The sequence below is a fragment of the Paucibacter sp. DJ2R-2 genome (assembly GCF_025717675.1).
GTDB lineage: Bacteria > Pseudomonadota > Gammaproteobacteria > Burkholderiales > Burkholderiaceae_C > Paucibacter_A.
The window spans coordinates 229,017-683,123 of record NZ_JAJIRT010000001.1; the positions used below are offsets into that span (position 1 = coordinate 229,017).

At 65.1% G+C, this 454,107-nt stretch carries 406 protein-coding genes, 2 tRNA genes, 5 pseudogenes, 2 riboswitches and 1 other annotated feature (2 of these 416 running past the window's edge); of the genes and pseudogenes, 202 read left to right on the forward strand and 211 right to left on the reverse strand.

The features are described from left to right. Positions 1-1,212, reverse strand: the 5' end (the start) of a protein-coding gene (locus tag LNV28_RS00970) for an adenosylcobalamin-dependent ribonucleoside-diphosphate reductase (RefSeq protein WP_263516915.1). Its footprint begins 1,773 nt before the window's first position; the window shows 1,212 of its 2,985 coding nt (coding positions 1-1,212); it begins with the start codon at positions 1,210-1,212; its stop codon lies off the left edge, out of view. Between the two features lie 443 nt (positions 1,213-1,655). On the opposite strand from LNV28_RS00970, the gene alkB reads away from it, so the two are divergent. Together alkB and LNV28_RS00980 are read left to right on the forward strand one after the other, a co-directional pair. Then, positions 1,656-2,309 (forward strand): DNA oxidative demethylase AlkB, encoded by a 654-nt coding sequence (gene alkB, locus LNV28_RS00975; protein ID WP_263516914.1) that lies wholly within the window; start codon positions 1,656-1,658, stop codon positions 2,307-2,309. A 37-nt stretch (positions 2,310-2,346) separates the two neighbouring features. Further along, positions 2,347-2,829 (forward strand): OsmC family protein, encoded by a 483-nt coding sequence (locus LNV28_RS00980; RefSeq protein ID WP_263516913.1) that lies wholly within the window; start codon positions 2,347-2,349, stop codon positions 2,827-2,829. Here LNV28_RS00980 and LNV28_RS00985 read toward each other — a convergent pair. The 3 genes from LNV28_RS00985 to LNV28_RS00995 are packed head-to-tail and all read right to left on the reverse strand — an operon-like array spanning position 2,814 to position 4,898. Further along, positions 2,814-3,362: a GNAT family N-acetyltransferase gene (locus LNV28_RS00985; RefSeq protein WP_263516912.1), complete on the reverse strand. Its 549-nt coding sequence runs from the start codon at positions 3,360-3,362 to the stop codon at positions 2,814-2,816. The genes LNV28_RS00980 and LNV28_RS00985 overlap by 16 nt on opposite strands. 25 nt (positions 3,363-3,387) lie before the next feature. Continuing rightward, positions 3,388-4,362 carry a S66 family peptidase gene (locus LNV28_RS00990; RefSeq protein ID WP_263516911.1) on the reverse strand — a complete coding sequence of 325 codons (975 nt, stop codon included), beginning with the start codon at positions 4,360-4,362 and terminating at the stop codon, positions 3,388-3,390. A gap of 14 nt (positions 4,363-4,376) precedes the next feature. Next, positions 4,377-4,898, reverse strand: coding sequence for a hypothetical protein (locus tag LNV28_RS00995; protein ID WP_263516910.1), 522 nt, complete (start codon positions 4,896-4,898; stop codon positions 4,377-4,379). A gap of 88 nt (positions 4,899-4,986) precedes the next feature. Between LNV28_RS00995 and LNV28_RS01000 the strand changes: the two genes are divergently transcribed. Further along, on the forward strand, positions 4,987-5,232 hold the full coding sequence (locus LNV28_RS01000; RefSeq protein ID WP_263516909.1) for a hypothetical protein: 246 nt from the start codon (positions 4,987-4,989) through the stop codon (positions 5,230-5,232). A 194-nt stretch (positions 5,233-5,426) separates the two neighbouring features. Here LNV28_RS01000 and LNV28_RS01005 read toward each other — a convergent pair whose 3' ends face one another. After that, positions 5,427-7,892, reverse strand: a complete 2,466-nt coding sequence (locus tag LNV28_RS01005; RefSeq protein WP_263516908.1) for an FtsX-like permease family protein — start codon at positions 7,890-7,892, stop codon at positions 5,427-5,429. After that, positions 7,889-8,575: an ABC transporter ATP-binding protein gene (locus LNV28_RS01010; protein WP_171829116.1), complete on the reverse strand. Its 687-nt coding sequence runs from the start codon at positions 8,573-8,575 to the stop codon at positions 7,889-7,891. Before LNV28_RS01010 ends, LNV28_RS01005 begins: the two co-directional genes overlap by 4 nt. Positions 8,576-8,746: 171 nt before the next feature. On the opposite strand from LNV28_RS01010, the gene LNV28_RS25045 reads away from it, so the two are divergent. Both LNV28_RS25045 and LNV28_RS01025 read left to right on the forward strand, forming a co-directional pair. Continuing rightward, on the forward strand, positions 8,747-9,370 hold the full coding sequence (locus tag LNV28_RS25045) for a response regulator (RefSeq protein ID WP_318013815.1): 624 nt from the start codon (positions 8,747-8,749) through the stop codon (positions 9,368-9,370). Continuing rightward, positions 9,360-10,574: a sensor histidine kinase gene (locus tag LNV28_RS01025; RefSeq protein WP_263516907.1), complete on the forward strand. Its 1,215-nt coding sequence runs from the start codon at positions 9,360-9,362 to the stop codon at positions 10,572-10,574. Before LNV28_RS25045 ends, LNV28_RS01025 begins: the two co-directional genes overlap by 11 nt. Before the next feature lie 33 nt (positions 10,575-10,607). Here LNV28_RS01025 and LNV28_RS01030 read toward each other — a convergent pair whose 3' ends face one another. Beyond that, the gene (locus tag LNV28_RS01030; RefSeq protein WP_263516906.1) at positions 10,608-11,237 is read right to left on the reverse strand and encodes an ABC transporter ATP-binding protein; all 630 of its coding nucleotides are present in this window, start codon (positions 11,235-11,237) and stop codon (positions 10,608-10,610) included. A gap of 124 nt (positions 11,238-11,361) precedes the next feature. Between LNV28_RS01030 and LNV28_RS01035 the strand changes: the two genes are divergently transcribed. Next, positions 11,362-11,682: a DUF6968 family protein gene (locus LNV28_RS01035; RefSeq protein WP_263516905.1), complete on the forward strand. Its 321-nt coding sequence runs from the start codon at positions 11,362-11,364 to the stop codon at positions 11,680-11,682. Positions 11,683-11,719: 37 nt separating this feature from the next. Then, positions 11,720-12,154, forward strand: coding sequence for a DUF1801 domain-containing protein (locus tag LNV28_RS01040; protein WP_263516904.1), 435 nt, complete (start codon positions 11,720-11,722; stop codon positions 12,152-12,154). Positions 12,155-12,233: 79 nt separating this feature from the next. Here the strand turns inward: LNV28_RS01040 and LNV28_RS01045 are convergent, their stop codons facing one another. After that, the gene (locus tag LNV28_RS01045; RefSeq protein WP_263516903.1) at positions 12,234-15,014 is read right to left on the reverse strand and encodes a zinc-dependent metalloprotease; all 2,781 of its coding nucleotides are present in this window, start codon (positions 15,012-15,014) and stop codon (positions 12,234-12,236) included. A 195-nt stretch (positions 15,015-15,209) separates the two neighbouring features. Between LNV28_RS01045 and LNV28_RS01050 the strand changes: the two genes are divergently transcribed. Both LNV28_RS01050 and LNV28_RS01055 read left to right on the forward strand, forming a co-directional pair. Then, positions 15,210-15,818, forward strand: coding sequence for a YqiA/YcfP family alpha/beta fold hydrolase (locus LNV28_RS01050; protein WP_263516902.1), 609 nt, complete (start codon positions 15,210-15,212; stop codon positions 15,816-15,818). Between the two features lie 184 nt (positions 15,819-16,002). Continuing rightward, positions 16,003-16,836 (forward strand): N-acyl amino acid synthase FeeM domain-containing protein, encoded by an 834-nt coding sequence (locus tag LNV28_RS01055; protein WP_263516901.1) that lies wholly within the window; start codon positions 16,003-16,005, stop codon positions 16,834-16,836. 458 nt (positions 16,837-17,294) lie between these two features. On the opposite strand, the gene LNV28_RS01060 is transcribed toward LNV28_RS01055, so the two are convergent. The 5 genes from LNV28_RS01060 to LNV28_RS01080 form a co-directional block, all read right to left on the reverse strand. Beyond that, the gene (locus LNV28_RS01060) at positions 17,295-17,498 is read right to left on the reverse strand and encodes a YbdD/YjiX family protein (RefSeq protein WP_102769604.1); all 204 of its coding nucleotides are present in this window, start codon (positions 17,496-17,498) and stop codon (positions 17,295-17,297) included. Between the two features lie 42 nt (positions 17,499-17,540). Beyond that, on the reverse strand, positions 17,541-19,604 hold the full coding sequence (locus LNV28_RS01065) for a carbon starvation CstA family protein (RefSeq protein ID WP_263516900.1): 2,064 nt from the start codon (positions 19,602-19,604) through the stop codon (positions 17,541-17,543). A 398-nt stretch (positions 19,605-20,002) separates the two neighbouring features. Beyond that, positions 20,003-20,641 carry a response regulator gene (locus LNV28_RS01070; RefSeq protein WP_263516899.1) on the reverse strand — a complete coding sequence of 213 codons (639 nt, stop codon included), beginning with the start codon at positions 20,639-20,641 and terminating at the stop codon, positions 20,003-20,005. Continuing rightward, positions 20,638-22,020 carry a cache domain-containing protein gene (locus LNV28_RS01075; RefSeq protein WP_263516898.1) on the reverse strand — a complete coding sequence of 461 codons (1,383 nt, stop codon included), beginning with the start codon at positions 22,018-22,020 and terminating at the stop codon, positions 20,638-20,640. Before LNV28_RS01075 ends, LNV28_RS01070 begins: the two co-directional genes overlap by 4 nt. Positions 22,021-22,035: 15 nt before the next feature. Further along, positions 22,036-22,833: a tRNA-uridine aminocarboxypropyltransferase gene (locus LNV28_RS01080; RefSeq protein ID WP_263516897.1), complete on the reverse strand. Its 798-nt coding sequence runs from the start codon at positions 22,831-22,833 to the stop codon at positions 22,036-22,038. 186 nt (positions 22,834-23,019) lie between these two features. On the opposite strand from LNV28_RS01080, the gene LNV28_RS01085 reads away from it, so the two are divergent. From LNV28_RS01085 to LNV28_RS01100, 4 genes are all read left to right on the forward strand, one after another. Beyond that, on the forward strand, positions 23,020-23,304 hold the full coding sequence (locus LNV28_RS01085) for a type II toxin-antitoxin system CcdA family antitoxin (protein WP_263516896.1): 285 nt from the start codon (positions 23,020-23,022) through the stop codon (positions 23,302-23,304). Between the two features lie 2 nt (positions 23,305-23,306). Further along, positions 23,307-23,603: a CcdB family protein gene (locus LNV28_RS01090; RefSeq protein WP_263516895.1), complete on the forward strand. Its 297-nt coding sequence runs from the start codon at positions 23,307-23,309 to the stop codon at positions 23,601-23,603. Between the two features lie 173 nt (positions 23,604-23,776). Then, the gene (locus LNV28_RS01095) at positions 23,777-24,847 is read left to right on the forward strand and encodes a helix-turn-helix transcriptional regulator (protein WP_263516894.1); all 1,071 of its coding nucleotides are present in this window, start codon (positions 23,777-23,779) and stop codon (positions 24,845-24,847) included. 239 nt (positions 24,848-25,086) lie between these two features. After that, on the forward strand, positions 25,087-26,286 hold the full coding sequence (locus LNV28_RS01100; RefSeq protein ID WP_263516893.1) for a DUF3466 family protein: 1,200 nt from the start codon (positions 25,087-25,089) through the stop codon (positions 26,284-26,286). A 46-nt stretch (positions 26,287-26,332) separates the two neighbouring features. Here the strand turns inward: LNV28_RS01100 and LNV28_RS01105 are convergent, their stop codons facing one another. Beyond that, positions 26,333-26,668: a type II toxin-antitoxin system RelE/ParE family toxin gene (locus tag LNV28_RS01105; RefSeq protein WP_263516892.1), complete on the reverse strand. Its 336-nt coding sequence runs from the start codon at positions 26,666-26,668 to the stop codon at positions 26,333-26,335. Beyond that, positions 26,665-26,931: a ribbon-helix-helix domain-containing protein gene (locus LNV28_RS01110; RefSeq protein ID WP_263516891.1), complete on the reverse strand. Its 267-nt coding sequence runs from the start codon at positions 26,929-26,931 to the stop codon at positions 26,665-26,667. Before LNV28_RS01110 ends, LNV28_RS01105 begins: the two co-directional genes overlap by 4 nt. 93 nt (positions 26,932-27,024) lie before the next feature. Between LNV28_RS01110 and LNV28_RS01115 the strand changes: the two genes are divergently transcribed. The 5 genes from LNV28_RS01115 (at position 27,025) to LNV28_RS01135 (ending at position 32,806) form a co-directional block, all read left to right on the forward strand. Further along, entirely contained in the window at positions 27,025-28,002 is a 978-nt protein-coding gene (locus LNV28_RS01115) for a replication endonuclease (RefSeq protein ID WP_263516890.1), read from the forward strand. A gap of 12 nt (positions 28,003-28,014) precedes the next feature. Further along, on the forward strand, positions 28,015-28,293 hold the full coding sequence (locus LNV28_RS01120) for a hypothetical protein (RefSeq protein ID WP_263516889.1): 279 nt from the start codon (positions 28,015-28,017) through the stop codon (positions 28,291-28,293). Between the two features lie 376 nt (positions 28,294-28,669). Further along, positions 28,670-30,034 (forward strand): tyrosine-type recombinase/integrase, encoded by a 1,365-nt coding sequence (locus LNV28_RS01125; RefSeq protein WP_263568690.1) that lies wholly within the window; start codon positions 28,670-28,672, stop codon positions 30,032-30,034. A 311-nt stretch (positions 30,035-30,345) separates the two neighbouring features. Continuing rightward, positions 30,346-31,755, forward strand: coding sequence for a cyclic GMP-AMP synthase DncV-like nucleotidyltransferase (locus tag LNV28_RS01130; protein ID WP_263568691.1), 1,410 nt, complete (start codon positions 30,346-30,348; stop codon positions 31,753-31,755). A gap of 61 nt (positions 31,756-31,816) precedes the next feature. Further along, a complete protein-coding gene (locus tag LNV28_RS01135) occupies positions 31,817-32,806 on the forward strand; it encodes a CBASS cGAMP-activated phospholipase (RefSeq protein WP_263568692.1) in 990 nt (329 codons plus the stop codon). Positions 32,807-32,846: 40 nt separating this feature from the next. On the opposite strand, the gene LNV28_RS01140 is transcribed toward LNV28_RS01135, so the two are convergent. The 8 genes and pseudogenes from LNV28_RS01140 to LNV28_RS01175 form a co-directional block, all read right to left on the reverse strand. After that, a complete protein-coding gene (locus LNV28_RS01140) occupies positions 32,847-33,320 on the reverse strand; it encodes a Mov34/MPN/PAD-1 family protein (protein WP_263568693.1) in 474 nt (157 codons plus the stop codon). Beyond that, the gene (locus LNV28_RS01145; RefSeq protein WP_263568694.1) at positions 33,308-34,936 is read right to left on the reverse strand and encodes a ThiF family adenylyltransferase; all 1,629 of its coding nucleotides are present in this window, start codon (positions 34,934-34,936) and stop codon (positions 33,308-33,310) included. The genes LNV28_RS01140 and LNV28_RS01145 overlap by 13 nt, the downstream gene beginning before the upstream one ends. Continuing rightward, a complete protein-coding gene (locus LNV28_RS01150) occupies positions 34,933-36,141 on the reverse strand; it encodes a CBASS cGAMP synthase (RefSeq protein WP_263568695.1) in 1,209 nt (402 codons plus the stop codon). Before LNV28_RS01150 ends, LNV28_RS01145 begins: the two co-directional genes overlap by 4 nt. A 238-nt stretch (positions 36,142-36,379) precedes the next feature. Next, entirely contained in the window at positions 36,380-37,087 is a 708-nt protein-coding gene (locus tag LNV28_RS01155; RefSeq protein WP_263568696.1) for a Cap15 family cyclic dinucleotide receptor domain-containing protein, read from the reverse strand. A gap of 4 nt (positions 37,088-37,091) precedes the next feature. Continuing rightward, positions 37,092-37,406, reverse strand: a complete 315-nt coding sequence (locus tag LNV28_RS01160; RefSeq protein ID WP_263568697.1) for a hypothetical protein — start codon at positions 37,404-37,406, stop codon at positions 37,092-37,094. A gap of 1,788 nt (positions 37,407-39,194) precedes the next feature. Then, complete coding sequence (locus LNV28_RS01165) at positions 39,195-39,965, reverse strand: FecR family protein (RefSeq protein ID WP_263568760.1); 771 nt, start codon at positions 39,963-39,965, stop codon at positions 39,195-39,197. 117 nt (positions 39,966-40,082) lie between these two features. Continuing rightward, positions 40,083-40,307, reverse strand: a pseudogene (locus LNV28_RS25050) (FecR/PupR family sigma factor regulator); the annotation flags it as partial. Next, positions 40,307-40,786: an RNA polymerase sigma factor gene (locus tag LNV28_RS01175; protein ID WP_263568698.1), complete on the reverse strand. Its 480-nt coding sequence runs from the start codon at positions 40,784-40,786 to the stop codon at positions 40,307-40,309. The pseudogene LNV28_RS25050 and the gene LNV28_RS01175, both read right to left, overlap by 1 nt. A 310-nt stretch (positions 40,787-41,096) precedes the next feature. On the opposite strand from LNV28_RS01175, the gene LNV28_RS01180 reads away from it, so the two are divergent. Continuing rightward, a complete protein-coding gene (locus LNV28_RS01180; protein WP_263568699.1) occupies positions 41,097-41,357 on the forward strand; it encodes a helix-turn-helix domain-containing protein in 261 nt (86 codons plus the stop codon). A gap of 635 nt (positions 41,358-41,992) precedes the next feature. Continuing rightward, positions 41,993-43,212, forward strand: a protein-coding gene (locus LNV28_RS01185) for an IS3 family transposase (protein ID WP_102766725.1) whose coding sequence is annotated in 2 segments (ribosomal slippage) — positions 41,993-42,281 and positions 42,281-43,212 — 1,221 coding nt in all. Because the reading frame shifts where the segments join, the coding sequence is not laid out codon by codon here. Further along, positions 42,271-42,387: a sequence feature (AL1L pseudoknot), on the forward strand. Its footprint overlaps the gene before it by 117 nt. 171 nt (positions 43,213-43,383) lie before the next feature. Here the strand turns inward: LNV28_RS01185 and LNV28_RS01190 are convergent. From LNV28_RS01190 to LNV28_RS01205, 4 genes are all read right to left on the reverse strand, one after another. Continuing rightward, positions 43,384-45,504 (reverse strand): peptidase domain-containing ABC transporter, encoded by a 2,121-nt coding sequence (locus tag LNV28_RS01190; RefSeq protein ID WP_263568700.1) that lies wholly within the window; start codon positions 45,502-45,504, stop codon positions 43,384-43,386. 738 nt (positions 45,505-46,242) lie between these two features. After that, positions 46,243-47,043, reverse strand: coding sequence for a hypothetical protein (locus tag LNV28_RS01195; RefSeq protein ID WP_263568701.1), 801 nt, complete (start codon positions 47,041-47,043; stop codon positions 46,243-46,245). A 137-nt stretch (positions 47,044-47,180) separates the two neighbouring features. Continuing rightward, on the reverse strand, positions 47,181-47,507 hold the full coding sequence (locus LNV28_RS01200; RefSeq protein WP_263568702.1) for a hypothetical protein: 327 nt from the start codon (positions 47,505-47,507) through the stop codon (positions 47,181-47,183). A 62-nt stretch (positions 47,508-47,569) separates the two neighbouring features. Continuing rightward, the gene (locus LNV28_RS01205) at positions 47,570-48,925 is read right to left on the reverse strand and encodes an HlyD family secretion protein (protein ID WP_263568703.1); all 1,356 of its coding nucleotides are present in this window, start codon (positions 48,923-48,925) and stop codon (positions 47,570-47,572) included. Between the two features lie 573 nt (positions 48,926-49,498). On the opposite strand from LNV28_RS01205, the gene LNV28_RS01210 reads away from it, so the two are divergent. From LNV28_RS01210 to tnpC, 5 genes and pseudogenes are all read left to right on the forward strand, one after another. Further along, positions 49,499-49,708 (forward strand): hypothetical protein, encoded by a 210-nt coding sequence (locus LNV28_RS01210; RefSeq protein ID WP_263568704.1) that lies wholly within the window; start codon positions 49,499-49,501, stop codon positions 49,706-49,708. 115 nt (positions 49,709-49,823) lie between these two features. Continuing rightward, positions 49,824-50,000, forward strand: a complete 177-nt coding sequence (locus LNV28_RS01215) for a hypothetical protein (protein ID WP_263568705.1) — start codon at positions 49,824-49,826, stop codon at positions 49,998-50,000. After that, the gene (tnpB, locus tag LNV28_RS01220; protein WP_263568706.1) at positions 49,997-50,230 is read left to right on the forward strand and encodes an IS66 family insertion sequence element accessory protein TnpB; all 234 of its coding nucleotides are present in this window, start codon (positions 49,997-49,999) and stop codon (positions 50,228-50,230) included. Before LNV28_RS01215 ends, tnpB begins: the two co-directional genes overlap by 4 nt. Further along, on the forward strand, positions 50,199-50,333 hold the full coding sequence (locus LNV28_RS25135; protein WP_411969915.1) for a hypothetical protein: 135 nt from the start codon (positions 50,199-50,201) through the stop codon (positions 50,331-50,333). The genes tnpB and LNV28_RS25135 overlap by 32 nt, the downstream gene beginning before the upstream one ends. 56 nt (positions 50,334-50,389) lie before the next feature. Then, a pseudogene (tnpC, locus tag LNV28_RS01225) lies at positions 50,390-51,774 on the forward strand (IS66 family transposase). 733 nt (positions 51,775-52,507) lie between these two features. On the opposite strand, the gene LNV28_RS01230 reads toward tnpC, so the two are convergent. Together LNV28_RS01230 and hrcA are read right to left on the reverse strand one after the other, a co-directional pair. Then, positions 52,508-52,584 (reverse strand) — tRNA-Ile (locus LNV28_RS01230). A 191-nt stretch (positions 52,585-52,775) separates the two neighbouring features. Then, the gene (gene hrcA, locus LNV28_RS01235) at positions 52,776-53,795 is read right to left on the reverse strand and encodes a heat-inducible transcriptional repressor HrcA (RefSeq protein WP_263516888.1); all 1,020 of its coding nucleotides are present in this window, start codon (positions 53,793-53,795) and stop codon (positions 52,776-52,778) included. A 68-nt stretch (positions 53,796-53,863) separates the two neighbouring features. Here hrcA and LNV28_RS01240 point away from each other — a divergent pair, with 68 nt between their 5' ends. From LNV28_RS01240 to rapZ, 3 genes are read left to right on the forward strand one after another with little or no spacing between them, the layout of a single operon-like run. Then, the gene (locus tag LNV28_RS01240; RefSeq protein WP_263516887.1) at positions 53,864-54,739 is read left to right on the forward strand and encodes an NAD kinase; all 876 of its coding nucleotides are present in this window, start codon (positions 53,864-53,866) and stop codon (positions 54,737-54,739) included. Positions 54,740-54,742: 3 nt separating this feature from the next. Further along, positions 54,743-56,497, forward strand: coding sequence for a DNA repair protein RecN (gene recN, locus LNV28_RS01245; protein ID WP_263516886.1), 1,755 nt, complete (start codon positions 54,743-54,745; stop codon positions 56,495-56,497). Further along, the gene (rapZ, locus tag LNV28_RS01250) at positions 56,494-57,456 is read left to right on the forward strand and encodes an RNase adapter RapZ (protein ID WP_263516885.1); all 963 of its coding nucleotides are present in this window, start codon (positions 56,494-56,496) and stop codon (positions 57,454-57,456) included. The genes recN and rapZ overlap by 4 nt, the downstream gene beginning before the upstream one ends. Before the next feature lie 3 nt (positions 57,457-57,459). On the opposite strand, the gene mutY is transcribed toward rapZ, so the two are convergent. Then, positions 57,460-58,518, reverse strand: coding sequence for an A/G-specific adenine glycosylase (mutY, locus tag LNV28_RS01255; protein WP_411969883.1), 1,059 nt, complete (start codon positions 58,516-58,518; stop codon positions 57,460-57,462). Continuing rightward, positions 58,503-59,333: a bifunctional DNA-formamidopyrimidine glycosylase/DNA-(apurinic or apyrimidinic site) lyase gene (gene mutM / locus LNV28_RS01260; RefSeq protein ID WP_263516884.1), complete on the reverse strand. Its 831-nt coding sequence runs from the start codon at positions 59,331-59,333 to the stop codon at positions 58,503-58,505. Before mutM ends, mutY begins: the two co-directional genes overlap by 16 nt. Positions 59,334-59,507: 174 nt before the next feature. Here mutM and LNV28_RS01265 point away from each other — a divergent pair, with 174 nt between their 5' ends. The 24 genes from LNV28_RS01265 to LNV28_RS01380 all read left to right on the forward strand — a co-directional run bounded on the left by LNV28_RS01265 (position 59,508) and on the right by LNV28_RS01380 (position 83,051). Continuing rightward, positions 59,508-61,220 carry a tetratricopeptide repeat protein gene (locus LNV28_RS01265; protein ID WP_263516883.1) on the forward strand — a complete coding sequence of 571 codons (1,713 nt, stop codon included), beginning with the start codon at positions 59,508-59,510 and terminating at the stop codon, positions 61,218-61,220. After that, complete coding sequence (locus tag LNV28_RS01270) at positions 61,217-61,777, forward strand: lipoprotein insertase outer membrane protein LolB (RefSeq protein WP_263516882.1); 561 nt, start codon at positions 61,217-61,219, stop codon at positions 61,775-61,777. Before LNV28_RS01265 ends, LNV28_RS01270 begins: the two co-directional genes overlap by 4 nt. Before the next feature lie 42 nt (positions 61,778-61,819). Continuing rightward, complete coding sequence (ispE, locus tag LNV28_RS01275) at positions 61,820-62,824, forward strand: 4-(cytidine 5'-diphospho)-2-C-methyl-D-erythritol kinase (RefSeq protein ID WP_263516881.1); 1,005 nt, start codon at positions 61,820-61,822, stop codon at positions 62,822-62,824. 40 nt (positions 62,825-62,864) lie between these two features. After that, a tRNA-Gln gene (locus LNV28_RS01280) sits at positions 62,865-62,941 on the forward strand. 70 nt (positions 62,942-63,011) lie between these two features. Further along, positions 63,012-63,974, forward strand: coding sequence for a ribose-phosphate pyrophosphokinase (locus tag LNV28_RS01285; protein ID WP_124448124.1), 963 nt, complete (start codon positions 63,012-63,014; stop codon positions 63,972-63,974). 145 nt (positions 63,975-64,119) lie between these two features. Then, entirely contained in the window at positions 64,120-64,740 is a 621-nt protein-coding gene (locus LNV28_RS01290) for a 50S ribosomal protein L25/general stress protein Ctc (protein WP_263516880.1), read from the forward strand. 167 nt (positions 64,741-64,907) lie between these two features. Further along, positions 64,908-65,582, forward strand: a complete 675-nt coding sequence (pth, locus tag LNV28_RS01295; protein ID WP_263516879.1) for an aminoacyl-tRNA hydrolase — start codon at positions 64,908-64,910, stop codon at positions 65,580-65,582. Positions 65,583-65,584: 2 nt separating this feature from the next. Continuing rightward, complete coding sequence (locus LNV28_RS01300; RefSeq protein WP_263516878.1) at positions 65,585-66,094, forward strand: hypothetical protein; 510 nt, start codon at positions 65,585-65,587, stop codon at positions 66,092-66,094. After that, positions 66,089-66,349, forward strand: a riboswitch (cobalamin riboswitch). It overlaps the preceding gene by 6 nt. A 99-nt stretch (positions 66,350-66,448) precedes the next feature. After that, positions 66,449-68,401, forward strand: coding sequence for a TonB-dependent receptor plug domain-containing protein (locus tag LNV28_RS01305; protein WP_263516877.1), 1,953 nt, complete (start codon positions 66,449-66,451; stop codon positions 68,399-68,401). Positions 68,402-68,426: 25 nt separating this feature from the next. After that, positions 68,427-69,005, forward strand: coding sequence for a bifunctional adenosylcobinamide kinase/adenosylcobinamide-phosphate guanylyltransferase (cobU, locus tag LNV28_RS01310; RefSeq protein WP_263516876.1), 579 nt, complete (start codon positions 68,427-68,429; stop codon positions 69,003-69,005). Further along, positions 69,002-69,898 (forward strand): ABC transporter substrate-binding protein, encoded by an 897-nt coding sequence (locus LNV28_RS01315; RefSeq protein WP_263516875.1) that lies wholly within the window; start codon positions 69,002-69,004, stop codon positions 69,896-69,898. The genes cobU and LNV28_RS01315 overlap by 4 nt, the downstream gene beginning before the upstream one ends. Continuing rightward, on the forward strand, positions 69,895-70,908 hold the full coding sequence (locus tag LNV28_RS01320; protein ID WP_263516874.1) for a FecCD family ABC transporter permease: 1,014 nt from the start codon (positions 69,895-69,897) through the stop codon (positions 70,906-70,908). The genes LNV28_RS01315 and LNV28_RS01320 overlap by 4 nt, the downstream gene beginning before the upstream one ends. Next, complete coding sequence (locus LNV28_RS01325) at positions 70,905-71,765, forward strand: ABC transporter ATP-binding protein (protein WP_263516873.1); 861 nt, start codon at positions 70,905-70,907, stop codon at positions 71,763-71,765. The genes LNV28_RS01320 and LNV28_RS01325 overlap by 4 nt, the downstream gene beginning before the upstream one ends. Before the next feature lie 20 nt (positions 71,766-71,785). Next, positions 71,786-73,126, forward strand: coding sequence for a cobyrinic acid a,c-diamide synthase CobB (locus LNV28_RS01330; RefSeq protein WP_263517162.1), 1,341 nt, complete (start codon positions 71,786-71,788; stop codon positions 73,124-73,126). A gap of 2 nt (positions 73,127-73,128) precedes the next feature. Then, positions 73,129-73,698, forward strand: a complete 570-nt coding sequence (gene cobO / locus LNV28_RS01335; protein WP_263516872.1) for a cob(I)yrinic acid a,c-diamide adenosyltransferase — start codon at positions 73,129-73,131, stop codon at positions 73,696-73,698. Between the two features lie 89 nt (positions 73,699-73,787). Beyond that, positions 73,788-74,738, forward strand: coding sequence for an adenosylcobinamide-phosphate synthase CbiB (gene cbiB / locus LNV28_RS01340; protein ID WP_263516871.1), 951 nt, complete (start codon positions 73,788-73,790; stop codon positions 74,736-74,738). Further along, complete coding sequence (locus LNV28_RS01345) at positions 74,735-75,805, forward strand: pyridoxal phosphate-dependent aminotransferase (RefSeq protein ID WP_263516870.1); 1,071 nt, start codon at positions 74,735-74,737, stop codon at positions 75,803-75,805. The genes cbiB and LNV28_RS01345 overlap by 4 nt, the downstream gene beginning before the upstream one ends. After that, entirely contained in the window at positions 75,802-77,301 is a 1,500-nt protein-coding gene (locus LNV28_RS01350; protein ID WP_263516869.1) for a cobyric acid synthase, read from the forward strand. Before LNV28_RS01345 ends, LNV28_RS01350 begins: the two co-directional genes overlap by 4 nt. Beyond that, complete coding sequence (locus tag LNV28_RS01355) at positions 77,298-78,089, forward strand: ABC transporter substrate-binding protein (protein ID WP_263516868.1); 792 nt, start codon at positions 77,298-77,300, stop codon at positions 78,087-78,089. Before LNV28_RS01350 ends, LNV28_RS01355 begins: the two co-directional genes overlap by 4 nt. Further along, positions 78,086-79,132 (forward strand): nicotinate-nucleotide--dimethylbenzimidazole phosphoribosyltransferase, encoded by a 1,047-nt coding sequence (gene cobT / locus LNV28_RS01360; RefSeq protein WP_263516867.1) that lies wholly within the window; start codon positions 78,086-78,088, stop codon positions 79,130-79,132. Before LNV28_RS01355 ends, cobT begins: the two co-directional genes overlap by 4 nt. A gap of 80 nt (positions 79,133-79,212) precedes the next feature. Beyond that, positions 79,213-80,763, forward strand: a complete 1,551-nt coding sequence (locus LNV28_RS01365; protein WP_263516866.1) for a DUF3369 domain-containing protein — start codon at positions 79,213-79,215, stop codon at positions 80,761-80,763. Positions 80,764-80,770: 7 nt separating this feature from the next. Continuing rightward, positions 80,771-81,634, forward strand: coding sequence for a sensor histidine kinase (locus LNV28_RS01370; protein ID WP_263516865.1), 864 nt, complete (start codon positions 80,771-80,773; stop codon positions 81,632-81,634). 60 nt (positions 81,635-81,694) lie between these two features. Further along, complete coding sequence (locus LNV28_RS01375; RefSeq protein ID WP_263516864.1) at positions 81,695-82,492, forward strand: adenosylcobinamide-GDP ribazoletransferase; 798 nt, start codon at positions 81,695-81,697, stop codon at positions 82,490-82,492. Beyond that, on the forward strand, positions 82,482-83,051 hold the full coding sequence (locus LNV28_RS01380) for a histidine phosphatase family protein (RefSeq protein ID WP_263516863.1): 570 nt from the start codon (positions 82,482-82,484) through the stop codon (positions 83,049-83,051). The genes LNV28_RS01375 and LNV28_RS01380 overlap by 11 nt, the downstream gene beginning before the upstream one ends. Position 83,052: 1 nt before the next feature. Here the strand turns inward: LNV28_RS01380 and LNV28_RS01385 are convergent, their stop codons facing one another. From LNV28_RS01385 to LNV28_RS01460, 16 genes are all read right to left on the reverse strand, one after another. Next, positions 83,053-83,319 carry a YfhL family 4Fe-4S dicluster ferredoxin gene (locus LNV28_RS01385; RefSeq protein ID WP_263516862.1) on the reverse strand — a complete coding sequence of 89 codons (267 nt, stop codon included), beginning with the start codon at positions 83,317-83,319 and terminating at the stop codon, positions 83,053-83,055. Between the two features lie 4 nt (positions 83,320-83,323). Beyond that, positions 83,324-83,824 (reverse strand): pantetheine-phosphate adenylyltransferase, encoded by a 501-nt coding sequence (gene coaD / locus LNV28_RS01390; RefSeq protein WP_263516861.1) that lies wholly within the window; start codon positions 83,822-83,824, stop codon positions 83,324-83,326. A gap of 53 nt (positions 83,825-83,877) precedes the next feature. Then, positions 83,878-84,507, reverse strand: a complete 630-nt coding sequence (gene rsmD, locus LNV28_RS01395; protein WP_411969884.1) for a 16S rRNA (guanine(966)-N(2))-methyltransferase RsmD — start codon at positions 84,505-84,507, stop codon at positions 83,878-83,880. Next, entirely contained in the window at positions 84,504-85,277 is a 774-nt protein-coding gene (hisF, locus tag LNV28_RS01400; RefSeq protein ID WP_263516860.1) for an imidazole glycerol phosphate synthase subunit HisF, read from the reverse strand. Before hisF ends, rsmD begins: the two co-directional genes overlap by 4 nt. Positions 85,278-85,691: 414 nt before the next feature. Then, positions 85,692-86,435: a 1-(5-phosphoribosyl)-5-[(5-phosphoribosylamino)methylideneamino]imidazole-4-carboxamide isomerase gene (gene hisA, locus LNV28_RS01405; protein ID WP_263516859.1), complete on the reverse strand. Its 744-nt coding sequence runs from the start codon at positions 86,433-86,435 to the stop codon at positions 85,692-85,694. A gap of 143 nt (positions 86,436-86,578) precedes the next feature. Continuing rightward, positions 86,579-87,226 carry an imidazole glycerol phosphate synthase subunit HisH gene (gene hisH / locus LNV28_RS01410; RefSeq protein WP_263516858.1) on the reverse strand — a complete coding sequence of 216 codons (648 nt, stop codon included), beginning with the start codon at positions 87,224-87,226 and terminating at the stop codon, positions 86,579-86,581. A 1-nt stretch (position 87,227) separates the two neighbouring features. Then, entirely contained in the window at positions 87,228-87,851 is a 624-nt protein-coding gene (gene hisB, locus LNV28_RS01415; RefSeq protein ID WP_263516857.1) for an imidazoleglycerol-phosphate dehydratase HisB, read from the reverse strand. Between the two features lie 5 nt (positions 87,852-87,856). Then, a complete protein-coding gene (gene hisC / locus LNV28_RS01420; protein WP_263516856.1) occupies positions 87,857-88,957 on the reverse strand; it encodes a histidinol-phosphate transaminase in 1,101 nt (366 codons plus the stop codon). An 8-nt stretch (positions 88,958-88,965) separates the two neighbouring features. Then, complete coding sequence (locus LNV28_RS01425) at positions 88,966-89,424, reverse strand: PIN domain-containing protein (RefSeq protein WP_263516855.1); 459 nt, start codon at positions 89,422-89,424, stop codon at positions 88,966-88,968. Beyond that, positions 89,421-89,642: a CopG family transcriptional regulator gene (locus LNV28_RS01430; protein ID WP_171827544.1), complete on the reverse strand. Its 222-nt coding sequence runs from the start codon at positions 89,640-89,642 to the stop codon at positions 89,421-89,423. Before LNV28_RS01430 ends, LNV28_RS01425 begins: the two co-directional genes overlap by 4 nt. A gap of 114 nt (positions 89,643-89,756) precedes the next feature. Beyond that, positions 89,757-90,632 (reverse strand): substrate-binding periplasmic protein, encoded by an 876-nt coding sequence (locus LNV28_RS01435; RefSeq protein ID WP_263516854.1) that lies wholly within the window; start codon positions 90,630-90,632, stop codon positions 89,757-89,759. Between the two features lie 106 nt (positions 90,633-90,738). Further along, a complete protein-coding gene (gene hisD, locus LNV28_RS01440; protein WP_263516853.1) occupies positions 90,739-92,052 on the reverse strand; it encodes a histidinol dehydrogenase in 1,314 nt (437 codons plus the stop codon). Positions 92,053-92,059: 7 nt separating this feature from the next. Continuing rightward, the gene (gene hisG, locus LNV28_RS01445; protein ID WP_263517160.1) at positions 92,060-92,716 is read right to left on the reverse strand and encodes an ATP phosphoribosyltransferase; all 657 of its coding nucleotides are present in this window, start codon (positions 92,714-92,716) and stop codon (positions 92,060-92,062) included. Positions 92,717-92,840: 124 nt separating this feature from the next. Continuing rightward, positions 92,841-93,110, reverse strand: coding sequence for a BolA family protein (locus LNV28_RS01450; protein WP_263516852.1), 270 nt, complete (start codon positions 93,108-93,110; stop codon positions 92,841-92,843). Between the two features lie 50 nt (positions 93,111-93,160). Then, entirely contained in the window at positions 93,161-93,940 is a 780-nt protein-coding gene (locus tag LNV28_RS01455; protein WP_263516851.1) for an ABC transporter permease, read from the reverse strand. Next, positions 93,937-94,845 carry an ABC transporter ATP-binding protein gene (locus LNV28_RS01460; RefSeq protein ID WP_263516850.1) on the reverse strand — a complete coding sequence of 303 codons (909 nt, stop codon included), beginning with the start codon at positions 94,843-94,845 and terminating at the stop codon, positions 93,937-93,939. Before LNV28_RS01460 ends, LNV28_RS01455 begins: the two co-directional genes overlap by 4 nt. A gap of 192 nt (positions 94,846-95,037) precedes the next feature. Between LNV28_RS01460 and LNV28_RS01465 the strand changes: the two genes are divergently transcribed. From LNV28_RS01465 to LNV28_RS01475, 3 genes are all read left to right on the forward strand, one after another. After that, positions 95,038-95,694: a TetR/AcrR family transcriptional regulator gene (locus tag LNV28_RS01465; RefSeq protein WP_263516849.1), complete on the forward strand. Its 657-nt coding sequence runs from the start codon at positions 95,038-95,040 to the stop codon at positions 95,692-95,694. A gap of 13 nt (positions 95,695-95,707) precedes the next feature. After that, positions 95,708-96,481, forward strand: a complete 774-nt coding sequence (locus LNV28_RS01470; protein WP_263516848.1) for a tetratricopeptide repeat protein — start codon at positions 95,708-95,710, stop codon at positions 96,479-96,481. Positions 96,482-96,694: 213 nt separating this feature from the next. Continuing rightward, positions 96,695-97,042 carry a hypothetical protein gene (locus LNV28_RS01475; RefSeq protein WP_263516847.1) on the forward strand — a complete coding sequence of 116 codons (348 nt, stop codon included), beginning with the start codon at positions 96,695-96,697 and terminating at the stop codon, positions 97,040-97,042. A 304-nt stretch (positions 97,043-97,346) separates the two neighbouring features. Here the strand turns inward: LNV28_RS01475 and LNV28_RS01480 are convergent, their stop codons facing one another. Then, positions 97,347-98,759: a wax ester/triacylglycerol synthase family O-acyltransferase gene (locus tag LNV28_RS01480; protein ID WP_263517159.1), complete on the reverse strand. Its 1,413-nt coding sequence runs from the start codon at positions 98,757-98,759 to the stop codon at positions 97,347-97,349. A 136-nt stretch (positions 98,760-98,895) separates the two neighbouring features. On the opposite strand from LNV28_RS01480, the gene LNV28_RS01485 reads away from it, so the two are divergent. Beyond that, a complete protein-coding gene (locus LNV28_RS01485) occupies positions 98,896-99,147 on the forward strand; it encodes an acyl-CoA-binding protein (protein ID WP_263516846.1) in 252 nt (83 codons plus the stop codon). A gap of 45 nt (positions 99,148-99,192) precedes the next feature. On the opposite strand, the gene LNV28_RS01490 is transcribed toward LNV28_RS01485, so the two are convergent. The 4 genes from LNV28_RS01490 to LNV28_RS01505 form a co-directional block, all read right to left on the reverse strand. Then, positions 99,193-99,525 carry a polyhydroxyalkanoic acid system family protein gene (locus LNV28_RS01490; RefSeq protein ID WP_263516845.1) on the reverse strand — a complete coding sequence of 111 codons (333 nt, stop codon included), beginning with the start codon at positions 99,523-99,525 and terminating at the stop codon, positions 99,193-99,195. A gap of 15 nt (positions 99,526-99,540) precedes the next feature. Next, positions 99,541-100,641, reverse strand: coding sequence for an aminopeptidase (locus LNV28_RS01495; protein WP_263516844.1), 1,101 nt, complete (start codon positions 100,639-100,641; stop codon positions 99,541-99,543). Next, positions 100,625-102,679 carry a molybdopterin-containing oxidoreductase family protein gene (locus LNV28_RS01500; RefSeq protein ID WP_263516843.1) on the reverse strand — a complete coding sequence of 685 codons (2,055 nt, stop codon included), beginning with the start codon at positions 102,677-102,679 and terminating at the stop codon, positions 100,625-100,627. Before LNV28_RS01500 ends, LNV28_RS01495 begins: the two co-directional genes overlap by 17 nt. A gap of 87 nt (positions 102,680-102,766) precedes the next feature. Further along, positions 102,767-103,690 (reverse strand): DUF2846 domain-containing protein, encoded by a 924-nt coding sequence (locus LNV28_RS01505; protein WP_263516842.1) that lies wholly within the window; start codon positions 103,688-103,690, stop codon positions 102,767-102,769. Between the two features lie 222 nt (positions 103,691-103,912). On the opposite strand from LNV28_RS01505, the gene LNV28_RS01510 reads away from it, so the two are divergent. Genes LNV28_RS01510 through LNV28_RS01520 form a run of 3 tightly spaced genes read left to right on the forward strand, consistent with a single transcriptional unit; the run spans position 103,913 to position 106,881 of the window. Then, a complete protein-coding gene (locus LNV28_RS01510; protein WP_263516841.1) occupies positions 103,913-105,109 on the forward strand; it encodes a M20 aminoacylase family protein in 1,197 nt (398 codons plus the stop codon). 23 nt (positions 105,110-105,132) lie between these two features. Beyond that, entirely contained in the window at positions 105,133-106,269 is a 1,137-nt protein-coding gene (locus LNV28_RS01515) for a M14 family metallopeptidase (protein ID WP_263516840.1), read from the forward strand. A gap of 12 nt (positions 106,270-106,281) precedes the next feature. Continuing rightward, positions 106,282-106,881: a DUF1415 domain-containing protein gene (locus LNV28_RS01520; RefSeq protein WP_263516839.1), complete on the forward strand. Its 600-nt coding sequence runs from the start codon at positions 106,282-106,284 to the stop codon at positions 106,879-106,881. Positions 106,882-106,952: 71 nt separating this feature from the next. Here the strand turns inward: LNV28_RS01520 and LNV28_RS01525 are convergent, their stop codons facing one another. After that, positions 106,953-107,912 carry a collagenase gene (locus tag LNV28_RS01525; RefSeq protein ID WP_263516838.1) on the reverse strand — a complete coding sequence of 320 codons (960 nt, stop codon included), beginning with the start codon at positions 107,910-107,912 and terminating at the stop codon, positions 106,953-106,955. Between the two features lie 375 nt (positions 107,913-108,287). On the opposite strand from LNV28_RS01525, the gene LNV28_RS01530 reads away from it, so the two are divergent. Continuing rightward, positions 108,288-108,863, forward strand: a complete 576-nt coding sequence (locus LNV28_RS01530; RefSeq protein WP_263516837.1) for a cysteine hydrolase family protein — start codon at positions 108,288-108,290, stop codon at positions 108,861-108,863. Between the two features lie 29 nt (positions 108,864-108,892). Then, positions 108,893-109,897, forward strand: coding sequence for a GlxA family transcriptional regulator (locus tag LNV28_RS01535; RefSeq protein WP_263516836.1), 1,005 nt, complete (start codon positions 108,893-108,895; stop codon positions 109,895-109,897). 16 nt (positions 109,898-109,913) lie between these two features. Here the strand turns inward: LNV28_RS01535 and LNV28_RS01540 are convergent, their stop codons facing one another. The 4 genes from LNV28_RS01540 to LNV28_RS01555 all read right to left on the reverse strand — a co-directional run bounded on the left by LNV28_RS01540 (position 109,914) and on the right by LNV28_RS01555 (position 113,266). Then, positions 109,914-110,693, reverse strand: coding sequence for a LytR/AlgR family response regulator transcription factor (locus LNV28_RS01540; RefSeq protein ID WP_318013816.1), 780 nt, complete (start codon positions 110,691-110,693; stop codon positions 109,914-109,916). Further along, positions 110,690-111,784: a sensor histidine kinase gene (locus LNV28_RS01545; RefSeq protein WP_263516835.1), complete on the reverse strand. Its 1,095-nt coding sequence runs from the start codon at positions 111,782-111,784 to the stop codon at positions 110,690-110,692. Before LNV28_RS01545 ends, LNV28_RS01540 begins: the two co-directional genes overlap by 4 nt. Positions 111,785-111,854: 70 nt before the next feature. Further along, positions 111,855-112,265, reverse strand: a complete 411-nt coding sequence (locus tag LNV28_RS01550; RefSeq protein WP_263516834.1) for a hypothetical protein — start codon at positions 112,263-112,265, stop codon at positions 111,855-111,857. A gap of 17 nt (positions 112,266-112,282) precedes the next feature. After that, positions 112,283-113,266: a tetratricopeptide repeat protein gene (locus tag LNV28_RS01555; RefSeq protein WP_263516833.1), complete on the reverse strand. Its 984-nt coding sequence runs from the start codon at positions 113,264-113,266 to the stop codon at positions 112,283-112,285. Between the two features lie 379 nt (positions 113,267-113,645). Here LNV28_RS01555 and LNV28_RS01560 point away from each other — a divergent pair, with 379 nt between their 5' ends. Together LNV28_RS01560 and LNV28_RS01565 are read left to right on the forward strand one after the other, a co-directional pair. Then, positions 113,646-114,629, forward strand: coding sequence for an extracellular catalytic domain type 1 short-chain-length polyhydroxyalkanoate depolymerase (locus LNV28_RS01560; protein ID WP_263516832.1), 984 nt, complete (start codon positions 113,646-113,648; stop codon positions 114,627-114,629). A gap of 50 nt (positions 114,630-114,679) precedes the next feature. After that, positions 114,680-115,420 carry a DUF2306 domain-containing protein gene (locus LNV28_RS01565; RefSeq protein WP_263516831.1) on the forward strand — a complete coding sequence of 247 codons (741 nt, stop codon included), beginning with the start codon at positions 114,680-114,682 and terminating at the stop codon, positions 115,418-115,420. Between the two features lie 59 nt (positions 115,421-115,479). On the opposite strand, the gene LNV28_RS01570 is transcribed toward LNV28_RS01565, so the two are convergent. Beyond that, positions 115,480-118,602 carry a bifunctional diguanylate cyclase/phosphodiesterase gene (locus LNV28_RS01570; protein ID WP_263516830.1) on the reverse strand — a complete coding sequence of 1,041 codons (3,123 nt, stop codon included), beginning with the start codon at positions 118,600-118,602 and terminating at the stop codon, positions 115,480-115,482. Between the two features lie 246 nt (positions 118,603-118,848). On the opposite strand from LNV28_RS01570, the gene LNV28_RS01575 reads away from it, so the two are divergent. Further along, on the forward strand, positions 118,849-119,829 hold the full coding sequence (locus tag LNV28_RS01575) for a DUF3667 domain-containing protein (protein ID WP_263516829.1): 981 nt from the start codon (positions 118,849-118,851) through the stop codon (positions 119,827-119,829). A gap of 1 nt (position 119,830) precedes the next feature. On the opposite strand, the gene LNV28_RS01580 is transcribed toward LNV28_RS01575, so the two are convergent. Then, the gene (locus tag LNV28_RS01580) at positions 119,831-120,526 is read right to left on the reverse strand and encodes a DUF4386 domain-containing protein (protein ID WP_263516828.1); all 696 of its coding nucleotides are present in this window, start codon (positions 120,524-120,526) and stop codon (positions 119,831-119,833) included. A 359-nt stretch (positions 120,527-120,885) separates the two neighbouring features. Between LNV28_RS01580 and lplT the strand changes: the two genes are divergently transcribed. Continuing rightward, positions 120,886-122,175, forward strand: coding sequence for a lysophospholipid transporter LplT (gene lplT, locus LNV28_RS01585; RefSeq protein WP_263516827.1), 1,290 nt, complete (start codon positions 120,886-120,888; stop codon positions 122,173-122,175). A gap of 25 nt (positions 122,176-122,200) precedes the next feature. Here lplT and LNV28_RS01590 read toward each other — a convergent pair whose 3' ends face one another. Continuing rightward, positions 122,201-123,454: a glycosyltransferase family 4 protein gene (locus tag LNV28_RS01590; RefSeq protein ID WP_263516826.1), complete on the reverse strand. Its 1,254-nt coding sequence runs from the start codon at positions 123,452-123,454 to the stop codon at positions 122,201-122,203. Positions 123,455-123,679: 225 nt separating this feature from the next. Here LNV28_RS01590 and LNV28_RS01595 point away from each other — a divergent pair, with 225 nt between their 5' ends. After that, on the forward strand, positions 123,680-124,306 hold the full coding sequence (locus LNV28_RS01595; protein WP_263516825.1) for a hypothetical protein: 627 nt from the start codon (positions 123,680-123,682) through the stop codon (positions 124,304-124,306). 62 nt (positions 124,307-124,368) lie between these two features. Here the strand turns inward: LNV28_RS01595 and LNV28_RS01600 are convergent, their stop codons facing one another. Continuing rightward, positions 124,369-126,018: an aminotransferase class III-fold pyridoxal phosphate-dependent enzyme gene (locus LNV28_RS01600; protein WP_263516824.1), complete on the reverse strand. Its 1,650-nt coding sequence runs from the start codon at positions 126,016-126,018 to the stop codon at positions 124,369-124,371. A gap of 88 nt (positions 126,019-126,106) precedes the next feature. Between LNV28_RS01600 and asd the strand changes: the two genes are divergently transcribed. Next, complete coding sequence (gene asd / locus LNV28_RS01605; RefSeq protein ID WP_263516823.1) at positions 126,107-126,988, forward strand: archaetidylserine decarboxylase; 882 nt, start codon at positions 126,107-126,109, stop codon at positions 126,986-126,988. Positions 126,989-127,429: 441 nt separating this feature from the next. Continuing rightward, complete coding sequence (locus LNV28_RS01610; protein ID WP_263516822.1) at positions 127,430-130,333, forward strand: TonB-dependent receptor domain-containing protein; 2,904 nt, start codon at positions 127,430-127,432, stop codon at positions 130,331-130,333. Between the two features lie 112 nt (positions 130,334-130,445). Here LNV28_RS01610 and LNV28_RS01615 read toward each other — a convergent pair whose 3' ends face one another. Next, entirely contained in the window at positions 130,446-130,967 is a 522-nt protein-coding gene (locus LNV28_RS01615; RefSeq protein ID WP_263516821.1) for an energy transducer TonB, read from the reverse strand. Between the two features lie 81 nt (positions 130,968-131,048). Next, entirely contained in the window at positions 131,049-131,819 is a 771-nt protein-coding gene (locus tag LNV28_RS01620; RefSeq protein WP_263516820.1) for a hypothetical protein, read from the reverse strand. A 284-nt stretch (positions 131,820-132,103) separates the two neighbouring features. Between LNV28_RS01620 and groES the strand changes: the two genes are divergently transcribed. From groES to LNV28_RS01640, 4 genes are all read left to right on the forward strand, one after another. Then, positions 132,104-132,394: a co-chaperone GroES gene (gene groES / locus LNV28_RS01625; protein ID WP_133700865.1), complete on the forward strand. Its 291-nt coding sequence runs from the start codon at positions 132,104-132,106 to the stop codon at positions 132,392-132,394. A 61-nt stretch (positions 132,395-132,455) separates the two neighbouring features. Beyond that, positions 132,456-134,105, forward strand: coding sequence for a chaperonin GroEL (gene groL / locus LNV28_RS01630; RefSeq protein WP_263516819.1), 1,650 nt, complete (start codon positions 132,456-132,458; stop codon positions 134,103-134,105). Positions 134,106-134,319: 214 nt separating this feature from the next. Beyond that, positions 134,320-136,332: a DUF1631 family protein gene (locus LNV28_RS01635; protein WP_263516818.1), complete on the forward strand. Its 2,013-nt coding sequence runs from the start codon at positions 134,320-134,322 to the stop codon at positions 136,330-136,332. Further along, the gene (locus tag LNV28_RS01640; protein ID WP_263516817.1) at positions 136,322-138,646 is read left to right on the forward strand and encodes a patatin-like phospholipase family protein; all 2,325 of its coding nucleotides are present in this window, start codon (positions 136,322-136,324) and stop codon (positions 138,644-138,646) included. Before LNV28_RS01635 ends, LNV28_RS01640 begins: the two co-directional genes overlap by 11 nt. Positions 138,647-138,652: 6 nt before the next feature. Here LNV28_RS01640 and yihA read toward each other — a convergent pair whose 3' ends face one another. After that, complete coding sequence (gene yihA / locus LNV28_RS01645; protein ID WP_263516816.1) at positions 138,653-139,441, reverse strand: ribosome biogenesis GTP-binding protein YihA/YsxC; 789 nt, start codon at positions 139,439-139,441, stop codon at positions 138,653-138,655. A 71-nt stretch (positions 139,442-139,512) separates the two neighbouring features. Between yihA and LNV28_RS01650 the strand changes: the two genes are divergently transcribed. The 6 genes from LNV28_RS01650 to msrQ all read left to right on the forward strand — a co-directional run bounded on the left by LNV28_RS01650 (position 139,513) and on the right by msrQ (position 146,472). Beyond that, entirely contained in the window at positions 139,513-140,142 is a 630-nt protein-coding gene (locus tag LNV28_RS01650; RefSeq protein ID WP_263517157.1) for a c-type cytochrome, read from the forward strand. 295 nt (positions 140,143-140,437) lie between these two features. Further along, complete coding sequence (locus tag LNV28_RS01655) at positions 140,438-142,513, forward strand: cytochrome c biogenesis protein ResB (RefSeq protein WP_263517156.1); 2,076 nt, start codon at positions 140,438-140,440, stop codon at positions 142,511-142,513. Then, complete coding sequence (gene ccsB, locus LNV28_RS01660; protein WP_263516815.1) at positions 142,510-143,889, forward strand: c-type cytochrome biogenesis protein CcsB; 1,380 nt, start codon at positions 142,510-142,512, stop codon at positions 143,887-143,889. Before LNV28_RS01655 ends, ccsB begins: the two co-directional genes overlap by 4 nt. A 14-nt stretch (positions 143,890-143,903) precedes the next feature. Next, on the forward strand, positions 143,904-144,725 hold the full coding sequence (locus LNV28_RS01665) for a substrate-binding periplasmic protein (RefSeq protein WP_263516814.1): 822 nt from the start codon (positions 143,904-143,906) through the stop codon (positions 144,723-144,725). A 116-nt stretch (positions 144,726-144,841) separates the two neighbouring features. After that, a complete protein-coding gene (gene msrP, locus LNV28_RS01670; RefSeq protein WP_263516813.1) occupies positions 144,842-145,840 on the forward strand; it encodes a protein-methionine-sulfoxide reductase catalytic subunit MsrP in 999 nt (332 codons plus the stop codon). An 11-nt stretch (positions 145,841-145,851) separates the two neighbouring features. Further along, the gene (gene msrQ, locus LNV28_RS01675; RefSeq protein WP_263516812.1) at positions 145,852-146,472 is read left to right on the forward strand and encodes a protein-methionine-sulfoxide reductase heme-binding subunit MsrQ; all 621 of its coding nucleotides are present in this window, start codon (positions 145,852-145,854) and stop codon (positions 146,470-146,472) included. Here the strand turns inward: msrQ and LNV28_RS01680 are convergent. Further along, a complete protein-coding gene (locus LNV28_RS01680; protein WP_263516811.1) occupies positions 146,458-148,536 on the reverse strand; it encodes a S9 family peptidase in 2,079 nt (692 codons plus the stop codon). The two genes, msrQ and LNV28_RS01680, sit on opposite strands and share 15 nt — an antisense overlap. 309 nt (positions 148,537-148,845) lie before the next feature. Here LNV28_RS01680 and LNV28_RS01685 point away from each other — a divergent pair. The 7 genes and pseudogenes from LNV28_RS01685 to LNV28_RS01715 form a co-directional block, all read left to right on the forward strand. Further along, positions 148,846-149,640 (forward strand): annotated as a pseudogene (locus tag LNV28_RS01685) (NAD(P)/FAD-dependent oxidoreductase); the annotation flags it as partial. A gap of 201 nt (positions 149,641-149,841) precedes the next feature. Next, the gene (locus LNV28_RS01690; protein ID WP_263517155.1) at positions 149,842-150,210 is read left to right on the forward strand and encodes a dihydroneopterin aldolase; all 369 of its coding nucleotides are present in this window, start codon (positions 149,842-149,844) and stop codon (positions 150,208-150,210) included. Between the two features lie 160 nt (positions 150,211-150,370). Continuing rightward, positions 150,371-151,354, forward strand: a complete 984-nt coding sequence (ttcA, locus tag LNV28_RS01695; RefSeq protein ID WP_411969916.1) for a tRNA 2-thiocytidine(32) synthetase TtcA — start codon at positions 150,371-150,373, stop codon at positions 151,352-151,354. A gap of 84 nt (positions 151,355-151,438) precedes the next feature. After that, complete coding sequence (locus tag LNV28_RS01700) at positions 151,439-152,062, forward strand: DUF4136 domain-containing protein (RefSeq protein ID WP_263516809.1); 624 nt, start codon at positions 151,439-151,441, stop codon at positions 152,060-152,062. Between the two features lie 119 nt (positions 152,063-152,181). After that, on the forward strand, positions 152,182-153,573 hold the full coding sequence (gene glmU / locus LNV28_RS01705) for a bifunctional UDP-N-acetylglucosamine diphosphorylase/glucosamine-1-phosphate N-acetyltransferase GlmU (RefSeq protein WP_263516808.1): 1,392 nt from the start codon (positions 152,182-152,184) through the stop codon (positions 153,571-153,573). Between the two features lie 226 nt (positions 153,574-153,799). Continuing rightward, positions 153,800-154,186 (forward strand): hypothetical protein, encoded by a 387-nt coding sequence (locus LNV28_RS01710; RefSeq protein WP_263516807.1) that lies wholly within the window; start codon positions 153,800-153,802, stop codon positions 154,184-154,186. Between the two features lie 90 nt (positions 154,187-154,276). After that, positions 154,277-154,813, forward strand: a complete 537-nt coding sequence (locus tag LNV28_RS01715) for an SRPBCC family protein (RefSeq protein ID WP_263516806.1) — start codon at positions 154,277-154,279, stop codon at positions 154,811-154,813. Between the two features lie 147 nt (positions 154,814-154,960). Here the strand turns inward: LNV28_RS01715 and LNV28_RS01720 are convergent, their stop codons facing one another. Together LNV28_RS01720 and LNV28_RS01725 are read right to left on the reverse strand one after the other, a co-directional pair. Further along, positions 154,961-155,890 (reverse strand): transposase, encoded by a 930-nt coding sequence (locus LNV28_RS01720; protein WP_263516805.1) that lies wholly within the window; start codon positions 155,888-155,890, stop codon positions 154,961-154,963. Between the two features lie 86 nt (positions 155,891-155,976). Beyond that, positions 155,977-156,480 carry a thioredoxin family protein gene (locus LNV28_RS01725; RefSeq protein WP_263516804.1) on the reverse strand — a complete coding sequence of 168 codons (504 nt, stop codon included), beginning with the start codon at positions 156,478-156,480 and terminating at the stop codon, positions 155,977-155,979. 93 nt (positions 156,481-156,573) lie between these two features. Here LNV28_RS01725 and LNV28_RS01730 point away from each other — a divergent pair, with 93 nt between their 5' ends. The 4 genes from LNV28_RS01730 to LNV28_RS01745 all read left to right on the forward strand — a co-directional run bounded on the left by LNV28_RS01730 (position 156,574) and on the right by LNV28_RS01745 (position 159,537). Then, a complete protein-coding gene (locus LNV28_RS01730) occupies positions 156,574-157,500 on the forward strand; it encodes a DUF808 domain-containing protein (protein WP_263516803.1) in 927 nt (308 codons plus the stop codon). Between the two features lie 86 nt (positions 157,501-157,586). Further along, complete coding sequence (locus LNV28_RS01735; RefSeq protein ID WP_263516802.1) at positions 157,587-157,814, forward strand: hypothetical protein; 228 nt, start codon at positions 157,587-157,589, stop codon at positions 157,812-157,814. Positions 157,815-157,874: 60 nt separating this feature from the next. Continuing rightward, positions 157,875-158,522, forward strand: coding sequence for a UPF0149 family protein (locus tag LNV28_RS01740; RefSeq protein WP_263516801.1), 648 nt, complete (start codon positions 157,875-157,877; stop codon positions 158,520-158,522). Between the two features lie 19 nt (positions 158,523-158,541). Then, on the forward strand, positions 158,542-159,537 hold the full coding sequence (locus LNV28_RS01745) for an AraC family transcriptional regulator (protein ID WP_263516800.1): 996 nt from the start codon (positions 158,542-158,544) through the stop codon (positions 159,535-159,537). A 314-nt stretch (positions 159,538-159,851) separates the two neighbouring features. Here LNV28_RS01745 and LNV28_RS01750 read toward each other — a convergent pair whose 3' ends face one another. Next, a complete protein-coding gene (locus tag LNV28_RS01750; RefSeq protein WP_263516799.1) occupies positions 159,852-162,584 on the reverse strand; it encodes a S9 family peptidase in 2,733 nt (910 codons plus the stop codon). A 101-nt stretch (positions 162,585-162,685) separates the two neighbouring features. On the opposite strand from LNV28_RS01750, the gene LNV28_RS01755 reads away from it, so the two are divergent. Both LNV28_RS01755 and LNV28_RS01760 read left to right on the forward strand, forming a co-directional pair. After that, positions 162,686-162,988, forward strand: coding sequence for a hypothetical protein (locus tag LNV28_RS01755; protein ID WP_263516798.1), 303 nt, complete (start codon positions 162,686-162,688; stop codon positions 162,986-162,988). A gap of 225 nt (positions 162,989-163,213) precedes the next feature. Beyond that, positions 163,214-165,007, forward strand: a complete 1,794-nt coding sequence (locus tag LNV28_RS01760) for a serine hydrolase (RefSeq protein WP_263516797.1) — start codon at positions 163,214-163,216, stop codon at positions 165,005-165,007. 119 nt (positions 165,008-165,126) lie between these two features. On the opposite strand, the gene LNV28_RS01765 is transcribed toward LNV28_RS01760, so the two are convergent. The 5 genes from LNV28_RS01765 to uvrA form a co-directional block, all read right to left on the reverse strand. Next, complete coding sequence (locus LNV28_RS01765) at positions 165,127-166,542, reverse strand: esterase-like activity of phytase family protein (RefSeq protein WP_263516796.1); 1,416 nt, start codon at positions 166,540-166,542, stop codon at positions 165,127-165,129. A 376-nt stretch (positions 166,543-166,918) separates the two neighbouring features. Next, positions 166,919-167,833 (reverse strand): hypothetical protein, encoded by a 915-nt coding sequence (locus LNV28_RS01770; protein WP_263516795.1) that lies wholly within the window; start codon positions 167,831-167,833, stop codon positions 166,919-166,921. After that, the gene (locus LNV28_RS01775; RefSeq protein ID WP_263516794.1) at positions 167,824-168,579 is read right to left on the reverse strand and encodes a hypothetical protein; all 756 of its coding nucleotides are present in this window, start codon (positions 168,577-168,579) and stop codon (positions 167,824-167,826) included. Before LNV28_RS01775 ends, LNV28_RS01770 begins: the two co-directional genes overlap by 10 nt. 252 nt (positions 168,580-168,831) lie before the next feature. Further along, the gene (locus tag LNV28_RS01780; protein ID WP_263516793.1) at positions 168,832-169,359 is read right to left on the reverse strand and encodes a hypothetical protein; all 528 of its coding nucleotides are present in this window, start codon (positions 169,357-169,359) and stop codon (positions 168,832-168,834) included. Positions 169,360-169,427: 68 nt separating this feature from the next. Beyond that, complete coding sequence (gene uvrA / locus LNV28_RS01785; protein WP_263516792.1) at positions 169,428-175,166, reverse strand: excinuclease ABC subunit UvrA; 5,739 nt, start codon at positions 175,164-175,166, stop codon at positions 169,428-169,430. A gap of 356 nt (positions 175,167-175,522) precedes the next feature. Here uvrA and LNV28_RS01790 point away from each other — a divergent pair, with 356 nt between their 5' ends. The 3 genes from LNV28_RS01790 to LNV28_RS01800 all read left to right on the forward strand — a co-directional run bounded on the left by LNV28_RS01790 (position 175,523) and on the right by LNV28_RS01800 (position 177,904). Then, positions 175,523-176,044, forward strand: coding sequence for a response regulator (locus LNV28_RS01790; protein WP_263516791.1), 522 nt, complete (start codon positions 175,523-175,525; stop codon positions 176,042-176,044). A gap of 103 nt (positions 176,045-176,147) precedes the next feature. Continuing rightward, complete coding sequence (locus LNV28_RS01795) at positions 176,148-177,683, forward strand: malonate--CoA ligase (RefSeq protein ID WP_263516790.1); 1,536 nt, start codon at positions 176,148-176,150, stop codon at positions 177,681-177,683. Then, positions 177,680-177,904 carry a cysteine-rich CWC family protein gene (locus LNV28_RS01800; RefSeq protein ID WP_263516789.1) on the forward strand — a complete coding sequence of 75 codons (225 nt, stop codon included), beginning with the start codon at positions 177,680-177,682 and terminating at the stop codon, positions 177,902-177,904. Before LNV28_RS01795 ends, LNV28_RS01800 begins: the two co-directional genes overlap by 4 nt. Before the next feature lie 24 nt (positions 177,905-177,928). Here LNV28_RS01800 and LNV28_RS01805 read toward each other — a convergent pair whose 3' ends face one another. After that, on the reverse strand, positions 177,929-178,117 hold the full coding sequence (locus LNV28_RS01805; RefSeq protein ID WP_263516788.1) for a hypothetical protein: 189 nt from the start codon (positions 178,115-178,117) through the stop codon (positions 177,929-177,931). Between the two features lie 203 nt (positions 178,118-178,320). On the opposite strand from LNV28_RS01805, the gene ylqF reads away from it, so the two are divergent. Beyond that, a complete protein-coding gene (gene ylqF, locus LNV28_RS01810) occupies positions 178,321-179,400 on the forward strand; it encodes a ribosome biogenesis GTPase YlqF (protein ID WP_263516787.1) in 1,080 nt (359 codons plus the stop codon). Positions 179,401-179,424: 24 nt separating this feature from the next. Here the strand turns inward: ylqF and LNV28_RS01815 are convergent, their stop codons facing one another. From LNV28_RS01815 to LNV28_RS01830, 4 genes are all read right to left on the reverse strand, one after another. Beyond that, positions 179,425-179,868 (reverse strand): type 2 periplasmic-binding domain-containing protein, encoded by a 444-nt coding sequence (locus LNV28_RS01815; protein WP_263516786.1) that lies wholly within the window; start codon positions 179,866-179,868, stop codon positions 179,425-179,427. A 33-nt stretch (positions 179,869-179,901) separates the two neighbouring features. Further along, complete coding sequence (locus LNV28_RS01820; protein WP_263516785.1) at positions 179,902-181,101, reverse strand: porin; 1,200 nt, start codon at positions 181,099-181,101, stop codon at positions 179,902-179,904. Between the two features lie 253 nt (positions 181,102-181,354). Beyond that, entirely contained in the window at positions 181,355-181,729 is a 375-nt protein-coding gene (locus LNV28_RS01825) for a nuclear transport factor 2 family protein (RefSeq protein WP_263516784.1), read from the reverse strand. A 48-nt stretch (positions 181,730-181,777) separates the two neighbouring features. Continuing rightward, entirely contained in the window at positions 181,778-182,965 is a 1,188-nt protein-coding gene (locus LNV28_RS01830) for a YbfB/YjiJ family MFS transporter (RefSeq protein WP_263516783.1), read from the reverse strand. 97 nt (positions 182,966-183,062) lie between these two features. Here LNV28_RS01830 and LNV28_RS01835 point away from each other — a divergent pair, with 97 nt between their 5' ends. Next, the gene (locus tag LNV28_RS01835; RefSeq protein WP_263516782.1) at positions 183,063-183,914 is read left to right on the forward strand and encodes a M90 family metallopeptidase; all 852 of its coding nucleotides are present in this window, start codon (positions 183,063-183,065) and stop codon (positions 183,912-183,914) included. A 15-nt stretch (positions 183,915-183,929) separates the two neighbouring features. Here the strand turns inward: LNV28_RS01835 and LNV28_RS01840 are convergent, their stop codons facing one another. From LNV28_RS01840 to LNV28_RS01860, 5 genes are all read right to left on the reverse strand, one after another. Next, positions 183,930-184,523 carry a protein phosphatase CheZ gene (locus LNV28_RS01840; protein ID WP_263516781.1) on the reverse strand — a complete coding sequence of 198 codons (594 nt, stop codon included), beginning with the start codon at positions 184,521-184,523 and terminating at the stop codon, positions 183,930-183,932. Between the two features lie 180 nt (positions 184,524-184,703). Next, on the reverse strand, positions 184,704-185,402 hold the full coding sequence (locus tag LNV28_RS01845) for a CBS domain-containing protein (RefSeq protein ID WP_263516780.1): 699 nt from the start codon (positions 185,400-185,402) through the stop codon (positions 184,704-184,706). A 13-nt stretch (positions 185,403-185,415) separates the two neighbouring features. Next, complete coding sequence (locus tag LNV28_RS01850) at positions 185,416-186,606, reverse strand: GGDEF domain-containing protein (RefSeq protein WP_263516779.1); 1,191 nt, start codon at positions 186,604-186,606, stop codon at positions 185,416-185,418. 69 nt (positions 186,607-186,675) lie between these two features. Beyond that, positions 186,676-187,560 carry a Rossmann-like and DUF2520 domain-containing protein gene (locus LNV28_RS01855; protein ID WP_263516778.1) on the reverse strand — a complete coding sequence of 295 codons (885 nt, stop codon included), beginning with the start codon at positions 187,558-187,560 and terminating at the stop codon, positions 186,676-186,678. Between the two features lie 11 nt (positions 187,561-187,571). Continuing rightward, positions 187,572-188,387 (reverse strand): class I SAM-dependent methyltransferase, encoded by an 816-nt coding sequence (locus LNV28_RS01860; RefSeq protein ID WP_263517154.1) that lies wholly within the window; start codon positions 188,385-188,387, stop codon positions 187,572-187,574. A gap of 183 nt (positions 188,388-188,570) precedes the next feature. On the opposite strand from LNV28_RS01860, the gene LNV28_RS01865 reads away from it, so the two are divergent. Together LNV28_RS01865 and LNV28_RS01870 are read left to right on the forward strand one after the other, a co-directional pair. Further along, positions 188,571-188,915 (forward strand): zinc ribbon domain-containing protein YjdM, encoded by a 345-nt coding sequence (locus LNV28_RS01865; protein ID WP_263516777.1) that lies wholly within the window; start codon positions 188,571-188,573, stop codon positions 188,913-188,915. 161 nt (positions 188,916-189,076) lie between these two features. Next, positions 189,077-189,934, forward strand: coding sequence for a DUF4399 domain-containing protein (locus LNV28_RS01870; RefSeq protein WP_263568707.1), 858 nt, complete (start codon positions 189,077-189,079; stop codon positions 189,932-189,934). 780 nt (positions 189,935-190,714) lie between these two features. On the opposite strand, the gene LNV28_RS01875 is transcribed toward LNV28_RS01870, so the two are convergent. The 4 genes from LNV28_RS01875 to LNV28_RS01890 all read right to left on the reverse strand — a co-directional run bounded on the left by LNV28_RS01875 (position 190,715) and on the right by LNV28_RS01890 (position 193,110). Then, on the reverse strand, positions 190,715-191,158 hold the full coding sequence (locus LNV28_RS01875) for a hypothetical protein (protein WP_263516775.1): 444 nt from the start codon (positions 191,156-191,158) through the stop codon (positions 190,715-190,717). A gap of 234 nt (positions 191,159-191,392) precedes the next feature. After that, on the reverse strand, positions 191,393-191,620 hold the full coding sequence (locus LNV28_RS01880; protein ID WP_263516774.1) for a hypothetical protein: 228 nt from the start codon (positions 191,618-191,620) through the stop codon (positions 191,393-191,395). A gap of 28 nt (positions 191,621-191,648) precedes the next feature. Continuing rightward, entirely contained in the window at positions 191,649-192,092 is a 444-nt protein-coding gene (locus LNV28_RS01885; protein WP_263516773.1) for a VOC family protein, read from the reverse strand. A 112-nt stretch (positions 192,093-192,204) separates the two neighbouring features. Further along, positions 192,205-193,110, reverse strand: a complete 906-nt coding sequence (locus LNV28_RS01890) for a hypothetical protein (RefSeq protein ID WP_263516772.1) — start codon at positions 193,108-193,110, stop codon at positions 192,205-192,207. Between the two features lie 398 nt (positions 193,111-193,508). On the opposite strand from LNV28_RS01890, the gene LNV28_RS01895 reads away from it, so the two are divergent. Further along, positions 193,509-193,946, forward strand: a complete 438-nt coding sequence (locus tag LNV28_RS01895) for a DoxX family protein (RefSeq protein ID WP_263516771.1) — start codon at positions 193,509-193,511, stop codon at positions 193,944-193,946. Between the two features lie 150 nt (positions 193,947-194,096). Continuing rightward, positions 194,097-195,077: a winged helix-turn-helix domain-containing protein gene (locus LNV28_RS01900; RefSeq protein ID WP_263516770.1), complete on the forward strand. Its 981-nt coding sequence runs from the start codon at positions 194,097-194,099 to the stop codon at positions 195,075-195,077. Positions 195,078-195,084: 7 nt separating this feature from the next. Here LNV28_RS01900 and LNV28_RS01905 read toward each other — a convergent pair whose 3' ends face one another. Continuing rightward, the gene (locus LNV28_RS01905) at positions 195,085-195,555 is read right to left on the reverse strand and encodes an Lrp/AsnC family transcriptional regulator (protein WP_102768093.1); all 471 of its coding nucleotides are present in this window, start codon (positions 195,553-195,555) and stop codon (positions 195,085-195,087) included. Between the two features lie 123 nt (positions 195,556-195,678). On the opposite strand from LNV28_RS01905, the gene LNV28_RS01910 reads away from it, so the two are divergent. Further along, the gene (locus tag LNV28_RS01910) at positions 195,679-199,269 is read left to right on the forward strand and encodes an indolepyruvate ferredoxin oxidoreductase family protein (protein WP_263516769.1); all 3,591 of its coding nucleotides are present in this window, start codon (positions 195,679-195,681) and stop codon (positions 199,267-199,269) included. Positions 199,270-199,339: 70 nt separating this feature from the next. Further along, a complete protein-coding gene (locus LNV28_RS01915) occupies positions 199,340-200,170 on the forward strand; it encodes a substrate-binding periplasmic protein (RefSeq protein ID WP_263516768.1) in 831 nt (276 codons plus the stop codon). A gap of 6 nt (positions 200,171-200,176) precedes the next feature. On the opposite strand, the gene LNV28_RS01920 is transcribed toward LNV28_RS01915, so the two are convergent. The 4 genes from LNV28_RS01920 to LNV28_RS01935 form a co-directional block, all read right to left on the reverse strand. Beyond that, positions 200,177-200,836 (reverse strand): 2-hydroxychromene-2-carboxylate isomerase, encoded by a 660-nt coding sequence (locus LNV28_RS01920; protein ID WP_263516767.1) that lies wholly within the window; start codon positions 200,834-200,836, stop codon positions 200,177-200,179. 87 nt (positions 200,837-200,923) lie between these two features. Continuing rightward, the gene (locus tag LNV28_RS01925) at positions 200,924-204,217 is read right to left on the reverse strand and encodes a CHAT domain-containing protein (protein ID WP_263516766.1); all 3,294 of its coding nucleotides are present in this window, start codon (positions 204,215-204,217) and stop codon (positions 200,924-200,926) included. Next, entirely contained in the window at positions 204,214-204,921 is a 708-nt protein-coding gene (locus LNV28_RS01930) for a hypothetical protein (protein WP_263516765.1), read from the reverse strand. Before LNV28_RS01930 ends, LNV28_RS01925 begins: the two co-directional genes overlap by 4 nt. Continuing rightward, positions 204,921-205,472 (reverse strand): RNA polymerase sigma factor, encoded by a 552-nt coding sequence (locus tag LNV28_RS01935; RefSeq protein ID WP_263516764.1) that lies wholly within the window; start codon positions 205,470-205,472, stop codon positions 204,921-204,923. The genes LNV28_RS01930 and LNV28_RS01935 overlap by 1 nt, the downstream gene beginning before the upstream one ends. A 351-nt stretch (positions 205,473-205,823) precedes the next feature. Here LNV28_RS01935 and LNV28_RS01940 point away from each other — a divergent pair, with 351 nt between their 5' ends. From LNV28_RS01940 to LNV28_RS01955, 4 genes are read left to right on the forward strand one after another with little or no spacing between them, the layout of a single operon-like run. After that, positions 205,824-207,740: a hypothetical protein gene (locus LNV28_RS01940; RefSeq protein ID WP_263516763.1), complete on the forward strand. Its 1,917-nt coding sequence runs from the start codon at positions 205,824-205,826 to the stop codon at positions 207,738-207,740. 49 nt (positions 207,741-207,789) lie between these two features. Next, positions 207,790-208,779: a hypothetical protein gene (locus tag LNV28_RS01945; protein WP_263516762.1), complete on the forward strand. Its 990-nt coding sequence runs from the start codon at positions 207,790-207,792 to the stop codon at positions 208,777-208,779. Beyond that, positions 208,776-210,452, forward strand: a complete 1,677-nt coding sequence (locus tag LNV28_RS01950) for a caspase family protein (RefSeq protein WP_263516761.1) — start codon at positions 208,776-208,778, stop codon at positions 210,450-210,452. Before LNV28_RS01945 ends, LNV28_RS01950 begins: the two co-directional genes overlap by 4 nt. A gap of 33 nt (positions 210,453-210,485) precedes the next feature. Further along, positions 210,486-210,989, forward strand: coding sequence for a hypothetical protein (locus tag LNV28_RS01955; RefSeq protein WP_263516760.1), 504 nt, complete (start codon positions 210,486-210,488; stop codon positions 210,987-210,989). A gap of 49 nt (positions 210,990-211,038) precedes the next feature. Here LNV28_RS01955 and LNV28_RS01960 read toward each other — a convergent pair whose 3' ends face one another. From LNV28_RS01960 to LNV28_RS01985, 6 genes are all read right to left on the reverse strand, one after another. Continuing rightward, a complete protein-coding gene (locus tag LNV28_RS01960; RefSeq protein ID WP_263516759.1) occupies positions 211,039-211,959 on the reverse strand; it encodes a COG1361 family protein in 921 nt (306 codons plus the stop codon). A gap of 151 nt (positions 211,960-212,110) precedes the next feature. Then, the gene (locus tag LNV28_RS01965) at positions 212,111-213,790 is read right to left on the reverse strand and encodes a GNAT family N-acetyltransferase (protein ID WP_263516758.1); all 1,680 of its coding nucleotides are present in this window, start codon (positions 213,788-213,790) and stop codon (positions 212,111-212,113) included. Between the two features lie 193 nt (positions 213,791-213,983). Continuing rightward, positions 213,984-215,114, reverse strand: coding sequence for an acyl-CoA dehydrogenase family protein (locus tag LNV28_RS01970; protein ID WP_263516757.1), 1,131 nt, complete (start codon positions 215,112-215,114; stop codon positions 213,984-213,986). Positions 215,115-215,227: 113 nt separating this feature from the next. Beyond that, a complete protein-coding gene (locus tag LNV28_RS01975) occupies positions 215,228-216,640 on the reverse strand; it encodes a hypothetical protein (protein ID WP_263516756.1) in 1,413 nt (470 codons plus the stop codon). 11 nt (positions 216,641-216,651) lie between these two features. Continuing rightward, entirely contained in the window at positions 216,652-217,320 is a 669-nt protein-coding gene (locus LNV28_RS01980) for an SDR family oxidoreductase (RefSeq protein ID WP_263516755.1), read from the reverse strand. Between the two features lie 64 nt (positions 217,321-217,384). Continuing rightward, positions 217,385-218,314, reverse strand: a complete 930-nt coding sequence (locus tag LNV28_RS01985) for a LysR family transcriptional regulator (RefSeq protein WP_263516754.1) — start codon at positions 218,312-218,314, stop codon at positions 217,385-217,387. A 148-nt stretch (positions 218,315-218,462) separates the two neighbouring features. Here LNV28_RS01985 and LNV28_RS01990 point away from each other — a divergent pair, with 148 nt between their 5' ends. From LNV28_RS01990 to LNV28_RS02010, 5 genes are all read left to right on the forward strand, one after another. Beyond that, a complete protein-coding gene (locus tag LNV28_RS01990) occupies positions 218,463-219,293 on the forward strand; it encodes a CPBP family intramembrane glutamic endopeptidase (RefSeq protein ID WP_263516753.1) in 831 nt (276 codons plus the stop codon). A gap of 184 nt (positions 219,294-219,477) precedes the next feature. Continuing rightward, the gene (locus LNV28_RS01995) at positions 219,478-219,747 is read left to right on the forward strand and encodes a hypothetical protein (RefSeq protein ID WP_263516752.1); all 270 of its coding nucleotides are present in this window, start codon (positions 219,478-219,480) and stop codon (positions 219,745-219,747) included. After that, positions 219,747-219,893, forward strand: coding sequence for a hypothetical protein (locus tag LNV28_RS02000; protein WP_263516751.1), 147 nt, complete (start codon positions 219,747-219,749; stop codon positions 219,891-219,893). The genes LNV28_RS01995 and LNV28_RS02000 overlap by 1 nt, the downstream gene beginning before the upstream one ends. 339 nt (positions 219,894-220,232) lie before the next feature. Beyond that, a complete protein-coding gene (locus LNV28_RS02005) occupies positions 220,233-220,982 on the forward strand; it encodes a hypothetical protein (RefSeq protein WP_263516750.1) in 750 nt (249 codons plus the stop codon). A gap of 372 nt (positions 220,983-221,354) precedes the next feature. Further along, entirely contained in the window at positions 221,355-221,951 is a 597-nt protein-coding gene (locus LNV28_RS02010) for a PIN domain-containing protein (RefSeq protein ID WP_263516749.1), read from the forward strand. Between the two features lie 215 nt (positions 221,952-222,166). Here the strand turns inward: LNV28_RS02010 and LNV28_RS02015 are convergent, their stop codons facing one another. Beyond that, positions 222,167-222,967 (reverse strand): helix-turn-helix domain-containing protein, encoded by an 801-nt coding sequence (locus LNV28_RS02015; protein ID WP_263516748.1) that lies wholly within the window; start codon positions 222,965-222,967, stop codon positions 222,167-222,169. 321 nt (positions 222,968-223,288) lie between these two features. Here LNV28_RS02015 and LNV28_RS02020 point away from each other — a divergent pair, with 321 nt between their 5' ends. After that, positions 223,289-223,588, forward strand: a complete 300-nt coding sequence (locus LNV28_RS02020) for a DUF2834 domain-containing protein (RefSeq protein WP_263516747.1) — start codon at positions 223,289-223,291, stop codon at positions 223,586-223,588. A 49-nt stretch (positions 223,589-223,637) separates the two neighbouring features. Here the strand turns inward: LNV28_RS02020 and LNV28_RS02025 are convergent, their stop codons facing one another. Together LNV28_RS02025 and LNV28_RS02030 are read right to left on the reverse strand one after the other, a co-directional pair. Continuing rightward, entirely contained in the window at positions 223,638-224,336 is a 699-nt protein-coding gene (locus tag LNV28_RS02025; RefSeq protein ID WP_263516746.1) for a hypothetical protein, read from the reverse strand. A 126-nt stretch (positions 224,337-224,462) separates the two neighbouring features. Continuing rightward, entirely contained in the window at positions 224,463-224,744 is a 282-nt protein-coding gene (locus tag LNV28_RS02030; protein WP_263517153.1) for a nucleoside/nucleotide kinase family protein, read from the reverse strand. A 166-nt stretch (positions 224,745-224,910) separates the two neighbouring features. Between LNV28_RS02030 and LNV28_RS02035 the strand changes: the two genes are divergently transcribed. Next, a complete protein-coding gene (locus tag LNV28_RS02035; RefSeq protein WP_263516745.1) occupies positions 224,911-225,681 on the forward strand; it encodes a substrate-binding periplasmic protein in 771 nt (256 codons plus the stop codon). 159 nt (positions 225,682-225,840) lie between these two features. On the opposite strand, the gene LNV28_RS02040 is transcribed toward LNV28_RS02035, so the two are convergent. The 3 genes from LNV28_RS02040 to udk all read right to left on the reverse strand — a co-directional run bounded on the left by LNV28_RS02040 (position 225,841) and on the right by udk (position 227,558). Next, positions 225,841-226,251: a response regulator gene (locus LNV28_RS02040; RefSeq protein WP_263516744.1), complete on the reverse strand. Its 411-nt coding sequence runs from the start codon at positions 226,249-226,251 to the stop codon at positions 225,841-225,843. After that, positions 226,248-226,745 carry a GAF domain-containing protein gene (locus LNV28_RS02045; protein WP_263516743.1) on the reverse strand — a complete coding sequence of 166 codons (498 nt, stop codon included), beginning with the start codon at positions 226,743-226,745 and terminating at the stop codon, positions 226,248-226,250. Before LNV28_RS02045 ends, LNV28_RS02040 begins: the two co-directional genes overlap by 4 nt. Positions 226,746-226,916: 171 nt before the next feature. Further along, positions 226,917-227,558 (reverse strand): uridine kinase, encoded by a 642-nt coding sequence (gene udk, locus LNV28_RS02050; RefSeq protein WP_263516742.1) that lies wholly within the window; start codon positions 227,556-227,558, stop codon positions 226,917-226,919. Positions 227,559-227,857: 299 nt separating this feature from the next. Between udk and LNV28_RS02055 the strand changes: the two genes are divergently transcribed. Next, positions 227,858-228,991, forward strand: a complete 1,134-nt coding sequence (locus LNV28_RS02055) for a serine hydrolase domain-containing protein (RefSeq protein ID WP_263516741.1) — start codon at positions 227,858-227,860, stop codon at positions 228,989-228,991. Between the two features lie 172 nt (positions 228,992-229,163). On the opposite strand, the gene LNV28_RS02060 is transcribed toward LNV28_RS02055, so the two are convergent. The 10 genes from LNV28_RS02060 to LNV28_RS02105 all read right to left on the reverse strand — a co-directional run bounded on the left by LNV28_RS02060 (position 229,164) and on the right by LNV28_RS02105 (position 243,861). Next, on the reverse strand, positions 229,164-229,535 hold the full coding sequence (locus tag LNV28_RS02060; RefSeq protein WP_263516740.1) for a hypothetical protein: 372 nt from the start codon (positions 229,533-229,535) through the stop codon (positions 229,164-229,166). Positions 229,536-229,764: 229 nt separating this feature from the next. Then, positions 229,765-232,827, reverse strand: a complete 3,063-nt coding sequence (locus LNV28_RS02065) for an aminotransferase class III-fold pyridoxal phosphate-dependent enzyme (RefSeq protein ID WP_263516739.1) — start codon at positions 232,825-232,827, stop codon at positions 229,765-229,767. Positions 232,828-233,119: 292 nt separating this feature from the next. Further along, positions 233,120-235,882 (reverse strand): collagenase, encoded by a 2,763-nt coding sequence (locus LNV28_RS02070; RefSeq protein ID WP_263516738.1) that lies wholly within the window; start codon positions 235,880-235,882, stop codon positions 233,120-233,122. A 444-nt stretch (positions 235,883-236,326) separates the two neighbouring features. Then, a complete protein-coding gene (locus LNV28_RS02075; RefSeq protein ID WP_263516737.1) occupies positions 236,327-237,508 on the reverse strand; it encodes an acetyl-CoA C-acyltransferase in 1,182 nt (393 codons plus the stop codon). Beyond that, positions 237,498-239,330 (reverse strand): bifunctional isocitrate dehydrogenase kinase/phosphatase, encoded by a 1,833-nt coding sequence (gene aceK, locus LNV28_RS02080; RefSeq protein WP_263516736.1) that lies wholly within the window; start codon positions 239,328-239,330, stop codon positions 237,498-237,500. Before aceK ends, LNV28_RS02075 begins: the two co-directional genes overlap by 11 nt. A 72-nt stretch (positions 239,331-239,402) precedes the next feature. Beyond that, complete coding sequence (gene can, locus LNV28_RS02085; RefSeq protein WP_263516735.1) at positions 239,403-240,083, reverse strand: carbonate dehydratase; 681 nt, start codon at positions 240,081-240,083, stop codon at positions 239,403-239,405. Further along, positions 240,080-240,670, reverse strand: a complete 591-nt coding sequence (locus LNV28_RS02090) for a GNAT family N-acetyltransferase (protein WP_263516734.1) — start codon at positions 240,668-240,670, stop codon at positions 240,080-240,082. The genes can and LNV28_RS02090 overlap by 4 nt, the downstream gene beginning before the upstream one ends. Positions 240,671-240,672: 2 nt before the next feature. Continuing rightward, a complete protein-coding gene (locus LNV28_RS02095) occupies positions 240,673-241,599 on the reverse strand; it encodes a pyridoxal-phosphate dependent enzyme (RefSeq protein WP_263516733.1) in 927 nt (308 codons plus the stop codon). Beyond that, positions 241,599-242,777, reverse strand: a complete 1,179-nt coding sequence (locus tag LNV28_RS02100) for an isovaleryl-CoA dehydrogenase (RefSeq protein ID WP_263516732.1) — start codon at positions 242,775-242,777, stop codon at positions 241,599-241,601. The genes LNV28_RS02095 and LNV28_RS02100 overlap by 1 nt, the downstream gene beginning before the upstream one ends. Before the next feature lie 178 nt (positions 242,778-242,955). After that, entirely contained in the window at positions 242,956-243,861 is a 906-nt protein-coding gene (locus tag LNV28_RS02105; protein WP_263516731.1) for a LysR family transcriptional regulator, read from the reverse strand. A gap of 127 nt (positions 243,862-243,988) precedes the next feature. Between LNV28_RS02105 and LNV28_RS02110 the strand changes: the two genes are divergently transcribed. The 5 genes from LNV28_RS02110 (at position 243,989) to LNV28_RS02130 (ending at position 246,790) form a co-directional block, all read left to right on the forward strand. Beyond that, complete coding sequence (locus LNV28_RS02110) at positions 243,989-244,339, forward strand: HPF/RaiA family ribosome-associated protein (RefSeq protein WP_263516730.1); 351 nt, start codon at positions 243,989-243,991, stop codon at positions 244,337-244,339. Between the two features lie 121 nt (positions 244,340-244,460). After that, a complete protein-coding gene (locus LNV28_RS02115; protein ID WP_263516729.1) occupies positions 244,461-244,616 on the forward strand; it encodes a hypothetical protein in 156 nt (51 codons plus the stop codon). A gap of 56 nt (positions 244,617-244,672) precedes the next feature. Next, positions 244,673-245,095, forward strand: coding sequence for a TerB family tellurite resistance protein (locus tag LNV28_RS02120; protein WP_263516728.1), 423 nt, complete (start codon positions 244,673-244,675; stop codon positions 245,093-245,095). Between the two features lie 10 nt (positions 245,096-245,105). Continuing rightward, positions 245,106-245,744 carry an exopolysaccharide biosynthesis protein gene (locus LNV28_RS02125; RefSeq protein ID WP_263516727.1) on the forward strand — a complete coding sequence of 213 codons (639 nt, stop codon included), beginning with the start codon at positions 245,106-245,108 and terminating at the stop codon, positions 245,742-245,744. A 74-nt stretch (positions 245,745-245,818) separates the two neighbouring features. Continuing rightward, entirely contained in the window at positions 245,819-246,790 is a 972-nt protein-coding gene (locus LNV28_RS02130) for a sodium-dependent bicarbonate transport family permease (RefSeq protein WP_263516726.1), read from the forward strand. A 6-nt stretch (positions 246,791-246,796) separates the two neighbouring features. Here LNV28_RS02130 and LNV28_RS02135 read toward each other — a convergent pair whose 3' ends face one another. After that, positions 246,797-247,273 (reverse strand): cyanophycin metabolism-associated DUF1854 family protein, encoded by a 477-nt coding sequence (locus LNV28_RS02135; protein WP_263516725.1) that lies wholly within the window; start codon positions 247,271-247,273, stop codon positions 246,797-246,799. A gap of 3 nt (positions 247,274-247,276) precedes the next feature. Then, positions 247,277-249,565 (reverse strand): cyanophycin metabolism-associated ABC transporter, encoded by a 2,289-nt coding sequence (locus LNV28_RS02140; protein WP_505190961.1) that lies wholly within the window; start codon positions 249,563-249,565, stop codon positions 247,277-247,279. A 238-nt stretch (positions 249,566-249,803) separates the two neighbouring features. Here LNV28_RS02140 and LNV28_RS02145 point away from each other — a divergent pair, with 238 nt between their 5' ends. The 4 genes from LNV28_RS02145 (at position 249,804) to LNV28_RS02160 (ending at position 256,841) form a co-directional block, all read left to right on the forward strand. Further along, positions 249,804-251,999 (forward strand): cyanophycin synthetase, encoded by a 2,196-nt coding sequence (locus LNV28_RS02145; RefSeq protein ID WP_263516723.1) that lies wholly within the window; start codon positions 249,804-249,806, stop codon positions 251,997-251,999. 61 nt (positions 252,000-252,060) lie between these two features. Further along, on the forward strand, positions 252,061-254,640 hold the full coding sequence (cphA, locus tag LNV28_RS02150; RefSeq protein ID WP_263516722.1) for a cyanophycin synthetase: 2,580 nt from the start codon (positions 252,061-252,063) through the stop codon (positions 254,638-254,640). Between the two features lie 137 nt (positions 254,641-254,777). Then, positions 254,778-256,340 (forward strand): cryptochrome/photolyase family protein, encoded by a 1,563-nt coding sequence (locus LNV28_RS02155; protein WP_318013818.1) that lies wholly within the window; start codon positions 254,778-254,780, stop codon positions 256,338-256,340. Positions 256,341-256,457: 117 nt separating this feature from the next. Next, the gene (locus tag LNV28_RS02160; RefSeq protein WP_263516721.1) at positions 256,458-256,841 is read left to right on the forward strand and encodes a response regulator transcription factor; all 384 of its coding nucleotides are present in this window, start codon (positions 256,458-256,460) and stop codon (positions 256,839-256,841) included. Positions 256,842-256,860: 19 nt separating this feature from the next. Here the strand turns inward: LNV28_RS02160 and LNV28_RS02165 are convergent, their stop codons facing one another. Then, positions 256,861-258,393, reverse strand: a complete 1,533-nt coding sequence (locus tag LNV28_RS02165) for a hypothetical protein (protein WP_263516720.1) — start codon at positions 258,391-258,393, stop codon at positions 256,861-256,863. Positions 258,394-258,675: 282 nt separating this feature from the next. Here LNV28_RS02165 and LNV28_RS02170 point away from each other — a divergent pair, with 282 nt between their 5' ends. Next, a complete protein-coding gene (locus tag LNV28_RS02170; protein ID WP_263516719.1) occupies positions 258,676-259,047 on the forward strand; it encodes a hypothetical protein in 372 nt (123 codons plus the stop codon). Between the two features lie 18 nt (positions 259,048-259,065). Here the strand turns inward: LNV28_RS02170 and LNV28_RS02175 are convergent, their stop codons facing one another. The 4 genes from LNV28_RS02175 to sorT form a co-directional block, all read right to left on the reverse strand. Continuing rightward, the gene (locus tag LNV28_RS02175) at positions 259,066-259,617 is read right to left on the reverse strand and encodes a histidine phosphatase family protein (RefSeq protein WP_263516718.1); all 552 of its coding nucleotides are present in this window, start codon (positions 259,615-259,617) and stop codon (positions 259,066-259,068) included. Between the two features lie 45 nt (positions 259,618-259,662). After that, on the reverse strand, positions 259,663-260,433 hold the full coding sequence (locus LNV28_RS02180; protein WP_263516717.1) for a PRC-barrel domain-containing protein: 771 nt from the start codon (positions 260,431-260,433) through the stop codon (positions 259,663-259,665). Between the two features lie 139 nt (positions 260,434-260,572). Beyond that, positions 260,573-260,893 (reverse strand): SorU family sulfite dehydrogenase c-type cytochrome subunit, encoded by a 321-nt coding sequence (gene sorU / locus LNV28_RS02185; protein ID WP_263517151.1) that lies wholly within the window; start codon positions 260,891-260,893, stop codon positions 260,573-260,575. 19 nt (positions 260,894-260,912) lie between these two features. Continuing rightward, positions 260,913-262,166: a SorT family sulfite dehydrogenase catalytic subunit gene (sorT, locus tag LNV28_RS02190; RefSeq protein ID WP_263516716.1), complete on the reverse strand. Its 1,254-nt coding sequence runs from the start codon at positions 262,164-262,166 to the stop codon at positions 260,913-260,915. Positions 262,167-262,444: 278 nt separating this feature from the next. Between sorT and LNV28_RS02195 the strand changes: the two genes are divergently transcribed. Further along, positions 262,445-263,623: a rhodanese-like domain-containing protein gene (locus LNV28_RS02195; RefSeq protein WP_263516715.1), complete on the forward strand. Its 1,179-nt coding sequence runs from the start codon at positions 262,445-262,447 to the stop codon at positions 263,621-263,623. Positions 263,624-263,643: 20 nt separating this feature from the next. Here LNV28_RS02195 and LNV28_RS02200 read toward each other — a convergent pair whose 3' ends face one another. The 3 genes from LNV28_RS02200 to LNV28_RS02210 all read right to left on the reverse strand — a co-directional run bounded on the left by LNV28_RS02200 (position 263,644) and on the right by LNV28_RS02210 (position 266,402). After that, positions 263,644-264,285 carry a substrate-binding periplasmic protein gene (locus LNV28_RS02200; RefSeq protein ID WP_411969888.1) on the reverse strand — a complete coding sequence of 214 codons (642 nt, stop codon included), beginning with the start codon at positions 264,283-264,285 and terminating at the stop codon, positions 263,644-263,646. A 268-nt stretch (positions 264,286-264,553) separates the two neighbouring features. Then, positions 264,554-265,195 carry a substrate-binding periplasmic protein gene (locus LNV28_RS02205; protein WP_263517150.1) on the reverse strand — a complete coding sequence of 214 codons (642 nt, stop codon included), beginning with the start codon at positions 265,193-265,195 and terminating at the stop codon, positions 264,554-264,556. Between the two features lie 289 nt (positions 265,196-265,484). Beyond that, complete coding sequence (locus LNV28_RS02210; protein WP_263516713.1) at positions 265,485-266,402, reverse strand: EamA family transporter; 918 nt, start codon at positions 266,400-266,402, stop codon at positions 265,485-265,487. A gap of 165 nt (positions 266,403-266,567) precedes the next feature. Here LNV28_RS02210 and LNV28_RS02215 point away from each other — a divergent pair, with 165 nt between their 5' ends. Then, the gene (locus tag LNV28_RS02215; RefSeq protein ID WP_263516712.1) at positions 266,568-267,155 is read left to right on the forward strand and encodes a lipid-binding SYLF domain-containing protein; all 588 of its coding nucleotides are present in this window, start codon (positions 266,568-266,570) and stop codon (positions 267,153-267,155) included. Positions 267,156-267,518: 363 nt separating this feature from the next. Here LNV28_RS02215 and LNV28_RS02220 read toward each other — a convergent pair whose 3' ends face one another. Continuing rightward, positions 267,519-267,791, reverse strand: a complete 273-nt coding sequence (locus tag LNV28_RS02220) for a VF530 family protein (RefSeq protein WP_263516711.1) — start codon at positions 267,789-267,791, stop codon at positions 267,519-267,521. Beyond that, positions 267,788-268,378 (reverse strand): 1-acyl-sn-glycerol-3-phosphate acyltransferase, encoded by a 591-nt coding sequence (locus LNV28_RS02225; protein ID WP_263516710.1) that lies wholly within the window; start codon positions 268,376-268,378, stop codon positions 267,788-267,790. Before LNV28_RS02225 ends, LNV28_RS02220 begins: the two co-directional genes overlap by 4 nt. Before the next feature lie 405 nt (positions 268,379-268,783). Between LNV28_RS02225 and LNV28_RS02230 the strand changes: the two genes are divergently transcribed. Genes LNV28_RS02230 through LNV28_RS02240 form a run of 3 tightly spaced genes read left to right on the forward strand, consistent with a single transcriptional unit; the run spans position 268,784 to position 271,291 of the window. After that, positions 268,784-269,158, forward strand: coding sequence for a hypothetical protein (locus LNV28_RS02230; RefSeq protein ID WP_263516709.1), 375 nt, complete (start codon positions 268,784-268,786; stop codon positions 269,156-269,158). 7 nt (positions 269,159-269,165) lie between these two features. Then, on the forward strand, positions 269,166-270,065 hold the full coding sequence (locus LNV28_RS02235) for a response regulator (protein WP_263516708.1): 900 nt from the start codon (positions 269,166-269,168) through the stop codon (positions 270,063-270,065). A gap of 50 nt (positions 270,066-270,115) precedes the next feature. Then, positions 270,116-271,291, forward strand: coding sequence for a hypothetical protein (locus LNV28_RS02240; protein ID WP_263516707.1), 1,176 nt, complete (start codon positions 270,116-270,118; stop codon positions 271,289-271,291). A 23-nt stretch (positions 271,292-271,314) separates the two neighbouring features. Here LNV28_RS02240 and LNV28_RS02245 read toward each other — a convergent pair whose 3' ends face one another. Further along, positions 271,315-271,611, reverse strand: a complete 297-nt coding sequence (locus LNV28_RS02245; protein ID WP_263516706.1) for a 2Fe-2S iron-sulfur cluster-binding protein — start codon at positions 271,609-271,611, stop codon at positions 271,315-271,317. 71 nt (positions 271,612-271,682) lie between these two features. Between LNV28_RS02245 and LNV28_RS02250 the strand changes: the two genes are divergently transcribed. The 10 genes from LNV28_RS02250 to LNV28_RS02295 all read left to right on the forward strand — a co-directional run bounded on the left by LNV28_RS02250 (position 271,683) and on the right by LNV28_RS02295 (position 282,626). Beyond that, positions 271,683-273,566 carry a M3 family metallopeptidase gene (locus LNV28_RS02250; protein WP_263516705.1) on the forward strand — a complete coding sequence of 628 codons (1,884 nt, stop codon included), beginning with the start codon at positions 271,683-271,685 and terminating at the stop codon, positions 273,564-273,566. Positions 273,567-273,574: 8 nt separating this feature from the next. Further along, complete coding sequence (locus tag LNV28_RS02255) at positions 273,575-274,087, forward strand: YgjP-like metallopeptidase domain-containing protein (RefSeq protein WP_263516704.1); 513 nt, start codon at positions 273,575-273,577, stop codon at positions 274,085-274,087. A gap of 123 nt (positions 274,088-274,210) precedes the next feature. After that, the gene (locus LNV28_RS02260; RefSeq protein WP_263516703.1) at positions 274,211-275,206 is read left to right on the forward strand and encodes a tRNA dihydrouridine synthase; all 996 of its coding nucleotides are present in this window, start codon (positions 274,211-274,213) and stop codon (positions 275,204-275,206) included. Continuing rightward, positions 275,203-275,583 carry a translation initiation factor Sui1 gene (locus LNV28_RS02265; RefSeq protein ID WP_263516702.1) on the forward strand — a complete coding sequence of 127 codons (381 nt, stop codon included), beginning with the start codon at positions 275,203-275,205 and terminating at the stop codon, positions 275,581-275,583. The genes LNV28_RS02260 and LNV28_RS02265 overlap by 4 nt, the downstream gene beginning before the upstream one ends. 78 nt (positions 275,584-275,661) lie before the next feature. Continuing rightward, positions 275,662-277,092: an ATP-dependent RNA helicase DbpA gene (gene dbpA, locus LNV28_RS02270; RefSeq protein WP_263516701.1), complete on the forward strand. Its 1,431-nt coding sequence runs from the start codon at positions 275,662-275,664 to the stop codon at positions 277,090-277,092. A 142-nt stretch (positions 277,093-277,234) separates the two neighbouring features. Further along, complete coding sequence (locus LNV28_RS02275; RefSeq protein ID WP_263516700.1) at positions 277,235-277,978, forward strand: hypothetical protein; 744 nt, start codon at positions 277,235-277,237, stop codon at positions 277,976-277,978. Continuing rightward, positions 277,975-279,117, forward strand: coding sequence for a M48 family metallopeptidase (locus LNV28_RS02280; protein ID WP_263516699.1), 1,143 nt, complete (start codon positions 277,975-277,977; stop codon positions 279,115-279,117). Before LNV28_RS02275 ends, LNV28_RS02280 begins: the two co-directional genes overlap by 4 nt. Then, positions 279,114-279,767 carry a hypothetical protein gene (locus LNV28_RS02285; protein WP_263516698.1) on the forward strand — a complete coding sequence of 218 codons (654 nt, stop codon included), beginning with the start codon at positions 279,114-279,116 and terminating at the stop codon, positions 279,765-279,767. The genes LNV28_RS02280 and LNV28_RS02285 overlap by 4 nt, the downstream gene beginning before the upstream one ends. Before the next feature lie 132 nt (positions 279,768-279,899). Further along, positions 279,900-282,155 (forward strand): S9 family peptidase, encoded by a 2,256-nt coding sequence (locus tag LNV28_RS02290; RefSeq protein WP_263516697.1) that lies wholly within the window; start codon positions 279,900-279,902, stop codon positions 282,153-282,155. Between the two features lie 198 nt (positions 282,156-282,353). Further along, entirely contained in the window at positions 282,354-282,626 is a 273-nt protein-coding gene (locus LNV28_RS02295; protein WP_318013820.1) for a hypothetical protein, read from the forward strand. A gap of 431 nt (positions 282,627-283,057) precedes the next feature. Here LNV28_RS02295 and LNV28_RS02300 read toward each other — a convergent pair whose 3' ends face one another. Continuing rightward, entirely contained in the window at positions 283,058-283,492 is a 435-nt protein-coding gene (locus LNV28_RS02300; RefSeq protein ID WP_318013830.1) for a DUF3224 domain-containing protein, read from the reverse strand. A 181-nt stretch (positions 283,493-283,673) separates the two neighbouring features. On the opposite strand from LNV28_RS02300, the gene LNV28_RS02305 reads away from it, so the two are divergent. After that, positions 283,674-284,507, forward strand: a complete 834-nt coding sequence (locus LNV28_RS02305; protein ID WP_263516694.1) for a helix-turn-helix domain-containing protein — start codon at positions 283,674-283,676, stop codon at positions 284,505-284,507. Positions 284,508-284,582: 75 nt separating this feature from the next. Here the strand turns inward: LNV28_RS02305 and LNV28_RS02310 are convergent, their stop codons facing one another. From LNV28_RS02310 to LNV28_RS02325, 4 genes are all read right to left on the reverse strand, one after another. Beyond that, entirely contained in the window at positions 284,583-285,149 is a 567-nt protein-coding gene (locus LNV28_RS02310) for a DsbA family protein (RefSeq protein ID WP_263516693.1), read from the reverse strand. Further along, positions 285,146-285,415 (reverse strand): hypothetical protein, encoded by a 270-nt coding sequence (locus tag LNV28_RS02315; RefSeq protein WP_263516692.1) that lies wholly within the window; start codon positions 285,413-285,415, stop codon positions 285,146-285,148. Before LNV28_RS02315 ends, LNV28_RS02310 begins: the two co-directional genes overlap by 4 nt. A 19-nt stretch (positions 285,416-285,434) precedes the next feature. Beyond that, a complete protein-coding gene (locus tag LNV28_RS02320) occupies positions 285,435-285,911 on the reverse strand; it encodes a hypothetical protein (RefSeq protein WP_263516691.1) in 477 nt (158 codons plus the stop codon). 105 nt (positions 285,912-286,016) lie between these two features. Beyond that, a complete protein-coding gene (locus LNV28_RS02325; protein ID WP_263516690.1) occupies positions 286,017-286,517 on the reverse strand; it encodes a hypothetical protein in 501 nt (166 codons plus the stop codon). Positions 286,518-286,794: 277 nt separating this feature from the next. Between LNV28_RS02325 and LNV28_RS02330 the strand changes: the two genes are divergently transcribed. Both LNV28_RS02330 and LNV28_RS02335 read left to right on the forward strand, forming a co-directional pair. After that, on the forward strand, positions 286,795-289,383 hold the full coding sequence (locus LNV28_RS02330; RefSeq protein WP_263516689.1) for a chemotaxis protein CheB: 2,589 nt from the start codon (positions 286,795-286,797) through the stop codon (positions 289,381-289,383). Between the two features lie 67 nt (positions 289,384-289,450). After that, positions 289,451-290,074, forward strand: coding sequence for a PAS domain-containing protein (locus LNV28_RS02335; protein ID WP_263516688.1), 624 nt, complete (start codon positions 289,451-289,453; stop codon positions 290,072-290,074). Here the strand turns inward: LNV28_RS02335 and LNV28_RS02340 are convergent. From LNV28_RS02340 to LNV28_RS02350, 3 genes are read right to left on the reverse strand one after another with little or no spacing between them, the layout of a single operon-like run. Continuing rightward, positions 290,056-290,988 (reverse strand): class I SAM-dependent methyltransferase, encoded by a 933-nt coding sequence (locus LNV28_RS02340; RefSeq protein ID WP_263516686.1) that lies wholly within the window; start codon positions 290,986-290,988, stop codon positions 290,056-290,058. The two genes, LNV28_RS02335 and LNV28_RS02340, sit on opposite strands and share 19 nt — an antisense overlap. A 36-nt stretch (positions 290,989-291,024) precedes the next feature. Further along, entirely contained in the window at positions 291,025-291,363 is a 339-nt protein-coding gene (locus LNV28_RS02345; protein WP_263516685.1) for a hypothetical protein, read from the reverse strand. Between the two features lie 31 nt (positions 291,364-291,394). Continuing rightward, on the reverse strand, positions 291,395-291,562 hold the full coding sequence (locus LNV28_RS02350) for a DUF2256 domain-containing protein (RefSeq protein WP_263516684.1): 168 nt from the start codon (positions 291,560-291,562) through the stop codon (positions 291,395-291,397). A gap of 250 nt (positions 291,563-291,812) precedes the next feature. Here LNV28_RS02350 and LNV28_RS02355 point away from each other — a divergent pair, with 250 nt between their 5' ends. Both LNV28_RS02355 and LNV28_RS02360 read left to right on the forward strand, forming a co-directional pair. Then, positions 291,813-292,091: a hypothetical protein gene (locus LNV28_RS02355; protein ID WP_263516683.1), complete on the forward strand. Its 279-nt coding sequence runs from the start codon at positions 291,813-291,815 to the stop codon at positions 292,089-292,091. 258 nt (positions 292,092-292,349) lie between these two features. Continuing rightward, a complete protein-coding gene (locus LNV28_RS02360) occupies positions 292,350-294,020 on the forward strand; it encodes a serine hydrolase domain-containing protein (protein ID WP_263516681.1) in 1,671 nt (556 codons plus the stop codon). Here LNV28_RS02360 and LNV28_RS02365 read toward each other — a convergent pair. Further along, positions 294,001-295,041 (reverse strand): AraC family transcriptional regulator, encoded by a 1,041-nt coding sequence (locus LNV28_RS02365; RefSeq protein WP_263516680.1) that lies wholly within the window; start codon positions 295,039-295,041, stop codon positions 294,001-294,003. The two genes, LNV28_RS02360 and LNV28_RS02365, sit on opposite strands and share 20 nt — an antisense overlap. A 135-nt stretch (positions 295,042-295,176) precedes the next feature. On the opposite strand from LNV28_RS02365, the gene LNV28_RS02370 reads away from it, so the two are divergent. Continuing rightward, positions 295,177-297,399, forward strand: coding sequence for a fatty acid desaturase (locus LNV28_RS02370; RefSeq protein WP_263516679.1), 2,223 nt, complete (start codon positions 295,177-295,179; stop codon positions 297,397-297,399). Here the strand turns inward: LNV28_RS02370 and gloA2 are convergent. The 7 genes from gloA2 to LNV28_RS02405 all read right to left on the reverse strand — a co-directional run bounded on the left by gloA2 (position 297,391) and on the right by LNV28_RS02405 (position 306,762). Further along, positions 297,391-297,798 (reverse strand): SMU1112c/YaeR family gloxylase I-like metalloprotein, encoded by a 408-nt coding sequence (gloA2, locus tag LNV28_RS02375; protein WP_263516678.1) that lies wholly within the window; start codon positions 297,796-297,798, stop codon positions 297,391-297,393. The two genes, LNV28_RS02370 and gloA2, sit on opposite strands and share 9 nt — an antisense overlap. Positions 297,799-297,870: 72 nt before the next feature. Continuing rightward, complete coding sequence (locus LNV28_RS02380) at positions 297,871-299,133, reverse strand: sugar MFS transporter (protein WP_263516676.1); 1,263 nt, start codon at positions 299,131-299,133, stop codon at positions 297,871-297,873. Between the two features lie 91 nt (positions 299,134-299,224). After that, a complete protein-coding gene (locus LNV28_RS02385) occupies positions 299,225-301,723 on the reverse strand; it encodes a GH92 family glycosyl hydrolase (protein ID WP_263516675.1) in 2,499 nt (832 codons plus the stop codon). Between the two features lie 347 nt (positions 301,724-302,070). Beyond that, positions 302,071-303,498 carry a glycoside hydrolase family 47 protein gene (locus LNV28_RS02390; RefSeq protein WP_263516674.1) on the reverse strand — a complete coding sequence of 476 codons (1,428 nt, stop codon included), beginning with the start codon at positions 303,496-303,498 and terminating at the stop codon, positions 302,071-302,073. Next, a complete protein-coding gene (locus tag LNV28_RS02395) occupies positions 303,495-304,433 on the reverse strand; it encodes a carbohydrate kinase family protein (protein ID WP_263516672.1) in 939 nt (312 codons plus the stop codon). Before LNV28_RS02395 ends, LNV28_RS02390 begins: the two co-directional genes overlap by 4 nt. Then, positions 304,426-305,667 carry an AGE family epimerase/isomerase gene (locus LNV28_RS02400; RefSeq protein ID WP_263516671.1) on the reverse strand — a complete coding sequence of 414 codons (1,242 nt, stop codon included), beginning with the start codon at positions 305,665-305,667 and terminating at the stop codon, positions 304,426-304,428. The genes LNV28_RS02395 and LNV28_RS02400 overlap by 8 nt, the downstream gene beginning before the upstream one ends. Before the next feature lie 75 nt (positions 305,668-305,742). After that, on the reverse strand, positions 305,743-306,762 hold the full coding sequence (locus LNV28_RS02405) for a LacI family DNA-binding transcriptional regulator (RefSeq protein WP_263516670.1): 1,020 nt from the start codon (positions 306,760-306,762) through the stop codon (positions 305,743-305,745). A gap of 389 nt (positions 306,763-307,151) precedes the next feature. Between LNV28_RS02405 and LNV28_RS02410 the strand changes: the two genes are divergently transcribed. From LNV28_RS02410 to LNV28_RS02440, 7 genes are all read left to right on the forward strand, one after another. Beyond that, positions 307,152-307,967 carry a substrate-binding periplasmic protein gene (locus tag LNV28_RS02410; protein WP_263516669.1) on the forward strand — a complete coding sequence of 272 codons (816 nt, stop codon included), beginning with the start codon at positions 307,152-307,154 and terminating at the stop codon, positions 307,965-307,967. Between the two features lie 164 nt (positions 307,968-308,131). After that, the gene (locus LNV28_RS02415) at positions 308,132-308,575 is read left to right on the forward strand and encodes a hypothetical protein (protein WP_263516668.1); all 444 of its coding nucleotides are present in this window, start codon (positions 308,132-308,134) and stop codon (positions 308,573-308,575) included. A gap of 167 nt (positions 308,576-308,742) precedes the next feature. Further along, entirely contained in the window at positions 308,743-309,039 is a 297-nt protein-coding gene (locus tag LNV28_RS02420) for a helix-turn-helix transcriptional regulator (RefSeq protein WP_263516667.1), read from the forward strand. 211 nt (positions 309,040-309,250) lie between these two features. Further along, on the forward strand, positions 309,251-309,859 hold the full coding sequence (locus LNV28_RS02425) for a hypothetical protein (RefSeq protein WP_263516666.1): 609 nt from the start codon (positions 309,251-309,253) through the stop codon (positions 309,857-309,859). Between the two features lie 265 nt (positions 309,860-310,124). Then, on the forward strand, positions 310,125-312,734 hold the full coding sequence (locus tag LNV28_RS02430) for a hypothetical protein (protein WP_263516665.1): 2,610 nt from the start codon (positions 310,125-310,127) through the stop codon (positions 312,732-312,734). Between the two features lie 10 nt (positions 312,735-312,744). Continuing rightward, positions 312,745-313,173, forward strand: a complete 429-nt coding sequence (locus tag LNV28_RS02435) for a hypothetical protein (protein WP_263516664.1) — start codon at positions 312,745-312,747, stop codon at positions 313,171-313,173. Between the two features lie 130 nt (positions 313,174-313,303). After that, positions 313,304-314,035 carry a hypothetical protein gene (locus LNV28_RS02440; RefSeq protein ID WP_263516663.1) on the forward strand — a complete coding sequence of 244 codons (732 nt, stop codon included), beginning with the start codon at positions 313,304-313,306 and terminating at the stop codon, positions 314,033-314,035. Between the two features lie 333 nt (positions 314,036-314,368). Here the strand turns inward: LNV28_RS02440 and LNV28_RS02445 are convergent, their stop codons facing one another. The 6 genes from LNV28_RS02445 to LNV28_RS02470 all read right to left on the reverse strand — a co-directional run bounded on the left by LNV28_RS02445 (position 314,369) and on the right by LNV28_RS02470 (position 328,066). After that, positions 314,369-316,027: an AIPR family protein gene (locus LNV28_RS02445; protein WP_263516661.1), complete on the reverse strand. Its 1,659-nt coding sequence runs from the start codon at positions 316,025-316,027 to the stop codon at positions 314,369-314,371. Positions 316,028-316,214: 187 nt separating this feature from the next. Next, a complete protein-coding gene (locus tag LNV28_RS02450; RefSeq protein WP_263516660.1) occupies positions 316,215-318,023 on the reverse strand; it encodes a PNGase F N-terminal domain-containing protein in 1,809 nt (602 codons plus the stop codon). A gap of 52 nt (positions 318,024-318,075) precedes the next feature. Beyond that, positions 318,076-320,562, reverse strand: coding sequence for a glycoside hydrolase family 31 protein (locus tag LNV28_RS02455; RefSeq protein ID WP_263516659.1), 2,487 nt, complete (start codon positions 320,560-320,562; stop codon positions 318,076-318,078). Continuing rightward, positions 320,562-323,219 (reverse strand): beta-mannosidase, encoded by a 2,658-nt coding sequence (locus LNV28_RS02460; protein ID WP_263516658.1) that lies wholly within the window; start codon positions 323,217-323,219, stop codon positions 320,562-320,564. Before LNV28_RS02460 ends, LNV28_RS02455 begins: the two co-directional genes overlap by 1 nt. Then, positions 323,216-324,775 (reverse strand): tryptophan halogenase family protein, encoded by a 1,560-nt coding sequence (locus LNV28_RS02465; RefSeq protein ID WP_263516657.1) that lies wholly within the window; start codon positions 324,773-324,775, stop codon positions 323,216-323,218. The genes LNV28_RS02460 and LNV28_RS02465 overlap by 4 nt, the downstream gene beginning before the upstream one ends. A 156-nt stretch (positions 324,776-324,931) precedes the next feature. Next, complete coding sequence (locus LNV28_RS02470; protein ID WP_263516656.1) at positions 324,932-328,066, reverse strand: TonB-dependent receptor; 3,135 nt, start codon at positions 328,064-328,066, stop codon at positions 324,932-324,934. 514 nt (positions 328,067-328,580) lie between these two features. Between LNV28_RS02470 and LNV28_RS02475 the strand changes: the two genes are divergently transcribed. Then, positions 328,581-329,597, forward strand: coding sequence for an ROK family protein (locus tag LNV28_RS02475; RefSeq protein WP_263516655.1), 1,017 nt, complete (start codon positions 328,581-328,583; stop codon positions 329,595-329,597). Beyond that, positions 329,594-330,334, forward strand: a complete 741-nt coding sequence (locus LNV28_RS02480; protein ID WP_263516654.1) for a copper homeostasis protein CutC — start codon at positions 329,594-329,596, stop codon at positions 330,332-330,334. The genes LNV28_RS02475 and LNV28_RS02480 overlap by 4 nt, the downstream gene beginning before the upstream one ends. Before the next feature lie 53 nt (positions 330,335-330,387). On the opposite strand, the gene LNV28_RS02485 is transcribed toward LNV28_RS02480, so the two are convergent. Both LNV28_RS02485 and LNV28_RS02490 read right to left on the reverse strand, forming a co-directional pair. Then, the gene (locus LNV28_RS02485) at positions 330,388-331,605 is read right to left on the reverse strand and encodes a pyridoxal phosphate-dependent decarboxylase family protein (protein ID WP_263516652.1); all 1,218 of its coding nucleotides are present in this window, start codon (positions 331,603-331,605) and stop codon (positions 330,388-330,390) included. A gap of 285 nt (positions 331,606-331,890) precedes the next feature. Continuing rightward, positions 331,891-332,415, reverse strand: a complete 525-nt coding sequence (locus LNV28_RS02490; protein WP_263516651.1) for a cysteine hydrolase family protein — start codon at positions 332,413-332,415, stop codon at positions 331,891-331,893. Positions 332,416-332,543: 128 nt separating this feature from the next. Here LNV28_RS02490 and LNV28_RS02495 point away from each other — a divergent pair, with 128 nt between their 5' ends. Further along, on the forward strand, positions 332,544-333,518 hold the full coding sequence (locus tag LNV28_RS02495) for a helix-turn-helix domain-containing protein (protein WP_263516650.1): 975 nt from the start codon (positions 332,544-332,546) through the stop codon (positions 333,516-333,518). A 166-nt stretch (positions 333,519-333,684) separates the two neighbouring features. Here LNV28_RS02495 and LNV28_RS02500 read toward each other — a convergent pair whose 3' ends face one another. From LNV28_RS02500 to LNV28_RS02510, 3 genes are all read right to left on the reverse strand, one after another. After that, on the reverse strand, positions 333,685-334,035 hold the full coding sequence (locus tag LNV28_RS02500; RefSeq protein WP_263516649.1) for a DUF1428 domain-containing protein: 351 nt from the start codon (positions 334,033-334,035) through the stop codon (positions 333,685-333,687). 138 nt (positions 334,036-334,173) lie between these two features. Beyond that, on the reverse strand, positions 334,174-335,199 hold the full coding sequence (truD, locus tag LNV28_RS02505) for a tRNA pseudouridine(13) synthase TruD (RefSeq protein ID WP_263516648.1): 1,026 nt from the start codon (positions 335,197-335,199) through the stop codon (positions 334,174-334,176). 202 nt (positions 335,200-335,401) lie between these two features. Next, positions 335,402-335,884, reverse strand: a complete 483-nt coding sequence (locus LNV28_RS02510; RefSeq protein WP_263516647.1) for a GreA/GreB family elongation factor — start codon at positions 335,882-335,884, stop codon at positions 335,402-335,404. 356 nt (positions 335,885-336,240) lie between these two features. Between LNV28_RS02510 and LNV28_RS02515 the strand changes: the two genes are divergently transcribed. Then, a complete protein-coding gene (locus LNV28_RS02515; RefSeq protein ID WP_263516646.1) occupies positions 336,241-337,140 on the forward strand; it encodes a LysR family transcriptional regulator in 900 nt (299 codons plus the stop codon). A gap of 40 nt (positions 337,141-337,180) precedes the next feature. Here the strand turns inward: LNV28_RS02515 and LNV28_RS02520 are convergent, their stop codons facing one another. After that, on the reverse strand, positions 337,181-337,840 hold the full coding sequence (locus LNV28_RS02520) for a pyridoxamine 5'-phosphate oxidase family protein (protein WP_263516645.1): 660 nt from the start codon (positions 337,838-337,840) through the stop codon (positions 337,181-337,183). A gap of 185 nt (positions 337,841-338,025) precedes the next feature. Beyond that, complete coding sequence (locus LNV28_RS02525) at positions 338,026-338,358, reverse strand: thioredoxin family protein (RefSeq protein ID WP_263516644.1); 333 nt, start codon at positions 338,356-338,358, stop codon at positions 338,026-338,028. Positions 338,359-338,618: 260 nt separating this feature from the next. On the opposite strand from LNV28_RS02525, the gene LNV28_RS02530 reads away from it, so the two are divergent. The 4 genes from LNV28_RS02530 (at position 338,619) to LNV28_RS02545 (ending at position 341,926) form a co-directional block, all read left to right on the forward strand. Then, positions 338,619-340,061: a dihydrolipoyl dehydrogenase gene (locus LNV28_RS02530; protein WP_263516643.1), complete on the forward strand. Its 1,443-nt coding sequence runs from the start codon at positions 338,619-338,621 to the stop codon at positions 340,059-340,061. A gap of 37 nt (positions 340,062-340,098) precedes the next feature. After that, positions 340,099-340,722: a glutathione S-transferase family protein gene (locus LNV28_RS02535; RefSeq protein WP_263516642.1), complete on the forward strand. Its 624-nt coding sequence runs from the start codon at positions 340,099-340,101 to the stop codon at positions 340,720-340,722. 8 nt (positions 340,723-340,730) lie between these two features. Next, a complete protein-coding gene (locus LNV28_RS02540) occupies positions 340,731-341,342 on the forward strand; it encodes a glutathione S-transferase family protein (protein WP_263516641.1) in 612 nt (203 codons plus the stop codon). A gap of 98 nt (positions 341,343-341,440) precedes the next feature. Beyond that, on the forward strand, positions 341,441-341,926 hold the full coding sequence (locus tag LNV28_RS02545) for a nuclear transport factor 2 family protein (RefSeq protein WP_263516640.1): 486 nt from the start codon (positions 341,441-341,443) through the stop codon (positions 341,924-341,926). 111 nt (positions 341,927-342,037) lie between these two features. Here the strand turns inward: LNV28_RS02545 and LNV28_RS02550 are convergent, their stop codons facing one another. Further along, positions 342,038-342,706 carry a TetR/AcrR family transcriptional regulator gene (locus LNV28_RS02550; RefSeq protein WP_263516639.1) on the reverse strand — a complete coding sequence of 223 codons (669 nt, stop codon included), beginning with the start codon at positions 342,704-342,706 and terminating at the stop codon, positions 342,038-342,040. Positions 342,707-342,847: 141 nt separating this feature from the next. On the opposite strand from LNV28_RS02550, the gene LNV28_RS02555 reads away from it, so the two are divergent. Then, positions 342,848-343,867, forward strand: a complete 1,020-nt coding sequence (locus LNV28_RS02555; RefSeq protein ID WP_263516638.1) for a zinc-dependent alcohol dehydrogenase family protein — start codon at positions 342,848-342,850, stop codon at positions 343,865-343,867. Between the two features lie 25 nt (positions 343,868-343,892). Here LNV28_RS02555 and LNV28_RS02560 read toward each other — a convergent pair whose 3' ends face one another. From LNV28_RS02560 to LNV28_RS02570, 3 genes are read right to left on the reverse strand one after another with little or no spacing between them, the layout of a single operon-like run. Then, positions 343,893-344,828 (reverse strand): PDR/VanB family oxidoreductase, encoded by a 936-nt coding sequence (locus LNV28_RS02560; RefSeq protein ID WP_263516637.1) that lies wholly within the window; start codon positions 344,826-344,828, stop codon positions 343,893-343,895. After that, positions 344,825-345,757 carry a pyridoxamine 5'-phosphate oxidase family protein gene (locus LNV28_RS02565; protein ID WP_263516636.1) on the reverse strand — a complete coding sequence of 311 codons (933 nt, stop codon included), beginning with the start codon at positions 345,755-345,757 and terminating at the stop codon, positions 344,825-344,827. The genes LNV28_RS02560 and LNV28_RS02565 overlap by 4 nt, the downstream gene beginning before the upstream one ends. A 21-nt stretch (positions 345,758-345,778) precedes the next feature. Then, positions 345,779-346,153, reverse strand: coding sequence for a DsrE family protein (locus LNV28_RS02570; protein WP_171827337.1), 375 nt, complete (start codon positions 346,151-346,153; stop codon positions 345,779-345,781). A gap of 551 nt (positions 346,154-346,704) precedes the next feature. Between LNV28_RS02570 and LNV28_RS02575 the strand changes: the two genes are divergently transcribed. The 6 genes from LNV28_RS02575 (at position 346,705) to LNV28_RS02600 (ending at position 350,698) form a co-directional block, all read left to right on the forward strand. Further along, the gene (locus LNV28_RS02575; protein WP_263516635.1) at positions 346,705-347,208 is read left to right on the forward strand and encodes a YHS domain-containing (seleno)protein; all 504 of its coding nucleotides are present in this window, start codon (positions 346,705-346,707) and stop codon (positions 347,206-347,208) included. Between the two features lie 75 nt (positions 347,209-347,283). Beyond that, complete coding sequence (locus LNV28_RS02580) at positions 347,284-347,580, forward strand: BufA1 family periplasmic bufferin-type metallophore (protein ID WP_263516634.1); 297 nt, start codon at positions 347,284-347,286, stop codon at positions 347,578-347,580. A 49-nt stretch (positions 347,581-347,629) separates the two neighbouring features. After that, complete coding sequence (gene bufB, locus LNV28_RS02585) at positions 347,630-348,463, forward strand: MNIO family bufferin maturase (RefSeq protein ID WP_263516633.1); 834 nt, start codon at positions 347,630-347,632, stop codon at positions 348,461-348,463. Further along, on the forward strand, positions 348,456-349,229 hold the full coding sequence (locus LNV28_RS02590; RefSeq protein ID WP_263516632.1) for an HvfC/BufC family peptide modification chaperone: 774 nt from the start codon (positions 348,456-348,458) through the stop codon (positions 349,227-349,229). The genes bufB and LNV28_RS02590 overlap by 8 nt, the downstream gene beginning before the upstream one ends. Positions 349,230-349,293: 64 nt before the next feature. Continuing rightward, entirely contained in the window at positions 349,294-349,764 is a 471-nt protein-coding gene (locus LNV28_RS02595; RefSeq protein WP_263516631.1) for a DoxX family protein, read from the forward strand. An 82-nt stretch (positions 349,765-349,846) separates the two neighbouring features. After that, positions 349,847-350,698, forward strand: a complete 852-nt coding sequence (locus tag LNV28_RS02600) for an AraC family transcriptional regulator (RefSeq protein ID WP_263516630.1) — start codon at positions 349,847-349,849, stop codon at positions 350,696-350,698. Between the two features lie 525 nt (positions 350,699-351,223). On the opposite strand, the gene LNV28_RS02605 is transcribed toward LNV28_RS02600, so the two are convergent. From LNV28_RS02605 to LNV28_RS02645, 9 genes and pseudogenes are all read right to left on the reverse strand, one after another. Beyond that, positions 351,224-351,742, reverse strand: coding sequence for a hypothetical protein (locus LNV28_RS02605; RefSeq protein WP_263568708.1), 519 nt, complete (start codon positions 351,740-351,742; stop codon positions 351,224-351,226). 157 nt (positions 351,743-351,899) lie between these two features. Further along, on the reverse strand, positions 351,900-352,742 hold the full coding sequence (locus LNV28_RS02610) for a hypothetical protein (protein ID WP_263568709.1): 843 nt from the start codon (positions 352,740-352,742) through the stop codon (positions 351,900-351,902). A gap of 519 nt (positions 352,743-353,261) precedes the next feature. Beyond that, the gene (locus tag LNV28_RS02615; protein WP_263568710.1) at positions 353,262-353,435 is read right to left on the reverse strand and encodes a hypothetical protein; all 174 of its coding nucleotides are present in this window, start codon (positions 353,433-353,435) and stop codon (positions 353,262-353,264) included. Between the two features lie 299 nt (positions 353,436-353,734). Continuing rightward, positions 353,735-353,809 (reverse strand): annotated as a pseudogene (locus LNV28_RS25140) (hypothetical protein); the annotation flags it as partial. 507 nt (positions 353,810-354,316) lie between these two features. Then, on the reverse strand, positions 354,317-354,934 hold the full coding sequence (locus tag LNV28_RS02625; protein WP_263568711.1) for a hypothetical protein: 618 nt from the start codon (positions 354,932-354,934) through the stop codon (positions 354,317-354,319). A gap of 924 nt (positions 354,935-355,858) precedes the next feature. Beyond that, a complete protein-coding gene (locus LNV28_RS02630) occupies positions 355,859-363,676 on the reverse strand; it encodes a CHC2 zinc finger domain-containing protein (protein WP_263568712.1) in 7,818 nt (2,605 codons plus the stop codon). 282 nt (positions 363,677-363,958) lie between these two features. Then, positions 363,959-364,111, reverse strand: a complete 153-nt coding sequence (locus LNV28_RS02635) for a hypothetical protein (protein WP_263568713.1) — start codon at positions 364,109-364,111, stop codon at positions 363,959-363,961. 109 nt (positions 364,112-364,220) lie between these two features. After that, positions 364,221-364,775, reverse strand: a complete 555-nt coding sequence (locus LNV28_RS02640) for a hypothetical protein (protein WP_263568714.1) — start codon at positions 364,773-364,775, stop codon at positions 364,221-364,223. Positions 364,776-364,850: 75 nt separating this feature from the next. Next, the gene (locus LNV28_RS02645) at positions 364,851-365,780 is read right to left on the reverse strand and encodes a restriction endonuclease (RefSeq protein ID WP_263568715.1); all 930 of its coding nucleotides are present in this window, start codon (positions 365,778-365,780) and stop codon (positions 364,851-364,853) included. A 200-nt stretch (positions 365,781-365,980) separates the two neighbouring features. On the opposite strand from LNV28_RS02645, the gene LNV28_RS02650 reads away from it, so the two are divergent. Both LNV28_RS02650 and LNV28_RS25145 read left to right on the forward strand, forming a co-directional pair. After that, positions 365,981-366,310 carry a helix-turn-helix domain-containing protein gene (locus tag LNV28_RS02650; RefSeq protein ID WP_263568716.1) on the forward strand — a complete coding sequence of 110 codons (330 nt, stop codon included), beginning with the start codon at positions 365,981-365,983 and terminating at the stop codon, positions 366,308-366,310. Further along, positions 366,307-367,491, forward strand: coding sequence for a TniQ family protein (locus tag LNV28_RS25145; RefSeq protein WP_411969890.1), 1,185 nt, complete (start codon positions 366,307-366,309; stop codon positions 367,489-367,491). Before LNV28_RS02650 ends, LNV28_RS25145 begins: the two co-directional genes overlap by 4 nt. A gap of 16 nt (positions 367,492-367,507) precedes the next feature. On the opposite strand, the pseudogene LNV28_RS02655 reads toward LNV28_RS25145, so the two are convergent. From LNV28_RS02655 to LNV28_RS02675, 5 genes and pseudogenes are all read right to left on the reverse strand, one after another. Then, a pseudogene (locus tag LNV28_RS02655) lies at positions 367,508-369,115 on the reverse strand (TnsD family Tn7-like transposition protein); the annotation flags it as partial. Beyond that, positions 369,112-370,560, reverse strand: a complete 1,449-nt coding sequence (locus LNV28_RS02660; protein WP_263568718.1) for a P-loop NTPase family protein — start codon at positions 370,558-370,560, stop codon at positions 369,112-369,114. The gene LNV28_RS02660 and the pseudogene LNV28_RS02655, both read right to left, overlap by 4 nt. Beyond that, complete coding sequence (locus LNV28_RS02665) at positions 370,557-372,608, reverse strand: TnsB C-terminal domain-containing protein (RefSeq protein WP_263568719.1); 2,052 nt, start codon at positions 372,606-372,608, stop codon at positions 370,557-370,559. Before LNV28_RS02665 ends, LNV28_RS02660 begins: the two co-directional genes overlap by 4 nt. A 2-nt stretch (positions 372,609-372,610) precedes the next feature. Next, positions 372,611-373,450, reverse strand: a complete 840-nt coding sequence (locus LNV28_RS02670) for a PDDEXK family nuclease (protein ID WP_263568720.1) — start codon at positions 373,448-373,450, stop codon at positions 372,611-372,613. Between the two features lie 314 nt (positions 373,451-373,764). Further along, on the reverse strand, positions 373,765-374,070 hold the full coding sequence (locus tag LNV28_RS02675) for a BcepMu_gp16 family phage-derived protein (RefSeq protein ID WP_263568721.1): 306 nt from the start codon (positions 374,068-374,070) through the stop codon (positions 373,765-373,767). Positions 374,071-374,186: 116 nt separating this feature from the next. Here LNV28_RS02675 and LNV28_RS02680 point away from each other — a divergent pair, with 116 nt between their 5' ends. From LNV28_RS02680 to LNV28_RS02720, 9 genes are all read left to right on the forward strand, one after another. Beyond that, positions 374,187-375,095, forward strand: coding sequence for a hypothetical protein (locus tag LNV28_RS02680; RefSeq protein ID WP_263568722.1), 909 nt, complete (start codon positions 374,187-374,189; stop codon positions 375,093-375,095). Between the two features lie 209 nt (positions 375,096-375,304). Then, positions 375,305-376,378: a hypothetical protein gene (locus tag LNV28_RS02685; RefSeq protein ID WP_263568723.1), complete on the forward strand. Its 1,074-nt coding sequence runs from the start codon at positions 375,305-375,307 to the stop codon at positions 376,376-376,378. Between the two features lie 397 nt (positions 376,379-376,775). Next, entirely contained in the window at positions 376,776-379,163 is a 2,388-nt protein-coding gene (hsdR, locus tag LNV28_RS02690) for an EcoAI/FtnUII family type I restriction enzme subunit R (RefSeq protein ID WP_263568724.1), read from the forward strand. After that, positions 379,160-380,005, forward strand: coding sequence for an HNH endonuclease (locus LNV28_RS02695; RefSeq protein ID WP_263568725.1), 846 nt, complete (start codon positions 379,160-379,162; stop codon positions 380,003-380,005). The genes hsdR and LNV28_RS02695 overlap by 4 nt, the downstream gene beginning before the upstream one ends. Before the next feature lie 51 nt (positions 380,006-380,056). Beyond that, positions 380,057-381,526, forward strand: a complete 1,470-nt coding sequence (locus LNV28_RS02700) for a type I restriction-modification system subunit M (protein ID WP_263568726.1) — start codon at positions 380,057-380,059, stop codon at positions 381,524-381,526. Further along, complete coding sequence (locus LNV28_RS02705; RefSeq protein ID WP_263568727.1) at positions 381,523-383,079, forward strand: restriction endonuclease subunit S; 1,557 nt, start codon at positions 381,523-381,525, stop codon at positions 383,077-383,079. The genes LNV28_RS02700 and LNV28_RS02705 overlap by 4 nt, the downstream gene beginning before the upstream one ends. A 13-nt stretch (positions 383,080-383,092) precedes the next feature. Then, positions 383,093-383,821 carry an NYN domain-containing protein gene (locus tag LNV28_RS02710; RefSeq protein ID WP_263568728.1) on the forward strand — a complete coding sequence of 243 codons (729 nt, stop codon included), beginning with the start codon at positions 383,093-383,095 and terminating at the stop codon, positions 383,819-383,821. A 3-nt stretch (positions 383,822-383,824) separates the two neighbouring features. Beyond that, complete coding sequence (locus LNV28_RS02715) at positions 383,825-384,937, forward strand: DUF8606 domain-containing protein (protein ID WP_263568729.1); 1,113 nt, start codon at positions 383,825-383,827, stop codon at positions 384,935-384,937. Positions 384,938-385,053: 116 nt separating this feature from the next. Continuing rightward, positions 385,054-385,254 (forward strand): hypothetical protein, encoded by a 201-nt coding sequence (locus LNV28_RS02720; protein ID WP_263568730.1) that lies wholly within the window; start codon positions 385,054-385,056, stop codon positions 385,252-385,254. 201 nt (positions 385,255-385,455) lie between these two features. Here the strand turns inward: LNV28_RS02720 and glmS are convergent, their stop codons facing one another. After that, positions 385,456-387,327, reverse strand: a complete 1,872-nt coding sequence (gene glmS, locus LNV28_RS02725) for a glutamine--fructose-6-phosphate transaminase (isomerizing) (RefSeq protein WP_263516629.1) — start codon at positions 387,325-387,327, stop codon at positions 385,456-385,458. Positions 387,328-387,488: 161 nt separating this feature from the next. Between glmS and LNV28_RS02730 the strand changes: the two genes are divergently transcribed. Then, positions 387,489-387,977 carry an Lrp/AsnC family transcriptional regulator gene (locus tag LNV28_RS02730; RefSeq protein ID WP_263516628.1) on the forward strand — a complete coding sequence of 163 codons (489 nt, stop codon included), beginning with the start codon at positions 387,489-387,491 and terminating at the stop codon, positions 387,975-387,977. An 83-nt stretch (positions 387,978-388,060) separates the two neighbouring features. On the opposite strand, the gene LNV28_RS02735 is transcribed toward LNV28_RS02730, so the two are convergent. The 7 genes from LNV28_RS02735 to dapF all read right to left on the reverse strand — a co-directional run bounded on the left by LNV28_RS02735 (position 388,061) and on the right by dapF (position 396,133). Then, positions 388,061-389,098 (reverse strand): trypsin-like serine protease, encoded by a 1,038-nt coding sequence (locus LNV28_RS02735; RefSeq protein WP_263516627.1) that lies wholly within the window; start codon positions 389,096-389,098, stop codon positions 388,061-388,063. Positions 389,099-389,373: 275 nt separating this feature from the next. Then, on the reverse strand, positions 389,374-390,537 hold the full coding sequence (locus tag LNV28_RS02740) for a trypsin-like serine protease (RefSeq protein ID WP_263516626.1): 1,164 nt from the start codon (positions 390,535-390,537) through the stop codon (positions 389,374-389,376). Between the two features lie 238 nt (positions 390,538-390,775). Continuing rightward, positions 390,776-391,957 (reverse strand): class I SAM-dependent rRNA methyltransferase, encoded by a 1,182-nt coding sequence (locus tag LNV28_RS02745; RefSeq protein WP_263516625.1) that lies wholly within the window; start codon positions 391,955-391,957, stop codon positions 390,776-390,778. A gap of 31 nt (positions 391,958-391,988) precedes the next feature. Continuing rightward, the gene (locus LNV28_RS02750) at positions 391,989-393,539 is read right to left on the reverse strand and encodes a hypothetical protein (protein ID WP_263516624.1); all 1,551 of its coding nucleotides are present in this window, start codon (positions 393,537-393,539) and stop codon (positions 391,989-391,991) included. An 11-nt stretch (positions 393,540-393,550) separates the two neighbouring features. Further along, positions 393,551-394,561 (reverse strand): tyrosine recombinase XerC, encoded by a 1,011-nt coding sequence (locus tag LNV28_RS02755; protein WP_263516622.1) that lies wholly within the window; start codon positions 394,559-394,561, stop codon positions 393,551-393,553. Next, positions 394,533-395,261, reverse strand: coding sequence for a DUF484 family protein (locus LNV28_RS02760; RefSeq protein ID WP_263516621.1), 729 nt, complete (start codon positions 395,259-395,261; stop codon positions 394,533-394,535). The genes LNV28_RS02755 and LNV28_RS02760 overlap by 29 nt, the downstream gene beginning before the upstream one ends. Further along, the gene (dapF, locus tag LNV28_RS02765; RefSeq protein WP_263516620.1) at positions 395,258-396,133 is read right to left on the reverse strand and encodes a diaminopimelate epimerase; all 876 of its coding nucleotides are present in this window, start codon (positions 396,131-396,133) and stop codon (positions 395,258-395,260) included. Before dapF ends, LNV28_RS02760 begins: the two co-directional genes overlap by 4 nt. Before the next feature lie 82 nt (positions 396,134-396,215). Between dapF and LNV28_RS02770 the strand changes: the two genes are divergently transcribed. From LNV28_RS02770 to LNV28_RS02780, 3 genes are all read left to right on the forward strand, one after another. After that, a complete protein-coding gene (locus LNV28_RS02770; protein WP_263516619.1) occupies positions 396,216-397,943 on the forward strand; it encodes a hypothetical protein in 1,728 nt (575 codons plus the stop codon). A 69-nt stretch (positions 397,944-398,012) separates the two neighbouring features. Further along, positions 398,013-399,176, forward strand: a complete 1,164-nt coding sequence (locus LNV28_RS02775; RefSeq protein ID WP_263516618.1) for a phosphatase PAP2 family protein — start codon at positions 398,013-398,015, stop codon at positions 399,174-399,176. 4 nt (positions 399,177-399,180) lie between these two features. Beyond that, positions 399,181-401,253, forward strand: coding sequence for a S8/S53 family peptidase (locus LNV28_RS02780; RefSeq protein WP_263516617.1), 2,073 nt, complete (start codon positions 399,181-399,183; stop codon positions 401,251-401,253). On the opposite strand, the gene LNV28_RS02785 is transcribed toward LNV28_RS02780, so the two are convergent. Together LNV28_RS02785 and LNV28_RS02790 are read right to left on the reverse strand one after the other, a co-directional pair. Beyond that, a complete protein-coding gene (locus tag LNV28_RS02785; protein WP_263516616.1) occupies positions 401,216-402,103 on the reverse strand; it encodes an LpxL/LpxP family acyltransferase in 888 nt (295 codons plus the stop codon). The genes LNV28_RS02780 and LNV28_RS02785 overlap by 38 nt on opposite strands. After that, positions 402,104-403,006: a lysophospholipid acyltransferase family protein gene (locus LNV28_RS02790; protein WP_263516615.1), complete on the reverse strand. Its 903-nt coding sequence runs from the start codon at positions 403,004-403,006 to the stop codon at positions 402,104-402,106. A gap of 179 nt (positions 403,007-403,185) precedes the next feature. On the opposite strand from LNV28_RS02790, the gene metK reads away from it, so the two are divergent. Then, complete coding sequence (gene metK / locus LNV28_RS02795) at positions 403,186-404,364, forward strand: methionine adenosyltransferase (RefSeq protein ID WP_263516614.1); 1,179 nt, start codon at positions 403,186-403,188, stop codon at positions 404,362-404,364. Positions 404,365-404,548: 184 nt separating this feature from the next. Here the strand turns inward: metK and LNV28_RS02800 are convergent, their stop codons facing one another. Next, the gene (locus tag LNV28_RS02800) at positions 404,549-404,920 is read right to left on the reverse strand and encodes a response regulator (RefSeq protein ID WP_263516613.1); all 372 of its coding nucleotides are present in this window, start codon (positions 404,918-404,920) and stop codon (positions 404,549-404,551) included. Positions 404,921-404,974: 54 nt separating this feature from the next. Then, positions 404,975-405,940 (reverse strand): chemotaxis protein CheX, encoded by a 966-nt coding sequence (locus LNV28_RS02805; protein ID WP_263516612.1) that lies wholly within the window; start codon positions 405,938-405,940, stop codon positions 404,975-404,977. Positions 405,941-406,273: 333 nt separating this feature from the next. On the opposite strand from LNV28_RS02805, the gene LNV28_RS02810 reads away from it, so the two are divergent. The 6 genes from LNV28_RS02810 to LNV28_RS02835 all read left to right on the forward strand — a co-directional run bounded on the left by LNV28_RS02810 (position 406,274) and on the right by LNV28_RS02835 (position 412,752). After that, positions 406,274-407,287, forward strand: a complete 1,014-nt coding sequence (locus tag LNV28_RS02810; RefSeq protein ID WP_263516611.1) for a GGDEF domain-containing response regulator — start codon at positions 406,274-406,276, stop codon at positions 407,285-407,287. A gap of 57 nt (positions 407,288-407,344) precedes the next feature. Beyond that, positions 407,345-408,451 carry a DNA glycosylase AlkZ-like family protein gene (locus LNV28_RS02815; RefSeq protein ID WP_263516610.1) on the forward strand — a complete coding sequence of 369 codons (1,107 nt, stop codon included), beginning with the start codon at positions 407,345-407,347 and terminating at the stop codon, positions 408,449-408,451. A gap of 80 nt (positions 408,452-408,531) precedes the next feature. After that, a riboswitch (S-adenosyl-L-homocysteine riboswitch) is annotated at positions 408,532-408,652 on the forward strand. Positions 408,653-408,772: 120 nt separating this feature from the next. Then, positions 408,773-410,212 (forward strand): adenosylhomocysteinase, encoded by a 1,440-nt coding sequence (gene ahcY, locus LNV28_RS02820; protein WP_263516609.1) that lies wholly within the window; start codon positions 408,773-408,775, stop codon positions 410,210-410,212. Positions 410,213-410,358: 146 nt separating this feature from the next. Continuing rightward, positions 410,359-411,135, forward strand: a complete 777-nt coding sequence (locus LNV28_RS02825; protein WP_263516608.1) for a TlyA family RNA methyltransferase — start codon at positions 410,359-410,361, stop codon at positions 411,133-411,135. Continuing rightward, complete coding sequence (metF, locus tag LNV28_RS02830) at positions 411,132-411,977, forward strand: methylenetetrahydrofolate reductase [NAD(P)H] (RefSeq protein WP_263516607.1); 846 nt, start codon at positions 411,132-411,134, stop codon at positions 411,975-411,977. Before LNV28_RS02825 ends, metF begins: the two co-directional genes overlap by 4 nt. A gap of 148 nt (positions 411,978-412,125) precedes the next feature. Beyond that, positions 412,126-412,752, forward strand: coding sequence for an OmpW/AlkL family protein (locus LNV28_RS02835; protein ID WP_263516606.1), 627 nt, complete (start codon positions 412,126-412,128; stop codon positions 412,750-412,752). Positions 412,753-413,071: 319 nt separating this feature from the next. On the opposite strand, the gene pepQ is transcribed toward LNV28_RS02835, so the two are convergent. Both pepQ and gcvA read right to left on the reverse strand, forming a co-directional pair. Next, positions 413,072-414,418 (reverse strand): Xaa-Pro dipeptidase, encoded by a 1,347-nt coding sequence (pepQ, locus tag LNV28_RS02840; protein ID WP_263516605.1) that lies wholly within the window; start codon positions 414,416-414,418, stop codon positions 413,072-413,074. Between the two features lie 12 nt (positions 414,419-414,430). Continuing rightward, positions 414,431-415,303 (reverse strand): transcriptional regulator GcvA, encoded by an 873-nt coding sequence (gene gcvA / locus LNV28_RS02845; RefSeq protein WP_263516604.1) that lies wholly within the window; start codon positions 415,301-415,303, stop codon positions 414,431-414,433. A gap of 107 nt (positions 415,304-415,410) precedes the next feature. Between gcvA and bla the strand changes: the two genes are divergently transcribed. After that, positions 415,411-416,379: a class A beta-lactamase gene (gene bla, locus LNV28_RS02850; protein ID WP_263516603.1), complete on the forward strand. Its 969-nt coding sequence runs from the start codon at positions 415,411-415,413 to the stop codon at positions 416,377-416,379. A 3-nt stretch (positions 416,380-416,382) separates the two neighbouring features. Here the strand turns inward: bla and LNV28_RS02855 are convergent, their stop codons facing one another. Further along, positions 416,383-416,946, reverse strand: a complete 564-nt coding sequence (locus LNV28_RS02855; RefSeq protein ID WP_263516602.1) for a 5-formyltetrahydrofolate cyclo-ligase — start codon at positions 416,944-416,946, stop codon at positions 416,383-416,385. A 109-nt stretch (positions 416,947-417,055) separates the two neighbouring features. Here LNV28_RS02855 and LNV28_RS02860 point away from each other — a divergent pair, with 109 nt between their 5' ends. After that, positions 417,056-417,454, forward strand: a complete 399-nt coding sequence (locus LNV28_RS02860) for a TfoX/Sxy family protein (RefSeq protein WP_263516601.1) — start codon at positions 417,056-417,058, stop codon at positions 417,452-417,454. A 16-nt stretch (positions 417,455-417,470) separates the two neighbouring features. On the opposite strand, the gene LNV28_RS02865 is transcribed toward LNV28_RS02860, so the two are convergent. Beyond that, positions 417,471-417,800 (reverse strand): DUF2917 domain-containing protein, encoded by a 330-nt coding sequence (locus LNV28_RS02865; protein ID WP_263516600.1) that lies wholly within the window; start codon positions 417,798-417,800, stop codon positions 417,471-417,473. 135 nt (positions 417,801-417,935) lie between these two features. Between LNV28_RS02865 and LNV28_RS02870 the strand changes: the two genes are divergently transcribed. After that, positions 417,936-418,952 (forward strand): LysR substrate-binding domain-containing protein, encoded by a 1,017-nt coding sequence (locus tag LNV28_RS02870; protein WP_263516599.1) that lies wholly within the window; start codon positions 417,936-417,938, stop codon positions 418,950-418,952. Between the two features lie 6 nt (positions 418,953-418,958). Here the strand turns inward: LNV28_RS02870 and LNV28_RS02875 are convergent, their stop codons facing one another. Both LNV28_RS02875 and LNV28_RS02880 read right to left on the reverse strand, forming a co-directional pair. Further along, on the reverse strand, positions 418,959-419,846 hold the full coding sequence (locus LNV28_RS02875; RefSeq protein ID WP_263516597.1) for a transporter substrate-binding domain-containing protein: 888 nt from the start codon (positions 419,844-419,846) through the stop codon (positions 418,959-418,961). Positions 419,847-419,880: 34 nt separating this feature from the next. Further along, complete coding sequence (locus LNV28_RS02880; protein ID WP_263516596.1) at positions 419,881-420,552, reverse strand: 5-formyltetrahydrofolate cyclo-ligase; 672 nt, start codon at positions 420,550-420,552, stop codon at positions 419,881-419,883. A gap of 84 nt (positions 420,553-420,636) precedes the next feature. On the opposite strand from LNV28_RS02880, the gene LNV28_RS02885 reads away from it, so the two are divergent. From LNV28_RS02885 to LNV28_RS02920, 8 genes are all read left to right on the forward strand, one after another. Continuing rightward, positions 420,637-422,811, forward strand: a complete 2,175-nt coding sequence (locus LNV28_RS02885; protein WP_263516595.1) for a lytic transglycosylase domain-containing protein — start codon at positions 420,637-420,639, stop codon at positions 422,809-422,811. Next, entirely contained in the window at positions 422,808-423,824 is a 1,017-nt protein-coding gene (locus tag LNV28_RS02890; RefSeq protein ID WP_263516594.1) for a complex I NDUFA9 subunit family protein, read from the forward strand. Before LNV28_RS02885 ends, LNV28_RS02890 begins: the two co-directional genes overlap by 4 nt. Before the next feature lie 141 nt (positions 423,825-423,965). After that, positions 423,966-424,646, forward strand: a complete 681-nt coding sequence (locus LNV28_RS02895; RefSeq protein WP_263516593.1) for a glutathione S-transferase family protein — start codon at positions 423,966-423,968, stop codon at positions 424,644-424,646. 8 nt (positions 424,647-424,654) lie between these two features. Continuing rightward, positions 424,655-425,878, forward strand: a complete 1,224-nt coding sequence (locus tag LNV28_RS02900; RefSeq protein WP_318013821.1) for a multifunctional CCA addition/repair protein — start codon at positions 424,655-424,657, stop codon at positions 425,876-425,878. A gap of 258 nt (positions 425,879-426,136) precedes the next feature. Beyond that, on the forward strand, positions 426,137-426,868 hold the full coding sequence (locus LNV28_RS02905) for an ABC transporter ATP-binding protein (RefSeq protein ID WP_263517147.1): 732 nt from the start codon (positions 426,137-426,139) through the stop codon (positions 426,866-426,868). Between the two features lie 8 nt (positions 426,869-426,876). After that, positions 426,877-427,914 (forward strand): ABC transporter permease, encoded by a 1,038-nt coding sequence (locus tag LNV28_RS02910; RefSeq protein WP_263516592.1) that lies wholly within the window; start codon positions 426,877-426,879, stop codon positions 427,912-427,914. A 33-nt stretch (positions 427,915-427,947) separates the two neighbouring features. Beyond that, a complete protein-coding gene (locus LNV28_RS02915; RefSeq protein WP_263568731.1) occupies positions 427,948-429,243 on the forward strand; it encodes an ABC transporter permease in 1,296 nt (431 codons plus the stop codon). A gap of 6 nt (positions 429,244-429,249) precedes the next feature. Then, positions 429,250-430,455 carry an efflux RND transporter periplasmic adaptor subunit gene (locus tag LNV28_RS02920; protein ID WP_263516589.1) on the forward strand — a complete coding sequence of 402 codons (1,206 nt, stop codon included), beginning with the start codon at positions 429,250-429,252 and terminating at the stop codon, positions 430,453-430,455. Positions 430,456-430,493: 38 nt separating this feature from the next. Here LNV28_RS02920 and LNV28_RS02925 read toward each other — a convergent pair whose 3' ends face one another. The 10 genes from LNV28_RS02925 to purE form a co-directional block, all read right to left on the reverse strand. Further along, entirely contained in the window at positions 430,494-431,174 is a 681-nt protein-coding gene (locus LNV28_RS02925; protein WP_263516588.1) for a DUF502 domain-containing protein, read from the reverse strand. 104 nt (positions 431,175-431,278) lie between these two features. Further along, complete coding sequence (locus LNV28_RS02930; protein ID WP_263516587.1) at positions 431,279-432,391, reverse strand: class I SAM-dependent methyltransferase; 1,113 nt, start codon at positions 432,389-432,391, stop codon at positions 431,279-431,281. Further along, positions 432,388-434,823: a putative bifunctional diguanylate cyclase/phosphodiesterase gene (locus tag LNV28_RS02935; protein ID WP_263516586.1), complete on the reverse strand. Its 2,436-nt coding sequence runs from the start codon at positions 434,821-434,823 to the stop codon at positions 432,388-432,390. Before LNV28_RS02935 ends, LNV28_RS02930 begins: the two co-directional genes overlap by 4 nt. Further along, on the reverse strand, positions 434,820-435,698 hold the full coding sequence (locus tag LNV28_RS02940; RefSeq protein ID WP_263516585.1) for a uracil-DNA glycosylase: 879 nt from the start codon (positions 435,696-435,698) through the stop codon (positions 434,820-434,822). The genes LNV28_RS02935 and LNV28_RS02940 overlap by 4 nt, the downstream gene beginning before the upstream one ends. Beyond that, positions 435,695-436,198, reverse strand: coding sequence for a ribosomal protein S18-alanine N-acetyltransferase (rimI, locus tag LNV28_RS02945; protein ID WP_263516584.1), 504 nt, complete (start codon positions 436,196-436,198; stop codon positions 435,695-435,697). Before rimI ends, LNV28_RS02940 begins: the two co-directional genes overlap by 4 nt. Further along, positions 436,195-436,926, reverse strand: coding sequence for a tRNA (adenosine(37)-N6)-threonylcarbamoyltransferase complex dimerization subunit type 1 TsaB (gene tsaB, locus LNV28_RS02950; RefSeq protein WP_263516583.1), 732 nt, complete (start codon positions 436,924-436,926; stop codon positions 436,195-436,197). Before tsaB ends, rimI begins: the two co-directional genes overlap by 4 nt. Positions 436,927-437,041: 115 nt before the next feature. Then, positions 437,042-438,031, reverse strand: a complete 990-nt coding sequence (locus tag LNV28_RS02955; protein WP_263516582.1) for an SGNH/GDSL hydrolase family protein — start codon at positions 438,029-438,031, stop codon at positions 437,042-437,044. A gap of 66 nt (positions 438,032-438,097) precedes the next feature. Beyond that, positions 438,098-439,093, reverse strand: coding sequence for an L-threonylcarbamoyladenylate synthase (locus LNV28_RS02960; protein ID WP_263516581.1), 996 nt, complete (start codon positions 439,091-439,093; stop codon positions 438,098-438,100). Between the two features lie 11 nt (positions 439,094-439,104). Then, positions 439,105-440,283, reverse strand: coding sequence for a 5-(carboxyamino)imidazole ribonucleotide synthase (locus LNV28_RS02965; RefSeq protein WP_263516580.1), 1,179 nt, complete (start codon positions 440,281-440,283; stop codon positions 439,105-439,107). After that, positions 440,283-440,810, reverse strand: a complete 528-nt coding sequence (gene purE / locus LNV28_RS02970) for a 5-(carboxyamino)imidazole ribonucleotide mutase (RefSeq protein ID WP_411969891.1) — start codon at positions 440,808-440,810, stop codon at positions 440,283-440,285. The genes LNV28_RS02965 and purE overlap by 1 nt, the downstream gene beginning before the upstream one ends. 116 nt (positions 440,811-440,926) lie before the next feature. On the opposite strand from purE, the gene LNV28_RS02975 reads away from it, so the two are divergent. Beyond that, positions 440,927-441,880, forward strand: a complete 954-nt coding sequence (locus LNV28_RS02975) for a tetratricopeptide repeat protein (protein ID WP_263516579.1) — start codon at positions 440,927-440,929, stop codon at positions 441,878-441,880. 33 nt (positions 441,881-441,913) lie between these two features. On the opposite strand, the gene LNV28_RS02980 is transcribed toward LNV28_RS02975, so the two are convergent. The 3 genes from LNV28_RS02980 to fba form a co-directional block, all read right to left on the reverse strand. Then, positions 441,914-443,083 carry a hypothetical protein gene (locus tag LNV28_RS02980; RefSeq protein WP_263516578.1) on the reverse strand — a complete coding sequence of 390 codons (1,170 nt, stop codon included), beginning with the start codon at positions 443,081-443,083 and terminating at the stop codon, positions 441,914-441,916. Next, positions 443,080-443,979, reverse strand: a complete 900-nt coding sequence (locus LNV28_RS02985) for a phosphoribosylaminoimidazolesuccinocarboxamide synthase (protein WP_263516577.1) — start codon at positions 443,977-443,979, stop codon at positions 443,080-443,082. Before LNV28_RS02985 ends, LNV28_RS02980 begins: the two co-directional genes overlap by 4 nt. A gap of 112 nt (positions 443,980-444,091) precedes the next feature. After that, a complete protein-coding gene (gene fba, locus LNV28_RS02990; protein WP_263516576.1) occupies positions 444,092-445,156 on the reverse strand; it encodes a class II fructose-bisphosphate aldolase in 1,065 nt (354 codons plus the stop codon). Between the two features lie 247 nt (positions 445,157-445,403). Here fba and LNV28_RS02995 point away from each other — a divergent pair, with 247 nt between their 5' ends. Continuing rightward, complete coding sequence (locus LNV28_RS02995) at positions 445,404-446,423, forward strand: ATP-binding protein (RefSeq protein WP_263516575.1); 1,020 nt, start codon at positions 445,404-445,406, stop codon at positions 446,421-446,423. On the opposite strand, the gene LNV28_RS03000 is transcribed toward LNV28_RS02995, so the two are convergent. The 6 genes from LNV28_RS03000 to LNV28_RS03025 all read right to left on the reverse strand — a co-directional run. Next, positions 446,420-447,298, reverse strand: coding sequence for a TIGR02285 family protein (locus tag LNV28_RS03000; RefSeq protein WP_263516574.1), 879 nt, complete (start codon positions 447,296-447,298; stop codon positions 446,420-446,422). The genes LNV28_RS02995 and LNV28_RS03000 overlap by 4 nt on opposite strands. 278 nt (positions 447,299-447,576) lie before the next feature. Further along, complete coding sequence (locus LNV28_RS03005; RefSeq protein ID WP_263568732.1) at positions 447,577-448,362, reverse strand: substrate-binding periplasmic protein; 786 nt, start codon at positions 448,360-448,362, stop codon at positions 447,577-447,579. A 93-nt stretch (positions 448,363-448,455) separates the two neighbouring features. Then, positions 448,456-449,889, reverse strand: coding sequence for a pyruvate kinase (gene pyk / locus LNV28_RS03010; RefSeq protein WP_263516573.1), 1,434 nt, complete (start codon positions 449,887-449,889; stop codon positions 448,456-448,458). Positions 449,890-450,031: 142 nt separating this feature from the next. After that, complete coding sequence (locus LNV28_RS03015) at positions 450,032-452,350, reverse strand: NADP-dependent malic enzyme (RefSeq protein WP_263516572.1); 2,319 nt, start codon at positions 452,348-452,350, stop codon at positions 450,032-450,034. Between the two features lie 138 nt (positions 452,351-452,488). Further along, on the reverse strand, positions 452,489-453,814 hold the full coding sequence (locus LNV28_RS03020) for a GGDEF domain-containing protein (protein WP_263516571.1): 1,326 nt from the start codon (positions 453,812-453,814) through the stop codon (positions 452,489-452,491). A 77-nt stretch (positions 453,815-453,891) separates the two neighbouring features. Then, positions 453,892-454,107, reverse strand: partial view of a phosphoglycerate kinase gene (locus tag LNV28_RS03025; RefSeq protein ID WP_263516570.1) — the 3' end only. The gene runs 990 nt beyond the window's last position; 216 of the gene's 1,206 nt are visible here — the last part of the coding sequence; its start codon lies off the right edge, out of view; it ends in the stop codon at positions 453,892-453,894.

The window sequence follows — 454,107 nt, forward strand, 5'->3', positions numbered from 1 at the left end:
GTAGCGCAGATTCAGCATCACCAAGGTGTCACCGAGGCCGGTGAAACCCAGGCCGACGCGGCGCTTGTTGCGCGCTTCTTGCTGCTGCGCGGGCAGCGGCCAGGGCGTCACGTCCAGCACGTTGTCCAGCATGCGGGTGGCCGTGCGGCAGACCTCGGCAAAGGCCTCGCCGTCGAAGCGGGCGTCCAGGCCGAAAGGCTGGTGCACGAAATGGGTCAGGTTGACCGAACCGAGGCAGCAGCAGCCGTAAGGCGGCAACGGCTGCTCGGCACAAGGGTTGGTGGCCGAAATCGACTCGCAGTAGTACAGATTGTTGTCGGCGTTGATGCGGTCCAGGAAGAGCACGCCGGGCTCGGCATGGTCATACGTGGAGCGCATCACCATGTCCCAGAGCTCGCGCGCCTGCAGCTTGCGGTAGACCCAGAGGCCGTCGCCGCGCTGGTAGGCGCCGGCCGCGCGCTGCTTAGCGCCAGGCTCGGCCTTGTGCACGAGCTCGATCTCGGCGTTCGCCTCCACGGCCTGCATGAACACATCGGTCACGCCAACCGAGATGTTGAAGTTCTTCAGATCGCCCTTGTCCTTGGCGCGGATGAATTCCTCGACATCGGGGTGGTCGCAGCGCAGCACGCCCATCTGCGCGCCGCGGCGCGCGCCGGCCGATTCCACCGTCTCGCAGCTGCGGTCGAACACCCGCATATAGCTGACCGGACCGGAGGCACTGCTCTGGGTCGAGCCGACCCAGGCGCCGCGCGGGCGGATGCGAGAAAAGTCGTAGCCGACACCGCCGCCGCGCCGCATGGTTTCGGCCGCCTCGGTCAGCGCGGTGTAGATGCCCGGGTGGCCGTCGTCGATCGAGGCGATGGAGTCGCCGACCGGCTGCACAAAGCAGTTGATCAAGGTGGCGCTGAGCTCCGTGCCGGCGGCGGAATTGATGCGACCGGCCGGCACGAAGCCGCGGCGCTGGGCATCGAGGAATTTGGCTTCCCACTCGGCCCGGGCCTCGGGCGCCTCGGCTTGCGCCAGGGCGCGCGCCACGCGCAGGCGCAGCTCGTCCAGGGTCTGCTCCTCGCCTTTCGCGTATTTCTCCAGCAGCACCTCGGCGCTGATCTCCTGGGCCGGCAGAGCGGCCGGCGCCGCCAGGGGCTGGCGCTGCGGGGCCAGGCTGTCTTCGAAATCGAACTGGGTGGCTTGGGGGGTGCTGGGCGAGCTCATACGGGGTACTCCGGGGGCGAGGCGCAAAATCAAAAATGAGCGTTTGAGAATTTTTTACTGCGCGACTGCCATGCGTCGTTGGACCGGTGCTCGGAATCCTTACGTACAGGAAGTACGTTCCGGTTCCTGCGCTCCGTCCGCCTCGCCTGACAGCCGCTCGCTACAAAAATCCTCAAACTCTGAACTGGGTATCGTGGCGGCTGGCCGGGCCATGAAAGCCCGGCTGCGCATGCTGCATTCATCTTAGCGAGCCCGTTTTGACCCGGATCAGCGGATCGGCCCGCCGCGAGCCGGTGCTGGTGATGGGAAAATAAATATGTCAGCGACCACTCGCTTTTGAGGCCCGAGAAAGCCGGGTTTGCAAGCTTTTGCAAGCCAGCAGTCCTGCTGAATTTGACCCAAAAAAGTTTTCACCAATTGACAAGAACCCAGGCTCGCGCCACATGAATCTCGACCTGTTTGATGACGCTCTGGAGCCGCCACCGGCCCGGCAAGACCTGGCCCCCGGCGCCGTGCTGCTGCGCGGCCGGGCCTTGGCTCAAGCGCCGCAGCTCTTGGCCGCGGCCGAAGCCGTGATGGCCGCCGCCGCTCTGCGCCACTGGCTCACCCCCGGCGGCCGGCGCATGGCGGTGGCGATGACGAATTGCGGCCCCCTGGGCTGGGTCTCGGACGCGCGCGGCTACCGCTACCAATCAAGGGACCCGCTGAGCTGCCTGCCCTGGCCGGCCCTGCCGCCGGTGATCGCCGAGCTGGCCGTGGCGGTGGCCAAGGAGGCCGGCTACCCCGGTTTTCGGCCCGACGCCTGCCTGGTCAACCGCTACCTGCCCGGCACGCCGCTGAGCCTGCACCAGGATCGCGACGAGCAGGACCTGCGCCAGCCCATCGTCTCCATCTCCCTGGGCCTGCCCGCCATGTTTCTGTTCGGCGGCCTGAGCCGCAGCGAGCGGCCGGCGCGCTGGCCGCTGCAGCATGGCGATGTGCTGGTCTGGGGCGGGCCCTCGCGCCTGGCCTTCCACGGCGTGCAGGCGCTGGCGCCGGGCCGCCACCCGCTGCTGGGCGAGCAGCGCATCAACCTGACCTTGCGCTGCGCGGGATGACGGAAGATGCAGGCCACCGCTGCAAAGGATCGCTCCCATGTCCACGCACCACGCCACCATCCGCTGGGCCCTGGGCCCCGATGAAGACTTCACGGGCCGGCGCTACAGCCGCGCTCACCGCTGGCAGTTCGACGGCGGCGCCGATGTGGCGGCCTCCAGCTCGCCCACCGTCGTGCGCCTGCCCTTCTCGGACCCCAGCGCAGTGGATCCCGAGGAGGCCTTCGTCGCCGCCCTGTCCAGCTGCCACATGCTCTGGTTCCTGGACCTGGCAGCCCGCGCAGGCTATGTGGTGAGTGGCTATGTCGACCCGGCCGAAGGCCTGATGGCCCCCAACGAAGCCGGGCAGGACGCCATCACCGAGGTGGCGCTGCGGCCCGAGGTGCAGTTTGGCGGCGCCAAGGCGCCCGACGAGGCGGCCGTGCAAGCCCTGCACCATGCCGCACACGAGCACTGCTTCATCGCCAACTCGGTGCGCAGCACCGTGCGCTGCGAAGGAAGCTGGAGCTACCTCGCAAGCTGAGCGGGTTTGGCCACACGGTAATGATGCTCGACACAGGCCTCGCCTCGAAAGACGGCGGCCTGGCTGTCAACTTGCGCAAAGCCCAGACGCTCCAGCAAGCGGATGGAGCCGAGGTTGCGCGCATCGGTGATGGCACGGACCTCGGCCGCTGGCGTGTGGGCCCAGAGCAGCGCGATCAAGGCGCCCACGCCCTCAGCCGCCAGACCCTGGCCCTGTCGGGCCAGTCGCAGACTGAAGCCGATTTCGGCCGATGCGGCGTCCTCGGCCAAGCAGATGCCGATGTCTCCGATCAGCTGATCGCTGACCGCATCGGCCATGCCCAGCTGGCACCAAACCCCGGGCTGCAAGAGCGGCGCCTCGGCCATCTGCTGCAAAAAAGCCAGGGCCTCGGTATCGCTCTGCGCCCGCCAGCCTTGATACAGACCGACCTGGGGATCCTGGCGGTAAGCCTGGAAATCGGCCAGATCATGGCTGCCCAGACGGCGCAGCCGGACGCAACCACCCGGCGCAGGCAAGACCCATGCTTCAGTCATCGAAGTCTCCCAACGGCGAGCGAGCTCAGGCCAGCCATTGGTCCATCTGGCAAGCGGCCGGGCTCCAGCTCAGCTTCGCACTCGCCCCCTGCACCAGGGACCATTGCGGGCCGACATGGCCGATGTCCAGATCCAGCAAGACGGGGCACTTCAAACCCGACAGCGCCGCCTGCAAGGCATGCTCGGAACTGAAGTCAGCCTCCAGATCGGCAGCGGCATTGCGCCCCAGCAGCAAGCCCGAGGCCTGCTCAAACCAGCCGGCCAGGCGCAGGCCCTGCAGGGCGCGAGCCAGCTCGAAAGGCTTCAGCTCCGCATTCTCGAAAAACAGCAGGCTGCCCGCTGCGTCTCCGGCTGCGCCGAAATCCGGCACGGCCCCGAAACTGGAGCCACTCAGACGTGAAACAGAATCAAGACAGCCGCCCAGCAAGCGCCCCTCCAGTTGCAGCGCCTGCACGCCGCCGTCCAAGCGCCGCAGCGCACTGACACCCGAACTGCACTGACTGAAATGGGCCCCAGGCCCGCAGCGCCAGGCCTCGAACACGCGTGCGCTGAAGGCGTCCAGCGCGGGATCACCGAGCTGCATCAGATTGGGGCCATGGATGGACGCCCAGCCGGAGCGCAGCAAGAGCGGCAGCTGCAGCGTCGACAGATCCGAGAAACCGCTGAGCCATTTGGGTTCGGCCTGCGCCAGGCGCTCGAAATCCAGCAGCGGCAAGAGCTCGATGGCGCGCTCGCCACCCCAGGGCGGCAGCACGGCGGCCACCTCGGGGTCAAGCAAAACCTCCATCAACTCCTGCGCCCGCTCGGCCGCGCCGGCGCTGGCGCCCCGTACCTGGCAGCGCAGACTGCGGCCCTCGCGCACACGCAGGCCCAGGCCACGCAAACGGTCCAGGGCCAGATCGAGGCGCGGGTGCATGGCCTCGCGCACACCCGATGAAGGCGCGACAACGGCCACCAGATCACCGGCCACCAAGGGGCGAGGAAATCGGACGGGCTTCATGGTCTAGGCATGGGTCAAGCCTGCACCGAACGCGCTGCCACCTTGGCCTTGACATCATCAGGCGACCAGAACAGCCAACTGTGCTCCTGCATATGGGCACGCAGCGCCTCGCTCTGGCCCTGGTTGACCTTGCCGGCAATCAGGCCCAGGCGCACCTGGGTCTGGGCATCGGCCATGCCTGCTGCGCTCAGGTCCTGCAGCAGGCGGGCCAGCACCACGCGGCGGTAGACCTCGCTGGTGAAAAGCTTGAAGCGGCCGGTCGGCACTTCGTGGACTTCCTGCATCTGCGCCAGCTTGACGCCGGGCGTGTCCTGGTAGGCCTTGACCTCCAGCGCCAGCAGCTCATTGCGGCCATGGTGGTAGGCCAGCATGTCGATCTCGGGCTTGGGCGCCGAGGTCTTGCCGATCTGGCGTTTTTCATCCTGGGTCAAGCTGACCTTGAAGCCGCGTCGCACCCAAAAACCTTCTTCTTCCAGCAGCAGGGCGACGATGTTCTCAAACTTGTCCACCCCGACCATCAGGCGCTGCTCACTCATAGTCTCTTCACTTCCTTGTGGGTTCTCGCCGGCCTGCCCATTCGCAGGCCGGGGGGAGGAAGTCTACGCTGAGGCCCACAATGCGGCGATGAACGACACCCTGCTTGAGCTGCAAGCCCTGGGCCTGGAGCTGCCCAGCCCCGCCTACATATTCGGCGCCATCGTCTTCGGCCTGATCGGTCTGGTGGCCTGGCGCCTGGGTCGCAAGCGCGGCAACCGGCGCCAGCTCTGGCTGGGCGTGGCGCTGATGCTCTACCCCTATCTGGTGCCGGGCACAGCTTGGCTTTACGCCATCGGCCTGGCGCTGTGCGCCGGGCTTTGGGTCCAGCGCTGATCAGCCCCTCGCCAGAAACAAAACCCCGAGATGTGAAAACACGAACGCAGAGCGAACAGCCGAGACACGCAGAGCTCGCAGAGAACAGCGCACAAGCCTTGCGCCACTCTGCGGGCTCCGCGGCTCTCAGCGAGCTCTGCGTCCTGCGTTTCTTCGCGAACGCCGGATGCCGCCTGAGGGGCCTGGGATGCTGATCAACGCAGGGCCTCTATCGGCTGCAAACCCAGGGCCAGGCGGATGTGGCGCGCCGCAGCCAAGACGGTGATGCCCAAGGTCAGCAAGGCCGCCACCAGCAAGGGCAAGGCCAGGCCCGGCAGCGGCGCCAGGCGGTCGACAAAGCCGTCGAGGTAGGCCATGCCCGCCAAGCCGGCCAGGGGCAAGCCCAAGATGCCCGCCAGCAGCAGCGGGCCACGGAACTCGCGCGCCACTTCGGCGGCAATGTCCGCGTGGCTGGCGCCATGCAGGCGGCGCAGGACCAGCTCGGTGCGGCGGCGGCGCAAGGTGTCGGCCACCAAGGCGTAGGCGCCCAGCATGGCCACGCCGACCGCCAGCAGCGCCACCACGCTGAGCACCTGGCGCATTTGCTCTTCCTGGCGGTAGACCAGGGCGGTCTGCTCCTCGGCGCTCCAGATCAGATGCCCCAGCGGCGGGCCATGCGTGCGCCAGACCTCCTCCAGGCCGGCGCGCAAGGCGCGGGCATCGGGACCAAACACGGTCAGGTCCCATTGCGGCGCATCGCTGAGCACAAAGCCCTGCGGCTGGGCCGCATCGCGCGCCGACTCCTGCTTGATGTCATTGACCACCGCCACCACCCGGCGCTGCTCCTGGCCCTCCTTGACTTGATCACCACCGCCGCGCAGCACGGCACCCACAGCCGCCTGCGGCGTGGCAAAGCCCAGCAGGCGCGCCGCCTTGGCATCAATCACCAGGCGGCCCTCGCCGCTGCCCTGCTCGGGCGCGCCGGCCAGCACCTTCATGCCGTAGGTGACGAAGTAGCTCGGCGAGACCGTGGTCATGCGTAGCATCTGCTTCGCGCCGCTGGGGCTGACGTGCAATTCACTCGGGCCCCAATGGTCCATGGCAGGGCGGGCCGTGCTGAAGGCGAAGTGCTGGATGGCGGGATGCTGGCGCAGACCATCGACAAAGGCATCGAGCTTGGGCACGAAATCGCGCTCGACCATGGCGCTGAGCACCAGGCGGTTGCGGGTCTCGAAGCCGCGGTCCAGCTGCAGCAGATGGCGGTGCTGCAAAGCCATCACCCCGCTCAAGGCCAGCAGCAGCAAAGCGCCGCCCAGCTGCAAGCTCAACAAACCCTGGCGCAGGCGCCGGCCCCAAGGTCCTTCACTGACCGTGCGGCCCTGCAAGGCCGGCGCCGGCACCTGGCGCAGGGCCAGGGTGGCCGGCAAGGCCAGGCTCAGCGGCAGCAGCACCAGCTGCAGCAGCAAGAGCCCCTGCCAGACCGGCGCGGGCAGCGCGTCCACCACCGGGCGCTGGGCGCTCAGGCCCAGCCAGTCGGCGGCGGCCGGGCCCAGCCACCAGGCCAGCAAGGCCGCGCCGGCTGCGGCCAAACCCAGGGTGATCAAGAGCTCGGTGCACCAGAGCTGCAGCAGCTGGCCACCGCTGGCGCCCAGGCTGCGGCGCAGCGCCGTCTCGCGCTGGCGCTGCAGCAGCTGGGCCGCTTGCAGATTCATGGTGTTGATGGCGGCCAGCAGCAGGAGCAGGCCGCTGGCGGCGCCCAGGGCGGTCAGCACGGTCCAGAGCAAGTTCTGACCCTCGAGCGGCAGCTGGGGCAGGGGCAGCGCGCGGAAGTCGGCCGCGGCCTGGTCCGCCCCGGCGGTTTTCCATTCGGCCGGCAGCTTGTCGTGCAGCGGATGGGCGCGGTAGGCGGCGGCCAGCAGGGGCGCGAGCTGCTCAGCATCCACACCGGGGCGCAGGCGCGCATAGATCCAGGCATTGGCCTTGTGGATGCCCTCCAGCGCCTCGGGGCTGTCGAGAAAGCCGCCGCGGAAATCCAAGCCCGCCAGCTCAAAGCTGGCCATGGCCTCATGCCCGGCGTCCAAGGTGCTGCGGCTGTCGAGCGCCGGGATCACCGCCGTCACCGTGTAGCTCTTGCCCCGGCATTCGACGATGCGACCCAGGGCCTGGGCCAGGGGCAGATCGCCCCAGAGCTTGCGCACCAGCTTGGGCGTGAGCGCGATGGCGTCCTTGCGGGCCAGGGTGGCGGCCAGGTCGCCATGCAGGGTCTTCAAGCCCATCAGCGGCACCAGATCGGGGTCGGCGACCAACACCCGCACCACCTCGACACGGCTCTGGCCATCGCCGCTCATCTGCAAGGTGAAGCCCTCGCTGCTGCTGCGGCTGATCTGCTCCAGCGGCAGGCCGCGGGTCTTGAGCCAGGGCACCAGGCCGACCGGCGCGGCCAGCTGCCAGTCGCTCTCCGCGCCGCCTTCGCCCTTGGCATGAGGGCGGAAGTCCAGCATCACCACCCGCTCGGGCGCCGGCACGCCGGGGTCGATGGCGCTGCGCGACAGGGCCAGCACGGCCACCAGCAAGCAGGCCGCCTGCGCCAGCATCAGCCCCCCGGCGGAAACCAGGGTGGCGGCGCGGCGCTGGCGCAGGCCTGCCCAGGCCTCGCGCCACAAAGTTAGCGGGCCGCTCATGCGCAGGCCTCCGCATGGGCGTCCACCAGCACGCGGCCATCGAGCAGGCGCACGGTGCGCGAGGCCAGGGCCGCATGCTCGGGGCTGTGGGTCACCATCACCAGGGTCGTGCCCTCTTCGTTCAGCTGACGCAGCAGGTGCATGACCTCCTGGCCATGGGCGCTGTCGAGGTTGCCGGTGGGCTCGTCGGCCAGCAGCAGGGCCGGCCGCGCGGCGATGGCGCGGGCAATCGCAACACGCTGCTGCTGGCCACCGCTGAGCTGGCTGGGCCGGTGGCCGGCGCGGTGGCTCAGGCCCAGACGCTCCAGCACCTCGGCCACGCGCTGGCGCTGCGCACGCTCGGGCTGCTCGCCATAGCGCAGGGCCAGCTGCACGTTGTCCTGCACGCTGAGCTCCTCCACCAGATTGAAGCTCTGGAAGACAAAGCCGATGCGGCCGCGGCGCAGGGCCGCCAGCTCGCGCGGGCTCTTGCGGGCCAGGTCTTCACCCTCCAGCAGGTAGCGGCCGCTGCTGGGCCGGTCCAAGAGGCCCAGCAGGCCCAGCAAGGTGGACTTGCCGCAGCCCGAGGGCCCCGTGATGGCCACGTACTCGCCGGCCTCGATGCGCAGGTCGATGGCATTGAGGGCGAGGGTTTCGACATCACCGGCGCGGTGACGTTTGCTCAGTTGGCTCAGTTCGATCATGAGGTGATGGCAGCGCCCGCGGCGGGCGGCGGCAAAAGAGTTGGGGCCTGCGGAAGACTTCAGCCCCGGCCCTGCCAGCATCGCCGCCCCACATACCGGCCGCCAAGCCCCCTGTCCGCTTCCGGACACCGGGCTGGCGCGCGCGTGCGAGCTGCTGCGAAGATGCAGGCTGTGAACGACATCGACATCGTGGCCGCACCGCCCGCCCACCAGATCCTGCTGCTCGACGACGACCCCGGCGTCGGCCTGGCCGCCCAGCTGCTGCTGCAGCGCCGTGTGGCGCCCATCCATTGCCTGCGCCGGCCGGCCGAGCTGATGGCCGCCCTGGACCGGCTGCGCCCCAGCCTGCTTCTGCTGGACCTGAACTTCGGCCCCGGCCGCAGCGACGGCGCGCAAGGCCTGCAGCTGCTGGCCGAGGTGCAGGCCCGGCCGCAGGCGCCCCTGGTGGTGGTGATGACGGCCTATGCCGACATCGATCTGGCCGTGCAGGCGCTCAAGCGCGGCGCCTTCGACTTTCTGACCAAGCCTTGGGACAACGTGCGCCTGATCGCCACCTGCCGCGAGGCCTTGCAGCGGGTGGATCAGCAAAGTGCAGCGAGCCGGCAAGACCTGACACCACCGGTCGAATCCAAACCCGAACTCACACCCGACAGCGACCGCTCCCTCGCCGCCCAGGAGCGCGCCGCCGTGCTGGCCGCCATGGCCGAGGCCGAGGGCAATCTCAGCGCCGCCGCCCGCATCCTGGGCCTGTCGCGTGCGGCCCTCTACCGGCGCCTGGACAAACATGGTCTTTGAGTCCTTGCGCCTGCTGGTGGCCGCCCTGCTCTGGGCTGCGGCCGGTGCCCTGGGCCAGGCCCTGCTGGCACGCGGGCCGCTGAGCGCGCGCGGCGCCCTGGGCCTGCTGCTGCTGGCCCTGGCGGGCGCGGCCTGCGCCTGGCCCTTGCTGCGCGCCGCGGTGCAGCTGCGCCGCCGCCCGCCCCTGCCCTTGCCGCCGGAGCCGCCCTTGGCTGTTGAGCAGCGCCAGCTGATCCTGCTGCAGACGCAGTTGGAGCACCTGCCGGTGGCCGCCTGGGTGCTGCGCGAAAGCGACTCGCGGCCCACGCTGCAGGCCCTGAGCAGCCGGGCGCGCCGCCTGGCCGCACCGGGCGGCGTGCGTGAGCCTGCGGCTTTGCATGCCCTGCTGCGCCATCCCAGCACGCGCAGCGGCCCGGTGCTGCTGGACACCGAGCGCGGCAGCGAGCGCTGGCAGCTGCAGCGCCAGCCGCTCTCGCTGGACGGCGAACAGCAGACCCTGCTGGCCCTGGTGCCGCTGGAGAACGAGCTGGAGGGTGAATCGCTGCAGGCCTGGCAGCAGCTGGTGCAGGTGCTGACGCACGAGATCATGAATTCGCTGACGCCCATCCAGAGCCTGAGCCAGACCGCCCAGCTGCTGCTGGACGAGCCGCCCCTGGTGGAAGCCGATCTGCGCAGCGCCCTGGCCGGCATCGAGCTGCGCGCGGCCGAGCTGGCCCGTTTTGTGCGCACCTACCGGCGCGTCAGCCAATGGCCGACGCCGGTGCTGGCTCCCGTGGCGCTCGATGCCCTGCTGCAGCGCTTGCAGCAGGCGGTGGCCCCGGCCTGGCGCCAGCGTGGCGGGGAGGCCAGCTTTGAGCCGGCCAGCGCGGGCCTGTATTTGCAAGCCGACGAAGGCCAGCTGGAGCAGGCCCTGCTGGCCCTGCTGCGCAATGCCGAGCAGGCCACCGAGGGCCTGAGCCAGCCGCGCCTCTGGGTGCAGGCGCGCCAGGGCCGCGGCGGCCGGCTGCAGCTCAGCGTGCGCGACAACGGCCCCGGCGTGCCGCCGGGCCTGGAGCACAAGATCTTCATGCCCTTCTTCAGCGCCCGCGAAGGCGGCCAGGGCATCGGCCTGACCGTGGTGCGCCAACTGGTGCACGGCATGGGCGGCCGCGTGCGCCATGTGCGGCCGCTGGAGGGCGGCGCGGCCTTTGTATTGAGCTTTTGAATGGCCGAGAATCCCAGCAGAGCGCCTGCGCGCTCAGTCGCCCAGATCGATCTCGGCCATCAAGTCCACGTCCTGCAGGCAAGCCGGCCGTTCGTAGTCGGCCAGCAGCCAGGCGCGCTCGCGTTGCAGCGCGGCTTCTTGCAAGAGCTCGCCCAGGACGCGTATGGAGCGCCCGTCCAGCGCAGCGAAGGGCGTGTCCAGGAGAGTCAGCCGGGCGCCACTGACGGCCGCAGCCAAGAGGCCCAGTTTGCGTCGGCTGCCGGCCGAGAGCATGTAAAGCGGCTTGTCCAAATGCGGCGCCAGCGCAAAGGCGTCAACCAGCGCGGGCTCCAGATCGGCGCGCCAGGTGGCATAGCGCTGACGCAAGCCAGTTAGCCAAGCCGAGGCCAGCTGTGCATCCAGAGCTGGGTCGGTCGGGTCCTCGAAAAAGACGTCAGCAAGAGCCAGGCTGCATTCGATCTGGCCCGAAGCCGGCGCCCCCAGCTGCCCCGCAATCAGCCGCAAGCAGCACGTCTTGCCCCGGCCATCACTCCCGCGCAACAGGCTCAGGCCAGTGCGCAGTTCGAAGCTCAGGCCATCGATCAGTGGCGGCTGCTTGGGGTCGGGATGGGAGAGGCGGAGGGCCTGGGCGCGAAAGACAAAGGTGGGGGCAGTGGCGGACATGACAGGGCGGATGAGCGGGCTCGGCAGCGAGGCATGAATTCTCAGAGATGAACAGAGGTATCGGGTGAGCCTCACATCAGCCGGCCCGACAATCTTTGCGGCCACCACTTCAAACCACAGTCCCATGGACCCCTTCATTGAACGCCAGCTGGACGCCAAAGAAGCTGACGGCAAGCGCTTCGAAATACGCATCCGCATCGATGCGCCCCGGCTTCAGCCCGATGGCGACTGGACCTGCCAGCTCAGCATCACGCACTTGTTCGAGCCTCCGCGCGGCCTGTTCGGCGTCGATTCTTGGCAAGCCATGCAGCACAGCCTGCAAATAGCCTTCAGCACGCTGGAGGACTTCGTCAGGCATGGGGGCCAGCTGTTCCACAAGGGCAGCCAGACTCTGGTGTCGCCCGCGGATTTGTTCGTGCCCATGGCACTGCGGGCGAGAATCTAGCGCGAAGGGAACGCGCGATCTTCAACACAAAGTGCCCATGACCGAGAACAAAACCCAAGCCACGGCCGCCGATGCCGCCGCCTACCTGAACTCGATTGCCGACGCCGCCCGCCGGACAGACTGCCTGGCGCTGGCCGACTTGATGCATCACGCGACCGGCCAGCCCGCTGTGATGTGGGGCAGCGCCATCGTCGGCTTCGGCCTGCACCGCTACCCGCTGGCAGGCGGCAAGACCGGAGAGATCTGCGCCGTGGGCTTTGCCTCCCGGGCGGCCGACATCGTGCTCTACGGCTTGAGCGCTAGCGACAAGACCGAGTCCCTCATGGCGTCCCTGGGCAAGCACAAGCTCGGCAAAGGCTGCATCTACCTGAAGCGACTGACTGATGTGGACTTGAGCGTGCTGGAACAATTGGTGGTGCAAGCGTTCACAAGCAAAAGCATCAAAGGCCAATGGCCGCAAGCGACGGATTGAAGCTGAGGAGCAGGTCGCAAAAAAGGCCGGCACCTTTCGGCGCCGGCCTGCTTCTTTCTAGGCAACAGAACGCCTCAGATCAGGAGCGCGACATCGAAGCCTTGAGGGCGCTGTTCAGCGTGTCCAGGCTTTCGGCCAGATGGGCGCGGGTCTCGACGGTCTGGCCGCCCTTGGCCACGGCGTTGCGCAAATCGGCTGCCAGGCTGTTGGCCTGCAAGCGGGCCAGGGCATAGGCATCGGCCATCTGGCCCGAGGCGCCGCCGCCCTTGGTCAGGATGGTCTGCAAGCGCTTGAGATGCTCGCGCTGCAGATTGCGGCGCATGCGGTCGATCTCACTGCCGCTCTTGAGCTCGCTCCAGATTGCGCCTTGCAGGGTGGCGTAGACCTCGTTGAGTGAGATCAGGCCCTTGCGCTGGGCTTCCGGCACATAGGCCGGCATGTCCATCAGGCGCAGTGCCGTGTTCTGGCTCAGCAGGCGGTCCAAAGCCACCAGTTGCACGCGCGCCACCGAGGCCGGCACATTCAACGGGCCGCCACGTTCCCACTCGTTGTAGTCGATGGTCAAGGTGGACAGGAACTCGGGCTTGAACTTGAAGCTGTCCACGCTGAACAAGCCACTGGCCAGGAACTGCAAGGCCTCGCGCTGCTTGGCGGGCTCGACCGGCTTGAAGCTGGCGCGGCCGGTGCTGCCGGGCAGGTCACGCAGGGCGTGCATGCCGCCGACATACTTGCCGACCAGCTCGGCCGAGCGGAACAGCTGGTTGAAGCCGCTCATCAGGGCGCGGCGCTGACGCAGCGGGTCGTCACCGACCTCGGGTTTGCGGTCCTGCACGCGGGTCCAGAGTTCCTTGGACAGCTTCAGGCGCTTCTTGTAATAGGCCAGCGGGTCATCACCGAGGTCGAAGCGGTTGGCCAGCGGATCCATGCCGTCGTAAGGGCCGAAGCCGCCGGCATCGGCGTCATCGGCATAAGCCAATGCAGGCTCGGTGCTGCGGCTGGCGATCTTGGCCAGCTCGGCCGCTTCGTTCTCCACGCTGATGGGCTTGTAGGCGTACTCGATGGCCCAGTAGTCGTAAGCACCGAGGGTGGTGTTGTTGAAGGTGGTCGCCGCCTCGCCCTTGAGCGCCAGGTTGTAGGCGTTGTAGTCCATCACCGAGCCGGAGATGCCGTTGGCATCGGTGTAGGCCTTGTCCTGCAGCTGCTTCTGGGTGATCGTGGTGGAGGCCTTGAAGTTGTGCTTCAGGCCCAGGGTGTGGCCCACCTCATGCATGATGGTGTCCTTGATGACCGCGGCCACAAAGGCTTCGGCCTCCGGGCTGTCGGGCGCCACATCGCCGCGCGCTTCCAGCACATCGAGCGCGAAATTCATCTCGGATGCCGCGTCGTGCGCATAGGTGCACAGGGCCTCGGCGGCGCCGTGGCGGTGCGCGCCCAGCGCCTGGGTCGCCTGCTGTGCCTGCTGCGCGCTGAAACCCACGTCTTCCACAATCATGCGGCGCGAACCACGTGAGAACACATCGCTCATGCCGATGTCAGCGTCGAGGATCTCACCGCTGCGCGGGTCGGCATGGCTGGGGCCGATGGCAAAGCCGACATCGGCGCCCACGAACCAGCGGATCGAGGCATGGCCGGCGTCCATATTGTCCCAATCGGCATCGTCAGGCTGCTGCTTGGCCAGCACGGCGTTTTTGAAACCGATCTTCTCGAAGGCCTTGTTCCACTCGACGATGCCGGCCTCCACGGCCGGGCGGTACTTGGCCGGGATGTTCTTGTCCATCCAGTAGACGATGGGCTTGACCGGCTCGCTCAAGGCCGCGTTCGGGTCCTGCTTTTCCAGGCGCCAGCGCTTGATGTAGTGCACGCGCGCATTGGCCTTCATGTCATTGCCGAGGTCGGTGAAGGACTCCATGAAATGACCGAGGCGCGGGTCGCTCAGACGCGGGCGCAGCGGCGCCTCGGGCAAGGCCGCGAAGCTATAGACAAAGCTGACGAACATGCTGCGCGCATCAGGCGTGGCCTGCGGCGGCGTCGGCATGGGCACCGGGCTCGGGGTCAGCGGCGGCGCCGGGATGCGCGGCGTGGCGAAGTGCATGCGCGCGGTCAGCGTGCTCAGTGTGGCGTCAGCGCGGCTGGCTTCGATATGCGAGTTGGCTCGGTCGGCCGCGAAAGGAAGGCGGTAGGCCGCCTCCAGGCGGGTCGACAGACCCGGGATGTCACTCAGGAACATGGCCGCATCGACCAGCACCGACTTGCGCTCCGGGTGCTCGGCGCTGGCCACCGGGCCAGAGGCCAGCAAACTGGGCGAGAAGGCCTGAGCCACGGCGGCCTTGCCACCGCCCTCGCCGCGGAAGGCGGTGTTCAGGGCGATCAGCTGGATCTGGTTGCCGATGCGGCGCCATTCGACCATCTGGTCCATGCCCATCTGGCTCGCGTAGAGACCACGCTCACCAACGGCATTGGCCACATTGGCGGTGAAGAGGAAGGGCTTGCCGATTATGTCCTTGGACAATTCCAGCCAAACCTTCTCGTCCTTGCGCCAAATCGGGAACAGACCGTCCTGCACCTTGGCGTCCTTGCTGACCTCGGCAAAAGGCTTGGGCGCCGTGGGATCGGCGGGCGGGCGAGCGGCACCGGGCACAGTCGCGGAAGCACCCGGTGCTGCAGCGGGCGCCGCGGCCGGGGCCGCAGGAGCGGCGGAAGGCGCAGGAGCGGGAGCGAGGGTTTGGCCTGTCGGCGCAGTGGTGCTGGCGCAAGCGCTCAAGAGGGCGACCGCCGCGGCAAGGCTGGACAGCTTCAGAGCGCCCAACGGTGAGGCCGGAATCATGGGCGAAAACGGGGGTGTGGAGCGGCTCGTGAACATTCAGACTTCCTTGGCACATTGCAGGTTCGAGATGGGGCCGCTGGCTCCGGGCACAGCTCGCGAAACAGGCGCGAAAACCGACCACGGCGGCACAAAGGCGGCAACTGTGTATTGTCATCTGCGGGCCGTCAATGGCCGCAGGCCCTCGGCAGCCCAGGGTAAGTACCAGGTTCGAGGCGACCTACACTCTTCGGCATGACCCTGAATGCACGCCAAGTTCAGCGCCGCAGCCACTTGCTCTATCTGCATGGCTTCCGCTCCTCGCCGCGCTCGGCCAAGGCCTTGCGCATGCAGGCCTGGGTGGCGGAGCATCGCCCCGATCTTCATTTCGCTTGCCCGCAGCTGCCACCCTCGCCACGTGCGGCTTTCGCACTGCTGCAAAGCCTGACGGAGGGTTGGCCGGCGGGCGAATCGGCGGTCATGGGCAGCTCGCTGGGCGGCTTCTACACGACGGCGCTGATTCAGAACCGGCCGCTTTGGCGAGCCGTCGTCATCAACCCCGCCGTGGACCCGGCCCGCGACCTGGCCGCTTACATCGGCGAGCAAAGCTGCTGGCAGGAACCGGCCGAACGATTCTTCTTTCAGGCCGAATTCGTCGACGAACTGCGCGCCCTGAGACCGGAACAGCTTTTGAAGCCGGAACGCTGCCTGGCCGTGGTGGCCAAAGGTGACGAACTGTTGGACTGGCGGGAGATGCAGGCTCGCTATGCCGACGGCCCGATCCGATTGCTGGAGGGCAGCGACCATGGCCTCAGCGATTTTGACGAGCACCTCGAGGACTTGGCGACATTTCTGCAGCTCTGACGCCACACTTACACTGACCAACGAGATCAAGCCCTTGATGGATACACGAAAATGTTGCGGCGAGTTTGCACACGGTTCGCCGTATTTGGAGACAATGCGGCGGCGCCTGATGCGGACACCCTCTGCCCAGGCGGCAGCAAGCTCAGCCCCCGAGCCGGACGAGAGAGTGTGAGGAAGTAGTACTTTGCAAGGCGACACCATCATCGGCGTGACGTTCGAGTCACCGCACAAGCTGCAATCGCTGCTGCCCGAATTGCTGCAGAGCGAAGCCGTGGGCAAAGGCCTGGAGATCAACCAACGCCTGTTCAAGATCCGCAATGCCGATTCCACCGGTCGTCGCAGCTCGGCCAGCGTGCTGATCCAGCGCCGCTATGCCTCTCGGGGGTACATCGCCAGCGACCTGCCTGAAGAAGCGGAGCCGCAACGAATCACCCTGATGGCCAGCGATGCCGAAGTCATCATCGGCACCATCACCATCGGCTTCGATTCCCCGGCCGGCCTCAATGTCGATGAAACCTTCGGACCTGAGACTGATGCCCTGCGTGCCGAGCGCCGCAATATCTGCGAATTCACCAAGCTGGCGGTGGACAACGTCTCCAAGTCCAAGCGCGTGCTGGCTTCGCTGTTTCACGTGGCCTACATCTACGCCCACAGGCTGATGGGCTTCGACAGCCTGCTGATCGAGGTCAACCCCCGCCATGTGCGCTTCTACGAAGCCATGCTGGGTTTCAAGGTCCTGACCGGCCAGCGGCAGAACCCGCGCGTCAATGCACCGGCTGTGCTGATGTGCCTGGACTTCAGCTATGTGCAGGAGCAGATCGCCAACCTCGGCGGGCAACCCGAAAAGTCGCTGGAAGTGCGCTCGCTTTACCCCTACTTCCTGTCAATTGCCGAAGAAGCCAATATCGTCGGCCGCCTCAGCCGCGCTCACCAGGACATCGAAAGCCTGCGCGCCGCCACCAGCAAAGACGACTATCCCGACCTTGAAGGCGACACGGTCACCGGCGAGTTCCTCTGATCTAAAGACGCCAAGCCACCGATACTGCACACGCCGCTGCAGACTGGCAGGTCACGGCACAAAGCAGCCTCCTTGTTCTCCCTCGTGAGGCCCTGCAGTCCGGGCCGCCGCCGGGCTCATGGTTCCGGGGTCGATGTGCCCCTCGACGGTGGAACACGCCACACTCGGAGGTGGCTCGGCTCGACAACGGGCAATTTGTGCGCGGCCGTGAGCGCAGCGAAGCGGCTCAGGCGTGCGCTTCGGCGCACGCTTCAAGCTCTGATTCGGCGCCACTGTTTGACCACAGTGAGCGCAGCGAACGGAGGGAGTTTGGTGCCGCTGAGCCGCGCAGTGAGCAGCGAGGGCAGTCGGCTCGCAGAGCCGACCCGGGCACCATGAGCACGGCGGCGGGCCGAGCCACCGCAGCGCGCAAGCCCGACCATCGAAGTTCGGCTTCGCACATGCAGCCGCCCGCCAGGTCAGCAGCAGCGGCTCATCCGCCCATCCGCCCCGCCGTAGCGTGCGGCCTGGCGTTCGCGGAAGAATTGCTCATAGGTCATGGCCGGCTGGTCCGGATGGGTGCGGGCCATGTGTTCGCGGTAGGTGTCGAAGTCGGGGAAGCCGACCATCAGGCGCAGGCCCTGGGCCAGGTAACGGCCGGCTTGGCCGACACGCTGGCGCAGTTCGCGCGCCTGTTCGATCACGTCTTCAGCGGCGGCCATGGATCAAGACGCCGCAGCCAGCGCCACGAAGGGCGTTTCCTGTGCCGTGGGCTTGGCCGAATTGCGAGCGGCCAGGATGGCACGCACGCTGTAGATCAGCACGCTGATCACGACGAACATGAAGAGCACGCACAGGGCGGCGTCCAGGCGGTCGTTGAAGACCACGCGGCTCATGGCTTCGGGCGTCTTGGCCGGGGCCAGCAGCTGGCCCTCAGCCAGGGCCTTGCTGTACTTGCTGGCGTGCGCCAGGAAGCCCACCTTGGCGTCGGACGAGAAGATCTTCAGCCAGCCGGCGGTCATGGTGCAGATCAGCAGCCAGAGGGCCGGCAGGGCCGTCACCCAGGCATAGCGCTGCTTCTTCATCTTGAACAGCACCACGGTGCCCAGCATCAGGGCCACGGCGGCCAGCATCTGGTTGGCGATGCCGAAGAGCGGCCACAAGGTGTTGATGCCGCCCAGCGGATCGACCACGCCCTGGTAGAGGAAGTAACCCCAAGCCGAGACGCACAGCGCGGTGGCGATCAGGTTGGCGGGCAGCGAATCGGTGCGCTTGAGCGCAGGCACAAAGCTGCCCAGCAGGTCTTGCAGCATGAAGCGGCCGGCGCGGGTTCCGGCGTCCACGGCGGTCAGGATGAAGAGCGCTTCAAACAGAATCGCAAAGTGGTACCAGAAGGCCATCATGGCCTTGCCGCCGATGGCTTGATGCAGGATCTGCGCCATGCCCACGGCCAGGGTCGGTGCACCGCCGGCGCGCGCCAGGATGGTGTTCTCGCCCACGTCCTTGGCGGTCTGGATCAGCATCTCGGGCGTGACGACAAAGCCCCAGGTCGAGAGCGTCGCGGCCACGGCCTCGGGCGTCTTGCCCACCAGGGCGGCCGGGCTGTTCATCGCGAAGTACACGCCCGGCTCGATGCAGGAGGCGGCCACCAGCGCCATCACCGCCACAAAGCTCTCGGCCAGCATGCCGCCGTAGCCGATGAAGCGCGCGTGGGTTTCGTTCTCCAGCATCTTGGGCGTGGTGCCCGAGGAGATCAGCGCATGGAAGCCTGAGACGGCACCGCAGGCGATGGTGATGAACAGGAAGGGGAAGAGATCACCCGACCAGACCGGGCCATTGCCGGCGGCGAACTGGGTGATGGCCGGCATCTGCAGCGTCGGTGCGACGAAGACGATGCCGATGGCCAGGGCCACGATGGTGCCGATCTTCAGGAAGGTGGACAGGTAGTCACGCGGGGCCAGCAGCAGCCACACGGGGATGGAGGCGGCGACGAAACCGTAGCCGATCAGCATCCAGGTCAGCGTCGTGCCCTCGAAGGTGAACATCGGGCCCCAGACCGGGCTCTCATGCACCCACTGGCCGCCGACGATGGACAGCATCAGCAGCACAAAGCCGATGATGGAAATCTCGCCGATGCGGCCCGGGCGCAGGTAGCGCAAGTACACGCCCATGAACAACGCCACCGGGATGGTGGCCGCCACGGTGAAGGTGCCCCAGGGCGAATGCGCCAGGGCCTTGACCACGATCAGTGCCAGCACGGCCAGGATGATGATCATGATCATGAAGGCGCCGAACAGCGCGATCAGACCGGGCACCAGGCCCATCTCCTGCTTGACCAGATCGCCCAGCGAGCGGCCGTCGCGGCGGGTGCTGATGAAGAGGACGATGAAGTCTTGCACCGCGCCCGCAAACACCACGCCGGCCAGCAACCACAGCAAGCCGGGCAGATAGCCCATCTGCGCGGCCAGCACCGGGCCGACCAGGGGGCCGGCGCCTGCAATGGCGGCGAAGTGGTGGCCGTAGAGCACGTACTTGTTGGTCGGCACATAGTCCAGACCATCGTTGTGCCGCCAGGCCGGCGTTTGGCGCCGCGGGTCCAGCTGCAGCACGCGGCTGGCGATGAAGAGGCTGTAGTAGCGGTAGGCGATCAGGTAGACGCAGATTGCGGCCACCACCACCCACAAAGCACTGACCGCTTCGCCGCGGCCCAGGGCCACGGTCGCCAGCGCAAAAGCGCCCAGCACCGCGACCAGAAGCCACCCAAGGTGGCGCCTGATGTTCGAGGACATGAGTTTTGTCTCCTGATCCGCGCGGTCTTGGTTGTGGGAACGAGAGAAGCAGGAAAGAAAAACGAGGGGGACCGCTGCGTGGCCGCAGTCTCGGCCAGCGGCCGGCCGCGCGCATCCGTCAGACCACGCGCGGCGGCGCGTGGGATCACCTAAGGGTCAACCCTGAATTGAAAGCCAAAGCAATCACCGGCCCCCAAAGCCCCTGTCGGCGCATGGCGCCAGCGAAAAAACACATACGCAGAGGCCGCAAAGTGACGCGGAGGACGCGGAGGACCCGGAGAAAGCCAGCAAGACTACGGCAATGCCCTCTGCGAGCTCTGCGTCCCTCGGCTGCTTGCTCCGCGTCCGTATTCCGGGTTTTGTTTCTCAGGAGACCCAGAGGAACACAGCTCAAGCCATCACAGCTGACCCGCATGTTCGACGGCGTATTTGATCAACTCCGCTTGGCCGTCGAGATTGAGCTTGCGCTTGATGTTCTGCCGGTGCGCCTCCACCGTGCGCACGCTCAGGTCCATGGCGGCGGCGATCTGCTTGCTCGACTCGCCGCGGCCCAGCGCGGCCAGCACCTCGCTTTCGCGCGGCGAGAGCAAGGGCCGCGGCGTCTGCGCGCGGAACAGGCGGCGCGAGACGGCCGGGCTCAAGAACGTGCCCCCGCCCGCCACGGCCTGAATGGCGGCCACGATCTCGCTGGCCGGCGCATCCTTGAGCACATAGCCCTGGGCACCGGCCTGCAGGGCGCGCTGCACATACTCGGGGTTGTCGTACATGCTGAGCATCAGCACGCTCAGGCCCGGCTGGCGCTGCAGCAAGTCGGCGGCCAGATCGATGCCGCTGACCTCCTTCATGCCCACATCCATCAGCACGATGTCCACCGCCGTGTGCGCCAGCAGGGCAAGGGCCTCGCGCGCGTCACCGGCTTCGCCCACCACCGCGAACTCCGGCACCGCGCCCAGGCGCAGGCGCAGGCCGTCGCGCACCAGCGGGTGGTCGTCCACCAAGGCCAGGCGGATTGGTGCGGATGCGAGAACTGAATTCATGCAGAGGCGGTGGAAGTGGAGTTCGAAGGCAGCGGCACCTCGGCCCGGACTTCAGTGCCCGCGCCAGGCTGCGAGCGGATCTGCAAGCGCCCGCCGATGGAGGCCAGGCGCTCGCGCATATTGCGCAGGCCGATGCCCTGGCGTGGATGTTCTTGCACGGCGGCCTCGTCAAAGCCGGCGCCATCATCGCTGATCTGCAGCCGCACCCGGCCGGGCTCGAAGCTCAAGCCCAGCTGCAAATGCGCAGCGGCCGCATGCTTGGCCGCATTGGTCAGCGCCTCTTGCGCCACGCGGAACAGCACGGTCTTGACCAGCTCGGGCAGCTCCACCGGCTCGCCCTGCAAGCTCACCTCCACCAGACCCGCGCCACCATCGTCCTCGAACTCGCGCCCCAGGGCTTGCAGCGCGGCCGGCAGGCCCAGGCTGTCGTCCAGCATGGCCGGGCGCAGGCGGTGCGAGATGCGCCGCACCTCATCCAGGCAGGTCTTGAGCCGCTCCAAGGCCGTGGCCAGCACGCGCGCCGGCAACGGCCGCCCGGCCTCCAGCGCATCGACGGCCGATTCCACCAGCAGCTTGGTCGCCACCAAGGTCTGGCTGGTGCCGTCGTGCAGCTCGCGCGCCAGGTGGGCGCGCTCGTCCTCTTGCGACTGCACGACCTGGTGGGCCAGCAGGCGCAATTTCGCATCGGCGATGCGGTGCTCGCTGACATTGAGCAAGAGCCCCGTGCTGCTGATCAAGGCCACGCCGAAGACGGCGATGCCGGCGATCCAGAGCAAGGTGGTAGCGATATTGCTGCTGGCCTGGGCGTCCAGCTGTTCCATGGTGGCATGCAGGTCGCCGAGGTAGAGGCCCGTGCCAATCATCCAGCCCCAACGATCGAGCGGCACCACATAGCCGAGCTTGGCCTCGACCTGGCCCTTGGACGGCCGGCGCCAGAGGTAATCGACAAAGCCACCGCCCTGGCGCGCCTGCGCGATCAGCTCCTGGATGGTCGGCCGGCCTTGCGGATCGCGCATGTCCCACAAATTGCGACCCACCAGCTCGGGCTGGCGCGAATGCATCAGCGAATTGCCGTCCAGGTCGTAGACGAAGAAGTAGCCGTCCGGCCCATAGTCCAGCGAGGCCAGCAGCTTCAGTGCCTGCGCCCGCTGGGCCAGCGGGTCCCCCGGCGCCTCGTACAAGGGCTTCACCGTGCTGACCGCCAGCGCCACATAAGACTTCAGCTCCGCCCGCCGCGCCTCCATATAGGCCCGCTCCACCAGCGCATGCTCACGCTGCACCAGCTCGCGCTCCTGATGCCGCACCGCCAGCGCGATCAGCAAAAGGCTGGCCACCAGAGGCAGGACGGCGAGAAGGATGAATTTGGTGCGGAGCTGCATGGCCATCCGGCATTGTCAGGCGCGAGACCTATGCACCGCCGCCAGCGCCCGCAAGCGCTGATGCCCCTCGTCCCGCTCGTCCGCTGGCACACTTTGCTTGGCGCTGAGGTAGCGGTTGCTGAACACCTCCAGATAAGCCTCCAGCGTCTGCGCCGCCTGCTCATCACCGGCCAGGGCCAGGCACAGTGCCGCCACCTCCGAGGTGCAGAAATGGTGGTCGTGGGAAGAGCGACGCAGGCGGTAACGCGACAACTGCTCAGGCTGCAGGCTCAGCACCGGCAGTTTCGCCAGATACGGGCTTTTGCGGAACATCTTGCGTGCCTCGGACCAGGTGCCGTCGAGCAGGATGAATAGCGGACGCTTGAGAACCAAGTCTGAAGCATCCTTGGGCAAGAAGACCGCCAACTCCGTCACCACCTCCCGACCCTCGGCGAATTCGCCCGGGAACACCACAAAGGGCTGCCATTGCGGATCAGCCAGTAGGGCGAGCAGACCGGGCTCCACCCACACCCGCGACCATGAAAAGGCCTGCGTACCGGGCAGCACATCGGCAATCAGCCAGCCCGTATTGCTGGGCTTGAGCGCCTCGAACTCCGCCATGATCAGGCACACGCCGGCTCGCCCCGGCAACGGAGCCAGCACGGGGCGCAAATGGCACATGCAATGGCTGGGAATCAGGCGGCAGCGCCCGCAGCGCTCGATGCGGGGCTCGCCCCGGTCCAGGCGCGGCCGGGTGTTGGCGGTATCGGCCAGCAGGCAGGCAGTGCGCAGGCGAGAGACAGCATGGTCGGCGTGATCGAAGGCGAAGGGCATGGTCGGGGAGTCTAGGGGCCAGCGCCGCTCGGCCGGCTGGGCCAGCCAGATTTCCTCCAGGAAGAAAAGAACGATGAGAAAAACACAGAGGCCCACGCAATCCATGCGCATCTGAAACACGCATATTTCACAAGCATCCGGGAGGCTCAATGCTAGACTCCCAGCGGACTTTCCAATGGAGCCGTCATGACCCGCTCTCTCGTTCGCCCCCCTGAGGCCAAGTCAAGTCGCCAACACGGACGAAGCCCATCTCCGCGCCGGTCCACCAACTTGACCTTGAGCGCAGATCTGGTCGCCGATGCGCAGAAGCTGGCGGTCAATCTGTCTCAGGCTGCCGAACTCGGCATTGCCGCGGCGGTAAAGCAGCGTCAACAAGAGCTTTGGCTCGCCGAGAACCGCGATGCGATGGAGAGTTCCAACGCTTACGTCGAAGCCCAAGGCCTGCCTCTGGCCAAGTACCGGAACTTCTGAGCATGGCCCGGTTTCAGGCCTATCAAAACCAGGACAGCCCAGGCTACTTGCTCGATGTGCAAGCGGACCTTCTCGATCACCTGAACACCCGCGTCGTGGTCCCGCTCCTGCCCTTGGAGACCCTGAGGGCTGCCCGGCAGCTCAACCCCATCTTCGAGATCGAAGGCGCGAACTACACCATGGCCACTCAGTTCATGGCGGCCGTCCCCTTGACGGCTTTGGGCCCAGCACGCGCCGACTTGAGTGCCGGCCAGGCCACCATCATCAGCGCCCTGGACTTTCTTTTCAGCGGCGTTTGACTGGCTTACACGCAAACCACACGCAACAAGCTAAACGCGGGCGCACATCGCGCATCTGCGGGTAATGCCGGGCGAGCGTGCCCCGGGGGCTGTTTCATACTGGCCCGAAAGACACATCGATCTGCGGCCGGCGCACACGGATCCATCCAGCTTGAGGGCAAGGCAAGACGGGTATGAACGCATCGCAAGCAGCGGCCACCCAAGGCACGGCGTCTCGCAAGACTCCACCCCCGCGCAGCTCAGCAGCGCGTTCCCTCGAACTGGCCTCACGCGAAGGCATCGAGCACTACATCGCCGACCTGAACGCCCGAGCGCCCATGGCGCATCGCGAGATCGCGTCCTGGGGTCGGGACCGAGCACCGCGTCTGCAGCTGGAGCTGGTGCAAGCAGCTCGAGCCAAGGCCGAGAGCGCGGCGCCGCAGCTGTTCCTGACCGAATCACGCAACAGCTTTGTGCTCAATGTGCGCTCGCAGACCCGCCAGACGGCCGACAGCGACCATCTGCTGGTCGGCCTGGTGCTGTCCGGCTCCGTGCGCATGCAAATGATGGCCGAGGGCGAATGCCTGGCGCGCGCGGGCGAAGGCCTGGTCTTCAACCCTGCCGAGGTGGCGCAGGCCCAGTTCGCCGCAGACTCGCATTTCGTGGAAATCGCCCTGCCGCGCGAACCGCTGCTGCGTCTGAGCTCGACGCTGTGGACCGCAGCGGGCTCTGAGACGCCTCCCTCGCTGCTGCGCCCCAAGCTCGCACCGGCACTGGCGCAAAAGCTGCACTTCATGGCCCAGCAAGCCAGCGGCCTGCTGCAGCATGGCGATGAAGCCACGCCGCCGTTCCTGATCGAGCGCTGGGTGGAAATGATGGGCCTGAGCTTGCTGCACGAACAAGCGGTGGCCGCCCCGGGGCTCAAGGCCTGCCAGGGCCGGCCCGCGCCCATAATGCCGCGCAACCTGCGCCGTGCGCTGGACTACCTCGATGCCCATGCTCAGAGCGAGATCCTGTTGACGGACATTGCCGCAGCCGCTTGCGTCAGCGTCAGCAGCCTGCTGCGCCATTTCAACGAACACCTGGGCCTCACGCCCATGGCCTATTTGCGCCAGCTGCGCCTGGACCGCGCCCGCGCCGAGCTGCGCCAAGGCAAGGCCGGCCGCATCGGCGAGCTGGCGCAGCGCTGGGGTTTTCAGAGCGCCGGCAAGTTCAGCCAAGCCTATCTGCGCCGCTTTGGCGAGCGGCCGAGCGACAGCCGCTGACGCTGCGAAGTTCAGGCCCCTCACGGCGCTCCGAAGGGCCAATCCCTGGCCCGAAATCTCCAGGCTTGGCCCGCCATCGTCAATCTGCACCGCCCTGCGTCCAAACCCGCTGTCGCCGTCGAGGCGGCGCTGCTAAGGTGAAAACCGTTCGCAGCCCATAACGCCGCACGATGGCGGCATTGGGCGCTCTTTCTTTTCATTCACCTTCCACGAGCACGCAGCAGAAAGCACCCCGCCGCATGAAGCCCCAACACAGCCGCAACTTCACCCGCACTCTCCTGATCCAGGCCCTGGCCTTGGGCGCCGCAGCCACCTTCGCCACCGGCGCGCAGGCCGACGCGCCCAGCTACACCATCGTCGACCTCGGCGTCATCGGCAATGGCGAGTTCTCACAAGCCTTTGGCAACTCGCGCAACGGCAACTTTGTCGTCGGCCGTTCCTCCGACAGCCACGACCAGGCCTACCGCTGGAGCGCCCAGGGCGGCATGCAGGCGCTGGGCAATATCGACGGGCGCCAGTTCGCCACCGCCCACGGCGTCAACAACGCCGGCCTCACGGTCGGCGTGTCGGCCGCGACCTGGTTCGGCACCGCCCCCCTGCCCGTGATGTGGAACGCCAACGGCAGTGTCACTGCCCTGGCCCTGCCTGAGGGCTATGGCTCGGGCGCCGCCTTTGCCGTCAATGCCTCGGGCCTGATCGCTGGCACTGCCACGTCCGCTGAGGGTGACCGCGCCGTGCTCTTCAACGCCGCCACGGGCAGCGGCAGCGTGATCAGCGCCACCACGGCCAACGGCAGCTTCATGACCAATGCCTTTGGCGTCAACGACGCCGGCCTGGTGGTGGGCATCGGCACCGACCCCAGCGATCTCGCGCTCATCGTCGGCATGGTCTACAACAGCAACACCGGCGAGATGAGCAGCCTCGGCGCCCTGCCCGGCCACAATTCGGCCATCAACTTCGGCGTCAGCAACAACGGCTATGTGGTGGGCTCCAGCAGCATCTACAGCGGTGATGGCAGCCCCTTCATCTGGTCGGCCAGCCAGGGGATGAAAGCCATCCAACTGCCCCCCAACACCTCCAACGGCTCGGGCAGCGGCGTCAATGACAAAGGCTGGGTGGTCGGCAATGCCGGCGGCGAGTTCTCCATCCCGTTCCTCTACGCCGACGGCGCCACCTACACCATCCAAAGCCTGCTGCCCGCCGGCAGCGACTGGGACTTCAGCACCAACACCAGCGCCTCCGCCATGTCCATCGCCGACAACGGCAGCATCGTCGGTACGGCCGTTCATAACGGCCAGGTCCATGCCTACCAAATGACCCTGGTGTCCAGCGTGCCGGAGCCGGAGAGCTGGGTGCTGACCTTGGCGGGGCTGATGGTGGTGGGTGGGGTGGCGGCGAAGGGAAGGAAGGAGAAGGCGAAGAGCCTGGCGGCGGTTTGATCGCAGCCACTGAGCCTGGCAAGTTGTGGTCTTGAGCTTGCCAGGCTCAAATGCCCTCTTCTGGCACCTCTTGCATCCAGGCCGGTATGTCTCGGTGACCGTGAAGCACGCGCCAGACATCAATGTGGTCGGAACGCTCCACGTAAAACACGAGGTAGGGGTACTTGCTCAGCGGCCAGCTACGCAGCCCCGGCACATTGAGTTCATGGGCATATCGAGGTGAGCCTGTCGCCGGATGGCGGCCGATGTGGTCAAAGGCCTTTTGCAGCGCGTCGATGAAGCCTGAGGCCGCCGCCTGGGCTTGCTCACCCAGGTAATACGCCAGTGCATCGTCGATATCTTGAAGGGCCAGCTCGCGGGGCGAGACCGGCTTGAGCTTCACGATTTGCCACGCCGTGGTTTGTTGGAACCCTGGGTCCCCGCTTGAACCCGCTCACGCAGCGCGTCGAAAAAAGCCTCATCCACCGGCGCCGCAGGCTCCGACGCAGCACCCGCCAACAACAAGCCCCGCAGCATCAGGCGATCCTGATCCTTGCGGATCAGCTCGCGCACGTACTCACTGCTGGTGCCGTAGCCACGCTGGCCGACCTGCTCGTCCACAAAAGCCTTGAGCTGGTCGGGCAAAGAAATGTTCATGGTGCTCATGGGCGGAGCTTAGTGAATTCGGCTGAGTTTGGCAAATTTTGGCAAGAACTCACATTCAAACCGGCACACTCGATTCAACACCGTACCTGAATTTTGCTGCAAGACCTTCTGCAAGAGTCGCCAGGCAAAGGAAACAAGTCCGTACGAAAAATCAGTCAGTCCAGCGCGACCTATGGCGGCGCATCGCTTATGGAAACCCTAAAGCGATATGCATTTCAAGAATCCGGCGACGAGAAGGGCGCGAAGGAGCATCGCTGCGATTTCAAGCTAATTGATAAAACGCGCGGCACGGCGGCCGGCTACATCGCAAAGTACGTTGCGAAAAACATCGACTGCGAGCACGTCGGCGACGACCTCGAAGGCCGCCCAGCGACCGAAAGTGCCAAGCGTGTCGAAGCCTGGAGCAGTACATGGCGCATTCGGCAATTTCAACAGGTCGGAGGTCCGCCCGTGAGCGTATGGCGGGAGCTGCGACGCATCAAGCATCTTCCGGCCGACGCACCGTCACACCTTCAGCGCGCCCACCGCGCGGCCAACAAGCAGATTCAGAACGACGGCGACGAAACGGCAACCGTCGCATGGGATGCCTACTGCCGCGCCCAAGGCGGCGTCGACTGCGGTCGCAGCCCTGCCATCAAGCTCACGACGCGCGAGACTGAGACGCTAGGTCGCTACGGCGATGCGACACAGCCACGCGCCGCCGGAGTTGAAACCTGGGGGCACCATGACTTCGATGCAGACGGACTCGCGCAGCAACCAAGGCACTGGCAAATCGAGTCAGAGCGCCGCGTCTGGACGATTGAGCGCGCGGCCGTGCGCCGCCTGGACTGGAGGAGTTTTGATGCGGAGTCGGCGAAGCCGGCGCTGCCTCGGACTAGTGTCAATAACTGTACGAATCCTGCGTGTGAGGCCGCCCAGGCATGTGGTGCAGCCACATCATCTATACCGTGTGCGACACACGAGGGTGCCCAAAAGATCTTCACGGCGCTGGACGCCGAAATGAAACTGTTGAAAGCCAAGTTCCAGACCGCCCTGAGCAAGCGGCCGAAGGACGAATTCAAGCTCGGTTAAGGGAGAGAAAAGATGGCATGGTTGTTTCACGCCAGCGACCCCATGGGTGGCGCCGCAGGCGAAGCGTTCGCGAACACGCTGAAATCCCCGGGCATGCTGCCCGAACACGTTTTGGCGCGCGAAGCGATCCAGAACTCCGTCGACGCCGGCAGCGGCGCGAAGGTCGAAGTGCGCTTCCGCTCGAGCGTTGTGAAGGGGGTCAAGAAGGCAACCGCGCACGTGACGCGCGCAAAGCTCAAGCGTTGCGCGACCTGGGGTGGCGAGTCTTCACCGTTTGGGAATGCGAGCTGAAGGCGAAATCACTGACAGCATCGGTCACCAACCTGTCTGCCGCATTGGCCAGGGCGCTCCTCAAGCTCGCGAACTAACTCCGCCAGAGCGCCACCGAACCTACACGGGGTCCGATTCGGGGTCCGATCAGAACCGATTCCGCGCATCAATACGCACGTAAGCCATTGTCTTGAATGAAGAATTTTTGGTAGGCCGTGCAGGACTTGAACCTGCGACCAAAGGATTATGAGAACTTCAAATCTGGATTTCGCGAGATTTTCCGGGACGGATATATCCTTATTCATCAATAGGTTACGGCTAACAGCGTTCCAAGCTATCCCGTAGCATCCCCTCTAAAACTGGCACCAGACTGGCACCAGAAATTTGGGGGACAAAAATGAGCGGACTGGCACCAGCGCCTTTGGCGTTGACAAAACAGCTTCTGGCGCTGCCCGTCGGAGCCTTCATCACGATCGAGAAGCTGGAGCAAGGCGGCTCGTTGCAGGTGCGTAGATTGAGCACGGGCGCAGTCCAGTTTTACTGGCGCTACGCGAACGAAGGGCGCACGCACCGAGAACCGCTCGGGCCCTACGACCCCGTGTCGCCACCCAAGAAGCTGGAGCCGACTTCGCGTGGCTTGAGCATCGCTGCCGCCCGCGAACGGTGCCGGCAGCTATCGCTAAAGCACACGAGACTCCAAGGAGTCGGTGGCCTCAGGGAGGCCAAGGCCATTGAGCGCCGGCAGTATGTGGCCGACAAGGCGGCTGAAGCAACCCGGGCCACGCATTCGCTGGGCAAGCTGCTGGATGATTACGTTAGGCACCAGGCCACCCAGGGGCGAGTCAGCGCCCGCGAGGCCAAAAACCTCTTTGATCTGCATGTCGTGAAGGCATGGCCGACGTTGGCCCAGACGCCGGCAAGCGAAATCACTCAGGACCAGGTGATCGACATGCTGCGACGGCTGACTGAGCAGGGCAAGGGTCGCACTTCGAACAAGCTCCGAGCCTACCTACGGGCAGCCTTTCAGTGCGCTGTTGATGTACGCGTGACAGCGACGATTCCGGTCGCATTCAAGGCATATGCATTACAGGCCAACCCGGCAGCTCAGACGCGCCGCGATGGACGCTTCGACGGGGCGGACAAACGACCGCTGAGCGCAGAGGAGCTTCGTACTTATTGGAAGTTGATCGAAAAGCTGCCGGGGTTGCGCGGTCGCTGCCTGCGCATGCACTTGCTTACCGGCGGCCAACGTATCGAGCAGCTCGTGCGCCTGCGCTGGGCGGACGTACGCGCCGACTCGATCACCATCCATGACACCAAGGGCCGCCCTGGGCGAGGCCCGCGAGCACACACAGTGCCCATCATCAAGCCTGCCGTGCGCGACCTGCAGGGGTTCGAGCGCGTCGGCGACCATGTCTTCTCCACGACGAAGGGCGCCAAGCCAATCTCAGGCACGACCTTGTCGGGCTGGGCAGCACAGGCTGTCGGTGATGCAATTAAAGGTTTTCAGCTTAAGCGCGTTCGATCAGGCGTAGAGACGCTGTTGGCTGCGAACCGCATCAGCCGCGAAATTCGCGGGCACGTTCAATCGCATGGGCTTACCGGCATCCAAGCGCGGCACTACGATGGGCACGACTACATGCAGGAGAAACGTGAGGCGCTCGAGCTGCTGGCGGGTGAACTCACCGGCGGCGCAACGCGGTCCAAGGCCGCCAAGCCTCGTCGCGAAGCGGCTTCAGCGAGCCTGTGTACGACGCGCTAACCAGACACGCACCAATCGACAGTCTTACATTGCCATCGATGCCACCCAATAGCACCCTCGCCTTCAACTACGGCGCTTTTGTCGCCATCAGTTGCAGCCGTCGCCGCCACCGTAGTTGCCCAGACAGGTAGACGCACTGAGGGCGCTCCTCGCACGAGCAGCCAGCGTGGGGCGGCTGTGCTCGCCGAGGTACGGAGCGGCGGGTGCTACCGCAGTTCTTCGGGGGGAGCCGGGTCAGATTTCGGTGGAGGCGTTGCCCTGTGGCACAGTCGCAGAACCGTGTCACAGAGAGCACGAGGCTGGGAGGCCAAATGGGGAAAGCAGCTCGACTATTCAATGGCTCCGCTGAGCAGACGCTCTACGGACGAGTAACACCAACGCCGGAGCAGCGGCAGTTTCTGCAGGATCATTGGAATGCGTTGGCGGACCACCTAAAGACACGTTTGCCGGGCTGGGGCTATCCCATCACCACCTGGATTCAAGGTTCCTACAAGTACGGCACGCTTATCAAGCCCGTACACAAAGGCGAGGAGTACGACGTTGATGTCGGGGTCTACTTTTCGTGGGACCCAACGAAGGTCGATGTCAGCCCGACTGCGCAGCAATTGCGCGCTTGGGTACAGCACGAACTCGTTGAGTACAAGAAAGGTGTCGACGCGCTTGTGGAGGTGGCAAATCCACCGAAGGAGCGCTGTTCTCGCGCAATCTACAAACAGCAGTTCCACATAGACACGCCAACCTACCATCTCAATCCAGCAACTGATGCGAGGCGCCTGGCATGCCTATCAGGTGCATGGGAGCCCAGTGACCCCAAGCTTCTTTATAAGTGGTTCAGAGATGTAGTTGGGCCTGACAACCACGAACTGCTGCGACGGCTGATCCGATACCTCAAGGGCTGGGCAGCGGTTGCATTCGACGACGCCCCCAAAGCGCGTCCGAGTTCGATCTTGCTCACTGTGACTGTCGCTGAAGCGTTCAGCCAGATGTGGGGAGCCCGTTTCTTGGGTATTGCTGACGACGATGCCCTGATTGCGGTCGTGGCCATCATCTACGAGCGCTTGGCCAACGACAGCCGGGTCTTCAATCCCGTTGACAAGAAGGAGGACCTGAATCGAATTCCCGATGACTCACGAGAGGCCTTCCTGACGCGCCTGGCAGTCTTGAATGACGCGGCTCAAGCGGCAGACGCTGCCGAGGATGAGGCATCAGCAGCATTCGCCTGGGAAGGCGCATTCCTGTTCCTGATGCCGCTACCAGAGGCGGATGAGGTCGAAATCGTCGAACCGGCAACGAACCGAGCGCTCATGCAAGTGCCCGACATTGAGGTGCGGGTCTACGACCGTGAGGACGGCAACCTGCTGGCGACCTATCTGAACGAAGTGCCTAGCGTCGAGAGGGGGCGGTGGCTAGTATTTGAGCTCGCCAACAAGCATGTGCTGCCGGACTTCGCAGACATCTCCTGGACTGTTCGAAACGATGGCGAAGAGGCAGTCCACATTGGTGACCTCGGGCATTCTCGACGTGGAATCAACATGCATACCGCGAGCGAGTCCACGGCCTACCTTGGCAAACACCACATGGACTGCGTCATCAGGCTCAACGGGACCATCTTTGCAGTGCGCCGCCTGCCTGTTCACATCAAGCCAAATCAGCAAAAGCTCCTGGCCCAGGCGCAGCGTTCCTGGACCAAGCTTCGCACCCGAAAGAGCCGCCGCAGGTAGCAGAGTGCAACACAAAATTGAGAAGGCATCTTCTCCGAAAAGAACAGAGGGAGGTCGAATCGTGTGGAATGTTGAGCAGCCGTTTCAGGCATTGGCTTTGACCGGCGGTGGATACCGCGGCTTGTTCACTGCCCGGGCACTCCAGGAGATGGAGGATCACATTGGCGAGCCCATTGGCCGGCATTTCGACCTGACATACGGCACGAGCATCGGCGGCATCATCGCGCTCGCCGTTGCGTTTGAGGTGCCGATGAGCAAAGTGGTTCAGACCTTTGTGGATCATGGCGAGACGATCTTTCCGCCCAAGCCAACAGGCAAAATTGCTGCGTTAGCCAGCCTGGCGAAGCGGTACAAAGCCCCGCAGTACCGCGCCGATGCGCTTCGCGAAGTCATCACGAAGCTCATCGACAAGGACGCGACACTGAACGACGTGAAGCATGCTGTGGGCATACCGGCGGTCAATGTGACCGAGGGGCACCCCCAGGTGTTCAAGAGCAGGCACAAGAAGGAATGGACCCGCGATTGGAAGTTCAAAGCCGTTGATGTCGCCCTAGCTACTTCGGCCGCCCCGACCTTCTTCGAACTCGCCGAAGTCGGCGGTTGCCTGTATGCAGATGGAGGTCTTTTCGCCAATGCCCCGGACCTGCTCGCTCTTCATGAAGCAGAGCACTACTTCGGCGTGCCCTGCGAAGCAGTGCGTATGTTGAGTGTCGGCACAACCACCAAGAGCTACTCGGTCGCGTTCAGTGCTGGGCGCCAGTTCGGCATCAGTGAGTGGATGAGCGATGTGCGCCTTTTCAACGTCACTATCTCGTCGCAACAGCAGTTCGTTGAGCAGCTCATGATGCACAAGCTCGGCGCCCGCTACTTGCGGCTGGACCACCCACCCTCAAACGAACAGACGGCAGACCTCGGTTTGGACGTTGCAACCGAAGCCGCCCGCAAGACCCTGTTGGCCTTAGCGGCCAAAGCCACCTCGGACATCCTGGGTGAAAAGCTTGGCCCATACCTCAGCCACGTTCCGCAGATGCAGCTCGTTCGCGAGGGCTGACGCAGCACAGGTTCACGCTCCGCCGCCGTTCGCAGCATCGTCAAGCCACCGGCGCTAGCTGGTCGCGACCGCCGGTGGAGTGCATCAGCTCAACGTGCAGTGCGCGCCGCCCAACGATGACAGACAGCGCGGGCCGCTCATCGTTTCGCGCCAACGCGAGCTTGCGCCACTCGCGCAAGTCGATACCCGAAGGCGACGGAACATCTTCTGGATGCGTATGCCAGTCTCCGAGGTAGCGCGTAGTCCCCCCACTAGCTCTCCAAAGCCGATGAGCCACGGCACGGTGGCCGCGCGCCTCGCGTGAGAAAAACATGGGCCGCCGTTTGTCAAATCGGGAAGGCACTGTTGCATGGGTGATGAGCATGCCGTGGTCATGGACCGTGCCAAGCAGGATGCCGCCACTCTCTGGCCGGCGGCCAGTCTGCACATTCGCCTGAAACATCGCCATCACGGCGTCGGAAAAGTGCAGCAGCACTTCGCCGTTCTCGGAAGACCAGTCTGTCATGAATGGCATGCGAGACACCCTTCCTGACGAAGAGGCGTGCAGTCGGTAGTCTTCAGGGTTCGACTGCGATCAAGGACACGAGTCTGCAGCGTGTGTTCAAGTCGCCCTTCCAGCCATTCCTGCAGCATTTCCATCGTCAAACTTGCCGCTTGAATGGAGGCCGTAGCTGGGAATGGGACGAACAGGCCCTCGCAGCCGTGACCCTTAAGAACCGTCGGGGTCGGTTCGTCGAATACCTGGTACACAGCCTGCTGGGGCGGTTGCGAGATGCAGCGAGAGCATCCGTGCGCCGATGAGTGCTTCATCAGCGCACGAACGGCCAAACCTGGACCCTCAACCCACGTTGCCAGAACCGGGACCGCCTTGGCGTATTTCCACGTCAGCCAGTCTGTCAACGACTGGGAGCCGGTTGCGTCGATAAGCAGGTCAACCTGTCCAAGGTCCAGCCTCTTCACATCGGAAGGCATGAACTCGATGCTGGAGCCAGGCGACAGCCGCTCCAGTTCGCTGGCGAGCTGCACAGCCTTGTTCTTGAACAGATGCGGCATGCCAAGGCGATGGCGGCCAAGATTCTGAGGGCCAAGCCAGTCGCTATCGACCAATGCCAACCGCCCCCCAGATGTTCCGGCTCCCGCTTTGACAAGCAACTCTGCAAGGAAGCCGCCAATGGTGCCGCAGCCAACCAGCACCACTTTGAGCGCAGCAAGCGTCTTTGCCGCCCCAGGTAAGCTGCGTTCTGCCATGTGTCGGTCATCAATGCGAACGCAGCTCAGCTGCGTGAAAGCATGCCCATAGACCTCCTGCCGGAAGTTGCGAGGGTGACTTTTCCGTCGCACTGGGCGTTTGAATATGACACCAAATCCGTACATCAGAGCGGGCGAGTCAATGACGACCACCGCGTACTCGGCCCCAGTTCGATACTGGTGAATTAGTTTTTCCTCAAGTCGGCGGCGGCACGGAGGATCAAGCATTGCTTGCCACCGCAGCAAGGCGCCCACATCATTTGGTGGCCAAGCTTTCTGAAGCGGAAACGGCCGAGCCGTCGTTCTTACTCGAATGGTCGGGATTGCTTCCGGCTCGAGCGTGCCGCCCAGAGATTGAAGCTTCTTCTCCGTTCTCGCCTTGTTGTCCGTCACCACGAAATCAAGCACGGCGCCCTTTTTAACGACGTATGCGGGGTGAGCTCCCGGGGCATTACCCTGGATGTCAAGTAGGCAGGACACGGTGCCCCAGTAAGCAAAGAACTCGTCGACCAGGTCTCCAAGCAGTTCGCCAGCAAGCACCTGAGCAAGCACTTCACCAGCTCGCTGCAAACAAGCGAGCGTCTGGCCAATCGGGTCAAAAAGGTCCAGCGCGATGGACCCAGACGCGAGATAGCAGAGATAGCCACTTGCGGTCAGATGGGGGAGCAGCTTTGGCAGGTCCTTCGGCAACGAAGTGACCGTGACCAGAGGGATTTCGTCCAAGGCGCGTGGCACGAGAAACTCACATGCGTACCCAGCTCCACGCGCGTCGAGCTGGCCGGTGAACTTCAGCCACCCTTGGCCATGCCGTCCGACGTAAGTGAAGCCATTTCGCTTGAGCTGCTCGACATACGAGCTCAGCTCAACGCCGGTGATACTCATCCAGCGTGCGTGGAACCAACCAGCGGGGAAGGCCCCGCCTGGGCGGGCGTGGAAGCGATGACACCCGCTACTCCAGCCGCTGCACCGGTGGCCGTCGTCGTTGAAGCCGGTGCGGGGCTGACCTTAACTCGGTCAGGCCTGTTGGGGAAACGGTGCCCGAACTGCTGGCGCATCCAGATGACCCCCTGCTCGGCGTTGCCGGCGGCCAGCGTAGCCTCGAGGATTCCCGCCAACCCCTCATAGCTCTGAGCAGCCTCTTCGACACAGTCGCGGCCCTCTGCAGCGCCTGCCTTTCGCAAACGGTCAGTCAGCGATTCTGATTGATCCGTCGGGTGCTTGACACCTTTGCGCAGCGCGGCAGGAATTCCCTTGACGACGTTCAATAGAGCGGCGTCATCACGGCCTAGCTCCTGCTGGAATAGCGGTACGGCAACCGCCATCAAAAGCACCGAGGCGGGGCCGCCGGAAGCCCATTTGTTGTCGCGATACGCCTTCAGGTAGCGGACCACACGCCGCAGTTGAGGACCTTGCACTGTGACCTGGTCAACGAACCAATCATTCAGCGGACGCGGATCGGAGGGTTTCCAGTTCTCATCGCGGTGGGCCAAAAGAACTTGATCAAGCGGCAGCGCATCCCAGCGGTCGATGCGTTCGTTCTTCGTCACTGAATCCAATGTCATGGACTCCATCGCCATCGCCATCGACTTCTTCAGCTTCTCGAACTCATCGTCCGGAATCGCATAAAGCGGGACGTCTATATGGGCGAGAGTGCTGATGTGAATGCGAATGCAGGTGGGCTTCTCGCCTCCAAACTTCCAGCCCATCGCCTTGACGAGCGGCGCCAGCGCAGCCTCCGCAATCCTGAAGAACACTTCGGCTGCCACGCTCGGGCGCTTGGTCTGCTGGGTGACGAACGTCATCGGCAGATAGCAGCCGTCGTCGATGTCTGCCTCCTGCGGTGGCTGGCAGGGAGCATTGAGGGTCTTGTAGGCCCACGAGCCTTGGGTAAAAAACCGCGGCTGGGGTGCCTTGCCGAGCAGACCGAGCTCGGCGTACTTCAGCGGGATACCTTCACGAAGTGCGGCACGCACAAGGCCTTTGGCATTCTGGATTTCCGTCTTCTGCTTGGCGTCCAAGTCAAGATGGTCGAGCAGAGCAGTTTCGTTCGCGTCCGAGGTAAAGAAGAGCTGGCTCAGATTCAACATGGGGGATCACTCGTTTGTTTGGCCGATGGATAGCCGGCTCCGCGGTGTTCCTTTCACCTCGGTGATGGCTGACTTCAGACCCGCGAAGCGCCTCGAGCAACCCTTTGGTCATACTGCGCTGACCCCTCCCTGCCGTTCGCCCGCTCTGGCCTGATCGTGCGTTACATATGGGCGGGCGAACATGTCGCAACATAGAGTAAACCCGCACCCCAAAACTGTAAGCAAACCGAGGGCGTGGTCATGCCTTCTGTTTCGGGTACGCCGGTGCCCGTGCTGCAGCTGGGGTAGAGAACCTAGCGTCGTACAGACTCCGCACAGCTTTGAACGTGTCGATGCCATCGACATCGCGTTGAACAAAGACCAGTTCAATGGAACCGTGAGTGGGGGAGTCGGTCAGGTAGTGGCCCTTCAGCTTCGTGCCGCTTTCGATCAGCTTTAGCTCACCAGCGCCGGTTGTTTGCTTCCGCTCGGTACTCCGCATGATCTGAAAGCGGTACATGTATCGCAGGTGGACGGTGCTGTGCTTATCGTCAACATCCAGCGTCTCTGCCAAGGTGACGCTGTCCTGCCGCTCGGTATACGAAAGAAGCGAGTAGGTCAGGAAGGTTTGCTTGATGACGAATGCGATGGGGATGCGTTTTCCGACGCTCTCGTCATTTGACTCGTAGCTCGTGTCGAGATAACCGAACCAAACGCCATGGATGATTGGGCGGCCGGTCATCCAGGCCAGCCAGCCCCACGTCCAAGGGCGGCCGAACGCCCATAACGAAATCAAGCTGGTCCAGCTCATCCCGCTAACCAACCCAACTAGAAGTGCCGCGGTAGCGTCCGCTTTGAACACATAGTGGCGAATGAGACCGACCACGACCCCAATGACGATTGTGTTGGCGGATACGAACCAGAAGGCCTTCTTCACCTCCCCAGTGGACAAAGAGACGTTCGCCATCTTTCTAGTCTTTCTTGGCGGCATCAATGCCGCGGCTAAACAGGTGAATTTCGCCACTGTGCGACACGAGCCCGACGCACTCAATGCCGGGTAGCAGAGAGGCCAGCAGTGCAGCCATCAGTCGGGCCCCGGTGCCCTGGAAGCGCTGCGTTGCATCGTCTGGAATGGGGGGGGAGATGAACTGAGCCAGGTGGGTAAGCCGCCAGCTGTGGGCCTCCACGAAGTGGAATCCGTCGTGCAGTGGGCTGCTCATCACGGAGATGCGCGATAGTGCTTCTGCCAAGTCGACTTCGGCGAACTGGCCCGGGTCCGTCTTCATTGAGTTATCAGAGAGCTGTAAGTGCGGGAGTTGCGCCAAGCGCTCGTAGAAGACGACGCCGACGCCAGAAAAGTCTTCGCCTCGGAGATGTGCGATGGCTCGAAGAACTTGTTCTGCTCTACTTACCGAGCTGGCGTTGATTGCGGAGTCAGGGTTGCTTGCCATCGAAGGGGTTGGCGAAATGAGGGCGGCGCCCTCGCACACCATGATTGTCCAACGTCTGGTTGGCTGTCACGAGTTGGAACGCAGCACGACCGACTGTAGATGTCAGCCGTCAGCTGCAGCCCGGTTGATGCCGGGCGATGTGTCAGCCTTGGCGGCTCGTACGCCAAAGTGCAATGGTGCGCAGGGCCGTTGAAGACAAAAACAGCCTTGTCCAGGATGTCACTGCCAATCAGTCCCAAGTAAGGTGCGCCCGAAAACGGTGCTTGCCGGGCTGACACCACCAGCGACGGAATGTTCCATGCTGGCTGGCCGGCTTGGCCCATGATCGAAAGGGCAACTTCATACCTTTGACCAGGCTTGCGCCCGGTGATAGACGCAGCCCAGGCCGTACTGACGTACGGGTGTTCCACGGACGGATCAGTGACTCGTCAAGAACACGACAAAACGTAATGCTGGCCAAGCCTGCCGCCGCGTTCAACCACAGCGCAGAGGCGACACCCCACCCCGCCGAATAAAGCAAAATCCATACCCAAAATGTTAGTTTTCGCCAACTCGGGACGTCATATTCAATCTCGCACGCACCATTTGCGGGGATACGCATGCATGTGAAAAATTACAGGCAGCCGCAATATCTGCCATCCGCGCAACCTATCGCCGGCAACATCATCGTCCGACGAGGGCTTACTATCAGTTGTGCTCCCGGTGTGGGTCGTGAGTTCCGCCTCCAGGCCTGAGCGGCGGTAGCCCTGATCTAGGAGTACGTGGAGGGCTGTGTCTGCACTTCGGTGGCGGGAAGTCACCAGCGAGCGGGTCCGGATGCTGCACAGAACGGTGCTGCGGCAGCGCGGTATATCGTGGAACGCGCGAAATTTGAACCGATTGGTTCGCCCGGACTGCTAAGGCAGCTGACGCCTTGGTGTCGCGAGTTCAGAGTTGAGTGGCGGGAGTTCAGACTTAAACGGCGTTCAACAACAGTTTTCGACACCTTCGAAGGGGCTGTGGTCACGACGATGGCCGAGTTCGCTGCATGACGTCATTCCTAAACCGCATGCATGGCGGAGTCGCGTCACTTCTAACGGCATCCAAATGCTGGCGCTCCGCCTATCCTGCACTCAGCTGTTCGACTCTACATGGTCTTCAAATCTGCAGCCAGTCGCTGAAATTCGAGTCCAAGTCGTTGCATACGCCGAACTTTCAGGGCACGCGGAGAGTCAAATCGCTGGTCAACAGGCAGCCAGGTGACGCATGTGGACCAAAACCGGCCTGTAAGCGAACCGTATCCGGACCATATCCGACCCAAAAGCGATCCAAAACCGGCACGTATCCGACCCATATCCGGCGCCTATCCGGTACAGGTCCAGACCAGGGTGGAGCTTCGAACCGAACCCATTCGTGCCCAGTGCACGTTTGGTAGCCCAAGCGCGACATCAAGTCGGCCTGAACGGGCTCCGGCGGCCCGGCATCGGGCGTGGCGGGTGTCAGCGGTGCCGGTCTGGCCGAAGGCCTGTCCGGCACGGGGGCGCGTTCATGCATCGCATGAAGGCATTGAAGCCCCCATCCGCTGGCACGGGAGCGGGCCGCCTCTCCCCCTCTCTGCCCTGCTGCTGCACCAGCAGCATCCTTTCAGCGGGAGGCCAACTCCAAACGATCAGAGTGCTCTCTGACGTCCAAGCCATGCAGAGCCGCCACAGCTCGCGCAAAGCTCGTACTGTCGCCCGTCCTGAACAGGCCACTGACTCGCAGCGCCTTGAGCCTGTCGGCATCGACGATCACGATGGGCTTCGAGCTATAGCGGTTCATCTCGGCCACGGCCTCATTGAGGGTGACATCGTCAAACGAGGCCTCACCACGTGTCCAGGCCACAGCTCGGTCCAGACTTGACCGATCAACTCGCACCTTAGATATCCGTGAAGCAGCCATCGCGCCATCAACGCGCACACGCTCCCCAGCAGTCATCACGACCGGACCCGCACCAGCACCCGCCGCTTCGGCTACCAGACCTGCCGGAGGACGCAAGACAACCTGCCCCTCGATCAAGGTCACTTCGAGCGACGTGCTGATCCTGTGAGTGCTCGGCCGCAAGCGCACGAGAAACGCAGTTCCCGTCGCTTTGACCTCAGCTCCATTGGCAGTCACCAGAAAGGGGCGGCTCGCGTCCTTGGCCACTTCGAACAGCGCCTCCCCGGCCTCGACGAAAACGAGCCGCTGAGACGAACTCAGACTTGCCCGGACTTTCGTGGCGCTATTCAAAGACAGGCGACTGCCGTCCTGCAGCATCACCACCCGGTGCTCCCCCACTCCCGTGGCGTACACCTCTCCAGTTCGCCATGGCTGCAGCGCCAAGACCAGTACGGAGGCCAGCACCAGGAAAACCGCAGCCAAGGCCCATTGCATCGGCCTGGGGACTCTCAAGCGATGCCCTGAAACCCTTTTGGCGCTGCTCCAGCTGTTGGCGTAGGCACTGAGACTGAGATTCGCAACCTCCTGCCATGTCTCCGTACACCGTTCAAAAGCAAGCCGATGCGCGGGTGACTGGGCCTGCCAGGCCAAGCACTCGCGCGGCATAGCCTGCGTGCGGCTGGGTCCATGCAGACGTGCGATCCACACGGCAGCTTCGGCAGCGATGTCTGGCGACACCAATGGCGGAGGCCGATCCCCGGCCTCTGCAGCCAACTCATCTCGTCCACTATCCACGTGCCCGGCCCTGCCCGGCTCCGCCTCAAACTCAGCCACCACTACCAACCTTCCATCCAGCTTGTCAGCTGCAGGGTGGCCTTGGCGACATGCTTCTCCACCGTGCTGATGCTCAAGCCATGATTCTGGGCAATCTCATGGTAAGTCAAACCATCGACCCGATGGGACAGAAAAATATCCCGCGTCTTCTCTGTCAGGCGCCCTAACCCAAGGCTTAAGCGTGCCATGCGTTCACGCGCCAATACGATCGCCTCGGTGCCCGGAGCGGTGTCGAGCAGGACCACCTCATCCACCATCAGCTGCTCACCATGACTGACGCTACTACGATGGGCGTCAATAGACAGGTTCAGCGCGGTGCGCATCAAGAAGGCCTCGGGTGCGTCCACCACTTGCCCTTGCTCATAGCAGGCCAGACGGATCCAGGCCTCCTGCACGAGGTCATCGGCGTCGTCGCCTGTTCGGCCGCGGCGAATAAGTGCCGCGCGGACTCGCCTAAAGACAGTATGCAAGTTTGAAATCACAAGGGTTTGCCCCGTCTCTGCTGTACTGCCTTGGCGTCAGTACAGCTGAACCTGAAACCTACTGGGCGAATAGGGCAATTGAAAACTACGTGCCCGTCACGCCAATGCGTTTGGGTGACACAGCCTCGCCGCATGCGTCCACTCGAGACTTACCAGTGCAGTACGTCCAGTTTGGACATCACAAGTCACTTTCGGCTCCGATGAAAACGACTCCAGCAAGCCGAATGACTCACCCAATATTCCAACCATAGTTGGAGGACAAAATAATAGCAAATCAGCCCAATCGCTCCAACAATAGTTGGAGACCTAATTGGACTTGGCGATCACTTTCGGGAGGGTATTGCGCGATCTCCGCAAGCAGGCCGGACTGACCCAAGAGCAGCTTGGGTTCGAAGCGGAACTAGAGCGGAATTACATCAGCATGCTTGAGAGGGGCGAGCGACAACCAACCTTGACGACTTTGATGAAGCTATCCAAGCCCTTGCGGCGCCGGGCCTCTCAAATCGTGGCATTGGTTGAGTCTGCAGCGGCTAAATCGAACGGCGAATCGCCCAGCAAGCAGAAGGCCTGAGAGGTGGCACCTCATGTACTGTGTAGCGATCAGCTACGGCAATCCCAGAACTAGCGAGCTGAGCTGCATCAACTGAGTACATCCTCAATCAGAAACGCCTAGGTGAAGTAACGCTCAGTTGATAGTCGCCAGGGTTGGAGATCTCTTCCAAGCAGCCCCATCTTTCATGTTTCGCGCGGATTTTGATCCAGTCCTCGTCGATGCTGCTGCTCGTCTCAAGCCTAGCAGCAAAGCGTTGTTTTACAGCTTGACTTCGTCGCGGAGCTGGACAGCTGAAAAGTTCTAGCCGTGGAGTACGTGGGCAAGCACTTGCTGGGTACTGAAAACACGCGCGAGACGGCCCAGGTCGGAAAGCAGTGGCAGTCGAGCACCGCCGGCCGATGCCTCTTTCTTGGCGGTTTGGCTCGATGCCGACAACGTTGGGCGCAAGCTTGAGCAGCAGGTTGAAGACAAGATTCTGAGCCGCAAGGGCACGGAGTCGGAATGCCATCTTGGGACCGCGCGCAGACGCGACCTAGGAGAGCACAATCAAGAAGAAACAAGGAAACGTTTAGATGTTGACTCGCATTCACAGGCTGCGGAACTACTGAATCGCCCCGGGTTTCGAGGAGGCTCCAACTCTGGAGAATGGAGCCATGAAGAAGTCCCCGAAGTTTTCGCCCGAGGTGCGTGAGCGTGCCGTGCGCATGGTGCTGGAGCACCGAGCAGAACACCCGTCGCAGTGGGCGGCCATCGAATCCATCGCCGACAAGATCGGCTGCGTGCCGCAGACCTTGCACACTTGGGTGAAACAGCACGAGGTCGATGCCGGCCAGCGAGACGGTGTCTCGACTGCGGAGGCTCAGCGCATCAAGGAACTGGAACGAGAGGTGCGCGAGCTGCGCAAGGCCAACGAGATTCTGAAGCTGGCCAGCGCGTTTTTCGCCCAGGCGGAGCTCGACCGCCGCATCAAGTCTTGAAGGCGTTCATCGACCAGCACCGCCAGCAGCTTGGGGTCGAGCCGATCTGCCGCGTCCTGCAGATTGCCCCATCGGCGTACTGGCGCCACGTCGCGTGCCAGCGCAGCCCGGCCTTGCGCTCTTTGCGAGCTCAGCGCGATGTGCAACTGCTACCGCAGGTACAGCGCGTCTGGCAGGCCAACCATCAGGTCTATGGCGCCGAGAAGGTCTGGCGCCAGCTCAACCGCGAAGGCGTTGCGGTGGCGCGCTGCACCGTCGAGCGGCTGATGCGCCAACTCGGGCTGCAGGGTGTGCGCCGAGGCAAGGCCGTGCGCACCACCATTCCCGATCCCAAGGCGCCATGCCCGTTGGACCGCGTCAATCGGCAGTTCCGGGCCGAGCGGCCGAACCAGCTGTGGGTCTCGGACTTCACCTATGTCTCAACCTGGCAGGGCTGGGTGTATGTGGCGTTCGTCATCGACGTGTTCAGCCGGCGCATCGTGGGTTGGCGTCAGAGCAGTTCGATGCACACCGAGTTCGTACTCGACGCATTGGAGCAGGCGCTGTACGACCGCAAGCCGTCCGATGGCCTGGTGCATCACTCCGACCGCGGCTCGCAATACCTGTCGATCCGCTACAGCGAGCGGCTGGCCGAGGCCGGAATCGAGCCCTCAGTGGGCTCCAAGGGCGACAGCTACGACAACGCACTGGCCGAGACCATCAACGGGCTGTACAAGGCCGAGGTCATTCACCGGCGCGGGCCTTGGAAGACCAAGCAGGCGGTGGAACTGGCAACACTGGAATGGGTCGCTTGGTTCAACCATCACCGGCTGATGGGCCCACTGGGCCATGTGCCGCCTGCTGAGTTCGAAGCCAATTACCATCGTCACCGCGCTGGTCAGGCCGCGACCGCCTGACTTAAACCAACAGGCCTCCTCGGAACCCGGGGCGATTCAGCGTCCCAAGCAGCTCCTGCCCATGCCAATCACTGCCGCAGATTCTAGTAATCGGCTGTCTACTTGGCCACGGAGGTTACATCATCAAGCGCTGGAAACTGGTCATTTGGCTGCTATTCATTTGGTGAGCGACTATCCATGCTCAGCCTCCTCAAATGGGGGAACAGCTCTAGCGACCTCCTTCACGTGTCCCTCATGCACGATCACCACCCGCTGCGCGCCGGCAATCGTCTCTGGTCGGTGGGCGATGATCAATCGAGTAAGTGGCATGCGGCTCAAGGCAGCTGTCACTGCGCGTTCATTCTGCAAATCCAAATGACCAGTGGCTTCGTCCAGCGCCAGGACGCGCGGCATTTTGTACAAGGCTCGCGCTAGTAAAAGTCGTTGTTTCTGCCCACCCGATAGGCCTGAGCCCAAATCACCGACCAATGTCATGTAGCCCATCGGCATCCGGCAAATATCTCCATGCAGTTGCGCCAATTCGGCGCAAGCCTGGATGCGCGCTTGGTCCGGCTGCACATCAAAGAACGAGATGTTATCGCTGAGTGAACCTGTCAACAAAGCATCCTCTTGCATCACTGTACCGACCTGACGTCGAAAGTTCTGCAGGCCCAGATGGCGTACCGGAATGCCACCGAACAAAACCTCGCCTTCGCTAGGTTTAAGGAGACCCAGCGCAATCTTTAGTAACGTGGTTTTGCCAGCCCCCGAAGGCCCGGTGACGGCGACGCTTTCACCGGCTTCAATACGGAAGTTGGCATTTCGCAAAATCCAAGGCTCCCCCTCGCCGTAGCGAAAGCTGATCCCTCTGAGCTCGATACTTGGGGCCAAATGTTGCAAATCGTTGGTTGACACTTCGTCTTTCTCGGGCGTCTCCAAGACAATATCCGCCAAACGCTCCGCATGCAGGCCAAGCATCTTAAGTTCGACGGCATAGTTGATCAGGGCCGATACCCGGCCAGTGAACTGTGCCTTGTAACTTAGATAGGCGAACAGCATGCCCACCGTCATTGTCACCGCACCATTTTGCTGTCCAGTCATGATGAGTTTGGCACCTAGCCAAAGCACCAACAAATTCTCAAGCCCAAAGATGAAGGCATTCGCTGTCGAAAACCAAATGCTCATCTTGGCCGTGCGCACATCACGGTTTTGCACATCCACGATCAAGTTTTGCCAGCGGGCACGGCGCTCTTCCTCCCTGCCAAACAGCTTGAGCGGCGCGATGGCGCGCAGGGTTTCCAAGAAATGGGTGCTTTCTTTGGCAGCCACCACCAAGCGTTCTGCGGCGGCATCGCGGAAAGGCCGGTAGGCGGCCCAGCGCAAAAATCCATATGCCGCGACGGCCGCCACCGTAACTCCACAAAGCGTTGGCGCGTAGACAAGCATCATCACTAAAGCTGCGATAGCCATAAGACCATCAAGAACCGCTTCAATGGCTGCCGTAGTCAACGTGGCTTGAATGGCACCGACTGCTCCGAAGCGCGAAGTAATGTCCCCCAAGTGACGCTTCTCGAAAAAACCTACCGGCAAGCGGACTAAATGAGCAAACACATTGCCCATCCATTGCAGGGACAACGTTTGACCCAAGACCATCACCATCCAAGACCGGGCTAGGCCAATAGCAGTCTGAACCATCAGCAGCAAGCCGAAGCCAATCACCAGCACCGCCAGCAGGTCTCGGTCCCCAGAGGTCAGCACGTCGTCTACAACTAGTTGATTGAACAACGGCGCCACGATGGCAAACATTTCCAGCACCACGGCCACCGCAAAAATCTGCAAGAGTGAGCGCTTGAGCCCCGTCACCTTGCCAGTTAGAGCACGCAAAGACACTCGCGCTGCCGGAGCTTGGGACTTGAATTCTGCATTGGGGCTCAACTCCAAAGCCACGCCAGTAAAGTGGAGGGAAACCTCATTCATTGGCAGGCGACGTTCGCCTACAGCTGGATCCAGGATCACTGCGGCCCTGCCGCCTCTCACGACTTTCTTAAGGACGACGAAGTGGTTCAAGTTCCAGTGGAGGATGCACGGAGTTTGTAACTCACCAAGTTCATCTAGCTCCAGGCGTAAAGGGCGAGAAGAAAAGCCCAGGGCTGAAGCGTGTGAAATCAGTTGCTGCAGGGTCGCGCCCTTCAGGCTGACCGGAAACTTGCGGCGGAGGTCAGCCAGATCTTGGTGAAGGCCATGAGCACTACAAATCATGGCAAGGCTGGCAAGAGCGCATTCACTGGCTTCCGATTGGAATTGAGTTTTCATGAATTGAAGGCAATCAAACTTTGCAAGGATGGCCAGCACAAATCAACATGATGGCGAGGCAAATCTTGTTAATTAACAATTCCAAATTCATAATATTAGCCAAAACAAATACATGCCGATGAATCCCAATGAAGAACGCCATTGAAAGGACACCATTCACACGCTTTATTTGTATACTTCAGTCTTTGTATACCTCAAAACTCACACCAAAACTACCAGAAAAAGAAAACTCAATGATGAGCACCAACATGAAGGCAATCAAACTCACAATCCTTACGAGACAGAATTACGCCCCCAGCACTCATCGATATTGCGAAAAACAATCAAAAATCAATTATCTATTGAGGAAAATACTTTTTCAAATAATTTAGTCCGACAACGAAAATCTTCGGCAATCAGAATCAAAGCGCCTATTTTCTAGCACTCAGGCAAAAAGCAAACACCAATTTCACTCAGCGCCTACTCACAACAACTCCAGAGAGTTGCAATTCGCCAACAAAATCCGGTGCCTATTAGAGTTCCTACTGCCTTTGTTGCAAAAAAATAAGCGCACCCCCAAAAGAAAAATAAATCAGCAGTCGAAGTGAATGCTTTTATCAGAGAATCACCTTCCTTGCCGACTCAGATTATTTTCCCGGCCAAGATATTCGATCAAAGTTGTATTCTTGGACTGAAAACCGATGACAAGGCACCAGGGTGCAATGCTTGCAATTTTATTTAGCCTCACACGAGACCTCATTAATGAAGCATACCGGCGCTGCCACTAGTTCTCAATCGCGGCCAAGGCTCGCAATTAGGAGCACCAATAATTCCTCCCTCATACGTGTGAGGCGGCACACTCTCCACAAGTGCCGAATAATGCGCCTCGACGGGTGAAATTTCAAAAACAACGCCTAGATCTTTCAATACCTTCAGCGATGGGGCCCATGCCATTTTCTCCATTCCGGAGCAGCGATAAATTAAACCATCCTCACCCATAATATCGCGGGAGTAACTTTTAGGAGAAACCACTACAGCACCAAAGGCCAGCACATTACTTTCAAAGAATCTTTTTTTAAATCGTTCCTCTTCTGTTTTTGCTGTCATTGAAATAAACCTAATCGCCATAGGATCGATAAACTTCTCACCTTCCTCGAACGCGGATCTCAGAATGCTTCTTACATCACCATGGAAAATAAATCGAGTAGATGGGTCAACAAACGCCGGTCGACGGGGCAGCAAGAAGAGGTAATTTGCACAGGCCGACCCACACCATCCAGTTATGTGTACATTAATTCCTCTTGAGTCAAAAATGTCGACCAATTTTAGTGCCGCGACGGCATCTCCGCCTGGGCTACTAACGATCACACCCTTCACTCCGTCCCAACCAAGTTTCTCAGCCCCCCGAATCCAAGTTTCTGAAACAGTTCCTGATAATTCCAACAACTCAGCTTTCGTGTATTTTGAAACTTTCGCCTCATAGATCGTGCCGGCTCTCAGATTGCCAGTGGACGCTACCAGGACAATGAAAACCACAACCATGAGTTTAAACATTTCCATTGGGCCATTACCTGAAATTTATGCTCGCGCTGAGCGGATGGAATCCGCGGGAAAAATAGTCAAAATCATCAAGGCACCCCTCAATTACTTTCAGAGTGAATTCATTGAAAGGGGTGCAGATTTCTATTAGCCTTGAATCATGGCTGCATGCCGCTAGTCGTTTTTTCTGTCCTAATGGTGGTTACTTTTCCTCCTGTGCTAATAGTGACTGAAAGATTCCCCCACTTTCCTGCCGGCAACGTAAAACTTGCCGAGCCACTTGGTGCGGTTTCCACAGTCTCCCTGACAGTTTTTTCTTCGTATTTCTCCAGCCGCATCAATCGGTCCATCATCGCAGTTACAGTTCTGTAGAACTCATATCCGCCAGGAGTCCACTCTCCCCAGGAATTTTGCCCTGGCAATCTTGTGGCCGCTGCATCGCCGCCACTCACGACCATAGTTTCGTTGATCGATAGAATTTTCATTTAAACTTAAATCATTCGAGTACACCGAAAAGCGTCCGGCTCGCATCCACCACACCGGCTTTTCATCCCCCCGGACGGGACGAATGATTCGGCGATGTGATCTGATTCTTTGTTAGAGCAGAGACTGCCATTACAGGCTCCAGCACCCACTCCCAAATCGCTCGACGGTCTTGAATCACATCCGCATCCAAACTCATACCCGCTTTGAGTACATGCCTGCGTTCAAATGTGTTCATGTGCTGCTGCGCCAAGTTCACCGTGATGCGATACAGCGGCTCATTGCTCTGCGCCGCAGCCAACAAGGCCTGGGCTTGGCCAGCTGGTAAATCTTGAGGCGCGATAGGGGATTCACTGATCGCCACCACCTTGCCCTGAGCCATGCCGAATTTTTGAAACGGGTAGGCGGCATAGCGCAACCAGACGGTTTGGCCTTTTTGAACAAAACCGGTGGTGCGACTAGGGGCGTACAACTGCGCCTCCAATACAGCAGTTTCCTTTTCCAGTCCAACGCCAGCTGCAGCCGGTACCAAAGTGATCAAGGTTTGGCCCGCTTGAACGGTTTGGCCCAAATGAAGATTCAAGGCGCTCACTCGGCCCGCCTGTGCAGCCGTGAGGGTCAACCCGCCACGGGCCTCGTTTTCGGTGGCTTCCTGGCTGAGACTCGCAAGCCCACGGTCCACTTGTGCCAGCGTGGTGCGACCGCCGGTTTCGTTAATAAGCAGTTCTGCTTTGGTGGCTTGGATGTCACGCTGCAATGCAGCCAAGCTGCGCTCGGCATTGCGTTCGCGCAATTGCACGTCCATCAATTCTTCTTGCTTTTGCTGCAATTGCACTGTCGAGACAAAGCTGTCTTTTGCCAGTTCCACATACCGAGCCAAACTCTTGGAGGCCAAACCCGCCCGCAAGCGATTGGTTTCCAGTTCAGCCTGCGCTTGGCGCTCTTCGGCGCTCAAGCTACGCAGGCGATCTTGAAGAGCTTCTTTCCGCTGTCTCTGCTGTTGCTGGGCCAACAAACGCTCGGTTTCCAGACTTTGGCGGCGCTGCACCAGGGCTTGAGCATTAAGCAGCGCGGCATCACCCAAGCCCGTTGTTCGCTCACTCCTTAAACGCATCACTGGCTGGCCAGCAGCTACCCAATCACCTTCTTTCACCAGCAACTCTGTCAACACACCAGCTTGAGGTGCGTTTACGCTGAGCATCCCTGCCGTCGGCATCAACAAGCCGGGCAACTTCGCCTTACGGGTGATCTCGCCGTATTTAGCGAAAGCAACCAAGCTCAACGCCATTGCTAGTGAGACGCCGGTTACCCAAGCAAAGCTGAGCGGGCGCCCGATGCGTATGCTGCCCAGCCATTGCACTTGAGCGGCTTGCATTGCTTCGGCTCTGAACAGTGGTGTGTTATTGCTGTCGTTACTCACAAAAGACCCTCAAATTGCAGGTCTCTTTGGACTGCTGCCGCGGACTGTGCCATTTCGGCCCGATGCCCAATACATCCCTCGTTTGGGGGTGGCGGCACAGCGCTCAGAGCGCTCGTTATCAGTTGCGCGCGCGTAACAACTTCAAAATGCATCGTCAACTGGTAGAACTAGCAGGGCTAACTGTTCGGTCAAAATGATCAAGTGTCTTGCCTACGCGACACTTGATGTTTCCGTGCCAGCAATACGTTGGTTCAGCAAGGGACTGTCTTGTACCGGCGCAGCAAGGATCGCAAGTCGTAGTCGCTGCCATTGAGCCGGTTTATGGGCAGCAGACTTAGTTCCTGACAGTCTTGTGGGAAGTAAGGCGTGCAGCCCTAGAAGGCATGGCCCAAGGCTTACATCTGCAACGGCGCAATGCTGCCCTGGGCGGCCTGCCTCCCGAGCAGTTGCTGCTCAGGCAAACCACTGCCGCAGGTTCTGGCAATCGGCTGTCTACTTGACAAGAAAGCGTACGCCCCCGCGGCTCCATTCCAGCCTGACGATGTCCGTTTCGAACTGCGCCACGGCTACACGATGAACTGGCGCGACAAGCGCGGCTGTCGAGTGCGCGGCCTGGATTCACGAGCTGCTTCGATGATCCGCATCGAAGCCTTGTGGCCGGGCATGATTTCCCAGGCTATGCTGCTCCAGGCGAGCATCGACGTCAGAGCCATGGATCCGGCGCATATGGTGGGCTTGGCAGATGCGATCTTCGCTCGTATGCATCCGGGCATCCCGTCTTGAATTGACTCATCGAGGCTGCAAGGATCGTGTCCACCTAAAGCATGAACTGACCCACGGCATCAGTGCCAATGTAGTGCACCGATGGCGGCAACTGGTTCGCGAAGGCAAGGCGTCAGTGCCCGCGATCCCAAGTGGCTTCGTCCCGGTGTCGCTTGCGGCGCCCGCAGCGCGACCGCCTTCCATCGCTGACATCCAGGTTGAACTGCACCGCGGCGCCATCGCCATGACGATCAACTGGCCGACATCGGCGGCGGCCGAATTCGCAGCCTGGACCCGCGAGTTGCCGCGTTGATCCGCATCGACTCTATGTGGACGGCGGTCGAACCGCTGGACATGTACGCCGGCGCCCAGTATGCACTGGCCCGCGTGGTCAAGGTCTTCGGCGCTGCGCTTCCCCACACCGCCTATTTCTTCGCCAATCGTCGAGCCAAACACATGGAGGTCTTGGTGCACGGCGGCGTCGGCGTTTGGCTGGCTGGCTGCCCGACGGCTGCATCGCGGCAAGTTCACCTGGCCGCATAGCGTAGAAGGCACACTGAGCCTGAGTCGCGTGCAGCTCGATGCGCTCGTGCTGGGCCTGCCCTGGCAGATGATGGGCGAGGCTGGAGTCACCCGCGTGCTGTAGTGCAATTGCCGGAAGTGCCGATGCCTGCGGGCATCGAAACGGCAATATTCATTCTCGTGATCCACGAAACCAAACTCTACAACCCGACACCCGCGCAGTTGCGCGAGTTGACCGAGCGACTGCTCACCGAGGTGCGCCACAAGCAGGCCACCATCGACAAGCTCACGCACGAGAACGCGGTGCTCAAGCGGATGAAGTTCGCCGCCACCAGCGAAGTCTTCCAAGGCGATCAGCGCAGCCTGCTCGAAGACTCGGTCGATGAAGACCTGGAGGCGGTGCAAAGCGAGTTGCAGCAACTCGCCACCAAGCCCGCTGCTCCTGAGCGCCAGATACCCAAGCGCCAGGCCATGCCGGCCGAGCTGCCGCGCCGCGAGTTCCGCCACGAGCCCGACAACACCCAGTGCGCCTGCGGCTGCCAGATGAAGCGCATCGGCGAGGACGTGGCCGAGAAGCTGGACTACGAGCCCGGCGTGTTCACGGTCGAGCGCCACATCAGAGGCAAGTGGGCCTGTGCCAAGTGCGAACGCCTCGTGCAAGCGCCGGTCGAGGCTCACGTCATCGACAAGGGCATCCCGACCGCCAGCCTGCTCTCCCAGGTGCTGGTGGGCAAGTACGCCGATCACCAGCCGCTGCATCGCCAGGAAGGCATCTACGCCCGCTCCGGCGTCCAACTGCCACGTTCGACCCCGGTGCCGGCAAGACGCATCGCGCTTATCTATGGAGCTACTGCACCGGCCAGTTCAAGGACAGTCGCATCGTCGTCTACGACTTCGCCGAGAGCCGTGCCGGCAAGCACGCGATGGAGTTCCTGGGCGACTGGCGCGGTGCGCTGGTCTGCGATGACTACTCGGGCTACAAGGCGCTGCTGGCAAAAGGCTTGCTGGAAGTCGGCTGCATGGCGCATGCGAAGCGCAAGTTCTACGAACTCTGGGCCAACCATCGCAGCCAGATCACCGAGCAGGCGCTGAGCCACTTCGGCAAGCTGTACGAGGTCGAGCGCGAGGTGCAGGCATCTGCACCAGAGCAGCGACTGCAGGCCTGGCAGAGCCAGGTCAAGCCTGTCGCCGTTGCCTTGCACTTGTGGCTCAAGCTGCATCGGCAGAAGGTGCCCGATGGCTCCGCCACAGCCAAGGCCATCGACTACAGCCTCAAACGTTGGGTGGCGCTCACGCGCTACCTCGATGACGCCGTGCTGCCCATCGACAACAACTGGGCCGAGAACCGCATCCGGCCGGTCGCGCTGGGGCGCTCGAACTAGCTCTTCGCCGGGAGCCTGCGGGCGGGCAAGCGGGCGGCAGCCGTGATGAGCTTGATCTAGTCAGCCAAGCTCAACAGGCTGGAGCCGTGGGCTTACCTCAAGGACGTGCTGACCAGGCTGCCGACGCAGCCGGACAGCCGAATCGCGGAACTGCTGCCGCATCACTGGGCACAGCCTGCATAGCTTGAGGCCAGATTAGCCCGTCAAGATGACTTGGCTGGACGCATGCTGCTCAACAGCGCGCTCATGCGCATGCGCATGGGCCGGCGCCTCATGCTCCCGTTTGCGGCCATGCTACCTCGCGAAGGCCGAGCCCCGAATGAAGCTGGTGATGCGCTCCGCCAACTCGCGGTGGCCGGGCTAATCTGAGGCCGTGAACGCGGCCGCGATGTGGACCCATGCCAGCGGCGCGCTCGTGCGGCTGCGCTGGTAGGCGTCGCCTGATTTCATCGGTTCGGGGGAACTGCGCAGCCGTCCGTCCTCCCGTGCCTTACGCCACCATAGGTGCTAATAGCGGCGCCCCTCCCCTCTCGCGGCCTGGCGCGTAGCTTCCGCCTCGATCCCATAGCCACGCAGTCGATCCGCGAAGGTCTCGCGCAAGCGCTGCAGATTGGCCTTGGGCGGGTTCAGCCGCCTGCCACTCATGGACTCGGCACACACGCTCACATGCACGTGCGGGTTCTCCTGGTGCTCGGTCGGCGCCAACACCAACATTTACGCGCCATCTCAGCGTGGGCAAACGAGGAGCTCTCGCTCAAATTCATCGACTCCGGGCGCAGCCACAGAAAAAAATCTAGACCGGAAAAACCGTCGCTTCCTACGCAGTGCAATCGGTCCAAAACTGGCACCAGACTGGCACCAGCAAAAGCCACCCATAAAATGTTAGCGATCACTATCGCTAAAATCCCTGTAAAACTGGTAGGCCGTGCAGGACTTGAACCTGCGACCAAAGGATTATGAGTCCTCTGCTCTAACCAACTGAGCTAACGGCCCCCGGGGACTTGCGACCCTTGGAGAGGAAAAATCGCCGGCATTGCACCGGCGAAGCCCGCGATTGTATAGGTGGCGATGTAGGTGAAGACTGGGCGCCGTGAATCGTGAGTCGTGAATCAGCCGGGCTTGCTCTTGTTCACCCGTTCACCTGTTCACCCGTTCACCACGCCCTCAACACCGCCCTCGCCCACTCACTTCTGCGACAGCGCCTGACTCACCATCCTCGATGTGATGTCCACGATCTGGATCATGCGGTCGTAGGCCATGCGGGTGGGGCCGATGACGCCCAGGGTGCCGACGACCTGGCCGTTGACCTCGTAGGGCGAGGAGACGATGGACAGCTCTTCGAAGGGCACGACCTGGCTTTCGCCGCCGATGTAGATGCGCACGCCCTCGGCGCGGCTGGAGACATCGAGCAAGCGCATCAGTTGCGTCTTCTGCTCGAACATATCGAACAAGCGGCGCAGGCTGCCCATATCGTTGGAGAAGTCTTGCACGGTGAGCAGATTGCGCTCGCCGGAGATGATGACGCGCTCTTGCTCGTCGGCCATGGCCTCGGTGCCGGCCTGCACGGCGGCGCTCATCAAGCCGGAGATCTCGCCGCGCAGCTGGTCCACTTCGTTCTTGAGCCGCTCGCGCACGGCCTCCAGGCTCAGGCCGGCATAGCTGGCGTTGAGGCGGTTGCTGGCCTCGGCCAGCTCGGACTGACTGTGGTCTTGTGCGGTGAAGATGACGCGGTTCTGCACATCGCCATCGGGCGAGACCATGATGACGAGCACCCGGCGTTCGCCCAGGCGCAGGAATTCGATGTGGTGGAAAACGCTGGGCTTGCGCGGCGCGGTGATCACGCCGACGAAATTGGACAGGCTGGACAGCAGGTGCGCAGCGCTGGCGATCACGCGCTGCGGCTGGTCGGGCTGGATCTGGGTCTCGATCGGCCGGTCGTCGGGCACCACCAGGCCGGGCTGGGCGGTCAGCATGGTGTCAACGAAGAGGCGGTAGCCACGGGCCGTCGGGATGCGGCCGGCGCTGGTGTGGGGGCTGGCGATCAGGCCCAGCTCTTCCAGGTCGGCCATCACATTGCGTATGGTCGCCGGGCTCAGCTCCAGACCGGAGGCTTTGGACAGCGTGCGGGAACCGACAGGTTGGCCGTCCGCGATATAGCGTTCAACCAGGGTTTTCAGAAGGGATTTGGATCGCTCGTCGAGCATGGCGCCATTGTAGGGACTGGCGCCGGCCTTCAGCGGACTGACATAGTGCTGTGGTGTAATTCTTCGCTATGGCCAAACGTTTCCAACATGTGGCAATCGTCGGCAAACACCAGGCCCGCGGCATTCGCCCGATTCTGGAGGAGATTGCCGATTTTCTGATGCGGCAAGGCCTCGATGTTTCCCTCGAAAGCGAGACCGCACTCAACACCGGCATGACGGCGTTTGAGTCCCTGACAACCGAGGAGCTGGGCACGCGCTGCGACCTGGCCATCGTCGTCGGCGGCGACGGCACCATGCTGGGCTTCGCCCGCGAGATGGCCCGCCACGGCACGCCCCTGGTCGGCATCAACCAGGGCCGCCTGGGCTTCATCACCGACATCTCGCTGGAAAAATTCCAGGAAGCGCTGGCGCCGATTCTGGACGGCGACTTCGAAACCGAGAAGCGCTCCATGCTGGAAGGCGCCGTCTGGCGCGACGGCGAAAGCATCTTTGAAGGCTTGGCCCTGAACGATGTGGTGGTCAGCCGCGGCGCCACCGCCAGCATGGTGGAGCTGCGCGTGGATGTGGGCGACGAGTTCGTGGCCAATATGCGGGCCGACGGCATCATCGTTGCCTCGCCCACCGGCTCCACCGCCTATGCGCTTTCGGCCGGCGGGCCCATCATGCACCCCAGCATCGGCGGCTGGCTGCTGGTGCCGATTGCTTCGCACACCTTGTCCAACCGACCCATCGTGCTGCCGGACACCGGCGAGGTGCGCATGGAGATCGTGGCCGGGCGCGACGCCAGCGTCAATTTCGATATGCAAAGCCTGGCCAGCCTGCTGCACGGCGACCGCATCACCGTGCGCCGCTCGGCCCACCAGGTTTGCTTCCTGCACCCCAAGGGCTGGAGCTATTACGCCACCCTGCGCCGCAAGCTGCGTTGGTACGAAGGGGTGAGCTGAACCATGTTGCGACGCCTGAGTCTGCGTGACTTCGTCATCGTGCCTGAGCTGGAGCTCGATTTCGGCGCCGGCTTCTCGGTGCTGACCGGCGAGACCGGTGCCGGCAAATCCATCTTGATCGACGCGCTGCAGCTGGCCTTGGGCCAGCGCGGTGACGCCGGTGTGGTGCGCGAAGGCGCGGCGCGCGCCGAGATCTCGGCCGAGTTCGACTGCCCCGACCATTTGACCGGCTGGCTGGACGAGGCCGGCTTTGAATCCGAAAGCGCCAGCCTGCTGCTGCGCCGTGTGATCGACAGCCAGGGCAAGAGCCGGGCCTGGATCAACGGCAGCGCCGCCACCATCAGCCAGCTGCGTGAGCTGGCCGACAGCCTGCTGGACATCCACGGCCAGCATGCCTGGCAAGGTCTGACCCGCCCGGCCTCGGTGCGCGCCCTGCTGGACAGTTATGCCGACCTGGACACCCGCCCTCTGGCCGCGGCCTTCGCCGACTGGAAGCACGCCAGCGAGGCGCTGGACGCCGCGCAGACGCGCCAGAGCGAGCTGCTCAGCGAGCGCGAGCGCCTGGCCTGGCAGATCGGCGAAATCGCCCGACTGGCGCCCGGCGCCGACGAGTGGGAGGAGCTCAATGCCGAGCACCAGCGGCTTTCGCATGCGCAGTCCCTGCTTGATGCCGTGCGCGCCGCGCTGGAGCTGCTCAGCGAGGCCGAGGGCAGCACGGCCGAGTCGCTGACCGGCGAGGCGCTGGACCGGCTCGAGAACGTGCTCGATTACGACGCCCGTCTGGGCTCGGCCGTGGAAGCCCTGCGCGGCGCGCAGGCGCAGATCCAGGACGCCGGCCACAGCTTGAGCACCTATCTGCACGGCGCCGACAGCGAACCGGGCCGCATGGACGAGCTGGACGAGCGCGTCTCCGCCTGGCTGAACCTGGCCCGCCGCTACCGCCGCCCGCCGCAGGAGCTTCCGGCCCTGCATGCGCAGTGGCGCCAGGAGCTGGCCGCGCTGGACGCCGCCACCGATCTGGCCGCCCTGCAAACCAGCCTGGCCACGGCCCGCAAGGCGTTTGATGCCGAGGCGCGCCGGGTCAGTGCCGCGCGCGCGCAGGCCGCCCCGGCCCTGGCCGGCGCCGTCACCGCCGCCATGCAGCTGCTGGGCATGAACGGCGGCCAGTTCGACATCGCCCTGCTGCCGCAAGAGCAGCCGCAGAGCTATGGCCTGGAGTCGGCCGAATTCCTGGTCGCCGGCCACGCCGGCAGCGCGCCGCGGCCGCTGGCCAAGGTGGCCTCGGGCGGCGAACTCTCGCGCATCGCCCTGGCGATTGCCGTCACCACCTGCCAGAAGACCGGCACGGGCGTGAACGCGGGCGTGGGCACCTTGATCTTTGACGAAATCGACGCCGGCGTCGGCGGCGCCGTGGCCGAAACCGTGGGCCGGCTGATGAAGCAGCTGGGCCGCAGCAGCCAGGTGCTGGCCGTCACCCACCTGCCCCAGGTGGCCGCCTGTGCGGACCACCATCTGCTGGTGGCCAAGGCCTTGCGCGGCGGCCAGACCTGCAGCGATGTGCAGCCGGTGCTGGGCGAAGCGCGCGTGGCCGAGATTGCCCGCATGCTGGGTGGCGAGCGCTTGTCATCCACCGCCCAGGCCCATGCCCAGGAAATGCTGGATCTGTCGGCCCTGGACGCTTCTGCATCCACCCCTCCTTCCCCTCCATCTTCTTCACTCACCTCCCCCGGCGGCAAGGCCAAGAAAGCACGATCATGACGACGACGACATCCCCTTACGATGCCGCCCAAGCCGAAGCCAGCACCGTGATCCTGGTGACCGGCATGTCCGGCGGCGGCAAGTCGCTGGCCATGCATGCGCTGGAGGATGCCGAGTTTTTCTGCGTGGACAACCTGCCGGCCGAGCTGCTGCTGGACTTCCTCAAGCTGGAAGCGCAGCGCGGCGAACGCCGCGTGGCGATTGCGGTCGATGTGCGCAGCGCCGGCTCCCTGCCCTTGCTGTTGCCGCTGTTCAAGCAGCTGCGCGCCTCGGGCGTGGCCATCCGTTCGATCTTCCTGGACGCCAACACCGAAACCCTGATGCGGCGCTTCTCCGAGACGCGCCGACCGCACCCGCTGCGCATCGACGAGACCAGCCAGTTCGGTGAACTGGACGGCGGCGAAGCGCACTCGCGCAGCGGCCACGGCAGCTCGGACAGCGGCCACCGCGCCCTGCTGGAAGCCATCGAGCTGGAACGCGAGATGCTCGCCGCCCTGCGCGTGGAATCCACCGTGCTGGACACCAGCCAGTTGCGCCCGGCCCAGCTGCGCGCCTGGGTGCGCGATCTGGTGCTGGCGCCCAGCAACAAACTGACCCTGGTGTTCGAATCCTTTGCGTTCAAGCATGGCGTGCCCAGCGATGCCGACTTTGTGTTCGACGTGCGCGTGCTGCCCAACCCCTATTACGACCGCGAGCTGCGGCCGCTGACGGGGCGTGACAAGCCGGTGGCCGATTTCCTCCAGGCCCAGCCCGAGGTGCAAGTGATGTTCAAACAGATCGGCGAGTTCCTGAACCGCTGGCTGCCCAACTTTGCCGCCGACCAACGCAGTTATCTGACCGTGGCCATCGGCTGCACCGGCGGCCAGCACCGCTCGGTCTATCTGGTTGAAACCTTGGCCCGCTTGTTCGGCAAGCATGGGCCGGTTCTCAAGCGCCACCGCGAGCTGGACGCGCGCTGAAGCCTAGCCCAGCAGCTTCTTCAGCGGCGCCGGCAGGCCGTAGCTGGCCAGCGCCTCACGCGCCACCCACTGCCCCTGCTGGCCGGCACGCTGCGCCGCCTCGGGGCTGAGAACGGCACGACGCGGGTGCAGCACCCAGTCCAGATGGGTCAGCGCATGTTCGATGCGAGGTAGCACATCGGGCGTGGCGCCCAGGGTTTGCGCATGGGACTGCAGCTGCGCCTCGTCTTCGAACAAGGGCAGGCTCCAGAGCCCTGCCCAGACGCCGGTGTCCGGCCGCTGCTGCAGCAAGACCTGACCCTCATGCTCCAGCCACAGCCACCAGTTCTCGCGCCGGCTGCGCTTGAGCTTGCGGGTTTTGATCGGGAACTGGGTCGGCTCGCCCGTCTTGCGCCCGGCACACAAGCTCTCGGCCGGGCAGATCAGGCATTGCGGCGAGCGCGGCGTGCAGACCGTGGCACCCAGGTCCATCAGCCCCTGCGTGTAGGACTCGATGTCCCGGGCCGGCAGCAGGGCCTGGGCATGCTGCCAGAGCAGTTTTTCCTGCGCGCTGCTGGCCAGGTCGCCGGGGAAGGCGAGCAGGCGGCCGAGCACGCGTTTGACATTGCCGTCGAGGATGGCGATGCGCTCACCGAAGCAGAAGGCCGCCACCGCCGCGGCAGTGGAACGGCCGATGCCGGGCAACTCCTGCAACTCGGCCGCCGTGGGCGGGAAACGCCCGTCGGGCCGCGCCGCCACGGCACGCGCGCAGGCATGCAGATTTCGCGCGCGGCTGTAGTAGCCGAGGCCGGCCCAAAGCGCAAGCACCTCGTCCAACGAAGCAGCGCCCAGATCAGCCACGGTCGGGAAGCGCTCAAGAAAGCGCTGGTAATAGCCCAGCACCGTCGTCACCTGCGTCTGCTGCAACATGATCTCGGACAGCCAGACGCGGTAGGGGTCGCGGGTCTTCTGCCAGGGCAGCTCATGCCGGCCATGACGCTTTTGCCAGGCCACCAGGCGCTCGCCAAACTCCAGCGGCAGCGCGGCGCTGCCGCTGTCCTTGACCATCATCGCTTTTGACATTGGGGGCAGAAAAATGTGGAACGGGCGCCCTGGACGATGCGGCGAATCGGCGTGCCGCAGACGAGGCAGGGCTGGCCTTCACGGCCATAGACCTGGGCCTGCATCTGGAAGCTGCCGGCCACACCGTGCGCGTCCTTGAAATCGCGCAAGGTCGTGCCACCGGCCTCCAGCGCCTGCGCCAGCACACCGCGCACGGCGGCGGCCAGGCGGGCGGCACGCGGGCGGCTGAGCTTGTGCGCGGGCAGGCGCGGGTCGATGCCAGCCAGAAACAGGGCCTCGCAAGCGTAGATATTGCCGGCGCCGACAACGATGTCGCCGGCCAGCAAGGCCTGCTTGACCGCCACACGCCGGCCGCTCAGGCCGGCATGCAGATGCGGGCCATCAAAACGGGCGTCGAAAGGTTCCAGGCCCAGGCCGGCCAGCAGCTTGGCGGCGGGGTCGGCCGTCAAGCCCGGTGACCAGACCACGGCGCCAAAGCGGCGCGGGTCGTTCAGGCGCAAAAGGCCGCGGTCGGTTTGCAAATCAAAGTGGTCGTGCGTGCCGGCCGGCGCCGACGCATCGGCGGTGAAGCCCAGGCTGCCTGACATGCCCAGATGCAGCAGCAAACCTCCCGGGGCGAGCTGCGAACTCAGCGGCAACCACAAATATTTACCTCGCCGCGTGGTCGCGCCGACACGGGCACCGACCAGGCGCTGCGGCTCCTGGCCCAGAGGCCAGCGCAGCGGCTTGCCCAGGCGCACCGACTGCACCGTGGCTCCCTCAATGGCATCGGCAAAGCTGCGGCGGGTGACTTCGACTTCGGGGAGCTCGGGCATGGCGGCGATCATATCGGTGCAGAATGCCCTCAGCCCGAGCAAGCCAAGCCCGGGTCTTGTGATCACGCAGGAGCTTGTTGCATGCCCGATTCCTTACGCCGCCACCGCCCGAGCTCCAAGCTCAGGGCCCCAGTCCTTGCCCTCCTGGCGGCCGGCCTTTTCGGTGCGGGGGCCATGACGGCCAGCGCCGCCACCTCGCCCGAAGCATCCAATAGCGCAAGCGAGGCCAAGCCCAGCAACTCCGAACTCGACGCGCCTTTGTTCTACCAACTCCTGGTCGGTGAACTGGAGCTGAGCACCGGTCAGGCCGGCGTTGCTTACCAGGTGCTGCTCGACGCAGCACGCCGCACCAAGGACGAGGAGCTGTTCAAGCGCGTCGTCAACATTGCCCTGCAAGCGCGAGCGGGCGACCAGGCCCTGTCGGCCGCACGCGCCTGGCGCGAAAGCCTGCCGGCCTCGCTGCCGGCTCAGCAGATGACCATCCAACTGCTGGCCTTGCTGAACCGCCCGGCCGAAGCCGTGGAGCCGCTGCGTGCCCTGCTGGTCTTGAACCCACCCGACCAGCGCGGCGCCGTGCTGGCCGGCCTGCCTCGTCTGTTCCAGCGTGCCGCCGAACCTCAGCGGGTGCTGGCCAGCTTCGAGCCTCTGCTGCAAAGCGCCAGCCAGCAGCCAGAAACCCGGCTGGCGGCCCAGGTCGTGCTGGCCAGGCTGGCCATGGCGGCCGGCGACAAGGCGCGCGCGCTGAGCATCAGCCAAAACCTGGCGCGGCAATTCCCTGAGGGCGACGACAGCCTGCAACTGGCCCTGGAGCTCATGCCCGACCAGCCGGAAGCGGAGCGATTGATCGAAGCCCGCCTGAAAATCACCCCGGATGACCACAAGCTGCGCCTGGCCTATGGCCGCGCGCTGGCACGGGCCCAGCGGCCCTCGGACGCTGCCCGCGAGTTCCGGGCCGTGACCCTGAAGAGCCCCGATCAGCTGACGGCCTGGTTCGCTCTGGGCACCTTGGAGCTGGAATTGCGCCAGCCCGAGGCGGCCGAATCGGCCCTGCTCGAATACCTGCGCCGCCTCGAGGCCAGCAGCGCCGAGGCCCAGGAAGAGCAGGCCGAGACCCACATGGAAGCGCGCCAGCAATCCTGGCTGATGCTGGCCCAGGCAGCCGAACAGCGCGGTGATCTGAAGGCGGCCGAGGCCTGGTTGATCAAGGTGGACAGTCCGCAGCGGCGCTTCGAAGCCCAGTACCGCCGCGCTTCGCTGATGGCTCGCCAGGGCCGCCTGCCGGAAGCTCGAAGACTCCTGCAGGACTTGCCCGAGGACAGCCCCGAGGCCACCCGCGCCAAGCTGATGGCCGAGTCGCAGCTGCTGCGCGACCGCCGCGAATGGCAGCTGGCCTACGAGGTGCTGGCCCGCGCCACGGCCCGCCTGCCCAATGAAACGGACCTGATCTACGAGCAATCGATGATGGCCGAGAAGCTGGGTCGCCTGGACGAGATGGAGACCCTGCTCAAGCGCGTGATCGCGCTCAAGGCCGACCACCACCATGCCTACAACGCGCTCGGCTATTCGCTGGCCGATCGCAATATCCGCCTGGAAGAAGCGCGCGGCCTGATCGCCAAGGCCCTGAGCCTGGTGCCCTCCGAGCCCTTCATCATGGACAGCATGGGCTGGGTCGAGTTCCGCCTGGGCAATAAGGAAGAGGCCCAGCGCCTGCTGCGCCTGGCCTTCGAGGCCCGCCCCGACGCCGAGATTGCCGCCCACCTGGGCGAGGTGCTCTGGGCCAGCGACAAGCAGGACGAAGCCCGCCGCGTCTGGGCCGAGGGCATGCGTCGTGACCCCAAGAACGAAGCATTGCTGGACACGCTCAAACGCCTGAAGGTCAAGCTGTGAGCCTGCGCCGCCTGGCGCCGGCATTGGCCGTCGCCGCATTGTTCCTGGGCGGCTGCGCCAGCTTGGCGCCGCAACAGGCGCCCGCCAGCTCCGTGTCGAGCGCAGCCAATGCAGCGCGCATAACTGGACGACTCAGCGTACAGACGACCGGCATCAACGGCCGGCCGAGCGGCGGCAATGTCAGCTTCGATCTCAGTGGCGGCCCCGCCGCCGGCCTGCTGGAGCTGAGCACGCCCCTTGGCAGCCTGGTGGCCCGCGCTCGCTGGGACAGCAAGGAGGTGAGCCTGCAGACGCCCGAAGGCGAGCGCCGCTTCGACAACCTCGACGCCCTGACCCGCGAGATGCTGGGCGAGACCGTGCCGCTGGCTGCCCTGTTCGACTGGCTGCGCGGCCAGCCCTGGCCGCAGGCCGCCCACGAAGCCCTGCCGGCCCCGCAGAGCGGCTTCGAGCAACTGGGCTGGCGTCTCGACTTGGCGCGCCGCGCCGAAGGTTTGATCGTCGCCAGCCGCAATGCCAGCCCGACCGTGATCCTGCGCGCGCGCCTGGACGCCAACTGAGGCGCCCAGCCATTTCTCGCCCCTTTCTGACCTTTGCCCGCCATGCAAGCGCTCTACGACGTTCCCGCTCCCGCCAAGCTCAATCTGTTCCTGCATGTGGTGGGCAAGCGGCCGGACGGCTATCACCTGCTGCAGTCCATCTTTGCCTTGATCGATTGGGCCGACACCCTGCACTTCGAACGGCGCGGAGATGGCCTCTTGCAGCGCCATGACCAGGGCGACGCCCTGCCCGCCGACGACCTGTGCCTGCGCGCCGCCCGCGCGCTGCAACAGCAAAGCGGCTGCACGCTGGGCGCAGACATCCATATCGAAAAGCGCTTGCCGGCCGGCGCGGGCATGGGCGGCGGATCGTCTGACGCCGCCTCGACCCTGCTTGCTCTGAACCGGCTCTGGGGCCTGAATTGGCCGCTGTCGCGCCTGCTGCCCCTGGGCCTGAGCCTGGGCGCCGATGTGCCGTTTTTCCTCGGCGGCAGCCATGCTTTTGTCGAAGGCATCGGTGAAATCCTGCATCCGATCGAGCTGCCGGAGATGAGCTTTGCCGTGGTGAAACCGGCCGCAAGCATCCCCACGCAGAAAATATTTTCGAGCCCCCTCTTGGCAAGATCAAATTCCGTGGCTATAGTAGCGGGCTTTCCTGCACACAACAGCAGCGACGACAAAACCAAAAAATTGGCGCTGTCTGAAGATGCTGGCGCCCTGACAAGCGCAGTGAGCTTGGACTCCGAGGGAGTTAAGAAACTCTTGAATGGCTTTGGTCGCAATGACCTGCAAAAGCCGGCCGAGGACTTCTGCCCCGAGGTGGTACAGGCACTCGAACTGCTGGAATCGCGATTCGGCAACAGCCGGATGACGGGTTCAGGCAGTGCGGTATTTGCAAGAGTCGACGCTTCAGAGCGCACTCCAGAAAATACCCATGAGTACGGGAAAGACGGGATTGACTACCGTAAAAAAAATCAGCTGATTTCGGGTTTGCCCACTCACTGGTCTGGTAGAATTTGCCGCAGTCTGAATCGCCACCCTTTGCAGGGTTGGGCTGAAAAAGACTGACACAAGTTATGGGGTGCTGCAGCTCTGCAGTGTCCTGTGTAGGGGAGTCGCCAAGTTGGTTAAGGCATCGGATTTTGATTCCGACATGCGAAGGTTCGAATCCTTCTTCCCCTGCCAAATTTCTTTCTCGTAGATACCCACCCGGACACGCTGGCTGGCCACGGGTCCTTGACCCAAAGGATGGCCCGTGCTGCTCAATACCGTCCTCTTCACCGGTAACGCCAATCCGGTGCTCTCCCAAGAAATCGCCACGCATCTGGGCCTCGAGCTCGGCAAGGCTGTGGTCGGTCGCTTCTCCGATGGTGAAGTCACGGTCGAGATCCAGCAAAACGTTCGCGCTCGCGACGTCTTCGTCATCCAGCCCACTTGCGCGCCGACGAACGAGAACCTGATGGAACTGCTGATCATGGTCGATGCCCTGAAGCGCGCCAGCGCTCGCCGCATCACCGCCGTGATCCCGTACTACGGTTACGCCCGCCAAGACCGCCGCCCCCGTTCGACCCGCGTGCCGATCTCGGCCAAGGTCGTGGCCAATCTGCTGGAAACCGTCGGTGTCGAACGCGTCCTGACCATGGACTTGCACGCCGACCAGATCCAAGGCTTCTTCGACATCCCGGTCGACAACATCTACGCCTCGCCCGTGCTGCTGTCGGACCTGAAGGCCCGCAACTACAGCAATCTGGTCGTGGTCAGCCCCGACGTCGGCGGCGTGGTGCGCGCACGCGCCCTGGCCAAGCAGCTGGGTTGCGATCTGGCCATCATCGACAAGCGCCGTCCGGCCGCCAATGTCTCGGAAGTGATGCACGTCATCGGTGAGATCGACGGCCGCAACTGCGTGATCATGGATGACATGATCGACACGGCAGGCACCCTGGTGAAGGCCGCTGAAGTGCTGAAGGACCGTGGCGCCAAGAGCGTGTTCGCCTACTGCACCCACCCCATTCTGTCGGGCCCCGCCATCGAGCGCATCTCCAAGTCGCACCTGGACGAAGTCGTCATCAGCAACACCATTCCGCTGAACGACGCCGCCAAGGCCTGCGGCAAGATTCGCCAGCTGTCGGTTGCCTTCCTGTTCGCCGAAACCATCCGCCGCATTTCGGACGGTGAGTCGGTCACCTCGCTGTTTAGCGAGCAGAACAACAATTTCTAAGCAGATTTTCGGGCGACGCAGCTCTTAGCTGCGGCGCCCGAATCACATGCAGTCGCAGTACGGACTGCATTTCACTGAGCAGCCTGGTCGCGGGCGCTCAACACCATGAACACCGCTTGCGGTGTTCAGCCCTTTTGGAGTCACTATGAAATTCACCGCTTTTGAGCGCAATCTGCAGGGGACCGGAGCGAGCCGCCGCCTGCGCATTGCCGGCCGCGTTCCTGGTATCGTTTTCGGCGCTGGCGCTCCTGCCAACATCGAACTGGACCACAACGCCCTGTTCCACGCCCTGAAGAAGGAAGCCTTCCACAGCACCATCCTCGAGATGGAACTGAACGGCGCCGTCACGCAAGTTCTGCTGCGCGACTTCCAACTGCACCCCTACAAGCCGCAAGTCCTGCACTGCGACTTCCAGCGCGTGGACAGCAGCACCAAGATCACCAAGAAGATCCCGCTGCACTTCATCGGTGAAGACACTTCGCCTGCTGTGAAGACCGACCACTGCACGGTCAACCACATCATCACCGAGCTGCAGATCACCTGCCTGGCTCAGCAACTGCCCGCTTTCATTGAAGTGGACCTGAGCGGCCTGACCAAGGGTCACTCGGTGCACGTCAATGACCTGAAGATCCCCGCAGGTATCAAGGTCGTGACGCACGGCAAGCCGAACCCCGTGGTCGCCACGCCGGTGGAGCCCGTGGTTGAAGTCGTGGTGGCCGCAGCTGCCGCTCCGGCCGACGACGGCAAGAAGAAGAAGAAGAAGTAATTCTTCTTTTCTTCCCGCACTGCCCTGCCGATTTACCCTGCTCACGCGAGGCATCGGCATCAAGAAGAAGGCCCTGCTCTGCGGGGCCTTTTTTGTTTCATCTCAAGGCTTGAGGCCGGAGCCGCCACAGCTCCAAGACCGACAGCCACAAGGCCATAATCTTCCGCATGAGCATCCGACTCTTTGTTGGCCTGGGCAACCCGGGCGCCGAGTACGAAGACACGCGCCATAACGCCGGTTTCTGGTGGACCGATGCGCTGGCGCGCAAGCTGGGCACCACCCTGCAGCCCGAACGCAATTACTACGGCCTGTGCGCACGCGTGAACAACGCGCCCGGCAGCGACGGCCCGGTCTGGCTGCTGCAGCCCATGACCTATATGAACCTCTCGGGCAAGTCGGTGGCGGCGCTGGCCCGCTTCTTCAAGATCGAGCCCGAGCAGATCCTGGCGATTCACGACGAGCTCGATCTGCTGCCCGGCGAGATGAAGTTCAAGCAAGGCGGTGGCAACGGCGGCCACAACGGCTTGAAGGACATGCAGGCCCAGCTGGGCTCGGCCAACTTCTGGCGCCTGCGCCTGGGCATCGGTCACCCGGGCCACAAGGGCGAGGTGGCCGGCTATGTGCTGCGCAAGCCTCCGCTGTCGGAGCGCGAACTGCTGCAGGACTGCATTGCCAAATCCATGGACGCCGTCGAGCTGATGCTGAGCGGGCAGATGGACAAGGCACTGGCCAAGATCCACGCCAAGCCGCCACGGCCCAAGCCACCCAAGCCGGTCAACAAGCCAGATGCTGATGCCGCGCCCAGCATCGCTCCCGCTCCAACGGATCTGAAAGTGAGCTGATCATGCACAGCACCCCGCAGCCCCGCCCCTTCGGTCACCTCACCGCAGCGGCCCTGGCTGCGGTCCTGGCGCTGCCGCTCAGCAGCGCAGTCATGGCGCAGAGCCAGACACGCAGCACAACGATCTACCGCTGCGGCCCGGATGGGCGAGACCTGCGCGATGCCCCTTGCCCCGAGGCGGGCGACAAGGCGCCTCAATCCCTCAGCTTCGACCAGCCCAGTGCAGCCGACCGCCGCGCTGCCCAAGAACTCGCACAGCAGGACGCAAGGCGGGCCCGCGAGCTCGAAGTGCAGCGCCAGCAGCAAGAGGCCGAAGCCCGGCGCCGCGCGGCTCCTGCCATCGCCATCCATGGCCGAGGCCAGCCTCCCGCAGCAGCCGCCGCCCCCAGCAAGCAGGCGCAGGTCCCGACGCCGCCCAAAACACCCAAAGACCCCAAGCCGCCGAAGACACCCAAGGCGCCGAAGGTGAGCCAGCCAGGCAAAGCCGCCAAGCCCGCCTCTGCAGCAAGCTAGAATCCCGCCGTTGGTGCTCGTGCAGGCATTCATGTCTGTGCAGTTAAACGGGAATCAGAAAGGCCGCGCTCCCACGGAGCCATGCCCAACCTGAGCTGTCCCCGCAACGGTAAGTGAACGAAGTTCGGTCGCGCCTTCCGGCGTGCGCTTGAACCTCAGCCTCTGTCAACAATCCACTGATGCCTGCCGGCATTGGGAAGGACACAGCAGGCCATGTTCACCAGCCCGGATACCGGCCAACAACGTGGTGCGCCGCGTGCCCTTGCCCGAACCGGGCTGGCGCCGCAGCACATCGTTCAACAGGCGCTCAGCGGGTGAGCTGGTGCCTGGCAGTCTTGCTTGTTTCTCGTTCACATGACCTCTTCTGTCCGGCCCCAGGCCCGCACTCAGGCGCGCGCGTCCCTGCCCGCTTCCATCCCCTCCTCCACGGTCCGCGCGCGTACGCTGCCCTTTGCCCTAGCCCTGATCGCAGTGGCCGTCCAGGGCGATGCCCTAGCGCAGGGCCCTGGCCCGAACAAACTCGATTCGGTGGTGGTCACGGCCACCCGTTCACCGATTCGCCTGAGCGAAGTCCTGGCCGACCTGACCGTGCTGAACCGCGCCGACATCGAACGCCAGGCCTTCGGCGGCCTGGCCGATCTGCTGCGCAACAGCGGCTGCGTGGAGATGGTACGCAATGGCGGCCCCGGCACCAGCACCTCGCTCTATCTGCGCGGCGCTGAAACCCGCCACACCGTGGTGCTGGTGGACGGCGTGCGCGTCGATTCCCAGGCCAGCGGCGGCACGGCCTGGCAAGGCATCCCGCTGTCCCAGATTGAACGCGTGGAAGTGCTGAAAGGCCCGGCCAGCGCCATCTACGGCTCGGACGCCGTCGGCGGCGTGGTGCAGATCTTCACCCGCAAGGGCGGCCCGCGCCTGCAGGCCGAGCTGGGCGTCGGTCTGGGCAATCTCGGCACCCGCAAGCTCGACGCCGGCCTCACCGGAAGCTCGGGTCTGCTGGACTTCGCCCTAAGCGCAGCGACCGAGCGTAGCGACGGCTTCAACAGCACCATCGACTCACCCAGCAGCTTCAGCTATATCGCCGACCGCGACGGCTGGAAGAACCACAACCTCAAGGCCCGAGTCGGCCTGCAGCTGAATCCGGCGCACCGTCTGGAAGCGCTGGCGCTCAGCAGTCACGCTGATGCTCAGTACGATGGTTCCAAGAACACGCCCAACAACGACGACCACAGCATCCAGGACACCCGCGTTGCCCAACTGAGCTGGAGCGCACAGTGGGTGCCGGCCCTGCAAACCCAGCTGAGCCTGGGCCAGTCGAACGAGCAGTACGAGACCAAACCCTCGATCTACCAGACCGAGACTCGGCTGCGCAATATCAGCCTCAACGGCAGCTACGAGATCAGCAAGGGTCAGCAGCTCAACTTCATCGTCGAGCGCCGCGAAGACCGTCTGGAGAATCCGAACCTGCTGACCGCAGACAAGGTCGACAAGCGCCACCAGAATGCTTTGGCCCTGGGCTGGCTGTGGAGCCAGGACGCGCTGAGCCTGCAGCTGCATGGCCGCCATGACGACGACAGCCAGTTCGGTGGCGTCAACACCGGCACGGTCGCGGCCGGCTATGTGATCGCCCCGGGCCTGCGTCTGGTCAGCTCCATCGGCACCGCGTTCCGCGCGCCGACCTTGTTCCAGCGCGGCAGCATCTACGGCCCCGATCTGAGCAAGCCCGGCGTCAAGCCGCTCGATGCCGAACATGGTCGTAACTTCGAATTCGGACTGAAGTACGGCAATGAGCGCAGCGAGTTTTCGGTCACCGCCTACCGCAACCGCATCCGCGACCTGATCATCTACGGCGCGGCCGGCAGCTGCATCAACAAGGGCGGCTGCTACCAGAACGTGGCCTCGGCCCGTTTGCAAGGCCTGAGCCTGCAGGGCAGCACCGAGATCGCCGGCATTCGCCTCTCCAGCACCATGGACCTGCAAGCCCCCAAGGACATGAGCACCAGCAAGCTGCTGGCCCGCCGTGCGCGCATGTATGGCACATTGCGTGCCGACACCACGGTGGCGAACTGGAAGTTGGGCGCGGCCGTGCAGAGCTCGGGTCAGCGCTATGACAACGCCGCCAACACCAAGCCGCTGGCGGGCTATGCCTTGCTCAACCTCGACGCCCAGTACAGCCTGACGCGCGAACTGCGCCTGCAGCTGAATCTGGACAATGCCTTCAACCGCAGCTACCACACAGCAGGCGGCTACGCCCAGGCACCGCGCACGGTCTTCGTCGGCCTGCGCTACAGCCCGGCTGCGCTGTAAGGTCCACTCCGCCGGACGCAGGCCCATGACAGCGCAGCACCAGCTCATCGTCGGTGGCCAACGCAGCGGCAAGAGCCGCCACGCTGAAGAGCTGGCCCTGCGCTGGCAGGCGGCCTCGCCCGCCCATGAGGTCTGCGTGCTGGCCACGGCCTTGGCCTGGGACGAGGAGATGCGCCAGCGCATCGCCCGCCACCAGGCGGATCGCCCGACCGGCTTTACCACGGTCGAGGTGCCAATGTCGCTGAGCCGGGCCCTGCGCGCCCAGAGCGCGCCGGGCCGGCTGCTGCTGGTGGACTGCCTGACCCTGTGGCTGACCAACTGGCTGATGCCCATGGACGGCCGGCCCGACCGCGCCGGCTGGGCCGCAGAACAGGCCGCGCTGCTCGACTGCCTGCCCGGTCTGGCTTCGCCGGTGATCTTCGTCTCCAACGAGGTCGGCTGGGGCATCTCGCCCTTGGGGCCCGAGGTGCGCGACTTCGTCGACGAACTGGGCCGACTCAACCAGGCCGTGGCACGCCGCTGTCAAGACCTGACCCTGATGGTCGCCGGCCAGGCCTGGACGCGGCCGATCGAACAAGGAAGAAGTGGAGGAGAACCCGCATGAAGATCACGCACCCGCGCCTGCTGCCCGCTTTGCTAATGCTGCTTCTGCTATCGCTGATATCAGCCAGTGCCCAAGCCGCGCCGATCAAGCTCAGCGACGACGCCGGCAACACCATGCAGCTCAGCGAACCGCCGCGCCGCATCATCAGCCTGCTGCCCTCCTTGACCGAGACCGTCTGCGCTCTGGGTGCCTGCGATCGCCTGGTCGGCGTGGACCGCTATTCCAACCACCCGGCCTCGGTGAACGCCCTTCCCAAGCTGGGCGGCCTCGATGACACACAGATCGAGACCATCGTCGCACTCAAACCCGATGTGGTCATCCTGTCCGCATCCTCCCGGGTGCAGGACCGTCTGGCCAGCCTGGGCATCAAGCTGTTGGTGCTGGAGACACGCAGCCACGAGGATGTGCGCCGCGTGCTGGGCAAGATCGGCGAGCTGCTGGGCGTGGCGGAGCCGCAGAAGGTCTGGCAGCAGATCGACGCGGCCGTCCATCAGGCGGCGGCCAGCGTGCCGGCCTCGGTCAAAGGCCAGACCATTTATTACGAAATCGACAGTGCGCCCTACGCCGCCGGCGAGTCGTCCTTCATCGGCGAAACGCTGACGCGCTTGGGCGTGAAGAACATCGTCGGTAAGGAACTGGGGCCCTTCCCCAAGCTCAACCCCGAATTCATTGTGCGGGCCGATCCGCAGATCATCATGGTGTCGCAGCGCAGCGGCGCCAGCCTGCCAGGCCGTCCGGGCTGGGCCGGTATCCGGGCCCTGCGCAACAAGCAGCTCTGCATCTTCCCCAAGGAGGAGGCCGAGGTGATCAGCCGCCCCGGCCCGCGCATGGGCGAGGCCGCCGGATGGATGGCACGCTGCCTGCGCAGCCTGGCGCCCGCAGCGAAGCCATGATGCTGATCCCAAGCCACCACAAGCCGCTGGTCCTGCTCTTGGCCCTGGCCCTGCTCAGCAGCCTGCTGGTGATGCTGGGTGTGGCGGTGGGCAGCACCGGTTTCAGCTGGAGTTGGCTGGACAGCAGCGAACCGGTGCAAGAGCAGATCCTCTGGCAGATCCGCCTGCCGCGCTCGGTCGGTGCCTGGGTGGCCGGCGGCCTGCTGGGCTTGGCCGGCGCGGTGGCACAAGGCCTGTTCCGCAATGCCTTGGCCGACCCCTATTTGCTCGGCGCCTCCTCCGGCGCCGGCCTCGGTGTGGCCTTGCTGCTGGTGTTGGCCGGCACCTCGCCTGCGGCCGCCTCGCTGTGGCTGCGCATGGGCCTGACCGGCGCGGCTTTTCTGGGCGCGGTGGGCGCCGTGCTGCTGACTTTGATCCTGGCCCGTGGCGTCGAACAGACCATGCGCTTGCTGCTGGCCGGCGTAATCGTCGGCGTGGTCCTGGGCTCGGCGACCACGCTGATGATTCTGATGGCGCCCGACATCATGCGACCCATGCAGGCCTTCGTCATGGGCTCGACTGGCTTTCTGGGCTGGAACAGCGTGCTCATCATGGCGCCGCTGCTGGCCGTCTGCCTGCTGACGGCCTTGGGTAGCAGCCGTGCGCTCGATGCCATGACGCTCGGTGAATCGACCGCCGCATCGCTGGGCGTGCGCTTGCCCACCATCCGCCTGATCCTGATTGCCGTGCTGGCCCTGGCCACCGGCGCGGCCGTGGCGCAAGCCGGGCTGATCGCCTTTGTCGGTCTGGTCGCGCCCCACCTGGTGCGCAGCCGCCTGCACTGCACCCACAGCTGGCTGCTCCTGCTCTCGGCCCTGACCGGCGGCGCCCTGCTGCTGGCGGCCGACATCCTGGCGCGCTGGCTGGTGGCGCCGCAAGAGCTTCCGGTCGGCGTGGTCACCACCGTACTGGGCGGCGCCTACCTGCTCTGGCTGATGCATCGCAAACCCCTGCTGGAGAACCGGGCATGAAGTCAATAACGCCACATTCACCGGCACTCCAGACGCAAGTCCAAAGCCTGCAGCTGCAAGGGCAGACGATTCTTCATGAACTGGGTCTGGCGCTGCAGCCGGGCCAATGGACCGCCATCGTCGGGCCCAACGGCGCCGGCAAATCGACCTTGCTGCGCGCCATCGCCGGCCTGCTGCCGATGCAGGGCCAGTTGCAGCTGCTGGGCCGCGACTGGGCGGACTGGCCGGCCCGCGACCGCGCCCGCGCCCTGGCCTGGCTGGGTCAGAACGAGAGCAGCTCGGATGTGCTGACGGCCTACGAGGTGGTGATGCTGGGCCGCCTGCCGCACCAGGCCTGGCTGGCGCCGCCCAGCAGTGCCGACCATGCGGCCGTGCTGCAAGCCATGCAGCAGACCCAGAGCTGGGACTGGCGCGAACGCCCGCTGGGTCGCCTCTCGGGCGGCGAGCGCCAGCGCGTGTTGCTGGCTCGCGCGCTGGCGGTTCAGGCTCAGGTGTTGCTGATGGACGAACCGCTGGCCCATCTCGACCCGCCGCACCAGGCCGACTGGCTGGAGCTGGTGCGCGGCCTGGCTGCCTCGGGCGTGGCCGTGGTCAGCGTCCTGCACGAGCTGAACATGGCCTTGCAAGCAGACAGCCTGGTCGTCATGCAGGCCGGCCGCATCCGCTGCCAGGGCTCGCCCGAGCGGGCCGACACCCGTGCGGCTCTGCAACAAGTCTTCGATGAACGACTGCATCTGGTCGAAGTGCAAGGCCAGTGGCTGGCCTTGCCGGCCGCGCCCTCGGCACGCCGGGCCACGACTGCCGCATCGGTCTCACCCGCCAGCAATGTGCTGCCGCTGAAACGCAGCGCGGAATGAGCACAAGAAACCGTTCGCCCATGCCAGCACAAGAACGCCTCTGCCCCGCCGTGCTGATCAGCGCGCCCTCCTCGGGCTCGGGCAAGACCAGCGTCACCGCGGCCATCGCCCGCTGGCACCGCAGCCAGGGTCAGCGCGTGCGCGTGTTCAAGACCGGGCCGGACTACCTTGACCCCATGGTGCTGGAGCGCGCGAGCGGCCATCCGGTCTACCAGCTGGACCTGTTCATGGGCGGCCTGGCCCATTGCCGCGCCTTGCTGGCCCAGGCGGCGGCTGAGGCCGACCTGATCCTGGTCGAGGGTGTGATGGGCTTGTTCGACGGCGACCCGAGCAGCGCCGATCTGGCCGCCGCCTTCGGCCTGCCGGTGCTGGCCGTGATCGATGCCTCGGCCATGGCCCAGACCTTTGCCGCCCTGGCCACCGGCTTGCAGCGCTACCGCAGCGACATCAAGCTTTGCGGCGTGGTGGCCAACCGCGTGGGCAGCCCCGGCCATGGCCAGATGGTGGCGCAAGGCCTGCCGGACGATCTGCCCCTGGCCGCCGCCCTGTTGCGCAAGCCAGAGCTGAGTCTGCCCGAGCGCCACCTGGGCCTGGTCCAGGCCATGGAGCTGCCCGAGCTGGACAGCCAACTGGACGCTTGGGGCCAGGCCTGGGGCGATGCCCTGCGCCACGAGTTCGAATGGCCGCGGGTGCGCTTCGATCTGCAAGAACCCCTCTGGCCCGCGAGCGAGGTGTCGCCGCAAGCCCTGGCTGGCCGGCGCATCGCTGTCGCGCAAGACGCCTGCTTCTCCTTCATCTACCCGGCCAATCTGGACTGTCTGCGTGCACTTGGCGCCGACGTGATCACCTTCTCGCCGCTACAGGGTCAGGTCTTGCCCGACTGCGATGCACTCTGGCTGCCCGGTGGCTACCCCGAGCTGCACGCGCCCGCCCTGGCCGCCCACCCGAGCTTCTTCGCCTCGCTGCGCCAGCACTTGGCGAAGGCCAAGCCCCTGCTGGCCGAATGTGGCGGCATGCTCTGTCTGCTCGACAGCCTGGCCGATGCCGAGGGCCAGGTGCATCCCATGGCCGGCCTGATGCCCGGGCAGGCGCGCATGCAAAAGCGACTGGCCGCGCTCGGCCTGCAAGCCCTGGATTGGCCCGAGGGCCCGCTGCGCGGCCACAGTTTTCATCACTCGACGATGGACACCGCGCTGGCTCCAACAGCCATGGCCAGCAACCCCAATGCCAAGACCGGCAGCCGCACGGCCGAAGCCCTGTACGCACAAGGTTCGCTGCGCGCCAGCTATGTGCACCATTACTTCCCCTCCAATCCGGCGGCCGTGGCTGCCTTCTTCTCATCGGCCACCGGCCCACGCTGAGCATGGACATCATTGCGCCCCCTGTTGACCGCGAACGCGTCATCCCCACGGCCGAGCGCCGCGGCCTGATCCTCGTCCACACCGGCGACGGCAAGGGCAAGAGCACGGCCGCCTTCGGCCTGGCCCTGCGCGCCCACGGCCGCGGCAAGGCGGTCAAGATCTACCAGTTCATGAAAGTGCCCAGCGCCCGCTTTGGCGAGCACCGCCTGTTCGAGCAGCTCGGTGTGCCCATCGAAGGCCTGGGCGATGGCTTCAGCTGGAAGAGCCGCGACCTGGAGCACAGCGCCCAGCTGGCCCGCGATGGCTGGGCGCGCGCCGCCGCAGCAATAGCCGCGGGCGAGCATTTCCTGGTCGTGCTGGACGAGATCATGTACCCGCTGCGCTACGGCTGGCTGCCGCTGGAGCCGGTGCTGCAAGCCCTGCGCGAACGGCCGGCCCATGTCCATGTGGTGCTGACCGGACGTAACGCGCCGGACGAGCTGATCGAGCTGGCCGACACCGTGACCGAGATGACGCTGGTCAAGCACCACTTCAAGGCGGGAGTGCCGGCGCAAAGAGGCATCGAGGACTGAGGCAGGACCGAGGGCCAGCCCTGCGGCTGGACCGACGCCTGCCGAAGAGCGCCCCGCTTGCAAGCGGAGCGTCCAACAAGAAGGACAAAATGACCACCAACATGGCCTGGCTGCTGCCGCTGGCGTTTGCCTTCGCCCTGGCGATCGATCGCCTCTGCGGCGAACCGCCGCTGTGGGCGCATCCGGTGGTGGCCATGGGCAAGTACCTGGGCCTGTTCACGGAAGTGCTGGCACGGCAGCCGGCGGGCCTGGCTTTTGTCGGCGGCGCCTTGGCCTGGTGCTTGGGCGGGGCGGCCTGCATCGCCCTCGCTGCCGGGCTGGAGACGCTGCTGATCACGCAGCTGCAAGCCTGGCAGAGCGGCACGCGCCTGCTGCTGGCCGCCGCCCTGCTGGGCCTCTTGCTCAAGCCCTTGCTGGCCTGGCGCATGCTGCGCGAAGAGGTGGCGGCCGTCGAGGCGGCCCTGGCCGAGTCGCTGCCGGCCGGGCGGGCGCGGCTGGCGCGATTGGTCAGCCGCGACACCACCCAGCTGAGCGAGGCCGAGGTGCGCGAGGCCGCGCTGGAAACCCTGGCCGAGAACCTCAATGACTCGGTGGTGGCGCCCCTGTTCTGGGCCATGATCGCCGGCCTGCCCGGCGCGGCGCTCTACCGCTTTGCCAACACGGCCGATGCCATGTGGGGCTACCGCGACCGGCGCGAATGGTCGGGCAAATGGGCGGCACGCGCCGACGATGCCCTGTCCTGGATTCCCGCACGCCTGACGGCCCTCGGTATGCTGCTCGGCCGGCCCAAGCTGTGGCTGGCACTCCTCAGTCAGGCACGCCGCACGCCCTCGCCCAACAGCGGTTGGCCCATGGCGGCCCTGGCCCTGCGCCTGGGCCTGAGCCTGGGCAAGCCCGGGGTCTACCGCCTCAACCCTGCAGGGCGCGCGCCGCAGCGTGGCGATCTGGCGCCGGCCCTGGGCCTGGCGCGCTGGAGCCTCCTGCTCAACGCAGGCCTGCTGGCACTTGGCGCGGCCTGGCTGCGTGGCGGCTTGTCATGAGCGCCGCGCTCCCTTTCATCCCCGAGCATGGCGGCGCCGACAGCGGCCCGACGCCGCGCCATGATTTCTCCAGCAATGCCAGCCCCCTGGGCCCGCCGCCGACGCTCTGGCAGGCGGTGCTGGATGCCGACCGCAGCCGCTACCCCGATCCGCAGTACTGCGCCCTGCGCCAGCGCCTGGCTGCGGCGCACGGCCTGGAAGACGGCGAACGCGTGCTGCCGGCCTCGGGCGGGGCCGAGGCGATCCGGCGCCTGAGCCTGGCGGCCCTGCGCGCCGGCCTGCGCCATGTCTGGCTGCCCAGCCCCGGCTTTGCCGACTACGAGGCCGCAGCCCTGGCCCTGGGTCTGCAGGTGCACCGTTATGCAGCGAGCCAGGATTTGGTCCAGGGCCTGGGCCGGCAAGAAGACGGCTTGCCCTGCGCTGCGCCGGCCCTGGTCTGGGTCTGCGACCCCTGCAACCCGACGGGCGCAAGCTTCAGCCTCGACGAGTGGATGGTGCTGGACCTGGCCTTGCAAGACAGCGCCTCCATCCTGGCCGTGGACCAGGCTTACGAGCCCTTGCGCCTGGACGGCGCCTGCGCCCTGCCCGCCGACCTGGCCGAGCGAGCCTGGCGCCTGGTCTGCCCCAACAAGGCCCTGGGCCTGACCGGCGTGCGCGCCGCCTACCTGATCGCTCCGGCGGCCTGCCCGCTTCATGAGCTCGCCCTGCAGCTGGCGCCCAGCTGGGTGCTGGCCAGCGAGGGCTGCGCCCTGCTGCAGGCTTGGTGCAAGCCGGAAACTGAGCGCTATCTGAGCCAGGTCAGAGCCCAGCTGCGCGAATGGCGGCAGGATCAGCGCGCGCTGCTGGCCGAGCTGGGCTGGCAACAGGATGAGACCAACAGCTGCAGCAATTTCTGGCTGACCCGGCCCACGCAGGACAGCGACAGCCTGCTGCGCGCGCTGCGCCAGCGCGGCATCAAGCTGCGCGATGCCCGCAGCTTCGGCCTGCCGGGCTGGCTGCGCGTCTCGACCCAGCCGCCCAGCGCTCAGGCCGCCCTGCACCAAGCGATCAAGGACCTCCCGCAATGACGCCCCAAAAAGAACAACAACAAAAAGCCGCCAAGGCGGTGATGGTGCTGGGCACCACCAGCGGCGCAGGCAAGAGCTGGCTGGCCACGGCCCTATGCCGCTACTACGCCCGCCAGGGGCTGAAGGTCGCACCCTACAAAGCCCAGAACATGAGCAACAACGCCCGGGTGGTACCCGGCCTGAACGGCCGCCTGGGCGAGATCGGCAGCGCCCAGTACTTCCAGGCCCTGGCCGCGCGGCGCACGCCCGAGGTGCGCATGAACCCGGTGCTGCTCAAGCCCGAGGCGGACACGAAATCCCAGGTCATCGTGCTCGGCGAGGTGGACCCGGTGCTGACCGAATGGCCCTGGCGCGAACGCAGCGAGCAGCTCTGGCTGCGCGCCCGGCCGCCCCTGCACGAGCTGATGGCCGAGAACGATGTGGTGGTGATCGAGGGCGCGGGCTCGCCGGCCGAGATCAATCTGCACAGCAGCGACTACGTGAACATGCGCACCGCACTGGAGGTGAACGCCGCCTGCCTGCTGGTGACCGACATCGACCGCGGCGGCGCCTTTGCCCACCTCTACGGCACCCACCAACTGCTGCCCGCGCATGAAAGCGCGCTGATCCGAGGCTTTGTGCTGAACCGTTTCCGTGGCGATGCCCGCCTGCTGGCCCCGGGGCCGGAGCAGTTGCAGGCGCTGACCGGCGTGCCCACGATGGCCGTGCTGCCCATGTGGCGCGGCCACGGCCTGCCGGAAGAGGATGGAATCTATGACGACCGCCCCACCGGCAGCGGCCAGGCACGCCTTCGCATCGCCGTCATCGCCTACCCGCGCCTGTCCAATCTCGACGAATTCCAGCCCCTGCGCAGCCTGCCCGGCGTGGGCCTGAACTGGGCGCGCAGCCCGGCCGAGCTGGAGGGCGCCGACTGGATCATCCTGCCCGGCTCCAAGGCGGTGGCGGCCGATCTGGCCTGGTTGCGCGCCCAGGGCCTGGACCTGCCCATCGCCCAGCATGCCGCCGCCAGCAAGCCGGTGCTGGGCATCTGCGGCGGCCTGCAGATGCTGGGCGAAAGCCTGCTCGACCCGCATGGCCTGGACGGCAATGCGCCGGGCCTGGGCCTGCTGCCCTTGGTCACGCAGTTCGAACGCGACAAGCTCTTGCGGCCCTGCGATCTGCGCTTTGCCGAGCTCGAAGGGCCATGGGCCCCACTGAGCGGCGTGGCCGCCGGCGGCTACGAGATCCACCACGGCCGCACCGTCCAGCACCCCAGCCTAGCGCCGGCCCAGGTGGCCTTGCGCAACGAGGCGGGCGAGGCCATTGGCTGGCGCGAAGGTTCGGTGCTGGGCCTCTACGCCCACGGTCTGTTCGAGCAGGACACGGTCTTGCGCGCCCTCTTCGGCCAGAGCCTGCCCGGACTGGATGCAGTCTTCGACGGCCTGGCCGACTACATCGAACAGCATTTCGAGCCCGGCGCCTTGATGGGCCTGCTCCAAGACAGGTCTGCGCCATGAGCCACCCCGAACGCATCGCCTGTCTGTCCACCGAGGCCGTGGACACGCTCTACCGCCTCGGTGCGCAAGCGCGCATCGCCGGCATTTCCGGCTACACCGTCTACCCGCCCGAGGCGCGCCAAGAGAAGCCCAAGATCAGCGGCTTCACCACCATGAAGCTGGAGAAGATCCAGGCCGTTCAGCCGGATCTGGTGATCGGCTTTTCGGATCTGCAAAAACCGCTGCTGGCGGAATGCGAGGCCGCCGGCCTGACCACGCTCAGTTTCGACCACCGCGATCTGGCCGGCATCCACGCCATGGTGCGCGCCCTCGGCGCCCTGGTCGGCCACGAGCCCCAAGCCGAGCAGCTCTGCGCCAGTCTGGAAGCCACGCAGGATGAGATTGCTGCCATTGGCCGCCAGCTGCCGCGCCGGCCGCGCGTCTGCTCCGAGGAATGGGACGAGCCGCTGATCATGGGCATAGGCTGGGTCAGCGAGATCATCGAACTGGCCGGCGGCGAGGATGTGTTCGCCGACCGCGCCCGCGCCAGCCTGGCGCGCGACCGCATCGTCAGCCCCGAGGAGGTGCTGGCCCGTCGGCCCGAGCTGATTCTGGGCAGCTGGTGCGGCAAGCGCTTCGTGCCCGACAAGGTGCTGGCCCGGCCTGGCTTCGCCGCCCTGGGCGCACGCCTGATCGAAATCAAATCGGCCGACATCCTGGCCCCCGGCCCCACGGCCATTGAACGCGGCGCCCGCCAGGTGCAAGCCGCCCTGCAATCCCTGTTTCAAGACCCCACAGAAAATCCATGACCATGGCCGAGCACCTGATCCCCGACATCGCCTCCCTGCAAGACCTGACCCTCGCCACCGCTCTGCAGGCCCGCATCGACGGCAAGACCAAGCCCTTGGGTGCCCTGGGCCAGTTGGAAACCCTGATGCTGCGCCTGGGCCTGATCCTGGGCAGCGAGACGCCGCAGCTCAAAAGCCCGCAGATGATGGTGTTCGCCGGCGACCACGGCCTGGCGCGACGCGGCGTGTCGGCCTACCCCAGCGATGTGACCTGGCAGATGGTCGAGAACTTCCTGGCTGGTGGTGCCGCCATCAGCGTGCTGGCGCGCCAGCACGGCCTGGCCCTGAGCGTGGTCGACGCCGGCGTGGCCCACGACTTTGCGCCGCGCGAAGGCCTGATCATCGCCAAGATCGCCCACGGCACACGGGACGCCTCGGCCGAAGCGGCCATGAGCATCGACCAATGCGCCACCGCCATCGCCGCCGGCAAGAACCTCTTGCGCAGCAAGCCGGGCAATGCCCTGCTGCTGGGCGAGATGGGCATTGGCAACACTTCGAGTGCCGCCCTGCTGCTGGCCCGGCTGCAAGGCCTGCCGGTGGCCGACTGCACCGGCCGGGGGACAGGTCTTGACGACGCCGCCCTGGCGCGCAAGGTGGCGGTGCTGCAAGAGGTGCTGGACCTGCATGCCGAGGCCCAAGCGCCACTCCAGGCCCTGGCGGCCTTCGGGGGCTTCGAGATCGCCATGATGGTGGGTGCGGTGCTGCAGGCGGCGCTGGAGCGCCGGGTCATCGTCGTCGACGGCTTTATCGCCAGCAGCGCGGTGCTGGTGGCCGCACGCCTGCAGCCGGCCGTGCTGGAGCGTTGCATTTTTGCCCACCGCTCCAATGAAAACGGCCATCGCCTGATGCTGGAAGCTCTGCAGGCCGAACCCCTGCTCGACCTGGGCCTGCGCCTGGGCGAGGGCTCGGGCGCGGCCCTGGCCTGGCCGCTGCTGGAGTCCGCCTGCAAGATTCTGGCGGACATGGCAAGCTTTGCCTCGGCCGGAGTCAGCGAACAGCGCTGATATCCCTAGCCAAAGTCCTGTTTACTTGAGGGCCGCAGTGGCCATAATCAGGCCAGCCACGCTGCACCAGGACACGCGCCATGACGGATTTGGTTTTTGCTGACGAGAGCCCCGAGCTGGATACCGACGGCAACGCCCCCAAGCCGCTGGAGCCCTGGGTGGTGATGATCGTCGACGACGATGTGGCGGTGCACCAAGTCACCCAGCTGGTCATGGCCGATTTCGAGTTCAGCGGCCGCCGCCTGCAATTCCTGGATGCCTACAGCGGCGCCGAGGCGCGCGAACTGCTGCAGACGCGGCGCGACATCGCTCTGATCCTGCTCGATGTGGTGATGGAGTCCGAACACGCCGGCCTGGACCTGGCCCGCTACATCCGCGAAGAGTTGGACAACCACCATGTGCGCATCGTGCTGCGCACCGGCCAGCCCGGCCAGGCGCCCGAAGAGCATGTCATCAAGAGCTATGACATCAACGACTACAAGGAAAAGACCGAGCTAACCAAGCGCAAGCTGATCACGGTCTTCTACGCGGCGCTGCGCAGCTACCGCGACATCATGATCATCGAGCAATCGCGCCTGGCCCTGCGCCGCTCGATCGACGCCATCACTCGCATCTACGACTCACACAATCTGCGACGCTTTGCCTCGGCCGTGCTGGAGCAAGCCGCCCATTTGCTCGGTTATGAAGCACAGGGTTTGTGCGCCAGCCGGGTGGCGGCCTACGCGGCCTCGCACATCGAAGGCCGGCTCAAGGTCCTGGCCGCCACCACCGAATACTCGCGCCTGCTGGTGGACGAGGAAATCGGCAATCTGCCGGCCGAGGTGAAGTTGGCCCTGGACCGGGCGCTGGACGACCAGATCAGCTCCTTTGACGCCCACCATTTTGTCGGTTACTACCGCAGCAGCAGTGGCAACGAGACCCTGCTCTACATGACCTTCTCCGAGCCGGTGGATGCGCAGTCGCGCGAGCTGCTGGAGATCTTCTGCGCCAATGTCGCCATCACCTACGAAGCCTTGTTGCTGCGCGAGGAGATCCAGGACACCCAGCGCTCCACCGTCTACATCATCGGCGAGGCGGTCGAACGCCGCAGCAAGGAAACCGGCGCCCATGTGCGCCGCGTCGGCGAGCTGGCCGCCTTGCTGGCCGATCTCTCGGGCATGCGCAGCAGCGAAATCGAGTTCATGCGCCAGGCCGCGCCCTTGCACGATGTGGGCAAGATCGGCATCCCCGACCGCGTGCTCAACAAGCCCGGCAAGCTGGACGCCGAAGAGTGGGAGGTCATGAAGACCCACTCCCGCATCGGCTTCGAGCTGCTGAGCAAATCGGACAAGCGCATCCTGCAGCTGGGCGCCATCATTGCCCACGAGCACCATGAGCGCTGGGACGGCCAGGGTTACCCGCGCGGCCTGCTTGGCGAGCAGATCCACATCGCCGGCCGCATCGTCGCCCTGGCCGATGTGCTGGACGCCCTGGTCAGCCGCCGCTGCTACAAGGAAAGCTGGAACTTCGAGGAGGCGCTGGCCTATGTACAGGAGCAGGCCGGCCAGCAGTTCGACCCCGATCTGGTGGCCAAGCTGATGGCCAACCTTCCGGCCGTCAAGGACATCTACGTCCGCTATCCGGATTCCTGAGGCCGCCATGAGCAGCCTGACTCCCTCCGACGTGAATGCCTCGGTTCCCACCGGCCCGGGCGAAACTCAGCAGCAAGAGCTGCTACGCCTGCAGCAAGAGCTGAAACTGGCCACTGAGCGCCTGCTGGAGCAGGAGCAGCTGGCTGCACTCGGCAACCTCGTCGCCGGCGTAGCGCATGAGATCAACACGCCGATCGGCATCGCCGTCACCGCCGCTTCGGGCATGGAAGAGTTCGCCCGCAGCCTGACGCGCAAACTCAGCGGTGACAAGGTCAGCCGCAGCGAGCTGCAGGCCCTGGCCAGCCAGCTTGAAGACGGTGCGCGCCTGGTCAACAACAACTTGGCCCGCGCGGCCGACCTGATCAGCAATTTCAAGACCCTGGCGGTGGACCAGGCCAGTGCCGCTGAAATGCATGTGGACTTGAGCCCCTATCTGAGCGGCATCGTCAAGGCGCACAACCCAGTGCTGCGCGCTGCCCAGACCCGCGCCGAGCTGGACACACCCGAGCATCTGCACGCCACCCTCGTGCCGGGCCAGTTCTCGCAAATCGTCTCCAACCTGATCACCAATGCGCTGACCCATGCGTTTCAGGATCAGCCCGAGGACCGGCCGCGCCTGATCCGCGTCCGCCTGCACGGTCAAGGCGAGCGCCTGCATCTGCACTTCAGCGACAACGGACGCGGCGTGCCGCCCGAGGTGCGGGCGCGCATGTTCGAGCCCTACTTCACCACCCGCCGCGGCAGCGGTGGATCGGGCCTGGGCCTCTACATCGTGCACAAGCTGTGCGAGCAGATGGGCGGCCAGATCGTGGTGGACGAGGCGCACTCACCTGGCCTGGGCTTCCGCGTGGACCTGCCCTTGCGCGATTGAATTGCGCCTTTCAGCCGCCCCTGTTTTCTCGCTCTCCTTCTCCTGTCTCCGCCTTCTCGCATGCCTGTTCTGCTCCACGAGCTTCGCCTGTTCTTCATCGCCCTGCAGTTTTTCACCCGCTGTCCTGTACCCGCCTGGGTCGGTTTTGAGCCGGCCTGGCTGCAGGCCTGCGGACGCTACTTTCCGGCGGTGGGCCTGCTGGTCGGCGCTTGGTCGGCGACGGTACTGGGTGCGGCCCTGTGGCTGTGGCCGCCCATGGTGGCGGTGGGCTTGAGCATGGCGGCCAGCATCTGGCTGACCGGCGGCTTCCACGAGGACGGCTGGGCCGACAGCTGCGACGGCCTGGGCGGCGCGGTCAGCCGCGAGAAGGCCCTCACCATCATGAAGGACTCGCGCATCGGCAGCTATGGCGCCCTGGGCCTGATCCTGATGCTGGGGCTCAAGGCCGCCAGCTTGCTGGCCCTGGTCGAGCACAGCCCCTTGCTGGGCCTGCTCGCCCTGATCTGGGCCCACAGCGCTTCCCGCCTGGCGCCGGTCTGGCTGATGCATGCCCTGCCCTATGCCGGCGATGCCGAACACGCGAAGGCCAAGCCTCTGGCCACCGAGGCGAGCCTCGGCACGGTGTTCGCGGGACTGCTCTGGCCGCTGGCCATGGCCGGCGGCATGCTGGCCCTGATGCCCGGCCTGCTGCCGGCGCTCGGCGCCGCCAGCCTGGCCGGCCTGGGCCTGACCTGGTGGATGCGGTCCATGCTGAAACGCCGCCTCGGCGGCTACACCGGGGACAACCTCGGCGCCACGCAGCAGCTGGTGGAGCTGGGTCTGCTGCTGTGTCTGCTGGCCGTGGTCCATGCCGGCTGAAGCCCAAGTCGCAGCCCATGCCTGGGTCTGGCGCCACCCCAAACCCGAGGGCGCGGCCGGCCGCTGCATCGGCGCGGGCACGGATCTGCCGGTGCACCGGCGCCGCGCCAAGCGCCTGGCCCGGCGCATCCAGCGCTTCGCGCGCCGCCACCGCCTGCCCCATGTGGCGCACAGCTCAGGCCTGCGGCGCTGCGCCGATGTCGGCCGCTGGCTGCGTCGCTGGGGTTGGCGGCATCGCATCGATCCGGCCCTGGCCGAGATGGATTTCGGCCGCTGGGATGGCCGGCCCTGGAGCGAGTTGAGCGCCGCCGATTTCGAACCCTGGATGCAGGACTTTGCCGGCCATGCGCCGGGCGGCGGCGAAACCCTGATGCAGTTGATGGCGCGCGCTGCTGCCTGGCCGGTGCCGGCGGGCGGGCTGCTGATCAGCCATGGCGGCTGGATCTTGGCGCGCCGGTGGGTGGAGCGAGAAGGGCCGCTCAGCACCCCAAACGCCGCCGCGTGGCCGGCGCCCCCGCGCTATGGCGAATGCTGGGCGCTGCGGGGCGGCCCGGTCTGAATCAAGCCGCCGGCGTGGTCGAAACCGCGGTCAAGCGCAGGTACTTGGCCATCAAGGTTTCCTTGTCCTCGACATGGGCCGGATTGACCGGGATGCATGCGACCGGGCAGAGCTGCACGCACTGCGGCTCGTCGAAATGGCCCACGCACTCGGTGCACTTGTCGTGCGCGATCTGGTAGTACTCCTCGCCCATGGAGATGGCGTTGTTGGGGCACTCGGGCTCGCAGACATCGCAGTTGATGCATTCGTCGGTGATCATCAGCGCCATGGAATCAGCCCTCCTTCCGCGCCAAGCGCTCTTGCAAACGCGCCAGCACCAGCGGCGACACAAACTTGCTGACGTCGCCGCCCAGCTGCGCAATCTCGCGCACAAAGGTGCCGGTGACGAATTGGTAGGCGTCCGAGGTGGACAGGAACACCGTCTCGACGCCGGGCATCAGGTGGCGGTTCATGCCGGCCATCTGGAACTCGTATTCAAAATCACTGTTGGAGCGCACACCGCGCACCACCGCCTGGCCGCCCTGAGCCAGCACAAACTCGCTGAGCAGGCCGCTGAAGGCGATCACCTCGACTTGCGGCAGCGGCCCAGCCAGCTCACGCGCCATGGCCAGGCGTTCGTCCAGGCTGAACAGGGTGCGCTTGTGGTGAGCGGCCGCCACAGCCAGCACGACCCGGTCGAACATGCGGCAGGCGCGCTGCAGCAGATCCTCATGGCCGAGGGTCAGGGGGTCGAAAGTGCCGGGATAAACGGCGGTCAGCGAAGGTCGGCTCATGGAATCGGTCCGGCGGAGGGGCTGGACCATGGCGTTGGCGGGTAAGGCCGGAATTATCCCTTGCGCCGAAAGACCTGGAAATGCACGGCCCCGGCCTTGCCCGAGCGCCAGACCTCCAGGCCCAGCTCTTCCGGCGCCACGATGGGTTCACCGGACTCCAGATAGACCAGGCCGTCGGGCACCAACAGCGGCAGGGCCGCGCGCAGGGCCGGCAGGAACAAGTCCTGTTGAAACGGCGGGTCCAAGAGCACCAGCTCGAAGTGAGCCGGCGCGCAACGCGCCATCCAGGCCAGGGCGTCGGTGCTCTCCACTCGCAGCGTGTCGGCCTTGAGGCGAACTTTGCTGGCATTCAGGCTGCGTGCAAGTTCGGCGTCACGCTCCAGAAGCAGCACCTCGGTCGCACCGCGCGAGGCTGCCTCGAAACCCAGGGCGCCGCTGCCGGCAAAGGCGTCGAGCACACGCCAGCCGTCGAGGTCCTGGCCCAGCCAGTTGAACAGGGTTTCACGCACCCGGTCGGGCGTTGGCCGCAGACCCGGCCGGTCGGCCACTGGCAGCTTGGAGCGTTTCCACTGGCCGCCGATGATGCGCACCTCGCGGGCCGCCATGCGCGGCGCGCCCTGCTTCTCAGGCGCGGCACCGGCAGCCTTGGCCGCGACGCTGGAACGAGGACGGCCGCCGCTCATTGCCGCACCGCAATGCCGCGCGCAGCCAGCATGGCCTTGGCCTCGCCGACCGTGTGCTGGCCGTAGTGAAAGATGCTGGCGGCCAGCACCGCATCGGCACCGCCGATCGTGATGCCATCGGCCAGGTCCTCCAGCGAACCGACGCCGCCCGAGGCGATCACCGGCACCGAGACCGCGTCGCTGACCGCGCGTGTCAGCGCCAGGTCGAAGCCGCTCTTGGTGCCGTCGCGGTCCATGCTGGTCAGCAGGATCTCGCCGGCACCGAGCTCGGCCATCTGCTTGGCCCACTGCACCGCGTCGAGGCCCACGTTCTTGCGCCCGCCATGGGTGTAAACATCCCAGCCTGGGCCGCGCACGTCGCCATCAGCCCGGCGTTTGGCATCGATGGCCACGACGATGCACTGCGCACCATATTTGTCAGACGCTTCGCGAATCAGCTCGGGCCGCGCCACGGCGGCGGAATTGAAGCTGACCTTGTCGGCGCCGGCATTGAGCAGGCGCCGCACATCGGCCACCTCGCGCACGCCACCGCCCACCGTCAGCGGAATGAAGACCTGCGAGGCCACGGCCTCGATGATGTGCAGGATCAGGTCGCGACCATCGCTGGTCGCGGTGATGTCGAGAAAGGTCAGCTCATCGGCGCCCTGCTCGTTGTAGCGCGCCGCGATCTCCACCGGATCGCCCGCGTCACGCAGCTCGGTGAAGTTGATGCCCTTGACGACCCGCCCGGCGGTCACGTCCAGGCAGGGAATGATGCGTTTGGCCAGCATGACGAGCTTTCGCGAGAGAGAGAAAAGAAGTGAGGCGCAGACGGTGGTCTGATCAACTTGGAATTGGCAAGAATCGGCACGGAGCAGCCGTTGAAGGTTGAGCTTGTGCCAAGGGGCATCGAGCGAATGCTTCCGCTCATGTCCTCCGGCCTGTGCTGCGCACAGGCCTCCCCCTTTACTTCGCTTCAGCACTCACCCGACACCCCTTGTCAGTGCGACCGCTCGGCGTTTTCGTCGAAGTAGCAAGGCCTTGCTGGATCGGGACGGCTGGGTGCTCTGCGAAGTGAAGTAAAGGAGGAGACCCCAGCCGTAGGCTGGGGTCGGGGGACATGAACGGAGCAGAGCGCCCAGTCGGCCCGATCAACAACCGACCCAAGGGCTGCTTCGTACCGTCAGCCGACGCAGACTCGTGCTTCAGCCCAAAGACAACTCGTCCGCGCGCGCTTGGCCTGCGGTGAAATCCAGATCGCCGGTGTAGATGGAGCGGCCGCAGATCACGCCTTCCACGCCTTCGCTTTCAACGGCACAGAGCGCTTCGATGTCCGCAATATTGGACAGGCCGCCCGAGGCGATGACCGGAATGCTCAGTGCCTGCGCCAGCTTCACCGTCGCTTCGATATTGATGCCGGTCAGCATGCCGTCGCGGCCGATGTCGGTGTAGATCACGCCTTCCAGACCATAACCTTCGAACTTGCGGGCCAGGTCGATCACTTCGTGACCGGTCAGCTTGCTCCAGCCATCGGTCGCCACCTTGCCGTCCTTGGCATCAAGGCCCACGATGATGTGGCCGCCAAACGCGGTGGCTGCGTCCTGCAAGAAACCGGGGTTTTTGACAGCGGCCGTGCCGATGATGATGTAGCTCAGGCCCGCATCGAGGTAGCGCTCGATGGTGTCCAGATCGCGGATGCCGCCGCCCAGCTGCACGGGAATCTCGCCGTTCACTTCGCGCAGGATGGCCTTGATCGCGGTCTCGTTGACCGGTTTGCCCGCGAAGGCACCGTTCAAGTCGACCAAATGCAGGCGCCGCGCACCGGCGTCGATCCAGCGCCGCGCCATGGCTGCCGGGTCTTCGCCGAAGGTGGTGGACTCGTTCATATCGCCTTGCTTGAGGCGCACACAACGACCGTCTTTCAGGTCAATAGCAGGAATCAGCAACATGGCCGAGGTCAGTGGTGAGGAAGTAGATGGGGTTGGAGGGAAGGACAGAAACGGGGATCAGAGCAGCCGGAAAAAGTGCCTGAGCGGACCGCGCATGCATACATGCAGTTCGATGATGGCTGGGTCAGAAATGAGAAGAGGGCTCAGGGATTCCAGTGGAGGAAATTGCGATACAGGGCGAGGCCCAGCGCAGCACTTTTTTCAGGGTGGAATTGGGTGGCAAAAATATTATCCCGGGCGACGGCGCAGGTAAAGCGCAGGCCGTAATCGGTCTCGCCGGCACTGTGGTGCGCATCTAACGGCGCAGCATAGAAGCTGTGCACGAAGTAAAACCAGCTCTCATCAGGGATGCCAGCCCAAAGCGCATGCGGCTGCGCCTGACGGACGCGGTTCCAGCCCATCTGCGGCACCTTGTAGCGGCTGCCATCGGGCTGCAACTGGCCATCCAGCTGGAAGCGACGAACGCGGCCGGGGATCAGGCCCAGGCCCGGCGTGTCCTGCTCTTCGCTGTGGTCCAGCAGCATCTGCATGCCCACGCAGACGCCCATCAGCGGCTTGCTGGCGGCGGCTTCGAGCACCGCTTGCTGGAGGCCGGAGTCCTTGAGCTCGCGCATGCAATCGCGCATGGCGCCCTGCCCCGGCAGCACCACGCGCTCGGCGGCACGCACCGCCTCTGGCTCCGAGGTGATCACCACCTCCAGCCCGGAGTCCTGCGCCACATGGAGCACGGCCTGCGAAACCGAACGCAGATTGCCCATGCCGTAGTCGACAACAGCAACAGTCCGCTTCATGTCAAAGACTGCCCTTGGTCGACGGAATCACGCCCAGCGAGCGTGGGTCCAGGGTCAGGGCCATGCGCAGCGCGCGGCCGAAGGCCTTGAAGATGGTTTCACACTGATGGTGGGCGTTATGTCCCTTGAGATTGTCCACATGCAGGGACACCAGGGCATGGTTGACGAAGCCCTGGAAGAACTCGAAGGCGAGCTGGGTGTCGAAAGCGCCAATCGAGCCGGCGGTAAATTTCACATCCATGGCCAGACCGGGGCGGCCGGAGAAATCGACCACCACGCGCGACAGCGCTTCGTCCAGCGGCACATAGCTGTGGCCGTAGCGGGTTAGGCCCTTCTTGTCGCCGACCGCCTGGGCCACCGCCAGGCCCAGGGTGATGCCCACGTCTTCCACCGTGTGGTGGCCGTCGATGTGCAAGTCCCCCTTGGCTTCGATCTCCAGATCGATCAGGCCATGGCGGGCGATCTGGTCGAGCATGTGATCGAAGAAGCCGATGCCGGTGTTCAGGCGGGCCTCGCCCGTGCCGTCGAGATTGACGCGCACGCGGATCTGCGTTTCCTTGGTGTTGCGGCTGACTTCGGCGACGCGCGCCGCGGGCGCGGGGCTCAGGACCAGATCGGTACTCATGATGCTCAGAGACTTTCTTTCAAGGCAGCCAGCATGGCTGTGTTTTCCTCGGCCGTGCCGATGGTGATGCGCAAGCAATTCGCCAGCAAAGCGTGGGCGCTGGACGCGTTCTTGATCAGCACGCCGCGTGCCTTCATGGCCGCAAACGTAGCCGCGGCGTCCGCCACCCGCGCCAGCAGCATATTGCCCTGGCTGGGGAAGACCTGCACGCCAGACAGGCTTTGCAGCGCCGCCAGGACCCGCTCACGCTGGGCCCGCAGTTCGGCCGCCTGCGCGGCATACACCTCGGCATGCTCGAGCGCAAAAAGCCCGGCTTCGGCATTGAGCACGCCGATATTGAAGGGCGGGCGCAGCTTTTCGATCTGCGCGACCAGCTCGCTGCGACCCATCAGATAGCCGATGCGCACGCCGGCCAGGCCGAACTTGCTCATGGTGCGCATGACCAGCACATTCGGGTGGCGGCGCAGCCAGCCCATGGAGTCGGCGGCGGCAAAGGGCTGGTAGGCCTCGTCCATCACCACCAGGCCGGGCGCGGCGGCGATGATCTGCTCGATCACGGCTGCGTCCCAGAGATTGCCGGTCGGGTTGTTCGGGTAGGCCAGGTAGATCAGCGCCGGCTGATGCTGGGCAATCGCCGCCAGCATGGCCGGGCCGTCCAGCTCAAAGTCTTCCGCGCGCAGCGGCACGCCGACGAAACCCAGGCCCTGGTAACGGGCCGAATGCTCGTACATCACAAAGCTGGGCAGCGGCGTCATCACGCAAGTGCCAGGCTGGCTGACGGCCATGCTCAGCAAGGTGATGAGCTCGTCCGAACCATTGCCGAGCACGATGTCGCAGCCCTCGGGCATGCCGGCATGGGCGGCAAGAGCCAGGGCCAGCTCGCGGGTGCGCTCGGCCGGATAACGGTTGATCGCCACGGCACCGAGGCGGCGGCCCAGAGCCTCCTGTAGCTCGGCCGGCAGGCGAAACGGGTTCTCCATCACGTCCAGCTTGATCAGGCCGGCGCTGCTCTGGACCGGGTAGGCGCTCATGGCGCGCACATCGGGACGGATGGCGGCCAGGGCTTGCTGCAAAAGATCGTCGGGGGCGATGCTGGGGCGGTTCATGGTCGTCGTCATTGCAGCGCTTCGGGCGCCATCAGCAAGGGGTTGAGGATCTGCACGCTGTCCAGCTGCAACTCATGCTTGAGCTCCAGGCTGAGCAGGCGGCTGCAGCCCTGGGCTTTGGCGGCGGCCACGATCAATGCGTCGGCATACGGCAGTCCGAAGCGGCTTTCGATCGACCAGGCGCTTTCCACCGTCGCGTGATCGATGGCCCAGGGTTGCCAGCGCTGGTAGCGCCGCACCTCGGCCCGCGCATCGCCGTTGGGCATGGGCGGCTGAATGCGGGTGGTGACCAGGCGGTAGAAATCGTTGAGCACTTGGGTGGACAGCCGGCCGCGGCGCTGCTGCCAGAGCAGGCGCAGCACGGCCATAGCCTGCTCGCGCGCCTCGGGCTGGGCGCCGTCTTCGCTGAGGATGAGCACCGAGGTGTCGACAAACACCGGCTCGCGGGTGGCCAGCACGGCACTCATGCTGCGTCGCCCCGCTGCGGATAGGCCGCGCCGTCCGAGGCCCAGCTGCGCTCGCGGTGCAGCCAGTCCTGCATGGCGCGCTCGTAGGCGTCGTCGTGGCGCATCTTCTCGGCCAGCATCTCGCCGACCAGACGCGAGACGCTGGTGTTGCGCCGCGCAGCCTCGAGCCGAGCCCATTCGGCGACGCTGTCTTCCATGGAGATGGTCACGTTCTTCACGGGACGCAGAGTAACACGAAGTTCGTGCAACACGAAGTTCGTGTTCATTTCAAACCACGGAGACCAGGGGTGTTGAGACTCCTTCACCCCCCTCCCCGTTGCGGCCAGCTCGCCTCAGGGTCGCATCCACAGCTCCTTGCGCTGCAGCGGCGTTTCAGGCGGCAGCAAGGGGTTGTGCAGCTCCAGCACGCGGCGCCGGCTCAGCACATGGCGGGCCAGGATGGCGCCGTGGTACTGCATGAAGATGCGCTCAAAACTGCCCTTGGCCAGCAGGCGATTCAGGCCCCGCTCGACCAAGTCGGCCAGGCGCTGGTTGCCGCGGCCAACGAAAAAATACATGGCCGTCGGGTAATGCAGGCAGAGATGGGGGTCGATGGCCAGGCTGTCGGCATGGCTCTCCAGCTCCCAGTCGATCTCCAGCAGGGCACGCGGAAAGGCCTGGCCGCGCTCCAGGCGCAGCATGCTGAACATGGCGTCAAAGGAGGAGCCGGTCACCACCTGCAAGCCATTGGCCCGCAGGATGGCCGTGTCCGGCCAGTCATGGCCCTGAACCAGGCTGAAGCGGCGCAGATCGGCCAGGCTGCGAACGTCACGCAGCAAGTGCTGCTCCTGCCCGCGCTTGACCAGCATCAGGCGCCAACCGTACAGGCCTTTGTAGATTGGAAATCGGATCGGCAGCAGATGCTGCTCGCGCTCGATGCTGGTCATGCTCCAGGCGATGTCCAGCCCGTCCTGGCCGTTCTGCAAGTCCAGCAAGGCCCGGCTTTGCACCATGACCTGGCGCGTGGGCCGCAACTCGCAGTCGACCCCACAGGCTTCCAGCGCCAGCTTGAGCAGCTGCAACGGGTACCAGCTGCTCGGGTCGATCTCACGCATGGGCCGCGGGTAACGCACCCGCAGTGGCGCCGTCGCAGCCAAGCTAAAGGCCGGCGCCAAGCTGGCCGCAGGCAAGGCACTGATCAGCAGTCGACGGCGGGGCAGGCAGTTCAAGACAGGTGGCGCAGAGCGATGGCAGGAGCGGAACCCTGACTCTGCCACAGCCCGGGCCGCCACCGGCAACTCGCTAACCCCGGTTCTGCGCGCAGTGCGGCTGGAATCAGGAGCGCAGGCGCAGCTCCGCCGCCCGCGCATGCCCTTGCAAGCCTTCGCCATAGGCCAGCTCGGCCGCGATCGGGCCCAGCTTTTGCGCACCGGCTTCGCTGACCTCGATCAGGCTGCTGCGCTTCTGGAAGTCGTAGACGCCCAACGGCGAGGAGAAGCGCGCCGTGCCCGAGGTGGGCAGCACATGGTTGGGGCCGGCGCAGTAGTCGCCCAAGGATTCGCTGGTGTAGGCGCCCAGGAAGATGGCACCGGCGTGACGCAGCAGCGGTTCCCAGCGGTGCGGGTCGCGACTGGACACTTCCAGATGCTCGGGCGCGATGCGGTTGCTGATCTCACAGGCCTCTTCCATCGAGCGCGTCTGGATCAGCGCACCGCGGCCTTCCAGCGAGGCGCGGATGATGGCCTGGCGCGGCATGGTGGGCAGCAGGCGCTCGATCGCCTCGGCCACCTGAGCAATGTAGGCGGCATCGGGGCAGAGCAGAATGCTTTGCGCCAGCTCGTCATGCTCGGCCTGGCTGAACAAATCCATGGCCACCCAGTCCGGCGGCGTTGAGCCATCGGCCAACACCAGGATCTCGCTGGGGCCGGCAATCATGTCGATGCCGACCTGGCCGAAGACATGCTTCTTGGCGCTGGCCACGTAGGCATTGCCGGGGCCGGTGATCTTGTCCACGCGCGGCACGGTGGCCGTGCCATAGGCCAGGGCCGCCACGGCCTGGGCGCCGCCCAGGGTGAAGGCGCGGTGCACGCCGGCCACATAGGCCGCAGCCAGCACCAGGGGGTTCTTCTCGCCGCCGGGCGTGGGCACGACCATGATGATCTCGGGCACGCCGGCCACCTGGGCGGGGATGGCGTTCATCAGCACGCTGCTCGGGTAGGCCGCCTTGCCGCCGGGCACATAGATGCCCACGCGATCCAGCGGCGTGACCTTCTGGCCCAGCAGGCTGCCGTCTTCGTCACGGTAGCTCCAGCTCTCGCCGCAGGCAGCCTTCTGGCGCTCGTGGTAGCTGCGCACACGGGCGGAGGCAGCTTCCAGAGCGCTGCGCTGGGCCGGGCTGATGGCCTCGAAGGCGGCCTTCAGCTCCTCGCGGCTCAGCTCCAGCTCGGCCACGGAGGCGGCCTGCAGGCGGTCGAAACGGGCGGTGTACTCAAGCACGGCGGCATCGCCGCGCGCGCGCACATCGGCCAGGATCTCGGCCACCCGGCCCTCGATGGCGGCGTCGGCCTCGGCCGACCAGTGCAGCACCCGCTGGAACTCGGCTTCGAAATCGGCGCTGGCGGTGTTCAGTTGACGAAGTTGCAGGGACATGGCGTTCTCACTTCGGGATGGCGGAAGCAAAGGCGTCGATCATGCGACGCAGTGGCTCGCGCTTGAGCTTGAGCGCGGCCTGGTTGACCACCAGGCGAGAGGAGATGTCCATGATCTGCTCCACCTCAACCAGGCGGTTGGCCTTGAGCGTGTTGCCGGTGGAGACCAGGTCGACGATGGCATCGGCCAGGCCGGTCAGCGGCGCCAGTTCCATGGAGCCGTAGAGCTTGATCAGGTCCACGTGCACGCCCTTGTCGGCGAAATGCTGGCGGGCGATTTCGGTGTACTTGGTGGCCACGCGGATGCGCGAGCCCTGCTTGACGGCGCGGGCGTAATCGAAGTCATCGCGCACCGCCACGCTCATGCGGCAGCGGGCGATGTTCAGGTCCAGCGGCTGGTACATGCCGGCGGAGTTGCCTCCCAGTGCATGGTTGTGCTCGATCAGCACATCGCGGCCGGCCACGCCGAGATCGGCACCGCCGTACTGCACGTAGGTGGGCACATCGCTCGCGCGCACCAGCACCACCTGCACTTCTGGGCTGTTGGTGGCCAGGATCAGCTTGCGCGATTTCTCCGGGTCCTCCAGCACGGTGATGCCAGCGGCCTGCAGCAGCGGCAGGGTTTCTTCGAAGATGCGGCCTTTGGAGAGTGCCAGGGTGATCATCATGGGCGTCGGTCCTTGGTGGGTCTGAATCTGGGGATTCAGCGGACGGCCGTGAGATTCACCTGGGTGGGGCGTCTCACCGCCACCCGCATCTCAATCCAGAAGATTTGTTGCGGATGCCGGTTCAGGCGTGATGGTGCTGCGATGCCGCCGCAGTGGCGGCATGCTCGGCCGGGGTGTGGGTCTTCATGGACAGCGCGTGGATCTGCTCGCGCATGCGCTCACCCAGGGCCGCGTACACACGCTGGTGACGGCGGATGCGGCTCAGTCCCTCGAACTCCGAGGACACGATGGTGGCGAAGAAATGCCGCCCGTCGCCTTCGACGTGCAGGTGCTCGCAGGGCAGGCCTGCGGCGATGTATTGCTGGACTTCAGCGGGTGTTGGGTCGGCCATAAGCCCTCGATTCTAGTTTCAAGCGCGCCATGCAAGGTTGCAGGGCGGTTTCAGGAGCGGATCTTGTAGCCGCGCCGCAGCAGTTCCAGCGCCACCGCAGCCACCAGACAGAAGCTGCCGCCCACCACCGCCAGGCTCAGCCAAGGCGAGGCATCGCTGACGCCGAAGAAGCCGTGGCGGAAGCCATCGATCATGTAAAAGAACGGGTTCAGATGGCTGACGCCCTGCCAGAAAGCCGGCAGCGAATTGACCGAATAGAACACGCCCGAGAGAAAGGTCATGGGCATGATGATGAAGTTCTGGAAGCCAGCCAGCTGATCGAACTTCTCGGCCCAGAGGCCGGCGATCAGGCCCAGCGTGCCCATCATGGCCGCGCCGAGCAAGGCGAACAGCACGATCCACAAGGGGTTGGCCACCCCAGGCGGCGCGAACCAGAAGGTCACCAGCAGCACACCGGAGCCCACCGCCATGCCTCGCACCATGGAGGCGCCCACATAGGCCACGAACCAGGCCCAGTGCGAGAGCGGCGTCACCAGCAGGAACACCAAGTTGCCGGTCACCTTGCTCTGGATCAGGCTGGAAGAAGAGTTGGCAAAAGCGTTCTGCAAGACGCTCATCATCACCAAGCCAGGGATCAGGAAGCTGGTGTAACCCACGGTGCCGTAGACCTTGACGTGATCTTCCAGCACATGGCCGAAGACCAGCAGGTAGAGCACGGCCGTCAGCACCGGCGCAGCCACGGTCTGAAAGCTGACCTTCCAAAAGCGCAGCACCTCTTTGTAGAACAGCGTGCCGGCGCCCTTCAATTGAATACCGCCGCTGCCACTCATGCCACGCTCCCTTCTTGTTGCATGATTTCCAGGAACACGTCTTCGAGATCGGCGCGGCCGATCTCCAAGTCTTCGATCGGGCATTGCGCCGCGCGCAGCGTGGCCAGCACGGTTTCGACTTCGGCCGCGTCATGGGCCTTGATCTGCACGATGCGGCCGGTGATGCGGGCCTGCTCTTGCAACGAGGCCGGCAGGGCGGCATCGGTCTTGAAGCGCAGCATGGTCGAGGCGCGACCCTTGAGCAGGTCCGAGGTGCGGTCCAGCGCCACGATGCGGCCCAGCTTGAGCATGGCCAGGCGGCCACACAAGGCTTCGGCCTCTTCCAGGTAATGGGTGGTCAGCAGCACCGTGTGGCCTTCGCGGTTGAGGCGGGCAATGAACTGCCACAGGGTCTGGCGCAGCTCCACGTCAACGCCAGCGGTGGGCTCATCGAGCACGATCACCGGCGGCCGGTGCACCAGGGCTTGGGCCACCAGCACGCGCCGCTTCATGCCGCCCGAGAGCTGGCGCATGTTCGCGTGGGCCTTGTCGGCCAGGCCGAGGTTTTCCAGCAGCTCGTCGATCCAGGCCTCGTTGTTGCGCACACCGAAATAGCCGCTCTGGATCTTGAGCGCCTCGCGTACGCTGAAGAAGGGGTCGAACACCAACTCCTGAGGCACGATGCCCAGGGCCTGGCGCGCCGCGGCGTAATCCGTCACCACGTCATGCCCCATGACTTTGACGCTGCCGCCGCTGGCCTGGGCCAGGCCAGCGAGGATGCTGATCAGGCTGGTCTTGCCGGCGCCATTGGGGCCCAGCAGGCCGAAGAACTCGCCCTGGGCAATGTCAAAGGACACTCCGTCCAGAGCCCTGACCTGACCCCCACGGTAGGTCTTGGAGACGTTCTGAAATGAAATGGCGGGCACTGAGGGCCCGCCATTAGAGGAAGCTGAGAAAGCTGAGGAAGCGGATGGCTGCATGGCCATCATTGTAGGAAGCAAGACCTGAATCCGCTGGCCCAGGGTTTTCAGCAGGCAGTTGCACTCATTTGTAGTCAAACTCTAGAGCGCCCCCGCTGCTTGATGCCAGAATCAGCCAAAGCAGGAGACAACCTTTACATGGCCACAAAAAAGCCGCCACGCCGGACCGCCGAGCGCATTCTCGAAGTCACGCTGGACCTGTTCAACCGCTTTGGTGAGCCCAATGTCTCGACCACGCTGATTTCCGCCGAACTGGGCATCAGCCCCGGCAACCTCTACTACCACTACCCGGCCAAGGACGAGCTGATCAATGCGCTCTTCAACCGCTATGAGCGGGAGCTGAGCGACTTGCTGGTGGCGGCCGAGAACGTGCGCAATGTCGAGGACGCCTGGCTGTTCTTCCACATGCTCTACGAGCTGATCTGGAAGCACCGTTTTCTGTACCGCGACCTGAACGATCTGCTGTCCAAGAACCGCCGCCTGGAGATGCACTTCCAGAACGTGCTGACGCAGAAGAACCAGGCCATGCGTGCGGTGCTGGCCGGCTTGCAAAAAGGCGGCGCGCTGGAGATGGCGCTGCGCGAGGCCGGGCCGACCGCCAACTCCATGGTCGTGCTGCTCAGCTACTGGCTCAGTTTCGAATACGTGCGCGACCCGCGCCACGCCCTGGAGCCCGAGCAGGCCGGCGCCGCCCTGATGCGCGGCGCTTTCCATGTGCTGAGCCTGCTGCTGCCTTACTTGGAGCCGGCCTCCAAGGATCACCTCTTCGCCCTTGCCAACCAGTACCAAACCTGAAGGACGCCGCACCATGGCCAAGTGGACCGTTTTCCCCCATGACAACAGCGCTTTCCAGTACAGCGCCGCCAGCCTGAAGAAGCACTGGGCACGCCTGCATGCCGGCGACGCCGAACCCTGGCCCAAGGACGCGGCCGTGGTCGAAGCCTGGATTCACTTCCACGCCGGCGACTTCCAGAAGGCCTACGAGGCCGGCCTGGCCGCCGGTGGCGCTGGCATCACGGTGGCCAACAAGGCCCAGGCCATCTACGCCAATTACCTGGAAAAGAAAGAGAAGACCAAGCTCGAGATGTTCCTGGAAGTGGCCGAGCGTGCCGACGCCCAGCAACAGGAAGAGCCCAAGAACCCCGCCGCCTACTACTGGCAGGCCTATGCCATCGGCCGCTACGGCCAGGGCATCAGCGTGGCCAAGGCCCTGGCCCAAGGCCTGGGCAGCAAGGTCAAGAACGCACTCGAGAAAACCATCGAGCTGGCCCCCAAACATGCCGACGCCCACATCGCCCTGGGCGCCTTCCACGCCGAAGTGATCGACAAGGTCGGCAAGCTGCTGGGCAAGACCCAGGGCGCAGACACCGCCACCGGCCTGAAGATGTTTGAGGCCGCTATCAAGCTCAACCCGAGCAGCGCCATCGCCATGATCGAGCGCGCCAACGGACTGGTGATGCTGGAGGGTGACAAGCGCATGAAGGAGGCCGAAAGCCTCTACGCCGATGCTGCGGCCTGCGAGCCCATGGACGCCATGGAGTTGCTCGATGTCGAGATGGCCCGCGAGGAACTGGAAGACTGAGTCAGTGACATGAATGCGGCCGTGAAGCGATTGAAAAGCGTGGAAAACCGCACGCTTTCAATTGGATGGTGAGTCGCCTCCCCCCGCACTCGCGGATGGATTTTCGCGGCCAGGCTGGCTAAGCTGTGACACCTGAGGCGGACACCTTCGAGCCAGCAGCTTGACCGGGCCCGCGGACTTCACCTCACCCCGACACGAAAAGGTTGACCCACCATGAAGCGCACCCTGATTGCCCTGATCCTCGCCCCCCTGGCCGCAGCCTCCTGGGCCCAGTCGCCCGAAGCCACTGCCCTGCGCGTGGAATGCGCGTCCAAGTACCAGTCCAGCATCGAGCCGGCACAAGCCGCCGCCGAGTACCAATTCGTCTACCGCAAGGGCGAGTACCGCGGCGAGAAGCAAGCCGGCAAGACCATTGGCTGCACCGAGAAGCAGTACAACGCCTACTTGGCCAGCGTGGACCCGACCCGCGTCATGAACGCCTACCCGACCGCCGCCGGCCGTCCTGCCAGCATCAAGCCCAACATCAAGCCCAACCTGGCTGACCAAGTCGAGAAGAAGTGATCGTCGCGCCCTGAGGGCGCTTGCGGATCAGAAGGCGCGCAGTTCCCACCGGGATTTGCGCGCTTTTTTCTTGGCGGACGGAAGTCAGCACATGGCATGGAGCGGCCGCTCGCGTGCGGCTGAATACGGACGCAGAGAGCGCAGAGAGCGCAGAGGACCGCAGAGGTCGCAGAGGTCGCAGAGGTCGCAGAGAAAAAGGCAGCACTTTGGGTCTCAGCGCCCTCTGCGGTCCTCCGCGGGCTCTGCGTGCTGAAACTTCGTTGCGAACGACCGCTAGGTGCCAAATCCGGCCCGCCACGCTGACTTACAACTCAGCGCCCTCTTCGCCCCAAGGCAGCATCAAAGCAAGGGTCAGCAGCTTGTCGAACTCGGGGGCGAATTGCTCGATGATGCCCTCGGGGTCCGGGCACAAAGTGCTGTCGGTGATCAGGCCGAATTGCACTCGCCCGGCATAGGTCAGGATGCTGACACCGACGCCAATATCGCCCGACTGCGGCACCCAGAACATCACCCGCTCCACCGTCGAGCCGCAGAAATGCAAGGCCTCAGCCGGGCCGGGCACATTGGTCATGACCGCCGTCGCCTTCTTGGCAAAGATATTCAGCATCGCGTGCTGCACCGGCTTGATCAACAAGCCTGCCACCGACAGCAGACCAAAGGCCAGCACCGGCTGGAAGCTGCCCTTCAAGTCCTGCATGCGCGAGCGCACGGCGTAGAGGCGCTCGACCGGGTTTTCGATGCCGATGGGCAACACCAGCGGAACCAGGCCGAATCGGTTGCCCAGCTGGTAGGCCTTTTCCATCGGCCGCAGATTGACCGGCACCATGGCGCGGATCTCCTTGCCGGCCACGTCCTCGCCCTTGGCCTGCAAGTAACGCCCCATCGCACCGGCCACGCAGCTGAGCAACACATCGTTGATCGAGCAGTTCAGGGCCTTGCCCACGGCCTTGACGGCATCGAGCGGCAGGCCCTCGTCCCAGGCCACGCGCTTTTGCGTGCCGGGCTTGCCCTTGAGGCGGGTCGGCGAATCGTCCGCCATCAGCGCAAAGGCCGCCACATCGCTGACCGCCTGGTAGCCCATGCGCGCCATGTCCATGGAGCTGTCAAGCGGGTGGTGCGGCTGCATCAAGGTGTCCACCGACTTGGCCATGCCGGCGCCGGCCACGCGGATGGCCTTGATGGTCATGGCGCTGATGGGCTTGAGCAAGGCATCGGTCAACCAGTCCTGGTCGTCACGCGGCTGCTGCAGGCGCTTCGGCGGCGCCTTGCCACCGTCGGTGATGGACAGCATCACGGCGATCAAGGCAATGCCGTCGCCGATGCAGTGGTGGATGCGTGCGACCAGGGCGCTCGTGCCATCGCCCATGTCCTCGATCAGCTGGAACTGCCAGAGCGGATGCGCCGGGTTCAGCGGCTCGGCGGCCAACTCACCGACCCGGCCCTTGAGACAGTCTTGCCGGCTCTGGCCGCGCAGAGGCAGTAACTCCTCGGCCTGCACATGGCGGGCGATGTCGAAATCGTCGTCCTCCACCCACTGCGCACCCATGGCGTCTTCCACCACCTTCTGGCGAAAGCGCCCGTACTGCAGCAGCCGCGCCTCGACGCGCTCGCGCAAGGCCGCCAGGCTGATGCCAGGCCGGATGATCCAGACCCCGACGATCATCATCAGGTTGGACTCCGTGTCCATGCGCAGCCAGGCGGTGTCGACCTTGGACATGCGTTCCGTCGCGTGGGCCAATGCAGTCTCCTTGAGGATTTAGAGTGTCTCGCCCAGACAATGCTGGGTAACATCGTCGGCGTCCATCCCGATTGTTACCAGTTCAGTCGGCACCCACAGCCATCTAGGAGACACCATGAGCCTGAAAGATCAATTCGAAGCCGCTGTTGCAGCCTCCAAGCAACTGCCCGAGCGCCCGGACAATATGACCTTGCTGAAGCTGTACGCCCTGTACAAGCAAGGCAGCAGCGGTGATGTCGACTGCAGCCGCCCCGGCTTCACCGACATGGTCGGCCGCGCCAAGTGGGACGCCTGGAACGAGCTCAAGGGTCAGACCCTAGATGAGGCCATGCAAAGCTACATCGACCTGATCGAATCGCTGCAGTGATTTGCGCCCTCGCGGGGCCTAGCCCCGCGAACCGAGCAGCCGGCTTCAAGCCGGCTTTTTCTTGCCCGCTGGTTTCTTGTCGATGGCGCCGGCGGCCAGCAGGCCGTCGAGCTCCTTCTGGATCTCGCCTTCGATGGTGGACTTGAAGGCGCCCAGCAGCAGGCCCAGCTTGGCGTGCAGCTCGAAGTGGTCGGCGGTGACGATCAACTCGCCCTTGACGCCGGAGCGGGTGAACTCGACGGTGTCGCTGGTCTTGCCTTCTAGCACCGTGCATTCCATGTCGAATTTTTCTTCGACCTGCTCGGCCCAGGCCCAGGCGATCTCGCGGGCACGCTTGAGCCCGAGGGCATGGTCACGGTGGATGCGGATGTCAGCCATGGTGTGTTCTCTTTCTCACTCTCCAGTGTTCTTGATGTCTTGCAGGCGCATTCTGCGCTGCGCCGGCGGCAGCTCCGCCAGGGATTTCACGGCTGCATAGAAACGCGGCCAGTCGCCGCCCTCGCGGTCCAGCAAAGCCTCGAACTGCGGCGCCAATTCGGTGTAGGCCGAGAGCAGGGCGAAGCTGGCATTGTTGGCGCGCGTGAACCAGCCGTCATAGCCGCTGTCACCACCCCAGGACTCAGCCTTCAGCCGCGCGTAGTCCACACGCAGCTCGGCCATCAGCTGCGCCTTGGCCGCGCGCTTGGCCTCATCGGTGAGCGGCTGCGCATAAAGCGCCCCCAGCCGCGCGCGGTAGCCGCCAGTCAAGGTGCGGAACTGCTCGCGCCGCGCCTGGCGCTTCAGATAGTTCTGGCCTTCGGCGCTGCCGCCCTGGGCCTGCAGCCAGGCCAGGGCACCACGCCGCTCGACAGCGGTGGCGAAGGATTCATTGAACTGCGTGTCGTCGGCCGCATAGGCCACCTGGTGCGAGAGCTCATGGAAGATCAGCCCGGCCAGCTCCGCTTCCGGGTAGGCCATGAAGGTGTTGAGCAGCGGGTCGCCACCCAAGAACCGGCTCCAGCCCAGGGTGGAGTAAGCCGGCACGCCGTAGACCATGACCTCCAGGCCTTGCGCGCGCAGCTCGGCGGCATAGGCCTCGGCCTCGGCCTGATTGAAATAACCCCGATAACCGACGCAACCCATGATGGGAAAGCACCAGGTCTTGAGCGTCAGGCTCAGCTCGGGCGTGGCCACCACATTCCAGACCGCGGCCGAGCGGCCCAGGTCAGCATAGCGGCGGTAGCTGTTGTTGTCGGGCAGGTGCAGCTGTTGCACGGCGAAGTCGCGCATGTGCTGACTCTGCTGCAGGCGCTCGCGCAAGGCGGGCTTGAGCGCCGGGTCAGCCAGCCAGTCCTCCACCGGCTTGGCCGCTGCAACCAGGCGCAGATGGCCGCCGACCGATTGGCCCAGATAGCCGATCTGCGCGCAGCCGCCCAGCGAAAGCGCCAAGCCGGTGCCCAGCGCACCAAACGTCCACCAGCGCCAGCGCTTCAGCATCTCAGGCAGCGACCACATCGACCAGGCAGTCGTAAAAACTCGGTGCCCGGCCCAGATCGGTGAGCCGCTGGTGCGTCACCTCGTTGACATTGCTGCCACCGGCGCCGAGCTTGCGCCACCACACGCCCAGGCCGTTGACCACCCCGGGCCGCGCGCGCGCGCTGATGCGAGCACGGCACAGATAGCTGCCACGGTCATTGAAAACCCGGACCATGGCGCCGTCCTGCAGGCCGCGGGCCGCAGCGTCTTCAGCATGCAGCTCGACCAGGGGCTCGCCCTCGATGTCACGCAAGCTCTTGACGTTGACGAAGCTGGAGTTGAGGAAGTTGCGCGCTGGCGGCGAGATCATGGCCAGCGGATAGCGCGCCGCCAGCTCGGGGCTGGAGCGGCGGCTTTCGTAATTGGCCACGAAGTCCGCGCCGGCCGCTTGCGCCCGGCCGTTCGGCGTGGGGAAGCGCCCTTCAGCAAACGGTGCCTCCTTGAGCGGCAGGCTTTGCCAGCCCTGGGCGCGCAAGGCTTCGAAATCGATCTCAGCCGTGAAGGCCTGGCGGGCAAGCTGCTCGTCGCTCTCGCGGAAGCACTCATCTTCGAAGCCCATGGCCGCGGCCAGCTCGCGGAAGATCTGGGTGTTGGGCTTGGCCTCGCCGACAGGCGCAATCGCCGGCTCGTTGATCAGCACATCGGTGTGGCCGTAGCTGGTGTGCACATCCAGATGTTCCAGCTGCGTGGTGGCCGGCAGCACATAGTCGGCCAGGTCGGCCGTGTCGGTCATGAAATGCTCCAGCACCACGGTGAACAAGTCCTCGCGCTGGAAGCCCTTCACCACCTTGGGCGACTCAGGCGCCACCGCCACCGGGTTGCTGTTGTAGACGATCAGCGCCTCCACCTTGGGGCCGAACTCGGGCGAAGCCTCGCGCAGCAGATCGTCGCCGATGGTGCTCATATTGATCAGCCGCGGCTGGCGGCCAGCCAGCAACTCGGGCCGCTCCAGCGCGGCCATGTTCTTGAAGGGCGCGAACCAGCCCGAGCTGGACAGCAGCAGGCCGCCGGCGCGCGAACGCCAAGCGCCGGTCAGGCAAGGCAGCAAGGCCACCAGGCGCACCGCATTGCCGCCGCCGCGCACCCGCTGCATGCCGTAGTTGAGGCGGATGGCCGCCGGCTTCGTTTGCGCGTAATCGCGCGCCAGGCCGCGCACCTCCTCGGGCGTGATGCCGCAGACCTCGGCCACCGCTTCGGGCGGCCAGTTCAGCGCGCGCGCCTTCAGCTCCTCCCAGCCATCGACATGGCGGGCGATGTAGTCGTGGTCCAGCCAGTCATGGGCGATCAGCTCATGCATCAGGCCCAAGGCCAGGGCGCCGTCGGTGCCGGGCAGCAGGGCGATGTGCTGATGGCATTTGTCTGCCGTCTCGGTCTTGCGCGGGTCGATGCAGATCAGCTTGGCGCCCTCGCGCTTGGCCTTGTTCGCGTAGGTCCAGAAATGCAGATTGGAGGCGATCGAGTTGCTGCCCCAGATCAGGATCAGGCGGCTCTCGGCGAAGTAAGGCAGGTGCATGCCGACCCGGTGGCCGTAGGTCGCATTCAGCGCCGCCGCACCGGCCGAGGCGCAGATGGTGCGCTCCAGCTGCGAGGCGCCCAGCTTGTTGAAAAAGCGCGCCGACATGCCCTCGCCCTGCAGCAAACCCATGGTGCCGGCATAGCTGTAGGGCAGGACGGCCTGCGGGTCACGCGCAGCGATGGTCTTCAGCCGCGCCGAGATATCGGCCAGGGCCTGGGCCCAGCTGACCGGCTCAAAACGCGGCGCCTCATCCTTGCGGCTGACCCGCTTGAGCGGGCGCAGCAGCCGCTCCTCGTGATAGGTGCGCTCGGCATAGCGCGAGACCTTGGTGCACAGCGCCCCGTGGGTGCTCGGATGATCCGCCGCGCCCTGGATCTTGATCACCCGGCCCTGGTCGACCGTGATGCGCAAGGCGCAGGTGTCGGGGCAGTCGTGCGGGCAGGCGCCCTTGACGATGTGGGGGGAAGAAGCTGAGGAGGGCGAAGGGCTGAGGTCGTGCATAGCGAGACTATTGCACAGCTGCCCGAAGAGCCGGGCACGCTGCGCACAAAGCCCCGGGGCTCGGCCACATGCCCCCGGGGGTCAAGCTCAGTCCATGACCCGGCACATGCCCGTGTCGCAGCGCACGCGCAGCGGCGCGCAAGACATCTCGAAGCTTTCCACATGGCCTTCACGCGCGACCAGGCGTGCGCTCGGACGCACACCGCCGGCGCCACGGCAGCCACGTTCCATGGCCACCCGTTCGGCCTCGAATTCATAGCGGCTCGGTGCGAGTTTGCTGGCGGGTGCCAGAGGCTGGGCTGCGACCGGCACCGCTTTCTGAACTACGGGCGCAGACACGGGAGCCGCCGCTTGGGCTGGCGCTGGAGACGCCGCCGGCATCGTCACCGGGGCAGGTGCTGGCGCAGGTGCAGCAACAGGCACCGCCGCAGCCGATTTCTCGCTCGGCGTAGCAGCTGCAGCTGGAGCTGGCGCGGGAGTCGTTGCAGGAGCTGCAACAGCCCCCGCCCCCCCCCGCATCAACGGGCTATCCACCAGGCTGCTTTCATTGACACCGGCCCGGCCCGTGGCGGCATCCACGGCGTGCAGGCGCGAGCCGGCGCTGAGCAGGCCCATCTTGACCTCTTGCCAGACGAAGCTGGGCTGGCCGATCTGGGTGCTGATGCGCAGCTGGTGGGTGTTCTCGCCCTTGGAGACGATTTCGTGGTCACCCGGCGGCACATCGGCGATGACAAAGGTCTTGCCCTTGGTGGTGCCGGCCACCTGGCCGTCCACGCTGAGGTCCAGGCCGACCAGGGTGCCCAGGAATTCGTTGCGGTAGATGTAAATGCGCGAGAGGCCAGCCGGCGCTTCGAAGCGCTTGGCGGAGGCGTCTTCGCCGGCGGGCGCTTGCTTGACGCTGGCGCAACCACCCAAGCCGAGCAGGACAGCGCCCGCGGCCAGGCTCAGCCAAGACTTGAAGGAGGAGTAGGTGGAGGACGACGACGTCGACGATGCCGGGCGAGATGTCATGAGCGTCAGCAGCCAAACGCTGCCCTGTTGCAGTGAAGGCTCTGAGCATAGAAGCCCAAGGGCGCGGCAAACGAAAGAAAAGCCCGCTTTGTCCGCAAGACCCGCTTGGATGGGCGGCATGCATGCCGCTCCGCCCCGCGATGGATGCCCCGGTTTAGACTGGCGCCCTGCAGTCTTTCTGCCCCCTTCACCCACCCACCGGGCCGACCTGGCCACGCCGCCATGAAGTTCATCGACTCCATCCTGGCCGATGCGCCGCTGATCCAGCGCCTGCGCCGCGACATCCATGCCCACCCCGAGCTCTGCTTCCAGGAGCAGCGCACTTCGGACCTGATCGCCCAAACCCTGAGCGAATGGGGCATTCCGGTGCACCGCGGCCTGGGCACGACCGGGGTGGTGGGCATCGTCAAGAACGGCACGAGCGAGCGTGCCGTGGGCCTGCGTGCCGACATCGACGCCCTGCCGATGACGGAGCACAACACCTTTGCGCACGCCAGCACCCAGCCCGGCAAGATGCACGCCTGCGGCCACGACGGCCACACCGCCATGCTGCTGGCTGCCGCCAAGCATCTGGCCACCAACCGCAATTTCGACGGCACCGTCTACCTGGTCTTCCAGCCGGCGGAAGAAGGCGGCGGCGGTGCGCGCGAGATGATCAAGGACGGGCTCTTCAAGCTCTTCCCCATGGAGGCCATGTTCGGCGCGCACAACTGGCCGGGCATGCCGGCCGGCGCCTTTGCGCTCAAGACCGGGCCGGTGTTCGCCTCCAGCAATGAGTTCAAGATCACCCTGCGCGGCAAGGGCGCGCATGCGGCCATGCCGCATCTGGGCGTGGACCCGGTGCCGGCGGCCTGCCAGATGGTGCAGGCCTTCCAGACCATCATCAGCCGCAACAAGCGCCCGGCCGAGGCTGGCGTGATCTCGGTGACCATGATCCATGCGGGCGAGGCCACCAACGTCATCCCCGACTCCTGCGTGATCGAGGGCACTGTGCGCACCTTCACCCTGGAGCTGCTGGACCTAATAGAGCGGCGCATGGAGGAGATGGCGCAAGGCATCGCCAGCGCTTTCGAGGTCAGCTGCGAATTCAAGTTCCGCCGCAACTACCCGCCCACCATCAACCACCCCGCCGAGACCGAATTCGTGCGCCAGACGCTGAGCGCCATGGTCGGGCCTGAGAGCGTGCAGGAGTTCGAGCCCACCATGGGCGCGGAGGACTTCAGCTTCTTTTTGCAGGAAAAGCCGGGCTGCTATTTCCTGATCGGCAATGGCGACGGCAGCCACCGCGTCGGCGGCCATGGCATGGGCCCCTGCACCCTGCACAACCCCAGTTACGACTTCAACGACGATTTGATCCCCCTGGGCGGCTCCATGTGGGTGCAGCTGGCCGAGGCCTGGCTGAAGCAGCCGCGGACCTGAAGGACGGACTGGAGGACGCCGCCATGGCCCAGCACGCCGAAGCCTTTTTCGCGCAGAGCTATGCCGAGGCGCGCACCAAGTTCCTGGCTGCGGCCGAGGCCGCCGGCCTCGATGTCGAAAGCCGCGCCCACCCGCTGCTGGGCCGCGAGGGCGAAGCCTTGGCCCTCGATGTGCTGCGCCAAGGCCCGGCGCGCGGCCGGGCCGAGCGATTGCTCATCCTCAGCAGCGCTTGCCATGGCGTGGAGGGCTTTGCCGGCTCGGGCATTCAATGCGGGCTGCTGGCGGACCCACAATGGTTGGCCGCTGTGCGCGCCAGTGGTGTCTGTGTGCTCTATCTGCACGGCCTGAACCCGCATGGCTTTTCCTGGTGGCGCCGGGTGACGCAGGAAGGCGTGGACCTGAACCGCAACTTCGTCGATTTCCACCAACGCCCCCTGCCCGCCAACCCGGGCTACGAGGAGCTGGCCAGCGCCCTGCTGCCCCGCCAGTGGCCGCCCAGCGCCGAGAACGAGGCGCGCTTGAGCGACTACATCGCCCGCCACGGCCGGGCCGCCTGGCAGCAGGCCGTCAGCGGCGGCCAGTACACGCAGGAGCTGGGCCTGTTCTACGGCGGCCACGCGCCGACCTGGAGCCACATCACCCTGCGCCATGTGCTGGAAGAGCACCTGGCCGGTGTGCGTGAGCTGGCCTGGATCGACCTGCACACGGGCCTGGGGCCTTGCGGCCATGGCGAGCGCATCTACACGGGGCAGGACACGGGCGAAAGCCTGGCCCGCGCACGCCAGTGGTGGGGCGCGGGCGTGACCTCGCTGAGCGAAGGCAACTCCAGCTCGGCGCCGCTGGTGGGCCTGATGTGGTCCATCGTCGAGCCGGTGTTCGCCCAGGTGGCGCCGGGCGCGCGCTACACCGGCATGGCACTGGAGTTCGGCACCGTGCCGCTGGACGAGATGATCCTGGCCCTGCGCGCCGACCATTGGCTGGAGGCCCACCCCGAGGCGCCGCCCGAGCAGGTGCTGGCCATCAAGCGCCAGATCCGCGACGCCTTTTACATCGACACCCCGGCCTGGAAAGCGCAGCTGCTGGCGCAGGCCAGCGAGGCGGCGCACCAGACCCTGGCGGGGCTGAACTCCGGCTCGCCTTTTTCTTCTTCTCCGACTTGAGTTTTTCTCCCCATGAGCGACCACGCCACCCCAAGCCCCGCATCGGATCCCACACTGAGCGACGCCGAGATCGACGCCGTCCGCCAGGAGACCCAGCACTGGCTGGAGAAGGCCGTCATCGGCCTCAACCTCTGCCCCTTTGCCAAGAGCGTGCATGTCAACAATCGGCTGCGTTATGTGGTCAGCCAGGCCGCAACGCCGGAAGACTTGCTGAAGGAGCTGGCCCGCGAGCTGCTGGCCCTGAACCGGGCCGACCCGGACGAAATCGAAACGACGGTGCTGATCCACCCGCGCGTGCTGACGGACTTCCTGGACTTCAACGATTTCCTAGGCGCCGCCGACGCCCTGGTCGAAGATCTGGAGCTGGACGGCCTCCTGCAAGTCGCCAGCTTCCACCCCGACTACCAGTTCGCCGGCACCGATATCGACGACATCAGCAACTACAGCAACCGCTCGCCCTACCCCACCCTGCACCTGCTGCGCGAGAGCAGCATTGAGCGCGCGACCGAGACCATGGCCGACACCGACGCCATCTACGAGGCGAATATGGCCACGCTGGAGAAGCTGGGCCTGGAGGGCTGGAAAGCACTGGGCTTGAAGGCTCGGAGCTGAAGCACCCAAGAGCAAAAAGCTGATCCACTCGCGAGCCCCTGCCGGGCTCGCCAAGGCCGACCGTGCGCCACTCAGGGCGTGGGCGCCGGCTCGGTGGCTGGGGCCAGCGTGCCCAGCCAGGCTGAGAAGGCCGGGTCAAGATCCTGCCCCCAGCTCCTCACCAAAGCCTGGTAACGCGGATAGTCCCCGGCGCGGGTGAAGCTCAGCATGTGATCCAGTCGCGGCCGCTCTTGTTCCAGCATGAAGCGTGCGGCCAGATAGCCCCAGCTGTAGACGCGCTCGTCGCCGCTGTTGCTGAGGTAGCCGGTGTCGAACAACTGACTCAGGCTGAAGGTCTTGCTCGCAGCCAGGCTCAGGGCGCGGGGGTGACGCTGGCCATGGGCGATGTACTCGGCCACGCCCTCCGTCCACCAGATCAGGTAGGGCGTCAGCGGCGCCGGCTTCGGGCAGTTCTCGGGGGCGTCGTGGGAGTCATGCAGATTGGCGCAGAAATCACCGTAGAGATTGAAGCGCCCGTCCAGGTAGTGGACATACTCATGCCCCAGATTGCGCACGCTGCCATCATTGCGCTGGTTGGCGACGAACTCCGCCTGATTGCCAGGCTGATCGGGCAGACCTTCCAGATACATGCCGCCGTTGTTGGTGGGCATATTGAAATGCTGACCGGCATAACGCACAAAGTCATAGCCCGAGGCATAGATATTGGCTCGCAGGGAACGATTCTGGTCGTTCTTGATCGGCCGCCCTTCGGTGCCGAAGACGCGATGAAAGCGCGCCTCGATCTCGCTCAACTCCCGGCAAATTGCGCTTTCTTGCTGTGGGCTCAAAGCCTGGGAGCGCAGCTCCAAGCTGTCGTTGCAGCGGTGCTTGCGAACCAACACCTGGTCCACCGACGCCTGCGGCGGCGGCGGTGAAGGCTCGGCGCTGAAAGCTTGCAGGGCGGGCAGCAGCCCGCTGGCCAGCACGCCCATGCAGTTCAAACGGGCGATTCGGCGCGAGCTGTCGCGCAGCAGTTCCTTGATTCTTGGCATATCCGGCCTTCTTGGGAGGGGCTCGATTCAGGGTGAATTTTTATAAATATATCTGAAATATTTCTCATGATGGCACACAGGGCCAGCGGCCGGTGCCGATGCGCCTGCCGCTGGCCGGCAAAGAGCTTCTCCATCGAAACCGCAGGCTGAGCCCGCTCACACCCGGACACGCTGAGAAAACCGCAGCCCCTGTCGTGAATCGCCTGAGGTGCTGAGGCCACGCGCGGGTGGCCCAAGGTGGACTGCAAAAAACGAGGCCGGCCCGGCCATGTCCGGATTTGACCGAAAGCGGGCCCGATCAGGCGCGACGCAGGCCCGCCACGGCGGCACAGTGGAGGCACTGAAACGCACACCTTCAACCCGGAGCACCCGCCCATGAAAACCGCCCTGCTGCTGATCGACGTCCAAGAATCCTTCCGCCAACGCCCCTACTGGAGCACGGCCGAGCTGCCCGCTTTCCTCGCCGCCACCCGGCGCCTGATCGAAGGCGCTCAAGCCCAAGCCATGCCCATCGTGCGCGTCTTCCACAGCGACGGCCCCGAGACGGCCGACAACGCCTTCGCCTTGGCCTCGGGCCTGGTGCGGCCGCTGGAGGAACTGCCGGCTCTGCAGCCGGCGCTGGAGGTGATCAAGCACCGCCACAGCGCGCTGGCCGGCACGGGTCTGGCCATCTGGCTGCATCAAAACGGCATCCAGCGCCTGATCGTCAGCGGCATCCGCACCGAGCAATGCTGCGAGACCACCACCCGCCACGCCAGCGATGAAGGCTGGCAGGTCGACTACGTGACCGAGGCCACGCTGACCTTCGCCATGCAACACGCCAGCGGCGCCACGCTGAGCCCGGCCGAGATCAAGCTGCGCACCGAGACCGTGCTGCAGGACCGATTCGCCGAGATCTGCACGGTGGACCAGGCCCTGGCGCGTGCAGCTGCTGCTGCCGTCTCGGCCTGAGACCCAGATCCAGGCGCTAAGCTCGCACCATGTCCACAGCACTTGATGTCCTGATGTGGGTGCAGCCCGGCACCTTGCTGCTCGATCTGGCCGGGCCGGCCGAGGCCATTCGCCTGGCCAACCAGGCCCTGCGCCGGCGCCAGCAGCCCGAGGCTTTTCGCCTGCGCTTCATCGGCATGGAAGCCGAGTGCGCCAGCTCGGTCGGCCTGCAGCTCAGCGGCCTGGAGCCGCCGCCTGAAGCGCTCGCGCCGGGCAGCTGGCTGATCCTCAGCGGCTGCCGCAGCAAGGCACCCGACGAGCCCGCGCCGAGCAGCGAACAACTGGCGCAGGAGCTGGCCGGCGAGCGCTGGCTGGCCCGGCAGGGTCAGGTCTTGCTGAGCGAGGGCGGGCGCCTGGTCTGCATCTGCTCGGGCACCTTGCTGGCGGCACGCACCGGCCTGCTCGGGCGCGGCGTGCGCTGCACCAGCCACCACGAGATGCTGGACGAGTTGCGCCAGCTGGCACCTGAGGCCCAGGTCGTGGACAACCGCGTCTTCGTGCTCGACGGCCCCGAGGAGCAGATCGCCAGCAGCGCCGGCATCACCGCCGGCATCGACCTCAGCCTGCACCTGATCGCCCAGCACTGCGGCGAAGCCCTGGCCGCGAGCGTCGCCCAGACCATGGTGGTCTACCTGCGCCGCAGCAGCAAAGACCCCGAACTCTCACCCCTGCTGGCCCACCGCCACCATCTGCACGCAGCCCTGCACCGGGTGCAAGACGCCATCTGCGCCGAGCCCGCGCGCGACTGGAGCATGGACGCCATGGCCGCGCGCGCCCACGTGACGCCGCGCCACCTGAGCCGCTTGTTCGCCGAGCATGCCGGCATCAGCCCTCTGAACTATCTGCAAACCATACGGCTCGAGCGGGCCGAGCAAGCCCTGGCCCGCGGCGCCAGCCCCAGCGATGCAGCCCTGGCGGCGGGCTTCAGCTCAGACCAGCAGCTGCGCCGCACGCGGCTGGCGCGCGCCGCGGCGAGTGCCAGGCCGCAGCACTGAGCCAGCTTGGCTCGCCCTACATTTCCTTGAACAGCTGCAGATAGCTGCGGCTCACCGGTAGGCGTTCGCTGCGCCCCTTCAGCTCGATATCAGCGGTCTCGTTGTCACCGCGGGTGACGCGGCGGATCGAGCGCAGATTGACTACCACCGAGCGGTGCACCTGGGCGAATTGCTGCGGGTCGAGCTGTGGGAGCAGGTCCTTGAGCGGCATGCGGATCAAGGCCTCGGCCACCTGCCCTTCGTCGCGGTAGGCGACCAAGGTGTATTTGCTGTCGCTCTTCAGGTAGTCGATGTCGTCGACCGGAATCATGCGCAGCGAGGGGCCGACGCTGGCGCGCACCCAACGCAAGGTCTCGGGTTTGTCGAGTTTGAGACGCTCGGCCAGCTGCGCCAGCAAGGCCTCCGAATGCACCGCAGGCTGGGCCTGCTGCAGGCGCGCCTTCAGACGCTCCACCGTTTCGCTCAGGCGGGCCGCGGTGACCGGCTTGACCAGATAGTCGAGCACACCATGCTGAAAGGCTTCCAAGGCATATTGATCAAAAGCGGTCACGAAGACCAGATGCGCGCTTTTGCCGATCTGGCGGGCCACTTCCACACCGCTCAAGCCCGGCATGTGCACATCCAGAAAGCAGATCGTGGGGCGATGCTGCTCGAACATCTCGATCGCCTGTCGGCCGTTGCGGGCCTGCGCGACGATTTGCAGCTCCGGCCAGACAGCGGCCAGGCGCGCCTCCAAGATTTCACGCAAGAGCGGTTCGTCGTCGGCGATCAGGGCGGTCGGGGCAGTCAAGTTCATGGCTTGGGCTCGCTGAATTCAATGGTCACTTCCACCCCATGCGGCGCCACTTCGCGCAGCTCCAGACTGGCACTGCCACCATAGGCCCAGAGCAGGCGTTCGCGCAGCGCCGCCAAGCCGGTGCCCAGGCCGCCGCCGGTGGCTTGCAAACCCACACCGGTATCAAGCACGCGCAGGCGACAACGGCCGCCTTGCAGCAGCTCGGCATGCACGTCGATGCGCCCCCCCTCTTCGCTGGGGTCGATGCCATGCTGCACGGCGTTCTCCACCAGGGTCAACAAGGTCATTGGCGGGCAGCGCAGCAGATGCACACCGGCGCCGATGTGCAGCGCAAAGGCCAGCCGGTCCGGCATGCGCATCTGCATCAGCTCCAGATAGGCCCGCACCAGCTCCAGCTCCTGGCCCAGAGTGTTGGCCGAGCCGTCCAGGCGAGGCACGGCGGCGCGTAAATAGTCCGTGAGGCTTTGCAGCAATTGCGGGGCGCGCGGCGAACCGGCTTCCACCAGGGCCTGCACATTGGCCAGGGTATTGAACAAAAAATGCGGCTGGGCCTGGGCCGTCAGCAAGCGCATGCGCGCGTCGAGCGCCTGGCGGGCCAGTTCGCTGCGTTCCAACTCGAAGTCGTTGGCTTGTTTTTCCACTTTTGCCTCCCGTTGGCGCAAGAGGGCGGTCAGCGCGGTCCAAGGTGCCACCAGCATGCCGGAGAGGCTCATCAGCATGAAGCCAAAGAGGCGCTTCTCCTCCTTCCAGAAATCCGGTGCGCCCGCGTCGGTGCCGAGTTTGTAAAAGAGAAACACCGTGACCGGCACCACCAAGCCGACTGCCACCACCTGCAGCGCCCAGCGCGCCAGCCACTCCGGCAATCGGCGTGGCCATTGCTCAGTCAGACCGAAAGCCAGCAGCACAACCAAGCCGGTGCCGAACACCCGCATCGGCAAACGAAAGCTGAAGCTCGCGTAGGTGAGGTTGAGCAAAAGAGTCAGTAGGGTGCAGATGATGATGACGGTGCGCACGCGCCGCCAGCCGAAAAGCGCCCGCCAATTGAAGGCCGGCGACAGCGGCGCTGCTTCGAAGGGAGTGGTGGGTGACATCACGGCAGAATACTCGAGTGAATGGCTGGAAACTTGAGCGGCAATGGCGCGCGGACGTCAGTGCCAGCGATCAGCGCCAGCGTTGAGCGGGCTTGCGGAAGTAGTGGTGCGCGATGTAACGCCAGGGCAGCACCAGCGGCGTCAGCACCAGGCCCATCAGGCAGGCGAAGGCCGATTCCTGCACATTCGGCGTCATCGCCCCACCCAGCCACAGCGGGTACGCAATGAGCAGCAGCCAGATGCTCTTCCAGATCAGTTCGAAAATCAGCAGCGGCAACATCTGCAAGGGGTAGCGCAAGCCCCAGACACAGAGGATGGCCAGGCCGATCAGCATCGCGCCCAACTCACCCCTGCGCTGCGCCCACAGATCGCTGTGCTGCAAGAGGCTCGGCCCCCAGCTGCTGGCCAGACCGACCGTGATCAGCAAGTAGAAGGCGCGCAACAGATTCAGGCGCCAGAGGGGGACGTCTTGATCGCTCATTTGTATTTCCTTCAGCTTCAGCCGAGCTTGGCCAAGCTCTTGCGAGCGTCCTCGACATTGGCCGGGTTGGCCCGCTTGTTGGCAATGAAACGCTCGTACGCTGCCTTGGCCTGCGCCTTGTCGCCCTTGGCCAGATAGGCATCACCGAGGCGGTGATCGACGGGCAGTTCGTCAGCGCCGCCCAGCGTCCTGGCCCGCTCCAGGTAGCGAATCGCCTCGTCGGTTTGGCCCTGCGCGGCGTAGACCCGGCTCAGGCCATAGCTGCCATTGGCTTTGTTCGGCTGGTCGCGGTGCAGGCCTTCATACAGGCTCTTGGCCTTGGCCAAATCCTTGTTGTCCTTCATATAGACCCGCGCCAGTTGCTGGGTGGCCTCGCGCACCTCGTCCAGCATGGCGCCATCCTTGCTCGGCTTGACGCCCAGCAACTCGCTCTCCATCTCGGCCCATTTCTTGTCCTCGGCGGCAATATGGACACGGATGATGCGCGCCGTTTCGGGCTGGCTGCTGCGTACGGCGCCCTCCAGCTCCTTGGCCTTGGACACGCTGCCGCCCATCATGCCGGGCACGGTCAGATAGAGCTTGGCCAGCTGCACCCGGGCCGTGAAGCTGCTCGGCTCCAACTCCAGCGCGCGGACCCAGGTCTCTTTCAAGGTCCCCACGCTGCGCATGGCCTTGGCCATGCCCATGCTGATCATCTGCAAGCCGAGGTTCTGAGCCGAAGCCAGGTGGCACACCGCCATATTCGGGTGCTGCTCGACGCACAGCTTGGCCTGCTTGGCGCCGGACTCGAGGCGCTTGCCGTCGCCGGCATCGCTGAAGCTCATGGCCAAGGACAGGGCTGCGCTGGCCTCGGGATCGGCGGCATTGGCCTTCAAGCGGGTCTGCGCCACTTGTTCCAGTTCGACAAACTTGCCGGCATCTTGCAGAGACTCCAGCTGCGCATCCTTGAAGACGGCGGCTTGGGCGCTGCCAATAGAGGCGGCCAGCGCCAGCGTGAGCATGGCTTTGTGAATCGAAGAGCTGTGGCGAGCTGGAGAAAACTGAGTGTTCATGGTCGACTGACTATTGAGTGAGTGGCTTGAAGCAGCGGGCTTGGAACAAGCCGGCGCTGCGGAATTCGAGAAGGCAATGCCATTGTGTTGAGTGACCCGCCCGCCCGAACAGTCGCTCAGACGAGCCACGCGACCCGGGCTTTCAGACACGATGCGGCGGGATGAATCGCGCAACGGGCCGATCAAGGGCGGAACAACAGCGGCTGGCGCCTTTGGTCGCGGCCGGGCGTCGCTCGTCCCTGCAAGGGCGCCGCCGATCCGGCATGGCTTGGCCGCAGCCCTGGGCGACAGGCACAGTCGATCCCCTTGTTCCAAAGAAAGCCTTGTCATGAAGAAAGTTCTGCGTGTTCTGCTGCAAGGCTTCTTGGGCCTGACCGCCCTGCTGGCTGTGCTGGCCGGCCTATTCGCCTACTTCCTCTACACGCCCGAGCCCGCATTGCCGCAGCTGTCCGGCAACTTGAGCAAGGGCACGATTGAAGTGGCCGGCGTGAAACACAGCTACCGGACCTATGTGCCCAAGGACCTGCCCAAAGGCGCGCCGCTGGTCTTGGTGATGCATGGTTCGGGCGAAGGCCCACAACGCATTCGCATCGGCACCGGCTACGCGTTTGAGCGCCTGGCCGACCAGCATGGCTTCGCCGTCGTCTATCCCAAGGCCTACGCGTCCGACTGGAACGACTGCAGCCGCATCGGCGACAAGGAACTGAACGGCGTTCGCGGCGACGATGTGGGCTTCCTGTCCGCCCTGGTCGACAAACTGGTCAGCGAGCTGGCGCTCGACCCAGCGCGCGTGTTTGCGGCCGGCGTTTCCAATGGCGGCTCGATGGCGATGCGCTTGGCACTGGAGCAGCCGGGCCGCTACAAGGCAGTGGCCGCCGTGGTCGCCAATGTGCCGGCAGCCGAGAACTTCCAATGCAAGCCGGAGGCGCAAAAAGCCACCTCGGTGATGATCATGAACGGCACGGAGGACCCGCTGGTGCCCTTTGCCGGCGGTGAGATCAATCTGCTGGGCCTGTTCTACAAGGGCGGCCCGATTGTTTCCTCACGCGCTTCGGCGCAGTATTTTGCGAACTGGGCTCAGTTGGCCGGCGAGCCCCTGACGAGTGAGAAAACCGTCGCCGAGGGTGTGCGCGTCGAGCAAAACCGCTGGAGCCAGGATGGCAAGGCCGAGATCGAACTGGTGAGCATTCATGGCGGCGGACATGGTTTGCCACAGCCCTACTCCCAACGCCCGCGGCTCTTGGGCCCCTCCCCGATGGAGCCGAACGGCGCGGCCATGATCTGGGCCTTCTTCGAGCGCCAGCCGAAGTGAACAAAACAAGACCAGCAAACCCTATTCACTGAATTTCGGAGTTATTGACAATGGCCACCCTCTACATCAGCCCCGAGAGTTCCCCTCTCGTTCATGCCGCCGCCGCCGCGGTTTTGTATCTGCACATCGGCGCCGGCAGCGTCGGCATCCTGTCTGGCGCGGCCGCCTTTGTGTTCCGCAAGGGCACGCCGCTGCACCGCCTGATCGGCAAGATCTTTGTGATCTCGATGCTGATCATGTCCGGCATCGGCGCCGTCGTCGCACCGTTTCTGCCGACGCCCGAACGCGCCTCGGTGATTGCCGGCATCCTGACCTTCTATTTGGTCTTGAGCTCGTGGATGACGGTCCAACACAGGCCCGGGCAGATCGGGCGTTTCGACCATGGCTTGCTGCCCATCTCCTTGAGCGTGGTGGCCGCCAGTGCTTATTTGTTCTGGCTGGCCTCACAGAACCCGCGCGGCATGCTGGACGGCCAGCCTGGCGCCGCCTTTGTGATGTTCCTCATCATCGGCAGCCTGGCCGCCGTGGGTGACTTGCGCATGATCTTGCAGCGCGGTGTCAGCGGCGCCACCCGCCTGGCCCGCCATCTTTGGCGCATGACCGTGGCCTTGTTCATCGCCGCCAACTCGCTCTTTTTGGGCCAGCCGCAGGTGTTCCCAAAAGCGGTGCAAAAGTCCGGCTTGCTGATGGTGCCGGCCTTGCTGATCCTGGGCCTGCTGCTGTTCTGGCTGGGCCACACCGCCTGGGGTGCGCACAAGCGCCAACGCGCTCGCCGGCTGCAGTCCGCCTGAGCCCAAGTACGGCCAGCCTGGGTATGGGCAAGCAATACCAGCTGGCCTGATCAGCCCCGCTACCGAGCCGGCGCTGGCGGCAAGAACAGCTGCTCGAACTCCGGCGCCGGCAGCGCCTTGGCGAACAAATAGCCTTGCGCAAAGTCGCAGTTGATTTCGCGTAGCAGCTCTCTTTGCACCTCGGTCTCGACGCCCTCGGCGATGACCTGGATGCCAAGCTTGTGCGCCATCACCACGATCGCCTCGCACAGTGACAGATCAGGGGAATCGGGTGCCAGGTTGCGGGTGAAGGACTGGTCGATCTTCAGGTAGTCGACATCGAGTTTCTTCAGATAGGACAACGATGAGTAGCCGGTGCCGAAGTCGTCAATCGCCACCTGAACCCCTTGGTCTCGGTAGTTCAGGAGCCGGGCAGTGACACGCATATCGGTGTCCATCAACACGCCCTCGGTGATCTCAACGACGATGCTGCTGCCACTCAAACCGACCTGCTCCAAGAGGCTGAGCCAATCTTCCTGATGATGCCGGTCTGCCAGGAACTGCACGGGTGACTTGTTGACGCTGATCTGGAACTCGATCCCCAGCCGCTGTTTCCAATCGACGATCTGCTCGATGGCCTGTCGGATCACCCAGGCCCCGATCGGGTTGATCAAGCCCGTCTCTTCGGCGATGGGAATGAACTGATTCGGCGGAATCTGCCCCCGCGTCGGATGCAGCCAGCGCAGCAAGGCCTCGGCCTTGTGCACTTCACCGCTGGCCAGATCGATGATGGGCTGGTAGCGCAGCTCCAATTGACCGGCGCTCAAGGCATGACGCAAATCGCTGGCCAAGACCATATGCAACAGGGCGTCGTCCTGCATGGTGCGGGTAAAGAAACGGAAGCAGTGGCGCCCCTGCCCCTTGGCCGCATACATGGCCTGGTCGGCATTCTTGGTCAGCTCGATCACCGTTGTCGCGTCGTCGGGATAGATGGCGATGCCGATGCTGGCCGACACATGCAGCTCCGCACCGCGCAGCAGGTAAGGCATCGAGACCCGCTCGATGATCTTTTGCGCCAGCGCACCAATCACGGCCAGGTCATGCAGCTCCGGCAGCAAGACGGTGAACTCGTCGCCGCCGAGCCGGGCCACGGTGTCGCAGTCGCGCACCGAATCCTTGATGCGCGAAGCGGCCTCTACCAGCAACTCATCGCCAACATCATGACCCAAGGTGTCATTGACCTCCTTGAAGTGATCCAGGTCGATGAACAACACCGCAACGCGTTCTTCGTCCCGCTGTGCCTTTTTGATCAATTGATCGAGCCGGTCATGGAACAGCTGCCGGTTGGGCAGATGGGTCAGGCCGTCGTAATTGGCCTGCAGCCAGATCTTTTCTTCGACCGCCTTCAAGGTGGTGATGTCGGTATGGGTGCCGACCATGCGCAGCGGCAGCCCCTCGGCGCTGCGGCTGACGACACTGCCGCGCGCATAGATCCACTTGTAGTCACCGTTCTTGCAGCGCAGGCGGTACTCGGCCGCATAGACCTCAACGCGGCGCTGCAAATAGTCGTCCAGCGCCTGTTGCAGCCGGGCTTTGTCTTCCGGATGGATCAAGCTCAGCCAGCTCTGCTGGGTCGAGGGGAACTCGCTCTCGGAATAGCCCAGCATGTCCAGATAGCGCGGCGAGTACTGCGCCGCATCAGTTTCCAAATTGAGATCCCAGACGCCGTCGCCAGCGCTCTCGAAGGCGCATCGCCAGACGAATTCGGCCTCCTTGCGGGCGCTGATGTCATAGAAATTCACCACCACCTTGTCGATGCGCCCCTGCGCATCCAGATCGGCAAAAGCCGAGACCGAGACCCAGGTCAAGGACTGCTTGCCCGGTTTCTTGATGGCGAACTCCATGTCCCGCAGCGCTTCGCCGGTTTGGAGCACCACGCTGACCGGGTATTGCTCGGGGCGCAAGATCACGCCGGCCGAGTCCAGAAAGCACCAGGTCGGATCCACCGCCATGCGACCCTGCATCTGCTCATCGCACAGCCCCAAAATTTCGGCGGCGCGGCTGTTGTTGAAAAGGATGCGGGTGTCGGCCGCGTGGACCACGATGCCGGCATCCAGCTTGCGCAGCAAATTGAGATGCTGCGCCTCGGCGTCCATCAAAGCCTGGTGCTCGGCCAGCAAGGCCCCCTCTTTCGCCTGCATCGAGGCAATGAAGCCGTTTTGCTGCCGCATTGCCAGATGCATCTGACGCACCAGCTTGAACAGTGAAAATGCCAGGGCCGCCACCAGAGCGCCCAAGATGGCAGCCTGGGCACGCCAATGCCCCAACTCTTCGTCACGTGCCAGCCCGACGTTGACCACGTAGCCATACTTCTGGCTGCGCCGGTAAGAGTAGCTGCGACTCAAGGTATCCACACCAGAACCGTCGCTGATATAGCTGCCCTCTTGGGCGTTGACTTGCAATGCCTGCTTGAAGGGATCGGCCAATGTTTGCGACCCAAAAGGAATCGGGTTTTCCAGACCGAAGGTATGGCGCGCCATCAGACCCAGGTCCCGATCACGCAAGGCGATCGAGCCGCCGGGCGCCATCTTGATCTGCGCCAGCATCTGCTCCAGGTCTGGCAAGGGGATGGATGCATAGACCGTGCCGCCAAAGCCGCCATCGGCACGCTTGATGCGGCGCGCAAAGGTCCACAGCATGCGCTTGTCAATGCGCCCGATGACCGGCTTGGCGACATAAAGGCCCAGGCTGGGGTCATCACGCAAGTGAAGGAAAAACTCGCGGTCAGCCATCCAGGCCTTGGTGGAGGGATCATCCAGGCCATAGACCACCTGGCCCAGCTCATCGGTGGCGCGCAGAAAAGCCACATGGGGCACGCGCTGCTGCTGACGACTCAGCAGCGCGTCAATGACCTCCTTGTCAGGCTTTCCGCGGGCCTGCTGATGCTCGATCTCGTCGGCAGCAGCCTGCAGAGCCACGTCCAGGGTGTTGATCAGCCCGTCAAACGTGCCCTCCAGCGCGCGCGCCAAATGCTGCGTGCCGCTGTTCAAGCGGGACTCCATCTCCTGACGCAGATGCCAGATGGCAAACAGCGCGGCCAGCAAGGCGATCAGCACAATCGAGCTGGCGCCGGCATAGAGCCGAAAAGCCGGCAGCTTTCCCTGCTGAGGCTGCGTTTCACTTGCGCTTGGGCTTGCTTGCATGTCCATGAAGTCCAGACGGTCAGGGGAGCCTGATGATGCTTTTTCAGCATAGCCGCTATGGCCCGGCCTCGGTGCCAGTCTTGCCCTATTTTCAGGGTCCATATGCCGGTCATCGGAGCTATCCCGGCTGCGGGTACAGTCGATAAGCCCTGTACACCGCGCGAGGTGGCGCGGCGGGCCCTTCGACCTGGTCGACTGTCTGCTGGCGCAAGGCGGGCCCCTGTTTGCTCCAGCAAGGAAATGCCGATGCAAGATCTGCCAGATCGGACCGATACCGCGCAATGCATCACACCCTGCCGCAACTGCGGTGCGGAACTCGGCGCACCCGACTGGGACTATTGCCCGCGCTGCGGCCAGGAGACCAAGCTCGAGCTGCCATCGGTGGGGGAGTTTTTGGCCCATACCGGCGGGCGGCTGTTGGCGCTGGACGGTCGCCTGGGGCGAACGCTGTGGCATCTGGCCGTCAAACCGGGGGAGCTGGCCCAGGCCTATCTGGCCGGAAGGCGGCGCTACTTTGTACGCCCAGCGCGGCTGTTTTTTGTGCTCTCGCTGCTGCTGTTTGCGGTCTTGCGCCTGACCGCCGACAACCCGTCGGAGGACAGTGCGGCGGGCAGCACGGAGCAGCAACAGCGAGCGCCCGCTGCCGCTTCGGCCGCCTCTGCCCTTGCCCCTGCTGCCGCCCAACCTGCGGCCTCCAAGGCCCGCCCGCCGGCATCAGGCCCGACGATCAGCGATAACTGGCTGGAGATTCTCGAAGACGCCCCAAAACCGATTGCCGATCCCTTGCGCAAGCGGGTGCTGCATTACAAGGGACTGAGCCGCCCCGAACGCCTACAGCAGATCAAGAGCGGCTCGCTGCGCTTGGGCCCCTATGTGCTGTTCGCCCTGCTGCCGGTCTACGCAGCGCTGATGCAGTTGGCTTACCTGGGGCGCAGCAAGCGCTACCCGCAACGCCCCCGCCGTTATGGCGAGCATTTGGTGCAAGGCGCTTATCTGCATTGCAGCATCTTGCTGGCTTGGATCCTGGCCCTGCTGTTCCCCTGGGGCTGGCCACGGCTGGGGCTGAGCCTGTGGTTGCTGGTCTACCTGGGCCGGGCCCAGTACAAGGTCTATGGCGGGTCGGTCTGGGGCACCCTGCTGCGCATCCTGTTGGTGGCCTTCCCCTATATGTTCTGCGCCTTCATGATTTCGCAGGTTCTGCTGCCCATGGTGGCCGCCTTGCTGTGAGTCAGGCGGCTTGCAGACCGCTGCCGCGAGCGGCAGCTTCCTTGGCCGAAAAGCCTCTGACCAGCAACGTCAGGCTCAACACCAGCAGCATCAAGGCGAGCGGCGCCAGCACGGCAAGGTTCATGGGCTGCATGAACAGCGCCGAGCAAATACCCACCATCTGAATGGGAGCGGCCACCAGTCCGAGTGCGGAGATGATGCGCGGCACCAAGTTGGAGCGGAACATGGCCAGGAACAACACAAAAACCGAAGCGCCGCCGATCAGCTTGTCGATGTAGTGGATGCCGTGGCGGGCGGCCGCAACCATGCCGCGCATCAACTCGAACAGCGCCGGGTCAAGCCCCGGATTCTTCGCGTATTGCAAGCTCAAGGCGCGCATGGCCAGAAAGTTCGCCTGCTCCACCGCACTGGTCGCGACGACGACGGCGCTCAACAAGACATAGGCAAGCGCCAGTGAAGGGCTGGTCTGGCGCAGGATGGGCCAAGCCAGGATGGCGACGGCCATCATCATCAGGCTGGTCACGACGCCCAGCACCGCGCTGGCGCCAAACAGCGCGGGCATTTGCGCGCCGTTCTGGAGCCAGCCCGGCTCAGCGAAGATCGGAGTGCTCAGGCCGAAGTTGTTCCACATGCCCAGCAGCAGCGCGAGCAGCAAGAGCCCGCCGATCAGGCGGCCGGTTTGTTTTTCGGTGTTCATCAAAGAGCCCTTTCATTTGGTCGATGTCTGCATCATCTGGCAGGCAGTCGGCTCCAATGCCGCCCAACTGACGAGCCACGCGGGCGTCCGATGAAGCACGCCGGCGAGCGATCGCGACGGCGTAGCAGCGAGTCCCCCAGGGCTCCACCCGATTTGTCGACCGCAGGCGGGCACGACGCAGCCGAGCGCCCAGGCCGGTGCAGAGCAAGATCACCAAGGCGCCGTCCGCGCTGGCCGAGAACAAGCAGGGCTGCGCAGTCTTTGCCTTGCCCATACGGCCTGTCACGCCTGTTTCACACCCCCCTGTCACGCTGCCGTCTTTCTACACATCGCCCGCGACAGCGCAGCGAGCCCGCCCCATGCCACCTGGCTTTCACCGGCTGATCGCGGCCCAGTTCGCCTCGGCCCTGGCCGACAACGCCTTGCTCATCGTCACCATCGCCTTGCTGGTCGAACAGGGCTTTCCGGGTTGGTGGGCGCCGCTCTTGAAGTTTGGCTTCACGCTGTCCTATGTGCTGCTGGCACCTTTCGTCGGGCCGCTGGCGGATGCCGTGCCCAAGGCGCGGCTGATGGCTTGGATGAACGGCGTGAAGATGGTCGGCGTGCTGGGCTTGCTGGCTGGCGTGCACCCGATGGCGGCCTTCACCTTGATCGGCTTTGGCGCGGCCGCCTACGCGCCGGCCAAGTACGGCCTGGTGACCGAACTGGTGCCGGCGCAGGGCCTGGTGCAGGCCAATGGCTGGGTGGAGGTGTCGGTGGTGGGCGCGGCCCTGCTGGGCACAGTGCTCGGTGGGCTCTTGGTCAGCCCCTGGTTGCTGGGCTCGGGTCTGTATGCCGCTGCACGTGAGAGTTTGGAATTTTTGGGCTTGGCGCACGCCAGCGGCCTGAGCCTGTCCATCCTGGCGCTCATGCTGGTCTACGGCAGCGCCAGCTGGCTGAACCTGGGCGTGCCGGACAGCGGCGCACGCTACCCGGCCTGCACACTGAAACTGATGCCTCTGCTGCGCGATTTCAGCGAAGCGAATATGAAGCTCTGGCGCGACGCCGAGGGCGGGCTGTCGCTGGCGGTGACCACCATCTTCTGGGGCTTTGGCGCCACGCTGCAGTTCGCCGTGCTGCGCTGGGCGGCCGATGCCCTGCAGCTGCCGCTGAACCAGGCGGCTTACTTGCAAGCGGCCGTGGCCGTGGGCGTGGTGGGCGGGGCGGCGGCGGCCGGGCGCTGGGTGCCGCTGCGCGCGGCCCGCAAGATGCTGGGCTTTGGCGTACTGCTGGGCCTGTTGGTGCCGGCCGTGGCGCTGGCACCGGGCCTGCCCTGGGCCCTGCCCTTGCTGGTGCTGGTCGGTGTGGTCGGTGGCTTGTTGGTGGTGCCCTTGAACGCGCTGCTGCAGCACCGCGGCTTTTGCCTGTTGACGGCCGGCCGCTCGATCGCCGTGCAAGGCTTCAACGAGAACGCCAGCGTGCTGGGCATGCTGGCTCTGTACGCCGTTCTGCTGCGGCTGGACCTGCCCATCATCACGGTGATGAGCGGCTTCGGCCTCAGCATCGCGGCCACCATGGCCCTGCTCTGGCGGCGCGACGCTAGTCGGCATCGGGCCGCGCAGGCGAAAGAACAGAACGCGCAGAACCTGCCGGACAGCGCCCTGCTCTGAGCAGGCCGCGCCGGTCAAAGCCCGATCAAACCGCCGGACGCTTGGTCTTGCCGACCAGGCCCGGGCTCAGGCTCACCGGCTGGGCCGCACGCAGCATCACGGTGTCGAGCACGCCTTCGAAGCGGGCAACGATGGTGGACCAGTCCAGCTCGGACGCGGTCAGGGCCGCGGCAGCGCCCATTTGGCGGCGCAGCGCGGGCTGGCCGGCCAGATGCGTGGCGGCGCGCACAAAGGCGGCCGTATCGTCCATGGGCGCGAGCACGCCGTTCTCGCCATTGCGGATCAGCTGGGCGGCGGCCGCGTAGTCGAACGCCAGCACCGGCAGACCGCTGGCCATGGCCTCGGTGGTGACGTTGCCGAAGGTTTCGGTGAGGCTGGGGAAGAGGAAGAGGTCGCCGGAGGCGTAATGCGCGGCCAGGTCTTCGCCCTTGCGCTGACCGGCGAAGATGGCCTGCGGCCAGCGCGCCTGCAACTCCGCCTGCTGCGGGCCGCTGCCCACCACCACCAGGCGAGCCCGCGGTTGCACCTGCAGCACGGCTTCAAACGCCGCCGTCAAGGTGGCCAGATTCTTCTCGGGTGCGAGGCGGCCGACATAGACCACGACCAGATCGTCCTCGGCCACACCCCACTCGGCGCGCAGTGCGGCGCTGCGCCGGCCGGGCGAGAACTGTTGAATGTCGACACCGCGCGACACCACCGTCAGCTGCTTGAAGCCACCGGCCTCGAGGTCGCGCTTGAGCGCCTCGGTGGGCACCATGGTGCACTGGGTGCGGTTATGGAATTTGCGCAGGTAGGCCATGATGGGCTTGTAGAGCCAACCAATGCCGTAGTGCCGGCTGTAGGCATGGAAATTGGTGCGGAAGTCGGAGCTGACCGGCAGCTTCAGGTGCACGGCCGCCTGCAAGGCCGACCAGCCCAAAGCGCCCTCGGTGGCGATGTGCACCACATCGGGCCGGTGCACCGACCAGAGCTGCACCAGCGCTTTCTTGGACGGCACGCCCATGCGCAGATTGGGGTAGCGCGGAATCGGCAGGCCGCGCATCAGCACCTCGTGGAAACGCACCGTGCGCTCGGCTGCGTCGCTGGCGTCCTGGCGTGGGCGGATCAGTTGCACATCGTGGTTGCGGCGATGCAAGCCCTCGACGATGCGCGCCAAGGTCATCGCCACCCCATTGACCTCGGGCGGGTAGGTCTCGGTGACCACCGCTATCCGCAGGGACCGCTGGGCAGCGGGGTAGTTGTCGACAACGATGCTGTCCGCGCTGGGTGTGGGTTCCATGGCCGCATCTTGCCTAGGCCACATAACAGTTCAATGACAAGCCAGGCGTTCAGCCGCAAGGTCTGTGCTGACGAGCCGCAGCGCTCGGCCACGATGGTCACGCAGTTTTCATGCAGCGGCGTCACCATCGCGTCACGCAGGCCGAACCGGGCTGCGCTCGCTCCATTGTTTTGCCTTTTCTCTCGCCGGTTCCTTTCTTTCACCCTCACACAACCGAGGTGACGCGTGCGCCACAACATCTTCAAGAACCTCGCAGCCGAGCTGCGCGTGCAGCGCTGGGACGACCACCGCTACTACCACCACAGCCGCATCAACCAGAGCCTGCATCTGCTCAGCGCGATCTGCTTCGTCATTTCCTACGGCCTGCTCTTCGTTGACCCCGCCATGGCCGCCCTGCTGGCCTGGACCGTCTCTATGACCAGCCGCCAGGCCGGCCACTTCTTCTTCGAGCCGCGCGGCTACGACGAGGTCAACCAGGCCACTGACGAGCACAAGGAAGCGATCAAGATCGGCTACAACATCCGCCGCAAGATCGTGCTGCTGGCCGTCTGGGTGGCGCTGCCGGCCTTGCTCTGGCTGCAGCCCTCGGTGTTCGGCCTGATCGAGCCCGCCACCGACTTCCGCGGCTTCCTGCATGACGTCGGCATCTCCTGGCTGTCGCTGGGCGTGGCCGGCCTGCTATTCCGCGTGCTGCAGCTCTGGCAGCAGCAAAGCCTGATGACCGGCCTGACCTGGGCCACCAAGATCATCACCGACCCCTTCCACGACATCTGGCTGTACCACAAGGCGCCGCTCTACCTGCTGCGCGGCGAGCTGATCGACCCGATGGACCACGTCAAGCACGGCGGCTGAAACGCCGAGCGAGAAGAAGCAGGGCGCCGCGAGGCGCCCTGTTTTTCAAGCCCCGCTCCGAATCAGAAACGCTGCTGCAGCATCTCGCGCAAGACCGAGCGGCGGATGGACTTGTTGGTCAGCCCCTCGTCCTCCCACCACCAGCCATCGGCCTGCATGCATTTGCAGGCTTTGACGAAGCGCTGCAGCACTGCCTCGAAATCGGCATCGCTGTAGTTGAGGCTGAAGATCAGCCTTCCTGTGCCCACCCAACTCAGAGCCAGCCCTTGTTCACGCAGATAGAACTGCAGCATCCAGTTGTAGCGCGAGGGTTGGGTGTAGAACACCGTCCAGACGGATTGCATCTGGGCGATCTGCACCGGCACATCGGCGACCTGCAGCGCTTCATTGAAGTGCTGCGCGCGCTGTTCCCAGCGCTCGTCGGCCTGCGCGTAGATGGCCTTCACCGCCGGCGACTCCAAGCGGTCGAGGAAGGCACTCATGGCGCCCATCACGTAGGGGTGGGCATTGAAGGTGCCGCGGGCAAAGCAGATGTCGGCCGGCCGCTGCTCGCGGAAGCGCTTCATCAGATCGCGCCGGCCGCAGACCACGCCCACCGGCAGACCGCCGCCCAGGGTCTTGCCATAGGTGACCATGTCGGCGCGCACGCCGAAATACTCCTGCGCGCCGCCCGGTGCCAGGCGGAAGCCCAGGAACACCTCGTCGAAGATCAGCACGATGCCGCGCTCGGTACAGACCTCGCGCAGAGCTTTGAGCCAAGTGGTGTAGGCCTCGCGGTCGAAACCAGCGCGGCGGCCGCTGTCCAGCAGGGAGGAATCACCCGGCGCGCCCTTGTTCGGGTGCAGGGCCTGCAGCGGATTGACCAACACGCAGGCGATGTCGCGACGCGTGCGCAGCACTTGCAGGCTGCGCGGGTCCAGGTCTTCCAGGGTGTAGGTCTCGCGCGGCGGCAGCGGGTTGCCGGGACCGGGCTGCACATCCTCCCACCAGCCGTGGTAAGCGCCACAGAAGCGCACCAGATGCTTGCGGCCGGTGTGATAACGGGCCAGCCGCACGGCTTGCATCACCGCCTCGGTGCCCGACATATGGAAGGACACCTCGTCGAGCTTGGAAATGGCCTTGAGCCGCTCGACGTTGTCGGCCACGCAGGGGTGGTAGGCGCCCAGCACCGGCCCGAGCTTGTGGGTCAGGGCGATGCCCTCGTCCACGCAGTCGCGGTAGAAGTCGTAGCCGAAGACATTGACGCCGTAGGAGCCGGTCAAGTCGTAGAAGCGATTGCCGTCCAGGTCCTCCACCATCACGCCGCCCGAGGCCTGCAGAAAGCTGCCGCTCTTCAGGTGCTCGCGCAGATAGGGGCTGTACTGGAAAGGCACGCGGTAGCTGCCGGTGAACTGCAGGTCGGAGATGCCTTCACGGGCCCGCGCCGTCATGGCAATGCTTTTCTCAAAACGAAACGAGTACACCGCGCACAGGCGCTGAAAGCCGGCGCGGCGCTGCGCGGCCACGGCCGACGGCGCCTCATCGGAGGCAAAGAAGCGCACCTCGTCGTAGGCGTAGCCGGGAATCCAGCCGGCCAGGCGCTTGGCCATGCGCGAGTGCCCGGCCAGCGAACGGTGCTTGGCCCGCGACAGCTCCAGTCGCCGCTTGGCCTTGGGCAAGGTCCAGGCCAGCGCGGCCAGGGCCAGCGCCGAGAGAGCAAAAGTTTCATTCATTCCACATGCCTACCTGGTTGTCGCCGCCTGCGTGGCAGCGCTCTTTGTTGCGCAGACCTCTTATCTAACAGCCCGAATTGACAAGCTCATGAAAACCTCCGCCTGGCGCCAAACCCTGCAGCGCAGCCTGCAGCAGGAAGACCTCAACTTCCTGCTCACCAACCGCATCCCGCGCATCGCCCTGACCCGCTTCATGGGCTGGTTCAGCCAGCTGCGCCATCCGCTGCTGGCGCGCGCCTCGATCGCCGTCTGGCGCCTGTTCACCGACCTGGATCTGAGCGACGCCAAGCAGCAGCGCTTTGCCAGCCTGCACGACTGCTTCACCCGCGAGCTGCGCGAGGGCGCACGCACGGTCGACCCGCGGCCCGAAGTGCTCAGCAGCCCCTGCGACGCCATCGTCGGCGCCTGCGGCCGGGTCGAGGCCGGCCAGGTCTTCCAGGCCAAAGGGTTTCCGTATGCACTGCACGATCTCTTCGGCCCGACGCAGGACACGAGCGCCTTCGAAGGCGGGCTCTTCATCACCCTGCGCCTGACCTCGGCCATGTACCACCGCTTCCATGCGCCGGCCGACTGCCGCGTCGAGCATGTCACCCACATCGCCGGCGACACCTGGAACGTCAACCCGATTGCACTCAAGCGGGTCGAGCGCCTGTTCTGCCGCAACGAGCGCGCCGTGCTGCGCTGCCGCCTGGACGACGCCCAGGCCACGCCGATCGCCCTGGTGCCCGTGGCCGCCATCCTGGTGGCCAGCCTGCGCCTGCACTTCCTCGACCTGCTGCTGCACGTGGGCTACCGCGGCGCCAACGAACTGCCCTGCCGGGCCGAGTTCCGAAAAGGTCAGGAAATGGGCTGGTTCCAGCATGGCTCGACCATCCTGGTCTTCGTGCCACCGGGCTTTGCGCTCTGCGAGGGCATTGCCACCGGAGAGCGCCTGCGCATGGGACAGGCACTGCTGCGTCGCCAGCCTTGAACCACTTCGAACGGTGCGCGCTGTACGCACACCGATGCAAGAGCCCGGCCTGATCCGCCGCTGCATTCACACCCGGTGCGCCCAGCGCACGGCCGAACCCTCGGGACCATGACTTGAGGCATATGCCCTTGAGCATGGGCCGCGCGGCTTCGCCACACTTCCGCCGAGCCATGCGCCTGCACGCAAGGGTCGAAAGTCATGGAAGAAATGGCACCCATTTGAGCTGCGAACGCCAGCCGCACAAAGCAGACCCAGCTACACGATGGATGCCGCTGAAACCGCTAGTTTGTGGCGAGTCACCGACAAGGAGTGACCCTCTCGAGCGCCAGGAACTGCACTCCTAGACTCACTCGCATCGCCTCCCCAACCCGGCCTTCCAGCTACAGCGGTTTGCAGGGTCCGAGCGCGTTATGGTCTACCCACCTCGCAGGAGATTCCCCTATGTTGAAACACCCGAAGTTCAGCGCCATCGGCGCTGCCGCACTGCTGGCCATGACGGCCTCGGCACAAGCACAGACCGCCGCCCCGCAGCAAATGGAACGCGTCGAAGTGACCGGCAGCCGCATCCTGTCGGCCGGCGCCCTGGCGCCCGCCCCGGTGCAAGTGATGACGGCCGCTGACATCGCCTCCTCCGGCGCGGCCAATCTGCAAGAGCTGCTGCTCAAGAGCCCCGTGTTCGGCGGCGGCGCCGGCAGCAACAGCCTGAGCCGAAACACCTCCAACTTCCTGACCTCGAGTTCGGGCGTGTCCACCCTGGACCTGCGCAATCTCGGCGTCGACCGCACCCTGGTGCTCGTCAATGGCCGCCGTTATGTCTCGGGCGTTCCCGGCTCTTCCGCCGTCGACCTGAACACCATCCCGACCGACTTCATCGAGCGCGTGGAAATGCTGACTGGTGGCGCTTCGTCCACCTATGGCTCCGACGCCGTGGCCGGCGTGGTCAACATCATCCTGAAGCGCAATATCAACGGCCTGAAGCTGGACATGCAGCTCGGCCGCAGCGAAAAGGGCGATGACGAGAAGAAGAAGTTCAGCGCTTCCTTTGGCACCAGCAGTGCCGACGGCCGCGCCAACCTGATGACCCACTTCGCGTTCACACGCCAGGGTCAGACCATGGCGCGCGACCACGGCGTGGAATACGACCAGACTTCGCTGGCCGTGCTGAACCCCAAGACCACGAATCCGGCTGACATCTTCAATGTCCGCAAGCCGACCTTCTCGGCCTTCGCGCCCGCCGGCCATTTCTATGGCACCGACGCCGCCGGCAAGGACATCGACTTCACCTACGACGCCGCCGGCAAGCAAATCCCCTGGTCGCAAAACGGCCCGGCCGGCGACGGCGTCGGCGCCACTGGTTTCAACCGCCAGGCCTACCGCGCCATTTCGGTGCCCACCGACCGCATGCTGCTGGCCACCAAGGGTGACTACGCGCTGAGCGACAAGCACCAGATCTTCTTCGAGGGCACCTATGCCGCGACCAAGACCAAGTCCGAGATCGAACCGTTCGCACTGTCGTCCAGCGACATCTACCCGAGCACCGAGGTCGTGCCGAGCGAGTTCCTGATCAACGGCAAGACGGTGCGCAACCCCCTGGTGCCCGCAAATCTGGTCGGCGACTACTTCTTCCAGCGCCGCATGGCCGACCTGGGCAGCCGCATCCAGCAGGCCGACCGCGACACCTTCCGCTTCGTGCTGGGCATGAAGGGTGAAGTGAACCCGACCTGGTCCTACGAAACCTACATGGGCTACGGCGCCACCAAGGAAGGCCAGCGCGGCAATGGCCAGGTCAATGTGCTGAACATGCGCAACGCCCTGGAAGCCATTCCCGACGGCAAGGGCGGCGTGATGTGCCGCGACGAACTGGCCCGCGCCCAAGGCTGCGTGCCCGTCAACATCTTCGGTGCCGGCACGATCTCGGCGGCCGGCGTGAAGTACATTGCCGCGCCGCAGTCGCTGAACACCAAGGTGACACAGAAGATGGCCGGCTTCACCGTCTCGGGTGAGCCGTTCGAAATGCCTGCTGGTCCGGTCGGCATCGCCGTCGGCGGCGAATGGCGCGCCGAGTTCTCGGAAGACGTGCATGACGCCCTGACGGCAACCGGCCTGAACGGCGGCAATGCCCTGCCCGACACCAAGGGTTCCTTCAACGTCAAGGAACTGTTCGTCGAGACTCGCCTGCCCCTGCTCAAGGGCCTGCCCCTGATCAAGACCCTGGACGGCATCGCCGCCGTGCGTGCCAGCGATTACTCCACCGCCGGCAAGACCAACAGCTGGAACACCGGCCTGGACTGGGCCGCCAACTCGACCGTTCGCGTGCGCCTGACCAAGGCCGTGTCCACCCGCGCGCCCAATGTCGGCAATCTGTTCCAAGCTCCGTCGCAAACCTTCCCCTCGGGCCTGAAGGACCCCTGCAACGGCGTCAAGAGCACCGACACCGGCGCCCTGGCCACCAACTGCAAGGCCGCGCCGGGCGTGGCAGCGAATATGGCCGCCAATGGCGGTGTGTTCACGCTGACTCAACCCGATCGCGACAGCATCAGCGGCTACGACAGCGGCAACCCGGACCTGAAGCCGGAAAAGGGCAACTCGACCACCTTCGGTGTGGTGATCACGCCCAAGGGCATCCCGGTGCTGGACAAGTTCGCCTTCACGGCCGACTACTTCGACATCAGCATCGACAAGGCCATCAACACGCCCGGACGCCAGTACGCGCTGGACCAGTGCTACAGCGGCACCGACACCGCCTTCTGCAAGTTCATCACGCGCCGCCCCAACGGCACACCCGGCAACAGCGCCGGTTCGATTGACTTGATCAATGAAGTGCCGGTGAACAGCGGTGGCCAGATCGCCAAGGGCCTGGACTTCACGGCCAGCTACTCGGACAAGATCGGCGCCGGCCGCCTCAATGGTCGCCTGAGCTACACCCACCTGCTGAAGGCCGAGTACAAGGCCACGGACACGGCCATGCCTGACCCGACCGCCGGTGAACTGGGCTCGCCGCGCAACCGCTGGAGCCTGAACCTGGGCTACGAGCAAGGTCCCTGGGCGCTCACGACCACGGCCACCTTCATCGGCCAGTCCTACCTGAACGACAGCTTCCGCAAGGGCTATCCACAGTTCACCAAGGCTGACTTCAAGGTGGCGTCCAAGACCTATCTGGACATGCAAGGCACCTACGCAGTCGGCAAGGCTCAGTTCTATCTGGGCATTGACAATGTGCTGGGCACCAAGCCGGCACCGATCGTCAGCGGTCTGCCGGGCAACACCACCGGCACCGCCACCGACGCCGGCACCTACGACGCGATCGGCCGCCGCTACTACCTGGGCGTGCGCTACAGCATGTAAGGCATGAAGGGGTGGCCGCCAGGCCACCCTTGGCGTACCCGCCTCGCTGGACGTTAGAAAGCCGGTCACCCCTGCTCGGGGTGGCCGGCTTTTTTCATGGGCGCTGGTGCGATCAGCCGGGTGTCAGGCTCAGTTGCCAGTGGAACAGATAGTCCTGGCTGCAAGGCTGACCGGCGCACAGCGCCGGCTTGAAACGCGTGCGACTCAGGATGCCGGCCACATAGGCATCGAACTGCCGGTCGACGGATTCCATGATGGCGACCGAAGTCACCCGCCCTTGTGCGCTGATCTGGGCGTGCAGGCGCAGCTGTCCCTGGACTTGCAGAATCTTCTGCGCCTCGATCATTTCGCTGACCACGGCCTTCAGGCCCTGGGCCGGAAAAGGCGGCTCGTCGTTCGGCCCCATCTGCTCGTACGGGGCTTTGAGGTCCGCCTGCTGCTGGGGTGACATCTGCTCGTAGCGCAGATTCAAGGGCACGCGGGTCGAGGTGGCGATTTCACGGCGAAACTTTGAGCCGGTGCGAGCCTCGCTGTCCTTGATGCTGAACTGGGGCGCAGCCTCCTGAGCCTGTGCTGCCGGCAGCAGAAGAGCCAGGCACAAGACGCCCAGCGGGCGCAGATCTCTTGAACTCATCATCACCTTCTTGAGAGATTGGAACGCGCCATGCTAACGGCCTAAGCCAGCGCCATGAATCCCCATTGAGGGCGATGGTCGTCACGCTGTGGCTTGTGACTCCAGCTTCTCCATACATTGCCAAAACCACTGCTGCGCCTGCCCATGCTTAATTTCCAGATCGGCCAGATCTCGCACAAAAGCCAGCGCTTCGATGCGGACGCAGACCTCGGGCGGCAGATCGCGCGCCAGATAGCGCAGGCCAAAACCGCGCCGCTGCGGGCAATGCAGCAGGCGCAGCGCCTCGACCAAGGGCTGCAAGGTCATGCGCTGGTAGAACTGCAAGGCCTCGACGGCCCGGCCGCGCAAGCGCTCCTTGGTCGGGATGTGCTGGAACATGGCAAAAGCGGCGCGCAGGGCCGGCAGGCGCGCGCGCGCCTGGGCGCAGTCCAGCACCGGATCGAGATGCCGCTCTGCCAGCAAGCCGGCGCGGTCCAACCAAGTCTGCCCATGGCCGTGCAACTCCACCTCGCGGAACAGCAGCGGGTCGCTGCGCTTGAGCAGGACCAAATCGACCACCAGAAACTCCGAGCAGCCCTGCAGCCGGTAGAAACGCTGCTGATAGCCCTGGGTGGCTGGCACCTCGTAGGCCAAATCCATGGGTGAGAGCTGCGCCAGCCCGGCCTCGATCGCCGCGAACACGGCCGCGACGGCCTCATCGTCAACCACCAGCACCGCATCGATGTCGGACCACTGATCGCGGTAGCTGAAAGCCGCGCTGCCGCCTTCCCAGGCGGCCTGCACCGCAGGCAAGGTTTCAACGATCTGCCGCAGGGCGGCAAGCAAGACGGGGCGGGTGATGACGGTGTTCATGGAGCCAGCCTAGCCGCAAGCGCTCGCCTTGGGGCGCCGGGCAGTGCTGATCCGCACGCCCAGCGCACGGGCTTGGGGCCACGGCGGCTTTGCTGCGCCCCGCCCTCTTGAAAGCCGGGAAGCCGCCCCTATAATCCTTTCTGCTAGCACTCAACCCAATCGAGTGCTAACGACCCCAGAAGCCCGGCCCGCCGGGCTTTGTCGGTCACGGTTTTTCCCCATGAGGGGGTGGACGGCTCGGCCGATCACCCCTGAACAAGTCCCGAAAATCTCAAGGAGATGTGATGAAACTGCGTCCTCTGCACGATCGCGTGATCGTTAAGCGCCTCGAACAAGAAACCAAGACCGCTTCGGGCATCGTCATCCCTGACGCCGCTGCTGAAAAGCCGGATCAAGGCGAAGTGCTGGCCGTCGGCGCCGGCAAGCGCAATGACCGTGGCGACCTGATCGCCCTGAACGTCAAGGTCGGTGACCGCGTTCTGTTCGGCAAGTACTCGGGCCAGACCGTCAAGGTTGATGGCGACGAACTGCTGGTGATGCGCGAAGAGGATTTGTTTGCTGTTGTCGAGAAGTAATTCTTCTTCTCTCGACCCGCAACAAGTTCTAGACCTTTTCTAAGAATTCGGAGAAATACACATGGCAGCAAAAGACGTGATCTTTGGCGGCGAAGCTCGTGCTCGCATGGTTGAAGGCGTGAACATCCTGGCCAATGCGGTCAAGGTGACCCTGGGCCCCAAGGGCCGCAACGTGGTGCTCGAGCGCTCTTACGGCGCCCCCACCGTGACCAAGGACGGTGTGTCCGTGGCCAAGGAAATCGAGCTGAAGGACAAGCTGCAGAACATGGGCGCGCAGATGGTCAAGGAAGTTGCTTCCAAGACCAGCGACAACGCCGGTGACGGCACCACCACCGCCACCGTGCTGGCCCAAGCCATCGTGCGCGAAGGCATGAAGTACGTGGCCGCCGGCATGAACCCGATGGACCTGAAGCGCGGCATCGACAAGGCGGTCACCGCCCTGGTCGCCGAGCTGAAGAAGGCCTCGAAGGCCACCACCACCTCCAAGGAAATCGCACAAGTCGGCACGATCTCGGCCAACAGCGATGTGGAAGTGGGCCGCATCATCGCCGAAGCGATGGACAAGGTCGGCAAGGAAGGCGTGATCACCGTCGAAGACGGCAAGAGCCTGGACAGCGAACTCGACGTCGTCGAAGGCATGCAGTTCGACCGCGGCTACCTGTCGCCTTACTTCATCAACAACCCCGAGAAGCAAGCCGCGCTGCTGGACAACCCCTTCGTCCTGCTGTTCGACAAGAAGATCTCGAACATCCGCGACCTGCTGCCCACGCTGGAGCAAGTGGCCAAGGCCGGCCGTCCGCTGCTGATCATTGCTGAAGAAGTCGAAGGCGAAGCGCTGGCGACCCTGGTGGTCAACACCATCCGCGGCATCCTGAAGGTCGTGGCCGTCAAGGCTCCTGGCTTCGGCGACCGCCGCAAGGCCATGCTGGAAGACATCGCCATCCTGACCGGCGGCAAGGTCATCGCCGAAGAAGTCGGCCTGACCCTGGAGAAGGTCACCCTGGCCGATCTGGGCCAAGCCAAGCGCGTCGAAGTGGGCAAGGAAAACACCACCATCATCGACGGCGCCGGTGCTGCTGCCGACATCGAAGCTCGCGTCAAGCAAGTGCGCATCCAGATCGAAGAAGCGTCCAGCGACTACGACCGTGAAAAGCTGCAAGAGCGCGTGGCCAAGCTGGCCGGCGGTGTTGCCGTGATCAAGGTCGGCGCTGCCACCGAAGTCGAGATGAAGGAAAAGAAGGCCCGCGTGGAAGACGCCCTGCACGCCACACGCGCTGCAGTGGAAGAAGGCATCGTGGCCGGTGGTGGCGTGGCCCTGCTGCGCGCCAAGCAAGCGGCTGGCGCCATCAAGGGCGACAACGCTGACCAAGACGCCGGCATCAAGCTGGTGCTCAAGGCCATCGAAGCTCCCCTGCGCGAAATCGTCTACAACGCCGGTGGCGAAGCCTCCGTGGTCGTGGCCGCTGTCCTGGCTGGTTCGGGCAACTACGGCTTCAATGCCGCCAACGACACCTATGGCGACATGATCGAAATGGGCATCCTGGACCCGACCAAGGTGACCCGCACTGCACTGCAGAACGCCGCTTCGGTGTCCTCGCTGATGCTGACGACCGAGTGCATGGTCGCCGAATCGCCGAAGGAAGAAGCAGCCGGCGGCGGCATGCCTGGTGGCATGGGCGGCATGGGCGGCATGGGCGATATGGGCATGTAATGCCCAGCCCGGCAGGCCCGCGGGTCTGCCAGCCAAGCAAGCCAAGAAGGGCGCCGCAAGGCGCCCTTTTTTCGTGCTCGGCGGCACGCTCCGCTGTGAGTTTCTGCGCGCCGGCAGCCGCTCAAGTGGCTCGCTTGCAGCGGCAGCACCACATGCCGGCGCGTGCAGCCTTCGTCACGCTGATAATCAGCGGCAAACCGGCTCCGCTGCTCGCATGTCCAACGCACCCACCCTGCAATCCCTGCTCACCGAAGCCATGACCCAGGCGCCGGGTCTGAGCCGCCATGTCCTGAACGCCATCCAGGACGAACTGGACAGCCGGCCCAAGCACTTCCATCTGCTTGACGGCTGGCGCCGCATGCGCGCGCGCTTCGCCAACGATTTCGAGACCGCCCTGCTGCCCTTGCTGCAAGCCTCGGCGCGCGGCGAAGACCCGCTGCAGCGCAAACTCGACGACATCAATTCCCTGAGCCTGGTCGACGACCGCCAGGCCCTGCAAGACGTGGCCGTGGCCCATGTGATCCATGCGGTAGAAGAACATGCGCGCGCCGAGCTGCACCAGCTCGGCAATGTCTTCGCCGCCCTGCGCGGCACCGCGCGCGCACTCAAGAACGAGAACCCGGTGCGGCCGGCCCTGTTCGCCCAGGCCTTGCTGGTGGCCCTGTCCAGCGTCGAGATGGAGCCGCAGGCGCGCTACGAACTGATGCAGGCCGCCTCCCAGCCCATGGCAAGCGGCTTGTTGCGGCTCTACAGCGCCCTGTGCGCCCAGCTGCGCGCGGCCGATCTGAACCAGATGGTGGCCAGCCACGCAGCGCGCGTCGACCCGGACGCCGAGCTGCGCCTGGCCCTGGCGCGCCGCAGCACCCAGCCGGCCACGCTCGACGGCCTGGCCCGACGCGTCCACGAACACAATACCCGGCCGGCACCACTGGGCCAAGCGGGGGCCGGCGCCACTGCACCGGCCGCGCCGGTGTTCCGGGCCGGCCATGGGCCTGATCTGCTGAGTCGCCTCTACGACCAGATCCTGGCCGACCCGCGCCTCTTGCCGCCACTCAAGGCCTTGCTGGCGCGACTGCAGGTGGCCGTGGTCCGCCTGGCGCGCAGCGATGCCAACCTCTTGCACAAGCAGGACCACCCAACCTGGGGCCTGCTCAACCGCGTCGCCGCCCATGGCATGGCCTTCGAGCGCGCCGACGACGAGCGCCTGCAGAGCTTTCTGCGCTTCATCGAGGCCGAAGTGCAGAGCCTGATCGACGTGGCCGTGCCAAGCGCGGCGCTGTTCCAGCAGGCCCTGACACGGGTCGAGGCGCACCTGAGCAGCCAGGCCCAGCAACGCAGCGAGCGCAGCGCCCAGGCCCTGGGTGCGCTCGAACGAGAGTCCATGCGCGAGCCCTGGCGCAAACTGCTGCACGAGCAACTGGCAGCGCAAACCATCGAGGCGCCACTGGGGCCCAAGCTGCGCCGCTTCATGAACACCGCCTGGGTGGAGGTGATCGTGCAGGCCATGGTGCTGCATGGTCGCGAATCGCCCCAGGCCATGATGCGCATCGAATGGGTAGACCAGCTGATGGAAAGCCTGCACGACACCCCCGATGAGCGCTCACGCCAGCGCCTGCGCCAGCGACTGCCGGGCCTGATCGAAGGCCTGCGCAGCGGCTGCGATGCCATCGCGCTGCCGGAAGCCCAGCGCGAATCGGTGCTGCAGGAGCTGATGCTGCAGCATGGCCGCCTGCTGCGCGGCATGAGCGCCCTGCCCGATGCGGCCAAGCCAATCGAAGCCAGCCCGCGCGGACCGAATTCCCAGGAGCTCAGCCCCGAGGAGTTGCTGCAGCGCCTGCTGATCGAACGCGAATCACAGATGTCCACGCAATGGGCCCACACCCGGGTCAACCGCGGCCACCTGCCCACCGTGCCGGTGCAGCTCTACGACCAGGGCGACACGCCCGAGGCCCGCTCGGCCGTCGGCGCCTGGCTGGACGGCTTGCACATCGGCGGCTGGTACCACCTGTTCATCCAGAGCAACTGGCTGACCGCGCAGGTGGCCTGGATCAGCGAGAGTGGCCAGTTCTTCCTCTTTGTCGGCCAGGACCCCGACCAGCGCCATTCCCTGACGCGCGCGGCCCTGGAGCGACTGCTGACCCACGGCCTGATCACGGCCCTCGATGAAAACAGCCTGGTGCAGCGCGCGGTCGACACCTTGATGCAAGACCTCGACGATGCGGTCTGAGGGCGGCGCACGCTGGGGCTTGGGGTTCGCCGGCTTGCTGCTGGCCAGCCTGGCACTCGCCCAAGCGCCGGGCACCAGCACGGTGGCCGCTCCGACCAGCGAGCCCGCGGCACCCGCAGCTCAGCCCGCAGCTCAGCCCGCCGCTCAGCCAGGCCCACAGCTGCGGCCACAGATCGGCCTGGTGCTGTCGGGTGGCGGCGCGCGCGGCTTGGCCCATGTCGGCGTACTCAAGGTGCTGGAGCGAGAGCACATCCCCGCCGACATGATTGCAGGCACCTCCATGGGCGCCATCATTGGCGGCCTCTTTGCCAGCGGCATGAGCGCGCGAGATCTGGAGCGCGAACTCTTGGCCGTCAACTGGGGCACGGTCTTCAACAGCCGGGTCGACCGGCAGCAACTCTCGCAGCGCCGCAAGGAAGAGGACTTCGAGTTTTCGCCGGCCGTGGAGGTGGGCATGCGCGAGGGCGAATTCCGCCTGCCGCAGGGCACGCTGTCCAGCCGCGGCCTGGAAATTCTCTTGCGCCGCTTCACCCTGCCGGTGCGCAATGTGCAGAACTTCGACGATCTGCCCACGCCCTTCCGCGCCGTGGCCACCGATCTGGAGACCGGGGCGCAGCGCATCATGCGCGAGGGCGACTTGGCCCTGGCCTTGCGCTCCAGCATGAGCGTGCCGGGCGTGTTCGCACCGACCGAATGGCAGGACCGCATCCTGGGCGACGGCGGCCTGGTCAACAACCTGCCGGTCGATGTGGCGCGCAGCCTGGGCGCCGAGCGCCTGATCGCGGTCAATGTCGGCACGCCGCTGTCGGGACGCTCGGCACTGAGCTCTCTGGTCGGCGTGACCGGGCAGATGATCAACATCCTGACCGAGCAGAATGTGCAGCGCAGCCTGGCCAGCTTGCGCGCAGACGATCTGCTGATCACGCCCAAGCTGGGGCCGCTTGGCGCCGGCGACTTTGACAAGACCCGCGAATTGATCGCCGCCGGCGAAGCGGCGGCCGAGGCCTTGCTGCCGCGCCTGCGCGGGCTGGCCCTGGGCCCTGCGGCCTATGCCGAATGGCAGCTGGAGCGCGTGCGCCGCAATCAGCCCAAAGCCATGCTGGCCGCGGTGAAGTTCGAGGGCAGCAGCATCACCAACCCCGAGCGCTTCAAGGCACAGCTGGAATCGGCACCGGGCCAGATCTTCGACACCGAGCGGGCCGAACGCGATGCGCGCCTGCTGGCCTCCTCGGGAGATTACGAGCGGGTGGACTACCACGTCGAACAGCGCTCTGGCGGCGACGCCCTGGTCTTCACCATGGACGACAAGCACTGGGGGCCCAACTACTTCCGGATCGGCCTGGACCTGAGCACCGATTTCGACGGCGAGAGCGCCTTCAATCTGCGCATCTCCCACAACCGCCACTGGCTGACAAAGCTGGGCACGGAATGGCGCAACCAGCTGACCATCGGCCAAACCCCGCGCTTCTACAGCGAGATCTACCAACCGCTGAGCTTCCAGCTGGGACGCTCGAACGACTGGTTTGTCTCCGCCTGGGGTGAGCTCGACCGCCGCAACTTCACCCTCTACCAGGACACCAGCGATGTGGCCGTGGCCCGCCTGCAGCGCCAGGCCGCCACCTTTGGCGCCGACCTGGGTCAGCCCTGGGGCCGCTTGGGCGAGTTGCGCCTGGGACTGCAGCACCAGAACTGGCGGGTCACGCCCAAGCTGGCGCCGACCGTGATCAGCGACAACCGCCTGGACAAGGTCTGGAGCGAAACCGGCCTGCGCCTCAAGGCCGTGGTCGACCAGCTGGACTTCGCCAATTTCCCGCAGCGCGGCTACCGGGTGCTTTTCGAAGCGATTGCCGGCCAACAAAGCGGCGGCAGCGTGCGCCACGCGGCCTTCCACCGCGCCGAGTTGCAAGGCACTTGGGTGCGCAGCTGGGGCACCGACACCCTCAATCTGCACGCTCGCACCTTCCTGGCGCGCCAGCCCGAAGACTCGGCGCAAGGCCCCTACTCGCTGGGCGGCTTCCAGCAGCTCTCGGGCTACCAGCCGGGGCAGCTGATCGGCGACACCCTGGTGTTCGGCCGCGCCACCTACTACCGACGCTTGCGCGAGACGCCGCTGCTGACGCGCGGCTTCTTCTATGGCGGCTCGCTGGAAATCGGCAATGCCTGGGGGCAAAACGACAAGGTCTCGTCCAAGGATTTGCGCACGGCGGCCAGCGTCTTCATTGGCGCCGACACTGGCATCGGCCCGCTCTACCTGGCCCTGGGCCGGGCGCCGCAGGGCAGCTCGGCCATCTACCTCTTCATCGGCCGGCCCTGAGCGCGATCAGTCCTTCGCTGTGTCGGCGTCATCCAGCTGCGCCGCCGGATCAGGCAGATCGGCCGGATTGAAGCTGGCCTGCACCAGGGTCACGCTGTGGGCCCATTCGTACAGGATGTGGGCCACATCGGCCACGCCCTGCTTCTTCAGCGCCGAGAACAGGGTCACGCGCACATCCGACTCTTCGGTGACGATGTCGCCGAGGAAATCCTGGGTGGCGAAGAAGGCCGCATCAGCCTCCTTGCGATTGAGCTTGTCGGCCTTGGTCAGCAGCACCAGCAGCTTGATCTCGCCATTGCGCACGCGCGGCGTAACGAACTCCAGCAACTGCTTGTCCAGATCGGTCAGGCCCAGGCGCGAGTCGACCATGAGCACCACACCCGAGAGGCTGCGGCGCACTTCCAGATAGTCGGCCATGACCTTCTGCCAACGCAGCTTGGCGGCCTTGGCCACGGCGGCATAGCCGTAGCCAGGCAGGTCGGCGAACAAGGCGTTCGGTGCGTCCTTGGGGCCCAGGTGGAACAGGTTGATGTGCTGGGTGCGGCCCGGGGTCTTGGACGCAAAAGCCAGGCGCTTTTGCTGGGCCAGGGTGTTGATGGCGGTGGACTTGCCGGCGTTCGAGCGGCCCACGAAGGCGATCTCGGGCAGCTCGTTCGGCGGCAGATGGACCAGCTGGCTGGCAGTGGTCAGAAAACGCGCGGTGTGGGTCCAGCCCAACACCACCTTGTCGGTGGGGGTGGCCGCGGCAACCGGATTTGGCGCGTTTTCTTGCGGCTCAGAAGTGGTGTTGGTCATGAAGTGTTCAGGCTTGGTGGATTGCCATTGTAAAATCTATGGGTTGCGCTTACCGAATCAATATATTCATGATGAAGACTGCTGCTGTCCTGACCTCGAGCCTCGTGCTTGCATTCGCCACGTTCTCGGCGGCACAAGCCAACGAAACCAAAGCCGCCGCCAAGCCTGACTTGGTCAAGGGCGCTGCCATTTCGGCCCAGGTCTGCGCCGCCTGCCACACGGCAGATGGTTCGCGCGGCAGCCCGGCCAACCCCATCCTGCAAGGCCAACACCCCGAGTACCTGGCCAAGCAGCTGACCGAATTCAAGGCCGGCATTCGCAAGAACGCCGTCATGCAAGGCATGGCCGCCGTGGTGTCGGACGAAGACATCAAGCATGTCGCCGCCTTCTACGCCTCCAAGCAAGCCAAGCCCGGCTTCGCCAAGGACAAGACCCTGGTTGAGCTCGGCGAAAAGATCTACCGCGGTGGCATCGCCGATCGCTCGATCCCGGCCTGCGCTGCCTGCCACAGCCCGAACGGCGCCGGCATGCCAGCCCAGTACCCGCGTCTGGCCGGCCAGCATTCCGACTACACGGAAGCCCAGCTGATCGCCTTCCGCTCGGGCGCCCGCGCCAACAACGCCCAGATGACCGGTGTCGCAGCCAAGCTCAATGACCGCGAAATCAAGGCTGTGTCCGACTACATCGCCGGCCTGCGCTGAGCCCGGGCGCGCCTTCGGCCGCTGCACCTGATCACGAACAAGGCCGGTGAAGTTCACCGGCCTTTTTTCATGGGCCCTCCCTTGATGTCTCGGGGCCACCGACAATCCTGCTTCCATGAGCGACACCCTTCCCTCCAGCGAGTACGCGCTTGACACCGTGCCGTCCGGCCTGGCGCCGACGGCTGCGCCCGAGCCTGCGGCGTCGCCCGAACCCAGCGAGGCCGCGCCGCCGCCAGCGCCCGCAGCCATCGTCGCGCACTCGCCAGGCCGGGAGCTGCTCGACCTGCTGGCCTCGATGCGCTTTGCCATCGCCCTGCTGACCATCATCTGCATCGCCTCGGTGATCGGCACCGTGGTCAAGCAGCGCGAGCCGCTCAACAACTACGTCAACCAGTTCGGCCCCTTCTGGGCCGAGGTGTTCGGCAAGTTCGACCTCTACACCGTCTACGGCGCCTGGTGGTTCCTGCTGATCCTGGCCTTTCTGGTCACCTCGACCAGCCTGTGCATCACACGCAACGCGCCCAAGATCCTGCAAGATCTGCGCAATTTCAAGGAATCGGTGCGCGAGCAATCGCTGCAGGCCCACCACCACAAGGCCATCCTGCAGCTGAGTCGGGCGCCCGAGGCGGCCCTGGCCGACCTGAAGAACCGCCTGAGCGCTGGCGGCTGGAAGACCAAGGTGCAGGTCCGCGACCGCGGTGTGATGTTGGCGGCACGGCGTGGCGCCAGCAACAAGCTCGGCTATCTGGCGGCGCACTCGGCCATCGTGTTGGTCTGCCTGGGCGGCCTGCTCGATGGCGACCTGCTGGTGCGCGGCCTGATGTGGGCCCAGGGCAAGACGATTTACGAAGGCGGCGGCCTGATCAGCGAGGTCAAGCCCGAACACCGACTGCCGCCCAACAACCCGAGCTTCCGCGGCAATTTGATGGTGCCGGAAGGCGCCACAGCCGGCACGGCCGTCCTGTCCATGCCCAGCGGCGTGGTGCTGCAGGACCTGCCCTTCGACGTCGAGCTGAAGAAGTTCATCGTCGAGTACTACGAAACCGGCATGCCCAAGCTGTTCGCCAGCGACATCGTCATCCGTGACCGTGAGACCGGGCTGACGACCGAAAAGCGCGTCAAGGTCAATGAACCGGCCCAGCACCGCGGCATCGCCATCTACCAGAGCAGCTTCGAAGACGGCGGCTCCAGCCTCAAGCTGCAGGCCCTGCCCATGGCCCGCAAGGCGGGCGCGGCCAAGCCCTTCGCCATTGATGGCGTGGTCGGCGGCAGCACGCAGCTGGCCAGCGGCGATTCCAAGGACGGCGAAAGCCTGCGCCTGGAGTTCAACGGCCTGCGCGTGATCAATGTCGAGAACATGAGTTCCGGCGGCAAGGGCGGCAGCGGCAAGGAAGGCAGCACCGATGTGCGCGCCGTCGACCTGGTCAACCGCCTGCAGAACCATATGGGCAGCGGCGCACGAGGTGGCGCTGACAAGGAGCTGCGCAATGTCGGCCCCTCCTTCAGCTACCGCCTGCGCGACGCCGCTGGTCAGGCCCGCGAATACAACAACTACATGCTGCCGGTCGATCTGGACGGGCAGAAGGTCTACCTGGCCGGCGTGCGCGAGACCCCGACCGAAGCCTTCCGCTACCTGCGCATCCCGGCCGATGCGGATCTCAGCCTGGACAGCTGGATGCGCTTGCGCCAGAGCCTGCTCGACCCGGAGCAGCGCGAGCGCGCCGCACGCCGCTACGCGCAGGCGGCCACGCCCAATGACAAACCGCAGATGACGCCGCAATTGCAGGCCACGGCACGCCGTGCGCTCAATCTGTTTGCCGGTGCCGAGCCTGCCAAGGCCGACACCAGCGGCGGTTGGGGCGGCCTGCCGGCGCTGAGCCAGTTCATCGAGAGCGAAGTGCCAGAGGGCGAGCGCCAGCGCGTCTCCGAGGTACTGCTGCGCATCCTCAATGGCAGCCTGTTCGAGCTCTACAAACTGAGCCGCGAGCAGGCCGGCCTGAGCGCCGCGACGGCGGATGCCAGCACCCAGGCCTTCATGACCCAGGCCGTGTTGTCGCTGTCGGACAGCATGTTCTACCCGGCGCCGGTGCTGCTGCAACTGAACGATTTCAAGCAGGTGCAGGCCAGCGTATTCCAAGTGACCCGCGCGCCCGGCCAGAAACTGGTCTACTTGGGTGCGGTGCTCCTGATCATCGGCGTGTTCGCCATGCTCTACATCCGCGAGCGCCGCCTGTGGCTGTGGCTGGAACCCAGCCCGGGCCAACCGGAAACCACACGGGTGCGCATGGCCATGGCCAGCACGCGCGAGTCGCCGGACCTGGCCACCGAGTTCGAACAATTGCAAGGCTATCTCTTGAAGGAAGGCGTATGAACAGCGCAAGCAGCAGCACCGTCAGCGCAGGCCGCCCAGCGGTCCGCGGCCAGGACCTGGGCTACTTCTCCGGACGCAACGCCATCGACTGGGGCTTCGCCGCCCTGATCCTGGCCGGCGGCCTGTTCGCCTTCTCGCGCTACGGCGCCTCCATGGACGGCTATGAGAAAGGCATCCTGATCTGTGCCTTGCCGGCCCTGATCGCTCTGGGCTGGTTCTGGGCGCCGCTGCGCTGGCTGTGTGCCGGCGTGGGCGCAGCCAGCCTGCTGGCCATCGGCCTCTACGTCCAAACGCCCGACGCCTTCGGCGCCGACCTGGCCGCGGCCGACAAGGTCTTTTGGCTGAAGTACGCCCTGTCCAGCCAAAGCGCGATCCTGTGGATGAGCGTGCTCTTCTACATGGCCACGCTGTTCTACTGGGGTGGCTTCTTCACCCAGCGCGGCCAGACCAGCGCTGCTGAAGCCATCGGCTCGCGCCTGACCTGGGCCGCCGTCTTCATGGCCTTGGTGGGCACCATGGTGCGCTGGTTCGAAAGCCACCAGATCGCCCCTGACATCGGCCACATTCCGGTCAGCAATCTCTACGAAGTCTTCGTGCTGTTCGCCTGGATGACAGCCCTGTTCTACCTGTACTACGAAGCGAAGTTCAAGACCCGCGCCCTGGGCGCTTATGTGCTGCTGGTGATCAGCGCGGCGGTGACTTTCCTGCTCTGGTACACGGTGGCGCGCGAGGCGCATGAGATTCAGCCCCTGGTGCCGGCCCTGCAGAGCTGGTGGATGAAGATCCACGTGCCTGCCAATTTCGTCGGCTACGGCACCTTCGCCCTCGCGGCCATGGTGGCCCTGGCTTATTTGCTCAAGACCGCCAGCCTGCGCGCGCTGAGCCTGGGACTGATCGCCATGCCGGCGGCGCTGATCGCCATGATTCTGGCCGCCCGCTTCGGTGCCGACCTGCCGGCTGAGACCATCGCCGGCCTGGACGGTTGGGCGCGCAAGATGGCCGGCCTGCTGGTCTTCTTCGTGCTGGCCGTGGCCCTGCGCAGCCGCCTGACGGCCCGCCTGCCCGAGCTGAGCACCCTGGACGACCTGATGTACAAGGCCATCGCCCTGGGCTTTGCCTTCTTCACCATCGCCACCATCCTCGGCGCCTTCTGGGCCGCCGAAGCCTGGGGGGGCTATTGGAGCTGGGACCCGAAGGAGACTTGGGCGCTGATCGTCTGGCTCAATTACGCGGCCTGGCTGCATATGCGCCTGATGAAGGGTTTGCGCGGCGCCGTCTCCGCCTGGTGGGCGCTGGCCGGCCTGGTGGTCACCACCTTCGCCTTCCTGGGCGTGAACATGTTCCTGTCCGGCCTGCACTCCTACGGCACGCTCTGAACACCGGCCACAGCATGCCGTCCTCCGCCCCGCTGCTGCCGAAACCGCTGTTGCGGGTCGCGACGGGCCTGCTGGCGGCGCTGTTGCTTCTGGGCGCGGCACCGGCTTGGTCACTGGACTTGCGCATCGCCACGGGGGAGCTGCCGCCCTACGCCACGCAAAGCCGGGCCGATCAGGGCATCGCACTGAACATCGTGCGCCGGGCCTTTGCCCTGGCGGGGCATCAGGTGGAGTTCCATTTCCTGCCCTGGCCACGGGCACAGCAGGAAACCCGGCTCGGTCATTTCGATGCCTCCGCCTACTGGGGTGCATCGGCCGAGCGCCGCCGCGACTTCCTGCTCAGTGACAACGTCCTGACCGAGCAATGGTTGCTGGTACACCCTCGCAGTCTCAAGCTCGAATGGCAGACCCTGGACGATCTGCGCGCCTACAAAATCGGCTTTGTCCGCGATTACACCTACACGCCCGAGTTCTGGGCTGGGATCAAGAACGGCGAACTCAAGGGTGACGCCACACCGACCGATCTTGCCGGTCTGCGCAAGCTGCTGCTGGGCCGCATCGATATCCTGCCCATGGAGCGCAATGTGGCCTGTGACCTGCTGGCCCGCCATTTCAAACCGGCCGAAGCAGCCCGGCTCACCGCCCATCCGCGTCTGCTGACGGACAGCTTCACCACCCACCTGATCCTGCCGCCACAAGTGGCCCGCAGCGCCGAACTGCTGCGTGACTTCAACCTCGGCCTGAAGAAACTCAAGGACAGTGGGGAACATGCTCGCTTGTTAAAGTCCTTGAGCTGCCCGGCTGGCTGGGCCGAAGCGGAAGGCGCGGCACACTGAGCGTGCAGGGACAGGGCTTTTTCCACCAGATCGGGCAAAAACCCGGCAAGGCCCGTAAGCTTTCGGCCAGCCGCCACGACTGAGGGCGTCTCCTCTTGTTTTTGCAAAGGCCCGCCATGCCACGCTCTGCCCACATCCGCTCGACCGATCCCCGGATCCTGCCTTCGGACATCACCCCGCAAGCGGTCTATCAAGAGCGCCGTCAATGGCTGCAGCTGATGGCCACCGGCGCTGCCGGGGCTGGCCTTGCCGCCTGGGCCGGCCGCGAGGCCCTAGCCCAAACCGCCGGGCCGGGCAAGCTGGCCAAGCTGCCCGGCGCCCGGAGTGCCGTGGCCGGAGCCATGAGCATGGACAAGTTGAGCCGCTACGCCGACGCCACGGGCTACAACAATTTCTACGAATTCGGCACCGAGAAATCGGACCCGGCGCAGTACGCCGGCAGCCTGCGGCCGCGGCCCTGGACCGTGACGGTGGAAGGCGAAGTCGGCAAGCCCGGCAGCTTCGACCTGGACCAGTTGCTCAAGCTCAGCCCCATGGAAGAGCGCGTCTACCGCCTGCGCTGTGTGGAGGGCTGGAGCATGGTGATCCCCTGGGTCGGCTACTCCTTGGCCGAGCTGATCAAAAAGGTCGAACCCAACTCGCGCGCCAAGTACGTCGAGTTCATCAGCCTGGCGGACCGGTCTCAAATGCCGGGCCTGCGCAACGGAGTGCTGGACTGGCCCTATACCGAGGGCCTGCGCATCGACGAAGCCATGCATCCGTTGAGTCTGCTTGCCTTCGGCATGTATGGCGAAGTGCTGCCCAATCAGAACGGCGCACCGCTGCGCCTGGTCCTGCCCTGGAAGTACGGCTTCAAGTCGGCCAAGTCCATCGTCAAGATCCGCTTCGTGGAGAAGCAGCCGGTGTCCAGCTGGACCGAATCCGCGCCACGTGAGTACGGTTTCTATTCCAACGTCAATCCGCAGGTCGACCACCCGCGCTGGAGTCAGGGCAGCGAGCGTCGCATCGGCGAAGACGGCCTGTTCACCAAAAAACGGCCGACGCTGATGTTCAACGGCTACGCCGATCAGGTCGCCTCGCTGTACGCGGGCATGGATCTGAAAAAGTTCTATTGACCGGCGCCCCGATGGCTCGCCGCTCTCTTTGGCTGCATGCCGCCGCCAAGCCCCTGCTGTTCCTGATCTGCCTGCTGCCCCTGGCCTATCTGGTCTGGGGCGCCATCAGCGAGAACCTGGGCGCCAACCCGGCCGAGACCCTGATCCGCAGCCTCGGCGACTGGAGCTTGCGCGGTCTGTGCCTGACGCTAGCCGTGACGCCTCTGCGTGTCATCAGCGGCCAGGCGGCGCTGGCGCGCTTTCGCCGCATGCTGGGCCTGTTCAGCTTCTTTTATGCCAGCCTGCACCTGCTCGCTTATGCCTGGCTGGACATGGGCTTGGAGCCCGGCGACATCGCCGCTGACATCCTCAAGCGCCCCTTCATCCTGATGGGCTTCACGGCCTGGCTGATGCTGCTGCCTCTGGCCGCGACGTCCTTCAACCGCGTCATCAAGGCACTGGGAGCGGCCCGCTGGCAGCGTCTGCATCGCCTGGTCTATCTGCTGAGCCTGGTTGCCCTGGCCCACTTCATTTGGATGCGGGCCGGCAAGAACAATTTTGCCGAGCCCGCCGTCTATGGAGCGGTGCTGGCCCTGCTGCTGGGCTGGCGCTTGTGGCAGCGCCAGCGTCGACGAAGCTCAGGGCTTGCTTGAGGGCACGGAGGGCAAGGACCCCGGGCCGATGTGCCGGTCCAGGAACTTGAGCATTTGCTCGTACAGGTCAACCCGGTTTTCGGTCTTGCCATAACCGTGGCCTTCACCGGGCTTGATCATCAGCACCTCGGGCGGACGGCCGGCCTTCTTGAGCGCATCGACCATCAGATTCGTCTGCTCGATGGGCGTGCGCCAATCGTCACTGCCGGCATAGATAAAGAGCGGCGCCTTGATGCGCTCGGCATGGCGGGCGGGAGAGACCTCCTGAGCGCGCGCCCAGCCGGCTTCGGTCTCACCAATCAATTCGCGCCAAAAGGCCACACCGGCCTTGTTGCGGGGAATATCGCCTTGCGTGGAGGTCAGCAGGCGCTCGACATCGCTGACCACCAGGCCGGCCACCCCGCACTTGAACAAATCGGGCGTCTTGATCAGCGCCCAGAGGCTGGCATAGCCGCCGTAGCTGGCACCGCTGATGCACATACGCGCCGGGTCGGCAAAGCCCTGCTGCACCGCCCAGGCCGCCGCGTCCTCGTGATCCTCGGACATCTTGCGCCCCAGCTGGCCCAGGCCGGCCAGACTGATGCGGGCGCCCAGCTCGGGCGTGATGCGGAAATTCGGCAGCACCACGGCATAGCCCCGCGAAGCCAGCAGCTGCGCCTCGGTGACACCAAAGCTGCTCAGGGCGCCCCAGCGATCGGCACGCGAATGGGGGCCGCCATGGATGTGCAGCACCGTGGGCAGGCGCTGTCCTGCTTGATGACTGGCAGGCAGGAAGTAATAAGACGGAATCTCAAGCCCGTCGCGCGTCTTGAGCAAGAAAGGCCGCATCTGCACCAGCTGCGTTTCCTCCACCTCTTCGCGCGAGCGCATCAGCTCCTCCAGCGTCTTGCGCTCTTCGTCGTAGAGGTAGAAGGTGGGCACCGAGCGGTCGCTGAATACCTGAACCAAGGTGCGCGGGCTTTCGCTGCGCTGCAGGATGACCGACTTGCCAGGGAAGCTCGCCTCCATGCTCTGCTGCAAGCGGGCCAGGCTCTCGTCAAAATAGGCGGTTTGCTGGCGCTCGTCATCAAAGCGCAAGCCTAGCAAACGAGCTCCACGCCGGTCACGGATGAGGCCGCTGCTGATCAGGTCATAGCGCGGATGGCTGGCCAGCTCGGGGCCGAACTCGCGGCTGGCCACATGGAACAGATGCAAGCCCCGGGTGTTCTTGCCGCGCTGCGCGGCCACGATCAAATCCTGATTGTCCTCGGCAAAGGCCAGCGGGCTCCAATGCCCTTTTTGCCGCCCTTCAAAGCGGGCCAGCTCGCGCCACTCGCCCTCCATGCTGTCACGCAGCAGCACCCGCTCCACCTGCGCGGACGGCCCGGCATCGGGCGTGTCCGAAACCACGGCCACGCGCGGCACACCCTGGTGATCGAGCAGCCATTGCCGGACCCGGCCCGGATACTTGAAGGTCAGCAGATCACGCGCGCCCGTTTCGAGGTTGATGCGGTAGACGTCCTGGGCATCGAGTTGGCGCAGATTGGCGCTGACGAGGATCTCCTTGTCCTTGCCCGGAACCTGGGCCAAAAAGTCCATGGAGCGGATCACGAAATTGTTGCCGTTGATCTGCTCGCGAACGGTGGGGTTGAGCTTGCGAAAACCCGTGCCGTCGCGCTTGATGGCAAACAAACCGCCGCCATCGCCAGACTCCGAACCGGTCGGCGTGTCCAGGCGCCCCAGGCTGAACACCAAGCGCTCCGAGCCGACCCAGCGGTACTCCACCACGTCGAAGTCTGTCAGACCGGTCAGAACCGTGGGCGTGCGGGTCTGCAGATCCAGCAGCACGAGATTGCGCTTGCCCTTGAGTGGCACCAGCACCGCCAGCATCCGGCCATCGGGCGACAGCCTCGGCTGGACATAGCGAGGCAGCCCAACCAGGGCGGCGATGGAGGCGGGCTCCACCGGCCCCACCTTGGCAGCGGGCTCAGCGGCGGCCAGGGCTGGCGGCGCTCCCGCCAAAGCCAGCGCCATCGCAGCGATCAGCCCGCTGAAGCGGGCCCGAAATTCAGTTCTTGCTTTCATGAGTTCTCTTTCTCCCTGCGGGGTACACCCCGCCTCCAGTGACCCACATCGACCGGCTCCAAATGGAGCGCAGTGTCCTGCCAGGCGAGATCGGCCCTATTGAGTGAGGCCGTTCATCACTTCATCATTTCCATGTCCATCAGCAGGGCCGGGCACACGGCCGAAACCAGGCAAGCTGCCGCCTGGGGACGATACAAAAAGGGCCATATTGTGATGGCCTGCGCCGGACTTCTGGGTAGCGCTCGGCCTGAAAACGATCCAGCTGGGATAATCCGAGGCCTCCTGCATCTGCCCTGAGCCTTGCCCGCCATGCCCCAAGCCCCTTCCCTGCCACAGCCACTGCCACCGCAGCTCGATGTCGCCATCCTCGGCGGCGGCCCTGCCGGTTGCAGCGCGGCCTCCTGGCTGCAACAGCTGGGCCTGCGCGTGGCCCTGCTGGAGCGGGCGCCCCAGCTCTGCGCCAGTTTGCAGAGCCTGAAGTTCGGCCAGGATTGGGTGCTGGGCGCCCCCGGTCAGGCCCTGTCCACCCTGGGCCAGCAGTACGCTGGCCAGATCGAGAGCCTGAGCGAGGTGCACACCGTGCTGGGCCAGAGCTGCGCCCATCTGGACTGGCTGGCCGGCGAAGGCTGGCGCCTGCGCCTGGACGACGGCCAGGTGCTGCAAGCACGCGCCCTGTTGTTGGCCACCGGCCTGAAGCCGCTGCGCCCGGAAGCCTTCTTCCCGACGCCTTTGCCCCACCCGCGCGTGCTGGACGCACTGAGCCTGACCGCCTGCCGCGAGCAACTGGCGCCAGCGCGCATCCTGCTGCTGGGCGGCGGCGACAACGCGGCCGAGAACGCTCTCTATTTGCAGGCACGCGGCCACCAGGTCACACTTTGGTCGCGCAGCGACTGGCGCGCCCAACAGCGCCTGGTGGACCGCATCCAGGGCCTGGCTGCCGCCATCCACACCCGCCTGCCCAGCCCGATGCCGAGTCGCCTGCAGCCCGACGAGGCGGGTGTCACTGTGCATTCGCAAGCCTTTGGCGAGGAGCGCTTTGAGCATGTGGCCGTGCTCTTGGGCTTCGAGGCCGAACCCAGCGCCTGGCTGCAGGTGGGTGACGCGCTGCAGCGCGCCGGAATCACGGCGCCGTCTCACCCATTCCGAGACGAGCCGCGCTTCGCGCCCCTGGGCCTGTTCGTGGCCGGCGATGCCAGCGGCCGCCAGCACCCTTGCGTGCAAACCGCGCTGGGCGACGGTGTCGTGGCAGCCAAGGCCGTCGAGGCCTTTTTGCGCCCGCTGCACGAGGGCCAGCCCAGCCTGGCGATGCGCCGCAACAATCGCCAGATCATCCACATCACCGGCCTGCGCTTCGGCGCCAACCTGGGCGTGCTGGACTTCGAGCGCGAAGGCCCGCAACCCATCCAGGTCGATGCCGAAGTCAATCTCGGTGCCCAGCAGATCGTCTCGCGCGACGCCGACATCGGCCATGTGCTGGACTACCGCCGGGTGCGCACCATCATCATCGACGAATGCACGGCCGAACACACCGACCTGCTCGAAGCCTTGCTGGGCAAGCTCTGCACCCGCTTGATGAAGCTGCCCGGCGTGGCCGGCGTGCGCATCAAGGTCACCAAACTCGAAATCTTCCCCGACTGCCAGGTCGCCATCAGTGCCGAATGCGGCCAATGGTGATGGTGATGGACCACCCCGACGCGCTTCGCGCACCCCTCAAGGGGCAGCGCCCGATGGCCCGGCAAAGCCAGCTCCATGGGCGCCACTCGATCAATCGCAGCCCCTGGCGGGGCGCTCAAAAGCACAGCCTGCCGCAGTGACAAGGACAGACACCATCATGCTGAACACCCAAGACGCCCCCACCCTGAACCTCGACCTGCCCAGCCAACTGGAAGCCGCCGCGCCGGCCAGCGATGACAGCGCCGCCAAGGACAAAAAGACCTCGGTCGAGCTGAACAAGTTGTCCAAGCGCCTGCACCGCCAGGTGGGCCAAGCCATCGTCGACTACAACATGATCGAGGAGGGCGACAAGGTCATGGTCTGCCTCTCGGGCGGCAAGGACAGCTATTCGCTGCTGGACATCCTGCTGAACATGCAGAAACGCGCGCCGATCAAGTTCGACATCGTCGCCGTCAACCTCGACCAGAAGCAGCCGGGCTTCCCCGAGCATGTGCTGCCCGAATACCTGAAGTCACGCGGCATTCCCTTCCACATCGAGGAGCAGGACACCTACTCCATCGTCAAGCGCCTGGTGCCCGAGGGCAAAACCACCTGCAGCCTGTGCTCGCGACTGCGCCGCGGCAACCTCTACCGCGTGGCGGAGGAGCTGGGCGCCACCAAGATCGCCCTGGGCCACCACCGCGACGACATCATCGTCACCCTGCTGCTGAATATGTTCTTCGGCGCGCGCATGAAGGGCATGCCGCCAAAACTGGTCAGCGATACCGGCAAGCATGTCGTGATTCGCCCGCTGGCCTATGTGGCCGAACCCGATCTGGTGCGCTGGGCGGCACACCGCGAATTCCCCATCATTCCCTGCAATCTGTGCGGCAGCCAGGAGAACCTGCAGCGAGTGCAGGTCAAGGCCATGATCAACGACTGGGAGAAGAAGTTCCCTGGTCGCATCGAGAACATGTTCAGCGCCATGGGCAATATCGTGCCCTCGCACATGATGGACCGGGACCTCTTCCCCTTCCAGACCCTCAAGGCCGACGGCCGGCCCGACGCCAACGGCGACATCGCCTTCGATGAGGACGAGGCTTGCAGCACGCCGCAAACCAACGCCGGCCCGTCCGTGATCAGCATCCACCGTCAAGAACAGTAAAGCTTCGTCCACACAAGAGACACAAAGCGCGCGCGGAATCGGTTCACAATCAAAGCCATCAGAACAATACGTTAGGAGCACGCCATGCACATTCCTCGTCGTTCCCTTTTGGCCGCCTTGGGCGCCGTCGCCGCACTGGGCCTGAGTGCCTGCAGCGGCCCTTACAGCATCAGCAGCGAAGTTTCCAGCTTCGGCAGTTGGCCCGAGAGCCGCAAGCCCGGCAGCTTTGCGTTTGAGCGCCTACCCTCGCAGGCCCAAGCGGGCGCCATCGCCGACAACCAGGCTCGCATCGAAGCCAGCGCTCGCGCGGCCCTGCTGAAAGCCGGCTTCACCGAAGCTACAGACGCGAAGAGCGCCGACGTGCTGGTGTCCCTGGGCATGCGCGTGGACGCCCAGGACCGCGCGCCCTGGGACGATCCGCTGTGGTGGCGCTGGCAAGGCAGCTACTCGCACTGGCGCTACGGCGGCCTGGGCCGCATCGGCATGTACCACCCCTCGGACATGCTGGACCGCCGCTACGACCGCTCGGTGGCCGTGCTGCTGCGCGACCGCCAGAGCGCCGAGCCGCTTTACGAAGCCCGCGCCAGCAACGAAGGCATGACCCAAGGCCCCAGCGAGCTGGCCGGCGCCCTGTTCGAAGCCGCGCTGAGCGATTTCCCGAAGGTGCGCCCCGAGCCTCACCGCGTGGTGGTGCAAGCCATCCGCTGAACCAACCCACTGAGCCTGGCCACTCATGGCAAGCCCCCAGCGGGCTGTCATGCGGGCCGGCTGATAATCAGCGCTTCACTGAAACCTCACGGGGCGGTCACCGCCCCGCTTGCATTCACATGGCGCTGAACATTGTCATCATGGCCGCGGGCAAGGGCACCCGCATGAAATCGGCCTTGCCCAAGGTCTTGCACAAGCTGGCCGGCCGCTCGCTCTTGCGCCATGTGCTCGACATGACGCAGGGCCTGCAAGCCCAGCGTAATGTCGTCATCACCGGCCATGGCGCGGACGCGGTGGAAGCCGCCGTCGCCGGCCCCGGCGTGCAGTTCGTGCGCCAGATGCCTCAGCTGGGCACCGGTCATGCCATCCAGCAAGCCGTGCCGGCCCTGCCCGAGGACGAGGGCACGACCCTGATCCTGAACGGCGATGTGCCCCTGATCAAGCAAGCCACCGCCCAAGCCTTGGTCCAAGCCTGTGATGGCAAGGCCCTGGTGCTGCTGACCATCCACCTGAGCGACCCGACCGGCTACGGCCGCATCGTGCGCCAGGACGGCCAAGCGGACGGCAACGTGCTGGCCATCGTCGAACACAAAGATGCCAGCGCTGAGCAGCGCACCATCCGCGAGGGCTACACCGGCATGATGGCCGCCCCCACCGGCGCGCTGAAACGCTGGGTCGGCCAACTCAAGAACGAAAACGCCCAGGGCGAGTACTACCTGACCGACATCGTCGCCATGGCCGTGGCCGAAGGCGTGCCGGTGCTGGGCATTGCCGCACCGAACGAGACCGAGGTGCTGGGCGTCAACAGCCCGGTGCAGTTGGCTGACTTGGAGCGTCGTTTCCAGTTGGAACAAGCCGAAACCCTGCTGGAAGCCGGTGTGCGCCTGGCCGACCCGCGCCGCTTTGATGTGCGCGGCTCCTTGAGCTGCGGCCAGGACGTGGAAATCGACGTCAACTGCGTGTTCGAAGGCACCGTGATCCTCGGCGACAACGTCCGCATCGGCGCCAACTGCGTGATCCGCAATGCCAGCATCGGCGCCGGCACCCGCATCCATGAGTTCACCCACATCGACGGCGAGAAGGCCGGCGGCGCCCAGGTCGGCGCTGGCGCCCTGATCGGCCCCTTCGCCCGCCTGCGCCCCGGTGCGGACCTGGGGGACGAGGTCCACATCGGCAACTTCGTCGAGGTCAAGAACTCCACCCTGGCCAAGGGCGCCAAGGCCAACCACCTGGCCTATCTGGGCGACGCCACCGTGGGCGAGCGCGTCAACTACGGCGCCGGCTCCATCACCGCCAACTACGACGGCGCCAACAAGCACCGCACCGTGATCGGCGCCGATGTCCATGTGGGCAGCAACTGCGTGCTGATCGCGCCGGTCGAAATCGGGGCCGGCGCCACCATCGGCGGCGGCTCCACCATCACCAAGCCGGTGGCGGCGGGCGAGCTGAGTGTGGCGCGCGGCAAACAGGTGGCCATCGCCGGCTGGAGCCGGCCGCTCAAGAAACGCTGAGATCGGCCGAGCGGGCGTGATAATCGCACGCAGGTATGGCTCCGCCTGGTGTTGCACCCCCGTCTGCGGGGGCGCGCCAGTCGGGCCCAGCGCCTAGGATTTCGCAACGGGTTCCTTCAGCAGTCTCAAAGGGCACATCATGGCGCGCAATCTCACAGCATCCAGGCGAAGTCTGGCCGACTCCACACCGGCCAAGTCCGCAAGCACCCGAGGTGAAGAGGCTCTCGTGATCGACAGTTCCTGGCAGACGCTGGACGAGATCCAGGCCCGCGAAGAGCAGCAAGCACGCGCCGAGGCCCTGGAAACCCAAGCCCTCTACCAAGCAAAATGCGATGACGCGGCCAGCGCCTGCTGGTACCTTTGCCGCAGCCTGGGCCTGGCGCGCCAGATGGAGGCCGACGGCGAACCCACACTGGAGCTGCTGTTCCAACTGCTGGGCGCTTTGTCCGATCTGCCAGCCGAGGTGAGCACGGCCCCCGTCCCGGAAGCCGTGGGCGCCGACACCCTCGGTGTGTTTGAACTCTGCCAACAACTGGCCGCCGCCCGCGAGTTGAGCCAGGAAGCCTGGGTCGACGCCGAGCTGGCCGCGCCGCGCCAGGCCCTGACACACTGAAGCGCAACCAGTCTCCCCGCAAGGGCGCCGCACCTCCGTGCCGCGCCCTTTTTTGTTCTTGAGTTTGCCCGCCACTTCGGAGTCCTGCCCATGAGAGTTCTCAAGTTCCTCGCCATGGCCGTGATCGGCCTGCTCGCGCTGCTGCTGATCGGCGGCCTGCTGCTGTCCCCGAAGTTCCATGTCAGCCGCAGCGTGCAGATCGCGGCCAGCCCCGACAAGGTCTATGCCTTGGTGGCCAGCCCGCGCCAATGGAAGCTGTGGAGCGTCTGGAACCAGCGCGACCCGGCCATGCAGATCGACTACAGCGGCCCGGAGTCGGGCGCGGGCGCCGTCTGGGCCTGGCGGAGCAAGACCGAGGGCGACGGCAAGATGAGCTTCACCGCAGCCGAGCCGGGCCGGAGCGTCGCCTATGAGCTCTACTTCCCCGACTTCGGCACCACCTCGAGCGGCGAGCTGCGCTTGTCCGCCAAGGACGGGGGCACCGAACTGAGCTGGCTCATGGATGGCGATATGGGCAGCAACCCCTTGTTCCGCTGGCTGGCCTTGTTTGCCGACGGCATGGTCGGCAAAGACTTCGAGGCCGGCCTGGCCCGCCTCAAGCAGGTGAGCGAGCAGCAACAGCCCTGAATCAGGCCGGCCGCCAGCCGGTCGCAGAGCGCGGCTGCCTCAATTTGCAGCAAGACAAGACAAAGCCCCTGCAATCAAGCACTTGGCGCGTCTATGGGCGCCTTGCCCACGTGCTTATCCACAGCAGGCGGGGATAGAGCCGACACCTCAGCCAGGCATCCGGCCGCGCTCCACCCCAGCGATCAGACGGCTGACACGCGAGACCGACAGGCCGAGTTCGGCCGCCAAGGCGGTCATGGACCAGCCGCCCTCGGTGTGGGCGCTGTACAGCGCCTGTTCGCGGCTGGGGTTGGCCGCCAAACACTCTTCCCACGCGGTGCGAGCAGGGCCCACGGTGGCCGTACCGGGGCCCGGGCGAGCGCGGGCGGCCTGACCCGGCACCCCGACAGCTTTGCTTGCAGCAGCAAGGGCCGCAGCCGCCGCTCTGGCGGCCGCCTTCATGCGTTTGACGAAAGCGGCATCGCCGAGAAAGATCTGTTGCCGCAAGCGCCCGGCCCAGAGGTCCAGATCCGGCTCACTGGCCACCAAGTCGGCATAACGGTCCGCTGCACGCCGCCGATCCAGAGCGCCGCGCAGGCTGCGGCCCAGCACAAAGGCGTGCAGGCCGTCGGCATCGAGCCAGGGCGGAGCCGGCTCCAAACCGACATGCGCGCGGTAGCTCGACCAAGACCAGGCCGCCAGGTCCCGTACCAAGCCCAGGCGCAAAGGGCTCAGCTCGACGTAGCGGCAGGCGTCGAGCAGATGGGCTTCTCGGTCCACCAGCACAGCTTTGAAGCGGCCATGAAACAGCGGCCCTTCGCTGCCATGGCGGCGGTTGTGGTACTGGGTGTAGACCCCGTTCAAATGGCGCATCAGGCGCGAGAGATTGGCCTGACGGGTGAACAGCAGCAGTTGGAAATGATCGGGCTGCAGGCAGTAGGCCAGCACCTGGGCATCGAAACGCTGCATGGTTTGAGCGACCAGCGCCAGCAGCGCGCGCCGATCGGCGTCATCAACACAGGCCGCAACACCTGGGTCGCAGCGCGAGCTGAGCAGGTAGACAGCGCCGGGAATTTCGATGCGAGGAGGACGGGCCATGCATCAACTTAGATGCGCGGCGCGCAAAAGGCAAGAAAAGGCAAGGCTTGACCCCTGTAGCGGGGACAGGTCATGCCCAGCCGGGGTCAGGTCTTGCCGTGCAGGCCTTCCAGCACCTTGAGCACGGCCTCGTCGCCCATATTGCGGGCGTCGGCCAGCTCGCCACCGTTGGTGGCCTTGAGCACGCTGCCGTCATTGGCCAGCACGGCCACAGCCGGGATGCCCTTCTTGAGGGAGACGCCGATCTGCGCTGCCAAATCGACATTGCGGTCGAAGCGGCCGACGTTGACCTTGAGCACCACCAGGCGCTTGCCGACATGCTCGGACAGGCTGCCGGCGCTCATCTTGCGGTCCAGGGCCAGGCAATCGCCACACCAGTTGGCGCCAAACACCAGCAACACGTTCTTGCGCTGGGCTTGGGCGGTGGCCAGGGCCTGGTTGAGTTCGGCGCGGGCGTCGGCCAGCTCGTTGTAGACCAGCTTGGCCACCGTGGCCGCCGGTGCCGGGGCGGTGGTCTGAGCCAGCGCCGGCGCTGCGAAGCACATGCTGCTGAGGGCCAGGCTGCTGAGGAGTGCGGTCTTCTTGATCATGGTGAGCGACGGTCTGGGTGGACGATTCGCGAGTTTGCCATGCCGAATGCGGTACAAAGCGGCACTTCACCACTCTGCTCCTGCCGAAGCTCCATGGCCGCTTCCAGCCTTCTGGCTCTGATCGACGACATCGCCACCATCCTCGACGATGTGGCCCTGCTGGCCAAGGTTGCGGCCAAGAAGACCACCGGGGTGCTCGGCGATGACCTGGCACTGAACGCGCAGCAGGTGGCGGGTGTCTCGGCCGAACGCGAGCTGCCCGTGGTCTGGGCTGTGGCCAAGGGATCCTTCCTGAACAAGGCCATCCTGGTGCCAGCGGCTCTGGCCATCAGCGCCTGGGCCCCCTGGGCGGTGACGCCGCTGCTGATGCTGGGCGGCGCCTACCTCTGCTTCGAAGGCTTCGAGAAGCTGGCGCACAAATTTCTGCACAGCGCGGCCGAGGTCGAGGCCGAGCACCAAGCCCTCAGCCAAGCCGCGCTGAACCCAGAGCAGGACTTGGTGGCCTTCGAGCGCGACAAGATCAAAGGCGCGATCCGGACCGACTTCATCCTCTCGGCCGAGATCATCGCCATCACCCTGGGCACGGTGGCCGGCGCCAGCTTCAGCACCCAGCTGATGGTGCTCAGCGGCATCGCCCTGGTGATGACGGTCGGGGTCTATGGTCTGGTGGCCGGCATCGTCAAGATCGACGACGCGGGTCTCTACCTGAGCCGCCGCCCGGGCGCTCTCAAACAAGGCCTGGGTCGCCTGCTGCTCTCGGCGGCCCCCTGGTTGATGAAGGCACTGGCCTTGGCCGGCACGGTGGCCATGTTCCTGGTCGGCGGCGGCATCCTCAGCCACGGCCTGCCCGCCCTGCACCACTTCAGCGAAAGCCTGGCCACGGCCATGGGCTCGCTGTCCTGGCTGGGACCGGTCTTGTTCGACGGCGCGGTCGGCCTGGTGGCGGGCGCCCTTTGCCTGGCTGCGCACAGCGCCTTCGTCAAACTCAAGGCTCGCCTGGGCGACCAGACGCTGGCATAGTCGTTCATTCACTCCCGCTGTGCCGCAGGCGTGCGGCCACGCGGGGCCAGGTCTTGCCTGCCCGCACCCAGAGTAGGATTCGCCCCATGAAGACGTACACCATCGAAATCCAGAAGTTCAAGGCTGCCTCCAACAACATCCACGGCCAGATGCTGCTCAAGGTCGACGCCCTGGTCAGCCCCAAGGCCGCTGTCGAGGGCATCGAGCCCAGCACCATCCTGGCGCTGACCGAGGCCAATGCCCGCGTGCTGATGGCCTTGCTCAAGACCCAGCTGCAAGAGTTCGACGGCAAAAAGGCACGCAGCCGCTTCTGATTTCGCGGCCCGCGCCCGGGCCTGCAGGCCCTTGGTGCGCGCAACAGCGACAATGGCGCCATGGAATATCCCCAATACAAGCCCCAGTCCGACCATCTGCCCCTCAACGACGAGGAGCTGTCCACCCTGGACGACATGCTGATCAAGCTGCCGGTCGAGGCTGCGATGAACATCGAGGCGCTCGATGGCTATCTGGTCGGGCTGCTGCTGAGCCCGCAACGCCTGGCCGATCTACCAGGCGCCGATTGGCTGCCCACGGTCTGGGGCGGCGATGGCGATGACCTGGAAGCGGACAGCAAGTCCGAGAACTACCCCTTCGTCAGCGGCAAGCAGCGCAAGCGCGTGACCTTGCTGGTGCTGCGCCACCTGCAGTCCATCGAATGGCAACTCAATGCCAAGCCTGAGCTCTGGGAGCCGATCTTCAGCGTCGCTGAAGACGACAAGGGCGATCTGGTCGATGCCGAGGAATGGGCGATCGGCTTCCTGACCGCTGTGGACCTGGCTCCCGAAGCCTGGGCACCACTGTTCGACGACGCTGTCACTGGCCCCTTGCTGGCCCCAATCGCCCTTCTGGGCGGTGACGAAGCCACACTCAGCGACGCGCAACGTGCTCAACTGGCCGACTTGAAGCAGAAGGATGAGTTGAGCCGCGCCGTGCTTGACCACGTGCTGAAGCTCTGGGAACTCCGCAAGGCCAAGCAAGGCTGAGGACGGACCCAGGGCAGGCATGGCAAACGAGCCCAGCGCGGCCCACCGGCAGCGCCACGCGCAGCGCATGAATGCGCTGCTCGACCACATCGACGCGCATCTGGACCAAGCGCTGGAGCTCAGTGGCCTGGCCGAGCGCGTGCACTTCTCGCCCTTTCATTTCCACCGCGTGTTCGCGGCCTGGATGGGCGAAACCTTGGGCGACTATCTGCGCCACCGCCGCCTCGATGTGTCCGCCCTGATGCTGGCACAGCCCGAGCCGCGCTCGGTGCTCGAAGTCGCCCTGACCGTGGGCTTTGGCTCCAGCGAAGCCTTTGCGCGCGCCTTCAAGCTGCGCTTTGGCCAGACACCCAGCGCCTGGCGCCTGGACAGCCCGCAGCGCTGGGCGCGCGAACTGGCCTGCTCGCGCGAACAACAAGCCCTGCGCCACCGCCCGCCACCCGCCTTGCTGAGCAATCTGGATCAGACAGAGCGCAATCTCGATCAGGCCGACGCGGCCTGTGCTGAAGAAGATACAGGCTCTTGTTTCACTTCAGAGAGCCATATGCACATCAGCCTCCAACAACTGCCCCCGACCCGGGTGGCCTACCTCCGCCACATCGGGCCCTACGGCCAGAGCGTCCACGAGTTCTGGATGAACACCGTGCTGCCCTGGCGGCAAGCCCAGGGCCTGGAACAACGTGCCTGCTACGGCATGGGCCGCGACGACCCCAGCTTCACGGCGCCCGAGCAATGCCGCTACGACGCCTGCGTCGAGGTCGATGCCGACTTCATCGCCCGCAGCCCGGCCAACATCCAGGACCTGCCCGGCGGTCGCTACGCCGTGGCGACATTCCGCGGCACCTTGCCGGACTTTGCCCATGCCTGGACCGAGTTGCTGCGCGGCTGGCTGCCCTCCAGCGGCCTGCAGATCGATGGCCGCCCGGTCTTCGAGCATTACCCGCCCGACTCCGGCTATGACCCGCATACAGGCATTTTCAGCTGCGAGCTTTGCCTGCCGGTGAAGGCGGCCTGAGCTGGCCCGCCGCTTAGACGCGCTTTCGGCACAGAACCGTCGATCGCTGAGATTTGAATACGAACGCAGAGTGCGCGGAGGCTCGCAGAGGTCGCAGAGAGAGAAGAAGAGCGAGGATTGTGTTCTCAGCGTCCTCTGCGGTCCTCTGCGAACTCTGCGTGCTGAAACTTCTCCGCGAACGACGGCTCCGTGCCGGTACCTGCCGCTCATTCTGAATGTTCGGGACTCCGCTCAAAAACGAAGGGCTTGCCAACTGGCAAGCCCTTTGAGTCTTCTACAGCGGCCATCACGACAGCCGCCAGGCAATCACGCGATCAGGGCGCGGTGCGGCCCAGATGCTGCAGCCAGAAGGCTTCGTACTTGCGGTGCCAGCCGACGGTTTTGACGGCGCCGCCCATGCCGTGCTCGCCCTCGGGATCGAGGAAAAGGTCGACCAGGCCTTCTTTGCCCGTCTCGAGCAGGGCGCGATAGACGTTGACCGTGTCCTGGTAGAGCACGTTGGGGTCCATCATGCCGTGTACCAGCAGCAAGGGTTTGCGCAGGCCCTTGGCCATAGGCAGCAGCGAATACTTGCGCAGCACGGGCTTGCTGCGATCGACCTTGCCGATGGTGCGGCCGCTGTACCAGCTGTTGTAGTTCTCCCATTCGGTCGGGCCAGCACCGGCGATGCCGGCGGCAAACAGATCGGGCTTGCTGAACATCGTGTACTGGGTCTGGAAGCCACCGAAGCTCCAGCCGTTCAGGCCCACGCGCGCGGGGTCGATGCCGAAATCCTTGCTCATCAGCGCGTGCAGGTCTTCCAAATCCTCGGTCTGCGGCAGGCCGGGGTTCTCCCAGTTGGCGTCCGAGAAGCGGCGGCCGTAGTTGCTGTGGCCGCGCGAATCGATGGTCACCATCACATAGCCATGCTTGGCCGCCATATACATGGCGAAGACGTAGGCGCTGGGCTGGAAGCTGTCGCTCTCGACCGAGTGGCGGTCGTTCAGCGGGCCGCCGTAGATGTAGACCACCGCCGGGCGCTTGTCGGAAGCCTTCCAACCCTGCGGCTTGAAGACATAGGCCGGGATGCTGTCGCCATGGCGGTTCTTGAAGCTGAAGCGCTCGGGGCGCAGCACATCGACCTGGCTCCAGGCCTTGTCATGGCTGTCGGTCAGGGTCTTGAGCGTGGGCTTGGCGCTGGCCTCGATCAGCTTGAACTCGGGGCGCGACACCCAGTTGCCGGCATTGGCCGCCAGCCACTGGCCGTCGTGCGAGACCACGGCATTGCGGTGGTACTCGCCCGGCATGCCCAGGGCCTGCATGCTGCCATCGGCCATGCTGACGCGGAACAGGTTCATGCTGGCCAGATCGTCCTTGTTGGCCGCCACGAACATGCTCTTGCTGTCGGGCGTGAAGCCCAGCACCTGATGGGCCTCGAACTCACCCTTGAGCAGGGGGCGCAGGCTGCGTGAGGCCAGATCCCAGGCATAGGGCTGACGGAAGCCGGCTTCGTCCAGCACCAGCACCAGCTGCTTTCCGTCGGGCGTGAAGCGCGGGCGCACCACATTCACCACCTCATGGCCAACGTCGCCGCGGCGCTCCAGCACCATCTCGGGCTTGGCGCTCTCGTCAGCGCTGCCCACGTAGACACGCAGCAGTTCTTTCTCGCGCTCCCAGGTGCTGAAGGCATAGCGGCTGCCGTCACGCGCCCAGGCGATGGGGCTGATCTCGAACCAGACATCGCCACCGGCATGGGTGAACACGGGCGCCGATTGCTTGGCCGGCGCTTCACCGGCGGCGGGCACCTTGCGGATATAGAGCGCCAGGGGCTTGATGACCAGCTTGTCGTCGGAGACTTCGCGGTCCACCTTCTTGGCTTTGGCGAAGCGCTCGTTGTAGCCCATGATCTCGACCTGGCGGCCGGTGGGCTCGGGCACAGGCTTGCCGTCATCGCCGGCTGGCTTGCTGGGCGCGCGGCCGATCAAGGCCATCCAGCGGCTGTCTTCACTGAGCGTGGTCGATTCGATGGCGTACTTCTTGTCCGCGTCATCGGGGTGGATCAGCTCGCGGTTGAGCACCTGCACGCCGCCCTGGTTGAAGCGGGCACGCAGCACGCGCTTGTCGTCCATGAAAACGTAAGCGGCATCATCGGCGGTGTAGGCCACCACGCGCAGATTGCGCTGCAGGTCCAGCAGGGGCTGCAGCTTGCTGTCACCGGCCACCCAGCGGAACAGAGCGCCGCGGTACTGCAGGATCAGCTCATCGGCCTTGTTGGCCCAGACGATTTGCGTCGCGCCGGGGTAGAGGTCGCTGGGCTTGAGCTTGTCGCGCAGCTGCTTTTTCTTCAGCTCGTCGCGCCATTCCCAGAGTTCCTTGTCCTTTTCAACCTTGGCTTCGGGCTTGGTCTCGGCCTTGGCGGTGGCACTGGGCGCCGAGGCAGCCGAAGCCGCGGCTTCTGCCGCGGCAGGCACGGGCTTGCCGCTGCGCTTGGCTTCCAGTGCGGCCGCGGCCTTCTTCTCGGCTTCGGCCTCGGCCTTGTCGGCGGCCTTCTGGGCCTCGTCCTTGGCCTTCTTGGCGGCGAATTCCTTCTTCACCAGCTCCAGCTGGGCGGCTTCCCATTGGCCCAGGTCTACGTTTTCGCCGCGCAGGTAGGCGGCTTGGGCTTCCTCGCGGGCTTGGCGCTCGGCGGTCTCGCTGCGCTTTTGCTGTAGCTTTTTGTCAAAGCGCTGCAAATCCTCGGGCGCGTCGAAGGCGGCCATGATGGCAGGCGAAGTCAGGCGCAGGCTCTTGCCGGTCTTGCTGTCATGCACATAGAGGTCGGTGCCCGGCTCGCCAAACGGGTTCCACAAATAGGCCAGATAGCGGCCGCTGCGGCTGAACTTGGGCTCGCGCGCGTTCTCGCCCCGGTAGGGCTCGGCGCGGAACACCTGCTCCAGACTCAGGGGCGAAGCGGTGGCAGTTGCCGCGCTGGGCGCGGCCGTCGCCGTGAAGGAAAAGCTCGCTGCGCTGAGCAGGGCCGCCAGCAGGCAGCTCGTGCCTGCCAGCTTTGAAGGTTGATTCTTGAACAATCCAGTCTCCGCACACGCCCCGGTTCAGGGCAGCGCGCATTCTAGAAAGACTTGCAATTCGCATGTTCGCGCTGCGGCTCTTGCGCGAAACTCCAGGAATCATGATCGCCAACGTCTTTGCCGCCCTCGGCCTCCTGACCTGCCTCTTGCTGGCCCTGCGCATGGCCCTGCCCGCCTCGCGCCAGCGCCAGGTGGACGCCGCCCTGCGCCGAGCCTGGGCGCGCCTGCGCGAACTGGCTTTCCAGCTGCGCCACTGGCGCCGCCACCGCCAGCACAGCAAGCAAGCCGCGGCGGAAGCGGCCGAGCTGATCCGCCGCGCCAAGGCGCGCGACGAAGTAGACCGGGACGGCAATGTCTACCGGCCCAAGCAGTTCGATCCCAAGAAGCGGCGCGATCTGCACTGAGCCCAGCACGCGCGTGGTAGCGCAGTCCGCTTTGAATGCCCGCTCTGCAGCTCATGCTGCATTTTTTGCACTCAATCGCAAACCATTCGTCCGAAACGAGCCGTCCGGTCACAGTCCGCGCAGACTTGATCTCCACTCGGATCGTCGAATCTTGGGCAGGCCCGTGCAAAACGCATGGCCGGGCTGCGCCGACTGTTTCAACCCATCAGAAAGACAAGCAAGAAGATGAATGCAAGCAAGATCCCTGTGCTGGCCTTGTGCAGCGGCCTGCTGTTCAGCCTGAGTGCCCAGTCCAACCCGGCATTGCCGCCCGAGTTGGCCGACTGGGACGCCTTCATGGCCCAACAGCTCGCGCTGTGGAAGGTACCGGGCGCCTCGATCGCCATCGTCAAGGACGGCCAGGTCATCCTCTCGCGCGGCTACGGCCTGCGCGACGTGGCCCAACAGCTGCCCATGACCGAAAACACCGTGCAGCCGATCGCCAGCACGACCAAGAGCTTCACCGTGGCCGCCCTGGCCACCCTGGTGCGCGACGGCAAGCTCAAGTGGGACGAGCCGGTGCGTGAGTACCTGCCGGACTTCCGCCTGCACAGCGACTACGCCACCCAGACCGTCACCCTGCGCGATATGGTCAGCCACCGCACCGGCTTGCCGCGCCACGACGCGGTCTGGTTCAACAGCAAGCTGAGTCGTGAAGAACTGATCAAGCGCGTGCGCCATTTCGAACTGAGTGCGGAGCCGCGCGCCCGCTTCCAATACAACAACCTGATGTACATGACCGCGGGCTATGTCGGTGGCAAGGTCGCGGGCAGCAGCTGGGAAGGTCTGGTGCGCGAACAGGTGCTGAGCCCGCTCGGCATGAAGTCCACCAACTTCAGCATTGCCGATTTGCTCAAGGCGCCCGACCACGGCACCGGCTATGCGCTAGACAACGAGCAAGCTGCGCAGCCCAAGCCCTATGTGCCCATCGATGCCATGGGCCCGACCGGCTCGCTGAACTCCAATGCCAAGGACATGAGCCAGTACCTGCTGATGCTGACGGCCGATGGCAAGTTCAAGGACAAGACCCTCATCCAATCCAGCGATCTGCGCGCCATGACCACCGGCCAGATGGCCTTGCCAGACCCGCGCCAGTGGCCGGAGGTCAGCAGCCCGCAGTACGGCATGGGCTGGTTCGTCGGCAACTACCGCGGCGTGACCCTGGTGAACCACGGCGGCAATATGCCCGGCGCCGCCACCGCCCTGGGCTTTGTGCCTGGCCGCAATATCGGCGTCTACACCACGGTCAATATCGGCAACAGCGCCTTGCGCGACGTCATCCTGTACGCCGCCATGGACCGCTTGCTGGGCCTGCCGCCGGTGGACTGGAGCGGGCGCCTGCACGGCAACTATCTGAAGGGCCTGGCGGCCGAGAAGGCTGCCGAAGCCCAGAAGCTCAACACCGGCAAGCCTGGCACCCAACCGGCTTTCGCGCTGAGCGAGTACGCCGGCGAGTACGAGCATCCCGGCTACGGCATCATCACCGTGGGCGGCGGCTCGGCGGGCCTGGAGCTGCAGTACAACGGTTTGAAAGCCGCACTGCCGCACTGGCACTATGAAGTCTTCCAGACGCCGCGCGACAAGCTGAGCGAGCTCAGCGAAACCCGGGTGCAGTTCGTCTCCAACTTCGAAGGCGATGTGGACGGACTGCGCATCGAGTTCGAGCCCTCGGTCAAGCCGGCCCTGTTCAAGCGCCTGCCCGACAAGCGCTTCAAGGACCCGGCATTCCTGGCCAAGCTGGTCGGTGTCTACGCCATTGGCACAAACGAAATGCACATCGTGCTGCGCCCGGACGGCGTGCTGACCGCAGGCGGCCGCACCGGTGCGCCCAATGAGCTAGTCGGACTGCGCGGCACACGTTTCGAAGTCAAGAGCCGCAACGGCAACACCGTCGAGTTCCTGGCCGACGCCAGCGGCCGCTATACCCAGCTGGCGCTGCGTCAGAACGGCAGTACCCTGGTGGCCGAGCGCCGCAACTGAGCGTCCGCCGAAAGCAAGCGCATCAACAAAAAGAACGGGCTCTGGGTTTCGATCCAGAGCCCGTTTGCTATGCGGGCCTTGCTCCCGATAGATCCCTTGTCCCCGGGGTCAGGGTCGGCTTACCTCTGGCTGCGGCGACGCGCCAGGCCGCCCAGGGCCAGCAGGCCGCCGGCCATCAAGGCCCAGCTGCTCGGCTCGGGCACCGGGGCGGTGTAGTTGCCCAGCTCGCTCTCGCTGATGGTGTAGGCGTGCAGCACGCCCGGCAGCAGGCGGTAGGAGCCGTCTTGCGGCACGCTGCTCGCCGCGCCCGTGCAGCCAATCACCGTGCCCAGCGGGCATTGGATCGAGCTCGCATAAGGATTGGCATCCGCAAAACGGAAATAGACGTCGAACTGCTCGCCGCCGGCGTTCTGAGTCACGCTGTAGTCGTTGTCCGTACCGGCCAGGATCAGGTAATTGCCATTGGCCAGCTTGGGGCCGATGGCCAGGCCTTCCCATTTCTCGGGCGACTTGCCGCCCAGCTCGGCCAAGGTGTTGGCGTCCAGGTCGAGGATTTGGCCGGACTTGCTGACCTTGGTGTAGCTGCCGGTGCTGAGGTTCAGCCCAGAGACATCGGTGGCGCCGCTCAGATCGATGCGGTAGACCTCCTTGTCGGCCGTGGCGAACTCGGCGCCGACACCGACGCCGCGGTTGTTGCGCTCCAGCACATAGAACTCGTGGTCGTTGATGGCCACCAGGGCCGAGATGCCCTGACCCTGGCCGCTGCGCTTCATCTGGTAGGCGTACTGGGCCACGGCATCGCCGGTGCTGATGTCGAACTTGACGATGCGGTTGACCGAACCGTTGCCGCCGCCTTCGTCCAGCATGGCGCTTTGCAGCATGGCGTAGGCGTACTTGCCGTCGGGGCTGATGGCCAGGCCTTCGAAACCGCGGTTGGTGCGCTTGCCGGCGGTGTTGCCGGTGTCGTCGGCATAGTTGGCCACGCCGGTGGCGGCATTGCGCGGCACGAGGTTGGCCGGCGTGTTGAAGGTGCGGATCAGCTCGCCGCTGCGGCTGAACTCGCGCACCGAGGGGCCGTATTCATCCGAGATCAGGAAGGTGCCGGTGCGCGGGTTGATGACCACGCCTTCCGGGTCAAAAGCCAGGCCCAGCTGGTTCTTGGGGTTGGGCGCCAAGCCGTTCAGGCCTTGGCCGGCGCTCTGGAACACCACGGTCTCGGCAATCTTGAAGTTGCTGATCGCGCCGGTGTTGAAGTCCACATCGAGCGTGAAGCGCTGGACGCGGGTGTTGTAGTTCAGCGTGCCGCCGCCGGGGCCGCGGTCCGACAAGCCCCACCACTCATTGCGGTTGCTGTCGTAGTAGATGTCGGAGAAATAGCCAAGGCGGCCATTGTTGACGCTGCTGCCGCCGGACAGGTCCAGGGCGGCGCCATCGAGCGCCAGGCCGTTGACGAAGGAAGGTGCAGCTTGCGCGGCCAAGCTGGCGGAAGCCAGCAAGACGGCGGCCGAAACGGCACGCAGGGAAGAGTTCATCATGATGTGCGGAGCCCCGGAAAGTGAATAAATCACGAGTCAACCCGGCAGGCTAGTCGGGGGCTGTGACGATGGCGTGACAAATCACCCGACGCACGCGGCCCCGACCGGGTGCAGCGAAGAACCGATCCCCCCATGCGCTGCGCTGCGCTCGCTTGATCACCTGACAGGGTTTGCCCGGCACGCACCGAAATGAACGGACCGCGTTGGAGGCTGCTGAGCCAGTCGACCCCGGAACAGCTTCATCACGCAGTCGGCCACCTCTCAATACTGCATTCACTTCCGACGCGGGCGCTCGGGAAGACAAGTTTGAAAACCCAGCGATTCACTCTCTCATTACTTGGTATTGCATCCGGCAGAGAGCGGACACAACACGGCCTCAAGGCGGCCCTAGAAAGGCCGACACGTCGCCCTTGCGAAAGGCCTGCTCCATTTCGGCCGCCAAGGCCAAGGTTTCCCGCTTCATGTCCTCTGTGAATCGGGAGGGAACAGCCGAATAATCATTGTCGCAACGACCATATTTCCAGCAAGCCATTTTGAGACGTACATCCATACTAGCCATGCCTGGTTCAGATGTGGCGCGAAGTCTGGCGATTTCGAAGGCCTGCGCGAAAACCTCTTCATTACCTTTCCACCGCTTGCCTTGCCAAGCCGAACTTTGCTTCAACAGGCTTGCTCTATCAAGCTGCCCTTGCGCCGCCAACTCTTCAATCGCTGCACGCACTTGTGCGCCCGTCCGAATCATCGATGTGTCTAACACATTCAGGGCAGCATCGTACCTCTGCGCGAAATCATCATCAGCCAGTGGGTCTAGCAAGCCGGAAACTACGCCACCCTGAAGCTTTCCACAATAAAGCCGAAGGTGCTCTTTCGCCTGAAGTCGCTGAGCTGATCCTTCTTGGTTCAAGACTCGATTCGATGGATCGGCCCCCGTCGATAGCAGCGTATTAAACTCGACGCATGGAAGAATCAATTTGATGGCCGCAGCAAAGCTGCCATTTTGACGAGCCTGCCTCAACCTAACGACTGCAGGATACGGATCAACGCCAGCGTAAGCCGAAAACCAAGCTGTATTGCGCTTCGAATCGATTTCAGGCGGCTCAGCTGGCACCGCCAGCACAGCGGAAGATGACGCTCGCAACTCTTGCGTTGCAAATACAGATGGGGTTGCAGCACTATCCAAACTCAATGGCGACTGCTCCAAATCAATACTTGCCCAATAGGCAGCAATTGCTGCGAGAGCCACACAGGCACAAAGACTCGCAACCCCAAGCCTGCCCATTTTCACTTGCACGGCGAATTTTGGGGGTCAGGAACCCCGTCAAGAAAGCGCGACATGTCGCTGATAACATCTTCTGCGGATGCTGGCGCTGGATTAATTCCAGATATTACAAATCTGACTGTTTGCAAATTTGGATACCGAACATCCACCCGCATACCTCTGCGCAAATGTTCTGTATTCCCTGAATACGCTTGACCAGTGAAACTTCTAGCTGCAAAATAGTCTTGCTTCTTATCCTGGTCGGGCGACCGAATTCCACTGCCATCAAAAACCTTTACGCATTTATCCAAGATGGGGAAAATCAAACTTCCCGTTGCTTCCAAAAAACCGACGGCCACATCGGTAACCGCGCCACTCGAACCACCACCAGAACCTTTCCCAACTAGCTCCGGCAATGTGTAATCGTATATTCTGCATTCAAAGCCATAACATACCGCCGTAGGCCACTTGGTATTGCTCTGCCCGTAGATCGTTACTCGCTCCAAAGAGTTGTTACTACTTCCAGCGTAAGTATCGATATACCGGCCCCAGCCGCCGCCGCTACCTCCTCCGCCGCCTTCAAACTCATCTCGCGGATCGCCTTCCCATGGCTGCCCCTGACTTGAGCACGGTGGGTTGCTCCCGCGGGCACGCTTGGCGCCCTGATAGACACCCGCCTGGCCTTGGCTTGTCCCTATCCATGACTTGGTGTGGGGCAGGTTGGGAAACGGTGAAGCGGCTTCGTTTGCAGGCGCCTTCTCAGGCGCAGAGCCAGCCAAGCATCCGGCCGAAAACAACAGAGTTACGGCAAAGAACGTGGAACGTGGAACGTGGACATTTTTCTCTCCCTGTGGTTACAGTGAAAAAATAGTAACCAGTTATTTAACCGGCATACCATAGGGTATCCACTGAACTCCAGAGAAAGCTTCCAACGGCGTACTCTGGCCCGCGCGCGCCAGAAGGGCTTCAGCTTCTCTGTGACGAGCCGAACCTAGAACACGCGCTTCAACTGCAGCTGGCCATCAAACCATTCAGCGCACGCTCCGAGCCACTCCGATAGAGAGAGCCCAGAAGTGTTTTTCGCCCTTGCTGCGCCCGCACTGCAGGTTCAGCTGCTCCACTTGCTGGTCCGGCGCCTGCTGCGGCAGAAGGCGCTCCCAAATGAGGATGCGGTTCATATAGCCATCGGTATCGCCTTCGATGAACTCATCGCTGCGTGTCGGCGCGCCGAACAGCGCTTTCAGCCGCTTCTCGATCTCAGCACAGCGTGGATAGCCAGCGGCCCGCAGCACTCGGCCATCGGCGGACACCAGCGCCCGACGCTCGAAGCTCAGCAACAAGCGCCCGCGCCCGCTGCCGTCCGGTGTGGCGATCTCGATCTGATGGATATGGTCCTGCGCCCGCTCGGGGGCGATGTCGAGGGTGTTGCCGCTGGAGTAGTCCTGCGGGTAGCGCTGCCGGAGCTGGGCCCGTGTGGTTTCCAGGCTCAGGCCAGCGAAGACGAAGGGCTGCGCAGACGATATCGACTGCGCCAGCGCCCGGGGCGCCGGCAAGGCCAAGGTCGCGATCAGGAGCAGAAGCGCAGCGGCATTCGCTCGACCCCTCGAGCCTTGCCGCAGCGCAAGCATCAGATCGGGCTCCGGCTCAAGACCGGCCGCAAGGCCTCGCCCGTGTGCGAACCCTTGGCCACCACCTGCTCCGGCGTGCCGGCCACCACCACCTCGCCGCCGGCTGTGCCTCCGTCGGGGCCCAGGTCGATGACCCAGTCGGCTTCGGCGATCACGTCCAGATCGTGCTCGATGACCACCACCGAGTGGCCGCCGGCCACAAGCCGGTGCAGCACGCGGATCAGGCGCTCGACATCGGCCATGTGCAGACCCACGGTCGGCTCGTCCAGCACATAGAGCGTGTGCGGCGCCTTCTGGCCGCGGCGGCCGACCTCGTCGCGCACCTTGACCAGCTCGGACACCAGCTTGATGCGCTGAGCCTCACCGCCCGACAGGGTCGGTGAAGGCTGGCCCAGGGTCAGATAACCCAGGCCCACATCCTGCAAGAGCTTGAGCGGGTGGCCGATGGCCGGCATGGCGGCGAAGAACTCCACCGCCTCGTCCACCTCCATGGCCAGCACATCGCCAATGCTCTTGCCGCGCCAGCTGACGCCCAAGGTCTCCGGGTTGAAGCGCTGGCCATGGCATTGGTCGCACAGCACCTTCACATCGGGCAGGAAGCTCATCTCGATGGTGCGCATGCCCTGGCCTTCGCAGCCGGGGCAGCGGCCCTCGCCGGTGTTGAAGCTGAAGCGGTTCGGCGCATAGCCACGCGCCTTGCTCTCCAACGTCTCGGCAAAGAGCTTGCGGATGGCGTCCCAGAAACCGATGTAGGTGGCCGGGCAGCTGCGCGGGGTTTTGCCGATCGGGGTTTGGTCCACTTCCAGCACGCGGTCCACCTTCTCGTGGCCCTCGATGCCGCCGCAACCGATCCAGTGGGCCGGCGCCTTTCGCAGGGGCACGGCCACGGCCATATTGGCCAGCAGCACATCCCGCGCCAGCGTGGACTTGCCCGAACCCGACACACCGGTCACCGCCACCAGGCGGTGCAGGGGCACATCGATGTTCACTTTCTGCAGATTGTGCAAGGTGGCATCGAGCACGCGCAGGCGCGGGGCGTCATCCAGCATCTCGCGCCGCGCTTGCAGCGGGTGGATCAAGGGATGCGCCAGGAAGCGGCCGGTGACCGAATCGGTCTGCAAGGCCAGATCGGCCGCCGACCCTTGAGCCACCACATGGCCGCCGCGTTTGCCGGCACCGGGGCCGATGTCGATGATGTGGTCGGCGCGGCGAATCGTGTCTTCGTCATGCTCCACCACCACCAAGGTGTTGCCCAGATCGCTGAGCCGGCCCAGGGCCTTGAGCAGGATCTGGTTGTCGCGCGGATGCAGGCCGATGGTGGGCTCGTCCAGCACATAGCAAACGCCTTGCAGGTTCGAGCCCAACTGCGCCGCCAGGCGGATGCGCTGCGCCTCGCCGCCCGAGAGCGTGGGCGCGGCGCGGTCCAGGGTCAGATAGCCCAGGCCCACCTCTTCCAGGAACTCAAGGCGGCCCTGGATTTCGCTGACCACATCGCGGGCGATCTCGGCGTCGCGGCCGAGTAACTCCAGGCTGTCGACCCAGGCGCGGGCCTGCTTGACGCTCCAGGACGCGACCGTGCTGATGGCCTGCGACTCAAAGGTCACGGCGCGAGCCGAAGGATTCAGGCGCGAGCCATGGCAATCGCCACAGGGCTGGTCGGCCAAGCCTTCAATGTCCACCTCCTGGCCGGCAAAGCTCTGCTCGCGGCCGCCCTTGTCGTCTTGAACAGAATCATCCAGCGCCTTGCGCTGTTCGCGCGTCAATGCAAGACCTGTCCCCACGCAGCTGTTGCACCAGCCATGCTTGCTGTTGTAGCTGAACATGCGGGGATCGAGCTCGCCATAACTCGTGCCGCAGGTCGGGCAGGCGCGCTTGGTGCTGAAGACCTTGACCGTGCCCAGACCCACGGTCGAGCGGCCGGAAGCGATAGCTTCGTGCAGCCCATCCAGCGGGGTCAGCAGGTGCAGCACGCCCTTGCCGAAATCCAGGGCCTTGGCCAGCAGCTCGCGCAGCTCGGCCTCCTTGTCCACGCTGATGACCAGGTCGCCGACCGGCAGCTCCAGCGTGTGCTCCTTGAAACGATCCAGGCGCGGCCAGGGCGCGGTGGGCGTGAACTCGCCGTCCACGCGCAGATGGGTGTAGCCGCGCGTTTTGGCCCATTTGGCCAGGTCGGTGTAGAGGCCCTTGCGGTTGACCACCAGGGGCGCCAGCAGACCGACATGCTGGCCCTTGTGATCGCGCAGCAGCTGGGCGGCGATGGACTCGACGCTCTGCGGCCGCACCGGCGTGCCGTCGTGCACGCAGTGCTGCACGCCCAGCTTCACATAGAGCAGGCGCAGGAAATGCCAGACCTCGGTGGTGGTGGCCACGGTGCTCTTGCGGCCGCCGCGGCTCAGGCGCTGCTCAATGGCCACCGTGGGCGGAATGCCCCAGACCGCATCGACCTCGGGCCGGCCGGCCGGCTGCACGATGGAGCGGGCGTAGGCATTGAGCGATTCGAGATAACGGCGCTGGCCCTCGTTGAACAGGATGTCAAACGCCAGGGTCGACTTGCCCGAACCCGAGACGCCGGTGATCACATTGAACTTGCCGCGCGGGATGTTGACGTTGACCGACTTGAGGTTGTGTTCCTTGGCGTTGACGATCTGGATGTTGTTGTCCAGGTTCGCCGACTGGCGGCGCGCGCGGATCAGGCTTTGCAGTGGCCGGCCTTCTTCCACCTTCATGGCGGGGCGGTCCATCTGCGCCGAGTACTCGCGCAGGGCCAGAGCGGTGTGCGAGGTCGGGTGCTCCTTGACCTCCTCGGGCGTCCCGACGCAGACCAGCTCGCCGCCGCCCTCGCCACCCTCGGGTCCAAGGTCGATCAGCCAGTCGGCCGCACGGATCACATCGAGGTTGTGCTCGATCAGGATCAGCGAATGGCCGATGGCCAGCAGCTTGCGCAGCGCGCGCATCAGCTTGGCGATGTCGTCGAAGTGCAGGCCGGTGGTGGGCTCGTCGAACATGAAGAGCGTGCCCTTCTTGGCCACAGCCTGGCGTGGCTTGCTCGCCGCCTCGGCCAGGAAGCCGGCCAGCTTGAGCCGCTGCGCTTCGCCGCCGGAGAGCGTGGGCACAGGCTGACCCAGCTTCACATACTCCAGGCCCACATCGATGATGGGCTGCAGCTTGGCCAGCACCTCGCGGTCGTCCTTGAACAGGCGCACCGCTTCGCTGACCGTCAACTCCAGCACGTCGGCCACGCTCATCTCGCGCTCGGCGCGTTGCAGCTTCACATCGAGCATCTCGGCGCGGTAGCGGCGGCCGTCGCAGTCCGGGCAGCGCAGGTACACGTCGGACAGGAACTGCATCTCCACATGTTCAAAACCCGAGCCTCCGCAGGTCGGGCAGCGGCCGTCGCCGGCGTTGAAGCTGAACATGCCGGCCGTGTAGCTTCGCTCGGCCGCGAGCGATGTGGCGGCAAACAGCTTGCGCAGCTCGTCAAAGGCGCCGACATACGAGGCCGGGTTGGAGCGCGCGGTCTTGCCGATCGGCGATTGATCCACAAAGACGGCATCGGACAGCCAGTCGGCGCCGAGCAGGCGATCATGCTGGCCCGGCGTCTCGGTGGCCTGGCCGAAGTGGCGGGCCAGGGCCGGGTACAGCACGTCCTGCATCAGCGTGCTCTTGCCCGAGCCCGACACGCCGGTCACCACCACCATGCGCTGCAGCGGGAACTCGACGCTCACGTTACGAAGATTGTGCTCACGCACACCCTCCAGAATCAGCTTGGGCGTGCTGGCCTCGACCGGACGCTTCAGGCCCATGCCGACGAATTTGCGCGAGCCGAGGTAGGCGCCGGTCAAGGTGTCGGCCGCGCGGATGGACTCAGGCGTGCCGTCGAACACGATCTGCCCGCCCTTCTCGCCCGGGCCGGGGCCCATATCGATGAGCCGGTCGGCCGCCAGCATCACGGCCGGGTCATGCTCCACCACCACCAGGGTGTTGCCGGCATCGCGCAGGCGGTGCATGGCCTGGACGATGCGATTCATATCGCGCGGATGCAGGCCGATGCTGGGCTCGTCCAGCACAAACAGCGTGTTCACCAGCGAAGTGCCCAGGGCCGTGGTCAGGTTGATGCGCTGCACCTCGCCGCCGCTGAGCGTGCGGCTCTGGCGGTCCAGGGTCAGGTAACCAATGCCGACATCGCAGAGGTATTTGAGCCGGTTGCGGATCTCCTCCAGCAGCAGCTTCAGCGCATCGTCGAGCAGGCTGCTGGGCAGCTGCAGCTGGTCCAGAAAGCTGCGCAGGCGGTGAATGGGCAGCTGCATCAAATCATGCAGGGCCAGGCCCGGCAGGGCTTCCAGCTGGGCGCGATTCCAGTCCACGCCCTTGGGCATCAGGCGCTGAGCCGGGGGCAGCAGCGAATCGGCCAGCTCCTTGGAGCCGACGCGCCAGAGCAGGGCCTCGGTCTTGAGCCGCGCGCCATCGCAGGTGCCGCAGGTGGTGTAGCTGCGGTACTTGGACAGCAGCACCCGGATGTGCATCTTGTAGGCCTTGCTCTCCAGGTACTCGAAGAAGCGCATAACCCCGTACCACTGCTTGTTCCAGTTGCCGGTCCAGTTCGGCGAGCCGTGGATCACCCAGTCGCGCTGCGCCTGCGAAAGCTGGCTCCAGGGCGTATCGCGCGGAATGCCGGCGTCGCCGGCGTACTTGAGCAGGTCGTCCTGGCTGTCCTTCCAGGCCGGTGTGGAGAGCGTCTTGATCGCGCCGTTGCGCAGCGTCTTCTTCTCATCCGGGATCACCAGACCCAGGTCCACGCCGATGACGCGGCCGAAGCCGCGGCAGGTCTCGCACGCGCCCATGGCGGAGTTGAAGGAGAACAGCGGCGGCTGTGGCTCCTGGTAGCGCAGATCGCTGTCGGGGCAATGCAGGCCGGTGGAGTAACGCCACAGGACGGCGTCACCGTCCTGGCCGTTCGCCGGGCCGCTCCCAAGAACGGCCGCGTCCCCTTGGGGGACCGCCTGCGTACCCGCAGGCGAGGGGCCAGGAGTTGCGGGCAAAACGTAAACATTCAATCGGCCACTGCCGCGCTTCAGACAGAGCTCGATCGCCTCCATGGCCCGCTGCTTGTCGGCGCCCTGCAGACGGAAGCGATCCGCCACCACATCCAGCAGCTTGCGCGGGCCGGTCGGCGTGGCCACTTCACGCTCGGCTTGCACGCGCGTGAAGCCGCTGGCCGACAGCCACTGGGTCACTTCCTCGCTGCTGGTTGTGGCCGGCAGCTCGACCGGGAAGGTCAGCACGATGCGTGGGTCTTGCTCCTTGGTGCGTTCCAGCAGTTCCAGATAAATGGTCTGCGCCGTGTCGTGACGCACCGCCTGGGCGGTCTTCTTGTCGAAGAGCTGGGCCGAGCGGGCGAACAAGAGCTTAAGGTGGTCGTTCAGCTCGGTCATGGTGCCGACCGTGGAGCGGCTGGTGCGCACCGGGTTGGTCTGGTCGATGGCAATCGCCGGCGGCACGCCCTCGACCTTGTCCACCGCCGGGCGGTCCATGCGATCCAGGAACTGGCGGGCATAGGCCGAGAAGGTTTCGACATAGCGTCGCTGGCCTTCGGCATACAGGGTGTCGAACACCAGACTGGACTTGCCCGAGCCGCTGGGGCCGGTGACCACGGTCAGCTCGCCCGTGTGCAGATCCAGGTCGATGTTCTTGAGATTGTGTTGACGGGCGCCGCGGATGCGGATGGTGCCTTCGGACATGGAGAGTGCCTGCTGCTGCGCTGGGAGCAGGCATTCTAGGGAGCGCGCCTACCCAATGGTGTCAGCAGGTCTCTCGCCCGAGGCCGTTGTGAATTTGCCTGCGCAGGTCAAGCCCCCCGAATGCGCACCCGGGGAAACCCCAGGTCGACGCGACACCCTCGCGCGTTGCGTTGGCCTTGCGCACAAGCAACAATGTCGCCCAGCGCACAAGAAACCGTTTGGAGTCGGAAATTTCCCGGGGATTGGCGAGCGCAGGCGCACAAGGAATCGATTGCGCGAGGGAGGGCTCTGAGTGATCGGCAAAGGTCACCGTCGGCCCAGCAGTGCTGATGTTTGCAGAGTGTTGAGGGCGGGAAATGAACACACAGGGTTTCGAGCGCGCCATCCGGGCCAACTGGTTGCGCCTGGTCGCGCAGGAACCGGGCCCACCGCCTGCGCCGGGCCTGGCCGCGGGGCCGGCCGGCTCTGAGCCGGCCGAACTGAACCGGCGCCCCCTGGTCCTGCTGGTCGAGGACAACCACATCAATCAGGTCGTCGCCCTGGAATTCTTGGCCCTGATGGGCGTTGAATCCCTGCTGGCCAGCAATGGCCAGGAAGCCCTGAGCGCCTGCCATCAGGCCACGCCGGACCTGGTGCTGATGGACATCCAGATGCCTGGCATGGACGGCCTGGAGTGCACGCGCCGCCTGCGCCTGCTGCAGTCGAGCGGCAGCTTGCCGCACTTCCCCATCCTGGCGCTGACCGCCCATGCCTTGGAAAGCGATATCGCCGCCAGCCTGGCCGCAGGCATGGACGAGCATCTGACCAAGCCTCTGGATTTCAGCGCTTTGCGCATGCGCCTGGGTCGCTGGCTGGTGCTGCCGAGCCTGAGCAGCTGAAAAACTGCTGCGCCGCAGCGTCGATGGTAATTTTCACTTGGGCTGAATTCAGCCCGTGCAGAGGGGCGCGGACGGCAGACTGGCGCTGATCGACAATCCCGGCATGAGTGCTTCTGCCAATCTCTTCTGCGCCTTGCGCGCCGCCTTCCCCTCCGACCTGGACGCCTGTGCCATCGAATGCGCCGATGGCGAAGGCCTGCGCTACAGCTGGCGCGATCTAGATCGTGGCACCGCCATGTTGGCGAACCTGCTTCAAAGCCTGGACCTGCCTGAGGGCAGCCGCATCGCCGCCCACTGCGAGAAAAGCGTGGAAGCGCTGATGCTCTACCTGGCCGTGCTGCGCGCCGGCTTCGTCTACCTGCCGCTGAACCCGGCCTACCAGGCCGCCGAGCTGGACTACTTCATCAAGGACGCCGAGCCCGCCGTGCTGGTCTGCGCCGGCAAAAACTTCGGCTGGGCCAGCAAGCTGGCCTTCATGGCCGGCGTGCAAAACGTCTTCACCCTCAACGAAGACCGCAGCGGCAGCTTGCTGGACCGCGCGGCCGCCATGTCCGACCAGCACCAGCCCGCCGCGCGCCGCGGCGAAGACCTGGCGGCCATCCTCTACACCAGCGGCACCACCGGGCGCAGCAAGGGCGCCATGCTCAGCCACGGCAATCTGCTCAGCAATGCGCTGACCCTGAAAGACCTCTGGGACTGGCAGCCCGACGATGTGCTGATCCACGCCCTGCCCATCTTCCATGTCCATGGCCTCTTCGTCGCCTCGCATGGCGCGCTGCTCAATGGCAGCACCATGCTTTGGTTCAGCAAGTTCGAGCCACGCGCCGTGCTGCGCCGCCTGCCCGAGGCAACGGTCTTCATGGGCGTGCCCACGCTCTATGTGCGCCTGCTGGCTGAGCCTGGCCTGAACCTGGAGGCTTGCCGCAGCATGCGGCTTTTCATCAGCGGCTCGGCGCCACTGCTGATCGAGACCTTCCGCGATTGGCAGGCCCGCAGCGGCCACACCATCCTGGAACGCTACGGCATGAGCGAGACCCTGATGCTCACGTCCAACCCCTGCCGCGCAGCAGACGGCGCGCGCATCGGCGGCACGGTCGGGCCGGCCCTGCCCGGCGTGAGCCTGCGTATGCGCACGGCCGAGGGCGGTGACTGCGCCACCGGCGAAATCGGCCAGATCGAGGTGCGCGGCCCCAATGTCTTCGGCGGCTACTGGCGCATGCCCGAGAAGACACGCGAGGAGTTCACGGCCGACGGCTGGTTCAAGACTGGCGATGTCGGATGCGTGGACGAAAACGGTTATGTGAAGATCGTCGGTCGCAGCAAAGATCTGGTCATCAGTGGCGGCTTCAATGTCTACCCGGCCGAGATCGAAGGCTTTCTCAACGAGCTGCCCGGCGTGGCCGAGTCGGCCGTGATCGGCGTGCCCCACCCCGACTTCGGCGAAGCCGTGGTGGCGGTGCTGATCGCCAAAGCCGGAACAAGCCTGGAGCCTGCGGCCCTCACGGCCACACTCAAGGCCCGCATCGCTGGCTTCAAGGTCCCCAAGCAGATCCTGCTGGCGCCCGAGCTGCCGCGCAATGCCATGGGCAAGGTGCAAAAGAATCTGCTGCGCCAGCAGCATGCCGGGCTGTTCGCATGAACGCCTCCACCGCGTCGGCACAAGCGCCCCAGCTCGACGACTCTTGCCCGCGCTGCGGCGGCGGCTTCCGCTGCGGAGCGCAGGACGCGCACTGCGATTGCTTCGAGCTGCGCTTGAGCCCGGCCCTGCGCGAGCGCTTGGCGGCGCAGTACAGCAGCTGTCTGTGCCTGGCCTGCCTGCGGGAGCTCAGCGCAGCCGAGGCGGCGCCACCATCACCCTGAGGCCTGGCCGACACGTTTGCGGCATCAAGAGCGCGTTGGCGGTGGTGGCGCGGGCGAGGCTGGCTGAGGCGAAGATGGCGGCGGCGAGCCTTCGGCAGTGAAGTCGGCTTGCTGCTGCGCCAGATTGCGGCCTTTGGGCGGCAAAGGCTTGAGGGCGCGCCGGACTTCCGAGGCGCGGCCCGGCGCGAATTCGGTTGGGGTCGAAGTCTTCATGGCAGTGCTCCAGAGCTGAGGTGAGCGCGGCCTGAGATCTGCCGCAAGCACGCCCAGTCTTGGCGGCGGCGGCGCGGGCGTCGGTGCGTTGCCGAACGCCGCTCACGTGCGGCCCGGCGGCACCCAGAGCCAGCAAAGAGAGCTGGCGGGCGACAATAGCCGCTTCGGCGCAAGCCCTTCACGATCGCGAGCACAAGACAAGCATGGCCATCAACTGGTTCCCCGGGCACATGAATTCCACCCGCAATGCGATCAACGATCGCATGAAGGCGGGGCTCGATGTCGTGATCGAGTTGCTGGATGCACGCCTGCCCGGCTCCAGCGCCAACCCTCTGCTGGCCCAGCTGACCGCCGGCAAGCCCACGCTCAAGCTGCTCAACAAGCAAGACCTGGCCGACCCGGCGCGCACCGCGCTCTGGCTGGCCCACTACAACAGCCTGCCCGACACCCGCGCCATTGGCCTGGACGCCGGCAACAAGGCGCCTGCCCAGGCCTTGATCAAGGCTTGCCGCGAACTGGCCCCCCTGCGCGGCGGCATGGTCAAGCCGGTGCGGGTGCTGATCTGCGGCATTCCCAATGTCGGCAAGTCCACCCTGATCAACACCCTCGTCTCCAAGCGCAGCGCCAAGACCGGCGACGAGCCCGGCATCACCAAGATCGAGCAGAAGATCGTGCTGGCCGAGGACTTCTACCTCTTCGACACGCCCGGCATGCTCTGGCCCAAGATCGCCATCGAAGAGAGTGGCTACAACCTGGCCGCCAGTGGCGCCATCGGCCGCAATGCTTTTGACGAAGCCGAGGTGGCACTGGAGCTGCTCGACTATCTGCGTCGCCACCCGGCCTATCTGGACATGCTGAAGGCGCGCTACAAGCTCGGTGAGGTAGCGGGCCTGAACGACGAAGAGCTGCTGACCGAGATCGGCCGCAAGCGCGGCGCCATGCTGAGCGGCGGCCGGGTCAATCTGCAGAAGGCGGCCGAGGTGCTGATGTACGAATTCCGGCAGAAGGTGCTGGGCGCCATCTCACTGGAAACACCGGAAGAGTTTCTCGCCTGGTCGGCCGTGGCGGCCGAGCGCGAGGCTGCACGCCAGGCCAAGGCAGCCGAACGCAAGAAACGGGTCAAGGGCCCGGCCACACGGGCCGAACGCGACGCGGCACTGGCAGCCGCGGCACAGGGCGAGGATGCGGGCAGCGACATCCTGTCGGAGCCCGAACTGGAGCTGGATTCAGAAGCCCGCGCAGACGAGGGCGAGGACGCCACAGGCAAGACCGACCCGGCCTGAACCGGCGCGGGCTGCGGCCTCAGCTCAGTTGACGGACAACACCACCTTGACGCTGGCGTCCACGGCCGATTTCTCGATGTAGCCGATGGCGTCGACATTGCTCGCCACGAACTTGCGGATTTCGACTGAACTGGTCATGGCGCGTGGCGGTGTGCCCTTGCCAGAGAAGGTCAGGCGCGACCAGGCGGCCTTGACCTGGGAGCTCGATTTGCCGGCCACCTTGGCATAGAACTCCTCGTACAGCGGCCCGGCCTCCTGCTGATCCACCGGTGCGGCGGTCGCGCCCGAAGGCATGACGCTGGACTTGCCCAGGAACAGCGCGCTGACCTGCTCGGCGCTCATATTGGCGACCGGGTTCTTGGGGTTGACGATGATGACCATCTCGGCCCAGGCGCTCGCCAGGCTGAAGCTCAAAAGCAGGCCGGCGATGGTGCGTGTGGCGGTGCGTGTCAGGACGGTGTTTGTCATGGTTGTTCTCCGGCGAAGTGAATCGGGGCAGGCTCAGAACACGGTGTCGAGCGAGAGTGTGAGCAGCTTGGAGTTGCCGACGAAATCGAGCGCTGGGCCCGACTTGTCCTTGAAGCGGTCCCACTGCAGCTTGAGCGCCGTGGCACGGCCCAATTCGTAACGCAGCGACAGGCTCAGGGTGTCATCGCGCTGCACGGTGTCAGGCGCCCAGCGGTTGGTTTCGCGGTAGCGACCCACGGTCAACATGGGCGTGAACTTGCCAATGCGGTAGCCCACAGCCAGAGCTACACCGTTTGCTTTGTAGGCGAAATCGGAGCGGTCAAAAATGCTGTACTCCGAGCGCAGCAGCCAGTCCTGCCAGTCGATATTGGCGGCCACACCATAGATCAACTGGGACTGAGCGCGGGTCACCTGCTCGCGCGTGCCGCTGCTGTGGTCCCACTGGTCGACCTTGTTCTTGATCAGGTTGAAGCGCAGGGTCAGCCAGTCATTGGCCAGCTCCAGGTCGGCGCCGATGATGCCCTTCCAGGTGATGTCCTGGCGGCTGTCGTAGTAGATCTTGGCGGCGTCGTTGTCCTTGGTCGCCTCGCGGCCGGCGAACGCGCTGCCGCGCAGCGACCAATCACCCATCTGCGTGTTGTAAGCGGCTGTGAAGCCATTGAAATTGATCGCCTCCCAGCCATAGACATCTTGCGGCGGGCGGATCCAGTTGTAGGCATAGCCGACATCCTGGAAGTCCGAGTAATAGAACAGGGGCAGGCGCTTGCGCCCGGCCTGCAAGGTCCAGCTGCTATTGGGTGAGTAGCTCAGATAGGCCCATTCCAGGCCGGCCTTCAGGCCATCAACATCGCGCACGACCACCTGGCCGGTGGCCGACCATTGCGGGGCAATCTTCCAGGTGCTTTGCAAGCCAAGCTTGGACTCGGGCGCGGCGCTCCAGGACTTGCTGTAAAGGGCGCCATGGCCGTAATCGGCGATCGCGCAAGGGCAGTCAAAGCGCCCCATCAGCTGGGTTTGCCGCGAGCCGCTTTGCACGGCGCCCACAGCCAGGGTGCCGAAGCCCTTGAAATCAAATTCCTGGGCTTGAGCGGGCTGCGACAGACCGAGCACCAGCGCCAGCAAGCCGAGGCCGAACAGGCCCGGCATGGCCATCTTCCAGTACGCCGAAGGAGCTGGCTCCGGCTCGCTGGCAGCTCGTGCGGGAGACGAAGTGTGGGTAGACGTCAAAGCCATGACTGCCCTTTCAAGACGGTCTGAGCGCGCGAACATCACACACTCGCCCTCCACTCCCGCCGTCAAGCCTGGCTCACAGCCTAGGCTGCGGCTCGGGTCGATGTCTGCGCATCGCCGTGGATCAACGGTTCGCGGCCAGTATTGCAAACCATTGCAAACAGAAGCTTACAGACGGCATCGGCGCCACAAACAGCAGCCATGAATCGCCAACTCATGCACACAAGTGCGCGGAAACAGCGATGGTGTGCCCGCCTCAGTAGCGTTCCACCGAGGCAACGACGCGTTGCGGTGGCTCGTAGTCGCTGGGCCAGAAGTCGCAGACTTCGGTGATCAAGCCCCCCTGCAACTCGAAAAAGGAAATGCCGGTTTCGCGGCCACGCTCGGTCAGGAAGTCGATCACCGTGACGGCGCGCTGCGCATCGACGATGCAGCGCGTGACCTCGGCCCGCCAGGCCTCGGGCCAGGTGCGGAAGAACTCGACGAAGTGCTGGCGGCCGCGAATTCGCTCGCGCGTTTGCGGCACCAGATAGACCATATCCGGGCTCAGCAAGGCTTCGAAGGCGGGCCAGTCGCCGGCATTGGCGGTGGCCCAGAAACGGCGGATCAGTTCTTCTTTCGCGGCGCTCATGGCGGCCTCCTGCTTACATGGTTGGCGCGCGCATGATACTGGATGAAATCACAGCCTCCGCTCCAGCCAGATCAGCCGCAAGAGCAGCCCCATACCCAGCATCAGCACCGCAGCCGTCAGCCACAGCGCGCCATGGAAGGAGCCGCTGGCCTGCACCCAAACACCGCTGAGCGCCGGCGCGCCGACCTGGGCCAGGCCATAACCCAGGGTCAAGCGGGCCATGGCCTTGCCCGGGTTGGCGGGCGAGCGCCGGCCGACCAGGGCCAGGGTCAGGCTGACGATGCCGATGAAGGTGGCGCCGTAGAGCAGCGCGCCGCCCAGGGCCGCGGCCAAGCCACCATGCAAGGCCGGCAGCAGCACACCGATGACCTGCAGGCCGAAGGCCAGCAGCAAGGCCTTGAGCTCGCCGAAGCGCCGCGCCACGCGGTCCCAGGCGAACACCGCCGGCACCGCCGCCAGGCCCACCAGCAGCCAGGCCCAGGGCCCCTGCCCGCTCAGCAAGGGCTGGCGCTCGACGATGGCCACGGTGAACGTGGCGTTGATGACAAAGCCCCAGCCAGCGCAAAAGTACATCAGGCCCATCATCCAAAGCCAGGCCCGCGAAGGCAGCACGGCCGGCACGACGCTGGCCGCAGCGGCCGGTGCCACCGACGGCCGCCAAGCCCAGGCCGGCAGCAGAAAGAGCAGGCCGGCAAAGGCAAAGCCCTGCCACTGCAAGGCCCAGCTGAGGTTCAGGCGGCTCATGCCCATGACGCCCAGGGCCGAGACCACGATACCCAGGCCCAGGCCCATGAAATGCAGGCCCAGCTCCGGCCGCCGCCCCTGGCGCATCAGCCAGCCCAGCACCAGGCCCGAACCCAGCAGCATGCCGGCCGCACCGCACAAGCCGCCCAGATAGCGCGACAGGGCCCAGAGCCAGATATTGGGCGCCATGCCCATGGCCAGGGTGATCAGCAGGCTCAGGCACAGGCCGGCGCTGTAGAGCCGGTGGCGCAGACGTGCGTCCTCCAGGCGCGCCGCCAACAAGGCCCCACTCATATAGCCGAGGTAGTTGATGGCCGCCAGCCAACCGGCCGCCGCATCGCTGAGTCCGGCTTGGGCCTGCATCAGAGGCAGCAAGGGCGTGTAGGCGAAACGCGCCAGGCCGACCGTCAGCACCAGACCGCAAATGCCGCCGGCGATCACCTGGACGGGGTGGAGCTCGCGGGGCGCGGCGGGGGTGGGGCGGTTCGGCATGGGGCCAAGCGTAATCGAGGACAAGCCCCCAGCACCGGTCGCCTCTTGTTTATTGCCGCGGCAGGCCCATGTGCACTGGACACCCACCGTGCCCGCCATGACCTCTGCCCTGCTGCCCCACCTGCCCCTGCTCCTCACGCTTGCTGCGGCCCTGGGCCTGATGCTGTGGCTGATCGCCGCACCCTGGCAGCAGCGGCGCCGCCGGGCCGCCTTGCGCGCCCAGGTGTTTCCGCAGGCCTGGCGCCGCATCCTGCGCCGGCGCCTGCCCTTGCTTCAGCGCCTGCCGGCCGATCTGCAGCTGCGCCTCAAGCAGGAGATGCAGGTGTTCCTGGCCGAGAAACCCATCATCGGTTGCGCCGGCCTCGAGGTGACGGACGAGATGCGCGTGACCATCGCCGCCCAGGCCTGCCTGCCCCTGCTGGGCGCGCGCCGCGGCTATTACCCGCAGCTCAAGCAGGTGCTGCTCTACCCGGGCGCCTTCATGGTCGACCGCCTGCACCAGGCGCCCGGCCTGGCCGAAGTGCAGATGGAGCAGCGCCGCGCCCTGGCCGGCGAGAGCTGGGTGCAGGGTCAGGTCTTGCTCTCCTGGCAGGATGTGCTGGCCGGCGCCATGGACCCGGACGACGGCCGCAATGTCGTCATCCATGAATTCGCCCACCAGCTCGATCAGGCCAAGGGCTATGCCAATGGCGCGCCGGCACTGCCCAGCAAGGCTGCGTATCGGCGCTGGTCCACCGTCATGCAAAACGAGTTTGATGCCCTGCGCCAGCGCCTGGCCTGGGGCGAAGCTGGCCTGATCGACGCCTACGGCGCCACCGACCCGGCGGAGTTCTTTGCTGTCACCAGCGAGCTGTTTTTCGAGCGGCCCGGTGAACTGGCCAGCGCCCACCCCGAGCTGTACGGCCAGCTGAGCAGCTATTACAAGCTCAATCCCTTGAGCTGGCACTGAGCTGTATTGAAACGATCAGAAGCCCAGTGAGGCCAGCAGGTCGTCCACATCGTCCTGCTGCAGCGCCTTGTCCGGCGTCTGCACGCCTTCCAGCACCTGGCCGGCCGGGGCTTCGCCCTCGCTCTTGGGCGGGTCGAAATCGGCCAGCAAATGCTCGAGCGGCTTCTCGGTGCGCTCCAGCATGCCGATCACCTTGTTGATGACCTGGCCGGACAAGTCCTGGAAGCCCTGGGCCATCATGATTTCGGTGTGCAGGGACTTTTCCCGGTCGGCAAAGCCGGCGGCGGTGGCGGCGTAGGCGGCGCAGAGCTTGAGCATGGCGCGGGCGCGCTCGACGCTCATATCGGGAGAGGCGGCCATGCGGGCCAGGGATTCGGACAGATCGTGGCCCTGGCGGCGCACCTGCTCGGCGTCCTCCTGAGCGGCATCGACCAGACCCAGCACCGTAGTGGCGGCCTGCTCGGTCATCTGGCGCACGTAAGCCAGACGCTCGCAAGCATCGGGCAGCTCCTGCACCACTTTCTGCAGCACCACGGCCGGGTGTTCCGTGCCGTGATATCCCGTCTGTTGATGCGTGGAGGTCTCGGCCCCCGATCCAACAACTGCCATGCAGCGACTCCCTAGACCCTTGAAAACCACCCTGGGGCGGCGTGCGCACATCACCTTATCGGCAGCGCGGTCGGAAATAGTAGCGTTTGAGGCACGCCTCGGCCAGATTTCCACCCTCAAGCCACGGGCGCAGGCGCAAAGATGCCGAAAAAAGTGGAGTTGCTCGCGGCTCCATCGGCCTCAACCCCACAGATCCAAGGGCGGCTCCCGGGTCACGGCGCGCAGGATGTCGCTGCGCGAGATGAAGCCCAGCAGTTCGCCGGCGTCATTCATGACCGGCAGGCCGGGCAGGCGCAGGTCCAGCAAGGCTTGCGCCACTTCGCGCAGCGGCGTGTCGGGCCGGGCCGCAGGCACCGGCGTCCACATCACGTCGCCGACCGGCCGCTCGAACCAACCCGCCCAGGCCGCGCCATCCTGCAAGGCGCTGGGGATGGGCAGCAGGTCGGCGCGCAGCAAGAGCCCGACCAGGCGCTGTTGGCGGTTCAGCACCGGCGCCTGGCCAATGCGCGCCCGCGCCAGGATGTCGAGGCCCTGGGCCACCGTGGCCGACACCGGCACCGTGATCAGCTGCCGGCTCATCAATTGCGCGGTCAGGCTCAGGGCCTGGCGCGTCGAAGCGCCGGCGCCGAGCTGTGCCTGGGTTTGCGAATAAGCCGCCAGCGCCGCCTGCTGGCGCGGCTCGGGCGTGGCCAGCAGGCCGCCAGGCTCGCCCGGCACCGGACCACCCAGCAGCACGCCCGCTTCGGCAGCGGCGCCGGCGTCGCGCCGCACTGGCTCGACCGCGCGCAAGCGCGCCACCGCCTGCACCGGCCCCAGCTCGCGCAAGCCTTCGAGCGAGCCGCTGAAAATGCGGCCATTGAGGCCGTAGACGGTCAGCATGGCCGGGCGTCCATCAGTTCGGCGCCAGCAAGGGCGGCGCCACTTCGCAGCGGTTGCGGCCGCTCTGCTTGGCGCGGTACATGGCCGAGTCGGCCGCCGCCACGAGGCCGTCGACCGTCACTGCACCGGTGATGACCCCGCCGGCCACGCCGATGCTGATGGTCACCGAAATGCGGTGGGCGCCCCATTGCGTGGGCGTGGCCTCGACCGCCTGCCGCAGCGCCTCGGCCAGAGTGGCGGCACCCTCGAGGCTGGTGTCGGGCAGCATGAGCAAGAACTCTTCGCCACCGAAGCGGCCGATCTGGTCCTGAGCGCGCAGGCGGCTCAGCAAGGTGTGGGCGACGCCGCGCAGCACCGCGTCACCGGCTTGGTGGCCATAGCCGTCGTTGACGCGCTTGAAGTGGTCAATGTCCAGCATCAGCACGCTCAAGTACTGACCCTGGCGCTGCGCCCGCGAGACGGCCATGTGCAGCTGATCGCTGATGGCGCGGCGGTTGGACAAACCGGTCAGCATGTCCTTCATGGCCAACTCGAAATTGCGCAACTCAGCGCGCTCCATGGTCATGTAGACAAAGCCGAGCGAGATGCTGATGACCGCACACAAGGCCACCACAAAAACCATGGTCAGCCAAAGCCGGCCGGCATCATCGTCGTTGCTGGCCATCCAGCCCATGGCGGCCGCCAGTGAGCGCAGCAGCAGAGAAGCCAGAAGGGCAAAGAAAGCCGTCAGCAGGATGTAGCGGCCGCGACCGTGGCGCGGCATGCGCCGGTCGAGCAGCGATCGCAAGATAAAAACGATCTGCAAGGAAAAGGTCAGCGAGCCGGCGACCACACGGGCCGCGTACTGGTCCATCAGCAGCAGGTAGAGCAGCACGATGGCCAGCACCGGCGCGAACAACTGCAGCTGCACCAGCAGCGGCGGCCCCGCCTGGGTATCGAGCCCATCAAAACGGCGCAAGGCCAGCAGCATCAGGGACAGGGCCACGCTGTAGGCCACATTGCCGCCGATCACCAGGCTGGCCAACGGCTGCGGGCCCAGCATGGCAAACAAGACATGGCTGCCGGCATAGGCCAACAAGGCCAAGCCCCAGGCCCAGAGCGCATCACGCGCCGGCTTGCCCCAGGCCATGAAGCAGATCCAGCCCGCCATCAGCAGGGCCACCAGCGTCACCACGGCAAACAGGGTCGGGACATCCAAACGCATGCCGGATTCTAGGCATGGGCCCGAGCGCCGCCGGGCCTGAATTTGCCGGCGCGCCGCCGCTGTGCAGAATCAGTCGGCCAGCAAGCGGCGCAGCTCGGCCAGCAGCGCCTCGGGTTGGCGCCCGGCTTGCGCGGCCAGTTCGATCTGGCGGCTCAGCAGCTCGCGGTAGAAGTGGCCGTGCGCGGCGCCCAGGCCATCCAGGGCCTGCAGGTGCGCACGCAGCACGCCGGCATCGCCACGCGCCACCGGGCCCGACAAGGCGCCAGCCAGGCCGCGCGCCTCGGCCGCATCCAGCGTGCCGCGCGCCAGCGGCAGCAGCGCCGGCAAGGCGGCTTCCGCCGGCAGGCCGATGGCCGCCCAGACCTGCTGCGCCTCGGCCAGCACGGCCAGCAGGCTGCTGGCGGCCAGATTGGCGGCCGCGTGGTAGGCCGCCCGCGTACCCGGGCGCAAATGCATGGGCGTCATCCCCAGGGCCGCGGCCAGCCCGTGCAGACGTTCGCTCAGGCCCGCGTCCATCGCCTCGATGCACACCGTGCTGCCGGCCAGCAGGCGCGCTGCACGGGCAGGGTCGGAAAAAATCTGCAGCGGGTGAAAGCCGCCGACGGCCGCGCCCGCTCGCTCGGCCGGCGCCAAAGCCGACAGTTCGGTGGCCCCGCTGCAATGGGCCACCGCTTGGCCGACACGCCAGGGCAGCGCTGAGGCCAGTGTCGCGATGGCGTCGTCGCTGACCGTCAGCAGCACCAGATCGGCCGCGGACACGGCCGCCTCGGGCGACAGCGCCTGGCAGCCCGGCAGCTGCAGGGTCAGGTCTTGCGCGGCGCTGTGCTGGCGGCTGGCCACGGCCACCACGCGCTGCCCGGCCGCAGCCCAGGCCGGCGCCAGGGTGCGCGCCAGGCGGCCGGCGCCGATGAAAGCGATGCGCTCAAACATGGGCGTGGCCGGCGGGGCGCTCACCGTGGCAAGCCTCAGGGCTTGACGAACTTGAGCGTCATGCGGTCGCTCTCGCCGATGGCCTCGAAACGGGCGCGATCCTTGTCCTTGAGGCCGAAGGTCGGCGGCAGGGACCAAACGCCGCCTTCATGGTCGGCCGTGTCCTTGGGGTTGGCGTTGACTTCGGAGCTGGCGGCCAGCTTGAAGCCAGCGTTCTCGGCCAGCTTGATCACATAGGCCTGGTGCACATAGCCGCTCGAAGCCTTGGCGTCCTGCTCCTGGGCGACCGGGCGGCGGTGCTCGACCACGCCGAACACGCCGCCGGGCTTGAGCGCGGCGAAGGCGCTGTTGAACACGGCCTGAGCCTTGCCCTCGCCGGCCGAGATCCAGTTGTGCACATTGCGGAAGGTCAGCACCAGGTCGGCCGAGGCCGGCTTGGCGTAGTCGAACTTGCCGGCGCCGGGCGCGAACACGCTGACCTGCACCTTGTCATAGACGGCCGGCAGCGCTTCCAGCTTGGCCTTCATGCGGGCGGCGCTGCGCTGGAAGTAAGCCTGCTCGGAGGCCGGGTCATCGCCGGCCAGGATCAGCTGGCCCTTGTCGCGCAGATAGGGCGCCAGGATTTCCGTGTACCAGCCGCCGCCGGGCGAGAGCTCGACCACGGTCTGGCCCGGCTTGATGCCGAAGAAGCTCAGGGTCTCGTAAGGGTGGCGGGCGCCGTCTCGGACCACATTGGCCGGTGTGCGATGGGGGCTGGCGATGGCGGCCTTCAAAGCCTCATCGGCCTGGGCCGGCAGGGCACTCATCAGGGCCGCACAGGCGGCCAGCGCCAGGGTCAGTTTCTTGGTCATCGTCGTCATGGCAATTTTCCCGTTGAGGCAGTGAATGTGCTTGCAATTCGGTCGTGGCCCGATTGGGCCGGCGACAGTATGGCTTGCCCGCCGCACCCGTGCTGGAAGCCATGGCCCAGGCCGCACCGCTGAAGCACTCGGTTACAGTGTTGCGCCATTCGCACGACTCCGAGACTCTCAATCATGTCCACGCCTCCCGCCTGTCCCCAGTGCACCCTCGAAAACACCTACACCGACGGTGGGCAGTTCATTTGCCCCGACTGCGGCTACGAGTGGGCGGCCGAAAACGCTGCCACTGAGGAACAGGGCGAAGGTACCAAGGTGGTGCGCGACGCCAACGGCCAACCCCTGGCCGATGGCGACAGCGTCATCCTGATCAAGGACCTCAAGGTCAAAGGCTCCTCCATCACCCTGAAAAAAGGCAGCAAGGCCAAGGGCATTCGCTTGGTCGACGGCGACCACGATGTCGATTGCAAGATTGATGGGGTGAGCCTGATGCTGAAGTCCGAGTTTCTCAAAAAGGCTTAAGCGCTTGCTCTTACCCCAGCATCCAGCAGCAGTTCCAAGCAGTACTTAGAAAGCCTTAGCAGTCCCCCGCCAGCCTCCGCACCCACCACGCCACGAAGCGGCCGTAGCTAAAAAACAGTCCGCTCGTGCAGACCCACCAGAAGAAGATCATGACGAAGACGATGACGACGAACTCCCAGAAGCCCCGCATCACCGCCTCGCTCTTGGCTTCATGCGGGCTCGCTTGCCTGCTGCTGATGGGGGGCTCATTGGCTCCTGCCGCTGCACAAACGCCGGGCCAAACGCTCCATCCCTGGCTGGCCTCGGCGCCGCGCCTGGCGCAGCAGACCCACTTCACCAATTTGCAAGATGGCGCCAAGATCGAGACGCCGTTTCTCGTGACCTTCGGCCTCACCGGCATGGGCATTGCACCCATCACCAAGGCGCAGGGCAAGACCGGCCACCACCACCTCCTGATCAACCGCGACCTGCCGCTGGACTTCAACCAGCCCCTGCCCTTCAACGAGCAGTACGTCCACTTCGGCAAAGGCCAGATGGAAACCGTGCTGAAGCTGCAGCCGGGCGACTACACCTTGCGCCTGGTCCTGGCCGACCACCGCCATGTGCCCAATTTCGTGTACAGCAAACCGCTGAAAATCACGGTTACCAAATTCAATGAGAACGTCAAGCCCGAAACCCTGAGCCAGCCCGGCATCAGCCTGCGCGTGGTGGGCAGCGGCGACAACAAGAACGAAGCGCGCGAGGGCAGCCCCGTGCAAGTGCTGTTCCACGCGTCCAAGCTGAACGTCTCGCACCAGGCTTTGCAAGAACCCAGCACCGGCCACTTCCGCCTGAGCATTGCGCCCGAGAGCGGCGGAGCCAAGGCCGAGGTCCTGAACTTCACCGGCGGCGAAACCGAAGCCTGGCTCAAGCCACCCAAGGGCAAGTACCAACTCAAGCTCGATTTCGTGGACAACGTGCAGGCCGGCAAGGTGCTTTTCAGTGCGGGGGCGCAGGGGCTGCAGGTGGTGGGGCGGTGAGGTATTCAGTTCGAGGCTGCGTTTATGCCAGCCTTCAACTGCCCCCGATTGCTACGTGTTGCGTCACTGATGATCATGTTCTGGTCCGCAATTTGGCGTCGTTTGAAGTTAAGAGCCACCCGGGCCTTGACACTTAGGACACACCGTTGCAATTCGCTTCGCTTGGACAAGCCGACCTGGTTTGCCGCAGACTTGGCATGTTACGGAAGCTAGCGACTTTGTCGCCTCAACAAGATGCCCAATGCGTAACTCTAAGGCGCCGAAGCCAACTTCGTTTGTGCTGCCGAAACCAAAACAGAACCGAAGACCGCCGGCTTTCTCCTTGATCTGATCGATGTGGAAGGCCTTTGCTGCATCGTCATTCAATTGATTGTCAATTTGACCGCACAAGTCATGTATCAAATTCCACCAACCAGTTGGAACCTCTGACGGGGCTTCAGCTACTGAACGGTGGAACAGACGGGGATAGGCTGCCATCAAGCGCTGCATTAAAGACGGTATCCGCTAGGGATTGCGAAAACGCCATTTCGCCGCATGCGTGGGGCGGTCATTCGCATCGAGGACGGGCTGGCCGGCCACGACGAGTTCGACACTTGAATCTTTGCGAAGTGCCCGCCCGACAGCCGCATTGGACGAACACCCAACGGGTGGCGAATTGCAGATGTATGTGCCATGAGCAAACTCGATTAGTTGGACTGTCGACCAGACGCTCGCGCCAACGTCGGTCTTGAACTTAGGCAACGCATCGATGCACCGAGAAACAAATGTAGAAAGCATGACTCAAACCCGAAGCTGAAGTTGAGCTTTGGACATCGCAATTAACTGCTTCAGCTCTGAGTCATTGAGGCCAGCAAGAATCCGAGTTAGCAGAGATTCGCTAACGGACTGGGCCAGCATGGTCGGTTTGCGCCGGTAACGTGATCCGGCAGAGAAAACTTCGTCGCCCCGCAGTTTGACCCCTTCCTTTTCTAGCTCAAACCCTGTTTGTTCCATGATCTGACGCACGGCCATGCCGATAAGGGATCGCGCGCTCCGGCCGTCGGTCCCTTGCAAGTGGGCTTGCACCATGGCGCCAACACCAGCCACCGCTGGTCGTCCCTCATCTGTAGCTTGGTGCAGGGCGGCGATGAAGTTCGGAGTACTGGCCAATTCGATCAAAGACTGCCCATTTGCAATCGTGGCAGCCAGTCTCTGGACGCGTGGTGAAAAAACAAGCTTCAACACGGATGACCTCCTATTCCTATTGATGCGAACAATTCCATGGATTTTCCTATGAACAAATGTCAAATGTCAACTAGATTCGCCCAAGACTTCAGCAGATGGGCAAGAGCCAATTGCCCGGCACTCGGTCAGCCCAACGGCGAGGTCGTTTCATACCTCACCTCCGACGACACCAAACTGCCGCGCACTCTTGCTAAGCCAGGTGGCTTGAAGATCTGGTTTTACTAGAAGTAGGCGTCATACGCTTTGATATCTGATGCGACTACAGACGTTCATCGCATCATCGGCCTCACCGATGTCGCTGAAGCATTCGATGATCTCGCGGCTGGCGCGCATCATGAGATCGAACTGATCCACCGCGCCTTCTCTGTGAAGTACCAGCGAAACATTGGCAAGCACATAGATCTTGAGGCCAAGCGTCTCACGGTCCGCCAGCGCCGCGCTGAGGCCTTTCAGTAGATCCACAGAATCTTGCGCCCCGCCTCACCGTTTTCTACTGCAGAGCATAGTCATTCCGCTCACTCAGTTCTGACGAAACGTACTCAACAAACTCGAACTGCAGCCCCTCCCGAGCCAGCACGTAAGCGCTCGTCCGAAAGGGGTGAGCGCCGCCCCAATGGTCAGGGGTGTAGCCGGCAGCGGCAAGTCTTTGCAGCGTCTCGTTCAAAGACGGCACGACGATGCCGATGTGCTTGGTGCCGAGGGATGAGCTGCGCCATTCGGGGTGCTTGTCAGCTTCACCTTCGCCGCCGCTCTGTAGCGCGATGTAGGAGTGCTCGGTCCCGACGTGCAGCCAGCGGATCGTCCGATTGCCAAACCAGTCCAGAGTGCCTTCGCCGCGCACGCGCCAGCCAGGCAAGGCGCAGAGCAGCATGTCCTTGACCTCATCGAGATCGCGAACGGTCACGTTGGCGTGCTCTACATAGGCGTGATCCATAGAAATGCGTCCTTTCATTCTGTGATGGCCTTCTGGGCCGAGGTCACGGATGATGAAAGCTCAAGTGCACTTCACGTCAAGCAGCAATTGACCCCGCCAGGAACAAGAGGGATCACCGGTTTTCCAGGTAGTCCGTTCCGACGCGTTCAATGGCAGTGAGCAGCTTCTGCACCGCCCGCGTGTCTACAGCTGCCACCGAGTCCGAATGCTCGCCGCAGAACTCGGCCAACATGCTGGCATGCTCTTCTGCCCTGCCGCCTGTGGCGGCGATTCGCAGCGCCGCTCGATAGGTCTGCCGCTGTTTTTCTGACAAGGCGGCACCGATCTTGTCGCAGCCCAGTGCCTTGATGGCCGTGATATCTCCGAGGTTGGCATCTCTGGTCAATGCACCCAGCTGCCAGGGAATTGCGCTTGGGTCCTGCCGCTGGACCACGGCCACCTCGTGGTAATGCGTGGATGCCGCGCCCAAGGTGCCGCCGACCGCGGCAGTCTCCAACAGCTTCAAATACTGACTCTGCTGAACAGCGGTGAGGGTCTGGCAGTGACGCTGAACATTTTCATCATCCTTCAGGGATGCGATGAGTTCGCGGTTGTCCCGACCTGGGCCTGTTTGGCTGCTCGCATGCTTCCGAGATCTGGCAATCCTTCTATCGATAGATTTGCACGCATCGAGGATCTTGGCGGCTTCAAATGATTTCTGCGGGTCCTGCGAATCGATGGCGGCATCAATGAACTGGCTGTAGCCGTAGCGCATCGCCCGCTTGAGCAGACCGTCAGCCTTTGTCGCTTCATGGCTCGATGGCGAAGCGCTAGCCGGCAAAGCGTTTGGCGCTGCGTTTTTACGCGACTCGATCCTAGGGGCCGAAGCAAAATCGGATGGGCCAATCGCCGCGGCGCTTGGCGGCTTGACTGCCGGCTCTTCGCTGGCTTTTTGGCCGTGAGTTCCAAGCCCAATCACGGCGGCACTCAGTGCAAGGGCAAGGGAAGCGGCAATCCATTTGATAAAGCCTTTGTTCATCAGGTGCACTCACAGAAACATGCGGGGGGACAGTTTGAATGGATCAGCAAGCAGCGCTACAGGCGAAACCTGAACGAGCCAATCCACGATCCAGTCTTCAGCTTCGAGCTTCGCCCAATTTTGTGACCCCGGGCCACAGGCGGCAGCCGCTGGCCCGCACTCATTGACCCCACTTGCAAGCCTGCCTTAGACGGGGCGCTCGAACTGCTCGACGGCGGCCGGAGTCGCTCTCCGTGGCGCAAGCACTGCCCCATAGCGCGCCCATTTCCCCTACTTCACCGGGATTTCAGCGCTTTTCAGACTGATTCAGACCCCAAGGGCCAGCTTTCAGCGTGTTTTCAGGCCTTGCCGCGCCGTCATCGGCAGCATGCAGGGCTTCACCAACCCTGGCCCATTTCATGAACACCTTCACATCCACCTTCGACCCGCAACGTCAGCAACGCATCATGATGGTGCTGCGCATCACCCTCGCCTGCCTGGTCGTGATACATGGCTGGACCCGGCTGCTCGGCGGTTCGGTGCCCAGCTTCGGCCGCTATCTGGACGCGCACGGCGTGCCCTTCGGCGCCTTCTTCGGCTACTTCGTCACTTACGCCGAGGCCTTCGCCACCGTGCCCCTGGCCTTGGGGCGATTCGTCTTTCCGCTCTGCCTGATGTTCTCGGCCATCTATCTGGTGGGCATTCCGGTCCACCACTTGCAGTACGGTTGGTTCTCGTCTGGCCACGAGGACGGCTGCGAATATCCGACGCTGATGGTGATCTGCTTTGCGCTGATGGCCTGGCAGCATGCACCGCGTTCACTCAGATTCAGCTGGCCCCGATTTGCACGGGCATGAGCGGGCCTATGAGCGGGCCCATGAGCGGGCCCGCCCCGCTCATAGAATTGCGCCGCGCCGGGACCTTCCCAGCGCCTGCGCGCACCGCCGCGCGACGCCCTTTGAATGCGGGCGCCACGTGGTGAGGCTTTGTGCGCCCTTAGGGCATCGATGGACTGTCTTCCCGAACACGCTTTGCAGATTGGCGACTGGCTGCTGGACCCGTCGACCGGTCAACTCAGCCGTACTGACGATGAAGGCCTGCGCCTCGACGCCCGGCCCCTGCGTCTGCTGGTCTATCTGGCCGGCCGCGCCGGCGAGACGATCGGCATGGACGAATTGCTGGAGCAGGTCTGGCCCGGCGTCGTGGTCACGCAGGATTCGGTCTACCAAGCCATCACCGCGCTGCGCCGCGCGCTGGGCGATGACAGCAAGCAGCCACGCTATATCGCCACCGTGCCGCGCCTGGGTTACCGACTGATTGCTGCGGTTCAGACGCTGCCTGCCGCCGCCGAGCCCGGCCTCAGCGGCGGCGCAGCCCTCGGCCCTGCTACGGCCACAAGCTCATCGGCTTCAACACCCATGGCTGCCGCTGAGGCGGTGCCAAGCGCCGCAGCTCCAAACAAGCGACGCGCGAGTATTGGCCTGATCCTGTCAGCCGCCCTGCTGGCCCTGGTGGCCGGGCTGACACTGTTCCAGCTGCAGCCTTGGCGCGCCGACGACACGGCCGCGGCGGCGCAGGCCAGCGCGCCCCGCACCGTCGCCGTGCTGCCCTTTCTGGACCTCAGCGACAAGATGGACCAGGAGCCTTTTGCCGATGGCATGAGCGAGCAGCTGATCGCCCTCTTGGGCAAGAACAGCGAGCTGCGCATCGCCGCGCGCTCCAGTGTGTTTGCCTTCAAGGGCAAGGACATCGCCCCCGCCGCCGTCGGCCAGCAGCTCGGCGTCAGCCATGTGATCGAGGGCAGCGTGCGCCGGTCGGGTCAGACGATGCGCATCAGCGCCCAGCTGGTGCGCACCAGCGATGGCTTCGTGCTCTGGACCGAGTCCTATGACCGGCCGTTGAGCGATGCGCTGAAGACCCAGGCCGAAGTTGGCGCCGCGATTGGCGCTGCCGTCAGCACCAAACTGGCGCCCTCCGGCATACGCTGAAGCACCCTCAGCCCACGGGCAAGGCCGTCTCGTACTTCACCTCCCGCAGCACCACATTGCTGCGCACGCTGGCCACGCCGGGCACCTTGAAGATCTGGCTTTGCAGAAAGGCGTCATACGCCTTCATATCGGGCACGACCACCTTGATCACGTAATCGGCCTCACCGGTGATGCCGTGGCACTCGATGATTTCGCGGCTGGCCAGGACCAGGCGCTCGAATTGCTCGACCGCGCCCTCGCTGTGCCGCACCAGCGAGACATTGGCCAGCACGCAGATATTGAGGCCCAGTTTTTCGCGGTCCACCAGGGCTACATGGCGGCGGATCACGCCGCTGTCTTCCAGCTCCTTGATGCGGCGCCAGACCGGGGTGGCCGAGAGGCCCACCTGGTCGGCCAGGGCCTGGGTGCTCTGGCGGCAATCGGCCTGCAGGGCTTCGAGAATCTGGCGCGTGGCCCGATCGAAACGATCCATCTCCATTTGAGACTCCTTTGAGAGGAATTCTCTCATTCACTGGCTTGACAGCGGCAAACAGAGCAACAAACACTTGGCTCTCTGACGAAAAATCCCCGGCAGCCATCGTTCGTCTCGCGAGGAAAGCCCATGTCCAGTTCAGAAACCCAAACACTCAGCCCTGCGGCTCCCCAGGAGCCCGCGCTGCGGGACTACAAGCTTTCGGACAACCTCGCAGCGAGCAGCGGCGCAGTCTTCCTGACCGGCACCCAAGCCCTGGTGCGCCTGCTGCTGGCGCAAAAAGCGCAAGACGAAAGCAAGGGCCTGAACACCGCCGGCTTTGTCTCCGGCTACCGCGGCAGCCCGCTGGGCATGGTGGATCAGCAGCTCTGGAAGGCCAAGAAGTTCCTCGACGCCGCCAAGGTCAACTTCCTGCCCGCCATCAACGAAGACCTGGCCGCCACCGCCTGCCTCGGCGTGCAGCGCGTGGCCCTGGACCCGAAGCGCACGGCCGATGGCGTGTTCGCCATGTGGTACGGCAAGGGCCCGGGCGTGGACCGCTCGGGCGATGCGCTCAAGCATGGCAATGTCTATGGCACCTCGAAGTTAGGCGGCGTGCTGGTCGTCTGCGGCGATGACCATGGCTGTGTCTCGTCGAGCACCCCGCACCAGAGCGATCTGGCCCTGCAGGCCTGGCACATGCCCATCGTCCACCCGGGCAATGTGGCGGAGTATCTGGAGTTCGGCCTCTACGGCTGGGCGCTGAGCCGTTTTTCGTCCACCTGGGTCGGCTTCAAGGCGATCTCGGAGGTGGTGGAGTCGGGCATGACGGTGGACCTGGACAGCGTGCCGCTGGACTTTGAGCTGCCGGTGGACCACAAGCCGCCGGTAGACCTGCACATCCGCGCGGTGGACCTGCCCTCGCTGGAGCTGGAAACGCGCCTTGAGCACAAGCTGAACGCCGTCAAGGCCTTCGCCAAACTCAACAGCATCGACAAGCACATCGTCGTGAGCCCGCGCGCCACTCTGGGCATCGTCACCGTGGGCAAGGCTCATTACGACTTCATGGAAGTGCTGCGCCGCCTGGACCTGGACCCCAATGCCCTGGCCGCCGCCGGCGTGCGGGTCTACAAGGTCGGCCTGGTCTTCCCGCTGGAGAGCTCGCGCATGAGCGAGTTCGCCCAGGGCTTGACCGATATGCTGGTGATCGAGGAGAAAGCCCCGGTCGTCGAGCGCCAGATCAAGGAACTGCTCTACCACCTGCCCGATGCGCAGCGCCCGCGCGTGGTGGGCAAGACCGATGAGCATGGCCAGGCCGTGCTGAGCGCTCTCGGCGAGCTGCGCCCCTCGCGCATCATGAACACGGTGGCCGATTGGCTGGCCCGCCTCAACCCCGCGCTGGACCGCCGCCATCTGGTGGTGGACTTCCTCACCCCCTGCCTGCTGTCGAACGCGGCCGATGGCGTGCGCCGCCAGCCCTACTTCTGCTCGGGCTGCCCACACAACACCTCGACCAAGCTGCCCGAAGGCTCGCGGGCCCTGGCCGGCATCGGCTGCCACTTCATGGCCAGCTGGATGGAGCGTGGCACCTCAGGGCTCATCCAGATGGGCGCCGAGGGCGTGGACTGGGCCGCGCACAGCCGCTTCACGACCGAGAAGCATGTGTTCCAGAACCTCGGCGACGGCACCTACTACCACTCGGGCTACTTGGCCATCCGCCAGGCCATCGCCGCCAAGACCAACATCACCTACAAAATCCTCTACAACGACGCCGTCGCCATGACCGGCGGCCAGCCGGTGGACGGCCAGACCAGCGTGCCCCAGATCGCGCGCCAGGTGGAGGCCGAGGGCGTGAAGCGCCTGGTGGTGGTGAGCGACGAGCCGCAGAAGTACCAAGGCCACGAGAACCTGTTCCCGCCGGGCACCAGCTTCCACGACCGCAGCGAGCTGGACGCGGTGCAGCGCGAGCTGCGTGAGATCGAAGGCGTGACGGTGCTGATCTACGACCAGACCTGTGCCGCCGAAAAGCGCCGCCGTCGCAAGAAGAAAGAGTTCTACGACCCGCCGAAGCGCATCTTCATCAACGAGCAGGTGTGCGAGGGCTGCGGCGACTGCGGCCAGGCCAGCAACTGCCTCTCGGTCGTGCCGGTGGAAACCGATTTCGGCCGCAAGCGCGTGATCGAGCAAAGCAGCTGCAACAAGGATTTTTCCTGCGTCAACGGCTTCTGCCCGAGCTTCGTCTCGGTGCACGGCGCGCAGCTCAAGAAACGCGCCGGCGCCGGCTACACGCCCGCCGATCTGGCGCGCGAGCTGGCCGCGATTGGCTCGCCCAAACCCTGGAACTGGACGGGTCCCTTCGACCTGCTGGTCACCGGCGTGGGCGGCACCGGCGTGGTGACGGTCGGCGCCCTGATCAGCATGGCCGCGCATCTGGAGCGCAAGCAGGCCTCGGTGCTGGACTTCATGGGCTTTGCACAGAAAGGCGGCTCGGTGCTGAGCTTCGTGCGCGTGGCGCCGACGCAAGACCTGCTCAACCAGGTGCGCATCGACACGCAACAGGCCGATGTGCTGCTGGCCTGCGACATGGTGGTGGGCGCCAGCCCGGATGCGCTGGGCACGGTCAAGCCGGGCCGCACCGTCATCCTGGCCAACACGCATGAGCTGCCCACGGCGGCTTTTGTGCGCAACCCCGATGCCAGCCTGCAAGCCGACTCGCTGCTGGCCAAGATGCAGCATGCCGTCGGTGGCGACGCCGGTTTGATGAGCACCATCGATGCGCAAGCGATTGCCCAGGAGCTGATGGGCGACACCATGCCCAGCAACATCATCATGCTGGGCGCCTGCTGGCAGCGCGGCCTGGTGCCGCTCTCCGAAGCCTCGCTGATGCGAGCCATGGAGCTGAACGGCGTGGCCGTGGTAGGCAACAAGACCGCCTTCGCCCTGGGCCGCCTGGCCATCGCCGCGCCCGAGGCCCTGCGCCGCCTGGCCGGCCGCAATGCGCAGTCGGTCGTGCAGGTGCTGAACTTCGACAAGCTCGACGGCCCGGACGGCCTGCTGGCCCGCCGCAGCGCCCACCTGACGGCCTACCAGAACAGCGCCTACGCCCAGCGCTACCTGGCCCTGGTGCAGCGCGTGCGCAGCGCCGAAGGCCAGCTGGGCGAGGCCGGCAAGACCGAGCGCCTCACCAAGGCCGTGGCCCGCTACTACGCGAAGCTGCTGGCCATCAAAGACGAGTACGAAGTGGCGCGCCTCTACACCGACGGCCAGTTCGAGCGCGCGATGAAGGAGCAGTTCGAGAACTGGGAGCGCCTGAGCTTCCATCTGGCCCCGCCGCTGATCTCCAAGCCCGGTGCCGATGGCCGGGCCAAGAAGATCGAGATGGGCAGCTGGACCTTCCAGGCCTTCAAGCTGCTGGCCAAGTTCAAGGGTTTGCGCGGCGGCGCGCTCGATGTCTTCGGCAAGACCGAAGAGCGCCGCATGGAGCGCCAGCTGATCCAGGACTACGAAGCCCTGGTGGACGAGCTATTGGCCGGCCTGACAGCCGACAAGCTGGAAGTCGCCCTGCAGCTGGCTCGCCTGCCCGAACAGATCCGCGGCTACGGCCATGTCAAGCATGCAAACGTGGTGACGGCCCGGGCCAAGCAGAAGGCGCTGCTGGACCGTTTCCATGGCCGCGTGCAAGAGGCCGCGGTGGCCATGCCGGTGCCGGCCGCGCGGGTCAAGGGCGTGGCGGAGCTGTAAGCAAGACTTCACAGGCACCCGGGACAAGTCCGCTTGAGGCGGGCTGCATTTGGGCTTAGGGTGGGCGCAGATGTTGCCGAACCAGACTCGCTCCACCACCCTCACCCCTTGCCCGCCCTACCGGCAAAGGCTGCTGCTGGCAGCTGCGCTGGTGGCTGCGGCCTGGGGAACAGCAGCGCTCGCACAAGGCAGCGCAGCGCCGGCGAACAGCCAGGTCGGCAGCCAGCCAGCCGTGCGGGTCTGCGTGGGCGACTTCCCGCCCTACAACAGCCCGCGCCTGCCGCGCATGGGCCCCATCTTCGATCTGGCGCAGCAAGCGTTCCAGCGCGTGGGCTACACCATGCAAGCCGAATTCATGCCCTGGGCCCGCATCCTCAAGGAAGGCGAAGAAGGGCGCTGCCTGATTCTGGGCATTTGGCGCAATGCCACGCGTGACCAGCTTTTCGACTACAGCTCGCCCCTGGTCGAGCAGGAGCTGGGCTTCTTCGTCAAGCGCGGCAGCCAACAAATGACTCATAACGCCGAATCCTTGCGGCGCCTGCGCATCGGCGTTGAACGCGGCAGCTATCTGCCCGAGCTCTTGCGCGACCCTGGCCTGCAACTCGACCTGGCCAGCGCCCTGAACAGCAATTTGCGCAAACTGGCCAAGGACCGGATCGACCTGGCCTTCGGTGCCAAGGATGCCGGGCTCTATATGCTCGCCAAGGAACCTGAGCTGCGGGCGCGTATCGACTGGCTGGCACCGGGCTTGGAAAGCAAGCCCACCTATCTGGCCTTCAGCCGCCGCGACCCGCAGGCCGAGGCCTTGCGCAGCGCCTTCGAACAAGGGCTGGCGGCCATGAAGGCAGACGGCAGCTACCGGCGCCTGCTCAAGGCCGCAGGGCTCAGCCCTCTGCCCTGAACGAACTTAGATCAGACCCTTGAACGGGCCGCTGGCGAGCCAGCGCTCGATCTGCGCCTGGCGGTCATTGCCCCAGAAGGCTTCGCCGTCGACGATGAAGTAAGGTGCGCCGAACACGCCGGCGGCGATCGCGGCGCTGTTGACGGCCTTGAGCCGATCTTTCCAGACCGGGTCGCTCCAGGCGCGCTCGGCCGCGTCGGCATCGAGGCCGCTCTGTGCCGCCAAAGCCTTGAGCTGCGCGGCATCATCAAGAGCCACGCCGCGCGTGAAATAGGCACGCAGGCCGGCGCGCGCCCAGGCCACAGCGGCCGCCGGGCCCTGTGTTTCATGCAGCCACCAGAACACACGGGCGGCATTCTGCGTGGCGATGGGGAAGCGCTCGGGCTGCTGGTAGGGCAAGCCGGCAAAGGCGGCCGAGCGGGCGAAATCACGAAACGCGTAATCGCGCTTGAGCGGGTGCTCGACCTGGGGTTTGAGTTCGGCGGCCTGAAAGGTCACGCCCAGCAAGATGGCATGCCATTGCACGCGCCGGCCGTGCCGTGCGGCCACGGCCTCCACCCACTCGGACGCGATGTAGCTGTAGGGCGAGGAAAAATCGAAATAGAAATGCAGCGGGCCTTTTTGCATGGCCTGCGCGGAACGTTCGGGCAAGGTGGATTCAAGCATGAAGCAACCATAGACCATCTGCTGCGGCCTTGGCAGCCTGGCTTACCTGGATGCGGCGAGCGCGGTGCGGGCTGCGCCCACACGGCGTCAGCGCTGGGTATTGGCGCGCGCCAGGTAGAACGCGCCCCAGTAAAAGGGGTGTGATTGCCCGCCCGACTGGGCCAGGAACGCGCGCTGCGCCGACTGCAGGGCGCGGGCGCTGTCGCCGTGGCGCCGTAAGGCGGCGTAGAAGTTGCGCATCCAGCGCCGCGTGGCCGCGTCGTCCACGCTCCAGAGGCTGGACAAGACCTCGCTGGCCCCAGCCTGCAGCAGGCTGGCATTGAGCCCGGCCACCTCGGCGCCCGAACCATCATCGCCACCGCCCAGGCCCGTCGAACAGGCTGACAGCGTCACCAACTGGGTGTGAGTGAAAGGCATGCGGGCCAACTCGGCCAGGTGCAGGCGCTGCCCGTCACCGAGGCGCAGCCAGGACCGGGACATCACGCCCGGCCGCAGGGTGAAGTGGGTGCCCAGATGCAGCAGGCCACCGGCACGCGCTTGGGCTGCCAACTGCAACTCGTCTTGCAAAGTGCGCTGGGTGAAGCTCGCATCGAGCCAGCCCTGGCCGCGCCACAGGCCCGGGCCACTCAGGCAGGCACTGCTGCCGAGGCCCTCGATCGGGCCGGCCACCAGCTCGCAGATCTCCTGCACTACTGCAGGCAAAGCCGGCAGGCCGGCCACCGCCTGGCTGCTGCCGAAAGCGCGCAGGCGCAGCGCAGACAGCCCTGCCTGGCCCGCACCCACTTCACCGCCACCGCCCTCGGGCAGGCGCTGCACCAGGCGCACGCTCTGGCCCAGATAGCCCTCCGGCCCGCGCAGCAGCCCCAGGGGCAAGTAGCGCAGGGCGCCATCGAGATACACCTCCACTTGCCCGGCCTTGGCGCGGCGAGCGGCACGCAACAGAGGCTCGCCGAGACGGCGGAACCAGTGGCGCAGCTCCGCATCAACCGGCTCGCGGGCCTCGATCTTGCGCAGCAGCTCGGCCAGCTCCTGGCCGAGCTGGCGCGCCGGCCAGGCCAGCTCCAGCTGCGACTGCCCGCCGGCGTGGATCATCAGCAAGCTCAGGCGCTCCTGGCCGGAAATGCTCCAGACCTCCAGCACGCCCCGCGACGGGCGCTGCTTGGCCGTGGCCTGGAGACGCTGGGCCGCGCTGCTTGGCTTGGGTGCCGTGGCGAGCAAGGCCTGCTGCAACCATTGTTGCCACTGCTGCAATTTGAGCGCCTCGTTCTCGCGCTGGGCCCGCCAGTGCAGCTGAGCCTGGGCCAAACGACGCGGGCTCAGCACTTCGCCAGCGCTGCCCAAGGACGGCATCCGCTCCGCGCCGACGCGCTCCGGGCCGGCCGCGCTCGGGCTCTGCTGCAGCAGCGCTTCAGGTGCACGCAGGCGCGCAGAGCGGCGCACGCGCAGTTGGCCATCGCTGAATTCATCGAGCTCCACGGCCGACCAGTCGCGCAGCACGTCTTGCGCCTCGGCGATGCGGCCTGAGCGCGCCAGCCAAGCGGCCTGGTCGCGGTAGACCGAGGACAGTTCCTGGACAAAGCCGCGTTCCTGGCCCGGGCGCTTGCCGCGCAGGTCCTGGCGCATCAGCTCGATCTGGTCCAGGCTCTGGCGGCCGAGCTGCAAGGCCAGGTCTTCGCGGCCGCGCTGGGCCCAGTGGCGAGCCAAGCCATGCAGGTTGTCCCACAGCGGCAGGGGCGCGGCATGACTCTCGGCCGCGGCCAGGCCACGCAGGTGGTGATCAAGCCCGGCGGCCCAGGCCGAGCGGCTGTCCTTCCATTGCGCCAGCACCTTGTGCGCACGCGCTCGGTCGGCCGGTGGCAGCCCGGCATAGTCGGGGTGCTGGTCCAGGAACTGCTGCAGCTCCTCGCAAGCCGGCAGCGGCGCTTGAGTCGCGCCCGGCTGCGCCACGGCCGCCCGGCAGCGTCCTCCATAGGCCTCCAGCAGCAAGGACGGCGTGTCGCCGACGATCTGTCGCAAGGCCTGCATGGCCGCGTCGTAATCGCGGTAGGCCAGGCCGGGCTGGCCCAGCTGCATCTGCACCGCTGCATGGCTGAGCAACAAACGCGAGCGCCAATAGCCCAGATCGCTGCGCCCCTCGCTGAGGGACAGCAGAGGCGCCAGCAGCTCGCGCGCACGCCGAGCTTGGCCCAGCTTTTGCCAGAGCACCGATTGCAGATGGCGTGCGCGGATCAGTCGCGCCAGGCCCACCGTGCCAGCGCTGTCCGGGCCGAGCATGGCGTCAATGGCTTCGCTGACGGCCAAGGCTTCGCCCAACTGGCCCTGGGTCATGCGCAGGTTCAGCAAGCTCACACGGTAGGGCAGCAGGCGCGGGCTGTTGGCACCGAAGGTGGTTTCGGCCAAAGCCACGGCGCGCAATGCCAGCGCCAGCGCTTCATCGACACGAGCGTAGTGCAGGTAATTGGAGGCCAGGTTGTGGAACACACCCAACTGCGCCGAGGGGTTGGCGTCGGGGTGGCGCTCGATGATGCGCAGCGCGTCCTCCAGGGCCTGCTGCGAACGGTCCATCAGTTCCATCTGCCCGTAAATCGCCGCCAGCGAAGCCAGCGCATCCAGCATATCGGGCGACTCGCCTCGGCCCATTTGACGCAGCAGCTCCGCCTCCTGCTCGGCATAGCCCACGGCCACAGCCAGCCGATCCTGGGCATGGCTGACCACGGTGCGCAGGTTCAAGACCTCACCCATCAGGGCACTGACCGCCAGGCCCTGGCCTTGCAGCAAGGCCGCGGCCTCGCTCAAGCTCGCCTCGCTGCGTTCCACCCAGCCCGGCGCCTGGCGGCGCCAGCTGGCGGTGATCTCCAGCACGCGCAGCTGGGCCCACATGACATCGCGGTCGGCCCCGCCCGTCGGCAGCGCCAGCGCCAAAGGCAAGGCCTCCGCCACCAGGGGCACGGCCTCGTCGCGCGCCGCGCGGTCCAGGGCGGCGCGCGCGGCCAGCATCAAGAACCAGACCCTCGCTTCTGCAAAAACGGCAAGGCCCGCTGCGGGTTCCAGCGCAGCCAGACTCCGACCCAGCGGGTCGCTGAACGGCCGCTCCAACAACTGCCAGGCCATGCGCGCCTGCTGCAGGGCGACGGCCAAGGCTGCAGGCTCGGACGGCGGCCGAGCGCAAATCCGGGCCAAGGCCTGCTCGGGTTCGCGCAAGAGCTGTTCGAGCAGCGGCAGGCTGGCCTCAACCGCTGCAGGCGCAGCGTCGCACAGCAGGGCCAAGGCCTGGCGCGCGTCCGCTCCACCGAGGCGTTCGTGGATCGGATCGCTCCAAGCAGGCAGCGCGGTCAAGCCGGCCGCCAGCAGCCAGCCTCCTGAGAGCAGCCGCAGCCTCATGGCTGGGTCGGCGCCGGGCCAGCGCTCAGTTCCAGCATCAACACGCCATCGGCCGGCCAGGGGATGCCTCGGCGCTTCAGAATCGCCTGCACCGCAGGCTGGCGCTCGGCGGGCAGTCCGCTCAACTCCACATCCAGGCCCAAACGGCCCAGGCGTTCATAACGCCGCAGCTCCAGGCCCTGGGCCTGCAGATCGGTCGCCAGGGACTCGCGCCAAGCCTGTGGGTCGGGGACGCGCAGCTGCAACACACCGTCGCTGCCCCGCCTTGCTCCACCCGTCTCGCCACCCGCCACCCCACCGCTGGCCGCAGCCGGCGCCCCATCTTCAGCTGACCAGGGGCTCTGGGTGGGCAAGCCCAGCCACACCAGCAAGCTCAGGGCCAGAGCCCCGGAGAACGCACCGCCCCAACGCCAGGCAGGTGCTTGCCAGACGCTGCGCAGGGCTTCGCGCCAGGCTTGGCAGAGTCGGCAGCCCGAAGCTCGGAACAGTCCTTCGTGTTCAGCCTGCGCGAGCAGCACTTCCAGCTCACGCGGCGACAGAGCCGGCTGTTCGGCGACGGTGGCAGACAGCGCACGCTGCAGACACTGCCCTTCGGAATGAGCCGACTTTCCCAAGCCCGACTCTGCTGCCTGGCCGCGCAGACCGCGCAGCCAGGCAGCCAGTTCAGCCTCTTGCGCGGGGTTCAAGGGTTCACGGTCAGACATCAGCCTTCTCCCCCGGCCACCTGGGCATACCAGGGAGCCAGATAGTGCCGCGCCTTGCGACGGCATTGGTACAGGTACTGTCGCGTGGCCTGCGGCGTGCGGTTGAGCAAACGGGCCACGTCCTCGATGCAGAGCTCGTCCTCGGCGATCCAGCGGATCACCGCGGCCGCCTCGGGGTCGGCCTCGCGAAAGCGCGCCTCACACTCGCGGTAGCGCTCCAGAGCCAGGCGCGAAGCGGTCAATGCCTCGGGCCCGGGCAGCTCATCCGGCATTGCAGCGTCAGGCTCCTCGTCCAAAGCTGGCAAGGAGGCGCTGCTGGGCAGGCGAGCCGCGCTGGCACGCAACTCGTCGATGGCCACCGAGCGGGCGACACGCTTGAGCCAGGGAAATAGCTCGGAATCTCCACGGTAGCTGGCGCAGGACTTCCAGATCCGCAGCAGCGCGTTCTGCAAGGCGTCGCGGGCCATTTCCGGATCACGCAAACAGAGGCTGCACTCGCGCAGCAAGGCGCGGCCATAGTCCAGGTAAAGCTGGCGAAACGCAAGTCGCATGGGGTCTCCTCCTTGCGCACAGGCCCGCTTGAACACCTCTCGCTCCATGCTGTCGATCGCTTCCGTGCATGTTGTAACAAAGTAAGTCTAACGAGCGATTGCGACAGATTTCCAGTGCAGACCCTGCTTCCCGGGCCTGGAAGCCACAGCCACCCCCCAGAGACGGGGGCGCGGCGAAAACGTCAGGGCTTGACCCTGCGTCTTGATGGAACTCAATGACCCGGGAAAACCCCAGGCATTCAGCCCCTGACGAATTCAGGTGCCATCCGTCACTCCATCCATGCCGCCAGGGAGCGGCCTCAGACCTGGCTTTGGAGGAACCCCGTGAACATCCACCCGCTTGCTTCTGCGTTGCCTTCCCGACACGTCCATTCGCGCCGCGGCGGCTGGTGGCTGATGCAGGCTGCCGCCCTGCTGGCCCTGGCCGGTTGCGCCAGCAACCCGATCCAGCAGATCAAGGACAGCCTCCCTGATTTGCCCTTCGGCGGCAGCGCGCGGGTGAGCAGCCAAATGCCCGGCATCGCGCCGCCCCCGCTGGGCCCGGGCGGCAAGGCGCTGGTCAGCGAGGCCTTCATCGAGCAGTTTTTCCAGAAGCGCGTGGTCAGCGGCGAGGAGCTGCTGTTCGAGCTGATCACCATTCGCCAGACCGCGGGCAAGCTCAAGAGCGGCGCGGGCTTGATGGAGCTGTTGGGCACACAGGAGGCAGCGGCACGACCAGGTAGCGCCAACAACATGCAGGCCGTGGCGGCAGGACTCCAGGGCGCCGCCATCAGCGCCGCGCTCAGCACGCTGGAGAGCCAGCTCGACAAGATGATCAAGAGCAGCGGTTCCGCCCAGGAACTGGATGAGTACCTGGGCGCATTGCTGGAGGCCAAGCAGGCTCTGGCCGAAGAGAAGATCGAGCTGCCCTCGAGCTCGGGTCTCGATGCCAAGCAAAAGCGCCGCCTGGTGACCATGGCGGCCATGCTGGTGGCCATGCGCCTGAGCAACAAACAGCTCGATCAGGCGCGCAAGGACTTTGCCGGCATCGAGGACGACTACCTCAAGCTGATCGAGCGCCGCGAGCAGGCCGCCAGCCTGCTCTACGAGCTGCTGCAGCAAGGCCCGGCCGCGGCCAAGGCCAGCCAGGCGGCGGGCTTCAGCCGTGCGGATCAGGACTTCCTGGCCCAGCGCCGTGGCAACCTGAGCCTCAAGGAGTTCTCCAATGACATGGGCGTGCAAAACCTGGCCCTGCGGCTGCTGCGCCAGCGGGATCCGGCGCTCTACGCCGACTACCGCAGCGGTGTGGACCGCAGCAGCAAGCGAACCCAAGCCTATGTGCGTTCCATGGTGGGCGGCGCCGCCTTCAGCAGCTTGGTCTCGGGCTTCGGACGGCAGCTGCTGCGCCTCTACAAGGACAAGAAGAACGAGGAAATGCTGGCCGCCCTGCCTCTGGTGCTGGCCTACGGCAACGAGGTCAAGCGGGGCCTGGGCCTGAGTTGGGACGTCACCGCCCAGGGCATCTTCCCCGACCTGGGCAAAGCCGCGCGGCCGGCCCGCTTCCGCCTCAGCCAGGGCGAGCAGACCCTGGAGTTGGGCAGTGCCGCCGAGGTGATGGCCGAACTGGACAAGGGCGAGGCAGGCGGCCTGCTGCGCGAAGCCCTGTTCCGCGACCATGCGCTAGGCCTGATCTACCGCGTCTACCTGTGTGACCGCGCCGAGGCCGGCCGCATGCTGGACCGCACCATGCCGGCTGAGCGCCGCGACCCGGTGGCGCGCGCCTACTTCAATCAGCCCGAACTGCAGGGCTTCAGCTTCGCCGCCAGCTTTTCCGGCCGGCCCGACAACGCACGCGAGCTGGAGCTGGGCGACAGGCTGCTGCGCCGCGACCACCGGCGGCTGACGGACGATGGCGGCAACGCGCTGTCGCAGATCCAGCGCAGCGTGAGCGAGCGCAGCCGCGAGCTGAGCAACGACCAGCTGCTGCGCCTGATCTTTGCCAACCGCGAGGGCTCGGCCATGCGGGCCAGCCTGGACCTGGGCCGCAGCAGCTTGCGCGCCGTGCCGTCCATGCAGGCCGTTTATGCCTACGAAGCCCAGGTCGACGGCTGCCTCAGCCTGGTCAGCCCGGTGGCCGGCGATGACGCCCCCAGCACGCCGCCGCCTGCGCCCAAGCCGCGCGACAAGGTCGAGCAGGGCCGCCAGGACAACAAGGCGGGCGGCAAGACCCAGCTCGGCGCCAAGCCCGCGTCCGGCGCTCCTGCCAAGGCCAGCCGTACCGGCAGCTGAGACCCCAGCTTTCCCCCACCTCATCGACTCAAAGACGGAGCTACTGACCATGCCTCGCATCTGTTCGCCCTCCCAAGCCGCCTCCGCCGCCCTGGCCTGCGTGTTGCTGACCCTGGCCGGCTGCAAAAGCAACCCGCCCAGCCCGCATGAGAAAGACAAGGTCGAGCTCAGCAAGGGCGCCATCCGCATGCCCTCGGGCGTCTATCTGGGCGGCCTGCAAACCATCGATCAGGCCGCGCGCACCAAGCTTTATGTGAGCATGGAAAGCATCGGCGACCCGGCCAACCCCAAGCTGTTGTTCCCCCCAGCCATGGCCCAAGCCGTGGGCTTGAGCAACCGGCAGATGAACCGCAATCTGATGGACACCATCCTGGCCTCGCGTCGCTTCGATGTGCTGGAGATGGGCAACAGCGTCACCGCCGAAGCCTCCAGCTTCCAGGTTGTGGCCATGGTCAAGGATGCCTGGCAAAGCCTGGAGCCCATGGAAGGCGGCCGGCGCGTGGCCGTGACTCGGGTGCTGCTGTCCCTGCAGATCAAGGACCTCTACACCGGCGAGCTGCTGCAGGACCGCGCCATCTCGGTGGAAGGCCAGAGCGGCCAGAGCAGCGGCGACCGCACCGTGCTGGGCCTGCAGGACAACCCCAACCAGCCCCAGGTGCAGCAGGCCCTGGCCAATGACTACAAGAAGGCGATGCACCGCGCCTTCAAGGAGGCCTCGCTGCGTATCCAAGAGGTCTTCAGGCCGCTGGGCAAGGTGGTCTCAGTGGACGGCGACACCATGGGCCTCTTTGGCGGCATCCGCCAGGGCTTCCAGGGCAAAGACGAACTGGTCGTGTTCCGCGTGCGCACCATGCGCCTGCCCAATGGCAAGGAAGAAATCACCAGCACCATCCCCGTGGCCGCGGTGCGCTGTGACGGCGTGGGCAGCAACACCAGCCAGTGCGACATCATCCGCAAGCACCCGCAGCACCAGGTGGCACCGGGCGATTACGCCGTGCTCAGCGAATACTCCAAGGACACCTCGGCGAGGGTGGAATGAACGCGCCCCGCTCCAACACCCCGGGCTCGGCGCTGACGCGACGCCACCTGATTCAGCGCGGCGCGGCCCTGGGCCTGAGTCAAACGCCCGGTCTGGCGCTGCTGGCAACAGGCCCGGCGGCGTGGCAGGCGGCACAGGCCCTACCGGCTCCGGCGAGCGCAGTGCAGCTCCCGCTGACCGTGCTCTACCGGCGTGAGCATGCCGGCGCCTCGGCCCGGCTCGACCCGGTGGTGCAGACCGCCACCTTGGCCCTGGAAGACGAGTTTCAGCAGCAAGGCCTGCGCGTGATGCAGCCCAGTGCCCAGGTCTACCAGCTGATGGACGGTGGGCCGGGTGTGATCGTCACCTTCGCTGCGGACGCTGGCTACTCCATGGTGTTCAGCGCCTACCGCAATCTGCGCCCGGTGCCTGGACAAGAGGCCGCCATTGCCGAGGTGCGGCTGCAGGCACGGGTGTTTGTTGGCCGACAGATCCTGGTGTCCGATGAAGGGCGGGGTCAGATGTTCACCCGGCAGGAGGATGGGCAGCAGGAGTTCGGCGAGCGCCGCGCCCTGGAGCTGGCCGCGCGTCAGGCCGCCCGCGAGCTGGCCCGGCGCGCCGGCCAGAGACTGCTTCAACTCGGCCCGGCCAGCGTCAAGCCCGACGGGCATGCCGAACTGGTGGCGAGCAGCCAGACCATCAGCACGCCGGAGACCCAGCTGCCCCCGGCCCCTCCTCCGCCGTCGCCGCCGCCCCTGACGCAGGCTCCAGCCCTCACACCCGTGCCAGCCCCCAATGTCGTGCCAGGGGCCGCCCCGACACCGGTGCCCGCACCGGCACCGGCGCAGGCCGCCCCCAGCCTCAGCCTGCCTCCGCCGCACAAGCGCTGGGCGCTGGTGGTGGGCATGTCCGACTACTCCAGCGTACGGCAGCGAGAAGGCATGGAGATCAGCGATCTGCACGGCGTCAGCAAGGACACCGACAACTTCGCTCAGGCCATGCTGGACATGGGCATGCCGCGTAAGAACATGACCGTCTTGCGCAACGCCGAGGCCACCAGCGAGGCGCTGCGGCGTCAGCTCAAGCACCTGGCGCGCCAGGTCGCACCCGACGATATGGTGGTGTTTGCGCTCTCCGCGCATGGCGGGCCCAAGGACAGCTCGATCTCGGGCTACGGCGCGCCCATCCTGGCCGACTTCAGCCGGCGCGGCGACAACGCCTCGGCGCTGGATTTCTGGGAGCTGCAAGGCCTGTGCAAGGCCCTGCCCTGCCAGCAGGTGCTGTGGGTGATCGACACCTGCTTCTCGGGCAATGCGGCTCGCGACCTGGTGACCGTCGAGATTTCGGCCCAGGGTGTGCAAGCCACCCAAGGCATAGGCGGGCCGGACGCCCACCGCGTCGCTCAAGGCTTCGGCCCGGCCGAGGGCAAGGCCTTTGCCGTGGTGACCGCGGCCAGCAGCGAAGAGGTCTCCTGGGACAACCCGGTCCATGGCGGCATCTTCACGGTGCAGTTGCTGACGGCGCTGCGTGCGGCACAGGGCCGCAAGTCCATCGAGCAACTGGTGGTCAAGGAGGTCAGGCCCAAGGTCATCGAGCAATCGCGCGACATCTGCCGCCGCCGCAATGACTGCACGATGCCGCAGCAGACCCCGGTGTTTGCCTACGCAGGTCTGGGCAATCAGATCAAGCTTTGAACCCACTCAACTCAGCACGCCAGGAGGGTCGCGATGAGGTCTCTTGTTCCATGTCTTGCCAGCGGCCGATGCTTGATGCTGCTGGCCCTGGCCCTGGCCGCAGGCTCGGCCTTCGCACAGGCCCAAGCTAAGACAAGCGGGCCGTTCCTGATCAGCGATGCCGAGTGGCGGGAGGAGCGCGCCACACCGGCGCCGCCGAGCCCGAGGTTCAGCCCCTCGCCCGGCGCGCCACGGCTGGAGTTGCTGCAGCCACGGCCTGGCCCCGATGTGCTGCCCAGCCCGATCGACATCCAGCTGCGCTGGAATGCCGAGGGCGAGGCCCGCATCGAGCCACAGAGCCTGCGCATCCGTTACGGCTGGATGGGCCTGGACATCACCCAGCGCGTGCTGGCCCAGGCGGAGGTGACTGCAGAAGGCTTGCGCATCCGCAAAGCCGCCCTGCCCAGCGGCGAGCACAAGCTCAGCGTCGAGATTGCTGACTCTATGCAGCGCGTGGGGCGACGGCAGTTCGAGGTGAAGGTGCAAGCAGCGCCGTAAAAAGCAAAAGGGCCGCACATGGCGGCCCCGACCTTCCCAGTGGCTACGCTCAGGGCGTGGTCAGCAAGACGCGGTCATTGCTGCTGTCGCTGTCGCCGAGGGCCCGCACGGCTGCCTCGAACACCAATACGTCGCGGACGCCCGGCGCGAAGCTGTAGGGCAGGCGAAACACCAGGCTGCCGTCTTTGGGCAAGGTGGCGAGCTTCATACCCACGGGGATCAGCTCCGTCGGGCACACGGCGCCGCCCGCAGCGGTGCAAGTCATCTTGCCCAGGGTAGGGGCGCTTGGGGTCCCCGAAGGCGCCAGTGAATTGGCCAACAGCACATCCTTGGCCGCATCGGGGCCCTTGTTGGTGATCGTCACCACATACTCAAAACTGCCGCCAGCCGGCACTGCGCTGCTGGGGCCGGTGGCCTGCACCGCCACATCCGCGGTGTAGGCCTTGAAGCCCACGCTCATCTTGCTGCTGGACAACTGGGTGCCCGTGCCGGTGGTGGCCGAGGCTTCCAGATTGACCGTGCCGCTGGTGCCGAGCTTGACGGTGCCAGTGACATCAAAAGTGAGTGTGGCGCCGGGTTGCAAATTGCTGACCGTCATGCGGGAGCCGGTGGCGGGGCAGGCGGTGCCGGCGTTGTCGGACTGGCAGTTGACGACCTTCATGCCCTCGAGCAGCGCGTCGGCGACGATGTTGACATCGGTGGTGGTGGCGGCGCCCTTGCCGACATTGCGCAGCTTGATGGTGGCCATGGTCTGGGTGTAGCCCGAGGGCACTTCGGCGCCAGGCAGGCTCATGCTCACCATCAGCTCCGGTGCATTGGCCGGCGGCGGCGGCGGGGGCGGCGTGACATCACCGCCGCCACCACCGCCACCACCGCAGGCAGTGAGCGCCACCAAGGAGGACAAGGCCAAAGCCGCCCAGACCGGACGGAGACGAGGAGCGGAAGCGAGACGGGTGGGCTGCGAAGACATGGTGTTTCCTGATTTTTGCGCTGCGGGCTGGGTGGTTCTCAGAGCAGGTCATCGACCTGTTGAACGCCACTCAGATTTGGAAACGCAAGTGTAGAAACCCTAGGCCTCGCTGTCTGTGTACGATTTGTACAGAGGCCAGACGACGCTCGCCTCAAGCCTCCGGCAGCGTGACTTCCGTCACCTGCGCCAGGCGCGCCGGCAGCACGGCCAGCGCGGCCGGGTCCCAGGCGCCCATCAGGCAGATCTGCAGCCAATTGCGCTGCTGCAGATAGCCGCTCTGCCAGGCCAGCTTGAAGCCGGCACGCTCCAGTTGGGCGCCGGCTCGGGCCGCCGACAGATGCGGAGCCAGGGCCAGGGTCAAGATGCCGGGCATGGCTTGATCCGGCGCCACCAGGGCGCGCCAAGGCAAGGGGGCAGGCTGCGCGGCGCTGCAGCCCAGGGCGCGTCGCAACTGCGCATCGGCACTGCGCACCGCCCGCCAGCGCGCGGGCCAGTCGATGGCCAGGGCGGCCTCGAGCGCAGCGAGCAGATTGGAACTCTGGGTGTAGGGCACACCATCGGCCGGCGCAAAGGACGCCAGGTCGATGGCGCGCGGCAGCTGCCCCTCGGGCTGCAATGCGCCCTCATGCAGCACGATGGCCAGACCAGGAAAGGCGCCCAGGGCCTTGCCGCTGACGGCGCTGGCCAGCCATACGCCGCGCAGGTCCAGCGCTTGCTGGCCCAGCGCGCTGACCGCATCGACACACAGACGCACGCCGTGCCGGCGGCAGGCGGCGCGCAAGAGGCCCAGGTCATTGCGCATGCCGGTGGAGGTCTCGCTGAGCACGACCCAGAGCCAGGCCGGGCGCTGGGTTTGCAAGGCCTGCTCCAGCGCCTCGGCCGAGAGCGGCCGGCCCCAGTCCAGACGCAGGGCTTGGTGCGGCAGGCGCCAGCGCCGCGCATGGTCGAGCAGGCGTTCGCCAAACTCGCCATTGCTGATCACCAGGCCCGTGCCGTCCACCAAGGAAAGCTGCCCCGCAATCGCATCATTGGCCAAGGTGCCCGTACCCGGAAAGATCAGCGCATCCTGGCTGCCGCTGAGCGCGCACAAGCGCTCGCGCACCCGGGCCAGGCGCAGCAGATGCTGGGGGCCGCGGTGCGAATGCGCCGGCTCGGCCAGGGCCTGCACCACGGCCTCGGACAAGGCCACCGGCCCGGGCAGAAAAGTGGCATGACGCCCGTCCGACAGGAACTCCAGATGCGCGCAATGCGCGGCGTAGTCGGGCAAGCGCATCAACATGGGCTGGTAGGGCGCCTCGGCGCTGCCCACCTGTAGGCCGAAGGGCTGAAAGCCCAGGTGGCGATACAGCCGGGTCTGGCGCAGCGTGCCCGAGATCAGGGCCAAATCACAGCCCTGGGCCCGGAAGTGCCGGGCCAGCACGCCCGAGAGCCGCGCGAACACGCCCGCTTTCTGAACATTGCGAAAGGCCGGCGCCACCGCGAGCAAGCGCACCTCCATGGCGCGCTGGTGCGGCGGCAGGTGGCGGTCGAGATCGGGCAGTTTGCCGTCGAGGGAAAAAGGCCGCGCGCTGCGGCCGGCGATCATGCCGACCAGCTCCCCCTCATGCAGGGCAATGGCATAGGTGTTCTCGTCGTGGAAGCGGTCGATCAAGCGCCGCTCCGCGTTGGGCGCGTGCTGCGGAATTTCTTCGACGAAGGTGCGGTAGTTGAGGCGGTGGATGGCCTCGAATTCCCAAGCCTGGTCGGCAATCTTGAAGCAGAGGCTGGCCTTCGGCTGCTCGTGCAGGGCTTCAGATTCGGCGTCCAGCAGGGTCGCGGTGCTGTTCATCATCGGTGATGCTCCTTTCGCATCCTCCGGCCTTGCAGGCGCCGACCGGAAGACGAGAACAAGAACTCTGCACAGGAGGACAGCAAAGCGGTCGGGCGGCCCGGAGCAAGGCGGGGCATGCCATGCTAATCAGCAAAGCCCGTGGAGCGCAAGCCGGGCGCAAAGCATCGCTTCACGCGCCCGGCAGCATCGGCCATCAGGCCAGGGCGCGGCCGATCAGGATCTTCTGCACTTCCGAGGTGCCTTCGTAGATCTGGCACACGCGCACATCACGGTAGATGCGCTCGACCGGGAAGTCGCTGACATAACCGTATCCGCCATGGACCTGGATGGCGGCGGAGCAGACCTTCTCCGCCATCTCGCTGGCGAAGAGCTTGGCCATGGCCGCTTCCTTCAAGCAGGGCTGGCCGGCGTCCTTGAGGCTGGCGGCATGCCAGATCAGCTGGCGCGCGGCCTCGATCTGGGTGGCCATATCGGCCAGCTTGAACTGGATGGCCTGGTGCTGAAAGATCGGCTGGCCGAAGCTCTCGCGATCCTTGCTGTACTTCAACGCCGCCTCGAAGGCCGCGCGCGCCATGCCTACGCTCTGGCTGGCGATGCCGATGCGGCCGCCTTCCAGGCCTGAGAGCGCGATCTTCAGGCCCTGGCCTTCTTCGCCCAGGCGGTTGGCCGCCGGCACGCGGCAGTTCTCGAAATTGATCTGCGCCGTGTCGCTGGCGTGCTGGCCCATCTTGTCTTCGATGCGCGCCACCAGGTAGCCCGGCGTGTTGGTGGGCACCAGGAAGGCGCTGATGCCCTTCTTGCCCGCGGCCTTGTCGGTCACGGCCATGACGATGGCAACATCGCCGTTCTTGCCGCTGGTGATGAACTGCTTGACGCCGTTGAGCACGTACTCATCGCCATCGCGCACGGCCGTGGTGCGCAGGCCGCCGGCCTCCGAGCCCACATGCGGCTCGGTCAGGCAGAAGGCGCCCAGCATGTCGCCGCGCGCCAGCGGCTTGAGGAAGCGCTGCTTTTGGTCCTCGTTGCCGAAGGCCATGAGGATGGAGCAGACCGGGCAGTTGTTGACGCTGACCACGGTCGAGGTCGCGCCGTCCCCGGCGCCGATCTCTTCCAGGATGATGGCCAGGGCCAGGTAGTCCAGGCCGGCGCCGTCGTACTCGGTGGGCACGGCCACGCCGTAGCAGCCCAGCTCGGCCAGGCCCTTCAGCTCCGCGGCGGGAAAGTGGTGACTCTTGTCCCACTCGGCCGCCTTGGGCGCGATCTGGTCTTGCACGTAGGAGCGGATCGCGTCCTGGATGGCGCGGTGGTCGTCGGAAAGCAGCATGGGAAGGTGTCTCGTGATTTGGAATGCATCGCGCCGGCGAGCGCAGCCTGTCTACAAGCCACGCGCGAGGCGCCAAAGCGCAACGATACCTTGTCCGGCGAAGCCTGCTTTCGTCAAGGCGATGGCAGCGGCCAGCTGCGGCTGGCTCCGCCTGGGTTCGCGGCCACAGGCTTGGCCCAGGGCAGAACACGCAGGCTCAGTCCATCCTCGCTCAGCGTGATGCGCTCGCGCTGGCTGGGCGTCAGGTCCTGGCGAGCCAGCCAGGCGCCACGTTCGGCCACGGGGACTTGTTGCGTGGCAAGAGCCAAGGCCAGCTGAGCCACGCGGTGGTCCAGCAAGAGGTCAGCCTGCTTGGCCGGGTAGTCGTCAAACGCCGGGTGGGCTACGCTGAGCAAGATGGTTCCGATCGTGTTGCGAAAGGGCAGGCTCCACAAGGAAAAGTCGGGGGCTGGCTGCGCCTGCATGCGGCTCAGCAAAGCCTCGGGCCCGTCCTTGGCAGCCTCGTGCTGCTGCAACCACCAGGCATCGTTGGCCTGCAGGGTGCGCTGCGGCATGAAGCCAAAGTGGCAAAGCCAGCGGTCGATCAAGCCGGCCTGCTCCCGGATCTGGCCGCCTTCGTTGCGACCGCAGAGCTGGGCCATCTCCTGCATGGCTTGGCCGCCGAATAAGGACTCGGCCGCCATCCAGGCGCTGGCGTCGCGGGCACGCTCGGGCAAGGCCCCCAGCTGTGCACCCAAGTGCGGCGCCAACGCGGGCTCCAGCGCCAGCAGGCCGGCCAGCAGCCGCAAGCGCTGCCGCTCATGGTTCCAGGCCAGAACACTGGAGATCAGGCTCTGGCTGCCCTGCAGCAAGGCCTGAGACAAGGCTTGGGCCCGGCCCAGCGCCTGCAGCAGCGCCTCAGCCTGACCCTGGGACTTCGCCCAGGCGGCTTGCATCTGGAAGCCGCGGGCACAGACGCGAGCGCCCTGCAAATGCGACGCCACCGGCAGGCCCAGATACTTGTCGCTGGCGCGGCGCAGCTCCGCACGCGGCTGCGGCAGCAGTTCATCGAACGCCAGGCGGCCTGCCGACAGCCCATCGGCCAGGGCCGCGCAGCGTTCCAGCAGCAAGGTCTGCTCGCGCAAGCGCAGGCGCAGGCCCTCCCTGTCTTGCAGCCACAAGCCCAGGCAATCGTTCAGATCCCAGCTGCAGCTCCAGGCGGCATCGCGCGGCTGGGGCAAGAGATGGGAGTCGGTCACCGTGGCCTGCTCCGGCATCGGCGTGCCCCACAGGGCCTGGCCCACGCGCGAGGGCTGGGCCTGGGGCCCCGCGAACAAGCCGGTCAGGTCAAAAAACACATTGACCTCAGGCGCCAAGGCAACAGGCCGCGGCTGCAGCGCGGCCGGGCGCGGCTGTGTCTCGGCGTCCACCCACCGGTTGTTGCCGGCCAGCCAGGCCAGGACCAGCAGGATCAGGCCCAGGCACAGCCCAGCCACACCCCAGGCCAGGCGCCGCAGCACCGTCCGGGTCTTCGTCGTCATTGCCATGCGCCCCACCCTCACCAACTCAATCGCTCCCCGTCGTAATTGATGAAACTGCCGTTATCGGCCGCGCTCAAGCCGGCCATCACCGTGCGCATACCGGCCACGCTGGTTTGCACATCGATGTCGCCATCGGCGCCGCCCATATCGGTGCGCACCCAGCCGGGGTGGAAGCTGATGCAGCAGGCCTTGTCTTGCAAGACCAAAGACGCATCCTTGAGTACCGAGTTCACTGCCGCCTTGGAGGCGCGGTACAGCCAACCATGGCTGCCATTGCGCAGGCTGATCGAGCCCAGGCGCGAAGAGATGATGGCCAAGCGCGCACCCGGCGCCAGCGCATCCTGCAGCTGCGGCAGCACCCGCATGGGGCCCAGCACATTGGTCTGCATGACGGTGTTGAACTCCGCCTCGGTCGGCGTTTGCAAGCCTGTGGTGCGGCTGCCGAAAACCCCCGCCACCAGAGCGATCTGGTCGAAGGCATAGCCGTCGATCTGCCAGGCCAGGCCCGAGGCGCTGGCGGTGTTCATGACATCCAGCTTCAGCGCCACCGCGCCCAGATCGCGCAGGCGCTGCAGCCCTGACTCATCGCGCGCCGTGGCCACCACCCGGTCGCCCGCCGCGCGCGCCTGGCGCACCCATTCCAAACCAATGCCGCGCGAGGCACCGACGATCAAGACTGAGGCCATGTTCAAGACTTCCAAGGGAGATGGGAGCGGCGATTCTGCCCCAGCCTCCGCTACCGGCCGGCGCTCACAACCTCCGGGTCAAGTCTTCGGCCAAGCCATCAAAGCAGCTGCGGATCAGCGGGTTGCTGACGATCTCGCGGTGTGTGACCAGCCAAAGCGGCAGCTGCGGCAGCGGCAGGGCCGGCAAGATGCGCTGCAGCCCCGTGCCCGGTCCGACCAGATAGCTGGCCGCAAAGCCGATGCCCACCCCGGCTTTCAGGGCCTGCAGCAGGGCCGCCTTGTCATCGGTGCGCAGCACGAAATGGGCGCGGTTCAGCTCGGGCGCCACTTGCTCGAACCAGCGTCGCATCTCGGGCAGCTTGTCCGGGCCGACCAGGCGGTGCCGCTGCACCAGCAGCTCGGCCAGGTCCTTTGGCTCACCATGCCGGGCCAGGTAGGCCGGGCTGGCGCAGGCCTGGATCTGGAACTCACCGAGGCGGCGGCAGACCAGGTCCAGCGGCCGCGGCGGCTCCGCCACCCAAAGGCCGATGTCGGCCTCGCGCGCCAGCAGGTCGGGCGGCGCATCGCCGCAGATCAGCTCGATCTGCAGGCCCGGCCGCGCCGCCAGCAAGCCCGGCAAGACCTCGGGCACCAAGAGGCCAGCCAGCAGCTGGGTGGTGTGCAGGCGCACCGTGCCGCTGAGCTGCTCGCGCCGCGCGCTCAGGCGCAGGCTCAGGCGGCTGGCCGCCTCTTCCATTTGCAAGGCGTGCTCCAGGATCTGCTCGGCCGCAGCGGTGGGGTGCAGGCCGCGCCGGCTGCGCTCGAACAAGCGCGTGCCCAGCTGCGCCTCCAGCTCGATCAGCTGCCGGCTCAGCGTCGGCTGCTGCAGCTGCTGGCTGCGCGCCGCAGCGGCCACGCTGCCGGCCCGATAGATCGCCAGAAAGCCACGCAGCAAGGCCCAGTCGAACTGCTGGGCGTCCAGCCGCACCGCCGGAGCCGGCTCGCTCGAATCCATACGTTTTTGCATCGCCAGCTATGCATCCATGTGAATTGCGCATCGTAGCTTCAGGCCCTAGCCTCCCCCGACCAAGCCTGACCCTTCAAGCCCCACGATTCACGATTCACGATTCACGATTCACGATTCACGATTCACCCCTCGCCCCATGTCCCTGCCCCGCCATCCCCTGCTCCGCCTGCTGCTCGCCCTCGCCCTGATCGGCGCCCCTTTTGCCCTCGGCGCCAAGCTGATTCAACTCGCCCTGCCTGCCGACCCCGACTGGCGCGTCGTCGGCAATCTCCTGCGCGGCAGCTGGATGCTCTGCGTCTACCTCGGCTATGTGCGCTGGGCCGAGCGGCGCCCGGCGCTGGAGCTGGGCCTGCGCGGCGCCGGCCGCGAGTTCGCCGCCGGCGCCGGCCTGGCCACGCTGCTGATCGCCGCATTTGTCGGCGTGCTGGCAGCAAGCGGCCACTACCGTCTGCTGGGCATCGATGCCGCCCAAGGCTGGGTGGCGCTGAGCTCGGTGCTGCCGGCCATGCTGGTGGTGGCCATCGCCGAAGAGCTGCTGCTGCGCGGCCTGCTGTTCCGCCTGCTGGAGCAAGCCTGGGGTTCCTGGGCGGCGCTGGCCGTCTCTTCCTTGATCTTCGGCCTGCTGCACCAGTTCAACCCCCATGCCAGCCTCTACACCTCGCTGGCCCTGGCCTTGCAACTGGGCCTGATGTTCGCCGCCGCCTATATGCTGACGCGCCGGATCTGGCTCTGCACCGGCCTGCATTTCGGCTGGAACTTTGCCCAGGCCGGCCTGTTCGGCCTGCCCATGTCGGGCTTTGAGCCCAAGGCCTGGTTCCAGGCCGAGGTCGACGGCCCGAGCTGGCTCAGCGGCGGCGCCTTCGGGGCCGAGGGCGCTGTGCCGAGCCTGCTGCTCTGTCTGGGGCTCAGTATCTGGCTGCTGCGCCGGGTCTGGCTCAAAGGCGAATTGCGGCCCCGGCCGGTCTGACAGCAATTGCCGCTTGAGTGAAGGATTAGGCATGCTGGACGGCGCCAGCCCTGTCACCCATCAACGGCATGCATGTGGTGGATGATCCTGAACCCCGCTTGGCGCCGCCTCTCCACCCGCTCACGCGCCAGCTGCGAGCTGGACCCCGGCCAGGGCTCAAGCATCAACCACCAGCTCACCGCTTTTGTCGAGCGCCAAGGCGCCGCCTGGGGTGCCCGCATGGACATCAAGCGTCCGCCGCGCCGCCCTGGCCGCGCTGGAAGCCAGCGAAGCGATCCAGGCCGCAGGCGGCGGCCGCCTGCTGGTGATACGCGGCAGCTTCGATGAATTCAAATCGACCTGGAGCTGCGGCACGAGGGCGAGCCGCTGCGGGTGGGAGCATCGGGTGCAGGGTCGGGCGATGGTTCAGCGGGCGCAGCAGAGGCAGAAGCGCCGTTGGATCTGGATGCTCTGATGAACAGCGATGAGGACCTTGAACGCCAGCTCGACGCCGCCATGGCCCGCGTCTCCGGCGTCCTGATCCGGCACCTGGCCGACAAACTCAGCAGCGCTAGCCTGGGCGCGGGGCAGGCGGTGTTGAGGTTGCATTTTGATCATTGAGGGCGCATCGGCAGCTTGGAGGCAAGGCTGTGTTCGGCCCGGGGGTATTGCAGGCCTATGGCCTGACCCCGCACCTTTCCGGTCGCCGCAGCGCGCTTCAAATTGCAGCCAGGCACCTTGCGGGAACATTGTGAGCGCCGGAGCTTTGTTGCCGAGCATAATTGGCGTCATGTCTGCCCCATTGCGAACAGACCCCAATTGCCCACAAGCCTCGCTCGCCAGAAGGGTGGTTACGATTTCGTCCAACACGACTTACCTGCCGCCGGCCAAATTTGGCTGTTCGATTACCGCCGTGCGGCGGCAGATAGACGCTAACTGTTAGACGGCTCAGGAGGCTACATGACCAACAACGTTGCGCTGAACATCGAATACTGGGCATGCCAAGAGGGAGACAACGCCCTTCTCGAACCGGTTGGAATGCCAGAGTTCATTGAGGACCTGGAGCAGAACTATGTTGCGCGAGTTCATGGGCGTCCAGCTGATCTCGGCGGAGGACTCTACGAATTTGCAGTTCAAGTCATCGCGTCAATCTCGATCAACGATGTAGTAAAGCTCATATCCGACGGGGTAGCCTTTGACCTCCTCAAACTAGGTGCCAAGTCATTCATCTTTCGACCATTGCTTGAGGCATTTCGCAAACTGAAGAGCGGTGCGAAGGACACAGCGGTCGACATTCACGAAATTCGGTTCATCTTCAAGGATGCCGAGATCATCGTTTCAAGGATCCCAGGCACTTCGGTGTACGAATGCCTGGAAGGCATATTCAAGACCCTTGTAGTGAACTATTCAACCCTCAAGGCGAATGGCAACGAGCCACCGTATGAGATTCACGTCCCAGTTTTTGAAGACCCTTCAGGCGAGGTTTGTAGATTCCGGCAGCTCTTAGACGTGGACGAGACCATCCAGGATGCCGATCAAGCCAGCTACTTCAAGCTCTGGGGAGTTCGCTACGACTTCGATAGAGCGGTTCGCGTCTATGACCTACCAAGAAGGATCCTCATTGACTCAACGTACCTGACTGTCGACGAGTACTGGAAAGCTTGGGATGAGACTCGCAAGGCAAGCAGGAACCTGGGGCCAGGTCTGTAGTCAACGCAATAGCCTGCAGAGTCCTGAGGGCATGAGGGCAGGCATGAGGGACAAGGGTCAGCATGATGGTCTGGCCTTAAGTCTGCTCATCAAGCCGCGGCTTCCAGCACCGCACGGGTTTCGGCGTAGGCCGAGAAGACATGCTCCACCCGCAGCGAGGCCAGCGTGATGTCTTGCGGCGTGCAGAAAGAGGAGGACATGCTGAAGAAAGCCCGCCCGCCGTGGACGGTGGCGAAGCGAGGAGCATGAGGGGCAGGCCCTAAATGCGAGGTCATCAGAGCCGAGCGGTTACTCCGATTTAGACTGCCGGCAGGGAGAGACCGCGCAGATTGGCCGTCAGATTAGAAGCCAGCGATCGGTCACGAATTGCAATTGAAGACAAACCACGTCCTGATTGACTATGAGAACGTTCAGCCAGAGGTCGCCGAGGCCTTGGCGAGCGAGATCTTCAAAGTCTGGGTGTTTGTGGGCGCACAGCAGGCCAAAGTCAAGATTGATCTTCTTGAACTCTTTGAGCGAAAAGGCAGCGCAGCCAAGATCATTCGCATCAGGGCGACAGGACGAGATGCACTTGATTTCCACATCTCGTACTACTTGGGCAAGTTGAGTCAGGAGTTTCCTGACGACTTCTTCCATGTCATCACCAATGACACAGGCCTAGACCCCTTGCTCGCGCATCTGACTGAAAAGGGTGTGCGCGCAGCGCGATGGAAGAGTGTTTCGGACGTGCCGATAGTGAAAGTGCCAGCAGAGGCTGGCGAAGACGAAAAGCTGTCGAGAATTCTGGAGTTCCTCGTGAGGCGAGGCTCTCAACGCCCAGCGTCATGGAAGACATTGATCGGCTCCACGTCTGCGATCTTTCAACCCAAGTTGGGAGAGCTTGAAACGGAGCGCTTGCTGAAAATTCTCGAGGCTAACGGTGTTTATGAGCGTGATGGCACGAAGCTGAGGTACGGCTTACCTGACTAAAGCGGACCAAGAGAGTCAGCCCATAGATTTGAGCTTCAGTCAGCCACTCAGCTGCCATGAGGAGTTGAGAGTCGAGGCCCAACCCAGCGCTTCGAGGCCTTAACTCACTCCCGCCCCATCTCCTGAAAAAGGCTCCTCACCATAGTGGTGATGATGTCCACCGCCGGGCCGTTGGCGCCGAGGAGCGCAGGAGGGCCAGGCCCTAAAACTACTCATCAAGCCGCAGCTTCCAGTACCGCACGGGTCTTGGCGTCGGCCGGGAAGACATGCTCCACCCGCAGCGAGGCCAGCGTGATGTCTTGCGGCGTGCCGAAGGTGGAGAACATGCTGAAAAAAGCCAGCTCGCCGTGGACGGTGGCGAAGCGGGTGGTCAAGACAGGGGCCAGTTGGCGAGTCCAGGGCGCCAGCGTTTGGCCGCCCAGGCGCGCTTGAAACTGCGCCGCCAACTGTTCCACACGGGGTAGCAACTCGGGCACGACCGAGGCGTCGTCGCGCAGATGGGCCAGCAGGGCGGGGGCCACTTCGTCCAGATTGCTGATGTGGCGGCTCATGCCCTCGGGGTGTAGCAGCAGGTCCAGCATATTGAGGTTCTGGCCCGGTGGCTGCTCGGCCAGCCAGGGCATCAGCGTCAGCGCCATCCAGCGGGCGCCTTGGTTCATTTGCAAGATGTTCCAGCCGGCGTCCATCACCATGGCGGGCAGCGGGTCATGGGCCGCCAGCATCAGCGTCAGGGCCTCGCGCACCGGCGCCAGCACCGCCGCGCCCAACTCATGGCCGCTGTAGGCGGCGGCAAAGCCGGCTTGTTGCAAGGCGGTGTTGCGCAGGGCCAGTGGCGCTTGCAGCTCCTGCAACCAGGCCAGCAGCAGCTCACGGCTGGCCTGGGCCCGCCCGCTCTCGACAAAGCTCACATGGCGCTGGCTCACCCCCAGGCGCAAGGCCAGGTCCAGTTGACTGATGCGGCGCGCCTTGCGTGCGCTTTGCAGGGTTTCGCGAAGTGAGGGGCTGGCGGCGAGCATGAGCGGATTCCACCACAGCCCGGCCGCCTCTTCTCTTCTCTTCTCTTCTCTTATCAATGACCTGCGAGGTAATTGCGGCGCCAGGGAAGCTCTGCGTAAATCGGGGCGAGACCATGGAGTGCGGATCGGGATGGGCTGCAAGGCGCAGTTTGAAGCCAATAGCCGTAGCTATTGGCGAGAAGTGCAAGGCCGTAGACCGCCCGAGGCCGCGCTAGCAGGGGCCGGGCTGATTTATGCAGAGCTTCCCTATTGCGCGGCTCGGACACTGGCCTTGTTCTTACTCATTCAACTTCTGACAGCAAGCAAGGAAGGAAACAAACCATGAACAAGCCCGTGTTGATCGTCGTGCTGCTGCTCTTCAGCGCCTTGAGCGTCTACGCCGTGCAGCATGCCGGCGGGGTCCTGGAGTTGGTGCAAGTGCTGCTGCGCATCCCCGAGGGTTGGCAGGTGATGGCCGATCTGATCATCGTCATGGTCTTGCTCTTGGTCTTCATGCGCCGCGACGCACAAGCCCAGGGGCGGCCGTTCTGGCCCTGGGCGATCTTCTCGCTGGTGGTGGGCTCCTTCGGGCCTTTGCTCTACTTCATCACCGCGCGCCGCAAGCCCGAGAGTGGGGCATGAGGGTCAGCCCGCGCTCTGACCCTGCGCCTGCGGCTCATCGACACTGAACTCACCGCCAGACCTTCCACCAAGGTTTTGGCGTGCTTGGCCGAGGCCCTTGAACCGGTGTCGCCTCAGGGCGCAGCCACCTCCAATGCGCTGCTGAACCGATACCTGCATCGAGTGCAGCAGCATTGCCCGCTCTTGCCTCGTGCTCGAGTTCCTCCGGTGCCTTGTGGTACAGGTCCTCAAGGCTGTAGGGCAGGAAGCCGTTTTCAAAGTTGGCGAACTGTTTGAGAAGGAGGCGCCGGTCCTTGTGCGCCTCATCGAAGCAATGCGCCCAGTCCCGCGCTTGCGCAGTGAGATCGTTCATCGCCAGCACTTCAAGCGGATCGATGGTCAGGTAAGCAAAAGGCAGCTGAGCAAGACCCGTCAGGGCCGCTTGCCAATAGGCATGGGCGATCAGCGCATCGCCAGCGACCTCCTCAAGCAGCGGAAGGCTCGCCTGCAAGCGCGCTTGCGCGGCGCTCACTGTGCTCACCGGAATCGACAGCTGCAGTTCCAGATACTCGCTGGGCCCGGTTCTGAACCGAGCATTCACGGGGCGCAGGTCTTCGCAGCCAAAACAGAGCAGCCAAGGCAGGGGCACCCTGTTTGCCGCCTCGGCGATCTCCAGGTACGACACCCCATCCACCGCCCGAGCTCGCTCCAGTTCTCTGGGGTCGCTGGTGCACTGCGGCGAGTTGATGAGTAGGGATCGATTGGACATGTTCAAACTCAAGATCAAGGGCTGAGCAGCTCGCCCAATTGCGCCGGTGTCGTCGGCGCAGATTCGGGGTCCATAGAGCTGCCGCTAACCTCGGAGTTACCCGGCTCTAGGGAAGCTCAGCATAAATCAGCCCCGCCCCATCTCCTGCAACAGACTCCTCACCTTGGTGGTGATGATGTCCACCGCCGGGCCGTTGGCGCCGTGGGGCAGGATGACATCGGCGTTGCGCTTGGTCGGCTCGATGAACTGCTTGTGCATGGGGCGCACGGTGTCCATGCACTGGTTCACTACCGACTCGGTGCTGCGGCCTCGCTCCGAAACATCGTGAAATTTGAGGCCTGAGCCCGCGCATGGGTGTGACCCCGCACATGGGACCCCGCGCTTTGTGTGACCCCGCCTTGTGACCAGCGCTTCTGACCCCGCGCGGGGTCAGTGGAAGCCGCAGTTTCTTGTCTTCATGTCTGTGTGGAGCCGTGGCCAACGTGCCGCTACGCCAGCATGTCCGTCACGCCAAAGTCGCGACATTGCTGAGTATCATGTCCCGATGATGCCGCTCCGCTCAGTTCTGCTGCTGATGTGTCTGATCGCTTGGGCGCAGCACAGCAGCGCGAAGGAGCAGGTGCTGCGCGCCTGTGGGCACCCGGCCGCGCCACCCATGAGCTGGGATCAGGACGGCCAGCTGACCGGCGTTTGTGTGGCCGCAGCGCGGCGGGCCTTCGCTGCGGTGGGGCTGGCGGTCCAGGTGGAGCCACCCATGCCTTGGGCGCGTTGCCTGCGGATGGTCGAAACCGGTGAGGTTGACGTCAATCTGTGCGGATTCGTGAACGACAAGCGGCTTGAGCACGCGGTGATGATGGAGCCTCCGGTCGGCCACAACGATGCGGTGCTCATCGTGCGCCGCGACAGCAGCTTGGTCTACAGATCCTGGGCCGACCTGAACGGGCTGCGCATCGGCATGGGGCGCGGGGTCAGTTTTGGGGAAGAGTTCGACGCCTATCTGGTTCGGCATACTCAGTTCGATCTTGCGCTCAGCGAAGCACACAATCTGCAGAAGCTCTTGCTGGGAAGGCTGGACGCCGTGGTCACCGCGCGGCACGCGGGCCTGCAACAGATTCGCGCCACAGGCTGCGAAGCTCAACTTCGCCTGCTGCCCGGCAAGGTGGTTGGCGGCCCGCTGTTCATGCAGATGTCCAAGCGCTCCCAGCACCTGGGTGTGTTGCCACAAGTGACGGCCTTCATGAAACAGCCGGCCCAGATCGAGTGGGTGCAAGGCCAGCAGGCTCGCTTTGAAGCGATGTATGCCTCAATGAATCCGCCGGCGCAGTCCAATCTTTGCAGCCGCTGAGACCCTGGCAGCAAGCAGCGCCCGGCTGAAACAGGCGGGAACTGCGTGGGCTTTCTCATTGCACTTAGTCAGTCCGGCTTCCGCAAAGGCATGAACAAAAAGCATGAGGGTCAGGCCGGGCCTCGCGCTTTGTGACCCCGCGCCTGCGCTAAACAAGCGTCAGGGCTGATCAGTCAGCGTCTCGATGGTGGTCACAAGATCACGGATCTTGAACGGCTTGATGAGTATCCGGTGCAGCCCCAAGACCTTGATGCGATGGGCCAGATCAGCACTGCATTGCGCGGTGGTGATCGCGACCGGCGTGTTCTTGGCGCTTTTGTAATCGCCCCTGCGCAGATTGCCGATCAGCTCCAGCGCCTCCTCCTCGTCGTCGAGGGCAGCAATCAAGCCGACAAAGGCCTGGTGCGCCAAGAAATGACGGGCACTTCGGGCATTGTTGACCAGCCTCAGATGGGGCAAGCCCAGTTGCCGCGCGGTGGACACAATGATGTTGCCCACCATGCCGCTGTGCTCGATGAGCAAGATCTCAGCGCTATTCACGCTGCCGCTTGCTCTTTCCGTGTCCATCATGGCTGAGCCGTTTTGAGCAGCAACTGCTCAACGACCAGGTCTCTGAGCGTTCCCAGTATCGCCAGCGCGACCCGGTCCATCTCTCTTGGCTTGAAATCAAAAAGGCAAAGCGTGCCGACGTTTTGCCCGCCGGGGAGTTTCAGGCATGCCCCAGCGTAGAAACGTACATGAGGCTCGAGCGCGACGTGAGGGTTGTCAGCAAAGCGCGCGTCCAAGGTGGCATCTGGAATGATGAAAGGCTCATCGCTCATGATGGCGTGGCCACAAAAGGAAATGTCGCGGGGCGCTTCACAAACATCCAAGCCGCAATGGGACTTGAACCAAGTACGCTCTGAATCGACCAAGGACACCACGGCAATAGGCACATCGAACTCGTCGGCGGCAAACGCGGCGATGCGATCAAAGCGCTCCTCGGGCGGCGTATCGAGAATCAGCAACTGGCGCAATGCGCTCAGCCTGTCGTCTTCGTTCGCGGGAGTCGGGGCAGTGATCATGGCACCTCGTGTCGAGCAAGCGGATTCGCATGGAGCTCAAGGTATTGTCTGCTCGACTGTAGATCATGCTCGAACGCATGACCGTGCGATTGAGGCAGAGGAAAGTGCAGTTAAAGATCCTGGGTCCTGAGGGTCAGGCCTTCAATTTGAAGCCCCTCCGACGGCATCCACTCACCCCCGCCCTATCTCCTGCAACAAGCTCCTCACCTTGGTGGTGATGATGTCCACCGCCGGGCCGTTGGCGCCGTGGGGCAGGATGACGTCGGCATTGCGCTTGGTCGGCTCGATGAACTGCTTGTGCATGGGGCGCACGGTGTCCATGTACTGGTTCACCACCGACTCGGTGCTGCGGCCCCGCTCCGAGATATCGCGCTGCAGGCGGCGGATGAAGCGCACGTCCGAGGCCGTGTCCACGTAAATCTTCAGCGACATCATGTTGCGCAGCTTCGTGTCGTACAGGGCGAACAGGCCCTCGACCACGATCACCGGCGCAGGCGCCACGGTGATGGTGTCGCTGGAGCGGTTGTCGGCCGCGAAGTCATACACCGGCATGGCGATGGCCTCGCCCTTGCGCAGCGCCGCCAGGTGCTGGGTCATCAGCGGCCAATCGAAGGCATCCGGGTGGTCGTAGTTCTGCTTGCGCCGGTCTTCCGCCGGCATATGGGATTGGTCGCGGTAGTAATCGTCCTGCATCACCACCGCCACGTTTTCGGACCCGATGGCGGCCACCACCTGGCGCGTCACCGTCGATTTGCCGCTGCCGCTGCCGCCTGCGACACCGATGACGAAAGGTTTGTGGGTGGTTTTGGGCATGAGAGGGTAGGGCAAAAGGGAACGTGGATGGGGACGGGGCCTGCGGATCGGCACGCGGGCAGATAGGCAGGCAGATGGGCGGGCGGACAAGCAGGGTGATTTTATGAGTGTCCGAGGGCCTGGCTTTCGGGCTGCGAGGCCTGCGCGATGGCAGGCTCTGGCCCGGCCCATCGCGGCTGTATGTCGTTGGTCCCAATGCCCCACCCTCTGGTCTCTTCTGCGCCAGCGTTCCAAGCGCTGGGCTTTAACCTGCCGGCTTGCTTGTTTGAACTCACGTACGCCCTCGGGAGAATCGATCTATGTTGTTGTCGTTGCTGTTCCGTTCCATGGCTGCCTCCGCGCTGGTCGGCCTGCTGGGCCTGACCCAGCCAGCGCTGGCCCAAACCAACGCTGACCCCGTGCTGCTCGCCGCCCTGCAAGCATCCAAAACACCGGCACTGGCCTTGCTGGAGATGCGAGACGGCAAGGTCAGCCGCGAGGCGGTCGTGGGCCTGCGCCGCAATGACCAGACCGAGTCGGCCAAGCTGGATGATTTGTGGGCCACCGGCTCGGACGCCAAGCCCATGACCGTCGCCCTGGTGGCCCGGCTGGTGGACCGCGGCCTGCTGGCTTGGGACGCCCCCCTGTCCAAGCTGTGGCCGGCGCTGGCCCAATCGGTGCGGCCCGAGTACGGGCAGATCACCCTGGCGCAGCTGCTGTCTCACCGGGCGGGTCTGCCTCGCGACTGTAGCGACGCCGACTACTTCGCGGCCTTTCATGCCGACACCCGCCCCCTGCCCCAACAGCGCCTGGACTATCTGCGCAAGGCGCTGAACGAGGCGCCGGTCGCAGCCGCCGGGGCCGGGCAACACTACAGCAACACCGGTTTCGTGCTGGCCGGCGCGATCGCCGAGACCGTCACCGGCGTGGCCTACGAGACCTTGATGCGCCAAGAAGTCTTCGAGCCCTTGGGCATGAGCAGCGCCAGCTTCGCAGCGACACGCCAAGGTCAGAACATGGGGCATCGCAATGGCCGACCGGTGGCCGAAAAATTCAGCACCGCCGAAGACGGCAACCCCTTGATGTACAGCCCCGCCGGCGCCGAACTGCACATGACGCTGCGTGACTGGGCAAAGTTCTGCCTGGATCAATTGGCCGGCGCCAAAGACCAAGGCAAGCTGCTCAGCAAAGCGGCCTATCGCAAGATGCAGACCAACACAGACGGCCCCAGAAGCGCGCTCGGCTGGCTCGCGCCGCCCAGCATCATGGGCAGAAAAGGCCCAGTCTTGCAGCACAGCGGCTCCGACGGCAACTGGATGGCCTATGTGGTCTTGTTCCCCGAACAAGGCACCGGCGTGCTGGTGGCCGCCAACGCCGGCGAGGACATGGGCGCTGATGCAGCCGCCAAGGCCGTCTTGAAGGCGGTGCTGCCAGGCTTGAGCCCGGCAAACTGAAGAAGAGGCCAGTGAGCTGGCGCGCAGGGCATGGCGGTGCGTCAAGCCTCATGCCCTGCGCCTTGGAGCTGGAGAAGGTGGGGGCCAAGGGCTCTGGCAGTTTGAAGGCTTGATCTTTGCGGCCTGGTCCTCGCCGTTATCTCCTTTATTGCCCGCGCTTACGCTCGCAGTCTCAGCGCTTCTTTGCCGACGAGTCCGGACCGGGCTCCTGCTCACACTTCGCCTCAAACATGCTCGCGCACATGGCCAGCACATCGACCTGCTGCAGCGCCCCGAACTCTTGCTTCATCTTGAGCGAGAACTCCCGGTACTCCGGTCTCTTGCGGGCCAGCGCTTCGGTGCGCGGGTCACCCTGCCACTCACAGGCATACGGCGGGCGCCGCAGCGCCTCGTAACGGCCGGGCTTGGCCGAATCGGCCTGGCTGCAGACCTCGATGCTCACATCCATGAAGGCCAGGGCTTCCGCTGTGGACAGGCCTTCCGCCCGCAGCGGCGTGCTCAAGAGCAGCGCAGACAGAGTCAGGGCGACAGTTCTTGCGGACATATGTGATTCTTCTTTCATCGATGTAGCGTAGCGCCTGGAGGCGGGGTGAGGCACCAAGCACCGCTGAAGCCTAACTCATATGCCACATGGCACTGCGGGTCCGCGCGAAACAACACGCAGGCCACACGTTTACACGTCTCTTGCTGCACCTGGAGGGCACAAACCCCTCATCGTGGGTGCGGCTGCGATCAACACCCCAGCGGTCGCCGTCGAAGCAAAAACTGCAGCCCTAGAGCAGCTCACCCATCGCCTGCCCCATCACAGCCAGCAGCAACTCGGCGTGTTCGCGCTGCAGGGTCATGGGCGGGCGGAGTTTGATGACGTTGTCGAAGGGGCCGTCAGTGCCGGCCAGCACGCCGAGTTCGCGCATGCGGTTGGCGATGGCGCCGGCTGTGGCGGTGGCGTGGGCCTTGCTCTTTCGGTCGCTCACCATGTCAATGCCGAGAAAGAGGCCGCGCCCGCGTACATCGCCGATTTGCGCGTGGCGCTGCATCAGCTGGCGCAAGCCGTTCATCAAGAATTCGCCCTGCGCCTGGGCATTGGCCAAGAGCTGCTGGCCTTCGAGCGCGTCCAGCACGGCCAGGCCGGCGGCGCAGGAGACGGGGTTGCCGCCGAAGGTGTTGAAGTACTCCATGCCGTTGGCGAAGCGCTCCGCGATCTCGCGCCGAGTCACGAGCACGCCCAGGGGATGGCCGTTGCCTGCGGGCTTGCCCATCACCACCATGTCAGGCCGCACGCCATGCTCTTCGAACGCCCACCAGTGGCTGCCCACCCGGCCAAAGCCCACCTGCACCTCATCGGCAATGCAAAGGCCGCCTGCCTGGCGCACCGCGGCATAGACCTGGCGCAAATAGCCGGGCGGCAGGAACACCTGGCCGGCCACGCTGGGGATGGTTTCGGCGATGAAGGCGGCAGGGGCATGACCTGACCCCGCCAGCATCTCAATACGGGCCGCCGCCTCGGCGCCATAACGCGCGCCGATCTGCTCCGACCTCATGTCTTGCGGCCAATCTGCTGGCAGGCGGTAGCTCTCAGGCAAGGGCAATTCATGCGTGTGCGGCGGCCGGCCCGCCCCGCCCTTGCGCTTGTACTTGTAGGGGCTGATGGCAATCAGATTGGGCGTGTTGCCGTGGTAGGCCCAGTCCAGCACCAGCATGTCTTGCCGGCCGGTGTGATGCCGGGCCATGCGCAGGGCCAGCTCATTGGCTTCGCTGCCGGAGTTGAGGAAGAAAAAGGTGTCCAGCTCGGGCGGCAGGGTGCGCGCCAGGCGCTCGGCGTAGTTGACGATGTGGTCGTGCAGATAGCGCGTGTTGGTGTTCAACCGCGCCACCTGGCCTTGAATGGCTTGCACCACGCCGGGGTGGCAATGGCCCACGTGGCAGACGTTGTTGTAGCAATCCAGGTAGGCGCGGCCGCCTGCGTCGATCAGCCACACATCCTGGCCGCGCACGATCTTCAAAGGCACTTTGTAGGACAAAGACAGATTGGGCGCCAGCAGCGCGCGCCGCGCGGCCAGCAGCTCGGGTTTGCTGCGGCCCGATGATGCGAAGGCTTCGGCGGGCACACCCGCAAACGCATCCGGCCGGGGGAACAGGTCAGCCCAGACGGCCTGGAACTCGGGCTCGCCCACGCCAGGGATGGCGGTCACATCGGCATAGGGCGGCAAGGCCAGTTGCAAATGCACATGCGGTGTCCAGCCGCCGTTCTCGCTGACCCCGCCCATCTGCGCCAGCTGCGCGCCGGCCGGCAGGCTTTGCCCCACGCTGAGCTTGCGCACCGAATCGTGCGACAGATGCCCCCAGAGCGAGGCGAAGCGCAAACCCGGCTCGGGTTCATGCGCCAACAAGACCACACCGCCATAACCTTGGGCTTCAGGGCAGATCGCCAGGCCCACCACCCGAGCGGCCAGCGGCGTGTGCAGGGCCGTGCCGGCGGGGGCGAACAGATCCAGGCCCAGGTGCTGGCTGCGGCGTTGACCGGCGATCAAAGCCGACTCGAAAAAGTCAGCCGCATACACCGCCCGCTGTTCACCCCAAGGCCCCAGCCCCAGCGTGAAACCGTGCGCGGCCTGCGCCTGCGCATAAGAGGCCAACATGGCGTCCACATCGCCGTCGATATTGGCTTTGCACAAGGGGTCTTCAGCATCCTTCAAGGGCAAGACGCGCTTCTCTTGGCGGGCCGGGTGGGGCTGCAGCACCGCGGCCAACTGATGGGCATGGCCGTCCAGCCAATGCCGCACTGCGCTGGCGCCGGGCCAGGCTTCCAGTCCGCAGGCCTTGCGCAAAATGCCGGTCGCGATGAAGGGGTCCATGCGGTCTAGTTGCTCCAGCATGGCCCAGGCCTGGCGCTCGCTGATCAAGAGGTAGGGGTTGGCGAGCGCCTGCTCCTTGCGCGCCGACGAGAAGGACACGCTGATGGCCAAGCGCGAGGCGATCAGCGCGGGCAGCAGTTCGAACTCGATGTCTTGCAAGGGCAGTACGGCGTGGTAGCCCGCCACGATCTCGGCGGCGGCCTGGATCGCACTGGGCTTGTCGAACATGGCATAGGCGCAGGCCACGGCCAGCTCGGCCACCAGGGGCGAATAGGCCGCGTCGCCAAAGTCGATCAGGCCAGTCACGCGCCCGCCGGATGCACTTTCAACAATCACGTTCCAGTCGTTGGCGTCGTTATGGATCACCCCGCAGCGCAACTGCTTGAGCCGGGGGGCCACCACCCGGTCGTAGCGGTCCAGCACCCGGCTGAGCAGGGCGTGGCGGCCCGCATCGCTGACGTGATGGAGGCGCGTTCGCGCCTGCGGTGTGCGGCGGATTTCCCAGTCAAAGCTGTGGAAGGCGCCGGCGTGGCCGAAACTCATCAGCGCCTTGTCCACCTGGCCCAGCACGCGACCCAGATCGCGCAGCGTGGCGGCATCCACCTTGGCCTCGGCCAAAGGCACGCCGGGGATGTAGGCCACCAGGCGCACGGCGTGGCTTTGGCCCTCGGGGCCTTGCACATGGGCCAGGTCACTGCCATCAAGACTTGGCACCAGGCGTGGCACCGGCAAGCTGGCATCGCATTCCAGCAGATGGCGCAGCATGGCGGTTTGGAAGTCAATCGACTGCGGCGACTCAGCCACATTGATGATCTTGAAGATGTACTGCGCGCCGTCTGCCGCCGTGGCGCGGAAGTTCTGATCGCGCTCGCTGGGCAGGGGATGCAGGCTGGCGTCCACGCCGTAAATCGAGCGCAAACTCTGCTGGGCCTGATCGAGAGAAAAACTCGGGCTGGGGTGCTGGGTCACGGTGGGAATCAAGGCGCGATCCTGAGGGTCAAAACGGTCAGTCGGAAGCTGAAGTATGCGATGCCCAAGGCGACGGCACTTGCTCGAAGCGCCAGGGGATTGCATAGACAGCGGTCGGCATCGGCGGGCCAGGGGCCGAGGCGGTGTAGGCGAACAGCAGCGGCCTCAGCGAAGGCCGGCGGACGATCTGGGCTTGCGTTGAAACTGCTGAGAGCAAAGAAAAAGGCCAGCGGCCTTGAAGACCGCTGGCTGCATCACAGGTTCCTCACGCGGTCACACAGCGGCGCCGCGCTTGGCCTGAAGCTCAGTACCGAGTGCTCAAGCTGAGCCCGCTGAAGGCGGTCTTGCCGCTCACGGTCAGGTAGACATAGCCCGGGGTGTAGACCGGCACCACCACCGTCTCGGCATTGCCGCTGTTGGTGGAGCGGTAGTTGTGCGAGCTTGGTGAGGCCCAACCCTGGGTGTTGACGTAGAGATCGGCGTTGCCGCTGCCGCCGCTGGTCTGAATGCTCAGCTGCACATTGGGCTTGTCCACGTAGATGTAGTAGTAACGCAGATCACCCGCGGCACCCGCCAGACCCGTGCGCACACAACCATTGCTCATCTGGTCGCTGCGGCCGGGGCAGAGGTTCGGCGTGCTGGTGGACACCGTGAAGCTTTGGCTCTTGGGCGGGTTGCTGCTGGCTCCGGCGTTGTCCTTGACCGTCAAGGTGACGGTGTAGGTGCCGGCTGCTGCAAAAGTCTTGCTCGGATTCTTGGCCGTGGAGCTGCTGCCATCGCCAAAGGTCCAGACCCAGCTGGCCACCGTGCCGTCGGCATCGGTGGAGCTGTCGGTGCAGTTCAGGGTCAGGCCCGAGGCGGTGCAGCTGAAGTTGGCCACCGGCGGCTTGTTGGCCACGGCCGACACGGTGACTTGCTGGGTCTTGGGCGGGTTGCTGCTGGCGCCGCTGTTGTCCTTGACCGTGAGCGTGACCGTGTAGGTGCCGGCCTGGGCGAAGGTCTTGCTCGGGTTCTTGACGGTGGAGCTGCTGCCATCACCAAAGTTCCAGGCCCAGCTGGCGACGCTGCCGTCGGGGTCGGTCGAGGTGTCGGTGAAGTTCGCCGTCAGGCCCGAGGTGCTGAAGCTGAAGCCGGCAGTGGGTGCGACATTGGCGGGCGGCGTGCTATTGGCGCAGTTCACACCATTGGTGTTGACGGTGCCGAGCCAGCTGCGGAACTCGCTGTCGTAACGGCTGCCGATGGTGCTCTTGAGGAAGCTGCGTGCGCCCGTCCAGTCGCCCTTGCGGTAGAAACCCAGCAGGGTGCTCACGTCGGCGCGGTGGCGCTCCATCATGAAGCTCACGGCCAGATAGCCCCAGCGGTAGACGCGGTCCTGGTTGCCGTAGTCGGTGTCGAAGAGCTGGTTCAGCGTGTAGGTGTAGCTGCCGGCCATGCTCAAGGCGTCGTCGTAGCGTTGGTTCAGGTAGCAATAGGCCACATGCTCGGCGAGGCCCTCGCTCCACCAGACTGTCGGCGTGCTCATATTGGCGCTGAAGTCGCCGTACATGTCGAAGCGGCCGTCGAGGTAGTGGGTGTACTCGTGGTTCAGATTCCAGACCTGGAAGTTGGGCCGCATCCAATCAGCCTCATAGGCCACGAAGCGTGCCTGGTTGCCGGCCGCGGCCGGATTGCCTTCGAGGTACATGCCGCCGTTGTTGGTGTCCATGCCGAACAGGGCGCCACCGTAGTCTTCGTAATCGGCGGGGCTGTCAAACACCACCAACTCCAGACTGCTGTTGAAGTCATTGGCCACGGGCTGGCGATTGGTCTGCAGCTTGGCGTGGAAGTAGCTTTCCTGGTTCACCACCGAGGTGCAGGTGCTGTTCTGCTCGGCCGCCGTCATGGACTGGGCGCGCAAGGTCAGGCTGGGGCTGCAGGTCTGGCGCAGCGGCAGGATGGCCGCTTCGGTGCGGGCCTTCCAGTTGCAGTTGCTGTAGTAGCTGCAATTGCCGGCGTCGTAGTAGTCCGTCATGTCGGCCAGGCCGACCCAGATGCCGCCCGAGGGCGTGTTCAGGCTGCTGCGCGTGGCCAGCCCTTGCACCAACGGCCGCACCGTGGGCTTGAGGCTGGCGTACTGCAAGAAACGCGACAGCTCGCGTGAAGCATTCTTGGTCAAGAAGGCGTTGTCGGTGCCCAGCAGGTTCCAGTTGCGGCTGGCGAAATCGCTGAGCGCGTAGACGGTGGAGCTGTCGCTCTGCACGGCCTGCTGGAAGTCGGCCTCCTGGTGACCGCGGAACAGCACCGTGAAGGCGTTGTTGGCGGCGTTGCGCATATTCCAGGACGCGTTCCAGGCGGTGGTGTAGTCGTTCAGCAGACGGCGCACCACCCAAAGATAGCGGGCGTTTTGCACCGAAGAGTCGATCAGGATGACCGCCTCGGAGAGCGTCTCGCCATTGGCATTGCTGTTCTGGAAGATGGTGGCGTTGTTGAACAGGGTGTCCAGCGCTCCTTGCAGCGAGGTCTTCAAGCCGGCGCCGTAGCTGCCCACATCGGCCGAGTTGTAGTACTGGACGTAGTAGCCGGCGCGCAGATACAGCACCAGATTGGCCGCGCCCTGGCTGTTGTTGCCCGCGTAGCTCGATGCATAGCTGCGCAAGCCATCGGCCACGCTGCGCATCTGAGCCTCGCTGAAGGCACTGCGGGCATTGCTGCCGGTGAAACCGAAGGTTTCGTTGACGCAGTCCATGGTGCTGGTGCGGATCGCATCGACCAAGGCCCAGCCGGTGTTGCGGGTGAAGATGCTGGTGTCACAGGCCGCCAGCGTGGCCGATCCCTCTTTGGCGCTGTTCTTGCGCTGCACATCGCTGTGGTGATGGTCGCGCAGGTGGTCCAGCGAGCTGGGTGTGGGTGCGCGGTCTTTGGCACTGAGCGGCTTGCGAGCGGGCGAGCGGTCGGCATCGCGGCTGGGCTGAGGGGCGAGGTGTGGGGCTGTTTGTGAGGCGGATTGAGGGGCGGCATGGGCCGGGTTCGCCAGGCTCAGGCTGCACGCCAGGGCCAGGCTGAAGCCGGCCAGGGTTGGGGATCTCATTGCTTGTCTCCGTTTTATTTGGGGTTTGCCCAAGTACCGAGAAGCCGCGCCGCAGTCTTGCCGCAGCAGGCTTCTCACTTGGGCCCACAGCTCTGCGGCGCCGGCACCGCAAGGCCTACCAACGGTTCAAAGCACCGCGCATGTGCACCCGCTGGAATAGATATATTGGCGATATGTGTGCGATATGCATATCTGGTTAACCCCAGATGTCAACGGAGGAGGCGCTGTGGTATTTACCGCTGAGCTTGTGCGTCAGCGCGCGTCAGCCCCAGTTCTTGAGCTTCCCGCGGCACCCAGCGCCCCGCCATCCACCCCACACGGACGCGGCCGCTCAGAACGCAAAAAAGCCAGCGGTCTCACGACCACTGGCTTTTTGATTGCCGCCGATTTTCTGAGTTATCTCAGATCAGCTGGGCGGGATGACTCATCGGCCTGCGTGGAGCTTCACAGAAGTTCCACACCCATGGCGGTGGCCTCACCACCACCAATGCACAAGGCCGCCACGCCACGCTTCAGACCGCGGTGCTTGAGCGCGCCAATCAGGGTGACCAGGATGCGGGCGCCGGAAGCGCCGATGGGGTGGCCCAGGGCGACCGCGCCGCCGTTGACGTTGACGATCTCGTGCGGCAGCTTGAACTCGGCCATGGCCGCCATGGTGACGGCGGCAAAGGCTTCGTTGACTTCCCAGAGGTCGACGCTCTTGGCATCCCAGCCGTTCTTGTCCAGCAACTTCTGGATCGCGCCGACCGGGGCGGTGGTGAACCACTCGGGGGCGTTGGCATGCACGGCCGTGCCGACGATGCGGGCGATGGGCGCCAGGCCCAGCTTGGCGGCGGTGCTTTCACGCATCAGCACCAGGGCAGCGGCGCCGTCAGAGATGGAGGACGAGGTAGCGGCAGTGATGGTGCCGTCCTTCACAAACGCAGGCTTGAGGCCGGCGATCTTGTCCAGCTTGGCCTTGAAGGGCTGTTCGTCACGGCTGAACACCGTGTCCACGCCGCGGTTGCTGACGGTGACAGGGGCCATTTCCCAAGCGAAGCTGCCGTCTTCATTGGCACGCTTGGCGCGCTCGGTGGAGGCCACGGCGAAGGCGTCTTGCGCTTCGCGGGTGAAGCCGTACTTGGCTACGCAGGTTTCGGCGAACACGCCCATGGCCTTGCCACGCTGGTAAGCGTCTTCCAGGCCGTCCAGGGCCATGTGGTCGTACATCTGGGCGGCGCCGTACTTCACGCCCTTGCGCGCGAACATCAGGTGCGGGGCGTTGGTCATGGATTCCATGCCGCCGGCGATCAGGATGTCAGCACTTTCGGCCTTCAGCGTGTCATGGGCAAACATGGTGGCGCGCATGCCGGCGCCGCACATCTTGCTCAGCGTGACGGCACCGACCGACTGCGGCAAGCCTGCCTTGAGCACGGCCTGGCGGGCGGGGGCTTGGCCTTGGCCGGCCATCAGGCAGTTGCCAATGAAGGCTTCCTGGATGGCATCACCCGGCACGCCAGCGCGCTCGACGGCAGCCTTGATGGCCACGGCCGCCAGTTCCCAGGCTTGCAGGCCGGCGAAATCACCGAGCAGGCCGCCGATGGGGGTGCGGGCGGCGGAAACGATAACGATGGATTCAGTGGACATGAGAATCTCCAGTTAGGGGTGAAGGGGCGAAAGTCAAAAGGGATCCCTCAGCGAAGACGCGAAGAAAGCGCCGCTGCGGGTCGTAGGGAAAAACGTCGTGCACATGGCCGTCCAGCGTGCGCTGCTGGTGGCGCTGCCAGAACTCGGGGTCGAGCAGATCGGCGTGGTGGCGCATGAAGACCTCGCGCACGCCGGGGTGGCCCAGCAGGAAGGGGCCGAAGGTTTCGGGGAAGACATCGCGCGGGCCGACGGCGTACCAGATCTCGCCGGACATTTCCTCTTCCTCGTTGCGCGGCGCGGGCACGCGGCGGAACTTGCAATCCGTCATGTACTCGATCTCGTCGTAGTCGTAGAACACCACCTTGCCATGGCGAGTGACGCCAAAGTTCTTCCACAGCATGTCGCCGGGGAAGATGTTGGCAGCCAGCAGGTCTTTGATGGCATTGCCGTACTCGATCACCGCATGCTCCAGCTGCGCGGGCGTGGCCTCTTGCAGATAGATATTGAGCGGCACCATGCGACGCTCGATATAGACATGACGCAGCACCAGGTGCTCACCGCCTTGCTTGTCACCTTCTTCTTCCAAAAGGCTGGGGCAGAAATGGCGCAGCTCGGCCAGCAGTTCCTCGTCAAAGCGATGGCGTGGCAATGCGACGTTAGAGAACTCCAGCGTATCGGCCATGCGGCCGACACGGTCGTGCTGCTTGACCAGCAGGTACTTGCTCTGGATCAGCTCACGCGTGGTGTTTTCCTTCTGCGGCGGGTAGAAGTCCTTGATCAGCTTGAAGACAAAGGGGTAGCTGGGCAGATCAAACACCAGCATGACCATGCCCTTGATGCCGGGGGCGATGCGGAACTTGTCGCTGGAATGGCGCAGATGGGCGAGCAGGTCGCGGTAGAACAGGTTCTTGCCATGCTTTTGCAGGCCGATGGCGCTGTAAAGCTCGGCGCGCGGCTTGCGCGGCATCAGAGAACGCAGGAACTGCACGCAGGCGCTGGGCACGGCCATGTCGACCATGAAATAGGCGCGGGCGAAGCTGAACAGCATCAGGAGATCGTCTTCGCCGAACAGGGCGGCGTCGATGTGCAGCAGGCCTGATCGCTCGGCATGAAGAATGGGCAGGGCAAACGGCGTCTCCGTGAAGCCGTTGATGATCTTGCCAACCAGGTAGGCGCCCTTGTTGCGGTAGAACAGGCTGGACAGCACCTGGATCTGAAAGTTCGCGCGCCAGCGGAAATCACCGAGCTGACGCTGCACCGCTTGCAGCACCAGTTCCACATCGCGGCCCAGGTCTTCGAACTCGACATCGAGCTGGAAATTGGTCAGCACCCGGCACCAGGTGTCGCGCAGGTTCTGCGGCGTCGGGTAGTAGGCGCGGTAGGTGGCGCGGGCGGCGGGCTCCTCGTTCTCGATGTACTCGGTGGACACGGCCGGGCGCACGAAGAGAAAGGAATTGTGGAAGTAGCCGCGGTGCAGGATGCGGGTGCAGACCGAGTTGAAAAAGGTCTCGGCCAGCTCGGGCTGGAGGTGGTCGATCAGCAGGCCGATGAAGTGCAGCTTGACCTGCTGCCAGACATCCATGGCCAGCTGGCCGACCTGGAAGCGCGCTTCCAGCAGGGCCACGGTTTCGTCCACCCGCTGCTCGTAGAACTCGATGCGCAGGGCCTGCGCGCGCTGCTGGCCTTGCCAGTCGGCGCGCTCGAAGCGCTGCTTGGCGGCGGCGCTGGTGGCGCTGAAGAGCTGGTAGTGGCGGTCAAAGCCGCCGAGCAGGGTCTGCGCGATCTCGAAGGCACGGGCGTCGGTCAGCTTCTGCGGAAACATGGACGGGCGCGCCGGGCTGGGACGAAAGAATCAAACAGAAACAGGGGCGATGCTGCAAGCCGCCGCGGCGACTCAGGCCGCCGGCTGGAGGCGCGCGGCCTCGTAGCGATGCTTGACGGCGGCCAGCGCGCGCTGGAAGGCGGGCGCCACCTGATCGGCCGAGGCGGCCGTGATTCGCAGATCTTCCAGCAAGCCGTTGTGCAGGCCGTAGACCCAGCCGTGCACGACGATCTCCTGGCCACGCGCCCAGGCGTCTTGCACCACCGTGGTCTGGCAGGCATTGCGGGCCTGCTCCAGCACATTGAGCTCGCACAAGGCGTTGACGCGCTGCCGGGCGTCGATGCTGTCCAGCCATTCGCTGTGGTGGTTGCGCACGTCCTGCACATGGCGCAGCCAGTTGTCGACCAGGCCGGTGCGCGCATCCAGCAGCGCCGCTTTCACGCCGCCGCAGTTGGAATGGCCGACCACGATGATGTGCTTGACCTTGAGCGCATCAACGGCGAACTGCATGACCGACAGGCAGTTCAGGTCCGAGTGCACGACGACGTTGGCGACATTGCGGTGCACGAACAGCTCGCCCGGCAGCAGGTTGACCAGCTCATTGGCCGGGACACGGCTGTCAGCGCAACCGATCCACAGGTACTGCGGCGTCTGCTGCTTCAGCAGACGCGAAAAGAAACCCGGTTCACGCAGCTCGGTATCCGCCGCCCATTGCTTGTTGCTGTCCAGCAGTTCTTGAAGTTCGGTGCTCATGGCGTGATTGTCAGGGGATCGAATGACGTCGGGCTTGCAGGTGAGCGATAGCTCGCCCAAACCACCCGGTCAATCAGCTGCCCAGCTTTGAGGGCGCTCTGCGGCCAACGGGCTTCAAGTGCATAGCCGGCGCTGCGGGCCACGGCTTGCGAGCCCTCGTTCCAGGCAAAGATGGGGGCATAGATGCGGCTGATTTCAGCGCGGTCCGCCCAGGCCCAGGCGGTGACCAAGCGCAAAGCCTCGGCCGTGATGCCTCGCCGCCAAAAGGGCTGGCCAATCCAATAACCCACCTCGGCATTGCAACGCAGCCAACCGCTTTCGGGCCGCAAGCCAATGCAGCCGATGACGGCGCCCTCATGCTCGATGCCCCAGACCCAAGCGCCCTGCCGCCAGCCGCCGGAGCACCAGGCCTCGGCGTCGGCCAGGGTGTAGGGATGGGGGAACCCGTCCAGCAGATTGCGCCACACAGCTTGGTTGTCGGCCTGCTCGCGCAGGGCCGGCGCATCGTCCGGATTCAGCTCGCGCAAGCGAATGCGCTCCCCTTGCAAACAGGGCATGGACAGAGCCTGGCCAGCTTGCTGCGACATGCTCATGCGGTCGCGCCCCAGGCCTTCAGCTGCGCGACCGAAACCGCAATCCCGCCGCACACCTCCACCAGCGGCCGCTTAAAGCGCGCAAACACCTCGGGGTGAACGCTCAGGGCCGCCAGAGCGGCACCGCAAGCGGGCTCGACCATCACACGCATGGCGTCGGCAAAGCGGGCGCAGGCGGCGGTGGCCTGGGCATCGCTGACGGTCAGGCTGACAGTCGGGTGAATACGGGCCAGGCGCAAGGCCTCGTCGGCCACGCGGCGAGCGCCCAGCGAGGTGGCGATGGAGGTGATGGCCGGCAGGGTGACAGCATGGCCCGCCTGCAGGCTTTGGCTGAAGCTGTCGGCACCGAGGGTTTCGACCGCGATCACCGGCACCTGGTGCAGGCCACGGCGTTGCAAGCCCTGAACGATGCCGCTGTACAAACCGCCACCGCCGACGGCGGTGACCACGGCGTCGAAGTCCAGGCCTTGGTCCAGCACCTCGTCGATCAGGCTGGCATGGCCTTCAAACAGCAGGGGGTGGTCAAAGGGGTGAACGTAGGCCGCGCCGCGCTCTTCAGCCAGGGCGGAGGCGAAGCGGTGCGCCTCGTCCCAGACCGCGCCGTGACGCAGCACCTGGGCGCCACGCGCGGCAATCAGCTCGGCCACGGCGGCGCTGCTGCTTTCCGGCAGCACGATGGTGACGGGCAGGCCCAGCGCACGCGCCGCGTAGGCCGCCGCAAAACCGGCGTTGCCGCCCGAGGCGCAGACGATCTCACGCGCGCCGTTCTGTGCAGCCTGCTGCACCAGTCGCCCCACGCCGCGCAGCTTGAAGCTGCCGCTGGGTTGCAGCGCGTCCATCTTCAGCCAGACCTCGGCCTGAGGGAACAAGCCCGGCGCTGCGCGTAGCAACGGGGTGTTGTGATGCAGCGCGGCCAGGCTCATTACATCGTCTCTGCGAACAGTTCACGACCAATCAACATGCGGCGAATTTCGCTGGTGCCCGCGCCGATTTCATACAGCTTGGCATCGCGCCAGAGGCGGCCCAGCGGGTACTCGTTGATGTAGCCGTTGCCACCGAAGATCTGCACGCCTTCGCCGGCCATCCAGGTGGCTTTCTCGGCGGTCCACAGAATCACAGAGGCGCAGTCCTTGCGGACCTGGCGCACATGTTCGGCGCCCAGCAGGTCGAGGTTCTTGGCCACGGTGTAGGCAAACGAGCGGCCGGCTTGCAGCACGGTGTACATGTCCGCGACCTTGCCCTGGATCAGCTGGAATTCGCCGATGCTTTGGCCGAACTGCTTGCGGTCGTGGATGTAGGGGATCACGTTGTCCATCACGCTTTGCATGATGCCCAGCGGGCCGCCGGTCAGCACGGCACGCTCGTAGTCCAGGCCCGACATCAGCACCTTGGCGCCACCGTTGACGGCGCCCAGCACGTTCTCGGCCGGCACTTCCACGTTTTGGAACACCAGCTCGCCGGTGTGGCTGCCGCGCATGCCCAGCTTGTCGAGCTTTTGCGCGATGCTGAAACCCGGCATGCCCTTCTCGATCAGGAAGGCGGTGACGCCGCGTGCGCCCAGCTCGGGCTCGCTCTTGGCGTAGACCACCAGGGTGTCGGCATCGGGGCCGTTGGTGATCCACATCTTGTTGCCGTTGAGCAGGTAGTAGCCGCCCTTGTCCTCGGCTTTCAACTTCATGCTCAGCACGTCGGAGCCGGCACCGGGCTCACTCATGGCCAGCGCGCCGACATGCTCGCCGCTGATCAGCTTGGGCAGGTACTTGGCCTTTTGCGCGGCGTTGCCGTTGCGCTTGATCTGGTTGACGCAAAGATTGCTGTGCGCGCCGTAGGAGAGGCCCACGGAAGCCGAGGCGCGGCTGATTTCTTCCATCGCGATCATGTGGGCCAGATAGCCCATGTTCGCGCCGCCGTACTCCTCGCCGACGGTGATGCCCAGCACGCCCAGGTCACCCATCTTGCGCCACAAGTCCATGGGGAACTGGTCGCTGTGATCGATCTCGGCCGCACGCGGGGCGATCTCGGCCTGCGCAAAGTCGCGCACGGCGTCGCGCAGCGCGTCGATGTCTTCACCAAGTTGGAAATTCAGGCCGGGCAAATTCATGGGTGTCTCCAGGATCTCTAAATTGGGGTCAGAGTCATTTTTGCTTTGCCCGGTCGGCACCTGAGGGCGCCTGACCGGGCGGCAGCCGGCCATGGTAAGCCGGGCCCCGAACCGGCACCAGAGCCGGCTCGGACTTCGTTTGATTGACGTTTACGTAAACGTTAACCGCCTGCGGATTCTAGTCGCCAGCAGGCCGCGCCGGAGCATGGGTGGGCAGCAGTTTTTGCACCAGGGGGTGGCTGACCTTTTTGTCGGCGGCGATGGCAAAAAACTGCTCCTCCACCCCCTCGCAGGGGCCGACGCGGCGCAGCTCGTAGCGGGCCGTCAGCTTCTCGTGCATCAGCTCGGCGGCCGGGAACACGCCCAGGCCGCCAGCGCCAAAAGTGGCCAGCAAGGCACTGTCTTCGAATTCACCGGCGATGCGCGGGCGCAGGCCCTGGCGCTCAAACCACTGGTCGATGCGCGGCCGCACCGCCGAATGGTGAATCGGCAGCAACACCGGCACCTGCGCCAGCGAGGCCGGGAAATTGGCCGCCGCCTGCTCAAACCAGACCTCGGGCGCGTACCAGGCCAAGGGCGAAGCGCCGAGCGAATGGCTGTAGACCTTGAGGCTGGGGTTGGGCGGCGCGGGCCGGTCGGCCAGCACGACATCGAGCCGGTGCAGGGCCAAGTCGCTCAGCAAGCCGTCGAATTGATCCTCATGACAGTAGAGCCGCAAATTGGGCTCATGGGTCACGGGCATCAAGAGGCGGCGCACGGCCAGCTTGGGCAAGCCATCGGAGATGCCCACCGCCAGCCGGACCACCGGCGCGCTGGCGGCATCGCGCACCACGTCTTCCAGTTGCTCACCGAGCTGGAAGATGGCGTCGGCCTGACGCAGCGCCGCATGACCCGCCTCGGTCAGGGCGACGCCGCGGCCCGCAGGCTTGAGCAAGGCGTGGCCGAGGCTGCGCTCCAGCTCGCGCACCTGGCTGCTGACCGTCTGAATCGCCATGCCCAAGCGTTCGGCCGCGCGCGACATGCCGCCTTCCTTGGCCACCACCCAGAAGTAGTAGAGGTGTTTGTAGCTGAAACCGAGGCTCATGAACGCGCTCCGACAGGCATGCGGTTACTTCCGTTTTTTAGGAATGACTTTGAAGTATTGTCTGCTTTTTAAGAAAACAGGATGCACCTAAGCTCCGCACACCCTGAACCCAACCCGGAGGTCTGTCATGCAAGTGCATTTTGAATCCCGCGATCCCGAAGGCGCCAGACTGCGCGACTTGGTCGTCGAGCGCCTGCGATTTGCCTTGCGCCGGGTTGATCTGCACCCCGCCAGCGCGCACATCAGCTTGAGCGACGCCAACGGCCCGCGCGGCGGCGTCGACAAGCGCTGCACCCTGTCCTTGAACGCACAGGGCGCCGGACATCTGGTGATCCACGCCAGCGCCAGCTCCTGGCGCGCCAGTTTCGAATTGGCCCTGGCCCGGCTGGCTCGCAGCCTGGTACGAGCCTGGCAGCGCCAGCGCAGCCATCCACGCCAGAACAACAAGCGCTTGCTGTCCGTGAGCTCCGCGGAATGAATGAATGAATGAATGAATGAATGAATGAATGAATGAATGAACGAAGGCCACGGCCGGCATGCCCTCCCCGCTGCCGGCCGATGAGCAAGCAGCCCCAACTCCAACGCAAAGCCCACTGATCATGACCCAAGCCGCTTTGGCCCTGTCCTTCCTCGCAGCCGCCGTTCTTTACGCCGCCGCGCACGAGTACTTCGCCGAGAACCGGCGCGACGCCCGCCTGCTGGCCGGCGTCGGCGGCAGCGGCGTGGTGGCGAGCCTCGGCTTGCTGCTTGCCTGAACCCCAGCAACATCCCCATTCGCCCGGCCCTCAAGCCCACCCAAGGAGCCCTCACCATGCGCAGCTACCCCCGCAACAGCCCCGAAGCAGCCGCCCGCATCTTGTCGCTGGCGGCCTTGTCCGATGGCCACCTGTCGCGCATCGAGATCGAGACCATCGCTGGCACCGGCGCTTGCGAGCAACTCGGGCTGAGCCGGGACCGGATGCAAGAGGTGCTGCACGGCTTTTGCGAGGATCTCCTGGAGGCAGAACGCATGAGCTGGGCGGAGGTATGCCAGCTCGACCCTAAGACCCTGGGGCAGCTGATGGCGGAAGTCGATGACCCCGCGCTTCGCCACAAACTGCTTCGCCTGTGCGTGGCCGTGGTCGAGGCTGATCACATGATCACCGACGGAGAGGCGCTGGTGCTGCTGGCCGCGGCAGAACACTGGGGCTTGCACGAACACCGCTTGCCTGCGGAACTAGAGCAAACGCACTGATTCGATGGATATGTCCGAGGCGAACACGCACGCACGCGGCCTGCGCTTGGCATGGCGCCTGCGCCGGGCCTCTTGCCGGCTGCCTGAACAAGGCCTGACCCTGAGCGAACTGGCGGATCTGCATGGGCCTGCGGCGCCAGGCAGTCTGCTCATCCTGCTCGCAGCGCCCTGCCTGCTGCCCATTCCCGGAGTCGGCACCGTGCTCGGCATGAGCCTGCTGACGCTGGCAGCCGGGCTGTGGCGCGGCAAAACCCATCACGGCCTGCCGGAGCGCGTGGCTCATCTGAACCTGTCCGCCGATTGGGCAAGGCGGGTGTTGCGGGTCCTGGCGCAATGCCACGGCGCCACCGAAGGCTGGGTCAAGGCGCGAATGGGACCTGGGGCTGCAAAGCCGGGGCGGCGCTGGCTGCCTGCGATCGTGGCCTTGATGGCGCTGCTGATCGTCTTGCCCATTCCCTTTGGCAATTTCTTGCCTGCACTGAGCTTGATGCTGGCCGGCCTCGCACTGACGGCCCGCGACGGCTTGGCGCTCACGGCCTCTTATGTTCTGGCCGCACTATCCACCGCCTTCGGCGTCGGCGTGAGCGTGCTGGGGCTGTTCTGGGGCAGCGAGCTGCTGCTCTGGCTGGGTGGCTGGCTCCAGGTCTGAGTGCTTGAACTGCTCTTGCCCGCAGCGGGCTTTACGATAGGCGCCACAACCCTTGTTTTGAAAGTGGCGCCTTGATGCAGAGCTTCCTCGACCCCGCCATCCTGTTTTTCGTCTTTGGCTTGTTCGCCGGCGCGATCAAGTCCAATCTCGAAATTCCGCCGCAGATCTCGCGCTTTCTGTCGCTCTATCTGCTGATGGCCCTGGGGATCAAAGGTGGTTTTGCACTGGCCAAGTCGGGCCTGACGGCCGAGGTCAGCGTCAGCCTGGGACTGGCCCTGCTGCTGGCCGTGCTGGTGCCGGCCATGGGCTATTTGCTGCTGCGCCGCTGGCTCTCGGGCTTTGATGCCGCAGCGATTGCGGCGACCTACGGCTCAGTCAGCGCGGTCACCTTCATCACCGCCGTCCAGCACCTGGACAGCCATGGCGTCGCCTTCGGCGGACATATGGCGGCGGCCATGGCGCTGATGGAGTCGCCGGCCATCATCATGGCGGTGCTGCTGGCCAATCTGGTGCGACGCAAGCAACAAGGCAGCAGCGCCAGCACGGCCTCGCCAGGGCCGCTGTCCAAGGTGCTGCACGAGGCCCTGACCGACGGCGCCCAGCTGCTGCTGATCGGCGCCATGCTGGTGGGCCTGATGACCGGTGAGGCCGGTGAGGCGGCGATGAAACCTTTTGCCGGCGACCTGTTCAAGGGCATGCTGGCCTTCTTCCTCTTGGACATGGGCTTGCTGGCCGCGCGCCATATGGGCGGCCTGCGCCAGCAGCCGCCGCTGCTGATCGTCTACGCCCTGGGCGCGCCCCTGGTGCATGCCGGCATCGCCCTGGGCCTGAGCGTCCTGTGCGGCTTGAGCGCCGGCAACGCCGGCCTGCTGATGGTGCTGGCGGCCAGCGCCTCCTACATCGCCGTCCCGGCGGTGCTGCGCCATGCCATCCCCGAGGCCAACCCGGGCCTCTACTTCGGCATGTCGCTGGGTCTGACCTTCCCCTTCAATATTCTCCTGGGCATACCGCTCTATGTGAGCGTGGCACAGCGAGTGCTGGGCTGAGCGCGGTCAGAGGAATCGCTCCAGCAACTTGCGCGATTGCCGGTCCAGGGCGAAACGATCCTGAATCAGAAACTGCAGGCCGTGGCTGCTGGCAATCAGCAGACGGCCTTCGCCGAGACGGCGGATTTCTTCTTCGGTGCGCAGGATGAAGCTGGCTTCGCCGCGGTCGGTCTCCACCGTCCACTGGCTGGGCGTGGAGAAGGTGGACACGCTCTTCAAACGCGTCACGCGCGGCATGAAGTCGCGGCTGGCCAATTCGGTTTCGAGCAGTTCGCGCTCGGCCGGCGGCAGAGCCGAGAGGCGCTCGACCCAGGCCAGCTCGTGGCCATCTGAGCCGACCAGGGACAGGCCCTCATCGGGTGCCGAGATCGGGTGCGCACGCACCGGCACCACGCCCTCGTGCACCGCGCCCTCGGCATCGGTCAGGATCAGGCGGCCGAAGCTGTCGCGCTCAATCTTCTGAAAATTCTGGGGGCTGCTCATGGCTCAGGCTCCTGCGGTATGGGCGGACAGATTGGGTGGGATCACCGACATCTCGTCGCCCCCCTCCACGCGGCGCGCCTGCGCCTCGTACAGCCGCCAGTAGGCGCCCTTCTTCTCCATCAACTCGTCGTGAGGGCCGACCTCGACCACCTGGCCGCGATCCATCACCACCAGGCGGTCGGCCTTGCGCAGCGTCGACAGACGGTGGGCGATGGCAATCGTGGTGCGGCCTTGCACCAGGTTGTCCAGGGCCTTCTGGATTTCCTTCTCGGTCTCGGTGTCCACCGAGGAGGTGGCTTCGTCCAGGATCAGGATGCGCGGGTCGATCAGCAGGGCGCGGGCGATCGAGATGCGCTGACGTTCGCCGCCACTCAAGCCCTGACCCCGCTCGCCAACCAGGGAGTCATAGCCTTGAGGCAAACGCAAGATGAACTCATGGGCATGGGCTGCACGGGCGGCAGCGACGATCTCTTCGCGGCTCGCGTCGGGCTTGCCATAGGCGATGTTCTCGGCAATGGTGCCGAAGAACAGGAAGGGCTCTTGCAGCACCAGGCCGATGTGGCGGCGGAAATCGGACACGGCAATGCGGCGCAGGTCGACGCCGTCGACGCGGATGCCGCCCTCGGTCACGTCGTAGAAGCGGCAGATCAGGTTGACCAGGGTGCTCTTGCCCGAGCCTGAGTGGCCGACCAGGCCGATCATCTCGCCCGGCTTGATCTCCAGACTCAGACCACGGATGACGGCACGGTTGCCGTAGCGGAAGCCGATGTCCTGGATCTGGATGGCACCGGTCACGCGCTGCAGGGGCACCGGGTTGACCGGGTCCGGCACATTCGATTGGTGGTCGAGGATGTCGAAGATGCGCTTGGCGCCAGCGGCAGCCTTCTGAGTCACCGAGACGATGCGGCTCATGGAATCCATGCGGCCGTAGAAGCGGCCGATGTAGGCCAGGAAGGAGGTCAGCACACCGACGGTGATGCTGCCACCGGCCACCAGATAGATGCCGAAGGCCCAGACCACCAACAAGCCCATTTCGGTCAGCAGGGACACCGTGGGGCCGAACAGGCTCCAGGTCTTGTTGAGCCGGTCATTGACCTTGAGGTTGTTCTGGTTGGCGTCCTTGAAGCGGGCGGCTTCGCGCTTTTCCTGGGCAAAGGCCTTGACGACGCGGATGCCGGGAATGGTGTCGGCCAGCACGCTGGTGACCTCGCCCCAGACACGGTCGATCTTCTCGAAACCGGTGCGCAGGCGGTCACGCACCAGGTGGATCATCCAGGCGATGAAGGGCAAGGGCAGCAAGGTCGCCACGGCCAGCCAAGGGCTGATGGACACCATCATCACCGTGATCATCACCAGCATCAGCACATCGGTGATGAAGTCCAGCGCGTGCAGGGACAGGAAGACGCTGATGCGGTCGGTTTCCGAGCCGATGCGGCTCATCAGGTCGCCGGTGCGCTTGTTACCGAAGTATTCCAGCGACAGGTTCAGCAGATGCTCGAAGGTGGCGGTGCGCAGGTCGGCAGCGATGCGCTCGGAAGCCAGAGCCAGGATGTAAGTCTTGGCCCAGCCCAGAAGCCAGGACACCAGGCCGGCGCCGAACAGGCCGCTCAGATAGAAAGCCACCAGCCAGGGGTCAATCTTGTGGCCTTGCTGGAAGGGGATCAGCACCTCGTCCATCAAGGGGCGGTAGAGGTAGGGCCCAACCAGGGTGGCGGCGGTGGAGCCCAGCATCAGCAAAAAGCCGGCCAGCAGCTGGCCCTGGTAGGGCTTGGCGAAGCGGCTCAGGCGCAAGAGCACCCAGGTGCTGGGCGGCGTGTGCAGCTCGCGGGCGCAGGTGGGGCATTCCTCGCTTTCGGGCGGCAAGGGCGCCTGGCAGCTGGGACAGAACTCCAGCTCTTCGACCTCGGTCTTGGGCGGTTCGTCGCGTTTCTCAAACGCCTCTTGCCAGCGCTGCGCCTGCAGATTGATCTGCAGTGTGAAGCGCCACTGGGCCAGCCGGCCGCTGGCGTCCACCAGATCGAGGCTGCCGACGCCGGCATGGTCGTGGATTTGCACGGCCAGCTCGGGGCGCAGCTGCCACTCCGACCAGCGCTGTTCCGCAGGGTCAAAGGCCAGCAAACGCTCCGAAGTCAGGACCAGGAGGCCGCGTGCGAAGTGCATGCGGGCATCCAGGTCAACCTCCAGCTGGGCTTTGACGTTCTCTCCAGGTCGCAGCCGCGCAAGCATGGCCGCCCACTCCGGGTGCTGCAGCGCGGGCTGAGAAGAGGATTCGGGGTGAGCGTGATCGTGCATTGTTGTTGGAGCCCGGGGCTGTGCCCGGGGAAAGATACGGAAGAAGCCCCGGGCCAAAGCTGGATTCTCGCTCACACAGGCCGCCAGGCTGTGGCCCGGCCCGGGCGTTGCAGCCAGGAAACGCGCCACCGACCCTTGCCGCTGACAGCCCTGCGCTGAGCGCACAATTGCGGCCTGCCGCACACTGCAGCACTGCTGCCCCGACCCAAGCACTCGGCCCTGACCCGGCCCGCCATCCATGAGCAAGACCCGCAAAGACGACATCCAGCTGCTGCGCATCAACTACCTGCGCGGCCCGAATATGTGGACCTACCGCCCGGTGCTGGAAGTCTGGCTCGATCTCGGCGAGCTGGAAGCCTTCCCCAGCAATTTGCTGGAAGGCTTCACCCCGCGTCTGACGGCCGCCCTGCCGGCCCTGGTCGAACACCACTGCGGCGTGGGCGAGCGTGGCGGCTTTCTGCAGCGCCTGGAAGAAGGCACCTGGTGCGGCCACATCCTGGAGCACATCGTCATCGAGCTGCTCAATCTGGCCGGCATGCCCACCGGCTTCGGCCAGACCCGCTCGACCAGCCAGGCCGGCGTCTACCGCATGGTGTTCCGCGCCCGGGACGAAAAAGTCGCCCGCAGCGCCCTGGCTGAGGGCCACGCGCTCTTGATGGCCACGATCAACGACGAGCCCTTTGACGTCAACGCCGCCGTGGCCCGGGTGCGTGACGAGCTCGATGACTCCTACCTCGGCCCCTCGACCGCCGCCATCGTCGCCGCCGCCACCGACCGCCGCATCCCGCACATCCGCCTGAATGAAGGCAATCTGGTGCAGCTGGGCCATGGCGCCCGCCAGCGCCGCATCTGGACGGCCGAGACCGACATGACCAGCGCGATCGCCGAAGGCATCGCCAGTGACAAGGACCTGACCAAGAACCTGCTCAAGGCCGTGGGCGTGCCCGTGCCCGAAGGCCAGGCCGTCAAGACCCCGGCCGAGGCCTGGGAAGTGGCCCAGGACCTGGGCCTGCCCGTGGTTGTGAAGCCCAGCGACGGCAACCATGGCCGCGGCGTGACCCTGGACCTGCAGACCCAAGCCGATGTGGAAGCCGCCTTCAAGGTGGCCGACGAAGAAGGCTCCGAGGTGCTGGTCGAGCGCTACATCCGCGGCAACGAGCACCGCATCCTGGTGGTCGGCGGCCGGGTGGTGGCCGCCGCGCGCGGCGAAGCCGCCTGGATCAGCGGCGACGGCCAGCAGACCGTGCGCCAGCTGGTCGACAGCCAGATCAACACCGACCCGCGCCGCGGCCTGACCGAAGACTTCCCGCTCAACCGCATCACCCTGGGCGAAGACCCGGTGGTGATCCTGGACCTGCAGCGGCAAGGCCTGACCCCCGAGGCCGTGCCGGCCGCCGGCCGGCAGGTGCTGATCCAGCGCAATGGCAATGTCGCCATCGACTGCACGGCCGAGGTCCACCCCGACGTCGCCCATGCCGTGGCCCTGGCCGCTCGCGTGGTCGGCCTGGACATCGCCGGCGTCGACCTGGTCAGCGAAGACATCTCCAAGCCCATGGCCGAGACCGGCGGCGCCATCGTCGAGGTCAATGCCGGCCCGGGCCTGCTGATGCACCTGAAGCCGGCCGCGGGCAGCCCGCAGCCGGTCGGTCAGGCCATCATCGACCACCTGTTCGCCGAGGACGAGACCGGCCGCATCCCCGTGATCGGCGTGGCCGGCTCGCGCGGCAGCCACACCATCAGCCGTCTGGTCGCCTGGCTCTTGCACTTGAATGGCCGCCATGTCGGCCTGGCCTGTCGTGACGGCTTGTTCCTGGGCACGCGCCGCGTCGAGCGCAAGAACAGCGCCCGCTGGGACGCCGCCCACCGCCTGCTGATGAACCGCGGCGTCGATGCCGTGGTGATCGAGAACAGCGCCGCCAGCGTGCTGCGCGACGGCCTGGCCTATGACCGCTGCCAGGTCGGTGTGGTCACCGATATGGGCGGCATCGAAGGCCTGGCCGAGTTCGATGTGCACAGCGAAGACCAGCTCTACAAGGTCTTGCGCACGCAGATCGATGTGGTCCTGTCCGAAGGTGCGGCCGTGCTCAACGCCGATGTGGCGCGCCTGCTGGACATGGTCGAGCTGAGCGACGGCGACGTCGTGCTCTACGGCCTGGACGGCAGCGCCGAAGCCCTGAGCAACCACCGCGAGCAGGGCGGCCGTGCCGTCTTCCTGCAAGGCGGTGCGGCAGTGCTGGCTCAGGGGCACTCGGAGACCGTGGGCGCCAATGTCGACGCCCTGCTGCGCCGCTTTGCCGCCAGCCCGGCCGGCGCTGGCGCCGAGGTCGACGCCGCCACCGTGCTGGCTGCTGTGGCCACGGCCTGGGCCGTGGGCATTCCGCCCGAGCTGATCTCGGCCGGACTGGATACCTTCGTACTTGAACTGCAGGCCTGAGCGAGCACCGCACGCTCGGCTCGACGCACCCCACACTCTCCAAAGCCCTGGAACCAGCACCATGGAAGTTTCCCGTACACGCGCATTGCGCGGCCCCAATATGTGGAGCCGCCACACGGCCATCGAAGCGGTCGTGCATTGCACACCGGCCGAGCAGTCGATCGCCGACATGCCTGAATTCGAGGCCCGGCTGCGCGCCCTCTTCCCCAGCATTGGCGCCCTGCGCCCCGCCAGCGCCCAACGCACGCCCATCAGCCTGGCCCATGTGCTGGAGCAGGCCACCCTGGCCCTGCAAGCCCAAGCCGGCTGCCCGGTGACCTTCAGCCACACCCACATCACCTCCGAGCCCGGCAGCTACCAGGTGGTCATCGAGTACAGCGAAGAAGACGTCGGCCGCATGGCCTTCGAGGCTGCGTGCAAGCTGGTGGAAGCGGCGCGTGATGGCGGCAGCTTCGATGCCGATGCCGTGCTCAAGGCCTTGCAGGATCTGGACGAAGACGTGCGCCTGGGCCCCTCGACCGGTTCCATCGTCAACGCGGCCGTGGCGCGCGGTGTGCCCTACCGCCGCCTGACCCAGGGCAGCCTGGTGCAGTTCGGCTGGGGCGCCAAGCAGCGCCGCATCTGGGCCGCTGAAGTGGACGCGACCAGCGCCGTCAGCGAATCGATCGCCCAGGACAAAGACCTCTGCAAGCGCCTGCTGCTCTCGGCCGGGGTGCCGGTGCCGACCGGCCGCCCGGTCAGCTCCATCGATGACGCCTGGGATGCCGCGCTGGAAATCGGCCTGCCCGTCGTCGTCAAGCCGCAGGACGGCAACCAGGGCAAGGGCGTGACCGTCAATGTGGTCACACGCGAGCACATGGAAATCGCCTACAAGGCCGCTGATGAAATCGGCCAGGTCATGGTCGAGAAATTCCTGCCCGGCAGCGATTACCGCCTGCTGGTGGTCGGCGACAAACTGGTCGCCGCCGCCCGCCGCGACCCACCGCATGTCATCGGCGACGGTCAGCTGACCGTCAAGCAACTGGTCGACAAGGTCAATGCCGACCCCAAGCGCGGCGATGGCCACGCCACCTCGCTGACCAAGATCCGCTTCGACGACATCGCCGTGGCGCGTCTGACCCAGCAAGACCTGACCCCGGATTCGGTGCCGGAAAAAGGCCAGCGCGTGATCCTGCGCAACAACGCCAATCTGTCCACCGGCGGCACCGCCACCGACGTGACCGATGACGTGCATCCGGACGTGGCAGCGCGCGCCATCGCCGCCGCTCAAGTCGTGGGCCTTCATGTCTGCGGCGTCGACGTGGTGGCCGAAAGCGTGCTGCGCCCGCTGGAAGAGATCAATGGCGGCATCGTCGAAGTGAACGCCGCGCCAGGCTTGCGCATGCACCTCTCGCCGTCCTACGGCAAGGGCCGCAATGTCGGCGAGGCCATCATTGCCCATCTCTACGGCCATGGACACAAGAGCGAGGACGGACGCATCCCCGTGGTCGCCGTGACCGGCACCAATGGCAAGACCACCACCTCGCGCCTGATCACCCATCTGTTCGCCACCTGCGGCCTCAAGGTCGGCATGACCAACACCGACGGTGTCTACGTCGATGGCCGCCAGATCGACAGCGGCGATTGCTCGGGCCCCAAGAGCGCCCGCAATGTGCTGATGCACCCCGATGTGGAAGCAGCCGTGTTCGAAACTGCGCGGGGCGGCATCTTGCGCGAAGGCCTGGGCTTTGACCGCTGCCAGGTGGCCGTCGTCACCAACCTCGGCGCCGGCGACCACCTGGGCATGAACTTCCTCAACACCGTGGAAGAGCTGGCCCTGGTCAAACGCGTGATCGTGCAGAACGTGGCGCCCAACGGTTATGCCGTGCTGAATGCGGCCGACCCCATCGTCGCGAACATGGCCGGCACCTGCCCGGGCCAGATCATCTTCTTCGCTGCCGACCGCCACCATCCGCTGATGGCCACCCACCGCGCCCAGGGCAAGCGCTGCGTCTATGTGGACGGCGACCAGCTGGTGGCCGCCCAAGGCAGCTGGCGCGAGCACATCCCGCTGCGCGACATCCCCATCACGCGCAGCGGCGCGATCGGATTCCAGGTCGAGAACGCCATGGCCTCGGTGGCCGCCGCCTGGGGCGTGGGCCTGGACTGGGACACCATCCGCCGCGGCGTCGCCAGCTTCGCCAATGACGCCGACAACGCGCCCGGCCGCTTCAACGTCATGGATTACCGCGGCGCCACCGTGATTGCCGATTACGGCCACAACGCCGACGCCATGCGCGCCCTGGTGGCCGCCGTCGAGGCCTTGCCGGCCAAGCAGCGCTCGGTGGTGATCAGCGGCGCCGGCGACCGCCGCGACGAAGACATCCGCGAGCAGACCGTCATCCTGGGCGGCGCTTTCGACGACGTCTTCCTGTTCCAAGACGCCTGCCAGCGCGGCCGCGAGGACGGCGAGGTCCTGGCCCTGCTGCGCCAGGGCCTGGAAGGCGCCAGCCGCACCCGCCACATCGAAGAGATCCGCGGCGAATTCATCGCCATCGATGCAGCGCTGGCGCGCCTGCAGCCGGGTGACCTCTGCCTGGTGCTGGTCGACCAGGTGGAAGAAGCCCTGGCCCATTTGGCTCAGCGCATCCAGGCCGGCTGATCGGCATTTCGGTCCAGCCCCGAAGCCGGCGCCACACGCGCCGGCTTTTTTCTGCGCTCAGCAGCTGCACAACGCGTATGCTGCGCGCATGCGCACTTTGACTCCCTGCACATGACGGCTTACCCCAGCGGACTGGCATGAAGCCAAACTTGCGCCAACTGGTCCTGGTGCTGGGCGACCAGCTCAACAGCGATGCCTCGGCTTTCGATGGCTTTGACTCAGATCAAGACGCCGTCTGGATGGCCGAGGTGCGCGAGGAGTCGACCCATGTCTGGTCCACCAAGCCGCGCACGGTGATGTTTCTGGCGGCCATGCGCCACTTCGCCCTGGCCTTGCGCCGCCTGGGCCGGCCGCTGCACTATCGCTGGCTGGATGACCCCGACAACCAGGGCAGCCTGGCCGGCGAACTGCGCGCCGCCATCGCCCGGCTGCAGCCGCAGCGCCTGATCCTGACCGCCCCCGGCGACTGGCGGGTGCTGCAAGCCCTGCGCGCCGTGGCGGCCGAGGCCGGCCTGCCGCTGGAGCTGCGTGATGACCGGCATTTCTTCAGCACCGTGCGCGAGTTCGCCGCCCACGCGCAAGGCCGCAGCAGCCTGCGCCTGGAATACTTCTACCGCGAGCTGCGGCAAAAACACAGCGTGCTGATGGAAGACGATGGCCGCCGCCCGCTGGGCGGGCAGTGGAACTTCGATGCCGAGAACCGCGAGGCCTTCGGTGCCGCCGGCCCCGGCTTTCTGCCGGGCCGCAGCCAGTTCGCCCCCGATGCCCTGACCCGTGAGGTCATCGCCCTGATCCAGCGCCAGCTGCCCGATCACCCGGGTCGGCTGGACAGCTTTGCCTGGCCGGTCACGCGCGAACAGGCCTTGCAAGCACTGGACGAATTCCTCAGCGAACGCCTGCCCCTGTTCGGCCGCTACCAGGATGCGATGTGGCCCGATGAGCCCTGGCTCTATCACTCCCATCTGGCCGCGGCCCTCAATCTGAAGCTGTTGAACCCGCGCGAGGTGGTGGCCGCGGCCGAGGCCGAATACCGCGCCGGGCGCGCGCCCCTGGCCTGCGTGGAAGGCTTCATCCGGCAGATCCTGGGCTGGCGCGAATATGTGCGCGGCATCTATTGGACGCAGATGCCTGGCTATCTGGAGCAGAACAGCCTGCAAGCGGAGCAAGACCTGCCGTCCTGGTACTGGAACGGTGAGACCGAAATGGTCTGCCTCAGCGCGGCCCTGCGCCAGACCCTGGACCATGGCTATGCGCACCACATCCAGCGCCTGATGGTGACGGGGCTGTTCTCCCTGCTCTACGGCGTGGCCCCCAAACAGATCCATGCCTGGTATCTGGCCGTGTATGTCGACGCCGTGGAATGGGTGGAACTGCCCAACACCCTGGGCATGAGCCAGTTCATCGATGGCGGCCTGCTGGCCAGCAAACCCTATATCGCCAGCGGCAAGTACATCCAGCGCATGAGCAGCGGCAGCTACTGCAAGCGCTGTCGCTACGACCCGGGCGAGCGCACGGGGGTCAGGGCTTGCCCCTTCAGCACCTTGTACTGGGATTTCCTGATTCGCCACGAAACCCTGTTGGCCGGCAATCCACGCATGGTGATGCAAGTGCGCAATGCCAAGCAGCTGGACGAGGCCGAACGGGCCGCCATCCAGCGGCAGGCGCAGGACTTGCGCCTGAACCAAGCGGCGCCTTTGTAGGTCAGAAGAAACAGCAACAGCCCGACCACGGGGAGCCCAGGCAAGCGCTCATTGCCGGAGGGCCTTGAGATGGAGTACTGTCGGGCAACGCCGTAAGCGGCTCGCTGGAATCACGCAATGAAAAAGATTCTGATCGTTGATGACAACCCCGACATCCGAGCCCTGCTGCACGCCACGCTGGACCTGGCGCAGAGCTTCGAGATCCATGAGGCCATCGACGGCGTGACGGCGGTTGAGATCGCCCGCAGCCTGAAGCCCGATCTGGTTCTGATGGACATCATGATGCCGGGCGAATTCGACGGACTGGAAGCCTGCCGGCGCATCAAACAACAGGCCGGCGACGGCGCGGTGGCGCCCAAGGTGCTGCTGGTCAGCGCCAAGCCGCGTGACCAGGTGCGTCAGCAACTGGAAGACGTGGGCGCCGATTTGTTCATGGCCAAGCCCTTTGGCCCGATTCAGCTGGTCGAATGCATCCAGACCTTGTTTGCGCAAAAGACCTGAGCCTCTGCACGAACGCGCCTCACCACTTGCAGCCGTTCTTGCGCGCGGCGTCCAGGGCCAGAGGGATCGCCGCCAGCAAGCCCAGCTGCTCGCCATAGGCCTTGCGGCAGTCCTTTTTGCCGGCCGCCTCCATGCTTTCTTCCAGCTTGGATTTGCGCTCGGGCGGCGGCGGCACCAGATTCAGCAGACCCGAGCTGCCGCGCGATGGCAGCGCCCCGCCCCGCATATCACGGGGCAGATTGAGGTTGAGGCGCGGCGCATCCGGCGGCGTGGACGCTGGCGTGGCCACATCATGACCCAGCTGCGCCCCCGCATCGGGCGCCCCCTGACCGGGGCGGCTTGAGGATGAAGGTACGGCCGTGGGCTGGCTGTTGGGGCTGGCATTGCTGCCATTCGATGGGGCGGGCGGGGCCTTGACCGGATTGTTCTGGCTGGCGCTCGGCTTGGCCTGGGTCTGCGCCCCGGCGTCCGGGCTTCGGGCCGGCGCGCTGTCGGCGGCTTGAGGGCTGCTCTGTACCGCGGGGGCCGCCGCCGCTGGCGCCTCAGTCTTGGTTTCGCTGATCGCCGTGCTGGGCACGCTGCCGATGCTGGGGCTGCTCAGCGGTGCCACCGGCAGTTGCGGCAGCGCGGCGGCCGCCTCCACTGGCGCGCGTTGCTGCGGCAAGGGCGACAAAGCCTCGGATTTGGGCAGCGGCGTCAGCGCCGGCCGGCTGGGCACGGCCAACTGGCGCTCGCGGATCGGCGCTGTCACCGGCTCGAAAGCCGGCAAGGGCTGGACCGCCTGAGCCTGGGCCGGCAGGGCTTTGGGGGCGCTCAGGTCCTGCGCCGTGGCGCGATTCAGGCTGCTGGCGACCGGCAGGCTGCGTGTCTGCACCGGTGGGACATAGGCCACGGGCGCTTGAGCGGGCAGGCTGGCGATCGCTGCGGCTGCCGCGCTGTTCAGCGGGATGGCCTCGGCACGCGCCCGGCTCACAGGCGCTGCGGCGTCCTGCAATCGGGCCAAAGCGCGGGGCGTCATCGGCTCGGGCAAGGGAATGGGCTCAGGCGTGGGCAGAGCCATCGGCTCCGGCAGCGGCTCTGACTGAGGCACGGGGGTGGTCTTGGGGGTCGCGGTACTGGCCTCCGTCGGGCGGGCCTGATCTTGCCCGCTTTGCTCCACCGGCTGCGCGGCCGGCGTGGGGTTCCAATCACCCAGACGCGCTGCGCCCGGGCCGGCCTCGCGCGGCTGTTCGGGCCGCACAGTGCCGCCATGCCGGGCCTGGCGGGCCTGGCCCACCGGGCCGGTCTGCTGCGGGCCAGTGGCGCCGGGCTCGCCGGAACCGGTTTCGAGACGCGGCCCGCGCAGGGTGACGTTGATGCGCCCCCACACCCCTTCACCCTCGCGGGCCGTGCCGCCCTGGGTGTTGCCGAAGACCAGCACCAACAGCACGTGCAGCAACAAGGCCAGGGTCAGGCATTGCTGCATGCGCGTGGGCGGCAACTGCCGCAGCGGCCAGGCGGAGCCGGGCGTTCGGACGGGTGCGGCAGAGGCAAGTGCGGGGAGTCGGAACATGAAAGGCAGCAGCGCGGGGCAGGCTGAAATGTAGCAAGCCCCAGGGGCCGCTCACCTGGGGCCTGCCCGCACTGCGCGCAGTGCGCATTCGCTTGGCGCCCCTCCCGCGCCGTGAAGTCTGTCACGCGCCCGGGAAAACCAGCCCCGCAGCCACGGGCTGGTCAAGCGGACTCGGGCGGACTAAGCTGGCGGCACCACATGAGACTGCCGATGCGCATGTCGAGCGCCAAGCAGTTTCAGCCCGCCGCGTTTCGGGCGCAGCCCCATTTTCCAAGGAACATCATGAAATCCACCCTCATCGCCCTGAGCCTGATCGCCCTGTCCTCACTGGCCCAAGCCGCGAGCGGCAGCACGGAAGAAAGCGGCGAAGGCAAGGCCTTGCGCGGCGAATGCGCCCAGAAGTACAGCGCCGGCTACGCCCAGCAGGACGCGGCCCGCACGGCCGACAGCAACGAGTACGTCTTCGTTTATCACAAGGGTCAGTACAAGGGCGAGCATGTGGCCGGCCAGAGCCTGGACTGCACCGAGCGCCAGTACGCGGCCTACCTGAACACGGTCGACCCGACCCGTGTGATGGCCGCCTACCCCACCGCCGCTGGCCGCCCCAGCATCAAGGGCCCGCGCCTGCCGCGCACGCCCTCGGTCGGCAAGTAAGCCAGCAGACTCTTCCAATCAAAGACAGGCCGCCTCTGCGGCCGGGCTGGGCTCGCCATAGCGCAGCCGTGCCAGGCTGGCCGGCACGCCAGGCTGCGCCGGGAGCCGCAGCACAAAGAGGTGCTGGTAGCTGCTTTCGCACAGATCCGGCAGACGTTGCCCGCCCAGGGCCGCGATGATGGCCGGCACGGTATTGCTGTGGCCGACGATCAGCAGCGCGCCACCGTCCTGGTGCAGCACGGCCTCACGAATCTCGCGCAGATGGGCCTCGGCCTCGCCGCGCCGGGCAGCCAGAACCCGCGGTGGCAGTTGCAGCTGCTGCGCCAGCGGCGCCGCCGTTTCCTGGCTGCGCCGGAATTGGGTGGTGATGATCTGCTTCAGGCCCGCATCGGCCAAGGCCTGGGCCAATGCCTGGGCACGCGCTGCGCCGGCGCTCGTCAAGCCGGGGTCGCCGGCCGGTTCGGCCGCCCGCTCGGCATGGCGCACCAGGAAGACCAGATCCGCCGCGGCTCGGGCCGGCAGGGGCAGCAAGGCCAGGCCAGCAGCGGCCCACAGGATGGCGAATTTCATGGGCAAAGCTCTCGCGGGCATCGAACAGCCCGCAGTATCGCCGCCTCAGAGCCAGTAGCCGCGCCGGTCATAGGCGTCGTGCAGGCGCTGCTCGTCGCTGCGCAGCAGCTCTGACGCCGGCTCGTAGGCCGGACTCTGCTTGACCTGGGCGCGCGTCAGCGAGGTCAGCACCTCGCGGTCGGCCCAGTCGATGCTGTCGATCCAGCGCGTCGAGAGCAGCACCTTCTTGCCACCGGGCCACCAGTTGCGCGTGTCCACCACCAGATAGCGTATGGCCCAGGACTCGGCGTCGAAGATGAAATCCTGGACATGGCCGATGCTGTCGTCGCTGGCCTGGATGTCGTAACCCGTCACTTCCGCGCTGCTGCGCAGATGCTGGTCTTCAGTGGGCGTGTGGCGGGCACGCAGCGCGGCGTCTTGCTCGCTCTCCACGCCCTGGGGCAAGGCCGGCGGCCAGAGCGGCAAGGCCTCCATGCCCCACAGCGCCGAACCGCCCCAATAGGCCGGCAAGGCGTAATAGCCGATGTAGTCGCGCTCATGCTGGCGCGACACCGGCAGGTGGGTGTCCACGGGCGGGCTCAGTTCCACCTGGCGCCGGCTCAGGCAGACATCGAGCAGCTTGCCGCTGCCCAGGGGCTGCACCACGGCATGGGGTGAGATCAGCACCTCGCGGCCGGACAACCAGCTGCCGGTGTTGACCACCAGGTAGCGGATGGTCCAGGCCTCGTCATCGAAATAGGCTTGTTTGACCTCGCCGATGGCACCGTCGCGGGCCATCACCGTGGCGCCGAGCAGCTGTTTGAGACTGTTGAACATGGCCGAGGCCCTCCGCTGAAGCTTGAAGTCACACCGCCTGCCGCGCAATCGGCTGGGGTGCGTGTCACTTCAGTCTAGGCAGGCCGGGCTTCTGCAACCGTGCGCTGGCGAACAGCGCGGCCGCTGCTTGCTTTGCGGCCTACTTTGCCGGCTGGGCCGGGGCGGCGCCGGTGGAGCGGGCGACGAAGACGGCCAAGGCATCGATATCAGCGGCACTGAGCTTGTCGGCAAAGCTGGGCATGGCGCCCAAGCCGGCCCGCAAGACCTTGCGCACCCGATCGGCATCGGGCTTGAGCTCGTCCAGCACCGGCCCGACCTGCCCTTCCGAACCGGCCGCCGCCAAGGTGTGGCAGACGGCGCAGGCCGGCTGGGTCTGCGTGAACAGCAGCTTGCCTCGGGCCAGCTGCTGGGCCTCATCGGCGGCCAGCGTCAGCGGCGCGGCGGCCAATCCGGCCACCATCAACAACCAGCGGCGCAACTCAGGCCACCGTGATCGTGACCGCATGGTCGCGCCAGCTGTTGTTGTTGTAGCCGCTGAGGTTCTCCTCGCGCTGCTCGGGCTGGACCAGGCCCTGGTCATCGGTGGCACGGCTGGCCAGGGTGTAGTTGCCGGAGGGCAGGCGCACCGAGAGCACGAACTGGCGCCAGGCAAAGCGACCCAGATCGGGGCCGACCAGGCGAGCGGGGTACCAGTTCTTACCACCGTCCAGCGACACCTCGACACCCTTGATCGCCTGCGTGCCGCCAAAGGCGACGCCGTGGATTTGCACCAGGCCTTCCTTGAGCGGGCCAGCCTCGGGCAGCGGGCCGTTGATCCAGGACTTGACGCCCATCTCCAGCACCGAGGCCTGGTCAGGCGCGGCCTTGGCGCCGACCGGCGTCATGCGGTAGCCGTGCGACATGATGCGAGCCTTGGATTCGACCGTCGTGAAGGCCAGGCGCTTGATGTACTTGATGTTGTTGACGCCCTGGTAGCCGGGCACGATGAGGCGCAAGGGGCCGCCATGGGCCAGGCTCAGCGGCTCGCCGTTCATTTCCCAGGCCAGCAGCGCGTCACCCAGGGCCTTGATGGGCACCGAGCGCTCGACCATGACCGTCAAGGGGTCCACGCCCTCAGGCAACTTCTCACCGCCCGTGCCGGTGATGTGCAGCATGCCGTCTTCCAGGCCGCCCAGGGCCTGCACGACATTGCGCAGCGGCACGCCGCTCCACAGCACGCAGCCGGCGGCGCCGACGGTCCACGGGGTGCCGCTGGGCTTGCTGGGGAAAAAGCCGCGGCCATTGCCCGAGCATTGCAGCACCGTCGCCACCGTCTCCAGACCCAGGGTCTTGAGCTCGGCCAGGCGCAGGCTGCGCGGCTGCTTGACGCCCTCGACGGACAGGGTCCAGGCGTCGCGGTCGGCCAGGATGGCGGCGTCGGGCGCTGGCAGGTTGTTGCGGACATAGAGCTGCGAGCCCGGCGTCAACACGCTGGTGCCGAAGGCGGCACGGCGGGTTTCCAGGGTGCTGCTGCTGTGCACGATCAGGTCGGCCGGATTCTTCCAGGCAGCGTAGGCGGGCAAGGCCTTGGGGGCTGCAGCGGGAGCAGCAGGCGCTGCATTGGCGGCCGGTGCCGCAGCGGTCTGGGCCGAGGCCGAACCGGCCCAGCTGCCCAGGCCCACAGCGCCGAGGGCGGAGGCCGTGCCAGTCAGCCACTGGCGTCGTGCGATGGGGTTAGGCTTGGCTTGTTTCATCGTTCGGTTCTCCCGAGTTTTGTGGGGGTGCAGGCACTCGCTGCAGGGCTGAGGCGCATTCTGCATGCGCCGGCCGGGCCAGCCACTCAGGACATTGCCTAGGGCCCGGCAGGCGCATTCTGCCGCCTTCTCTATGACGACATGATTTCCGGGCACACTTGCGCCTGCGGGCAACGTACCCGCGGCCAGGTTGTTGCCTTCGGGAGGGGCGATGACCGCCCTTCTGCCCACCCCGAGGCATAGATCCCGGGCCGGCGGCACCTGAAAGAGATTGCCCGATGCTGACCTTGACCCAACTTCCGAAACTCCTCCGCCACAGCCTCTGGCTGATCGCCTGCGCCAGCGCCACAGCCCAGGCCGGCCTGAGCGCGGTGGTGGCCGTGGAACCCACGGCCAAAAAGGCCTCCTACAACATCTACTTCAGCGCCCTGGACTCAGCCCTGAGCCGGGCCGCAGCCCAGCCGGTGGCGGCCAGCGCCAGCGAAGACCTGGCCGACGTCATGCGCGCCACCCGCAGCTCGGGTTTCGACATCTTCATCGGCCCGGCCCAGGTCGCCGCCTCGGCCTTGCACCGCGGCTACGAGCTGGTCGGCGCGAGCCAGGCGTCCGAACCCTATCTGCTGGTCGTGCGCAAAGACTTTGCCGACATCCCCGCACTCAAGACCCGGCGCATCTACCTGCCGCAGCAGGATTCCATTTACACCTATATGGCCCGCGGCCTGCTCAACCAGGGCGGGCTGTCCATGCAGGACATGAAGGTCCAGCACGAACGCTTTCCGCAAGCCGGCCTGACCGCCCTGCTGCTCGGTGCGGCCGATGCCACGGTGGTGACCGCCGGCGACTGGGCGGAATGGTCGGCGCTGAACCCCACCGTCGGACGCGTGCTGGCCAAGACCGACCCAGTGCCGGCCGGTCTGTCGGTGGTGATCAAGAAAGACCTGCCGGCCGATGTGCGCGCGCGCCTGAGCGCCTGGTTTGCGGCGCCGCCGGCCGGCGTCGGCTTGCCGCCGACCAAGTTCAAGCCCGAAGCCGGCGAGTACAAGCGTGTCTCCGAGCTTGGCCTGTTCACGCCCACGGCCCTGCCCGGCGTGACCCGCGTCAGCGCACGCGATGCGCAAAAGCTGCAGGCCCAGGGGGCCTTGCTGATCGACACGCGCACCGAGAAGGAGTTCGCGACGCGCCACATCCCTGGCGCCGTCTGGGCCCCCTATGTGGAGAAGAGCCTCAAGGACATCGCCTTCAACGCCGCGCAGGACGATTTCAGCGCCCTGGGCAAGATCGACAAACTGGACACCAACCGCGCCGTCATCTTTGCCTGCAATGGCGCGGAGTGCTGGAAGTCCTACAAGGCCGCGCGCGTGGCCCAGCAAAAGGGCTTCAAGAAGGTGCATTGGCTGCGCGGTGGTCTGCCCGAGTGGGAAGCTGAAGGCCTGCCGGTGCAGAACGCGGCGCCCTGACTACGGGCCAGCGCAGCACTTCAATCGAGACCGTAGCGGCGCCGAATCTCGCGTAACACGCCGCGCGCCTCCAAGCGCCCCAAGGCCTGGTCGAGCAGCTGCGCCTCCGCCTCGTTGACGCTTTTTCCGCTCAGCATGAAGGCCACCGGGGCGCGCACCATGCCAAAGGGCATGAGCTGCAGCACCATGTCCTGCTGCCGGGCCAAGTCCAGCAGCGAAGCCACATCCCCCAGGATCAGAAGCGCACGCTGACGCTGCAGCATGGCCACGCCCTTGCCATGGGTCTCGAACGGTTCCAGCAGCCCGGCCTCACGCAGCGGCGCGCGCCAGGGCTCGAAATCCGGCCCCAGCCGCCCGGCATTGAGCACCAGCAAAGGCGTGCGCGTGCGCAGCACATCCTCGAAGCTGCTCAGGCGCGCCGCCGGTGCGGGCAGCTCGCGGCCTTGCAGGCTGCGCAGGGCCAGCACGCCCAAGACCTCGTCGCGGTAGGTCCGGGTGTAGCGCACGCCAGGCGCGGGCGGGTGCCTGGGGGTGGCGGCCAGGATCAAGTCGATCTCACCCTCCTGCAGCTGCAGAATGCGCCGCCGCCGCGGCAAAGGGTCCACCCATTGCAGGCGGCAACCGGTCTCATTCATCAGCGCTTGCAGGATTTCAAAATCCATGCCGCTGTGCGTCCCGCCCTCCTGATAAACGAGGTAGGGCGGCCAGCTTGCGCGAGTGATGCGCAAGGCGTGACGGCAGCCCGCGCCCCACGCTGCGCTCATGCTGAACAAGAGCAGCAGAAGGAGGAGCGCGACATGAATCCGCGCCGATCGAGGGCGAGCGAGGCAGTTCATGATCGGAGAGCGTGGCGGCAAGAGCACATGGCGTGGCACGAGCGATGCACTGACCATAGCGCAAAGCCGACCTGCCGGGGCCGGGCGCAGACCCCTACTTGAGATAACGCTGATGCAGGCGGGCGACGCTGCCATCAGCCACCAGCTGCTGGTAGGCCCAGAGCCAGCGCTCGACCTCGGCCTCGGCCATGCGCAGGGAGACGCCCATGTACAGATCGGCTTCGCCCAGGCTTGCCAGGGTCAGGAACTCGCTGCGCAAATAGCCATTCAGTTCGATGGCCGCATTGAGCATGGGCGCGCCAGCATAGATGGCCGTCAGCATGCCGCCGCGCAACATGCGCAGGAGGTCGCGGTAGTCTTTGGCTTCGATGATGTGGCTGAAGCGCTCGGCCTGTAGGTTGCGAATGATGGGCGAGCCGCGCAGCACACCGATGCGAGCGGTACGCAATGCAGCCAGGCCCCGCACGCGCTCGTCGGCGCGGCCGACAAAGCTGTAGCTGACATGCATGAGCAAGATCAGCCAGCGGAACTTGTGCTCGCGGTCGGGTGTGCGCGCCAGGGGAAAGACGCCGCCGGCCTCGCCAAGCTCCACCATGCGTACGGCCCGCGCCCACGGAAAGAAGACCACGGAATCACGGCGGCCCAGACGCTCCGCCATCAGCCGGGCCAGGTCATAGGCATAGCCCTCGGGGCCTTGCTGGCCCTGCCAGGCAAACGGCGGCAGGTCACCGGCCACCCAGCTCAAAGCCGGAGCTTCTATCGCAGTTGGAGCGCCGGCAGCGGACGCCTCGTTCGGACTCTGCCCAGCCTGCGCCGGGGGCGACGGAAGCAAGGGCAGCGCTGCGAGCGCACAGACCTGGCGACGAGAGCAGACCGTGTCCATCGATGGCCGCGAACGCTCCATGAGGCGCTCGCCCTGTCTTTTTCACCCTAGCAGCCTGTGCCAGCTGCTTTGGCGGGAGGTTCCCTGTTCGGGCGACTTTAGCACCGGTCCGCGCGCACAGCGCCCTGAAAACACGGAAGGCTCAGCCCAAAGCCAACCCCGCCACGCCCAGCGCGATGGCCGCAGCCCCCAGCAAGCGCAACCATCGGTCACCTTCGCCCAGCAGGCTGCCGCCGGCCAGGGCGGCAAACAGCATGGACACTTCGCGGGCCGGCGCCACATGGCTGAGCGGCGCCAGCTGCATGGCGTAGAGCACCATGATGTAGCTGCTCGGCCCGAGCACGGCGATGGCCAGAGCAGGCTTCCACTGCGCACGCCAGACGGCCTTGAAACGCGCCGGGTCGCGCAAGGCAAACGGGCCCATGACCGGGATGCGCAGCACATTGCCCACGTAATCAACCAGGATGGGCGAGATCAGCAGCACCTTGACCGCATAGCCATCGATCACCGTGTAAGTGGCGATGAAGACGCCGGTCAGCGCACCCCAGAACAGACCTCGATGCAGACGCTGGCGCACAAAGGCGCGCGACTCGCTCAAGTCCCCGGACTCGCCCCGCCCCAGCAGCTGGCGCAGCAAGCCCGGCCCGCCTGCGATCAGGAACACACCCGCGACCACGGCCAGGGCGCCGGCCGCGCCCAACCAGCTCAGACTCTCTCCAAGCACGAAGACCGCGGCCACCGAACTCAACAAAGGCCCACTGCCGCGCGCCAGCGGGTAGACCACGGTCAGCTCAGACACCGCATAGCCATGCAGCAGACAGCGGAAGTACAGCACATGGACGGCCGCACTGACGGCCAGCACCGTCCACTCCACCCAACCCCAGGCGGCCACGCCCTGCACGCCCGTCCAGGCCACCACCGGCGCCCAAACCAGGCCGACCAGGATGGAGCTCATCAACACGAACTCATTGCCACTGCCGCCGCTGCGCTTGGCAATCAGGTTCCAGCTGGCGTGGCAAAGGGCGGCGGCAAGAACCAGGGCGAGGGCAAGAGGGCTCATTCGGAAAGCAAGACAGACAGCGCAGAAATGCGAGCTGAGGGCATGCGCACCTCAAGTCGAAACCCACGATTGTGCGTTCGATAGCGAACAGACCCGCCCGGCCTTCCGATCTACAAAGCAGCGTGACGGTGCCCCTGCCGCGCCGCCGCCAACTCAAGGCCTGACATGACCCACTCGCAATCCCCCAACACCCGTCGCCCCTTCTTGCGTCTCAGCAGCCTGTTGCTGACGGCCAGCCTCAGCGTGCTGGCCGGGCTGTCGCCCATGTCCGCCATGGCGGCCAGCGCCGAAGACCTGAACAAGGACGCCCAGCAAGCCCTGGCCGCCCTGTACAAAAGCAACCCTGTGGCCGAGACCATTTCCAAGAAGGCGCGCGCCGTGCTGGTCTTCCCCAAGATCGTCAAGGCCGGCCTGGTCTTTGGCGGCAGCTACGGCGAAGGCGTGCTGATGAAGAACGGCGCCGTCAGCGAGTACTACAACTCGGTGTCCGCCTCCTGGGGTTGGCAAGCCGGCGCCGAGTCGTATGCCTATGTCGTGTTCCTGATGAGCGACAAGGCGGTGCGCTATCTGGCCAAGTCCAATGGCTGGGAATTTGGGGTCGGGCCCAGCTTGGTGCTGGTCAACGAAGGCGTTGCCAAGAACCTGAGCACCTCCACCTTGAAGGACGATGCCTACGCCTTCATCACCGACCAGCAAGGCCTGATGGCCAGCCTCAGCATCGAAGGCACCAAGATCAGCCGCATCAAGCGCTGAATTCGCTGGGACTAGCTGCGGCGGCTCACGGCACTGAGCGGAAGTTCGATGGCCTGGTTTGCCGCGCTGCGGCGGCTCGGCCCGCCGCTGGGCGATTTGTGAAGGGCTGAGCAGCGCAGCGGCTCGGGGCGCGCGCGTACCCTCGCGCTTCAAGCTCTGACTTGGCGCGTCTGTCTGAACGGAACGAACGCGGTGAGTGAACGAGGTCATTGGCTTAAGCGCCAGCCCCGAGGCTCGAGCAGCGCAAGGCAGCCGGCCCGCGTGGGCCGCCCCCGGAACCATGAGCCCGGCGGTGGCCCGGACTGCAGGGCCTCACGAGGGAAACATGAAGGCTGCTTCGAGCCGCACGCCGCCCCTTGGTCGCTAGCGCTTGCGCGCTTGCTCACGCTTCATGAACAGATAGAGGCTTTCCACCTTGGCACGTGCCCACGGTGTCTTGCGCAGGAACTTGAGGCTGGAGGCGACGCTGGGGTCTTGCTGGAAGCAGCGGATGGCGATTTGTTCGCCCAGTTCGCGCCAGCCGAAGTAATGCGCCAGCTCGGTCACCATGGCTTCTAGGGTGATGCCGTGCAGGGGGTCTTTGGGTTTCTTGGCGGGCGGGGCTGGCGGCGTGGCGCTGTCGTGGTGTTCGCTCATTGGTGATCGAACTGCGAGGCGTTCTTGCCTTTGAACTGGGCGTAAAAGGCCTTGATCTTGACCATATCGGCCTCGATGTCGCCGCTCGGCACAAAGGTTGGCCCGAGGCCGCTGAGCTTGCGCTCGTAGTCCATATAGGCCATCACGATGGGCATTTTCGCGGTGTGGGCGATCCAGTAGAAACCGGTTTTCCAATAGCGGGTCTTGCTGCGCGTGCCCTCGGGCGGAACGATCAGCTGCACCGGTCCATCCGCGGCCACCAGTGCGGCGGCTGAAGCGGCCACCAGATTGCTGGACTGCTCTCGGTTCACGCTGATGCCGCCCAGCCAGCGCATCACCGGGCCGAAGGGCCAGCGGAAGATCTGCTGCTTGCCCATCCAGTAGACATTCAGGCGCAGCGAGAACGCCACCATCAGCGTGTAGGGCAGATCCCAGTTGCTGGTGTGGGGGGCGGCGATCAGCACGCATTTGGGATGTTCGGCCGGCAAGCTGCCTGAAACCGTCCAGCCGCGCCACCTCAGGAACGCGAGCGAGAAGCGGCGCAACAAGGTGTTGACGACGGGGGTGGTGAAGATGGTTCTATGCATGTCGGTGGGGCGCAGCGAACCCGGGATTATCCGGCCCGGTGGCCGGGCCGCTTGCGGCGCCGCTGCCAGTTTTTGCAGCAAACCAGCAAAGTTTTCGTGAAATCAATCACTTGCAGCGTGCATGCGCAGGCTGTGCACGGACTTGTCCACAGCGGCTGTGGAGCGAGTGTGCGCCGTGGCTGCTGTGGCATTTGCGATGAGATGGCCGGTCTTGTGCCGCTTGCTCCGAGCTTGTCGGCCGTCCAAAGCCGGGGACACTGAGCTCCCAGTCTTGGAGGTTTTCGAGTGCAAGAAGGGGTGGTTCTGAGCAATCTGGCACGTGCCTGGTCGGGTCTGACCGGGCAGAGCTGTGCCTTTGCCCCCAGCTCTGATCCGCCGGCTCCCCGAGCCGACGATGCCTGCTTCATGCTGCCCATCACCGACTGCGTCACCGGCTTCAGCAGTCACCCGCGCGCCATCGTGCTGCTGCTCCTGGGCGCCGCTGAGAGTCAGGCCTTGGCGGCCGCCATGTTCGGCCTGCCTCCTGAGCAGCTCAGCGCCGCCGACTTGCAGGACGCCGGAGCCGAGTTGTGCAACATCCTCAGCGCCAGCCTGATGGAATGCCTGGACGATTCCAGCCTGGCCAATCTGGGCCTGCCCCAACCCCTGGAACTCAGCCGCTGGCCGGATCTCAGCCACCGCGGTGAACGCCGCGCCCTTTTCGAATTGAGCGACCAGCCCCGGCGTCTGGTCGTCATGCTGACCGACATCCATCTGGATGACAGCTTCTGCCGCGAGTAACAAGACCATGCAAACAGCCAACCTAGCCCCACTGCGTGTCCTGATCGTCGACGACAGCCGAGCCATCCAGGCCATCATCCAGCGTGTGCTGCAGGCGGCATCCCTGGGACCATTGCAATTTGAGCTGGCCATGGACGGCGAGCAGGCCTTGCGCCTGGTCACCAGCTTCGAGCCCGATCTGGTGATCTCGGACTGGCATATGCCCAAGGTCGGTGGCTTGGAGATGCTGCAGACCCTGCGTCAGATTGGCCGCCACGAGATCAAGGTCGGCTTCGTCACCACCGAGACGGCCGAGCGTCATCTGTCCCAGGCGCGCAGCAACGGCGCCATCTTCGTCATCAACAAGCCTTTTAAGGACGAAGACCTGTTGCGCGAGGTGCAGGCGGCCTTGGCTTCCTGCCGCGAGGCCTTGAAAGGCCCGGCGCCGGCGCTCGAATCGGCCGAGGCTTTGAATCGGCTGATCAAGTCACAGATGCGCGAGATTCCATTCCGTTTGATTCCCGCGCCCGGCCAGGGTCTCGATGACTTGAAGCTGCCCCATGACCTGGCCATGTATGTGGCCGATGGTCAGAAGACCCCACATGCCCTGGGCATCCTCGACGTCAATGCCTGCTGCATCCTGGGCGGCGGTGGCGCGCAGTTGCAGCCGCCGCCGGTGCGGGCCGCTTTGCAGTCGGGTGTGCCAACGCCCGAAATGATGAAGCAGGCCGATCTGTTCCTGCGCTCTGCCGCTGGGATCCTGATGCGTGAACCGGGCACGGGGCCGGTCTCGCTGAAAGTGGTCAATCTGGTCGCCAAGCCCTTTGACAAGCTGCGCAGCCTGATGGAGCGCGACGCCGGGCGCAGCGATTACCGTCTGTCCGTGCCGGGCTATGGCGAGGGTCGCATGGCCTTTGTCCGTCTCTGAGCCGGCTCTTGATGCCGCAGTGGAGCTGAGTCGATGAAACGCGAGCCGCCATGGAACTGACCGTCGAAGGCATTGCCGGCGTCAGCCTGTTCCTCGCCAATGTGGTGGTGATCATTGTCGTCATCGCCACCTACTGGCGGATGACGCGCTACGAGGAAAGCAACCACATCCATATCGTCAATGCCTTGCGCGAGACCCGTGACGCCGGGCGCGAGATGAAGATCGCTGCCCATGAGTTGATGCGCGTGGCCGAAGGTCGCGGCGGCAGTGGTGGTGGCGCTTTCGGCGGCGGCCTGCCGCCCGATATGCAAGCTTTGAACGAGCTGCCCCAGCTGGTGCGCAGTCTGATCAACAACTACGGCATGGACAGCTCGGCCGAACGCGAGCAACGCGAGGCCGAGCGCGAGCCCTGGCCAGCGCAGGCGCATGAGATGGATCAGGAAAAGATGGAGCGCCTCAAGCGCAGCCATCGCAATGAGGTCGATCGCTTGCTGGCGCAGCGCCAGCGCGTGCAGATGGAGCTGGGGCGTACCCGCGAGCGTCTGGAAGAGAGCTTGCGCAACCAGAGCCATGGCCGAGCCCGGCCTGGCGCCGCCAGTGGCGACGCCGGTGAGCTGGCGGCGGCCAAACAACGCCTTGAACAGCTGCGCGGTCAAGTGACTCAGGCCCAGGACCGCGCCACCAGCTTCGAGATCCGGGCAGAGCGCGCCGAGCGCACCGCCGCGCGCCTGCAGCGCGAGCTGGAGGATCTGGCCCTGCGCGGGCCGACCGATGCAGCGCCTGCCGCCGCCGAAGCGCCGCCCAGTGCCAGCGCCATCAAGGCTCTGGAGCGCGAAGCTCAAGCCCAACGCGAGCAGCTCGCCGCCGCCGAGCGCACCATCCAAAAGCTGCGGCATGACCTGGAAGTGCTCTCGGCCGACCCGCCGGGGCACGACGAAGCGCCCGACGAGGCGGTGGTCGAGACCCGCGCCAAATTGGAAAAAGAGATTGCCAAGCTCAATGGCCGCATTGAGGAGCTCGAGGACTCGCTCAAGCGCAATCTGGTCGAGAAAAGTTTCATCGAGCAGCACTACCTGGACGTCACCGCCAAGGAGCGCAACCCGGGCCAGGACTTGGTGGAGGCCATGTCGGAGGCCACGGCCACTACGGAAGCAGGCGCTGCTGTGCCGGCAACGCCGCTCGAGTCAGACCCAGTCGCAGCACCGGACAGCGCAGCGCGTGCCTGACCTGGGTCAGCCCGTACGGCATTTCAGTCCTCGCGTCGCACCGGGGCTAGAAGCAGGTCGCTGCGCGCCTCGGCCACGCAAGGCAAGATCCAGCCGGCGGCCTTCTCCTCGCGGCTGAGCCCTGGCCACTCGATGCGGTAGGCGATCTCGCCTTCGAGCAGCTGACGCACGCAGGCGCGGCAGGTGCCATTGCGGCAGCTGCTCAGCATGAAGGCGCCCGCCTGCAGCGCGGCTTGCAGCACGGTTTGCTCGGGCCGAGCGGTGAAGGTTTCGCATGGATCCTCGGCTTGGATCAGGCGTATCTGAAAGCAGCGGCTCATGGAGCCATGATGCTGCAAATCAGGGCAGACGCTATGCTCTCGCCCCTGCCGACTTCACAAGAGCCCGCCTCATGGAACGCGCCCGCGCCTTTTTCGACCAGCTGAATCTGGACTACAACCGGGTCCACAAGACCAAGGAAGACCTGTTCTGGGCCACGTACATGGCCACCAGCGAGGACCAGGCCGGCTTTGAGCGGGCCGAAGGCGTGTACAAGGATTTCATCTCCGACCCGGCCCGCCTGGCCGACACGCGCGAGCACATCGCCCGCGTGCAGGCCGCGCCGGATAGGCCCGAGCGTGAGGCTCTGCTGCATGGCCTGCGCGGCTGGCTGGCCGTGTTCGAGGCCAATATCATCGATAACGAAGCCGGCCGCGCCTTGATGGCCGGGATCATCGAGGCCGAGAGCCGGATCTTTGCCGCCAAGCGCGAGCTGCAGCCGCGGCACATCAACGAGGCCGGCGAGAGCGAGGTGGCTTCGCTGTCCATGCTGGCCACCAATCTGGCCACCAACCCCGACGAAGCCCGCCGGCGCAGCTCGCTCGAGGCCTACTACGCGATTGAGCGCTGGGTGCTGGCGAACGGTTTTCTGGACCTGGTGCGTCTGCGCAATCGCTTCGCCCGGGCCTTGGGTTTTGACAACTACTTCGAGCTCAAGCTGCGCAAGAACGAGCGCATGACGCCGCAGCAGCTGAAGGACATCCTCGACGATTTCGTGCAGCGCACTGATGTGGCCAACGCCCGCGCCCTGGCGAACCTGAGCTCGCGCCATGGCGAGCAGGCCCTGCAGCCCTGGAATCTGCGTTTCTACTCGGCTGGAGATGTGGTGCGCCGCATGGATGCCTATATGCCTTTCGGCCCCGCACTGCGCCGCTGGGTGCAGAGCTTTCGCCGCCTGGGCATCCAGTACCGCGGTGCCACCTTGCAGCTGGACTTGCTGGAGCGTGCCGGCAAGTACCAGAACGGCTTCTGCCACGGCCCGATTCCCAGCCATGTCGATGCGCAGGGACGCTGGGTGCCAGGCCAGATCAACTTCACCGCCGAGGCCAAGCCCGACCAGGTCGGCAGTGGCCTGCGTGCCATCAACACCCTGTTCCACGAGGGGGGGCATGCGGCGCATTTCGCCAATGTGGTGCAGAACTCGCCTTGCTTTTCGCAGGAGTTCGCGCCGACCTCGATGGCCTACGCCGAGACCCAATCGATGTTCTGCGACAGCCTGCTCGGCGATGCCGACTGGCTCAAGCGTTATGCCCGCAACGCCGCGGGCGAGGCCATCCCTGACGAGCTGATCCATGCCCGCATCGCCAGCAGCCAGCCCATGCGCGCCTTTGACGAGCGCTCGATCGCCGTCGTGCCCTATTTCGAGGCGGCGCTGTATGCCATGCCAGACGACGCACTGACAGCCGAGAACGTGCTGGCCCTGGCGCGCGCGACCGAGCTGCGTGTGCTGGGTGTGCACAGCCCGCGGCCCATGCTGGCGATTCCGCATTTGCTGAACCAGGAGTCGGCCGCCTCTTACCAGGGTTATCTGCTGGCCCATATGGCGGTTTATCAGACGCGCGCTTTCTTCCTTCGCGAGCATGGCTATTTGAGCGACAACCCGGCCATCGGCCCGGCCTTGTCGGCGCATTACTGGGAGCCCGGCAACAGCATCGACCACGACGCCACTTTGCGCAGCCTGACCGGCGAGGGTTTCTCGGCCCGCTACCTAGCCGAGGCCTGCAACCAGTCGGTCGAGGATTGCTGGGCCGAGGCCCAGGCCAGCATGGCCGCCGCCGCTCAGCGCCAGTATCCGAGTGAGTTCCCGGCGGCACTGGCGGCCGAGATCCGCATCGTCCACGGCGACCAGTTGCTGGCCGACAACCGCGAGGGGGACGAAGCCATGTGCAGCCAGTTCGAGGCTTGGATCGCCGCGAACTACAGCATCAGCCCCGCGGCGCTCGCCCAGCCGAGCTGAACTTCGTGATGCCGACTTTGAAGTACCTGGCCGGCTATCCGGCCGATTTGCTGGCCCAGGTGCAGCAGCTGATCGACGCCGGCCGCCTGGGCGATACCCTGGCGCGCCGCTACCCGCTGGGCCATGAGGTGCGCAGCGACACCGCGCTGTTCGACTACACCATGGCGCTGAAGAACCGCTACCTGCGCAATGCGCCGCCCTTGTCCAAGGTCTGTTTCGATGCCAAGCTCAAGGTGCTGCAGCATGCCCTGGGCACCCACACCCGCGCCTCGCGCGTGCAGGGCGCCAAACTGACCAGCAAGCGCGAGATCCGCGTGGCCAGCCTGTTCAAGGAGGCGCCGGCGGACTTCCTCAAGATGATCGTGGTGCACGAGCTGGCTCATATTAAGGAGCTGGACCACAACAAAGCCTTCTACCAGCTCTGCCAGCATATGGAGCCGGCTTACGGCCAACTGGAGTTCGATCTCCGCCTGTATCTGACGCATCAAGACCTGCTGGCAGCGGAGGCTTGCCATGATTGAGCTGATGGAACTGCCCTGCATTGAGGGCCGAGCGCCGGGCCGCCCCAAGCCGGCCGGTGGCATCCGCAGGATGCCGGTCCCCTCGGGGGACCGGCCAGCGTACCCTCAGGACGAGGGGCTCACATGATCTTGTTGGCGCCGATGGAAGGCTTGCTCGATCACATGCTGAGAGATGTGCTGACCCGCGTCGGCGGCATCGACCGCTGCGTGTCCGAGTTCATCCGCATCACCGACATGCTGATGCCCAACCGCGTCTTCACCCGCATCGTGCCCGAGTTGCTGAACGGCGGGCGCACGGCGGCGGGCGTGCCGGTGCGGGCGCAGCTGCTGGGCAGCGACCCGGTCTGCATGGCCGAGAACGCGGCCAAGCTGGCGGCCCTGGGTCCGGCCGGCATCGACCTCAATTTCGGCTGCCCGGCCAAGTGCGTGAACCGCCACCGCGGCGGCGCGGTGCTGCTGGACGAGCCGGAGCTGATCTTTGATATCGTCTCGGCCGTGCGCCGCGCCATGCCGGCCGACATGCCACTCTCGGCCAAGATGCGTCTTGGCTATATGGACAGCCACCGCACGCTCGATTGCGCCCTGGCCATGCAGGACGGCGGCGCCGAGGAGCTGGTCATCCACGCCCGCACCAAGGCCGATGGCTACAAGCCGCCGGCCTACTGGGACCGCATCGCGGCGGTGCGCGAGGCGCTGCAGGCGCGGGTGGTGGCCAATGGTGAGATCTGGACGCCTGCCGACGCCGAGAACTGCCGCGCGCAAAGCGGCTGCAGCGATTTGATGGTGGGCCGCGGCATGGTCGCCAACCCGGGCTTGGCCCTGGCCTTGCAGTCCCCGGATGGGCCGCCGCTGAGCTGGGCCGCGCTGCTGCCGCTGATGCGCGGCTTCTTTGATCTGGTGCGCAGCAACGTCGCCCATCGCCACCAGGCCGGCCGCCTGAAACAATGGCTGCATTACCTGCGCCGGCATTACCCCGAGGCGGAAGAGGCCTATCTGCGCCTGCGCACGGTCAATTCGCCCGAGGATCTGGACCTGCAGATGTTCGGCCCGGACGATCGCGGGCCGCGGCCACTCCGTCCGCGTCTGATCGATGAAGAAGTAGAAAGTTGCACTGCATGAAGTCCAGCAAATCCCTGTCCGGCCTGGGCGCCTTGTCCGGCCTGGTCTATTCCACCGACAGCGGCCGCACCTGCCCTGAATGCCGCCAGGCCAAGGCCGATTGCCGCTGCGGCCGGCCCCAGCTGCCCAAGGGCGACGGCATCGTGCGCGTCTCGCGCGAGACCAAGGGCCGGGCCGGCAAGGGCGTCACCCTGGTCAAGGGCGTGCCGCTGGACGAAGCCGGCCTGATCGCCCTGGGCAAGGAGCTCAAGGCTGCCTGCGGCTCGGGCGGCACGGTCAAGGACGGGGTGATCGAAGTGCAGGGCGACCACCGCGAGCGCGTGATTGAATTGCTCAAGAAAAAAGGCACGTGGACGGTCAAGCAAGCGGGCGGCTGAGGTCGCCGCTGCCCGGCTCTTGGTCGGCGGACTGGTGTTTTCCCGAGGGGCGTGAGCCGCAGCAGGGATAATCCGTCGATGAACGCCCCCACGCCTGACTCCAAACTCTCCTTCGCTCAGCTGCCGCTGAGTGCCGCCATGCAGGCCAATTTGGCCCAGCTGGGCTACACGCAGATGACGCCCATCCAGGCTGCCAGCCTGCCGCTGGCGCTGGAGGGTCAGGACTTGATCGCTCAAGCCCAGACCGGCAGCGGCAAGACCGCCGCCTTCGCCCTGGCTCTGCTGCACCGGCTCGATGCCAGCCGCTTCGACGTCCAAGCCCTGGTGCTGTGCCCGACACGCGAGCTGGCCGATCAGGTCACGCAAGAGATTCGCCGCTTGGCCCGCGCCGCCGACAACATCAAGATCCTGACCCTGTGCGGTGGCTCACCGATGCGGCCGCAGATGGACTCGCTGGGTTTTGGGTGCCACATCGCTGTCGGCACGCCGGGCCGGGTGATGGACCATCTCGAGCGCGGCAGCCTGCAGCTGGGCGCGCTCAGCACCCTGGTGCTGGATGAGGCCGACCGCATGCTGGACATGGGTTTCTTCGACGACATCGTCACCGTCGCCCGCCAATGCCCGAAGAAGCGCCAGACCCTGCTGTTCTCGGCCACCTACCCGGAAGGCATCGCCAAGCTGAGCAGCCAGTTCATGCGCGAGCCCAAGGAAGTGAAGCTCAACAGCAGCACGAGCACCAGCCAGGCGCCGGCGCAGATCGAGCAGATCGCTTTTGAGGTCAGCGAAGGCGAGCGCCTGCATGCCGTCTCGCAGCTGCTGCGCCATTTCCGTCCGGCCAGCACCATCGCTTTTTGCAACACCAAGCAGCAATGCCGCGATCTGGTCGATGTGCTGAACGGTCAGGGCTTTGTGGCCATGGCCTTGCACGGCGATTTGGAGCAGCGCGAGCGCGACCAGGTGCTGATCCAGTTCGCCAACCGCAGCTGCTCGGTCTTGGTGGCCACCGATGTGGCCGCGCGCGGCCTGGATATTGCGCAGCTGGAATGCGTGATCAATGTCGAGGTCACGCCCGACACCGAGGTCCATGTGCACCGCATCGGCCGCACCGGCCGCGCCGGCGCGCAAGGCCTGGCCCTGAGCCTGGCCAGCCTGGACGAGATGGGCCGCATTGGCCGCATCGAGCAGCTGCTGGGGCGTGAGTTCGTCTGGCAGAAGCTCGACAGCCTCAAAGACGCCGACGGCGCGCCGCTGCAGCCCGCCATGGACACCTTGCAGATCCTCGGCGGCCGCAAGGAAAAGATCCGCCCGGGCGACATCCTTGGTGCCCTGACCGGCGAAGCGGGCTTCAAGTTCGAACAAGTCGGCAAGATCAACATCACCGAGTTCCACAGCTATGTGGCGGTGGAGCGCAGCATCGCCCGCGAAGCCGCGCGCCGCCTGAGCGAGGGCAAGCTCAAAGGCCGCAAGGTCAAGGTGCGCCGCATGGCGGACCTGAGCAGCCTGGACTGAGGCCCCTGCACAGGGCAAACGCCGATCATCTTCAAACAAGGCCTGCGTTACAGTCGCGCGCTGCCGGGTGAGGACTTCTTGCCCCGGCCTGTCCGATACAGCCGAAGAGCCTCGGGCCGAGTGAGTTAATCAGGGGAGTGGTATGTCTCGTTCTAATTTTGGCGCAGTTGTGCGCGCGGCAGCTTTGCGTCTGGGCTGCGTAGCATTGTTGGGTGCTGGTCTCGGTCTTTCGACCGGCACGTCTCAGGCGGCCGAGCACAATCTTGCGCCCGGTTTTTCCAGCCTTCCGACTGCTGCGCGGGTGGTGGTCATGCCGGTGGATGTGGAGTTGTTTTCCCTGTCAGCGGGCGGTGTGGCAGAGCCTAAAGCCGACTGGACCAGTGCGGCCCATGGTCATATGAAGGCAGCACTGCTCGCGACCTCGAACCGCCTCGGCTTTAAACACACCGAACTCGAAGACACTGCGGCCGATGAGTATGCCGAGCCCATCGCCTTGCATGCGGCGGTCGCGCGCTCGATCGCCTTGCACCACGGCGCAAATGCCGGTCCGTGGGCGCTGCCCACCAAGGCGGGGCGTCTGGATTGGAGCTTTGGCGACGCCATGCAGGGTCTCAAGCAGAAGACCGGTGCTGACTACGGTTTGTTCGTCTGGGTTCGTGACAGCTATGCCAGCGCGGAGCGCAAGGTCGCGATGGTTGCGATGGCGTTGCTAGGCGTGGGCTTGAATGCGGGACAGCAAGTCGGCTACGCCTCCTTGGTGGATCTTCATGACGGCCGTGTCGTGTGGTTCAACCGCCTGGCTCGGGCCAGTGGTGATTTGCGCGAGGCTGACGCGGCGGCAGAGTCCATCGCTGTCTTGCTGGACAGCTTCCCGCGTACCCGATGAGGCGTCGCAAGGTCTTGCTGGCGGCCTGCGCGCAAGCGGTCGCCGCGGGCGGCGCCATGGCCTCCAGTTCGGCGTCGGATTGGGTGGCTCCCTCTCGCTTTGGGCGACCCGATGCCAGCAGCGACGAGGGGGGGCTCTGGGCGCTGATGGACCGGGAAGAGACCAAGCTCCGACGCAGTCCGTTTTTGCTCCGCGATGCGCCCTTGCGCGACTACCTTCAGGGCATTGCCGACAAACTGGCCGGCGAACACGCTGCCGATGTGCGGGTGTATCCGGTGCGGACGCCGCATTTCAATGCCAGCATGGCGCCCAACGGCATGATGCAGGTCTGGAGCGGGTTGCTCCTGCGAGTCGACAACGAGGCGCAGCTGGCCGCCGTGTTGGGCCACGAGATCGCGCACTATCTGCAGCGGCACTCGATTGAGCGCTTGCGCGATGTCAAGGCACGTTCGGCCTTCGGCTTGTTCTTCGGCATGCTCGGTGTGGCTGGCCTTGTGGGGCAGTTGGCCAATACGGCCGGGGCATTCGGCTTTTCCCGGGACCATGAGCGGGAGGCTGATGCGATTGGCCTGACGTTGATGCGTCGGGCGGGTTATGACACCCGCGAGGCTGCCAAGGTGTGGGACAACCTGCGCTCCGAAGTACAGGCCTCTTATGGTGGTGATCCTGGCAAGTCCAGCCCGATGTTCGCCACGCATCCGGCCTCTGAAGAGCGCAGTGCCAGCTTGAGTGCGATGGCTGCAGGCGACAGCGGCGGCTTTGTTGGCAGCGCTGAGTTCAACCAGCGGCTGGCCGGCTTGCAGCGCGGCATGCTTGAGGATGAATTGCGCCGAGGCCAGTTCGGCCCGACCCTGGTCTTGCTGGAGCGACTGATCGCTCGCGATCCGCTGCGCAGCGAACTCTTGTATTTCCGGGGCGAGGCTCGGCGTTTGCGTGCCGGCGCTGATGACGCCGAACTGGCCCTGCGTGATTTTGAGCGTGCAATGGAGATGGGGCACGAACCGCCCGAAGTCCATCGTTCACTCGGCTATATGTACAAACAAAGGGAGGAGATCGACTCGGCGCGCGCTGCGTTTGCGCGTTATCTCGAGCGGGCTCCGCAAGCGGCCGATGCGGCAATGATCAGGAGTTTTTTGTGATGGTGTTTCGAGCAAGGGAGTACGGGATGTCGAAAATAGCTGAAGCGCCGACTCGCGGTCTTAGGGGCGGCCGACATGCTGCTGCAGTTGTGGTGGCGGTGGCAGGCCTGTTGGCCGGATGTGGCGCCATCCTCAAGGTGGCTGAAGGCGATGTGCTGATCAAGGACAGGCTGGCTCTGAAAGTCGAGCAACCTTGGAATCAATTTGAGCGAGGCATGGCCGACAACACGCCGACCTGGACCAACGAGGGCGTGACGGTGGATGCGCTCAAGTTCTATGTGGGCATTCGAGATGGTCAGGAAATCGCTCCACTGCCAGCCCAGGCCAAGGGTGTCCAGCCCCTGGTGTTTCGCGCCACGATGCAGCCCGCGCAGATGGTCGGCCTGTTCGAGTCCATGCTCACGAGGGACGGCTCTTCGTTCAAGCTCGATCGCCTTGAGCCGGCCGAGTTTCTGGGTGAGAAGGGTTTTCGTTTCGAGTACAGCCTGAACCGCAAGGTCGATGACGTTCCCATGCAAGGGATGGCCATTGGAGTGGTTCGACGCGGTGAATTGTTCTTGTTGCACTACAGCGCGCCGCGCCTGGTGTTTTTCCCGCGCTACAAGGCGCGCGTCGAGGCGATTGCTCGCAGCGCCCAAGTGCGCAGCTGAGGCGGGCGGCAGGCGCACGCAGTTGGGTGCCACTGGTGCTTGCACTGTGGTCGTCGGCACCTGGCACCACTAGCATGGTGCATGGAAACTCGATCGCTTCTTCGGCCCTCGCGGCTGCTTATGGTCTCGGCCGTGACGCTGGCTTCGGCGGCCTGGGCCGTCCCGGCGCGTACCGCACCCGTCAGGCCACCGACTGGCCCGGCCATTTCCCTAGAGCGCATCCACAGCGAGCCGCCTCTGGCCGGCCGTCTGCCGCGCGCGCCTGAGCTGTCGCCGGCTGGAGGTTGGGTCACTTACCTGCGCGCATCGGAGCAGGACAGCGAGGTCAACGAACTCTGGGGTCAGACCTTGCCTGACGGCCAGCCTCAGCGGCTGGTGTCGGTGAGCGATTTGATCGGTGCGCAAAGCGTGCGCCTGACCGAGGCGGAGAAAATGGCGCTGGAGCGCCGTCGCGTGCAGGGCCGGGGCATCACCGGCTACCAGTGGTGCGGCAAGGACGACCGCCGCTTGATCTTGCCGCTCTCGGGCGATCTGTATCTGGTCGAGCTGACGGCGGCAGGCCCGCGCAGCCAGCGCCTGACTTTTGACGATAAAGAGCCCGAGCGCGACCCGGTCTGCGATGCTGCCGGACAGCAGATCGCCTATGTCAAAGGCGGTGATCTCTGGGTGCAAAGCCTGGATGCCGGCGCCGCCACCCCGGCAGCCCGGCGCCTGAGCCAGAGCGGCAGCGAGACGCGCAGCACCGGCCTGGCCGAATTCATCGCGGCGGAGGAGTTTGGCCGTCAGCGTGGTTTCTGGTGGTCGCCCGATGGCCAGCGCATCTTGGCGCTGGAGGTCGACGAGTCCCAGGTGCCGCTCAAGACCCGCTCGCAGATTTTTGCCGACCGCATGGCCATGACCTCGCAGCGCTATCCCGGCGCAGGCGAGCGCAATGCCACGGTGCGTGCCTTGGTTTTGGATGTCTCGGCCCAGGCACCTGCCCAGGTGTTGAGCTTGCCGCCGGAGGCCGAGTACATCCCGCGCGCTGGCTGGTTTGCCGATGGCACGCCCTGGCTGCAGTGGTTCACGCGTGACCAGAAGCAGCTGAGCCTGGTGGAGTTCAGCGGCCCGCAAGCGCAGGCGCGCACCGTGCTGGTCGAGCGCGACCCGGCCTGGGTCGAGGTGCAAGAGGATTTGCGCGAACTGCCGACGCAGCTGCGTTCTGGCAAGCCGGCCTTGCTCTGGACCAGCGAGTCCAGCGGCCGCGCACAGTTCTGGCTGGTGGACCGCGTCAGCGGCGAACGCCAGCAACTGAGCCATCAGGCCGAGCCAGTGGCCCGCCTGATCTGCCAGCGTGAGCAGGGTCTGGTGTTTTCCGGCGCCACCGAGCGAGGCCGCGGGCGCGAGATCTTCGAGCTGAACTGGCAAGGCCAGGCGCGCATCTTGCAGCCTGGAGAAGCCCGCCGCTGGCGTGATGCGCGGGCCGACCAGGGCTGCCGCCATCTGCTGCTGACGGAGTCCCGCTGGGGGCAGGTGCCGCGCACCCAAGTGCTGGCGCTGGATAGCCAGCAGCCGGGTCTTTCGCTCAAGGGCGATGCGCCCGATCCTCTGCTGGCCGCCATCACGCCGCAGGTGCAGGTCCTGGACATCGTTGCCGCCGACGGCAAGACCGCGCTCAACGCCTTCTATCTGCCGCCGCTCAAGGCGGGAGCCAAGCTGGGCCGGCGCCACCCGGTCATCGTCAAGGCCTACGGGGGCCCGGGCGCGGCCACGGTGGGCTGGCGCTGGAGCGGTGACACTGCTTTGCTCGCCTTTTTGCAGCGCCAGGGTTTTGGCGTGCTGCTGCTGGACACGCGAGGCATGAACCACCGCGACCGAGCATTCACTCGCGCTCACGCGGAGGGCTTCGGCAAGGCTGAACTGGCCGATCTGTTTGCGGCCGTGCGCCAGCTGAGCCAACTCGTGCCCTCGGTGGACCCGGCCCGCATCGGCTTCACCGGCTGGTCTTATGGCGGCTACCTTGCCGCACGAGCCATGCTGGACGCGGACACGCCGTTTGCCGCCGCCATCGCCGGCGCGCCGCCGACCGACTGGATGTTGTACGACACCGCCTACACCGAGCGTTACCTGGGCCTGCCTGAGAGCGGGCGCGCCAAACCCTACGCCGAGGCCAATCTGATCAGCCGCGCCAGCCTCCTGCAAAAGCCCTTGATGCTGGTGCACGGAACGGCCGACGACAACGTCTTGTTCGAAAACAGCCTGCGCCTGATCGATGCCCTGCAAAACGAAGGCAAGCTGTTCGAGACCGTGATCTATCCCGGTCGGGCCCATGGCATCAGCGGCAAGAAATCACGTTTGCACCTGGATCGCACGCAGACAGACTTCTTCATCCGGCATTTGAAGCCCTGAGCTCCAGGCCCGTGTCGGCATGTCTCGCGGAGCTTGGGTAAAAAAGTGTGATGGATTCGTGTCAGCGCACTTCCTAGTCCACCGCGAGACTTGCACCGACGTTGAAACGAGACGTTTGCACATGTTGAACCCCTCAAGCGGGGCCTAGTCTTGTAGCAAGGACTCAAGGAACATGAACACGTCGTTGGAGAACACCTCATGGACACATTTTTGATGGACCACAGGGAAGCAAACAAAGCCGCCATGTTGCAGCCGAACACCGAAACGATTCGCCCCCCCGCCGGGCCGGGCGCCTATGAGCTGCGCTTTCAGTCGCTGTTCCACACCGGCAAGGCCTTGTCCTTTCCCTGCAATGCGCGCGGCGATGTGCAACTCGATTCGCTGAGCGCCAAGGCCCTGGAGAACTACCTGTTCGCCCGCGCCGTGGTCGGCCATGAGTACGCAACGCCGGTGATCCAGCCGCGCGAGTAGTCGGGCTTCAGCAGCCCAGTGGGCTGTGCTTTGCTCCTTCGATCAAGAACTTCTTGAATAGAAAAAGGGCCGCATCACTTCGGGTGATGCGGCCCTTTTGTCTTGATTTGCTGTGCCATACCCAGGCTCAGTTGAGCCGTTGGCTGGCGTCTGTCGGCACTGAGCAGCCTTTCGATTGGGCGGAGATTGGGCCGCCTGGTTGAACTGACAAGGGGTGTCGGGTGAGTGGTGAAGCGAGGTTAAGGAGGAGGTCCGCGCGCAGCGCGGGCCGGGGGACTGAGCCCGGACTCAAACAGTCCTGAGGACTGTTTGAGCCTGGCGAAGGGCTGGGCCGCTGGCCCAGACATGAGCGGAAGCATTCGCCCGGCGACCCTTGGCAACAGCCCAAGCTGGGCGACTGCTATGTGCCGAGAACTAACATCCACGCCAAATCAGGGACTCACGCCGGCCTCCGGCAAGCTGTACTCAAAACGGTAGCTGTGCGCGCCGCCCGGGGCGATGTCGATGACCATGCGGCCGATCAAGCCGGTCAAGGCATCGGTGCCGGAGTCGGGCACCACGGTGATGCTTTGCGAAGGCGCGCCGCGGTTCATGGTGGAGCTGTGCTGCAGCACAAAGCTGCCAGCGCGGCCGTCCAGCGTGCCCTGCACGCGCTCCATGGCCACATAGCCGGCCGAGCCGCTGACGGCGCTGCGGAAGGCGAGCATCTCGCCAGTGCTGGTGGCTTCCAGTGCGCCGTGGAAGCGCTTGTCCAAGGACATTCGGCCCAGGCCGCTGCTGGCGGCTACCGCGCTCATATCCTGAGGCGCGAGCTTCACTTCAAAAGGGCCGCTGACTTGATGGCTGAAATGACTGCGGTCGCTCATGGCACGCTCCGTTTGAATTGCGGGTTTGGCTGACTGGGTTTGCGAGAGCACCGGGCTGCTGCCCGTAGCCAGCGCGGCGGCCCAGAGGATAGAGGTGAAGAGATGCAGAGGCTTCATGGCAAGATGAACTTTCTTCTAAGCTGATTCGGTGCGGATCCGTCCCGCCGCCATTGAACCCGCCATGCCCCAAGACCGGATTGGAAAAACACGACAGACTGGGCTGCACCCCCTAAGCACCTCGCCGCGCGGCGTGCTGCACCGCGTGCCGGTCGGCGAGTTCGAACACCAACGCCTGGCGCCGCCCGAGGGCCTGGCCGACTGGATTGAGCATATCTGGCGCGTGCGCTGGAATCTCGAAGGGCTACCGCCGCAGTTGCAAGAGACCCTGCCCCACCCCAATATTCATCTGGTGCTGGAGCCCGGCATGGCGGCCCTTTGGGGCGTGCACAGCAGGCGATGGTCGCGCGAGCTGAGCGGGCGTTCGCTGGCCCTGGGCATCAAGTTTCGGCCCGGCGCTTTTCGCCCCTGGCTGGGCGGGCCGGTGTCGGCCTTGAGCGACCGCTCGCTAGCGCTGCAGGAGCTGTTCGGGCCCGAAGTACAAGCCTTGGACGCGGCGCTGGAGATCGACGCGCTGGCCGCAGCGGCCACGCCCGTCCTGGACTTTCTGCGCGCCCGCCTGCCCGCGCCCGACCCGCAAGCCCTGCTCGCCGGCCGCATCGTCGACAGCGCGGCCGCCGACCTGAGCCTGCACAGCGCAGAAGCGCTGGCCGCGCGTTGGAGTCTGAGCCTGCGCTCGCTGCAGCGCCTGTTTGCGGAGTACGTCGGCGTCGGGCCGAAGTGGGTGATTCAGCGCTACCGCATGCACGAGGCCGTGGCCCGCGTACAGGCCGGCGAGGCGGTCTCCTGGGCGGCATTGGCCCATGACCTGGGCTTCTTCGATCAGGCGCATTTCAGCGCCGCCTTTCGGCGCCTGATCGGGCAGACACCCGGCAGCTACTCCAAGGCCATCGCCTAGGTCGGTGCCGGCGCAGATGCCACTCAGCCCGCATTCGCTGCGCTGCCGGCGGAGGCATGTCGAACCTTGTTCGCCCTAACCGTGCTTGCCCGGCCCGCGAGCAGCCATGGCCGCACGCACCGCGTGGCGCAAGCCGTCCAGGCCTTGCGAGACATCGATCAGCAAATCATCGAGCAGCAAGGCCGGCGTGCTTTGCAACTGCAGGGCGTGGCCGGCGACGCGGTGCTCTTGCACGCGCTGGGTGTAGATGCGGTCAGCCATCTCGCCCCGGAAGCGCAGCATGTCCAGGCCGAGGGCCTTGGCATGTTGCTCCAGGTCCGCCATGCTCAGACGCGGCGGCGGGCTGTAGAGCGAGCGATGCATCAGCCAGAAATGGCCTTGCGCGGCGGCCGCTTCGGCGGCCTCGGCCGCCAGTTCCGCCTGCGGATGCAGTTCCACCCAGGGGTAGTGGCGGTAGACAAAACGCAGGCCGGGGCCGATGTCGTCGAGCAGCAATTGCAGGCCCGGCTGCAGGCGCTGGCAAGCCGGGCATTGGTAGTCACCGTACTGCAGCAGGGTGACGGGTGAATGGGCGTCGCCCTGGCTGTGCTCCAGCGCCGGCATGCCGCTGCGCGGCGCGGCCAGCACTCGAGCGGCGCTCATGCCAGGCCTCGCAAGGTTTGTTGAGGCTCAGACGAAGACGAAGAAGCGCCGCCGTCCGGCGACCAGCGGATGGCCGCGCTGAGCAGATAGCGCTGGAAGTCATTCAGCGGCATGGCGGCCGCGCCGTGGCTGGCGCCGTCCACCCAGCTCAGGGTGGCATCCTGCGCGCCCTGCTCCACTTCGCACAGCCCCGGGCGTATCAGCATGCTGGCGCCGTCGCCCTCGCGGTACTCGACCCGGCCTTCGATCACAGCAGTCCTGCTCATGGTGACACCTCGCGAATCTTCAGATCAGCTCTTCGACAATCCAGGCCCGGTAATGCACGGCCAGATCGGCACCGCCCTCCCGGGCGATGGCCGCCACCACCGCCGCCTGTTCGACGCCGTCGACCTTGATCAAGAGCCAGCGGTAGCCTTGCTCAGCCAGGCTCAGGTAGCGGCGCAGCAAGGTGATCTCGTAGCCGAAGCCGGCCAACGGGCCGGCTCGCTCGATCAGCGCGGCCAACTCGGCCACGGTCTCTTGCGGCGTGAAATGCAAAAGCCCATCGGCCGGCCAGCCGGCATGGTGGAAGGTGAGCACCAAGGCCTCCGCGTCCTCCTGCGTCGGCAGTCCCAGCATCACATGGCCGACCGGGTTGAACACCCCGAAAGAGCTGGGCAGCGAGGCCTGGGACATGGTGTCGCTCCACTCGGCGCGCGGCGCACTGCGCGGCCCGGCGGGGCGAGCCTGGAAGGGTTGGCCCATCGATTCAACAACGCTCATGTCTGCCCCTTGAGCGGGGCGGAACGCCGCCCCTTTGAAGGGCATCATGCGAGCCGACGCGGCGCCCGGCTGTTCGCCAGCGCACGCAGCGCGGCTGCTTTAGCCTCAGTGCAGGTCGAGGCTCATTTCGACGTCGCGCAAGCGCCAGCCCTGCTGCCACAAGGCCTGCACAGCCTGACGCTGCGCGGCTTGCAGCAAGGCGGCCGGGCGCTGCCCGGGTCGCGCCCAGACCGGCTCGCTCAGCCATTGCAAGCCAGCCGCCGAGGCGCCCTCGCGGCGCCACAGGGCTAGGCGCCAGGCCTGCTGCAGGCCATGGCCCAGGCTTTCATCGGCCAGCACACCACACCAGTCCGAACTCTGGAGGCCCAGAGCAGCGCGCAGGATCTGCGCCGGCGCGGCCGAGCGCGGCAAGGTGGCCAGCAGCTGACCTTGCGGGCTCAGCAAATGCTGGTGCGCGGCCACCGGCCGGGTCGGAAAGGAAAGCGGGGAAGCCTGGGCAGGCTGAGCGCCAGACGCCAGATCTGCGGGCCGGCCGACGCGCGCGGCGCTGCTGGGGCGGGGGCTGCGGCGGGTCAGCCAGCGGTCAAAAGAAGCGAGACCTTGCATGATGAAATGAAAACTCCGAGAGCCCTGAAACCGGCGTTTGCCGGCCCAGGGCATCTCGGAGCCGCAACGCTTTAGCCGTATTTGATAGCCCGCCCGCAAGTAGTTGGTAAATCGGCGGTGACCCGGTTTGCACCCGGTCGGCCTGTATTCTAGCCGCAGCTTGCAACAGCCACGGCGGCAGAAATGCGCGCTTTTCCGGTTTGCGCTTTCAGCCGCCTCCCGGCCTCGCTCAGGCAGAACCAGAGAGCCACCCCAGCACCGCCCCCCATAATCCGGCATGCCCACGCCAGCCCCTCCCAGCCCACCCACTCACGAGAGCCCGGGCGTCGGGCTGGCCATGGTGGCGCTCGGCGCCTCGGCCGGCGGCCTGATCGCCCTGCAAGACTTTCTGGCGCGGGTGCCGGCGAACACCGGCCTGGTCTATCTGGTGGTCCAGCATCTCGACCCCGACCACGAGCCCATGCTGGCCCAGTTGCTGCAGCGTGTCACCGCCCTGCCGGTCCAGGACGCCAGCGACGGCATCCGCCCGCATGCCAATGCCGTCTATGTGATCCCGCCCAATACCGAGCTGACCGTGGCCGGCGGCCTGCTTCGCCTGGCGCCGCCGGCTCAGCCCCGCGGCCAGCGCCTGCCCATCGATCTGCTGCTGCTGTCGATGGCCGAAGATCTCGGTGCGCGCGCTTGCGGCGTGCTGCTGTCGGGCATGGGCAGCGACGGCAGCCTGGGCCTGCAGGCCCTGCGCGCCAGCGGCGGGCTGACTCTGGCGCAGACGCCTGAAAACGCACAGTTCGATTCCATGCCGCGCAGCGCCATCGCCAGCGGCTGCGTCGACATCGTCGCACCCGCCCATGAACTGCCGGAACGCTTGCTGCAAGCGCTGGCCCAGCGCGGGCCAACGAAGGGTCAGGCCACGGCGCCCGACAGTCGGGTGAACGCGCCGGAAGGCGAGGCGCTGCTCGATGAGGACGCCGCCTTGCCGGTCATCGTCGGCCTGCTGCGTGCGCATTGCAAACACGACCTCTCGGACTACAAGCCCAGCACCCTGGGCCGGCGCATCCAGCGCCGCATGGGCGTGCACGGCCTGGCCACGGCATCGGCTTATGCCGAGTTCTTGCGTCAGAACCCGCAGGAGTTGGACCTGCTGTTCAAGGAGATGCTGATCGGCGTGACCCAGTTCTTCCGCGACCCCGACACCTGGTTGGAGCTGGCGCAGAAGGTCTTGCCGACCTTGCTCGAGCGCAGCGAACCGGGCAGCCGCCTGCGCGCCTGGGTGGTCGGCTGTTCGACCGGCGAGGAGGCCTACAGCCTGGCCATCCTGTTCCAGGAAGCGCTGGCACAGCAGCCCGAACACCAAGGCCTCAGCCTGCAGATCTTCGCCAGCGACCTCAGCGGCGACGCCATCGCCCTGGCCCGGCGCGGCTTCTACCCGGCAAAGATAGCCGGCGATATGGACCCCGCGCTGTTGGCACGTTACTTCAGCCCTCAGGCGGACGGCTACCTGATCAACAAGCAGATCCGCGAGATGGTGCTGTTCGCCCAGCACGATGTGATCCAGGACCCACCCTTCACCAAGCTGGACCTGCTCTCCTGTCGCAACCTGATGATTTATTTCAACGCCGGCCTGCAGCGCCGGCTGCTGCCGCTGTTCAGCTACAGCCTGCGCCCCGGCGGCGCGCTGCTGCTGGGCGCGGCCGAGACCGTCGGCAGCGCCCAGGCCTTGTTCACGCCGCTGAGCTTGAAGTCCAGGATCTTTTGGCGCAGCGGCCTGGCCGTGGGCGCCAGCACGGTGGACTTCCCCATCAACCCGCGCCCCCAGCCCAAGCGCCCTCCCGAGGAGTCCCCCGTGTCCCAAACGGCCGTCCCGTCCACCCAGTTGCAGGCCCATGCCGAGCAAGCCTTGCTGCAGGAGTTTTCGCCCGCCGCGGTGCTGGTCAATGCGCAGGGCGATGTGGTCTTCATCAACGGCCGGGTCGGCCGCTTCCTGGAGCCCGCGGCCGGCAAGGCCAACTGGAACATCCATGTCATGGCCCACCCGGCCATCCGCAGCCAACTGGCCGCGGCCCTGCGTCAGCTGCTGCAAGACAGGCATGGCTGCATCGAACTGCCCGGCTTGGAACTAGACCCGCCTTCGCCGACCCGCCTGGACCTGACCCTCAAGTACATGCGTGAACCAAGTTCGCTGGCCGGCATGGTGATGGTCGTGTTCCGCGAACGGGCCGCGCCAACGCGCAGCCGGCGCAAGCCCGGCAGTGCCGCCGATGCCGGCGCCATCGCCGACCTGGAACGCTGCCGCGAGGAGATCCAAGCCCTGCGCCAGGAAATGGGCGCGGCGGCCGAGGAGCTACAGGCGGCCAACGAGGAATTGCAGTCCACCAACGAGGAGCTGCAATCGGCCAACGAAGAGCTGACCACCTCCAAGGAAGAGTCTCAGTCCATGAACGAGGAGCTGCAGACCCTGAACGGCGAACTGCAGACCAAGCTCGACGACCTGGCGCTGGCGCAGAGCGATATGCAGAACCTGCTCAACAGCACCGACATCGCCACCCTTTTCCTGGACAGCCAGCTCCATGTGCGGCGCTACACCGAGCAGATCACCCGCATCGTGCATCTGCGCCCCAGCGATGTCGGCCGGCCCTTGACCGATCTGGCCAGCACCCTGATCTACCCCGAGCTGCTTGCAGACGCGCAGGAAACCCTGCGCAGCCTGAGCTTCAGTGAAAAAGAGATCCACACCACCGACGGCCTGTGCTTCCAGGTGCGCATCAAGCCCTACCGCACGCTCTCCAATGTGATCCAGGGCGTGGTCATCACCCTGATCGACATCACCGCCGCCAAGGCGCTGGAAGCACGCCTGCGCAAGGCCTGAGCGGCCAGGCGACGCCAAACACTGCCGTCGCCCCCACGTTTTTCTCTCTCTCACTCCCGGACCCACCATGACCCCAGCCGCCACCGCCCTCGACCCCAACGGCGAGCTGCGTCTGCGCGCCCAGGCCCAGCTGCAGGCCGACCGGGGTTCGCCGCCGGCGCGCAGTGCCACCGAGGCCCTGGCCGTGCTCTACCGCTTGGCGGCCTCGCCGGCCACCGCAGGCGAGGCCCTGGCCCTGCTCCATGAGCTGCAGGTGCACCAGGTGGAGCTGGAACTGCAGCAGGAAGAATTGCAGCGCACGCGGATTGAGCTCGAGCAGGCCCTGCAGCGCCAGACTGAGCGAATGGAACGCGCACCGCTGGGCTGCCTCAGCCTCGATGCCGCCGGCCGGATCACCGAGCTCAACAGCGCAGCCGCGCATCTGCTCGGCGCGGCCGTTGCCACCTTGTGGGGCCGCACGCTGGGCAGTCTGCTGACAACATCCGGAGCGCAAGCTCTGCAGGCCTTGCTGCTGCAGGTCGGCGCCGCAGGCCCCGCTTCCGCCGAGGTCTGTGTCCTGGAGCTCTTGCCGAGCCCAGGCCAAGCGAGCCAGTTCTTGCATGCCAGTGCCTCCGCGGATCAGCGGCCCGGCCATTGGCTGTTGGCCCTGCTGGCCCCGCCAGAGACAGCGCTTCAGTCGCCGCGGCGGTAGAGCAAGACCTTGAGCGAGCGGTCCTCGTCCACATCGGCAAAGGCCGGTGGATTGGCCAGGCGCTGCACCAGGCTCAGCTCAGGCGCCAGCTCGGCCATCTGATCCTGCAAGAAGGCGACGCCAAGCTTGGGCGTGTTCAGGCACAGCAGGGCATGGCCGCCGGGCAGCAGCAGCTCGGGCAGGCGCCGCATCAGGCGCGCATAGTCCTTGCTCGCGACAAAGCTGCCCTTCTGGTAGCTCGGCGGGTCGAGGATGATCAGGCCATAGGGCCCGCTGCGGCCAATCTTGCCCCAGGAATTGAAGATGTCGTGGGCCAGAAAACTGGCGCCGGACTTGAGCCCGTTGAGCGCATGGTTCTGCCGCCCAGTCGCCAGGGCGCCGGCACTCATGTCGACATTGACCACCTGGCCGGCGCCGGCCTGCAAGGCCACCACCGAGAAGGCGCAGCTGTAGGCAAACAGATTGAGCACGCGAAGCCGCTCGGGCTGGGCCAGGCCGGCCACATGCTCACGCACCCAGCGCCGGCCCTCGGCCATGTCCAGGAACAGGCCATGGTTCTGGCCCTTGAGCACATGGACACGGTAGCGCGCGCCTTGCTCGCTCACTTCATGCGGCTCAGGCACAGCGCCGGCCATCAGCCGCGTCTCCAGCTGCCCTTCATGCCGGCATTGGTAGACCCAGTTGAGGGCTTGGCCGGGCGCCAGAGCCGCCACGCGTTCGGCCAGGGCCGCGTGCACGGCGGCCAGCTCGGCCTCGCTGGCCGGGGCAAAGCTGGTCAGCACAAAGACCGGCGGGAACAGGTCGAGCGACCATTGCTCGCAGCCGGGGTGGAGGCCGCCACGGCCATGGAAGAGGCGCTGAGCCTCGCTGGACAGAGAAGCCATCTGCGCGATGGCGTGAAGGAGCGCTTGCATGGGCGGCATTCTCGCCGCCCAAGGCCGGTTCGGCCCTCAGTCTTGGGGGCGCAGGCCTGGGCCTTCGGGCAGCGGGTAGGCATCGGCCACATAAGCCGGGCCCTTCATGACCCGGACGATGAAGCAGCCCAGGGCCAGGGCGATCCACAAGCTCCAGTGCAACATGATGAAGCCGAGCAAGCCATACATCCACAGGCTCAGCGCCCGTTCAGCCCCAGCGCCGGCCTCCATCTGCGAGGCCATCCACAGGCAAGCACAGGCCAGCAAGGGCAGAGCCGTGCCCCAGAGCAACAGACCGGACAGGCGCCGCCAGATGCGTTGCTCAAGGCCAGGGGCAGCGCGCTGGAAACCGGGGAGCTTCTGAAACAAGGGCATGGAGTTCTCCTGATGCATCGCCCAGACCTTCTCAGCCGGGTTTGGGCGCGGCGCGGCGGCAGCGCTCGGAGCAGAACTTGACCTCGTCCCAGTTCTTGGCCCAGCTGCGCCGCCAGCTCATGGGTCGGCCGCAGGCCACACAAGGCTTGCTGGCCAGCGCGGCCTTGTTGCCGCGAAAACCGCTTGGGTGCGCGCTCATGGCGGGGGACAGGTCTTGCCATTCATGCCCGGCACGATACGCCACTGCAGGGCGCGGCGAATGCGCACCGGCTACCGCCAACGTGGCCGGCGCGGTCTTTCGGACAGCGCCGCCCGCCCGTGCACCGGGAATAGTGCCTCGATCCACTGTGCCATATCGCACAGACCGAAAGCCCCCCCGGCGGCTACCGTCCGTTTCAGTCTCACCACGAACCGCCACGTCATGAGCCGGCCACACCAGGAGTCTCACCATGACATACGCAAGCAAGAACGACGCCTTCACTGAACATGCCGCTTGGCATTGCCCCCGCTGCCACGGCGTCGTGCACCGCATCAGCCGCCGCAGCCTGGATCGCTTGCTGAGCCTGTTCAGCCCCGTCTGGCGCTACCGCTGCCGGGACCGCCGTTGCGAGTGGGAAGGGCGCGTGCGGGTCAGCCGCATGGGCGAACGGCAGCGCCATTGCGATGTGCTGGCGCCGTTCCCGCAACGCAATGTCGAACTGCCCGAGCTGCGCAAGACCTGGCGCTGATACCGACCGCCGACTTTGTCGGCCGATCCGATGGCTCAGCGGGGCCCTGCCGCGCGCATCGGCCTCGAATTCGGGCAACCGCGCGCGCGGCGACGCTGGTTTCTGGTGCGTGAGCCGCTGATCCGCGGGGGAACTGGAGGCCGGTACACCCCCAACTGCTACCGTCCGTCACGGCGTACACGCATCCTGTCGCACGTCATGCCTGTGCTTGGGCGCTCGCAGCAACAATCGCGGCTTGATCGACTTCAGGCCTGACCCATGTTGCCACTGCCCTTGCGCCATGCGCTGAATGCCAGCGCTCTTGCCGGCGCTATTGCCGCCCCCTTGTTGACCCCCCTGGCCGCGTTCGCGCAAACCCTGCCCGACGCAGCCGCGGTCAGTCGATTCACGCAGGAACTGCTGGACCGCGAGAACATCACCCCCCAGGGGCCCGGCCTGGCCGTGCTGGTGGCCCGAGGCGATCAGCTGCTGGTGCAAACCGCGCGCGGCGCGGCCAGCCTGGAGCTGGGTGTGCCTCTAGGCCCGGAGCAGCGCTTCCGCCTGGGTTCGGTGACCAAGCAGTTCGCCGCGGCCTTGTTGCTCAAGCTGGTGGACGAGGGCCGGGCCAGCCTGAATGATCCGCTGTCCAAATACCTGCCCCAGTACCCCAATGGCCAGGCCATCACCCTGACCATGCTGCTGAACCACACCGGGGGCATGAAGAGCTACACCGGCATCGCCGGCTATATGGGCAATCCGGTCCGGCGCGACCTGAGCACGGCCGAACTGGTCAAGGAGTTCCAGGACCAGCCGGTCGACTTCGCGCCGGGCAGCGCCTGGGCTTACAACAACTCGGGCTATGTGCTGGTCGGGGCGGTCATCGAGGCCATCACCGGCAAGCCTTGGTGGGAGGGCTTGAACGCCCTGAAAACGCCGGTGTTCTACCCCGCGCCCGAGCGCCTGGTCCCCGGCCACGTGGCCGGCTACACCCGCGGCGAAGGCGGCAAGTTTGCGCCGGCTGGTTTGATCAGCATGAGCCAGCCGCACGCGGCCGGCGCCCTGGTCGGCGATCTGCAATCACTGTGGCGCTGGAACCAGCTGCTGCACGAGGGTGCGTTCCTGAAGCCCGCCAGCTACCAGCGCATGACCACGCCCGAAGGCGCAGCCGTGGCCTCCAAGTACGGCTACGGCGTTTTCGTTGACAGCCTGCGCGGCGAACGCCTGATCCAGCACGGCGGCGCCATCCACGGCTTCAACTCGATGCTGCAATACCTGCCGGCCCAGCGCATCACCGTGGCCCTGCTGCGCAATGCCGACGGCGGCATGAACCTCGATGCCATCGCTCGCCAACTGGCCGCCTTTGCCGCCGGCAAGCCCTTCCCCAAACCCGCGACCGTCACGCTGGCCCCGGCCCAGCTCAAGGCCTTCGAAGGCGTCTACGGCCTGGGCAAGGACAGCCGCAGGCTGCGTGTCGTGGACGGCGCGCTGACCAGCCAGCGCAATGGCGGCGCCGTGCAGCCGCTCGCAGCCGTTGGCCCGGCCCGTTTCGTCGCCACGTCCGGCCCGGCACAGATTGCCTTCGAGCGCGACGCCGAGCAAAAGGTCAGCGGCCTGCGCTTCTTCGCGGAAGGCGACGGTGAAGGCGAGCTGTGGACACGCAGCGGCGATCTGCCGCAGCGGGCCGATCTGGCGCTCAGCGAGGCCCAGAAGCAAGCGCTGCTGGGCGAATACCTGAGCCCGCAGTTTCGGATCAAGATCTATCTGGGCGAGCAGGGCCAGCTGATGGGCCAGGCGCCGGGTCAGCCGGCCCTGGTGCTGAAGGCCGCCGGCCCGCGCGAGCTCTACACCACCACGGTTGACGCCACCCTGCTGTTCGAGCCCGCCGACGGTCAGGCCGCCAGCGCCACCTTGGTGCAAGGCCCGGCGCGCATCAAGATGCAGCGCCAGTGAAGCCAGCGCGGCAAGCGGCACGGTAGTCAGTGGGCGACATGCCTTGCCAGCGCCGGAAGGCGCGGCGGAAATTGGCGAGGTCGGTGTAGCCCAGGGCGAACGCCACCTCCTGCACGCTCAGCTGGCCGCGCTGCAGATGCTCGGTCGCCAGCCGGTGGCGCAGCTCGTCGCTGATCTCCCGGAAGCTGCGGCCTTCGTCCAGCAGGCGGCGGTGCAGGGTGCGAGGCCCCAGGTGCAGCTGGCGCGCCACCCGGCTCAGCGAGGGCGGCGTGCCACTCGCCTCCAGCAGCAGGCGCTGCACACGCGCCGTGGTGCTTTGCTGTGGCGCGAGGCGGCGCAGCTCGGCCTCGCACAAGTGCTCGGCCTGCGCAAACGCGGCCGCATCGGCGGCGCTCAGCGGCACATCGGCCTGCGCCAGCGGCAGGGCCAGGCCGCTCCAGGCGCAGTTCCAGCTCAGCTCGCAGCGCAGCAGCTGCTGGGCAAAATCAGCGTAAGCCGGCGCCGGCAGTGCAAAGGCAGCGCGGCTGATCGCGGCGCGTCCCGGAGCCCCCGCCTCCAGCGCATGTTTGAGCGCCAGGATCACCGCCTCCAGCACCGGCCGGCGGATGCGGCCCAGAGCCACAGGCTCCAGGATCAGCAAGCGCAACTCCTGACCATGCAGCTCCACAGCCAAGGACACCAGCGAAGTGCGCAAGCCGATGTAGCGCACCAGCAGCTCGATCACCTGGCGCAGCGTCGCCCCGCTCATGGCCGCAAAGCCCAGCACGCCCAGGGTGTTGACGCGCAGCCGCTCGCCGACCAGCAAGCCCAGGGCCGGCTCGCGCGTGAGCGCCAGGGCTCCGTCGATCAAGCGGGCCAGGGCGTCCATGGGCAGCTCGGGCAAGGCTCCCTCCAGCTGCTCGGGTCGCAAGCCGCCTTGCGCCAACCAGGCCGCCACATCACCGCCGACCGCCGCCACATGGTCGGCGACCTGGCGGATGTAGAGCGACTGCAGCTGGATGTTCGGCGAGGGCGGCGTCATGCGGCGAACTCTAGCCCGGATCGCCCCATGTCAAGAAATGACCTCCGAATGTCATAGCGCGACCTGTGCAGATGGCGCCGGAGTTTCTAGCATCGAGGCACAAGCCGCAGACCCTGCGCGCAGACTGCACCCGCCATGTCCTCAAGAGAAGCTCACAGCGCCCTGATCAATGCGCAGCGCATCCACGTCGCGGGCGACGAGACCTTGCTGCAAGCCGCCCTGCGCGAGGGGCTGGACTTCCCCAACAGCTGCCGGGTCGGCGGCTGCGCCAGCTGCAAATGCCGGCTGCTTGAAGGCCAGGTCGAGCAGCGCCGCGACACCAGCTATCTGCTCAGCGACGCGGAGCTGGACGCCGGCATGATCCTGGCGTGCCAGAGCCGGCCGCTCAGCGATGTGCGCATCGCCGTGGACCTGCCGCAAGCGGCAGCAGCACGGCCACTCCGGGTCAGCGGCACCATCATCGGCCAGCAGCGCCTGACGGCCGACATCACCCGGCTGCGCGTGCAGCTGGACAGCCCGCTGCCCTACCAGGCCGGGCAATACGCCGCGCTCACCCTGAGCAGCCTGCCCGGCCTGCGCCGCAACTACTCCTTCGCCGCGCCCTGCAGCCCGGACGCTCACGTCGAGTTCTTCGTGCGCCAGCTGCCAGGCGGCGCCTTCTCAAGCCGGGTCCACGGGCAGGACCTGCGCGGCGAAACGCTTCAGCTCGAAGGACCGCTGGGCGACTTCACCCTGCGCGCCTCGGACGCCGCGCCCTTGCTGATGGTGGCCGCCGGCAGCGGCCTGGCGCCCGTGCTGGCCATCCTGAAGGACGCTCTCGCCCAAGGCCTGCGCCGGCCCGCCACCCTGCTCTTCGGCGCCCGCAGCGCCAGCGACTTGTACGCACAGGACGAGATCGAGGCCCTGGCCAGGCAATGGCCAGCCGAGTTCCGCTTCGTGCCCGTACTCTCCGGAGCGGCCCCTGACAGCGCCTGGCAGGGCGCGCGCGGCCATGTCACCGACTTGCTGGCCGAGCAACTCAGTGCGGGCGCCCACGCTTCCGCTTACCTCTGCGGCCCTCCGGCCATGGTCGATGCAGCGCAGAGCCGCTTGCTCGAGCTGGGCTTGCCTGCCACTCACATCCATGCCGACCGCTTCCTCAGCGGGCATGAATCGCCGGCGCCTAGCGGCAAACCCGCGCCGCAGCCGCGCCGGCCCGCACATCTGCTGGACTACCTGAAGTTCGCCCTTTTCCATGGCGTCGGCCTGGGCTCAGCGGCCGCGCTGGCGGCGGGCGGCGCCTGGATCAGCGCCGGCCTGCTGGCCGTGCTGCTGCTCTACACGGTGGGCGACGCCCTGTGCGGCGATGACATCCGCACGCCCGAGTACCGCCACCCCGGCCTGCTGACCTTGCAACTCTGGCTGGCCTTGCCACTCTTGATGCTGATCGTGTTCATCGCCGTCTGGGGCGTGTCCAACGGTGACCCCCTGGACTTTGGCGCCTGGGCCAGCGCCTGGAGCGGGCACGACCTGCTGGCCGCGCGCGCGGCCACCGCCTGGGGCCACCATGTCTCGGCCTTTGTCCTCACCGGCTTGCTGATCGGCCTGGTGGGCACCATCACGGCCCATGAGCTGACTCACCGCAGCTGGGACCCGGTCTCGATGCTGATAGGCCGATGGTTGCTGGCCTTCAGCTTCGACACCGTGTTTTCCATCGAGCATGTCTACGGCCACCACCGTTATGTCGCCACGCTCGAAGATCCGGCGACGGCGCCGCGCGGGCGCAACGTCTACCGCCACATCCTGAGCTCCACGATCAAAGGCAATGTCAGCGCCTGGAAGATCGAGCGGCGCAGCTTGCGCCGCCGCGGCCGGCCGGTGTTCAGCCTACATAACGCCGTGATTCGCGGGCATCTGATGAGCCTGGGCCTGGTGCTTCTGGCCGGGGGCTTGGGTGGCGCGGCCGCGGCGGGCTTCTTCGTGCTGTGCGCGCTCTGGGGCAAGGCGCTGCTGGAGATCGTCAACTATATGGAGCACTACGGCATCGTGCGCGACCCCGCCACGCCGGTGCAGCCGCACCACTCCTGGAATACCAACAAGCGCATCAGCTCCTGGTCGATGTTCAATCTGAGCCGCCACTCGCACCACCATGCCCAGGGCGAAGTGCCTTTCCACGCCCTGCAGCCCTACCCCGAGGCGCCCACCATGATCAGCGGCTACCTCAGCACCATCGTCGTGGCCCTGATCCCGCCGCTCTGGCATCACTTGATGGCGCCGAAGCTGCAGCATTGGGACCGCCACTACGCCACGGCGGCGGAGCGTGAGCTGGCACGCCAGGCGGAGGCCAAGGCCAGGCTGGGCCCGCTGGCCTCAGCCTGATGAACGCGCGCCGTTCGCCTGCTCGTACAACTCCAGCGGCAGGCCGTCGGGGTCGGCGAAGAAGACGAAGCGGCGCTCGGTGTAAGGGTCCAGCCGGATCGCCTCGACGGCGATGCCCTGCGCCTGCAGCGCGGCCCGGCAAGCCTCGACGTCCTCCACCTCGAAAGCCAGATGGCGCAGGCCCTGCGCTTCCGGGTAGGACGGGCGCGGCGGCGCGCCCGGCATGGAGAACAGCTCGATCTGGCCACCGTCGGGCAAGGCCAGATCGAGCTTGTAGGATTGGCGCTCCGGCCGGAAGTTCTCGGCCAGCACCCGCAGGCCGAGGCACTCGGTGTAGAAGCGCTTGGAGACCGGGTAGTCCGAGCAGATGATGGCCGCATGGTGGATACGCTTCAACACGGCAAACACCCCATCCTCACCCATTCACCATTCACCATTCACCATTCACCATTCACCTGTTCACCCATTCACTCACTTCGCCCCATACATCGACGCGTACTTCACGCCGAAATACAGGATGAAGCCGTAGCAGGCCGCGGGCAGCAGGAAGGAGGTCTGCACGCCCATGGCATCGGCCATGGCGCCCTGCGCAAACGGCACCAGGGCACCGCCGACGATGGCCATGCACAGAATGCCCGAGCCCTGGCCGGTGTGCTTGCCCAGGCCATTCAGCGCCATGCTGAAGATGGTGGGGAACATGATGGAGTTGCACAGGCCCACGGCCAGGATGGCCCACATGGCCACACTGCCCTTGCCGAACACGGCCGCCAGCACCAGGGCGATGGCCGCCAGCGAGTTGAAAGCCAGGGTCTTGCCCGGGCTGACCGTGCGCATCACCGCAAAGCCGATGAAGCGGCCGATCATGGCGCCGCCCCAGTAGACGCTGACGTAATGCGCAGCGTCGCCATGGGAGAGGCCGGCGATGTGCGACTCACCGAGGAAGTTGACCAGGAAGCTGCCGATGCTGACCTCGGCGCCCACATACAGAAAGATGCCGATGGCACCCAGCACCAGATGGCGGTGTGACCAGGCAGAAGCACCCTGGCCTTCAGCACTCGTGCTGACCGATTCGCTATCCGTGATTTGCGGCAGCTTGGCGGCCCAGAACAGCACGGCCAGCAAGGCCAGTGCCGCGGCCAGGCCCAGGTAGGGGCCGCGCACCGTGGCGGCATCAGCGGCCACACCCACGGCCGACAGGATCAGCAGGCCGCCGACCGCCGGGCCGATGGTGGTGCCCAGGGAGTTGAAGGCCTGAGTCAGGGTCAGGCGGCTGGAGGCCGTGCGGGCCGGGCCGAGCACGGTGACGTACGGGTTGGCCGCCACCTGCAGCACGGTGATGCCCGAGGCCAGCACGAAGAAGGCAAACAGGAACACGCCGTAACCGCTGGACGCCGCCGGGTAGAACAGCGCGCAGCCGCAGGCCGCGATCAAGAGGCCGGCCACGGCCCCTTTTTGATAGCCGATGCGGCGGATCAGCGCACCCGCCGGCAGCGAGACGATGAAGTAGGCGCCGAAGAAGCAGAACTGCACCAGCATGGCCTGCACATAGCTCAAGGTGTAGATGGCCTTGAGGTGGGGAATGAGCACGTCGTTGAGCGAGGTGATCAGGCCCCACATGAAGAACAGCAGGGTGACGATGACCAGGGCGCTGGTGTTGCTGTTGCCCTGCTCCACGCCGCTGCCTCCCTGGATGTCCGCCGCCCGGGGCGCGGTGTTGTGTGACATGTTTGCCATTGAATTTGTCTCCTGTTGTGGGTCTTGTCTTGCTTGGCTTGGCTTGTCTTGTCTTGCTTGTCTTATCCGGTGCCGGCTCCTGGCAGCAGGCTCAAGGCCTGAGGCCCGGCGGCGCCTTGGGCAGATCGCGGGCACGCGTGCCCCAACCTTGTGGGTCGGGCTGCGGGCTCAGCTTGAAGCTCAGGGTAGCACCCGACTGCATGGCTTCCCATGAGAGCCATACCGGATGGTGTTCGCGGCCCGCCCAGTTGACGGACTCCACAAAGCGTCGCTCGCCCGGCTTCGCCTCCGGTGCTTCGATGCGCAAGGTGCGTCCAGTGCCGAGGTCAATCTCGGCGCGGGCGAAGCGCGGCGCATGCAGCAAGAAGCGGCCGCTGCCCGGCATGTCGGGGTAGAGCCCCAGGGCGCTGAACAGATACCAGGCCGACATGGTGCCGAGATCGTCATTGCCGGTCACGCCGTTGGGCGCGTTGCCAAACAGGGTCTCGGCGGCGCGCAACACGGTGGCGGTTTTCCAGGGCTGGCCGATCAGGGTGTAAACCCAGGGCGCATGCAGATCGGGCTCGTTGTTGGGGTTGTAGCGGAACTGGCTGTAATAGCTGTAGGGCCCCACCACCCAGGACTTGCGCACCGCGGCCGCCGGGTCGGCGAGCAGGGCCTCGTAGTCGAAGAAATGATCCAAGCGCTGCGCGGCCTGGGGCTGGCCGCCCATGGCCGCGACCAGGCCGGGGATGTCCTGCGGCACCAACCATTGGTACTGCCAGGCCGTGCCCTCGTGGAAGCCGCGCTCGGAGCGTGGGTCGTAGCCGCCATTGAGCTCGGTGAACCAGCTGCCGTCCGGCCGGCGTGGGCGCGGGAAGCCGCGCTGACTGGTGGCCGCGTCAAGCACGCTTTCGTCCCAGATGCGGCGCCAGTTCAGGGCGCGCTGGGCCAACACCTTGGCGTCTTGCTTGTGGCCCAGGGCCTGAGCCATCTCGGCCAGGGCGCCATCGGCCAGGGCGTATTCCAGCGTCGACGAGGCGCCGTGGTGCGGGTCCACATCCATGCCCTTGGAGACAAAGCCGCGGTCGTACTGGACGAAGCCCTGCTTCAGATAGCTGGGGTTGCCCGCCCGGCCCTGGGCGCGGATGCGGTGCGGCGGCACACCAAAGGCGTTCTCGCGCAGGGCAGCATAGGCCTCGCGTTCGCGACCCTTGAGCGCACCGAGGCGCCACAGGTCCACCAGGAAAGGAGTCACCGGGTCGCCGGTCATGATGTTGGTCTCGAAGTTGGCATAGCCCCAGCGCGGCAGCCAGCCGCCTTGCTCGCGGATCTTCAGCACCGAGTAGGCGATGTCGCGCGCACGCTCCGGCCGCAACAGGGCCAGGAGCTGGTTCTGCGTGCGGTAGGTGTCCCAGAGCGAGAAGAACTCGTAGTAGGTCCAGTCCTTGCCTTGATGGTTGGCGCTGTGGATCGCATCGTCATAGCCACGGTAGCGCCCGTCGGCATCGCTGCCGGTCAAGGGCTGCAGCAGCGAGTGGTAGAGCGCGGTGTAGAACACGGTGCGCTCGTCCACGCTGCCGCCTTCGATGCGCACGCTGTTCAGCTCGCGCTGCCAGTTGGCCTCGGCCTTGGCGCGCATGGCGTCGAAGCTCAGCGGCTCGCCGCCCGGAGCCAGGCCTTCGGCGCGCAGATTGATGCGGGCGCCTTCGGCATCGACATGGGAGATGGCGCTGACCGCCGTCACCGCCGCCTTGCCGCCTTGCAGATCAAAGCTCAGCCAGGCGCCATGTGGGCGCGCTTCGCCTTGGTGGCTGGGGCCTTTGGCGCCCGGCCAGGCGCCGGCGCCGTCCCAGATGCCATGGGCCACAAAGGGCCGGTCGAAGACCATGCGGAACCAAGTGGTGTACTGAGCGCCGCCGCAAAAGCTCTTGGTGGTGATCTTGCCTTCGATGCTGCGCTGGTCGTCCCCCACACGCAGCTCGCTGCCGACCACCGAGTGCTTCTCGTTGGCCTGGCCGAGGTTGACCAGCACATGGCCGGTGGGCGCGCCGGCGGCAAAGCTGTAGCGCTCGGCCGCCGCGCGGGTCAGGGCGGTGGCTTCGGCGGTGATGCCGCCGTAGCTGGTCAGCTGCACCTTGTAGTAACCGGCCTGGCCCACTTCGCCCGCATGCGTGTACTCGGCCGCATAGCGCTTGTGGTCAAAACTGCCGACCTTGGCCGTGTCGAATTCACCACCCGGGGCGATGCGCCCCGTGACCGGCAACACCGAGAGCTGGCCGCCCTGCTCCCAGCAGCCCGCGCCAGACAGGTAGGAATGGCCGAAGCCGCGGATGCGGGTGTCGTTGTAGCGCCAGCCGGCGTAATGCTCGCCGGTCGGGCTGACTTGGATCATGCCGAAGGGCGCCGACGCACCGGGGAAGGTGTTGCCGTCGTCCTGGGTGCCGATGAAGGTGTTGACGGGCATGCTGCCCACGCTGAGCGGGGCTGCTTCGGCCTGCAGCGGCACGGCGGCCGGCAGCAGGCAGAAGCCGGCCAGCAAGCCCAGTAGGCTGCGCATGCGCAAAGGCCAGGCGTTGCGGCGGACGGCGGCTGGGTACGTCCACTTCATGTCCCCCGGCCGCTCCGCGGCCTCCTCCTTAACTTCCGTGGCCGCACCCACCCACCGTCCGCCGCCGTCCAACGACTCCCTTTGCGAAGAGGGAACCCTCGACGATCTGCTCAAGCAGGCTGGCGGGGTGACCCTGCGACGTAAGTCAAGGAGGAGCCCGCGCAGCGGGCGGGGGATCGAGCTGGGGCACAGGGAGTCCAGTGGACTCCCTGTGCCAAGCGAGAGCCAAAGCCCTTGGGCTTTGGCATGGAGTCGCAGGGGTGCGCCGTCAGCCTGCGTCTCACGAGCAAGCTCCGGATCGCCTTGCCAGGATGTGTGCTTCATCACGGTCATCTCCTGGAGGGACTTCAACGCACCGGCGCCGACAGGCGCATCGGGTGGGCTTCGGTGTTGAAGGTCACGGCGTCAAAGTCCAGCGCCGATTTCGGCGAGAACAGCAGGTAGAAGTACTTGAAGGTCTCGGCGAAGAGGAAGCTTTCCATCGAGTCTTCATGCACCTTGCTGCGCACATCCTTGAGCGCCGCATAGCCCGCTTCCGTGCGGCAGTGGCGCACGAAGTCCTCGAAGAACTCGCGGCCCATGGCGCGGTAACGGGTGTCGCCGGTGAGCTGGTGCAAGTAGTAGGCCGACTCGACGATCTCGGGGCGCAGCGCGTACTCGGGCGACAGCACCTTCATGGTCTTGTAGTCCATGGACTCGGGTTCGATGCCGTGCAGACGCCACATGCGCAGGTTCGATTCCTGCAGCTTGCGCGCACGCTTGAGGTCGCCGCCCACGGCCAGCAGGGCCGGCATGAAGGCGTCCAGCGCGCCGTACTGCGTCTTGGTGCGGCGGCCGGTCTTCATGTCGGCGTGGCCGTACCAGAAGCCGGTCTTGGTTTCGTCGCCCAGCACCTTGTTGACGCCGGCAATGCTGTGGTCCCACATGGCCTTGCACTCGTTGTCACCAAACAAGCGCCAGCATTTGTACAGGTACTCGTAGTAGGAATCGATGCCGCCGCCGATGTGGGCGTCCGTACGCTCCCAGCGGCCGGTCTCGACGTTGATGGCCGAGCCGACCACACCGTCCGGTGAAGCACGGCGGTAGGTTTCCACCAGGGCGCGCTTGGCCTTCTCGAAGTAAATCGGCTGGCCGGTCAGCTTGCTCAGCATGCCGAACTCGATGATCAGGGTGCCGGTTTCGGCCGGGTTGCTGATCGTGCCGCTGACCAGACCCGTGCGCAGATTGACATGGGTGTAGGGCAGGCCGGTGGGCGAATCGAACACCGGCAGCAGGCGTTTGCCCAGATCTTCCGCCTTGGCCAGCAGTCGGGCATCGCCGCTGAGCTGGTAGGCCGAGACCAGGCCGCCGAGCAGGCGGATGGTGATCTCGAAGTTCTGCACCGAGAGGTCCTGGTCAAAGTTCAGCTGGCTGGCGATCAGCTCGCGCGCCTCGTCGGACTCTTCCTTCAGCCCCATCACCAACAAGGTGCTCAGAGCGTCGACCGGGGTCATCAGCAGCGAGCTCTTGTACCAGTTGTGGCCGCTCTTGCTCAGGGGCTTGAGGGCGTCCTGGCCCCAGGCGTACTGCTTGTAGCCGCGCCAGGCGTGGCGGGTTTCTTCCTTGACGCGCTGGGCCAGCTGGGCTGATTCGGCCTCGCTGACCGGCTTGAGCGCGGGCAGGGGCGCGGCTTGGGCCATGGTGGCCACAGCGGCCAGGCACAGGCCGCTGAGCGCGCGGCGCGCTGGAGACCAAGCGGCAGAACGGGAAACAGAAGACAAGAAACGCTGACTCATGAGGAAACCTTTTCTTGAAGCTGATCGAACAGCCGGCCCATGGCCAGCGGTGTCGGTGGGGTGGCGCCCGCCTGCAGGCAGGCGGCGGAGCCGGCGGCCAAGGCCGCGTGCAGATGGGCTTGCAAAGGGCGATCGGGGTGGCGGCTGAGGCTGTGGAGCAGACCGGCGGCGCTGGCATCGCCCGCGCCCACCGTGTCCACCACGGCCACGGCCGGGGCCATGGCGTCCACGCGCTCTTCGCCACGGTAGAGGCTGGCACCATGGCCGCCGCGGGTCAGCAGGCACAGCGCGTTCGGGTTCAGCGCGCGCAGGCGCTGCAGCGCCGCGTCCAGTTCCAGGCCGGGGCATAGATCGGGGAAAAGACCGCGCAGATCGTCGTCCGAGACCTTGATCAGGTCGGCGACGGCGGCCATGCGATGGAGCGTCGGTGTGTAGCGTTCGTCCATCACCTTGCGGAAGTTCGGGTCGTAGCTGATGGCCACGCCCTGCTCTTTCAAATGCTCGGCCAAGGCGACCAGGCGGCCGGCCAGGGGCTCGCGCGCCAGGCTGATGCCGCCGAAATGCGCCCAGCGCAGCTGGCGTGACCAGCCCTCGGGCAGGGCCGCGGGGTCGAAGTAGAGGTCGGCGCTGTCGTCGCCAATGAAGAAGTAGCGCGGCGGCTCGCCCTGCTCCACCATGGCCAGCAGCGGCGAGCGCGGCGAGCGCTGCAGCAGGCGCATGTCCAGGCCCACGGCCTCGCTGGCGGACCAGAGATCATCGCCAAAGCGGTCGGCGCTGATGGCGCCGGCAAAAGCCGTGCGCTCACCCAGCGCCGCCAGCGCACGCGCCACATTCCAGGTGGAGCCGCCCGCCCGGGCCTGCCAATGGCCCTCGCCCTGGTGGATCATGTCGGTCAGCGCCTCGCCGGCGCAGAGCATCAGCGGCGCGTCATGCATGGCCAGAGCCCTCAGCCGATGCAGCGTCCAGTACCGCCACGATGTCGTAGCAGGCGCCCATGGTGTGATAGTCCACCTTGCCGGCCGGGCTCTTTTCGTCGCTGTACTTGCGGTTCTGCGCGTCGAGGATGCGCCACCAGGCGCCATGCTCGTGGTCGACAAAATGCGTCCAGCTGTAAGCCCAGAGGCGCTCGTACCAGTCCCAGTAGAAGGGGTGCTTGGTGCGCTGGGCCAGCATGGCGGCGGCGGCCGCGCTTTCGGCCTGGACCCAGAAGTACTTGTCTGCGTCGCAGATTTCCAGCTCGGGCGAGATGGAATAGCACAGGCCGCCATGCTCGGCATGCCAGCCCTTCTCCACCGCCACCTTGAACAGGCGCTCGGCCGTGGGCAGAGCCCAGCTGAGGTCGCGCTCCAAGGCACCGCCCAGCGACTCCAGCTGCAGCAACAGCTTGGCCCATTCGGTGAAATGGCCGGGCTGGTAGCCCCAGGGCCGGAACAGATTGGCCGGGTCGTTGATGTTGAACTGCCAGTCGGGCTGCCAGTTCGCGTCGTAGTGCTCCCAGATCAAGCCGCCGCAGCGCTCGGCCTGGCGCTGGGTGATGTTGAAAGCCACGGTGTAGGCGCGCTCCAAGTAACGCGTTTCGCCCGTGGCACGGTAGGCGGCCAGCAGCGCCTCGCAGGCGTGCATGTTCGCGTTCTGGCCGCGGTAGCTGGAGCGCTCGCTCCAGTCGCGGCTGGCTTCGTCGGCGTAGAGGCCGGCCTCGGGCTCCCAGAAACTGCGCTCCATCAGCTCGAAGGTCTCGGCCACCCAGGGCCGCGCTTCTTCCAGCCCGGCCATCAGCGCATGCGAGTAGGCCAGCAGCACAAAGGCCTGGCCGTAGGCATGCTGGGTGCCATCCACCACTTCACGGCCGCCAGGGTGGCAACGCAACAGCCAGCTGTAACCGCCAAACTCGCTGTCGCGGTGCGCCTCGCGCAAGAAGCTCAGCGCATGGCGCAGGCCGTCCAGATACTCTGGCTGGCCGAAGTGGCGGTAGGCCATGGCGTAGGTGAAGACGAAGCGCGTGCTGCTGACCAGATGGCGCTGCTCGGCGTCGTAGACGCTGCCGTCGTCCTTGAAGAAGTGGTACATGCCACCGCTCCAGTCGATGCAGCGCGGGTGGTAGAAGCTCATGCTGTGCTGCGCATGGGCGAGCAGCACCGCCCGAGAGCGAAAGTCGGGGAGATTGGACATGGTGAGGAAAATTAGAGTTAGGCGCTTTGAGCGAATGGGGCCCGTGTCGATTGCCTTGAATGACTCATCCGTCGGTCAATCGTCACTGCTGCTCTCCCGCACGATCATCTGGACCGGCAGAACCAGTTCGGCAGGGGGTTCATCGGGTTTGAGGCGCAGCAAAAGCTCCACGCCCGAGGCACCCAGCGCCTCTTTGTCCACGTGCACCGTGCTCAGCGGCGGCACGGCCACGGCCGCGCTGCTGATGTCGTCGAAGCCGACGACCATGATGTCGTAGGGAACCTTCAAGCCCTCGTTCAGACAGGCCTTCATCGCCACCAGGGCGGTGCTGTCGTTGTAGCAAAACACGGCATCGGGCGGCTTGGGCAGCTTGAGCAGGCTGCGCATGGCCTCGACCACGCCCTCGTCGCCCTCGCCCATGGTCGGCACGATGACCTCAAGGTCGGGGTCAGCGTGCACCTTGGCATCGAACAGCGCGCGGCGAAAACCGCGGTTGCGCTGCTGAATGCTGTAGTGGGCCAGGGAGCCCGAGAGCATGGCGATGCGCCGCTTGCCGCTGCGCAGCAGATGCCGGGTGGCCAGGTAGCCGCCCAGGGCGTTGTCCGGGTTGATGGAACTGAAGCCGCGGCGGTGCATGTCCACCAGCACCATGGGCTTGCCCGTCAGCATCAGCGCACTCAACACCTCGGGCTCAAAAAAGCCCGCGCACAAAATCGCATCGGGCGCATGCACCCGCACCTGCTCCAGCACCGGCTCCGCCGGGCCCACGACGATGAAGGACAGCGCAATCCCCTCGCGCCGGCAGGCCGCCTCGGCGCCATGCAGCACCGGCGAGAAGAAGGGGCTGGACGCCAGCGTGTTGTGCTGGCTGTGAAGCAAGAAGGCGATGCGCCGGATGCGGCCTTTTTTCAGCTGCGAATGGTCATAACCGAGCCGAGCCGCAGCCTCGCGCACCTTGTTGCGCGTCACCTCGGTCATGCCGGCCTGGTTCTTCAGCGCCCGCGACACGGTGCCGATCGACAAGCCCGTGGCCTCCGCGATGTCGCGGATGGTGACCGACTGGCCGCCGCCGTTGCCATTGCCGCTTCCGCTCATGCCGGCACTCCGGGTTGGCAGGGCGGCGTGCAGCCTAGCGCTGCGCGAAGGCGCAACAAGCCCAGCAGCGGCGATTTCGAATGCAGCATCAGCAACACGGTGTCTCCGGTGTTCTCGATCTTAGGTTTAATAAACGCATCATCGTGCGCTTCCAAGGCTCAGGCGAAGGCACTTCACCCGGCTTTGTTCATGGGTGATGTTTATATCCAGCGCTTTTTTGAGCGTCAACCAAAGTGACGGAAGACAGGTGTTTTTAGCGCGGTTTACTAAACAAGCGCGAAGAGGAGGGTGCGGCAGGCCATGCGCATGCACGAGCACCTTCATTCGCTCGCCGCGACACCGGGTACATTCCGGTAGGCGGTCAACGTACCGGAGAAGCTCGGATGCGCATGAAGTTGCAATGGCCCCCGGGGAAAACATGCTTGAGGCGGCTTGCACCCCGCCTCATCGCGCTTGTGCTCTCTTGCCTGGCCCCAGGGCTCGCGGCGGCGGCAGCCGATGAGGTGTTGCGAATCTGTGTGGTCGATGTGCCGCTGCCCCCGTTTTTCAGCGGTGACGAGAACAAGCCTGGTTTGACGGAGAGGCTGCTTCGTGACGCCGCACGAGGCGCCAGCCTCCAGATTGAATTCGAGCGCTTACCCCAGCCAAGATGCCGGGCCTTGTTGTTAAAGGGCACGATCGACGGCATGTTTGCTGCCCCGATCTCGGTGCACACCGAATCTTTCGCCTTTCCCCGACTCGCCGACCGGCAGATTGATCGATCGCGCCGAGTGATGACCATTGAGTACGTCCTGGTACGTCGGGCCGGAACTCACTTCGACTGGGACGGCAGAGAGTTCTCGCCAGAGGCTCAACCCTTGATCGGTGTGAGGCGCGGTGTGTCCTTGCTGATGGAGCGACTCACCGCGGTCGGCGCCAGAGTCGATGATGGAGCAGCCTCCTACGAGCAGGCGCTGAACAAGCTCGTAGCCGGACGCACCCATCTAGCGGTCGTACCCCGACATTCGCTGCAGGCCTACCAGGCCAACTTGAAACCGACGGAGCAGGAGTTGCCTAAGTTGGAAGCGCTCCGAACTTCGCTGCTCACTCAGGACTTCTACATTGCGATACGGCCAGACCTGGACCCCATCAGGCGTTCGACGGCTGAGTCTTTTTGGCAAGAAATCGGGCGACTGCGTGATCTTGACGCCTATCGCCTGAAATAGCTGATGAGTCCATGGGGCCCGCCCCCCGACCCGGGCCCTGGACGTCGATTCGCCGGGCCTCCAGGCAGAATCCCGAGGATCGGGGCGAGCTTGGCGTCTGGCCTACCGGGAAGCCCACCTTTAATGAATGAATAAATGAACGAGTTAAGAACGGAGCCGCATCCATGGCACTGACGAAAAAGGGCGAGTTCTGGTACGGCACGACCTCGGGCGACACCCAAGCCGAGCTGCGCAGCTACAGCGTGGCGAATCGCCACGAGGCCACTCGCTTTGCCGCATCCAAATGCAGCAGTTGCGGCTGCCGGACCTTCGCGCTGCAGAGCGATGAAGAAGCCGGCGTGGCCATCCGCACCTGCACCGACTGCGGCCAGGAGCACCTGATGGGCGACAGCGCGAACCACCTGGAAGGATCCGCACCCGAGACGCACGAGTGCGTGTGCGAGAACGAAGTTTTCGAGCTGATGTCCGGCGTCTCCGTGGTCGAGGGCAGCCACAAGCTGCGCTGGTACTACATCGGCTGCCACTGCGTGGAATGCAATCTGGTCGGGGTCTTCGCCGACTGGCCGTGCGAAGCGGGCGATGCGGCGGCCTTTCTCGCCAAGGTGTGAAGGCCGGCCGAAGCCCACTCCGGGTTCAGGCTCGCAAGCTCGGGGTCACTGCAGGCTTAGAGTCAGGGCTCAAGCTTCAAGCCCTGGCTTGAGCACGACCTGACCCTCTCGCGCCGGCGCGCCAGCACGTCCGCTCGCCGCCCTGGCTGCTGCAATGCCGAGATGCCTTGCAGGCCGACAGCCTGTACACCGTGTGCGAGCATGGCCTGTGCAAGCTGATGCTGGAGTTGGGCCTGCATCCCGTCCATCTGGCACGCGTTTTCCGCAGCCACTTCCGCTGCTCACCGGGCAACTTCGCGCGCCAGTACCGGCTGCAGCGCGCAGCCAGGCTGCTGGCACACGGCCGCCTCAGCCTCAGCGATATGGCGCGGGACTGCGGTTTCTTCGAGCAGCCCCATCTGAGCCGCAGCTTCCGCGCGCGTTTCGGTATGACGCCTCGTGAGTACAGAGTTCGGGCGGGATGAAGCTCGGTGAGAGTCAGGTCTTGCCTTCAGACTTAAGGCCTGACCCCGAGCCCTGCTTAAGGCCTAACCCCGAGCCCTGCTCAGCCGGTAGACCCTCAGCCGGATCAGCGAGGCCTTCTCGTTCGCCTGCTGTCCTGAAGCTTGTGGATGGCAGCTTCCTGGGCCGTCGATAACGTCGCGGTCCCTGTCACCCCAAACATTGGAGAACGAAATGGCGAAAGTCCTCTATATCGATGATATTCACCTGGCAACTACGCGCAGTCGTCCGCCTCGACTTCTCGTGACAGTACAAGGTCGAGTCACGAGCACTGGCTGGTCAGGCGGGCGTCTTGAGCCTTGGGTGTACATCGTGCCGCCTGGCGATGGCCTGCAAGACCTCGATTTCGTCGCAACACCTCCATCGGGACCGGCCGGTCAAGCATTGATGCCGATTACCGGCGGGACCAGCTTTTGGTTGCCCGAATGGTGCAAGGGCGTGCGCGTGCATGCCAGCGCCAACTGCATGGAGAGCTTGGTTCCAGGACGTGAGCCTCTCCATCTTCTTGGCGCAACTGAAGAAGGAGATCCCGGCGATAGCTGGCCTTGGCAAGATCCCGACTCTTGGCCTTGGCTTATCGCACCGGAACACGCAGAAACGTTGCAGCGCTTAGCCTCTACAGGATCTGCGGCAACTGCTGAGTGCAAGGTATCAGACCTGATCGGCCGGCCGGCACGGATCATTCGAGATGGTGATCCGACCGACATGATGTATTTGCCTGAGAGGGTGACGGTGGTGCTCGCACGAGACAAGAGCGTGATCGTTGATGTTCGGTTCGGATAGCCAGACGGACGGCACAGCGCTCCTTGGGGCACGTTGCGGTAACGAACGCCGACGCAACAGTGGCGCGCTGCTTCATCAAATCTGCTGACCTCTGTCCCGATAGTTTCATCAAGCAGCGACTGCCCGCACCTAGACTGCCCTCAAACACAGAGGTAGCTCTCGTTCATCCCATCTTCAAACGCCCACACGGCGGGTGACGAGACAGCGAACGGACAAGGCCAAGTTCTCGCTCTTGCAAGCGCCCCTCTGCTTCAAGGGACAAATCATGAAGCGTGTATTGAGTTTGGCCGCACCCGCGCTGGGAGCGCTCATCGCTGGGTGCAGCAGCTTGCCGTTCGGCCAAGTCGCGAAGTACGACGCCACGCCCCACGCGGCGGTTGGCACGATCACGTTGTCCGATGCCAAGGTCTACAGCCGCGAGACCCTGATCAATGAACGGACCAAGGAAGTTGCCCGCCTTCAAAAGCTGATCGACGGCGTGGACCAGCAGGAATTCAAGCCAGACATTGTGCGAGAGACCGAGCTGATTACAGCTTTCGCCGCGTCGCTCGGGCTGCGCAGCGACCCAGCAGCCGGGCTGACGGCGCGCAGGGCAAAAGAGACGGCCGACGTGCAGCAGGAGATCTCGACGCTGCAACTGCAACTGCAGCTCGAGCAGCTGCGCAAGGACGCGGAGTTGCTGCGGTCCAAGCTGCCTGAGCAGACCGAGCCGCTGAATAAGGAACTAGGGAAGCTGGCTGCCGACAAGCCCGCTGCTGCCGCAAGCGGTGTCACGGCACCGTCGGTTGACTACCTCTTGGGCAAGATTGACGCGACGCTGCTCAGCCTGAGGGAACGCTTCAACGCCGAAACCAAGCCCATCGCCCAAACGGCGGCTTCCTCCAATCCCTTCGACACGTTCCGCGACCGCCAGGCCTACCTTGACATGGTCCGCAGCGCGCGCAATGCCAGCGCATTGGATGAGTTGCATGACCTGGGCAACGCCGCGCTGATGCGCATCAACCTGCAGGCGGCAGTGATCCCCGACCCAAACTATCCGAAGTCGCTTGGTGCAGTTGAGGTGGTGGTATCCGAGGAAACTTTCAACAACGATGCGAAATCCGCCTTCCTGCGCGAGTGGATGGACCACATCAACAAGGATGGTCCAGCTCGGACAGCACAGCTTTTCAACGACTCGTCAGACGCAAAACGCCTGAACCGCGCCGGCAAGGTGGTGTTCTTGGCGGTCGGAGGCTATGAGTACGCATTGCCGCGCAGTGCGCCTGCTGGCCAACCGGACGCGCTGCTTGCCAACCTGCAAGCGGCGAGTTGGTCCACCAATCCAGATCAGCGTGCCTCCCGCGGCCTAATGTCTGCTCACCAGGTCGCTGGCGGGTCCAAGGCGCCGATCTTTGCGGCCCTCTGCGATACGACCAAGGGCAGCAGCCTGCCAGCCAGGGAGCAGGCGCAGCAACTCGAACTCCAGGACGACGCCTACCAGGCTGAAGTTCGGGTGCGAACGTTCGAGATCGCGACCTGGCTTGACCAGAGTCAAACCTCGCGTGGTCAGGGTCCCTTTGCGCTCGACGCAGCCAAAGGGCACGCCGACGCGACGGACTTCCTCAAGAGTCTTAACGCCATTCTCACGGGCATTCCGGAGTGCGCCGGCTACAGCAGCCGATTGACGAAGCTCACCAGCGCTTTCGCGTGGGGGCAGTTGTTCGAGCAGCTCGACAAGGCATCCACCAAAGGCAAGGCCCGTGTGTACGAAGTGGGGCCACGCGAACAGGTACAGCAGATGTCCACCGTGGCTCGTTCAGCCAGCAGTCTGATGCTCGCGGCCACGGTGGCGGCGAACTCTCCATCTTCGGGGACTGCCGCTGAGGCGGCTCTGGCCTACTCACGCCAGGCCATGGGCCGAGCAACGACCCTGGAGCGAATCCCGTCAGTGGTCGGCTACTCGGTGGGTGGCCAGCAGACCTTTGGCTGGGTGTTTGGTCCGCGGGCATGGCTCGATCCGAAAGGCAGAATCGATGTCGAGCAGGCGCTGAAACCGTACGACTTGTCTGTCGACCTTTCAGTTCCGACCTGGTGGCCGACCCTCAAGTTGAAAGTCACCTCCGTATGGGGACCTTCGCCGCAAGACTTGGCATATGGCAGTCTGGCTTCGTCCGGTCGCGGAACGCGGCAGTTAGAGATCCCGATGGTGCGCCGAGCGCCGGACTACGACTGGTTCACGTACTCGATCATAGGCGTACCGAGCCGGGCTCCCAAGATCGATTCCATCGTCGGCGGCGGTCCGATCAATGCCTGCAGTCCAACCACGCTGCTGATAGGTGGTCGCAACCTCTGGCGCACAGACAAGGTGATTGTGCTGGGGCAACTGCTCGACGCTAACGCCGTCACGATCGCACCGGACATGGACGGCATCATCGTCAACGTCCCGGCGGTTCATCCGATTGCCGCACCGGGAGCGCTGGATGCCTTCCTCCATATCGTCACCCCGTTTGGGCGCGATAGGGTGGCCGTTGACTACCAGAAGGATCCGTCTGGCGAAGGCTGCAAGCCCAAGAAAGCTGAGGCTGCGGCAGATCCGACCAAGCCTGCCATTGCGGGTGTGCTGCCTAAGCCGTTGTACTTCATCGTTCCTTCCGACTTCACGATCACGGCCACCGGCACAGCGCTGGACAAGATCACGCAGGTCACTTTGCACAATCAGCGCGGGGATCTTGTGGAGCCGCGAACTGCCACAAGCCTGCAGGTCTCGTTCACGACTGCACGTACCGGCGGCATTCCCCCGGGTAAGAACATCGAGCTCATGTTCTACACCAAAGACAAGGACGGCAAGGTCGTGAAGGTGGGGGACCCGATTTCGGTCCGGATCACAAAGAAGTGAGGAGGCTCCCGTGAACAACATTGATTCCGGCGTGGTGCGCCGTCGAGACTCTGGCGTGTGGGAGATCGTGGACGGGGCTGAAACAGTGCTGGCCCGATACAGCCACGCGGCGTTTCCGGACATCGTCGCGGGTTCTGATGTCTATTTCGTGCGCAATCCGGCAGACGGGAGGGCAGCCATCAACGTCCAACCGGTGATGCTGGTCGACGAAAGCGTGGAGGCGGCCGCACCGACCAACGGCTACAACAGCTCGGCTGAGGCCAGGCTACGCAGCTTCATCATGGATCGATTGCTGGCTGCGACAAGGCTGGCCGGCGACCCAAGGAAAGCCATCCTCCGTGAGTTAGCTGAGACCATGGACGAGATCAAGTCGGCTGCCGAGAAATCGCGCTCGAAGAAGGTCACCCTCGTACTGCTGACGTCCCTGAGTATTCCCTGATCGCCTGAGAAGCTTCCTCTCGGAGCGACGGCGGCATTACTGGTAACGCGGTGCGCCAGCCAGATCGTTTTGTACTGGCCTGCTTTGTTCGCCGCCGCTGGCGGTCATCAAACACATGGAAGGATTTAATGTGGACATCAAATGGGATTCTGCTGATTACGGAATTGAAAGCACCTACCGCAGCCTCAGATATTTCGCAGCTATTTCCCTGATTCTTATGCCCGCTCTTATTCCACTCGTCAGTGGCGTGCCACTCCAACAATCTCTGAGCGCCTACTACTTCGCCTTGCCCGACGGTGGCACTCCGAGAACGCTGTTCGTGATGTTCCTGTCCTTTCTCGGGTGCATACTGCTTGCCTATCGCGGCCTTACGCAACTGGACAATTACATCCACAACCTCGCAGGCGTGTTTTCTCTTGCTGTTGCCCTCTTTCCTATGGCTTGCCTCCAAAAACATTGCATTCCTGGCTTAGGACCAACTTGGATTCATGGACTCTCTGCAGGACTGATGTTTGCCGGCGCCCTCGCTTCGGTTGCATATGCGGGCGGCAAACCATTACGAGACAAGCTCAACGAGGTAGGTGATCAGAAGTTGATCGACAGACTGCTGCAAATTCGACTATTGTCTGGCGGTTTTATGTTGGTCGGCATCACAGCATTCGTCTATGGCGCGATCGAAAAACTCGATACCCCCTATGTCTATTGGGTCGAATATTTGGGATTTGCTTGGTTTGGAATCTATTGGCTTCGTCTAATGATTTTGATTGACGACTTGAACACGAAAGACGATTCGGCTCCAGAAGGTGCTTCGCGGACCTTGCGACTTCACGCGGCGAAAGGCGGGAAGGCGCGCCTGCCGTAGCGCCGGTGTCGCTCACTGCAGCGGCTGGCCTTTTGCCGGCCGGTAGAACGGCCGTAAGCGGTCAGCCAAATCATGTTGACTTCGTGCGCCGAAGTCGCAGTCCTGAAGGAGTACTCAATTCGTCTAAGTAATGTACAGCGGCCGGAATCGCCAATCCGACGGCACCCGGAACACCAGACGCGAGACCAGGCCTTGAATTTCAAGGTCTGACGCTGCAACGGGATGACGCCGCGCGAGTACCGAGCTTGGGCCAACTGAGGATTGACGAGGGTCAGGTCATGCTTTCAGATTCAAGGCCTGACCTCAACTCCCTGACCCCAACTCCCCGTTCGCTCAGGCATTACCCGCGAGCGCCTTGCATTTGGCGAGATTCTTGAAAAGGCTTGCCGGATATGAGTCGGCAAAGTCTGATTTCACCAAATCGATGACTCTCTCGATCGTAGCCTGAACAGCTGCTTGAACTTCGCCCTCACTTCTCGAAAAGGGTTTCGAGCTTGCGTACTCGAGCCTTCTGAGGGCGGCCCATTGAATGAACCGATTACCATGTACGCAAATCAAGTTCTCACGCCCAGAGTACGTCGAGGTTGTGGCAGCAAGTGCCTGATCAACGATTCGCATTGCCTGAACCGCCTGCCACACCATCGGTCCTGTGACGCCAGAGTTGAAGAGTTGCTTATAAGGAGCTTTAGATAGGTCCTCCCAAAGCTTGCCAATCTCGCGCTTCGCTTGAACCGCAAGAGTCACGTCGATGCTTGAACAGGCCAACGCGACAGTTGCCTCAGCTAGGTCAAATCGCTTTGCTGCGGTGCCCGTGCTTGCCCCAGATTTGTAGGCGTACTCGACACCTTCGATGTGCAACTCTTGGCGAATTCGCTCCTGCTGTGGATCCAAGGCAACAAAGTCGCGCTTCTCGATCGCATTCTGCGTGTTCGTGAATCGAGTAACTTCGGATGCGAACGGATCCGCGCTTTTCGCACTCGAAATGATTCTGACTGGCACCATCGCTTTGGCCACAGCCTCAGCATTCTGAGTCGCAGCCGCAAAGATGGAGCCCACGGTCTGTGCTCCGTTCACAACGCAAAAACCCGTGCACTCAAAGATTGCAGACTCAGAGGAATTTCCCCCAATGGGTTTTTTGGCCACGTCAGACGCGACAGCAGTAATTCCGTTATTGAAGTACCAAAAGTCTTCAGGTCTTTGCACCAATGTGTCAACAATATCTTGATTGACGGCGCTGGTCCCAAGAAACTGCCTCAGGTTCTTCTCGAACAGGCGCGGTCCGTTCGCTTTCATCCAGCCAGCGACGTCAGCAGCGCATACCTGTCCATACACCGCAAAGTGCGGCTCTCTCACCTGACCCCAGCCATACAGTTGCACTTCAGCAGAAACGGGGGCTCCGGCTAGCCCCGCCGCAACTGCCTTGTGCAGTTCGCTCTGCTTCAGAACTCGTAAGAACATTAGTTCGGAGGTGTCGTTTTGGGTTTCTACGTACGTGCTTAGCGCCGCCTCGACCTCTTCACTGAGCTCTTCCTGTCCTGTATGAGCAAGCACGAGCATGAACTTTGCGTTCGCGTCGAACAAAGCTCGCTCAATGTCGGCCCTCTTCGTCTGCACTCGCTCATTGAGGCCGTCTAGATTGTTGTCAAGCACCTTCTTTACACCCTCAATGAACTTGAGCACTTCGCCAAGTTCCATTGAGCCATGGCCGTCCTCATGCCATTTGGTCTGTACAAGGTAAAGCGTTAGCTCAGCAGCATTGAAATAAATGAGGTCGATGCCACCATCCTTCGAGCCATCAGTAATCGCCGATCCGAGTTCTGCGATTGGAGTCTCGGTCATATGGGAAGCAGCTAGTGCCCCCAAGCCTCGGGTCAAAAATGCCTTTTTTACTTGGCTGGTGTCTGAGTGATGCGCGTAGTCACTCATGTCGATGCGCCCCTTCAAGGTCGTCGACAGATACCCCTCGATTTGCGTAACGTGCAGCTTTGACATGGTGCCCCCTCGTCTTTAACTCGGAAGTATTGCAGATCAAGTCGCCGTGACCCGGCTATTGATCACACAGCATCCAAGCGCCAGCCTTACGGCCAGGCGAGGACCAGAGGATCAGGCCCAAAGAACTCGAGGCGAAACTTGGCCATTCAACAACCAGAGGAGCCCGAAACACCGACCAAGTGCAGCCTCACTCCCACACCAACACCCCCGACACATTCCATGAACTGAAACTCGTCCCCTCGCGCGGCCCTTGCGGAATCCGCACCGTCATGCGGTGCCGCCCGGCTTTCAAGTTACCGAGGTCGATGTAGATCGGGTTGGTTGCCGTTCCGGGGCACCAGTTGGAGCGGCTGATGTCGGAGGAGGACAGGCCGTCGTTGAAGTTGCCGGAGGCGGGGTTGAAGAGGCGGAAGGCGCCGCAGTCCTGGCGCCAGGGGACGAAGGAGAACACCTCTTTGCCGTTGAGAAGGATGGTGTTTTTCTTGGGCACGAATTCGTCGCCGTTGGTCCAGCCGCCGTGGCCGGTGCTGATGTAGCGCAGGCGGGCGTTTTTGAGCGGGCGGTCGAGGGTGAAATCCACCTCCAGGCCCTTGGGCTTGTCGAACATGGTGGCGTAGTCCTGCTCGGCCATCTCCATCACATTGGTGGTGTTGAACAGCGGGATCAGGCGCGGAGCTGAAGAAGAAGAAGCCGAAGAAGCCGCTGCACCCGTGCTCGGGCTCACCGGCTTGGAGAACATGGCGGTGGCGGCGTCGCTGGGGTGGATGGTGAGGTTGAGATCCAGCTTGTGGCCGCCCTTGTCGTAGTTGCCGATGAACACGCCCAGGGCCAGTTGCTGGCCCGAGAGGCGCTGGGCCAGATCGGTGATGTCCATGCGGTAGGGCGCGGCCTCGTGCCAGGTCTTGCCCTTGAGCTGCAGGTGGTTGTAGTGCTTGACGCCAAAGGGCGTGAAGAAACGCATCAGCTCGATCAGGGGCGCATAGTCCTCGGTGGCGACCACGCCGCGGTAGGTCCGGTCATTGCCGTTCTGATAGGCCGGCAAGGCGGCCACGCCGCGCTGCAGGCCGTCCAGGAAGGTGCGCGTGGCCTTCTTTCCCTTCTCTGGATCCTTCGTGCCCAGCGGGATCACAAAGACCGAGCCGGTGCGGTCATACGCATCGCCGTTCGAGCGGGCGAGAAGATCCACAAACACCTGGCTGCCCGGCGCGATCTCGGGCAGCTGCACGGTCTTGAGCACCACTGTACCGTTTGCGTAACGGGTCACGCCCTCGCGTGGCTCGCGGTCCTCGCCCGAGAAGTTGACGATCTGGTCCTGGAACACCGGAATGGTGGTGAAGCGGCTGCGCCAGACGCGATCTTTGTAGCTGAGGCCGTCGAGCAGCGGCGCGGCCTCAACCTTCCCACCCTGCGCCATCTCGGCCAGATCCAGGCCCTGGAAGGGCTCGATCTGCGTGGCGCTGATGACGAAGTTGCCGTTGCGCACCAGCTCCAGCACCAGGCCCAGCTGGTGGCCCAGCACGGTGGGCGCGCCGGCCGCGGGCAGCTCGGTCGTGTACCAGAGCTCGATGGTGTTGGAGTTCACCACCGTCTTGGCCTTTTTGCAGCGGTAGCCGAGGATGGTGCGCGTCTCCTCGCTGAACTCGTAGCTTTGCTTGGGCAGCGATTCGCGGTCCAGGGTGGCGATGCCCTCCCCTGGGCTCAGGCGCGCCAGCTGCAGCAGCTCTTGCGCGGCGGGCTTGATGAACTGCTGCTCGAAGGGAAAGCCGGCCTTGCCGGCCAGGATGGCCTCGGAGCTGATCAAGGCCTCGCCCTTGGCGGCGAACACCCAGATCGGGTCCTGGCCTTCGACCGGCTTGCCGTTGTAGCTGCGCTGGTAGCGCAGCTTCCAACCCTCGGTGGGCGCGGCCAGCACCAGGCTGGGCGCCAGGGCTGCCAGTGCGGCCAGCAGAACGCCGGCCAGGCGGGCTTTGTTGAAGATCAGGCGTGTCGTGCGCATCGTTGTCCTCATTCTTCTCGTCTTGTTGCTCTTGGCAATCTGCCCGCTCGCCTCAGTGCGCCAGCCGGATCTGGTGCAAGCCCTCGTCCGCCCCAGCGGGCAACTCCAGCAGCAGCCGGCCCGCCTCAGCATCCAGCGTCTGAGCCGGCAATGGCAGTCCGTCGAACGCCCAGGTACGCGTAGGCACTGCGCCCCCCAAGCCCAGAATCTCCAGCCGCGCCAGCCGCTGAAATCCGGCGTTCGGGGGCAGCTCCAGCGTCAGCCCCTGGCCATCCTGGCGGACGCCGATGCGGCGCGACGCACCCTGGCGATAGCCATAGCCCTCACCGGCATCTTGAAACACCTCGCTGTGGCCAGGGCCGCCCCAGGCCACGGTCAGAGTCAGCGGCGCCGCGCGCATCTCGCCGGTATGCTGCAGCGGCGCCTGCGTGGGCACGGCGGCGCCCACGCGGACGAACAGGGGCAGGCGGTCCAGCGGCGCGGCCACGGTGGCCTCGCTGCCGCCCTCAAAGCGGCGGCCGGTCCACCAGTCCAGCCAGGCTTCGCCGGCGGGGAAGTAGACGCTGCGCTGGCGCTCGCCCTCGCGCAGCACCGGCGCCACCAGCAGGTCGCGGCCGAGCAGGAACTGGTCGTCCACCAGGCTGGCGCGCACATCGCGCGGGAAGTTGAACCACAGCGGCCGCAGCGGCGGCAAGCCGCTGCGCTCGTTCTCCTCAAACAAGCTGTAGAGGTAGGGCAGCAGGCGGTAGCGCAGCTCGATGGTGGCGCGGTTGATGCGCTCGAACTCGGGGCCGAAAGCCCAGGGCTCGCGCGGCGCCGAGACATCGTTGGAATGCGTACGGAAGAAGGGCGTGAGCACGGCCGCCTGCAGCCAGCGGCTGTGCAGCTCGGCGCTGGGGCTGCCCATGAAGCCGCCGACATCGGCGCCTACAAAAGGCACGCCCGAGATGGACAGATTGCTCAGCATGGGGATGGTGAGCGCCAGATGCGTCCAGGTGGGCGAGTTGTCGCCCGTCCAGACCGCCGCATAGCGCTGCACACCGGCCGCGCCCGCGCGCGTCAGCACCATGGGCCGCTGCTCGGGGCGCAGGCGGCGCAGGCCCTCGAAGCTGGCGCGGGCCATCTGCAGGCCGAACACATTGTGATAACGCGCATGATCACCGGGCCGGCCGTCGCCGGCATGGCGAGCGTCCAGCGGCAGAGTCTTTTGCGGGCCGAGCGAGATCTCGGGTTGCTTGAAGCCATCGGGCGCGAACACGCCCGGCTCGTTCATATCGTTCCAGAAGCCATCGACGCCCAGGTCCAGCGGCGCGGCGTAGAGCTGGCCGAACCAATCGCGTGCGGCAGGCGAGGTGAAATCCGGGAAGGCGCAGATGCCGGGCCAGACCTTGGCGTGCAGCTCTTGGCCATCGGCGCCGCGCATGAACACGCCGGCCTCGCGGCCGCTGCGGTAGATGGCAAAGCCTTCGTCGCGCTTGATGCCGGGGTCGACGATGGTGACGGCGCGGAAGCCCTGCGCATGCAGCTGGCCCAGCATCTCGCGCGGCTGCGGGAAGGTGCCGGGGTTCCAGGTGAAGACGCGGAAGCCGTCCATGTGGTCGATGTCGAGGTAGAGCACATCGGCCGGGATCTGGCGCTGGCGGAACTCGCGCGCCACGCTCAGAACTTCATCCTGCGTTTTGTAGGACCAACGCGACTGCTGGTAGCCCAGGGCCCAAAGCGGCGGCAGCGGGCCGCGGCCGGTGAGCGCGGTGTAGTCCTGCAGCACCCGGGCCGGGCTGCGATCCGGGCCGCCGGTGAAGACGAAGTAATCCAGCTCGCCACGCGCCGAGCCGAAGCGCCAGCGCTGCGGCTCGGTCTTGCCCATGTCGAACCAGCTGCGGCTGCTGTTGTTGAGGAAGACGCCGTGGCTCAAGCCCTGGTGCAGGGCGATGAAGAAAGGGATGGCCTGGTAAGACGGGTCGTGGCCGGGCGCGTAATCGGGCACGTCGGCGTTCCACATCACCAGATGCTGCTGGTGGCGCGAGAGCGGCAGGGCTTTTTCGCCAAAGCCGTAGTAGAGCTCGTAGTCGTCGCGCCGCTTGCTGGCCTCCACACTGCCCTCTTGGGCATCAAACATCGTCGGTCGTGCCGGATCATCGGCGCTGATCAGGCGGCCGGCGCTGTCGAACACGCTCAGCTGCAGCTCAGGGGAGCGACGGATCTGCACCCGCGTGCCGCTGGCCGAGCGCAGCTCCAGCAATTGCGGGCCGATGCGGCGCAGCTCCGCCTTGGCTTGCGACGGCGACGCGCTCAGCGCATAGCTGGCCGTGTCGGGCTCGAAAGGCGCGCCGCTGGGGCTGATGCGCACGCGCAGCACCTCGGGCGTGACGAAGCTGATGCGGGCCCGGGCGCCACGCGCCAAGCGCAGGTCCACGCCGTCCTCGCGCGGGCTGATCTGCGTGACCGGGCCGAGGCTTCGTTGCGTCGCCTCGGCAGGCAGCGGTGCGAGCACGGCGAACAGCAATGCCGTTGTGCACAGGGGATTCCACAAGCTCATCACAGCGCCGCACTCCCGAGCACACGCAGGCGCAGGGCGCGCTGCAAGTCTTCCACATTAGCTTTGCTGTTGAGTTTGAGGCGCAGCGACTCGCCCGGCAGCAGAGTCAAAGCGTTGTCAGCCACATCCACGTCCAAGCCCTCGAACTCAATCCAGACGCCACGCGCGAGACTGCGCGCTTGCACATGCAGCTGCAGCTCTCCGCCCACGCGCTCGACCTGGGCCTGCAGGGCTGAGGCTTGTGGCCAGGCCAGGTCTTTGGCGGGCTTGAAATACACCACGCTGCGCGAAGGCGGTTCGCCCTCGACCTGCAGCTCAAACACGGCCACGGCGGAGGCCGGGTCGGCATCGCCGAGCAAATCGGCATCGGCATAACGAGTGAGCAGCTGGGACGAGAGCGGCGCCAGGGTCAGCGCCTGGCGCTCCTCGAGCAGGGTGCGGCCTTGCAGCGTCATCACGCGCAGGCTCAGCTTGCCGCGCCTGGGTTCCGTGCGGTCGTTGATGACATGCAGCCGCGTCTGGCCAGAGGCCTCACGGAGCGCTGCCACAGTCACCGGCGCGAAGAAGCGCCGAGCCTGGAAATGCAGCGCCTTCCAGCGGCCGACATGGTCGATGCTGGACCAGGACGCGCCGGGCCAGACATCGTTGAGCTGCCAGTACAGCGAGCCCATGGTGAAGGGCCGGCTGGCGCGATGGTGCAGGGCGGCGAGCTGGATGCCCTCGGCCTGCATCAGCTGGCTGCGGTAGATGAAGTCGCCAAAATCGCGCGGCTCGCCGAACTCCTCGCGGATGTATTTCACCAGCCGCTCATTGCCCTGGCCGGCCATGAATTTCTGGTGCGCGGTGATCAGCGGCGCGCTGATGCCCTGCGCACTGCGCGGCGCGAACGCATCCACCGTGGCCTGCACCGGCCAGGCCTGCAGGCCGTACTCGGACATGAAGCGCGGTGTGATCTCCAGGTACTTGCTGACCGGGTGGGCCGGGTTGCCCCAGACCTCCCAGTAGTGCATATCGCCGCTGGCGGGCGTGTTGGCCACCTCGGCCAGGTCGTCACCGGGCGAGCTGGACCAGTAGGCGATGCCACCGCCCTCCTCGGCCACCACCTGGCGCAGATCGCGGCCGAAGAGCTGCACATAGCCCTGCCAGACGCGCTCGGCCAGGGCCGGGTCGGCGGCCTTCATGTCACGGCCATGGCCCCAGTATTTCCAGGCGATCTCCTGCTCGTTGTTGCCGCACCAAAGCACCAGGCTGGGGTGGTGGCGCAGGCGCTGCACCTGCTCGCGCGCCTCGACCGCCACATTGGCGCGGAAGGCCGGGTCGTAGGCCGGCTGCATGCCGCCGCCAAACATGAAGTCCTGCCAGATCATCAGGCCCAGCTCATCGGCCAGGTCGAAGAAGGCCTCGCTCTCGTAGTAGCCGCCGCCCCAGCTGCGGATCATATTCATGTTGGCATCACGCGCGGACTGCATCACCCGGCGCAGCTGCACAGCACTGACGCGCGACTGGAACATATCGAAAGGAATGGAATTGGCACCCTTGGCGAAGACAGGGATGCCGTTGACCTCGAAGTGGAAGCCGCGGCCTTGCACGTCGGGCTCGCGCTTCAAGGCCACGCTGCGCAGGCCGGTGCGCTGGCTCAGCGCATCGATGCGCCGGCCCGCTTGCAAAACCTCCAACTCGTAGCGGTACAAGGCCTGCTCGCCATAGCCGTTAGGGAACCAGCGCCGCGGTTGCTCGACCTGCAGGGGCAGTTCGATTTTCTGCAGGCCGGCCTCTGTGGCCTGGCCCCGCCGCTCGGCGGCCAGCTGGCGGCGGCCATCGGGGGCGGTCTGCCAAAGACGCAGCTGATAGCCCCCCGCACGCGCCAGCTCCAGCGTGGCGATGGCGCGCAAGCGGGCCCGCTCGGCCGTGACTTCATCCTGCAGCAGCTGCAGCGATTCGATGCGCAGGCCGCTCCAGCTCTGCAGGGTCACCGGCTGACTGATGCCGGCGGTGACGTAGCGCGGGCCCCAGTCCCAGCCGTAGTGGTAGCCAGGCTTGCGGACGAAGTTGCCCGTCATGGCATCGGGCGGCTCGTCGCCATAAGGCGAGGGGTAGTTGCCGGCCAGCTTGACCGGCATGGCCTGCACCTGAGGGAGGAGTTTGGCGATGGGCGAATGGAAGACGATGCGCAGCTCATTGCCAGACGCGCGCAGCAAGCCCTGCTGCACCGGCACGCGCCAGCGGCGGAAGGCGTTGTCGGCACGGAGCAAGGTGCGGCCGTTGAGCTGCACCTCGGCGTACGTGTCCAGGCCTTCGAAGACCAGCTCCTGGCGTGCCTGCGCCAGCTGAGCGCGTGGCACATCAAAGCGCGTGCGGTACTCCCAGTCGGCCAGTCCTATCCATTGCAGCGCAGCCTCGGGCGCGCCGACATATGGATCGGGGATCAGCTGGGCGGCCAGCAGGTCGGTGTGCACCGTGCCGGGCACCTGGGCCGGGCGCCAGGCCGTGGCTGCGGCATGGGCGGCAGCCTGGTTGCTGGCGGGGCTGAGGCGGAACTGCCAGGCTTGGGTGAGGGGCAGCAGGTCGGCGGCTGAGGCGGGCATGGCGAGCAAGAGAGGCATGAGCAAGGCAGCCATGAGCAAGGCCGGGCGACGAAGCAAGGTCCGAAACTTCATGCGGCCCTCCAGTAACGCTCAATCCACTGCTGGTGGGTGGGCATGACGGCCACGGCGTCGCTCAGGATGTGGCGCGTGCCTTCCACGAAAGCGTGCAGGCGGTCTTCGGGCATGTCGTCGACGATGGGGTGGTAGCTGCGCGGAAGGATGCGCTGGCCCAGCATCACTTGCACCCAGCTGGGCAGGGCGAAGAAATCCTCGCCGTGGCGGAAATAGCGGCCGTCGGCGCGGAACAGGTCCATGGCCTCGCGCAGGCTGTCAGGCACGGACATGGTGCGGCAGTCGTTCCAGAAATCGGAATCGTCGCGCTCGGTCGCGTGGTAGTGCAGGATCAAGAAGTCGCGCACGCGCTCGTACTCGAACGCGGTCTCGCGGTTGAAGCGCTCGGCCAGCTGCGGGTTGAACTCACGACCCGGGAACAGGCTGAGCAAGCGGCTGAGGCCCGATTGCACGAGGTAGATGCTGGTGGATTCCAGCGGCTCCAGGAATCCGCTGGCCAGGCCCAGGGCGATCACGTTCTTGTTCCAGACCTGCTTGCGCATGCCGGTGGTGAAGCGCAGCAGGCGCGGGTCGGCCAGGGGCTTGCCGTCGAGATTCGCCATCAGGGTGGCGGCGGCCTGGTCCTCGCTGAGGTGCTGGCTGGAGAAGACATAGCCGTTGCCGATGCGGTGCTGCAGCGGGATGCGCCATTGCCAGCCGGCGGCCTGGGCGGTTGCGCGGGTGTATGGGGTGATCGGATTGGCGCCTTCGCAAGGCACGGCCAGGGCGCGATCGCAAGGCAGCCAGTGTGACCAGTCGGTGTAGCCGGTCTTCAGGGTCTCTTCGATCAGCAGGCCGCGAAAGCCCGAGCAGTCGATGAAGAGATCACCCTCGACGCGCTCGCCGCTTTCCAGCTGCACGGCCTCGATGAAGCCGTCGTCAGTGCGCTGCAGGGCGCGCACGATCTTGCCTTCGATGCGCTGCACGCCGCGGCGTTCGGAGATCTCGCGCAGAAAGCGCGCGTAGAGGCTGGCGTCGAAATGGTAGGCATACGCGATATCGGCCAGCGGCGAATCCGGCGCCGCCGAAGGGTCGCCGGGGATGAACTTGCCCTGCGGTGCCATCAAGGTCTGCAGCGAGTAGTCGCCAATCGGCCCGGCCCGGCCGGCCAGGAATTGCTTGAGCCAGAACTGGTGAAAGGGCAGCGGCCCGCGCGAGCGGCCGATGACGCCGAAGCCGTGGGTGTAGCGGTCGCCGATGCGGGCCCAGTCGCGGAACTCGATGCCGAGCTTGACGGTGCCCTGGGTGCGGCGCACGAACTCCGTCTCGTCGATGCCCAGCATCTGGCCGTTGAACATGCGGATGTGCGGCACGCTGGCCTCACCGACGCCGACGATGCCGATCTCCTCGGACTCGATCAAGCGCACCGAGGCCTGCCGGCCCAGGTAGGTGGCCAGGGTGACTGCGGCCATCCAGCCGGCGCTGCCGCCCCCGACCACCACCACGCGGCGGATGCGCGCGTCCTGGGCTGGATTGCTGATGCTGAGGCCCTTGTCGAGACTGCTGCTTTCACTCATGCTTGAAAACCCTCCTGCCGGGTCAGGGGCGCGGCACACGCACACACAAACACACAAAGAAAAAGGTCGGCCCTGGGTTGCAGCCCATGCCGACCGGTGGCCCCCTCACGAGGTCAGCGCGAGGGGTCGAGGAACATCGTGCAATTGGCCGGTGCGTCAGTACTTGTAGGTTAGGCCCACATAGGCAATGCGCCCGGCGTAGCTGTTGCCATAGAAGCGATCCTGCGTGTCATTGCCCAGGTGCGAGCGTGCTTCCTGCTTGGTCAGGTTGAGCACCGAGGCCGTGAGGCTCAGCGCCTTGCTGACGTTGTAGGCGGCATTCAGGTCGATCTGGCTGTAGGGGTCGGAGTAGACATTCAAGCCGTTCATCAGACCGCCCACCACCACACCGCGGCGGTTGTAAGAGGCGCGCAGCAAGTACTGGTCGTTGCCGTAGAACACGGTCAGATTGCCCTGGTTCTTGGCGCTGCCGACCAGAGGCGACTTGCCGATCACCTTGCCGTCGGCCAAGGTGATCTCGGCCTGGTTGGTCTTGTTGTAGGTGTAGTTGAACTGGAAACCCAGGCCGAAGTCCAGGGTGTGCTGGCCGTACAGCTCGATGCCTTGCGAGACGGCGTCGCGGCCGCCGGCGCTGGTGGCGTAGTTCTGCACGGTGACGCTGGTGCCGCCCACGTCCATCACCATATCGCGCACCACGGGCACCGAGAAGTTGCTGACGTTCTTGCGGAACAAGCCCGCGCCCAGCACCGAGCCGCGGTGGAAGTACCACTCCAGGCCCAGGTCGTACTGCGTGGCCTTGTAGGGCTCCAGGCTCTTGTTGCTGCCCTGGCCGAACCAGCCCACCTTGTCGGCGCCACCGATCAGGCGACGGTCGTTGACGTATTCCTGGCTGTAAGACTTGAGGCCACCGGGCGAGGCGATGTCGCCGTAGCTCGGGCGGGCAATCACCTTGGATGCAGCGGCGCGCAGCAGCAGGTTCTTGCTCAGGTCATAGGCCAGGTTGAGGCTGGGCAGCACATCGGTGTAGCTGCGGTCCAGCGAGCTGACCACGAAGGACGAGACATGGCCGGTGGCCGGGTTGCTGTTGCTGTCCGGCAGCTTGGTGAAGCCGCTGACGCAGCCCGAGCCGGCCGGGGCGCCGGTGGCCGGCAGGCCGCCCGGCAAGCAGGGCGCGGGGTTGCCGTCCGGGCCGTCGAAGAAGTAGTCGTTGTAGTAATCGACCTGGTCCGTCGAATCGGCATGCTGCTTGGTGCGCACCAGGCGCAGGCCCACATTGCCGCGCAGGCGGTCGGCGCGGATGTTTGCCTGCAGGTAGGCGGCCGTGATTTTCTCGCCCACGTTGTAGACGAAGTTGTTCTCCTGGCGGGTCTGCATTGCACCGTAGGTCTTGTTCAGGTGCGCGATATAGGCCGGGTAGTCGATGGCCGGGAAGGCGCTGGCGCTGAGGCCGCCGGCCAGATTGCCGAGCGAGTCACCGTAGAGGAAGGACGGCAGGAACTTGGACGCCGTGGCGTCGCAGCCGTTCTGGAAGCGCTTGTCGTAGTTGGCGGGGTCCGCACCCTGGCAGACCCAGTAGTTGTTGCCGGTGCTGCGGCGGGTGCCGCCATCGCGGGTCTTGAGGCCGAACTGCAGGGAGTCGAGCCACTCGCTGTCTTGCTGCCAGGTGAAATCGGCCTGGGCGTATTTCTGCTCGGTGCCGTTCTTGGTCCAGGACGAGGAGGTGGAGCCGAGGTCGATCTCGCCAATGCCCTTCTGCAGATTGGCCATCAGCTCGGGCGCAAAAGTCATGGTCGGCGTGCCGACCAAGCTCCAGGCACTGGCGGTGTTGCCCATGGTCCAGCTGCCGTTGGCGTTCTGCATGCGCGGCTTGATGGGCATGGAGAACTGCATGTCCGGGCCGCCCTTGGCCCAGGTACGGCCGAGCTTGAAGCTGGCTTCGATGCTGTCGCCCTTCCACTCGGCGGTGAGGTCGGCGGTCTGCGACAAGGCCTTCTCGCGGTTGTAGCTGCCGGTGATCTGCGGCGTGGGCACGGTGCAATCGTCCGGGCCCCAGCCACCAGGCTTCTGGCCGCCGGCAGCTGCGGCGCCTTCGCTGCAGTAATAGGTCTTTCCGGGGTGGGCGCTGTACTGGGCGCCAGTGACGATGGTGCCGCTGGGATCGAAGGTCAGGCGGTCCAGCAGGCGGCCGGTGGGCCAGTTGCCGTCACCGTCGTAACGGGCCAGGTTCCACTCGGGCACCTTGAGGATATTGGTCTGCGAGTTCTGCGACAGATTGAAGCGGAAGTAGTTGCCGGTCAGGGTCAGCCGGTCGATGGGCTTGGCTTGCAGGGTCAGCTGCCCGCCTTGGCGCTCACGCTCTTCGCTCTTCACGTTGAGGTTGACCGAGGTCGGCATCATGAAGTTCTTGTAGTACTTGCCGCTCTGGTCGTAGAAGCCGGACTGGCCCCACCAGTAGCTGCTCATGCCCGAGGGCTTGCCATTGACATCGGTGGCGGGGTTGGTCTTGTAGTTGTCGCCGTACCACTGCCAGTTTTCGGTGCTGGCGCCCATGGTTCGGGTGGTGCGCTTTTGCTGCGTCACACCCACCAGCACGCCGAAGCGCTTGGCCTCGTCATGCCAGGCGTACTGGCCGGAGAACTGGCCATCGATCTTGTTCGTGGTGTCGGCCGAGGTGCCCTCGGCAGTGAAGAAGCCGCTGTTGGACTTCATGTCCAGCGGGCGGCGTGTGTGCAGGATCACCGTGCCGCCGACGCCGCCTTCATCGAGGCGCGCTTCCGGCGACTTGAACAGCTCGGCGCTGGACAGCATGTTCGCCGGCATCAGCATGTAGTTGAAGGAACGGGTCGGGTCGCCGTTGGACTCGGCCGTGGCGATGTAGTTGCCGTTCAGCTGGGTCAGGGTCAGCTCGGACGAGAGCCCGCGCACGCTGACGTTCTTGCCCTCGCCGCCGCTGCGGTCCACCACCACGCCGGGCACGCGCTGCAGCGCGTCGGCCACGTTCTTGTCGGGGAACTTGCCCACGTCTTCGGCATTGACCACTTCGACGATGGCATTGGCATTGCGCTTCTGGTCGAGGCTCTTCTCGATCGAGCTGCGATAGCCGGTGACGACCACCGTGTCCATCTGCGCCGGTTCGGCCTTCTTGTCGGCGGGCTTGTCGGCCACAGCGGCCTGCGCGTGGGCGCTGCCGCCCAAGGCCAACAAAGCGATGCCGACCGCCGTGGCAATCGGCGTCTTGGCGGTGAAGGCCCAGCGACGCTGTCGTGATTCGTGCGTGTTCTTCGATGTCATGGTCTGTCTCCTGATCTTGCCCAAGGGCGGGCTTTGTTTTGCGGAAGCCGGGCCTCGATCGCCTGTGTTCCAGACGGCATGCCCCGCTACCCATTTCGAATTGGCTCGGACGCCCTGGCGTTCCTTGACTTGAACGCGTCGGACCCGCCACCGTGAAGCTCGATGCAAGGCTCAGCGCCAAAACCCGATCCGGGTTCGCAGGTTGATGTCGGGTCCTTGTCTCAGGCCGCGTCGTGCGCAGTTTCGGGAGAACCCTGAGGATTTACTAAACGACTAAAAGACCACCTGCTTTTCGCTGGGTACTGCATTCCACCCAGGTAAATTTATACAAAGGAAGCCAGCACGGCTCAACAAACTTTCAATGTTTGGATTCAGTTTAGTTTTGTTTAGTAAACGAAACGAGGCGGGCTTGCGACAGTGGCCGAAAACGCCGTGCCGGGCCTGGACTGCGCGGCACGCCCGGTCCTAGACTCCGCGCCGAAGCGACCCCGCCCACACCAGGAGTTCCCGCCGCATGAGCCCGACCGAAGCCCCTTGCCACACTGCCCATGCCGCCAGTCATGCCGCCGCGGGCGAGCTCCTGGTGGCCGACATCGGCGGCTCGCAGCTGCGCCTGGCGCGCTACCTGGGGGGCAGCCGCTGCGAGCTGATCAGCACCCTGCCGACGCCGACGCAAGACTGGGCGGATTTCTGTGCCACGCTGCGCACGGCCGTGAAAGGCGTGGCCGGGCGGACCCGGGGCTTGTCGATCTCGATCGCCGGCGTGGTAGTGCCCGACACCGGCCAGGTGGTGGCCGCCAACATTCCTTGCATCCGAGGGCGCCCTTTGGCCCAGGAATTGGCCAGCCTGCTGGGCATGCCGGTGCAATCCAGCAACGATGCCGATTGCGCCGCCCTGGCCGAGGCGCGGGTGGGCGTGGGCCAGGGCCATGAGGTCGTGTTCGGCGCCGTGCTCGGCACCGGCGTGGGCGGCGGCCTGGTCGTGCGCGGGCAGCTGGTGCAAGGGGCTGGCGGCCTGTGCGGCGAATGGGGCCATGGCCCCAGCATCAACGAAGCCACCTTGCTGAACGGCGCGGGCCAGCGCGTGCACCTGCCACGCTTTCGCTGCGGCTGCGGCCTGAGCGGCTGCGCCGACACGGTGGGCGGCGCCCGCGGCCTGGAGCGCCTGCACCTGGCCCTGAACGGCGGCGCGGCGCACAGCAGCCATCAGATCCTGACCGACTGGCAGGCCGGCGAGCGCGCTGCCAGCGCCACCGTGGCGGCTTATGTCGAGCTGCTGTCCGGCCCCTTGGCCCTGGTTGTCAACGTCACCGGTGCCAGCGTGGTGCCGGTCTGCGGCGGCCTGAGCCGCTCGGCAGAGCTCATCAGCGCACTCGATGCCGCCGTGCGCCGGCAGATCTTGCGCCGCAGCCGCAATGACAGCAAGGACTGCGATCAAGCCTTGCTGCGGCCCAGTGTCTTGAACGACCAAGCCGGTCTGATCGGTGCCGCCTTCGCCTTTGAGCACGGTGCTGCCGAGGTGCGCGCATGAGCGTCTTGCTGGAAGTCTGTGTCGACGACATCGCCGGCCTCGACGCCGCACAGAAAGGCGGGGCCGACCGCATCGAGCTGTGCAGCAGCCTGGGCTGCGGCGGGCTCACGCCCTCGGCCGGCTTGATGGCCGAAGCGGCGACGCGCAGCCTGCCCGTGATCGCCCTGATCCGCCCGCGCAGCGGCGGCTTTGTCTACAGCGAGGCCGAGGCGCGCATCATGTTGCAAGACATCGCCCTGGCGGCGGAGCTGGGTCTGGCCGGCGTGGCCATCGGTGCGCTCACGCCCGAACGCCAACTCGACCGGCCGCTGCTGGAACGCCTGATCCGCGTGGCCAATGGACGCCTGCAGCTGACCCTGCACCGCGCCTTTGACCTGGTACGTGACCCGGGTGCCGCGCTGGAGGTGGCCATCGCCCTGGGCTTCCAACGCGTGCTCACATCGGGCGGCGCGCCGAGCGCCTTGGCAGGCAGCGCTCAGTTGGCCGCCCTGGTTCGCCAGAGCCAGGGGCGCATCCGCATCCTCGCCGGCAGCGGCATCCGCCCCGACAAGGTGGCCGCCTTGCTGGCCGCGACGGGGGTGCGTGAGGTGCATGCCTCTTGCCGCCTGCCCGCGAGCGAAGCGCCAGCTGCTGAGTTGCTGGAGTTTGGGTTCAGCGAAGCCTTGTCGCGGCAGACCTCAGCCGAAGAAGTCAGAGCGATGCAGCAGCAGATCTCAAGTCAAGAAGATCGCATCTGACGCAGGGCCGTCAAACCCAGCGGAGACAGGGCTCACGCTGCAATTCACTGAGGTCAATCGGCGCGCGCAGGCAATGCCCCCTGAATGGCCGCAATCAAAAGGCTGATATCTGCACTCGGATTGGCTGCGACATTGCGGAACCACCGCACACCCGCGATGGAGGTGGTGGACGTGGAACCCACCGGCAGTTGCTGCAGCACCTGCTCAAACAGGCTTTCGTCTTTCAGACGCCAAAGCACGACGCCGGTTTGGGGTTCCGCATAGAGCTCAAGGCGCTCATCGGCCGCGACAAAATCTCTCAAGCTGCGAGCGAGGTCCATGCAGTGCTCAATGCGCTGAGCAATTCCTTCGCGTCCCCAGGCAAGCAGCGTTGCCAGAAGGGCTGTGGCCACGGCGCCATGGGAACCCAGAACGCCGACATTGGGCGTGGCAAGGTAGGCACCACCGAAGCTCACTGCCGCATGGGCTTTCGCCGTGTCTTTGAACAAAACCAGCGCGGACTCTTTGGGTTGAAACAGCCACTTGTGCGCGGACACGGCCACGGAATCTGCCGCCTCGATGCCGGCCAGTGAGTCGGCGTATTTGCTCAGTCGCAATGGGCCTGCCCAGGCCGCATCGACATGGGTCCATGCGGCCCTGCCGGCCAGATGAAGAGGGTCAATAGCACCGGTACTGGTCGCTCCGGCTGTGAGCACCAAGGCAGACTGACTCAAGTCGGCCGGCAAGCGCGCCGCGTCCATCGAGCCCTTGGCGTCTATGGGCACGCTCTGGTACTTCAGACCCAAGAGATGCGCCGCTTTTGCAATGGAGAGATGCGCGCCCGCCGATGCGATCACCTCCGTGATGCCGGCACATTCGCGCGCGGCCCACAAGGCGGTCAAATTGGCCACGCTTGAACCCGGCGTCATGTGCCCGCCGTTCATGCCAAAGAATGGCGCCAGCCATGCCACGACCTGCTCTTCGATGCGGCGAGCCACAGGTGCTGTGGCTGGGTGAAGCAGGTTCTGATTGAGCGACGCGTTCCACAGCGTCATGGCCCAAGTGATCCAGGGCGTTGGCGGGTCCATGTGGGCAAATGACGTGGCTTCGCCCAAACGCGCGGCGCCGCCAAGGATGCTCGGGGCAAGCAAATGCAGCGCAGCCCTTGAGCCCATCCCGACCTGCGGCAGTTCTGAATCCAGGGATAGCGCCGTCGCGCCGCTGAAGTCACGACTCATCAACTCGACGGCCTGATGCAAACCGTCCGAGTCGAGTTGAAATTCTTTGTCCATGCTGCTTACCTCAAGTGCCACCGATAACTGAGATTCAGTTGCCCGCCCATTCGCGCCGGCTTGCACGGCTTCTAGGGAAGCTCTGCATAAATCGGGGCGAGACGATGTCGTGCGGATCGGGATGGGCTGCAAGGCGCAGTTTGAAGCCAATAGCCGTAGCTATTGGCGAAAATCGCAACGCCGCAGACCGCCCGAGGCCGCGCTAGCAGCGGCCGGGCTGATTTATGCAGAGCTTCCCTAGGACTTGCGCCGAAACCGCCTGCTCCACGTCCCAGTGTTCGGCGATCAAGCCCCTATCGACCCGGAAGATACCAGTCGAACACGGGTCGACAAGGCATGCAGGGCGATGGCATGGAGCATCTCGCTGACCGTGGTGCAGGCATCGGTGAGCACCGTCACGCGCTCGTAGGCATCGGCTTGGCGAGACAGGGCCGTGTGGGTCACGCAGTTCTGCGTCATCATGCCGCAGAGCACCAGTTCGGTGACGCCCAGCGCCTGCAGTGTCGAGTGCAGCGTGGTGCGCTCAAAGCTGTCGGCGAAGTGCTTGACCACCACGGGTGCCTCCGGCGCGGCCGCCAAGATGCGCGGATGAATCTTCACGCCTTCGGTGCCGGCGTTGAAGAACGGGGCGATGCCCTGGCTGGCGTCGGCCACGTGCTGCACATGGATCACCGGCAGGCCTCTTGCTTGCGCATCGCGAATCGCCTGCTCGACAGCGGCCAAAGTGGCCTCGGTGTTGGCAAGCGGGAATGCGCCGCCAGGAAAGTAGTCGTTCTGCAGATCGATCAGCAGCAAGGCTGGTTTGGACATGGGAGTTCTCCGGGGCAATGAGTGAAGTCTTCATTCTTGCGAGAACAGGTGCAGCTGGCCATCGACCCGAAAGTCAATGATCGGTAAAATCGGGCCAACTTGCTTCTACTTCCCATTCATCGATGCCCATGAGCTCACCCGCCGCTGGACCAGCGCTGCGTCGCCGCGTGGCGGTGGTGGCGTTCGAAGGGATCAGCCCGTTTCATCTTTCGGTGCCCTGCGTGGTGTTCGGCGAGGGCCTGGCGCCGGACAGTCCCTTTGACCTCGTCGTGTGCAGCGTGGACCCGGCACCTGTGCGAACCAGCGCGGGCTTTGCCTTGACCGCTTTGCCATCGCTGCGCGCCCTGCAGAAAGCCGATGTGGTGATCGTGCCGAGTTGGCGTGACGTCAACGAGCGCCCGCCGGAGGCGCTGCTGCGCGCCCTGCGTGCCGCTCATGCGCGTGGCGCCCTCATCGTGGGGCTTTGCTTGGGCAGCCATGTGCTGGCCGAGGCGGGTCTGCTGGCAGGTGGGCGGGCCACCACCCACTGGGAGTACGCCCCGCTGTTTGCCCAACGTTTCACCGACGTCAAGGTGGAAGCAGACGTGCTCTACGTCCAGGAGGGACGCGTGCTCACCTCGGCCGGCACTGCGGCCGGCCTCGATGCCTGCCTGCATCTGGTGCGGCAGCAATTGGGCGGCGAGCGGGCCAATCAGTTGGCGCGGCGACTCGTGATCCCACCGCACCGCGAAGGGGGGCAGTCGCAATACATCCAACAGCCCTTGCCCAAAGCCCGCACCGGGACTCGGCTGGGCCGACTGATGGACGAGGTGCGCGCCCGGCTCCATGAATCGCACAGCCTGGACTCCTTGGCTCATGAGGCCGGCCTCAGCCGCCGCACCCTCACCCGGCAGTTCAAGGCCTTGACCGGCACCTCGGTGCAGGTCTGGCTGCTGGCAGAGCGCGTGCAGCTGGCTCAGCGCCTGCTGGAGCGCGGACCGCTGAGCATCGAGCGCGTGGCCGAACAGGCCGGCTTTGGCTCCGCGGAGTCATTCCGCCTTCAGTTCAGGCAGTCGGTGGGCGTGTCGCCCAGTCAGTGGCGAAAGACCTTCGCAGCGGTCTGAAGGCCATCGAGAGCAAGGCGCCCCTCAGGCTCGCATCCATTTGCGTGACTCGGCGCCCCACCGCTCTCCTCGTGCTCTCCCCGCGCTCACTGGCAGGCGGCGTCGCTATGGCGGCCCAAATCGGGCCCATCATCGGCGTTAGCGAACCCGCCACGCCGCTAGCGACTCAGACCTCTGAGACCACCTCGAACCCGCCAAAGATCATCCGCTTGCCGTCGAAGGGAGGCTCGCCAGCGGACTGCATGCGCGGATCGGCCATCACCTTGCTCCAGGCTTCGTTGCGCAACTCGCGCGAGGGCCAGGTGATCCAGGAGAAGACCACCGTTTCGTCGGGCCGGCACTGAACGGCCATGGGCAGCGAGGTCAACTTGCCTTCCGGCACATCGTCTCCCCAGCAGTCGACGACACGGCTTGCTCCGTATTCTTTGAAGATCTGGCCCATGGCCTGCGAATGCGCCACAAACTCCGCGCGCCGGGAGTTGGGAACGGAAGCGACGAAGCCATCGACGTATGCCATGTGAGTTCTCCGGTGAATCCGCAGGGCCGATGGCCCCGCTGTCGGTCGGCCTGGCGCTTCACATCGCCAAGTGCGGATGGCAAGCCTAACTGAAAGCCACCCCAAGTCCAACGCCAAGCCCGTGCGGCAACGCGATCGTCATTCAGCGGCCGCAGGCTCGTCGCTCTCGCTGTGCCGCTCTGGCTCTGTGGCCTGGAGGATTTCGCTCAGAACGGAGGTGGCGTAAGTCCCGGCAGGCAAAGAGAAGGTGAGCACCAGTTGATCGGATTGCGGCCACTCCCATGTCATGTCCCCCGGGCACGCCACCAGGGCGCGGCGGTCCTGATCCAGACCGGCGTGTTCCATGCCGTCGCACAAGAGGGCGTGACGTTCAGCCACGCCGTTTTCCAAGGCCTGCGCTTGATCGCTGGTGCTCACGCGGCCCCGGCCCCAGAGCGGCCCGGTCGGCCGGCCGGCCTCGTCCATCACATCACCGGGCAGGGTCTGGCCCCAGAGCCCTTGCTGAATGCGCAGCGCCAGCACCTCATTGAAAACAAAAGAGCGCACCGCCGACAAGTAGATGCCCTTCTTCTTTGGGTTGCGCACGCGAATCTCGCGCGCCAGCATGGCCCGGCCCTGCTCGACGTTGCCGCCGTCATGGCCGAAACGCTGAGCGCCGAAGTAATTGGGAACGCCCTGTGAAGCGATCGCCTGCAGATTGACCTCGATCGCGTCACGATCACCCGCGAGCTCACGCAGCACGATGCGAAACCGGTTGCCTTGCAAATCGCCGGGGCGCAGCTTCTTCACGTGGCGGCTTTGGCTCAGCACCTTGAACTCAGGGTGCTGAAGCTGAGTCAGGTCGGGCGTTTCGCCCTTGGGCAGATAGATGCTGAACCACTGTCGGGTGACGGCGTAGCGGTCCTTGAGGCCGGCATAGCCCACATCCCATTCCTGCACGCCGGCGGCCGCGGCCAGCTGCTGGGCGACGAAGACGGTGTTGGCCCCATTCTTCTCGACGTCCAGCCAGATGTGTTCGCCCGCACCGGAGGGCAGCTGCAGCGGCAGTTCGGTCACGATGAAATCCTCGTTGAGGAGCTTCAGCGTGGCGCTGACGCCGCTGGCCGGATAAGCCTTGGGCCACTGCGGCAGGGTCGTGTAGGGGGATTGAAGAGCGTCGGTCATGAGCAGTTTGACGGCACCAACTGGCGATAGAGGCAGGCTGTCCATCCGACCAGGGGCTGTCGAGGTCGTGATTGTCCTCTCTGGCTGGGCACATGCCTGGGCGTAACGACACCTTGGCTTCGGCCGAGGCCGCAGACCTGGAGTCGGGCTCAATGATGGGGCGAGTGGTGGCAGTGCCGTTCGGCGTGAACTGGCTTGCGAATCACAGAACCTGCAGCACCTCGAACTGCTGGCGAACCGCAGCAATCTGTATGGACACCTCATCCCCCTCGCATTTGCCGAGCACGGCCCTGGCCAAAGGGGCATCACTGCTGATGACCTGAACGAACTGATCGCCGCTGAGCAACTTCATGCTGCCGCCATCGGGGCCGAGAAAGAGCTGTTGCTGCTGGTCGTCAGCGTTGACCAGGCAAACCAGGGCGCCAAGCTGAATACCTTTGCTGGCGTCGTAGGGGAGCGGGCGGAATTGGCGCCAATGAACCATGGCCTGGCGGATGGCTTCGGCGCGACGGGCCTGGCCGGTGGCCAGATAGGCGGCTTCGAGGCCCAAAGTGTCGTATTTGTTCTCGGCGATGTTCTCTTCGTGAGTCGCCGTTTCGTGGGCTGCTCGGGCTGCCTGTTCGGCTTGCAGCAGGTCTTCGGCGAGCCGTTCCAGCACCTGCTGCTGCAACAAGAATTTATCCATGATGAAAGGGAGACGGCTCGAGCAAGCGGAGGGGCAGGTCTTGATTATGAAGGGCACCACCCCTGAGGCGAGGACCAAGGCGTTCTGTCACCTCGACGTTCGACCGGCTTGGGATGCGGGTCTGTGCCGATCAGTTTCTTCCATCAAGTCGGAGAACGCACCCAAAGCTGCTGCACGGCCGCCAATGGCGGCTTCAATGCCGGGCATGCCGAAAGGAGACATGTTCAAAGCCCGGTTTTGAGCTGACGCCTGTCACTGCAGCCCCTGTGTTCTCAGCGAATGCTTGAACTGTCCTTGAATGGGCCCACGTTTAGAATCGCCGTCAAATTCAGGGCACCGTTGCGCGAGGAGAAATAGTGGACCGATTGCATCTGATCAACGTGTTCGTTTCGGTGGTCGATGCGAATGGATTCGCCGGCGCTGCGCGCAAGCTCAACATCTCCCCGCCCGCCGTGACCCGCGCCATCAGTGAGCTGGAAGCTCATCTGGGCGTGCGCCTGCTGACCCGGACAACCCGCGTGGTGCGTGTGACCGAGGCGGGGGCGCGTTATGTGGAGGACTGCCGTCGCATCCTGGCTGAGTTGGCCGAGGCAGATGAATCGGTGAGCGGCTTGCACGCCTCGCCACGCGGCCGCCTCACGCTGACCGCACCGGCGCTGTTTGGCGCGCTGTTCGTCACCCCGATCGTGACCGAGTATTTGCAGCGTTACCCAGAGGTGACGGCTTCTTGCTGGTTCCTCGACCGGGTGGTGAATATGGTCGACGAGGGCGTGGACATCGGGGTTCGCATCGGGGAACTGCCCGACTCTTCTTTGCAAGCGATCCGGGTGGGACGGGTGCGCCGCGTGATCTGCGCAGCGCCCAGCTATCTGAAGCGCCATGGTGCCCCGCAAACCCCGGACGATTTGACAGCACACACGATCGTGTCAGCCAGCGGCGTCACCCCCACGCCGGAATGGCGTTTGGTGGAAAACGGCGCGCCCAAGCTCGTCAAGCTGCAGCCGCGCATGACCACCACCACGAACGACTCGGCGGTTGCCGCAGCCGTCGCGGGATTCGGGCTGACCCGTCTGATGTCGTATCAGGTGGCCGAGCACGTGCGCGAAGGTCGGCTCCAAGTCGTGCTGAGCGAGTTTGAAACGGCCCCTCTGCCCGTGCATCTGGTGCACCGCGAGGGCCGCCATGCCTCACAAAAGGCGCGCGCTTTCCTGGATCTGGCGATCGAGCGTCTGCGCGCCAGCAAGGCGCTGGACTGAAGACGGCCTCGCGAGTGAGGCGGCGCACGCCGCTGAGGGTTCAGGCCAGAGGCTCGGCTCCGAGATCCTGGTCGGCGCCTGCTGAAGAGGCCGCCTCGCGCAAGCGCTTCAACTCCTCGCGCGCTTGCAGCAGCTCGGCGCGCAGCGGCGCCACCGCCGCATTCACCTCGGCCTCGGTGAAGCGGGGCGTGATGTGCTTGGGGCAGTTCCAGTCGTAGGCTTCGACCGTGATCAGCATGGCGCGCTCCACACGCGCCTCGTACTGCGGCAGGGCCAGCCGAGCCAGCAGGGCCGGGTCTTCATCGGCCGTCACCAGCCTCACGCGCCCCAAGATCTTCAGCCTGCGTTGATGGGCGTAGTCCATCAGGATGATGGAGACGCGGTCATTGCCCTGCAGATTGCCGACGCTGATGTATTGCACATTGCCGCGGAAGTCGGCATAGCCCAGGGTCTTGGCATCCAGCACCTGGAGAAAGCCAGCAGGCCCACCGCGGAACTGCACATAGGGCCAGCCGGTTTCGCCCACCGTGGCTTGATAGAAGCCATCGCGGGCATGAATGAATTCGGCCTCGCGTGCGGTGAACGCATCACGGCGCTCGTCCGTGTGATCCAGGGCTTCGTAGGCGGAGCGGCTGCCCATGCGGGTTTGCATGGCCCTCACCGTGGGTGTGAACGCAAGGTCGGAATAGGCTCGGCTCATGATGATTCCTTTGTGCTTTCAGAGGCTTTGCTCGGGCGGCGTCCGCGGCTGCTACGCCAACAGTCGCGGGCGACTCGGCAGTGTTTGACGGTGGCTTGTTTTGGAAGCGATGCCGGGCCGTGGCGACCCGTGAGCCATCAGGCCCGGCACCGGGTTCTCAATCGGCAAGCGCGTGTTCCAAGCCCTCATGCCAGTGCGCGGTCGACGAAGCGGCCCAAGTCACCCGAAGAGGCCGCACCCAGGCGGCTGGCGAGGACTTCGCCATTGCGCACCAAGAGCAAGGTCGGCACGCTGCGAATGCCCACCTCCCGCGCCAGATCGGGGCAGGCGTCGATGTCGATCTTGAGCACACGCAATGAATCAGCGCGCGACTGGGCGAAAGACTCCAGCACGGGCGCAAGTCCCTGGCACGGCCCGCACCAGGCTGCCGCGAAATCCACCAAGGTGGGGCGATCGTCTTCCAGGGCCAGGACTTCGCGGGCGTGGCTGTCGCTGCGGGCTTCGAGGACTGATTTCATGAGCACTGCATCTGTGTCGTTGGAATGCCTGCATTACACGCGGCCGGCGCCGCAGCTTCAAGCGGGCCTAGCGAATCGGACTATTGCGCGCTGTGTACGGAATCCGCATTGCCGGCTTCCGTGGATCCAATTGTTCCGCCATGCGTAGCAGTGACTTCACGGCCATGAGGGTTCACTTGCGGGCAAGAACTGCGCACAGTGGAGGCCTTGCCGAGCGGCTGGCGCTTGGCTGACACCCTCGCCCTCCGAAGGAATGCTGCATGCGTGAGCACCACGTTGACGTCGCCATCATCGGCAGCGGTACGGCCGGCATGTCCGCCTACCGCGCTGCCTTGGCACATACCCCCCGGGTGCTCACCATCGAAGGCGGCCCCTACGGCACCACCTGCGCCCGTGTGGGCTGTATGCCCAGCAAGCTGCTGATCGCGGCCGCCGAGGCGGCCCACGCCGTGGCCGAGGCCGGGCGCTTTGGCGTGCATATCGACACGCAGGTTCGCATCGATGGCGCCGCCGTGATGGCCCGGGTACGCAGCGAGCGCGATCGCTTTGTGGGCTTCGTCACCGAGGCGGTGCAAGACTGGGCGCCGGAACACCGCCTGCAAGGCTGGGCGCGCTTCACGGCGCCCCAGACGCTGGAAGTGAAAGGCCATGACGGCGAGCTGCATCGGGTGCATGCGGCGCGCATCGTCATCGCCACCGGCTCCGAGCCGAATATCGAGTCGGCCTGGTCGGCAGCGCTGGGTGACCGGCTGATCCGCAACGATGAACTGTTCGATTGGCAGACCCTGCCCAAAGCGGTGCTGGTGCTGGGCACCGGCGTGATCGCGCTGGAGCTGGCCCAGGCCTTGCACCGCTTGGGTGTTCGGGTGCGGGTGCTCGGCCGCAGCCAGCGCGTGGGCCCACTCACCGACCCGGCGCTGCAGGCCTTGGCAGGCGAGCTGTTCAGCAGCGAACTGGCGCTGTCGCTGAACCAAGCCACGCCCCATCTGCGGCGCGAGGGCGACGAAGTCCTGCTGGAACTGGACGGGCGTGTGGAGCGCTTTGACTTCGCCCTGGCTGCCGCCGGGCGCCGTCCGCGGCTGGCGGGCCTGGGGCTGGAGCACAGCGGCCTGCCCCTTCAAGCCGATGGGCGCTCGCCCTTCGATCCCCACACCGGGCAGGTCGACAACAGCCCAGTCTTCATCGCTGGCGATGCCAATGGCGAGCGGGAGCTGCTGCATGAGGCCGCCGACGAAGGCCGTATTGCGGGCGACAACGCCGGCCGCTGGCCCGATGTGCGCGTGCGGCCACGCCGTGCGCCCTTGGCCATCGTGTTCAGCGATCCGCAAATGGCCATCGCCGGGCGCAGCCACGCCGAATTGCAGGCAGCAGGCACGCCGTTTCTCGCCGGCCAGGTGTCCTTTGCCGACCAGGGCCGCAGCCGTGTGATGGGCGTCAACCGCGGCGCGCTGCATGTCTACGCCGAAGTGGGCAGCGGGCGCTTGCTGGGCGCAGAGATGCTGGGGCCACGCGCCGAGCATCTCGCCCATCTGCTCGCCTGGTCGGTGCAGCGCGGTGACACCGTGCAGCAGATGCTGGACAGCCCCTTCTACCACCCTGTCATCGAAGAAGGCCTGCGCACCGCGCTGCGCTTGTTGCAGCGCGACTTGCGCATGGGCCCACCGCCCGTGGAACGCTGCCTGGACTGTGGACCGGGCGCTTGAGTGCCACCCATTGATCACCTCCAAAACACCGTCAACCATGATCGACGTCTACTACGCCCCCACGCCCAATGGCGTGAAGATCCCCATCGCACTCGAAGAGTTGGGCGCTCCCTATCGCCTCGTGCCCGTCAATCTGGGCCGTGAAGAGCAAAAGCAACCGGAGTTCCTGGCGCTCAATCCCAACGGGCGCATCCCGGTCATCGTCGACCCCGATGGGCCCGGCGGCGAGCCGGTGTCGGTGTTCGAATCCGGCGCCATCCTGCTCTACCTGGCCGACAAGTTTGGCGGCTTGATGCCTTCCGATCCAAGGGATCGCATTCGTGCGCTGGAGTACTTGTTTTTCCAGGTCGGCGGCGTCGGCCCCATGTTCGGGCAAGCAGGATGGTTCATGCGCCAGCCCGAGCGCATCACCGTGGGCATCGAGCGTTATCAGGCGGAATCGCGCCGCCTGACTGCCGTGCTGGAGACACGGCTGCAAGAAGCCCACTGGCTGGCCGGCGAGAGCTTTTCGGTTGCCGACATTGCCCACTTCGGCTGGCTGCGCGTGGCCGACTATGCCGGCGTCCGGCTCGAACCCTACCCCGCGGTGCAGGACTGGCTCCAGCGCATCGCAAGTCGGCCCGCTGTTCAGCGAGCTGTCCATCCTGTCCAAGCCGCCTGAGGATGATCATGAAGCTGTTCCACTTTCCCCTGTCCGGCAATGCACACAAGGTGCGCCTCATGCTTTCCCTGTTGGAGCTGCCCCATGAGTCGGAAGTACCCACCGGCGGCGCGCACAAGCAGCCCGAGTTCCTCGCCTTGAACCCCTTCGGCCAAGTGCCGGTGCTGGTGGACGGCGAGGTGGTGGTGCGTGACAGCCAGGCCATCCTGGTTTATCTCGCGGCTCGCTACGGCGGCCCGGCCTGGTGGCCGGCGGACCCGGCCCGCTTGGCTGCCATTCAGGCCTGGCTGTCCACGGCCGCCAATGAGGTGGCGCATGGGCCGGCCCTGCTGCGCATGCACCGCAAGTTCGGCCGTCCCATCGATCTGGAGGCCACCACGCAGCGCAGCCAGGCCTTGCTCAAGCTGCTGGATGCGCAGTTGTGCGATCAGCCCTGGCTGCTGCCGGGCGATCAGCCCAGCATCGCCGACCTGGCCGTCTACCCCTACATCGCGCTCGCACCCGAGGGCGGCCTGGATCTCTCACCTCACCGCCATCTGGTGGCTTGGCTGTCTCGCATACAGGCCCTGCCCGGCCATGTGGACATGCCGGGCCTGTGGCGCCCCAGCCCCAAAGAATGAACAACACCCTTAGCCCCGATCTCACCCGGCGGGACTTGCTTGTGGCTGGCGCCGCAAGCACCGCCGCCGGATTTCTCCACCCCAGCTTTGCGAGCACCATGAGCACAACATCCCCCGACGCCCCGCGCCCCCCTCTGCCTCCGTTCAGCCGTGAGACGGCGATTCAAAAGGTCCGCGCGGCCGAAGACGCATGGAACACGCGCGATGCCAAGCGCGTGACCCAGGCCTACACGGCCAACAGCCGCTGGCGCAACCGGGCCGAAATCTTCCAGGGTCGTGAGGCCATCCTGGCCTTTTTGGAACGCAAATGGGCCAAGGAGCAGGAATACCGCCTGATCAAGGAACTGTGGGCCGTCAGCGAGAACCGCATCGCCGTGCGTTTCGCCTACGAATGGCGCGACGACTCGGGCCAGTGGTACCGCGCCTACGGCAACGAGAACTGGGAATTCGATGCCTTGGGCTATATGGCGGTGCGCCATGCCAGCATCAATGACCTGCCCATCAAGCCCGAAGAGCGCAAGTTCCACTGGCCCCAAGGCCGCCGCCCGGATGATCACCCCTCGCTGAGTGATCTGGGCCTGTGAACCTCCGGGCCTGACTTCAGACGAGCTCTCGCCACAGGGCGTCCCAGCAGGGGCGCCCTTTTTCTTTGGCGGCCGCAACTCGATTGCACGCAAGACTGCGTGCGGCTGGCCCTAGCCGCCACGAACGCCTGTGTTCGCCTCTGCCGGCCAGGCCGCCATGGCCACGTCCACCATGCGCAGCAGGCTGTTGGTGCAGGCGCCGTCGCGCGCCTGAATCGCCAGGCCTTGGATCACCAGCGCAAAGTAACCGGCCAGGGCCGCACAGTCTGTGCCGGCGGCCAACTCACCCTCGGTGCGAGCGCGTTTGAGCCTTTGCTCGATGGCCTGCCTGGCCTGCAGGCGCATGGCTTCGGTCTGTGCGTGCTGGGCTGCGTGGGCGGGCGCCCCCTGCAGGCCGGCGGCCGACACCATGCAGCCGGCGACGTGGCTGGGGTCGGTGTACTGGCGGCAGGCCGCCCGCAAGGCCTGCTCCATGCAAGCACGCGCCGGCAAATCGGACAGCAGAGCGTCGCCGAGAAAAGCGCCATGGCGCTGCGCGTAGAGATCCAGGCATTCGCGATAGAGCGATTCTTTGTTGCCAAAAGCCGCATACAGGCTGGGCGGCGCGATGCCCATCGCACTCGCCAGCGTGGCCGTGGACACGCCCTCGTAGCCATGCCGCCAGAACAGATCCAGCGCCAAGTCCAGGGCTGCGGCGCGATCAAAGCCGCGCGGGCGCCCTGGCAGGCGGCTGCCCTCTGAGTCCTTGGTAGAGGGGGTCGCTGATCTCGGCTTAGGCATGGGTGAATTGTATTGATCCCTACACAAATCACAGCACGGAGATTGCAGGCGCGAGAAATTCAGTCTTTCTCCACGCGTAACACCGCGACCGGCTTTCGAACGCTACTATTTCTGTATCGATCACTACACAACCAGGAAATCATGAATCAGCAATTCCAAATTCGCATCAAGGACGCCAAAGCGCAGCTGCAGGCGCATACCGGCGCAGCCCATCACGAGCCCGCTGCCGGCCAGTTGCTTCTGCAGGTGAGCGCGGCGAGCCTGAACTACCGCGACCTGCTCACCTTGCGGGGCGCTGCCAGCGGGGCGGCACGCGATGGCCTTGTTCCTTTGTCTGATGCCGTCGGGACGGTGGTGGCCGTTGGCGACGGTGTGCAGGGATGGCAGGTGGGCGATCGCGCCAGCCCCAACTTCTTCCCGGCCTGGGTGGATGGCCGCTTCGACCCTGCCCATCTGCAAGAGGCCCTGGGCGGCGGCAACACCGACGGGGTCCTGAGCCAGCAGCTGCTGGTGTCGGCTCAGTCGCTGGTGGCACCCGCTGCGCACCTCAGTGATGAAGAAGCCGCCACCCTGCCCTGTGCCGGCTTGACCGCCTGGCATGCCTTGTTTGAGCGCGGCCACGTCCAGGCCGGCGAGACGGTGCTGGTGCAAGGAACCGGCGGTGTGGCGCTGTTCGGGCTGCAACTGGCCGCTGCTGTGGGTGCACGGGTGATCGTCACGTCCTCTTCGCATGCCAAGCTGGAACGTGCCCGTCAACTGGGCGCCTGGGCCACCATCCATTACGGCGAAACGCCGGACTGGGACCAGCAGGTTCTGAGCTTGACCGAGGGGCTGGGCGCGGACCACATCCTGGAGCTGGGCGGGCCGGACACCTATGACCGCTCCATCCGTGCCGTGGCCCCTGGTGGACGCATCGCACAGATCGGCGTGCTGAGTGGCTTCAATGCTCGCCCCGACATCCAGCCCCTGCAATTCAAGAATGCCCGCATCGACGGCATCTGCGTGGGCTCGGTGGCCCAGCTCCGGCGCCTGAACCAATTCATGGCGCTGCACAACATCCGCCCTGTGATTGACCGCGTGTTTGACTTCGAAGACAGCCCTGCGGCCTACACGCACCTGGCATCCGGGCAGCATTTCGGCAAGCTGGTGATCCGCCTCTGATGGGCTGTCTGCCCCTGCGATCGGGTCAAAGATCCAGGGTCAGGCTTTCGCTGCTGGCCCAGCCCACGCAGGTGCACAAACCCTCTGCGCGCTGCGCGGGGCTCAGGCATACGTCACGGTGCAGCGGGCGGCCCTCCAGCACGCGGCTGTGGCATTGCCCGCACTCACCGCGCTTGCAGTCGTAGGCCACGAAGGCGTCGGCGGCAATCAGGGCATCGAGGATGCTGGTGCCGGGCTGAACCTCGACCGCGATGCCGCTTTGAGCGAGATGCACGCGAATCGGGCGGTCGCCTGGCTGCGATCGGGCGCCAAAGCTCTCGAAGTGCAAGGCGGCGCCCGGCCAGCCCAACTCTGCCGCGCGTTCACGCAGCGCGTTCAGCAGAGGCACCGGCCCGCAGGCGTGCAGGCTGGCGCCGGCGCTGAAAGTGCCCAGCAGCGCCTCCAGCGTCGGTGGGCTCGCACCAATATGCAGATGAAGTTGCGCGTGGGGCAGGGCCCGCAGCTCGTCGAGCAGCACCAAGCGGTCTTCGCTGCGCGCCAAATAGTGCAACTCAAAAGACCGACCCGCAGCATTCAGCGCATGGGCCATGGCATGCATCGGCGTGATGCCGATGCCGCCGGCCACCAGCAGGGTTCGGCCCTGCTCGGCTTGCAGCGGAAAGCTGTCGAAGGGGCCGTCCACATCGAGGGTCTGTCCTGCCGCCAGTTGTTCATGAATCCAGCGCGAACCGCCGCGTGAGGCCGGGTCGAGCAGCACCGCAATGCGGTACTCCTCGGCGGCGCCCTCCGTGCCGATGAGGGAGTAATGACGCTCCAGCCACTGGCCGTCGGAAACCGGCAGTTGCAGCCGCAGATGTGCTCCAGCGGACCAGGATGGCAAGACCTGACCCTGCGGATGACGCAGGCGAATTTCCAGCACGTCCGCGCCGTGACGCTGCAATTGGTGGACGATCAGTTTCATGCGGTGACCTTGGGGTTGAAGGGCGAGGCGTCCAGGAATTCCCAGCTCAGAGCCATGGCTTGCTCGCGCAGCAGCCACTCCTCGATCTCGAACTCCCAGAAACGACCGGTGCCCCCGGTGAGGCCCTGCGGGTCTGCCTGGTCCCAGAGCAGCTGGGCGCGGCCCGTCAGGTGCAGGAGGCGGCCGGTGGCGAAATCGGGCACCACGAGACCACAAGCCGGATCCAGATTGAGATTGCCCAGGGTGTTGAACAGGCTGTTGCCGGCATAGTCGGGCACGCGCAAGCGTCGCGCAGTGAGGAGCTCGATGAAGCCGACCGGCCCGCCACGGTGCGAGGCGTCGAGCGAACCGCCCGGTGCGCCGCTGGCGATGAACAAGGTATCGGCCGCACCGAGCAAGGCAGCGCTGGCCTCATCGAGGTCCTGGCCGCGCCGCACGCTGCTGGGCTCGACGCGCTGGGCGTCTCCGGCGGGTGCATGCGGATGGCGACGCTGGATGTATTTGGGGCAGTTGGGGTAGGCCTCGTCGATCGCGATACGGAGCTGCTGATCGTCGAGCTGCTCGACTCGGCCGTTGACGCGATAGCGGCGCCGGGTCGAGAGCTCGATGAACAAGAGGCCGGCCCGTGAGCCGAGGTCCAGCTCCTGCCAGAAGGGGTCGTCGGCCTGGCGCGGAGCGAGGCTCGTCGAGAGTTCGATGCTGCGGCCCTCGGGGCTGCGCAGAAAGCCGGGCGGCCCGAACAGCAAGGAGGCCCAGAGCTGGCCGCCCTCGTTGCGGGTCGCCGTGGCGACCATGACTTGCTTCTCGATGAAGGGGCGGGCGCCGGCGATCACCGTGTCGGTGATCACGCTGGCATTGCGCACCGCGATCGCGGCTTCTCCGGCGCGCGCCTGCACGGCCCGCTCGCCGTCATGGAATGCATGGGCCATGGTCGTCTCCCAACTGTTGGCTTAGAACGTGAAGACGGTGAAACCGTCTGCCACCAGCTTGCCCAGGCTGGGCAGGCCGGAGGTGCCGGGCACGCTGTTGTCGGTGATCAAGTCAAAGCCGCTCTTCACCGCATCCTCACGCGAGCCGAACACGTCGGCGCAACCGCAGGACACGCCAGCGATCTCGGTTTCCACCGCCTTGAACAGGGCGTGCACGGGGTGGTCGGCCTGGCTGATCACACCGGGCCAGCGGGTGCCTGCGCCTTGGAAGTAGATGGACACGTCCGTGCCGCGCTGCTTGAAGTCATAGGCGGCGGCCAGGCCGTTGAACATGCGACCGAGCGCGTCTTCGCCGCCGTTTTTTGGGTCGGACAAGATGATGATGGCTGCTTTCATGGGGGTTCCTTGGTGGGTTTGATTCAGAGTGATTCAGGTCCTGCGGTGTGCTGCAGGCCTGGGACTGAACTCTAGGGATCGAGCCTCACTTCAGAAATCACTTGCAAGGCAATGGGCTGTTACGGCGCGCGGAAGAATGGCCACGCCGCCGCAGGCCAGCTGGGGCCGCTTCAGCCGCACCGCCACGGCAAGGTGAGAGCTCACAGCGATGGCCACGAATGTGAGGCTGTGCCCCAAGGCGAAGCCCGTTCATCTCAAGCCCCGCGCGAGGCGGCGCTCTGAACGCGCGTTCGGCAAATCGAGACGAATGGGACATGGAACGAGACGCGCAGTCAGCTCAGCAAGCGCTTCGATTCCTAAAGTTCAGTCCATGCAGTCGGGCCAGGACATGTGAACGCAAGAAGCCCTGTCCCAGCTGCTGTGACACCCGAAGTAACGGCGAATTTCATCGTTGCACGCCGAGCAACTTCAGCACTTCAGCTTGCACTCAGGGGTTGGCCTGAGCCAAGTCATTCAGAACCACCAACCGATTCGCCCCAGAAAGGCACATCATGTCCAAGAGCTATTTCCGTGTTTCCCTGATCGCCGTGGCTGCCGCTGCCGCACTGACTGCAGGCCTCGCCCCGTCCGCGGCCTTTGCCTATGACGAAAACTCTGCCGCGGTCGTGAACATCGACAGCAAGGGTATCGGCCTGCGCGGTCATGACCCGGTGGCCTATCACACCGTGAACGCGCCCACCGCGGGCAAGGCTGAGTTCTCGGCCAAGCACAACGGCGTCACCTATCTGTTCGCCAGCGCGGCCAATCGCGATGCTTTCAATGCCAATCCGGGCAAGTACGAGCCGGCTTACGGTGGCTTCTGCGCCATGGGCGTGGCCCTGGAAAAGAAGCTGGATGGCGACCCGGCGGCCTGGAGGCTGGTGGACGGCAAGCTGCACTTGAACGTCAACAAGGACGTTCAAAAGAAGTGGCTGGAAGACGTGCCGGGCAACAACAAGAAGGCCGATGCGAACTGGCCCTCGATCAAGGCCAAGACCCCCAAGTCCCTGGCTTGAATCTGAAGCGGGGGCGCGCTGACTTGAGATCAGTGCGTCCCTCCATCCCTCTCCCTCAATCGACTCCCACACATCATGAGCACACGACGACACGTGATCACGGTCCTGGCTTTGGCGGCGGCTGTGCAGGGCGCCGCCCTGGCGGCTGAGAGCAAGCCGAGCGGCGGCAAGGTGGCCATGGAGAAGTGCTACGGCATCTCACTGGCCGGGCAGAACGACTGCGCCGCCGGCCCTGGCACCAGCTGCGCCGGGACCTCCAAGGTGAACTACCAAGGCAATGCCTGGAAGAAGGTCCCCGTGGGCAGCTGCGTCACCACCAAGACACCCCAGGGCCAGGGATCGCTCACGCCGATCACGCCGATCAAGGCCTGAGTCTGGTGGCTCTTGACGACTCAGTTTCGCAGCAAGAAAGAGTTCTACCGTGCAGACGACTCTCGGGCTGAGCTTCAAGCCTCAGCACTTTCAGCAGGCGATGCAGGCGCAAGCCGAAGGCCTGTGGTTCGAGGTTCATCCCGAGAACTACATGGCCGATGGCGGGCCGCGCCCGCGCATGCTGGCGGCACTGGCCGAACACCATCCGGTGGCTCTGCACGGTGTTTCGCTTTCTTTGGCGGGGCCGGAGCCTTTGGATCTGCAGCATCTGCGTCGTCTGCGACAGCTGATCGACCGGGTGAAACCGGTCCGCTTGTCCGAGCATCTGGCGTGGTCGCGCTTGGGAGCTCGCTATGTGCCTGATTTGCTGCCGGCGCCGCGCACCCGCGCTTTGCTGGAACGGGTCATCGCCCACATCGACCAAGTGCAGCAGGTGACGGGCATGCGCTTGGCACTCGAGAACCCCAGCCATTACTTGAGCCTGGAGGGCCATGAGTTCAGCGAGCCTCATTTCCTGAACGAAGTGGTGCGACGCACGGCCTGTTCCTTGTTGGTGGACGTGAACAACCTCCACGTGAGCGCCGTCAACATCCATCAACGCGCCAGCGATTGGCTGGCGGAAATTGATATTGAGGCCATCAGCGAGATCCATCTCGCAGGGCACAGTGAGGACCCCGAACTCGGCCCCCACTTGCTGATCGATTCCCACGATCGCCCGGTCTCCGAGGAGGTGCTGGCTCTGTATGCCGCTTTGTGCCAACGCATCGGTCCGCGCCCCACGCTGATTGAGTGGGACGGAGCCGTGCCTGATTTCTCCGTGCTCTGGCAAGAGCGAGCGCGGGTGCAGGCAGCCACGCCAGCCTGGAGCTTTGCCCATGACTAGCCCTTCGAGCTTTTACACACAGTTCTTGACCAGCATCGACGGCTGGCATTTGCTGGCCGGAACCGACGTCGAAGTCGGGCTGACCCCAGCGCCAGCGGCCACCGCGGTGTATGCCAACACCGGTTTGCGCGCGGCCATTGAATCCTTGGAGGCCAACTTCCTCAGCGTCGCCAATTGGCTGGGAGGACCCTGGTTCTGGCCGGCGGCGACTGCATTCGCGCGCGCCCACCCGCCTCAAGAAGGCCGCCTGTTTCTGTACGGCGATGGCTTCCCCGAGTTCTTGGCCTCGCTGGAACACGCGCAACTCGCCCGTTACACCAGCGACCTGGCCTCGGTCGACTGGATGTGCATGCGCGCCCATGCGGCAGGCGATCACCTCCCGCTGACCGCGACGCGTTTGGCCACACTTCCACCCGAAGTCTTGCCTGGCTTGCGACTGCAGGTGGCACCGGCGACTCATTGGAAGGTCTCGCCGGCATACGCACTGGTCGAACTCTGGCGCAGCGCGCGCGCTGGGCACACCGAGATCGAAATCAAGCCACAAGAGGCCACCGGCGTGCTGGTGACCCGGCCCGAAGACAGCGTCTGGGTGCACGAGGTTCCGCTGGCCAGCTTGCACCTGCTGGACGCGCTTGCGGCGGGCCAGTGTCTTGGCGATGCCGCCGCTCACGCCAGCAGCCAGGAAGCGCCAGGCCGCCCATTCGACCTGCAAGCCGCGCTGAGCGCATTGCTCGAAAACGGCGCTCTGCTGATGCCGCCAAGCTGAGGGATTCCTCCATCAGCCCCGGCAACTGCCATGACCCCAAGCATCAACCTAGAAGGAACACATCATGAACGCTCTCCCTCCCGCGCTGCTGCATGCGCACCAAACTCTGGTTCACTGGGCCGGACGCATCTTCCCCGAAAGCCTCGTCTTGCTGGCAGCGCGGCTGGCCATCGCGGGCATCTTCTGGCGCTCAGGGCGGACCAAGGTCGAGGGGTGGTTCACCCTCAGCGACTCGGCCGTGGCCTTGTTCACAGAGGAGTACCAGCTCCCTTGGGTGGACCCGGCTTTGGCTGCTTCACTGGCAGCCTTGGCCGAGCATGCGCTGCCGATTCTTCTGCTCCTGGGATTGGGCGCGCGCTATGCGGCCATCGGCCTGCTCATCATGACCTTGGTGATCCAGTTCTTGGTCTACCCGGACGCCTGGCCCACACATCTCAGTTGGATGAGCCTGCTGGCCTTGATCGTGGCCCAGGGTGCCGGAGCCCTGTCAGTCGACGCGGTGCTGTCGAAGCGATTATTCCGCTCCGCGCAATGAGCTTTTGCGATGGGTGCGGCTTGGCATCGAGGGGCCTGTCAGCCGATGATGGCGCATCTCCGCAGTGCAAGTTCAGGCTCATATGTCAGACGAAATCGATACCTTGTTGACGCGCTTCGAGCTGAGGTCGCGTGTGTTTTTCTCAGGGCAACTTTGCGGCGTCGCAAACTTCGATGACGGCCAAGGTGTGGGCCATTTGCATGTGATGCGGAAAGGGCAGCTGGAGGTGTTGTTGTCGGACGGCTCGGTCCAAGCTGTGAGCGCACCGGCGGCCCTGTTCTTTCCACGCGCCACCCCGCATCGTCTGCGCGCGCCCGAGGTCGACGGCGCTGATTTGATCTGCGCATCGGTGGTCTGTGGTGCGGCCTTTGGCCAGCACTTGATGGCGGAGCTGCCTGCCATGTTGGTCGTGCCCCTGGAGGAACAAGCCGGCTTGCAAATGAGCCTGCAGCTCCTGTTTGACGAAGCATTTTCCAAACGGCAAGGGCGAGCGGCCGCCGTCGACCGCTTGAGCGAACTGGTGCTCATCCATCTGCTGAGGGAGGTGCTGACGCAAGGCTATTTGAAGGTCGGCGTGCTGGGTGGCTTGGCCGACCCCCGCCTGGCCCGGGCTTTGCACGCGATTCACACCGACGCAGCAAGACCCTGGACCCTGGAACAGCTCGCCATCGTGGCCGGCATGTCGCGCGCGCGCTTCGCGGCGCAATTCACTCAGGTCGTCGGGCAAGCCCCGGGCGAGTACCTGTCGAGCTGGCGCATTAGCCTGGCACAAAGCCTCCTCAGCAAAGGGCGCCAAGTCAAACATGTGGCGGACGAAGTTGGCTACGGCAGTGCCTCAGCGCTGACCCGTGCTTTCGTCCTCAAGACCGGCATGGCACCGACCGATTGGTTGGCAAGCAGGCGTGCAGGTGCGCACGCTGCGCTCCATAACTAGGGAGGTCCTTTTCGCAGGTACCCCTTCAATCATCAGCCCAAATGAAGAAGAGGCCTTTCGGCCCCTTCCTCACTAAAACCCGATTGACTCTATTCGGCAGCGACAGACTTCACTTCTTCGAGTCATAAAGGGTGACTCCAACAAATATAGTCCGTCGAGATCGACGCTCGTAAGTCGTTGATCTATCTACATTGGCGTCTAACTGGAAAGTCCGTCGGAAATCCTGAAATCAAGGGCCCTAGATACGTCGATCCAAACTAAGTCCGTCGAAGCGACATTTTCGACCGATTTGACCCGGATCCGGCTTGGAAAAAACTACCCCCTAGGGTCCTTGGAGCCACTATGAAAGTCAGCTCCGCTGCGGTTGCAGCCATTCGTGTTTGCCGCTTGTAGGGCAGCTTCGTGCCCGAAGCGGACGTCCGCACAGGTCTACCGATTTTCCAGAAAGCTGCCACTCAACGTTTGACATGCGTGGATTGACCCGGTTTGCCGGGGAGAAAGGCGCCTCGATGGAAGAGTTAGGCTTTACTGCGATTGAGAGTGTGGATTTCGCCATTGCTTGACGCCCCAGGATTCAGCTAGCGAGTCTCGACAGACATGCGCAAGGGCGAGGGAGTTTTGCTGCAATTGCTGGCCGACGCTTCCGGCCTCCAGAGAACGGCCGAACTGAACCATTGCGGCTTCGACTCTCTTGTCTTCTACCGTCCGATAGGACTTCACGTCAGCAAGGATGGTGAAAAACTGATCGCGCACCGCGTTCGAATCCAACGCCGCCTGGCCGGCGATGCGGTCCCGCAGCCACGTGTCGAATCGCCAGTTCTTGCCTAGAGGCCAAGGCACGACGAACAGTGAGACCGTCCTCGTTTCGACCTCTTTGGGATCAACGCCCGGGAGGGCCGTCGGAACAGCAATCCTCGCCTTGGTTCGAAAATCGAAGCCGAAATCGTTCCAGTTCGGGTCCGTCGGCCAGATGGTGACGCTGTTGGGGGCCTGCGAACCCGTGGGGTACGCCTGAACGAAGGTGACGTTGTATTCAGCGGGCATAGGTGGCAAGGATTTGAGGAGCTATCTCAAGCCAAAATTGTTGGCTTGTCGGGGCTTACTCGCAGCAGGCCGGATGCAGAACTTGGCATCAGGCTCCTGAGCTACGGCATGGCCATTGCTTTAGGTGGCTCGGCCAGAGAGCCGAACCAGCAGATGGCTAGGCCCGGATCGACTGCTCGCCATCGCGTGAGGCTCTGAGGTGATCTAGCACTCGCTCCATCTCCTTGGGATGCGCCCGCAGACTGGGCAACAGAATATGGCTAATGGTCGAGGCGAAGCCCACAATCTCACGGCCGATTTCTCCCACCGCCAATGACGAGGTCACCCGGACTTCCAGCATTCGCGAGAGCGCGTTGAGATCCTTGTCTCCAGAGTAGAGCCGCACGTTTTCGCGGGTCCCATGATCCTTCCTCATGCCTCGTATGTATGCCGCCTCCATCACCAGGCGAATGTCTGCGACGGCGTTGTAGGCGCCGGCGTCAGTCGGATTGACCGCTGGCTTCAGGACGCCTCTGGCTGGCCCGCTGCCGTACAGGCACGCGACCGCGCAGGTGACCAGAGGATGCGAAAGATTGACGGCATGCTCGGAGGCCAGCGCGTCAATCTGCCTCAGCACGGCGCGCGCATCTTCCTTGGTACGTTGATGCACAACCAACGCCTGGAGATCCATGGTCAGCCGCAGAAGCTCGCCTGCCTTCTCACGCATATGTGGCGCAAGCGCAGTCACCATCGAAGCACCGAATTCCTGCAGGTACACGGTGTCCGTCGTCGCCAAGCGATAGAACATCCCGACCGCTTGAGTATCGGCCATCATCTGGTCATGGAACTCAGGTCCTGATTGAGACCTTTGAACGCTTCCCTCAAGGATCGAAAGCAACGGGCTGACTGTGTTTCCCTTGCGGTCTACAGCCCGAGCGATAGCCGCCCCTGCGGTCGGCACGCCTTTGAGCGACTTCTTGATGTCTTCGACGATGTTTTTGTCAAGTAGATAAAGCGCCACGGTTTCTCCTCTGCTGTTGCCACTTCTCAGCGGCTTGTTCCAATGCGATAGCACTCACCGAGCGGATGCACGCTAGACCGCATCGAGTGCTTGCCGCGGCCCACGGTTCAGTTCCCGCTTTTCTGGCCGACAGCTAACGACACAGTATGTTTGTCCTCGTATTTTGTGGGCCTCAGGTTTTTCGCCCGAATGTGATTAATTTCTGTCCTTCCACCGACGGCGCGCTGGGAGATCATCGTGTCGGGTTACGGTATGCCTGTGCCAACTTCTGCTATGGGCACTTTGCAGCCGCTCACCTGTCGAATCCCAGCGGCTGCAACCAGCCTGAAGCTGTCCTTGCGCAGCCAACGGCAGCATTGCTGCGGGCGCGGTCTCTCACTTCCACGAACTCGACGCCAGAAAGCTGCCGGTCAACGCTGAAGTGGAATGTGGGCCCGCGGCCTACGCGTGGCGATAGAGGCCGGAGCGATTCAAGCGCAAGCCGCCAGTTCCAACAAAGAAGTCCAAAAGATCTTCATGTCAGGGGAGCTTTGTCATTGCATAGGCCACGACCCCAACACTGAGGATGATTGCTGGCAACATCAGTAAGAAGAGCCCAAGCAGCACCGGGCCAGCCCCAAAGGGCTTGAGTCGATCCAACACCTGAGCTTTCCCCTCTTTGCTGTCCAACAGTGCCTTGATGATTGCCGCCATGTTGTTCCCCGTGCAGCTGCGAACCATAACGGAGCAGCCATGAACAACATTGTGGGACGAAGGCCAACAAACACTACTGCGGCACAATTGCGCCAGGCCCTCATCCGTCGCATTTCCATGTATCGCAAGGCTTCCAAGTCGTTGATTTGTTTGGATGCTTCCGTCGAAGGCCCCGCAATCCGTCCGCAGCAGTCGGGTTGTCCAGCGTGTCGCCTGGCCCATCTAAGTTCTTGATTTGATTTGAGTTATTTCAGCCATTCTGCGGCCGAATTTCGCTCAAAAGAGCACTCCAGCTCTTAAACCGGGCCGAGCAGATAGAGGATCTGCTTCTTTTCTTCCAGCCCCTGCACGGCGTGGCAGAAGTAGCCCACCACCTACTCGATGGCCTCTTGAATCGCCCCGAGTGCCGCTGAGGCCAGTTGGTTTAAGGCAGACAGTCGCTGCCTGACCAGCGCGTTGATGATGGCAACTGGCTTTGAGTTTCATTTACGGGGCATGTCCCTGCGGCCCCTTCAGCAGATGATGGTTGAACCAAGCTATTCATTCCAACATCGCCAGCTCCACGAATTGCCTGGTCTCCCTTTGCCCTCACCGGCGAATCGCCTCGGCCTAACAGCGCCCTTTGACCGTTTCGGGCAGGGCTTTGTCATAGCTGCCGCCCCTGGAGCAAACCGGGCGCTCGATGCCAACTTCTCCCAAACGCTCACTGCTGCGAATCGCAGGCATTGCATCACTCTGTCGGCGTGGCGCGCCGGGTCGTCGTTTTCAGTCGGCTTATGGCCCCATCTGTGCGCAGATTCACGAACAACACAAAAAGGTGAAGCCAGGAAATACAAGTCACCTTAGGGGAGCAAGCTCGGGGCACTTCCGTCCATGCATATTCACATCTCCATGAATAGAAGAATGACCGGAACAGTAGCAAAAACCAGAAATGAAAAAAACCTCAAGGGAAAGGCAACCCGTTCAACTCGATGCAGAAAGCCATCGTTCGCCTCACGAGAGGCCATGAGGTGCCCGAGGTACCAAAGAGAAAAATTCAGCGCGAGCACTTGAATAGCCAAGAAGACGCCACCCGCACCCATGAGCCACGTTTTCCACAAGGCAAGATTCTTCGTGGAAGCTGTAAACGTTGAAAAGAGTTGCCCAAAAAGCAACCCGAAAGACAAACCGCCAATGGCATAAGTATTTATAAGAACATGATATGCACTGCGCGCGACAAATCTAGATCTAGGAAACAGCAAGGCAAAGCCTACCAGCACAAGCCCAAGAGTCCCTACAACGTTCCAGAGATGAGGTCCGATCCCCTCTGAAATTGCGGATTCAAGGTAAGTCGCCGGTAGGTAGTTCCGGAATCGAGCCACAAGCCACACGATCAGGAATGACGGCGCGGCCCACCAAAAAACAATCAGCGCGCCTTCCTTTGCGACCCGAGGAGACCACAGGGCCGCACTATCAAATGGCTGGACTTGCGTACGGAGGTATTGCCTCAGTCTGCTCATAGCTTGAATGTCCATTCAACTAAGCCCATCAAACGCCCCACCGCATCGAATGTATGCGGAATGGCAAACGCAATGCTGGCATTAACAACCAGAATTTCGGGGCCTTGCGACCGAGAACGACAATTGGCCAGTCGGCTGCGATCTACTTCTTTCCGAAGATATACCCAACTAAAGTGCCAAACAAGACTCCCAGAGAAATATCAAATTTCCCAAGACAGCTCAGCGCCAACGACGCAGTGACCACAATTAAAATGATCAACGCCTGCAGCCATTTGAATCGCCCCGGGGCGATTCAAGCTGATCAATGTGACTCAGTCCGCGAAGTCGAGAGCCGGACGCTCGTGCGTGCCAGCTGACGTCGCAGAGCATCCTCGTACTCCGCAGCTACGCCGAGAAGTTGCTCAATCGTTCTGATCGTCGTTTGGATTACAGAAAGATCACCAAGATCATGAATGCATCGTGCCGTCGAGAGGCGTTCGAGTAGGCACTCAATGACAGGCTGCGCTGCCTCCACGGTTTTAACTATTTGCACGTGTGATTGCTTCATGATGCTCTCCAGTGAACAGATGGGCGATTGATTCTGGGCCTATTCGGTGGCGACTGAATGTGGCGTCTCGAAAGAAGCGGGGGGGCGTGTAAGGGGGGCATGCCCTGACCTGAAGGCCTTATCCCCAGGCCCCAGGAGTCAGGCGCTCGAACTGACTGAGCAATCAAAGTTGCTGGCGCCGACGACAAATTGATCCGAGGCGTCGACTTTCGATTGCCCCTACCAACCGACGTCGTTTGCCGAGGAGCAGCGTCAAGCGACGTCGCTCGCGGGGTCAGTCGGCGCTCGGCAGAACTTCGGCAAATGGGTTTATCCGCGAGTGGCGCACACAGTTCTGGAGCGCCTAGACTACCCGCGCGCCAAGCACGGACACAATTCTAGGTTTCGTCACGGTCGAACATTGAAGAAGTGCTTCCGCCAAAGTCTGCACCCCATGGGGGAACAAAAACGGTGGGGAGCTTGCCTTCGATTGGACTGAGGTCGACAGGAAGCCAATCAATCAAAGTTGGCGGTGGCCCATAGAACGGCATCTCTCGCCAGTTTCGGCTCCAGCATTCAAGCCGGTTGGTCCACCCCGATGGTTCTGAGAAGAAGCCTGCCATGGCCTTCGCCTCATCGAACAGCTCTTTTCCGTTGGTGAGAACAGACCTTGAATCGACAAGACGTGCTGGGCCTACCTTGGTCAGGAATGCACTGACCTGCTGAAAGGCCTTCGCGACGGTTTCAGCCTCCTGAATCTTCATCGCTTTCGTTGGACTGCCCAGAGCAGCCGACGCAGGAACAAAGCCGCCGTTCTCTGGTGTATATGCTTGTACTAGACGCGCCTCGTCCAGCATTTCAACGACGGGAAGATGAGCAACTAGTTGGACAGGCGTCGGCAAGGCTTGCGGTCGTGGCTTGCCTTCGTTCATATAGATGGGGTCGATGTCGACAATCACGACCGCCTGCTCCTTGCGCGTCAGGACGTCCTCCGAACGGTTGTAGTAGATGCCACGCGACCACCCTGAGTATGGTGTTGCCGCCAGTAGGTGCCCAGGCGCTTCGCGGGCAGTGGACCAACTGCTCTTCGCGATGACACAACTCCCTCCACCTTTCAAGCCAGTCTTAGCATCAGTCAGGACTGCAGCGCAGAACACCGTGGTTAGGCCGGCAGCCAGCAAGGCAGATTGACCATAAATCCAGTAGTCCGCAGAGCGAGTTGTGCAGGCGGGCACAACCAAGATGGTTCTACGGTCTGGCCGCCCATCAAGCTGAAGCGCCGCCGTCAAATTTTCTATGTCCTTGAACACAGGGTCGTACTTCACGTCTCCGGGGTCGTATCCGAACCGCTGGCGAAGGGCTCGATACTCGCTACGAATCGTCCCGTGGTTCACCGGATGCGTAGAAGCAAACAGCTCAGAGCAAATCAGCTCTGCCATCCTCTCCACTGGACGAATTTGTTGCGCAAGAGCGGTCACTCCCCTGACATCCAATTGCTGCGCCTTCACGGCCGCACGCGCCTCCTCAGTGGCTGATACAAGGCCCTCCAAGCTTGCGAGTGGTGCCCAGTCTTCTCCGGACGGATTGATGAACTCACCCATCGCCATGGAATGAAACTTCTTCCGTCGACTGAAGACGCCGACAGCTCCAGGTACGTCGTTCTGAATTGGCTGGAGCAGCGTTATGTACGCTGACTTCTCCATCGAGTTGCCGCCTGTCGCGAACACCTTCTGCTTGTCCAGCGTCCCAAAGATGTTCTCAAAGCTCTTTGTGAAATGCAGGTCTCTCGGTGACCCATGAAGGCGATATGTGCCAGCGACGACAGACAGCTTGGCGTTCGGCAGGTTTGTTAGGCGCTCGCGCAGCCACTCGACGGTGTCAGGCCGAACGCTGTATTCAGGAAGAACCAGGACGTCTACGCTGAATTCGTGGCATGCCCGAATGGCTTCGTCAATTAGGCGCCGCCTTCTATGCTCATTCCAGCTAGGCACCAATTCAGCGCGGTCCCATTGGTTCTCCAACGCCTCTTTGGACAAGCTCGCCCTTGCGCGCTGTGCGCTTGATGTTGTTGGTGGCGTCGGCGTAACTCCTGCTCGCTCGCCTGCCATTTCCGCCAGAGCAGCTCCGCAGGTCGAATCGATGTCTACCTCGTTGCAGAACGCACGGTCGATGTTGTCTGGAAATCCCGCATCGACGATTGGGTGGTAGTAAGAATCGTCGATTCGGAACTGGAAAACAGCGAACCGTACGTGGCCAGCACTCTTCGCGGTTCGTCGAGTTCGCCATTCCCGTTCCTGCACCTCACGCAAGCGCTTGAAGAACTTCTCATGGAACATGCCCGGGGCGGAAGGAAGGCCACTTTCTAGGGTGGCATCCTTGCTGCCATCTGTGCCTGTAGGTTGCAAAGGCTTGTCGGGCGCAATTTCATCCTTGGTCGAGGCAACACTGCTCGCGTCTTGGGCCTCCCTAGTGGTGCCCTTCGCGATGCCCTCCTTTGGGGGAATTGGGGCGCGAACCGGATTCTCTGTCTCAGAAGCCGTTTTCGACGGAAGCCCATCGCCATCAAATAGAGACCGCTTACCTTGCGTCCCAGCCGTTCTCGCGAACGTCTCACCTAGAACAGAAACGCCAATCAACTTACCGTCACGATTGTTCGTTTGCGTCCACACGCGCTGGCTGGTTTCGACTTCGTCAATCTCTACGTGTCTATCGCGCCCGACTTGCTCAATGAGGCCGCGAGCGTGGGGCCACTGGCGCCCGCTTTCGTCGGTGAACGATTTGGACTGTGGTTGCAGGCCCCAGATGTGCGACTTGCAGGTTCGGACTCGATAGCCAAGAGCAGACTGAATCCCTACGAAGAGGGCTAAGCCGGTTTTGAATGAGTCCTCATCGAGGACTGCGTCGATGTGGGAATTCGCTCCGAAGGGCCACTTCTCATGCGCAAGCTCGTCATCAGGACATGCGCTCCCGAGTTGTCTGGCCAGTGATGTCATCGCCGGCCTCAGCTTTTCAGCGTGTTCCTCCGGCAGCACAGCCTTACTAGAGTCCGTGCCGTACAGGTTCAACTGCGTCGTTAGCAAAGCAAGCCAGCCGAGTGGCGTAACCTTCGCGACGATACCGAGCCGCCCCTTTGGCGCCAGCGCGTCACGGAAGAGCGCTCCGATGTTAATGCCCGCACTGTCAATCGCCAGCACGGCATCCTCGAGCTCCCACTCAGGCGGAACATTCACGTCAGTGGAAGTCGTCGCATCGCCTGCTAGATTCATTTCGAAAACAAGCGCGCGCGCCCACGCTGACACAGCGGCCACACGAACCGAGCGCCGTAGTGCGGTCCAAGCAGACTGCGCCTGGTCTGGAATTCCCCGCACCAGACCTGACTCCAATTTGCCAAGCCGGCGGTCAATGAGTCGCCACGCGGTCACGACCCTCCGTTCCGGGCCATTGGGGCCTTCGACAACCTCGCATTCTGGCAAGGCGCCGAGTTGCTTCGCGGTGAGGCGTGAGAAAACTGCTGGAGCGATTTCGGCCAGCATAGATGTCAGCACGCCTGGCCGGGCAACGTCGCTATGTCCGTCAGCCTGCAGTCGCATGGCAGCCGTCTCAGTCTCAACCGCCAATAGAAACTGGACCTCATCCACTGCATCACGGCTCGTTGGAAAGCTCCGTAGCAGTTGAACAGCGCGATAAGTAGCCCCCGTGAGATGCCCACATGTCGGATGCGGAAGCCCTGGTGTTGATGGATGTCCTTCACCACGCAAGCGCCCAAGGAGCCGCGAAAGGACATACTGCGCGGTATTGATGTCGACGGCTTTGCCATCCTGCTCAAGAGCTTGGAAACGCTCCAGGTCGTCGACCATGCCAAGGGCATCTGTTACGGCATAGCCGATGCGCCAGAGCCGGGCGTCAGCGAGTGGGACTTCGTGAGCGCGCAGCCGGCCCTTGCCGTCTCTTGCAAATGCGAAGTTCGCGAGATACGACCGAGGAACGACCGGACCAAAGAGACTGAATGCCGCCTCTCCAGAGTCGAAATCTTCTACCCAATGCGATGCACTGATGAATGGCCACGCTGGCACAAACTCCATCGGTTCCTTGGCCCCGATGTCCTCCATGTCATGTTCCAACTCATGATTCACGCGCGCCAGTGCATCAAAGCAGTCGGCCGCCCATTGGAGTTCTAGGCATCCAAAATCAGCCACCTTGCTCGGTTGCGTCTTTCGAATCTTGTTGGCGCTACCGGCCCAAGCAGTTTTCCGAGCAGCCAAACGCGCAATGTCGATAGGAAGGTCTACATCACTCCAAACTGGCTGAACCGACACCGTGCCGTCCGGGGTCGCCATGCGATAGGCAACTGACGCCGGCAGAGAGCCTCCGGGGAATATCTGCGTCAAGGTCCTGAGCTGCGTGCCCTCATGGTTTGCGTTCTTGAGCACAAGATGGCCCACACGGATACCAGGCAGGGCTGGCACTGGCTCGCCAATTTCTCCGAGTAGGTGCTTCCGACGGGGCAAGCAGTGGATAAGTCCATCAACATGACAAACGGCCAGTAGCGCAGCAAGCGCATCGAGCCGCAATCCAAGCATAACTAGTTCGTGCTCGGCAAGGTCAGGCTTCCAAAGATTAAGAAGGCCGAAGAACTCCGAGGCGCCAGCACCTGGCCGCAACAAGACAGGTTCAGTCAGCTTGCCCCGAATGCTGCTGAGTGGGTCATCGGCCGCGCCCCAATCGCGTCCCAGCAGAACAATTGCTTCGTGGAGCCAGAGAAATAGCGGACGCAATGGAGACGTATAGTCCAAACGGTTTCCAACGTTGGCCTTGATTTCCAAGTCCGAACTTGTGCCGTCTGCATCGGTCAGCCACGCTCGCGCCAGTGACGAATTGAGTTCGTCCGAAGCAAGGCCAAGTAGTGGGCCTAGCTCGTCCGACAGCGTGCCACTGGTCGGGCAAATTCGCAGCTGCCTGGCAATCCACCGAACACATACGCTTCGTTGAACAAACATTCGTCGAAGCTTGAGGACACCCTTCCCTGCTCCACGTGGGGGTGTAGCCTTAGGGGCGGCTAACTCTGTAAAGAATCCGTCGAGCACAACTAGGTTGGAAAGCGCAGCGATGGCTGCTTTCCGCTGGGACTCAGCCAAGAACGACAGATTTCGGTCGTAGGAATTTGCACTTCGCAGGAGTTGCTCAAGACCATCCAAAGCATAGAGGCTGGGGTCAAGCCAAGGGCACACTTCCACCTTCATTCGCGGTGCCAGGCGTTCTGTAACTTCGCTCCATATGGACCAGTACGCGCGCCACGCATCCTCAGAGGTTTGATGTCCCTCCTTCGCGACGGCATACCAAGTCCACCGTGCAGCTTTAGATAGCTCGGCAGGTCGCAAGTCGTGCGCGTTAAGCGCAGTGAACACTTGACGCTGAATGGATTCGGTATCTGCCTCGTACAGGCGACGGTCGCTGAGAAGCACGAGTGCGCTTGCTCTTTGGATTGGGTCTTGCCAGGTCTCGAATCCAGCCTCGCCGTCGCCCAGTTCCAGCAGACCAATTTCGCGAGCAGGCCCAGAACCTATAAGCGCCTTACCCTCCGTAAGAAGTTCACTGAACTCCTCTGGGGTCATACGCGGAGCCAAGTCTCCCTTGGGAATCGCTTCCAAGCGCAGCCGGGTGCACGCATCTTCAACGGCTGCGCGCAGTTCTTCCAAAACTTGCGGGGAATCCGCAACTAGAAATATGTCGTCGACGTAGCGAGCATAGCCAGCGTGAGGCAGTGCATTTTCGGAATTGAATCTCTTCAGTAGCTTCCGCAATTCCGCGTCCAAAGGGAAGAGTGCCACCGTCGCAAGCCAAGCGGACAGCACCGGCCCTTGCGGAATCCCCATCGACGACTCGCACTTGGCGATTCGCCCGGTCTCGGGGTGGTAGTACTGGTACCCAAAACTCTGCTCGCAGAACCAGTCAACCAACGAGTCCGAAAGATTCTGACGACCATTGCTGAAAGAGGGTGCGAACTCTTCGCGTCGCTCGGCCAAGTCAAGTCGCTCAAATGCCGCCTTGAATGGCTCCCTAAGCGCGTCTCTAACCGTCGACCTATACAGGCGGTCGTAGTACCGCTTGAGGTCTAGCCGCAATGCATAAACTTCGTCGAAGCCGTTCGCAGTAGCGCGCAAACTTCCGATGAATTCTCGCCAGCACTCGATGTATGGACGGAACATGCCTTGATTGGCGGCTTTAGACCGCCCTTCAAGCACATCCATATCGATTTGGTAGGCGAAGCTCAGCGTCTGTTCATCCGTCCCCGGCGTCCCACTCTCTGCCGTGGTGACCGTCGCCCTTCGTCCGCGATAGAAGCGGACGGCGGGAATGCTGCGGCTGAAGCAGGCCTCTTCCGACAGGACATCGAATCTCTCTGTCAAGGTTTCAGACAGCATGTACTGCTGAAGCACCAAGTCCTCTGGACAAGGCATCGTCTTGAGCCGTGGTTCTTGCTTGTCAAAATCGCGAGCCACAAACACAGCGTCAAACGGCTCCAGCGGTTCAAAGGTGGCCTCTTGCAGGCGCTCCCGCAACCCGACATTGAACGCGGTCGCCCCAGACTCAAGCCTCCGCCAAGCGGCCTCGTCAGTCGGAACTTCACCTCGGTCCGCACCAGACTTAGCCAACACACGCGCGTTGTTAAGCCGTGATGCCTCGTCGGCAATGAACTCTGCGCTGTAACCCTCGTCTTGTAGAGCCCGGCCGGCACTAGTGCTCGAACTACTGCGCAATGCTTCAATGTCAGAAAACCAAGCGCGCTTATACCCCGCGTTCGAACGCAAACCGAGATTCAGAAGAAAACTGGCCTCTGCAGCATTTCGTGTGAGGCCCATCGCGGCCCTGTACCTCACACCGAGCGACATGGCCCTCCACACGTCATCGTCAAGCACCGCGTCCAGGCTATAAAGGCTCTCCAGCTTGGATGCGACTACTGGCAACGCGGTCGGATGAATCGAGTCTTGGATGAACGCTTCGGTCCACCCTCCATCCAGCGCCGAGATGAGCGAGTCCGGGTCTTTCTCGTCATCAGTCGAAACACCAAGCTCTGTTAGCTTGGTCTTGCTCGGCCAAACAAAATCTGCATCAAATCCAGCCTCGGCGAGAGCTAGCGCAAGTTTTGCACTGCCGCGCACGCCTGCCTTGTCTCGGTCCAGGAAGATATGAACAAGCAGGTCTCCGGCCGGTGCGGCGGAGTCGGCAATGCGGCGCAACTGCTCAATTTGCTCCTTGGAAGCTTGTGCGCCAAGGATGGAGACCGCCGGATGACCTAGCGACTCTAGTCGCAGCGCGTCGACCAGGCCTTCGCAAACGAAAATCTCTTTGTGCTCGCCCGCCTTTGACCGACCTTTCAGCAGCTCGAGAGCGGCGTTCCCCCGGTACAAGACCTTGCTCTTCGCAAACCCTGGGCTGTAGAGGTATTTGGGCGAATCTTTCTGTACCTCCTTGACGGCGCGACCAGCGAAGCCGACCACATCTCCTTCCAGCGTGTGGATTGGAAAAACAACCCGGGCATCGAAAAAGAAGTCTCGAAAGCGGGGCTCCGCTCCGGCGAAGAGTTGGTTTGAGTCCGTCGTGCGCTTAACGCGACGGAGCAGTCCAATTTGCTCCAGCATCGCTTCTTCGATACGCCCCTGCCCGGGGTCGATAGAGGCGCGCACCACCTCCCCTGTTAAGGTGTTGGAGCGCGCATACGACAGGCTAGCCTTCTTTGCGATGTCCTCAGGCAGGTTCCGCGAAGCCAACCAACCGCTGAGTTCAAAATCGGCACTTGCCCTGTGATAGACATTGGCTGCGTACTTGAATGCTGCTTGCGACGTCCCGTCCCATACTGGTCGGTCGCCAACCTTTCGCTGGTTGCTGCCAGGACCGGTACGAGTCTTCCGCTGCGGAATACTGAAAGTGCTTCTGAGCCATTCAGCAGCCTCTGCGAACGATGCGTGCCGCACATGCCGCACCATGTCGAAAATGTCGCCGTCCGCGCCGCATACGAAGCAATGGTGGTGGGGGGGACGGGTGTCCCAGTTCTCATACAGAACCATTGACGGGTCGTGGTCGTCGTGGAATGGGCATAGGCAGCGCAAATTTGCCCCGCGACGGACAACCGCTATGCCCAACGCCTCTGCAACCCGCGACGGTGCTACCGCGCGCAACAATTCATCGACCGAGCTGCGGTCCACCTCTCGTGCCATCAGGAACTCTCCACTGTGTTCTTGTCGTCGGCCGAGCACCACTCAGGGCGGCGGACGCCGGAACCAACGGTCGGGCGCACGCAGGTAAGTGCTATTGAACGGCTTTTATGTAAGCAAGAGTACCAGCGTTGCAGGACGGTCGACAATTACAGCCGGCACCCGGTGGGCCCGACCGAACTAGATGCGCTGCAAGAGCAATTGCTTCAACTACAGCTTTCTGAATTGACCATTTGCCTTGCTCGCCCACCCTCTGGCGCGGAAACCCCGCACACGACTAATGGTCTATCCCGCCTTCGGGTGCTGCGGCAACGCATGACCGATGTGCCTCTCACATAGCTTCCAGTAACGGCTAAAGAGCGCTTCGGCGACTTCAACTTGTGCTGAAAACTCAGCGATGGTCATATAGACCGATTTGTCCGGTTGGTCAGGCGTCATGTCGAAATCCAATGGCACGAAGGCCAGTATGGGCTCGTCAAGGTTGCACCGCCCATCGTCGGTCTGGCCGCACTTTGCCGTTACTGCCCAACGGCCATGCGCGAAGTCATTACGAGAGGCCGATCAGCCCAGCAACCTCATGTTCACGCGCGTCGATCTCGAAGCGCGAGTTTCGATAGCCGCACTTCGCAACATCCATCAAATACTGCGGCAGAAAATCCGCAATCGAGCCAGCCTGCTCGTACTGGTGGACATGCCGAAGCTCGTGGGCGATCAAGCGTCCGTCCACACTTCCCTTGCGGATGAAGATCCCGTAGCCCAAGGCCAGGCCAACGCTGTCTTCTCCAACGAAGTCGCCCAACCGGACGGCCTGAAGTAGAACCGGATCATCTGGCAAGGGGATGGCGTCAACCTCAAGGATGCGGACACGCTCGATCCGAACGACTCCAACCTTTAGGGCAACACTAGCGCCGGCCTCGTTCAGCGGTGAGCCGAACCGTGCGATTTCCAGCGCCATCTGCTCAGCCCATGCAACGGCAGCCGGCATGATGGCCGGCAGAACTTTGGTAAGTGGTTCATTGATCACAAAGCTGCTCCAATATTCATCCGCACCGATTCCATCGAAGCAGAAAACCTGAATCGCCAAAGCATCGCAAAGACACATTGACGCTCGGAAAGAAACAAGGTTGCCCGACCAACGCGTCGGGGCCCGATTCAGCTCCGCACCGCACACCGAGACTCATACGGCACGCATCGGTAACGTCGTCTTGCACTTCGGATATGAAGTGCATCCCCAAAAGGGTGAGCCTCCGTTGCGCGGCACCCGATCAACCATCTTGACGCCGCAGTTCACGCAGGTGGGGCACCAATACTCCCCCTCCAACGCAACATCAAGCAGCTCGGATTGCTGCTCTGGCGTGCGCGAAGCTATGAGCTGGAGCAGCTTTTCTGCGCTGAGCAGATTCACTCCGTTCTCAGCAGCAAAGGCCGCAGCATCTGCGGTGAACGCGGAGGTGGTCGCGAACTGGCCGCGCTTCACGTTGTGAGCCGCCATCACGCCCCGCAGTTCTCGAATCTTATCGACACCCACCTTCCTGCCTTGCCAGTGCTTGCACTGCACCAAGCTAACGGGAATGCCCGGCTGATGGCGCGAGTACAACCAGATGTCGACACCACCATCAGCGCCGTGCGACTGTGATTGCGTTTCAAAGCCTGCCTGCTTGAACAGGGCCTCGACCAGCGCCTCAAAGCGGCGCCACTCGATCACATCAAGAACCGTCTTGCTCCACGCATCAGGGCGAACCGGCACCGCAAAGGAGGCGGCGACGAGATCAGCCTGCGCCGTCACAGGCACAGATGCCCGAGCCGCACTAAATGCGGAACTCGAATCGCTGGAACGCATGCCCTGCTGCAGGCCGACTCCTTTCGCGCTCTCGCCCTTTTCGGGCCTTCCTGGCTGAGATGCCTTTTTGGCTATCACCAGGAGAGCGCCACCTCCAATCAGCAAGACCAGGCCCAAGGGTCTGAGCATGCCAAATGCAGCCTCGAGCGGCGACTTGCTCAAGAAGAATGGCAGCAATGCGAGCAACACCCCCACCCCGAGGATCTTGAGCGCTACATCTTCCAGCTTGCGCGCTGCCCGGGTCTTTTCGTTTGATCTTCTTGCCACCAATCGCCTCCCTTTTGCGCGAAATCATAGTCCGTCGAACTTCGAAGTTTTGAACACTATGGGGAGGTCGCAATCGGCCTCACGCACAGACGCCTCATCGGCACGCGACGCGACCACTCAGCCCTCCTGGCAAAACCTCGCTTCCCAAGTTGAATGCATTTATGCATACTTGGCCGATGCCAGAACACCAGCAAAACACCATGATTGCGAGCGCCTCGGAGCGCGCGCGAAGAGTTGGACTACATCAATCCTCAATTGCAAAAGCTCTTGGCGCCAGCCAATCACAAGTCAGCCGAGTGTTTTCCGGAAAAACTTCAGCGCAATCAAAGCTGGCAAAAGACATATGCATATATGTACTTGGCTCAACTTCAAAGTCGCAAGCAGATGCAGTTCGCGCAAATGAAGAGCTGATCGGAGCGCTGGCAGAAGTCTGGAACGGGACTCCGGCCCATGCTCGCGCACTTGCCGTCGTCATCCGCTCTCTCGCCCTGCTCTCTCCACCACTTTCAACGGACGAGGCCACATCGTGAATGCACCCTTCTTACCCGCGCCGTTTGAAGATGAGCTCCTGGATGGATACCTCGGCCGGTGCTGTGCGGCGCATTGCTGTACCAACGCCAAATCCCTGATTGCTGGGTTGGGCGCTCACCTACAGTTGCCCGGCCCGTGCTCAACGCAGGCAGCGATCGCCGCTGGACTGACCATCACACCTCAACAGGTGCTATTTCGGCTCACGACGTTGCCTGCACAACGCGCCTTCGCCCCCAGCCACAAAAGGGACGGACGGCCGCGAACGGAAGCGCTCTACCTAATGGGAGTTCAGATGCGCTCCAAGGTCGAAGCCATGACTTGTGCAGCGTGCCTCAACGAAGACAGGAAGCATGGCCGAACCAGCTACTGGCGACGGATTCACCATCTCCCGGACGTGGACTGGTGTCCGATCCACCGCGAAGCCCTGCTCAAGTTTGATCCGAAGGCATTCCGTCATCGTCCAACTGACGCGCTCGCACAAGGCCCGGGGGTGCGCCTCGCCTTACCGACCGCGTTTGATGCTGCGAGTATCTTGGGTCGGTACGCCGGGCTCTTGGCCCACTGGCTGCAACGTGACTTTGTCGGAAGCAGCGCCGCACTCACCCATGTGATTCGCGATGGATGCACATCACACGAGCTTCGGTGGACGGAAACCGGCAGACGCCCTCTCGTGAGTGACCTTATTGCGAGGCAGGTGCCGACGGAGTGGCTTGCGCTTCACTGGCCAGATCTTCTGACCAAGACTCCGGGTGAGTACTTCGCAAGATTGGATGGTCCAAGCAAGGACAAACACGTCAGCTATCCCGGCGCAGCATGCGCGCTCGTGTTGGCCACTTTGTTCGATTCCGTCTCTGAGATTCAGGCACGGTTGGAAGAGGCCGAGTCGCGATTTGTTTCAAGCCCGGACACTGTGCGCGACGGCGCACTGAATGCGGCGTACCTGGACTTCATAAACGGCGCCAAGATCGACACTGCATGCAGAACCCAGCAAGTCTCGGCAGAACAGTTGGAGCAACGCATCCGCGACGAAGCCAAGCGCTGGAGCCGTGCTACCGATGGCGCGCCCAGAGCGACTCCACATCGTCGAAGGAGTCCGCTCCCAGCAAGCGCCTCAGTACACAGACCGTCAGTGGCCAAGAGCTCGGGGCTTGAGCCACTTTCCTTAGCCCTGGCGCAATGATTGCCCAGTCTGAGATTCGCATATTGAAGCCCGGCTTCGTGAGCTGCGCCGAAGCGAGAGCGGTCTCCAAGTTATGCGCATAGCGCTCGTCGGCACGGTGACGCCGGTGCGTTGAGCCGTTTCCAAGTTGAACGGAAGGTAGGTGCGAGGACTGAGCATGGAGCCATTCGCGATCGTTGCGATACAGCCAGGCAAATGCCGCAGGGGCAACCCTCCGTGCTGAGGCCCGGCCGATCGCCGCTTCGGCCGATACAACCCTCAACCACGCCTCTCGTGCACGCACTCTGGCTGCCTCATGGCGAACCTCGTGCCAAAGCTCTTGGAGTCCCGGCACGATCCTGAGGATTCTGGTCACGGTCACCTCGCTCATTCCGATCCGTAGAGCCACATCCCGCTTGTTCACCCCTTCCACGAGCATGTCTATCGCAGCGCTCCAGCGCTCGTCATCAAGCTTCTTCGGGCGCCTGGCGGTTTGTAGTCCGGCTCTGGCCGCCCAAACGGCAACAGTGCCTGGCTCCACGCCAAGTCGGTTTGCGATTGCAGTCATAGATTCGCCGCCAGACAAGAGTGCGGTCACTGCCGCGACTGCGCGCCCATCTTTGCCGCCATCGGCTTGTCCAGAATCAACTTGTGCTCGAGCTGTAATTGCAGGCGCTGCTTGCGGCAGGGGCGCGTCGTAGGCGTCGATGAACTCATCCAGGCTGTCAAAGAACAGACAGAGCCACGCGATGTAACGAAGCGGATGAGTCAATCCTCGGCCGGACAAAATCCGCGTCAACTGTGCCGTGGACACCGCCACGTCGAGCTGCATGGCGAAAGGCGGCAGCATGTTCAATGCAGCCACATGCTGTCCCATGTGCGCCTGCAGGTCGGCCCACGAAACCCGTCCAGCTCGGCTCAGCACACCGCACCGGCTCAGCCCGGATCTGAAGCCCTGTGCAAGGCGTTGGGCGTTGGCAAGCCTAGATGCCGGCAATCGGCATAGCGCAGCGCCGAATGCGGCCATACGCAATCCAAGTTCACAACTTCGAAGTGAGCTCGGACCCGTTGCCCAAGGCACAAGCGCTGCACCCATTGGCAGCGCCCACTGAAATCGGGCACGCTGGTCCAGCTTGATCGGAGAGACTAGCAACGGCGTGCTGTGCTCTTCGCAGTACCAGGATGACGGCAGCTGATGCGTGCGCCGCCAGTGCGCGACGCCGAACTGCTGTCGATCTAACTTCATGCAGCATGGACAGGCTTTCAGGGGATGCGCCGCGCCAAGCCCGCTGGTGAGCATGCCAAGTTGATACTTCAGGTGCGCCACGCTCCCATCGATCAACTGCGCCTGAGCCTGCTCGACAAGTGCCAGAGAACGAAACGGCGCATAAAAGGCAAGCAGCGTTCTGTCTGTGCAGATGTCACTCGCAGCCCCCAGGCTGCCTTCAGCACGGCGGACCAACGCTCCGATGCCGTCCGGCAGATCGTGGGCCACCCCTCGACGACGCGCTCCGAACAGTTGCATGCATGTGGCCGCCGCGAGGCCATTCACAGCCAAATGGTGATACCGACTGCACCAGCTGAACAAGGTCTCATCAGGCAGCCAGGGAATCCGCTCCCCCAATGAAGCTCGATTCGCACTCACCCCTGCTCCTCAGTTGCCCCGCCCGGGTCTTTGTGAACACTGCGATCCTTGGCTCTGGCCGGCGACAGAAGATCAGCACCCGCCATCAGTGCTTCTGCGCTGATGGGTCCGCTGCGCGGCAGCCTGGTAACCGTCGCTGCCTTGCGTCCGGTACTCGCAGCTTGCCCGGCAGCACAGCGCAACGCCGCGAGTACGCCTTTCTCCTCAAGCGTCAGCGCACTCTCTACGACATGTTTCGCTGCAGCTGCAGGGACAGTTAGAGTTGTAGCGGCACGAGGACCAGAAATAGGTTTGCCCTCGACTGCGCCACCGGGAGAAAGAGACGCGTCCGTGAAGGGACAAACCAGACCCCGATGTCGCGCCCTCTCGCGCGCACTGAAATTGATCGACTGCAGTGCCTCGACATCAGCGCGTTGGCTTGTGAACGCAGTTGATTGAAATGCTCGTCTGACTTCTGCCATCGACACCGGCCGCGTGACGGAGGAAGGCCAGGCTTGCCTGCAAGACTCCAGAAGCAGGATACTCAGCAGCCGATACAAGCCACCAGTCAGTCGATAGAGCTCGGGACCATCCCGATCCGGCACCAACTCAAAATGACCTGGCGCGACGCGCACATACTCGGCGATGACATCCCGCCAATTGGATTCGCCCAAGGAAGGAACATCGAGAAGGAGGCAGTTGGCAAACAATCGATCCTTGTCTTCTTGCGGCCGCTTCAGTAGTTTGTGCCCGAGCGAGTAGTTGAAACAGTAAACAAGATACGGGCCCAAATCATTCAGCTCTGTCAATAAGTTGGCAATCAAGGTCGTCGCCCCCTCACTGCGAGTCATCGACTGCAACTCGTCTACTGGCACCAACAGCGTCCCCTGCGCAAACAACCATTCTCGAAGGTGCTGCACGAGCCCTGAGGGGCTGATGTTGGTTCTGCCACCCACGAAAACTGGGTTGGCCAGACGACATAGAACCGCCTGGCTTGAACGTTCCGCAGTCAAGATGAGCGGAACGACAGGCCTTGAGCAAGCGGGCACGCTTGGCGTCAGACAGAAGCCCTCGGGTGGTTGAAGAGCACGATCCAAGGCGAGAATCAGCGAAGATTTGCCGACGCCTGCCAGCCCGGTCAGCCCCCAAATTTCCGGCTCGACGGTCAGCAACGGACTTCTCGCGTATATGGCATCTTCATAGGTCTTCACACATGAGAAGCGGTGCGAAGCATTTCCCCGGGCGCGGTCGACCAACTTCCGCAAGACGCCCAGGTGCTGATTGCACGGCAAATAGATCTGCTTCCATGCTGACCTGAGCTCATCACAAGCTATGGTTGGCGACTTGCCGACAAGACTGAGTCCCTGCTCAGCCCTCAGGGTGACTTTTGCCCGCAAGCTCTCGTCCGAATCGAGACCTTCAAACCAGACATCCCACGGGCGCAGGACCTTGACGCCGGCGCTCATGGTTTTCCTCCTTGGGCGCGCAGGATGGGCATGATCTGTCTCGACTCTTCCCGCGAAGCGGCGTTGCCTCGCTTGGCACGACCAGGCCTCGTCTCGAAGGTTTCGTACACGCCCCCAGATTGGGCCTCGAATCGCTCTGCCACGTCTGCTTTGGCGGCTTCACGATGCACCGTCAGGCTGGCCCGTTCGCGGCGGCGCAACTCCATTAATTGCGCCATCTCCTCGATACAGAGAAACAACTCGCCTTCATCCGTTTGAATTCCATAGGCCGCATCGACCACGACGATGCCGCGCGGCGTATCGAGGAAGATGTGCCTCAAGCACATTGGGAATGCATAGCCTTGAATTGCACGCGCTCCGGCGAGGACCCCGCTGGAATGCAGAGCCTTAGACCAAAAGCGAAAGCCCAGGAAGTACACCGCGCCGTCTTCCACGGTCACATCAATTTTCTTGAGGTACCCGCGGATCGCCTGCTCCTGGGGAATTCGATAGGCCATCGTTCGGCCGAGGCTTGTCAGATAGTTCCAGAGCCCAATCGGCGTCGGGAACACCCCCGCACTCAGCGCGCTCGGCCCAAGCCTCGAAATGACGTCGGTTGTCTTGTTGGATTCGATGGCGCGCCAGATTTCGCGAGTCGCCAATTGCACCAACGTCTGGCTCGTCACTTTGAATTGCGGAGCCCCTTCCGACTTGACGCTCTTGGGGTTGCGCGTTTCCACATTGGCTTTGGATTGCCCAGAATAGGATGGTGCAATCTCTTTGATGGTCGCCAACAAATCGGCATCGACCGCATCTCCCCCACTCGTCGCGCCGGGCCCTCGATCAGTGAGGTCATGCATAGGAAGGCCCACCGTCGGCCATTCATCCTCTCGAATGACGATACCGAATAGCTTGCAGAACCACACTTTGTCCACAGCCATGCAGAACTTGGCCATACGGTAAGCCTCGGCCTTCTCGCCCTTCACGGAAAAGCCGATACCCACGATCGCCCCGGTACCCACGCAGATGATTCGCACCACATGCAAGCGAGGCAGGTAGCTCCCCTCGATGTAGCCCTTGGCAACGTCCTCGACAACATAGGCATCCGATTGCAGTGCCTCCATGGCATAAGCCACAGAAGCAATAAAGCTACCTCGCGGCTCAGCGAACTCCGACTTGACACGCGAGGCACCGTACTTCATCAGGCGCCGCGTTTCTAGATCAAAGGCCAGGCAGACCCGGTAGCTGAATTGCCCAAATGTCGGAAAGCGCGCACCTTCCGGGTGACTGAAAGCCATGCGTCCATCCGGCTCCGTATGAGGCCTGCAACCGAAAACCTTCAGCATCGAATTCCGGTAGACCGAGCGCATCGAAGCGCCAGGTGTCGCGAAGTCCCGGAAGCCCTTCTCACATTTGAGCCTGACATCGTCACCACAGGAGCTGTGCCCATTCCGGGCACCGTATTTGGAAGGTCTGCCGAACTTGCGCTCATGGGCCTTCCGTTCCCACTTGCCGATTTGCGTCACGCGGTAGTGCAAGGCCAATCTTTCTTGGCCGAACGCGATGTACGAAAAGAACGCCAGTCGATACCTCGACTCGTTCTGCACCGGAGTACAGGCTCTCGCCAACTTGTTCAAATATGCAGCGGGATCTGTGGCCTCGAAAACCTCCTTCACTCGCTCCAACGCAGGCCAAAGATGAGCCAACATCGCGTCTACGCGCCCATCGTGTGGGTGAGTCATATCGGTGCGACAGCGATCGTGCTCGATCAACTCGGCCATGGTGACGTCATCCAGCCAATGAGGAAGAGCACGCTGACATGGACTGGGACGGATCAGCTCGCTTTTGATGGCCTCTTCGAAGCGATCTCGTTGAAGGAAGACCACAACGGCTTTGAGACCGCCGGAGTTCACGGGTTTGGACTTCTCCGCTTTGGCCGTCGAAGAGGCGTTGAACGTCACCAACAAGACTCGATTGCGAGCCGCATCGCTGTACATCAAGTGATACGTCACGCCCGAGACCAAGCCTTCAAAGCCATGAGGGGCATGGAGTTGCGCATTGAGATGCATGTTCACACCTCCCTCTTGAACAGATGGGCAAAACGCTCAAACACGCTGTTCTTTTCAGGGCGCAAAGGCTGATCAACCAAAACCAGCGCGTCCATCAGATCGACCCTAACTCGACGCTCCCACAGCAAGCAAAAGAAAGCTTGTCGGACATCCTGGTAGTCACAGCCGTGGCGATGGGTCACACCCAGCAAGGCGACCTGCGGTGGTTCGCGTCCAACGGTGCCTCGGACGCGATCTTCTAGTTCCCGCAGGATGTCGCGATCAAGCTGACGCTGCGGGCGCTGGTGCAGGAACAGGAGGCGGAGGTTGTGATCGAGTGTCGGAGGGACGGTGTCGCTCACAAATCGAACGGTACGAATGCCTGCATCCAAATAGAGTTGCTCTTCGATTGCATGCCGGGCACGGGCAGCGCTGGCGTCGGCATTTGAATTCCGAACTCGGCGACGTAGATTGATCGTCCGGTTGAAGTCCTCCTCTGCCAGCTTGACGGACCAATTGACAACATAGGGCCCACGCCCATCGAAGAGAAACAACAGCAAGTCGCCGAACATGGGCGTGGGCACCAGCCGAGTCTCTTGGGACTGCTCGTCGTAATGACGGATCCAGCCGTGCGTCTTCAAAACATCCAGGCGCTCAGCAACAGCAATCGTGCCTTGCAGTGACGGCAAGTCCAATCCGACAGCGCGGGCGTGCCCAGACAGCGGATGCTGCTGTGGCTTCACTGGCAGCATCCGTTGCTCATGCATCTCAAACAAGTCGGGATGGAACAAGGCCAGCCTGGCTGCTGTTTGCTCCGTCGCAGACAACGCGTGAACGTAGCGCTGCAACTTCTGTGACCACATCTGCGCCGCTCGCGAAACGCTAGGGGCCTCCTCACGCGTGGCAAAAATGCCAGGCTGGTAGTCGGGGCTCCATGCCGGAGGATCTTGTCGGCGATGGATCTGTTGCAAACGGGCGAACGTCATCCGCCTCTGGGCCATAAGGTGTCCTTTCGCGCGATCGCGTCGCGCATGCTCGTGAATGAACGAGGGACACCCTTGACCCGCACCATTTAGGCGGGTACATTTTTTCCACTCCTGGAAATTTGAGGGTTTCCCTCGATACGTCTCAGAAAGCCGCAAGCGTTCCACCGCCTGCGGCTTTCGCGTTTGTGGGCTCAGGTTTTCATTTGGGCCTCCTTGGGCGTCAGTGGCGGCACGGCCGCTGGCACGTGCTCAACAGACGAAGCGACGGCCAGCAGCACGCCGGGCTCAATCTTCTTCAGGCCCAGCGCCAGAGCAATCTGATGGCTCTGCCCGCGTCTGGCCCGGCTGCGGCCATTCAGCACGTTGTAGACCATGTTCACGTCGAAGCCGTGCTCACGCGCCCAGTCCTTCACGGTGATGCCGTTGGCATAGAACTGATGACGCACGACCTCGACGTCGACCGGATCGGGTTGAGCTGGCTGCATGAATTTGACCAAATTTGCTTGTTTCGAAACGGGCCGGATAGGCCTCGCGCCGAGGGATGCTAAATCGAGGTCTTGCGGAGGACAATCTGCAACGTTGGCGCGGAGCAATCTGACGGCATTGATCGCAAGTGATTGATACGACTAATCTTTCTCTCTCCCATGCCTGTTTCTCATTAACTAACGGCAGGCAGCGTCGCCGCGAACTGGTGGACATTTTTTCGACGATTGCTTGGTCGTGGGATGTCGCAATGCGAGCCGATGTCGAACCTCTTGTCGACCTCGTCAAATGGCATGCGGGTGATTCCATGGAGCCGGCGAGGCTCAAGTACGCACACAGGCAGTGGTCGGAGCGCTTTCAGGGCCGAAGGTCACCCAGCCCAAAGCTCATCGCAGAAATGGAAGCTCGGAGCCCGGGGAGCGCGGCGACCTGGTCGTTGGCGCTATGGCCGGCCCTACGCGCTGACATGCCATTGGGGGAGTACATCGACGCCGTGGTTCAGCGGCTGCCCGAGAGAAAGTACCGAGCCTTTACCAAGTTGCTGCTTCGCAGCCTAAGGTTCCCCGGCCGTGTCGTTCATCCATATCTCCAGCCGGTGATTGATATGACGCTGTCAGCGTCCCTGGATGATCTTGCTTGCTTGCTCGTACTGCTGCGGCTGACCATCGAACGTGGCAAGGGACGTGAAACACCGATGGCCGAGAACCTGTTCGTTGTGATGCTGGTCCAGGCGCCTTGGCTGGCTGACCACGGTCTGTTGGCCCCCATCGCCGAGTACGTCGACAAGCACTTCTTCAAACGGGTCAACATCGCTTGGCTCAGTCATATCAATTCACAGGATTACCTGTATGCCGCGCACCAAGTCGCCGAGACCTTGGCCGTCACACACCCGGAGACACCCGGCTACGCTGCGTACGAAACGTGGAAGCCAGCCGTCTTAGCGTCCGGATACGCTTGGGAGCTCGTCGATGCAAGACGGCGCATTGCCGAGAACAAGGCAAAGAGAAGACGGTGCGTCAACAACACCACAAAAGGTTGAGACCCGAAGACTGAAACCAGCCAAAGGACAGGCAACTCACAACGCTATTCAATAGCTACAGTCCACGCCCCATCCTCGGTGCAGCAATCATGCTGGGTGGTGCAAATGGCGCAATGAAAGTCGCGCCACTTGCCAGCAGGATCGACGCTCCAAATGAATTAGCCTGAGTCGCAATGTCGCTATTACCCGGAAGGCCCAAGCCGCTGAAGTTGAGCGGCGCAATCCTGTTTGATTCTTTTGCCACTGCCAAGCTAAACGAAAGGCCATACCGCGACACCTTTGAGCAGATGCCCGGTGGCGCGGCCTACGTAAAGAGGCTTGAAAGACTCCAGCGCAGAAACCTGCAATCCCTCGACACAAAGGTGGAAGGGGACATGATGGAGTTCTTCCGGCGCGCTGGCATGGAGGCCGAGTTACTGGCGCGGCTCGAAGACCTGTTCGAACGCGTGCGTAAGGATCCAAGTCAGCTGGAGCAACTTGGACATTGGACGATGCAACTTCAGATGACTCACGACCTCATTCGTGCCCCGGCACTCATTGAGGCCAGGCACAACGCCGCCATTGAAGCCTCGTCTAAGCATCTTGATCGCTGTCTATATGACGGTGATTTTCCAGGTGCCGCATCCACTTGGGCAGCGCAGCCGGAGCTCAAGTGTTTCGTCACTCCTTTGGGATTGAAGTGGCTCAATCGATGCGAGTCACTGGAAGAAGCTTTGCTGACCCGGATGGTTGGGCTGTTCGATGCTCAGATTTGCATGCTCGCGAAAGTGGACGCAGAGCTACTGGCCAACGCAGATCCCCGCTTTCTTCGCCTGAATGACATGTTGGGCCCCGGCGGAGTGGTTCACTCGGGGGCGATCTATCTGCGCTGGGTGATGTCATGTGTTAAGGCTCAGACCTTGGCGGAGCTCTTGGAGCTCGCCAACAAAGGGACCAAAGCCGGTATGGACCCGTTGGACATCACCACCCTCAAGCGCTGGAGTTGCGGCCAGTCTTTCCCGTCGGAGGCCAAAGTCATCCAACTATCCAGCGCGCTCAGGCAGGCCCTCGCCGCGAAAGAGACTTGCCCTACTGGCCATGAAGAAGATCACTACACCGTCTTCTGGTTGGCGCGTCGTTTAGACCGCCAGGCAAGAATGATGAAGTGGCTCGCTCGGCCGAAGGAGCTCTTCATCCTGGAGGGAACGCGCTATGGCTTTCTTGACCTCTTTGAAGCAACCAGCGTGGATGACTGGTTGCGTTCGCGGGCGAAGCACTGGTCGGGACTCTTGGCCCAGGCCTGAGAGTCGACGCCCAGCTGACCTAAAGATCAATCAGCTCTTGTTTTTCGGGGGGGCATTGTCACGGTATGGCCCTGAAGGTTTGCCGGGAACTTTGCTGGGCCAGTTGGGTGGTCGCTGGGCGGGGGGCAGTGCAGGATGTTGCTTACCGTTCAACCGTGCAGAGTTGGGCGTATATCTCGTGATCAATTGCATGATGGGAGCTTCAGTGTGTTTTGTCGCTGGACCATTCCAACGACCGGCCGAAGCATCCCTCTCCCGATCGACTTTGTAGGTAGCAAAGTTTGGACACGTCCTGAGTGTCCGGCCCTCAGTTTCCCTCAAGTTCGCCAGCCCGCCTTCGCGCTCCCACATAATTGAAATCAAATCTCAAGTCACAAATGAGGGCAGGGAGTGCCACGTGGACAAAAAGTCGCTCAGCGAAAGAGACATTTGCACCAAGTTCATCGCACCCGCCGTCGTCGCGGCAGGCTGGGACATCCAGCGTCAGGTGCGAGAAGAAGTTAGCTTCACCAAGGGCCGCGTGATCGTCCGGGGAAAGCTGCACACTCGCGGTAAGTCGCGGCGCGCTGACTTCATCCTGTACCACCAGCCCAATCTGCCTCTGGCGGTGATTGAGGCCAAGGTCAACACCCACGCCGTGGGCGACGGCATGCAGCAGGCCTTGGACTACGCCGAAGCGCTGGACGTGCCCTTTGTGTTCTCCAGCAACGGTGACAGCTTCCTGTTCCACGACCGCACCGGCAATGCAGACCTCACCGAGACTGAGCTGACGCTGGATCAGTTCCCCAGCCCGGCCGAGCTCTGGCAGCGCTACTGCGCCTGGAAGGGTTTTAACGCCGAAGCCAGCCAAAAGGTCGAAGCCCCGTACTTCGACGACGGCACCGGCCGCATGCCCCGCTACTATCAGATGAACGCCATCAACCGCACGGTGGAGGCGGTGGCGCGTGGCCAGAACCGCGTGCTGCTGGTGATGGCCACCGGCACCGGCAAGACCTACACAGCGTTTCAGATCATCTGGCGCCTGTGGAAGAGCCGCCAGAAGAAGCGCATCCTGTTCCTGGCCGACCGCAACATCCTGGTCGACCAGACCAAGAACAACGACTTCAAGCCCTTCGGCGCGGCGATGACCAAGATCGCCAAGCGGCAGATCGACACGTCCTACGAGATTTACCTTTCGCTGTACCAGGCAGTGACCGGCGCCGAGGAAGAGAAGAACATCTACAAGCAGTTCTCGCCGGACTTCTTCGATTTGGTCGTCATTGACGAATGCCACCGGGGCAGCGCCGCCGAGGACTCGGCTTGGCGCGAAATACTTGCCTACTTCTCCAGCGCCACGCACATCGGCCTGACCGCCACGCCCAAGGAGACCAAGGAGGTTTCCAGCATCCACTACTTCGGCGAGCCGGTCTACAGCTACAGCCTCAAGCAGGGCATTGCGGACGGCTTCCTTGCTCCCTACAAAGTCGTGCGCATCGACTTCGACAAAGACCTGCAAGGCTGGCGCCCACCGGCGGGCATGCTGGACAAGAGCGGTCAGCCCATCGAAGACCGTATCTACAACCTCAAGGACATGGACCGGCAACTGGTGCTGGAGGCCCGCACCCAACTGGTGGCCGAGAAGATCACCGCCTTTCTCAAAGCCACAGACCCCTTTCAGAAGACCATCGTCTTCTGCGATGACATCGACCACGCCGAGCGCATGCGCCAGGCCCTGGTGAACCTGAACCCGCAGCGCATCCAGGAGAACCGCAAGTACGTCATGCGCATTACCGGGGACGAGCAAGAAGGCAAGGCCGAGCTCGACAACTTCATCAACCCCGAAGAGCGCTACCCCGTCATCGCCACCACCAGCAAGCTAATGACCACGGGCGTGGACGCGCAAACCTGCAAGCTCGTGGTGCTGGACCAGCACATCAAGTCCATGACCGAGTTCAAGCAAATCATCGGCCGTGGCACCCGCATCAACGAGGACTACGGCAAGTTCTGGTTCACCATCATGGACTTCAAAAAGGCCACCGAGCTATTTGCCGACCCGGCCTTTGATGGCGACCCAGTGCAGGTCTACGAACCCAAGGGCGACGAACCGCCGGTTCCGCCCGACGATGTGCCGGAGCAGCCCGAAGGCGGCGGACCTGTCGGCGGCGATGGCGACGACGCACCGCCCGATGAAGGCGACGACCTGGGCGGCGGTGGCGGCGGCGGCGGCGGCGGTCGCATCAAGTATGTGGTGGGCAATGTCTCGGTCTTCGTGGTGGCTGAGCGCGTGCAGTACTACGGCGCGGACGGCAAGCTCATCACCGAATCCCTCCGCGAGTACACCCGAAACTGCGTCACCAAGCAGTTCGGCTCGCTGGACGCCTTCCTGCGCCGCTGGTCTGACGCTGAGCAGAAGAAGGTCATCATCGAAGAGTTGGCCAACCAGGGCGTGCTCTGGGAAGCCTTGGCCGAAGAGGTCGAAGCTAAGCAGGGCGGAAAGCCGCTCGACCCCTTCGACCTAATCTGCCACGTCGCGTTCGATCAGCCACCGCTATCCCGCAAGGAGCGCGCCGACAACGTTAAGAAGCGCAATTACTTTGCCAAGTACCAAGGCCCGGCGCGGCAGGTGCTGGAAGCCTTGCTGGAGAAGTACGCCGACACCGGCCTGGAACCCATTGAGGACATCAAGATTCTTCAGCTGGACCCGTTCAGCCGCATCGGTGCGCCCATCGAATTGGTCAAGGCCTTCGGCGGCAAGGCTGGTTATGCGAAGGCGGTTGTCGAACTTGAAACCCAGCTCTACGCATGACCAAGTCCATCGACAACTATCAGCTTCGCGCAGCCCTGCTCCAACGAGGCTTTGAGGACATTACCAGCGCCGACCGCTCAACCAAATCTTGGAAGCTTCAGCATCCAAAGATGGGGAACTGGGTCTCTATCAAATTAGCTGAAGACACTCTGCGGCCTATGCGCACAGCTCCGCTGGTTATTCATCCTGAGGATGCGCGCCGGGTTGCCTCTGCAGTGCCAATTGGCGCAGGTGTCGTCTTTGAAGACGCCCCCTACAGAAGTGGCAGTACCAAGTACGCTGGCGGCATGCCTGGGCGGGCGCTTTCGCTGGCGAATGAGGCAGCTGTTGATGCTTTTGTATCGGCTGCCTTGACTGAGCCCGGCGAATCCCATGCCGTAGACCCCCTCGTATGGGCAGCCGCAACCGCTGACGTTGACGCTGGCCTGCAAGGGCGCGCCGTTACTGCAACTACCAGGACAGCGCTGATTGAAGCCCGCGTCGGCCAGGGTAGGTATCGAGAAGACTTATTGAAGATTTGGCACCGCCGATGTGCGGTTACTGGGTGTGGCATCGAAAAAGCTCTGGTCGCATCTCATGCTGTACCTTGGCGTGAGAACAAAGACCCAGAGACGTGCCTGGACCCCTACAACGGGTTGCTTTTGGCCGCTTCCATTGACAAGCTGTTCGACCAGGGCCTGATCAGCTTTGATGAGTCTGGCCGCATGCTACGGTGCACCGCTCTTCGCGGTGTAGATTTGCTTGCTCTCGGCATCACCGCAGACGCAAGGCTCCGAGCCATATCGCCCAAACACCAGCCCTATCTCGCCGCACACCGCAACAAACACGGCTTCATCGCCTGAAGCCAGGCTAGTGCATCTCCCCGAAAAAACAAGAACAACGCATCCCTGCCCATGTCCATCAGCAGTTCCATCAAATCCATCCAAGACATCATGCGCAAGGACGTCGGCGTCGACGGTGACGCCCAGCGCATCGGCCAACTCGTCTGGCTGCTTTTCCTGAAAATCTTTGACGACCGTGAGCAGGAATGGGAACTGCTGGATGACCACTACCGTTCGCCGCTGCCTGAGCAATACCGCTGGCGCAACTGGGCAGCCAACCCCGAAGGCATCACCGGCGAAGAGCTGAAGAGCTTCATCGACAACGAACTCTTCCCCGCGCTGCAAAAGCTGGAGAGCTACAGCACCACGCCGGCCGCCTTCGTGGTGCGCGGTGTGTTCGAGGATGCCTACAACTACATGAAGTCCGGCCAGCTCATCCGGCAGGTCATCAACAAGATCCAGGAAGGCGTCGACTTCAACAAGGCCCAGGAGCGCCACGCCTTCGGCGATATGTACGAGCAGCTGTTGCGTGACCTGCAAAGCGCAGGCAATGCCGGCGAGTTCTACACACCGCGCCCGGTGACCGAGTTCATGGTCCGTATGGTCGACCCCAAGCTCGATGAAAAAGTCATGGACCCCGCCTGCGGCACCGGCGGCTTCCTCACCTGCACCATCGAGCACAAGCGCAAGCACTACGTCAAAACGCCCGAGGACGAGCGCACGCTGCAGGCCAGCATCCACGGCGTGGAGAAAAAGCCGCTGCCGCATTTGCTGGCCACCACCAACATGATCCTGCACGGCATCGAGGTGCCCAACCAGATCCGCCACGACAACACGCTGGCCAAGCCTTTGATTGGCTGGGGGCCCAAGGACCGCGTCGACTGCATCGTCGCCAACCCGCCCTTTGGCGGCATGGAGGAAGACGGCATCGAGACCAACTTCCCTCAGGCCTTCCGTACCCGTGAAACGGCGGACCTGTTTCTCGTGCTCATCATGCATTTGCTCAAGGACGGCGGTCGCGCGGCCGTGGTGCTGCCCGATGGCTTTCTGTTCGGCGAGGGCATCAAGAGCCGCATCAAGGAAAAGTTATTGAACGACTGCAATCTGCACACCGTCGTTCGCTTGCCCAATGGCGTGTTCAACCCCTACACCGGCATCAAGACCAATCTGCTGTTCTTCACCAAGGGCACACCGACCAAGGACATCTGGTTCTACGAGCACCAATACCCGGCCGGGGTGAAGAACTATTCCAAGACGCGGCCCATGCGCATCGAGGAGTTCAAGGTTGAGGAGGCCTGGTGGGGCAGCGAGGCCGATGGCTTTTCGGCCCGCGTCGAGAACGAGTTCGCCTGGAAGGTCAGCGCCGAGGACATCAAGGCGCGCAACTACAACCTCGACTGCAAGAACCCGCATGAGGGTGAGCAGGTGAGCCATGACCCGGCGCAACTGCTGGCTGAGTACGCGCGGATGCAGGAGGGCATACATGGGCTGCGGGAGCAACTGAAGGCGGCGCTGGCCGAGGCGCTGGAGCGGGGCGAATGACCACGCTGCTTACCGACAATCTGGCACTGCTGGCGGGATCACCGAACGGAGTTGATAGGCTAAGAGTGGTGATCCGCGACCTAGCGGTAACCGGTCGTCTCGTGCCGCATGAAGATGACGTCGGCAAGTGGCAATGGTCCACACTTGGGAGCGAGATATCGGGCATGGATGCGGGTTGGAGTCCAGCCTGCCTTGATACACCAGCGCCTACTTATGAAGTGTGGGGCGTGCTGCGCACCACAGCGGTTCAGCCCTTGCGCTACGTGCAGGAAGAGAACAAGGAACTTCCTGCCCACTTGACCCCGCGTCCAGAGGCCGAAGTCAAGGCCGGTGATGTTCTCTTCACACGAGCCGGCCCAATGAACCGCGTCGGCATATCTTGCTTGGTCGATTCGACGCGCCCAAGGCTCATGCTGTCGGACAAGATCATCCGGTTTCGACCAAATCCTCAGCGATTGGACGGCAGGTTTACGGCTCTTTGCCTAAATGCTGGCGCTACGGCTCGTTACCTTGAGGCCGCAAAGTCCGGAATGGCAGCCAGCCAGGTGAACATCTCTCAGGCAAAGCTCAAAGCTGCGCCCGTGCCGGTTCCGCCACTGGCCGAGCAACACCGCATCGTCGCCAAGGTTGATGAACTGATGGATCTGTGCGACCGGCTGGAGGCTGAGCAGGCCGACGCCGAGGCCGCCCACGCGCAGTTGGTGGCGGCCCTGCTCACCAGCCTCACCCAAGCCCGCGACGCCGCCGACTTCCGCGCCAGTTGGCAACAACTGTCCGAGCATTTCCATACGCTCTTCACCACCGAGGCCAGCATTGACGCGCTGAAGCAGACGGTGTTGCAGTTGGGGGTTATGGGCAGGCTTGTTCCGCAAGACTTGAATGATGAGCCTGCAACGCAGTTGCTTGCACGACTCCACAGTAGCAAGAGGGCTCGTAGTGCGAAAGGCGAGGAGGCGACACATTCCGACATGGGTTTAGCCTCATCGCTTCCATCAGGATGGTGTTGGGCTAGTTTCGGCGAAATTTGTCAAATCAAGAGCGAGCTAGTTCGCCCGGAGGACTTCCTGGACAGCATTCAAGTTGCGCCTGATTGCATAGAGAAAGGAACGGGGCGGCTTTTGGAGCGCCGCACAGTTCGACAGACCGGAATTCGCGGACCAAACAACCGTTTTGTAGCAGGCCAACTCTTGTACTCCAAGATTCGCCCCTCCTTGTCAAAGGCCGTTTTGGTCGACTTCGACGGGCTCTGTAGTGCAGACATGTACCCAATCAACTCGCACATTGATCCAAGATTCCAGCTATCAATGATGCTGAGCGAAATGTTCCTTGCCCAAGTGCGTCTTGCCGAGAACCGAGTCAAGATGCCCAAGTTGAACCAGGAAAGCCTCACTTCCTTCGTTGTTCCATTGCCGCCCCTTAAAGAGCAGAGCCGAATCGTGGCCAAAGTCGAAGAGCTATTGATCGTTTGCGACCAGTTGACGCTTCGTCTGGTCCAAGCCCGCCAGCATCACGAACATCTGGCCTCCGTGCTGGTCGCGCAAGCCGTGGCCTGATCCCCCCTCCAACATGGCAACACCTCACAACGACAAACTGGCCGTCCTCATCGACGCCGACAACGCGCAGGCCAGCATCATCAATGAACTGATGGCCGAGGTGTCCCGCTACGGCACCGCCACCGTCAAGCGCGCCTACGGTGACTGGACCACGCCCAACCTGCGCGGCTGGAAGGATGTGTTGCACAAACTGGCCATCCAGCCAATGCAGCAATTCAGCTACACCTCAGGCAAGAACGCGACCGACTCGTCCTTGATCATCGACGCGATGGACTTGCTGCACGCGGGCACCGTGAGTGGCTTTTGCCTGGTCTCGTCAGACAGCGATTTCACCCGCCTGGCCACGCGAATTCGAGAGGCGGGGCTGGTGGTTTACGGCTTTGGTGAGCAGAAGACTCCGCAGCCTTTCGTGGCTGCATGTGACAAGTTCATTTACACGGAGATCTTGCGGGCGCAGGGCGTCGGTGCGGCGCCCCAACCCATCGTGAGCGCCGAGCCTGGGCAATCGCTGGAAGCCATGCTGAGGCAGGCAGTGACCGCTACCGCCCGCGACAACGGCTGGTCACCCCTGTCGACTGTGGGCTCGCTGATCATGAAGAACCACTCGGCTTTTGATCCACGTAACTACGGCTGCCAGAAGCTGGGGGAACTGGTGCGCAAGCAGCCGTATCTGGAAGTGAAGGAAGTGCCCGTGCAGGATGGTTCCAGCAACGTGCATTTGTTTGTTCGACTGCGAGCCTGAGTCATGCCCATCCAACACGCCATCTGGCAAGTCGGCCAGCCCGCCACGCAGCTGAAGCAAAGCAAGCTCAGCAGCGAAGCCCTGCTGGAAGAGATGATTGTGCAGGACCCACGCATCTTGTCGCCGGCCTGGATGCTGATTGGCCAGCAGGAGACGACCTCGCACGGCGGGCGCATCGACCTGCTGGCCATCGCGCCCGATGGATCGCTGGTGCTGGTGGAGCTGAAGCGCGACCGCACGCCACGCGAAATCGTAGCCCAGGCGCTGGACTATGCATCCTGGGTGGCCGAGCTGGGCGCCGACCGCATCTCGCAGATCTATGCCCGCTTCAAGCCCGGCCACAGCCTGGAGCAGGACTTCCAGCAGCGCTTCGGCACGGCGCTGGACGAAGACAGCCTGAACCACGCGCACCAAATCATCATCGTCGCCGCCGAGTTGGACCCATCCACCGAGCGCATCGTGCAATACCTGAACGACCGCGACATTGCGATCAACGTGCTGTTCTTCCAGGTCTTCGAGCACAGCGGCCAGCAATTGCTCAGCCGCGCTTGGCTGATCGACCCCAGCGAAACGCAGGCCAATGCGGCTGTGACCATCGCCACCGGCAAAGGGGCCAAGGAGCCCTGGAACGGCGAGTTCTATGTGTCCTTCGGCGACCAGACCAGCCGCAGCTGGGACGACGCCGTGCGATACGGCTTCATCAGCGGGGGCGGCGGCTCCTGGTACAGCAAGACGCTGAAGCTGCTCTCATCCGGCGACCGGGTGTGGGTGAACATTCCTGGACGCGGCTATGTGGGCGTTGGCGAAGTGCTGGAGGCGGTGCAGCCAGCCAGCGATTTCCACGTGCACACCGACAACGGCGAACGGCTGGCCATGGATGTGCTGAAGCATGGCGAGCTGTACAAAGCTGACGCCGCCGACCCGGAGCTGAGCGAGTACTTCGTGCGCGTGAAATGGCTACACACCATCCCCGCGGCGCTGGCCTTCAATGAGCTGGGCTTGTTTGGTAACCAGAACACGGTGTGCCAACCGACCACGCCGAAGTGGCGGCATACGGTGGAGCGCTTGAGAGCAGTCTTCAAAATCGGCGAGGCAGAGGCGAGCAGCCGAGACTGAACTCAGGGTGATGCAGCTCAACAGCCCCCCCCCCCAAAAAAGAGGGCCCACCCTGGGGGGGATGGTTGCTGAGCAAGCGACGACGGATGCTAGCGCCATCGTTGTAGGAGAGCCCCATGCACACCGCCCACCAACCCGCCGGCCACACATTCACCGCCACCTTGCTCAAGATCGTGCGGCAAACCGAATTGCTGCTGGAGCGGCGCGTTGAGGCGACCGAGCGCGCGGACGCGCTTCACAGCCTTGAGGTGACAGAGTCCACCTGGGGGGAGTGGGAGCAGGCGATGTTGGAGTGGAAGCCGGCGCAAATTCGCTGAGTCAGCCTACTACTGTCGGCGCAAACTGATGCCGCACCTTCATACGGCGGGAGTGCACCCGAGCTGACGCCAAAGCTTCTCTCGGGAGGTCAGCCACCGATCACCTTGGCTGGCATTGACCCCACAATGCGAAAAACCTCCGACGAACTTTATTGTTATCCGACGGACTTTATTTATTGGCGTCAAGGGTCAGGTCTTGCCTCACTCGACAGTCACACTCTTTGCGAGGTTACGTGGCTTGTCCACATCCGTCCCACGCGCGCACGCCGTGTGATACGCCAGCAGTTGCAGCGGGATCACGTGCAGGATGGGGCTCAGGGCGCCGTAGTGCTCGGGCATGCGGATCACATGCAGGCCGGCTTCGCTTTCAATCTGCGTATCGCCGTCGGCAAACACATAGAGCTGGCCGCCACGCGCGCGCACTTCCTGCATATTGCTCTTGAGCTTTTCCAGCAGCGTGTCGTTGGGCGCCACGGTGACGACGGGCATCTCGGCGGTGACCAGGGCCAGGGGGCCGTGCTTGAGTTCACCGGCCGGGTAGGCCTCGGCGTGGATGTAGCTGATTTCCTTGAGCTTCAAGGCGCCTTCCAGGGCGATCGGGTAGTGCAGGCCGCGGCCGAGGAAGAGAGCGTTTTCCTTGCGGGCGAACTCTTCGCTCCAGGCAATGACCTGGGGCTCCAGCGCCAGCACGGCTTGCACCGCAACGGGCAGGTGGCGCAGCGCCTTCACATGCTCGGCTTCTTGCACTTCGCTGAGGTGGCCACGGGTCTGGGCCAGGGCCAGGGTCAGCAGGAAGAGGCCAACCAGCTGGGTGGTGAAGGCTTTCGTCGAGGCCACGCCGATTTCCGCGCCGGCGCGGGTGATGTAGGCCAGCTCGCATTCGCGCACCATGGCGCTGGTGGAGACATTGCAGATGGTCAGCGTGTGCTTCATGCCCTGGGCACGTGCATGCTTGAGCGCGGCCAGGGTGTCGGCGGTTTCGCCGCTCTGGCTGATGGTGACGACCAGGGTGCGCGGGTTGGGCACGCTGTCGCGGTAGCGGTACTCGCTGGCGATTTCAACGCTGGTCGGGATCTTGGCGATGGACTCCAGCCAGTACTTGGCGGTGGAGCCTGAGTAGTAGCTGGTGCCGCAGGCCAGGATCAGCACCGAATCGACGTCCTTGAAGATGCCGTAGGCGCCGTCACCGAAGAGCTCGGGGCTGATGCTGGTGATGGACTCGAGCGTGTTGGCGATCGCGGTGGGCTGCTCGAAGATTTCCTTCTGCATGTAGTGGCGATAGGGGCCCAGTTCGGCCGCGCCGCTGTGGGCGTGGACGGTGCGGACTTCGCGATGCTGCGCTTCATAACGACCGGTTTCCGCGTTGCGCTGGCTGATCCAGAAACGACCCGGTTGCAGGTCGACCACATCGCCTTCTTCCAGGTAGACGATCTGGTCGGTCACGCCGGCCAGGGCCATGGCGTCGGAAGCGACGAAGTGCTCGCCATCGGCGGCCTCCATGCCCACACCCAGCACCAGGGGCGAGCCCTCGCGGGCGGCCACCACGCGCTGCGGCTCGTCGCGGCAGAACACGGCCACGGCATAGGCGCCCTTGAGGCGCGGCAGGGCTTGCTGCACGGCTTCCAACAGGTCGCCCTGGTAGAGGTGATCGATCAGGTGGGCGATGACTTCGGTGTCGGTCTGGCTGGTGAAGACATAGCCGCGGCCCTTGAGTTCGGCGCGCAGTTCGTCGTGGTTCTCGATGATGCCGTTGTGCACCAGGGCAATGCGGCCGACGCTGTCGACGCCGGCGCTGGGGCCGTGCGAGAAATGCGGGTGGGCGTTGTGCACGGCCGGGGCACCATGGGTGGCCCAGCGGGTGTGGGCGATGCCGGTGCCGGAGGCGATGCCGTCTTCGGCGGCCAGGCCAGTCAACTCGGCCACGCGCGAGGTGCTGCGGGCGCGCTTGAGGCCGCCGTCCTGATGCACGGCGACGCCGCAGGAGTCATAGCCGCGGTACTCAAGGCGCTTGAGGCCCTCAATCAGGATGGGGACGATATTGCGCTGGCTGACGGCTCCGACGATTCCACACATGGCTTGGCTCCAGAAGATATGAGGCGCCTTGCTTGCTCGTTCAAGGCTGGAGCGCATCGTAGGCACTGCCATGAAATCAATGCTTTCGATTTGTATTGATTTTTGAAATAATCAATCAAGCCATGGTTTGCGTGATGGCATATTTCACGAGAGGGTCGGAAATGAACGATTCAAATCAAAGCATGGGCTTGGATGCCACGGACCTGCGCATCCTTGAACTGCTGCAGCAGGACGCCTCCGGGTCCAACCAGGATCTGGCGCAACAGGCCCATGTGTCGCCGGCGACCTGCCTGCGCCGGGTCAAGCGCCTGGTGGACAGCGGCGTCATCGAGCGCCGCGTCGCCCTGCTTTCGCCCGAGAAGCTGGGCGCCGGCCTGAGCGCCATCGTTGAAATCACCCTGGACCGCCAGGGCGCCGAACACCTGCAGGCCTTCGAAGCCCGGGTGCTGGGCGAGGCGGCGGTGCAGCAGTGCTACCAGGTCACGCCGGGGCCGGATTTCGTGTTGATCCTGCAAGTGCCCGATATGCCGGCCTACCAGGCCCTGGTCCTGCGCCTGTTCACGCAGGACGCCAATGTGCGCAATGTCAAAGCCTTCTTCAGCGTGCGGCGTGGCAAGTTCGAGCCACGCATCGCCTTGCCCAAGCTCTGAACCCAATCGCTGGGCATGCGTCGGGGCAAGAAAAAGGCGACCCCAAGGTCGCCTTTGCTGTTCCACGCGCGTGCTGCCGGCGATCAGGCCTTGCGGCGGCGCACGCTGGCTCCAACGGCCAGCAGGCCCAGAGCCATCAGGGCATAGGTCTGCGGCTCGGGCACAGCAGTGATGGCGCCAATCCAATCGGCATGCGAGAACACCGCCGTGGAAGCAGCTAGGTCGCCGAAGCTGGAGTTGGTGCCCACCAGGGCGTCGCAGTCTTCCACGCCGAGCGCGGCATTGCAGTTGCCCCAACCCCAGGAATGCACACCGGCCAGCAGCCAACGGTTGTTGTCGGCGTCCCAGATGAAGTCGCCGCCGCCGGAGTCGCCGCCGGCAATCTGGGCTTCCAGACCGGCGCCCAAGCCGGTACCGCTGGTCCAGCCTGTGCCCCAGGCCGTGCCCAGGCGCGCGATGGCATTCTTGGCCGAGCTGCCGTTGTCGAAGTCGCTGATGTACTCAACACCATAAGCACCCTGGTCGGCCACGTCGATGGTGTTGTAGCCGTAGTGCGCCTTGCCCCAATCAAAGCCACCGCTGTTGCCAGTGGCGCCGGTGCCGGTCAGGCCGTAGCCGGCCAGCAGGTAGTCCTTCTTCAGGTCATTGCCGGCGCTCAGGGCAAAACCGTTGATGTTGGTCACAGCCTGATCGAGCTTGATGATGGCGATATCCGAGCCCGTGCCCAGCGAGGCTTGCTCACCCTGCCAGCCACTGTGCACCCAAGCCTGGGCGGCATTGCGCTGCACCGCGCCTTGCTTGAAATCGATGGTCATGGCGCTGAAGTTGTCGGCGCAGTGAGCCGCCGTCAACACGTACTGGCCGCCGGCCAACAAGGATCCCGAGCAAATCCAGCTGCCCTGGGCATTGGAATACAGCAGGCGGGCCACGCCATCGAGCGCGCCGTTGTCGGCACCAGGCTGCAAGACCCAGGATGCCGGGTTGCCGGTAGAAACCACCAAGGCTTGCTTGCCGGTGAAGTAGTCACTGGCACTGGTCTGCGCCATCGCCACGGTGCTGGCCGCCAGGGCTGCCGCGGTGGCGATCAGGCCGCGTTGCAGGCGAATGGATGTGCGGGTCATGGGGAAGGTTCCTCGAAAACTGTGTCTTTGTGGTCGTGCACGGAAGGGCGCTGCAAAGGCTTGAGCCCTTTGTTGCCCGGACCCGCAGCCCGCCTCCGATTCGGCTGCGCGCGGCCTGGTGACCGTGGCTTGAATATGCCATGCGCCAAGGGCGCCGAGTCCCCCGGGGTCACGGGCCCGGACAAACCCCGATTGCTCGCACCCAGCCCACGCGGCGCCCATGAAAAAAGCGACCCGAAGGTCGCTTCTTACTCTGGCGAAAAGCTCGCTCTGGCTCAGGCCTTGCGGCGGCGAGCAGCGGCGCCCACGGCCAGCAGACCCAGAGCCATCAGGGCATAGGTTTGCGGCTCAGGAACGGCGGTGACTGTGGCGATCCACTGACCGTGCGAGAACACAGCCGTGGAGCCCGACAGGTCGCCGTAGCTGGAGCTGTTGTTCATGGCGTTGTCGCAGCCGCTCAGACCCAAGAAGTCGCAAGCGCCTTGGCCGTTGGTGGCATTGCCTTGCCAGCCCCAGGAATGCACGCCGGACAGCACCCATTCGGAGCCGTTCCAGACGAAGTCGCCGCCGCCGGAGTCGCCGCCGGCGATCAGGCCTTCGACACCACCCTGGCCCAGATCACTGCTGAACTGGTTGCCGGTTGCGTCGGCAATGCGCTGCAGGGTGTTGTTGGCTGCGATGCCGCGGTCGAAGTCGACCATATAGGTCACGCCGTAGGCGTAGTAGTCAGGGTTGTAACCCCAGCCAGCACCCAGGGTGTCGCCCACGGCCTTGTTGAAGGTCTTGCTGTCGACGTCGAAGGTGTTGTACGCGTAGTGGCCATAGGCGCCGTCATTCCAGTTGGTGCCGGAGTTGACGTTGGCGTTCTGGGTCGTGCCGTAGCCAGCCATGATGTGGGTCTTGCCGACATCGTTGGTGGTGCTCAGCTTGTAGCCCTGGATGGTGGTGACCGCCGTATCCAGCTTCAGGATGGCGATGTCCGAGCCGTTGTCGGCCGAATTGTTGAAACCTTGCCAAGCCGGGTGCAGGATGGCGTCGCCCACGGCGACGTTGCGGGTCACGGTGGCAGTGCCGTTGAACCAGCCGAACTGGACCTTCATCGAGGTGAAGTCATCGGCGCAATGTGCTGCGGTCAGCACGTACTGGCCACCGGCCAGCAACGAGCCGGAGCAGCCATAGCTGCCGCCACCGCTGGTGGTGAAGCTCAGGCGGGCCACACCGTCCAGCAAGCCGGCCACGCCAGCAATGCTCTGGCCGGGAGCGAAACGCCAGTTCGCGGGCGAGCTGGTGTTGCCGGTCAGCGGGTCCAGATTGCCCAGGCTGCTGCTGCTGGGCAGGCTCAGGTTCGCGGTCTGCTGGTTACCCAGTGCCTGTGCGCCGCCGGCCATGGCCAACAAGGCGGCCGCCGCGATCCAGTGAAGATTTGCTTTCTTTGCCACGCTGAGTCCCTCTCGGTGCTGTGCTTATTAGATCTACCCACCCCGCTCTGTGCTCGTCGGCTTCTGGCCGCGGCGGGTGGATTGTTACGGGCTTGTTTCAAACATACCCAGGCGTGAATATGGCACGAGAACGGAGGCCTTGACCCCCTTCACCAGGGGAAGGAATTTCCACTAAGGGAATTCCCCAGGACCCCAGAAATCACCCTGCGGCGCGCACAAAACAGTGGCCGCACCGCACTCAACTTTTCAGGATCAGCAGGCCCTTGAGGTACTCGCCCTCAGGGAAGCAGATGGTCTGCGGATGATCGGGGGTGGCGCCGACGCGATCGAGGATGAAGCCATCCGCCCCAGCATCCAGGCCAGCGCCCGCCACGATCTTGTGGAAAAGATCGGGGCTGATGCCGCCCGAGCAGGAGAAGGTGAAGAGCACACCGCCCGGCTTGAGCAGGCGCAGGCCCAGGCGGTTGATGTCCTTGTAAGCGCGGGCTGCGCGTTCGGCGTGCGCGGCCGTGGGCGCGAACTTGGGCGGGTCCAGCACGATGGCATCGAACTGCCGACCTTCTTTCAGGAAGTTACGCAAGGTGGCGTTGACATCAGCGTCCAGCGCCCGGTGCAGCTCGGGCGCGAAGCCGTTCAGCGCCACATGGGCCGTGGCGCGGGCGAGGGCTGGCGCCGAGGAATCGACACTGAGCACCTCCTGCGCGCCGCCCGCCAGCGCCGCCACCGAAAAGCCGCCGGTGTAGCTGAAGCAGTTCAGCACCGACTGGCAACCGTACTGGCGCACCGTATCGGCGAACTTTTTGCGGTTGTCGCGCTGATCGAGGTAGTAACCGGTCTTGTGACCCTCGGCCACATCCAGGGTCAGCCGCCACTGGTGTTCGCTGATCGTCACTTCTGTGGCGCCCTCGCCACGGAGCCAGCCCGTCGTCTGGGGCAAGCCCTCGAGTTCGCGCACCTGAGCGTCCGAGCGCTCGTAGAGCCGGCTCAGGCCCGTGGCCGCCAGCAGGTGGTCGGCGATGACCGGCTTCCAGCGTTCGGCACCGCTGGACAGGAACTGGGCCACCAGGGTGTCGGCATAGCGGTCAACGATCAGGCCAGGCAGGCCATCGGCCTCGCCGTGGATCAAGCGCAGCGCGTCCGAGGCAATCGGCAAGCGGGCGCGCACGCCCAGAGCACGGTCGATGCGCTGGCGGAAGAAGGCCGCATCGATGCGCTGGCCTTCCTCGAAGCTCCAAGCGCGCAGGCGGATCTGCGACTGCGGGCTGAAGGCCGCCCAGCACAGAAAAGCGCCTTCGGCCGACTCGACCCGCACGGTCTCGCCGGCATCGGCATTGCCGCGCGCGACCGAGCTTTCAAACACCCAGGGGTGGCGGCGCTCCAGCGAGCGCTCCTTGCCGGCGCGGATGACGATTTTCTTCATCGGATGATCTGCTTTCTTGTGGATTCAGGTGTCAGCGCACCAAGCTACCGAAGGCATAGCCGACCGAGACATTGAGCACCGGGCTGGACTGCTGAGCGCCGCGCAGCGTGCGCCACTGGCCCAGGCCCAGACGCAGGCGCAGGCGTTCTTCCTCACCGAGGTTGAGCTGGGTCCAGGCCTCGCCTTGCAGCACCGCGCCGCTGCGCACGGCCACACCGCCGCCGCCGGCCGCACCGGCCAGCAACTCGGCGCCGACCCGCCAGCGCGGCTGGCTGGCCAGAGGCTGCGTTTGCAGACCCAGACCGACCAGGCCATAGGAGTAAGCACCGGCCGAGCCCCAGGCGGCGCTGCCGGCCTGGGCCGTACCGTAGACCGAGCGCGAGAGCTCGCGCGTCATCATCAGGCCGAGATGGGTGACCGCTTCCTGCCGGCCATCCTTGAAGCGAACCTTGGGCAGGTGCTGGATGCTGGTGAACAGCTGCTGGGTGCGCACCGTGCCGGGCACGTCATCAATGCCAAAGGCGCCGAAGCGCGGCCCCCGGTCCAGTGGCATGCTCAGGCCCAGGCGGACAAAGCCGGCCTTGAAATTGCCGGCCGTGGCGCGCGCCAGCCCGGCGTCCAGACGCAGGCTGGGGCCCCAGGGCGTTTGCCAGCGCAGGGTCGGCCCGGCACGCAAGAGCCAGCCGCTGCCGGTGTCAACATTGCCGCCGCCGCCCAGGCCCAGGGCCAGCTGGCCGCCGACGCGCAAGGAGGGGTGGCCGAGCGCCCAGTCCTGGCCGGCATTGGCCAGCACTTCCATGTATCCATCGGCGCCACCCTGGGCTGCGCCCGAGGCTTCCACGCCCCACCAGCTGCCCTCAGCGATGTAGTGGCGCAGGTCGGCCCCGGCCTTGCCCATGCGCGCGGTGCTGACATCACCACTGCGGTTGCGCGTGCTCTTGCGCGGCTTGTAGAAACCGGCCTGCACGGCGATCTCGTCAAAGCCGAGGCCAGTGCGCTGCGAAGCCAGGCCCGGGCGGCCGGCATCGATGGGCGAAAAGCCGGCAAAGCTGCCGGAGCGGCCGAGCACAAAGCCGACACTGTTGCCGCGCACATTGCCACTCGGGAAGCGCACATGGTTGAGTGACACGCCGGCATACCAGGGACCCATCTCGGTGCGGATGGACAGTTCAGGGCGCAGCATCAGGCCACCACCGAAACGCACCTGGCTGGAGCTGAGGCCTCCGCCGGCGCCGGCATAGAGGCCGGCCGCCAGATGGGTGTTCTGGCCCAAGCGCCAGCGTCGCTGCGCCGTCAGGCCCACCGTGAACACACCACCGTAATTGCCCTTGGCGGCGCCATAGACGCTGGGGCCGAAGCCCCACTCATCATCGATGGCCATCAGGTAGCTGCCACCCAGCAAGGCGATGCGTTCGCCAGTGGGCAGGCGCAAAGGCGTCCAGTTGCTTTCGATCGCGGCCGGGCGGGATTCGGCGATGCGCGCCATGGGCGAAGCAGCGCCACCGGCGGGCGTCTGGGCGGCGGCATTCAGGGCCAGCAAAAGGCCGGCAGCGGCCAAGGAGGAAGACGTGGGTTTGAACATGGGCGAGGAGGCTATTGGTCTTCGGACGTTTGTTTCTTGGCGCGCGGGTGGGCGCGGTCATAGACCTGGGCCAGGTGCTGAAAGTCCAGCTGGGTGTAGACCTGGGTGGTCGTGATATGGGCATGGCCCAGCAGCTCCTGCACCGCGCGCAGGTCACCGCTGGACTGAAGGAGATGGCTGGCAAAAGAGTGGCGCAGCATATGCGGGTGCACATGCGTGGGCATGCCGGCGGCCAGCGCACGGATCTTGAGCCGGGCGCGGATCTGCGTCGCCGCCAGGCGGGCGCCACGCGGGCCGACGAACAGGGCAGCCTCGTCGCCACGCGCCAGCTGCGGCCGCAGCAGCAGCCAGGCCTGCAGGGCCAGCAAGGCCGCGCGACCGACCGGCACCGAGCGGCGCTTGGCGCCCTTGCCCAGCACATGGGCTTCGCCCGCGGCCAGATCGATCCAACCGCGAGCGGTCGGGCCCGCCTGGGCGTCCAGTCCCTCCAGCTCGCTGACACGCAGGCCACAGCCGTAGAGCAGCTCAACGATGCAGCGGTCACGCGCTTCCAGGCGCGGGTCCTGGCCGGCGCCGGCATCTTCAAAGGAGGCCAAGCGCACTGCGTCGTCCACCGCCAAAGCCTTGGGCAGGGGCTTGGCCGCCTTGGGCGCCCGCAAGCCCTCGAAGGGGTTGAGGGCGATGCGCCCTTCCCGCCCGAGCCAGCGGTACAGGCCGCGCCAGACCGAGAGCTGCAAGGCGATGCTGCGCGGCCCCAGGCCGCGTTGGCCCTCGCTGCCCCCGTGCAGGCGCGCCGCCCAGCGCCGCGCCTGCGGGCTGCTCAGCTGCAGGAGTTCGACACCGGACTCAGCGGCCAGAAGCTGCAGACGCAGCAAGGCGGCACCGTAGATCTCCAGGGTGCGCGCTGCCAGGCGGCGCTGTACACGCACATGGTCGAGATAGGTCTGCAGCAGCGGCGCCAGGGCGGGCGCCGCCTCCACCTCATCCACCGCCTCAGTCAGCGGCTGCCGCGGCTTGCTCATCGCTGGCGGCTGGGGCGGGCAGGCAGCGCGCCAGAGCGGCGCTGGCAATGTCGCCGACGCGGGCCAGGAACTCGGTGCCCATCTCGGCCGTGTAACGCGTCGGGTCGGGCGAGCCCAGAACCAGCAGGCCGAAGCTGCGTGCCGGCGTGCCGTGGGTCAGGGGAATCAAGGCCAGCGAGGTGGCGCCACCCTCGCTGCCGTCGGCGGCGCGCAGCCAGCCGGCCGCCTCGAAGCCCGAGTTCACACCGCAATAGGGCTGACTCAGGCTGGCGGCGAAACTCTTGACATCACCGCTCACCGCACGCGCGCACTCATGCTCGGCCAGGGCCCCGGCCACGCCCCACAGGCGCAGACCGGCCTGAGGAATCATGAACTGGTGGCGCAGCTCCTTGAGCAGCACCGCCGGCAGCTCGGCGACCGCGGTGGTCAACATCAAGGCTTGGGTCCAGCGATGCAGGCGGTCGGCAATGGCCACATTGTCCTGGCCGTTGCGGATCATCTCCATGATCTTGAACTCCAGGCCCTTGATCTTCTCGCGCAGCATTTCGGCCTGGCGCTCTTGCAGAGAGACCGCGCGGGCACCATGCGGGTGGCTCAGCTGCACCGTGGCCAGCAGCTCGGCGTGGCGCTCAAAAAAGCCGGGCGTGCGCGCCAGAAACTCAGCAATGTCCTGCTCGGTGATGGTGGGGGCTTGGCTCACAGCGAGATCTCTCCTTCAAACACGGTTTGCGCCGGCCCGGTCAGGAACACCGGCGCGTCCAAACCGGCGGCCGCACCTGCGGCGCTGCCTCCGGCCCATTCAATCTTCAGCAGACCGCCATGGGTCTGCACCTCGACGGCCGCATCGAGCAAGCCCAGGCGTATGCCCGCCACCACGGCCGCGCAGGCGCCGGTGCCGCAGGCCAGCGTTTCGCCGGCATCGCGCTCGAACACGCGCAGCCGCACGCTGGAGCGGGACAGCACTTGCAGAAAACCGACGTTGACCTTGCGCGCAAAGCGCGCGTGGGTCTCGATGCGCGGCCCCAGCTGCTCGACGGGCGCGGCCTCGCTGTCCGGCACCAGCAGCACCGCATGCGGATTGCCCATGGACAGCACGGCCAGCTCAACCCCAAGCTCGGCCAGCGGCCAGAGTTCGAAGCCCGCCTGCAAGCGCGGGCTCAGGCCCTCGGCATCGAAGGGCAGCTGGGCCAGATCGAAGACGGGGGCGCCCATGTCGACGCTGACCCGACCGTCCTCGCGCAGGTGCAGCTCCAGCTGCTTGTTGAGCGTCTCGACGCGGATGCTGCGCTTGGCCGACAGGCCTTTCTCATTCACATAACGTACAAAACAGCGCGCACCATTGCCGCAATGCTCGACCTCGGCGCCGCTGCTGCCATTGAAGATGCGGTAACGGAAGTCCACACCGGGCGTGTTGCTGGACTCGATCACCAGGATCTGGTCGCAGCCGACGCCGAAGCGCCGGTCGCCCAGGCGCTGCAATTGCGCGGGGCTGAGGGTCAGGGCTTGCCGGGTCGCGTCGATGACACAGAAGTCATTGCCGGCGCCCTGCATCTTGGTGAAGCGCAGATTCATCGCGGCATTATCAGGGCTGCTCTGTTGCGTTTGCGCGCGGCAGGCCTTGATCAATCGCCACCTGCGCCCGACACTGCAGGCCATGACGCCCGCAGCAGTCGGCACTTCCGCATCGTCCTGGTCGGCCTTCGCCGAAGCCCAGCCCGCTTTGCTTGCCGTCACACTGGCGGCCGACTCGCCCGATGAGCCCCGCGACCAGGCCTGGGCCGCCCTGCTGGAGAGCCTGCAGAACGCCCTGCCTGCCGACAGCGAGGGGATCGAATTCACCCGCCAGACCCGCCGCCTGCTGCTCAGCTTTGCGCGCAGCGATCAGGCCGTCAGCGCGGCCCTGCACATCCAGCGCTTCGAGGCCCAGCGGCCCAGCCGTTACCGCATCGGCGCCGATCTGCGCCAGGCCGAACAAGGCGTGGCGGCCGCCACCGCCTTGGCCGAGCTGGCGGTGCCCGGTGAGGTCTTGCTCTCTGAGGCCTTGCGCGACCAGATCGTCGCCGGCCTGGACGCCGAGCTGGAATACGCCGGCGAGCCCGAGTTCCCCGAATTGCAGCGCTCGTTGCGCCTGTTCCGGCTCTTGCCCAAGCCTGAAGCCGAACAGGGCTGGGGAGACTTTCTGGCCAACAAGCCGACCCTGGTGCTGCTGCCTCTGCGCGTGGCCGAGGGCCAGCGCTGCGACCCGGTCTATGCCGAGCTGGTCGGCTATGGCCTGAGCCGCGGTCTGGCGCAGAACAAAGCCTGGCACCTGATCTCCAGCCTCAGCGCCGCCGCCTTCCGCCATCGCCAACCAGCCGCGGCCGAGCTGCAGCAACGCCTGAAGGCCAGCCATGTGCTCTCGGGCGAGGTGCATCAGGAAGGCCGGCTGCTGCACGCGCAGATCCGCATGGTGGACACGGCCAGCGGCCAGGAACTCTGGGCCCGGACCGTCAGCTTGCCGGTGCATTTGGCGCGCTCGCCCGAGAACCCTTTTGGCCGCGAGGTGGTCAGCGGCGTCTCGCAAGCGATCTTTGGCGAGGTCGCGCGCGCCGGTCTGCTGCCCGCCCTCGACGACCTGGACAGCTACACCTTGCTGTTCAAGGCCATGACCCTGGTGCACCGCAGCTGTTCGGCCGAGTTCCTGCAAGCCCGCGAGCTGCTGGACCATCTCGTGCAACGCCACCCCAAGGCCGGCGAGGCCCAGGCCTGGCTGGCCAAATGGCATGTCATGAATGTCGCGCGCGGACAGAGCCGAGACATCGAGGCCGACACCCGTCTGGCCCAGCAAGCGGCGCAGCAGGCCCTGCATTGCGAAGGCGACCGCGCCCTGGGTCTGGCGATCGATGGCCTGGTGCATGCTTATCTGCTGGGCGAGCTGGATCAGGCCGAGGCCCAGCTCAAGGCCGCCATCGCCGAGAACGCCAACGAGGCCTTGGCCTGGCTCTACCTCTCGGCCGTCCATGTCTACCGTGACCAGGGCCAGGCGGCGGCCGACGCGGCCGGCATGGCCATGCTCTTGTCGCCGCTGGACCCGATGCGCTACTACTTCGATTCCTTCGCCGCCCACGCCCTGCTGGCGGCCGGGCGGCTCAACGAATCCATCGTGCTGGCCAGTCGCTCGCTGAGCGCCAATCGGCGCCACCTGCCGACTCTGCGCACCCTGGCCATCGCCCGCGCGCTCAACGGCCAGCTGGCCCAGGCCAGCGAAGCGGTGCAGGCTCTGCGCGGCCTGGACCCGAACTACTCCCTGCACAGCTTCAACACCCGCTACCCCGGCCGCGGCACCGCATTCGCGGCGTGCTGTGCGCTGGCGCTGCAAACCGCGGGCCTGCCGGAGCTGTGAGCGCAAGGCAGCGATCTTCCTGAACCCGGGCGGCGCGGGCCGGCCCCTTAACGCGAAGGCGGAGCTTTCATGGCGAACTCTGGTTTTTCCTATGCCGGTGTGCAGTCCTATGCCGGGGCGGCCTCGTATGCGGGTGCGGCGTCCTATGCCGGGGCTGCCTCCTACACAGGCGGCTTCAGCAAGGAGGGTTATGACGGCCAGCCCTACAACCCTTTGCTGGTGCAGGGTCTGGGCGCCAGCCGCGAGGAGCTGCTGGCCGGCCTGAGCCCGGCCGAGCGCAGCGCCTTGCAAGACCTGCAGCAACGCCTGGGCCCGATGCCGGCCTTCGACCCGGCCGATCATCTGATGCGCGCCAACGGCATTGAGGTGCGTGCCGCATTGCTTCACTTCGAACTGCTAACCCAGCTGCGCTTCGGCTCCAAGCCCATAACTGGCCACAGCGGTGAGCACTGGGCCGAGCTGCAAGCGGCCAGCGGGCCCAAGGGTGCGATGAAGCCCCTGCTGCGCGTCAGCCGGCCCAGCCAGGAGTTCCTGCTGGCCCATCTACAAAGGGTGCAGGCCCTGGCGCCGCTGCGCGACAGCCGCACGGCCGAAGTCCTGACCCAGGTAGCGCCGCCGATCGCCTACTTCGCCAGCGTGCTGAACCTGCAGTCCGGGCGCCATGCCAAGACCACCGAGCTGCTCAAGGTGGCGCTGCAGTTCAGCTATGCCGTCTGCATGCGCTTCAAGCAGGCGCTGGCCGTGCCGCGACCAAGCGCCTTCACGGCCCAGATCCAACCCATGATCGAGGTGCCCATGCACCCCAGCTTTCCGGCCGGCCATGCGCTCGAGGCCCATGTCAGCGCCACCCTGCTCGGCGCCCTGGCCGAGGCACCCGGCCGGCCCGATGACAACGCCGTACAGAAGCAGCTGCTGCGACGCCTGGCCACGCGCATCTCGGAGAACCGCATCGTCGCCGGCGTGCATTTCCCGGTCGACTGCGAAGTCGGCCGCCTGATGGGCGACGCTTTGGCCGCCTACCTGCTGGCCGCCTGCGAGCCGGAACGCCGCTGGCGTGGCGCCAGCTACGACGGCCTCAAGCTGGACCTGGCCGGCGCCGGCACGCGCGACTTCAGCGCCAAGGGCCAGGCCTTTGAGGACGAGCACGGGCGCGGCGCGCCGGGCTGGCTGCCCGGCCCGGACCTGCCCCTGCTGCAAAAGCTCTGGAGTCTGGCCCGCGCGGAATGGGTCTGAGGCCATGCCCTCCGCCGCCCCGCCCACCCCACCCACGCCGCAGCCACGCGACCCCTATCTCAGCTGGGCACAGGACACCGGCTTCAGCGGTCATGCCGCGTTTGCGAAACCTGCGGCCAGCAGCCGGTCCGGCGCACCGCAACTGCCCCTGCTCATCAAGCTGCCACTCGAGAGCTCGCCGCAGGCGCTGAGCTGCCGCGCCGGCATTCAGCTGCCGCCGGCCTATCTGGACCCGGCCCTGAACAGCCGCTTCTGCTGCGCTTGGGTGGAGCGCGCCGCCTTGAATGGATTGAACGCGGCCGTGGCGGAGGCTGCCCTGTCCCTGCCCTTGCCCGGGCAGTGCCTTGCGGCGGCTGAGCACCGCCTGCCCGAGCGCGAGGACATGGCCGATGCGCCGCTGGTGATCGGCGTGATCGACAAGCACTGCGCCCTGCTGCACCGAGCCTACCGGCGCGCCTGGCAGGGCGAGGGCGCGGCGCAGTCGCGCCTGGTCGGCCTCTGGGAGCAAGGCCGGCGCAGCGAAGGCCAGGCGGGCAGCCCCTGGCACTGCCCCGCCGATTTCGGCTATGGCCGCGCCCTGGGGCGGGCCGCAATCGCCGCCCTGCTACCGGGCCTGGACAGCGCCGAGGACGAAGCTGCGGCCTACCGGCGCCTGGGCTATCCGCTCGACGCGCAAGGCCAGCTGCAACCGATGCTGCACGGCCACCAGGTGCTGGACATCGCCGGGGGTCTGGCGCGCGAACAGGCCTTGCCGGCCAGCGCGGTGCCCATGCGGTCCGGCGACCGGGCCGACCCGGTCGAGCAAGCCGAGTTGCTGTTCGTGGACGTGCCAGAACCTGGCCCGGAGGACAGCAGCGGCGCCGCCGCCGACGCCTACATCCTGGACGGCATCCACTACATCCTGCGCCGGGCCGGCCCGCGCGCTCGGGTGCTGATCAACATCAGCATCGGTGCCCTGGCTGGCCCGCATGACGGCCACTCGCTGCTGGAAGAGGCCATGGATGAGCTGCTGCTCAGCCACCCGCAGCTGGCCATCACCGTGGCGGCGGGCAATGCCGCACAAGAGCCATGGCATGCACGTGGCCAGTTAGACCCTCAGATGCAAAAGGCCGGCTTGCACTGGCACACCATTCCCGGCGATGCCACCGACAGCTTCATGGAGCTGTGGTTCTTCGCCGAGGACCCACAATCCTTCAGCAGCCTGCGCTTGCGCCTGCAAAGCCCGAGCGGGCAGGTGTTGGAGGCGGGGCTGGGCGAAGATCGCCTGCTGCCCGGCACGCCGGAACGACCGTTGGCCGGTCTGTACTTTCAGCTCGCCGGCGCAGGCCGCGCCCAGGCCTTGCTGGCGCTCGCGCCCTGCAGCGGCGAGCGAGCCGGCGAATGCGCCGGGGTCTGGCAGTTGGAGATCAGTCGCAGCAGCGATGACAGCAAACGGCCCTTGCGCCTGGCGGCCTGGCTGCAGCGCGACACGCCAGGGCGCTCGAGCCGGCCTCTGCTGCAATCCTTCATCACCGGCTGCAGCGGCGGCCTGAGCCTGGATGGCGGCAGCGCGCTGAGCAGTCTGGCCAGCGGCCGCTACACCGTGGTGGTCGGCGCCGCACGCGCGCTAGATGGCTCACGCAGTGCCTATTCGCCGAGCGCCGGCATCAGCGCCTATGGTGCCGCCGACGAGAGCGCGGCCATCTATGGCCTGCTCTGCGCCGGCGCCTTGAGCGGCAGCTGGGCCCGGCTCAGCGGCACCAGTGCGGCAACGCCGGTGGTGGCGCGCGCGCTAGCGCCGCTGCTGCTGGCCAGCCCCATCCCGGCCATGAGCAGTCAGGCGCGCAGCATGGAAGGCGGCGGGGGCAGCAACCACAGCCAGGTCGGCCGCCCTGCCGAGCCGGGCCTGTGGCGACTTGCCGCCGGCCTGCTCGGCGCCAGCTTTGCGGGCGACACAGAGGAAAACAAGGCGCACCGGGTGGTGCTGCCTGCAAGCAGTGGTTCGGCAGAACCGGCACGCCTGGCCAATGAACTGGCCCGAGCGCGCCAACAGGCCTCGCTCAGTACAAGGACGGCGCACCCTCGGGGCGGGTCTTGAAGCGCTTGTGCACCCAGAGGTACTGGGCGGGGTTCTCGCGGATGCGCGCTTCCAGCCAGGCGTTGAGCACGCGCGCGTCGGCCTCCAGATCGCCACTCGGGTAGCCTGCGGGCGGTGCAAAGGCCTCGATCAGATAGCCCTGACCGCCCGGCTTCATGGTCACGACCAGGGGCTGCACCGTCATGCCCATGCTGCGCGCGATCTTGGCAGGCGCCAGCAGGGTGCAAGCGGGCACACCGAAGAAGGGAATGAAGGCCGAGTCCTTGGCGCCGAAGTCCATGTCCGGCGCGTTCAGAAAGGCATAGCCCTCGCGGATCAGGCGCAGCACCGGGCGGATGCCGTCATGGCGGTCAACAAACGCGGTCTTGCCGAAACGCGCGCGGCCGGCCAGCAGCTGCGCATCGAAGACCGGGTTGCTCTGGCGCGAATACACATCCACGCCGGGGCAGCTCTGATTCAGCATCAGGGCCGGCGCCGACCATTCCAGGCCGGCGAAATGTGGCAGCAACCACATCACCGGCGTTTCGCCGCGCTGGGCCAACTGGATATCACCCTTGATTTCCATCAGACGCTGCAGGCGCTCGGCCGGCGCAAACCAGAGCAGGCCGCGCTCCAGCACGCTTCGGCCCATCCAGGCGAAATGCTCACGCGCCAGCGCCTGGCGCTGGGCGGCATCGAGCTCGGGAAAGCAGAGTTCGAGATTGCGCAAGGCGATGCGCCGGCGCGAACGCGCCAACACCCACAGCAAGCTCCCCAGGCCACGACCCAGGGCCGCGAGCAGCGACAACGGCAGGAAATGAAGAAGCCAGAGCAGGCCGATCAGGAACTTGGCACCCCAGGTGGACAGCATTCAACGCTCCGCTTCGGCGGCAGGCGCAGTTGCGGCGGCCGGAGCGGCCGCAATGTCCAGGCCACGCGGCTGCTTGTAACGGTGGTAGCCCCAGAGGTATTGGCTGGGCGCCAGGCAGATCAGCTGTTCCATGGATTGATTGATGAGCAGGGCGGCCGATTCTGGCGTGATTTCGCGCCCGATCTCGGGGCCGGGTCGCACATGCACCACATATCCGCGGCCCTTCTCTAGACGCTCACCCCAAATCAGGAGCGCGCGCGCGCCGGTCTGCTGCAGCAAACGGCTGGCCAAGGTCATGGTGTAGGCCTGCCGGCCGAAGAACGGCGCCCAGACACCCAGGCCATCGGGCGGCACCTGGTCGGGCAGCAGGCCGATGGTGTGGCCCTGGCGCAGGGCGCGAATCATTTGCCGCACCCCGGCCAGATTGGCAGGCGCCGTATCCAGCCCCGGTCGACCACGCGAGCCATCGACCACCTCACGCAGCCAGGCCTGGCGGGCCGGCCGAAACAGCACGGTGATGGGCGCCTTCGCACTTTCCGCAAAGCGCTCGGCATAGGCCTGGGCGCAGATCTCAAAGCAAGCCAGATGCGGCGTCATCAGCACCAGACCGCGCCGCTCCTGCAGGGCTAGCGCGATCAGTTCGGCGCCGTCCCAGCTGACCCGCTCGCCCAGCGGCGTGCCCGGCGGACGCAGCCACAGCCAGGGCAACTCGGCAATCATGCGCCCGGCCGCAGCCACGCCGCCGCGTACCGCCGGCCAAGCCAGACCGGCCTGAGCCACATTGGCCCGATAGCGGCGCCGGTAGGTGCTTGAGGCCAGGAAAGTCAGCCAACCGGCCAGCGACCCGAAAGCATGGAGCAGCCGCAGGGGGCATTTGGAGAGCAGGCGAAGTAGCACAAACATATTTCTATAATCAGCGCATCGCCGAGTTACTGAACAACTTGCGGGGCGATGCGGGCCTTGTTCGAGAGATTGAGGGGTCCGCCGGGCAGCGATGCTCAACAAATGCTGCTAAAGCGTTCGCCGCGTCTCCAAACCAGACAGTCCGGCAACGCCGTCGAACTATCAACTGGAGTGTAAAAGTGGCGAACGATTTTCTCTTTACTTCTGAATCCGTCTCCGAGGGTCACCCGGACAAGGTGGCCGACCAGATCTCGGATGCGATTCTCGACGCAATCTTTACCCAAGACCCCTTGTCCCGTGTCGCGGCCGAAACGCTGACCAACACCGGCCTCGTGGTGCTGGCAGGCGAGATCACCACCAACGCGCACGTGGACTACATCCAGGTGGCGCGCGACACCATCAAGCGCATCGGCTACGACAACACCGAGTACGGCATCGACTACAAGGGCTGCGCGGTGCTGGTGGCCTATGACAAGCAGAGCAATGACATCGCCCAAGGCGTGGACCGCGCCAGCGACGACCACCTGAACATCGGCGCCGGCGACCAGGGCCTGATGTTCGGCTACGCCTGTGACGAGACGCCGGAGCTGATGCCTGCACCGATCTACTACGCCCACCGTTTGGTTGAGCGCCAGGCGCAGATGCGCAAGGACGGCCGTCTGCCCTTCCTGCGCCCGGACGCCAAGAGCCAGGTGACCATGCGCTATGTGGACGGCAAGCCGCACAGCATCGACACCGTGGTGCTGTCCAGCCAGCACGCGCCCGAGATGAGCGACGGCGCCAAGATGAAGCCCGAGTTCATCGAGGCGGTGATCGAGGAAATCATCAAGCCGGTGCTGCCCAAGGAATGGCTGAAGGACACGAAATACCTGATCAACCCGACCGGCCGTTTCGTCATTGGCGGCCCGCAAGGTGATTGCGGCCTGACCGGCCGCAAGATCATCGTCGACACCTATGGCGGCGCCTGCCCGCACGGCGGCGGCGCCTTCTCGGGCAAGGACCCGAGCAAGGTCGACCGCTCGGCCGCTTACGCAGCCCGTTACGTGGCCAAGAACATCGTCGCCGCCGGCCTGGCCCGCCAGTGCCAGATCCAGGTGGCCTACGCCATCGGCGTGGCCCGCCCGATGAACGTGACCGTCTACACCGAAGGCACTGGCGTGATCAGCGACGAGAAGCTGGCCGCCCTGGTCAACGAGCATTTCGATCTGCGCCCCAAGGGCATCATCCAGATGCTGGACCTGCTGCGCCCGATCTATACCAAGACCGCCGCCTACGGCCACTTTGGCCGCGAAGAGCCGGAGTTCACATGGGAGCGGACTGACAAGGCTGCAGCGCTGCGTGCTGCAGCTGGGCTGTAAGGCCCACCTCGCGCCAGCGAGGCATCGGTCCGCGGGCGATGCTCATGCTGCGAAGCAGCGTGAGCAGAGACCAAAGAACTGACGAGCCAAGACCCCGGCTGCGGCGAGGACTGCAGCATTTCTTGTCCCAAACAAAAAGGCCGCTCCGGCATCCCGGAGCGGCCTTTTTTCATGGGCGCAGGTTTCAGCTCAATCCGCAGAACTTCTTGAACGGCGCCAGCACCGCGTCGCCGCGGAAGGGCTTGACGATCCAGCCCGTGACTCCGACTTCCTTGCCGCGCGCGCGCATGGCCGGGTTGTCTTCGGTGGTCAGCATGATGATGCGCACGTCTTTGTTGCCCAGCTCCTTGCGGATCTTGTCGGCCATGGTGAGCCCGTCCATATTGGGCATATTGACGTCGCTGACGATCAGCTTGATGCCGGGGTCGCTGCGCAGCTGCAGCAGACCGTCACGGCCATCGGAGGCCACGGCCACTTGAAAGCCGTTTTGATTCAAATAGCCCGCCACGATCTCACGCATGGTGGCGGAGTCGTCAACCACCAGAACATTCGCCATATTTTTCTCTCCTCACGCTGCCGCAGTTGCGGGCTCATTCAAGGGGTCATTCGCTCAGAACAGATCCAGCTCACCGGTGGGGCTGACCGTCGGGGCCGCCGCATCAAACTCGGCAAACTCATCGGGTGACCAGTGCAGATTGAAGATGAAGCGCTGCACGATCATCAAGGGCGGCAGGCCCGGCCGGAAGGGGTCAGACAGCTGGTAGCGTATGCACAGCTGCGGGTCTTGCGAGCCGAAGCTGATGTATTTGTGCTCGTGGTTGATGACGATGGGCACCTGCGTCTGCTGATTGGCAAAGGCCTGGGGCGGGATGTAGCGGTTCTTGAACGCGCCCCAGATCAGATTGGTGGTCTCGCCGAGCATATTGTTGAGCTCGCGGAAGTTCAGGTCGCCGCCGATGCCGGCATAGCTGAAGCCCTGGATCAGGCCCTGGCGCAGGGCGCTTTCCTCGGTCTGCAGCATCATGTAGCCGCGACACCAGGTGCTCTCAATGGCGATCAGGGTCGACACCTCGCCATGGATGATGCGGTCATGCACCACATAGGGCGACTCCGACACCACCAAGGCATTCGGGAACATGGCGCCCAGGGCCGAACGGGTCAGGTCAACGATGCCATGCACCAGGCTGGTCGGGTAACGCAGACTGAAGATGGTGTACTCCACCGCCGCCTTGAGATGGGCCAGGTCGCCGGTGTTCCAGCGGTGGCGCACCACCACCTCTTCCTCGGGCGCCAGCTGGCGCTCGGTGGTGCGGCGCAGAAAGATGGGCAGCTCGGGCCGAAGCTTGTGGATGGCGCGCGCCAGATGCAAGCCGTCGGGGCCGTCACAAGGCAGGTCCTCGGCCAGCAGCACGCCACCCAGGTCCTTGTTCTGCGCCAGCGTCGCCAAGGCATCGGCGGCCGAGCGCGGCAGCGCCATCAGGCCGACCTCGCGGCAGAACTCGTTCAAGACCTGGAATTGCGCCGCATCATGCTCGAGCAGCAGCACCTTGGCTTCAAGTTGGGTGGTTTCGGTCATGTACATGCCCAGGCGGAGACGCCTGCCCTTTTCAACACAAGAGGAGCTCGCAGACCGGCCAGGCACAAAGAGGAGGAGGCCCTGACGCGCCCCTCCTCAACAGGCCGGAGATCCCGACAGGACGCCTCACGCACAGCGGCAGGCGCCCATCGGCTCTGTGTTCTCTTTATCGGCCACCACGCGCGGTTCTGAAGCAAAAAACAGCGCGACAAGCGCTTGGTGTACTCAAGCCGGGCCCTTGAACGCCGATAGCGCATGGACGAGTGGAGCGACCGCGCGAAGCACCCGCGCCCGGCCGGCTGACCACCGCACCGTCAAACCGCGGACCCGCCTATGGCCATCACCTCGCCCAACCCACTCACCGTGCTGATCGTTGACGATCAAAGCGCCACCCGCGTCGCCGTCAGCGCCGAGCTGGACCGGGTCGGCCACCGCGTCATCGAAGCCGACAGCGGGGAATGGGCCCTGGAACTGTTCATCCGCTACCGGCCTGATATGGTCCTGCTGGATGTGGAAATGCCGGTCCACGACGGCTACTGGACCGCTCGAGCCATGCGCGCGGCCGAGCCAGGGGGCTGGACACCGATCCTCTTTCTGTCTCAACGTGACCAGGATCAGGACGTCTGGCAAGGCATCGACGCCGGCGGCGACGACTACCTGATCAAGCCCCTGTCACCGATGATCTTGCATGCCAAGCTGCGCGCCATGCAGCGCCTGATAGGCATGCGGCAACGGCTGCTGGAGATGTCCGAGGAATTGCGCCTGGCCAACGCGCAATTGCAGGAACTGAGCAGCATTGACAGCCTGACTGGCTTGATGAACCGCCGCGCCCTCGACGCCCGGCTGCATGAAGAAATCGGGCGAGCCCGACGGGAGGGCACGCCGCTGACGCTTGTTCTCTGCGATGTGGACTTCTTCAAACGCTACAACGACAGCCTGGGTCATGTGGAGGGTGACGGTTGCCTGCGCCAGGTGGCACGGCTGCTCAGCGAGGCCTGTCGCCGCCCGAGCGACTGCGTGGCCCGCTACGGCGGCGAAGAGTTCGCCCTGGTCCTGCCCAACACGCCACGTTCGGGCGCCATGACCTATGCACGGACCCTGACCCATCTCGTGACCCATGCCCATATCGCGCACCCGGATTCGCCCGTCGCCAGCCACGTCAGCTTGTCCGGCGGCATCACGACCTGCGTTCCCGACGCGTCGACCACGGCCGAGGGTCTGTTGATTCGCGCCGATGACGCGCTGTACACGGCCAAGGCACATGGCCGCAACCGCTTCTTCAGCTACGAAATGCTGCTCGACACGGTGGAGCAGAGGGAGTTGCTGCGCGCCACACCCAAGCTCTGAAACAGCTGGACAAAACCACAGCCCCTTGCCTATGCTCGGCGCCCAGGAGGGCCGCTCATGGGCGCCAACAGCAAGACCATCACCATCGAAGACCTGCAGCGCCATGCCGTGGCCCGCAGCCTGTTCAAGCCGACCAGCCTGCCGCAGGCCATCCAGCGTCTGGGCTTTGTGCAGGCGGATCCGATCCGCGCCCCGGCCCGCGCGCAAGACCTGACCCTGCGGCACCGCGTCAAGGACTACCGCGCCGGCGACCTGGAGCGGCGCTACGCCCGCCTGGCCGTGGAAGAAGACTGCCTGGTCAACTACGGCTTCCTGCCGCGCGAGCACCTCAAGCTCATGCACCCGCGCAGCGCCAAGCGCAGCTGGGACGCCAAGACTCGCGCCCAAGCGGCCGAGATCCAGGCGTTCGTCCAAGCCCATGGCCCCTGCCACCCGCGCGAGATCCAGGCCGAGTTTCAGCTCGGCGCCACCCGCAATGCCTGGGGCGGCAGCAGCAATGCCACCACCCATCTGCTCGACGCCATGCATTACCGCGGCTTGCTGCGCGTGCAGCAACGCGAGCAAGGGCAGCGGGTCTACAGCGCCGTGGTGCACGAGGCCGACCCGCGCTCGCCGCATGAGAAAGCACAGGCCCTGCTGGAACTGGTGCTGGCCAAGTACGCGCCACTGCCCTCGCGCAGCCTGGGCCAGCTCTGCAGCCTGCTGGGCTACGGCGCGCCACATCTGCGCAGTGAGCTGCGCCAGACCCTGGCCATGGCGCGCAAGACCTGGCCCCAGGCCGAGGTCGAGGGGCAAACTTGGTACTGGCCCGAGGGCGAGAGCCCCAACTCCACGCGCTGGAAGCTGGACGAGGCCGCGCGCCTGCTGGCCCCCTTCGACCCCATCGTCTGGGACCGCATGCGCTTCGAGCGCTTCTGGGGCTGGGCCTATCGCTTTGAGGCCTACACACCGGCGCCCAAGCGCAAACTCGGCTACTACGCCCTGCCCCTGCTCTGGCGCGGCGAGGTGATCGGCTGGGGCAATGTCAGCGCGACAGAGGGCCGGCTGCAGGCGCAGCTGGGCTATGTGCAAGGCCGCCCTCCCTCCGACCCGGCCTTTGCAAAAGCATTGGAGCAGGAGCTGAGCAAGCTGGCCTGCTTTCTCGGCCTGGAGCAGCCAGGCTGAAGAAACCCTGGCCCGGCGAATAGCCAGGGATTCCCCGCTTGTTCCGCACGCGACTTGCAGTGGTGCGGCTAGAATTCACGTGTTCCGAGGAGCGTTGCAACCTGGATCCGGCTCGCTGGATCTGGGCCAGGCTCGGAAAAGTTTGCACAGTGGCCCCCTCACCTCTCGGCCCTGTCCATATGGCAACCGCGCTCACCCGCTGACGTTTTCGCGTGGGTGATCGGTTTGCAAGGTCCGGAACTCCGGGCCTGTCCTTCTGGACACCCTTTCCCCCCGGCGATGACGACAGCGGCTTCATATTTCGCATGAAGGAGCTGTCCGATGACTACCGCCATCACCACCACCCCGCTGGCCGCCGACCAATACCTGATCAAGGACCTGAGCCTGGCCGCCTGGGGCCGCAAGGAAATGAACATCGCCGAGAGCGAGATGCCCGCGCTGATGGCCATCCGCCGCGAGTACGCCGCCACGCAACCGCTCAAGGGTGCTCGCATCACCGGCTCGCTGCACATGACCATCCAGACCGCCGTGCTGGTCGAGACCCTGCAAGCCCTGGGTGCACAAGTGCGCTGGGCCTCCTGCAATATCTTCTCGACCCAGGACCAGGCCGCCGCCGCCCTGGTTGCCAAGGGCACACCGGTGTTCGCCTACAAGGGCGAGACCCTGGAAGACTACTGGGACTACACCCACCGCATCTTCGAATTCGCCGGCAAGGGCGAGGCGGGTGAAGGCCCGAACATGATTCTCGATGACGGCGGCGATGCCACCCTGCTGATGCATCTGGGCCAGAAGGCCGAGAAGGACCTGAGCGTGCTGGCAAACCCGGGCAGCGAGGAAGAACGCATCCTGTTCGCCGCCATCAAGGCCAAGGTCGCCCAGGACGGCAGCTGGTACACCCGCAAGAGCGCCGAGATCATCGGCGTGACCGAGGAAACCACCACCGGCGTGTTGCGCCTGAACGAGATGGCGGCCAAGGGCAGCCTGCTGTTCCGCGCCATCAACGTCAATGACTCGGTGACCAAGAGCAAGTTCGACAACCTCTACGGCTGCCGCGAATCCCTGGTCGACGCGATCAAGCGCGCCACCGATGTGATGGTCGCCGGCAAGGTCGCCGTGGTGGCCGGCTACGGCGATGTGGGCAAGGGCTCGGCCCAGGCCTTGCGCGCCCTGTCGGCCCAAGTCTGGGTGACCGAGATCGACCCGATCTGCGCCCTGCAGGCCGCCATGGAAGGCTACCGCGTCGTCACCATGGAGTACGCCGCCGACAAGGCTGACATTTTTGTCAGCGCCACCGGCAACAAGAACGTGATCCGTCGCGAGCATATGGAGGCCATGAAGGACCAGGCCATCGTCTGCAATATCGGCCACTTCGACAACGAGATCGATGTCGCCTCGCTGGAGTCCTGCGAGTGGGACGAGATCAAGCCGCAGGTTGACCATGTGATCTTCCCCTCGGGTCGTCGCATCATCCTGCTGGCCAAGGGCCGTCTGGTGAACCTGGGCTGCGGCACGGGCCACCCGAGCTATGTGATGTCGTCCAGCTTCGCCAACCAGACCATCGCCCAGATCGAATTGTTCGCCCACAAGGACGCGTACGACATCGGCAAGGTCTATGTGCTGCCCAAGCACTTGGACGAGAAGGTCGCTCGCCTGCAGCTGACCACGCTGAATGCGCAGCTGAGCGAGTTGACGGCCGAACAAGCTGCCTACATCGGGGTGCCCAAGACTGGCCCCTTCAAGCCCAACACCTACCGCTATTGATCGGCAGGCTACTGCGCGGCCGCCAGACGTCGTTGCGGGTCCCTCCGCAGATCCTCACGTAGCCCAGCTACGTTCCGGTCTGCGGATCCGCCCGCGCCTAGCCTGACGGCCGCTCGCTACGCCTCGACACACCTGACCCTTCTCCTATGCGCGCTGATCAACTGTTAGTTTCCAAAGGCCTGGCGCCGACTCGCTCGGCGGCGCAACGGCTGATTTCGGCCGGTGCGGCGCAATGGCGGGCGCCCAAGGACTGGCAGGCGATCCGCAAGGCGGGCGAGGAGTTGTCGGAACATTGCGAGCTGCGCGTCAGCGATGACGCGGAGCTGCGCTTTGTCTCGCGCGGCGGGCTCAAGCTGGAGGGCGCGCTGCAGCAAAGCGGCCTGGATGTGAGCGGCCTGACGGTGCTGGACATGGGCCAGAGCACCGGCGGCTTCACCGACTGCCTGCTGAAAGCGGGCGCGGCCAAGGTCGTGGGCGTGGACGTGGGCCACAGCCAGCTGCATGAACAGCTGCGCCAGCACCCCCAGGTGGTGGGGCTGGAGCATTTGCATGTGCGCGAGCTGGCAGGCTCAGCCCTGGCGCAGCACGCGCCGCCCGAAGGCTTTGCCCTGATCGTCGGCGACCTCAGCTTCATCTCCATGCTGGGCGCCTTGCCGCATCTGGCGGCCTGGCTGGCCCCTCAGGGTCAGGTCTTGCTGCTGGTGAAGCCGCAGTTTGAACTGGGCAAGAAGGCACTGGCCCGCGGCGGCCTCGTCAAGGACGCCAAGCAATACCCGCTGCTGGAAACCCAGGCCCGCCAGGCCGCCCGAGATCAGGGCTGGCAGGTGCGGGGCTATTTTGAGAGTGCCATCACCGGCGGTGACGGCAACAAGGAATTTTTCCTCTGGGCGCAAGCGCCCGAGGCTGTGAAAGAAACGCCATGAGTACAGCAACACCCCGCGTGCCGGTCAGCTTCGAGTTCTTCCCGCCGAACACCCCGGTGGGCACCGAGAAGCTCAAGACCGTGGTGCAAGACCTGAGCGTGCTGAATCCGCATTACTTCAGCGTCACTTACGGCGCCGGTGGCTCCACGCGCGAGAAAACGCTGAGCACAGTGATGGACATCGCGGCGGCCGGCTATGAAGCGGCCCCGCATCTTTCCTGCGTGGGCTCCACGCGCGAGAACATCGCCGAGATCCTGGCCACCTACCGCGCGCAGAACATTCGCCGCGTGGTGGCCCTGCGCGGTGATCTGCCCAGCGGCACGGCCACCGCTGGTGAATTCCGTTATGCCTCGGAGCTGGTGGCCTTCATTCGCGAGACCCAGGGCCCGGACTGGCAGATCGAGGTGGCAGCCTACCCCGAATACCACCCGCAGCAGCGCTATGCCGCCAAGGACTTGGAGCACTTTGCTGCCAAGATGCGCGCGGGTGCCAACTCCGCCATCACGCAGTTCTTCTTCAACCCGGACGCCTACTTCCACTTCGTCGACGAGGTGCGCAAGCTCGGTGTGGACGCGCCCATCGTGCCGGGCATCATGCCTTTCCACAATTACGCCCGCATCGCCCAGTTCGCGGCCCGCGACGGCATCGAGATCCCGCGCTGGGTGGCGCTGAAGATGGAAGGCTATATGGACGATGTGGCCAGCATCCGCGAGTTCGGCCTCGAGGTGATGACACGCGTCTGCGAGCGCCTGATCGCCGGCGGCGCGCCCAGCATCCACTTCTATACCCTCAATCAATCGGCCTTGACGCTGGCGTTGTGCAAACGCCTCGGCCTTGGCTGAGTTGTTTGCGGTAAATCAAGTGGCACCGGCCCTCCTCGCGAGGGCCTTTTTGCATTTGCGCCAGATCAAGGGTTAACCCCTCACGCCGCGATTCAATGGCTTCCATCGGGAACAGATTTGATTGATCCCATACATAGGAAGCCAAAAAATGATCACCAAGACTTTTGCTCGCACCGCCGCTGCCGCCCTGGCCATCGCCACCCTGGCTGGCGCCTCCTTCAACGCTGCAGCCCAAGAAAGCCCCTGGCTGGTGCGCGTGCGCGCCGTGAACCTGGATTCGGCCAACAAGGACAGCACCGGCCTGGGCCTGAGCGTGAACAACAAGGTCATCCCCGAAGTGGATTTCAGCTACTTCGTGACCCCGAACTTCGCGCTGGAACTGATCCTGACCGTGCCGCAAAAGCACACCCTGAAGTCCAAGGGCACGGCCATCGGTTCGCTCAAGCACCTGCCCCCGACCCTGTCGGCCCAGTACCACTTCAACCCGACCGGCGGCTTCCGCCCCTATGTCGGAGCCGGCCTGAACTACACCAACTTCTCGGCCGTGAAGTTTGATTCCGCCGTGGACGCTGCCCTGCACCCCAGCATCAAGCGCAACAGCTATGGCCTGTCCTTCCAGGTCGGCGCTGACATCGAGCTGAGCAAGAACCTGTACCTGAACGTGGACGTCAAGAAGGTTAAGCTCGGCACCACCGTCTACTCCAGCGGCACCAAGGTCGGCACTTTCAAGGTCGACCCGACACTGGTCGGCGTGGGCCTGGGCTTCCGCTTCTAAGTCGGAGCAAGCCAAACCCAGACAGTTTCCCGCTGTCATCACCCGTGCCACCTTCAACGGTGGCCGCGCCAGAAGTCGAGGCGCCATGCCGCTGCAGCTTGAAGAAAGCGCAGCGGCATTTTTTCGTCGGCTGAAAACGGCACAGAGCCGTCGTTCGCTGAGATCTGAATATGAACGCAGAGTGCGCGGAGGACCGCAGAGGTCGCGGAGAAGAGAGCAGGTTTTTTAGTCTCCGCGTCCTCTGCGGTCCTCCGCGAGCTCTGCGTGCTGAAGTTTCTTCGCGAACGACCTCTCCGTGCCGACACCCGCCGGAACAGCCTCAGCTCAAGTTAGCAAACGCATCCCGCGTCAGATTCTCGGCGGCCCCTTCCGCCCGGCAGACCACATCGTCTTCGATGCGGATGCCGCCGAAACGGCTCAGGCGCTCAACCTTGGCCCAGTCCACGGACACTGCCGAGGCGCTGGCGCGCAGCTGGCGCAGCAAGGTCGGGATGAAGTAGAGGCCGGGCTCGATGGTCACCACCATGCCGGCCGCCAGGGGGCGGGTCAGGCGCAGATAGGGGTGGCCTTCGGGCTTGGGCGAAACTGCACCGGTTTCATCGGCCATGAATCCGCCCGCATCGTGCACCTGCAGGCCCAGCAAATGGCCAATGCCATGCGGGAAGAAGATGCTGGTCACGCGCTCGGCCAGCTGCGCTTCCACGCTCATGCTCACCAGACCCTGGTCTTGCAGGATGGCGGCGATGCGGCGATGGGTGCTCAGATGGATGTCGCGGTAGTCCACCCCGGCGCGCACCTCGTCCACCAGCGCCAGCTGGGCTGATTCCATGGCAGCCAGCAGGGCATCGAACTCGGCGCTGTCGGCGCCACCGACTGACCAGGTACGGGTGATGTCCGAGGCATAACCGTTCACTTGCGCGCCAGCGTCGATCAGGAAGCTGCGGCTCTGTGCCGGGCGCTGCGTATCCTGGTACTGGTAATGCAGCACGGCGCAATGTTCGTTGAGTGCCACGATATTGCCGTAGGGCAAATCGCGGTCGGTGTGACCGGCGGCGATCAGGTAGGCACGGTGGATCTCGGCTTCCGAGGCGCCGGCCAGGAAGGCATCGCGCGCGGCCAGATGGGCCGGCGCGGCGCGGCGCGAGGCGGCGCGCATCTGCTCCAGCTCATACGACGTTTTGTAGGCGCGCTGGTAGTGCAGCAGGTGAATCAGGTCCTGCGGGTTGTTGGGCACCACGCCGTCGAGCGCGGCATCGGCCTCGCCGATGATGGCCAAGCGGCCCGGCACCTGCAGATGAGCGGCCGCGTCCTCGGCGCGGCTGATGACGATCAGCTCCACATGCTGCACCCACTCGCCGGTCGGCGCACTGGGCGGCACATGCCAGTAGTCATCGGGCTGGTAGTAGACAAGGCGCGGCTTGTGGCCCGGGCGCAGCAGCAGCCAGCTGTTGGGATGCTGGGTCAGCGGCAGCCAATGCTTGAAATGCGGGTTGGGCTGGAACAGATAGGGCCGGTCGTCGAGAAAGGCGTACTTCTCGATGCCGGACGCGATCAGCAGTGCGTCAAAGCCCGTGCGCGCCAGAGCGCTTTCCAGCTGCGCTTGCAACTGGGCCAGGTGTTGGGCGTAGGACGAAGAAGACGAGGAGGCGGTGGTGGTGGTGCTCATGGGGCCGCATTGTCAGCCATGTCCGCACTGCCCCAGCAGCCAGGCCCTGAATGCCACCATGGCCGGGCTGGGCGGCCGGGTGAGCAGCCGGGTCAGCCAGTAGGCACCGACATCCACCTCCAGCGCAAAGGGCTGGACCAAACGCCCTTGCAGCAGCTCGCGGCGGAACATGCAAGGCGGCGCCAGGGCCACGCCTTCACCGAGCAAGGCGGCCTGCACCATCAGGGCCGAGGCATCGAAAACCGGGCCGCGCGCCACCAGCCGGGCCACACCGGCCGCGCGCAACCAGGTTTGCCAGTCCTCGCCGCGGTAGGAGCGCAGCAGAGCGTGGCGCGCCAGATCCTCAGGCTGGCGCAGCTGCGCAGCCACGGCCGGCGAACACAGCGGCGTCATCGGCGCCGGCAGCAGCACGTCAGCCTCCACGCTGCGCCAGGCGCCATCGCCAAAGCGAATGGCCAGGTCCAAGCCCTCGCCGGCCAGATCGACCTTGTTGTTGTTCGTCAGCAGGCGCAACTCGATGCGCGGATGGCAGGCGCGGAAATCGGCCAGTCGTTCGAGCAAAAAGCCCATGGCAAAAGTGCCGACCACACCCACCGTCAGCAGCTCGGCCGGACCGCCCTGTCGAAGCGCGTCCAAGCTGCGTTCGATACGGCCGAAGGCGTCCTGCACCACCGGCGCCAGCTGCGCGCCCTCATCCGTCAGCACCAGCCCACGGGCATTGCGGCGAAACAGGGCTCGGCCCAAATGGGCCTCCAAGGCCTTGACCTGATGGCTGACGGCCGCCTGGGTGACGCACAAGTCCTCGGCCGCGCGGGTGAAGTTCAGATGGCGCGCCGCGGCTTCGAAAGCGCGCAAGGTGTTCAGCGAAAGCCCGCTCAACGGCATGGCAGATCCATTAGAAAAAGTATCAACAAACCCCAAAAACCATCCATTGTGCCCAGGAGCCAAATGAACAGAATCACGACCTCCGATCCATTGCCAATATTTTTCATATGAACAACCCTCTGATCAGCCGCCGCCAAACCCTGCTCGCCGGCACCGGTTTCGCATTCCTGCATGCCAGCCTGAGCCACGCGGCCAGCCCGCAGGCCTCGGTCGCTCGGAGCGCGTCCTTCCCGGCCCTGGCCGCGCTGGAGCGCCGCGCCGGCGGCCGGCTCGGCGTCTGCGCCCTGGATCTGCGCAGTGGCGAACGCATCGGCCACCGCCAGCATGAGCGCTTCGGCCTGTGCTCCAGCTTCAAGCTGCCGCTTGCCGCCATGGTGCTGCGCGAGGCCGACGCAGGCCGCCTGCAGTTGGATCAATGGCTGGCTTTCGGCAAGGCCGATCTGGTCCACCATGCACCGGTCGCCCGCCAACACCTCGCCGCCGGCGGCATGAGCGTGGTGGCCCTCGCCGAAGCCACACAGACGACCAGCGACAACGTCGCCGCCAACCTGCTGCTGAAGCGCTTGGGCGGCCCCGCTGGCTTGACCGCCATGCTGCGCCAGGTGGGCGATACCGAAACCCGCATCGATCGGTTCGAGCCGGCGATGAACGTCGTGCGGCCCGGCGAACTCAGGGACACCACCACCCCGCAAGCCATCGCCCGCCTGTGCGCGGACCTGCTCAGCGGCGAGGTCTTGAAGCCAGAGTCGCGCCAACGACTGCTGTCCTGGGCCCAGGCCACCGAGACCGGCCTGGAGCGCTTGCGCGCCGGCTTCCCAACCGGCTGGCTGGCTGGCGACAAGACCGGCACGTTCACCTCGCCAGACATGGCCAGCAAGATCAACGACGTCGCCATCACCTGGCCGGCGGACAGCACGCCGCAGCGCGGTTTGGTGGTCAGCGCCTACTACGAAGCGCCCAAGCCCTGGGGCGGCCCGCTCCGGGACCGCGACCTCGCCGTGCTGGCCGAGGCCGGTCGCATCGCCGCCGCCTGGTGGCAATCACAGCCGCCGCTCGCGGCCGCGCAGGCCCGCTGACCTTCAGCCGCGCTGATCCCAGACCACGCCCTCTTCGGTCAGGATCGCATCCAGCGGCACATCATGCGGCTCGGCCTTGAGCATGGGCAGAAAGCCATGGGCGTAGCCGACCCCAGCCGTGGCCGGACGCGGCTGCAACTCGGCCAAGGTGCGGTCCATGAAGCCGCCGCCATAGCCGAGGCGCAGGCCGAAAGGCCCGTAGCCCACGCAGGGCACGATCAGCAACTGCGGCTCGAAAGTGGCGGTGTCCTTGGGCTTGGGGATGCCGTAGGCGTCTTCTTCCATCGGGCAGCCGGGGTACCAGACATGAAAGCGCAGCGTGCCATGCTCCTTGTCCACCACGGGCAAACCGATGCGGCGATCGGGCTGAGCCTCGCTCCAGCGGTAGAGCGCCGGCAGCGGGTCGAACTCGCCCTTGATAGGCCAGTAGGCGCCGATGGTCAGCTCAGGCCGCCGCACCAGCCAGACCCGCAGCACGCTTTGCAGCTGCTCGGCCAGCTCCAGGCGATGGGGCAGGTTCAGGCGATCCTGGATCAGCTTGTGGCGCAAGGCGGCACGGTCATTCATGTCCACTGACAACTCCCTGGGAACTGGCTGGCAAGCAATTCGGAATGCCTCGCGATTGTGTGCGGACTTGGTGACGGGCCCGGGCAGAAACTGCCCCTATATTTGACCCATGTCCAAGGATTCCAAGGAATTGCTCGCCCACAGCCTGGAGCTGCTCGCCCCGCTGGGGCCGCTGCGCAGCCGCCGCATGTTCGGCGGCTGGGGCATTTATGTCGAGGACATCTTCATCGCTCTGATCGCCTTCGATCAGCTCTACCTGAAGGCCGATGCCGAGAGCCGCCCCCAGTTCGAAGCCGCCGGTTGTGCCCCCTTCCAGTACGAACGCGAGGGTCAGGTCATGAGCCTGGGCTACTTCGTCGCGCCCGAGGAGGCCATGGAGTCGCCCGCGCTGATGGTGCCCTGGGCGCGCCTGGCCTTCGGGGCCGCCTTGCGGGCGCGGGCCAGCAAGGCCAAAAAACCTGCGGCAAAAAAGAAGGAGGCAGGCGGGAAGAAGGCAGCGCCGCGCTGAAGCGGCGCTTCAGAGTTCAGGCGGCAGCAAGGCCACCCATCGCATTCCGCCCCTGCGCCGCGCGCCGTTCACCCAGCCGCGCCTGCAAGGCCGGGCAGGCCGAGGGCGGTACCAGCAGCTGAAACGCCGCCTGGGGCCAGGCCTCGATCACCACCTGGCTGCCGGAGGCCAGGGCCAGCGATTGCCCGGCCTGCAACCAAACATCTTCGGCCGGCGCTTCGGGGCGGCCGGCCTGGGTCAGCCAGAGGCGGCCGCTGCTCACGCGCAGCTCGCGCGCGCCCGGGCCGACCTTGAAACTCAGGGCCTCACCCTCGGCCAGGCTCCACAATGCTTGCGATTCACTCATGACTCTTACTCCCGATGTTTGCTCCCAGGGGTAGCGCAGACATTGCATGCACCTCTAGAAGCCATGGGTGAATCCTAGGGTTCACCCGGGGCGACGTCCAATGAGACTGCGGGCAGCGATTGATACCATTCGCGCATGAATGGCAACAACACCAGCGACTCGCAACCGGCCCGCTTGCCCCTGTCCAGCCGGCAGCGGCCGCTGTCCATCGGTCCCCTACGCGCCTTCGAGGCGGTGGCGCGGCTGCTCAGCTTTCGCGCCGCGGCCGAAGAATTGCACCTGACCCAATCGGCCATCAGCCGCCAGATCCGATCGCTGGAAGAGGAAATCGGCTGCACCCTGTTCCTGCGCGGCACCCGCTTCGTCGAACTCAGCGCCGACGGCGCCGTGCTGCGCCACCAGGTCCTGCCCCTGCTCGAGCGCCTGGACCAGACGGTGCGCCAGATCCGCCAGTCGCGCGGCCGGCGCGTGGTCAATGTGACCACCTTCGCCTCCTTCGCCTCGCTCTGGCTGATCCCGCGCTTGGAGGCCTTCCAGCGCGAGCATCCGGACATCGACATCCGCGTCTCGGCCAATGATGTGGTGATCGACCTCGACGACAGCGAGTTCGACGTGGCCCTGCGCTACATCTCGAAAGAACAGACCCCGGCCGGCGCTGAGCGCTTGTTCGGCGAGACCCTGACCCCGGCCATCGGCCGCTGGGCCGCCGAGCGCGCCGCAGCCGGCGAAGCGCCGCCCCTGCGCCGGCCGGCCGATCTGGCCGCCTACAGCCTGGCCGAGGAGGATGACTCGCGCGCCAGCACCGAATACCTGGGCTGGCGCCGCTGGCTGCGCAGCCATGGCGTGGGCGAGCTGCAGCCGCGCCGCTGGATGTACCTCAACTTCACCTACCAACAGGTGCAAGCCGCGCTGGCCGGTCAGGCCGTAGCCCTGGCCCGCGTGGCCCTGGTCAGCGAGCAGCTGCAGCGCGGCGATCTGGTCGAACCCTTCGGCCCGGCCGGCCGCATGAGCAGCCCCATCTCCTACTGGCAGCTGCAGTCCCGCCACAGCCGCGAGCGCACCGAAGTGCGACAGTTCTGCGACTGGATCACTGAGCAGGCGGCGCAGACGCGGGCGGACATTGGCGAGGCGGAACCGGCGCCCGAGGACTGAGGCCCGCTACAGCCGGGTCCACGACGCCGTGCGGGCATTGAAGAAGCCCGACTGCGTGTAGGCCTTGCGCACAACGCCCTGCTGCAGCAGGCGCTGCAGGCCGCCATCGAGCGCGCTGCGCAGGCCAAAACTTTCAGGGTGTTCACGCGCCAGCAGATAGTGGCGCGTGCCGCGCAGGGCAATCTTGAGACCAGGAATGGGCAGCAGGCGCACATTGCCCACGGTCAGGGACAGGTCGGGCGTGGCCTGAAAAGGCGCCAGCAAGAGGTCGGCCCGGCCGGCTGCGACCATGCGCGGCATCAGCTCCCAGTTGGTGACATGCTGGCGCCGACTGATGCCCAGCTGCTCCAGCGTCGCCCAGTCAACCACCCAGTTGCGATTGGACAGCACGCTCAAGGCCCGCACATCGGCCAGCGTGCGCGCGCTCATGGCGCGGCGGTTGCTCTCCACCGTGTAGAGCCCCGCCTCGAACTCGCCCATCTGGATCATGGGCCGGCTCAGCAACACGCCCTGGCCGGTGCCGACGCCCGGGCCGGCGATGTCCTGTTCCCAGTACGTGGTGGCACTGCAGATCAGGCGGCCCGAGCTGATCTCGCGCAGCAGGCGCTCACCCGAGGGCATGTCCACAAACTCCAGCGGGTGTAGCCAGCCACCGAGCGCCAGCGCCTGGTGCAACAGCACCACCTCCACCACATCACGGCGCGAATGCGGCCCCGAAAAGTCGCTGATGCTGAGGGGGTCGCGGCCATTCAAGAAGCGCGCGTAATCGGCCATCACGTCAGCGGGCACCGCGGCCTGGATGACGCGCTGCTCGGGCCCAGCAGCAAAGGCCGCCGGCAGCCAGGCACAGGACAAGGCGGACAGCGCCCGGCCCAGACAGTTCCGGCGGCTCAAGGTGTCCATCAGGCCTTGCGCTTCTGGATCGGGTTCACGGCGACATCAGCTCCCGTTCGGTGAGCACCAGAGTCAAGGCCTGGTCATGCGCCTCGACGGCAAACGCAGCCTCGCCCAAACTCCAGGCCAGGCCGATGCTGGTGACGCCCGGGTGCGCGGCCAGCCAGCGATCGTAATAGCCGCCGCCGTAGCCGAGGCGGTAGCCCTCGCGGGTGAAACCCACGCAAGGCACCAGCATCACATCGGGGACGAGCACCGCGCCCTTGCTGCTGGGAATGCCGCATTCATCCAGCAAGGTGGGCGCCGGGCCGTCGAGTGGGCCGTCCCAGCGCCGGTAGTCCATGCGGCGCGGCGATTTGTAGGCGTAGGGCAAGGCGAACTGCAGGGGCTCGGCCGGGCCCTCGTCCTCCAAGTCATCGTCGTCGTCTTCGTCCGCCTCGGGCTCCAACATGGCGGCCAGGTTCAGCAGATGCGGGGCCGGGTTGAACTCGCCATCCAGCGGCCAGTAGATGCCCAGGCACTGTGGCGCCAGCTGGCGCAGCAGCTCGTGCAAACGCTGGCCCAGGGCGGCGCTGGCCGCATGCGCGGCCGGTGTGGCCAGCCAAGCGCTGCGCTGGGCCAACAATTGCGCGCGCAGGGCTGGCCGCTCGTGAGACAGTGTGGTGTGGCTGGGTGTTGAAGACGGAGCCGGTGTGGGGTTGCTCATGTACGGGGCTCCTGAGGCAAGCGATGCATGCAGGCCAGCCTGAATCCTTGAGATGGAAAAAAGACAGAAGAAAGCAGTGGGACCATGTTCTTGGCAGTATATGAAGCAGAAGTCGGCCCGCAGACAGGGGAAGCCCCCGATCGCAGGGCGAGCCGCGCACGCCCCTTGACCCTGGCGCTGGCCTTTGCGCTGGCCGCTTGGCTGGCGGCGACCGGCACGCCGGCCCAGGCGCAAACCTCGGCCACGGCGGGCGCCAGCGCCAACCCCGAACTGATCCTGGAAGCGCAGGACGCGCTTCGCCAGAAAAACCGCGCACGGCTGTCAGCCCTGAACGTGGCCGCGCAGGAACTCAAACACCCGCTGGCACCCTGGGTCGACTACTGGCAGCTGGGTCTGCGCCTGGCCGAGGCCTCGCAAAGCGAGCTGGACGCCTTCTACGCCCGCTGGCCGGGCAGCTATGTCGAAGACCGGCTGCGCAATGACTGGCTGCTGGAGCTGGGCCGTCGCCGCGACTGGAAGAATTTTGCGAACGACCACACCCGCTACCAGATGCGCGACGACCGCGAGGTCGTCTGCTACGCCCTGCTGGCCGAGCATTTCAACGGCCGGCCCGTGGCGCGCGAATCGGCCCGCGCCGCCTGGCTGGCCCAGCGAGACGCCGGAGAAGGCTGCGGCCTGCTGGCCAGCACCTGGCTGGACAACAAGCAGTTCAGCCAGGCCGACATCTGGCTCAAGCTGCGCCTCTCGCTGGAATCGCTCAAGCTGCCGGCCGCGCGCCAAGCCGCCAAGCTGCTGGGCAAGCCCACCGAACTGGCGCTCAAGGAAATCCTCGACAACCCGACCCGCTATATGGCGCGCAAAGCGCAAGGCGGCGCTCGCACCCACACCGAGCTGGCCACCCTGGGCTTGATGCGCCTGGCCGCCGCCGACCCGAGCGCCGCGGCCGAGGCCATGGCCAAGCGCTGGGAGCGCGAGCTGCCGCAGGAACTGCAGGCCTGGGCCTGGGCCCAGATCGGCCGGCAGGCGGCCTTCAAGCTGCAGCCCGAAGCCAGTGACTATTTCGAACGCGCACTCAAGGCCCAGGGCCGCAACAGCCCCGAGTGGAGCGAGGACACCCGCGCCTGGGTCGTTCGCGCCGCCCTGCGCAGCGGCCGCTGGGCCCAGGCGCTGCAAGGCCTGAACCTGCTGACCGGTGCAGACGACGGCCAACGAGAGGGCCGCGAAGCCCGGGAGGCGCGCCAGGCCCGCGAGCTGCGCGAGGCGCGGGACCTGCCGCCCTGGCCCTACTGGCGCGCACGCGCCCTGCTGGCCACCGCCGCCCCAGGCGCCGCCGGTGAAACCCAGCGAGAAGAAGCCCGCAAGCTGCTGCGCACCATGGCAGAGGGCCCGCAGGCCGGCCTGAATTACTACGGCCGCCTGGCCGCCGAAGAACTGGGGCTCACGCCCAATCTGCCCGCCGCACCCAGCCCCTTGAGCCCGGCCGAGCGCGCCCAAGCGCAGGCTCACGCGGGATTGAGTCGCGCCCTGCTGCTGATCAACGCCGGCCTGCGCAGCGAGGGCAACCGCGAGTGGAACTACTCCTTGCGCGGCCTGAACGACCGCGAGCTGCGCGCCGCCGCCCAGCTGGCCTGCGAGAGAGAGCTCTGGGACCGCTGCATCAACAGCAGCGACCGCAGCCGCCAGGAATTCGACCTGGCGCAGCGCTTTCCCACGCCCTTCCGCAATGCCTTGCTCGGCCAGGCCCGCGAGGCCGGCCTGGACCCCGCCTTCGTCTATGGCCTGATCCGTCAGGAGTCGCGCTTCATCGCCGACGCCCGCTCCTCGGTTGGCGCCACAGGCCTGATGCAGGTGATGCCGGCCACAGCGCGCTGGACGGCCAAGAAGGCTGGCCTCAGCTACAGCCCCGAGCTGATGAAGACGCAAGACTTCAATCTGCGCATCGGCACCCACTACCTGAAGCTGGTGCTCGACGACTTCGGCGGCTCCTACGCCATGGCTGCGGCCGCATACAACGCCGGCCCCGGCCGCCCGCGCCGCTGGCGCGATGGCCCTGTGCTGGAGGCGGCCATCTGGGCCGAAAACGTGCCCTTCATCGAAACCCGCGACTATGTGAAGAAGGTGCTGACCAACAGCGCCGTCTATGCCCAGCTGCTGGGCCTGGGCCCCGAGGCCAGCAGCCTCAAGTCCCGCCTGGGCCGCAGCATCGGCCCGCGCAGCGCAGGCACCGACATCGTCCCCGAGGAGCAGCCCCAGCCATGATGCCCACCCGCCCATCCAGCGAACCGTCCGTCCTGATCCTGGGCGGCAGCGGTTTCATCGGCCGCTCCCTGTGCGAACAGCTGGTGCAAGCCCACGGCGGACGCGCCCGCATCACCGTGCCGACGCGACGCCTGGGCCATGCACCGGGCTTGCAAGCCATCCAGAGCCTGCCCGGCCTGACGGTGTTGCAGGCCGATGTGCACCGGCCCGAAACCCTGCAAGCGCTGGTGGCCGGCCATGAGGTGGTGGTCAATCTGATCGCCATCCTGCAGGGCAATGAGGCCCAGTTCCAGCGCAACCATGTGCAGCTGCCGCGCCAGATTGCGGCCGCTTGCCGGGCGACGGGCGTGCGCCGCCTGATCAACATCAGCGCCCTGGGCGTGGGCGCCACGGTGGACGGGCAGACCGAGGGCCCTTCGCGTTATCTGCGCTCCAAGGCCGGTGGCGAGGCGGTGCTGCAGACCTCACCCGATCTGGACCTCAGCATCTTGCGCCCCTCGGTGGTGTTCGGCGCCGGCGATCGCTTCGTCAATCTGTTTGCCAAGCTGCAGGCCTTGTTCCCGCTGATGCCGCTGGCCGGCGCCGAGGCGCGCTTTCAGCCGGTCTGGGTCGAGGATGTGGCGGCGGCCATCCGGCGCTGCATCGCCGACCCGGCGACCATCGGCCAGACCTACGAGATCGCCGGCCCCGAGGTGCTGAGTCTGGCCGAGATCGTGCGCCGGGCCGGCCGCTGGAGCGGCCACTCGCGCCCCATCCTGCCCCTGCCCGCTCCGCTGGCCTGGGCGCAGGCGCTGATGATGGAGCTGCTGCCCGGTGAACCGCTGATGTCGCGCGACAACCTGGGCTCCATGCGTGTGCCCAATGTGGCCGGCGCCGCGGGCCCGGCCCTGCCGGGTCTGGCCGAGCTGGGCATCACGCCCAGCGCCATGGCGGCCGTGGCGCCCGACTATCTGCGCCCCGAGCAACAGGGCTGCGGGCGCCTGGATGCCTGGCGCATGAAGGCGGGGCGCTGACGAGGGCGCGGCATTGATGCGCACGGCGCATCAAGCCCATGCATGAATATCAGCGGCCTGGCTTTCAGTTTCAGCGGCGACGCTGGCTAAGCTGAGCGTTCTTTCGCAAGCCCCATCCGACACTCAGAAAGTGCCCACCCCATGAAGCTCTACATCGGCAACAAGAACTACTCCTCCTGGTCCATGAGGCCCTGGGTGCTGCTCAAGGCCTTCGGCATCCCCTTCGAGGAGGTGAAGCTGCGCTTTGACTTCAGCCCCGGCTCGGCCTTTTACCAGACCCTGGCGGCACTGACCCCGGTGGGTAAGGTGCCGCTGCTGGTCGAGGACGACGGCTTTGTGGTCTGGGACACGCTGGCCATCACCGAGACCCTGGCCGAACAGCACCCCGAGCACGCCATCTGGCCGCGCGATGCGCGCCAGCGCGCCCGCGCCCGCAGCGTCTGCGCCGAAATGCACGCCGGCTTCAGCGCCCTGCGTGGCTTCTGCCCGATGAACATCGATGCGGAACTGCGGGCCGTGGGCGCCCGCCTGCTGGCCACCGAGCCCAAGCTCAAGGCGGACCTGGCTCGCATCGATGCGCTCTGGAGCGAGGCCCTGGCCGCCAGCGGCGGGCCCTTCCTCTTCGGCGCCTTCAGTGCGGCCGATGCCTACTTCGCGCCGGTGGTGATGCGCGTTACCCGCTACGGCCTGCCACTGTCCGCTGCGGCAAACGCCTATGTTCAGGCCATCGAGGCGCACCCGGCGGTGCAGGCCTTCGTGGCCGACGCCGTGGCAGAGCGCGACTTCATCGCCGAAGACGAACCCTACCGGACCCAAGCCTGAGTGTGCCCATGACGACGATGAAGTCCTACCTGGTCGGCGGTGCAGTGCGCGACGCCCTGCTCGGCTGGCCGGTCAAGGACCGCGACTGGGTGGTGGTCGGCGCCGACCCGGCCGCCATGCGCGCGGCCGGCTACCAGGCCGTGGGCCGCGACTTCCCGGTCTTTCTGCACCCCGAGACGCATGAGGAATACGCCCTCGCCCGCACCGAGCGCAAGACCGCGCCGGGCTACCACGGCTTTGCCTTCCACGCCTCGCCCGATGTGACCTTGGAGCAAGACCTGGCCCGGCGCGACCTCACCATCAATGCCATGGCGCAAGACGCCAGCGGCCAGATCATCGACCCCTACGGCGGCCAGCGCGATCTGGCCGCACGGGTGCTGCGCCATGTCTCGCCCGCCTTTGCCGAAGACCCGGTGCGCATCCTGCGCCTGGCCCGCTTCGCCGCCCGTTTTGAGGGCTTCACCGTGGCGCCAGAAACCCTGGCCCTGATGCGCGCGATGGTGGCGGCCGGCGAGGTCGACGCCCTGGTGGCCGAGCGCGTCTGGCAGGAGTTCGCCAAAGGCCTGATGGAGGCGCAGCCGGCCCGCATGATCGAAGTGCTGCGCGACTGCGGCGCCCTGGCCCGGCTGGCGCCCGAGTTGGAGGCCCTGTTCGGCGTGCCGCAGCCACCCGCCCACCACCCGGAAGTGGACACCGGCATCCATGTGCTGATGGTGCTGCAGCAATGCGCGCGCCAGCAGGCGCCGCTGACCGTGCGCTACGCCAGCCTCTGCCACGACCTGGGCAAGGGCCTGACCCCCGCCGATGTGCTGCCCCGCCACATCGGTCACGAGAGCCGCAGTCTGCCCCTGGTGCGGCGCCTGAGCGAACGCTGGCGCGTGCCCAGCGATTGCCGCGAGCTGGCCGAACTGGTCGCACGCGAACACACCCATGTGCACCAGAGCGAAAGCTTCAGCCCCGAAGCCCGGCTGCGCCTGATGGAGCGCTGCGACGCCTGGCGCCGCCCCGAGCGTTTCGAGCAAATGCTCTGGGCCTGCGAATGCGACGCCCGCGGCCGTCTGGGCCTGGAAGACCGGCCCTACCCGCAGCGCGAGCGGCTGCTGCAAGACCTGCGCGCCGTGCAGGCGGTGGACCTGGCCGCCGTCAGCGCACAGGCGCTGGCCGAGGGGCGCAAGGGGCCGGAGATCGGGCGGGCGGTGCAGAGGGCGAGGCTGGCGGCCTTGGGCGAATAACTCACCAATCCTGCGGGTTTGTTGGACGCATTGAACTTGAGGGATGTACAGCCTGGCCGCGCGCTGGGTAACCGCACTGGCCAAGCGGCTGAATGAGCGCGCGGTGCGCCTGGTTGAAGCACGGGAAGCCATGCGCCCTGAACTTCAAACCTAAGACAAGGCTGTTGCCACGCTGCCCAAGGCCGGCGCCGCCGGCTCTTTCTGGCTGCCTTGATGTCTATCAATGCCTTGCTGGCGGCACGCTGCGAAGCTGGGCGCATGGGAGCAGAACAAGTGCCTTCGGCCGAGCCGCCGGTCTTCTTTGCCCGTGGCCTCAGCAAGACCTACGGCACCGGTGATACCGCCGTGCATGCGCTGCGCAGCGTCGATCTGGACGTGGCGCGCGGCGAGTTCATCGTGCTGCTCGGCGCCTCGGGCAGCGGCAAGTCGACGCTGCTGAACATCCTGGGCGGGCTGGATGTGCCGAGCACCGGCGAGTTGCGCTTTGCCGAGCATCAGCTCAGCGGCGCCAGCGAGGCCGAGCTGACGCGCTACCGGCGCGAACATGTGGGCTTCGTCTTTCAGTTCTACAACCTGATCCCCAGCCTGACCGTGCGCGAAAACGTGGCGCTGGTCACCGACATCTGCAGCCAGCCGATGCCGGTGGACGAGGCCATTGGCCTGGTTGGTTTGTTGCCACGGGCGGATCACTTCCCGGCCCAGCTCTCAGGCGGCGAGCAGCAGCGCGTGGCGATTGCACGGGCCATCGTCAAGAAGCCCGATCTGCTGCTGTGCGACGAGCCCACCGGCGCGCTGGACTACCAAACCGGCAAGTGGGTGCTGGAGGTGATCGCGCGCATCAACAAGGAGCTCGGCACCACCGCCGTGGTGATCACGCACAACGCGGCGATTGCGGCGATGGCGGACCGCGTGATCTACCTCAGCGACGGCGCGATCCAGCGCATTGAGCGCAACGCGCACAAGCGCTCGCCTTCCGAGCTGAGCTGGTAACTGTTCTCATGAGGGCACTCGACCGCAAACTGCTGCGCGACCTGCGCTTGATGTGGAGCCAGGCGCTGACCATTGCGCTGGTGGTGGCCTGCGGCATGGGAGGCTTTCTGACCACGCTGTCGGCGGTGGATTCCTTGGCGTTGGCGCGCGATGCCTTCTACGCCGAGGGCCGTTTCGCCGATGTGTTTGCCAGCGTCAAGCGCGCGCCGCTGGCCCTGGAGCCACGGCTGCGCGAGCTGCCCGGCGTGCTGGACGTGCAGACCCGGATCGAGCATCTGGTGCGGCTGGAGTTGCCCGGTGTCGATGACCCGGTGCTGGGCCAGCTGATCGGCTTGGAGCCGCGCAGTGCGCCGCGCATGAACCGTGTCTTCATCCAGCGCGGCCGCGATCTGGGCGAGCAGCCGACCGGCACCCGGGCCATCGAGGTGCTGTTGTCCGCCGGCTTTGCCGAAGCCCGTGGCCTGGAACCGGGCACACGCCTCACCGCGCTGATCAACGGCCGCCAACGCGAGCTGGTGGTGGTGGGCTGGGTGCTCTCACCCGAATACATCTTCGCCGGCCTGGGCGGCCTGCCGGACATGCGCGGCTTCGGCGTGGTCTGGCTGGACCGCGAGCAGCTGGCCGGCGCCTACGATATGCGCGGAGCCTTCAACCGCGTGTCAATCAAGCTGGCGCCGGGCGCCTCCGAGGCGGCGGTGATCGCCGAGCTGAGCCAGGTGCTCCAGCCCTATGGCGGGCGCGAGGCCTATGGCCGCGCGGACCAGACCTCACACGCGATGCTGGACGCCGAGATCAAAGAGCAGCAAGTGCTGGGCACGCTGCTGCCGGTGATCTTCCTGGGCGTGGCGGCCTTTTTGCTGAACGTGGTGGTGTCGCGCCTGGTGGCCACGCAGCGCGAGCAGGTGGCGGCGCTGAAAGCCCTGGGCTACCCCAATCGCAACATCGCCGTGCACTACCTGAAGCTGGTGCTGGTGATTGTCAGCTTAGGACTGCTATTAGGCATCGCGCTGGGCAAGACGCTGGGCGTCATGATGACGGGCCTGTAAGCCGAGTTCTTCCGCTTCCGCAGCTATGGGCATGTGCTGGAGCCTTCGCTGGTGCTGATCAGCGGCGCGGTGAGCGTGGCCATGGCGGTGGCGGGCACGCTCAATGCCATCGGTGCCACGGTGCGCCTGGCGCCGGCCGAGGCGATGCGCCCGGCCGCACCGGGACGCTACAAGGCCGCGCTGCTAGAGCGCCTGCCCGGCGTGCGCGGCAGCGTGCCGCTGCGCATGATCCTGCGCCAGATGGAGCGCCGGCCTTGGCGCAGCCTGCTGTCGATCACCGGCGTCGCGGTGGCGGTGGCCATCGTCGTGCTGGGCAACTTCTTCCGCGACGCCATCGACCACATCGTCGATGCACAGTTCAACGTGACGATGCGCTCGGATGTGACCGTCTGGATGGCCGAAGCCGGCAGCGACAGCGCGCGCCACGAGCTGGCGCGCCTGCCCGGCGTACTCAGCACCGAGTCGGGCCGCGATGTGGCGGTGCGATTCATCCACGGCCCGCGCAGCGAGCGCGGCAGCCTGCAGGGCATGGCCGAGCGGCCCGAGGCGCGCCGCATCGTCGATATGGACGGCCGCGCCGCCTTGCCCAGCAGCACCGGCCTGGTGATGACCGACCGGCTGGCCGAAAAGCTGGGCCTGCGCGTCGGTGACCTGGTGCAGGTCGAGCTGCTGGAAGGCCAGGTGCGCACGCTGCAGCTGCCGCTCGAGGCCACGGTGAGCGAAATGATGGGCCTGAACGCCTACATCGAACGCCGTGCGCTGAATCGACTGCTGGGCGAAGGCGACGTGGCTTCGCAATTCGCGCTGATCGCCGAGCGCGGCCACGAGGGCGAGCTGCTGCGGGCGCTGAAGGCCCTGCCGCGCGTGGTGGGCAGCTTCAGCAAGAGCCTCTTGGTGCGCAATTTGCAGGACATCAGCGCGCGCAATGTGCGCATCATGAGCACCATCCTGACGCTGTTCGCCAGCGTCATCGCGGTGGGCGTGGTCTACAACAATGCGCGCATCGCGCTGGCCGAGCGCAGCTGGGAGCTGGCTTCGCTGCGCGTGCTGGGCTTCACGCGTGCCGAGGTCTCGGGCCTGTTGCTGGGCGAGATGGCCATCGTGATCGGCATTGCGCTGCCGCTGGGCATGCTGATGGGCTGGGGCCTGACGCATGGTCTGGTGGGTGCATTGAAATCCGACCAGTTCATGTTCCCGGTGGTGATCCAGCCGCGCACCTATGCCTGGGCCAGCCTGGCCGTGTTGGGCGCCGGCCTGGCCAGCGCGCTGGTGGTGCGGCGGCGTATCGACCAGCTCGATCTGGTGGCCGCCTTGAAGACGAGGGAGTAGCAGACGATGCAGACGAAAACGAAGTGGATGCTGGCCGGCACGGCAGCCGTGCTGGTGGCCCTGCTGGGCTGGGCCTTCGCGCCGCGCCCGACGCTGGTGGAGCTGGCCGAGGCGAAGCCGGGCTTGTTCGAGGCCGGCATCGAAGAGGACGGCAAGACCCGCGTGCTGGACCGCTACCAGGTCTCGGCCCCGCTGGCCGGCCGCTGGCTGCGGCCCACGCTGAAAGAAGGCGACACGGTGCAGGCTGGCGCCTTGCTGGGCCAGTTGCAGCCCAGCATGGCGCCGCTGCTGGATGCGCGCAGCCTGGCCGAACTCAGCGCGCGTGCCGATGGCGCGGCCGCCGCCCAGCCGCGTGCCGCCGCCCGCCTGGGCGCGGCCCAGGTGGCGCTGGCCCAGGCCGAGCATGGACTGCGCCGAGCCGAATCACTGGCGGCACAAGGCTTTATCTCCAAAGCCAATCTAGACGATGCGCAACTGGCGCTGCAAGCGGCCCAGCAAGAGCGCGCCAGCGCCCAAGCCGAGGCGCAAATCACCCGCTACGAGCTGGCCCAGGCGCGGGCGGCGCTCGGCGCCCACAAGCCGGGTTCGAGCCAGGGCTCGGCCCGCAGCTTCGAGCTGCGCGCGCCGGTTGGGGCTCAGGTCTTGCGCGTGCAGCAGCCCAGCGAGGCCATGGTGGCGATGGGCACGCCGCTGATCGAGCTGGGCGACACCGCGCGGCTGGAGGTGGTGGCCGAGCTGCTGAGCAGCGATGCGCTGCAACTCAAAGCCGGGCAGCCGGTGCGCATCGAGCGCTGGGGCGGGCCGGGCACGCTGGCCGGCCAGGTCAGCCGGGTCGAGCCGGGCGCCTTCACCAAAGTTTCGGCCTTGGGCGTGGAGGAGCAGCGCGTCAAGGTGCAGATTGCGCTGAGCAGCCCCTTGGCACAACGCCAGGGCCTGGGCGACGGCTACCGCGTCGCCGTCAAAGTCATGACGCGCAGCCAAGACGGGGCGCTGCTCGTGCCCGTCAGCGCCGTGTTCCCCATGCCCGGCGCCGAGCCGGGCCGGCATGCGGTGTTCAAGGTCGAAGGGGGCCGCGCCCACCTCAGCGAGGTGCAACTGGAAGCGCGCAACAAGCAAGTCGCCTGGGTCAGCAAGGGCCTCTCGGCCGGCGCTTCGGTGGTCGTGTATCCGCCGCAGGGCTTGCTGGATGGGTCAAGAATCAAGGCTCGTTGAAACAAGAGCCCAAGAGCAAAGCAGGCAGACTAACGACGTTAAGGCCTCTTGCTGCCCAGCACCTCGGGTGTGGTCACGCCCATGGACACATACAAGCTGGTCAGGCCTTCCATGCCGATGTCGGCCGGGCGCACCCAGTCTTGGGGCAGGTAGAACAGGCCGCCGCCCACCGGCACCGGCGCGGTGGGCACCAGCACCGCGAGGAAGGCAACGCCGCCAATGTCCACCGGCTCCGGGCTGGACAACAAGCCCAGCACCAGCGCGCCGCCCTCGGGCTTGACGCCCCCGAAGTGGCACCACACCGGCGCCATCGCTCGCACGCCAGCTTCATCGCGCTTGGACATCATCTCGATCATGCGTTTGAGCAAGTCGTAGACCGTGCCGATCACCGGAATGCGCGCAATCAAGCCCTCCAGCTGCGCCTTCAATCGGCGCTGCAACTGTGTCTCCACCAGCAAGCCCAGCAGATAAACCAAGGTCAACACCACGCCCAGGCCGATCAGGTATGCGGCAAAAGGCGATTCGGTCAGCCGCAGCCCCAAGCGCCCCAGCGTGTTGCCCAAAACACTCTTTGGGCCCAAATAATCCATCACCACAGACATCACCCAGCCCAGCAGCACCAGCGTGGCCACCAAGGGCAGCACAGTCAGGAAACCGGTGACAAAGGTCCGCAGGACGTGACGGCGAGCTTGAGCGGCGAAGGGTTGAGGGCTGGTCATGGCAGGCAGATGAATAGCAAAACTGCGGGCATCATGCCAGCAGCAGTGAAGTGCGTGAGGGCTGCCGGTGGAGCGTCGGGGCCGACAACATCAAGCCCCCCTCCTTACAGCATATGGGACCGGTCCCCCCGCACAAAACCCAGCGCCTCAAACGCCGAGCCTGCTGCCGCAAAGCCGATCACCTTGAACAGCTCGCCCATCTCATGCTCGGCCACCAGCTTATGGGCCATGCTGCGCTCGGCCACGCTGGCGCTTTCGAGCAGGGCAGCCAGACCGCAGTTCAAGAGGAAATGGGCCTGGCTGGTGTAGCCCAGCACCTCGAAGCCGGCGTCCTGGCCGGCCAGGGCGATGCCGGTGAAGTTGATGTGGGCGGTGATGTCTTTCTCGCCCACCAGAACCAGAGGATCGGGGTCGCTGCGGTGCAGGTGGTGGCACATCAGGGTGCCGCCATGGCGCTGCGGGTGGTAGTACTCGCGCTCGGGAAAACCGTAGTCGATCAGAAAGGCCGCGCCACGCCGCAGGCGCTGGGCCAGGGTGCGGACAAAAGCCTCGGCCTGGGCGTGGGTCTCGGTGACCATGCCGGGCGGGAAGGCGCCCACCGGAGGCTCGCTCAGCGGCAACTGCAGGCCCGGCTGCGCGCGGTCCGCATAGGCAAAGCCGCCCTCGGGCGTACAGACCACGCCGCGCTCGGCCCAGGCCTGGCCGTCGAAGGCCAAGAGCTGCACCGGCATGGCATCCAGCACCTCGTTGCCGACGACGATGCCGTCGAACTGTTCGGGCAGCTGGTCCAGCCACTCGACCTGGTCGCCCCAGGCGGCCAGGCGCTGAGCCTGGCGAGCGCGAAGGGTGCCGGAAAGGTCGACGATGCGATAACGGCGAATCTGCGTGCCCAGAGCGCCCAGCAGTTGCTCGGCCAGGGCGCCGGTACCGGCACCGAATTCCCAGACCTCGTCGCAGCTGCAAGCCTGCAGGGCCTGGCCCACCTGGGCCGCCAGCGCTCGGCCGAACAGCGGGCTCAGCTCGGGCGCGGTGACAAAGTCGGAGCCGCTCTGCGGCATCAGACCGAATTTCTGGCTGGGGCCGCTGTAATAGCCCAGGCCCGGGGCATACAGGGCCAGGGCCATGAACCGGTCGAAGGGCAGCCAGCCGCCCGCTGCGTGGATCTCGGCAGCAAGGCGCTCGCTCAGCGGGCTTGCTTGGGAAGAATCATCGGTCATGGGAATGCGCTGCTGCGCTGCTGCAGCCATTGCTCAAAATCGGCGGCGGACATGGGCGGGCCGATCAGCTCACCCTGAAGCTCATCGCAGCCCCAGTCGGCCAACAGGCGGCGCTGTGCCGGCGTGCGCACGCCCTCGGCGCTGACATGCAGGCCCAGGCCGCGCGCCATCTGGATGATGGCCCGGGTGATGGCCGCGGCACCGCCGTCTTCGGGCAGCTTGGCAACAAAGCTCTGGTCGATCTTGAGCTTGTCCAGGGGCAGCTGGGTCAGGTGAGCGAGCGAGGTGTAGCCGGTACCGAAGTCGTCGACCGACACGCCCAGGCCTAGGGCCCGCAGCGCCGTCAAGGTGGCCGGCGCACTGGCGATCTCATCCATCAGCATGCGCTCGGTCAACTCCAGCTCCAGACATTCGCCGGCAATGCCCACCTCGTCCAGCACCCGCGCCACCGCGGCACCAAAGCCCTCAAGGCGGAACTGCATGCGCGAGAGGTTGACGGCAATCGGCACCGCTGCCACGCCGCGCTCGCGCCAGTCGCGCGCCTGCAGGGCCGCCGCGCGCAGCACCCATTCGCCGAGCTTGAGCATCAGGCGGTGGCGTTCGGCCACGTCGATGAAGGCATCGGGGCCAAGCAAGCCGCGCGTGGGGTGGCGCCAGCGCAGCAAGGCCTCGGCACCAATCAGCGCCCCGCCCTGCTCGCCGCCCAAGGCGGCCACCTGGGGCTGGAAGAAGAGCTCGAACTCGCCGCGCTCCAGGCCTTGCGCGAGCTCGCTCTCCAGCACCAGGTCGGAGTAGGCATGGCGAGCCAGTTCGGCATCGAAGAACTGGTAGTTGGCACGCCCGTCGGCCTTGGCCTGGTACATGGCCATATCGGCATGCTGGATCAGCTCCTCGGGCCGGCCACCATGCTCGGGGAACATGGCCACGCCGATCGAGGGCGTGACGCACAAGCGGCAGCCATCGGCCAGCACCGGCACCTCGACCACGGCCAGCAGCGCCATCAGCACCACCATCACATCCTCGCGGCTGGCGATGTCGCGCAGCAGGATGACGAACTCGTCGCCGCCGAAGCGGGCCACCAGATCGGTGGAGCGCAGGCAGTCGGTGATGCGCTCGGCCACGGTGGTCAGCACCTTGTCGCCTTCGAGATGGCCGAGCGAATCGTTGACGCGCTTGAAGTTGTCCAGGTCGATGAAAAGCAGGGCCAGGCGCCGCTCGCGGCTCTCGGCCAGTTGCAGGGCCGGGCCCAGCTGTTCCATGAAGGCCGCGCGGTTGAGCAAGCCGGTCAGGGCATCGTGGTGGGCCAGATGCTGGATGCGGGCCTGGGCGGCCAGGCGGTCGCGGATGTCACGCACGATGGTCATGCGCAGCTGTTCGCCTTGCGACTCCAGCGTGCGCACGATCAGCTCGACCGGGATGCGCGAGCCGTCGCGGTGCAGCAGGGCCGACTCATAGCTGAGCTCGCGCCGCTCGGCCATCACGTGGGCGGCTTGCTCGCGCAAATCATCGACGACGAAATCCAGCGCCGCACGCCCCACCATCTCGTCCAGGCCATAGCCCAGCAGGCGGCACAGCGGCGGGTTGGCGTCGCTGATCTGGCCCTGGCGGTGAAACAGAATGCCCTCGACCGAAGCCTGCATGAACTTCTGCAGCCGCGCCTCGGACTCGCGCGCGGCAATCTCGGCCACGCGGTGCCGGGTGATGTCATTGATCATCACGAAGCAGGCCTGGGCGGCAGCGCCATCGACCAGATGCGGGATCAGGCTGACCTCGACCCAGCGCCCATCCTCGCTACGCGCCGGGTCGCTGCCAGGCAGATAACGCTCATAACTGACGGTCACCCGCTCGCGCAGCAGGCGATCCACCTGAGGCTGGATCAGCAGCCGGGCGTCGGCCCCGATCACCTCGCTGAAGCTGCGGCCAAGAATGCTCTGCTCGTCCAGACCGAAGGCCTGGGCGTACTGGCGGTTGGCGAAATGGCAGCGGAAGGTCTGGGCGTCGTAGAAAGCCAGCAGGGCCGGCACGTTGTCGGCCAGCAAGCGCATCTGGCTGGCTTGCAAGGCCAGGGCCTGGGACTGGGCTTGTGCCGCCTGCTCCTGGCGGCGCTGGGCCGAGACATCGTGCCAGAGGCAAGCGAAGGCCTGGCGGGCGCTCAGCCAGCGGGCCCGGCAGGTCAGGTCGGGCAATCTGCCATGGCCGGGCAAGAGCAGTTCGAAATCCTGCGCACGACCCAGGAGCTGGCTCAGTTGCTCTCGCTCGGCCGCAGCAAAGGCCTGCAGCCAAGTCGCCTCCAAGGCAAAGGCTGGATGGAGGGCATGCCAGGCGGCATTGGCCTGCAAAAGCTGGGCCTGGGGCCCGATCAGGCTGGCAGCACAGGGCAGCTCGTCCCAGCCCAGCTCGGCAGGCTGAGGCGGCAGGGTCGCGTCGTTCATGAGCCGGCCTTGATCGACTCCAGCGCCAGACAGAGGTCGGCCCAGGCGCCGGCCTTGTCGGCCGGGCTGCGCAGCAGGTAGTCCAGGCCATAGCTGACCACCACCGGAATGCCCTGGTGGCGATGGACGCGGCCACGCAGACGACCCAGAGGCTCATCGCTGCCCAGCAAGGCCTGGGCCGAGGCCCGACCCAGGGCGACGATCACACGCGGCTGCAACAAGGCCACCTGGCGCGCCAGGATGGGGCGGCATTGCTGCAATTCCTCCGGCCCCGGTGCGCGGCCGGCCGCCGGCCGGCATTTCAGCGGCAGGCTGATATAGGCCTGACGGGCTCGCTCGACCGGCGCCGCCGCGGCGCGGCCCAAGGCCGGCGCCGGGTCCAGCTTGAGAGCTCGCAGCATATTGGCCAGCAAGGCCGCAGCCTCGCCACCAAAAGCTTGGGCGGGGTCTTCGCCTTCGCCCGACGGGTCGGCCACGATCAGCCAATCGGCCGCCTCCTCGCCGGCGCCGAACACATGGCCGCGCCGGCCCTGGCACAGGCGGCAAGCCTGGCACTCGGCGGCTTCGTAGCGCAACTCGGTCCAGTCGAAGCCGGCCAGGGCTTGCTCGCGGGCGCCGGCAGGCAGAGCCGGGCGCGGTGCGGCGGCGGGCACGGGCGCTGATGGCGGCTTGGGCACAAGAGGCGCGGCTGCGCTGGCAGCGGACCGCATGGCGGGGGCGGGTTGGGGTTGGACGGGCCTTGGCACCACGGCTTCAGCCACGGCCACATCGGCCTCGACCAGCTCTTGCGACTCAAGCTCAGCAGCCCGGGCACGCGGCCAGACCCGCAGGCCTATGGCCGCGAGCATGGCGGTCTGGCGTGCATCCCAGCTCATGGCTGCTGCGCCTCCAGCACATCGAGGCTCATCAACACGGCATCCTCGCGCGCGCCCTGCAAGACCGGGTAATAGGCCGGGCGCAAGCCCACCTCACGAAAGCCGTATTGCAGGTAGACCTCGCGGGCGCGCTGGTTGCTGACGCGCACTTCCAGCCAGAGCTGCGGGCATTTGCGCTCACGGCAGAGCTGGGCCAGCGCCGCCAACATGCGGCGCGCCAGGCCGCGGCCCTGACAGACCGGGTCGACCGCGATATTGAGCAGATGGACCTCGCCAAAGCCCTGCATAGCCAAGCAATAGCCGAGTACGGCACCGTCGGCCGCCTGCAGCACGAGGGCGCTGTAGCCAGCAGCCAAGGAATCAATGAAGTTACCCTCGGTCCAGGGCAGTTCGTAGGCCAGACGCTCGATGGCCAGCACGGCCGGCACATCGCTGCTGCGCATGGCGCGCAGCTGGGCCTCGGGCACGAGTTCGCGCTGGTCCTGCGGGCAGGCGCTCATGCGGCGCTCCCGGCCGCGGCTTTGGCGGCCATGCGTTCGGCCGTGGTTTGGGCCACCTTGTCGCGCACATAGACCGGCATGGCTTCGGCGGCATCAAGCAGCTCGCCGCGTGCAAAGGCTTGGGCCGCCAGCGACGCCAAGGCCTGCGCGCGCGACTGGCAGCGCGGCCATTGGCGCACGCCTTCCAAGGCCGGCGCCAGGGCTTCAGCAAAGACCTGCAAAGCCGAGCCGGCCACGGCCTCGGGCCGCTCCCAATGCGCCAGCAGGCTGGCCGGGGCATACAGCGCCGGCGCCTGCCGAACCCGCCATTGCTGGCCATCCCAGCGCAAGGCGGCGGCATAGATTTCATTCATGCGGGCGTCCATGGCCACCCAGATCTCGCCAAGCAAAGGCTGCCCCTCGGCCTCGGCCTGCTGGCGCGCATCCTCGGCCACCAGTTCCAGGCTGCACAGAGACAGCACCGGCTTGCCCAGCGCAAAGGCCAGGCCTTGGACCACGGCACAGGCCGCGCGCAAGCCGGTGAAAGCACCCGGGCCGCGGCCAAAGCCGATGGCGTCAACATCAGCCAAACGCAGGCCCGCCGAAGCCAGCAAGGCCTGGGCTTCCGGCACCAGGCGAGCCGAGGCCTGCGGGCCTCCTTCGGCCTCGAAAACCCAGCGGCCCGCCGGGCTGCTGAGGGCCAGGGCCATGGTTTCGGTGGAACTGTCTAAGGCCAACAACACGGTCATGGCGGAAGTGTAGCTGCGGGGTTCGGGAGCAAAGCCAGCCAGAGGCGCGCGCAAAAACAAACGCCGGGGCGCTTGCGCGGCCCGGCGAGTGCGACAACGCAGCTTCGGCTGCCGATCAGAAGGGGTTGTTGCGCGCCCGGGTCAGCGCCAGGGAGCCCAACCGTTGCTGGCCGGCCGGGCCGAGCTGGGTGTCGCTGGCCCACAGCCAGGTGTCGGCCGAGGCGTCGGTGACCAGAGTCTTGGGCGTGCACTCGGTGATGGCCACGGTGCTCTGGCAGGACGCAGCCACCACATTGGCAAAACCGAAACCGCCAGGGTATTTGACGATGGTCTGGATGCCGCCGCTGCGGTCATCGTTGGTCATGACCAGGCCGATCAAACGGCCGTCGTTGACCAGATTGAGCGTCATTTCCAGGTTCAGCTCGCTGGTCAGCTCCGACAGGAACTTGGCGCGGTCCAGGGTGCCTGGCTTGGCCGCTGCTTCTTTGATGGCAAAGGGCGTCAAGCCCATATCAGGCACCTGGACCACGACGATGCGGCCGTTGGCCAGGCCGATGCGGTTCACCTGCTGCGCCAGCAGCTTGCCGCGCGCACGCGCTTCGGCCAGCAGGCTGTCGCGGCTCTGCGCTGGGTACTGGGCATAGAGCTCCAGCACGTCATTGCTGCCCACCATCAAGGTGACCAGATCCTTGGGACCAAAACCGCCATTGGTGAACTGGGCGTCGATGCGGGCGCGCACGTCGGCGACCTTTGCGCCGGGGGCCGCATACATCAGGGCCGTCGGGTTGGCGATATTGGTCGGGTTGCATTCCTTGAAGACCATGCCGAAGTTGGCGGCAACGATCTGCACCCAGTTCGGGTTGCTCGCGCAGGCCAGCAGGCCGGTGGTGGCATCGAGCGCGTTGACGCTGTACTTCTTGCCGGCGGCGGTGATGACGCTGGTCTCATCGCCCAAAGCCATGATGCGGGTTGGGGCGAAAGGCTCGATCTGCTGGGTACCGCCCCCGCAGCCCGACAGCACAGCCACGGCGGCCAGGGCCAGCGTCGCCATCCAGGCGCGACCTTGGCGAACGTCGCGACCTGCGCCCGTTTTGCAACTCTTCATGAACACTCCAAGCAAAGAAACTCTCAAGGGTCGTGCTGGCCTTCTGCCAAACACCGACCACAAACCTCAAGGTCCGACAAAGGCAGCGGCGGCACGGCTCAGGCGATCCCTGACCCCGTCCCAGGCGCTGCCCGCAGGCGGCAACTCAATCCAGATTTCGCTCGCACCGGCGGCATCCAACTCCCGCAGCACCGCAAACAACTCATGCGCAGCCGCCCGGGCCTGCTCCGGCATGCGTCGGGCCAGCAAGCCGGCCGGCACCTCGACCGACCGCGAATATACCGCCAGCCCCCCGACGGGGCGCTCTTGGACCGTGCTTTCGGCCAGGGCCAGACGCAGGGCTTCGGCGGCGTACAGGCGCACGACCGCCCGGGGCGCGTAATGCGCGACCAGGGTGCCCGAGGCGCGCGGCGCTTGCGCGTCCGGTGCCCGCAAAGGCTCACCGGCCGCGGCTTCGATCTCGTCCGGAGTCAGCACGCCGGGGCGCAGCAGCACCGGATGGGCGCGGCTGCAGTCGACAATGCTCGATTCGATGCCGACCTCGCAGTCGCCGCCGTCCAGCACCCACAGGCCGGGCTCGAATTCATCGACCACATGGCGGGCCTGGGTCGGGCTGACCCGGCCGAAACGGTTGGCGCTGGGGGCGGCCACACCGGCCACGCCCAGGGCGCGGGCGGCGATCAGCAGCTCGCGCGCCACCGGGTGGGCCGGGCAACGCAGGCCGATGGTGTCCTGCCCGCCGGCTGCGGCCGCGCCCACGCCGGGCTTGCGCGGCACGATCACGGTCAAGGGACCGGGCCAGAAGGCCGCCATCAAGCGCCGCGCCACCGCGGGCAGTTCGGCCGCAAACAATTCAGCATCGGCCGCATCGGCGACGTGGACGATCAGGGGATGGTCAGCCGGCCGGCCCTTGGCCGCAAAGATCTTGGCCACGGCCGCGTCGTCGTCGGCACGCGCACCGAGGCCGTACACCGTCTCGGTCGGCAGCGCCAGCAACTCGCCCGCAGCCAAGCGGGCGGCTGCGGCGGCGATGGCATCGGGCTGGCGGGCGTCGAGCAACATGGCGGTGTCGCTCACCAGTCCTGGGGCAAGCCCAGCAGGCCCGCGGCTTCGCGCGCCAGGCGCTCCGCCTCGGCCGCGGTGGCGGCCGTGATGTTGAGGTGGCCCATCTTGCGGCCAGGGCGTGCGCTGGTCTTGCCGTACAGATGAAGATGGGTGCCAGGCAAGGCCAACACGGCATCCCAAGCCGGCGTGCGTTCGGCGCCCGAAGCGTCAAACCACAAGTCGCCCAGCAAATTGAGCATCACGGTCGGCGAATGCAGGCGCGGCGTGCGCAGCGGCAGGCGGGCCATGGCACGGACCTGGAGATCGAACTGCGAGACATCGCAGGCGTTCATCGTGTAGTGGCCCGAGTTGTGCGGGCGCGGCGCCATCTCGTTGACGACCAGGGAGCCGTCTTGCAGCACAAAAAACTCAACGCAGAGCACGCCGACATAGCCCATCTCGGTGGCAATGCGGGCGGCCGAGGCCAGGGCCTGCTGCTGCAAGGCCTCGCTGACCGAGGGCGCCGGCACTTGCGTGATGGCCAGGATGCCGTCGCGGTGCAGGTTCTGCTGCACCGGGAACTGCACCACCGTGCCATCGGCGCCGCGGGCGCTCAGCACCGAAAGCTCGAGCGCCAGCGGCAGCATCTGCTCCAGCACGCAGGGCATCTGTTTGAGCTCGTCCCAGCCGGCTTGCAGCTCGGCGCGGTTGCGCACGCGGATCTGGCCCTTGCCGTCGTAACCCATGCGGCTGGTCTTGAGGATGCCGGGCAGCAGGCTGTCAGCCACCGCGGCCAGATCAGCCGCGCTCTCGATCACCGCATAAGGCGCGCAGGCGACGCCGCTGGCACCGAAATGCGCTTTCTCGGCGGCGCGGTCCTGGCAATAAGCCACGGATGCACCAGCCGGCGCGACGAAGCGCCGCGCGGCCAGTTGCTCCAGGGCCTGGGCTGGCACGTTCTCAAATTCGGTGGTGATGGCATCGGCCACTTCGGCCAAGCGCGTCAGACCGGCCTCGTCGAGATAGCCGGCACGGATGTGCTCATGGGCCACCTGACCGGCCGGGCTGTCGGCGTCCGGGTCCAAGACCACGGTGCGATAACCGAGGCTTTGCGCGGCATGAACAAACATGCGGCCCAGCTGGCCGCCGCCCATCACGCCCAGCGTGGCTTCTCCGGGCAACAAAGGTTTCAGAGCGGCCGCCGACATCAGACCAGGTCCTTGCTCATGGCCCGTGCGACTTCGGTCTGACGGGCGCGGAAGGCGTCCAGCTGGGCGCGCAGGGCCGGGTTGTGGTTGGCGAGCATGGCCACGGCGAACAGAGCGGCATTGCCGGCACCGGCCGTGCCGATGGCGAAGGTGGCGACCGGGATGCCCTTGGGCATCTGGACGATGGAATGCAGGGAATCGACGCCTTGCAGATGGCGGCTGGCCACGGGCACGCCGAGCACCGGCAGGGGCGTCTTGGCGGCCAGCATGCCCGGCAAATGAGCAGCGCCGCCGGCACCGGCAATGATGGCTTGCAGGCCGCGGCCCGCCGCGCTCTCGGCATAGGCGAACATATCGTCCGGCATGCGGTGCGCCGACACGACCTTGGCCTCGAAGGCAATGCCGAACTCGGCGAGAATGTCAGCAGCGTGCTTCATGGTGTCCCAGTCGCTGCTGGAACCCATCACCACGCCAACCAGGGGTGCTGCGCTCGTTGACGGTTGATGATGCTGCACGACTCGCTCCATGGCTTGGGAAACCTTGAATTGTAGGCGGCCGGCGCCATCTGGCAGCTGGCTCCTGGCTTTGCAGGCCCGCCCCACCCCGCGCAATTGCAGCGCATCATCGACACCGACACTCGACCATGATCGACATCAACCTACAGAATTTTGAAGCCGAACTGATCCAGGGTTCGATGCAACAGCCGGTCCTGCTGGACATCTGGGCGCCCTGGTGCGGCCCCTGCAAGACCCTGGGCCCGGTGCTGGAAAAGCTCGAAGTGGCCTATGCCGGCCGCTTCAAACTGGCCAAGCTGAACAGCGACGAGGTGCCCGAGATCGCCAGCCAGCTGAGCCAGATGTTCGGCGTGCGCAGCATTCCCTTTTGCGTGATGTTCGCCGGCGGCCAGCCGGTGGACGGCTTCGTCGGCGCGGTTCCCGAGGCCCAAATCCGCGAATTCCTGGACAAGCATGTGCCCAGCGGCGAGATGCTGGAAGCCCAGGAAGAAGTGGCCGAGGCCGAGGAATTGATGGCCGAGGGCGATCTGGAATCGGCCCTGGTCAAGCTGCAGGCGGCGGTCGAGACCGACCCGGCCAATGAGCAGGCGCGCTTCGACTATGTGCGTGCATTGCTGGAACTCGGCTTGCTGGCCGATGCGCAAGCGGCATTTGCCCCGGTGGCGGCCCGCGCGGCGGACACCATCACCCCGCATGCCCGCTTCGCCGCCCTGGGCCTATGGCTGCAAGCCTGCGAGCGCAGCGCTGCCGGCCTCGACGTGACCGCCCTGCAAGCGGCCATCGCCAGCAACAAGCGTGACTTTGAATCCCGCTACGCCCTGGCCCAGGGCATGCTGGCAAACCAGAGCTTCACCGAAGCCATGGACGAGTTGCTCGAAATCATCATGCGCGACAAGAGCTGGAATGGCGAGCTGGCGCGCAAGACTTATGTGGCCATCCTGGAACTGCTGAGCAAGCCGGCCCCCAAGCCTGCGGCCCATGAAACCAAGAGCACCCTGGAACTGGCCGGCCGCGCCGTCGTGCCGCCCAGCGACCCGCTGCTGGACCAATACCGCCGCAAGCTCAGCATGGCCTTGTTCTGAGGCCGGCGGCGCGGCCGCCAGCCCCTTAGCCCATCAGCGGGGCTGAATCGCCGTGGCCCGCAGCTGCCCGGCCCAAGCGGCCTGCTGAACCGCGAACTCTTGCCATTCCGCTTGCGCCAGGGCGGCGTGCTGAGCGGCTGCCTCGGTCTGACCCAGTGCGGCATAGACCTGCGCGAGGCGGCTGTGCGTGGCGGCGCGGTCATCGACATCGCAATGCGCATCGAGTTCGAATTCGGACTCGCGCGCCTGCAGCAAACCATGGTCCGCCTGGCCCAGATTGACCCGGCACCAGGCCAGATCTGCCAGCAGGCTGCTGCCCAAACGCGCCAGGCCGCTGGCCATGGCTTGCGGGAGATGGGCCTCGTACAGCGCCAGCGCCTGAGCGAAATCGCCCTCGACCACCAGGATCTGGGCACGCAGCAGCGGCGTCAGGTCAGGCATCACCGAGCCGCCCATGGCCGCGTCGTAATGCTTGATGGAATCGGCCCCGAGTAGCAGCCCCTGCCCGCCCGAGACGGCGGCCAAGGCCGCGACCAGACTGGCGCGGCGCGCCTGCGCCGTGCGCATTTCCGCCATGTTGTACATCAGGGCCGAGACGGACGCGTCATCGCCATCGATCAAGGCATGGCGGCGTGCCTGCGAGAACCAGGCTTGCGCCGGCTCATTGAGATCGGCGTACTGATGGGCCAGGCCCATGACGGTGCACAGGCGGTAACGCGCGCCATGGTCATCGGGAGCGGCCAGGCGGTCGCAGAGTTCGGCCTGGCGCAGCATCTCCTCGGAGGCATGGCGCACATAGGCCAGCTGGGCCAACCAGGCCGCACACAGAGCCTCCAGCGCCGGCAGGCTGGCGGCCCGGGCGATCTGCTGAGCGCGCGCGATCTTCTCGTGGGCCGAGCTGCTGAAGTCGGTGTAGTAACTCATCAGCCCCTCGGCGAAATGCAGCCAGGCGCCGAGTTCGGGATGAGGGTGCTGGAAGGCCAGCTGATGCAGGCCGGTCAGCTCGCTGCGGGCCTGTTCCAAGCGGCCATGGCGGGCCAGCAGCAAGGCCCGACGCGCGCGGGCGCAGGCCGACTGGGTTTGGTGGGTCGCGGCAGCGATCTCCGCCTCGACCCGGCTCAACAAGCGGTTCTTGATGGCCTCGGGCGCGGCCCGAGGCGCACGCTTGGCGGCAGGCCGGCTGCTGCCCTTGCTGCTGCTCATGACTGGGTCAGGCGCTGCAGCGCCTCGCGGTATTTGGCCGTGGTGTGCTCGATCACGGCAGCGGGCAGACTGGGCGCCGGCGCGGTCTTGCCCCAGGGCTTGCCGTCGACCTCCGCCGCCTCCAACCAGTCGCGCAAGAACTGCTTGTCGTAGCTGGGCGGGTTGATGCCTTCGGCATAGCTCTCCACCGGCCAGTAGCGCGAGGAGTCGGGCGTCAGCACCTCGTCCATCAGGGTCAGGGTGCCGTCGGCATCGAGGCCGAACTCGAATTTCGTATCGGCAATGATGATGCCCTTGGTCAGCGCGTAATCGGCAGCACGCTGGTAGAGCTGGATGGAGATGTCGCGCACCCGGGTCGCGAGGTCCAGGCCGATGATGTCGACCATCTTGTCAAAGCTGATGTTCTCGTCGTGGTCGCCCATCTCGGCCTTGGTGGCCGGGGTGAAGATGGGCGCGGGCAGCTTGGAAGCGTTCTTCAGGCCGGCCGGCAGTTGCACGCCGCAGACCTGGCCATTCGTCTTGTACTCGGCCCAGCCACTGCCGGCCAGATAGCCGCGCACCACGGCCTCGACCGGCAGGGGCTTGAGGCGCTTGACCAGCATGGAACGGCCGCGCACCTGGGCTTGCTCCTCGGCCGTCACCACCGACAGCGGATCATCGCCGGTCAGGTGGTTGGGCACGATGCCATCGAGCTTCTCGAACCAGAACAGGGCCATCTGGGTCAGCAACTCGCCCTTGCCCGGGATGGGCTCGCCCATGATGACGTCGTAGGCCGAGATGCGGTCGCTGGCGATCATCAGGATGCGGTCCTCGCCCACCGCATAGTTTTCGCGCACCTTGCCGCGCGCGATCAGGGGCAAGGAGGTGAGGGTCGAGTTCAGCAAGGCAGCGGTCATGGTGGGCATCCGGAAAATGTTGCCCAGGATTTTAGGCGGCATTCAAAAACACAAAGGCCCGCCGGGCGCGAACCCGGCGGGCCAAAGACCGAAAAGGCGTCCTGGGTCTTGCTTACTGAACGATCTGGTTCAGCTCGCCGCGGGCATAGGCCGCAGCAATGTCCACCAGCGTGCGCGGCTGGATCTTGCCGGCCTGGCCTTCGCAACCGAACTCCAGATAACGCTGCTTGCACACCGCCTTGGCGGCTTCACGGGCCGGCTTGAGCCACTCGCGGGCATCGAACTTGTCAGGGTTCTCGAACAGGAACTTGCGCACCGCGCCGGTCATGGCCAGGCGGATGTCGGTGTCGATATTGATCTTGCGAACGCCATGCTTGATGGCCTCTTGGATCTCTTCGATCGGCACGCCGAAGGTTTCCTTCATCTGGCCGCCGTACTGGTTGATGATGGCCAGCAGCTCTTGCGGCACGCTCGAGGAGCCGTGCATCACCAGGTGGGTGTTGGGAATGCGGGCGTGGATCTCCTTGACGCGGCTGATGGCCAGGATGTCACCAGTGGGCTTGCGGCTGAACTTGTAGGCGCCGTGGCTGGTGCCGATGGCGATGGCCAACGCATCCAGCTGGGTGGCCTTGACAAAGGTGGCGGCTTCTTCCGGGTCGGTCAGCATCTGGCTGTGGTCCAGCTTGCCGACGGCGCCGATGCCGTCTTCCTCGCCGGCATCACCGGTTTCCAGATTGCCCAGGCAGCCCAGCTCGCCCTCGACCGTGACGCCGACCTTGTGCGCCATCTCGACGACGCGGCGGGTCACGTCCATGTTGTACTCAAAGGACGAAGGCGTCTTGCCATCTTCCATCAAGGAGCCGTCCATCATCACCGAGCCGAAGCCCAGATCGATGGCGCCCTGGCAGATCTTGGGGCTGGTGCCGTGGTCCTGGTGCATCACCAAGGGAACGTGGGGGTACATCTCAGCCGCAGCCTGGATCAGGTGCTTGATGAAGGGCTCGCCGGCGTACTTGCGGGCGCCGGCGCTGGCCTGCAGGATCACCGGCGCGCCGACCTCGTCGGCGGCAGACATCACGGCCTGGACTTGCTCGAGGTTGTTGACGTTGAAAGCCGGGATGCCATAGCCGTGTTCGGCGGCATGGTCCAGCAGTTGGCGCATAGAAACGAGAGCCATGGAAGTTCTCCGGGAGTTTGAAATCCGATTGACGCAGCCTACCGACCCATCATCCGTCGATTGATGACGAAGCGGGCCATGTAACCGCGTTGTAACTGGCGCGGATTCTAGCGGCGCGCCATGAAACGACAGCCCGGGCAGGCTCGCTTGTGTCAATGTTGACAAGCATTTAGGCTCACTGTGCCCCATTTTTCACGCCTTCACGGGGGGCAACCCGGGTCAGACTACCCAGCATGGAGCCCCACGCATGACACGACTTGCCATTGACCAGCTGACCCTCTGGATCACCGCCGCCGCGCGCGAACACTCGCACGACCTGGCTCAGCATCTGGAGGAACGCACCGGCGCCAGCCACCGCTCGGCCCTGAGTGCGCTGCGCCGCTTGGTCGATGCCCATTGGCTGGTGCGCTCGGGCAGCAGCCGCCGCCCTGTCTACGGCCCGGGACTGCTGCGCCAGGTGGCGCGCTCCTACACCTTGCATGGCCTGCAGGAAGACATCCCCTGGCAGCGCGACTTCGCGCCCCACTTCGAGCTGCCGACTCATGTGGCTCGCATGGTTCAGCACGGCTTCACCGAGCTGGTCAACAACGCGGCCGACCACAGCGGCGGCAGCAGCGTCACCGTCTCGCTGCGTCAGACACCCAGCCATGTGCAACTGCTGGTGTCCGACGATGGCTGCGGCGTGTTCGACAAGATCTGCTCGGCCTTCGACATCGCCGATGCACAACACGCCATGCTGGAGCTGAGCAAGGGACGGCTGACCAGCCAGCCCGAGATGCACACCGGCCGCGGCTTGTTCTTCAGCTCGCAGCTGGCCGATGTCTTCGACATCCATGCCAATGGCACCGCCTTCCAGCGCCGCGCCTGGGAGAGCACCGGCTGGCAGCCGGGCCGCCCCATGCCGCGCCAGGGCAGCTCCATTTACATGGCCATTGCCCTGGACACCAAGCGCACCCTGGACCAGGTGATGGAGACTTGGAGCCTGGCTGGCGACGGCATCGAATTCGACCGCACCACCATCAATCTGCGCCTGCTGGCCGGCCCCGGCCAGGCCCTGGATTCACGCGCCCAGGCGCGCCGCGTGGCCGCCCGACTGCCGCAATTCAAGCGCGCCGAGGTCAGCTTCGAAGGCGTGGTGGACGTCGGTCACGGCTTCACCGATGAGCTGTTCCGCGTCTTTGCACGAGCTCACACCGAGGTGGAGCTGGTGCCGACACACATGACGCCGCGCATTGCAGCTTTGATCAAAAGCGCCCAAAGCAGCTAGCGCGCGCCTTCTCGCGCCCCAGCTTTAGATTCGCTCGCGACATTTGAAGGGCTGGACACAGGCCCGGCGGTGACCGCCGCCATTCGGGCCCGGTAGATCTGGAGCTCTTCAGCGGGCAGCATGGATTCGTACTGTTCGCGCAAGCGTGATTTTTCGGCCTCCATGCCTGTCACGCGGTCAATGGCCTGAATCACCTGCCTGCCCCAGGCGGTTTGGCTGCAAGCGACATAGGTGGGAATCAGGGCCGGCGCCTCAGCCAAAGCCACGAACTGAAAATCAGCGGGGCTGGTTTGGGTCTTGCGCAACTGCTCCACTTCGATGGCATAGCCCAGGGTCACATCGAAGCGCTTGCGGCTCAAGGTGTGCAGCAATCCGGACAAGAGCCCGTACTCACCAAAATCCAGAACCTGGTCCGGATGGGCTGCCCGTGCTTGCTTCAAGATGTCGTCCAGCGCCTGCCCATATCGACGTTTGGGCAAGGTGCCCACCTTCACTTCGCCGGAGCGAAGCAGTTCGGCCAGAGACACATCACCGCCCGGTCGCTTCTTCCAACCACCCGGCGGCGCATAGGCACGACGGGCGATCAAGACCGGCGGCAACTGCACAAAATAAGGCTCCGAGGCAAACCGGGTGTATGCCTCACGCTCCGGCACCTTCAACAAGGACAGTGTGCACACGGGCTGCCCGGCTTGCATCGCCTGAAAGATCCGCTCCGTGCTGCTGATTTCCAACTGATGCTGGTATTCAGGCAAGCGCTTGCTCAGCGCGCTGAGGTACTGATCTCGCAAACCTGTGCCTTGCTTGGGGCCGTCAATCACGTGGTACGGCACAAAGTCCAGCAAGAGCCAGCGGATGGGCGGGGATGCTGCCGCCAAGCCAGTTGGGCTGCCCGAACTGGACCCCGGCGCAGTGGATATCGGCTGCGCGACCGTCTGCGCATGCCCGGCTGACACCATTGCCAAATAGCCAGCCAACAAGGCAAACCACAAAGACCCAAGGCCTGCAACCATTCGAATACTCCAGTGGCCAACAGCAGACCTGCGCGAAGGCAGCGTCAGGGCCGACTATAGCGAGCACTTGCTGGCCTGACGCTCGCGGGAACTGCGCTTTTTATCGCGCCGCCGCCAGAGCCGAAACACGAGCTGCGCGCAGTTCAGAGATCGCTATTGATCAGGGACTGCATCGCCATCGCTTCCTGGCGCATGGCCAAGTTCAGGCGCGGCAGTACCGAGGCCCATGCATGCTCACGTGATACCGCAAAGTGAACCGGATCGACCAACATCGGCGTGGGCAGAACGGCCAAGGCAGCAGAGTACCCTGACTGCTCACGCAGCCGCCGCTCGACCAACCAGGGTCGAGCGCTTCGGTGCGGCGTCAGCATGACATCGCAGCGGCCCGCCATGAGCATGCGCACGCGAGCGCTCAGGGCGCCATCGACGGGCTCGATCTGGAACACACGGCCTCTGGCCGCTTCAAAGTCCGGGCCGAAACTGGCGCCCCGACTGACGCAAAGTACGCGCCCTTTCAAGTCGTCCAAGCTGCGGTAGTCCAAGCCTTGATCGCGCCGCACCACCATCCAGACATGGTTGTTGAAGATCGGCTCGCTGAAAGCCAGAATCTTCTCCCGCGCTCTCGTGCGCGACACCCCAAAAACAAGCACCTCCCCTCGCTCGGCCATCAGCAAAGCCCGAGCCCATGGCAGCACCTGGACTTGCCACTCGATCCGCGCAGCCGCACCGATCACGTCCAGCGCGCGCCTCACGAAGGGCCGGCTGCTGGCTTCGGCAACGGCGATGGGCACATTCAAGGGCTCCAGCTTGTTCGCAGCATTGGCGCAAGCAAACAGCGGCACAGCGCCAGACACCAGGGGCAGCAAGTGCCAAAGCAACGCTCGCCGAGGCGGCGAGTGAACAGTGATCGGATTCAGCAAAGCAGGCATGAAGGGTGCTGAAGGGTGGCGGCATCAGCATAGCGTCATGCATCCACACCTTACAGACCCATGCGAGCACTCGGCCCGCACTTCAAGCAAGGCTCAGCCGCCGACGCGGCACACCTTCAGCATATTCGTGCCACCGGGATAGCCCATGGGCTCACCGCAAGTGATGGCATAGGTGTCGCCCGGCATCAGCACACCCTTGTCGACGAGGATTTTCTCGGCCGCAGCCAGCGCGGTGTCGCGGTCCTCAAACTTGGGCATCAGCAGCGGCCGCACATTGCGGTACAGCGTCATCTTGCGCTGGCTGATTTCCTGGGTGGTCAGGGCGTAGATCGGCACCTGGATGCGGTGGCGGCTCATCCACAGCGCGGTGGAGCCCGATTCGGTCAGTGCCAGGATGGCCTTGCAGCCCAGGTGGTGGGCGGTGAACAGCGCGCCCATGGCGATGGACTGATCGATGCGGCCGAACTGGCGACCGGCAAAGTCGGTGTCCAAGGTGACGAACTCGGCGCGCTCGGCCTCCAGGGCGATGGCGGCCATCTGCTCGATGGTCTCGACCGGGAACTTGCCGGCGGCCGTCTCGGCGCTCAGCATCACCGCATCGGTGCCGTCCAGCACGGCATTGGCCACGTCCGACACCTCGGCGCGCGTGGGCACCGGATTGACGATCATGGACTCCATCATCTGCGTGGCGGTGATGGCCACCTTGTCCAGGGCCAAGGCCATTTTGATCATGCGCTTTTGCAGCGCAGGCACCGCCGCATTGCCCACTTCCACGGCCAGGTCGCCGCGCGCCACCATGATGCCGTCGCTGGCCTTGAGGATGGCCTCGAGGTGCGGGATGGCCTCCGAGCGCTCGATCTTGGCGATCATGCTGGGCTTGTGGCTGTAGGCCTCGCCGGCCATATTGGCCAGCTGGCGCGCCATTTCCATGTCGGTGGCGTTCTTGGGGAAGCTGATCGCCAGGTACTCGCAGCGGAAGCTCATCGCGGTCTTGATGTCCTCCATGTCCTTGGCGGTCAGGGCCGGCGCGGTCAGGCCACCACCCTGCTTGTTGATGCCCTTGTTGTTGGACAGCTCACCACCCAGCTTGACGATGGTGTGCACGGCCGCACCGCGCACTGCTTCCACGGTCAGCACCAGTAGGCCGTCGTTGAGCAAGAGGGTGTCGCCAGGCTTCACATCGCGCGGCAGTTCCTTGTAATCGAGGCCCACGGCTTCTTCATTGCCGAGTTCGGTGCGGTCGGCGTCGAGGATGAAACGTTCGCCGTTGACCAACTCGATCTTGCCGTTCTCGAATTTGCCGACGCGGATCTTGGGGCCCTGCATATCGGCCATGATGGCCACTTCCTTGCCGGCGGCCTTGGCGGCCTCGCGCACCAGGCGGGCGCGGTCGATGTGATCCTGCGCCTTGCCATGCGAGAAATTGAGCCGCACCACATCGACGCCGGCTCGGATCATGCGCTCCAGCACCTCCGGTGAGGAGGACGCAGGGCCCAGGGTGGCAACGATCTTGGTGGCTCGGGACATGGCAGATCTCGCTGAAATAAAGTTACAAGCGGCTGATTATGCGGCGCATTTGTGGCCGCTCAAACGTCGAACAAGGGTTTCAGCGAGTTACACGCACCGAGCCGCATTCAGCCCTTGGCCGACAGTGCGTCGGCCCCCTCGTTCAGCTCTTCGCCGCCAGCACGTCGGCCACCGCCAGCGCCGTCATATTGACGATGCGGCGCACCGTGGCCGAGGGCGTCAGGATGTGCACCGGTGCGGCCGAACCCAAGAGGATGGGGCCCACCGTCACGCCCTGGCCGGCGGTGATCTTGAGCACATTGAACAAGATATTGGCCGCATCCAGCGAGGGCAGTACCAGCAGATTGGCCGCGCCCTTGAGCGTGCTGTCGGGCAAGAAGGTGTTGCGCACCGATTCCGACAGGGCCGCGTCGCCATGCATCTCGCCATCGCACTCGACATCGGGCGCATGCTGGGTGAAGAGCTCACGCGCACGGCGCATCTTCACGGCCGAGGGCCGCTTGCTGGAGCCGAACATCGAGTGCGACACAAAGGCCAGCTTGGGCGGCAGGCCGAAGCGACGCACCTCCTCGGCAGCCATGGCCGCGATCTCGGCGAGCTGCTCGGCATCGGGCTGGTCGTTGACGAAGGTGTCGGTCAGGAACAGGGTGTGCTCGTCCAGCATCAGCGCATTCATGGTGGCGAAATTGCGCGCGCCGGGTTTCAGGCCGATCAGATCGGAGACATGCTCGAGGTGGTTGTCGAAGCGACCGACCATGCCGCAGATCATGGCGTCGGCATCGCCGAGCTTGATGGCCAGGGCGCCGATGGTGGTGGCGGAGCGGCGCACGGCGGCCTTGGCCATGTCGGGCGTCACGCCCTGGCGGCCCATGACCTGGTGATACGCCTCCCAGTACTGGCGGAAGCGTGCGTCGTTGTTGGGGTCGATGACGGCCACATCCTCACCCAGCTTGAGGCGCAGGCCGGCCCGCTCGATGCGGGTGGCGATGACCTCGGGCCGGCCGATCAGGGTCGGCTTGACGATGCCTTCGTCCAGCGCCACCTGCACCGCGCGCAGCACGCGTTCATCCTCGCCCTCCGCGTAGATCACGCGCGCCGGGTTGGCCTTGGCGGCCGTGAACACCGGGCGCATGAACATGCCGGTCTGGTAGACGTAACGCTCCAGCGACTGGCGGTAGGCCGCCATGTCAGCAATCGGGCGCTCGGCCACACCGGAGTCGGCCGCAGCCTGAGCCACGGCCGGCGCGATGCGCAGGATCAGGCGCGCATCGAAGGGCTTGGGGATCAGATAGTCTGGGCCGAAGTGCAGCTCTTCTCCTGCGTACGCCGCGGCGACTTCATCGCTGGTCTCGGCCTTGGCCAGGGCGGCAATTTCGCGCACGCAGGCCAGCTTCATTTCTTCCGTGATCTTGCTGGCGCCGCAGTCCAGGGCACCGCGGAAGATGTAAGGGAAGCAGAGGACGTTGTTGACCTGGTTCGGGTAGTCCGAGCGGCCGGTGGCAATGATGCAATCCGGGCGCACGGCCTTGGCCAGCTCAGGCCGGATCTCGGGTTCGGGGTTGGCCAGGGCCAGGATGATGGGGCTGGCGGCCATGGTCTTGACCATCTCGGCCGTCAGCACGCCAGCGGCGGAGCAACCCAGGAAAACATCGGCGCCATGGACCACATCGGCCAGCGTGCGTGAGGCCGTGGTCTGGCAGTAGCGCTGCTTGGATTCATCCAGCTTGCCGGCCTTGGCATCCTCACGCTCGGCGTGGATCACGCCCTTGGAGTCGCAGACAAAAATGTTCTCGCGCTTGACGCCCAAGCCCACCATCACATCCAGGCAAGCAATCGCCGCCGCGCCCGCGCCGGACACGGCCAGCTTGACCGCGGCGATGTCCTTGCCCACCAGTTCCAGGCCGTTCAGCAAGGCAGCGCTGGAGATGATGGCCGTGCCGTGCTGGTCATCGTGGAAGACGGGAATGTTCATGCGCTCCTTGAGCTTCTTCTCGATGTAGAAGCACTCAGGCGCCTTGATGTCCTCCAGGTTCACGCCGCCCAGGGTGGGCTCCATGGCGGCAATGATATCGACCAGCTTGTCGGGGTCGCGCTCGGCCAGTTCGATGTCGAACACATCGATGCCGGCGAACTTCTTGAACAGGCAACCCTTGCCCTCCATCACCGGCTTGGCGGCCAGCGGGCCGATGTCGCCGAGGCCCAGCACGGCTGTGCCATTGGTGATCACACCGACCAGGTTGGCGCGCGATGTGTACTCGGCAGCCAACGAGGGATCGGCCTCGATGTCCAAACAGGGATAGGCCACACCGGGTGAATAGGCCAGCGACAGGTCGCGCTGGTTGGACAAGGCCTTGGTCGGGGTGACGGCGATCTTGCCGCGAGAGGGGCTGCGGTGGTATTCCAATGCAGCTTCACGCAGGGCCGCCTCGGCCGGCGACAGCAAAGCCTTGTCATTGCTCATTCGGTGCTCCAGGAAAAATTGAGTTCCGGGAGGTTACATCGGCAATTGCTGCTCGCCGATGCCGGGAGCTTTAACTGTTATGCAAAGATCGCAAGTCGCTGATGCGCTGCGCGAGGATTCACCCGAGGCTTTGGCTCCTCAGTCCCCTGGGCCTTGCTCAACCCCAGACAGCACCACACGATCGCGTCCCTCCCGCTTGGCCCGGTACATGGCCTGGTCAGCCGCACGCATGGCCGCCTCGACCCCGGCTTCGCCATCGCTGTGACCGGGAGCCTGTGCCACACCAAAGCTGGCGCTAACCTTCAAGCCACTCGGCCAACTCTGCTCGGCCAGCAATTTGCGGAGGCGCTCGGCCACCTCAAAGGCTTCTTCGGCGGTAGTGAGGGGCATCAGCAGCACGAACTCTTCGCCACCCCAGCGGGCCAACAAATCCTCTCGTTGGATATGGGTCTTCAGGCACTGCGCAAACTGCTTGAGTACCTCGTCGCCGGCATCGTGACCCAAGCTGTCGTTGATCGACTTGAAATGGTCGATGTCGGTGAAGATCACCGACAGTGGAAACATCAACTCCTCTTGTGCCCGCATCAGCAAACGCAGGTCATGCTGAAGACCCAAGCGATTGGACACGCCTGTCAAAGCGTCATGGTGCGCCTTGGCCTCGTATTCGCCCGAGATCGCTTGGAGCCGGGCATTGGCCAGCTTCAATTCACGCTTGCCACGCAAGGCCTGATCCAGTTTGCGACGCGAGCGTCGCCAGTCCCAAAAAAGGAAGGCCCCCATGCTGAACACCCAGACCGAGATGATGGCCAAACGAAACTGGGCCGGAGCAATCCACACGCCAACGAACTCGGCCGCATCCAGCTCAATCCGGTGCAAACCCGGCTGCACCGTGCCAGGGGTGGTCAGAGTCAGGTAAATCGTGCGATCCAACTGCGGCCCGAGCAAGCGAACCGGCAAGGGGTGGTTTTGCACCCACCACGAGGCCACCATGAACTGTTCAAGTCGAAACTCGACCGGCAGTGCCTGCGCCGCCGGGTCATAAACCACTTCATGCGGCTTGAGATCCGCCTCCTTGCCCGAGCCCGCATAGGCAGGATCGTAGTGGCGCAGAAACACCCGAACGTGCTGCTGAGGTTCCGGACCGCTGGCGCGAATCCACAAGCGCACGCTGTCGAATTGGGTCAGATCCAGGCCCTGCTCCAGTTCCGCCAACTGAATCTGCAGCGCGCAGAACGGCCATTCGTAGCCGGGCTGAATATCGCAATGCAAGATCCAACCCGATCCACTGCGTTCAACCCGCCCCTCACTATTGCCCCCCTCCCCGCGATCATTGACGGCTGCCACCCAGTCGTCCCGCTGCGACATATTGTCAATGCGCAGGGTTCGCTGCATCCAGTTCGCGTTGGCATACAGCGCCAGCAAGGTGGACAAGAGCAAGAGCGACAAGAGTCGACGCAGGATCATGAGGCTCTTGACGCGAACGTCTGCGAAGGAGTTAGGAGAAGAGGGTGGCGGGGCTGCCTTCCAATTCTGGGCTGAACTCAGCCGCCTTGAGCGTCCTGAGCGCGACGACTCAGAATCTCAAACGCCGGCAAGGTCTTGCCTTCCAGGATTTCCAGGAAAGCGCCGCCGCCGGTGGAGATGTAGCCCACATCCTTCTCGATGCCGTACTTGGCAATCGCGGCCAGGGTGTCGCCACCGCCGGCGATGCTGAAGGCCGGCGAGGCGGCGATCGCGCGGGCGATGGTCTCGGTGCC

Excerpts from the sequence above, each read along its gene's own strand:
- alkB (WP_263516914.1), top strand. The coding sequence starts at position 1,656 with ATGAATCTCGACCTGTTTGATGACGCTCTGGAGCCGCCACCGGCCCGG.
- LNV28_RS00980 (WP_263516913.1), top strand. The coding sequence starts at position 2,347 with ATGTCCACGCACCACGCCACCATCCGCTGGGCCCTGGGCCCCGATGAA.
- LNV28_RS00985 (WP_263516912.1), bottom strand. The coding sequence starts at position 3,362 with ATGACTGAAGCATGGGTCTTGCCTGCGCCGGGTGGTTGCGTCCGGCTG.
- LNV28_RS00990 (WP_263516911.1), bottom strand. The coding sequence starts at position 4,362 with ATGAAGCCCGTCCGATTTCCTCGCCCCTTGGTGGCCGGTGATCTGGTG.
- LNV28_RS00995 (WP_263516910.1), bottom strand. The coding sequence starts at position 4,898 with ATGAGTGAGCAGCGCCTGATGGTCGGGGTGGACAAGTTTGAGAACATC.
- LNV28_RS01000 (WP_263516909.1), top strand. The coding sequence starts at position 4,987 with ATGAACGACACCCTGCTTGAGCTGCAAGCCCTGGGCCTGGAGCTGCCC.
- LNV28_RS01005 (WP_263516908.1), bottom strand. The coding sequence starts at position 7,892 with ATGAGCGGCCCGCTAACTTTGTGGCGCGAGGCCTGGGCAGGCCTGCGC.
- LNV28_RS01010 (WP_171829116.1), bottom strand. The coding sequence starts at position 8,575 with ATGATCGAACTGAGCCAACTGAGCAAACGTCACCGCGCCGGTGATGTC.
- LNV28_RS01025 (WP_263516907.1), top strand. The coding sequence starts at position 9,360 with ATGGTCTTTGAGTCCTTGCGCCTGCTGGTGGCCGCCCTGCTCTGGGCT.
- LNV28_RS01030 (WP_263516906.1), bottom strand. The coding sequence starts at position 11,237 with ATGTCCGCCACTGCCCCCACCTTTGTCTTTCGCGCCCAGGCCCTCCGC.
- LNV28_RS01035 (WP_263516905.1), top strand. The coding sequence starts at position 11,362 with ATGGACCCCTTCATTGAACGCCAGCTGGACGCCAAAGAAGCTGACGGC.
- LNV28_RS01040 (WP_263516904.1), top strand. The coding sequence starts at position 11,720 with ATGACCGAGAACAAAACCCAAGCCACGGCCGCCGATGCCGCCGCCTAC.
- LNV28_RS01045 (WP_263516903.1), bottom strand. The coding sequence starts at position 15,014 with ATGTTCACGAGCCGCTCCACACCCCCGTTTTCGCCCATGATTCCGGCC.
- LNV28_RS01050 (WP_263516902.1), top strand. The coding sequence starts at position 15,210 with ATGACCCTGAATGCACGCCAAGTTCAGCGCCGCAGCCACTTGCTCTAT.
- LNV28_RS01065 (WP_263516900.1), bottom strand. The coding sequence starts at position 19,604 with ATGTCCTCGAACATCAGGCGCCACCTTGGGTGGCTTCTGGTCGCGGTG.
- LNV28_RS01070 (WP_263516899.1), bottom strand. The coding sequence starts at position 20,641 with ATGAATTCAGTTCTCGCATCCGCACCAATCCGCCTGGCCTTGGTGGAC.
- LNV28_RS01075 (WP_263516898.1), bottom strand. The coding sequence starts at position 22,020 with ATGCAGCTCCGCACCAAATTCATCCTTCTCGCCGTCCTGCCTCTGGTG.
- LNV28_RS01080 (WP_263516897.1), bottom strand. The coding sequence starts at position 22,833 with ATGCCCTTCGCCTTCGATCACGCCGACCATGCTGTCTCTCGCCTGCGC.
- LNV28_RS01085 (WP_263516896.1), top strand. The coding sequence starts at position 23,020 with ATGACCCGCTCTCTCGTTCGCCCCCCTGAGGCCAAGTCAAGTCGCCAA.
- LNV28_RS01090 (WP_263516895.1), top strand. The coding sequence starts at position 23,307 with ATGGCCCGGTTTCAGGCCTATCAAAACCAGGACAGCCCAGGCTACTTG.
- LNV28_RS01095 (WP_263516894.1), top strand. The coding sequence starts at position 23,777 with ATGAACGCATCGCAAGCAGCGGCCACCCAAGGCACGGCGTCTCGCAAG.
- LNV28_RS01100 (WP_263516893.1), top strand. The coding sequence starts at position 25,087 with ATGAAGCCCCAACACAGCCGCAACTTCACCCGCACTCTCCTGATCCAG.
- LNV28_RS01110 (WP_263516891.1), bottom strand. The coding sequence starts at position 26,931 with ATGAGCACCATGAACATTTCTTTGCCCGACCAGCTCAAGGCTTTTGTG.
- LNV28_RS01120 (WP_263516889.1), top strand. The coding sequence starts at position 28,015 with ATGGCATGGTTGTTTCACGCCAGCGACCCCATGGGTGGCGCCGCAGGC.
- LNV28_RS01125 (WP_263568690.1), top strand. The coding sequence starts at position 28,670 with ATGAGCGGACTGGCACCAGCGCCTTTGGCGTTGACAAAACAGCTTCTG.
- LNV28_RS01130 (WP_263568691.1), top strand. The coding sequence starts at position 30,346 with ATGGGGAAAGCAGCTCGACTATTCAATGGCTCCGCTGAGCAGACGCTC.
- LNV28_RS01140 (WP_263568693.1), bottom strand. The coding sequence starts at position 33,320 with ATGCCATTCATGACAGACTGGTCTTCCGAGAACGGCGAAGTGCTGCTG.
- LNV28_RS01145 (WP_263568694.1), bottom strand. The coding sequence starts at position 34,936 with ATGAGTATCACCGGCGTTGAGCTGAGCTCGTATGTCGAGCAGCTCAAG.
- LNV28_RS01150 (WP_263568695.1), bottom strand. The coding sequence starts at position 36,141 with ATGTTGAATCTGAGCCAGCTCTTCTTTACCTCGGACGCGAACGAAACT.
- LNV28_RS01155 (WP_263568696.1), bottom strand. The coding sequence starts at position 37,087 with ATGGCGAACGTCTCTTTGTCCACTGGGGAGGTGAAGAAGGCCTTCTGG.
- LNV28_RS01160 (WP_263568697.1), bottom strand. The coding sequence starts at position 37,406 with ATGAAGACGGACCCGGGCCAGTTCGCCGAAGTCGACTTGGCAGAAGCA.
- LNV28_RS01165 (WP_263568760.1), bottom strand. The coding sequence starts at position 39,965 with ATGCAATGGGCCTTGGCTGCGGTTTTCCTGGTGCTGGCCTCCGTACTG.
- LNV28_RS01190 (WP_263568700.1), bottom strand. The coding sequence starts at position 45,504 with ATGAAAACTCAATTCCAATCGGAAGCCAGTGAATGCGCTCTTGCCAGC.
- LNV28_RS01195 (WP_263568701.1), bottom strand. The coding sequence starts at position 47,043 with ATGGAAATGTTTAAACTCATGGTTGTGGTTTTCATTGTCCTGGTAGCG.
- LNV28_RS01200 (WP_263568702.1), bottom strand. The coding sequence starts at position 47,507 with ATGAAAATTCTATCGATCAACGAAACTATGGTCGTGAGTGGCGGCGAT.
- LNV28_RS01210 (WP_263568704.1), top strand. The coding sequence starts at position 49,499 with ATGAACTGGCGCGACAAGCGCGGCTGTCGAGTGCGCGGCCTGGATTCA.
- hrcA (WP_263516888.1), bottom strand. The coding sequence starts at position 53,795 with ATGCTCGACGAGCGATCCAAATCCCTTCTGAAAACCCTGGTTGAACGC.
- LNV28_RS01240 (WP_263516887.1), top strand. The coding sequence starts at position 53,864 with ATGGCCAAACGTTTCCAACATGTGGCAATCGTCGGCAAACACCAGGCC.
- recN (WP_263516886.1), top strand. The coding sequence starts at position 54,743 with ATGTTGCGACGCCTGAGTCTGCGTGACTTCGTCATCGTGCCTGAGCTG.
- rapZ (WP_263516885.1), top strand. The coding sequence starts at position 56,494 with ATGACGACGACGACATCCCCTTACGATGCCGCCCAAGCCGAAGCCAGC.
- mutY (WP_411969883.1), bottom strand. The coding sequence starts at position 58,518 with ATGTCAAAAGCGATGATGGTCAAGGACAGCGGCAGCGCCGCGCTGCCG.
- mutM (WP_263516884.1), bottom strand. The coding sequence starts at position 59,333 with ATGCCCGAGCTCCCCGAAGTCGAAGTCACCCGCCGCAGCTTTGCCGAT.
- LNV28_RS01265 (WP_263516883.1), top strand. The coding sequence starts at position 59,508 with ATGACGGCCAGCGCCGCCACCTCGCCCGAAGCATCCAATAGCGCAAGC.
- ispE (WP_263516881.1), top strand. The coding sequence starts at position 61,820 with ATGCAAGCGCTCTACGACGTTCCCGCTCCCGCCAAGCTCAATCTGTTC.
- LNV28_RS01290 (WP_263516880.1), top strand. The coding sequence starts at position 64,120 with ATGAAATTCACCGCTTTTGAGCGCAATCTGCAGGGGACCGGAGCGAGC.
- pth (WP_263516879.1), top strand. The coding sequence starts at position 64,908 with ATGAGCATCCGACTCTTTGTTGGCCTGGGCAACCCGGGCGCCGAGTAC.
- LNV28_RS01300 (WP_263516878.1), top strand. The coding sequence starts at position 65,585 with ATGCACAGCACCCCGCAGCCCCGCCCCTTCGGTCACCTCACCGCAGCG.
- LNV28_RS01305 (WP_263516877.1), top strand. The coding sequence starts at position 66,449 with ATGACCTCTTCTGTCCGGCCCCAGGCCCGCACTCAGGCGCGCGCGTCC.
- cobU (WP_263516876.1), top strand. The coding sequence starts at position 68,427 with ATGACAGCGCAGCACCAGCTCATCGTCGGTGGCCAACGCAGCGGCAAG.
- LNV28_RS01315 (WP_263516875.1), top strand. The coding sequence starts at position 69,002 with ATGAAGATCACGCACCCGCGCCTGCTGCCCGCTTTGCTAATGCTGCTT.
- LNV28_RS01320 (WP_263516874.1), top strand. The coding sequence starts at position 69,895 with ATGATGCTGATCCCAAGCCACCACAAGCCGCTGGTCCTGCTCTTGGCC.
- LNV28_RS01325 (WP_263516873.1), top strand. The coding sequence starts at position 70,905 with ATGAAGTCAATAACGCCACATTCACCGGCACTCCAGACGCAAGTCCAA.
- LNV28_RS01330 (WP_263517162.1), top strand. The coding sequence starts at position 71,786 with ATGCCAGCACAAGAACGCCTCTGCCCCGCCGTGCTGATCAGCGCGCCC.
- cobO (WP_263516872.1), top strand. The coding sequence starts at position 73,129 with ATGGACATCATTGCGCCCCCTGTTGACCGCGAACGCGTCATCCCCACG.
- cbiB (WP_263516871.1), top strand. The coding sequence starts at position 73,788 with ATGACCACCAACATGGCCTGGCTGCTGCCGCTGGCGTTTGCCTTCGCC.
- LNV28_RS01345 (WP_263516870.1), top strand. The coding sequence starts at position 74,735 with ATGAGCGCCGCGCTCCCTTTCATCCCCGAGCATGGCGGCGCCGACAGC.
- LNV28_RS01350 (WP_263516869.1), top strand. The coding sequence starts at position 75,802 with ATGACGCCCCAAAAAGAACAACAACAAAAAGCCGCCAAGGCGGTGATG.
- LNV28_RS01355 (WP_263516868.1), top strand. The coding sequence starts at position 77,298 with ATGAGCCACCCCGAACGCATCGCCTGTCTGTCCACCGAGGCCGTGGAC.
- cobT (WP_263516867.1), top strand. The coding sequence starts at position 78,086 with ATGACCATGGCCGAGCACCTGATCCCCGACATCGCCTCCCTGCAAGAC.
- LNV28_RS01365 (WP_263516866.1), top strand. The coding sequence starts at position 79,213 with ATGACGGATTTGGTTTTTGCTGACGAGAGCCCCGAGCTGGATACCGAC.
- LNV28_RS01370 (WP_263516865.1), top strand. The coding sequence starts at position 80,771 with ATGAGCAGCCTGACTCCCTCCGACGTGAATGCCTCGGTTCCCACCGGC.
- LNV28_RS01375 (WP_263516864.1), top strand. The coding sequence starts at position 81,695 with ATGCCTGTTCTGCTCCACGAGCTTCGCCTGTTCTTCATCGCCCTGCAG.
- LNV28_RS01380 (WP_263516863.1), top strand. The coding sequence starts at position 82,482 with ATGCCGGCTGAAGCCCAAGTCGCAGCCCATGCCTGGGTCTGGCGCCAC.
- LNV28_RS01385 (WP_263516862.1), bottom strand. The coding sequence starts at position 83,319 with ATGGCGCTGATGATCACCGACGAATGCATCAACTGCGATGTCTGCGAG.
- coaD (WP_263516861.1), bottom strand. The coding sequence starts at position 83,824 with ATGAGCCGACCTTCGCTGACCGCCGTTTATCCCGGCACTTTCGACCCC.
- rsmD (WP_411969884.1), bottom strand. The coding sequence starts at position 84,507 with ATGAGCGGCGGCCGTCCTCGTTCCAGCGTCGCGGCCAAGGCTGCCGGT.
- hisF (WP_263516860.1), bottom strand. The coding sequence starts at position 85,277 with ATGCTGGCCAAACGCATCATTCCCTGCCTGGACGTGACCGCCGGGCGG.
- hisA (WP_263516859.1), bottom strand. The coding sequence starts at position 86,435 with ATGTTGCTGATTCCTGCTATTGACCTGAAAGACGGTCGTTGTGTGCGC.
- hisH (WP_263516858.1), bottom strand. The coding sequence starts at position 87,226 with ATGAAGCGGACTGTTGCTGTTGTCGACTACGGCATGGGCAATCTGCGT.
- hisB (WP_263516857.1), bottom strand. The coding sequence starts at position 87,851 with ATGAGTACCGATCTGGTCCTGAGCCCCGCGCCCGCGGCGCGCGTCGCC.
- hisC (WP_263516856.1), bottom strand. The coding sequence starts at position 88,957 with ATGAACCGCCCCAGCATCGCCCCCGACGATCTTTTGCAGCAAGCCCTG.
- LNV28_RS01425 (WP_263516855.1), bottom strand. The coding sequence starts at position 89,424 with ATGAGTGCCGTGCTGGCCACCCGCGAGCCGGTGTTTGTCGACACCTCG.
- hisD (WP_263516853.1), bottom strand. The coding sequence starts at position 92,052 with ATGTCCCTGCAACTTCGTCAACTGAACACCGCCAGCGCCGATTTCGAA.
- hisG (WP_263517160.1), bottom strand. The coding sequence starts at position 92,716 with ATGATCACCCTGGCACTCTCCAAAGGCCGCATCTTCGAAGAAACCCTG.
- LNV28_RS01450 (WP_263516852.1), bottom strand. The coding sequence starts at position 93,110 with ATGGCCGACCCAACACCCGCTGAAGTCCAGCAATACATCGCCGCAGGC.
- LNV28_RS01455 (WP_263516851.1), bottom strand. The coding sequence starts at position 93,940 with ATGAGTGGCAGCGGCGGTATTCAATTGAAGGGCGCCGGCACGCTGTTC.
- LNV28_RS01465 (WP_263516849.1), top strand. The coding sequence starts at position 95,038 with ATGGCCACAAAAAAGCCGCCACGCCGGACCGCCGAGCGCATTCTCGAA.
- LNV28_RS01470 (WP_263516848.1), top strand. The coding sequence starts at position 95,708 with ATGGCCAAGTGGACCGTTTTCCCCCATGACAACAGCGCTTTCCAGTAC.
- LNV28_RS01475 (WP_263516847.1), top strand. The coding sequence starts at position 96,695 with ATGAAGCGCACCCTGATTGCCCTGATCCTCGCCCCCCTGGCCGCAGCC.
- LNV28_RS01480 (WP_263517159.1), bottom strand. The coding sequence starts at position 98,759 with ATGTCCAAGGTCGACACCGCCTGGCTGCGCATGGACACGGAGTCCAAC.
- LNV28_RS01485 (WP_263516846.1), top strand. The coding sequence starts at position 98,896 with ATGAGCCTGAAAGATCAATTCGAAGCCGCTGTTGCAGCCTCCAAGCAA.
- LNV28_RS01490 (WP_263516845.1), bottom strand. The coding sequence starts at position 99,525 with ATGGCTGACATCCGCATCCACCGTGACCATGCCCTCGGGCTCAAGCGT.
- LNV28_RS01495 (WP_263516844.1), bottom strand. The coding sequence starts at position 100,641 with ATGTGGTCGCTGCCTGAGATGCTGAAGCGCTGGCGCTGGTGGACGTTT.
- LNV28_RS01500 (WP_263516843.1), bottom strand. The coding sequence starts at position 102,679 with ATGCACGACCTCAGCCCTTCGCCCTCCTCAGCTTCTTCCCCCCACATC.
- LNV28_RS01505 (WP_263516842.1), bottom strand. The coding sequence starts at position 103,690 with ATGACATCTCGCCCGGCATCGTCGACGTCGTCGTCCTCCACCTACTCC.
- LNV28_RS01510 (WP_263516841.1), top strand. The coding sequence starts at position 103,913 with ATGAAGTTCATCGACTCCATCCTGGCCGATGCGCCGCTGATCCAGCGC.
- LNV28_RS01515 (WP_263516840.1), top strand. The coding sequence starts at position 105,133 with ATGGCCCAGCACGCCGAAGCCTTTTTCGCGCAGAGCTATGCCGAGGCG.
- LNV28_RS01520 (WP_263516839.1), top strand. The coding sequence starts at position 106,282 with ATGAGCGACCACGCCACCCCAAGCCCCGCATCGGATCCCACACTGAGC.
- LNV28_RS01525 (WP_263516838.1), bottom strand. The coding sequence starts at position 107,912 with ATGCCAAGAATCAAGGAACTGCTGCGCGACAGCTCGCGCCGAATCGCC.
- LNV28_RS01530 (WP_263516837.1), top strand. The coding sequence starts at position 108,288 with ATGAAAACCGCCCTGCTGCTGATCGACGTCCAAGAATCCTTCCGCCAA.
- LNV28_RS01535 (WP_263516836.1), top strand. The coding sequence starts at position 108,893 with ATGTCCACAGCACTTGATGTCCTGATGTGGGTGCAGCCCGGCACCTTG.
- LNV28_RS01540 (WP_318013816.1), bottom strand. The coding sequence starts at position 110,693 with ATGAACTTGACTGCCCCGACCGCCCTGATCGCCGACGACGAACCGCTC.
- LNV28_RS01545 (WP_263516835.1), bottom strand. The coding sequence starts at position 111,784 with ATGTCACCCACCACTCCCTTCGAAGCAGCGCCGCTGTCGCCGGCCTTC.
- LNV28_RS01550 (WP_263516834.1), bottom strand. The coding sequence starts at position 112,265 with ATGAGCGATCAAGACGTCCCCCTCTGGCGCCTGAATCTGTTGCGCGCC.
- LNV28_RS01555 (WP_263516833.1), bottom strand. The coding sequence starts at position 113,266 with ATGCTCACGCTGGCGCTGGCCGCCTCTATTGGCAGCGCCCAAGCCGCC.
- LNV28_RS01560 (WP_263516832.1), top strand. The coding sequence starts at position 113,646 with ATGAAGAAAGTTCTGCGTGTTCTGCTGCAAGGCTTCTTGGGCCTGACC.
- LNV28_RS01565 (WP_263516831.1), top strand. The coding sequence starts at position 114,680 with ATGGCCACCCTCTACATCAGCCCCGAGAGTTCCCCTCTCGTTCATGCC.
- LNV28_RS01570 (WP_263516830.1), bottom strand. The coding sequence starts at position 118,602 with ATGCAAGCAAGCCCAAGCGCAAGTGAAACGCAGCCTCAGCAGGGAAAG.
- LNV28_RS01575 (WP_263516829.1), top strand. The coding sequence starts at position 118,849 with ATGCAAGATCTGCCAGATCGGACCGATACCGCGCAATGCATCACACCC.
- LNV28_RS01580 (WP_263516828.1), bottom strand. The coding sequence starts at position 120,526 with ATGAACACCGAAAAACAAACCGGCCGCCTGATCGGCGGGCTCTTGCTG.
- lplT (WP_263516827.1), top strand. The coding sequence starts at position 120,886 with ATGCCACCTGGCTTTCACCGGCTGATCGCGGCCCAGTTCGCCTCGGCC.
- LNV28_RS01590 (WP_263516826.1), bottom strand. The coding sequence starts at position 123,454 with ATGGAACCCACACCCAGCGCGGACAGCATCGTTGTCGACAACTACCCC.
- LNV28_RS01600 (WP_263516824.1), bottom strand. The coding sequence starts at position 126,018 with ATGAATGAAACTTTTGCTCTCTCGGCGCTGGCCCTGGCCGCGCTGGCC.
- asd (WP_263516823.1), top strand. The coding sequence starts at position 126,107 with ATGAAAACCTCCGCCTGGCGCCAAACCCTGCAGCGCAGCCTGCAGCAG.
- LNV28_RS01610 (WP_263516822.1), top strand. The coding sequence starts at position 127,430 with ATGTTGAAACACCCGAAGTTCAGCGCCATCGGCGCTGCCGCACTGCTG.
- LNV28_RS01615 (WP_263516821.1), bottom strand. The coding sequence starts at position 130,967 with ATGAGTTCAAGAGATCTGCGCCCGCTGGGCGTCTTGTGCCTGGCTCTT.
- LNV28_RS01620 (WP_263516820.1), bottom strand. The coding sequence starts at position 131,819 with ATGAACACCGTCATCACCCGCCCCGTCTTGCTTGCCGCCCTGCGGCAG.
- groES (WP_133700865.1), top strand. The coding sequence starts at position 132,104 with ATGAAACTGCGTCCTCTGCACGATCGCGTGATCGTTAAGCGCCTCGAA.
- groL (WP_263516819.1), top strand. The coding sequence starts at position 132,456 with ATGGCAGCAAAAGACGTGATCTTTGGCGGCGAAGCTCGTGCTCGCATG.
- LNV28_RS01635 (WP_263516818.1), top strand. The coding sequence starts at position 134,320 with ATGTCCAACGCACCCACCCTGCAATCCCTGCTCACCGAAGCCATGACC.
- LNV28_RS01640 (WP_263516817.1), top strand. The coding sequence starts at position 136,322 with ATGCGGTCTGAGGGCGGCGCACGCTGGGGCTTGGGGTTCGCCGGCTTG.
- yihA (WP_263516816.1), bottom strand. The coding sequence starts at position 139,441 with ATGACCAACACCACTTCTGAGCCGCAAGAAAACGCGCCAAATCCGGTT.
- LNV28_RS01650 (WP_263517157.1), top strand. The coding sequence starts at position 139,513 with ATGAAGACTGCTGCTGTCCTGACCTCGAGCCTCGTGCTTGCATTCGCC.
- LNV28_RS01655 (WP_263517156.1), top strand. The coding sequence starts at position 140,438 with ATGCGCTTTGCCATCGCCCTGCTGACCATCATCTGCATCGCCTCGGTG.
- ccsB (WP_263516815.1), top strand. The coding sequence starts at position 142,510 with ATGAACAGCGCAAGCAGCAGCACCGTCAGCGCAGGCCGCCCAGCGGTC.
- LNV28_RS01665 (WP_263516814.1), top strand. The coding sequence starts at position 143,904 with ATGCCGTCCTCCGCCCCGCTGCTGCCGAAACCGCTGTTGCGGGTCGCG.
- msrP (WP_263516813.1), top strand. The coding sequence starts at position 144,842 with ATGCCACGCTCTGCCCACATCCGCTCGACCGATCCCCGGATCCTGCCT.
- msrQ (WP_263516812.1), top strand. The coding sequence starts at position 145,852 with ATGGCTCGCCGCTCTCTTTGGCTGCATGCCGCCGCCAAGCCCCTGCTG.
- LNV28_RS01680 (WP_263516811.1), bottom strand. The coding sequence starts at position 148,536 with ATGAAAGCAAGAACTGAATTTCGGGCCCGCTTCAGCGGGCTGATCGCT.
- LNV28_RS01690 (WP_263517155.1), top strand. The coding sequence starts at position 149,842 with ATGCGCCGCAACAATCGCCAGATCATCCACATCACCGGCCTGCGCTTC.
- LNV28_RS01700 (WP_263516809.1), top strand. The coding sequence starts at position 151,439 with ATGCACATTCCTCGTCGTTCCCTTTTGGCCGCCTTGGGCGCCGTCGCC.
- glmU (WP_263516808.1), top strand. The coding sequence starts at position 152,182 with ATGGCGCTGAACATTGTCATCATGGCCGCGGGCAAGGGCACCCGCATG.
- LNV28_RS01715 (WP_263516806.1), top strand. The coding sequence starts at position 154,277 with ATGAGAGTTCTCAAGTTCCTCGCCATGGCCGTGATCGGCCTGCTCGCG.
- LNV28_RS01720 (WP_263516805.1), bottom strand. The coding sequence starts at position 155,890 with ATGGCCCGTCCTCCTCGCATCGAAATTCCCGGCGCTGTCTACCTGCTC.
- LNV28_RS01725 (WP_263516804.1), bottom strand. The coding sequence starts at position 156,480 with ATGATCAAGAAGACCGCACTCCTCAGCAGCCTGGCCCTCAGCAGCATG.
- LNV28_RS01730 (WP_263516803.1), top strand. The coding sequence starts at position 156,574 with ATGGCCGCTTCCAGCCTTCTGGCTCTGATCGACGACATCGCCACCATC.
- LNV28_RS01735 (WP_263516802.1), top strand. The coding sequence starts at position 157,587 with ATGAAGACGTACACCATCGAAATCCAGAAGTTCAAGGCTGCCTCCAAC.
- LNV28_RS01740 (WP_263516801.1), top strand. The coding sequence starts at position 157,875 with ATGGAATATCCCCAATACAAGCCCCAGTCCGACCATCTGCCCCTCAAC.
- LNV28_RS01745 (WP_263516800.1), top strand. The coding sequence starts at position 158,542 with ATGGCAAACGAGCCCAGCGCGGCCCACCGGCAGCGCCACGCGCAGCGC.
- LNV28_RS01755 (WP_263516798.1), top strand. The coding sequence starts at position 162,686 with ATGATCGCCAACGTCTTTGCCGCCCTCGGCCTCCTGACCTGCCTCTTG.
- LNV28_RS01760 (WP_263516797.1), top strand. The coding sequence starts at position 163,214 with ATGAATGCAAGCAAGATCCCTGTGCTGGCCTTGTGCAGCGGCCTGCTG.
- LNV28_RS01765 (WP_263516796.1), bottom strand. The coding sequence starts at position 166,542 with ATGATGAACTCTTCCCTGCGTGCCGTTTCGGCCGCCGTCTTGCTGGCT.
- uvrA (WP_263516792.1), bottom strand. The coding sequence starts at position 175,166 with ATGTCCGAAGGCACCATCCGCATCCGCGGCGCCCGTCAACACAATCTC.
- LNV28_RS01790 (WP_263516791.1), top strand. The coding sequence starts at position 175,523 with ATGAACACACAGGGTTTCGAGCGCGCCATCCGGGCCAACTGGTTGCGC.
- LNV28_RS01795 (WP_263516790.1), top strand. The coding sequence starts at position 176,148 with ATGAGTGCTTCTGCCAATCTCTTCTGCGCCTTGCGCGCCGCCTTCCCC.
- LNV28_RS01800 (WP_263516789.1), top strand. The coding sequence starts at position 177,680 with ATGAACGCCTCCACCGCGTCGGCACAAGCGCCCCAGCTCGACGACTCT.
- LNV28_RS01805 (WP_263516788.1), bottom strand. The coding sequence starts at position 178,117 with ATGAAGACTTCGACCCCAACCGAATTCGCGCCGGGCCGCGCCTCGGAA.
- ylqF (WP_263516787.1), top strand. The coding sequence starts at position 178,321 with ATGGCCATCAACTGGTTCCCCGGGCACATGAATTCCACCCGCAATGCG.
- LNV28_RS01815 (WP_263516786.1), bottom strand. The coding sequence starts at position 179,868 with ATGACAAACACCGTCCTGACACGCACCGCCACACGCACCATCGCCGGC.
- LNV28_RS01820 (WP_263516785.1), bottom strand. The coding sequence starts at position 181,101 with ATGGCTTTGACGTCTACCCACACTTCGTCTCCCGCACGAGCTGCCAGC.
- LNV28_RS01825 (WP_263516784.1), bottom strand. The coding sequence starts at position 181,729 with ATGAGCGCCGCGAAAGAAGAACTGATCCGCCGTTTCTGGGCCACCGCC.
- LNV28_RS01830 (WP_263516783.1), bottom strand. The coding sequence starts at position 182,965 with ATGCCGAACCGCCCCACCCCCGCCGCGCCCCGCGAGCTCCACCCCGTC.
- LNV28_RS01835 (WP_263516782.1), top strand. The coding sequence starts at position 183,063 with ATGACCTCTGCCCTGCTGCCCCACCTGCCCCTGCTCCTCACGCTTGCT.
- LNV28_RS01840 (WP_263516781.1), bottom strand. The coding sequence starts at position 184,523 with ATGGCAGTTGTTGGATCGGGGGCCGAGACCTCCACGCATCAACAGACG.
- LNV28_RS01845 (WP_263516780.1), bottom strand. The coding sequence starts at position 185,402 with ATGCTGACCGTCTACGGCCTCAATGGCCGCATTTTCAGCGGCTCGCTC.
- LNV28_RS01850 (WP_263516779.1), bottom strand. The coding sequence starts at position 186,606 with ATGCGTTTGGATGTCCCGACCCTGTTTGCCGTGGTGACGCTGGTGGCC.
- LNV28_RS01860 (WP_263517154.1), bottom strand. The coding sequence starts at position 188,387 with ATGACCAAGAAACTGACCCTGGCGCTGGCCGCCTGTGCGGCCCTGATG.
- LNV28_RS01865 (WP_263516777.1), top strand. The coding sequence starts at position 188,571 with ATGTCCACGCCTCCCGCCTGTCCCCAGTGCACCCTCGAAAACACCTAC.
- LNV28_RS01870 (WP_263568707.1), top strand. The coding sequence starts at position 189,077 with ATGACGACGAACTCCCAGAAGCCCCGCATCACCGCCTCGCTCTTGGCT.
- LNV28_RS01885 (WP_263516773.1), bottom strand. The coding sequence starts at position 192,092 with ATGGATCACGCCTATGTAGAGCACGCCAACGTGACCGTTCGCGATCTC.
- LNV28_RS01890 (WP_263516772.1), bottom strand. The coding sequence starts at position 193,110 with ATGAACAAAGGCTTTATCAAATGGATTGCCGCTTCCCTTGCCCTTGCA.
- LNV28_RS01895 (WP_263516771.1), top strand. The coding sequence starts at position 193,509 with ATGAACACCTTCACATCCACCTTCGACCCGCAACGTCAGCAACGCATC.
- LNV28_RS01900 (WP_263516770.1), top strand. The coding sequence starts at position 194,097 with ATGGACTGTCTTCCCGAACACGCTTTGCAGATTGGCGACTGGCTGCTG.
- LNV28_RS01905 (WP_102768093.1), bottom strand. The coding sequence starts at position 195,555 with ATGGAGATGGATCGTTTCGATCGGGCCACGCGCCAGATTCTCGAAGCC.
- LNV28_RS01910 (WP_263516769.1), top strand. The coding sequence starts at position 195,679 with ATGTCCAGTTCAGAAACCCAAACACTCAGCCCTGCGGCTCCCCAGGAG.
- LNV28_RS01915 (WP_263516768.1), top strand. The coding sequence starts at position 199,340 with ATGTTGCCGAACCAGACTCGCTCCACCACCCTCACCCCTTGCCCGCCC.
- LNV28_RS01920 (WP_263516767.1), bottom strand. The coding sequence starts at position 200,836 with ATGCTTGAATCCACCTTGCCCGAACGTTCCGCGCAGGCCATGCAAAAA.
- LNV28_RS01925 (WP_263516766.1), bottom strand. The coding sequence starts at position 204,217 with ATGAGGCTGCGGCTGCTCTCAGGAGGCTGGCTGCTGGCGGCCGGCTTG.
- LNV28_RS01930 (WP_263516765.1), bottom strand. The coding sequence starts at position 204,921 with ATGTCTGACCGTGAACCCTTGAACCCCGCGCAAGAGGCTGAACTGGCT.
- LNV28_RS01935 (WP_263516764.1), bottom strand. The coding sequence starts at position 205,472 with ATGCGACTTGCGTTTCGCCAGCTTTACCTGGACTATGGCCGCGCCTTG.
- LNV28_RS01945 (WP_263516762.1), top strand. The coding sequence starts at position 207,790 with ATGCCTCGCATCTGTTCGCCCTCCCAAGCCGCCTCCGCCGCCCTGGCC.
- LNV28_RS01950 (WP_263516761.1), top strand. The coding sequence starts at position 208,776 with ATGAACGCGCCCCGCTCCAACACCCCGGGCTCGGCGCTGACGCGACGC.
- LNV28_RS01955 (WP_263516760.1), top strand. The coding sequence starts at position 210,486 with ATGAGGTCTCTTGTTCCATGTCTTGCCAGCGGCCGATGCTTGATGCTG.
- LNV28_RS01960 (WP_263516759.1), bottom strand. The coding sequence starts at position 211,959 with ATGTCTTCGCAGCCCACCCGTCTCGCTTCCGCTCCTCGTCTCCGTCCG.
- LNV28_RS01965 (WP_263516758.1), bottom strand. The coding sequence starts at position 213,790 with ATGATGAACAGCACCGCGACCCTGCTGGACGCCGAATCTGAAGCCCTG.
- LNV28_RS01970 (WP_263516757.1), bottom strand. The coding sequence starts at position 215,114 with ATGCTGCTTTCCGACGACCACCGCGCCATCCAGGACGCGATCCGCTCC.
- LNV28_RS01975 (WP_263516756.1), bottom strand. The coding sequence starts at position 216,640 with ATGGCAATGACGACGAAGACCCGGACGGTGCTGCGGCGCCTGGCCTGG.
- LNV28_RS01980 (WP_263516755.1), bottom strand. The coding sequence starts at position 217,320 with ATGGCCTCAGTCTTGATCGTCGGTGCCTCGCGCGGCATTGGTTTGGAA.
- LNV28_RS01985 (WP_263516754.1), bottom strand. The coding sequence starts at position 218,314 with ATGGATTCGAGCGAGCCGGCTCCGGCGGTGCGGCTGGACGCCCAGCAG.
- LNV28_RS01990 (WP_263516753.1), top strand. The coding sequence starts at position 218,463 with ATGTCCCTGCCCCGCCATCCCCTGCTCCGCCTGCTGCTCGCCCTCGCC.
- LNV28_RS02000 (WP_263516751.1), top strand. The coding sequence starts at position 219,747 with ATGAACAGCGATGAGGACCTTGAACGCCAGCTCGACGCCGCCATGGCC.
- LNV28_RS02005 (WP_263516750.1), top strand. The coding sequence starts at position 220,233 with ATGACCAACAACGTTGCGCTGAACATCGAATACTGGGCATGCCAAGAG.
- LNV28_RS02015 (WP_263516748.1), bottom strand. The coding sequence starts at position 222,967 with ATGCTCGCCGCCAGCCCCTCACTTCGCGAAACCCTGCAAAGCGCACGC.
- LNV28_RS02020 (WP_263516747.1), top strand. The coding sequence starts at position 223,289 with ATGAACAAGCCCGTGTTGATCGTCGTGCTGCTGCTCTTCAGCGCCTTG.
- LNV28_RS02025 (WP_263516746.1), bottom strand. The coding sequence starts at position 224,336 with ATGTCCAATCGATCCCTACTCATCAACTCGCCGCAGTGCACCAGCGAC.
- LNV28_RS02035 (WP_263516745.1), top strand. The coding sequence starts at position 224,911 with ATGTGTCTGATCGCTTGGGCGCAGCACAGCAGCGCGAAGGAGCAGGTG.
- LNV28_RS02040 (WP_263516744.1), bottom strand. The coding sequence starts at position 226,251 with ATGATGGACACGGAAAGAGCAAGCGGCAGCGTGAATAGCGCTGAGATC.
- LNV28_RS02045 (WP_263516743.1), bottom strand. The coding sequence starts at position 226,745 with ATGATCACTGCCCCGACTCCCGCGAACGAAGACGACAGGCTGAGCGCA.
- udk (WP_263516742.1), bottom strand. The coding sequence starts at position 227,558 with ATGCCCAAAACCACCCACAAACCTTTCGTCATCGGTGTCGCAGGCGGC.
- LNV28_RS02055 (WP_263516741.1), top strand. The coding sequence starts at position 227,858 with ATGTTGTTGTCGTTGCTGTTCCGTTCCATGGCTGCCTCCGCGCTGGTC.
- LNV28_RS02060 (WP_263516740.1), bottom strand. The coding sequence starts at position 229,535 with ATGTCCGCAAGAACTGTCGCCCTGACTCTGTCTGCGCTGCTCTTGAGC.
- LNV28_RS02070 (WP_263516738.1), bottom strand. The coding sequence starts at position 235,882 with ATGAGATCCCCAACCCTGGCCGGCTTCAGCCTGGCCCTGGCGTGCAGC.
- LNV28_RS02075 (WP_263516737.1), bottom strand. The coding sequence starts at position 237,508 with ATGTCCACTGAATCCATCGTTATCGTTTCCGCCGCCCGCACCCCCATC.
- aceK (WP_263516736.1), bottom strand. The coding sequence starts at position 239,330 with ATGTTTCCGCAGAAGCTGACCGACGCCCGTGCCTTCGAGATCGCGCAG.
- can (WP_263516735.1), bottom strand. The coding sequence starts at position 240,083 with ATGAGCACCGAACTTCAAGAACTGCTGGACAGCAACAAGCAATGGGCG.
- LNV28_RS02090 (WP_263516734.1), bottom strand. The coding sequence starts at position 240,670 with ATGTCGCAGCAAGCTGGCCAGGCTCTGTCCATGCCCTGTTTGCAAGGG.
- LNV28_RS02095 (WP_263516733.1), bottom strand. The coding sequence starts at position 241,599 with ATGAGCCTGGCCGCGCTGCATCACAACACCCCGTTGCTACGCGCAGCG.
- LNV28_RS02100 (WP_263516732.1), bottom strand. The coding sequence starts at position 242,777 with ATGAATTTGCCCGGCCTGAATTTCCAACTTGGTGAAGACATCGACGCG.
- LNV28_RS02105 (WP_263516731.1), bottom strand. The coding sequence starts at position 243,861 with ATGAGCCTCGGTTTCAGCTACAAACACCTCTACTACTTCTGGGTGGTG.
- LNV28_RS02110 (WP_263516730.1), top strand. The coding sequence starts at position 243,989 with ATGCAAGTGCATTTTGAATCCCGCGATCCCGAAGGCGCCAGACTGCGC.
- LNV28_RS02115 (WP_263516729.1), top strand. The coding sequence starts at position 244,461 with ATGACCCAAGCCGCTTTGGCCCTGTCCTTCCTCGCAGCCGCCGTTCTT.
- LNV28_RS02120 (WP_263516728.1), top strand. The coding sequence starts at position 244,673 with ATGCGCAGCTACCCCCGCAACAGCCCCGAAGCAGCCGCCCGCATCTTG.
- LNV28_RS02125 (WP_263516727.1), top strand. The coding sequence starts at position 245,106 with ATGTCCGAGGCGAACACGCACGCACGCGGCCTGCGCTTGGCATGGCGC.
- LNV28_RS02130 (WP_263516726.1), top strand. The coding sequence starts at position 245,819 with ATGCAGAGCTTCCTCGACCCCGCCATCCTGTTTTTCGTCTTTGGCTTG.
- LNV28_RS02135 (WP_263516725.1), bottom strand. The coding sequence starts at position 247,273 with ATGAGCAGCCCCCAGAATTTTCAGAAGATTGAGCGCGACAGCTTCGGC.
- LNV28_RS02140 (WP_505190961.1), bottom strand. The coding sequence starts at position 249,565 with ATGCACGATCACGCTCACCCCGAATCCTCTTCTCAGCCCGCGCTGCAG.
- LNV28_RS02145 (WP_263516723.1), top strand. The coding sequence starts at position 249,804 with ATGAGCAAGACCCGCAAAGACGACATCCAGCTGCTGCGCATCAACTAC.
- cphA (WP_263516722.1), top strand. The coding sequence starts at position 252,061 with ATGGAAGTTTCCCGTACACGCGCATTGCGCGGCCCCAATATGTGGAGC.
- LNV28_RS02155 (WP_318013818.1), top strand. The coding sequence starts at position 254,778 with ATGAAGCCAAACTTGCGCCAACTGGTCCTGGTGCTGGGCGACCAGCTC.
- LNV28_RS02160 (WP_263516721.1), top strand. The coding sequence starts at position 256,458 with ATGAAAAAGATTCTGATCGTTGATGACAACCCCGACATCCGAGCCCTG.
- LNV28_RS02165 (WP_263516720.1), bottom strand. The coding sequence starts at position 258,393 with ATGTTCCGACTCCCCGCACTTGCCTCTGCCGCACCCGTCCGAACGCCC.
- LNV28_RS02170 (WP_263516719.1), top strand. The coding sequence starts at position 258,676 with ATGAAATCCACCCTCATCGCCCTGAGCCTGATCGCCCTGTCCTCACTG.
- LNV28_RS02175 (WP_263516718.1), bottom strand. The coding sequence starts at position 259,617 with ATGAAATTCGCCATCCTGTGGGCCGCTGCTGGCCTGGCCTTGCTGCCC.
- LNV28_RS02180 (WP_263516717.1), bottom strand. The coding sequence starts at position 260,433 with ATGTTCAACAGTCTCAAACAGCTGCTCGGCGCCACGGTGATGGCCCGC.
- sorU (WP_263517151.1), bottom strand. The coding sequence starts at position 260,893 with ATGGTGGCCGGATTGGCCGCCGCGCCGCTGACGCTGGCCGCCGATGAG.
- sorT (WP_263516716.1), bottom strand. The coding sequence starts at position 262,166 with ATGAAACAAGCCAAGCCTAACCCCATCGCACGACGCCAGTGGCTGACT.
- LNV28_RS02195 (WP_263516715.1), top strand. The coding sequence starts at position 262,445 with ATGCTGACCTTGACCCAACTTCCGAAACTCCTCCGCCACAGCCTCTGG.
- LNV28_RS02200 (WP_411969888.1), bottom strand. The coding sequence starts at position 264,285 with ATGGATTTTGAAATCCTGCAAGCGCTGATGAATGAGACCGGTTGCCGC.
- LNV28_RS02210 (WP_263516713.1), bottom strand. The coding sequence starts at position 266,402 with ATGAGCCCTCTTGCCCTCGCCCTGGTTCTTGCCGCCGCCCTTTGCCAC.
- LNV28_RS02215 (WP_263516712.1), top strand. The coding sequence starts at position 266,568 with ATGACCCACTCGCAATCCCCCAACACCCGTCGCCCCTTCTTGCGTCTC.
- LNV28_RS02220 (WP_263516711.1), bottom strand. The coding sequence starts at position 267,791 with ATGAGCGAACACCACGACAGCGCCACGCCGCCAGCCCCGCCCGCCAAG.
- LNV28_RS02225 (WP_263516710.1), bottom strand. The coding sequence starts at position 268,378 with ATGCATAGAACCATCTTCACCACCCCCGTCGTCAACACCTTGTTGCGC.
- LNV28_RS02230 (WP_263516709.1), top strand. The coding sequence starts at position 268,784 with ATGCTGCCCATCACCGACTGCGTCACCGGCTTCAGCAGTCACCCGCGC.
- LNV28_RS02235 (WP_263516708.1), top strand. The coding sequence starts at position 269,166 with ATGCAAACAGCCAACCTAGCCCCACTGCGTGTCCTGATCGTCGACGAC.
- LNV28_RS02240 (WP_263516707.1), top strand. The coding sequence starts at position 270,116 with ATGGAACTGACCGTCGAAGGCATTGCCGGCGTCAGCCTGTTCCTCGCC.
- LNV28_RS02245 (WP_263516706.1), bottom strand. The coding sequence starts at position 271,611 with ATGAGCCGCTGCTTTCAGATACGCCTGATCCAAGCCGAGGATCCATGC.
- LNV28_RS02250 (WP_263516705.1), top strand. The coding sequence starts at position 271,683 with ATGGAACGCGCCCGCGCCTTTTTCGACCAGCTGAATCTGGACTACAAC.
- LNV28_RS02255 (WP_263516704.1), top strand. The coding sequence starts at position 273,575 with ATGCCGACTTTGAAGTACCTGGCCGGCTATCCGGCCGATTTGCTGGCC.
- LNV28_RS02260 (WP_263516703.1), top strand. The coding sequence starts at position 274,211 with ATGATCTTGTTGGCGCCGATGGAAGGCTTGCTCGATCACATGCTGAGA.
- LNV28_RS02265 (WP_263516702.1), top strand. The coding sequence starts at position 275,203 with ATGAAGTCCAGCAAATCCCTGTCCGGCCTGGGCGCCTTGTCCGGCCTG.
- dbpA (WP_263516701.1), top strand. The coding sequence starts at position 275,662 with ATGAACGCCCCCACGCCTGACTCCAAACTCTCCTTCGCTCAGCTGCCG.
- LNV28_RS02275 (WP_263516700.1), top strand. The coding sequence starts at position 277,235 with ATGTCTCGTTCTAATTTTGGCGCAGTTGTGCGCGCGGCAGCTTTGCGT.
- LNV28_RS02280 (WP_263516699.1), top strand. The coding sequence starts at position 277,975 with ATGAGGCGTCGCAAGGTCTTGCTGGCGGCCTGCGCGCAAGCGGTCGCC.
- LNV28_RS02295 (WP_318013820.1), top strand. The coding sequence starts at position 282,354 with ATGGACACATTTTTGATGGACCACAGGGAAGCAAACAAAGCCGCCATG.
- LNV28_RS02300 (WP_318013830.1), bottom strand. The coding sequence starts at position 283,492 with ATGAGCGACCGCAGTCATTTCAGCCATCAAGTCAGCGGCCCTTTTGAA.
- LNV28_RS02305 (WP_263516694.1), top strand. The coding sequence starts at position 283,674 with ATGCCCCAAGACCGGATTGGAAAAACACGACAGACTGGGCTGCACCCC.
- LNV28_RS02310 (WP_263516693.1), bottom strand. The coding sequence starts at position 285,149 with ATGAGCGCCGCTCGAGTGCTGGCCGCGCCGCGCAGCGGCATGCCGGCG.
- LNV28_RS02315 (WP_263516692.1), bottom strand. The coding sequence starts at position 285,415 with ATGAGCAGGACTGCTGTGATCGAAGGCCGGGTCGAGTACCGCGAGGGC.
- LNV28_RS02320 (WP_263516691.1), bottom strand. The coding sequence starts at position 285,911 with ATGAGCGTTGTTGAATCGATGGGCCAACCCTTCCAGGCTCGCCCCGCC.
- LNV28_RS02325 (WP_263516690.1), bottom strand. The coding sequence starts at position 286,517 with ATGCAAGGTCTCGCTTCTTTTGACCGCTGGCTGACCCGCCGCAGCCCC.
- LNV28_RS02330 (WP_263516689.1), top strand. The coding sequence starts at position 286,795 with ATGCCCACGCCAGCCCCTCCCAGCCCACCCACTCACGAGAGCCCGGGC.
- LNV28_RS02335 (WP_263516688.1), top strand. The coding sequence starts at position 289,451 with ATGACCCCAGCCGCCACCGCCCTCGACCCCAACGGCGAGCTGCGTCTG.
- LNV28_RS02340 (WP_263516686.1), bottom strand. The coding sequence starts at position 290,988 with ATGCAAGCGCTCCTTCACGCCATCGCGCAGATGGCTTCTCTGTCCAGC.
- LNV28_RS02345 (WP_263516685.1), bottom strand. The coding sequence starts at position 291,363 with ATGCCCTTGTTTCAGAAGCTCCCCGGTTTCCAGCGCGCTGCCCCTGGC.
- LNV28_RS02350 (WP_263516684.1), bottom strand. The coding sequence starts at position 291,562 with ATGAGCGCGCACCCAAGCGGTTTTCGCGGCAACAAGGCCGCGCTGGCC.
- LNV28_RS02355 (WP_263516683.1), top strand. The coding sequence starts at position 291,813 with ATGACATACGCAAGCAAGAACGACGCCTTCACTGAACATGCCGCTTGG.
- LNV28_RS02360 (WP_263516681.1), top strand. The coding sequence starts at position 292,350 with ATGTTGCCACTGCCCTTGCGCCATGCGCTGAATGCCAGCGCTCTTGCC.
- LNV28_RS02365 (WP_263516680.1), bottom strand. The coding sequence starts at position 295,041 with ATGACGCCGCCCTCGCCGAACATCCAGCTGCAGTCGCTCTACATCCGC.
- LNV28_RS02370 (WP_263516679.1), top strand. The coding sequence starts at position 295,177 with ATGTCCTCAAGAGAAGCTCACAGCGCCCTGATCAATGCGCAGCGCATC.
- LNV28_RS02380 (WP_263516676.1), bottom strand. The coding sequence starts at position 299,133 with ATGGCAAACATGTCACACAACACCGCGCCCCGGGCGGCGGACATCCAG.
- LNV28_RS02385 (WP_263516675.1), bottom strand. The coding sequence starts at position 301,723 with ATGAAGTGGACGTACCCAGCCGCCGTCCGCCGCAACGCCTGGCCTTTG.
- LNV28_RS02390 (WP_263516674.1), bottom strand. The coding sequence starts at position 303,498 with ATGAGTCAGCGTTTCTTGTCTTCTGTTTCCCGTTCTGCCGCTTGGTCT.
- LNV28_RS02395 (WP_263516672.1), bottom strand. The coding sequence starts at position 304,433 with ATGCATGACGCGCCGCTGATGCTCTGCGCCGGCGAGGCGCTGACCGAC.
- LNV28_RS02400 (WP_263516671.1), bottom strand. The coding sequence starts at position 305,667 with ATGTCCAATCTCCCCGACTTTCGCTCTCGGGCGGTGCTGCTCGCCCAT.
- LNV28_RS02405 (WP_263516670.1), bottom strand. The coding sequence starts at position 306,762 with ATGAGCGGAAGCGGCAATGGCAACGGCGGCGGCCAGTCGGTCACCATC.
- LNV28_RS02410 (WP_263516669.1), top strand. The coding sequence starts at position 307,152 with ATGAAGTTGCAATGGCCCCCGGGGAAAACATGCTTGAGGCGGCTTGCA.
- LNV28_RS02415 (WP_263516668.1), top strand. The coding sequence starts at position 308,132 with ATGGCACTGACGAAAAAGGGCGAGTTCTGGTACGGCACGACCTCGGGC.
- LNV28_RS02425 (WP_263516666.1), top strand. The coding sequence starts at position 309,251 with ATGGCGAAAGTCCTCTATATCGATGATATTCACCTGGCAACTACGCGC.
- LNV28_RS02430 (WP_263516665.1), top strand. The coding sequence starts at position 310,125 with ATGAAGCGTGTATTGAGTTTGGCCGCACCCGCGCTGGGAGCGCTCATC.
- LNV28_RS02445 (WP_263516661.1), bottom strand. The coding sequence starts at position 316,027 with ATGTCAAAGCTGCACGTTACGCAAATCGAGGGGTATCTGTCGACGACC.
- LNV28_RS02450 (WP_263516660.1), bottom strand. The coding sequence starts at position 318,023 with ATGCGCACGACACGCCTGATCTTCAACAAAGCCCGCCTGGCCGGCGTT.
- LNV28_RS02455 (WP_263516659.1), bottom strand. The coding sequence starts at position 320,562 with ATGAGCTTGTGGAATCCCCTGTGCACAACGGCATTGCTGTTCGCCGTG.
- LNV28_RS02460 (WP_263516658.1), bottom strand. The coding sequence starts at position 323,219 with ATGAAGTTTCGGACCTTGCTTCGTCGCCCGGCCTTGCTCATGGCTGCC.
- LNV28_RS02465 (WP_263516657.1), bottom strand. The coding sequence starts at position 324,775 with ATGAGTGAAAGCAGCAGTCTCGACAAGGGCCTCAGCATCAGCAATCCA.
- LNV28_RS02470 (WP_263516656.1), bottom strand. The coding sequence starts at position 328,066 with ATGACATCGAAGAACACGCACGAATCACGACAGCGTCGCTGGGCCTTC.
- LNV28_RS02475 (WP_263516655.1), top strand. The coding sequence starts at position 328,581 with ATGAGCCCGACCGAAGCCCCTTGCCACACTGCCCATGCCGCCAGTCAT.
- LNV28_RS02480 (WP_263516654.1), top strand. The coding sequence starts at position 329,594 with ATGAGCGTCTTGCTGGAAGTCTGTGTCGACGACATCGCCGGCCTCGAC.
- LNV28_RS02485 (WP_263516652.1), bottom strand. The coding sequence starts at position 331,605 with ATGGACAAAGAATTTCAACTCGACTCGGACGGTTTGCATCAGGCCGTC.
- LNV28_RS02490 (WP_263516651.1), bottom strand. The coding sequence starts at position 332,415 with ATGTCCAAACCAGCCTTGCTGCTGATCGATCTGCAGAACGACTACTTT.
- LNV28_RS02495 (WP_263516650.1), top strand. The coding sequence starts at position 332,544 with ATGAGCTCACCCGCCGCTGGACCAGCGCTGCGTCGCCGCGTGGCGGTG.
- LNV28_RS02500 (WP_263516649.1), bottom strand. The coding sequence starts at position 334,035 with ATGGCATACGTCGATGGCTTCGTCGCTTCCGTTCCCAACTCCCGGCGC.
- truD (WP_263516648.1), bottom strand. The coding sequence starts at position 335,199 with ATGACCGACGCTCTTCAATCCCCCTACACGACCCTGCCGCAGTGGCCC.
- LNV28_RS02510 (WP_263516647.1), bottom strand. The coding sequence starts at position 335,884 with ATGGATAAATTCTTGTTGCAGCAGCAGGTGCTGGAACGGCTCGCCGAA.
- LNV28_RS02520 (WP_263516645.1), bottom strand. The coding sequence starts at position 337,840 with ATGAGCCGAGCCTATTCCGACCTTGCGTTCACACCCACGGTGAGGGCC.
- LNV28_RS02525 (WP_263516644.1), bottom strand. The coding sequence starts at position 338,358 with ATGAAATCAGTCCTCGAAGCCCGCAGCGACAGCCACGCCCGCGAAGTC.
- LNV28_RS02530 (WP_263516643.1), top strand. The coding sequence starts at position 338,619 with ATGCGTGAGCACCACGTTGACGTCGCCATCATCGGCAGCGGTACGGCC.
- LNV28_RS02535 (WP_263516642.1), top strand. The coding sequence starts at position 340,099 with ATGATCGACGTCTACTACGCCCCCACGCCCAATGGCGTGAAGATCCCC.
- LNV28_RS02540 (WP_263516641.1), top strand. The coding sequence starts at position 340,731 with ATGAAGCTGTTCCACTTTCCCCTGTCCGGCAATGCACACAAGGTGCGC.
- LNV28_RS02545 (WP_263516640.1), top strand. The coding sequence starts at position 341,441 with ATGAGCACAACATCCCCCGACGCCCCGCGCCCCCCTCTGCCTCCGTTC.
- LNV28_RS02550 (WP_263516639.1), bottom strand. The coding sequence starts at position 342,706 with ATGCCTAAGCCGAGATCAGCGACCCCCTCTACCAAGGACTCAGAGGGC.
- LNV28_RS02555 (WP_263516638.1), top strand. The coding sequence starts at position 342,848 with ATGAATCAGCAATTCCAAATTCGCATCAAGGACGCCAAAGCGCAGCTG.
- LNV28_RS02560 (WP_263516637.1), bottom strand. The coding sequence starts at position 344,828 with ATGAAACTGATCGTCCACCAATTGCAGCGTCACGGCGCGGACGTGCTG.
- LNV28_RS02565 (WP_263516636.1), bottom strand. The coding sequence starts at position 345,757 with ATGGCCCATGCATTCCATGACGGCGAGCGGGCCGTGCAGGCGCGCGCC.
- LNV28_RS02570 (WP_171827337.1), bottom strand. The coding sequence starts at position 346,153 with ATGAAAGCAGCCATCATCATCTTGTCCGACCCAAAAAACGGCGGCGAA.
- LNV28_RS02575 (WP_263516635.1), top strand. The coding sequence starts at position 346,705 with ATGTCCAAGAGCTATTTCCGTGTTTCCCTGATCGCCGTGGCTGCCGCT.
- LNV28_RS02580 (WP_263516634.1), top strand. The coding sequence starts at position 347,284 with ATGAGCACACGACGACACGTGATCACGGTCCTGGCTTTGGCGGCGGCT.
- LNV28_RS02590 (WP_263516632.1), top strand. The coding sequence starts at position 348,456 with ATGACTAGCCCTTCGAGCTTTTACACACAGTTCTTGACCAGCATCGAC.
- LNV28_RS02595 (WP_263516631.1), top strand. The coding sequence starts at position 349,294 with ATGAACGCTCTCCCTCCCGCGCTGCTGCATGCGCACCAAACTCTGGTT.
- LNV28_RS02600 (WP_263516630.1), top strand. The coding sequence starts at position 349,847 with ATGTCAGACGAAATCGATACCTTGTTGACGCGCTTCGAGCTGAGGTCG.
- LNV28_RS02605 (WP_263568708.1), bottom strand. The coding sequence starts at position 351,742 with ATGCCCGCTGAATACAACGTCACCTTCGTTCAGGCGTACCCCACGGGT.
- LNV28_RS02615 (WP_263568710.1), bottom strand. The coding sequence starts at position 353,435 with ATGGCGGCAATCATCAAGGCACTGTTGGACAGCAAAGAGGGGAAAGCT.
- LNV28_RS02625 (WP_263568711.1), bottom strand. The coding sequence starts at position 354,934 with ATGAGCAGACTGAGGCAATACCTCCGTACGCAAGTCCAGCCATTTGAT.
- LNV28_RS02630 (WP_263568712.1), bottom strand. The coding sequence starts at position 363,676 with ATGGCACGAGAGGTGGACCGCAGCTCGGTCGATGAATTGTTGCGCGCG.
- LNV28_RS02635 (WP_263568713.1), bottom strand. The coding sequence starts at position 364,111 with ATGACGCCTGACCAACCGGACAAATCGGTCTATATGACCATCGCTGAG.
- LNV28_RS02640 (WP_263568714.1), bottom strand. The coding sequence starts at position 364,775 with ATGTGTCTTTGCGATGCTTTGGCGATTCAGGTTTTCTGCTTCGATGGA.
- LNV28_RS02650 (WP_263568716.1), top strand. The coding sequence starts at position 365,981 with ATGATTGCGAGCGCCTCGGAGCGCGCGCGAAGAGTTGGACTACATCAA.
- LNV28_RS02660 (WP_263568718.1), bottom strand. The coding sequence starts at position 370,560 with ATGAGCGCCGGCGTCAAGGTCCTGCGCCCGTGGGATGTCTGGTTTGAA.
- LNV28_RS02665 (WP_263568719.1), bottom strand. The coding sequence starts at position 372,608 with ATGCATCTCAATGCGCAACTCCATGCCCCTCATGGCTTTGAAGGCTTG.
- LNV28_RS02670 (WP_263568720.1), bottom strand. The coding sequence starts at position 373,450 with ATGTGGTCACAGAAGTTGCAGCGCTACGTTCACGCGTTGTCTGCGACG.
- LNV28_RS02695 (WP_263568725.1), top strand. The coding sequence starts at position 379,160 with ATGACCAAGTCCATCGACAACTATCAGCTTCGCGCAGCCCTGCTCCAA.
- LNV28_RS02700 (WP_263568726.1), top strand. The coding sequence starts at position 380,057 with ATGTCCATCAGCAGTTCCATCAAATCCATCCAAGACATCATGCGCAAG.
- LNV28_RS02705 (WP_263568727.1), top strand. The coding sequence starts at position 381,523 with ATGACCACGCTGCTTACCGACAATCTGGCACTGCTGGCGGGATCACCG.
- LNV28_RS02710 (WP_263568728.1), top strand. The coding sequence starts at position 383,093 with ATGGCAACACCTCACAACGACAAACTGGCCGTCCTCATCGACGCCGAC.
- LNV28_RS02715 (WP_263568729.1), top strand. The coding sequence starts at position 383,825 with ATGCCCATCCAACACGCCATCTGGCAAGTCGGCCAGCCCGCCACGCAG.
- LNV28_RS02720 (WP_263568730.1), top strand. The coding sequence starts at position 385,054 with ATGCACACCGCCCACCAACCCGCCGGCCACACATTCACCGCCACCTTG.
- glmS (WP_263516629.1), bottom strand. The coding sequence starts at position 387,327 with ATGTGTGGAATCGTCGGAGCCGTCAGCCAGCGCAATATCGTCCCCATC.
- LNV28_RS02730 (WP_263516628.1), top strand. The coding sequence starts at position 387,489 with ATGAACGATTCAAATCAAAGCATGGGCTTGGATGCCACGGACCTGCGC.
- LNV28_RS02735 (WP_263516627.1), bottom strand. The coding sequence starts at position 389,098 with ATGACCCGCACATCCATTCGCCTGCAACGCGGCCTGATCGCCACCGCG.
- LNV28_RS02745 (WP_263516625.1), bottom strand. The coding sequence starts at position 391,957 with ATGAAGAAAATCGTCATCCGCGCCGGCAAGGAGCGCTCGCTGGAGCGC.
- LNV28_RS02750 (WP_263516624.1), bottom strand. The coding sequence starts at position 393,539 with ATGTTCAAACCCACGTCTTCCTCCTTGGCCGCTGCCGGCCTTTTGCTG.
- LNV28_RS02755 (WP_263516622.1), bottom strand. The coding sequence starts at position 394,561 with ATGAGCAAGCCGCGGCAGCCGCTGACTGAGGCGGTGGATGAGGTGGAG.
- dapF (WP_263516620.1), bottom strand. The coding sequence starts at position 396,133 with ATGAATCTGCGCTTCACCAAGATGCAGGGCGCCGGCAATGACTTCTGT.
- LNV28_RS02770 (WP_263516619.1), top strand. The coding sequence starts at position 396,216 with ATGACGCCCGCAGCAGTCGGCACTTCCGCATCGTCCTGGTCGGCCTTC.
- LNV28_RS02775 (WP_263516618.1), top strand. The coding sequence starts at position 398,013 with ATGGCGAACTCTGGTTTTTCCTATGCCGGTGTGCAGTCCTATGCCGGG.
- LNV28_RS02780 (WP_263516617.1), top strand. The coding sequence starts at position 399,181 with ATGCCCTCCGCCGCCCCGCCCACCCCACCCACGCCGCAGCCACGCGAC.
- LNV28_RS02785 (WP_263516616.1), bottom strand. The coding sequence starts at position 402,103 with ATGCTGTCCACCTGGGGTGCCAAGTTCCTGATCGGCCTGCTCTGGCTT.
- LNV28_RS02790 (WP_263516615.1), bottom strand. The coding sequence starts at position 403,006 with ATGTTTGTGCTACTTCGCCTGCTCTCCAAATGCCCCCTGCGGCTGCTC.
- LNV28_RS02800 (WP_263516613.1), bottom strand. The coding sequence starts at position 404,920 with ATGGCGAATGTTCTGGTGGTTGACGACTCCGCCACCATGCGTGAGATC.
- LNV28_RS02805 (WP_263516612.1), bottom strand. The coding sequence starts at position 405,940 with ATGACCGAAACCACCCAACTTGAAGCCAAGGTGCTGCTGCTCGAGCAT.
- LNV28_RS02810 (WP_263516611.1), top strand. The coding sequence starts at position 406,274 with ATGGCCATCACCTCGCCCAACCCACTCACCGTGCTGATCGTTGACGAT.
- LNV28_RS02815 (WP_263516610.1), top strand. The coding sequence starts at position 407,345 with ATGGGCGCCAACAGCAAGACCATCACCATCGAAGACCTGCAGCGCCAT.
- ahcY (WP_263516609.1), top strand. The coding sequence starts at position 408,773 with ATGACTACCGCCATCACCACCACCCCGCTGGCCGCCGACCAATACCTG.
- LNV28_RS02825 (WP_263516608.1), top strand. The coding sequence starts at position 410,359 with ATGCGCGCTGATCAACTGTTAGTTTCCAAAGGCCTGGCGCCGACTCGC.
- metF (WP_263516607.1), top strand. The coding sequence starts at position 411,132 with ATGAGTACAGCAACACCCCGCGTGCCGGTCAGCTTCGAGTTCTTCCCG.
- LNV28_RS02835 (WP_263516606.1), top strand. The coding sequence starts at position 412,126 with ATGATCACCAAGACTTTTGCTCGCACCGCCGCTGCCGCCCTGGCCATC.
- pepQ (WP_263516605.1), bottom strand. The coding sequence starts at position 414,418 with ATGAGCACCACCACCACCGCCTCCTCGTCTTCTTCGTCCTACGCCCAA.
- gcvA (WP_263516604.1), bottom strand. The coding sequence starts at position 415,303 with ATGCCGTTGAGCGGGCTTTCGCTGAACACCTTGCGCGCTTTCGAAGCC.
- bla (WP_263516603.1), top strand. The coding sequence starts at position 415,411 with ATGAACAACCCTCTGATCAGCCGCCGCCAAACCCTGCTCGCCGGCACC.
- LNV28_RS02855 (WP_263516602.1), bottom strand. The coding sequence starts at position 416,946 with ATGAATGACCGTGCCGCCTTGCGCCACAAGCTGATCCAGGATCGCCTG.
- LNV28_RS02860 (WP_263516601.1), top strand. The coding sequence starts at position 417,056 with ATGTCCAAGGATTCCAAGGAATTGCTCGCCCACAGCCTGGAGCTGCTC.
- LNV28_RS02865 (WP_263516600.1), bottom strand. The coding sequence starts at position 417,800 with ATGAGTGAATCGCAAGCATTGTGGAGCCTGGCCGAGGGTGAGGCCCTG.
- LNV28_RS02870 (WP_263516599.1), top strand. The coding sequence starts at position 417,936 with ATGAATGGCAACAACACCAGCGACTCGCAACCGGCCCGCTTGCCCCTG.
- LNV28_RS02880 (WP_263516596.1), bottom strand. The coding sequence starts at position 420,552 with ATGAGCAACCCCACACCGGCTCCGTCTTCAACACCCAGCCACACCACA.
- LNV28_RS02885 (WP_263516595.1), top strand. The coding sequence starts at position 420,637 with ATGTTCTTGGCAGTATATGAAGCAGAAGTCGGCCCGCAGACAGGGGAA.
- LNV28_RS02890 (WP_263516594.1), top strand. The coding sequence starts at position 422,808 with ATGATGCCCACCCGCCCATCCAGCGAACCGTCCGTCCTGATCCTGGGC.
- LNV28_RS02895 (WP_263516593.1), top strand. The coding sequence starts at position 423,966 with ATGAAGCTCTACATCGGCAACAAGAACTACTCCTCCTGGTCCATGAGG.
- LNV28_RS02900 (WP_318013821.1), top strand. The coding sequence starts at position 424,655 with ATGACGACGATGAAGTCCTACCTGGTCGGCGGTGCAGTGCGCGACGCC.
- LNV28_RS02905 (WP_263517147.1), top strand. The coding sequence starts at position 426,137 with ATGGGAGCAGAACAAGTGCCTTCGGCCGAGCCGCCGGTCTTCTTTGCC.
- LNV28_RS02910 (WP_263516592.1), top strand. The coding sequence starts at position 426,877 with ATGAGGGCACTCGACCGCAAACTGCTGCGCGACCTGCGCTTGATGTGG.
- LNV28_RS02920 (WP_263516589.1), top strand. The coding sequence starts at position 429,250 with ATGCAGACGAAAACGAAGTGGATGCTGGCCGGCACGGCAGCCGTGCTG.
- LNV28_RS02925 (WP_263516588.1), bottom strand. The coding sequence starts at position 431,174 with ATGACCAGCCCTCAACCCTTCGCCGCTCAAGCTCGCCGTCACGTCCTG.
- LNV28_RS02930 (WP_263516587.1), bottom strand. The coding sequence starts at position 432,391 with ATGACCGATGATTCTTCCCAAGCAAGCCCGCTGAGCGAGCGCCTTGCT.
- LNV28_RS02935 (WP_263516586.1), bottom strand. The coding sequence starts at position 434,823 with ATGAACGACGCGACCCTGCCGCCTCAGCCTGCCGAGCTGGGCTGGGAC.
- LNV28_RS02940 (WP_263516585.1), bottom strand. The coding sequence starts at position 435,698 with ATGAGCTGGGATGCACGCCAGACCGCCATGCTCGCGGCCATAGGCCTG.
- rimI (WP_263516584.1), bottom strand. The coding sequence starts at position 436,198 with ATGAGCGCCTGCCCGCAGGACCAGCGCGAACTCGTGCCCGAGGCCCAG.
- tsaB (WP_263516583.1), bottom strand. The coding sequence starts at position 436,926 with ATGACCGTGTTGTTGGCCTTAGACAGTTCCACCGAAACCATGGCCCTG.
- LNV28_RS02955 (WP_263516582.1), bottom strand. The coding sequence starts at position 438,031 with ATGAAGAGTTGCAAAACGGGCGCAGGTCGCGACGTTCGCCAAGGTCGC.
- LNV28_RS02960 (WP_263516581.1), bottom strand. The coding sequence starts at position 439,093 with ATGTTGCTCGACGCCCGCCAGCCCGATGCCATCGCCGCCGCAGCCGCC.
- LNV28_RS02965 (WP_263516580.1), bottom strand. The coding sequence starts at position 440,283 with ATGTCGGCGGCCGCTCTGAAACCTTTGTTGCCCGGAGAAGCCACGCTG.
- purE (WP_411969891.1), bottom strand. The coding sequence starts at position 440,810 with ATGGAGCGAGTCGTGCAGCATCATCAACCGTCAACGAGCGCAGCACCC.
- LNV28_RS02975 (WP_263516579.1), top strand. The coding sequence starts at position 440,927 with ATGATCGACATCAACCTACAGAATTTTGAAGCCGAACTGATCCAGGGT.
- LNV28_RS02980 (WP_263516578.1), bottom strand. The coding sequence starts at position 443,083 with ATGAGCAGCAGCAAGGGCAGCAGCCGGCCTGCCGCCAAGCGTGCGCCT.
- LNV28_RS02985 (WP_263516577.1), bottom strand. The coding sequence starts at position 443,979 with ATGACCGCTGCCTTGCTGAACTCGACCCTCACCTCCTTGCCCCTGATC.
- fba (WP_263516576.1), bottom strand. The coding sequence starts at position 445,156 with ATGGCTCTCGTTTCTATGCGCCAACTGCTGGACCATGCCGCCGAACAC.
- LNV28_RS02995 (WP_263516575.1), top strand. The coding sequence starts at position 445,404 with ATGACACGACTTGCCATTGACCAGCTGACCCTCTGGATCACCGCCGCC.
- LNV28_RS03005 (WP_263568732.1), bottom strand. The coding sequence starts at position 448,362 with ATGCCTGCTTTGCTGAATCCGATCACTGTTCACTCGCCGCCTCGGCGA.
- pyk (WP_263516573.1), bottom strand. The coding sequence starts at position 449,889 with ATGTCCCGAGCCACCAAGATCGTTGCCACCCTGGGCCCTGCGTCCTCC.
- LNV28_RS03015 (WP_263516572.1), bottom strand. The coding sequence starts at position 452,350 with ATGAGCAATGACAAGGCTTTGCTGTCGCCGGCCGAGGCGGCCCTGCGT.
- LNV28_RS03020 (WP_263516571.1), bottom strand. The coding sequence starts at position 453,814 with ATGATCCTGCGTCGACTCTTGTCGCTCTTGCTCTTGTCCACCTTGCTG.